Origin of the sequence: Eggerthella guodeyinii (genome assembly GCF_009834925.2) — a bacterium.
Lineage (GTDB): Bacteria > Actinomycetota > Coriobacteriia > Coriobacteriales > Eggerthellaceae > Eggerthella > Eggerthella guodeyinii.
Genome location: NZ_CP063310.1, coordinates 804,793 through 1,266,165, shown reverse-complemented (window position 1 = coordinate 1,266,165; position 461,373 = coordinate 804,793). Strand labels below are relative to the sequence as shown.

The 461,373-nt window shown below is 66.9% G+C and carries 379 protein-coding genes, 4 tRNA genes, 3 rRNA genes, 1 other RNA gene and 2 riboswitches (1 of these 389 only partly in view); of the genes, 83 read left to right on the top strand and 304 right to left on the bottom strand.

The genetic code is table 11. The annotated features are described in order from the left end of the window. Positions 1-31: 31 nt before the first annotated feature. The 6 genes from GS424_RS05090 to GS424_RS05065 all read right to left on the bottom strand — a co-directional run bounded on the left by GS424_RS05090 (position 32) and on the right by GS424_RS05065 (position 5,517). Complete coding sequence (locus tag GS424_RS05090; RefSeq protein ID WP_160943141.1) at positions 32-505, bottom strand: deoxycytidylate deaminase; 474 nt, start codon at positions 503-505, stop codon at positions 32-34. 101 nt (positions 506-606) lie between these two features. Further along, the gene (gene upp, locus GS424_RS05085; RefSeq protein WP_160943142.1) at positions 607-1,242 is read right to left on the bottom strand and encodes a uracil phosphoribosyltransferase; all 636 of its coding nucleotides are present in this window, start codon (positions 1,240-1,242) and stop codon (positions 607-609) included. Positions 1,243-1,283: 41 nt separating this feature from the next. Then, on the bottom strand, positions 1,284-2,540 hold the full coding sequence (gene glyA, locus GS424_RS05080; protein ID WP_160943143.1) for a serine hydroxymethyltransferase: 1,257 nt from the start codon (positions 2,538-2,540) through the stop codon (positions 1,284-1,286). A gap of 74 nt (positions 2,541-2,614) precedes the next feature. Continuing rightward, complete coding sequence (gene rpiB, locus GS424_RS05075; RefSeq protein WP_154334250.1) at positions 2,615-3,055, bottom strand: ribose 5-phosphate isomerase B; 441 nt, start codon at positions 3,053-3,055, stop codon at positions 2,615-2,617. A gap of 15 nt (positions 3,056-3,070) precedes the next feature. Next, positions 3,071-4,558: a glycerol kinase GlpK gene (glpK, locus tag GS424_RS05070; protein WP_160943144.1), complete on the bottom strand. Its 1,488-nt coding sequence runs from the start codon at positions 4,556-4,558 to the stop codon at positions 3,071-3,073. Next, complete coding sequence (locus tag GS424_RS05065) at positions 4,540-5,517, bottom strand: alpha/beta hydrolase (RefSeq protein ID WP_160943145.1); 978 nt, start codon at positions 5,515-5,517, stop codon at positions 4,540-4,542. The genes glpK and GS424_RS05065 overlap by 19 nt, the downstream gene beginning before the upstream one ends. Before the next feature lie 219 nt (positions 5,518-5,736). On the opposite strand from GS424_RS05065, the gene GS424_RS05060 reads away from it, so the two are divergent. The 3 genes from GS424_RS05060 (at position 5,737) to GS424_RS05050 (ending at position 10,145) form a co-directional block, all read left to right on the top strand. Further along, positions 5,737-7,326 carry an FAD-dependent oxidoreductase gene (locus tag GS424_RS05060; RefSeq protein ID WP_160943146.1) on the top strand — a complete coding sequence of 530 codons (1,590 nt, stop codon included), beginning with the start codon at positions 5,737-5,739 and terminating at the stop codon, positions 7,324-7,326. Positions 7,327-7,447: 121 nt separating this feature from the next. After that, a complete protein-coding gene (locus GS424_RS05055; RefSeq protein WP_160943147.1) occupies positions 7,448-8,827 on the top strand; it encodes a helix-turn-helix transcriptional regulator in 1,380 nt (459 codons plus the stop codon). Between the two features lie 160 nt (positions 8,828-8,987). Continuing rightward, complete coding sequence (locus GS424_RS05050; RefSeq protein ID WP_160943148.1) at positions 8,988-10,145, top strand: ABC transporter substrate-binding protein; 1,158 nt, start codon at positions 8,988-8,990, stop codon at positions 10,143-10,145. 86 nt (positions 10,146-10,231) lie between these two features. On the opposite strand, the gene GS424_RS05045 is transcribed toward GS424_RS05050, so the two are convergent. From GS424_RS05045 to GS424_RS04985, 13 genes are all read right to left on the bottom strand, one after another. Further along, positions 10,232-11,065 carry a class I SAM-dependent methyltransferase gene (locus tag GS424_RS05045; RefSeq protein ID WP_160943149.1) on the bottom strand — a complete coding sequence of 278 codons (834 nt, stop codon included), beginning with the start codon at positions 11,063-11,065 and terminating at the stop codon, positions 10,232-10,234. Beyond that, positions 11,052-12,197, bottom strand: coding sequence for an ABC transporter ATP-binding protein (locus GS424_RS05040; RefSeq protein ID WP_160943150.1), 1,146 nt, complete (start codon positions 12,195-12,197; stop codon positions 11,052-11,054). The genes GS424_RS05045 and GS424_RS05040 overlap by 14 nt, the downstream gene beginning before the upstream one ends. Further along, positions 12,194-13,189, bottom strand: a complete 996-nt coding sequence (locus GS424_RS05035) for a FecCD family ABC transporter permease (protein ID WP_244977681.1) — start codon at positions 13,187-13,189, stop codon at positions 12,194-12,196. The genes GS424_RS05040 and GS424_RS05035 overlap by 4 nt, the downstream gene beginning before the upstream one ends. A 56-nt stretch (positions 13,190-13,245) precedes the next feature. Beyond that, positions 13,246-13,788, bottom strand: coding sequence for an FmdE family protein (locus tag GS424_RS05030; protein ID WP_160943151.1), 543 nt, complete (start codon positions 13,786-13,788; stop codon positions 13,246-13,248). 396 nt (positions 13,789-14,184) lie between these two features. After that, a complete protein-coding gene (locus GS424_RS05025; RefSeq protein ID WP_160943152.1) occupies positions 14,185-14,793 on the bottom strand; it encodes an L-threonylcarbamoyladenylate synthase in 609 nt (202 codons plus the stop codon). Between the two features lie 75 nt (positions 14,794-14,868). After that, positions 14,869-15,576 (bottom strand): ECF transporter S component, encoded by a 708-nt coding sequence (locus tag GS424_RS05020; protein ID WP_160943153.1) that lies wholly within the window; start codon positions 15,574-15,576, stop codon positions 14,869-14,871. Continuing rightward, positions 15,573-17,042, bottom strand: coding sequence for an ABC transporter ATP-binding protein (locus tag GS424_RS05015; protein ID WP_160943154.1), 1,470 nt, complete (start codon positions 17,040-17,042; stop codon positions 15,573-15,575). Before GS424_RS05015 ends, GS424_RS05020 begins: the two co-directional genes overlap by 4 nt. After that, positions 17,030-17,905: an energy-coupling factor transporter transmembrane component T gene (locus tag GS424_RS05010; protein ID WP_160943155.1), complete on the bottom strand. Its 876-nt coding sequence runs from the start codon at positions 17,903-17,905 to the stop codon at positions 17,030-17,032. Before GS424_RS05010 ends, GS424_RS05015 begins: the two co-directional genes overlap by 13 nt. A 141-nt stretch (positions 17,906-18,046) precedes the next feature. Continuing rightward, entirely contained in the window at positions 18,047-18,940 is an 894-nt protein-coding gene (locus tag GS424_RS05005; RefSeq protein ID WP_160943156.1) for a DUF4430 domain-containing protein, read from the bottom strand. Between the two features lie 12 nt (positions 18,941-18,952). After that, positions 18,953-20,992: a prenyltransferase/squalene oxidase repeat-containing protein gene (locus tag GS424_RS05000; protein WP_193666549.1), complete on the bottom strand. Its 2,040-nt coding sequence runs from the start codon at positions 20,990-20,992 to the stop codon at positions 18,953-18,955. 136 nt (positions 20,993-21,128) lie between these two features. Then, positions 21,129-21,273, bottom strand: a riboswitch (adenosylcobalamin (AdoCbl) riboswitch). Between the two features lie 77 nt (positions 21,274-21,350). After that, complete coding sequence (locus GS424_RS04995) at positions 21,351-22,544, bottom strand: ABC transporter permease (RefSeq protein WP_160942854.1); 1,194 nt, start codon at positions 22,542-22,544, stop codon at positions 21,351-21,353. After that, on the bottom strand, positions 22,541-23,245 hold the full coding sequence (locus tag GS424_RS04990; protein WP_015760354.1) for an ABC transporter ATP-binding protein: 705 nt from the start codon (positions 23,243-23,245) through the stop codon (positions 22,541-22,543). The genes GS424_RS04995 and GS424_RS04990 overlap by 4 nt, the downstream gene beginning before the upstream one ends. A 4-nt stretch (positions 23,246-23,249) precedes the next feature. Then, a complete protein-coding gene (locus GS424_RS04985; RefSeq protein WP_160942855.1) occupies positions 23,250-24,767 on the bottom strand; it encodes an efflux RND transporter periplasmic adaptor subunit in 1,518 nt (505 codons plus the stop codon). A 218-nt stretch (positions 24,768-24,985) separates the two neighbouring features. Here GS424_RS04985 and GS424_RS04980 point away from each other — a divergent pair, with 218 nt between their 5' ends. Both GS424_RS04980 and GS424_RS04975 read left to right on the top strand, forming a co-directional pair. Next, positions 24,986-25,384, top strand: coding sequence for an MGMT family protein (locus GS424_RS04980; RefSeq protein ID WP_015760352.1), 399 nt, complete (start codon positions 24,986-24,988; stop codon positions 25,382-25,384). A 2-nt stretch (positions 25,385-25,386) separates the two neighbouring features. Next, positions 25,387-25,905: a cob(I)yrinic acid a,c-diamide adenosyltransferase gene (locus GS424_RS04975; RefSeq protein WP_160942856.1), complete on the top strand. Its 519-nt coding sequence runs from the start codon at positions 25,387-25,389 to the stop codon at positions 25,903-25,905. Here GS424_RS04975 and GS424_RS04970 read toward each other — a convergent pair. The 8 genes from GS424_RS04970 to GS424_RS04935 all read right to left on the bottom strand — a co-directional run bounded on the left by GS424_RS04970 (position 25,902) and on the right by GS424_RS04935 (position 38,565). Further along, positions 25,902-27,617 carry an NAD(P)/FAD-dependent oxidoreductase gene (locus GS424_RS04970; protein ID WP_160942857.1) on the bottom strand — a complete coding sequence of 572 codons (1,716 nt, stop codon included), beginning with the start codon at positions 27,615-27,617 and terminating at the stop codon, positions 25,902-25,904. The two genes, GS424_RS04975 and GS424_RS04970, sit on opposite strands and share 4 nt — an antisense overlap. Beyond that, entirely contained in the window at positions 27,610-28,896 is a 1,287-nt protein-coding gene (locus GS424_RS04965; RefSeq protein WP_244977680.1) for an aminoacetone oxidase family FAD-binding enzyme, read from the bottom strand. Before GS424_RS04965 ends, GS424_RS04970 begins: the two co-directional genes overlap by 8 nt. 292 nt (positions 28,897-29,188) lie before the next feature. After that, positions 29,189-30,604, bottom strand: coding sequence for an alanine/glycine:cation symporter family protein (locus GS424_RS04960; protein ID WP_015760346.1), 1,416 nt, complete (start codon positions 30,602-30,604; stop codon positions 29,189-29,191). A gap of 207 nt (positions 30,605-30,811) precedes the next feature. After that, complete coding sequence (locus GS424_RS04955; RefSeq protein ID WP_015760345.1) at positions 30,812-32,341, bottom strand: helix-turn-helix transcriptional regulator; 1,530 nt, start codon at positions 32,339-32,341, stop codon at positions 30,812-30,814. A 129-nt stretch (positions 32,342-32,470) separates the two neighbouring features. Beyond that, positions 32,471-33,544 carry a molybdopterin-dependent oxidoreductase gene (locus GS424_RS04950; RefSeq protein ID WP_160942858.1) on the bottom strand — a complete coding sequence of 358 codons (1,074 nt, stop codon included), beginning with the start codon at positions 33,542-33,544 and terminating at the stop codon, positions 32,471-32,473. 8 nt (positions 33,545-33,552) lie between these two features. After that, the gene (locus GS424_RS04945) at positions 33,553-35,352 is read right to left on the bottom strand and encodes a molybdopterin-dependent oxidoreductase (RefSeq protein ID WP_160942859.1); all 1,800 of its coding nucleotides are present in this window, start codon (positions 35,350-35,352) and stop codon (positions 33,553-33,555) included. Between the two features lie 246 nt (positions 35,353-35,598). Then, the gene (locus GS424_RS04940) at positions 35,599-36,198 is read right to left on the bottom strand and encodes a 4Fe-4S dicluster domain-containing protein (RefSeq protein ID WP_160942860.1); all 600 of its coding nucleotides are present in this window, start codon (positions 36,196-36,198) and stop codon (positions 35,599-35,601) included. Between the two features lie 3 nt (positions 36,199-36,201). Next, the gene (locus tag GS424_RS04935) at positions 36,202-38,565 is read right to left on the bottom strand and encodes a molybdopterin-containing oxidoreductase family protein (protein WP_160942861.1); all 2,364 of its coding nucleotides are present in this window, start codon (positions 38,563-38,565) and stop codon (positions 36,202-36,204) included. Positions 38,566-38,847: 282 nt separating this feature from the next. On the opposite strand from GS424_RS04935, the gene GS424_RS04930 reads away from it, so the two are divergent. Next, positions 38,848-40,542, top strand: a complete 1,695-nt coding sequence (locus GS424_RS04930; RefSeq protein WP_158539338.1) for an ATP-binding protein — start codon at positions 38,848-38,850, stop codon at positions 40,540-40,542. Next, entirely contained in the window at positions 40,517-41,224 is a 708-nt protein-coding gene (locus GS424_RS04925; RefSeq protein WP_160942862.1) for a response regulator transcription factor, read from the top strand. Before GS424_RS04930 ends, GS424_RS04925 begins: the two co-directional genes overlap by 26 nt. Positions 41,225-41,518: 294 nt before the next feature. Here GS424_RS04925 and GS424_RS04920 read toward each other — a convergent pair whose 3' ends face one another. Further along, positions 41,519-43,006: a helix-turn-helix transcriptional regulator gene (locus GS424_RS04920; protein WP_160942863.1), complete on the bottom strand. Its 1,488-nt coding sequence runs from the start codon at positions 43,004-43,006 to the stop codon at positions 41,519-41,521. A gap of 237 nt (positions 43,007-43,243) precedes the next feature. Between GS424_RS04920 and GS424_RS04915 the strand changes: the two genes are divergently transcribed. The 4 genes from GS424_RS04915 to GS424_RS04900 all read left to right on the top strand — a co-directional run bounded on the left by GS424_RS04915 (position 43,244) and on the right by GS424_RS04900 (position 47,646). Further along, positions 43,244-44,038: a 4Fe-4S dicluster domain-containing protein gene (locus GS424_RS04915; RefSeq protein WP_114538447.1), complete on the top strand. Its 795-nt coding sequence runs from the start codon at positions 43,244-43,246 to the stop codon at positions 44,036-44,038. Positions 44,039-44,054: 16 nt separating this feature from the next. Beyond that, positions 44,055-46,340, top strand: coding sequence for a molybdopterin-containing oxidoreductase family protein (locus tag GS424_RS04910; protein ID WP_114551062.1), 2,286 nt, complete (start codon positions 44,055-44,057; stop codon positions 46,338-46,340). 69 nt (positions 46,341-46,409) lie between these two features. Then, entirely contained in the window at positions 46,410-46,928 is a 519-nt protein-coding gene (locus GS424_RS04905) for a cytochrome c3 family protein (protein WP_160942864.1), read from the top strand. Positions 46,929-46,956: 28 nt separating this feature from the next. Next, positions 46,957-47,646, top strand: a complete 690-nt coding sequence (locus tag GS424_RS04900; RefSeq protein WP_160942865.1) for a hypothetical protein — start codon at positions 46,957-46,959, stop codon at positions 47,644-47,646. 305 nt (positions 47,647-47,951) lie between these two features. On the opposite strand, the gene GS424_RS04895 is transcribed toward GS424_RS04900, so the two are convergent. Both GS424_RS04895 and GS424_RS04890 read right to left on the bottom strand, forming a co-directional pair. After that, on the bottom strand, positions 47,952-49,400 hold the full coding sequence (locus GS424_RS04895) for an alanine/glycine:cation symporter family protein (protein ID WP_160942866.1): 1,449 nt from the start codon (positions 49,398-49,400) through the stop codon (positions 47,952-47,954). A gap of 104 nt (positions 49,401-49,504) precedes the next feature. Beyond that, complete coding sequence (locus GS424_RS04890) at positions 49,505-50,005, bottom strand: L-2-amino-thiazoline-4-carboxylic acid hydrolase (RefSeq protein WP_015760332.1); 501 nt, start codon at positions 50,003-50,005, stop codon at positions 49,505-49,507. A gap of 149 nt (positions 50,006-50,154) precedes the next feature. After that, a riboswitch (FMN riboswitch) is annotated at positions 50,155-50,330 on the top strand. 137 nt (positions 50,331-50,467) lie between these two features. Between GS424_RS04890 and GS424_RS04885 the strand changes: the two genes are divergently transcribed. Genes GS424_RS04885 through GS424_RS04865 form a run of 5 tightly spaced genes read left to right on the top strand, consistent with a single transcriptional unit; the run spans position 50,468 to position 54,095 of the window. After that, positions 50,468-51,073, top strand: a complete 606-nt coding sequence (locus GS424_RS04885) for an ECF transporter S component (RefSeq protein WP_015760331.1) — start codon at positions 50,468-50,470, stop codon at positions 51,071-51,073. Between the two features lie 4 nt (positions 51,074-51,077). Further along, positions 51,078-51,899: an energy-coupling factor transporter ATPase gene (locus GS424_RS04880; protein ID WP_015760330.1), complete on the top strand. Its 822-nt coding sequence runs from the start codon at positions 51,078-51,080 to the stop codon at positions 51,897-51,899. Next, a complete protein-coding gene (locus GS424_RS04875; RefSeq protein WP_009304864.1) occupies positions 51,875-52,852 on the top strand; it encodes an energy-coupling factor transporter ATPase in 978 nt (325 codons plus the stop codon). Before GS424_RS04880 ends, GS424_RS04875 begins: the two co-directional genes overlap by 25 nt. After that, positions 52,845-53,639 (top strand): energy-coupling factor transporter transmembrane component T family protein, encoded by a 795-nt coding sequence (locus GS424_RS04870; protein ID WP_154334716.1) that lies wholly within the window; start codon positions 52,845-52,847, stop codon positions 53,637-53,639. Before GS424_RS04875 ends, GS424_RS04870 begins: the two co-directional genes overlap by 8 nt. Positions 53,640-53,681: 42 nt before the next feature. Beyond that, positions 53,682-54,095, top strand: coding sequence for a pyridoxamine 5'-phosphate oxidase family protein (locus GS424_RS04865; RefSeq protein WP_009304866.1), 414 nt, complete (start codon positions 53,682-53,684; stop codon positions 54,093-54,095). A gap of 10 nt (positions 54,096-54,105) precedes the next feature. Here GS424_RS04865 and GS424_RS04860 read toward each other — a convergent pair whose 3' ends face one another. Then, the gene (locus GS424_RS04860) at positions 54,106-54,324 is read right to left on the bottom strand and encodes a helix-turn-helix domain-containing protein (protein WP_009304867.1); all 219 of its coding nucleotides are present in this window, start codon (positions 54,322-54,324) and stop codon (positions 54,106-54,108) included. A gap of 135 nt (positions 54,325-54,459) precedes the next feature. Here GS424_RS04860 and GS424_RS04855 point away from each other — a divergent pair, with 135 nt between their 5' ends. Next, positions 54,460-54,654, top strand: coding sequence for a hypothetical protein (locus tag GS424_RS04855; protein ID WP_101721836.1), 195 nt, complete (start codon positions 54,460-54,462; stop codon positions 54,652-54,654). A gap of 22 nt (positions 54,655-54,676) precedes the next feature. Here the strand turns inward: GS424_RS04855 and GS424_RS04850 are convergent, their stop codons facing one another. Further along, positions 54,677-54,997, bottom strand: a complete 321-nt coding sequence (locus GS424_RS04850; protein WP_009304869.1) for a DUF1292 domain-containing protein — start codon at positions 54,995-54,997, stop codon at positions 54,677-54,679. 93 nt (positions 54,998-55,090) lie between these two features. Further along, the gene (locus GS424_RS04845) at positions 55,091-56,587 is read right to left on the bottom strand and encodes a response regulator transcription factor (RefSeq protein WP_160942867.1); all 1,497 of its coding nucleotides are present in this window, start codon (positions 56,585-56,587) and stop codon (positions 55,091-55,093) included. Positions 56,588-56,786: 199 nt separating this feature from the next. Here GS424_RS04845 and GS424_RS04840 point away from each other — a divergent pair, with 199 nt between their 5' ends. Both GS424_RS04840 and GS424_RS04835 read left to right on the top strand, forming a co-directional pair. Then, complete coding sequence (locus GS424_RS04840; RefSeq protein WP_160942868.1) at positions 56,787-58,004, top strand: M20 metallopeptidase family protein; 1,218 nt, start codon at positions 56,787-56,789, stop codon at positions 58,002-58,004. Further along, positions 58,001-59,539, top strand: a complete 1,539-nt coding sequence (locus GS424_RS04835; RefSeq protein WP_160942869.1) for a YfcC family protein — start codon at positions 58,001-58,003, stop codon at positions 59,537-59,539. Before GS424_RS04840 ends, GS424_RS04835 begins: the two co-directional genes overlap by 4 nt. A gap of 610 nt (positions 59,540-60,149) precedes the next feature. Here the strand turns inward: GS424_RS04835 and GS424_RS04830 are convergent. Further along, positions 60,150-61,649, bottom strand: a complete 1,500-nt coding sequence (locus GS424_RS04830; RefSeq protein WP_009304873.1) for a helix-turn-helix transcriptional regulator — start codon at positions 61,647-61,649, stop codon at positions 60,150-60,152. Between the two features lie 242 nt (positions 61,650-61,891). On the opposite strand from GS424_RS04830, the gene GS424_RS04825 reads away from it, so the two are divergent. After that, complete coding sequence (locus GS424_RS04825) at positions 61,892-63,514, top strand: FAD-binding protein (RefSeq protein ID WP_160942870.1); 1,623 nt, start codon at positions 61,892-61,894, stop codon at positions 63,512-63,514. A 139-nt stretch (positions 63,515-63,653) separates the two neighbouring features. On the opposite strand, the gene GS424_RS04820 is transcribed toward GS424_RS04825, so the two are convergent. Both GS424_RS04820 and GS424_RS04815 read right to left on the bottom strand, forming a co-directional pair. Next, positions 63,654-64,091, bottom strand: a complete 438-nt coding sequence (locus tag GS424_RS04820) for a cytochrome c3 family protein (RefSeq protein ID WP_244977679.1) — start codon at positions 64,089-64,091, stop codon at positions 63,654-63,656. Positions 64,092-64,110: 19 nt separating this feature from the next. After that, positions 64,111-65,880: an FAD-dependent oxidoreductase gene (locus GS424_RS04815; RefSeq protein ID WP_160942872.1), complete on the bottom strand. Its 1,770-nt coding sequence runs from the start codon at positions 65,878-65,880 to the stop codon at positions 64,111-64,113. 241 nt (positions 65,881-66,121) lie between these two features. On the opposite strand from GS424_RS04815, the gene GS424_RS04810 reads away from it, so the two are divergent. Beyond that, on the top strand, positions 66,122-67,552 hold the full coding sequence (locus tag GS424_RS04810; protein WP_114552027.1) for a LuxR family transcriptional regulator: 1,431 nt from the start codon (positions 66,122-66,124) through the stop codon (positions 67,550-67,552). Positions 67,553-67,587: 35 nt separating this feature from the next. Here GS424_RS04810 and secD read toward each other — a convergent pair whose 3' ends face one another. The 3 genes from secD to GS424_RS04795 all read right to left on the bottom strand — a co-directional run bounded on the left by secD (position 67,588) and on the right by GS424_RS04795 (position 72,437). Continuing rightward, complete coding sequence (gene secD / locus GS424_RS04805) at positions 67,588-70,290, bottom strand: protein translocase subunit SecD (protein WP_160942873.1); 2,703 nt, start codon at positions 70,288-70,290, stop codon at positions 67,588-67,590. 190 nt (positions 70,291-70,480) lie between these two features. Further along, positions 70,481-71,626: a tRNA guanosine(34) transglycosylase Tgt gene (gene tgt, locus GS424_RS04800; RefSeq protein WP_015760326.1), complete on the bottom strand. Its 1,146-nt coding sequence runs from the start codon at positions 71,624-71,626 to the stop codon at positions 70,481-70,483. 1 nt (position 71,627) lies between these two features. Further along, complete coding sequence (locus GS424_RS04795; RefSeq protein ID WP_160942874.1) at positions 71,628-72,437, bottom strand: HAD family hydrolase; 810 nt, start codon at positions 72,435-72,437, stop codon at positions 71,628-71,630. A gap of 79 nt (positions 72,438-72,516) precedes the next feature. Here GS424_RS04795 and GS424_RS04790 point away from each other — a divergent pair, with 79 nt between their 5' ends. Together GS424_RS04790 and queA are read left to right on the top strand one after the other, a co-directional pair. Next, a complete protein-coding gene (locus tag GS424_RS04790; protein ID WP_160942875.1) occupies positions 72,517-73,254 on the top strand; it encodes an epoxyqueuosine reductase QueH in 738 nt (245 codons plus the stop codon). Positions 73,255-73,382: 128 nt separating this feature from the next. Next, positions 73,383-74,468: a tRNA preQ1(34) S-adenosylmethionine ribosyltransferase-isomerase QueA gene (queA, locus tag GS424_RS04785; protein WP_160942876.1), complete on the top strand. Its 1,086-nt coding sequence runs from the start codon at positions 73,383-73,385 to the stop codon at positions 74,466-74,468. An 87-nt stretch (positions 74,469-74,555) separates the two neighbouring features. Here the strand turns inward: queA and GS424_RS04780 are convergent, their stop codons facing one another. From GS424_RS04780 to ruvC, 8 genes are all read right to left on the bottom strand, one after another. Beyond that, the gene (locus GS424_RS04780) at positions 74,556-74,759 is read right to left on the bottom strand and encodes a cold-shock protein (RefSeq protein WP_015760322.1); all 204 of its coding nucleotides are present in this window, start codon (positions 74,757-74,759) and stop codon (positions 74,556-74,558) included. A 181-nt stretch (positions 74,760-74,940) separates the two neighbouring features. Then, the gene (locus GS424_RS04775) at positions 74,941-75,399 is read right to left on the bottom strand and encodes a hypothetical protein (RefSeq protein ID WP_015760321.1); all 459 of its coding nucleotides are present in this window, start codon (positions 75,397-75,399) and stop codon (positions 74,941-74,943) included. Positions 75,400-75,419: 20 nt separating this feature from the next. Beyond that, on the bottom strand, positions 75,420-77,105 hold the full coding sequence (locus GS424_RS04770; RefSeq protein WP_160942877.1) for an FAD-dependent oxidoreductase: 1,686 nt from the start codon (positions 77,103-77,105) through the stop codon (positions 75,420-75,422). A 172-nt stretch (positions 77,106-77,277) separates the two neighbouring features. Beyond that, positions 77,278-78,774 carry a helix-turn-helix transcriptional regulator gene (locus GS424_RS04765; protein ID WP_244977719.1) on the bottom strand — a complete coding sequence of 499 codons (1,497 nt, stop codon included), beginning with the start codon at positions 78,772-78,774 and terminating at the stop codon, positions 77,278-77,280. A gap of 98 nt (positions 78,775-78,872) precedes the next feature. Beyond that, entirely contained in the window at positions 78,873-79,373 is a 501-nt protein-coding gene (locus GS424_RS04760; RefSeq protein ID WP_015760318.1) for a hypothetical protein, read from the bottom strand. A gap of 43 nt (positions 79,374-79,416) precedes the next feature. Further along, a complete protein-coding gene (gene ruvB, locus GS424_RS04755; RefSeq protein ID WP_160942879.1) occupies positions 79,417-80,505 on the bottom strand; it encodes a Holliday junction branch migration DNA helicase RuvB in 1,089 nt (362 codons plus the stop codon). A gap of 47 nt (positions 80,506-80,552) precedes the next feature. Next, positions 80,553-81,146 carry a Holliday junction branch migration protein RuvA gene (gene ruvA / locus GS424_RS04750; RefSeq protein ID WP_015760316.1) on the bottom strand — a complete coding sequence of 198 codons (594 nt, stop codon included), beginning with the start codon at positions 81,144-81,146 and terminating at the stop codon, positions 80,553-80,555. Continuing rightward, positions 81,143-81,721, bottom strand: a complete 579-nt coding sequence (ruvC, locus tag GS424_RS04745; protein WP_015760315.1) for a crossover junction endodeoxyribonuclease RuvC — start codon at positions 81,719-81,721, stop codon at positions 81,143-81,145. Before ruvC ends, ruvA begins: the two co-directional genes overlap by 4 nt. A gap of 228 nt (positions 81,722-81,949) precedes the next feature. On the opposite strand from ruvC, the gene GS424_RS04740 reads away from it, so the two are divergent. Together GS424_RS04740 and GS424_RS04735 are read left to right on the top strand one after the other, a co-directional pair. Beyond that, positions 81,950-82,594, top strand: coding sequence for a TetR/AcrR family transcriptional regulator (locus GS424_RS04740; protein ID WP_015760312.1), 645 nt, complete (start codon positions 81,950-81,952; stop codon positions 82,592-82,594). A 158-nt stretch (positions 82,595-82,752) separates the two neighbouring features. Beyond that, entirely contained in the window at positions 82,753-84,585 is a 1,833-nt protein-coding gene (locus GS424_RS04735; RefSeq protein ID WP_160942880.1) for an FAD-binding protein, read from the top strand. 51 nt (positions 84,586-84,636) lie between these two features. On the opposite strand, the gene GS424_RS04730 is transcribed toward GS424_RS04735, so the two are convergent. Then, entirely contained in the window at positions 84,637-85,533 is an 897-nt protein-coding gene (locus tag GS424_RS04730) for a MarR family winged helix-turn-helix transcriptional regulator (protein ID WP_160942881.1), read from the bottom strand. Between the two features lie 342 nt (positions 85,534-85,875). On the opposite strand from GS424_RS04730, the gene GS424_RS04725 reads away from it, so the two are divergent. Together GS424_RS04725 and GS424_RS04720 are read left to right on the top strand one after the other, a co-directional pair. Then, entirely contained in the window at positions 85,876-87,789 is a 1,914-nt protein-coding gene (locus GS424_RS04725) for an FAD-dependent oxidoreductase (RefSeq protein WP_160942882.1), read from the top strand. Between the two features lie 18 nt (positions 87,790-87,807). Then, a complete protein-coding gene (locus GS424_RS04720) occupies positions 87,808-88,590 on the top strand; it encodes a 2Fe-2S iron-sulfur cluster-binding protein (RefSeq protein WP_160942883.1) in 783 nt (260 codons plus the stop codon). A 60-nt stretch (positions 88,591-88,650) separates the two neighbouring features. On the opposite strand, the gene GS424_RS04715 is transcribed toward GS424_RS04720, so the two are convergent. From GS424_RS04715 to GS424_RS04705, 3 genes are all read right to left on the bottom strand, one after another. Next, positions 88,651-90,702 (bottom strand): sulfatase-like hydrolase/transferase, encoded by a 2,052-nt coding sequence (locus tag GS424_RS04715; RefSeq protein ID WP_244977678.1) that lies wholly within the window; start codon positions 90,700-90,702, stop codon positions 88,651-88,653. Between the two features lie 19 nt (positions 90,703-90,721). Then, entirely contained in the window at positions 90,722-92,647 is a 1,926-nt protein-coding gene (gene yidC / locus GS424_RS04710) for a membrane protein insertase YidC (RefSeq protein WP_160942885.1), read from the bottom strand. A gap of 862 nt (positions 92,648-93,509) precedes the next feature. Beyond that, complete coding sequence (locus tag GS424_RS04705; protein ID WP_015760310.1) at positions 93,510-94,310, bottom strand: YebC/PmpR family DNA-binding transcriptional regulator; 801 nt, start codon at positions 94,308-94,310, stop codon at positions 93,510-93,512. Between the two features lie 239 nt (positions 94,311-94,549). Here GS424_RS04705 and bfr point away from each other — a divergent pair, with 239 nt between their 5' ends. Both bfr and GS424_RS04695 read left to right on the top strand, forming a co-directional pair. Continuing rightward, entirely contained in the window at positions 94,550-95,014 is a 465-nt protein-coding gene (gene bfr, locus GS424_RS04700) for a bacterioferritin (protein ID WP_160942886.1), read from the top strand. Positions 95,015-95,211: 197 nt separating this feature from the next. Next, positions 95,212-96,387 carry a phosphoglycerate dehydrogenase gene (locus GS424_RS04695; protein ID WP_160942887.1) on the top strand — a complete coding sequence of 392 codons (1,176 nt, stop codon included), beginning with the start codon at positions 95,212-95,214 and terminating at the stop codon, positions 96,385-96,387. Positions 96,388-96,451: 64 nt separating this feature from the next. Here the strand turns inward: GS424_RS04695 and GS424_RS04690 are convergent, their stop codons facing one another. Further along, the gene (locus tag GS424_RS04690) at positions 96,452-97,366 is read right to left on the bottom strand and encodes a diacylglycerol/lipid kinase family protein (protein WP_154334763.1); all 915 of its coding nucleotides are present in this window, start codon (positions 97,364-97,366) and stop codon (positions 96,452-96,454) included. 247 nt (positions 97,367-97,613) lie between these two features. Between GS424_RS04690 and GS424_RS04685 the strand changes: the two genes are divergently transcribed. Further along, entirely contained in the window at positions 97,614-100,385 is a 2,772-nt protein-coding gene (locus GS424_RS04685; protein ID WP_160942888.1) for a metallophosphoesterase, read from the top strand. Positions 100,386-100,498: 113 nt separating this feature from the next. Here the strand turns inward: GS424_RS04685 and GS424_RS04680 are convergent, their stop codons facing one another. From GS424_RS04680 to aguA, 3 genes are all read right to left on the bottom strand, one after another. Further along, on the bottom strand, positions 100,499-101,992 hold the full coding sequence (locus GS424_RS04680; RefSeq protein ID WP_160942889.1) for an APC family permease: 1,494 nt from the start codon (positions 101,990-101,992) through the stop codon (positions 100,499-100,501). 85 nt (positions 101,993-102,077) lie between these two features. Then, entirely contained in the window at positions 102,078-103,121 is a 1,044-nt protein-coding gene (gene ptcA, locus GS424_RS04675; RefSeq protein WP_193666548.1) for a putrescine carbamoyltransferase, read from the bottom strand. 74 nt (positions 103,122-103,195) lie between these two features. Continuing rightward, positions 103,196-104,317 carry an agmatine deiminase gene (aguA, locus tag GS424_RS04670; RefSeq protein WP_160942891.1) on the bottom strand — a complete coding sequence of 374 codons (1,122 nt, stop codon included), beginning with the start codon at positions 104,315-104,317 and terminating at the stop codon, positions 103,196-103,198. Between the two features lie 208 nt (positions 104,318-104,525). Here aguA and GS424_RS04665 point away from each other — a divergent pair, with 208 nt between their 5' ends. Next, positions 104,526-105,302, top strand: a complete 777-nt coding sequence (locus tag GS424_RS04665) for a helix-turn-helix domain-containing protein (RefSeq protein ID WP_160942892.1) — start codon at positions 104,526-104,528, stop codon at positions 105,300-105,302. A gap of 291 nt (positions 105,303-105,593) precedes the next feature. Here the strand turns inward: GS424_RS04665 and moaC are convergent, their stop codons facing one another. Further along, positions 105,594-106,094: a cyclic pyranopterin monophosphate synthase MoaC gene (moaC, locus tag GS424_RS04660; protein ID WP_160942893.1), complete on the bottom strand. Its 501-nt coding sequence runs from the start codon at positions 106,092-106,094 to the stop codon at positions 105,594-105,596. 147 nt (positions 106,095-106,241) lie between these two features. Next, on the bottom strand, positions 106,242-107,243 hold the full coding sequence (gene moaA, locus GS424_RS04655; protein ID WP_160942894.1) for a GTP 3',8-cyclase MoaA: 1,002 nt from the start codon (positions 107,241-107,243) through the stop codon (positions 106,242-106,244). Positions 107,244-107,699: 456 nt separating this feature from the next. On the opposite strand from moaA, the gene GS424_RS04650 reads away from it, so the two are divergent. Continuing rightward, complete coding sequence (locus tag GS424_RS04650; protein WP_160942895.1) at positions 107,700-107,990, top strand: hypothetical protein; 291 nt, start codon at positions 107,700-107,702, stop codon at positions 107,988-107,990. Beyond that, a complete protein-coding gene (locus tag GS424_RS04645) occupies positions 107,987-108,253 on the top strand; it encodes a ribbon-helix-helix domain-containing protein (protein WP_160942896.1) in 267 nt (88 codons plus the stop codon). The genes GS424_RS04650 and GS424_RS04645 overlap by 4 nt, the downstream gene beginning before the upstream one ends. 30 nt (positions 108,254-108,283) lie before the next feature. Here the strand turns inward: GS424_RS04645 and GS424_RS04640 are convergent, their stop codons facing one another. From GS424_RS04640 to GS424_RS04595, 10 genes are all read right to left on the bottom strand, one after another. Further along, a complete protein-coding gene (locus GS424_RS04640) occupies positions 108,284-109,396 on the bottom strand; it encodes a sulfate/molybdate ABC transporter ATP-binding protein (protein WP_160942897.1) in 1,113 nt (370 codons plus the stop codon). Next, the gene (gene modB / locus GS424_RS04635; protein WP_160942898.1) at positions 109,393-110,850 is read right to left on the bottom strand and encodes a molybdate ABC transporter permease subunit; all 1,458 of its coding nucleotides are present in this window, start codon (positions 110,848-110,850) and stop codon (positions 109,393-109,395) included. Before modB ends, GS424_RS04640 begins: the two co-directional genes overlap by 4 nt. A gap of 81 nt (positions 110,851-110,931) precedes the next feature. Further along, on the bottom strand, positions 110,932-111,861 hold the full coding sequence (modA, locus tag GS424_RS04630; protein ID WP_154334369.1) for a molybdate ABC transporter substrate-binding protein: 930 nt from the start codon (positions 111,859-111,861) through the stop codon (positions 110,932-110,934). 189 nt (positions 111,862-112,050) lie between these two features. Next, positions 112,051-112,653 carry an ABC transporter ATP-binding protein gene (locus tag GS424_RS04625; protein WP_160942899.1) on the bottom strand — a complete coding sequence of 201 codons (603 nt, stop codon included), beginning with the start codon at positions 112,651-112,653 and terminating at the stop codon, positions 112,051-112,053. Then, positions 112,647-113,720 carry an ATP-binding cassette domain-containing protein gene (locus GS424_RS04620; RefSeq protein ID WP_160942900.1) on the bottom strand — a complete coding sequence of 358 codons (1,074 nt, stop codon included), beginning with the start codon at positions 113,718-113,720 and terminating at the stop codon, positions 112,647-112,649. The genes GS424_RS04625 and GS424_RS04620 overlap by 7 nt, the downstream gene beginning before the upstream one ends. 10 nt (positions 113,721-113,730) lie before the next feature. Then, positions 113,731-114,615 (bottom strand): ABC transporter permease, encoded by an 885-nt coding sequence (locus GS424_RS04615; RefSeq protein WP_160942901.1) that lies wholly within the window; start codon positions 114,613-114,615, stop codon positions 113,731-113,733. Further along, a complete protein-coding gene (locus tag GS424_RS04610; RefSeq protein ID WP_160942902.1) occupies positions 114,608-115,591 on the bottom strand; it encodes an ABC transporter permease in 984 nt (327 codons plus the stop codon). The genes GS424_RS04615 and GS424_RS04610 overlap by 8 nt, the downstream gene beginning before the upstream one ends. Before the next feature lie 15 nt (positions 115,592-115,606). After that, a complete protein-coding gene (locus GS424_RS04605) occupies positions 115,607-117,256 on the bottom strand; it encodes an ABC transporter substrate-binding protein (RefSeq protein WP_160942903.1) in 1,650 nt (549 codons plus the stop codon). Between the two features lie 453 nt (positions 117,257-117,709). Beyond that, on the bottom strand, positions 117,710-119,851 hold the full coding sequence (ligA, locus tag GS424_RS04600) for an NAD-dependent DNA ligase LigA (RefSeq protein ID WP_160942904.1): 2,142 nt from the start codon (positions 119,849-119,851) through the stop codon (positions 117,710-117,712). Positions 119,852-119,999: 148 nt separating this feature from the next. Further along, positions 120,000-120,527, bottom strand: coding sequence for an HdeD family acid-resistance protein (locus GS424_RS04595; protein WP_160942905.1), 528 nt, complete (start codon positions 120,525-120,527; stop codon positions 120,000-120,002). 266 nt (positions 120,528-120,793) lie between these two features. On the opposite strand from GS424_RS04595, the gene GS424_RS04590 reads away from it, so the two are divergent. Further along, positions 120,794-121,666 carry an NAD(P)H-hydrate dehydratase gene (locus tag GS424_RS04590; RefSeq protein ID WP_160942906.1) on the top strand — a complete coding sequence of 291 codons (873 nt, stop codon included), beginning with the start codon at positions 120,794-120,796 and terminating at the stop codon, positions 121,664-121,666. A gap of 45 nt (positions 121,667-121,711) precedes the next feature. On the opposite strand, the gene GS424_RS04585 is transcribed toward GS424_RS04590, so the two are convergent. Beyond that, positions 121,712-123,328 (bottom strand): L,D-transpeptidase family protein, encoded by a 1,617-nt coding sequence (locus GS424_RS04585; protein ID WP_160942907.1) that lies wholly within the window; start codon positions 123,326-123,328, stop codon positions 121,712-121,714. Between the two features lie 272 nt (positions 123,329-123,600). On the opposite strand from GS424_RS04585, the gene GS424_RS04580 reads away from it, so the two are divergent. Beyond that, on the top strand, positions 123,601-123,840 hold the full coding sequence (locus tag GS424_RS04580; RefSeq protein WP_160942908.1) for a helix-turn-helix domain-containing protein: 240 nt from the start codon (positions 123,601-123,603) through the stop codon (positions 123,838-123,840). Between the two features lie 226 nt (positions 123,841-124,066). Then, positions 124,067-125,032, top strand: a complete 966-nt coding sequence (locus GS424_RS04575) for a hypothetical protein (protein ID WP_160942909.1) — start codon at positions 124,067-124,069, stop codon at positions 125,030-125,032. 241 nt (positions 125,033-125,273) lie between these two features. Here the strand turns inward: GS424_RS04575 and acpS are convergent, their stop codons facing one another. The 5 genes from acpS to GS424_RS04550 form a co-directional block, all read right to left on the bottom strand. Then, positions 125,274-125,867, bottom strand: coding sequence for a holo-ACP synthase (gene acpS / locus GS424_RS04570; protein ID WP_160942910.1), 594 nt, complete (start codon positions 125,865-125,867; stop codon positions 125,274-125,276). Continuing rightward, entirely contained in the window at positions 125,860-127,689 is a 1,830-nt protein-coding gene (gene glmS, locus GS424_RS04565) for a glutamine--fructose-6-phosphate transaminase (isomerizing) (protein WP_160942911.1), read from the bottom strand. Before glmS ends, acpS begins: the two co-directional genes overlap by 8 nt. Positions 127,690-127,799: 110 nt before the next feature. Further along, positions 127,800-128,420 (bottom strand): hypothetical protein, encoded by a 621-nt coding sequence (locus tag GS424_RS04560; protein WP_160942912.1) that lies wholly within the window; start codon positions 128,418-128,420, stop codon positions 127,800-127,802. Between the two features lie 122 nt (positions 128,421-128,542). After that, positions 128,543-128,875, bottom strand: a complete 333-nt coding sequence (locus tag GS424_RS04555; protein ID WP_154334354.1) for a helix-turn-helix domain-containing protein — start codon at positions 128,873-128,875, stop codon at positions 128,543-128,545. A gap of 10 nt (positions 128,876-128,885) precedes the next feature. Next, positions 128,886-129,431, bottom strand: coding sequence for a hypothetical protein (locus GS424_RS04550; RefSeq protein WP_244977677.1), 546 nt, complete (start codon positions 129,429-129,431; stop codon positions 128,886-128,888). A gap of 327 nt (positions 129,432-129,758) precedes the next feature. On the opposite strand from GS424_RS04550, the gene GS424_RS04545 reads away from it, so the two are divergent. Together GS424_RS04545 and GS424_RS04540 are read left to right on the top strand one after the other, a co-directional pair. Further along, positions 129,759-131,387: an FAD-dependent oxidoreductase gene (locus GS424_RS04545; RefSeq protein WP_160942913.1), complete on the top strand. Its 1,629-nt coding sequence runs from the start codon at positions 129,759-129,761 to the stop codon at positions 131,385-131,387. 127 nt (positions 131,388-131,514) lie between these two features. Beyond that, complete coding sequence (locus GS424_RS04540) at positions 131,515-132,945, top strand: helix-turn-helix transcriptional regulator (protein WP_160942914.1); 1,431 nt, start codon at positions 131,515-131,517, stop codon at positions 132,943-132,945. A 91-nt stretch (positions 132,946-133,036) separates the two neighbouring features. Here the strand turns inward: GS424_RS04540 and GS424_RS04535 are convergent, their stop codons facing one another. From GS424_RS04535 to GS424_RS04525, 3 genes are all read right to left on the bottom strand, one after another. Further along, entirely contained in the window at positions 133,037-133,696 is a 660-nt protein-coding gene (locus GS424_RS04535) for a TetR/AcrR family transcriptional regulator (RefSeq protein ID WP_160942915.1), read from the bottom strand. Positions 133,697-133,769: 73 nt separating this feature from the next. Beyond that, entirely contained in the window at positions 133,770-136,358 is a 2,589-nt protein-coding gene (locus GS424_RS04530) for a YhgE/Pip domain-containing protein (protein WP_160942916.1), read from the bottom strand. A gap of 3 nt (positions 136,359-136,361) precedes the next feature. Beyond that, positions 136,362-137,072, bottom strand: a complete 711-nt coding sequence (locus GS424_RS04525; protein ID WP_244977676.1) for an ATP-binding cassette domain-containing protein — start codon at positions 137,070-137,072, stop codon at positions 136,362-136,364. A 533-nt stretch (positions 137,073-137,605) separates the two neighbouring features. Between GS424_RS04525 and GS424_RS04520 the strand changes: the two genes are divergently transcribed. From GS424_RS04520 to GS424_RS04500, 5 genes are all read left to right on the top strand, one after another. Further along, positions 137,606-137,983 carry a VOC family protein gene (locus GS424_RS04520; protein WP_154334348.1) on the top strand — a complete coding sequence of 126 codons (378 nt, stop codon included), beginning with the start codon at positions 137,606-137,608 and terminating at the stop codon, positions 137,981-137,983. A 6-nt stretch (positions 137,984-137,989) separates the two neighbouring features. Continuing rightward, a complete protein-coding gene (locus tag GS424_RS04515; protein WP_160942917.1) occupies positions 137,990-138,904 on the top strand; it encodes a LytTR family transcriptional regulator DNA-binding domain-containing protein in 915 nt (304 codons plus the stop codon). Further along, positions 138,898-139,641 (top strand): ABC transporter permease, encoded by a 744-nt coding sequence (locus tag GS424_RS04510; RefSeq protein ID WP_160942918.1) that lies wholly within the window; start codon positions 138,898-138,900, stop codon positions 139,639-139,641. The genes GS424_RS04515 and GS424_RS04510 overlap by 7 nt, the downstream gene beginning before the upstream one ends. A 181-nt stretch (positions 139,642-139,822) precedes the next feature. After that, positions 139,823-140,665 carry an ABC transporter ATP-binding protein gene (locus GS424_RS04505; protein ID WP_160942919.1) on the top strand — a complete coding sequence of 281 codons (843 nt, stop codon included), beginning with the start codon at positions 139,823-139,825 and terminating at the stop codon, positions 140,663-140,665. Then, positions 140,666-141,403, top strand: a complete 738-nt coding sequence (locus GS424_RS04500; protein ID WP_160942920.1) for an ABC transporter permease — start codon at positions 140,666-140,668, stop codon at positions 141,401-141,403. 97 nt (positions 141,404-141,500) lie between these two features. Here the strand turns inward: GS424_RS04500 and GS424_RS04495 are convergent, their stop codons facing one another. Next, positions 141,501-143,660 (bottom strand): YhgE/Pip domain-containing protein, encoded by a 2,160-nt coding sequence (locus GS424_RS04495; RefSeq protein WP_160942921.1) that lies wholly within the window; start codon positions 143,658-143,660, stop codon positions 141,501-141,503. After that, positions 143,657-146,236: a YhgE/Pip domain-containing protein gene (locus GS424_RS04490; RefSeq protein WP_160942922.1), complete on the bottom strand. Its 2,580-nt coding sequence runs from the start codon at positions 146,234-146,236 to the stop codon at positions 143,657-143,659. The genes GS424_RS04495 and GS424_RS04490 overlap by 4 nt, the downstream gene beginning before the upstream one ends. Before the next feature lie 487 nt (positions 146,237-146,723). On the opposite strand from GS424_RS04490, the gene GS424_RS04485 reads away from it, so the two are divergent. Further along, a complete protein-coding gene (locus tag GS424_RS04485; RefSeq protein ID WP_160942923.1) occupies positions 146,724-147,647 on the top strand; it encodes an ORF6N domain-containing protein in 924 nt (307 codons plus the stop codon). A 72-nt stretch (positions 147,648-147,719) separates the two neighbouring features. Here the strand turns inward: GS424_RS04485 and GS424_RS04480 are convergent, their stop codons facing one another. Further along, positions 147,720-149,792, bottom strand: a complete 2,073-nt coding sequence (locus tag GS424_RS04480) for an elongation factor G (RefSeq protein WP_193666547.1) — start codon at positions 149,790-149,792, stop codon at positions 147,720-147,722. A gap of 373 nt (positions 149,793-150,165) precedes the next feature. Here GS424_RS04480 and GS424_RS04475 point away from each other — a divergent pair, with 373 nt between their 5' ends. Continuing rightward, positions 150,166-150,504: a hypothetical protein gene (locus tag GS424_RS04475; protein ID WP_160942925.1), complete on the top strand. Its 339-nt coding sequence runs from the start codon at positions 150,166-150,168 to the stop codon at positions 150,502-150,504. A gap of 65 nt (positions 150,505-150,569) precedes the next feature. Here the strand turns inward: GS424_RS04475 and GS424_RS04470 are convergent, their stop codons facing one another. The 12 genes from GS424_RS04470 to GS424_RS17830 form a co-directional block, all read right to left on the bottom strand. Continuing rightward, positions 150,570-152,207 (bottom strand): DUF4179 domain-containing protein, encoded by a 1,638-nt coding sequence (locus GS424_RS04470; protein WP_160942926.1) that lies wholly within the window; start codon positions 152,205-152,207, stop codon positions 150,570-150,572. Beyond that, positions 152,204-152,797, bottom strand: a complete 594-nt coding sequence (locus GS424_RS04465) for an RNA polymerase sigma factor (RefSeq protein WP_160942927.1) — start codon at positions 152,795-152,797, stop codon at positions 152,204-152,206. Before GS424_RS04465 ends, GS424_RS04470 begins: the two co-directional genes overlap by 4 nt. Before the next feature lie 552 nt (positions 152,798-153,349). Continuing rightward, complete coding sequence (locus tag GS424_RS04460) at positions 153,350-154,507, bottom strand: ABC transporter substrate-binding protein (protein WP_160942928.1); 1,158 nt, start codon at positions 154,505-154,507, stop codon at positions 153,350-153,352. Between the two features lies 1 nt (position 154,508). Continuing rightward, positions 154,509-155,309, bottom strand: coding sequence for an ABC transporter ATP-binding protein (locus GS424_RS04455; protein ID WP_218958884.1), 801 nt, complete (start codon positions 155,307-155,309; stop codon positions 154,509-154,511). Further along, entirely contained in the window at positions 155,306-156,406 is a 1,101-nt protein-coding gene (locus tag GS424_RS04450) for a FecCD family ABC transporter permease (RefSeq protein WP_160942929.1), read from the bottom strand. The genes GS424_RS04455 and GS424_RS04450 overlap by 4 nt, the downstream gene beginning before the upstream one ends. Continuing rightward, positions 156,406-157,305 carry a hypothetical protein gene (locus GS424_RS04445; protein ID WP_160942930.1) on the bottom strand — a complete coding sequence of 300 codons (900 nt, stop codon included), beginning with the start codon at positions 157,303-157,305 and terminating at the stop codon, positions 156,406-156,408. The genes GS424_RS04450 and GS424_RS04445 overlap by 1 nt, the downstream gene beginning before the upstream one ends. Further along, positions 157,302-158,024: a hypothetical protein gene (locus GS424_RS04440; protein ID WP_160942931.1), complete on the bottom strand. Its 723-nt coding sequence runs from the start codon at positions 158,022-158,024 to the stop codon at positions 157,302-157,304. Before GS424_RS04440 ends, GS424_RS04445 begins: the two co-directional genes overlap by 4 nt. After that, positions 158,011-158,742, bottom strand: coding sequence for an ABC transporter ATP-binding protein (locus GS424_RS04435; RefSeq protein ID WP_160942932.1), 732 nt, complete (start codon positions 158,740-158,742; stop codon positions 158,011-158,013). The genes GS424_RS04440 and GS424_RS04435 overlap by 14 nt, the downstream gene beginning before the upstream one ends. A gap of 13 nt (positions 158,743-158,755) precedes the next feature. Further along, on the bottom strand, positions 158,756-161,785 hold the full coding sequence (locus tag GS424_RS04430; RefSeq protein ID WP_160942933.1) for a hypothetical protein: 3,030 nt from the start codon (positions 161,783-161,785) through the stop codon (positions 158,756-158,758). Between the two features lie 4 nt (positions 161,786-161,789). After that, the gene (locus GS424_RS04425; RefSeq protein ID WP_160942934.1) at positions 161,790-163,370 is read right to left on the bottom strand and encodes a hypothetical protein; all 1,581 of its coding nucleotides are present in this window, start codon (positions 163,368-163,370) and stop codon (positions 161,790-161,792) included. A gap of 1 nt (position 163,371) precedes the next feature. Beyond that, positions 163,372-164,724, bottom strand: coding sequence for a hypothetical protein (locus GS424_RS04420; RefSeq protein ID WP_160942935.1), 1,353 nt, complete (start codon positions 164,722-164,724; stop codon positions 163,372-163,374). A 124-nt stretch (positions 164,725-164,848) separates the two neighbouring features. Further along, the gene (locus GS424_RS17830; protein WP_218958883.1) at positions 164,849-167,935 is read right to left on the bottom strand and encodes an InlB B-repeat-containing protein; all 3,087 of its coding nucleotides are present in this window, start codon (positions 167,933-167,935) and stop codon (positions 164,849-164,851) included. 213 nt (positions 167,936-168,148) lie between these two features. On the opposite strand from GS424_RS17830, the gene GS424_RS04410 reads away from it, so the two are divergent. Continuing rightward, entirely contained in the window at positions 168,149-169,723 is a 1,575-nt protein-coding gene (locus tag GS424_RS04410) for a helix-turn-helix transcriptional regulator (RefSeq protein WP_160942936.1), read from the top strand. 24 nt (positions 169,724-169,747) lie between these two features. Here the strand turns inward: GS424_RS04410 and GS424_RS04405 are convergent, their stop codons facing one another. The 3 genes from GS424_RS04405 to GS424_RS04395 form a co-directional block, all read right to left on the bottom strand. After that, complete coding sequence (locus GS424_RS04405; RefSeq protein ID WP_160942937.1) at positions 169,748-169,957, bottom strand: heavy-metal-associated domain-containing protein; 210 nt, start codon at positions 169,955-169,957, stop codon at positions 169,748-169,750. A 77-nt stretch (positions 169,958-170,034) separates the two neighbouring features. Then, positions 170,035-170,877 (bottom strand): ModD protein, encoded by an 843-nt coding sequence (gene modD / locus GS424_RS04400; protein ID WP_160942938.1) that lies wholly within the window; start codon positions 170,875-170,877, stop codon positions 170,035-170,037. Between the two features lie 225 nt (positions 170,878-171,102). Then, entirely contained in the window at positions 171,103-172,404 is a 1,302-nt protein-coding gene (locus GS424_RS04395) for an amidohydrolase (RefSeq protein ID WP_160942939.1), read from the bottom strand. Between the two features lie 141 nt (positions 172,405-172,545). Here GS424_RS04395 and GS424_RS04390 point away from each other — a divergent pair, with 141 nt between their 5' ends. After that, on the top strand, positions 172,546-173,388 hold the full coding sequence (locus tag GS424_RS04390) for an Mrp/NBP35 family ATP-binding protein (RefSeq protein WP_154334335.1): 843 nt from the start codon (positions 172,546-172,548) through the stop codon (positions 173,386-173,388). An 89-nt stretch (positions 173,389-173,477) separates the two neighbouring features. Here GS424_RS04390 and GS424_RS04385 read toward each other — a convergent pair whose 3' ends face one another. Both GS424_RS04385 and GS424_RS04380 read right to left on the bottom strand, forming a co-directional pair. Beyond that, positions 173,478-173,957: a hypothetical protein gene (locus tag GS424_RS04385; RefSeq protein ID WP_160942940.1), complete on the bottom strand. Its 480-nt coding sequence runs from the start codon at positions 173,955-173,957 to the stop codon at positions 173,478-173,480. Positions 173,958-174,049: 92 nt separating this feature from the next. Then, positions 174,050-174,125: transfer RNA gene (locus GS424_RS04380), tRNA-Ala, on the bottom strand. Between the two features lie 416 nt (positions 174,126-174,541). Between GS424_RS04380 and GS424_RS04375 the strand changes: the two genes are divergently transcribed. Then, complete coding sequence (locus GS424_RS04375) at positions 174,542-177,373, top strand: EAL domain-containing protein (protein ID WP_244977675.1); 2,832 nt, start codon at positions 174,542-174,544, stop codon at positions 177,371-177,373. Positions 177,374-177,418: 45 nt separating this feature from the next. Here GS424_RS04375 and GS424_RS04370 read toward each other — a convergent pair whose 3' ends face one another. From GS424_RS04370 to GS424_RS04270, 21 genes are all read right to left on the bottom strand, one after another. Then, positions 177,419-177,715, bottom strand: a complete 297-nt coding sequence (locus tag GS424_RS04370) for a CDP-alcohol phosphatidyltransferase (RefSeq protein ID WP_154334330.1) — start codon at positions 177,713-177,715, stop codon at positions 177,419-177,421. An 82-nt stretch (positions 177,716-177,797) separates the two neighbouring features. After that, the gene (locus tag GS424_RS04365; RefSeq protein WP_160942941.1) at positions 177,798-180,338 is read right to left on the bottom strand and encodes a homocysteine S-methyltransferase family protein; all 2,541 of its coding nucleotides are present in this window, start codon (positions 180,336-180,338) and stop codon (positions 177,798-177,800) included. Further along, positions 180,331-181,068 carry a vitamin B12 dependent methionine synthase gene (locus tag GS424_RS04360; protein ID WP_244977674.1) on the bottom strand — a complete coding sequence of 246 codons (738 nt, stop codon included), beginning with the start codon at positions 181,066-181,068 and terminating at the stop codon, positions 180,331-180,333. Before GS424_RS04360 ends, GS424_RS04365 begins: the two co-directional genes overlap by 8 nt. Further along, positions 181,056-181,940 (bottom strand): methylenetetrahydrofolate reductase, encoded by an 885-nt coding sequence (locus tag GS424_RS04355; protein WP_160942942.1) that lies wholly within the window; start codon positions 181,938-181,940, stop codon positions 181,056-181,058. The genes GS424_RS04360 and GS424_RS04355 overlap by 13 nt, the downstream gene beginning before the upstream one ends. Before the next feature lie 85 nt (positions 181,941-182,025). Continuing rightward, complete coding sequence (locus tag GS424_RS04350; RefSeq protein ID WP_160942943.1) at positions 182,026-182,865, bottom strand: TspO/MBR family protein; 840 nt, start codon at positions 182,863-182,865, stop codon at positions 182,026-182,028. A 132-nt stretch (positions 182,866-182,997) separates the two neighbouring features. Further along, a complete protein-coding gene (locus GS424_RS04345) occupies positions 182,998-184,266 on the bottom strand; it encodes a U32 family peptidase (RefSeq protein ID WP_244977673.1) in 1,269 nt (422 codons plus the stop codon). A 322-nt stretch (positions 184,267-184,588) separates the two neighbouring features. Then, entirely contained in the window at positions 184,589-186,094 is a 1,506-nt protein-coding gene (gene cysS, locus GS424_RS04340) for a cysteine--tRNA ligase (RefSeq protein WP_160942945.1), read from the bottom strand. A gap of 130 nt (positions 186,095-186,224) precedes the next feature. Continuing rightward, positions 186,225-186,728 carry a 2-C-methyl-D-erythritol 2,4-cyclodiphosphate synthase gene (ispF, locus tag GS424_RS04335; RefSeq protein ID WP_160942946.1) on the bottom strand — a complete coding sequence of 168 codons (504 nt, stop codon included), beginning with the start codon at positions 186,726-186,728 and terminating at the stop codon, positions 186,225-186,227. Continuing rightward, positions 186,728-187,570: a 2-C-methyl-D-erythritol 4-phosphate cytidylyltransferase gene (gene ispD / locus GS424_RS04330; protein WP_154334322.1), complete on the bottom strand. Its 843-nt coding sequence runs from the start codon at positions 187,568-187,570 to the stop codon at positions 186,728-186,730. The genes ispF and ispD overlap by 1 nt, the downstream gene beginning before the upstream one ends. Positions 187,571-187,640: 70 nt before the next feature. After that, entirely contained in the window at positions 187,641-188,585 is a 945-nt protein-coding gene (locus tag GS424_RS04325) for a serine O-acetyltransferase (protein ID WP_160942947.1), read from the bottom strand. A 199-nt stretch (positions 188,586-188,784) separates the two neighbouring features. Then, positions 188,785-191,349, bottom strand: a complete 2,565-nt coding sequence (locus GS424_RS04320) for an ATP-dependent Clp protease ATP-binding subunit (RefSeq protein ID WP_154334320.1) — start codon at positions 191,347-191,349, stop codon at positions 188,785-188,787. 298 nt (positions 191,350-191,647) lie between these two features. Continuing rightward, the gene (gene lysS, locus GS424_RS04315) at positions 191,648-193,591 is read right to left on the bottom strand and encodes a lysine--tRNA ligase (RefSeq protein WP_160942948.1); all 1,944 of its coding nucleotides are present in this window, start codon (positions 193,589-193,591) and stop codon (positions 191,648-191,650) included. 23 nt (positions 193,592-193,614) lie between these two features. Further along, positions 193,615-194,085: a transcription elongation factor GreA gene (greA, locus tag GS424_RS04310; protein ID WP_154334318.1), complete on the bottom strand. Its 471-nt coding sequence runs from the start codon at positions 194,083-194,085 to the stop codon at positions 193,615-193,617. 133 nt (positions 194,086-194,218) lie between these two features. Next, complete coding sequence (gene tatA, locus GS424_RS04305) at positions 194,219-194,485, bottom strand: twin-arginine translocase TatA/TatE family subunit (protein ID WP_154334317.1); 267 nt, start codon at positions 194,483-194,485, stop codon at positions 194,219-194,221. 260 nt (positions 194,486-194,745) lie between these two features. Continuing rightward, complete coding sequence (locus GS424_RS04300; RefSeq protein WP_160942949.1) at positions 194,746-195,471, bottom strand: DUF975 family protein; 726 nt, start codon at positions 195,469-195,471, stop codon at positions 194,746-194,748. Between the two features lie 175 nt (positions 195,472-195,646). After that, positions 195,647-196,678: an NHL repeat-containing protein gene (locus tag GS424_RS04295; RefSeq protein ID WP_160942950.1), complete on the bottom strand. Its 1,032-nt coding sequence runs from the start codon at positions 196,676-196,678 to the stop codon at positions 195,647-195,649. 253 nt (positions 196,679-196,931) lie between these two features. Continuing rightward, a tRNA-Pro gene (locus GS424_RS04290) sits at positions 196,932-197,008 on the bottom strand. Between the two features lie 141 nt (positions 197,009-197,149). Further along, positions 197,150-198,313 (bottom strand): ABC transporter permease, encoded by a 1,164-nt coding sequence (locus tag GS424_RS04285; protein ID WP_160942951.1) that lies wholly within the window; start codon positions 198,311-198,313, stop codon positions 197,150-197,152. Then, positions 198,303-198,989, bottom strand: coding sequence for an ABC transporter ATP-binding protein (locus GS424_RS04280; protein ID WP_160942952.1), 687 nt, complete (start codon positions 198,987-198,989; stop codon positions 198,303-198,305). Before GS424_RS04280 ends, GS424_RS04285 begins: the two co-directional genes overlap by 11 nt. 14 nt (positions 198,990-199,003) lie before the next feature. Further along, on the bottom strand, positions 199,004-199,921 hold the full coding sequence (locus GS424_RS04275; protein WP_160942953.1) for an efflux RND transporter periplasmic adaptor subunit: 918 nt from the start codon (positions 199,919-199,921) through the stop codon (positions 199,004-199,006). A 30-nt stretch (positions 199,922-199,951) separates the two neighbouring features. After that, on the bottom strand, positions 199,952-200,152 hold the full coding sequence (locus GS424_RS04270) for a hypothetical protein (protein ID WP_186939611.1): 201 nt from the start codon (positions 200,150-200,152) through the stop codon (positions 199,952-199,954). A 190-nt stretch (positions 200,153-200,342) separates the two neighbouring features. Between GS424_RS04270 and GS424_RS04265 the strand changes: the two genes are divergently transcribed. Both GS424_RS04265 and GS424_RS04260 read left to right on the top strand, forming a co-directional pair. Next, positions 200,343-201,023, top strand: a complete 681-nt coding sequence (locus GS424_RS04265) for a response regulator transcription factor (RefSeq protein ID WP_160942954.1) — start codon at positions 200,343-200,345, stop codon at positions 201,021-201,023. Continuing rightward, positions 201,016-202,407: a sensor histidine kinase gene (locus tag GS424_RS04260; RefSeq protein WP_160942955.1), complete on the top strand. Its 1,392-nt coding sequence runs from the start codon at positions 201,016-201,018 to the stop codon at positions 202,405-202,407. The genes GS424_RS04265 and GS424_RS04260 overlap by 8 nt, the downstream gene beginning before the upstream one ends. Here GS424_RS04260 and GS424_RS04255 read toward each other — a convergent pair. The 8 genes from GS424_RS04255 to GS424_RS04220 form a co-directional block, all read right to left on the bottom strand. Next, entirely contained in the window at positions 202,404-202,829 is a 426-nt protein-coding gene (locus tag GS424_RS04255; protein ID WP_160942956.1) for a PaaI family thioesterase, read from the bottom strand. The two genes, GS424_RS04260 and GS424_RS04255, sit on opposite strands and share 4 nt — an antisense overlap. A 114-nt stretch (positions 202,830-202,943) precedes the next feature. Beyond that, positions 202,944-205,958, bottom strand: a complete 3,015-nt coding sequence (locus GS424_RS04250; protein ID WP_244977672.1) for a bifunctional diguanylate cyclase/phosphodiesterase — start codon at positions 205,956-205,958, stop codon at positions 202,944-202,946. 47 nt (positions 205,959-206,005) lie between these two features. Continuing rightward, on the bottom strand, positions 206,006-207,481 hold the full coding sequence (locus GS424_RS04245; RefSeq protein WP_160942957.1) for an extracellular solute-binding protein: 1,476 nt from the start codon (positions 207,479-207,481) through the stop codon (positions 206,006-206,008). Positions 207,482-207,622: 141 nt separating this feature from the next. Beyond that, positions 207,623-208,882, bottom strand: coding sequence for a lysylphosphatidylglycerol synthase transmembrane domain-containing protein (locus GS424_RS04240; RefSeq protein ID WP_244977671.1), 1,260 nt, complete (start codon positions 208,880-208,882; stop codon positions 207,623-207,625). A gap of 31 nt (positions 208,883-208,913) precedes the next feature. Next, positions 208,914-210,062 carry an ATP-grasp domain-containing protein gene (locus GS424_RS04235; RefSeq protein ID WP_160942958.1) on the bottom strand — a complete coding sequence of 383 codons (1,149 nt, stop codon included), beginning with the start codon at positions 210,060-210,062 and terminating at the stop codon, positions 208,914-208,916. Further along, positions 210,046-211,767: a lysylphosphatidylglycerol synthase transmembrane domain-containing protein gene (locus GS424_RS04230; protein ID WP_160942959.1), complete on the bottom strand. Its 1,722-nt coding sequence runs from the start codon at positions 211,765-211,767 to the stop codon at positions 210,046-210,048. The genes GS424_RS04235 and GS424_RS04230 overlap by 17 nt, the downstream gene beginning before the upstream one ends. Before the next feature lie 163 nt (positions 211,768-211,930). Beyond that, positions 211,931-212,752 (bottom strand): J domain-containing protein, encoded by an 822-nt coding sequence (locus GS424_RS04225; RefSeq protein WP_160942960.1) that lies wholly within the window; start codon positions 212,750-212,752, stop codon positions 211,931-211,933. 258 nt (positions 212,753-213,010) lie between these two features. Then, positions 213,011-213,814, bottom strand: coding sequence for a hypothetical protein (locus tag GS424_RS04220; protein WP_160942961.1), 804 nt, complete (start codon positions 213,812-213,814; stop codon positions 213,011-213,013). A 325-nt stretch (positions 213,815-214,139) separates the two neighbouring features. Between GS424_RS04220 and GS424_RS04215 the strand changes: the two genes are divergently transcribed. Continuing rightward, positions 214,140-215,570 (top strand): helix-turn-helix transcriptional regulator, encoded by a 1,431-nt coding sequence (locus GS424_RS04215; protein ID WP_160942962.1) that lies wholly within the window; start codon positions 214,140-214,142, stop codon positions 215,568-215,570. 102 nt (positions 215,571-215,672) lie between these two features. On the opposite strand, the gene GS424_RS04210 is transcribed toward GS424_RS04215, so the two are convergent. From GS424_RS04210 to GS424_RS04165, 10 genes are all read right to left on the bottom strand, one after another. Further along, entirely contained in the window at positions 215,673-217,319 is a 1,647-nt protein-coding gene (locus tag GS424_RS04210) for an FAD-dependent oxidoreductase (RefSeq protein ID WP_160942963.1), read from the bottom strand. Positions 217,320-217,415: 96 nt separating this feature from the next. Continuing rightward, positions 217,416-218,036: a cytochrome c3 family protein gene (locus GS424_RS04205; RefSeq protein WP_244977670.1), complete on the bottom strand. Its 621-nt coding sequence runs from the start codon at positions 218,034-218,036 to the stop codon at positions 217,416-217,418. Between the two features lie 218 nt (positions 218,037-218,254). After that, positions 218,255-219,829 (bottom strand): bifunctional phosphoribosylaminoimidazolecarboxamide formyltransferase/IMP cyclohydrolase, encoded by a 1,575-nt coding sequence (purH, locus tag GS424_RS04200; RefSeq protein ID WP_160942964.1) that lies wholly within the window; start codon positions 219,827-219,829, stop codon positions 218,255-218,257. A gap of 137 nt (positions 219,830-219,966) precedes the next feature. Further along, entirely contained in the window at positions 219,967-220,512 is a 546-nt protein-coding gene (locus GS424_RS04195; protein WP_160942965.1) for a cysteine hydrolase family protein, read from the bottom strand. 1 nt (position 220,513) lies between these two features. Next, positions 220,514-221,503 carry an XdhC family protein gene (locus tag GS424_RS04190; RefSeq protein ID WP_160942966.1) on the bottom strand — a complete coding sequence of 330 codons (990 nt, stop codon included), beginning with the start codon at positions 221,501-221,503 and terminating at the stop codon, positions 220,514-220,516. 81 nt (positions 221,504-221,584) lie between these two features. After that, positions 221,585-222,205: a phosphoribosylglycinamide formyltransferase gene (purN, locus tag GS424_RS04185; protein ID WP_160942967.1), complete on the bottom strand. Its 621-nt coding sequence runs from the start codon at positions 222,203-222,205 to the stop codon at positions 221,585-221,587. A gap of 4 nt (positions 222,206-222,209) precedes the next feature. Then, on the bottom strand, positions 222,210-223,367 hold the full coding sequence (purM, locus tag GS424_RS04180) for a phosphoribosylformylglycinamidine cyclo-ligase (protein ID WP_154334289.1): 1,158 nt from the start codon (positions 223,365-223,367) through the stop codon (positions 222,210-222,212). Between the two features lie 73 nt (positions 223,368-223,440). Continuing rightward, on the bottom strand, positions 223,441-224,922 hold the full coding sequence (gene purF, locus GS424_RS04175) for an amidophosphoribosyltransferase (protein WP_160942968.1): 1,482 nt from the start codon (positions 224,920-224,922) through the stop codon (positions 223,441-223,443). Further along, positions 224,919-225,995: a class B sortase gene (gene srtB, locus GS424_RS04170; protein WP_086414411.1), complete on the bottom strand. Its 1,077-nt coding sequence runs from the start codon at positions 225,993-225,995 to the stop codon at positions 224,919-224,921. The genes purF and srtB overlap by 4 nt, the downstream gene beginning before the upstream one ends. 340 nt (positions 225,996-226,335) lie before the next feature. Beyond that, positions 226,336-228,072, bottom strand: coding sequence for a polyphosphate--AMP phosphotransferase (locus GS424_RS04165; protein WP_154334286.1), 1,737 nt, complete (start codon positions 228,070-228,072; stop codon positions 226,336-226,338). A gap of 211 nt (positions 228,073-228,283) precedes the next feature. Between GS424_RS04165 and GS424_RS04160 the strand changes: the two genes are divergently transcribed. Next, the gene (locus GS424_RS04160; RefSeq protein WP_160942969.1) at positions 228,284-229,207 is read left to right on the top strand and encodes a Ppx/GppA phosphatase family protein; all 924 of its coding nucleotides are present in this window, start codon (positions 228,284-228,286) and stop codon (positions 229,205-229,207) included. Positions 229,208-229,246: 39 nt separating this feature from the next. Then, complete coding sequence (gene ppk1, locus GS424_RS04155) at positions 229,247-231,877, top strand: polyphosphate kinase 1 (RefSeq protein ID WP_160942970.1); 2,631 nt, start codon at positions 229,247-229,249, stop codon at positions 231,875-231,877. A gap of 343 nt (positions 231,878-232,220) precedes the next feature. Here the strand turns inward: ppk1 and GS424_RS04150 are convergent, their stop codons facing one another. Continuing rightward, positions 232,221-233,189 (bottom strand): helix-turn-helix transcriptional regulator, encoded by a 969-nt coding sequence (locus tag GS424_RS04150; protein ID WP_160942971.1) that lies wholly within the window; start codon positions 233,187-233,189, stop codon positions 232,221-232,223. 193 nt (positions 233,190-233,382) lie between these two features. Between GS424_RS04150 and GS424_RS04145 the strand changes: the two genes are divergently transcribed. Continuing rightward, positions 233,383-233,817, top strand: coding sequence for a hypothetical protein (locus GS424_RS04145; protein WP_160942972.1), 435 nt, complete (start codon positions 233,383-233,385; stop codon positions 233,815-233,817). 936 nt (positions 233,818-234,753) lie between these two features. On the opposite strand, the gene glmM is transcribed toward GS424_RS04145, so the two are convergent. The 4 genes from glmM to rpoB form a co-directional block, all read right to left on the bottom strand. Beyond that, the gene (glmM, locus tag GS424_RS04140) at positions 234,754-236,088 is read right to left on the bottom strand and encodes a phosphoglucosamine mutase (protein ID WP_160942973.1); all 1,335 of its coding nucleotides are present in this window, start codon (positions 236,086-236,088) and stop codon (positions 234,754-234,756) included. A 1-nt stretch (position 236,089) separates the two neighbouring features. Further along, positions 236,090-236,590: a phosphoribosyl-ATP diphosphatase gene (gene hisE, locus GS424_RS04135; protein ID WP_160942974.1), complete on the bottom strand. Its 501-nt coding sequence runs from the start codon at positions 236,588-236,590 to the stop codon at positions 236,090-236,092. Positions 236,591-236,740: 150 nt separating this feature from the next. Further along, the gene (locus GS424_RS04130; RefSeq protein WP_160942975.1) at positions 236,741-241,153 is read right to left on the bottom strand and encodes a DNA-directed RNA polymerase subunit beta'; all 4,413 of its coding nucleotides are present in this window, start codon (positions 241,151-241,153) and stop codon (positions 236,741-236,743) included. Next, positions 241,154-244,690, bottom strand: coding sequence for a DNA-directed RNA polymerase subunit beta (rpoB, locus tag GS424_RS04125; RefSeq protein ID WP_160942976.1), 3,537 nt, complete (start codon positions 244,688-244,690; stop codon positions 241,154-241,156). It abuts the gene before it with no gap. 367 nt (positions 244,691-245,057) lie between these two features. On the opposite strand from rpoB, the gene GS424_RS04120 reads away from it, so the two are divergent. Further along, on the top strand, positions 245,058-246,656 hold the full coding sequence (locus tag GS424_RS04120) for a VgrG-related protein (RefSeq protein WP_160942977.1): 1,599 nt from the start codon (positions 245,058-245,060) through the stop codon (positions 246,654-246,656). Between the two features lie 331 nt (positions 246,657-246,987). On the opposite strand, the gene GS424_RS04115 is transcribed toward GS424_RS04120, so the two are convergent. The 10 genes from GS424_RS04115 to nrfD (GS424_RS04070) form a co-directional block, all read right to left on the bottom strand. Beyond that, the gene (locus tag GS424_RS04115; RefSeq protein ID WP_160942978.1) at positions 246,988-247,890 is read right to left on the bottom strand and encodes a DUF2156 domain-containing protein; all 903 of its coding nucleotides are present in this window, start codon (positions 247,888-247,890) and stop codon (positions 246,988-246,990) included. Between the two features lie 411 nt (positions 247,891-248,301). Continuing rightward, the gene (locus GS424_RS04110; protein WP_160942979.1) at positions 248,302-249,588 is read right to left on the bottom strand and encodes a radical SAM protein; all 1,287 of its coding nucleotides are present in this window, start codon (positions 249,586-249,588) and stop codon (positions 248,302-248,304) included. Beyond that, the gene (locus GS424_RS04105; protein WP_160942980.1) at positions 249,569-250,054 is read right to left on the bottom strand and encodes a DUF4405 domain-containing protein; all 486 of its coding nucleotides are present in this window, start codon (positions 250,052-250,054) and stop codon (positions 249,569-249,571) included. Before GS424_RS04105 ends, GS424_RS04110 begins: the two co-directional genes overlap by 20 nt. A gap of 15 nt (positions 250,055-250,069) precedes the next feature. Beyond that, positions 250,070-250,426: a hypothetical protein gene (locus tag GS424_RS04100; RefSeq protein ID WP_160942981.1), complete on the bottom strand. Its 357-nt coding sequence runs from the start codon at positions 250,424-250,426 to the stop codon at positions 250,070-250,072. A 76-nt stretch (positions 250,427-250,502) separates the two neighbouring features. Continuing rightward, positions 250,503-251,729 (bottom strand): NrfD/PsrC family molybdoenzyme membrane anchor subunit, encoded by a 1,227-nt coding sequence (gene nrfD, locus GS424_RS04095; protein WP_160942982.1) that lies wholly within the window; start codon positions 251,727-251,729, stop codon positions 250,503-250,505. Positions 251,730-251,741: 12 nt separating this feature from the next. Beyond that, complete coding sequence (locus GS424_RS04090) at positions 251,742-252,365, bottom strand: 4Fe-4S dicluster domain-containing protein (protein ID WP_154334964.1); 624 nt, start codon at positions 252,363-252,365, stop codon at positions 251,742-251,744. Beyond that, entirely contained in the window at positions 252,365-254,857 is a 2,493-nt protein-coding gene (locus GS424_RS04085; protein ID WP_160942983.1) for a molybdopterin-containing oxidoreductase family protein, read from the bottom strand. The genes GS424_RS04090 and GS424_RS04085 overlap by 1 nt, the downstream gene beginning before the upstream one ends. 371 nt (positions 254,858-255,228) lie before the next feature. Then, positions 255,229-256,221, bottom strand: coding sequence for an SPFH domain-containing protein (locus GS424_RS04080; RefSeq protein WP_160942984.1), 993 nt, complete (start codon positions 256,219-256,221; stop codon positions 255,229-255,231). Positions 256,222-256,256: 35 nt separating this feature from the next. Further along, positions 256,257-256,652 carry a GntR family transcriptional regulator gene (locus GS424_RS04075; protein ID WP_160942985.1) on the bottom strand — a complete coding sequence of 132 codons (396 nt, stop codon included), beginning with the start codon at positions 256,650-256,652 and terminating at the stop codon, positions 256,257-256,259. Between the two features lie 13 nt (positions 256,653-256,665). Beyond that, the gene (gene nrfD / locus GS424_RS04070; protein WP_160942986.1) at positions 256,666-257,631 is read right to left on the bottom strand and encodes an NrfD/PsrC family molybdoenzyme membrane anchor subunit; all 966 of its coding nucleotides are present in this window, start codon (positions 257,629-257,631) and stop codon (positions 256,666-256,668) included. Positions 257,632-257,979: 348 nt separating this feature from the next. On the opposite strand from nrfD (GS424_RS04070), the gene GS424_RS04065 reads away from it, so the two are divergent. Continuing rightward, the gene (locus GS424_RS04065) at positions 257,980-259,032 is read left to right on the top strand and encodes a lactonase family protein (protein WP_244977669.1); all 1,053 of its coding nucleotides are present in this window, start codon (positions 257,980-257,982) and stop codon (positions 259,030-259,032) included. Positions 259,033-259,217: 185 nt separating this feature from the next. Here GS424_RS04065 and GS424_RS04060 read toward each other — a convergent pair whose 3' ends face one another. The 9 genes from GS424_RS04060 to nrfD (GS424_RS04020) form a co-directional block, all read right to left on the bottom strand. Then, positions 259,218-259,856 (bottom strand): TorD/DmsD family molecular chaperone, encoded by a 639-nt coding sequence (locus GS424_RS04060; protein WP_244977668.1) that lies wholly within the window; start codon positions 259,854-259,856, stop codon positions 259,218-259,220. Then, a complete protein-coding gene (locus tag GS424_RS04055; RefSeq protein WP_160943389.1) occupies positions 259,846-260,295 on the bottom strand; it encodes a DUF4405 domain-containing protein in 450 nt (149 codons plus the stop codon). The genes GS424_RS04060 and GS424_RS04055 overlap by 11 nt, the downstream gene beginning before the upstream one ends. A gap of 6 nt (positions 260,296-260,301) precedes the next feature. Continuing rightward, a complete protein-coding gene (locus GS424_RS04050) occupies positions 260,302-260,661 on the bottom strand; it encodes a hypothetical protein (protein ID WP_160943390.1) in 360 nt (119 codons plus the stop codon). A 51-nt stretch (positions 260,662-260,712) separates the two neighbouring features. Next, positions 260,713-261,939, bottom strand: coding sequence for an NrfD/PsrC family molybdoenzyme membrane anchor subunit (gene nrfD, locus GS424_RS04045; protein WP_160943391.1), 1,227 nt, complete (start codon positions 261,937-261,939; stop codon positions 260,713-260,715). An 18-nt stretch (positions 261,940-261,957) separates the two neighbouring features. Then, complete coding sequence (locus GS424_RS04040) at positions 261,958-262,587, bottom strand: 4Fe-4S dicluster domain-containing protein (protein ID WP_160943392.1); 630 nt, start codon at positions 262,585-262,587, stop codon at positions 261,958-261,960. Then, on the bottom strand, positions 262,587-265,058 hold the full coding sequence (locus GS424_RS04035) for a molybdopterin-containing oxidoreductase family protein (protein ID WP_160943393.1): 2,472 nt from the start codon (positions 265,056-265,058) through the stop codon (positions 262,587-262,589). Before GS424_RS04035 ends, GS424_RS04040 begins: the two co-directional genes overlap by 1 nt. 353 nt (positions 265,059-265,411) lie before the next feature. After that, positions 265,412-265,816 (bottom strand): GntR family transcriptional regulator, encoded by a 405-nt coding sequence (locus GS424_RS04030; protein ID WP_101721698.1) that lies wholly within the window; start codon positions 265,814-265,816, stop codon positions 265,412-265,414. A 5-nt stretch (positions 265,817-265,821) separates the two neighbouring features. Further along, positions 265,822-266,793, bottom strand: a complete 972-nt coding sequence (locus GS424_RS04025) for a slipin family protein (protein WP_160943394.1) — start codon at positions 266,791-266,793, stop codon at positions 265,822-265,824. A 22-nt stretch (positions 266,794-266,815) separates the two neighbouring features. Beyond that, positions 266,816-267,730, bottom strand: coding sequence for an NrfD/PsrC family molybdoenzyme membrane anchor subunit (nrfD, locus tag GS424_RS04020; protein WP_160943395.1), 915 nt, complete (start codon positions 267,728-267,730; stop codon positions 266,816-266,818). 162 nt (positions 267,731-267,892) lie between these two features. On the opposite strand from nrfD (GS424_RS04020), the gene GS424_RS04015 reads away from it, so the two are divergent. Continuing rightward, on the top strand, positions 267,893-269,539 hold the full coding sequence (locus GS424_RS04015; protein ID WP_160943396.1) for a sensor domain-containing diguanylate cyclase: 1,647 nt from the start codon (positions 267,893-267,895) through the stop codon (positions 269,537-269,539). A gap of 22 nt (positions 269,540-269,561) precedes the next feature. Here the strand turns inward: GS424_RS04015 and GS424_RS04010 are convergent, their stop codons facing one another. The 3 genes from GS424_RS04010 to GS424_RS04000 all read right to left on the bottom strand — a co-directional run bounded on the left by GS424_RS04010 (position 269,562) and on the right by GS424_RS04000 (position 272,697). After that, positions 269,562-270,413, bottom strand: a complete 852-nt coding sequence (locus tag GS424_RS04010; protein WP_160943397.1) for a DUF4097 family beta strand repeat-containing protein — start codon at positions 270,411-270,413, stop codon at positions 269,562-269,564. 15 nt (positions 270,414-270,428) lie between these two features. After that, positions 270,429-271,157 (bottom strand): helix-turn-helix domain-containing protein, encoded by a 729-nt coding sequence (locus tag GS424_RS04005; protein WP_186939791.1) that lies wholly within the window; start codon positions 271,155-271,157, stop codon positions 270,429-270,431. Positions 271,158-271,302: 145 nt separating this feature from the next. After that, the gene (locus GS424_RS04000; RefSeq protein ID WP_160943398.1) at positions 271,303-272,697 is read right to left on the bottom strand and encodes a helix-turn-helix domain-containing protein; all 1,395 of its coding nucleotides are present in this window, start codon (positions 272,695-272,697) and stop codon (positions 271,303-271,305) included. A gap of 175 nt (positions 272,698-272,872) precedes the next feature. Between GS424_RS04000 and GS424_RS03995 the strand changes: the two genes are divergently transcribed. Beyond that, the gene (locus tag GS424_RS03995; RefSeq protein ID WP_154334847.1) at positions 272,873-273,427 is read left to right on the top strand and encodes a TetR/AcrR family transcriptional regulator; all 555 of its coding nucleotides are present in this window, start codon (positions 272,873-272,875) and stop codon (positions 273,425-273,427) included. A gap of 277 nt (positions 273,428-273,704) precedes the next feature. Then, positions 273,705-274,679, top strand: a complete 975-nt coding sequence (locus GS424_RS03990; RefSeq protein ID WP_193666545.1) for a DUF559 domain-containing protein — start codon at positions 273,705-273,707, stop codon at positions 274,677-274,679. A 15-nt stretch (positions 274,680-274,694) separates the two neighbouring features. On the opposite strand, the gene GS424_RS03985 is transcribed toward GS424_RS03990, so the two are convergent. From GS424_RS03985 to GS424_RS03960, 6 genes are all read right to left on the bottom strand, one after another. Then, entirely contained in the window at positions 274,695-276,557 is a 1,863-nt protein-coding gene (locus GS424_RS03985) for a hypothetical protein (RefSeq protein ID WP_160943399.1), read from the bottom strand. Continuing rightward, entirely contained in the window at positions 276,554-278,671 is a 2,118-nt protein-coding gene (locus GS424_RS03980; RefSeq protein ID WP_160943400.1) for an efflux RND transporter permease subunit, read from the bottom strand. The genes GS424_RS03985 and GS424_RS03980 overlap by 4 nt, the downstream gene beginning before the upstream one ends. Before the next feature lie 160 nt (positions 278,672-278,831). Then, positions 278,832-279,506 carry a TorD/DmsD family molecular chaperone gene (locus tag GS424_RS03975; protein WP_160943401.1) on the bottom strand — a complete coding sequence of 225 codons (675 nt, stop codon included), beginning with the start codon at positions 279,504-279,506 and terminating at the stop codon, positions 278,832-278,834. 70 nt (positions 279,507-279,576) lie between these two features. Beyond that, on the bottom strand, positions 279,577-280,785 hold the full coding sequence (gene nrfD, locus GS424_RS03970) for an NrfD/PsrC family molybdoenzyme membrane anchor subunit (protein ID WP_160943402.1): 1,209 nt from the start codon (positions 280,783-280,785) through the stop codon (positions 279,577-279,579). Between the two features lie 19 nt (positions 280,786-280,804). Next, on the bottom strand, positions 280,805-281,434 hold the full coding sequence (locus GS424_RS03965) for a 4Fe-4S dicluster domain-containing protein (RefSeq protein WP_160943403.1): 630 nt from the start codon (positions 281,432-281,434) through the stop codon (positions 280,805-280,807). 2 nt (positions 281,435-281,436) lie between these two features. Then, positions 281,437-283,866 carry a molybdopterin-containing oxidoreductase family protein gene (locus GS424_RS03960; RefSeq protein ID WP_244977667.1) on the bottom strand — a complete coding sequence of 810 codons (2,430 nt, stop codon included), beginning with the start codon at positions 283,864-283,866 and terminating at the stop codon, positions 281,437-281,439. Positions 283,867-284,256: 390 nt separating this feature from the next. Here GS424_RS03960 and GS424_RS03955 point away from each other — a divergent pair, with 390 nt between their 5' ends. Then, complete coding sequence (locus tag GS424_RS03955; RefSeq protein WP_160943405.1) at positions 284,257-286,092, top strand: alkyl sulfatase dimerization domain-containing protein; 1,836 nt, start codon at positions 284,257-284,259, stop codon at positions 286,090-286,092. 168 nt (positions 286,093-286,260) lie between these two features. Then, positions 286,261-287,133 carry a MarR family transcriptional regulator gene (locus GS424_RS03950; RefSeq protein WP_160943406.1) on the top strand — a complete coding sequence of 291 codons (873 nt, stop codon included), beginning with the start codon at positions 286,261-286,263 and terminating at the stop codon, positions 287,131-287,133. 38 nt (positions 287,134-287,171) lie between these two features. Here GS424_RS03950 and GS424_RS03945 read toward each other — a convergent pair whose 3' ends face one another. The 3 genes from GS424_RS03945 to GS424_RS03935 all read right to left on the bottom strand — a co-directional run bounded on the left by GS424_RS03945 (position 287,172) and on the right by GS424_RS03935 (position 289,453). After that, positions 287,172-287,714 (bottom strand): NYN domain-containing protein, encoded by a 543-nt coding sequence (locus tag GS424_RS03945; RefSeq protein WP_160943407.1) that lies wholly within the window; start codon positions 287,712-287,714, stop codon positions 287,172-287,174. 35 nt (positions 287,715-287,749) lie between these two features. After that, on the bottom strand, positions 287,750-288,496 hold the full coding sequence (gene rlmB / locus GS424_RS03940) for a 23S rRNA (guanosine(2251)-2'-O)-methyltransferase RlmB (protein WP_154334850.1): 747 nt from the start codon (positions 288,494-288,496) through the stop codon (positions 287,750-287,752). Between the two features lie 162 nt (positions 288,497-288,658). Next, positions 288,659-289,453 (bottom strand): trimeric intracellular cation channel family protein, encoded by a 795-nt coding sequence (locus GS424_RS03935; protein ID WP_035586417.1) that lies wholly within the window; start codon positions 289,451-289,453, stop codon positions 288,659-288,661. Between the two features lie 176 nt (positions 289,454-289,629). Here GS424_RS03935 and GS424_RS03930 point away from each other — a divergent pair, with 176 nt between their 5' ends. Continuing rightward, positions 289,630-290,415 (top strand): hypothetical protein, encoded by a 786-nt coding sequence (locus GS424_RS03930; protein WP_160943408.1) that lies wholly within the window; start codon positions 289,630-289,632, stop codon positions 290,413-290,415. Between the two features lie 107 nt (positions 290,416-290,522). Here GS424_RS03930 and GS424_RS03925 read toward each other — a convergent pair whose 3' ends face one another. The 12 genes from GS424_RS03925 to nrfD (GS424_RS03870) all read right to left on the bottom strand — a co-directional run bounded on the left by GS424_RS03925 (position 290,523) and on the right by nrfD (GS424_RS03870) (position 305,252). Then, positions 290,523-291,053 carry a methylated-DNA--[protein]-cysteine S-methyltransferase gene (locus GS424_RS03925; RefSeq protein WP_035586411.1) on the bottom strand — a complete coding sequence of 177 codons (531 nt, stop codon included), beginning with the start codon at positions 291,051-291,053 and terminating at the stop codon, positions 290,523-290,525. Between the two features lie 9 nt (positions 291,054-291,062). Further along, positions 291,063-292,553, bottom strand: coding sequence for an Ada metal-binding domain-containing protein (locus GS424_RS03920; protein WP_160943480.1), 1,491 nt, complete (start codon positions 292,551-292,553; stop codon positions 291,063-291,065). A 138-nt stretch (positions 292,554-292,691) separates the two neighbouring features. Beyond that, positions 292,692-293,330: a TorD/DmsD family molecular chaperone gene (locus GS424_RS03915; protein WP_160943409.1), complete on the bottom strand. Its 639-nt coding sequence runs from the start codon at positions 293,328-293,330 to the stop codon at positions 292,692-292,694. Between the two features lie 174 nt (positions 293,331-293,504). Next, entirely contained in the window at positions 293,505-294,716 is a 1,212-nt protein-coding gene (nrfD, locus tag GS424_RS03910; protein ID WP_160943410.1) for an NrfD/PsrC family molybdoenzyme membrane anchor subunit, read from the bottom strand. 16 nt (positions 294,717-294,732) lie between these two features. Continuing rightward, positions 294,733-295,350, bottom strand: a complete 618-nt coding sequence (gene dsrO / locus GS424_RS03905) for a sulfate reduction electron transfer complex DsrMKJOP subunit DsrO (protein WP_160943411.1) — start codon at positions 295,348-295,350, stop codon at positions 294,733-294,735. A gap of 10 nt (positions 295,351-295,360) precedes the next feature. Further along, positions 295,361-297,844 carry a molybdopterin-dependent oxidoreductase gene (locus GS424_RS03900; RefSeq protein WP_160943412.1) on the bottom strand — a complete coding sequence of 828 codons (2,484 nt, stop codon included), beginning with the start codon at positions 297,842-297,844 and terminating at the stop codon, positions 295,361-295,363. Positions 297,845-298,266: 422 nt separating this feature from the next. Further along, positions 298,267-299,466 carry an NrfD/PsrC family molybdoenzyme membrane anchor subunit gene (gene nrfD / locus GS424_RS03895; protein ID WP_160943413.1) on the bottom strand — a complete coding sequence of 400 codons (1,200 nt, stop codon included), beginning with the start codon at positions 299,464-299,466 and terminating at the stop codon, positions 298,267-298,269. A gap of 9 nt (positions 299,467-299,475) precedes the next feature. Beyond that, entirely contained in the window at positions 299,476-300,093 is a 618-nt protein-coding gene (locus GS424_RS03890; protein WP_035586529.1) for a 4Fe-4S dicluster domain-containing protein, read from the bottom strand. 9 nt (positions 300,094-300,102) lie between these two features. Then, the gene (locus GS424_RS03885) at positions 300,103-302,517 is read right to left on the bottom strand and encodes a molybdopterin-dependent oxidoreductase (RefSeq protein WP_160943414.1); all 2,415 of its coding nucleotides are present in this window, start codon (positions 302,515-302,517) and stop codon (positions 300,103-300,105) included. Between the two features lie 299 nt (positions 302,518-302,816). After that, positions 302,817-303,830: a slipin family protein gene (locus GS424_RS03880; RefSeq protein WP_160943415.1), complete on the bottom strand. Its 1,014-nt coding sequence runs from the start codon at positions 303,828-303,830 to the stop codon at positions 302,817-302,819. After that, complete coding sequence (locus GS424_RS03875) at positions 303,830-304,309, bottom strand: GntR family transcriptional regulator (RefSeq protein ID WP_035586397.1); 480 nt, start codon at positions 304,307-304,309, stop codon at positions 303,830-303,832. Before GS424_RS03875 ends, GS424_RS03880 begins: the two co-directional genes overlap by 1 nt. Position 304,310: 1 nt before the next feature. After that, positions 304,311-305,252: an NrfD/PsrC family molybdoenzyme membrane anchor subunit gene (gene nrfD / locus GS424_RS03870; RefSeq protein ID WP_160943416.1), complete on the bottom strand. Its 942-nt coding sequence runs from the start codon at positions 305,250-305,252 to the stop codon at positions 304,311-304,313. 271 nt (positions 305,253-305,523) lie between these two features. Here nrfD (GS424_RS03870) and GS424_RS17900 point away from each other — a divergent pair, with 271 nt between their 5' ends. Further along, positions 305,524-305,808, top strand: coding sequence for a helix-turn-helix domain-containing protein (locus GS424_RS17900; protein ID WP_231566149.1), 285 nt, complete (start codon positions 305,524-305,526; stop codon positions 305,806-305,808). Between the two features lie 27 nt (positions 305,809-305,835). Here GS424_RS17900 and GS424_RS17895 read toward each other — a convergent pair whose 3' ends face one another. The 15 genes from GS424_RS17895 to GS424_RS03795 form a co-directional block, all read right to left on the bottom strand. Continuing rightward, entirely contained in the window at positions 305,836-306,690 is an 855-nt protein-coding gene (locus GS424_RS17895; RefSeq protein ID WP_160943417.1) for a ParB/RepB/Spo0J family partition protein, read from the bottom strand. A gap of 220 nt (positions 306,691-306,910) precedes the next feature. Next, a complete protein-coding gene (locus GS424_RS03860; RefSeq protein ID WP_160943418.1) occupies positions 306,911-308,041 on the bottom strand; it encodes a glycosyltransferase in 1,131 nt (376 codons plus the stop codon). A 25-nt stretch (positions 308,042-308,066) separates the two neighbouring features. Then, positions 308,067-309,509, bottom strand: a complete 1,443-nt coding sequence (locus tag GS424_RS03855) for a lipopolysaccharide biosynthesis protein (RefSeq protein ID WP_160943419.1) — start codon at positions 309,507-309,509, stop codon at positions 308,067-308,069. Beyond that, entirely contained in the window at positions 309,502-310,689 is a 1,188-nt protein-coding gene (locus GS424_RS03850) for a Coenzyme F420 hydrogenase/dehydrogenase, beta subunit C-terminal domain (protein ID WP_160943420.1), read from the bottom strand. The genes GS424_RS03855 and GS424_RS03850 overlap by 8 nt, the downstream gene beginning before the upstream one ends. A gap of 16 nt (positions 310,690-310,705) precedes the next feature. After that, positions 310,706-311,860 (bottom strand): polysaccharide pyruvyl transferase family protein, encoded by a 1,155-nt coding sequence (locus GS424_RS03845; protein WP_160943421.1) that lies wholly within the window; start codon positions 311,858-311,860, stop codon positions 310,706-310,708. A 61-nt stretch (positions 311,861-311,921) separates the two neighbouring features. Further along, positions 311,922-313,208 carry an O-antigen ligase family protein gene (locus GS424_RS03840; RefSeq protein WP_160943422.1) on the bottom strand — a complete coding sequence of 429 codons (1,287 nt, stop codon included), beginning with the start codon at positions 313,206-313,208 and terminating at the stop codon, positions 311,922-311,924. A 28-nt stretch (positions 313,209-313,236) separates the two neighbouring features. After that, positions 313,237-314,460, bottom strand: coding sequence for a glycosyltransferase family 4 protein (locus tag GS424_RS03835; RefSeq protein WP_160943423.1), 1,224 nt, complete (start codon positions 314,458-314,460; stop codon positions 313,237-313,239). Next, positions 314,457-314,726: a hypothetical protein gene (locus GS424_RS03830; RefSeq protein ID WP_160943424.1), complete on the bottom strand. Its 270-nt coding sequence runs from the start codon at positions 314,724-314,726 to the stop codon at positions 314,457-314,459. Before GS424_RS03830 ends, GS424_RS03835 begins: the two co-directional genes overlap by 4 nt. Before the next feature lie 28 nt (positions 314,727-314,754). After that, entirely contained in the window at positions 314,755-315,864 is a 1,110-nt protein-coding gene (locus tag GS424_RS03825) for a glycosyltransferase (protein ID WP_218958881.1), read from the bottom strand. 3 nt (positions 315,865-315,867) lie between these two features. Next, positions 315,868-317,010 (bottom strand): UDP-N-acetyl glucosamine 2-epimerase, encoded by a 1,143-nt coding sequence (locus GS424_RS03820; RefSeq protein WP_160943425.1) that lies wholly within the window; start codon positions 317,008-317,010, stop codon positions 315,868-315,870. A gap of 2 nt (positions 317,011-317,012) precedes the next feature. Then, positions 317,013-318,203, bottom strand: coding sequence for a polysaccharide biosynthesis C-terminal domain-containing protein (locus tag GS424_RS03815; RefSeq protein ID WP_160943426.1), 1,191 nt, complete (start codon positions 318,201-318,203; stop codon positions 317,013-317,015). After that, the gene (locus tag GS424_RS03810) at positions 318,200-319,249 is read right to left on the bottom strand and encodes a polysaccharide biosynthesis protein (RefSeq protein WP_280527518.1); all 1,050 of its coding nucleotides are present in this window, start codon (positions 319,247-319,249) and stop codon (positions 318,200-318,202) included. The genes GS424_RS03815 and GS424_RS03810 overlap by 4 nt, the downstream gene beginning before the upstream one ends. Next, complete coding sequence (locus GS424_RS03805; protein WP_160943427.1) at positions 319,239-320,003, bottom strand: WecB/TagA/CpsF family glycosyltransferase; 765 nt, start codon at positions 320,001-320,003, stop codon at positions 319,239-319,241. Before GS424_RS03805 ends, GS424_RS03810 begins: the two co-directional genes overlap by 11 nt. Next, positions 320,004-320,711: a sugar transferase gene (locus GS424_RS03800; protein WP_160943428.1), complete on the bottom strand. Its 708-nt coding sequence runs from the start codon at positions 320,709-320,711 to the stop codon at positions 320,004-320,006. It abuts the gene before it with no gap. A 144-nt stretch (positions 320,712-320,855) separates the two neighbouring features. Then, a complete protein-coding gene (locus tag GS424_RS03795) occupies positions 320,856-322,277 on the bottom strand; it encodes a helix-turn-helix transcriptional regulator (RefSeq protein ID WP_244977666.1) in 1,422 nt (473 codons plus the stop codon). A 323-nt stretch (positions 322,278-322,600) separates the two neighbouring features. Here GS424_RS03795 and GS424_RS03790 point away from each other — a divergent pair, with 323 nt between their 5' ends. Then, positions 322,601-324,400, top strand: a complete 1,800-nt coding sequence (locus GS424_RS03790; protein WP_160943483.1) for an FAD-binding protein — start codon at positions 322,601-322,603, stop codon at positions 324,398-324,400. Between the two features lie 83 nt (positions 324,401-324,483). On the opposite strand, the gene GS424_RS03785 is transcribed toward GS424_RS03790, so the two are convergent. From GS424_RS03785 to mobB, 7 genes are all read right to left on the bottom strand, one after another. Further along, entirely contained in the window at positions 324,484-325,140 is a 657-nt protein-coding gene (locus GS424_RS03785) for a TetR/AcrR family transcriptional regulator (protein ID WP_160943429.1), read from the bottom strand. A 144-nt stretch (positions 325,141-325,284) separates the two neighbouring features. Beyond that, positions 325,285-325,668: a cytochrome c3 family protein gene (locus GS424_RS03780; RefSeq protein ID WP_160943430.1), complete on the bottom strand. Its 384-nt coding sequence runs from the start codon at positions 325,666-325,668 to the stop codon at positions 325,285-325,287. Between the two features lie 3 nt (positions 325,669-325,671). Next, positions 325,672-327,366: an FAD-dependent oxidoreductase gene (locus GS424_RS03775; protein ID WP_160943431.1), complete on the bottom strand. Its 1,695-nt coding sequence runs from the start codon at positions 327,364-327,366 to the stop codon at positions 325,672-325,674. Between the two features lie 208 nt (positions 327,367-327,574). Continuing rightward, positions 327,575-328,915: a redoxin domain-containing protein gene (locus tag GS424_RS03770; protein WP_160943432.1), complete on the bottom strand. Its 1,341-nt coding sequence runs from the start codon at positions 328,913-328,915 to the stop codon at positions 327,575-327,577. A 9-nt stretch (positions 328,916-328,924) separates the two neighbouring features. Beyond that, on the bottom strand, positions 328,925-329,389 hold the full coding sequence (locus GS424_RS03765) for an RrF2 family transcriptional regulator (RefSeq protein ID WP_160943433.1): 465 nt from the start codon (positions 329,387-329,389) through the stop codon (positions 328,925-328,927). 206 nt (positions 329,390-329,595) lie between these two features. Next, entirely contained in the window at positions 329,596-330,741 is a 1,146-nt protein-coding gene (locus GS424_RS03760) for a 4Fe-4S binding protein (RefSeq protein WP_160943434.1), read from the bottom strand. Positions 330,742-330,765: 24 nt separating this feature from the next. Continuing rightward, the gene (gene mobB, locus GS424_RS03755; RefSeq protein ID WP_160943435.1) at positions 330,766-332,100 is read right to left on the bottom strand and encodes a molybdopterin-guanine dinucleotide biosynthesis protein B; all 1,335 of its coding nucleotides are present in this window, start codon (positions 332,098-332,100) and stop codon (positions 330,766-330,768) included. A gap of 448 nt (positions 332,101-332,548) precedes the next feature. On the opposite strand from mobB, the gene GS424_RS03750 reads away from it, so the two are divergent. The 3 genes from GS424_RS03750 to GS424_RS03740 are packed head-to-tail and all read left to right on the top strand — an operon-like array spanning position 332,549 to position 334,831. Beyond that, positions 332,549-333,271, top strand: coding sequence for an FxLYD domain-containing protein (locus GS424_RS03750; RefSeq protein WP_160943436.1), 723 nt, complete (start codon positions 332,549-332,551; stop codon positions 333,269-333,271). Positions 333,272-333,275: 4 nt separating this feature from the next. Further along, positions 333,276-334,454, top strand: a complete 1,179-nt coding sequence (locus GS424_RS03745; RefSeq protein ID WP_160943437.1) for a 4Fe-4S binding protein — start codon at positions 333,276-333,278, stop codon at positions 334,452-334,454. A gap of 29 nt (positions 334,455-334,483) precedes the next feature. Continuing rightward, complete coding sequence (locus GS424_RS03740) at positions 334,484-334,831, top strand: hypothetical protein (RefSeq protein ID WP_160943438.1); 348 nt, start codon at positions 334,484-334,486, stop codon at positions 334,829-334,831. A gap of 78 nt (positions 334,832-334,909) precedes the next feature. On the opposite strand, the gene GS424_RS03735 is transcribed toward GS424_RS03740, so the two are convergent. The 12 genes from GS424_RS03735 to GS424_RS03680 all read right to left on the bottom strand — a co-directional run bounded on the left by GS424_RS03735 (position 334,910) and on the right by GS424_RS03680 (position 351,120). After that, complete coding sequence (locus GS424_RS03735) at positions 334,910-336,094, bottom strand: 4Fe-4S binding protein (protein ID WP_160943439.1); 1,185 nt, start codon at positions 336,092-336,094, stop codon at positions 334,910-334,912. Further along, positions 336,094-337,074 (bottom strand): 4Fe-4S binding protein, encoded by a 981-nt coding sequence (locus tag GS424_RS03730; protein WP_160943440.1) that lies wholly within the window; start codon positions 337,072-337,074, stop codon positions 336,094-336,096. The genes GS424_RS03735 and GS424_RS03730 overlap by 1 nt, the downstream gene beginning before the upstream one ends. Positions 337,075-337,089: 15 nt before the next feature. Beyond that, complete coding sequence (locus GS424_RS03725; protein ID WP_160943441.1) at positions 337,090-337,809, bottom strand: 4Fe-4S dicluster domain-containing protein; 720 nt, start codon at positions 337,807-337,809, stop codon at positions 337,090-337,092. Between the two features lie 17 nt (positions 337,810-337,826). Next, positions 337,827-338,531 (bottom strand): TorD/DmsD family molecular chaperone, encoded by a 705-nt coding sequence (locus tag GS424_RS03720; protein WP_160943442.1) that lies wholly within the window; start codon positions 338,529-338,531, stop codon positions 337,827-337,829. Then, the gene (locus GS424_RS03715; protein WP_160943443.1) at positions 338,528-339,376 is read right to left on the bottom strand and encodes a hypothetical protein; all 849 of its coding nucleotides are present in this window, start codon (positions 339,374-339,376) and stop codon (positions 338,528-338,530) included. The genes GS424_RS03720 and GS424_RS03715 overlap by 4 nt, the downstream gene beginning before the upstream one ends. Positions 339,377-339,529: 153 nt before the next feature. After that, positions 339,530-340,435 (bottom strand): dimethyl sulfoxide reductase anchor subunit family protein, encoded by a 906-nt coding sequence (locus GS424_RS03710; RefSeq protein ID WP_160943444.1) that lies wholly within the window; start codon positions 340,433-340,435, stop codon positions 339,530-339,532. A 5-nt stretch (positions 340,436-340,440) separates the two neighbouring features. Continuing rightward, positions 340,441-341,067 carry a 4Fe-4S dicluster domain-containing protein gene (locus GS424_RS03705; RefSeq protein ID WP_160943445.1) on the bottom strand — a complete coding sequence of 209 codons (627 nt, stop codon included), beginning with the start codon at positions 341,065-341,067 and terminating at the stop codon, positions 340,441-340,443. Positions 341,068-341,086: 19 nt separating this feature from the next. After that, positions 341,087-344,095, bottom strand: coding sequence for a molybdopterin-containing oxidoreductase family protein (locus GS424_RS03700; RefSeq protein ID WP_160943446.1), 3,009 nt, complete (start codon positions 344,093-344,095; stop codon positions 341,087-341,089). Positions 344,096-344,282: 187 nt separating this feature from the next. Further along, on the bottom strand, positions 344,283-346,208 hold the full coding sequence (locus GS424_RS03695) for a UvrD-helicase domain-containing protein (RefSeq protein ID WP_160943447.1): 1,926 nt from the start codon (positions 346,206-346,208) through the stop codon (positions 344,283-344,285). A gap of 66 nt (positions 346,209-346,274) precedes the next feature. Further along, positions 346,275-347,828 carry a helix-turn-helix transcriptional regulator gene (locus GS424_RS03690; protein ID WP_160943448.1) on the bottom strand — a complete coding sequence of 518 codons (1,554 nt, stop codon included), beginning with the start codon at positions 347,826-347,828 and terminating at the stop codon, positions 346,275-346,277. Positions 347,829-348,083: 255 nt separating this feature from the next. Beyond that, positions 348,084-348,965 carry a hypothetical protein gene (locus tag GS424_RS03685; RefSeq protein ID WP_160943449.1) on the bottom strand — a complete coding sequence of 294 codons (882 nt, stop codon included), beginning with the start codon at positions 348,963-348,965 and terminating at the stop codon, positions 348,084-348,086. Positions 348,966-349,263: 298 nt separating this feature from the next. Next, positions 349,264-351,120 carry an FAD-binding protein gene (locus tag GS424_RS03680; protein ID WP_160943450.1) on the bottom strand — a complete coding sequence of 619 codons (1,857 nt, stop codon included), beginning with the start codon at positions 351,118-351,120 and terminating at the stop codon, positions 349,264-349,266. 401 nt (positions 351,121-351,521) lie between these two features. On the opposite strand from GS424_RS03680, the gene GS424_RS03675 reads away from it, so the two are divergent. Further along, positions 351,522-352,820, top strand: a complete 1,299-nt coding sequence (locus GS424_RS03675; RefSeq protein WP_244977665.1) for a helix-turn-helix transcriptional regulator — start codon at positions 351,522-351,524, stop codon at positions 352,818-352,820. Between the two features lie 209 nt (positions 352,821-353,029). Here the strand turns inward: GS424_RS03675 and GS424_RS03670 are convergent, their stop codons facing one another. The 15 genes from GS424_RS03670 to GS424_RS03600 form a co-directional block, all read right to left on the bottom strand. After that, on the bottom strand, positions 353,030-353,710 hold the full coding sequence (locus tag GS424_RS03670) for a TorD/DmsD family molecular chaperone (RefSeq protein ID WP_244977664.1): 681 nt from the start codon (positions 353,708-353,710) through the stop codon (positions 353,030-353,032). After that, complete coding sequence (locus GS424_RS03665) at positions 353,707-354,363, bottom strand: hypothetical protein (RefSeq protein WP_160943452.1); 657 nt, start codon at positions 354,361-354,363, stop codon at positions 353,707-353,709. Before GS424_RS03665 ends, GS424_RS03670 begins: the two co-directional genes overlap by 4 nt. After that, a complete protein-coding gene (locus GS424_RS03660) occupies positions 354,360-355,220 on the bottom strand; it encodes a 4Fe-4S binding protein (protein ID WP_160943453.1) in 861 nt (286 codons plus the stop codon). The genes GS424_RS03665 and GS424_RS03660 overlap by 4 nt, the downstream gene beginning before the upstream one ends. Next, positions 355,217-355,846 carry a 4Fe-4S dicluster domain-containing protein gene (locus tag GS424_RS03655; RefSeq protein WP_160943454.1) on the bottom strand — a complete coding sequence of 210 codons (630 nt, stop codon included), beginning with the start codon at positions 355,844-355,846 and terminating at the stop codon, positions 355,217-355,219. The genes GS424_RS03660 and GS424_RS03655 overlap by 4 nt, the downstream gene beginning before the upstream one ends. 60 nt (positions 355,847-355,906) lie before the next feature. Further along, positions 355,907-356,722, bottom strand: coding sequence for a dimethyl sulfoxide reductase anchor subunit family protein (locus GS424_RS03650; protein WP_160943455.1), 816 nt, complete (start codon positions 356,720-356,722; stop codon positions 355,907-355,909). Beyond that, the gene (locus tag GS424_RS03645) at positions 356,719-357,306 is read right to left on the bottom strand and encodes a 4Fe-4S dicluster domain-containing protein (RefSeq protein WP_160943456.1); all 588 of its coding nucleotides are present in this window, start codon (positions 357,304-357,306) and stop codon (positions 356,719-356,721) included. Before GS424_RS03645 ends, GS424_RS03650 begins: the two co-directional genes overlap by 4 nt. Next, complete coding sequence (locus GS424_RS03640) at positions 357,306-360,035, bottom strand: molybdopterin-containing oxidoreductase family protein (protein WP_160943457.1); 2,730 nt, start codon at positions 360,033-360,035, stop codon at positions 357,306-357,308. Before GS424_RS03640 ends, GS424_RS03645 begins: the two co-directional genes overlap by 1 nt. 207 nt (positions 360,036-360,242) lie before the next feature. Then, positions 360,243-361,766 carry a helix-turn-helix transcriptional regulator gene (locus GS424_RS03635; protein WP_160943458.1) on the bottom strand — a complete coding sequence of 508 codons (1,524 nt, stop codon included), beginning with the start codon at positions 361,764-361,766 and terminating at the stop codon, positions 360,243-360,245. 144 nt (positions 361,767-361,910) lie between these two features. Further along, positions 361,911-362,507 (bottom strand): recombination mediator RecR, encoded by a 597-nt coding sequence (recR, locus tag GS424_RS03630; protein ID WP_160943459.1) that lies wholly within the window; start codon positions 362,505-362,507, stop codon positions 361,911-361,913. A gap of 22 nt (positions 362,508-362,529) precedes the next feature. Continuing rightward, entirely contained in the window at positions 362,530-362,874 is a 345-nt protein-coding gene (locus GS424_RS03625; protein WP_154334907.1) for a YbaB/EbfC family nucleoid-associated protein, read from the bottom strand. A 65-nt stretch (positions 362,875-362,939) separates the two neighbouring features. Beyond that, positions 362,940-365,084 carry a DNA polymerase III subunit gamma/tau gene (gene dnaX, locus GS424_RS03620; RefSeq protein ID WP_160943460.1) on the bottom strand — a complete coding sequence of 715 codons (2,145 nt, stop codon included), beginning with the start codon at positions 365,082-365,084 and terminating at the stop codon, positions 362,940-362,942. 56 nt (positions 365,085-365,140) lie between these two features. Continuing rightward, on the bottom strand, positions 365,141-365,815 hold the full coding sequence (locus tag GS424_RS03615; protein WP_160943461.1) for a VTT domain-containing protein: 675 nt from the start codon (positions 365,813-365,815) through the stop codon (positions 365,141-365,143). 208 nt (positions 365,816-366,023) lie between these two features. Next, positions 366,024-366,117: signal recognition particle sRNA small type (gene ffs, locus GS424_RS03610), an RNA gene on the bottom strand. 214 nt (positions 366,118-366,331) lie between these two features. Then, positions 366,332-368,026, bottom strand: coding sequence for an FAD-binding protein (locus tag GS424_RS03605; RefSeq protein ID WP_160943462.1), 1,695 nt, complete (start codon positions 368,024-368,026; stop codon positions 366,332-366,334). Between the two features lie 17 nt (positions 368,027-368,043). Further along, complete coding sequence (locus GS424_RS03600; RefSeq protein ID WP_218958880.1) at positions 368,044-368,667, bottom strand: cytochrome c3 family protein; 624 nt, start codon at positions 368,665-368,667, stop codon at positions 368,044-368,046. A gap of 281 nt (positions 368,668-368,948) precedes the next feature. Here GS424_RS03600 and GS424_RS03595 point away from each other — a divergent pair, with 281 nt between their 5' ends. Both GS424_RS03595 and GS424_RS03590 read left to right on the top strand, forming a co-directional pair. Continuing rightward, entirely contained in the window at positions 368,949-370,367 is a 1,419-nt protein-coding gene (locus GS424_RS03595; RefSeq protein ID WP_160943463.1) for a helix-turn-helix transcriptional regulator, read from the top strand. Positions 370,368-370,455: 88 nt separating this feature from the next. After that, positions 370,456-371,607, top strand: coding sequence for a serine hydrolase (locus GS424_RS03590; protein ID WP_160943464.1), 1,152 nt, complete (start codon positions 370,456-370,458; stop codon positions 371,605-371,607). 11 nt (positions 371,608-371,618) lie between these two features. On the opposite strand, the gene GS424_RS17825 is transcribed toward GS424_RS03590, so the two are convergent. From GS424_RS17825 to GS424_RS03560, 6 genes are all read right to left on the bottom strand, one after another. Further along, the gene (locus GS424_RS17825; RefSeq protein WP_218958879.1) at positions 371,619-372,329 is read right to left on the bottom strand and encodes a MarR family winged helix-turn-helix transcriptional regulator; all 711 of its coding nucleotides are present in this window, start codon (positions 372,327-372,329) and stop codon (positions 371,619-371,621) included. A gap of 81 nt (positions 372,330-372,410) precedes the next feature. Further along, entirely contained in the window at positions 372,411-373,808 is a 1,398-nt protein-coding gene (locus tag GS424_RS03580) for an MATE family efflux transporter (protein ID WP_160943465.1), read from the bottom strand. A 265-nt stretch (positions 373,809-374,073) separates the two neighbouring features. Next, the gene (gene aspS, locus GS424_RS03575) at positions 374,074-375,852 is read right to left on the bottom strand and encodes an aspartate--tRNA ligase (protein ID WP_160943466.1); all 1,779 of its coding nucleotides are present in this window, start codon (positions 375,850-375,852) and stop codon (positions 374,074-374,076) included. A gap of 166 nt (positions 375,853-376,018) precedes the next feature. Continuing rightward, positions 376,019-376,429: a type II toxin-antitoxin system VapC family toxin gene (locus GS424_RS03570; protein WP_160943467.1), complete on the bottom strand. Its 411-nt coding sequence runs from the start codon at positions 376,427-376,429 to the stop codon at positions 376,019-376,021. Next, complete coding sequence (locus tag GS424_RS03565) at positions 376,426-376,818, bottom strand: ribbon-helix-helix domain-containing protein (protein ID WP_160943468.1); 393 nt, start codon at positions 376,816-376,818, stop codon at positions 376,426-376,428. The genes GS424_RS03570 and GS424_RS03565 overlap by 4 nt, the downstream gene beginning before the upstream one ends. Before the next feature lie 91 nt (positions 376,819-376,909). Further along, on the bottom strand, positions 376,910-378,385 hold the full coding sequence (locus tag GS424_RS03560) for a response regulator transcription factor (protein WP_160943469.1): 1,476 nt from the start codon (positions 378,383-378,385) through the stop codon (positions 376,910-376,912). A gap of 277 nt (positions 378,386-378,662) precedes the next feature. Between GS424_RS03560 and GS424_RS03555 the strand changes: the two genes are divergently transcribed. Then, positions 378,663-380,402, top strand: coding sequence for an FAD-dependent oxidoreductase (locus tag GS424_RS03555; protein WP_160943470.1), 1,740 nt, complete (start codon positions 378,663-378,665; stop codon positions 380,400-380,402). 102 nt (positions 380,403-380,504) lie between these two features. On the opposite strand, the gene GS424_RS03550 is transcribed toward GS424_RS03555, so the two are convergent. Further along, positions 380,505-382,004 carry a helix-turn-helix transcriptional regulator gene (locus GS424_RS03550; protein ID WP_160943471.1) on the bottom strand — a complete coding sequence of 500 codons (1,500 nt, stop codon included), beginning with the start codon at positions 382,002-382,004 and terminating at the stop codon, positions 380,505-380,507. A 187-nt stretch (positions 382,005-382,191) separates the two neighbouring features. On the opposite strand from GS424_RS03550, the gene GS424_RS03545 reads away from it, so the two are divergent. After that, complete coding sequence (locus GS424_RS03545; RefSeq protein WP_160943472.1) at positions 382,192-383,964, top strand: FAD-dependent oxidoreductase; 1,773 nt, start codon at positions 382,192-382,194, stop codon at positions 383,962-383,964. A gap of 78 nt (positions 383,965-384,042) precedes the next feature. On the opposite strand, the gene GS424_RS03540 is transcribed toward GS424_RS03545, so the two are convergent. From GS424_RS03540 to GS424_RS03480, 13 genes are all read right to left on the bottom strand, one after another. Beyond that, entirely contained in the window at positions 384,043-384,597 is a 555-nt protein-coding gene (locus GS424_RS03540; RefSeq protein WP_160943473.1) for a hypothetical protein, read from the bottom strand. An 8-nt stretch (positions 384,598-384,605) separates the two neighbouring features. Continuing rightward, positions 384,606-385,976 (bottom strand): histidine--tRNA ligase, encoded by a 1,371-nt coding sequence (gene hisS / locus GS424_RS03535; RefSeq protein WP_160943474.1) that lies wholly within the window; start codon positions 385,974-385,976, stop codon positions 384,606-384,608. A gap of 66 nt (positions 385,977-386,042) precedes the next feature. Then, the gene (locus GS424_RS03530) at positions 386,043-388,742 is read right to left on the bottom strand and encodes a hypothetical protein (RefSeq protein WP_160943475.1); all 2,700 of its coding nucleotides are present in this window, start codon (positions 388,740-388,742) and stop codon (positions 386,043-386,045) included. 114 nt (positions 388,743-388,856) lie between these two features. Further along, positions 388,857-389,237 (bottom strand): NifB/NifX family molybdenum-iron cluster-binding protein, encoded by a 381-nt coding sequence (locus GS424_RS03525; RefSeq protein WP_160943476.1) that lies wholly within the window; start codon positions 389,235-389,237, stop codon positions 388,857-388,859. A 43-nt stretch (positions 389,238-389,280) separates the two neighbouring features. Continuing rightward, complete coding sequence (locus GS424_RS03520) at positions 389,281-389,694, bottom strand: PadR family transcriptional regulator (protein WP_160943477.1); 414 nt, start codon at positions 389,692-389,694, stop codon at positions 389,281-389,283. Positions 389,695-389,943: 249 nt separating this feature from the next. Then, positions 389,944-390,058: ribosomal RNA gene (rrf, locus tag GS424_RS03515) — 5S ribosomal RNA — on the bottom strand. A gap of 120 nt (positions 390,059-390,178) precedes the next feature. Continuing rightward, positions 390,179-393,148: ribosomal RNA gene (locus tag GS424_RS03510) — 23S ribosomal RNA — on the bottom strand. A gap of 305 nt (positions 393,149-393,453) precedes the next feature. Further along, positions 393,454-394,962: ribosomal RNA gene (locus GS424_RS03505) — 16S ribosomal RNA — on the bottom strand. Together the 16S, 23S and 5S rRNA genes form the textbook arrangement of a ribosomal RNA operon. A 488-nt stretch (positions 394,963-395,450) precedes the next feature. Continuing rightward, entirely contained in the window at positions 395,451-396,266 is an 816-nt protein-coding gene (locus GS424_RS03500; RefSeq protein WP_160943550.1) for an anti-sigma-I factor RsgI family protein, read from the bottom strand. Next, complete coding sequence (locus GS424_RS03495) at positions 396,263-396,724, bottom strand: RNA polymerase sigma factor (RefSeq protein ID WP_160943549.1); 462 nt, start codon at positions 396,722-396,724, stop codon at positions 396,263-396,265. Before GS424_RS03495 ends, GS424_RS03500 begins: the two co-directional genes overlap by 4 nt. 48 nt (positions 396,725-396,772) lie before the next feature. Continuing rightward, a complete protein-coding gene (locus GS424_RS03490) occupies positions 396,773-397,198 on the bottom strand; it encodes a hypothetical protein (RefSeq protein WP_160943548.1) in 426 nt (141 codons plus the stop codon). A 154-nt stretch (positions 397,199-397,352) separates the two neighbouring features. Next, complete coding sequence (gene tyrS, locus GS424_RS03485; protein ID WP_160943547.1) at positions 397,353-398,564, bottom strand: tyrosine--tRNA ligase; 1,212 nt, start codon at positions 398,562-398,564, stop codon at positions 397,353-397,355. 195 nt (positions 398,565-398,759) lie between these two features. Further along, entirely contained in the window at positions 398,760-401,228 is a 2,469-nt protein-coding gene (locus tag GS424_RS03480; protein WP_160943546.1) for a U32 family peptidase, read from the bottom strand. A gap of 161 nt (positions 401,229-401,389) precedes the next feature. Between GS424_RS03480 and GS424_RS03475 the strand changes: the two genes are divergently transcribed. Beyond that, complete coding sequence (locus tag GS424_RS03475) at positions 401,390-403,564, top strand: transglycosylase domain-containing protein (RefSeq protein ID WP_160943545.1); 2,175 nt, start codon at positions 401,390-401,392, stop codon at positions 403,562-403,564. Positions 403,565-403,657: 93 nt separating this feature from the next. On the opposite strand, the gene leuB is transcribed toward GS424_RS03475, so the two are convergent. From leuB to GS424_RS03440, 7 genes are all read right to left on the bottom strand, one after another. Further along, positions 403,658-404,767 (bottom strand): 3-isopropylmalate dehydrogenase, encoded by a 1,110-nt coding sequence (gene leuB, locus GS424_RS03470; protein ID WP_160943544.1) that lies wholly within the window; start codon positions 404,765-404,767, stop codon positions 403,658-403,660. Positions 404,768-404,771: 4 nt separating this feature from the next. Then, positions 404,772-405,269 (bottom strand): 3-isopropylmalate dehydratase small subunit, encoded by a 498-nt coding sequence (locus GS424_RS03465; protein WP_101721612.1) that lies wholly within the window; start codon positions 405,267-405,269, stop codon positions 404,772-404,774. Positions 405,270-405,283: 14 nt separating this feature from the next. Next, a complete protein-coding gene (leuC, locus tag GS424_RS03460) occupies positions 405,284-406,552 on the bottom strand; it encodes a 3-isopropylmalate dehydratase large subunit (RefSeq protein WP_160943543.1) in 1,269 nt (422 codons plus the stop codon). 155 nt (positions 406,553-406,707) lie between these two features. Continuing rightward, complete coding sequence (locus GS424_RS03455; protein ID WP_160943542.1) at positions 406,708-407,223, bottom strand: spore coat protein SP96; 516 nt, start codon at positions 407,221-407,223, stop codon at positions 406,708-406,710. 155 nt (positions 407,224-407,378) lie between these two features. Then, positions 407,379-408,284, bottom strand: coding sequence for a peptidoglycan-binding domain-containing protein (locus GS424_RS03450; protein WP_160943541.1), 906 nt, complete (start codon positions 408,282-408,284; stop codon positions 407,379-407,381). Positions 408,285-408,404: 120 nt separating this feature from the next. Continuing rightward, the gene (locus GS424_RS03445; protein ID WP_160943540.1) at positions 408,405-408,992 is read right to left on the bottom strand and encodes a cytochrome c3 family protein; all 588 of its coding nucleotides are present in this window, start codon (positions 408,990-408,992) and stop codon (positions 408,405-408,407) included. A 121-nt stretch (positions 408,993-409,113) separates the two neighbouring features. After that, complete coding sequence (locus GS424_RS03440; protein WP_244977663.1) at positions 409,114-410,691, bottom strand: FAD-dependent oxidoreductase; 1,578 nt, start codon at positions 410,689-410,691, stop codon at positions 409,114-409,116. Positions 410,692-410,915: 224 nt separating this feature from the next. Here GS424_RS03440 and GS424_RS03435 point away from each other — a divergent pair, with 224 nt between their 5' ends. Continuing rightward, entirely contained in the window at positions 410,916-412,340 is a 1,425-nt protein-coding gene (locus tag GS424_RS03435; protein ID WP_160943538.1) for a helix-turn-helix transcriptional regulator, read from the top strand. Between the two features lie 57 nt (positions 412,341-412,397). On the opposite strand, the gene GS424_RS03430 is transcribed toward GS424_RS03435, so the two are convergent. After that, on the bottom strand, positions 412,398-413,447 hold the full coding sequence (locus GS424_RS03430) for a polyprenyl synthetase family protein (RefSeq protein WP_154334818.1): 1,050 nt from the start codon (positions 413,445-413,447) through the stop codon (positions 412,398-412,400). 205 nt (positions 413,448-413,652) lie between these two features. Between GS424_RS03430 and GS424_RS03425 the strand changes: the two genes are divergently transcribed. After that, positions 413,653-413,961 (top strand): carboxymuconolactone decarboxylase family protein, encoded by a 309-nt coding sequence (locus GS424_RS03425; RefSeq protein WP_015760044.1) that lies wholly within the window; start codon positions 413,653-413,655, stop codon positions 413,959-413,961. Between the two features lie 51 nt (positions 413,962-414,012). Here the strand turns inward: GS424_RS03425 and GS424_RS03420 are convergent. The 10 genes from GS424_RS03420 to GS424_RS03375 form a co-directional block, all read right to left on the bottom strand. Further along, positions 414,013-414,097: transfer RNA gene (locus tag GS424_RS03420), tRNA-Leu, on the bottom strand. A gap of 65 nt (positions 414,098-414,162) precedes the next feature. Beyond that, a complete protein-coding gene (locus GS424_RS03415; protein ID WP_160943537.1) occupies positions 414,163-415,146 on the bottom strand; it encodes a Ppx/GppA phosphatase family protein in 984 nt (327 codons plus the stop codon). 19 nt (positions 415,147-415,165) lie between these two features. Next, positions 415,166-416,185, bottom strand: a complete 1,020-nt coding sequence (locus tag GS424_RS03410) for an FtsB family cell division protein (protein ID WP_244977662.1) — start codon at positions 416,183-416,185, stop codon at positions 415,166-415,168. 184 nt (positions 416,186-416,369) lie between these two features. After that, complete coding sequence (locus GS424_RS03405; RefSeq protein ID WP_009306183.1) at positions 416,370-416,750, bottom strand: metal-dependent transcriptional regulator; 381 nt, start codon at positions 416,748-416,750, stop codon at positions 416,370-416,372. A 451-nt stretch (positions 416,751-417,201) separates the two neighbouring features. Beyond that, a complete protein-coding gene (locus tag GS424_RS03400) occupies positions 417,202-417,432 on the bottom strand; it encodes a FeoB-associated Cys-rich membrane protein (RefSeq protein WP_160943536.1) in 231 nt (76 codons plus the stop codon). A 69-nt stretch (positions 417,433-417,501) separates the two neighbouring features. Beyond that, complete coding sequence (locus tag GS424_RS03395; RefSeq protein ID WP_160943535.1) at positions 417,502-420,039, bottom strand: FeoB small GTPase domain-containing protein; 2,538 nt, start codon at positions 420,037-420,039, stop codon at positions 417,502-417,504. Between the two features lie 148 nt (positions 420,040-420,187). Further along, positions 420,188-420,424 (bottom strand): FeoA family protein, encoded by a 237-nt coding sequence (locus GS424_RS03390; protein ID WP_154334802.1) that lies wholly within the window; start codon positions 420,422-420,424, stop codon positions 420,188-420,190. Positions 420,425-420,548: 124 nt separating this feature from the next. Next, a complete protein-coding gene (locus GS424_RS03385) occupies positions 420,549-420,854 on the bottom strand; it encodes a FeoA family protein (protein ID WP_235905380.1) in 306 nt (101 codons plus the stop codon). Positions 420,855-420,991: 137 nt separating this feature from the next. Next, on the bottom strand, positions 420,992-423,031 hold the full coding sequence (locus tag GS424_RS03380; RefSeq protein WP_244977661.1) for a copper-translocating P-type ATPase: 2,040 nt from the start codon (positions 423,029-423,031) through the stop codon (positions 420,992-420,994). 137 nt (positions 423,032-423,168) lie between these two features. Further along, on the bottom strand, positions 423,169-424,113 hold the full coding sequence (locus GS424_RS03375) for an alpha/beta hydrolase (RefSeq protein ID WP_160943534.1): 945 nt from the start codon (positions 424,111-424,113) through the stop codon (positions 423,169-423,171). A gap of 134 nt (positions 424,114-424,247) precedes the next feature. Between GS424_RS03375 and thrC the strand changes: the two genes are divergently transcribed. The 3 genes from thrC (at position 424,248) to GS424_RS03360 (ending at position 426,737) form a co-directional block, all read left to right on the top strand. Further along, positions 424,248-425,801, top strand: coding sequence for a threonine synthase (gene thrC, locus GS424_RS03370; protein ID WP_244977660.1), 1,554 nt, complete (start codon positions 424,248-424,250; stop codon positions 425,799-425,801). 41 nt (positions 425,802-425,842) lie between these two features. Beyond that, a complete protein-coding gene (locus GS424_RS03365) occupies positions 425,843-426,187 on the top strand; it encodes a winged helix-turn-helix domain-containing protein (protein WP_160943532.1) in 345 nt (114 codons plus the stop codon). Positions 426,188-426,272: 85 nt separating this feature from the next. Beyond that, on the top strand, positions 426,273-426,737 hold the full coding sequence (locus GS424_RS03360; protein ID WP_160943531.1) for a hypothetical protein: 465 nt from the start codon (positions 426,273-426,275) through the stop codon (positions 426,735-426,737). Here the strand turns inward: GS424_RS03360 and GS424_RS03355 are convergent. The 4 genes from GS424_RS03355 to GS424_RS03340 form a co-directional block, all read right to left on the bottom strand. After that, positions 426,734-427,348 (bottom strand): TorD/DmsD family molecular chaperone, encoded by a 615-nt coding sequence (locus GS424_RS03355; protein WP_160943530.1) that lies wholly within the window; start codon positions 427,346-427,348, stop codon positions 426,734-426,736. The two genes, GS424_RS03360 and GS424_RS03355, sit on opposite strands and share 4 nt — an antisense overlap. Positions 427,349-427,414: 66 nt before the next feature. Then, positions 427,415-428,293, bottom strand: a complete 879-nt coding sequence (nrfD, locus tag GS424_RS03350) for an NrfD/PsrC family molybdoenzyme membrane anchor subunit (protein ID WP_160943529.1) — start codon at positions 428,291-428,293, stop codon at positions 427,415-427,417. Position 428,294: 1 nt separating this feature from the next. Then, complete coding sequence (locus GS424_RS03345) at positions 428,295-428,945, bottom strand: 4Fe-4S dicluster domain-containing protein (RefSeq protein WP_160943528.1); 651 nt, start codon at positions 428,943-428,945, stop codon at positions 428,295-428,297. Between the two features lie 176 nt (positions 428,946-429,121). After that, positions 429,122-432,217: a molybdopterin-dependent oxidoreductase gene (locus GS424_RS03340; RefSeq protein ID WP_160943527.1), complete on the bottom strand. Its 3,096-nt coding sequence runs from the start codon at positions 432,215-432,217 to the stop codon at positions 429,122-429,124. A gap of 243 nt (positions 432,218-432,460) precedes the next feature. Here GS424_RS03340 and GS424_RS03335 point away from each other — a divergent pair, with 243 nt between their 5' ends. Then, positions 432,461-434,071 carry a response regulator transcription factor gene (locus GS424_RS03335; protein ID WP_244977659.1) on the top strand — a complete coding sequence of 537 codons (1,611 nt, stop codon included), beginning with the start codon at positions 432,461-432,463 and terminating at the stop codon, positions 434,069-434,071. Here the strand turns inward: GS424_RS03335 and GS424_RS03330 are convergent. After that, a complete protein-coding gene (locus tag GS424_RS03330) occupies positions 434,056-434,697 on the bottom strand; it encodes a response regulator transcription factor (protein WP_160943526.1) in 642 nt (213 codons plus the stop codon). The two genes, GS424_RS03335 and GS424_RS03330, sit on opposite strands and share 16 nt — an antisense overlap. Further along, on the bottom strand, positions 434,694-435,800 hold the full coding sequence (locus GS424_RS03325) for a sensor histidine kinase (RefSeq protein ID WP_160943525.1): 1,107 nt from the start codon (positions 435,798-435,800) through the stop codon (positions 434,694-434,696). Before GS424_RS03325 ends, GS424_RS03330 begins: the two co-directional genes overlap by 4 nt. Positions 435,801-435,992: 192 nt before the next feature. On the opposite strand from GS424_RS03325, the gene GS424_RS03320 reads away from it, so the two are divergent. Genes GS424_RS03320 through GS424_RS03310 form a run of 3 tightly spaced genes read left to right on the top strand, consistent with a single transcriptional unit; the run spans position 435,993 to position 439,392 of the window. Then, positions 435,993-436,928: an ABC transporter ATP-binding protein gene (locus GS424_RS03320; protein WP_160943524.1), complete on the top strand. Its 936-nt coding sequence runs from the start codon at positions 435,993-435,995 to the stop codon at positions 436,926-436,928. An 18-nt stretch (positions 436,929-436,946) separates the two neighbouring features. Beyond that, positions 436,947-438,167 (top strand): ABC transporter permease, encoded by a 1,221-nt coding sequence (locus GS424_RS03315; protein WP_160943523.1) that lies wholly within the window; start codon positions 436,947-436,949, stop codon positions 438,165-438,167. Then, positions 438,154-439,392 carry an ABC transporter permease gene (locus GS424_RS03310; RefSeq protein WP_160943522.1) on the top strand — a complete coding sequence of 413 codons (1,239 nt, stop codon included), beginning with the start codon at positions 438,154-438,156 and terminating at the stop codon, positions 439,390-439,392. The genes GS424_RS03315 and GS424_RS03310 overlap by 14 nt, the downstream gene beginning before the upstream one ends. An 81-nt stretch (positions 439,393-439,473) precedes the next feature. Here GS424_RS03310 and GS424_RS03305 read toward each other — a convergent pair whose 3' ends face one another. From GS424_RS03305 to cpaB (GS424_RS03180), 26 genes are all read right to left on the bottom strand, one after another. Continuing rightward, on the bottom strand, positions 439,474-439,896 hold the full coding sequence (locus GS424_RS03305; RefSeq protein WP_244977658.1) for a helix-turn-helix domain-containing protein: 423 nt from the start codon (positions 439,894-439,896) through the stop codon (positions 439,474-439,476). 69 nt (positions 439,897-439,965) lie between these two features. Further along, positions 439,966-440,148 (bottom strand): type II toxin-antitoxin system HicA family toxin, encoded by a 183-nt coding sequence (locus GS424_RS03300; RefSeq protein WP_160943520.1) that lies wholly within the window; start codon positions 440,146-440,148, stop codon positions 439,966-439,968. A gap of 58 nt (positions 440,149-440,206) precedes the next feature. Continuing rightward, the gene (locus tag GS424_RS03295; RefSeq protein ID WP_244977657.1) at positions 440,207-442,093 is read right to left on the bottom strand and encodes an InlB B-repeat-containing protein; all 1,887 of its coding nucleotides are present in this window, start codon (positions 442,091-442,093) and stop codon (positions 440,207-440,209) included. Beyond that, positions 442,080-442,661, bottom strand: coding sequence for a hypothetical protein (locus tag GS424_RS03290; RefSeq protein WP_160943519.1), 582 nt, complete (start codon positions 442,659-442,661; stop codon positions 442,080-442,082). Before GS424_RS03290 ends, GS424_RS03295 begins: the two co-directional genes overlap by 14 nt. 10 nt (positions 442,662-442,671) lie before the next feature. After that, entirely contained in the window at positions 442,672-443,613 is a 942-nt protein-coding gene (locus GS424_RS03285; RefSeq protein ID WP_160943518.1) for a type II secretion system F family protein, read from the bottom strand. Further along, the gene (locus GS424_RS03280; protein ID WP_160943517.1) at positions 443,610-444,530 is read right to left on the bottom strand and encodes a type II secretion system F family protein; all 921 of its coding nucleotides are present in this window, start codon (positions 444,528-444,530) and stop codon (positions 443,610-443,612) included. Before GS424_RS03280 ends, GS424_RS03285 begins: the two co-directional genes overlap by 4 nt. A gap of 13 nt (positions 444,531-444,543) precedes the next feature. Continuing rightward, a complete protein-coding gene (locus GS424_RS03275; protein WP_160943516.1) occupies positions 444,544-445,863 on the bottom strand; it encodes a TadA family conjugal transfer-associated ATPase in 1,320 nt (439 codons plus the stop codon). Continuing rightward, positions 445,847-446,773 carry a Flp pilus assembly protein CpaB gene (cpaB, locus tag GS424_RS03270; protein ID WP_160943515.1) on the bottom strand — a complete coding sequence of 309 codons (927 nt, stop codon included), beginning with the start codon at positions 446,771-446,773 and terminating at the stop codon, positions 445,847-445,849. Before cpaB (GS424_RS03270) ends, GS424_RS03275 begins: the two co-directional genes overlap by 17 nt. A gap of 73 nt (positions 446,774-446,846) precedes the next feature. Then, entirely contained in the window at positions 446,847-447,452 is a 606-nt protein-coding gene (locus GS424_RS03265; protein ID WP_160943514.1) for a pilus assembly protein TadG-related protein, read from the bottom strand. After that, positions 447,449-447,928, bottom strand: coding sequence for a TadE/TadG family type IV pilus assembly protein (locus tag GS424_RS03260; RefSeq protein ID WP_244977656.1), 480 nt, complete (start codon positions 447,926-447,928; stop codon positions 447,449-447,451). The genes GS424_RS03265 and GS424_RS03260 overlap by 4 nt, the downstream gene beginning before the upstream one ends. Continuing rightward, entirely contained in the window at positions 447,922-448,440 is a 519-nt protein-coding gene (locus GS424_RS03255) for a TadE/TadG family type IV pilus assembly protein (RefSeq protein WP_244977655.1), read from the bottom strand. The genes GS424_RS03260 and GS424_RS03255 overlap by 7 nt, the downstream gene beginning before the upstream one ends. After that, positions 448,430-448,663: a hypothetical protein gene (locus GS424_RS03250; RefSeq protein ID WP_154334781.1), complete on the bottom strand. Its 234-nt coding sequence runs from the start codon at positions 448,661-448,663 to the stop codon at positions 448,430-448,432. Before GS424_RS03250 ends, GS424_RS03255 begins: the two co-directional genes overlap by 11 nt. Before the next feature lie 21 nt (positions 448,664-448,684). Then, the gene (locus GS424_RS03245; protein ID WP_160943513.1) at positions 448,685-449,587 is read right to left on the bottom strand and encodes a prepilin peptidase; all 903 of its coding nucleotides are present in this window, start codon (positions 449,585-449,587) and stop codon (positions 448,685-448,687) included. Beyond that, on the bottom strand, positions 449,584-450,012 hold the full coding sequence (locus GS424_RS03240; RefSeq protein WP_160943512.1) for a hypothetical protein: 429 nt from the start codon (positions 450,010-450,012) through the stop codon (positions 449,584-449,586). Before GS424_RS03240 ends, GS424_RS03245 begins: the two co-directional genes overlap by 4 nt. After that, a complete protein-coding gene (locus GS424_RS03235; RefSeq protein ID WP_222617610.1) occupies positions 450,009-450,353 on the bottom strand; it encodes a DUF192 domain-containing protein in 345 nt (114 codons plus the stop codon). The genes GS424_RS03240 and GS424_RS03235 overlap by 4 nt, the downstream gene beginning before the upstream one ends. A gap of 5 nt (positions 450,354-450,358) precedes the next feature. After that, complete coding sequence (locus GS424_RS03230) at positions 450,359-450,811, bottom strand: hypothetical protein (protein ID WP_244977654.1); 453 nt, start codon at positions 450,809-450,811, stop codon at positions 450,359-450,361. Then, entirely contained in the window at positions 450,808-451,245 is a 438-nt protein-coding gene (locus GS424_RS03225; RefSeq protein WP_244977653.1) for a hypothetical protein, read from the bottom strand. Before GS424_RS03225 ends, GS424_RS03230 begins: the two co-directional genes overlap by 4 nt. Next, complete coding sequence (locus GS424_RS03220; protein WP_244977717.1) at positions 451,236-453,356, bottom strand: pilus assembly protein TadG-related protein; 2,121 nt, start codon at positions 453,354-453,356, stop codon at positions 451,236-451,238. The genes GS424_RS03225 and GS424_RS03220 overlap by 10 nt, the downstream gene beginning before the upstream one ends. Then, positions 453,353-453,859: a TadE/TadG family type IV pilus assembly protein gene (locus GS424_RS03215; protein WP_160943510.1), complete on the bottom strand. Its 507-nt coding sequence runs from the start codon at positions 453,857-453,859 to the stop codon at positions 453,353-453,355. Before GS424_RS03215 ends, GS424_RS03220 begins: the two co-directional genes overlap by 4 nt. 25 nt (positions 453,860-453,884) lie before the next feature. Continuing rightward, a complete protein-coding gene (locus GS424_RS03210) occupies positions 453,885-454,136 on the bottom strand; it encodes a hypothetical protein (protein WP_186938550.1) in 252 nt (83 codons plus the stop codon). Then, positions 454,100-454,300, bottom strand: coding sequence for a Flp family type IVb pilin (locus tag GS424_RS03205; RefSeq protein WP_154334776.1), 201 nt, complete (start codon positions 454,298-454,300; stop codon positions 454,100-454,102). The genes GS424_RS03210 and GS424_RS03205 overlap by 37 nt, the downstream gene beginning before the upstream one ends. Positions 454,301-454,318: 18 nt before the next feature. Next, positions 454,319-455,260 carry a type II secretion system F family protein gene (locus GS424_RS03200; protein ID WP_160943509.1) on the bottom strand — a complete coding sequence of 314 codons (942 nt, stop codon included), beginning with the start codon at positions 455,258-455,260 and terminating at the stop codon, positions 454,319-454,321. Further along, positions 455,260-456,228 carry a type II secretion system F family protein gene (locus tag GS424_RS03195; protein ID WP_160943508.1) on the bottom strand — a complete coding sequence of 323 codons (969 nt, stop codon included), beginning with the start codon at positions 456,226-456,228 and terminating at the stop codon, positions 455,260-455,262. Before GS424_RS03195 ends, GS424_RS03200 begins: the two co-directional genes overlap by 1 nt. Further along, positions 456,198-457,520: a TadA family conjugal transfer-associated ATPase gene (locus GS424_RS03190; protein WP_160943507.1), complete on the bottom strand. Its 1,323-nt coding sequence runs from the start codon at positions 457,518-457,520 to the stop codon at positions 456,198-456,200. Before GS424_RS03190 ends, GS424_RS03195 begins: the two co-directional genes overlap by 31 nt. Beyond that, on the bottom strand, positions 457,508-458,866 hold the full coding sequence (locus tag GS424_RS03185; protein ID WP_160943506.1) for a CpaE/TadZ family protein: 1,359 nt from the start codon (positions 458,864-458,866) through the stop codon (positions 457,508-457,510). Before GS424_RS03185 ends, GS424_RS03190 begins: the two co-directional genes overlap by 13 nt. Next, positions 458,863-459,507 (bottom strand): Flp pilus assembly protein CpaB, encoded by a 645-nt coding sequence (cpaB, locus tag GS424_RS03180; protein ID WP_160943505.1) that lies wholly within the window; start codon positions 459,505-459,507, stop codon positions 458,863-458,865. The genes GS424_RS03185 and cpaB (GS424_RS03180) overlap by 4 nt, the downstream gene beginning before the upstream one ends. 298 nt (positions 459,508-459,805) lie before the next feature. Between cpaB (GS424_RS03180) and GS424_RS03175 the strand changes: the two genes are divergently transcribed. Next, positions 459,806-459,880, top strand: a tRNA-Val gene (locus GS424_RS03175). A 389-nt stretch (positions 459,881-460,269) separates the two neighbouring features. Here the strand turns inward: GS424_RS03175 and GS424_RS03170 are convergent. Both GS424_RS03170 and GS424_RS03165 read right to left on the bottom strand, forming a co-directional pair. Continuing rightward, on the bottom strand, positions 460,270-460,914 hold the full coding sequence (locus GS424_RS03170) for a DNA-3-methyladenine glycosylase family protein (protein ID WP_160943504.1): 645 nt from the start codon (positions 460,912-460,914) through the stop codon (positions 460,270-460,272). A 145-nt stretch (positions 460,915-461,059) separates the two neighbouring features. After that, positions 461,060-461,373, bottom strand: partial view of a cytochrome c3 family protein gene (locus GS424_RS03165; RefSeq protein WP_160943503.1) — the 3' portion only. Its footprint extends 367 nt past the window's final position; only the last 314 of its 681 coding nucleotides appear in the window; the start codon falls outside the window, past its right edge; the stop codon is at positions 461,060-461,062.

The following is a 461,373-nucleotide window of genomic DNA, read 5'->3' as shown; positions in this document are numbered from 1 at the left end:
GGGCGCCGGGGCCGCCCTCGGGCGCCCTCCCCTACAGGTCGAACACGCGCAGCTTCATGCCCGCCTCCTCGAGCATGGACATGGCCAGCTCGTCGGGATACGGGTTCTGGTAGACGATCTCCTCGATGCCGGCGTTGATGAGCATCTTGGCGCACACGACGCACGGCTGCGTGTTGATGTAGATGGACGCGCCCGTGATGTTGATGCCGTAGCGCGCCGCCTGGATGATGGCGTTCTGCTCGGCGTGCAGACCGCGGCAGATCTCGTGGCGCTGCCCGCTGGGCACGCCGAGCTGAGAGCGCAGGCAGCCGGTCTCGGCGCAGTGGAGCATGCCCGTGGGCACGCCGTTGTAGCCGGTGGCCAGGATGCGACGGTCCTTCACGATGACCGCCCCCACGGCGCGGCGCGTGCAGGTGGTGCGGGTGGCCACCTCGTTCGCCAGCGTCATGAAGTACTCGTCCCAGCTGGGGCGCTTGTCAAGCAAAGGCTCGGTTGTCGTTTCCATGGGCATCCCGTCTCTCGGTTCAAGCTTCCTACGGCGCGGGGCGGCGCGTGCGGCTCGCAGAACAGAGGCCGGCGCCGTGAAAGGGCGCCGGCCCCGGCGCGTTACTTCGTGCCGAAGATCCTGTCGCCGGCGTCGCCGAGGCCGGGGACGATGTAGGCGCGATCGTTCAGGCACTCGTCGATGGCGCAGGTGTAGATCTGCACGTCGGGATCGGCCGCGAGCACGGCCTCGATGCCGACGGGCGCCGCCACGAGCACGACGAGCTTGACGTTCTTCACGCCCTGCTGGCGCAGGTAGTGGATGGCCGCCGTGGCCGAACCGCCCGTGGCCAGCATCGGGTCCACCACGAGCACGCTGCGCTGGGCGATGCTGTCGGGCAGCTTCGCGTAGTACTCGTGCGGCTCGTGCGTGTCGGGGTCGCGGTACATGCCGAGGTGGCCGACGAACGTGGAGGGCATGAGCTCCTGCAGCCCCTCCACCATGCCGAGGCCGGCGCGCAGGATGGGGACGATGACCATCTTCTTGCCCGCCACCTGCTTGCACGTGGTCTTGCAGATGGGCGTTTCCACCTCGACGTCCTCGAGCGCCAGGTCGCGCGTGGCCTCGTAGCCCTCGAACATGGCCAGCTCGCGCACGAGCGCGCGGAAATCCTTCGAGGACGTGTTCTTGTTGCGCAGCTTGGACAGCTTGTGCTGGACCATCGGGTGGTCGACGACGGTGACGCGGTCGTAGTGCATGGGCGAGGCCTTCTTTCTTGCGGTCTGGTTCCTGTTCGGTTCTAGTAGTCGAGCTCGGGGTAGAGCGGGTGGGCGGCCAGCAGGGCGTCGGCCTTGGCGCGCACGTCGGCGAGCTTCGCGTCATCGGCGGCGTTGAACACCGTGGCGGCGATGAGCTGCCCCACCTCGTAGAAGTCGTCGGCCGTGAAGCCGCGCGTGGTGGCGGCGGCGGAGCCCACGCGGATGCCGCTCGTGACGAACGGGCTGCGCGGCTCGTTGGGGATGGAGTTCTTGTTCACCGTGAGGCCCACGCTCTCGAGCAGCCTCTCGGCGTCCTTGCCCGTGACGTCGGCGGCCGTGAGGTCGACGAGGCACAGGTGGTTGTCGGTGCCGCCGGACACGAGGCGCAGGCCGCCGTCCATCATGCCCTGGCCGAGCGTGCGGGCGTTCTCCACCACGTGGTCGATGTACTCTTTGTAGGCGGGCTGCTGGGCCTCGCCGAACGCGATGGCCTTGCCGGCGATGACGTGCATGAGCGGGCCGCCCTGCGCGCCGGGGAACACGGCCTTGTCGATCTTCTTGGCGATGTCCTCGTCGTTGGACAGGATGAAGCCGCCGCGCGGGCCGCGCAGCGTCTTGTGGCTCGTGGACGTCACGACGTCGGCGTGCGGCACGGGGCTCGGGTGCGCGCCCGTGGCCACGAGGCCGGCGATGTGGGCCATGTCCACCATGAAGTACGCGCCCACCTCGTGCGCGATGGCGGCCATGCGCTCGAAGTCGATGACGCGCGGGTAGGCGCTCGCGCCGCCCACGAGGAGCTTCGGGCGGACGTCCTTGGCGATGCGCTCCACCTCGTCGTAGTCGATGGTCTCGGTCTCGGGATCGAGGCCGTAGGCGGCGAAGTTGTAGAAGCGCCCCGAGAAGTTCACCGGCGAGCCGTGCGTGAGGTGGCCGCCCTGGTCGAGGCTCATGCCCAGCACCGTGTCGCCCAGCTCGAGCAGCGCGGCGTACGCGCCGAAGTTCGCGTTCGCGCCGCAGTGGGGCTGCACGTTCGCGAAGTTCGCGCCGAACAGCTCGCAGGCGCGGTCGCGCGCGAGGTCCTCCACGAGGTCGACCTTCTCGCAGCCGCCGTAGTAGCGCTTGCCGGGATAGCCCTCGGCGTACTTGTTCGTGAGCACGCTGCCCACGGCCTCCATGACGGCGGGCGACGTGAAGTTCTCCGAGGCGATGAGCTCGATGGAGTCGCGCTCGCGGGCGAGCTCCTGGCGCATCGCGTCGGCGACGGCCGGATCGGTCTGGGGTACGTACTGGAGGGCCATGGGCGGTTCCTTTCGATGAGTACGAAGCGAAGTGATCATGCTAGCACAGGACGGCGGGCGCGCGGCCCGCCCGGTTATTCGTTCTCGAGAGCGGCGATCTTCTCCACGCGACCTGCGTGGCGCCCGCCCCCGAAGGCGGTGCTGACGAAGGCGTCGAGGATCTCGCGGTTCGTGGGCTCGTCGACGAAGCGGCCCGACACGGCGACGACGTTCGCGTCGTTGTGCTCGCGCGCGAGGGCGGCGAACAGCGGGCTGGTGACGTTGGCGGCGCGGATGCCGTCGATCTTGTTGGCGGCCACGGCCATGCCGATGCCCGTGCCGCACACGAGCACGCCGCGCTCGGCGGCGCCGTCCACCACGTCGTGCGCAACGAGCGCGGCGTAGTCCGGGTAGTCCACGCGGTCGTCGCAGTCGGGGCCGCGGTCGATCACGTCATGGCCCTGCGAGGCCAGGTAGTCGACGAGCGCCTGCTTCTGCTCGAACCCCGCATGGTCGCTTGCAATGCTGATCTTCATCGATTCGTCCTTTCGTTAGCTCATCGTGCGCTCGACGGCGCGCTTCCAGCCCTCGAGCAGGTTCTCGTGGCGCTCGTCTTCCATGCCGGGCTCGTAGATCGCGTCCGACGAGCGCAGGGCGCGGAGGCTGTCGGCGTCCTTCCAGAACCCGGTTGCCAGGCCCGCGAGGAACGCGGCGCCGAGCGCGGTCGTCTCGGCGTTCTGGGGCCGGCGCAGCGGCGTGCGCAGGATGTCGCTTTGGAACTGCATGAGGAAATCGTTCGCGGACGCGCCGCCGTCCACGTTGAGCACGCTGAGCGGCACGCCGGCGTCGGCCTCCATGGCCACCGCGAGGTCGCGCACCTGGTACGCGAGCGACTCGAGCGCGGCGCGCACGATGTGCGCCCGGCCGGTGCCGCGCGTGAGCCCGTAGATGGCACCGCGCGCCTCGGCGTCCCAGTACGGCGCGCCCAGGCCGGTGAACGCGGGCACCACGTACACGCCGTCGGTGCCGTTCACGCTGCGGGCGATGGCCGAAGTGTCGGCCACGTCGTCGATGATGCCCAGGTCGTCGCGCAGCCACTGCATGAGCGCGCCGGCCATGAACACGCTGCCCTCGAGCGCGTACTCGGGGCCCGCGCCGGGGCCCGACGCGGCGATGGTGGTGACGAGGTTGTGCGTGGAGCGGCACGCCTCGCCGCCCGTGTGCATGAGCAGGAAGCAGCCGGTGCCGTACGTGTTCTTCGCCTGGCCCGGTTCGAAGCAGCACTGCCCGAACAGGGCCGCCTGCTGGTCGCCCGCCACGCCGCAGATGGGCACGTTCGGCACGATGCCGGCGCTGGCAGTGCGGCCGAACTCGCCCGACGAGGGACGCACGTCGGGAAGCATGGACGCGGGGATGCCGAACAGGTCGAGCAGCCAGGGGTCCCATGCGAGCTCGTGGATGTCGAACAGCATGGTGCGGCTGGCGTTCGTCACGTCGGTGGCGTGCACGCGGCCCTGCGTGAGCATCCAGATGAGCCACGTGTCGACGGTGCCGAAGGCCAGCTTGCCGGCCTCGGCGTCGGCGCGGGCGCCCTCCACGTGGTCGAGGATCCACTTGATCTTGCTGGCGGAGAAGTAGGCGTCGGGCACGAGCCCCGTCTTGTCGACGATGGCGCGCGACACCTGCGGATCGGCCGTCAGCTCGTCGATGATGGGCGCCGTGCGGCGGCACTGCCACACGATGGCGTTCATCACGGGCTCCCCCGTTTCGCGGTTCCACACCACGGTGGTCTCGCGCTGGTTCGTGATGCCGATGCTGTCGATGTCCTCCGAGCCGAGGTTGTGCGCCACCAACAGCTCGGTGAGCGCTCCCAGCTGCGACGACAGAATGTCGCGCGGGTCGTGCTCGACCCACCCGGGCTGCGGATAGAGCTGGGGAAACGGGTTCTGCACCGCATCGACGACGCACCCGCGCGCGTCGACGAGCATGGCGCGCGACGAGGTGGTTCCCTGGTCGAGCGCTACGACGTACTTTGGCATGCATGCTCCTCAATCCAATCGACCGTCTCAGTATAAACCTGAGCCCGCCCCGGTTCGTTGAGGATTTCGTGGCGCATGCCCTCGTACAGCTTCACCTCCACATCCTGCACACCGGCGCGGCGCAGCAAGTCGGCCGCCGCCCGCACGCCCTTGCCGCAACCGCCCACCGGGTCCTCGGCGCCGGAGACGAACAGCACGGGCAGGTCCTTCGGCACCTTCGCCGCGCACGACGGCGACACCACCTCGCCCGTCAGATCGGTGAGCGTGGCGTAGCCGCCGACGGAGAACAGGGCGCCGCACAGCTCGTCGGCGATGTAGGCGTCCACGACGGCCGGGTCGGTGGATATCCAGTCGTGCGGCGTGCGCGGGTTCTCGACCTGCTTGGCGTACGCGCCCACGCCCATGTTGTCCAGGAGCGTGCTGCGGTAGTCGGGCCCCTTCGTCTTCGCGAGGAAGCGCGCCAGCGCGTTGCCGGCCTTCGACAGGACGAGGGGCTGCTGGCCCGTGCCGCAGATGACGGCCGCCGCCACGTCCTCGCCGTAGCGGGCCAGGTAGGCGCGCGTGACGAAGCTGCCCATGGAGTGGCCGAACATGATGTAGGGCGTCTGGCGCGAGTAGCGGGCGGTGACGGTCTTGCGCAGCTCGTGGACGTCCTCGATGAGGATCTCCTTGCCGTCCGGCGGCAGGCAGCCCAGCTCGTCTGCGGAGGCCACGCTCTTGCCGTGGCCGATGTGGTCGGCGGCGCACACCACGAAGCCGCGTCCCACGAGGAAGCGCGCGAACTCGTCGTAGCGCCCCACGTGCTCGACCATGCCGTGGACGATCTGCACGACGCCGCGCGGAGCCGTGCGGCGGCGGCTTCCCCGCGCCTGCGCCTGCTCCCACACGAGGCCTTTGATGGTGGACGTTCCGTCATGGGACAAAAAACCGATCGGCGCGACTGCAACCTCTGTATCCATATGATCCCCTCCCCAGGAGTTTTATCCCATTATACCCGCACGGGGAAGGTTCGGGCGGAAGCGTTACGCGAACGACCCCTGGGGAAGCCTCCGGGAAAGGCGCATGGCCCGAAAAGGGCCATGCGCCTTTCGGTCGGTTTGGCCCTTTCCAGGTCTCGGCAGCGACGCGGCGGCGCGGCACGCTGGGAGCCGCATGTTCCAACGAAACAAGGAGGAGAAATGGAACAAGGGAATGCATCGTTCTACTCGCGTCGCTCGTTCGTGAAGGGGGTGGCCCTCGCGGGCTCGGGCATCGCCGCGCTCGGCGCCCTTTCGGCCTGCGCGCCGAAGGCCACGTCCGACGCCGGGCAGGACGCCGGCTCCGCGACGGTCGGGGCCGGCAGCGCCGAGGGCGTGAGCTGGACGTCCGAAGCCGACGTCGTCGTGGTGGGCTTCGGAGGCGCGGGCTCGGCCGCGGCGATCGAGGCCGCGGAAGCGGGGGCGAGCGTCGTGCTGCTCGAGCTCAACTCCCAGGGCGGCGGCTCGACGGCGGCCAACGGCGGCTACATCATGATGGGAGGCACCGATCTGCAGAAGAAGTTCGGGATCGAGGACAGCACGGAGAACTTCTACGCCTACCTGTCCGCCGCGGCGGGCGAGAACGCCGACGACGACGCCATCAGGCTGGTGTGCGAATCGGCGCCCGACCTGTATCGTTGGCTCGTCGAGCACGGCATGGACTTCGAGTCGGGCATCTGCGACGAGAACCGCAACCTGTCGGCCGACAAGGGCGGCATCAGCCTGATGTACAGCGGCAACGAGCGCGCCCGCGACTTCGCCGCCGTGGCCGCCCCGGCGCCGCGCGGGCACTGCCCGCAGCCGGGCTCCACCGGCCAGGACATGTTCGCCGCGCTCAAGGGAGCCGTCGAAGCCGCCGGCGTCGAGGTCATGTACGAGACGCCGGGCGCAAGCCTGCTGACCGACGGCGGCGGCCGCGTCGTGGGCATCGCCGCGAAGGGGCCGAAGGGCGACGTGTTCGTGAAGGCGAAGAAGGGCGTCGTGCTCACCTGCGGGGGCTTCGTGGACAACGAGGCGATGCTGAACGCGAACTACCCGTTCCTCAACAAGCGCGGCCCTCGCCTGACCACGGCGGGCTCCGAGAACGGCTCCGGCATCCTCATGGGGCTCGCCCTCGACGCCGCGACGCGCGGCATGGGGTGCTTCCAGATCGGGTACACGATCGTGACGTTCAGCGAGCCGCTGGCGCGGGGCATCCTCGTGGACGGCACCGGCCGCCGCATCGTCGCCGAGGACGAGTACAACTCGTTCCTCGGGAGGGCCATCATCATGGCCCCCACCTCGAGCTGCTACCTGATCGTCGACGACGCGACCCGCGCCGAAGGGGGCGGCAAGCTGGGAGACCCCCTCGTCAGCTCGAGCGACCTGGGCGAGATCGCCGCCAAAACCGGCATCGACCCCGACGTGCTGCAGCGCACGGTCGCGTTCTACAACGAGTCCGCCGCGCTGGGCAGCGATCGGGAGTTCGGCAAGAAGCAGCAGTTCCTCAAGGCCTTGGACGAGGGGACCCTGCACGTGTTCGCGGCGGGGTCGGAACAGTGCTACACGGCGAGCTGCGGAGGCCTCGCCATCGACCTCGACGCGCACGTGCTGGGCAACGACGGCGAGATCATCCCCGGCCTGTACGCCGCGGGACGCAACGCGGGAACCATCTACGGCTGGTACATGGGCAGCGGCTCGTCCATGCTCGACGTGCTCGTGTTCGGGCGCATCGCGGGACGCAACGCCGCGGCGGAAGCCTCAACGGAATAAGCAGGGCGGCGCGCGCTGCGTAAAGAGCCGGCGCGCTTGGTATAATGGCCGAATCCGCACGCGATAGCCGGGCGGATTCGGCTTTTTCCGTTTCCGATCGCCTCGAGGGAGACCCGCTCGCATGAAGAGCCCGAACAACGCGCCCCTGCTGCTGTCCTCGGTGGGTTTCGGCAACGCGACGCTCTGGTACTTCTTCTCGCATCCCTGGATCGTCGAAGGGCCCCTCGGCTCCACGACCGGAATCGCCGAGGCGGGCGGCTCCAACACGCTGCCCGTCAGCTTCCTCATCGCCGCGACGCTTGCGATCGGCTACCTGCTGCACAAGTCCCTCGGCACCCGCCGCCTCGTGCGCGGCGCGATGGCGCTCATGCTCGTCTGCGCGCTCGCGATTCCCGCCCTGGCCGCCTGCGCGGCGTGGAACCTGCTGGCGCCCCGCGCGTTCTACCTCGCCTGGACGGCGGCCTCCAGCGTGCTCTTCGGGCTCGCCCACATCCTGTGGATCCATCGGCCGACCGAGCAATCGCTGCGCGAGACCATGGTGTCGCTCTCGCTGGGCCTGGTGTACGCCGGCGTCGCGGCCGCGCTGTTCGCCGGCGGGTCGCATGCGCTCATCGGGTGGTCGATCTGCGCGCCCCTCGCCTCCTGCCTGTCGTTCGCGCTGGCGTACCGCGGCGCGGGCGCCCGCATGCGCAACGGCGCCGGAGCGCAGCCCGCGGACGCCCTCGCGACGGCGAAGCGCATCCCCTTCGTCGCCATCTACGCCGCCATCATGGGGTTCGCCACCACGCAGTTCTTTATCCTCAACGCACCCGCCGCCCAGCAGGAGATCGGCGTGGCGACGGTCCCCCTCGTCGGCATGGTGTTCCTCTTCGCCGGGCTGTTCATGCTGAGGACCATGAACGTCACCTGGTTCCTGTTCCTCAGCGCCGTGTTCTTCGCAACGCTCATCCTGCTGTGGTTCGTGTACCCGGGGCTGACCGAGCCGATCCTCGGCGCGACGAGCTCGCTTCACTGGGTCAGCTTCATCCTCGTCGCCTGCTCGGCCCACGAATCCCGCCTGCTCCCCCAAGCGAGCTCGGCGTCGTCGACGTACGTCATGCTGGCCATCTACTACCTGGCGAGCGGCATGGGCAACGTCGCCATCCACCTCGGCATCGCCTCGCGCGGGCTCATCTGCCTGCTCGCCCTGGCCATCCTGCTTGCCGCCTTCGCGCTGGCGCGCCACGAGCGCGGCCTGTTCGCCTTCGAGGGCGGCATCGCGCGCGAGGCTTCGGAGCGTCAGGAGGCGATCGGGCTCCTCGCCGCGCAGCACGACCTCACGCCGCGCGAGACCGACGTCTTCGCGCTGCTCGCCGAGGGCAACTCCCTCAAGCACATCGCCGAGACCCTCGTGCTGTCGGAGAACACCGTGAAGCGCCATCGCTCGAACGTGTACGCGAAGCTGCAGGTGGGATCGCGGCAGGAGCTGCTCGACATCGTGCGGCAGAGCACGGCGGCCTGAGGCGGGATGCGGCCGGCCGCGTTGGAAGCGTTGGCCGCATCGCTCGCGTTGGAGGCGCCGTCCGCGTTGGAGGCGCCGTCCACCTGAAAGAGTGTTACGAATCTGAAAAACGTGTTACCATTCCCCCGTACCGTACATCAGGGAAGGGAAAGGACACCGCATGATCCGTAGCAAGCATCGGGGGCGCCTCGCCGTCGCGATGGCGACGGCGCTCGCTGCCATCCTGCTCGTCGCAGCGCTCGCAGGATGCAGCACCCCGCAGGACGAAGCCGCGCAAGGCAGCGCCGCGCCGGAGCAGCAAGCTTCCACGCAAACCGTCACCGACATGGTGGGCCGCACCGTCGAGGTGCCGGCCAAGGCCGAGAAGGTCGTCGGCATCGGGTCGAGCTCCCTGCGCCTCATCGCGTATCTGGAAGCCGTCGACACGGTCGTGGGCGTCGAGCAATCCGAGCTCGAGGACAACGTCACCTGCAGCTACCGCCACGTGTACCACGACACGCTCAAAAACCTGCCCGTCATCGGCGACGGCGGCTCGAAGGGCGTCACGCCCAACGAGGAAGCCATCATGCAGGCGGGCCCCGAGGTGATCTTCGCCTCCATCGACAAGGACGCGGCCGACTCGCTGCAGGAGAAGACGGGCATCCCCGTGGTGTGCCTGACGCTGAGCGACATCGTGTTCGACCAGGTGTTCTACGACAACGTGAGCCTGGTGGGCAGCATCGTGGGCAAGCAGGATCGCGCCGACGAGATCGTCGCGTACATGAAGGACACGCAGCAGGACCTCGAGCAGCGCACGTCCGGCATCGCCGACGCCGACAAGAAGACGGCCTACGCCGCCGGCATCAGCTTCCGCGGCGGGCACGGTTTCGCCGGCACCGAGGCGCACTTCCCGCCGTTCGAGGAGACGGGCGTCGAGAACATCGCCGACGTGGCCGGCGCGAGCGGCGCTTTCGACATCGACCTGGAGAAGGTGACCGCCGCCCAGCCCGACTGCATCTTCGTCGAGGGCAGCAACCTCTCCCTCGTCAAGGAGGACTACGACAACAACCCCGGCTACTTCGCCGAGCTCAAGGCGGTGCAGGACCGGCAGACCTACACGCTGATCTCCTACCGCTTCTACGCCACGAACATCGAGCTGGCGCTGGCGAACTGCTATCAGGTGGGCGCCATGGTGTACCCCGACCAGTTCGAGGACGTCGACCCCACCGCGAAGCTCGACGAGATCACCGAGTTCTTCCTGGGCAAGAAGCTCTCCGCCGACCTGGCAGCCGAAGGCTACGAGTTCAAGCAGATCGACCTGACGAACATCGCGGCGTAGCGGCGCGGGAGCGCGGCCGGCACGACCGCGCGCATGCCGCCCCCGATCCGTCGGGACCATGAGAAAGGGGCCGCGAGGCCCCTTTCTCATGCGCGCATGCAGCCCGACGGCCCCATGCGCCAACCCATGAGCATCACCGTGGTGTCGATGCGCTCCTCCACCACCCCGTCGGCGGCCAGCGCGCGCAGCCGCTCGGCGACCGCGGCCTTCTGCCCGGCGTCGAGGTCGGAGGCCACAAGACGGTCGGCGTACAGCCCGACGGCCGCGTCGAGCGGGCGCGCCACGCGCCACACGTCCTCGTAGCTGCGCACCGTAGGCACCTTCCCCGCCAGCCACACGGCCGAGAACGCCTTGAGGAAATCGTCGTCCATGCCGCGTCCGCCCGGCTCGATGCCCACGAGCCGCCGCAGCTCGTCGAGGACGGCGTCGGTGCGGCGCGCGGGCTTCGCGATAGCGCAGTAGCGGCGCGCGAGCCCCATCATCTTGGCGAACGTCTCGCCGTCGGCGACGGCGGGCGTCAGGTGGGCGATGACCACGTCGAAGGGACCGTCCAGGCGCATGGTCCTGAAATCGCCCTGCGCGAACTCCACGTTCGCGCATCCGGCGTCGGCAGCCTTGAGCCGCGCGTACTCGACCATCTTCCCCGAGAGGTCGATGCCCGTCACGTGCGCCGCGCGGCCCGCCAGCGCGATGGCGTAGATGCCCGACCCGCAGCCGATGTCGAGCACCGTGGCGCCGTCGAGCGGGGCATCGTCGGCAAGGAGCTCGAGGAAGGGGTCGTCATCCCACGAAGGCACCGCGAAATCCTTGTACTCCTCCGCCGACGCGTCCCATACGGCCGCGTCGGCGTACCCTCCTGAACGCGAGCGCGTCCACGAGCGGTACAGCGCCTCGAGCGCCCTTTGATCAGCCGCGACCATGTGCACGCCTCCTTTCGTCTCGAAGCGTCTCGGACGGCTCGTCCTTCGGGCCGTCCAGCGGAATGGCCACGGGCACGCCGGCCACCTGCTGCACGCAGAACGGCACGTCGTAGGTGGCCGAGAGCGTCTCGTCGGTCACGGCCTCGCGCCCGCCGCAGGCCACCACCGTGCCGTCGCGCACGAGCAGGAAGCGGTCGCAGAAGCGCAGGGCCAGGTTGATGTCGTGAATGACGAGCACGGTGGCCAGCGCCCCCTGCCGCGTGATGGAGCGCACCGTCTCGAGCACTTCCAGCTGGTTCTTCGGGTCGAGGGCGCTCGTGGGCTCGTCCAGCAGCAGCACCTCCGGCTCCTGCGCGAGCGCGCGGGCGATGTAGACCTTCTGGCGCTCGCCGCCCGACAGCTCGTCCAGGAAGCGCGTCGAGAACGGCTCCAGGCCCAGCCGGTCGATGGTCTCGGCCACCACCGTGCGATCGTAGTCCGACAGCGCCCAGGTGAGGTGGGGACGCCGCCCGAGCAGCACCTGGTCGTACACGCTCAGGTGCGGGATGCGCTGCTGCTGGGCGACGTAGGCGATGTGCTGCGCGGTCTCGCGGCGGCTGAGCGACGCCAGCGCGCGACCCTCCACCTCGACCGTGCCGGCCGTGGGCCTGACGATGCCGGCCAGCAGGCTGAGCAGCGTCGACTTGCCCGCGCCGTTGTTGCCGAGGATGGCGGTCACCGTGCCCGTGCGCACCTCCAGGCCGATGTCCTCGAACACGGCCCCGTCCGACGCGGGATAGGCGTACGACAGGCCGCGCGCGGAGAGCACGGCGACGTCCGCCGACGCCGCGTCGTGCTCGTGAAGCGGCGGCTCGCCGTGCCGGGTCGCGTGCTCGTCGACCGGGTCGCCCGCCGCGTCGCGCCCGTGCGGGGCCTCCCCCTCCCCTTCTTCGTGCCGATGGTAATGGTTGTGCACCGTGCCGTCGGCGTGCTCGTGCACGTGAGCGTGCGCATCGAACACCCGGCGGGAAAGCGCCTCGGCCTCGCTGTCGTTGATGGAGGGGCAGAACCGCTCGCTCGGGCCGAAGCATCCCCCGATGGAGCCGGCCACGTCCCTCGTCCTCAGCGGCCGCCCGCCGCCCAGCGCGCTCATCGTTTGTACCCCCGGTACAGCAGGTACAGGAACAGCGGCGCGCCTAAGAACGACGTGATGGCGCCGATGGGCAGGATGATGGGCGATATGACCATGCGCGCGGCCAGGTCGCTCGCCAGCATGATGATGGCGCCCAGCACCAAGGAGGCGGGCAGCAGGAAACGGTAGTCGTCGCCCACGAAGCGGCGCGCGATGTGCGGCGCGATGAGGCCGATGAAGTTGATGAGCCCCACGAACGACACCATGACGGCGGCCATGAGCGAGGCCACCACCACGCCCAGCACGCGCGTGCGCTTCACGTCGACGCCCAGGCCGCCCGCCACGTGGCCGCCGTTCTGCAGCGCGTTGTAGTTCCAGCGGTTGGCGAAGAAGTACGCGGCGCATGCGGTTCCCAGCAGCGCCATGAGCCCGATCTGCGACCACGTGGCGCGACCGAGGTCGCCGAACTGCCAGAAGATGACCTTCGTGAGCTCGAGGTCGTCCGAGAAGTACTGGATGATGGTGGACGCGCCGGCCCACAGCGCCGAAAGCGCCACGCCCACCAGGATGATGCTCTCGGGGCTCGAGAACCCCAGCCGCGAGAACAGCAGCACGATCAGGCTGGACGCCATCGCCCCCGCGAACGCGAACAGCGCGATGGTGCCCATGCCCACGTTCGTGGACGAGCCGGCGAACGACGGGATGATCAGCAGGATGGCGACCGTGGCGCCGAAGGCGGCCCCCTGCGAGATGCCCACGGTGGACGCGGAGGCCAACGGGTTCTCCAGCACGCTCTGCAGCGCGGCGCCCGCCAGCGCCAGGCCCGCCCCCGCCACGATGGCGCACACCACCCGCGGCAGGCGGATGGAGCGCACCGTCATGACGTCCTGGGACGAGCCGAATCCGAACAGCGCCTGGGCGCTGTCGAGCAGCCCCATGTCCGACGCGCCGCTCGCGAGGGCCGCGAAGGCGACGAGCACGCACACTGCGACGAGCGCGGCAATGATCGCCACGTTGCGCCGCTCGATGCCCCTCTGCCTGTCGGCTATCCGAACGGCTTGAACGGTCACTAGAACCCTTCCCGCTCGTACGCATCGTAGCAATCGAGGCAGACCAGCTTGCCGCCCTGCACGCGCAGGCCGAACTCGGCGGTCGATTCGCCGCAGGCCGCACACGCCTGTGAGGGGAAGAGGCGCGCCGGCTCGGGCAGCCCGTACGACGGCTTCTCAACCTTGAAGAGCTGCTCGTACGGCGTGGTCAGAAGGTAGTTCTGGTATTCGTCGCGGCCCCTGCCCTCGTTCTTGGCCTCCAGCACGAGACGCACCTGGCGATCGGTGCCGCGCACGAAGAACGAGAACGCCATCTTGCCGCGCAGACGCGGGATAAGGTTGGACTTGCCGTAGGTGCAGCCCAGCAGGACCTGCACCGCGTCGACCCCGCACGCGTCGTTCTCGGTGACGCACACGACCTCCTCGTCGACGGCGGGCAGGTGCGCGGCGTCCAGCCCCAGCTCGGCGATGGCCCCTTCGCAGGCCTTGAAGCCGATGGCAAGCCCCGGACACGTGTGTCCGTGGAATTCCGCAACGTCGCGCCACAGCGATTCGTCCAGCATATTCGTCTCCTCCGTGTTCGAAATACTCCCTTTGCGACGCGATAGTAACACAAATTTTGATTTCGTAACACTATCGGACGGTGCGCGGCCCCCTCGCGCGATGTGCGGGGCGCGCGGATGGGGGCGGTGGAGACGGGGGGATGTGTGCTTGGGAGGGGTCGGGGGCTGGAGGGGGGGGGGCGCAGCAAGGCAAGCCGCGACTTGGCAGGCCGCGACCCGGCAGGACGAAGCTTGGCAGGACGAAGCCCGCGGGAACGCAACCCGGCAGAACGCATCCTGGCGGGATGCGGCCTTGCGAGACGCGGACCGGGTGCGCGCGGCGGGGATGCCGGGGCGCGGAGCGCTCGTCCGGGGATTCTGGCGCACCCCGAAGCCGCCGCCGCGCTGGTTGGAAGCCTACCCCAGCGCTTGGATGTCCGCCTCGGAGACGGCGCCTTCGCGGAGGATGCGGGGGGCTGCGCCGGTGCAGTCGATAACGGTGGAGGCGACGCCGCTCAAGGCGCCGTCGCCGTCATCGGGCACCACCACGCCCACGCGCGCGGCCAGATCGGGGTCGAGGGCGTCGAAGGCGCCCGGCGCCTGGAGGCCCGAGATGTTCGCCGACGTGGTGGCCAGCGGGCAGCCGACCGCCTCGATGAGCTCGAGGGCCACTTCGCTGTCGGGCATGCGCAGGCCGATGGAGCCCGCCTGCGAGCGGAAGGCCGCGGGCACGGCCCCGCCGGCTTCCACGACGAGCGTGAGGGGGCCCGGCCAGTATGCGCGCGCGAGCCGTCGGGCCAGGTCGGGCACGTGCGCGCCGTAGCGGTCGAGGTCGTCGACGCCGCCCACGAGCCAGGAGACGGGCTTGCCGCGGTCGCGCTCCTTCAGGTCGTAGAGCACGTCGGGGCTCGCCGCCGCCTCGACGGACACGCCCAGGCCGTACACCGTCTCGGTGGGAAAGATGACCGCCTCGCCGCGCCTGAGGGCGGCGATGGCCTCGTGCTTCGTGCTGTACAGTGCCGACATGGGCGCTCCCTTCTTCGATGATCGGGAGGCATTGTAGCACGCGCGCGCCCGCTGCGCCGCGATCGGCGGCGTCCGTCAGATCAGCGCGTACTTCCTCTTGATGCGCTCGAGCTTTTTCCGCCAGGGAACGTAGAGCGCCGCGAGGAACACGACGGTGGCTACGCCGTGCGTCGCGTCGAACGGCAGCGCGGCGCCGAACGCGACGAGCGCGGCCGGCCAGGAGAACGGCTGCACGAAGCCGATGACGTACCACCCGTTCAGCAGCAGGCCGTACAGCAGGGCCGACAGGAAGCCGTAGGCGTACAGCACCGGCAGCCGGTCGAGCCAGCCGCGGTCGGCCAGCACGCCGGCCAGGTAGCCGACGAGGCCCCAGGCGTACATCTGCCACGGCGTCCACGGCCCCTGGCCGAAGAAGAAGTTGGACACGAGCGCCGCAAGCGCGCCCACCAGAAAGCCGCTGCGGCGGCCGAACACGGCCCCCGCGAGGATGCAGATGGCCGAGACCGGCTTGAAGTCGGGGATGGGCGCGAACAGCACGCGCCCCGCCGCCGCGAGCGCGGCGAGCACCACCGTGGGCATGATCTGCCGCAACGCCGGGCGCGAGGCCTCGAAGCTGGCGAAGAACACGCCCACCGCCGCGAACGCCACGACCACGGTGAGCAGCGCGCCCTGCTCCACCTGGAAGTACGCGCACGCGCCCAGCACGAGGGGCACGGCGACGAGCGCCGGTACCTCGAGCAGCGCGAGGATGCGCCCCGCCGCGCGGGAAGGCGGGCGCGTCACGAGCGCTCCTCGCGCCACAGCCGGGAGAACGCATCCTCGGTCGGGCGGTAGAACAGGTTGCCCGCGAAGAACGCGGCGGCCGGCTCGGTGCACACGGCCTCCCCGTCGAACAGCATGGTGGCGGCGTCGGCGACGAGCGCGGCGAACGTCAGGTCGTGCGTGGCGAGGACGACGGTCGCCCCGGCCTGCGCGAGATCGCGCAGGGTGCGGGCGACCAGCAGCTTCGACGGCGCGTCGAGCCCCTTCGTCGGCTCGTCGAGCAGCAGCAGGTCGGGGTCGGTGAGCAGCAGCTTCGCGAACGCAAGCAACTGCTGCTGGCCGCCCGACAGGTCGTAGGGATGGTTGGCGGCGCGCGCGTCCAGGCCGAAGCGCGCGAGCGCGGCCTCGACGGCGGCGTCGTCGTAGCCGCAGCCCTCCTGCCACTCGCGCAGCTCCTCGACCACCGTATCGCACACGAAGAGGGCCTTCGGATCCTGCGGGAGCAGCGCCTGGCGCGCGGACAGCCTGTTGGCCACGCGCCCCCGCTCGGGCTTCAGCACGCCTGCGGCCGCGCGCAGCAGCGTCGACTTCCCGCAGCCGTTGCCGCCCACGATCGCGTGCACGTCGCCCGCGGCGACGTCGAGGTCGCAGCCGCGAAGCACCCAGGAGGAGTCCCGATCGTAGCGCACGTAGGCGTCGCGGAAGGAGATGGCGGGAGGAGCCTCGCGGGCGGCATCGCGACCGGGCGCGAGCCCCCCTGCTTGCGCCGCGCGGAGGACTTCCCGATCCGCGAAACGCTCGCTCGGCGCGAGCGGGGAGCGCATCCGCCCGTCCCGCAGCTCCACCGTGTCCGTCGCGTACTCGGCCATCACCTCGGGGGCGTGGGTGGCCACGACGACGGTGATGCCCAGCTCGCGGTTCACGCGGAACAGGGCATGCAGGAAGTTCTTCTCGGCCACGGGGTCGAGCTGGGCGGTGGGCTCGTCGAGCAGCAGCAGGCGCGGCTGCATCGCCAGCGTGCCGGCCAGCGTGGTCATCTGCTTCTGGCCGCCCGACAACTCGGCGACGGAGCGGCGGAACCACGGCTCGATGCCGAAGAAGTGGGCGACCTCGGCCACGCGGCGGCGCATCTCGTCCTGCTCCACGCCGAGGTTCTCCAGCCCGAACGCCAGCTCGTGCCACACGCTGTCGCACACGATCTGGTTCTCGGGGCTCTGCGCGACGTAGCCCACCGTCGCGGCGGCCTCGCGGGCGTCCAGCTCGTCCACGGGACGCCCGAACGCCCGCAGCGCGCCCGCGCGCTCCCCCGCCGGCGCGACGGCCGGCTTGCAGCTGCTCAGCAGCGTGGTCTTGCCGCTGCCCGTGGCGCCCACGAGCAGCTGGAACGCGCCCTCCTCCACCGTCCAATCGAGCGGCCCGATGCTCGCCGTCGATTCGGGGTACCGGAACGCGAAGCCGCGCGCCTCGATCGCCTTCACGCTCGCCATCGCAGATGCTCCTTCGCGGTGATTGCGAGCGGCAGGCACGCGAACAGCGCGTACGGCAGATAGCTCCACCAGGGCGCGAGCCCGCCGATCGTCGGATAGAAACGGAATTCCGCGCATGCCGCCCAGGCGGCGGCCGCGGCCAGCAGCGCGAGCGCGCCCCCGCAGGCGAGCGCCGCGGCGTCGAAGCGCCGGAACCGGTAGCGCGCGTAGGTGGTGCGCCGCGCGACGGCCCCCCAGCCGCGCGCCTTCATGGCGCCGGCCGTCTCGAGCGAGTCTTCCATGCTCCAGCCCATGAGCACCGAGGTTCGCCGCAGGTAGCCGCGCAGGGCGGCGAGCCTCCCCGCAGGCTCCTCGGCGGGGCGCGCCGCCGTGCACGCGCGCTCCACGTCGGCGATGCCGTTGCCGCGCCGCACGAACTGCGGCACGAGGCGCATCGTCATCGACAGCATGAGGCCCACCGTGGGCGCGACGCCGCCGAACAGCGCCATGACCTTGTCCGAGTCGAGCACCTGCGCGGCGTTCGAGAACAGCACGAGCACGCTGGCCAGCATGACGCCCATGCATGCGCCGTACACGAAGCTCTCCAGGTAGAACGCGCGCAGCCCGATGCGGAACAGCTCGGTGGAGCCGGACGCCGAGAACAGCGGGTTCGCCAGCGCGACGACGGCGACGAGGGGCAGCTGCCAGAGGAGCGAGCGGCCCGTCGCCCGCCAACCGCGCAGCACCGCGCCGTACGCAAGCGCGCTCGCAAGCGAGACGGCCAGGTAGACCGGCTGCATCGCCGTCATGCAGAGCACGAGCATGACGGCGAAGTAGCCGAACGCCACGATGGGGTGGAACAGGTCGAACGCCGTGCGCTTCATGCGAGGCACGCCCCTAGGCGTGCACCGTTTGGAAGATCGAGATCACCACGAGCACGGCGAAGAGTATCGCCAATGCAGCCATGATCTTGGCCACTTTCGGATTGCTGAACACGGCGCCTCGCTTTCCTCGACCCATACACCTTACAGATCGTTGCCCAAGTCGCAGGTGTATATCCACGTGATATTCTCGCCACCGCTTAGGATATACGAACCGCACCCGTATCCGGGCGACGATCCGTTGACGAAGTACAGCCAGCCGCTTCCCGGGCCGCACGCGAACTCCGCAAGGCCCCCGATGGAGCTGACGTAGCTGCTCGACCCGCCCACCGACGCGCCGGTGGCGCACAGGGCGTCGTAGACCGATGCGCCCTGGTTGAGGGTGACCGTGCCGCCGCCCAACGACGAGGGGTACCCGTACGACGCGGCGCGGGAGCTGTCGATGTACACCGACACCGTGACGGTGCTGGGGGCCGACGGCGCCGGGGCCGGCTCGGGCGCAGGCGCCGGGGCCGGTGCAGCAGCGCCCTCCGACGCGGAAGGCTCGGTGCCCGATGGCGCCTCGCCGGCCGTCGAAGCGGCCGAGCCGTCGGCATCCGCCGCGCCCTCGCCGTCGACGGCGGCGCCCGCTTCCCCGTCCGCACCCTCCGAAGCCTCTTCGGCGGCATCCTTGCGATCGGCCTCGTCGCCCTGCGACGCGTCGTCTCCGTCAGAGGGCGCATCCGTGACGACGCTGGGCATCGGCACCGGATCGGACGGCGCAGGGTCGCCGAGCCATCCGGTGGCGAAGCCCATGCTCGCCACGACGGCGCACAGGGCCACCGCGGAGGCAACGACGCCCACGGCGAGCAGCGCCTTGCGCGGTCGGCGACGCGCGGGCTCGGACGCCGCCGGTGCGGACGCCCCGCCCTCCGAAGCCCCCTCCTCGCCGCGAGGCGTGGAGGGGGCGATGCGGTCGTCGGGCGCTTCGGCCCGCTCACGCGGCTCGAGCGTTTCGACGCCCGAGCCGCCGGTCTTCTCGTTCGAATCTTCGCTCATGCTGCCGCGATCCTATCGACGCAACGAGAACTCGTCGGAAGCGCGCATGCGCCGCGTGGCGGCGATGCCCGCCGCGAGCGCGCCGAGCGCGAGCGCCGCGGTGCCGGCCGCGAACGGCGCAGAGCCGTCCCCGGTCTTGGCGAGCGCCTTCTTGTCGGCCGCCGGAGCCCCTGCGGGCTTGACGTCGCCTTCTTCCCGCTCGTCGGCGGGCAGCGCAGCCTGTCCCAGCTTCGCCTGCGTGTAGACGTTGTACGCCGCCCCGGTGTTCCTGAGGCCCTGGTACGCAACAAGCGCCCGGAACCCCTGCTCGGTGGCGAGGTCGTTCGCAGCGCCGTTGTAAACGAATCCGGACAAGTCGGAAGTGGCCTGCGAGAGCAGCGCGCTCAACGGCGTCGCGCCGCTTTCGGTGACCATGGATGCCGCCGGATCCGCGCCCAAGGCGCACAGGGCGACCACGACGCAGGACGTAGAGCTGACGTTGATGGGACCATCGGCCGCGTCCCCGGATGCGCGGAAACCGCCGTCCTCGTGCTGCATTGCGCGCAGCGCCTCGAGACCCTTGTCGACCGCCGCTTTGACGGAGGCGTCCGAAACGCGAGAGGCAAGAGCGGTTATCACCATGGCCGTCGTATCGGGATCGTCCCCTTCGGCAGCGCCTTTCCAGGTCCAGCCGCCGGAAGCTTGCTGCGCGCTCAGAAGCTTGGCTACAAGCTCAGCTTCGGTTTCAAGAGCGTTCGCGGGCACGTCGTACGCGCCGCTTTCATAGGAGAGCAGAGCAAACGCCTGGCCGTTCACATAGGTAGTCGAAATGTCGGACGTCGCCATCGTTTGCACGAGCCCCGCTGCTTCCTCTGTTTTGCCGACGGCCGTGAGCGCCAAGATGAAGCGTTGCAAATTGGTGGTTTCGGGAGAACCGTTCGCTGCTTTCGCATTCGCCACGAGCGTCGCCACGTCAACCGACGACACACGACCGGCGGCCGCGAGCTCAAGGGCTTTCCATTCCTCGGACGTACCCGCATAGGAACTGGCGATGGTGCCGAACAGCGTGTTGTACGCAGCGCTGTCTACTGCGACGGCATCGTTGGCAGGCTCATCAGGTTCGGGTTCGGGCTTGGGATCGGGCTTGATCGCCCCCGCCAAGGGGTCGTTGACGGTGTAGATCGCGAGCTGAGGAACCTCGTCGTCGTAGGCGAACGTCGCGTCGGACGTGTAGATGTACTGGTAGCGGCCGTTCTCCTGCAGCTTCGACGTCAGCTGGGCGCTGGCGTAGTTCGCGCTGTCGCCGTCGAACATCGTCGCCCAATAGGCCCACGAGCCGTCGGGCTGCTGGACCGACTTGTTGCCGCGGAACGTCGGGGAGCCCCAGGAGTCGAAGTACGCCTTGTCGTTCCCCTCGGTCTCCTCCGCGCTGGCCGCGGCGGTGAAGCCCGCCTTCGCCAGCAGGTCGGCAACCGTGTCGTCGGAGGTCATGCCGTCGACCTTGCCGTTGTACAGGACGCCGTCCACGGGGTCGGACGTGTCCACGATGGTGAGCTGCACCGGAAATCCGGAAGCCTCCTCGTCGTAGGCGAACGTCGCGTCGGACGTGTAGATGTACTGGTAGCGGCCGTTCTCCTGCAGCTTCGACGTCAGCTGGGCGCTGGCGTAGTTCGCGCTGTCGCCGTCGAACATCGTCGCCCAATAGGCCCACGAGCCGTCGGGCTGCTGGACCGACTTGTTGCCGCGGAACGTCGGGGAGCCCCAGGAGTCGAAGTACGCCTTGTCGTTCCCCTCGGTCTCCTCCGCGCTGGCCGCGGCGGTGAAGCCCGCCTTCGCCAGCAGGTCGGCAACCGTGTCGTCGGAGGTCATGCCGTCGACCTTGCCGTTGTACAGGACGCCGTCCGCGGGGTCGGACGTGTCCACGATGGTGAGCGCCACCGAGAACGTCCCCGCACCCTCGCTTTCTTCGGCCCAGGCTGCGCTGGGCATGAGGCCCAGGCAGAGCGCGGCGGCCAGCAGGAGGGCCCACGCCCGCCGCATGACCCCCGCAGGGATGATCGTTTGTTCCTTCACCGTCTTCCTTCTCCTTTCATCGGTCGCTTCGCAGAAGAGAGACAGCAAAACAAAAGGCTGCGCGGCCCTCGCGATTCGAGGGGGCCGCGCAGCCCGTATTCGCTACGCAGACAAGCCGAGGGCTTTCTTGCCCTCCGGGTTGCGTTCGCGGTAACTCGCCGCTTGCGCACACACGCTTCTCGGTCGGTATTCTGGCTGATCGGCAAGGCCGAAACACAGTGGCGGTACCGTGCGGGATTCTCACCCGGCTTCCCACGATCCGAGACGTCTTCTTCATGCTTGATGCATTCTACCACCTCTTGGGTCGACGAACGACGCGAAAGGGGCGCAACCTCCGAGCTTGCCGCCCGCCGGCCGCCTACTGGTAGCGCAGCGACTCCACCGGGTCGAGCTTGGCGGCGCGGCGTGCCGGGTAGTAGCCGAACACGACGCCGATGAGCACGCACACGGCCACGGCGCCGAACACCACGCCCGGCGCGAGCACCGGCGTGACGGCCATGCCGGCTTGCACCGCGCCGATCACCTGTCCCAGGCCCCATGCGGCCAGGAAGCCGAACACGATGCCGAACGCACCACCGGCCACGCACAGCATGATGGCCTCGAGCAAGAACTGCTTCGTGACGTCGCGGCGGCGCGCGCCGAGCGACTTGCGCAGGCCGATCTCGCGGATGCGCTCGGTGACGTTCGTCAGCATCATGTTCATGATGCCGATGCCGCCCACGAACAGCGAGATCGACGCCACCGAGCCCATGAGCAGCGAGAACGACGCCATCATCGTCTCCATCTGCTTGATGACGGCATCGAGCGACGACACGTACACGCTTTCGGCGTCCAGGTTGAAGTACTGCGCCACGAAGGTTTGGGTCGTCTCGACGAGGCGGTCCATGTCGGTGCCCTCGCGCGCGAAGCCGACGATCTGCTGGATGCCGCCCGTGTTGCCGATGCGCGTCTCCACCGTGGTGTAGGGCGCGTAGAACGTCCCGCCGCCGCCCATGAACGACGAGGTTTCCATCACGCCGATCACCGTGTAATCGTCGTTGCCGAGGCGCACCGTCTTCCCCACCGCCTCGGTGTCGGGGACGCCGAGCATCTGCACGGCCATCTCGCCGCCGCCTATCACCACGAGGCGCGCCGCGTTCTGCTCCTCGCTTTCGGTGAAGAAACGGCCCGCTTTGAGCTTCGTCCCGTTCGCCGTGAAATAGTCGGGGCGGGCGCCGATGATGGTGGCGTAGTTCTTCTGCCCGTCGGACATCGCGATCTCGGCCGACGCGTACGACGCGCCGGTGATGACCTCGTACTCCGGCATGCCCTGCTCCAGCTTGTCCAGGTCGTCGAACGTGATGCCCTGCGGCGAGTACGCGCTGATGGACACCTGGCGCGCCTGGGAAAGCCCCATCTCGCCCATGAGCATGTTCTGCACGCCCGCGATGAGCGAGGTCATGGCGATGACGGCCGCGATGCCGATGACGATGCCGAGGATGGTGAGGAACGAGCGGCCCTTGTTCGCGGACAGCGCGTGCCAGGTTTCGTAGAACAGGTCGCCGATCTTCATGGGCGCGCCCCTTCCCCGCCGTGCGCCCCCTCGTACAGCCGCCCGTCGCGGATGTGCACCACGCGGTCGGCGTGGGCGGCCACGTCGGGCTCGTGCGTGATGAGCACGATGGTCTTGCCCGCGTCGCGCAGGCGCTTGAACGTGTTCAGCACCATGTCTCCCGTGGCGGTGTCGAGGTTGCCGGTGGGCTCGTCGGCCAGGATGAGCGCCGGGTCGTTCACGAGGGCGCGGGCGATGGCGACGCGCTGCATCTGGCCGCCCGACAGCTCGTTGCTGCGATGGTCGTACAGCCGCTCGTCGAGCGACACGCTGCGCAGCGCCGCATGGGCGCGCAGCTCGCGCTCCTTGCGCGGGCAGGCCGTGTAGATGAGCGGCAGCACCACGTTGCGCAGCACGGTGGCGCGCGGCAGCAGGTTGAACGACTGGAACACGAAACCGAGGCGCGTGGCGCGGATCTCGGCGAGCTCGTCGTCGCGGTAGTCGGCCACGTCGACGCCCTCGAGCAGGTAGCGCCCGCGCGTGGGCGTGTCGAGGCAGCCCAGCAGGTTCATGAGCGTGGACTTGCCCGAGCCCGACGGGCCCATGATGGCGAGGAACTCGCCCTGCGCGACCGTCAGCGACACGCCGCGCAGGGCGTGCGTGTAGCCCGAAGCGCTCTCGTAGATGCGGTGCAGGTCGACGGCTTCAACCACGTTGGCCATGGCGCTACCCCACCATGACGCTGCCGCCGGCGTCGACCGCGGCCATCCCGCCGTCGCCCGCCATGCCCATGCCGTCCACCGCACCGCCCATGCCTCCGCCGACGACCACCTCGTCGCCGGCTTTCACCTGGCCCTTCACGACGGACGTGAGGCCGTCGGACGCGACGACCTCCACCGTGCGCGCGTCCATCTCCTGCGTCTCGGGGTCGGTGAGCACCATCACGAAGCTGCCGCCCGCGCCGTCGGACTGCACGGCCGAGATGGGCACCATGAGCGCGTTCTCGATGGTGGTCGTGGTGATGGTGGCCTTGGCGGTCATGCCGGGCTTGAGGCGCGGGTCGGGCTCGGCGATGAGCAGCTTCACCGCGTACGTGACGGCACCGCCCATGCCGCCGTACATGGCGCCGCCCGACGCGTCGCCGGAGCCGGCCGACGTGGTGGCGATGCTCACCACGGTGGCGGGCAGCGTGAGGTCGGGGGCGGCGGTGAACGTGACCTCGGCGGTCTGATCGGCGGTGATCTTCAGGATGTCGATCTCGTTCACGTTGATGGAGACGGTCATCTGCGACAGGTCGGCGATCTGCACGGGCGAGGTCGCGGCGCTCGCCGTGGCCCCGAGCGCCTTGCCGGGCTCGATGTTCACCGCGACGACGCTGCCGGCGATGGAGGCGGTCACCGTGCGCTTGGCGGCGCGCGCGACGGCCTCGTCGTAGGCGCTCTGCGCGTTCTGCAGCGCAAGGTTCGCGTTGCTCAAGCCGAGCTCGGCCGACCTGATGGCGGAGTCGGCGCTGGACTCGTCGAAGGAAGCCTGCTCGCCGGCGAACGACTCGGCCGCCGCTCCCCCGGCCTCCTTGGCGGCCGCGGCGGCGGCTTGCGCCTGGGCTTGGGCGTTCGCGGCGGCCTGCTGGCCGGCGGACTTGGCGTGGTAGGCGTCGTTCACGGCGTTCTGGGCCTGGGCCACGCCGTTCTTGGCCTCCTCGATGCCCTGGGCCGCCTGGTTCACCGCCTTGTCCAGCTCGTCGTTGACCACGGTGAACAGCGTCTGGCCCTCGGCCACCGCGTCGCCTTCGGCCACGAGCACCTCGCCCACGATGCCGTCCACCTCGGGCGTGGCGCTCACCGATGCGACGGGTTGCAGATTGCCGGACGCCGACACCGTCTCGACGAACGTGCCCCGCTCCACGAAGCCGGTCTGCGGGGCCATGTCCTGCAGCGCCTTGGCCGCCCGGTCGGCCGCGTACCACGCGAACGCGCCGCCCGCGACGGCGAGCACCGCCACGGCCGAGACGGCGCCGATGATGATCTTGCGCTTGCGCTGCTTCTTGCGCTTCGCCTTGAGGTCGTTGAACGCCCGCATGTCGGCGAGCGCTTCGGCGTCGACGAGGTCGGTCGGCCCCGGCAGGCCCTCGATCGGCTCGAACGCGATGCGATCGAAGGCGTTCTGATCGAAGGGGCTCGGTTGAGCGCTCAAAGGCTCGGTGCCGTCCGGAGCGCCCTGACGACGGTTGTTGATCGGACCCATCTACTACCTCCCGTGCGAAAGAAGCGGGGGCGGTTCTCGAGGAACAGCCGTGCATCAATCATAAGTGGAACGATGGGAAAAGTGAAGCCGCAATCCGCGCGCGCTCTTCAGCCGCGCGCCAGATACGCCTCAACGGCCTCGCGCAGCTCGCTCACGCCCGGGCGCGGTTGCCGTATACTGGGGCGAAACGTTGAGCGAATGCGAGGAGCGAAGAGAGCATGGGCGATTTCTCCAACAGGGTGTTCGAGGTGGTGCGGCGCATCCCGCGCGGGAAGGTGGCGTCGTACGGGCAGGTGGGACGGCTGATCGGCGCGCCGCGCTCGGCGCGGTACGTGGGCTACGCGCTCCACGCGAACCCCGACCCCGGCGCCGAGGTCAACAACATCCCGTGCCACCGCGTGGTGTTCAAGGACGGCGGCTTGTGCAAGGGATTCGCGTTCGGCGGCCCCGAGATCCAGCGCGAGATGCTGGAAGCCGAGGGGGTGGCGTTCGCCGACGACACGCACGTGGACATGGACGCCTGCCAGTGGGACGGGCACGCGGACGGCACGGCCGAGGGCGAGCTGCCCACCGCGCCGCCGGAAGACTTCGATTGGGCGCGGGAACTGGGAGAATGACGATGGAACAAGGATACGTGCAGGTGTACACGGGCGACGGCAAGGGCAAGACCACGGCCGCCGTCGGGCTGGCGATGCGGGCGGCGGCCGCGGGTCTGCGCGTGCACTTCTGCCAGTTCATGAAGTACGGCCCCACCGGCGAGCTCGACGCGTTTCGCCTGTTCGGCGACCGCATCGTGGCGGAGCAGTTCGGCACGGGCGGCGAGCTGAGCGCCCCCGACCCGGAGGACGACGCGCAGGCCGCGCGGCGCGGGCTCGCCGCCGCACGCGAGGCGGTGCTGGGCGGCGCGTTCGACGTCGTGGTGCTCGACGAGGCGAACGTTGCCGACAGCTTGGGGTACTTCGAGCCGGACGCGCTCGTCGACCTGGCGCTCGAGCGGCCCGAAACCGTGGAGCTGGTGGTCACGGGGCGCGGCGCCAGCGGCACGCTCATGGCCGTGGCCGACCTCGTCACCGAGATGCGCGAGGTCAAGCACTACTACGAGGAGGGCGTCATCGCCCGCCGCGGCATCGAGTTCTAGCGGCCGCCCTCGAACGCACTTGCGAGGGCGCGGGCCACGCGCAGGCCGTCGCAGGCGGCGCTCATGATGCCGCCGGCGTAGCCGGCCCCCTCGCCGCAGGGGTAGAGGCCGCTTTCGGGCGCGTCATCGGGCGCGCCTTCCACCCGCGCCTGCAGCGCATCGTCGCGCACGATGCGCACGGGGCTCGAGCTGCGCGTCTCGACGCCGGTCATGACCGCGTCCGCATCCGCGAACCCGCGCAAGCGGCGATCGAGCAGGGGCAGCGCCTCGGCAAGGGCGTCGGCCACGAAACCGGGCAGGCACGCGCGCAGATCGCACCAGGCCACGCCGCGCGCGTACGTCGGGCGCACCGATGCGCCCGCCTCGCTCGCGCGTCCAGCCAGGAAGTCCCCCACCGTCTGCGCCGGCGCCTGGTACGCCTCGCCGCCCGCGGAGCGCGCCGCCTCGAAGGCCGCCCGCTCCATGCGCCGCTGCAGCTCGACGCCCGCCAGCGGATCATCGCCCTCGAAGTCCTCGGGACCCACGCCCACGAGCAGCGCCGCGTTCGCGTTCGCCCCGTCGCGCGCGAAGCGGCTCATGCCGTTCACCACGACGCCGCCCTCCTCGCTGGCGGCGCACACCACCTCGCCGCCGGGGCACATGCAGAATGTGTACGCGCTGCGGCCGTCCGGCAGGTGCACGGCCAGCTTGTAGTCGGCCGCGCCGAGCGCGGGATGCGCGGCGACGTCGCCGTACTGCGCGCGGTTCACCGCCTCCTGGTCATGCTCGATGCGCACGCCCACCGAGAACGGCTTCTGCTCCATCGCCACGCCCGCCCCGCGCACCGCGGCGAACGTGTCGCGCGCCGAGTGCCCGCAGGCGAGCACCGCGCGACGCGCGTCGACGCGCTCGAGCACGCCCGTGCGCCCGTCGCGCACGTCAACCCCCGCGAGCGCGCCGCCCTCGAAGCGCAGGCCTTCGAGCTGCGCATGGAAGCGCACCTCGCCGCCCGCTTCCTCGATCTGGCGGCGCAGGGTGCGCACGACGTCCACGAGCAGGTCGGTGCCGATGTGCGGCTTCGCCTGCCAGAGGATCTCCTCGGGCGCGCCCGCGTCCACGAACCAGCGCAGCACGTGGCGCGCGAGCGGGTTCTTGATGTTCGTCGTGAGCTTGCCGTCCGAGAACGTGCCGGCGCCGCCCTCGCCGAACTGGATGTTCGTCTGCGGGTCGAGGTCGCCGCCGGCCTCGAACGCGGCCACCGTCGCCAGGCGCTCGTCCACGTCGCCGCCGCGCTCGAGCACGAGCGGACGCAGCCCCGCGCGCGCCAGATAGAGCGCGCAGAACAGACCGGCCGGGCCCGCGCCCACCACGATCGGGCGCGGCTCGCCGCCGGCCTCGCGGCCCGCGGCGCACGACGGCACCCGCAGCGGCTCGTAGGGCGCGTGGCGGCGCACCTGCGTCCCGACGACCGCCCCCGCGCCCCCGCGCTCGCCCGCCGCGGCGAGCGCGCGCTCTTCCTCGGCGGCTTCGGCCAACTCCACGCCGAGCGTCGCCACGAAGTGCACGTCGCGCTTCTTGCGCGCGTCCACGCTGCGCTTCAGCACCAGCACCGCGCGCACGTCGCGCTCCGCGACGCCGAGCGCCGCGGCGGCGGCCGCGCGCACGAGCGCCTCCGCCGCCGCCCCGAGCAGACCCGCGTCCAGCGGCAGTTTCACGTTCGACACCTCAAGCACGGCGCGCTCCTTCCATCAGGCTCTCCGCGGCGGCGCGACCCGCCAGCATGCCGCTCGCCCACGCCCAGTGCAGGTTGTAGCCTCCGCAGGGCGCGTCCACGTCGAGCGCCTCGCCCACCACGTGCAAACCCGGCACCGCGCGCGCCGCGCACGTGCGCGGATCGAACGCCTCCACGAGGAACCCGCCGCGGCGCACCTGGCACTGCCGCGCCTCGCCGACGCCGCGCACCTCGAGCGCGAGCCCCTTGAGCGCGCGGGCGAGCGCCGGCACGTCGCGCTGCGCGAGCGGCTTCTCGGCGTGCAGCCCGGCCGCTTTCAGCACGGCGCGCCCCACCGCCGGCAGCGTCATGCCGCGCAGCACGTCGTCGCCCGTGCCCGCGCCTCCGCGCTCGCGCAGGCGCGCGAGGCGGGCGCGCAGCAGCTCCTCGAGCGGCGCCTCGCCGTGCTGCGGCAGCAGGTCGATGCGCAGCGTGTCGCCCGGCTCGGCGAACCGCGACAGGTTGAACACCGCGATGCCCGACACCCCGTAGTCGCGGAACAGCACCTCGCCCCGCTCGCACGCCTTCTCCGCGCCGTCCCGACCGACGAGCGACGCCGCGCAGCGCACGCGGATGTTGTTGAGCGCCTTCACGAGGCGCGCGTCCGTGCGCAGGGGCCCGAGCACCGCGCGCGGCTCCTTCCAGGCGAGGCCTTCCGGCACGAGCGCGCGGGCCGCGTTCCCGCCAGCCGCCACGATCACCGCCTCGGCATGCAGCACCGCGCCATCGGCGAAGCGCACGTGGAAGCGGTCGCCCTTGCGCGCGGGCGCGTCGAGGCGCACCGCCTCCCGCCCGCACTCCTCGCGCACGCCCACGTCCGACGCGGCCGCGCGCAGCACCTCGAGCACGCTCGTCGCCTTGTTCGCCAGCGGGTACAGGCGGCCTTCGCCCTCCTCGCGCCAGACGAGCCCGAGGTCGGCGAAGAACGCATGCACCGGGTCGACCCCGTCGCCGCCGCGCAGGCCGCCCGCGCGCCGCAGCTCGTCCAACGCCGCGCCCACGAACGCCGCGTTGCGGTACGCCGCGGCGTCCACCTGCGCGTTCGAGAAGTTGCACCGCCCGTTGCCCGTGGCCAGGATGGAGCGTCCCACCCGCTCGTCGGCCTCGCATACCGCCACGTCGACGCCGTCCGCGCCCGCATCCGCACCCACGCGGACGCCGCGCGCCCGCAGTGCGTCGGCCGCGGCCACCGCGGCCGCGAGCCCGGCCGCGCCGCCGCCTATGATCATCAGTTTCTTCATGCCGCCATGATACCGCATCGGACGATTCGCGGGCGCGAATCGGGAGCCATGACAATTTCAACGGCATTTTCGGACGCTGCACCCCGCCACTGCTTCTCCCCACCTGGGGCTTTCTTGCAATCGCACAAGCCCATCGCCCTTTTTCGCACCCGACTGTTGCCACAGCTCCCGTTTTGCGCCCACCGGGTGGCGACGCGCCGGGCCCCCGCCCCCGAACGCAAAAGGGCCCCGGCACCTTTCGATGCCGGGGCCCTCGCTGCACCCTCGCCGCCGCGCTCTGCGCGTGCGGACGCTACTTCGACTCAAGCACGGGGATGGGCGTATCGTCCGTCTCGTCCAGGTTCTTGTCCCACACGTAATGCTTCGTCTCGCGCGCGATGAGGCCCGAAAGCAGCAGCACCACGATGATGTTCGGGATGGCCATGAGCGCGTTCGTGATGTCGGAGATGGTCCACACCAAATCGCCGATGCCGATGGCTCCCAGGAACGCCACCACCACATACAGCACCTGGTAGGGGCGGATGGCGCGCTTGCCGAACAGGTAGGTGACGCAGCGGTTGCCGTAGTACGACCAGCCGAGGATGGTGGTGTAGGCGAACAGGATCATGCCGATGACCAGGATGGGCGTGCCGATGTAGGGGATCGACGCGAAGGCCGCGCTCGTCAGGTCGGCGCCGGCCGAAACCTGGCCGCTCTCCATGATGCCCGGGTTCGCGATCATCGTGGACACGAGCACGATGCCCGTGAGCGCGCAGATGACGACGGTGTCCCAGAAGGTGCCGGTCATGGACACGAGGGCCTGGCGCGCCGGGTTGCGCGTGGAGGCCGCCGAGGCCACGATGGGCGCCGAGCCCAGGCCCGACTCGTTCGAGAACAGGCCGCGCGCGCAGCCGAACTGCAGCGCCATCATCAGCCCCGAGCCCACCGCGCCGCCGAACGCCGCCTTCGGCGTGAAGGCGCACTCGAAGATGAGGCTGATGGCGGGCCACACGTACTCCCAGTTCATGCCGATGATCACGATGCAGCCCCACGCGTAGGCGATGGCCATGAACGGCACGAGCTTCTCGCACACCTTCGAGATGATCTTGATGCCGCCGAAGATGACGATGGACACCATGATGACGATGGCCAGGCCGATGCCCCAGGTGGGCACGCCGGGAGCGTTGGACGTGATGATCCCGGTCATGGCGCTGGACTGCACGGCCGAGCCGATGCCGAACGAGGCGACGGCGGCGAACAGGGCGAACGCCCCGGCCCCCAGCAAGCCCCACCACGGCGTCTTGCCGTCCTTCTCGAACGCGCGTCGCCATGCGTACATCGCGCCGCCCAGCATGTTGCCGTTGTGGTCCTTCACGCGGTACTTCACGGCGGCGAACGTCTCGGAGTACTTCGTGGCCATGCCGAACACGCCGGTGAGCCACATCCACAGCACCGCGCCCGGGCCGCCGGCCAGGATGGCGGTGCCCACGCCCACGATGTTACCGGTGCCGATGGTGGCCGACAGCGCCGTGGTCAGCGCGCCGAACTGGCTGATGTCGCCCGGCGCATCCGGGTCCTTCGTCACCGACAGCTTGATGGCCGTCGGCAGCTTGCGCTGGATGAACCGGGTGCGGATCGTCAGGTACAGATGCGAACCCAACAGCAGCACGATCATCGGCGGGCCCCATACGAAGGCGTCGATATCGCTGATCATCTGGACGATGTCCATGCACGTCCCCTCTCTCGTCTTTGCCAGTACGCCCCGTTGCGAGAAAAGAGCCGGTCCCGAAGCAGGTTCCGAACGCCGTCGACACGCGACAAAAGCCGTTTCGGCAGGGGCACTTTCGCACGCTAAAGTATTCGGATTATAGCCACGTGGAACCTTACGGTTCGTTAACAAACGGAAAATCCTCCGCGAGCGGCGCCGATGCGCGCCCTAGGCGTCGATGCCGCCCTTCGTCTCGCCGAACAGGAGGTCCATCATCTCCTGGCGGCCGCTCACGCCCAGCTTCGCGTAGATGTGGGACATGTGGGTTTTCACCGTGCTCTCGGCCAGCACGAGCTCCTCCTGCACGAACGAGCAGGTGCGCCCCTGGGCCAGCAGCATGAACACCTCGGTCTCGCGCGGCGACAGCGCGTAGGCGGCGGCAACCTCCTGGCAGCGCGCGACGATGGACCGGGTCAGGCGGCTGGCCGCGTCGTCGGCGGCCCCGTCGGCAGCCGCGTCGTCGGCGGCGGCCCCGTCCCGTCCGCGACCGCGCACGAGCGAGGCCAGCCACGAGCGGTTCATCACGAGCGCCACCACCACGAGGATGACGACCGTCTCCACCACGGCGCTGCCGCGCAGGAACACCACCCACACCACCGAGGCCGCGGCGTACGCGAGCCCCGCGATGCCGACGATGCGGTTCTCGGGCAGCGGCAGCAGCGTGCACGCGGCCGCGACGGCCGACCAGAACAGCAGGTGGGCGAACGGGTCGTTCAGCTGCACGATGCTGTCGAGCAGCACCGACGGCACGTCGCCCAGCTGGGCGCGCACCACCACGACGAACAGGCCCGCGATGACCACGAGGATGGGCGGCTGGAAGCGCACCGACGCGGGCTGCTTCGCCATGAGCAGCAGGGCGAGCCACGCGAACGCCGCCAGGCACACGGTGAGCACCGAGATGGCGGGGATGCGCCCGAGCGCGTCGAAGTAGGTGGTGTTCGAGTCGCCCCACACGCCCGAGGGGCCGAAGATGCGCACCATCGCCAGCAGCACGCCCACGATGACGAGCACCGCCACCATGTCGCCCGCCGCCTGGCGCTGCCGCGCGCTCGGCTCGGCACCGCCGGCCGCGCCGGGAGCCGGGGACGGCCCCGTCGCGGGCTCCGCGCCTGCCGCGCGGGCCGCGCCCTGCCGTGCACCCGCCGCGCGGGCCGCCTCGAAGCACGCCGCCGCCAAGCACGGCAGCGCGATGGCCACGACCACCTGCTGGGCAGGATCGATGAAGCCGTCCAGCGCCAAGCTCATGAGCTGGCGCAACGGGAACGCGGCTACGATGCACCACACCACGCACGCGAACCCCTGCGTCGTGGCCAGCAGGATGACGAAGCGCGACGCGAACCAGAAGTAGCCGAGCCCCGCCAGCACGAGCCCGCACGTGGCCAGGATGGTGGGGCTGAAGAAGTCCTGGTGGAACGACAGCGCGAAGCAGCCCGTGCCCACCGCGGCCATCACCGGCATGACGAAGGCGAGGCTGCCCTCGTGCGCGGCCACCCAGCGCGGGGCCGCCGTCAGCACCGCGGCGACGACGAGGATGCCCGTCAGCCAGAACGTGCGGGCGTTCACCCACTCGGCCAGGCCGAGCGAGGACAGCAGGAAGCCGGGCGTGTGCCCCATGAGCGTGCACCACAAAAGGATGAGCGACAGCCCTGCCGCCGACGCCGCCCCGCATGCGTTCACGATACCCCGCCGATGCTCCATGCCGCAGCGCTCCCCCTTCGCGTCCCCCCTGCGTTTCTGCACGCAGTATAGCGCATCGGCGGGAGCACGCGTTGGACGGAGCCGCAAGATGCCGGCTCCGTCCACGGGAGGGTGCTGCATATCGTCGGGCTACCGCACCGCGAAGGCGAGGCTGGCGGACAGCGGCGACACCACGTCATCGGCCGTGCGGGCGCGCACGGTCATCTCGTAGTCGCCCTTCTCCTCGAACGAGGCGGTGAACTGCCAGTTCACCCACTTGTCGGCCGTGGCGCCGTCCGTCTCGCACGCCGTCCAGGTGCGCCCGCCGTCGAAGGAGAACTCGATGGCGGCGATGGGGCTTCCGCAGTCGTCGGCCACGCCCTCGAACGTGATCTCGTCGCCCGCCTCGAACGCGCAGCCGTCGGCGGAGTTCTTGATCTCGATCTTGTTGCGGTACATGGGATCGACCGAGGCCACCTCGGGCACCGCGTCCTCGCGCGTGAGCTCGATGCTGGCGATGTTGCGCGTGAAGTAGCGCGCCACCGTCTCGGGCATCCACAGCTGCAGGCTCGAGCCCTCCGACGCCTTCAGCTCCTCGCCGTTCACCTGGTACACGAGCAGCGCGTTCTTGTCGAGCGCGTACTGCAGCGGCAGCGGCTCGCCGTAGCCGTCCGCGCCGTAGGCCGTCACGGTGTTCACGCCGTCCTCGAGGTCGGCCATGCCCACCACCGACGCCAGCGGCACGCCGATGACGGCCGCCTGGCCGAAGGGCGACCCCGTGGCGCACGAGCAGCCCATGAGCGCCTCCTGCTCCTCGTCGTCGAGCTCGGACAGGTCCACCGTGAAGCTCTCCTTCACGTGCCCGCCCACGTTCACGAAGTAGGTGGCCACGCCGTCCTGCCCGGCGGCAAGCTCGGGCGCGGGCTTGGAGCACATCGACAGGATGGCGGTTCCGAACACGTTGAACAGCTCGTCGTTGGGCGTGACGCCGTCCTGATTGAACGTGAACGACCCCTGCACGTCCGCGACGCGCACGTAGTCGGATTCCTCGCCCAGCCACTGGGCGCGGATGTCGTGGTCGGCCACCGTGTGGGTGGCGCCGACGGGCCGGGAGCCCTCGTCCGCAGCCGCGGGCTGCTGGGCGGCAAGGGCCGCGCCGGCGCCGGATGCGAGCAGCACCGCGCCCGCCACGCCGGCCATGATCTTCTGAGCTGGCTTGTTCATGAGCGCTCCTACTCCTTTCCTTCGGCCGCTTCGGCAGCCGCCGTCTTCGGGGCGACGAGCGACGGGGTGTCGATGACGACCGTCTCGTCGGCGGCGGGCATCGCGTCCTTCGCGTTCACCATGACCGTTTGGATCTGCGGGCTCACGAGGCCGCTTTCCGTGGTGGCGCGCAGCTGCAGGCAGTAGGCGCTCTCCTCCTGGGGCGTCCAGGTGAAGTCGAACCAGACGAGCTTGTTGACGTCGGTGTCGCCCAGGTCGTGCTTCGTCCACGTTTTGCCGAAGTCCATCGAGAACTCGACGCTCGCGATCTTCTCGTCGTAGGCGTCCACGTAGCCGTGGAACGTGTAGGGCTGGCCGTTCTGGATGACGAGGCCCTCGGGCACGCCCAGCACGGTGGCGTTGGGCTTGTTCGTCCAGTTCCCGTCGGCGTCGATCCAGCCGTTCGGGTTGCCGTCGTGATGCTCGAACTCGTACACGTGATCGTCGAAGTCGGGGGCGTCGGTGACCACCTTGTACTCGTTCATCTGCTTGGAGTTCACCTCGGGGTCGACGCCCTCGCACCAGTTCGTGCACGGGAAGCCGTTGGCCGCGGTCAGCTGCTCGCCGTTGATCTTGTACACGAGGAACGCCTCGCCGCCGTCCACCTTGTCGAGCGGCATGGCGCGCTTGGACGAGCCGTCGGCGCGCATGACGCGCACGCCGTTGATGTCGGCGTTGTCGGCGTAACCGCCCGCGCGCTCGATGAGCCAGCTCACGGGGATGCCGGTAATCTCCACGTTGCTCACCGATCCGGCGCCGGTGCCGTTCCAGTTGCACACTTCCTTCGACACCTTCGTCACGGTGACGCCGGCCGCCTCGGCCTCTTTCACGAGATCGGGCAGAAGCGCGGTGTAGGGGCTGTTCACCTCGCCGTCCACCGTGATGGGCCAGCTGTCGAACAGGCTCTGGGGCATGGGCGTGTCGGCGTACTCGGCGCCGGAGCGCATGCGGTCGTACAGGCGGTTCCAGGCGTCCATGTTGAACATGTCCTCCTGCGCCATCGTGGCTTCCTGGTCGATGGAGAAGTCGCCCTCGACGTTCTCGACCTTCGTCACGCCGCGCAGGCGCTCGAACTTGGTCTGGTCCCACAGCGCCATGCCCTCGCCATCGTTGGTGGCGTCGTGGCAGGAGTAGCAATTTCCCTTGTACTCGTCCTCGAACTGGCCGTCGGCCTCCAAGCCGTAATGGATGTTGTGGATGAGCGTGCCGAACTCGTACTGCGTGGGGATGTAGCCCGGCGAGTACGTGTGGCAGAACAGGCACTGGTCCACCGTCATCTCGGCGTCGAGCGCCGGGCTGTTCGGCGAGGGGTGCATGGTCTGCGCGAGGTGCTGCAGCGTCGCGTCGAGGTCGGCGTGGCAGCTGTTGCAGCCGCGGTTGTCGTTGTTCAGCCGGTAGATGTTGTACGGCGTCTTGCCCTGGCGGGCGCGCTCGGCGAGCTCGCTCGGGGTGCGCTGCACGATCTGGCCGCTCGGCAGCGTGCGCAGCTCGGGCGCCCACTGGTCCACGTTGGCGTCCCACATGTCGTGCATGCCGTCGAGGTAGTCCTTGCCCGGGTAGGCGTCGAGCGAGATGCCGTCGTATACCGTGCCCTCCTCGCCGTCGATGATCGACTGCTGCTCGTCGGTGTACTCGTGCCCCTCCGCTTGCGGGGTTTGCCGGTCGCCCGTCGCAAGCGCCTCGTTCGTTTGGGGAGCGCAGCCGGCGATGCCGACCGTCCCCAACAAGGCGCACACGGCGACCAGCGCGATCTTGCGTTGTGCGTGCATCGGTCTCCTTCCTCTCCTGTTCTCGTCCGCGCGGCGGCCGAACGTCCGGCCGGCTCCCCCGCGCGAAGAGCATGGTAGGGAAACGGAGGCGGCGCGCGCCATCGTCGAAGCGAACCATCTTGGGTTCAGGGGGCATCGTACGATCCGGAGGATGCCGCCGAACAGGCAAAACGGCCCCGCCAGTGCGGGGCCGTTCGCAGAAACCCTGCGCGCCGGGAGGGAGAGGGCGCGCGGAGCCGGAGGGGTTTACGCCTTCTTCGCGGTCTTGGACGCGGCCAGCTCGGCGGCGCGCGCCTCCACGGCGGTGTCGTCGGGCTCGGCGGAAAGCGCCGGATCAACGGTGATCACGAAGTTCGGCTTCGTCTCCACCGCGTCGTCCGACACGATGTCGGCCTGGTGCGCCTTCTCGAGGTCGGCCATCTCGCCCACCGCGAGGTTCATGCCGGGGCACGCCGCCACGCAGGCGGGCAGCTCGCCGCGCTCCTGCCGGTCCGTGCACATGTCGCACTTGTACGTCTTGCTCTCCTGCTCGTCGTAGCACGGCGCATGGTACGGGCACGCCTCGATGCACGTCTTGCAGCCGATGCACAGGTCGTGGTTCTGCTGCACGATGCCGTTCTCCAGCTTCGTGTAGGCCTGCACGGGGCAGTTCGCCACGCACGCGGGCTCGTTGCAGTGGTTGCACGACAGGGACAAAAACGACAGCGCCCGCGGGTCGTCCTGCTTGATCTCCGTGACATGGCGCAGCAGCACGCCCCGGTCAAGCTGCTTCTCGCTCTTGCAGGCGATGGAGCATGTCTTGCATCCGTAGCAGTTCTTGTTGTTCATCCAGAATCCGAGCGCCATGGCTTACGCCTCCTTCTTCACGTCGACGAGGGTCTGGTTGCAGCAGTGGGTGCCGCCGAGCGTCTTCCACTTGTCGTTGGTGACGTAGCTCGACGAGCCGCCCTGCTGCTCCCACCAGCCGTTCTGCAAGCCCACCACGCCGGCCTTGATGCGGTCGTTCACCTCGGCCACGCCGCGATGCTCGCCGCGGTCGTTGAACACGACCACCGCGTCTCCGTCGGCGATGCCGCGCGCCTCGGCGTCCGCCTCGTTCAGCAGGACGACCGGCTTCCGGTCGCACACCTCGTCCATCCACTCCAGGTTGTTGAACGTGGAGTGCACGCTGCGGTACGTCTTGCGCTGCACGCTGAACAGCGGGTACTTCGCCGCCAGCTCATCGCCGTTGCGCGCGTCTTCCTCGGAGCGGGCGTAGCTGCAGATGGGGTTGAAACCCTCCTTCTTCCAGGCGCCCACCCAGAACTCGGCTTTCTTCGACGCGGTGAAGAACACGCCGTCCTTGTAGGGGATGTAATCCTTGCCCACCACGTCGACGGCCTTCTTCTCCACGAGCTCGTCGTAGGTGACGCCCGTGGGCTCCAGCACGTTGGAGATGAGGTCCTTCATGGGCACGTCGAACGCGTCGCCGAAGCCGAAGCGGCGGGCCAGCTCGGCGAAGATCTCGAGGTCGCTCTTCGACTCGCCCGGGCCGTCCACCGCCTTCTCCATGAGCTGGATCCAATGGCTGCGCGCGTTGGCCAGCACGCCCTCGGTCTCGAAGATGCCGGTGCACGGCAGCACGAGGTTTGAGTACAGCGCCGTGGACGTGAGGTACTGGTCCACCGTCACCACGAACGGGATCTTCTCGAGCGCCTTCTTCACCATGCCCGTGTTGGGCCACTGCGTCATGGGGTTGCCCGTCATCGACCACAGCACGTTCACCTTCACGGGATCCTCGTTCAGGACGGCCTCGCCGAACGTGAAGCGCGGGATGGCCGCCACCTCCTCGGTGGCCTTCGGCACCTCGAGCGGGTTGCCCGTGGCCACCTCGTTCATGCCGCCCGCGTCGCTCACGCCGTCGCCGACGTGCCCCACCTGGCCGCAGAACGCCGCCAGGTACGCGCCCACGGCCGTGGCGTACGTGCCGTTCTCGGTGCGCATGAAGCCGCCCATGTTCTGCACGATCATCGCGTGCTCGGCGCCCGCGTACTCCTTCGCGATGCGCTCGATGTCCGCCGCGGGAACGCCGCACTCCTCCTCGGCCGCCGCGAGATCCCACGCGGACGCCTCGGCCACGATCAGCTCGAACTCGGTTTGGTAGGCGTCGGCCGCGTCGGTGCCGTCCAGCGTGAGGGCCGCCTCGATGCCGCTCTGGTCGTGCGGCACCACCTCGCCGCTCTTCTTGTCGAACACGACGAACGACGCGGGGTCGTCGGCGTTCTTCAGCACGGGCTCGCCCGTCGCACGGTCCACGAGGCACGGCGCGCACGTGTGCGCGAGCAGGAACTCCTCGTCGTAGAGCCGCTCGTCCACGATGACCTTGAGCATAGCCAGTCCGAGCGCCGCGTCGGTGCCGGGCCAGGGCTGCAGCCAGTCGGTGGCCTTGGCGGCCGACTCCGTGTAGATGGGGTCGATCACCACGAGCTTGCCGCCGTTCTCCACCACGTGCTCGAAGCGCTGGAAGTAGCCCTGCTTCGAGATGGCGGGGTTGTTGCCCCACACCACGACGTAGGTGCTGTTCTCGATCTGGTTGCGGCAGTCGAGGAAGCGCTTGCCGTAGATGGGCACGATGGCCGCCGTGGTGCCCGCGCAGCACAGCGAGCCCACCGTGGTCGACGCGCCGCCCAGGTGCCCGAAGAACGCGTTGGCCACCGGGCCGTGCATGGCGCCGAAGTTGCCGGAGCCGGTGACGTAGCAGATGGACTTGTTGCCGTCGGTCGCGATGGCGTCCTTGAACTTCTGCTCGATGAGGTCGAACGCCTCGTCCCAGCTGATCTCCTTGAACTGGCCGCTGCCCTTCTCGCCGTCCAGCAGAAGCGGCATGGTCAGGCGGTCGGGGTCGTTCACCATCTGCGAGCGGCTGATGCCGCGCGCGCAGGCCGCGCAGTCGTTCAGCTCGGACGACTCCACCTTCACCAGCTTGCCGTCCACCACGTAGCCTTTCAGGTTGTGGTGCTGGCACTCGGGCGGGCAGGTGGAATAGAACACCTGCGCGTCGGCGTAGGGGTCCAGCGCCGCACCCTCGGCATCGGCGCCGGCGCCGGCCTCCGTGTCGGCCTTCGGGCTGCATCCGGAAAGCCCCAACGCTGCGGCGGCGCCCGTCGTGGCGGCGGCCGCGACGAACGTCCGTCGCGACAGCGACGGCAGTGCCTGATCCGCGGATTTCCTCATCTCGCGCTCCTCTCCTCGTCCTGATTCCCAAATAGCGGCGGAACTTGGATCCCCCGTTCCTCCGCGTACCCCATTTTCCCCAGGTGGGCGCATCGGTTCAATATCCTGCGGAAGAACTTTCCGTTAAGAAAGTCCTACCAGATATTAAAAAAGTATTATCATCCGCGACTTTCCGCCGCGCGCGCCCGCGTTTGTCGGATAATTACGAGGGTAGCACGGTCGCGCGTACCGGGCGGCGGGCAAGGGGGCCCGCCGTCGATGCGCGCCTCAGGGGGAATCGCCATGTCGTTCAAACGAGGTATCCGCTTCAAGTTCGCGGTGTTCATCGGCGCCTTCATCGTGGCCCTCATGGCCGTCGACGCGCTGTGGAACGTCCAGCTGCAACAGCAGCAGGCCGAGAACGAGGCGCGCGAGAAGGCCGAGGTGCTGGCCGACGAGATGCACGCGATGTGGGACTTCATCGACATCAACCAGAACACCATCAACCGCACCGAGGACGGCGCCTTCCGCACGAAGGCCCTCGTGTGCGTGGTCACCGCCAAGTCGGTGAGCACGCTGTTCACCATGAACACCGACTACAAGATCCAGTACACGAGCCCCACCCCGCGCCAGGCGGCGAACGCGCCCGACGAGTTCGAGCAGCGGGCGTTCGAGGCCTTCGGCGCCGATGCGGCCCTCGAGGCGTACTACGACGTGGGCTACGACGCCGAGGGGCGGCGCGTGTTCCGCTACGCCGAGCCGCTGTACGTGACCGAGACGTGCCTCGAATGCCACGGCGAGCCCGTCGGCGAGCTCGACCAGTTCGGCTACGAGAAGGAGGGCATGCAGGTGGGCGACATCGGCGGCGCCGTGTCCATCACCGAGCCCATGGACATCTACGCCGACGGCATGCGCACGAGCGTGCTGCAGCAGGTGTTCATGGTGCTGCTCGTGCTCGTGCTGGCCTGCGTGGGCATCTACTTCGCCGTGAGCAAGCTCGTGCTGCACCCGCTCGACGCGCTCGGGCGCGCCGCGAAGCAGATCGGCGCGGGCGACTTCTCCTACCAGCTGGAGGCGCGCACCGTGGGCGGCCCCGACGAGCTCACCGAGTTCGCCGACGACTTCGACAAGATGGCCCGCCAGCTGGAACGGCTCTACACCGACCTCGAAAGCGAGGTGCGCAGCCAAACCGACAAGCTCTCGGCGCTCAACGACCTGCTGCTGTACCAGAAGGTCGAGCTCAAGAAGGCGCTCGACCGCCTCAGCGAGGAAACCGCCTACAAAAACGAGTTCTTCGCCATCATGAGCCACGAGCTGCGCACGCCGCTCACGTCCATCCTCGCGTTCGCGCGCATCCTGCGCGGGGTCGACTCGCTCGACGCCAAGACGCGCAGCGCCGTGGAGGAGATCGAGGCGAACGCCACGCTGCTGCTCAACATGGTGAACAACATCCTGACCATCTCGAAGGCCGAGGCGCACAAGAACGAGCTGGTGGTGGAGCCGGTCGACTTCGTGGACCTGCTGGGGTTCATCAGGAAGTCGCTCGAGCCCGTGGCGAAGAACAAGGGCATCGCCCTGACCGCGAAGACCGACGCCGACGTGCCCGTGTCGATGGCCGACTGGGAGAAGCTGCGGCGCATCGTCGAGAACCTCGTGGACAACGCCATCAAGTACACCCACGTCGGCGGTCGCGTGGACGTGCGCGCGACGTTCGACGGCGCCTGCATCGTCGTGTCCGTCGCCGACGACGGCATGGGCATCGACGAAGCCGACCAGGAGGGCATCTTCGAGCGCTACCGCCAGGCCGGCCAGTCGCCCAACCGCCGCTACCGCGGCACGGGCCTCGGCCTGGCCGTGGTGAAGGAGCTGGCCGAGCTGCACGGGGGCAGCGTGTCGGTGGCGTCGGCCCGCAAGCTCGGCAGCACGTTCACCGTGCGCATCCCCTACGTTGCCGTGGATACGGAGGAATACGATGAAGAAGATCCTGCTGATCGATGACGAGAACAGCATCGCGCGCCTCGTGGGCAGCATGGCGGGCGACGCGGGCTACGCGTTCGCCTACGCCGAAGACGGCGCGGAGGGCCTCGTCGCCGCCGAGCGGGAGGCGCCCGACCTCGTCATCATGGACGTGATGATGCCCCGGATGGACGGCTTCACCACCTGCCGCCTCATGCGCGAGCGCGGCATCACCTGCCCCGTCATCTTCCTCTCCGCGAAGGGCGACATCGTGGACAAGGGCGTGGGCTTCCAGGCCGGCGGCGACGACTACATGGTGAAGCCGTTCGATCCGCGCGAGCTGCTCATGCACATCGAGGCCCACCTGCGCCGCGCGAGCATGGCGGCCGCGCCCGTCGCGCCGCGCGGCGACATCCTGCACGCGGGGCGCTTCGTGCTCGACCGCGGACAGTTCCGCGTCACGAAGGACGGCGAGCGCCTGTCGCTCACGCCCAAGGAGTTCAAGATATTCTTCGCGCTGGCCTCGAGCCCCGGCCTCGTGCTGTCGAAGGAGCAGCTCGTGGAGGCGGCCTGGGGCAAGGAGTTCGTCGGCGAGACGTCGAGCATCACCGTGTTCATCAAAAAGCTGCGCGAGAAGGTGGAGGACGACCCGTCCGACCCGCGCGTCATCCAGACCGTCTGGGGCATCGGCTACCGCTTCGAGCCCGAAGGCCGCGAGGGCTAGGGAGCGGCGCGGGAAGCGGCAGCCGGTCGCGAGCGCGGGCGTCGTTCGGCGCGGGAATTCGCTCGAAGTAACCAATTTTTGCGTTTTGCGTACCCGAAGGGGCTGGGCGGCGGGGAAATCGAAAAGGGTCGTCAGCGCAGCGGCTTCCCGACCTGGGGTTATGCGAAACGCCTCGAAAGGCTACCGAGCCGGGAGGCGCGCAGAAGGACGCCGAAGCCGCTCGACGGCGCGCAAAACGTCAAAATTGGTTAAGATCCGGGAATTTCCGTGCCGCGACGTCGGCACCGAGTTCGCCTAACGCGCCGACGACGCGCCGACGGCCTCGGCGGCCTCGATGATGTCGAGGAGCTCCTGGCGGTTGTGGATGTCGAGCTTCTGGTAGAGGTGCATGCGGTGCGTCTGCACGGTGCTGCGCGACAGGAACAGCTTCTTCTCGATGTGCGCCGAATCGCGCCCCTGCGCGATGAGCAGGGCGATCTCCGTCTCGCGCGGCGAAAGCTGGTACGTCTGCGCCACCGAGAGGCACTTCGCCTTGAAGGGCGTCTTGTGCTTGAACGGCACGATCTGCACGAGCGCGTTCGCGTCGGCCTCGGTGAACACGACCGCGTAGCCCACCGCCACCGCGAGCACGGCCGCGAACACGATGAGGTGCACGTTGTCCATGGTGAGGTGCTGCACGAACACCGAGCTGAACAGCGCGCCGCCGAACGACCCGAGCGACCAGAAGCCGTACACGAGCCCGAAGAAACCGGGGGCGTACGCCGAGCGATCGCGGAACGCCGACGCGGCGATCACCCAGATGAGCAGGAACACGAGCTGGTACATGATGACGCTGCACGTGTAGCCGGCGATAGCCGCCTGCCCCGCCAGCACGATGGGCAGCAAGAGGATGCTGGCCAGCCCCAAGAGGAATATCATGCGGTACAGATGCCCGAACTGGAAGCGTTCGCGGTACGCCAGCAGCGCGTAGGCGAACGCGACGGCCGCCACCACGACGACGAACGCCGCGGCGTGGTAGGCCACCGCGAACGGCGAGCTCGTCACCTGCGTGCGCATGAACGCGTCGAACTCGCTGCGGAACAGGTGGTCGATCACGCCCCACGCGAACACGATGGCCGCCAGTTTCACGAGCATCCGCACCGACGCGCCGCAGCCCTCACGCGGGGCGGGGGCCGCGCTCGGCGGCCGCCCGTCCGCACGCTCGCGCTGCCCGGCCCGCAGGCAGACCGTCGACACGAGCGGCAGCGCGATGGAGGTCGCGATGACCGTGTAGATGTTCGCGATCGAGATGATGGCGTTGATGGCGCAGGTCAGCACTTGCGAAAGGAACAGCGTGAGGAACATGCTCTGCACCGAGAGCCTGCCGAACAGCTGCATCCAGAACAGGTAGAGCACCACCGACAGCGCGCCCGCCACCGCGATGACCACGTCGCCCGTCACCGTGACGGAGTTCCGCGTGACGAGCGGCAGCACGAACACCGCGCCCATGAGCGCCATGGCCACGCCGAGCGCAAGCGGTCTCACCGTGCGTTCGAGCACCGCGAACAGGCGCCGGCCGCCCAGGAACAGCACGAGGCACGCCAGCACGGCCGCCACGAGCGACGGCATGCAGGCGCCGTGCGGCGGCTTGTTCACGAGCGCGTTCATCACGTTGTCCGGCGTCGCCGCCGTGAGCAGCGTGGGCGACCACGACACCGCGCAGCCGAACCCCACGGCGAGCGTCACGTTGGCGCGCGTGACCGCGTTCGACCACGCGTCTTTCAGAGCAGTGCGATTCCCCATGGAAGCCCCCTCGTATCCCCTACGATCTCCCGCGTTCCATTCTACCCCATGGGCATGCACCCGAACAGCGTGCCGTCACCTGGGAAAACGAAAGATCATATAACGGAACCGATGCGGTTTCGAAGGCTCATCCACCGCTTCCGATACCCCTTTCCCCAGCACTTTGCCAGAGTATCCCCAACGGTCCTGCGCCGCGACGGGCGCAGGGCACGGGGACATCGAGGAGAGGAGTCACGTATGACGACATGGGGAATGCTCATCGACCTCAAGCGCTGCGCGGGATGCGGGGCATGCGTGGTGGCATGCCAGCTGCAGAACAACCAGGGCCCGGGCGTATCCTGGGTGAAGCTCGACACGGTGGAATGGGGCGAGGCCGCCGGCGAGGCGGGGCGCGCGTACCTGCCGCACGCCTGCATGCACTGCGAGAACCCCGAATGCGTGTCGGTCTGCCCCACCGGCGCCAGCCAGAAGCTCGACGACGGCGTGGTGATCGTGGATTACGACGCGTGCATCACCTGCGGCTACTGCATGTCGGCGTGCCCGTACGGCGCGCGCGTGCTCAACGAGGGCAAGGGCAACTACTTCGGCGAGTACGCCCAGGCGCCCTACGAGGCCTACGGCGTCCAGCGCTCGCGCGTGGTCGAGAAGTGCATCTTCTGCCGCGAGCGCGCGGAGGAGGGGCTGCCCGTCGCCTGCGTGCTCAACTGCCCGGCGCACGCGCGCTTCTTCGGCGACCTCGACGATCCCGAGAGCGACGTCAGCAAGCGCATCGCCCAGGGCGACGCCGTGCGCGTGGACGAGACGTCGTTCTACTACGTGCCCATGAACGGCATGGACGAGAGCCTGCTGCCCACCGCCGCGGGCGGCGCCTATGCAGAAAGCTCGAAGGCGGCTCCCGGCATCGACCCCGTTGCGGCAACGATAGGCGTCGCCGCGGTGGCCGCGGTCGGCGTCGGCGTGGGCGTCGGGGTGAAGAAGTCGAAGGACAAGGCGAAGGCGCAGGCCAAAGCCGACGAAGCGAAGAGCGAGTAGGAAGGAAGGTGCACCCATGACCACGATTAACGACACCACGATGCAGGGCAACATCAGCCGCCGCTCGTTCGTGAAGGGCGCGTCCGCCCTGGCCGCCGGGGGCGCGCTGGCCGGCGCGTTCGGCTTCGACATCGCGCACGCCGAGGGCACGGTGGACCCCGACGCCCCCGTCGAGAAGCGCTACACGTACTGCGACATGTGCAACCAGGTGCCCAAGTGCGGCATGACCGCCTACGTGCAGGACGGCAAGATCGTGCGCGTCGAATCGCGCACGCCCCATCCCACCACGCCGCTGTGCGCGAAGGGCCTCGCCAGCATCCAGGAGCTCTACGACCCCAAGCGCCTGCAAACGCCGCTGCGACGCACGAACCCCAAGGGCACGGGGCAGTCGCAGTGGGAGCCCATCACCTGGGACGAAGCCTACGACGCCATCGTCAGCGAGTTCAACCGCGTCAAGGAGGAGGACGGCCCCGACGCCGTGATGTTCTACTGCGGCGACCCGAAGGAGCCGCGCCCGCCCATCCAGCGCGTGGCCACGCTGTTCGGCAGCTCCACGTACGGCCTCGAAAGCTCGCTGTGCTCGACGGCCACGAACATCACCTCCCAGCTCGTGTACGGCCGCGGGCAGAGCTCGTCGGGCTCCGACCCCAGCGACGACACGGGCAGCTGCATGATCTGGAGCCTCAACGCGGCCTGGTCGCAGCCGAACCGCCACGCGAAGCTCATGGACCAGAAGGAGCGCGGCTGCAAGTTCGTCATCGTCGATCCGCGCATCACGCCCACCGTCATGGGGCTCGCCGACGTCCACCTGCAACTGCGGCCCGGCTCCGACGGCGCGCTGGCCCTCGGGTTCATCAACATCCTCGTCCGCGACAACCTCGTGGACAAGCAGTTCGTCGACGAGTGGACGCAAGGCTACGAAGGGCTCGCCGACCTGGCCGCCCAGTACCCGCCCGAGAAGGTCGAGGAGATCACCTGGGTGCCCGCGGCCAAGCTGGAAGAGGCCGTGCGCCTGCTGGCCGACAACGCGCCCAGCACGCTGGTCACCAGCTCGGCGGGGCTCGCCCACTCCTCCAACGTGGGCCACGCGCTGCGCGCCGTGTTCATGATCCCCGCCCTCATGGGCATGATCGAGAAGAAGGGCGGCGTCATGTTCGCCTCGGGCGGCCTGCCGCTCGACGTGAGCGCCTCCACTGCCAAGTTCCGCGCCGAGGACGTCTACACCGAGCAGAACTTCGCCGACAAGCGCGTGGACAAGGACGATTTCCCCGCCTGGGTGTCGTTCACCAAGCACTTCCAGACGGCGCGGCTGCCCGAGTACATCGACGAGGGGAAGATCAAGGCCGCCATCCTCGTGGCCAGCAACGTGATGATCTGGCCCGAATCGGACCGCTACCAGGAAGCCCTCGGCAAACTGGAGTTCGTGGCCGCCGTGGACTACTACGAGCGCCCCTGGACCCACGACTACGTGGACATCCTGCTGCCCGCCGCCATGTGCCACGAGCGCATGGCCCCCTTCGCCGCCTACGGCCGCAAGCTGTTCTTCCGCGAGCCGTGCGTCCAGCCGGCCGGGCAGGCGCGCGAGGATTGGAAGATCATGCTCGACCTGGGCTGCAAGCTGGGCTTCGAGGAGCAGTGCTTCGGCGGCGACGTGGAAGCGGCCCTCGACAACATCCTGCAGACGGCGGGCCTCGACGTCACGCTCGACGACCTGCGCGCGAACCCCGAGGGCCTGGAGATCCCCGGATCGCCGAACGAGGAGGGCAAGCACGCTGCGGGCAAGCTGCGCAAGGACGGGCAGCCCGGCTTCAACACGCCGTCCGGCAAGCTGGAGTTCGACTCCGAGATCCTCAAGGGCTTCGGCTACGAGGGGCTTCCCGTGTACGAGGAGCCGGTGCACACCCCCTACGCGCCCACCGAGGAGGACAAGCGCTACCCGCTCGTGCTGAACGCGGGGTCGCGCCTGCCCTACTACACGCACTCCAAGCTGCGCGAGATCCCCTGGCTCAACCAGTTCATGCCCGAGCCCGTCGTGCGCCTGCACCCCCAGGACGCGCGCGACCGCTCCATCGGCACCGGCGACGTGGTGCGCGTGTTCAACCACCAGAACGAGATCGAGATGAAGGCCGAGGTGACGAACCTCGTGCACGCCGGCATGGTCGACATCTTCCACGGATGGCACCAGGCGAACGTGAATCTGCTGACCACGCGCGATTTCGATCCCATCACCGGGTTCCCGCCGTTCAGGTGCGGCCTGTGCGAGGTCGAGGCCACCGGCAAGGGACGCCTCGTCAGCCAGTAGCCAGCCAACGGATCAGCGGCCGCGCCCGCGCCGCGCATGCCGCGCGGGCGGGGCGTCAAGGAGGGAATCATGAACGATCGGAAGAGAACCAAGAGGCTCATCGCGCTCGGGGTGGCGGCGGCGGTCGTCGTGACGGCCGGCGCGGGGTTCTGGGTATGGCACGAGCAGCCCAGCTTCTGCAACGCCATCTGCCACACGCCCATGGACCCGTACGTCGAGGACTACTACGCCGACGATGCCACGCTGCTGGCCGCCTCGCATCGCGTGGCGGACGTCAGCTGCCTCGACTGCCACGTGCCCACGCTCAGCGAGCAGCTGGCCGAGGGCGTGACGTGGGTGGCGGGCGGCTACGCGCTGCCGCTCGAGCAGCGGCAGTTCGACAACGCGTTCTGCATGAACGGATCGTGCCACGACATCGGGCAGGACAGCCTGGCGCGGATCACCGCGCAGCGGGAGTACAACCCGCATAGCAACTTCCACGAGGAGCTGGCGTGCGGCACGTGCCACAAGTCGCACACCGCGTCGGTCATGCAGTGCGCGCAATGCCACAGCGACGCCGACGTGCCTGCCGGCTGGGTGGTCCGCTAACGGCCGGGAGGCTGGAAAGGAGGTTCCCATGGAGGTGTTGCTGGCGATTCTCATCAGCGTGCTGTTCGCGTGCGCGCTGCACAGGCAGATCAAGCGCTACGCCGTGTCGTTCTACATCGTGGCCGTGGCCGTCGACGTGCTGTTCCTGTCAGGGGTGCTGTTCGGGGTCTCGCGCGAGTTCGCCGCCGCGGTGTACCCGTACCTCACGCGGTGCCTGCTCGGGTTCGCCCTGTTCGCGCTCGTCATGTACATCGGGGCGCTGCCCGAAGGGTCGAAGGCGCGCCAGATGCTCATGCCCATCCGCGGCGAGCTGTCCATCATCGCCGCCATCCTGACCGTCGGGCACGTGGCGAACTACCTGGGCACGTACCTGGCCGACATCCTGTCGGGGTTCGCCGGGATGTCGGCGGGCATGGTCGCGTCGTTCGTCGTGTCGAGCCTGCTCATCGTGCTGCTGGCGGCGCTCACCGTCACGTCGTTCAACGCGGTGAAAGCCCGCATGAGCTCCGACGCGTGGAAGCGCCTGCAGAAAACCGCCTACGCGTTCTTCGGGCTGACGTACGTGCACCTCGTGCTGGTGCTGGCGCCCACCGTCTCGTCGAGCGGGCAGAAAGCCGCGTTCAGCATCGCCGCGTACACGGCGGTCATGCTGGTCTACGTTGCGCTGCGCGCGGCGACGCACCTGCGCGCGAGGCGGGCGCGGCCCGCGACGCCGTAGAGCTTCGAGCGCCCGGCTTCGAGCTCGCTTGGAGCCGGGCACGCCGTCGGTCACGGAAATTCGTCCGAAGTAAGCAATTTTTTCGTTTTGCGTACGATTTCGGCCCCTCGGCTTCCCGCCGCGGACCTGGGGCGAGCATCGCCCCAGGTCAGTTTTGCCCGCCTCGGACACCGCAGCCCTCGACCGTGCGCAAAACGTCAAAATTGCCTAGAATTCCGCGATTCCCGTGCCGGGCCGATGCCGACTCCTGCGGCAACCGCCCTCCCCGCGCAAGGCGGGCGGGCGCAGCGCCCGGCGTCGCGGCGCTACTTCCCCTCCAGCTGCGGGATGGGCGTGTCGTCGGCCTCGTCGAGGTTGCCGTCGTACACGTAGTGGCGCGTCTCGCGCGCGATCATGCCGCTCAGCAGCAGCACGACGATGATGTTGGGGATGGCCATGAGCGCGTTGCCGATGTCCGAGATCGTCCACACGATGTCGCCCACGCCGATGGCGCCGAGAAAGGCCACGGCCACGTAGATCACCTGGTACGGACGGATGGCGTAACGCCCGAACAGGTACGTGATGCAACGGTTGCCGTAGTACGACCAGCCCAGGATGGTGGTGTAGCTGAACGCCACCATGCCCAGCACGAGGATGGGCGTGCCGATGTAGGGGATCTTCGCGAACGCCTCGCTGGCCAGCATCGCGCCGGAGTAGACGGTGGGATTCGCCATGATGGACGACGCGATGTCGGGGTTCGCCAGCATCGTGGACACGAGCACGATGCCCGTGAGCGCGCAGATGACCACGGTAGACCAGAACGTGCCGGTCATCGCCACGAGCGCCTGCTGCGCCGGGTTGCGCGTGGAGGCCGCCGAGGCCACGATGGGGGCCGACCCCAGGCCCGACTCGTTCGAGAACAAACCGCGCGCGCAGCCGAACTGCAGCGCCATCATCAGCCCTGAGCCCACCGCGCCGCCGAACGCGGCCTTCGAGGTGAACGCGCATTCCAGGATGAGCCCCAGCGCGTCGCCGATGAGCGCCCAGTTGAACGCGAGGATGACGAGGCAGCCGCCCGCGTAGGCGACGGCCATGATGGGGACGAGGCGCTCGCACACCTTCGAGATGGACTGCACGCCGCCGAAGATGACCACCGACACCAGCACCACGATGACCACGCCGACGACCCACGCGGGGACGTCCACGTTCGAGGTGATGATGCCGGACATGGCCGACGCCTGCACGGCCGAGCCGGTTCCGATGGCCGCGATGGCGGCAAACGCGGCGAACGCCACGGCGCCGAGCTTCGCCCACCAGGGAGTATGCCCGCCGGGGCTCGGGTCGCGCCTGCCCTCGGCGTTGCGCCTGAACGCGCGCTCCCAGATGTACATGGCGCCGCCGAGCATGGCGCCGTTGTGGTCGCGCACGCGGTACTTCACGGCCGCGTACACCTCGGCGTACTTCGTGGCGATGCCGAACACGCCGGTGATCCACATCCAGAACACCGCGCCCGGTCCGCCCGCGAGGATGGCCGTTGCCACGCCCACGATGGAGCCGGTGCCGATGGTGGCGGCCAGCGCCGTGGCCAACGCGCCGAAGTGGCTGATGTCGCCCTTGCCCTCAGGGTCGCTCGACAGCGACAGCTTGATGGCCTGCGGCAGCTTGCGCTGGATGAACCCCGTCTTGAAGGTGAAGAACAGATGCGAGCCCAGCAAGAGCGCGATCATCGCGGGGCCCCATACAAATGCGTCGATGGTGTTGAGTAGTTCGAACATAATTCCGCTATTCTACCCCGTAGTTCGCCCGATCAGCAAAAACAACGCCCCCCGTCCACAAACGGTTACCCCGGCGCAGGCCGAGGCTTCCTGCGGCCGCCTTTTTAGCGGTGGTAGATCAAATGGCAGACGTCGTCGCCGCGGGCGATGGTCTTGGGCAGGTCGAGGTCGCAGCCGTAGGCTTCGCCGATGCCGCGGTCGCCGCACATGGCCCAGTCGCAGAGGTTGGAAATCTCCTCGTCGGTGCAGCCCTGCTTCTGCCACGCCTTCACGAGCGGGCAGTAGTGGAACTCCAGCTCGAAGCGGTCATCCTGCACGTCCTTGACGTCCATCTCGAACACCATCTGCGCCGGCTTGCCGAACAGGCCCTTCTTGAGGCTCTTCAGGCTGTTCGTGCCGCCGCCCTTCGCGACCAGCTCCGCGCCCTGGAACAACCCGCAGCGCTTCACGGCCGCCGGCGCGAACGCAGCCGGGTCGGCGCCCGCCTTCGCCGCCTCGTCGGTGAGCAGGTACAGCCACAGCGCGCGATGCTCCAGCAGCTCGCGGATGGCCTTGACGAGCGGGTTCTTGCTGCGCGGTTCGTTGACGATTCTGCTCTCGGCCATGGTGCCTCCCCTTCGTGCCGGACCCTCTTCGTTGCTGCGATTATACGGCAACGAGGCGCCGCCCAACCCACAAAACCTGCGCATTGTCCCCCATTCGGTCATTGCGTGGTTGCCAGACGGCAACAAGGCCGCTACAATGCAGCGCATGGATTCTGTTTCAGGGCGAGGTGCAATTCCTCACTGGCGGTAATCCGGCCGCGATGCCCCGCATCGGCGAGCCGGGAGTCCGCGACCCTGCGAACGTCCCCGATAGGGAGTGCGGTTGCAGGCTGATTCCGGTGCGATTCCGGAACCAACGGTATAGTCCGGATGGAAGAGGCAGAGATCCGCGCCGACCACGCCCCGCGTGCGTCGGCTCGGACCCCAAGAAGCCTGTATGGAAGGAATTCATACGGGCTCGTTTTCTCTTTAGGCCGGGAAACGTGACCCGAACGTCACGGCCTGCAAGAGAAAGGGGTTGCCATGACCGGCAACGCACCGGGCACCAACGCCCAGGACACGTATGAATTCACCAACACCAACAAGTGGGACACCCGCCAGCTCGTCACGATGGCGCTCATGTGCGCGATCGGCGTGCTGCTGTCGTTCGTGGAGTTCCCGCTGCTGCCCGGCGTCACCTGGCTCAAGTACGACGCCTCCGCCATGCCCGCCATGGTGTGCGGCTTCGCCTTCGGCCCGGCGGCCGGCCTCGCGGTGGGCGTCGTGGGCGCCGTCATCCACGGCATCCTCATGGCCGACTTCTCGGGCGCCGTCATGAACATCCTCGTGGTGGCCGGCTTCATCCTGCCCGCCGCGCTCGTGTACCGCCGTTCGCGCACGTTCAAGAGCGGCGTCGTCGGCCTCGTGCTGAGCGCCATCACGGCCACCGTCATGGCCATCCTGGGCAACCTCGTCATCACGCCGATGTGGCTGGGCGTGCCGCTCGACGCCGTCGTGGCCATGATCCTGCCCATCCTCACGCCGTTCAACCTCATCAAGGCCGGCATCAACGCGGTGCTCACGCTCATCGTGTACAAGAGCATCTCCAATTTGATCACACCCAAGAAGAAGCAGGTGAAGGGACGCTAACCGCATGATCGAGTTCAAGGGAACAGGCTTCACGTACGACGGCGACCGCTTCGTGCTGGACGGCGTGGACGCGCGCATCGCCCCGGGCGAGTTCGTGTGCATCCTCGGCGGCAACGGCTCGGGCAAGTCGACGCTGGCCAAGCACATCAACGCGCTGCTCGTGCCCGACGAAGGCAGCGTCACCGTGCTCGACCACGACACACGCGACGAGCGGTCCACCTACTTCATCCGCAGCCATGCGGGCATGGTGTTCCAGAACCCCGACGACCAGCTGGTGGCCAGCCTCATCGAGAACGACGTGGCCTTCGGCCCCGAGAACCTGGGCGTGCCCACCGACGACCTGCGCCAGCGCGTGGCCGACGCGCTGGCGGACGTGGGGCTGCAGGGTTTCGACAAGCGCGAGACCGCGGCGCTGTCGGGCGGGCAGAAGCAGCGCGTCGCCATCGCCGGCGTGCTGGCCATGGAGCCCTCGATCCTCATCCTGGACGAGGCCACGGCCATGCTCGACCCGCGCGGCCGCAAGGGCCTCATGCGCGTGTGCCACGAGCTGCACGACCGCGGCATGACCGTCGTCATGATCACGCACTTCATGGAGGAGGCCGCGCAGGCCGACCGCGTCATCGTATTGGAAGAGGGCCGCGTCGCCTGCGACGGCACGCCGCAGGACGTGCTCGTGCAGGCCGAGCTGCTGGAACATCTCAACCTCGACCTGCCGTTCGCCGCCGAGCTGTCGCTCGAGCTGGGGCGGCGCGGCGTGCCCGTGGGCATGCACATCGAGACGACCACGTTGAAGGAGGAGCTGTGCCGATTGCTTTCGAAGGCGTAAGCTACTCGTACGCCGACCCCGCCCGCCAGGAGAAGCGGAAGTCGCGGGCGAAGCGCCGCCGCGAGGCCGGCGTGATCGAGGACGCCCCCTCGCTCGAGCGCGGCAAGCCGGCCTGGGGAGGCGACCCCGACGCCGTGTGGGCGCTGCGCGACATCACGTTCGAGCTGGAGGACGGCGAGTTCCTCGGCATCGCCGGTCACACCGGCAGCGGCAAGAGCACCCTCATCCAGCACATGAACGGGCTGGTGAGCCCCACGCGCGGGCGCGTGCTGCTGGACGGCCAGGACCTGGCCGACAAGCGCGCGGCGCAGGCCTGTCGCGGCAAGGTGGGGCTCGTGTTCCAGTATCCCGAGTACCAGCTGTTCGCCGCCACCGTGCGCGAGGACGTGGCGTTCGGCCCCCGCAACCTGGGGCTGTCCGCCGACGAGGTGGAGCGCCGCGTGGCCGCCGCGCTGGAAAGCGTGCGCCTCGACATCGCCGAGCTGGGCGACAAGAGCCCCTTCGAGCTGTCGGGCGGCCAGCAGCGCCGCGTGGCGTTCGCGGGCGTGCTGGCCATGGAGCCGCGCGTCCTCGTGCTGGACGAGCCGGTGGCCGGCCTCGATCCCGTGGCGCGCGAGGAGTTCCTCGACCTCATCGCCCAGCTGCACGGCAGCGGGCTCACCGTGGTCATGGTGTCGCACAGCATGGACGACCTCGCCCGCCTGTCCGACCGCGTGCTCGTGCTGAACGAGGGCCGGCAGTTCGCGTTCGGCACGCCGTCCGAGGTGTTCGCGCACGGCGAGGGGCTGCGCGCCATCGGCTTGGACGTGCCCGCCCCCCAGAAGCTGGCCGACGAGCTGCGCGTAGCGGGCGTGGAGCTGCCGTCGAAGCTGTACGACGTGAAAGCGCTGGCGGACGAGCTGGCGGGCGCCTACCGCGCGGCCGTCGAAGCCTCGGAGGCCCCTCATGCCTGACATCGCGGTCATCGGACGCTATTGGCCGGGCACGAGCCCGCTGCATCGCATGGATGCGCGCGCGAAGCTGCTGCTAGCGCTCGCGCTCATGGCGGTGGTGTTCGTCGCGCAGTCGTTTCTCGGGCTCGCGGTGTGCGCGGCGTTCGTGTTCGGCTTCTTCAGGCTGGCGGGCATCCCCATCCGCTCGGCGTTCAAGTCCATCGCGCCGCTCGCGTTCATCGTGGTGGTCACCGCGCTGCTCAACGTGTTCTTCGTGCAGGGCGGCACGGTGCTGTTCGAGTGGTGGATCATCCGCATCAGCGAGGCGGGCCTGTGGCAGGCGGCCTTCATCGCCTGCCGCCTGCTGCTGTTGCTGCTGGGGATGAGCCTGCTCACCCTGACCACCGCCACGCTCGACATCACCGATGCGTTCGAGTACCTGCTGCACCCCTTCCGCCGCATCGGCGTGCCGGCGCACGAGCTGTCCATGATGATGGGCATCGCCCTGCGCTTCCTGCCCCAGTTCACCTTCGAGCTGCAAACCGTGTACCGCGCGCAGATCAGCCGCGGCGCCACGTTCTCCAAAGGGCGGCTGCGCATGCTCGCCTCCCTCATGGTGCCGCTGTTCACCAGCGCGTTCCGCCACGCGGAAACGCTGTCGTCGGCCATGGAGGCCCGCTGCTACCACGGCGGCGTCGGCCGCACGCGCCTGCATCCCCTCGCGTTCACCGCGCTCGACCGCAACGGCGTCGTCGTCATCGTCGCCATGCTGGCCTGCGTCGTGGCCACCAACTTCATCCCCTGGTAGGACCGCTCCGAAGCCGCCCTATCCCAACCGAAAGGAACCCCCATGAACGGAACGAACACCATCGTCGACTACCTCACGAGCGTCCCGGCCTGGTACCTGGCCACCTGCGAGGGCGATCAGCCGCACGTGCGCCCCTTCAGCTTCGCCGCCGTGCAGGACGGCCGGATCTGGTTCTGCACCGCCACCACAAAGGACGTGTACCGCGAGCTGGAGCTCAACCCAAAGTTTGAATTGACCGCCTGGAAACCGGGCAGCGGCTGGGTTATCATGCGGGGGGAAGCTGTTCTCGAAGATCGGGCGAACGATGAGGTTCGTCGTGCGGGGTACGAGCACATGACCGGGCTCGGCGAGAGCTACGAGGGGCCGGACGACAAGACGCTCACGTTCTTCACCGTGCGCGATCCCGAAGCATGGCTGTGCGACATCGACGGAAGCTGGAACCCCGTCGAGCTGTAGCGGCGACCCCTCACAGACCCTCGAACAGCTGGCCCACGGTGGTGTCCAAGCCGCCCGCGATGCGCTCGAGCATGTCGACCGTCGGATTCGCTTTTCCGCTTTCGATATCGATGAGGTATTTGCGGCTGACGCCCACCATGAGAGCGAAGGACGTTTGCGACACGTTCGCGCTCGCGCGGAGCCTCGCGATATTGGTTCCGAGCTGAGTTTTTAGTGAAGTGTTCTCCATGCCGGTTAAAGGCTAGTCCCGGCGGGAGGAAAAGTCGTAAACTATAGTTTACAGACCGTCAATAAAACAAGAGGTTTGTACTATGAGTTTATCGAGAGGGTCATTGCTTGAGGGCAAGATCGCCGGAGGTCGCACATGAGCGGAACCGAGTACGAAGAATTGATGGACACGATCAGACGCGCGGCGGCGCGCATTTTCGAATACGCCGAGACCGAGGAAGAGGTGTGCCGCCTGGAGCAAGCGATCAACCACGAGATCATGTACGTGGCGGCCATCGCGCAATCCGAGCGGGTCAAGCCCCCGACGGGCTGGGACCCGCTCGGCCGCTGACGCGCGCGCCAAGCCGGTACGGCTACGCGAAGTCGTACAGGTCCTTCGTGGCGGTGCGGAAGTCCTCGTAGACCTCGGCCGCCACCGCTTCATCCTCGACGAACTCGAAGGCCGCAGGTTGGCCGTCTTCGTCGAGCTCGGTCACCTCAAGCAGCACGACCTCGCCGGACGAGCCCACGGGCTCGTCTTCTGTTACGGGGAAGAAGAAGCCGTAGCTGCGGTCGTGGTGCAAGATGAGGCCGAGGAACTCGAGTTCCGTCTGCTCGCCCGTCTCGTCCTCGAGCACAAGGGTGACGCCCTCCTCGGTCGGCGGGCAGAAATTGGGAGCGCTTCCTTCGCGCATCGTAGGCTCCTTACCTTCAGCTTGATCGTTGGCGTTAGGGTACCACAAGCGCCGCCCGATGCGCAGGTGCGCGCCGGCAACGACAGACAAGCGTTAGACGATGAAGTCGCGTCCGCTTTCCACCAGGTCGATGAGCTCTTGCTGCGTGTGCACGCCCAGCTTCTGGTAGATGTGGCGGATGTGCGTCTTGGCGGTGTTGCGCGTCACGCGGCACTCCTCCTGGATGAACGCGCCGTTGCGTCCGCGCGCCAGCAGCGCGAACACCTCCCCCTCGCGCTCGGTGAGCCCGTGGACGGACGCCAGGTGCGCGCAGCGCGTGTCGATGGCGGCCTCGGGAGCGGCGGGCGCCTCCACCTCCTCCACCGGCTTCACGCCGCGGATGGCTGCCGAGAAGCTGAAGTCCTTGAGCCCGATCCATACGTACCCGACGAAGGCGGCGGCCACGAGCGCGAGCAGCAGCAGGCGCACGTCGGCGCCCGCGGCGTCGGCGGCGACGGGCAGATGCCCCAGCACGACGCCCGTCGTGGCGCCGAGGTTCGAGGCGCAGAAGCCCTGGCCGAGGGCCGCGATGCCGCCCGAGGGGTTGCGCGCCGCGATGATGGCGAGCGTCGCCCAGGTGAGGACGCTGAACATCTGCGCGCCCACGGTGAGCGCGCCGAGGGCCACCGACCCGAGCACGGCGGTCTGCGCGGCCGAGACGAAGAACCCGAACACCACGAGCAGCCCCGACACGTGGAACAGCGCGTCCTCGCGCGACGCGCGCTGCGTGCGCGCGCACCATGCGGCCAGCGCCAGCAGCGCGACGCCGCACGTTGCGCTCTGCCACCAGGCCGTCGGGCCCGCACCGAACGTGATGGACAGGCCGAACGCCACCTCGAACAGGAAGATGCACACGAACAGCCGGTTGAACGGCCCGGGGAACGAACCCGGGTTCGTCAGCGCCAGCTCGCTGGGCGGGGCGCCGTCCGGCAGCGCGTCGCGCAGGCGCGCGACGGGGCCCGCCACGGCCGCGAGGGCGACGGCGGGCAGGAGCGCGTAGACGACCAGCGCGCAGGCGGCCAGCAGCGGGTCGAGCACGAGGTAGACGGCGTAGGACAGGCACACGCCGCCGGCCATGGTGACGAGCACGCCGCGCGGGCGCAGGCGCGTGAGCGACAGCCCCGCCACGATGACCGCCCAGCTGCGCCCGCACGACAGCAGCGCCGCACCCGGAACGCCGAGCGCCGACGCGTAGCCGTTCTGCACGCCGAGCATCCACAGCCCGCATCCCGCCGCGAGCGCCGCCAGCGCGCCGACCGTCACGGCCCGCACCGGCAGCGGCGAGCCGCTGCGGTGCGCCGCGAACGCCCACAACCCGAACGCCGCGCCGTACAGAAGCCCGCACAGCGCGAACCCCCACGGCACGACCGCGTTGAAGGGCGGGTACACGTAGCCGTTCTGCACGAACGTGGACAGCGACAGGGCGCACACGGCCACGAGGCTGCGCGCGTCGATCAGCCGATCGCGCGCGGCGGCGGGGCGAGGAGGCTCGCCGCCTGCGTTCCGCCCGCCGGCTTTCCGCCCGCCGGCGGTCCGTTCCGCATTCCGCATTTCGCCCCCGTTTCTCTACCGTTTACCGTCGAAAACCTACCGTTCGCCCTCGCGTAACGCCAGCGGGGTGACGATCACCCCCGTCTCGCCTCCGTATTGTACCCCGCAGAAGGCGCCCCGCACGCGGGGTGCAGGCAACGGACGGGATTCCCCAACGCAAGGGAGCCCCGCCCGCCTCGAGCGAAGGAGGCATCATCGTATGACGAGTGTCCTGGAAGAAGCCAAAGCGCTGGAAGGCGACATCATCGCCGACCGCCGCTGGCTGCACGAGCATCCCGAAATCGGGTTCGACCTCCCTCAAACGACGGCCTACGTGGCCGAGCGTCTGCGGGAAATCGGTCTCGAACCGGAAGAGATCGTGCCGGGCGGCCTCGTGGCCACCATCGGCGACCCGTCGGCGGGCCGCTGCTTCATGCTGCGCGCCGACATGGACGCGCTGCCCATCAAGGAGGAGACGGGGCTGCCCTTCGCCTCCCCGACCGACTACATGCACGCCTGCGGGCACGACACGCACACCGCCATGCTGCTGGGCGCCGCCCGCATCCTGAAAGGCCGCGAGGCCGAGCTGCCCGGCTGCGTGAAGCTCATGTTCCAGCCCGACGAGGAGGGCTGCGCGCCCGACGAGATCTGCGGCAACGAAGCCATGATCAACGCGGGCGTGCTGGAGAACCCGCGCGTCGACGCCGCCACGGCCATCCACCTCATGCCGTTCGACTACCGTTTGGGCGAGATCGCCACGCGCCCGGGCACCGGCTTCTCGTCCATCGACGACATCGACATCGTCGTGCACGGCAAGGGCGGCCACGGCTCGCGTCCGCACCAGCTGGTGGACCCGTTCAACATCGCCTGCCATATCTTCTTCGGCGCACAGAACCTCATCGCGCGCGAGCTCGACCCGAACGACCAGGCGGTCATCACGTTCGGCGCCATCAACGGCGGCACGGCCGCCAACACCGTTCCCGACGACGTGCACCTGCTGGGCACCCTGCGCACCATCGACGAGGGCACCCGCGCGCATCTCAAGGAGCGCATGGAGGCGATGTGCCGCGGCATCGCGGAGGGCTTCGGCGGCAGCGTCGACGTGCGATTCCTCCGCGGCGTGCCGAGCGTGTACAACGACCCCGAGCTCACCGACGAGCTGATCGGCTACGTGGAGGACCTCACCGACCGCCCCGTCACCATCCTCGACAAGCCCATCTCGGGCTCCGACGACATGAGCGTCATCTCGCAGGCCGTGCCCACCACCTACTTCGTCATGGGCACCGGCTCGGAGGACGAAGGCGTGCGCTACCCCGTGCACAACTCCCGCGTGGTGTTCGACGAGAGCGTGTTCGTCGAAGGCGCAGCGATGACCGCAACGATGGCCCTGCGCTGGCTTGAAGCCCGCGCGCGCGACGACAAGGAGAACGAGCGATGAGCGAGAACGAGAGCGAGAAGCTGGCGACGGAAGCCGCCGAGGGCGCGCCCGTCGCCGCGGCCCCCGAGCCCGGCGGCAAGAAGAAGCGCAAGAAGAAAGGCGCACCGGACTCCTTCATCATCCTCGTGGCGTGCCTGATCGTCGTGGCGCTCGTCACCGTGGTGATGTCGTTCTTCACGAGCGAGGTCACCGGAGCGTCGTTCGCCGACGTTCTGACCTCCCCGGTGCTCGGCTTCTCGAGCGCCATGCAGGTGTGCGTGTTCGTGCTCGTGCTGGGCGGCTTTCTGGCCATGGTGAACAAGACCGGCGCGCTCGACACCGGCGTCGCCACGCTCGTGCGCGCCCTCAAGGGCCGCGAGCTCGTCCTCATCCCCATCCTCATGCTGCTGTTCGGCATCTGCGGCTCCACCTACGGCATGATGGAGGAGACGGTGCCGTTCTACATCCTGCTGGCCGCCACCATGTACGCCGCGGGCTTCGACACGCTCACCGGCGCGCTCGTGGTGCTGCTGGGCGCGGGCGCGGGCTGCATCGGCTCCACGGTGAACCCGTTCTCCGTCGGCGTGGCCACCGCCGCCCTCACCGACATGGGCATCGCCATCGACCAGGGCGTCATCATCGGCTTCGGGCTCGTGCTGTTCGTCATCGCCGAGGCCATCTCCATCTTCTTCGTCATGCGCTACGCCAAGAAGGTCAAGGCCGACAAGGGCTCCACGTTCCTGTCGCTGCAGGAGCAGGAGGAGTCCGAGAAGGAGTACGGCCAGATGGAGGAGGACGCGGAGAACCCGGCGTTCTCGGCCGTCCTCTCCGGCAAGCAGAAAGTCGTGCTCGTGCTGTTCGCGCTCACGTTCGTGGTCATGATCGTCGGCTTCGTGCCGTGGCAGAACTTCGGCATCGACGTCTTCATGGCCGGCGGCTCGGTCGACGACCCGGCGGGCGCCTGGAGCGCGGTGCTCACCGGCGTGCCGCTGGGCATGTGGTACTTCAACGAGGCCACGGCGTGGTTCCTGCTCATGGCCATCGTCATCGGCATCTTCGCGCGCTTCGCGGGCAAGGACATCGTGAAGACGTTCCTCGGTGGCTGCGCCGAGATGGTCAGCGTCGCGCTCGTCATCGCGCTTGCGCGCTCCGTCGCCGTCATCATGGGCGAGACGCAGCTCGACACGTTCATCCTCACGAACGCCGCGAACGCGCTGTCCGGCGTGCCCGCCTTCATCTTCGCGCCCGCCACGTTCCTGTTCTACTTCGTGCTGTCGTTCGCCATCCCCTCGAGCTCCGGCATGGCCACGCTGGCGATGCCCATCATGGGGCCGCTGACGAACGGCCTGGGCTTCTCGGCCGAGGTCATGGTCATGATCTACGTGGCCGCCCACGGCCTCGTGGCCATCATCACGCCGCTGAACGGCGCCGTGCTGGCGGGCCTCGCGCTGGCGAAGGTGCAGTACGCCACCATGCTCAAGTGGGTGATGAAGGTGATCGTGGTCACCGGGATCGTGCTCGTGGTGGTGCTGACCGCGGCGATGCTCATCATGTAGCCGGCCCCTTGGAGCGCCGCCGCGCCCTCCTTCGCGGCGGCGCATATTCGGGCATCGACCCGTCTTTGCGAGAAAGCGAGCCCCGGCCTGGGCTCGCTTTCTCGCGTTCGGAGGCTGGAGAGGCGGGAGGCTCTGCGCGGCTTCTGCACGCAAAAACTCTCCCAAATGAGCAAAAAACCGCGACGTGCGCAGCCTTACAACCCTCCCAATGTTGCCAGGGATCGCGCGAACTGGGGAAACGGCAGCCGTCACTCGCCAGGGGCGCATTCCGAAGCTCCGAGAGCCTCCCAAAACCCTGCCAACCACCGCACGTCGCGGATTATTGTGCAAAAAATGGGGATTTCGCTTTCACGCCGACATCGGGAAGCGCGCCCGCACGAAACATGCCGATCTTGGTTCGACGACGGAAGCGCATAGACTCCCCTCCCCCTGTCACGGCGGCGGAAAGCTAGCGCTCGAGAAGGCTCCCCGTATCGCTCAGCGGTTCCTCGATCGCCGAGTGATCCGAAACGCGAACGGGCCGCCTCTTCGAGCACTTCGCCGCAGACGCGCAGCGGCGAAGCGACGCGACCGACCTCGGCGCTACCACGATGCGCGGACGCTCGGCGCCTTACAGCCCCTCGTCGGCCGTCGCACCCGCGCCTTTGCCGCCCTCGCGCGCTTCGACGCCCAACAGGTCAAACAGCTCCTGGCGCGTGTGGATGTCGAGCTTCTGGTAGATGTGGCGCACGTGGGCCTTCGCCGTCCCGTTCGCGATGAACAGCTCGCGCTCGATGATGCCCACCGTCTTGCGCTGGGCCAGCAGCAACAGCACCTCCTCCTCGCGGGTGGACAGCTTGTAGGCGCGCGCGACCTCGGCGCAGCGGTCGGCCAGCTCCTGCTTGCGTATCATCGCGGCCGAGTCGGTGCCTCCCGCCAGGAAGTTCGCGCCCCAGCGGCTGGACAGGTCGCGCTCCGAGAACAGGATGGTGGTTGCGGTCACGATGGCCACCACCGTCAACAGCGAGATGAACAGCTCGCCGTTGCCCCCCAGCACGTCGAACGACTGCGCGCCGTCGGCCACGAGCCGCCCCAGCCACATGGACACCTGCCGCACGCTGCGCTCGATGCCGAACAGCCACAGGGCCGACACGCCGTAGCGGTAGCAGATGTTCGCCATGATGAGCATGATGAGGACGGATTGCGCCGTGTACCCGGCGGAGACGCAGAAGCTGGCCGCCATGCCCTGCACGTGCCCGAGCGTGGGAAGCAGGAACAGCGCCACCACCATGAGCGGCAGCGCCACCCGGTAGATGATGCCGAAGTCGAAGCGCCCGCCGCGCACCGCCACGCCCAAAAACACGAGCACGCCCACCGCCAGCGTCCCCGGCGCGGAGTGCGGTCCGAACGCGCCGGCGTACAGCCCGCCCTCCATGAGCCCGTACGCGAACGCGTAGGCCGCCATGAACAGCACCGCCTTCCACGGCACCGAGAACCGCGTCCACGACGTCGAGGGCAGCTCGGCCGTCGGGAGGCTGCCGAACCCGCGGCGCAGCAACACGAGCGACGCCGCCGGCAGCAGGGACGTCATCACGAACAGCCACGGCAGCATGAACCCGCGGTACACGTACAGCACGAGCGCGCCCACCACGATGGACGCCGAATAGTACAGCGCCACGCGCAAGGGGTTCAGGCAGCCGTACAGCTCGCTCCAAAACAGGATGAGCAAGGCGATGCCGAACCCTCCCAGCAGCGTGGCCGGCACCCCCACCGCCGGCGCGATGCCGGGCAGCCAGCACGACGCGAACATGAGCACGGTGGACGCCGTCAGCGTCGCGGCGCACAGGGCGTAGACGGCCGGCTTGTCGAAGAACGGCCCGATCCTGCGCGCGAGCAGCGTGCAGGCAACCGCGGTCACCACCATGGTCAGGTCGAACAGGTCCCGCCCCGAGAACGCCACCGCGGGGAAATCGACGAACGACCCCACGAACATGATCTCTATCCACGCGCGATACACGCCCAAACCCAAAAAGGCCACCGGCACCGCGATCGCGCCGCAGAACAGCCGCGACCGCCTCCGGACCGGCGCTTCCTGAGATTCTTCTTGATGATCTTCCCGTTCCACCGACATGTCGAGGAGCTCCCCTTCGTCCCGTCAAGCCTCGGGGCGATTATAGACGAAACGCCCCGAACCGAGAAACCGCGCGACGGGTGGTTTTGCATCGTCCGAGCAAAACAGGGGGTTATGCGCGGGGGTTACGATTTTTAAGCCTGCGAATCCCCGCGCGGTCGATGCGCGCATTCCGCCCGCTGCCCTATGGTGGGCCCGTTCCGCAGGGGACGAACCGCACCGACCGAGGAGGGAATCAACTCATGAGCACCATTTCACGTCGCGACCTGTTCAAATTCGGCGGCGTCGCCGCCGTCGGCGCCGCCGGGGCATCCATGCTGAGCGCGTGCGCGCCGCAGGGAAGCGCCGCCGGCACGGCCGCATCCGCCAACGCGGGCGCCGCGGCCGAGGACGGGCTGCCCAGCTTCTTCGCGAAGCCGGAGCCCATCACCGACATCTTGGAGACGAAGGACTACGACGTCGTGGTCGTGGGAGCCGGCGCCGCGGGCGTGCCCGCAGCGCTGTCCGCCTTCGAGGCGGGCGCGAAGGTGGCGCTGCTGCAGAAGGAGGCCACGGCCATCTCGCAGGGCAACACCTGCGATTCCATCATCCTGGACCAGACCGACCCCGCCGGGGTCGAGGCCGTCGTGTCGCTCATCACGGAGGATTGCTGCCACCGGTCCGATCGCGAGCAGGTGCGCCTCTGGGCGTACAACTCCGGCGAGGCGCTCCAGTGGCTGTGGGATATCGCCCAGAAGGCGGGCGCGCAGGTGGTGGACTCCACCGCGAAGTGGACGGGGCCCATCAAGCAGATCGACGGGTACGACATCACGTACTTCGCCTTCGACTTCGGCCCCAAGCCCTACAACACGGGCAACGGCATGCGCGACATCGCCGACTACGCCGAGCAGCAGGGCGTCGAGATCTTCTACTCCACCCCTGCCGCACAGCTTGTGCAGAACGACGGCGGCGCGGTGACGGGCGTGGTCGCCGAGGGCAAGGACGGCTACATCCAGTTCAACGCGTCAAAAGGCGTCATCATCGCCACGGGCGACTATGAGAACGACGACGAGATGATGGCCTATTACGAAGCGGAGATGGCGAACATCTACCGCAAGGAGCAGAACAAGACCGGCGACGGGCAGAAGATGATGGTGTGGGCCGGCGGGCGCATGGAGGACGTGTGCGGCTCGAAGGTGCTCCACGACTTCGATGCCGGCCCAGGGTCGATGGCCGACATGCCCTTCCTGTGCGTGAAGAACGACGGCACGCGCTTCTGCAACGAGAACCGCTCCGAGATGGCCACGATGGGCAACTTCCTCACAAGCGAGGAAGACCAGGGCTGGTACACCCAGGTGTTCGACAGCAACTACATGACCGACTGCACCGACTGGCCCGGGGCCCTCATCCCGCCCGAGGCCATGGTGAACTACATGCCCGAGGTCGAGGGCGAGAAGGAAGGCGTGTACGACACGCTCATCAACACCTACGCGGCCGACACGATCGAGGAGCTGGGAGAGAAGCTCGGCCTGACCGACGTCGCCGCCTTCGCGAAGACCGTCGCGCGCTACAACGAGCTGTGCGCGTTGGGCGTCGACGAGGACATGGGCAAGGCGGCGAAGTGGCTCAAGCCCATCGTCACGCCGCCGTTCTACGGCATCCACCGCCGCATCGGCCTGTCCACCATCATCCACGGCGTGAACGTGAACGCCGACATGCAGGTACTCGACAAGGACGGGGCGCCCATCGAGGGCCTGTACTCCATCGGCAACTGCGCCGGCAACTTCTTCGGCAGCCCCGACTACCCCATGACGGTGCCCGGCCTCTCCCTCGGCCGCTGCCACACGCAGGGCTACGTGGTGGGACGCGCCGTCGCCGGCAAGTAACCCCGCACCGCCCATCCTCGCGCGCCGCCTCCCCCTCCCGGCGGCGCGCGAAAGCAACGGCCCCCGGCATGTTCGTCGGGGGCCGTTCTTCGCATCGGGCGCCTGGGGAGGGAAGCGGCGCCCGCTCAGCGAGGAGATGTTACTTCGTCAGGCTGTGGAGCGGGCCGGAGCCGCGCTCGGCGCTCTGCCAGCCCTCGGGCAGCGGCGCGTCGTGGCACTCGTTGCAGGAGAGGGTCGACGTGCCGTCAACCGAGTGGCAGGAGGTGCAGTCGCCGGCCTCAAGGTGCGCCTTGTGAGGATTGAATCCCTCGATGCCGCCGAAGTCCTCGTTCGCCGCATTGATGGTGGTGCGGTCGTGGCAGCTCAGACACAGCTTGTTGGGGTACTCGTCCGCATCGTCGAGCTGTCCGGCGACATGAACGGCCTTGAGCGAGCCAACCGGGTACGATGCCGCATCGGCGCCGCCGTTGCCCGCATCGCCCGAAGGCTGCGAGGGCGCGCATCCCCCCAACGTCGCCGCCAACGCGACCGTCGCCAGCACCGTGCACACCGCCATCGACAGGTTCTTCCTCTTCACGTCAGGCACCTCGGCTTTCCTAGATGTTCGCATGGATGTAGTCAAGACCGAGGATATCCTTGACGGCCAACCAGGCGAAGCACTGGCCATGGCCGATGCCGGAGCCCATGACGTTGGGCGGGTACACGTTGCCGTAGAACGAGCCGGCCGTGTTGCCCGCAGCGTACAGGCCGGGGATGGGCCGCCCCTCCTTGTCGAGGACGCGGCAACGCTCGTCGTTCTTGAGACCGCCGCGCGTCGAGGTCATCGACGAGCAGTGCTTGGATGCGTAGAACGGCGGCGTGTCGATGGGGTTCATCCACAGCGGATCCTTGTAGAAGTCGAGATCCTCGCCGGCCTCGCACAGCTCGTTGTAGCGCGTGAACGTGGCCATGAAGATGTCCTTGTCGAAACCGCAGTGTTCGCACAGCTCCTCGATGGTATCGAACTTGAACGTGATGCCGTTCTCCACGTTCTTGTCCACCTCTTCCTGGGTGTTGGACGCCGTATAATCCTCCACCATGTAGCCGCCCTCGGGGAACTTCTCCTTCCAGGCGCTGTCCCAGATGCTCCACGCGCAGCCGTCGGGCGTGCAGGTGAGCTTCGGGATGGAAGGCGACTGGAACGGCAGGTTCTCGGCCATGAGGCGACGGCCCGCGCCGTCCACCATGAGCACCGGCAGGTTGGCGACGCCGGCGTAGAAGTGCGTGCCGTCGAACGTGGTGGGCAGCGTGCCGTCCATCATGACGGCCGCGAACGGCCACAGGTCGCCGCAGGCGAACTCGTCCATGTCCGCGCCGATCCACATGCCCATCTTCTGGCCGTCGCCCGTGTCGTTGGTGTTGATGTTGTAGCGGACGATCTTGCTCAGCGACACGTTGTAGTGCGCCATCATCTCGCGGTCGGCGGCCATGTCGCCTGTGGTCAGCAGCACGCCCTTGGAGGCGTTGTACCTCACGTACTCGTCGGACTCGTTCTTGGCGATGACGCCCGTGCACCGCCCGCTATCGTCGCGTAGAAGCTGCACGGCGGGAGCGTTGTAGTGGAACGCGGCGCCCTTCTCGGTGGCGTAGGCCTCCATCACGCCCGTCCAGTCGACGGGGTCCCCCGTGGCGAAGAAGCCACCGTCCTCCTGCGCGAAGAAGATCATCTGGGCGAACGCCTGCCACAGCGGGCTCGCGCCCGGCATGTCCACGCCGTCGTTCGTGATCTTGTAATCGAGCGATGCGGCAGGGATGAGCTGATAGCCTTTCTCGTTGAAGATGCCCTCGAGCCAGTTGACGTAGGGGCCCGAGTTGTCGAACCACAGGCCGTACGACGACATCCTGCCCTGCACGCCGTTGGTGATGGCCCAGGTCGACGTGATGAACTCTTTGCGGTCGGTGGTCAGCCCCAGCTTGGTCTGCACGTCGGAGTTGAAGCCGGCGGTGCACAGGCGGAACAGGCCGTACGTGCTACCCTTCTCAACCACGTGCACGTTCGCGCCGTTCTCGGCCGCCAGCATGGCCGCAGGCAAGCCGCAGATGCCCGCGCCGCAGATGACGATGTCGCAATCGACGGTCTCGACGATCTCGCCGTCGGGGATGGGATCCGGCGGCGTGAGAAACGCGGGCTGGTTGCTTGCCGCGGACGTCGTCGCAGCCGGTTCCGACGCCGGCTTCGCTTCCTCGACAGGCGCCTTGGTCTCGGCCTCCGGCGAGCCGCTGCAGCCGGCAAGCCCAAGCGCTGCGCCCGCGCCCACCATCGCCGCTCCGGTCAGGAATCCTCGACGGGATATTCCCTGTTCGTGCAGGTTTGCATGGTCGTGCATGATGTCCCCTTTCCTCGCTGGTACTCCCTGGGGCCGCCAATCGCTCGCAGCGCTCGGCCCGATGACGATCCTATGCGCCCGACCCCGGGTTAAGGAATCGGTAATCTTACGGGGCGAGGGGCATTTCGCTGACCGAGAACGCTAACCCCCGCTAACCCCTGTACGGGTTAGCGCTTTATCCCTAGCTGAATCATCCGTGATGGGATACCGTCGTGAAGAAAGCTTCTGGAGGGGAGTGCGTATGGGGAACGAGCGACGTTCGAGCGTCATCGCGAAGCTGCGAAGCGCCTTGGTGAGCACGCGGGAGAAAATCGTAGCGGACGGGCTGTTCGTCGGCACGTCGTGCACCATCGCGCTCGTGTCGTACACGCACTACACCCCCGCGCTCGCCCACACCTCGCCCGAAGCGTTGTCGTTCTCCGACGTGACGTGCCTGTTCGGCGCGCTCACCTCGCTCGTGCTGCTCACCTTCTCGAGACGCGATCGACCCGCTTTCGCGCAACCGGCCGTCATCTGGATCTCAAGCGCCTGCGTGCTGGCCAGCATCCTCGCGCTCGCGCTCTTCCCCGCCCTGTCGTACCTCTCCCCCCTGCTGATCGCCTTGGTGGGCGGCGGCGTGTTCGGCATCTACCTCTCCGTCGTGGCCGTATGCTGGCTGTGGGTGTACGCGCACCACAGCGCGGCCACCGTCATCTGGAACGTCGTGTTCTCCGCGTTGGTCGGATCGATCATGCTGTGGTTCATCGTGGGCATGGACACGCCGCGGGTGGCGTGCAGCCTCGTCGCACTGCTGGGCATCGGCGCCTACACGCTGACGAAACGCATGCGCCTTCTGCAAGGCTCCCGCCTCGATCAGTCCTCGCTGAGCTCCGAAGGGCACACGCCCGCACACATCATCGTCGGCACGTTCCTGTTCAGCTACGCCTTCATGGTCTCGCTGTCCTTTGCCGGGCTCGAGCACTTCTCCCTCGCGTTCTCGGCCATCGTCATCCTCATCCCCTTCTTGCTGGTCAGCGTGCTCATGCTCTCCTTCAAACGGCTCACAGCCCTATCGCTGCTCAACGTCGCCGTGCCCATCGTCGTGACCGCCACGCTGTCGGCATCGTTCCTGGATCTCAATCCCGTGGTCACGTTCGACCTCGCCCTCATCGGCATCCTGCTGTTCCTCGCGTACGCGGTGGTGCTCCTGTGTGCCATCACCGAGAAGACCGACGCGCACGCATACCGGGCATTCTCGACGCTCATGTTGAGCTACTTCGGCGGATGCATCGTCGGCAGGGCGGTCGCGGCATGGGCGATGTCCGAATCGGCACGCGTGCACGACGTCATCGTGCTGTCGTCGGTGCTCGCGGTGCTCATGGCCATGTTCCTCTGCATCCGCAACGGATTCATGCCCAAGCAACTGATCGCCCTGTTCGACCCCGACCGGACGAACGAGAAGGATGGCTTGAGCGACGAGCAGGCGGCGCGCTTGACGCAGGTGTCCGCACGATGCAACCTCGGCAATCGCGAGCACGAGGTGCTCGAGCTGCTGTTGCGGCAGAAGACCGCCAGCGAGATCGCGACCGAGATGACCATCGCCAACGGCACGGCGAAGTCCCACATCCGCCACGTGTACAAGAAGCTCGGGGTGCACAGCCGCGAGGAACTGTTCGAGCTGTTCGAGCGATAAAAAGCAACGGCCCCGGATGTCCGGGGCCGTTGGCGTTACTTCTTGTCGGGGCGCTTCTTGCGCTTGCCCTTCGGGGGCTTCGGCGCGCTCTTCGCGGCGGTCGCGCCGTGCGGCTCCTCGACCGTCGGCTTCTCCGCCGCGGCCCCGACCGTCGGGACGGCCGTCGGGGCGGCCGTGGCCTTGACGGCCTTCTTGCCCGCGAGCGCCGTCGCCATCGCGTTCGGGTTGCCGAACTCGAAGCGACCCACCTCGGGCCCGAACTTCTTCACGAGCTTCTGGTAGCGCGGCTCGCGCGTCTTCCACATCGCGTACAAAGGCGACGCCACCGCGATGGACGAGTACGAGCCGCACACGAGGCCGATGACCATGGCGAACGCGAAGTCCTTGAGCGTCTCGCCGCCGAACAGCAGCATGGCCAGCACGGGGATGAGCGAGGTGAGCGTCGTGTTGATGGTGCGCACGAGCACCTGGTTGATGGAGTGGTTCGCCATCGTCATGAACGTGCACTTGATGTCGTCGGACTGCATGTTGTCGTTGATGCGGTGGAACACGACCACCGTATCGTACAGCGAGTAGCCCAGAATGGTGAGCAGCGCGGCGATGGTGTTCGGGTTCACCTCGCGGCCCACGAGCGCGTACACGCCCATGACCAGCACGAGGTCGTGCAGCAGCGCCACGATGGCGGTGACGCCCATCTTGTATTCGAAGCGGATGGCGATGTAGATGATGATGAGCACGATGGACACGAGGAACGCGATGAGCGACGACTGGATGACGCTGGCGCCCCAGTCGGGCCCGATGGTGGTCACCTCGAAGCTGTCGGTGGACAGCCCCAGGCTGTCGGCCACCTGGTTCGCACGCTGCGTGGCCTCTTCGGCGCTCGTGGTGGTGGTGCGCACGAGGTAGCCCTCATCGCCGTCGGCGTTCGTCGTCTGCACGACGGCATCGGGTTCGCCGGCCTGGTCGAACGCGGTGCGCATCTGCTCGGTGGTCACGTCGCCCGTGCCGTGGAACGACACCGACGTGCCGCCCACGAACTCGATGCCGAAGTTCAGGCCCTTCACGCCCACGATGGCCAGCGACACGCACACGAGCACGGCGGCCACGCCGAGGAACACGCGGCGGTAGCCGAGGAAGTTGATGTCGTGCTTGATGAACTTGCCGCGCGGCTTGCGCGCCGCCTTCGCGGCCGCCTCGCCGGCAGCGCCCTCGCGGCGCTCGGCGGCCTCCTCGGACTCGGTCGGGTTGATGGTCTCGCCGGCCTCGGCCGCGGCCACGCTCGTGCCCTCGGCCGCGGCGAGCGCCGCGTAGTCCTTGGACGCGGCCAGGCTGTCCTTGATGCCCCAGAAGCCCGGGTGCCGCGCGATGACCTTCGGCGCCAGCACGCGGATGAGCGGCGCCTTGAACAGCAGCATCATGGCGATGTCGCACACGATACCCAGCGCCAGCGTCAGGCCGAAGCCCTTGACCGAGGCGCTGGCCAGGAAGAACAGCGACAGCGCCGACACGAGCGTCACAAGGTCGGCGTCCACCGACGTGACGATGGCGTGCTTCACGCCCGTCACGGACGCGGCGCGCACGCTGCGTCCCATGCGGATCTCCTCGCGGAAGCGCTCCATCGTGAGGATGGACGAGTCGGCCGCCATGCCGATGGTCAGCACGATGCCGGCGATGCCGGCGAGCGACAGGCTGAACAGGCCGAACGACGACAGCGTGGCCAGGATGCCCAGGTACAGCACCGCGAACACGATCATGGCGGCGGCGGTGATGGCGCCGAGGCCGCGGTAGAAGAACAGCAGGTACAGCATGACCACCGCCAGCCCGATGAGGGCCACCAGCACGCCGGACGCCAGCGCGTCCTGGCCGAGCGTCGGGCCGACGGTCTGGCTCTGGGCGTACTCGAAGCTCACGGGCAGCGAGCCGCTTTCCAGCACGGTCTGCAGCGCCTTGGCCTCGTCGAGCGAGTAATTGCCGGTGATTTGGATGTTGCCGTCGGGGATCTCGGACTGCGTTGCGGGCGCCGATTGCACCTCGTTGTCCAGGATGATGACGATCTTGCCCTTCGTGGGCGCGAGGTCCTTCGAGGCCTCGGCGAACGCCGCCGCGCCGGCCGAATCGAGCGAGATGTTCACGGCGTAGTCGGTGGAGGTGTCGCTCCGCTTGCCGATGTCGACCTTCGTGATGTTCGAGCCGGTGACGATGGGCGTGTACGTGCCGTCCTCCACCTTGAGGTGCTGCGTCTCGCCCGTCGGCAGCGTGGCCACGCCGAGGTCGTCGGAGACGGTGCCCTCGCCGGAGGCCTGACCGTTCTCGATCTTCGTCTTCACGTCCTCGTCGGTGAACGAGTCGAGGCGCGCGAATTCGAGCTTGCCGGTCTTGCCGATGGTGTTGAGCGCGTCCTCGGTGTTGGTGAGGCCGGGGATCTGCACGAGGATCTGGTCGGTGCCCTGCACCTGCACCACGGCCTCCGAGGCGCCCAGCGCGTTCACGCGGCTCTCGATGATGGCGCGGCTCTTCTCCATGTCGTCGTTCGACACGGCCTGGCCGTCGGTGCTCTTCGCCGTCAGCACCACCGACAGGCCGCCTTGGATGTCGAGGCCCTGGTTGATCTTCTCCTGCGGCGGCGTGAACATGAAGACGGACCCCAGCACCAGCAGGGTCGTGATGATGAGCAGCCAGATGTTGCGCCGATCGGTGGGCCGAGCGGGTTTCTTCTTCGTCTTCTGCGTTGCCGCCATGTGACGTTCTCCCTCGTTGAGCTTCTCGTGCGTGCGTCGTGCGCGAGCCCGCAGGCTCCCTGCACAGTAACTGTCCCATTGTGCCACAACCCAGGAGAATGCGAAAGGAAGGGTGCCGAAAAGATCAGGGCTAATCCCTACGGTTAGGTTACGGCCCCGGTCAGGGAAAGCGCCCGCCCGAGCGCCTTCCCTAGTAGTCTTTCGCCGCGGGACTGGCCATCCAGGCTTCGTAGAACTCCTCGTACGCCCCCGCCAGCACCGCTTCGCGGGCACGGCGCATGAGATCGATGAGGTAGTGCAGGTTGTGGACGGACAGCAGGATGCCGCCCAGCATCTCGTTCTGCTTCACGAGGTGGCGGATGTAGGCGCGGCTGTGATTCCGGCACGTCGGGCAGGTACACGCGGGGTCGAGCGGGCCGAAGTCGCGCGTGAACTTCGCGTTGCGCATGTTCATGCGACCCGTCGACGAGAACGCCGTGCCCATGCGCGCCGTGCGGGTGGGCAGCACGCAGTCGAACATGTCAACGCCCTCGCGCACCGCGCGCACGAGCGTCGTGGGGTTGCCCACGCCCATGAGGTAGCGCGGACGGTCCTCGGGGCAGGCGCGGGCGACGGGGCCCAGCGTCTCGAACATCACCTCGTGATCCTCGCCCACCGAGTAGCCGCCGATGCCGAAGCCGCCGAAGCGGCGCCCGCCGCGCGCCAGGCTCTCGTCCTCGATCTCGCGCAGGCGGCGGATGGATTCCAGCCGCAGGTCCAGCTCCATGCCGCCCTGGACGATGCCGAACAGCGTCTGGTCGGGGCGCTGATGCGCCGCCAGGCAGCGGCGCGCCCAGTTGGCCGACAGATCGACGGCTTTCGCCACGAAGGCCTTCTCGGCCGGGTAGGGCGTGCATTGGTCCAGCTGCATGGCGATGTCGGCGCCCAGCTGCTCCTGGATCTCCATGTTGCTCTCGGGCGTCCAGCGCACCTTCGTGCCGTCGTAGATGGAGCGGAACGTGAGGCCTTCGTCGTCCAGCTTGAGCGTGTCGGCCAGGCTGAACACCTGGAACCCACCCGAATCGGTGAGCATGGGGCCGTCGTAGTTCATGAAACGGTGCACGCCGCCGGCTTCGGCCACCACGTCGGCGCCGGGGCGCAGCGACAGGTGGTACGTGTTGGCCAGCACCACCTGGGCGTTGAGATCGTTCAGCTGGCCCACGGTGACGCCCTTCACCGAGGCGCTCGTGCCCACCGGCATGAACATGGGCGTTTGGAACGACCCGTGCGCCGTTTCGTAGGACAGCGCGCGGGCGTGGCCGCTCGTCGCTTGGAGCTCGCAGTCGAACAGCGCCATGCTAGGCCTCCTTTGCGCGGGACAGCGCGGCCGCGCGGGCCGCGGCGTCGACGACGTCCGCGTCGATGGCCTGCGCGGGGTCGGCGCACGCGGGCAGCTCCTCGGCCCAGGCGGCGAACTCCTCCATGGTGCCGTGCTTGACGGCGCCCAGGTCGAAGCCCTCCGTCGGGTCGAGCAGGTGGTCGGTCACGAGGAACGCATCGGCGCCGAGCCCCTGGATGGCCAGGTCCTCCACCGTGTTGTTGCCCACCATGAGCACGTCTTCGCCGGCGAGACCGCAGGCCGCCACGTTCTCGGCGTAGTAGGCCAGCTTCGGCTTCACCGACGTGGAGTTCTCGAACGACGTGATGCGCCCGAAGCGCGCGGCGTCGACGCCCGCCCACGACAGGCGCCATTCCACGGCGCGGCGCGGGAACATGGGCATGGTGGCCAGCACGAGCGGGTAGCCCTTCGCCGCCAGCGTCTCGATGGCGCGCGCGGCGGCCGGGTTGGAGACGACGCCGGCGCCGATCGCGCCGAAGTCGTGCTCGTAGAAGCCGGCGAGCAGCTCGTTCCACGCCGCCGCGTCGCGATCGGCGTAGCTGAAGAACGCCTCCCAGAACGCGTCGAAGTTCGTGCGCTCGTCGTCGTGGGCGGCCATGGCGCCGATGCCCGCCTTGAGCCCGGCGGAGAACGACGCCGCGTCCAGCCCGCGGGTGGCGACGAACTTCGCGATGGCCTCGAAGTAAGCGCCCAGGAACTCGTCGAGCTCCATGGGCAGCAGCGTGCCGTCCAGGTCGAAGAAGATTGCGCGATAGGTGCGAGATGCCATGGCGTCGATCCTTTGATTCGATGAATACGCTTGCAAGCATGGTAGTATACGTCACGTTGCGAAGGAGCGTGGAAACCCGATGAAATTACTGCTTCATGCCTGCTGCGGACCGTGCTCGCTCGAACCCGTGCGCCTGCTGCGCGCGGCCGGGCACGACCTGACCATCGCCTATATGAACTCGAACATCGCGCCTGCCGACGAGTACGCGCACCGCCTGGCCACGCTGCGCGCCTGGGCCGCGGGCGAGCAGGTGCCCGTGGTGGAGGGCGCCTGGGACCCGGCCGCCTGGGAGGCGTGCGCGGGTCGCGTCGGCGAGGCGGCGCACGACCCCGCGCGTCGCGAGGCGCGCTGCCGCGCGTGCTACCGCCTGCGCTTCGAGGAGGCTGCGGCGCTCGCCGCCGAGCAGGGGTTCGACGCGCTGGGCACCACGCTGTCGGTGAGCCCCTACCAATATACCGACGTCATCCGGGAAGAGCTGGAGCGCGCCGCCTCCGCCGCGGGCGTGCAGCCGCTGTTCGAGGACTACCGCCCCTTCTACGACGAGGCCACGCACCGCAGCCGCGAGCTGGGAATGTACCGCCAGAACTACTGCGGCTGCCGCTTCTCGGACGCCGAGGCCGCCGCCGAGCGCGCCGAGCGCAAGGCGCAGCGGGCGGCCGCCCGCGAGGCGGAGGCGGCGGCCCACGCCGCCGAGCGCGCGGCAGCCGAGGCCGAGCGATCCGCGCGCAAGGCCGAGCGCGCGGCCTACGACGCCAAGCAGGCCCGCAAGCGCGCGGTGCTGAAAGCCCTGCGCGATCAGGAACGCGACGAGGGGTAGGCGCACCCGGCATGCCGGCGAGATGCGACGCAAGATGGAGTGGGACGGATAAGCGCCCATCGGCGGGCAACAAGGCCTATAATAGGCAGTTCGCACCGCCGACCTCACGACGCACGAAGGACGCACGCATGAAGACCTCTGATTTCGATTACGATCTGCCCCCCGAGCTCATCGCGCAGGAGCCCGCCGCCGAGCGGGACGGCTGCCGCCTGCTCGTGATGGATCGAGCCACCGGAGCCATCGAGGACCGCATCTTCCGCGACATCGCCGACTACCTGCGCCCGAACGACCTGCTCATCGCCAACGAGACGCGCGTCATGCCGGCGCGGCTCCTCGGCGCGAAGCGCGGCACGGGCGGCTCGGCCGAGGTGTTCTTGCTGCGCGAGGTGCGCGACCGCGAGCCGCGCACGAACCAGAGCGCGCTGTGGGAGGTGCTCGTGCGCCCCGGCAAGCGCCTCAAGCCGGGCACCGGCGCCGTGGTGGACTTCGTCGACGCACGAGGCGAGGTTGCCCTGTCCGCCGAGATCGTCGACTGGGCCGAGAACGCGCAGAAGGGCGAGCGCCTCGCGCGCCTGACCACGCCGCTGCCCTCCCTCGACGAGGCGCTGCACGCCGTGGGCCACACGCCGCTGCCGCCCTACATCAAGAACTACGCGGGCGACGAGGAGCTGTACCAGACGGTGTACTCCCGCCGCGAGAGCTCGGCCGCCGCGCCCACCGCGGGCCTGCACTTCACCCCCGCGCTTATCGAGCGCCTGCGCGAGCAGGGCGTGCGCTGGGAGACCGTGGAACTCGAAGTGGGCCTCGACACGTTCCGCATCGTGGACGAGGACGACCCCGAGCAGCACGTCATCCACACCGAGTACTACACGGTGCCCGAGCGCACGGCAGACGCCATCGCCGAGACGCGCGAGCGCGGCGGGCGCGTGATCGCCGTGGGCACGACGAGCGTGCGCAGCCTCGAGAGCGCCTGGGACGCCGAGGCGGGCGCCGTCACGCCGCGCGATCGCGAGACGACCTCGCTCTACCTGCTGCCCGGCTCGCAGTTCCACGTGGTGGACGCCCTCATCACGAACTTCCACGTGCCGCGCTCCACGCTCATGATGCTCGTGTCCGCGTTCTCCACGCGCGAGCACATCATGGCCGCCTACCGCCACGCCATCGAGGAGCGCTACCGCATGCTGTCCTTCGGCGACGCCATGTTCATCCGCTAGCGCGGCGCGGTTCTAGAAACCTTCTGCGACGCAAAAAAATGACCCCGCTTTTGCGGGGCCATTTCAGCATTCTATAAGTAAGTCTGCTTATGCCTTCGTCACATTGCTTGCCTGAAGCTTGCCGTTCTGGCCGGTCGTGACGTCGAACTGCACCGCAGAGCCTTCGTCGAGCGTCTTGAAGCCGTCCATCTTGATCTCAGAGAAATGCACGAAGAGGTCTTCGCCATCCTTCTGGGAGATGAAGCCATAGCCTTTTTCCGGGTTAAACCACTTAACAGTACCTTCCGCCATTTTAAATCCTCTTTCCTCTCCTCGTCCCCGAGGAGGTAACACTGTGTGCTGCACGGCCGCAACACTCGCCCTCACCTCGAGGGCACATGCTTACTATACGCTATGCGACAACAAAAAAGCTCGGGATTCTCTTTTTCGTCCTTATTTTACCAATCCGTTGCATGAGGGTTTGCCGGAGGACTCACTCCCCCTGCTCGCACTTCGCGAGCGTGCAGGCGTAGTCGCGTTGGTACGCGGCGATCTCGGCTTCGAGCGCTTGGCGCCTCTCGGGCTCCATGCGGGCGGACCGCGCATCGGCGACCGTGTCGAACGGGCTGGCGGCGAGGGCGTCTTGCAGCGCGCGGTCGGCGTTCTGCCGCGGCGCGATGCGGAACCCCCGGAGAGCCGCCGCATGCAGCACGGCCCTCCGGGCGTCGTCGCGCGCCGCCTCGTCGACGCCTTCCGCGCGGGCAAGGCGCTCCTCGGCCTGGCGAAGGCGATCGTCGGCGCTTTCCAGCAGCGACGCGCACGTCTCGCGCTCGTCCGCCAGCTGCGCAACGCGGTCCGCCCAACGCGCCCGCGCAAGCATCGCGCCCTTCTCCTGCAGGGCGGGCAGCGCGTCGAGCAGATCCGCCAAATGCTCGTAGGCTTCGTCGCTCATCCGAGTGCTCCTTTGCGGTCCTAGGCCTTCACCTGGTCGTACACGCCCGCCAGCTGCTCGCCCAAGCACTTGCCTTCGACGAGGCACCGACCGTGGCTGTTGCCCTGCACGTTGATGGGGTAGTCGTAAGCGTAGATGTCGCCCGCGCAGTTGCCGATGGCGTACAGGCCCTCGATCGGCTCGTCGGCGTCGTTGAGAACCTCGAACTCGTCCGAGATGTGCACGCCGCCGCACACGCCCAAGAGGCCCGGCGCCACCATGCACGCCGTGAAGGGGCCTTCCTTGATGGGGTACAGGAAGTGGCTCTCCTTGTAGAAATCGGTGTCTTCGCCGGCCTCGCAGCGCTTGTTGTACTGCTCGACGGTCGCGAGGAACTCGTCCTTGTCCACATCGAGCTGCTCCGCAAGCTCCTCGAGGGTGTCGGCGCGCTTGTAGTAGGCCGGCGTCTTTTCCAGGCCGGTCTCCACCGTCTGCGCATGGGAGTCCACCGCGGTCTGGTAGTCGGTGCCGTAGGCACGGAAGCTGTCCCAGAACATACCGCCGCCGTACTGCAAGCTGTCCAGCAGGTCGGTCTGCCAGTTGGCATCGAAGACGGACCACGCGTGATCGGATCCGCCGTTCACCATGACGCCCACGCATTTGCCCTGCACCCACGTCGCCTCGTTCATGAAGCGCTTGCCGGCGGGGTTCACGAACAGGAAGGGGCCGTGGAACGCGGCCGCCGCCTGCGGGTGCATCATGGTCGGCCACGGAGCGGCCTGGAAGGCACCGCCAGCCCAGGCGGCCATGTTGTGCCCGTCGCCCACGTTGCCCTGGTCGGAGCAAAGGCGCGTCATCACCTTGAACGCTATGGGCGCGAACTCCTCCAGATACTCGTCGTTGTAGCTCACATCGCCCGTGGCCAGCACCACGCCCTTGCTGGCGTTGTACTGCACGTACTCGCCGTCCTTGTTCTCGCAGACGGCGCCCGTCACCTTGCCGGAATCGTCCTGCACGAGCTGCACGGCGGGCATCTCGTAGACGAACTGGGCGCCGTTCTTCAGCGCCTCGGATTCGAACAGGTACTCGACGAAATCGGCCATCGTGTGCTGCTCGAAGATATCGCCGCCCATGATCATATGGTAGCAGTCGATCTCGGGATGCACCGTGCTGCGCGATCCCACCGTGACCATGCACGTGGCGCCGTTGCTCTCGGCCAAGTCGAGGAACCAGTTCATGCAGCGCTCGGACTCGCGGAACCACTTCGCCACGAGCGATTCGCGGCACCGGTTGCCGCACGTGGAAACCCAGCGTTCCATCTCGATGGACTTGTCGAAGCTGATGTCGAGCTTGTCGAGCTCGCGCGAGCCGATGGCGCCCGTGCCGCCCACCCCGTGGCCGTTCAGCATGGCGTCCTTCTCGACGAGGATCACCTTCGCGCCGTTCTCCGCCGCGCTGAGCGCGCAGCACGTGCCGGAATAGCCGCCGCCGATGACGAGCACGTCGGTGTCCACCGTCTCCTTGATCTTGTCGGCCGCGATGGGGTCGGGCTTGACCTCCCAGGTATGCTTGGCTCCCTCGGTCGCCGCGCCCGAGGCGGCCGCGTCGTCGGATGCGCCCGACGCCTGCGGGCTGCACCCCATGACGCCCAGCGCCGCCACGCCCGCCGCGCTCAACGCCGCTCCCTTGAGCAGGCTTCGCCTCGAGATTCCCGTTGACATGCTCATGCCGATCCCTCCTGATTCGTATGACTACCCTCCTGCGGACCTTCTATCCGCAGCTCGAGGCGAAGCATAGCCGTCAGATGCGCGCGCCCGCATCCCATAGTTCGGGTTGTTCGGCCCCGCCGCAGGTGGTTCGGGGGAAATCCCCAACTTTAGGGGGAGTCGCCAGGACCCGCTATTCGAACAGGTCGATGAGTTCCTGGCGCGAGTGGATGCCGGCCTTGCGATAGATGCTCTTCATATGGTCGCGCACGGTGTTCTCGGAAATGTAGAGCTTGCGCGCGATGGCCGGCACGTTGTTGCCGCGCAACACGAGCGCCACCACCTCGCGCTCGCGCTTGCTGAACGGCTCGACCAAGCCGAGCGCGTCGACGCGCGCATCCCAATGCGCGGCATCGTTGGGCTCGCCAGCTGCCGCCGCGGGGGCGGGGGCGTTCGGCACGGGGGCGACCGAAACCGCGTCCACGACGGCGAGCGGCTGGCTGCCGCCCACCACGGCCACGTCGATGGGCGCCGCACCCTGCGCGCTCGCGGCTCCGGAGGCGCGTCCGCGTCGGCGGAACGACACGAGGAACAGCACCATCGACAGCGCGTACACGCACAGGAACAGCACGTTCACGGCCAAGGCGAAATCGTAGGCGATGATGGGGTTGAGCTGCCGACCCAGCAGATCGCCGGCGAACATGGCCGCCAGCGTGGGGCCCACGCACAGCGCGTACACCTGCACCGCCGGCGCGTTGCGCTCGCTCGAATACACCGCGCACGTGACGATGAGCAGCAGGTTCAGTATCTCGAAGCCGAACAGCAGCATGCCCACCACGAGCGGGGCGAACTGCACGCCCAGCAGCGACGGCAGCATGAACACGCCGGCAACAAGGGGAAACAGCACCTGGTAGACGCGCAGCACCTCGAACCCGCGCTCCGAGAACAGCTCGATGAGCAGCACCACGGCCGCGGCCAGCGCCAGCCCGCCGATGCCCGCCGCCGACGACGCGTCGGCCGACACCATGAACAGCCCCGCCACGAGCTGCCACACGAACCCGATGGCGCAGGTGCAGAACACCGGCTTCCATAGATCCCGCACGGTGGCCGCGGCAAGCGCCTTCGTCATGCGCGGCGACGGATCGGGAGCGATGATCTCGCGCAGGCTCAACTTCAGCGACGCGGCTGCGGCGACGGGCAGCACCGCGATCGTGCACACCGCCTGCGCGATCTCGGGCAGCGCATGCAGCGCAACGCTCAGCGCCACCGACAGAACCGCCGACAGGGGGATGTAGATCGCCGTGCGCGACGCGCCTTCGGACGCGAAGAACTGCTGCCACGACACGTAGAAGAAACCGGCCGCCAACCCGAGCAGCACGCCGGCGAGCGCCGCACCGCCCACCGTGGGCTGCCCGGCGAAGAAAACGACGCGAAACGCGAGGGCGCCCAACGCCAGAATCGCGCCGGCGGGAAGCGCGTAGCGCGGCGAGAAGACGGGCGCCCGCCGCTCGACGAGCACCGCCGCGAGCACCGCGACGATGACGCACGCCTGCTGGCACGTGCTGTACAGGTCGTACGTTTCCGACGACCCGGCGTGCGGCGCCGCCAGGCCGCCGAACATGATGGCCCACACGAAGGCGAAGCCGACGTGGTACCACCGCAGCGACCGCAGCAGCGTTTGAGCTTTCACTATGGACAACGAAGCATCCTCCCCTGGTAAACTTCCGTCCAACGATACCGCATCATGCCGCGCTCGTACACCGAGCAGCGCGACGCCGAGCGGAGAACCTACCGGTCGGCGTCGAGGGGCGTTTCTATCACGGCCGACGGGATGATGGGCTCGGTGCCGTACCCCAGCACGTCCATGGTGGAATCGGCCTCCTGCGCCAGCTCGGCGTCGGCCTCGTCCAGCAGCAACGCCAGCTCCTCGGGCGTGTCGGGCAGGTCGAGGTCGTAGGCGTCGGCCAAGGCGCGCGCCTGCTCGGCGCGCAGGGCGGACAGCTCGTGCTCGCCGGCCTCGCTCAGGTAGCCCGAAGCCAGCAGCAGGCTGCGCGCGATGTACTCGGACACGCGCGGGTCGACGCCCGACACCTGCATGACGCTCGCGATGGACTCCGGCGACAGCGACAGCAGCGTGGCGCCGTCGATGTCGGTGGCGTCGCCCACGGCGCGCTCCAGCATGTTGGCGGCGTCGCGCGGGTCACGATCTTCCACCGCCCGCGACCAGCTGCGGCGGATGGCTTCCGCGAACTGCAGCAGGATGCGCATGAGGTAATCCTGTTCGAGCATGCAAGCTCCTTTCAAAGGCCCGGGCGAACCCGGGCACGCGAGGTTACGAGGATGACGGAACCTTGATTCCCAGGTGGTCGTAGGCCCGCTCGGTGCAGATGCGGCCCTTCGGCGTGCGCACGAGCAGACCCTGCTGCATGAGGTAGGGCTCGTACACGTCCTCGAGCGTGTCGGTGTCCTCCGACAGCGCCGACGCGAGCGTGGTCAGGCCCACGGGCCGGCCGCCGAACTGCACGGCCAGCAGCTCGAGGATGCGGTTGTCCACCGCGTCCAAGCCGAGCGCGTCCACCTCGAAGAAGCTGAGCGCCTGCGCGGCCACGTCCTCGTCGATGACGCCGTCGCCGCGCACTTGCGCCCAGTCGCGCACGCGCTTGAGCAGCCGGTTCGCCAAGCGCGGCGTGCCGCGGCTGCGGCGCGCGATCTCGAGCGCGCCGTCCTCCTCGATGGCGACGTCCAGGATGGACGCCGAGCGGCGCACGATGGAGGCCAGCTCCTCGGGCGAGTAGTACTGCAAGCGGAACGCGATGCCGAAGCGGTCGCGCAAAGGACCCGTCAGCAGGCCGGTGCGCGTCGTGGCGCCGACGAGCGTGAAGCGCGGCAGATCGAGGCGGATGGAGCGCGCTGCCGGCCCCTTCCCCACCACGATGTCGAGGGCGAAGTCCTCGAGCGCGGGGTAGAGCACCTCCTCCACCATGCGGTTCAGGCGGTGGATCTCGTCGATGAACAGCACGTCGCCCTCTTCGAGGTTCGTGAGGATGGCCGCGAGGTCGCCCGTGCGCTCGATGGCGGGGCCGCTCGTCGTCTTGAGGTTCGCGTCCAGCTCGTTGGCCACGACGGCCGCGAGCGTGGTCTTGCCGAGGCCCGGAGGGCCCGAGAACAGGATGTGGTCCACCACGTCGCCGCGCGCCTGCGCCGCCTCGATGAGGATGGCGAGCGATTCCTTGATCTTCGTCTGGCCCAGGTAGTCGCCCAGGCGCTTGGGGCGCAGGCTGCGGTCGAGCGCGAGGTCGTCCTCGGTGAGCGTGGGCGTCACCGCGCGCGAGCGCGCGTCGGCCGGCGGCGCATCGTCGCGCCCCGCCCCCGCGCCCGCCTCGAACACGAGCCCTTCTATTTCAATGCCGTTGTCTGCCATAGCCGCCTATCCGTCCCGACGGCGCGCGCGGCGCCGCCCGGCTTCGCCTAGTTCGTTCCCAGTCGCTTCAGCGCATATTGTAGCAGCACGCTTTCGGCCGCGCCCTCGGGAGCGCCCTTGAGCGCGACGTCAGCCTCCTCGGACGTGAAGCCCATCGACAGCAGCGCCTCCCGCGTGCCCGCGAGGTTCGCCGCCGACGCGACCACGGGCGCCGCCTCGTCGAACAGGCCCGCAAGGCCCTCGTCGAACGAGCCCTTCAGCTCGAGGATGATGCGCGACGCCGTCTTCTTGCCCACGCCGGGGATGCGCTGCACCGCGGCCACGTCCTGCGCCTGCACGGCGGCCACGAGGCCCGCGGGCGAGAACGCCGACAGCGCGGCGAGCGCCACCTTCGGCCCCACGCCGCCCACGCCGATAAGCCGCTCGAACAGCGCTTTCTCTTCCAGCGTGAGGAAGCCGAACAGCGCGAGGCCATCGTCGCGCACCTGGAGGAACGTGTGCACCTCCACGGCGGCGCCCGCCTCGGGCAGCTTCGACAGCCCGGCCTGGGACATGCCCACGGCGTAGCCGATGCCGTTCACCTCGATGTAGGCGGTCGTGGCGGTCTTCGCGGCCAGCACCCCTTTGAGAAACGCGATCATAGCCTGTCCTTTCCAGCGGAAGCATCGCACGCGGGAACGCCGCGATCGGGAACGTCGTAGGCCGCGCACGCCGCGCCCGTGCGGCGCGCAAAGCCCTCGTGGGTGGTATAGCAGATGGCGGCCGCCAGCGCGTCGGCGGCGTGGTCGGGGCGCGGGATGTCCTCGAGCGCAAGCAGCTGGCGCACCATGTACTGCACCTGGTCCTTCTCGGCCGAGCCCGTGCCCACCACCGCCAGCTTGATCTGGCTGGGCGAGAACTCCAGCACCTCGAGGTCGCGCTCGGCGCACGCCACGAGCGCGGCGCCGCGCGCCTGCCCCGTGGCGAACGCGCTCTGCACGTTCACGCCGAACCACACCGTCTCGATGCCCACGCACGCCGGCTCGAACCGCGCGATCACCGCGGCCATCTGCTCGTGTATCTTCCGCAGGCGCTGGGCCAGCGGCAGATCCTTCGCCGTGGACACGCAGCCGTACGCCGTGCACGCGAGGCGCGGCCCGCGCTGCTCCACGATGCCCCAGCCCGTGTTGGCCAGGCCGGGGTCGATCCCTAGGATGGTTCGTTCGGTGCGTGCCATCGATTCCTTCTCGTCGTCGCGCTCGCCGCGTCCGCGGCGGGCGCGTTTCGGTTGCAAACGTTTGTTCGTTGACATCCTAGCACAAAGCCCGGGAGTCAACCCTTGGAAGGCGCGCTTTTTCACAGCCTCGTCAGAGGCCGTTACCCATGCGTTCGCATCGCGACGCTCCATGCGCCCTCTTCGAGCTGGTACACTACGGGCAGACGCCCGGCCGAAGGGGAGGCGACGATGCCCAACGATACGTTCTCCATCATAGCGAAGCGGTTCTTCATCGCGACGACCGCCAACGAGCTCTGCAAGAAGACGAGCTTGGACGAGATCGCCGTCGACGAGATCTGCGAGACGGCCGGCGTGTCTCGCTCCGGCTTCTACCGCGCGTTCCACAGCAAGTACGACATCGCCCCCTGGTGCCTGCGGTTCCCGCTCGAGGAGGGTGTCGGCAAGATGGGGCGCTCGCTGACCTGCCAGGAGGGCATCGCCATCACACTTGAGATATTCGCGCTGTTCAAGGATCTGTTCAACGCCGCGAAGAAAACGTCCGAGATGCTGGTGTGCGACGAGGAGGAGCGCCGCCACGTGGTCGCCCTCATCCGCGAGACGCTGGAGACGCGCCACGGCACGAGCGTCGACGAGGCGCTGGCGTTCCAGATCGAATGGGTGACCGCGGCGGGCCTCGACGTTTCCGAGGACTGGATTCGCGGCACCATCGACAAATCGCCCGCCGAGCTGGCCGAGCTGTTTGCCAGCTGCTACCCTCCGCGGCTGCGCAAGCTGCTGGACGACCCCGTCGACCACGCCGACGACGGCGATTTCGACCTCAGCAGGTTCGTCGTGTCGATGCTGAGGCACGCGCCCGAGGAGACGCAGGCCTGAAACGCCCCGCCGCGCGCGTCCCCTGCTGGGACGGGCGCCCCTTCGCCGTCCCACGTTGGAAACGAGCGCCCCGTTCGTTTCTTGAGGATGCGCGTGCTCCGCCCGATCATGGAACGAGAATCCGAGGGGATTCCAATCCAGGGAAACGGAGGGGCATCATGGAAACAACCGATCGCACGTTCTCACGGAGGAGCTTCCTCAAAGGCGTCGGCATCGTCGGGGCCGCAGCGGCGACCGGGGCGGCGCTCGCCGGATGCGCGCCGTCCGGCGGCGACGCGCAGGAGGCGGCCGCGACGGGCGACGTTCCCGCGGTCACGCAGCGCCTGCTCGATCGCGGCATCATCGGCGCCGACCTGCCGGACGCGGCACCCATCCTCCCCGCCGAGGCGCCCGAGCGCTACGACGACGAAGCCGACGTGATCGTCGTGGGCCTGGGCGGCGGAGGGCTGGCCGCAGCGGGCTATCTGGCCGAACAGGGGCTCGAGGTCATCGCCATCGACAAGGAGGCCACCGTGGGAGGCGCGAGCCGCCACGCGGCCGGCTACGTCGACATCCTCGGCGGCACCGAGGCCCAGAACGCACTCGGGTTCCCAGGCGTGTACCGCGGCGACGACGATGCGGCCATCCGCGACGCGGAATCGAGCGCGAACTACTCCATCGACGAGAAGCTGCTGCGCACGCTCATCGACAACCACGTGGAGGCCGACGAGTGGATCACGTCGACGGAGGGCTGCAACCTCGTGTGCACCGGCGCCGCATGGAACGACGCCAGCCGCGAGGGCGGCGGGGGCGCGTTCTACAACGTGCTGGCTCAGGACAACCTCATGAACGCGCTCGAGAAGCGCGCGAAGGCGGGCGGGGCCGACATCCGCGTGCAGACGGCGGCGGCCCGGTTCGTGTTCGACGGGCAGCGCGTGACCGGCATCGTCGCCACCGACGAAGACGGCGCCGAGCACTATCTCAAGGCAAGGAAGGGGTTGATCCTCACCGCGGGCGGCATCGGCATGAACAAGGATCTCATCAGGGCGTACATCCCCAGCGCGTACGAGGGTGCCGTGCAGGGCGGCCCGATGCCCTTCCACACCGGAGAGGTGTTCCGCATGGGGCTGGGCGTAGGCGCCGACTTCTCCGGCTTCGACTCGTGGTGCTGCTGGGAAGGCGGCATCGACGAGAGCATCGCCGGCGGGGACGGCCAGTTCTGGCACTACTTCTGGCACGGCGAGCGCCAGCTGTTCCACAACCCGTGGCTCGTCATCGACAAGTACGGCCATCGCCAGCCCTACCACGCCCAGAACGTGCAGATCGACACGTACAACACCTGCCTGATAGGCGGCATGGGCGACCTGTCCACCACGAGCGCCTGGATGTCGGCCGTAGGGCACCACGTGTACAACATCTGCGACGCGAAGTTCCCCGAGGAGATATTCAAGAAGAGCGTCACCCCCGACAGCGTCAAGGACAAGTGCCGCATCCCGCTCGCCGACCCCGACCGGCTGCCCGAGAACAAGGGGCTCGTGTCCGCCGACTGGATCGGCGAGGTGGAGGCGGCCGTCGAGCGCGGCGCCGTCAAGAAGGCCGACACCATCGAGGAGCTGGCCGAGATGCTGCTGCTCGATCCCGCCGTGGTCAAGCGGGCCGTCGAGGACTACAACGCCCTGTGCGCGCAGGGCTTCGACGACGAGCTGGCCTTCCCCTACGACCCGAGCTGGCTGAGCCCCATCGACACGCCGCCCTACTACGCGGCCATCGTGGGCGGCCAGATCGGCAAGACGCTGTGCGGCCTGCGCGTGAACGATCTGTTGCAGGTTACCGACGAGGACGGCAGGACGATCCCCGGCCTGTATGCGGGCTTCTCCACCATGGGCGGCATGGACGGCGAGGGCAACTACGGCTGCCTCGCCGGCAACGGCGGCACGTACTTCGGCGGCGTCGGCAGCTCGCTGATCACCGGCTACATCGCCGCCAAGAAGCTGATCGAGCACGAGAGATAAGCGAAAGGGCCGGAAGCACCCGCCCCCGGCCCGAACACAACGGCGAAGCGGTCAGGCGTAGAGCCCGACCGCTTCGAAGTTCGCGTACATCCTCCGGTGCCAATCGCGCAGCCGATCCCTCTCCTGCTCGGTCAGGGAGACGTAGTAGCGATCCGTCGCCTGCACGAGCAGATCGCGGCCCCGCGTTGAAACAGCTCCCCCTTCCGGAGTGATCTCGACGATGAACGACCGCTTATCGTCGTCCGATCGCCGCGCCTGGACCAGTTCGCGCATGCGCAGCGATCGGACGATGCGCGAAAGGGCGCTCGTCTCGATGCGCAGCCTGCTGGCGATGTCGCCCTGCCTGAGCGGCGCGCCCTCTTCGGCGAGCAGGTCGAGCGTGCGGAACTCGCTGAGCGACAGGTGCACGCTCGACGCGAGCGTGGTGGTCCACAGCTGGTCGATATAGTGCAACGCCATGATCCATGCGGGGATGACCAGGCTCTCGTCATCGAGGGACGGCGCGCCTTCCTGGATGCCCAAGCCGTTTTCGACGAACACGCGCGAGTCGACCATCATGCCCCAATTGACGCGTTCATCGGCCGAGACCTTCCAAAACGCATCGAGCAGGGCATCGCGGATGGCGTGCGAAATGCCGTCGGCCAGATTCCGCCCGTCGACCGTCAGGCAGATCGTCGCCTTGCGGGAATCGCGCTCGTCGGCGCATTTCGACACCAGACCCCGCTCCTCCAACCTGCTGACCGCAGCCGAAACCGTGTTCCTGCGCAGCAGCAGGAACGATTTGAACTCGGACAGGCCCATGGGGCGCGCTGCGACGATCAGCTCCTGCAAGATGCAGTAGTCGGTCACCGCCACGCCGCCAGCCTGGGAGACGACCTTTTGGATGGTCCCGTTGGTGGCCGCGAGCACTTGCAGGAATTGATGGGAGAATATCGGCGTGACGCTCAAAGATGCTCCTTGCGCATGAGAAGATATTGCATATCGCGCATTATGGCAGATGCGCGGCGCGTTTCGACCGTTCGCGCGACCGTCTTCACGCGTGCGTCAAATCTCTTACGTTCCCGCGCACCGTTGCAACGGGAGCCTCTCATGTCATCGCCCCGGGAAAGAGCGCAACCCGTGCGATTCCGCACCCAACCCACCCATATTTACTTGATTGATTGACAAGTTGATTTATTGATACTACTATGGCGGAAACCGCAAGGAGGGCGCAGAGGGCGAAATGCCGTCCGCCCCCCTCGCGGTTCGAGGCTCCCCAAAGGAGCGAGGTGTTCGATGAGAGGAGCAGGGATGAAGCAGGGAGAAGGGATCCCCCGGGACGAGGGGGCGTTCGCACCAAGCAGACGCGATTTCCTGAAAGGGGCCGGCGTCGTCGCCGGAGGCCTGACCATCGCCGGGATGTTCGCCGGCTTGACGGGCTGCTCCCCCACGGAAAACGGCGCGAGCGGAGCGACGGAGCGCCAGACGATAGCGGACGATGCCGGCGGCTACCCGGTGATCGTCCACGAGACGGACGTGGTGGTGGTCGGCGGGGGCCTCGCCGGATGCACGGCTGCCCGGCGCGTCATCCAGGCGGGCAAGACGCTCGCCATCGTGGACAAGGGGCGCTTCGGGCACTCGGGAACGTCGGGCCAGAACTGGGGTGCCGATTTCATCTCGCCCGAGCTGGCCGCCGACGGAGGACAGGGCTTCTTCGAAACCATCGTCGCCGACTTCTTCGGCCTGTGCGACCAGGATTGGGCCTGGGCGTTCACGCAGGGCCTGCGCGAAGGCGCGCCCATGGTGACGGTCGAGAAGTCGGGATGCGTGCAGCAGCGCAACCCCGACGGCAGCCTGTTCGGCACGTGGTCGTCCGAAACGCCCATGTCCGATACGTTCGGGAACAAGGTGCGCCGCTTCGCCCAGATGCTGCATCGCATGGGCGCCGACGTGTACGACTACACCATGATGGTGGACATCATGCAGGACGGAGACGGCCATTGCGCGGGGATCGTGGCCATCGACCTGAAGACCGGCGCGGCCCACGTGTTCCGCGCCAAGGAGACCATCCTGGCGACCGGCGTCAATTCGTGGGCGATGAAGCCCTCCATCATGGGGCCCGAGGACACCGGCGACGGCCACGCCGTCTTGGCCAAGCGCGGCGTGCCGCTCTGGGACATGGAGATGACCACGTTCGACTACACGGTGATCAAGCCCTACAGCATGGCGGGAGCCGTGAACGAGCATGCGGGCATCCTCACGCTGAACTCGTCGGTGTGGGACCGCGCGCAGAACTCCCAGGGCGACAAGTACTGCACCGACTACTTCACCAGCGCGGAGCACGAAGCGAACCCCGCAGCCGGGTTCGTCACGTTCGAGCTGCTCACCATGCAGCAGATCATGGGCGGCGAGTCCATCTACATGGATTGCACCGGCATCGACCGCGACCATCCGATGTATCCCTACGGCATGATGCACGGCTTCTTCGACGACGTGCCCGAAGTGGGCTATTCCTACGCGAAAGCGGAGGAATGCCAGCAGGCCTGCATCACCTCGTGCGGGCACGTGCGCCAAAGCGCCACGATGGAAACCGACATCCCCGGGCTGTACAGCGCCATGCAGGGCCTCACCTACTACGGGCAGAGCCAGGCGTTCGGCCAGGGCTGGGTGGCCGGAGCGGCGGCGGCCGCGGCAGCGGACGAGATCGCGCTGCCCGCGTTCGACATGACGGAGGTGAAGCAGGTGCTCGACGGCGTGTACGGGCATCTGACCAAGGAGCAGCCGTCGAACGGCATCCGCGCCGCCACCTTGCTGGAGAGCATCCGCGACAACTCGGCGAGCTTGCGCTACCCGCGCGACGCCGACGGGATCAAAACGGCCATCGACGGCTACGCGAAGCTTCGCGGCGAAGGCCTGCCCGCCATGTACTGCGCCTCCTCCAGCCGCACGATGAACATCGAGTGGAAGAACGCCATCGAGGCCGAGCACGTGCTGATGTGCGGCGAGGCCATCGCGCTGGCTTCGGACCTGCGCAAAGAGACGCGCCCGTGGTTCTACCGCTCGGACTATCCCAAGATCGACAACGACAACTGGTTCAAGAACATCACGTGCTCGTATCGCGACGGATCGTGGACGCTGGGCACGGAAGAGGTCAACGCGAGCCGTATCAAGGCCGACGACGTCAAGAGCATGCTGATGGACATCGACCTGGATGCGACCATTTAGGCGAAAGGAGCAGAAACCATGGCTGAACCGATCACGTTGAACGTTCAAAGGTTCGATCCGTCGACCGACGCGGAACCCTACGTCGTCGCCTACGAGGTGCCGGTGGACGACGCGGCGGCGAACGAGGTGTGGACCGTGCTCAAGGCGCTGCACTACATCCATCGCAACGTCGAGCCGATCACGTACGACTATAACTGCCGCTGGGGAGGGTGCGGCCGCTGCGGCGTCGCCGTCGACGGCGTGCCCAAGCTGGCGTGCTGGGCGCGCGTCGAACCCGGAAAATCATACCGGGTGGAGCCGCTCGCCGGCTTCCCCATCGTCAAGGACCTCATGGTGGACAACGCCCGAGCCTACGACCGCTTTGTGCAGTCCGACCTGTCGATCAAGACGTACCGGCCCATGGACGAGGTGCGCGCGCTCGATGCGGACGTATGGTGGGGCAAGGCGGACGGCAGCGACGACGCGGTGTCGCTCAAGCGCTTCAACCGCTGCCGGGAGTGCATGTCGTGCTACACCGTGTGCACCGCGCTCAACGACATGAACCGCTGGGATTCGTTCATCGGCCCTGGCGCCATGATGCAGATCGCAGCCCGCTACCTGGACACCGAGGACCAGTCCGACCGCCTGTCGCAAGCGGTGTTCTCGGGCGTGAGCCAGTGCATGCACTGCGGGAACTGCACGAGCGTGTGCCCGGCGCACATCGACATCGAGGCCGTCAACCGGAAGCTGCTCGACGACGCCGTCGCGCGCGGCTTGATCGACGGAAAGGAAGCGGCGACCCCGTCCTACCCGCTGCTGTAGCTGCCAGGCACCGACGACGAGGAACCCCGCGAGCTTGGCACCCGCGGGGTTCCTCGTCGATCAATCGTCGATGGGCCACTTGACTCCGGTTTCGCGCCAATTCTGCCAGTCGAGCGCGTCGCCGGTTATCTCCCATTGCTTGATGAAGGTGTACTCGTGCTCGGGACCTACGACCGAGGTGGCGTTGTAGTAGCGGGGACGCTCGGCATCGGGGACATCGAACACGTTCATGCCCGCGTACGAGGAACTGTCGCCCCCGGCGGCTTCGAGCAGCGTCGCCGCAAGGTCGATATGGCCTGTCGGCACCGAAGAGGACTTGATGGGTTCGTCGGATCCTCCCGTTTCCGTCGAAGGCTTCACGAGCAGCATAGGGCTCGTCGGCCCGGTTATCTCGTCAGCCAGATACCATTCGCCATGGTCTGCGGTCACCACGATGGTGGCGTCGTCGTACACGCCGAGCTCCTTGAGCTCCTTCAAGTACTCGCTCACGATATGGAGGGAGCCGAGACCTTGTTCGACGACGTCGGTACCGCCCTCGACGACCTCGACGTCGCGATTCAGCGTGAACGGCGCGTGGGTGCCGGCCAGGTGGATGAGACGGAAGCTCCCTTCCTCCCCGCCATCCGTCGTGCTCAAACCTTGCTCTTCGAGCATCGCATAGTATTTCGCATCGTCCATGGTCCACAACGAGTCCATCGAGTTTTCAGCGTTGCCGCCCAGCGCAGCATTGTTCACCTGGTCGGTGTAGAACCAGAACGGCGGCTTCAGCACCCAAGGAAGATCACGGTACAGCGAACATTTCACCAACATCGCAACCGACGACAGGTAATCGATCTCACGCTCAGGCTGCCTGACATTCTGCACCTTCTCGGAGAGCGCGCCGATCGCATCGTGGATGTCGGTGGCGTACAGGTACGTCTCGTATCCCTGCGCGTTAATGTCGTCGATCAAGCCCTGCTGCGTGTACCAGTCGATGATCAGCGACGTGGAGAAGGTCTCGTCCTCCGTCTCGAGGGTTCGGCCCGTCAACATCGAGGCCATGGCGTAGCGCGTGGGGATCATCGATCCGGTCGAATTCTCGAACCAGGTGAACCCGGTGAACTCGTCGAAGCAACCCGGATCGGCCGCTACCGCCTCCTCCAGGTATTTCGTGTCGAACGTATCGAGCACGAACATGATGATGTTGTTCTGTGCAGAGACCTCCGAAACGCCGTCTGTGGTTACGGACGGCCTCGCGTCGACGGGAGTCAGCCCGTTTTCAGACGGCGTGGTGAGAAGAAGGCCCAGGCTAACCGATTGAGCAACGATGCCCACCATGCACAGCGTCGCGGCGACGCCTTTGAACGTCAGCGACTTCTTCAGCGACAGGAACACGGCGAGCGCGATCAAAGCGACCCATACGGCGGCGCTCGCCACCGTAACGGCCGTGTAGTCTTCCCAGACGACCTGCGTTCCATCGGCGGCAGGAAGCGAGGTGTTCAAGAACATCGCTTGAATATAGGCCGCAACGCCCACGGCTGCAATGATCGCAAAGCACACGTTGAACGCCTTCCCTCGCAACAGAGAGAGCGCCAAAGCGAGCGCGATGGAGCCCAGAAGCGCGACGACGGCGAAGGGGACCCAGACGTCCGCCGCCGTAAAGAGCAGGCTGCCCACGCTGCTTGCGACGATTTCGAGCGGACCCACCACCACGAGCGTGTAGAACAGCATGAGCGCTGCCGCCAACGCGAACAGAAAACGCGTGCCCCAGCACAGCTTTTCGGGCCTATTCGATTTCAGCTCGGTCTTCATCCTCCGCGCTTCCACATCCGCGCGTTCGAGACGATCCCGATATCCGGGCGCGTCGCCGTCGAGCGCATGAACCGCGCCCTCGACATGCTTCCCCTCGTTCTCGTCGATGCGGAGTATCCGGAGCAGATGCTTGCGCACGCGGCGCCAAACCACGCCGAGCACGGCGGAAAGCGCCACCGCGACGCCCGCCAGCGCCTGTATGGTGTAGGTCATGACGGAAGGATCGACGTAGGCGTAGGCCGGCGGGGCGAACCCGAGCACCAGAACACCGGCGATCAGAGCCGGAAACATCCCGTCCGCTACGACCAGGCCGCCGCGCACGAGAATGCGCTTTGCTTCCCTATTCGCCATGGTGCACCGCCTCGGAGGCCTCGACGCTGCCATCCTGCTTCGCGAGCATGCGGCCGAGCAGATAGGCGCCAGCGACCTCGCCGCCGCGCCCCCTATGGTAGATCATGCGCGAGCGCACCTCCTCGATACGGTCCCGCCACGCTTCGGTATGGGAAATCATGTCGTCCACGACGTCGCCCAACCGGGCCAACTCTTCCACGGCCAACGATGTGCCGATCTGGTTGCGGATGGTCAGGTCGGTCGGCTCGATGCCGAGTTCCTCCCAATCAGGATTGCTCACCTTCATGGGCGTATCCACGAAAACGGAGGGCTTCATAGTGGTGAACGAGAACTCGCAGGCGATCGAGGACCAGTCGGTGACCAGCACGTCGGCATCGTAAATCGAATCCGACGTGGTAAAGTCCTGCTCGAAGTAGATATCGTCACGCGACCACGATGCGTAACGCTGCTGCAGCGATTCCCATCGCGCATGGTAGCGTTTGGTGTATTCGGGGTGCGGGCGCACGATCACGCTGTACCCGCGTCCCAGCAAAGGCTCGATGACTTCGTCTGCGCACAAGTCGAGCAGGCAGTCCTCCTGCCACGATGGGGCAACGAGGATGACGGGGCGCTGGGCTTGGGGTGCCTCGCGCAAGGCATAAGCGGCAATCTGCCTATCGAGCAGGTCGTATCCGCATTCCACGAGGTTGCGCGCCGGAAGGCCTCGCACCTCTTCTGCCCGCTCGAGTTCTTCCTTCTGATGGGGGCCGACGCACAAAACGGTGTCGTAGTGGTCGAGCGCTTCCCGAGAGGAAACCAGATGGGTGGACGTCATATGGTGGAACAGGTATACGTATTCGACGTCTTTGCGGATGTAGGAGCGCTTGATGTAGAAGTTCTCCAGATCGTCGAGCGTCATCACGGCCACGTCGCATTCGAGCTTCATCATGAGCGTGATCAGGCGCTTGTCGCCGATGTAGTACGGAACGAGACGGGGTTTGCTCTTTTGCAGCTCGAAAACCTGGTCGTTGGGGTCGCTCGTGACGTAATGGATGTTCACGTCCGAGTTCGATAGCAGCCACTCGATCGCACCCTGGAAATACTTGTAGAACCCGCTGCGCTCGGAGTAGAACACGATGTGCTTGCCTACCACGCTCATGAAGCGCTTGTAGTCTTCCTTTTCGCGCTTCGCCAGAGGATCGCGCTTGTACCAGGGCGTCTTCCTCGCCGTGTAGGCGTTGAGCTCGTCAAGCTCGACGCGGCTTGCGGCAAGCTCGTCGTAGTCGATGTACTTCGAGGGCTTGATGATCAGGTTGCACAGCGCCTGCACGATGATGGCCATCAGGTTCGAGCATATCCAGTAGAAGGCCATGCCGGCCGCCACGTACACGCCCAGAACGAGCGACAGGACGATGGAAAGCCCGTTGGTGGTGTTCTTCTCCATCTTGGACTGCTCACGCTGCAGAGGGTTGATCCTGTTCTGGGCGAAGCCCATCACCACCGCGGACAAACCCGCCAAAAGCGGCATGATCCACGAAAGCCCTCCGTCTTCCACCGGCACCATGCCCAAGAACTCGGTTCCCGGAGCGCCGTGGTCGGTGATGCCGTGAATCACTTCCACCAATCCGAACAGGACGATGATCTGCACCGCCAGCGGTATGAGCGAGAGCAGCGGATGGTAATGGTGCTTCTTGTTCAGCACGGTCTGCTTCTCGCCGATGGCCTCGGCGTCGCCGAAGTACTTCACCTTGATGCGATTGAGTTCGGGCATGATCTTGACCATGACGATGCTGTTCCACTGGCACCAGAGCGACAGCGGCATCAGGATGATCTTGATGATGACGGTGAACAGCAAAATGGCCATCCACCAGTTTCCCGTCAGATCGTAGCATGGCTGCACGATGTACGAGAAAAGATGCGCAAGCGCTTCCAACATGTTTGTTCTTCCCCTGTCCCCTTCGCGCAAAAACGCGGAGCGCAGCGCCAGCACGCCGAACGGTGCGGGCGGTCGTCGATCGATGAATCAAGCAAGCAACCAGCTATTATACACAAGGGCAACGCCGCAGGGGACACGGCAGCTTCGCAACGCGCGTCGCCGGTCGCCTGGGCGCGAATCGGGACCTGTGACAATTTCCCAAGCGGATTCCGTTCCAGCTTCCTACCCGAGACGGGAAAGGGCCAGGTGGCATTTCGCAGCGCCGCCGGCAAAGGCGATCCGAGGCCCTCGATTTTGCCATGGCTGCCGATTTGCGTCCAAAACGTCGAAGACCGAGCGATGCCCCGAGGCGCCTCGACCCTGCGCGGTTCTGCGCTAAAGAAAGAATAGGAACGAACGGTTCACGTGAACCATTCGTTCCGATCCCCTATTCGGCGCGTAACGCCCGACCGGGTTACGCGGCCCCGCTCCCGGTCGAGGCGTCGGCCGGAAGCGTATGCGCCGTCGCGTTCCCGCCTCCCCATGTGCGGAAAAATCGGGGTTTTGGCAATCTTTCCCCTGCTTCGCCGTCGCGGGACGCCGCCGTCGCGGTCTCGGGCGGAGAAACCCCAGGTCGAGAGTTCTTCGCAGCGGGGAACCGGGGGCCGAGTTGCCAAAAGCCCGATTTTCCCGCACGCAAGAGAGCCCGAAGCGGCGCGGCCGGGACGCGGCCGGCGCGGCGGTGCCCCGTCGAGGCGGGCGGCCCGCCGGGCATCATGCGCCGAATAGGGAGTCGGAACATTCGTTCGCAAGGAACGCAAAAAACCGCCGCAAGCAGCGAGCTTGCAGCGGTTTTGCGTTCTGCGTTTCTGTTCCGAACCCGCTACTCGTCCAGGGCTTCGGCGATTTCGTCGGTGATGTCCATCACGTGGTAGACGTTCTGGAGGTCTTCGAGCTCCTCGAGGCGGTCGATGAGGCGCATGACCTTCTTCGCGTCGGAGACGCTCACCGTCGCGGGCGTGGTGGGCATCATGGTCATCTCGGCGCCCTTCGTGACGACGTCGGCTGCCTCGAGCGCCTTCTTCACGGCCATGAGGTCGCTCGGGGACGTGTAGACGATCCACTCGTCATCGGCGTCCTCGTAGTCGTCGCCGCCCGCCTCGGCGACGGCGAGCATGAACTCCTCCTCGTCGGCCGCGGCGCCGTTCGGCTTCACGGGATTCTTCTTGTCGCCGGTCTCGACCTCTTTGGGAACCATGATCTGGCCCTTGCGCTCGAACTGGAACGCGACGGAGCCGGACGTGCCCAGGTTGCCGCCCGCATGGCTGAAGGCCGCGCGCACGTCGGCGGCGGTGCGGTTGCGGTTGTCGGTCAGCGCCTCGCACAGCACGGCGATGCCGGCCGGGCCGTAGCCCTCGTACACGACGGTCTCGTAGTTCGCGGCGTCCTTGCCGGAACCGAAGGCCTTGTCGATGGCGACCTTGATCTTATCTTTCGGCAGGGAGTAGCCCTTGGCCTTCTCGATGGCGGCCGCAAGCGATGCGTTGTTGTCGGGATTCGGGTCGCCGCCCTCTTTCGCCGCCACCGTGATGTTGCGCGACAGCTTGGAGAACAAGGCCGAGCGCTTCGCGTCCTGCGCCGCCTTGCGATGTTTCGTTGTAGCCCACTTTGAATGCCCAGACATATGCGTCCCTTCCACCATAGCAATACCAGCCGAGTATTCTAGCACATCAGTCAAATCCCCCGGTCGCCCTTCGCACGGTCTTCAAAAACGCAGGACGCAGGTTTCGGGATAGTCACAGGACGGCTGCGGATTGGTAAGGAAGCGAACAGGCCAGCTCATCGACCGTACAATGACCGACGTCGAGGATCTCTCAAGGGCTGATCCTCCGAAACAACGTGCCATACGGAAGGAGCACTGCCATGAAGGGAAACCCGGAACTTATCGATAAGCTGAACTATCTGCTTGCTGGCGAATTGACCGCCATCAGCCAGTACATGGTGCATGCGGAGATGTGCGAGGATTGGGGCTACGATCGCTTGAGCGAGAGCTTCAAGAAGCGCTCCATCACCGAGATGCATCACGCCGAGCGCCTCATCGAGCGCATCCTGTTCCTCGAGGGCACGCCCATCGTGTCCAAGCTCGACCAGTTCAGCATCGGGTCCGCTGTGCCTGAGCAGGTGGACAACGACCACGCGATGGAAGTGCAGACGGTGAAGGACTACAACGACGCCATCGTGCTGGCCGGCGACGTGCTGGACTACGCCACGCGCGAGGTGCTGCAAGCCATCCTCAAGGACGAGGATCGCCACGTCGACGAGCTGGAGGACCTGCAGGACCAGATCGAGCAGATGTCGCTGCAGATCTTCCTGTCCACGCAGAACTAGCGTTTCCGCCCTCGCGCCGCGAGCGACCATGCGCGGCGCGAGGGCGCAGCCGGTGCGCGCTTTACCGAGATAAAGCGCGCACCGGCTGAACGGTGGTTGACAACGGGTTGCGGCCTGAGCACTATAGGAGGATGCAGCAAGCAACGGCGACGAGCCGCGCTTCAACGGAGCCGCCCGCCATCCTCGAAGGAGACCTCATGCGCAACATCCACTGCCTCAACAACATCTCGGCGTACGGCACCGATCTCTTCACCGACGACTACGAGCTCATCGACGCCCTCGACCAGGCCGAGGGCGTTCTGGTGCGCAGCGCCGCGCTGCACGACACCGCGTTCCCCGCTAGCCTGCTGGCCATCGCCCGCGCCGGCGCCGGCGTGAACAACATCCCGCTCGACCGCTGCGCCGAGGAGGGCATCGTGGTGTTCAACACCCCCGGCGCGAACGCGAACGCCGTGAAGGAGATCGTGGTGTGCGGCCTCATGCTGGGCAGCCGCGACATCGCCGGCGGCATCGCCTGGTGCCGGCACAACGCCGACGACGAGAACATCGCGAAGGCGGCCGAGAAGGCGAAGAAGGCGTTCGCCGGACGCGAGGTGAAGGGCAAGAAGCTGGGCGTCATCGGCCTGGGCGCCATCGGGGCCGAAGTGGCCAACATCGCTATCGACCTGGGCATGGACGTGTACGGTTACGATCCGTACGTGTCGGTGGGCGCCGCGTGGCGCATCTCGAGCGCCGTCCATCACGTGACGAACCTCGACGACATCTTCCGCACCTGCGACTACATGACCATCCACGTGCCGGCCATGGACGGCACCATCGGCATGATCGACGAGCGCGCCTGCTCGCTCATGAAGGACGGGGCCGTGTTCCTGAACTTCTCGCGCGACACGCTCGTGAACAACGAGGCCATGGCCGCCGCGCTGGCCTCCGGCAAGGTGCACGCCTACATCACCGACTTCGCCACGCCCGAGGTCATGCGGATGGATCGCGCCATCGTGCTGCCCCACCTGGGTGCCTCCACCGCCGAGGCCGAGGACAACTGCGCCATGATGGCCGTGCGCGAGCTCATGGACTACCTGGAGAACGGCAATATCGCGAACTCCGTGAACTACCCCGCCTGCGACATGGGCCCCGTGCCCGACGGCCTGCGCCGCGTGGCCGTGCTGCACGCGAACGTGCCGAACGCCATCGCCCGCATCACGAACGTGTTCGGCGACGCCGGCGTGAACATCGAGAACATGGTGAACAAGGCACGCGGCGACAACGCCTACACGATGCTCGACCTCGACGCCGGCACCCCGGGGCACCCCGACGACGCCATCGACCGTCTGAACGCCATCGAGGGCGTCCGCCGCGTCCGCGTGGTGAAGTAGCGGCGTCGCACGCCGACGAAGCCCCGACGCAGGAAGGACCCTTCGAGACGCTCCGGCGGTTTCCCTACGGCACGAGGACGTTCAGGGCGTGGGGGACGACGGCGATGTCGAAGGCGCGGCCTTCGATGAGCTCGCCGTCCATCTGGGCGGGCGGGGCCTCGTCGAACTCGACGCGCAGGGTGCGGCACTGGCGCAGCTCCACCTGCTTGAAGCGGACGTGCTTGCCGTCCTTGGCGCGCAGGAAGATGTAGAGGGCGCGGGCGGCGCTGACGGGCGGGTGCGCGATGCACACGTCGAGCAGGCCGTCGTCGATGCGCGCGTCGGGGCAGATCTTGAAGCCGCCGCCATAGTAGGGCCCGATCTGCACGGCGAACGTGATGGACCGGGCCTCCACCGGCTCGCCCCCGTCGAACGACACGCGGTAGCGTCGCAGGTCGAGATGATGGAGCAGCTGGTCGACGCCGCTTTCCATGTAGAGGATGGTGCCCGTGCGGCCCGTGCGCACGCGGCGCTCCATCGTGTCGAGGGCGATGGCGGCGTCGAGACCGAACGAGAGCGTCTCCACGAACCAGCAGCCGTTGACGCTTCCCACGTCCGCCGGGTGCGCGTGCGCCGTCAGCAGCTGGGCGCACGCCTCGTCCACCTTGCCGGAGATGCCGAGCGTGCGCGCGTAGTCGTTGCCCGACCCCACGGGGATCACCCCGAGCGTCGGCCGCTGCGCTTCCGGACGCCGCATGAGGCCGCTCGCCACCTCGTGGATGACGCCGTCGCCGCCGAGCGCGATCACCGTCGCGCAGCCTTCGGCCCGCTCGGCGATCTCGGAAGCGTGCCGCGGCCCCGCCGTGCGGACGAGCACGACCGCGTCCTCCCCCAGCTGCGCGCGCAGCAGGGCAACGGCGCGCTCCGCCGCGGCGGCCCCGTTGCCGTTCTGCGCGGCGGGATTCGCGATGAGCAGGGTGGTTCCCTCGGATACCGGCATGGGCGTCCTTTCGACGTTGGAACGGCGAGCCGCCAGCGCGCCCGCGATGGTGCCTATTATAGGCGAAGGAACCCGGGAGGAAAGGGCGCGGGACCCTCCAGGGCGCAGCGGGCTCCGGAGGGGGCCGAGCACCGAGAGAAGGCGGAATCCTTACCCAATCCTTTCCTGCGCGCGACGTGCTTCTTGCAGGGATCTTACGTCGCTCGCCTACGATTGAACGCGTCACATCGTCGATCGAAAGGAAACCATGGACCCCCAACAGCTCGCGTCAGCTTTCGACCGCGGCACGTTCGGCGTGTCGCGCCGCACGTTTCTCAAGCTGGCCGCCGTCGCCGGCGTGTCGGCCGCAGGAGGGATGCTCGTCTTCCCCGAGCAGCAGGCCGCAGCCGCGTTCACGCAACCCGAGAGCCCGCATTGGCCGAGCCTCTCCGGCGACAAGATCCGCTTTACCGTGCACAGCGACACCCACGTCGGCGCAAGCCAGAGCAACGACTACCGCGACAAGATCCCCGCCGCGTTCTCGGCCATCTACGCCCTCGCTCCCGACGTCGACGCGCACTTCTTCGTGGGCGACTCGGCCGACACCGGCCATCCCGACCAGTACGTCGAGCTCGCGCAGCTGCTGAACGCGAACGCGCGCAAGCCGGTGGGCATCGTCATGGGCAACCACGAGTACTACAACTGGGGCGGCGACCAGCAGCGCGCCCAGGACGCGTTCAAGGCGTTCCTCGCCTCGGAGCTGGCCGTGGCAGGCTCGTTCCAGATCCCGGGCGGGGCGAACGAAGGCCAGGTGGACGCCGACTTCACCGTGGGCGGCTACCACGTGCTGGCGGTCGCGCCCGAGCCGGGCGGCTACGACAACAGCTGGTACGGGGCGAAGCGCGACTGGATACTCGAGCACTGCGCAACTGCGGCGGCGGAAGACCCCGCCAAGCCCATCTTCCTGTTCACGCACCACCCCTTCCCGAACACCGTGTGGTACTCGGGCTCGAACAGCTGGGACGGCCAGTTCGACGAGAACGCCAACACGGCGCAGTCCGGCGCGTTCTACCGCTCCCTGTGCCAGCAGTATCCGCAGATCATCCACTTCTCGGGCCATACGCACATCCCCCTGGCCGACCCGCGCTCCATCTACCAGGACGACGGGTTCACGCTCATCCAAACCGCCACGTTCGCCAACAACTTCTGGATGGAGAACGACGGGCACGACGAAGGGGGCAGCACGGGCGGCCACCCGAACGCCGGCTGGGACGCGAACCAGTGCGAGCTCGTGGAAATCGATCCGGCGACGCACGCCGTGTCGGTGCACCGCCTGGACTTCCGCAGCGGATGCGCCCTCGGAGCGCCGTGGGTCATCGAGCCGTCGAAGGGCGCGGCCGGGTTCCGCTACACGCACGCCGGCATGGCCGCGCGCAGCAAGCCGCCCCTCGTGCAGGACGGCGCCGCGGTGACGGTGCCCGAGGAGTCCGTCACGGCGAGCGGCGCGTCCTTCAGCGTGACGGCTTCCCGGGTGGTGCCCGACCCCTCGGGGCTCGAGGACGACATCGTCATCGCGTACCGGGCGGAGGTGAGCGAGGAAGGGTCGCCCGACGCGGCGGTCTACGACGCGCGCTTCATGTCCGACTACTACAAGGCCGAGGCGAACCGCGCCGAGGTGTTCGAGCGTCCGCTGTTCGGCGCGGCGCTGGCCGAGGACACGGCGTACGTGCTGCGCGTGTTCGCCGCTAACCCGTTCGGGAAGGAAACGCTCGTCGGCGAGGCGGCGTTCCGCACGGCGGCCCGGATCACGCCGGCCCTGGGCGACCCGCTGCTGTCCGTGGACTTCTCCACAGGCGGCCACGCGGATGCCGCGCCGACGCCGCACCACGCCGTGCCCACCGGCGCGCTGACCTACGAGAGCGACACGTTCGGCGTGCCCGTGGCCGTGTTCGACGGGTCGTCGGCCGTAGGATACGACTTCACCGCCGATGACTACGCGGCCATCGCGCAGGCCGAGACGATCGAGGTGCTGTTCCAGTTCACGGCGAACCCGCCGAGCGGCTACTTCGACCTGTTCTCCAGCGCGCAAGGCGCCGGCCAGGACCTCAGCTACTACGCGCCCCAGCTGCAGCACTACGTCAACACGGGATCGGGCTACCGCTGCACCGAGGCCACCGTGCCGCTGAACGCCTGGACGCACGTGCTGGCCACCTACGACGGCACCGTCATGAGCTACTACCTGAACGGCGAGCTCGTCTCGACGCTGGAGAACACGGGGTCGATCCCCGCCCCCACCGCCGCCGCCACGCGCTGGTTCGTGGGCGCCGACGTCAACTCGGACGGCGAGATGGAGAAGCCCATGACCGGCAAGGTGGCGTTCGCGAAGCTGACGCCCGGCGTGGCGACGGCGACGCAGGCCGCCGAGCTGTACGTGGCGGCGGCGCCCGTTGCGGCGCCGGTCGCGCCCCCGAGCGCCGACGCCATCGGGACGGCCACCGCAGGCGAGGTCTACGCCATCCCCCCGCTGCCGTTCGCCGACGCGAACGGGCGGGAGCTGCAGGGCATCCCGTCGGTCGTCGGTCCCGACGGGGCGGCGGTGGACGTCGTCAGGACGGAGGCCGAGGGGGTCGCCGCCTACCGCTTCACGCCCGCCGTCGAAGGCGTGCACACGGTGGCGTACGCCGCCGGCTACGCGCAGCGGCCCGCGTTCGAGCTGGCCGTGGCCGCCGCCATCGCGAAGCCCGACCCCGACCCGGAGCCCGATCCCTCGCCCGACCCGGAGCCGACGCCCGACCCGACGCCGGAGCCCGATCCCGAACCCGAGCCGACGCCCGATCCTGCGCCGGAGCCCTCCCCTGCTCCCGACGCCTTCGCGCCCGAGGTGGTAACGTCCTCGACGACGCCGCAGGCGAAGAAGCTGGCTCAAACGGGCGACCCCGTCGCCTTCGGTGGCATCGTCGCCGGCGTCGCCGCCACCGCCGGAGCCGCCATCTGCGTGGCCCGCAGTCTCATCAAAGGCGAGCTGACCGAGGAGGAGTAGGCGGCGCCTGACGCCACCCGCCATGGCGCGGCGAAAGCGCACGGGCTCGTGCGTCTCTCGCCGCGCCGGTCGCGCGCCGGTCGCACGCCGATCCCCGCGTCATGGGAGGGCTGCTACCCGCGCTCGAATTCCAAGTCGCGCTCGGCCACTTCCTCCAGCCCCGCTTCCACTGCCGGGTCGAGGGAGCCGTGCGCCGCGTCCCACTCCTCGGGGTCGCCGTCGAGGGCCATGCCGCGGTACTCCTCCGTGCGCTTGCGCGCCGACACCACGCGCACGATCTCGCCGATCACCGCGAACGCCAGCACGCCGACCAGCATGGGGATCTTCGACAGCTCCTCCTCCGAGCCGTTGAGCGGCACGATGGTGGCGATCATCGACAGGATGAGCAGCACGACGGGTACCCAGCACGCCACCGTCGCAGCGGCCTTGCCGCCGGGCATGCGGAAGATGCGCGTGCGATCGGGGTCCACCGAGCGCAGCTTGAGGAACGCCGGGAACATCGGCATGTAGCAGATCAGCAGGAACACGATGTTCATCGAGAAGAAGATCCAGAAGAACCCGTCCAGGCCGACGGCCGACATGATGGGCGACACGAGCACGAGCGCGCTCGCGATGACGCCGTTCACGAGCGCCGCGCCGGTGGGCACGCCCTTCTTGTTGAGCCGCGCGAACACGCCGGGCATGTTCTTCTTGTCGGCCGCGTGGGCCGCCACGTAGTTCACGCCGAACGACCAGCTGATCATGTTGCCGAACAGCGTGACCAGGAAGACGACGCCGATGGCGATGAACAGCAGGCTGCCGTTGCCGGCCATGATGGCCACGGCGTCCATGATGCCCGAGTCGAGCGACACCTCGTTGGACGGGATGGCCGCGCCGATGCCGAACGAGCTGAACAGGTAGATGGCCGCGATGGCGATGCCACCGGCGATGATGGCCGTGGGAATCTGCTTCTTCGGGTTCTCCATGTCGTTGGCGAACACGGCGATGGCCTCGAAGCCCATGAAGTTGAACAGGATGATGGACAAATACGTCAGGCTGCTCGCGTCCATCGACGGCAGGAACGTGGCCGGCGACATGTCGCTGGCGAAGCCGTTCGTCACGGCGTAGTAGATGCCGAGGCCGCCCACCGACACCGCGATGAGCACTTTCAGCACGGCGGACAGGTTGAGGATCCAGCCGGAATCGGACACCTTCGAGAAGCTCATGAACACGACGATCCACACGAAGGCCAGCTCGATGGCGAGCGTCGGGATCAGATCGAGCTCGAAACCGGTCATCAGCGCGATGGTCTCGGGGAACAGGAAGGCGAGCGACGCCATCCACAGCGGGAAGTTGATCCAGTAGTACCAGCTCACGCGGCTGCCCCACTTGTCGCCGAACGCGCGGCGCACCCAGTCGGCGATGCCGCCCTCGTCGTCGGCGTACGTGGTTCCCAGCTCGCACACGATGAGGCCGTACGGCATGAGGAACGCGATGATGAGGAAGATCCACCAGAAGAACTGGGAGTTGCCGATGGCGGCGGCAGGCGCGGCCGCCTCGGCGACGAACACGACGCAGATCACCGTGAGGATCGCGTCGATCATGCGGAATTTCTTTTTCTTGGCCATCAGACCATCCCCTTTACAGAGTGGGTTCCATGTTGGCGTAGCGGATGTCCCCCAGGGGAGGCGCCCCCTGGGGGACATCCGGAACCTACTTGCCGATCTTCCCCAGCACCGCGTTCATGCGGGCCTCGGCCGCGTCGGCGACGGCGGCGTCCTCCTTCGTCTTGGGGCAGAGGTAGGCGAGGATCGCGCGGATGGAGTGCTTGCGGTTCTCGGCCTCCACCCAGCACAAGGACCGCTCGGGATGGTCCATGACCTCGTCGGTCACCTCCTCGCCGCGGGTGGCCGGCAGGCAGTGCATGAACTTGGAGTTCGGGCCGGCGAAGTCCATCATGTCCATCGTCACCTGGTACTTGGGGTAGAAGACGTCCATGTAGCTCGCGCCGCCCTCCTCCTCGTCGTAGAGGCCGTACCACACGTCGGTGTAGACGAAGTCGGCGCCCTCGATGCTCTCGACGTCGTCGGAGACGGTCACCGTGCCGCCGGACGCCTCGCAGTTCTCCTCGGCGATCGCCATGATGTCGACGGTCTTGTCGACGACGAGGCCGCCGTCGGTCACCTGGTGGCCCTTCGGGCCGAAGTGCACGAAGTCCATGCCCATCTTCGAGGCGATGAACATGAGCGACACGCACACCTGGGTGGCGTCGCCGACGAAGGCGAGCTTGCAGTCCTCGATGGACTTGCCCTCGGGCAGGTTCTCGATCATGGTCATGAGGTCGCCGAGCTCCTGCGTGGGGTGGTTGTAGTCGGACATGCCGTTGATGACGGGCGCGGCCGAGTTCGCGGCGAGGCCCACGACGTCGGGGTGGCGGTTCACGCGGGCCATCAGGATGTCGACGAGGGAGCCCATGACGCGCGCGGTGTCCTCGAGGGTCTCGTGGCCGCCGAGCTGGATGGTGCCCGGGCCGAAGAACTGCGCGTGGCCGCCCAGGTCGGTCATGGCCGTCTCGAAGGAGATGCGGGTGCGGGTGGACACCTGCTGGAAGATCATGCCGAGCGTCTGGTCCTTGAGCACCTGCGGGTAGCGGCCGCCCTCCTCGATCATGGTCTTCATGGACCGCGCCAGCTCGATCATGTCGAGCAGCTCTTCCTTGGTGAAGTCGTTGGTGTCGATGTAGTCCTTCACTGCCATGGTTCCTCCTTCATGAGAGCGTGCGGGTCGCTCGGGGCGGCCCGCACATGGATGCAAACGGTTCGCGGATCTGCCTAGCCCAGCTTCGCGGCGATGGCGGCCGGATCGGGCTGCTGCAGCGCCATGCAGTGGATGTTGCCGCCGCACAGCGACCACTCGCGGGTGTAGATCTTGATGATCTCGCGGTCGGGCATGAGCTCGGCGAACATATCGCACGCCACCTGGTCCATCGGGTCGCCGTACTGGGGAACCAGCAGGCCGCCGTTCACGAAGTAGCTGTTGATGTACGTGATGGCCAGCGGCAGGTCGGCCTCGCGGGACGCGGCGTCCTTGCAGAGGTCCACGCCGGCGCTCTCCTCCTCGGAGATGCGGATGATGCCGGGAATCGGGATCTTGTGGATCTCGAACGCGCGGCCCTTCGCGTCGGTCGCCTCGGACAGCACGTCGTAGGCGGCCTTGAGGTTCGGGTACTGCGGGTTCGTCTCGTCGTCGGTCCACGAAAGCGCCAGCACGCCGGGGCGGATGAAGAAGCACACGTCGTCGATGTGGCCGTCGGTCTCGTCGAACGCCATGCCGTCCTTCAGCCAGATGACCTTCTCGAGGCCCATGTACTCCTTGAAGTACCACTCCACCTCTTCCTTGGTGAGGTGCGGGTTGCGGTTGTGGTTGAGCACGCTGTTCTCGGTCACGATCAGCGTTCCCTCGCCGTCGATCTGCATGGCGCCGCCCTCGAACACCATCTTCGTGGCGTCGTACGCGTCGTAGTTCTCGAGGTCGAGCAGCTTCGTGGCGAATTCCTGGTCGCGCTTCCACGGGAAGTACAGGCCGCCCTCGAGCCCGCCGTACGCATTCCATCCCCAGGTCACTCCGCGCATGTCGCCCTTGTCGTTCACCACGTAGAACGGGCCCTTGTCCTGCGCCCACGCGTCGTCGATGGTCATCTCAACCACGCGCACGCCCTCGGGCAGGCGGGTGCGGGCGTTCTCGTACTGGTCGGCCGAGCAGAACACCGTGAGCGGCTCGTGCTTGATGATCTCCTTCGCCACTTCCACGAGGACGGCCTGGGCGGGCTTGCCGCCGTTGCGCCACGTGTCCTGGCGCTCGGGCCAGATGAGGAAGTCCTGCTTGCGCGGCTCGAACTCTCCGGGCATGCGGAATCCGTCTTGCTTCGGCGTGCTGTCGGTGATGATCTTCATGGTGCGCTCCTTCGCTGGTCGTCGTGGGCATTCCCACCTGATGACCCCATCCTACCGACGCGGAGCGCGCACCGTCAGTACCCGCGAGGAGGGCGTTTGAACAGTACCCCTCCCCGCGAGGGTACCTGATCGGGTACCCTCGCGAACGGCGGAATATGGTACGATTGCCATCGGAGCGGATGTCCGACGCGAAGGGGAACGGGGGACCATGGTTGAGCTGAGCGACAGGCGATGGCGGGCGATCGACGATCTCCTGCTCACCTTCTACGGGGCGACGGACCTTGCCGACCTGCGCCGACGCGCGATGTGCGGCTTCAAGGAGCTGGTCCCCTTCGATAAGGGGTTCTTCGATCTGTGCGATTGCGGCGAGAGCGGGCGCTTCGTGTTCTTCGACCCCGTCTCAACGGACATGACCGACGAGGAGCTGCTGTCGTACTACCAGAAGTACGAGCCCGGCGACTACACCACCTGGCTGTTCTCGGTCAACGATCCCGTGGTGTACCGCGACTCCACCTTCGTCACCGACGAGATGCGCGACCGCTCGGAGCTGTACCGCGAATGGATGATCCCCATGGACGCCCACTACAGCATGGGCAGCACGCAGGTGGGCAACGGCATGATCTACGGCTCCATCACCCTGTTCCGCAACCGCGCGTCGGGCGATTTCACCGAGGAGGAAGAGGAGTGCCTCGCCGTGCTGAACCGGCACCTCTCAACGTACCTGGCCGTGACCTACCCCGCCGGACTCAAGCGAGACGAGGGCAAGCCCATGGTGGCGGCCACGAGCCTCACGGCGCGCGAGCAGGAGATCGCCGCGCTCATCGCCGAGGGGCTGGGCAACCAGCAGATCGGCCTGCGCCTGTACATCTCGGAGAACACCGTGAAGAAGCACGTGAAGGCCATCTACCAGAAGATGGGCGTGTCGAACCGCCACCAGCTCATGGCCGAGCTCTACCGAACCGCCGCCATCGTGGTGGACGCGTAAGGAGATGCGTCCCTCCCAAGATGATCGCGAGGGACGCGGGGCGCGCGAATCGCCGGGTTCTAACCAAGTATTGCGTTTTGCGTGAGCCTGCCGGTCGTTTTCAACTGTTTTCAACCGTGTTCCCCTTCGGCGAAAAGCACGACCTGGGGAAACGATCTTCGCCCTCCGCTCCTCTTCATCGAAAACCTTCTCAGAACACCTTCGACGCGCGCAAAACGAAAGAATTGGTTACTTCGAGCGGATTCGCGCGTCCCGAAGCCCGGGTACGCCCATACGCAAGGCGCTGCGCCGTTAGACGCGTTCCCAGAGGCCGGACTTGCCGCCTTCTTTCTTGAGCAGGCGCACGTCCATGATCTCCATGCCGCGGTCGACGGCCTTGCACATGTCGTACACGGTGAGGCACGCCACGCTCGCGGCGGTGAGCGCTTCCATCTCGATACCGGTCTTGCCCGTGACGCCGCAGGTGGTGATCACGTGGATGCCCACGAGGCCGTCAGGGCGCTCGCCTTCGGCCACGGGCGCGCACTCCACCTTCGCCTTCGTGATGTTGAGCGGGTGGCACATGGGGATGAGCGCGCTCGTCTGCTTGGCGGCCATGACGCCGGCCACGCGGGCGCACGCCAGCACGTCGCCCTTCGACGCCTTGCCCTCCACGATGAGCGCGAGCGTCTCGGGATGCATGGCGATGAAGCCCTCGGCCACGGCGATGCGCTCGGTGTCGGCCTTCTGCGACACGTCCACCATGCGCACGTCGCCCTGCTCGTCGATATGGGTCAGCTGCTGCTCGGTCATGGGTGCCTCCTTGTTTCGTGGTCTTGCAGGTTGGAAGATCGCAGGTTGGCGCGAAGGCGGCGCGCCTCGTCCCTTTGCCCCCTTCGGGGACTTGCTCCGCGGCGCAGCGTCGGCAGGTTCCGACGGTCGGCAGACCGTCGGAACGCTTCAGCCTCCAATTTGGCTCATACCGCGTTCGGTTCCTACTTTGTCGTGGTGCTCGTCGGGCTTCGCGCCGAGCGCTTCGGCGAACACGCAACGCGCGGCTTGCGCATCGCCCGAGCGCAGCGCGGTGCGCAGGTCGTATTCGTCGTCCGAGAACAAGCACGGGCGCAGCTTGCCGTCGGCCGTCAGGCGCAGGCGGTTGCACTCGCTGCAGAAATGGCGCGACAGCGGCGAGATGAACCCCACCGTGCCCTGCGCGTTCGGGAACTCGAAGTAGCGCGCCGGCCCCCACCCCAGCGGGCGGTCGTCGCCGGCGGGCACGAGCTCGTCGAGCCCCGCAGCGCGGGCGCGCTCGTTGATGATGTCGAACAGCTCCTCGCTGGGCACGACGTCGTCCTTGCCCCAGCCGCAGCCGTGGCTGCCCGAGCTCTCGCCCACGGGCATGTACTCGATGAACCGCACGTGCAGCGGGCGATCGACGGACAGCTTCGCGAACGCGAGGTAGTCCTGGTCGAGGCTGCGCACGGCGACGGCGTTGATCTTCACGGGATCGAACCCGGCCGCGAGCGCGGCGTCGATGCCGTCGAGCGTCTGCTGCAGCTCGCCGCGACGCGTGATCTGTTTGAACTGCTCCGGATCGAGCGTGTCGAGCGAGATGTTCACGCGCGACAGGCCCGCCTCCTTGAGGTCGGCCGCCATCTTCGGCAGCAGCACGCCGTTCGTGGTCATCGACACGTTCTCGATGCCGGGCGTGTGCGCGATGGCGCGCACGAGGTCCACCACGCCGAGGCGCACGAGCGGCTCGCCGCCCGTCAGGCGGATGCTTCGGATGCCCATGCCCGCCGCAACGCGCACCGCTTCCTCTATCTCCTCGATGCGCAGGATGTCCTCGTGCGCAAGCGATGTCACGCCCTCTTCGGGCATGCAGTAGATGCAGCGGAAATTGCAGCGGTCGGTGAGCGATATGCGTAAATAGTCGATAGTTCGACCATGGCTGTCTTTCACGGGACCAGCTCCCTTCTCGTCCGAGGATACAGTATAGGGCATCGCCCGACCTTCGCGCAGCGCAATATCGCGAAAGGAGCAGCGCACTTCGGGTGCGCGGGGGCGACGCGCGGAAGGCACGCGCGCGGCACGTCGGATGCGCGCGGACGGGTCGGATACGCGAGGAGGGGACGTCGGGTGCGCGTGCGAAGCGCGTGGGAAGCGCCGGTAAAACGCATGGGAAACGAGAGCACGGCGCGTGGAATCGGCGCGAGATCGGCATCGGATGCGCGCAGCATCCGCGAGCAAGCGACGCGAGACGCACGCCATCGGCGCGTGAGACGAGCTCCCTATACTGGAGGGGGGGATAGGTGCGAAGGGCGTCGCGCTGAGTCGCCCTTTCCACTCGCCCCCTCGTCCACCTTGTCGTAGTCCCTATTTTGTATTATAATTTCGTATCACAAAAGGATGATCGCCATGGATCTGCCCGAGCAACGCATCGTCGTCCATCACCGCATCTGCGAGCGACATCCCGACGTGACGGAAGACGACGTACGCACGGCGTGGCGAAATTCCGTGAGGATTCAGAAACGCGAAGGGTCGTTCGACGACCGCTACCTGGCGTTAGGAACCGATCGGCACGGACGGCTTCTAGAGCTGTGCGCCGCGCAAATCGACGACGAAAGCGTGCTCGTGTTCCATGCGATGCGAGCGACTGTCAAGGCAATCACAGAGCTGGGCTTCAACGAAAGGCGGAGGAAACGATGACGTACCGCACAGCGAAAGGCACGTTGCTTACCGACGAGCTGCTCGACGAATGGGCCGAAGCGTGCGAACGAGGCGAATATCCTGGCACGCCCGGCGAGATCGTGGTCGGGCGGCCTCGGATCTCGGCCGAAGACCTTGCCACGATCACCTTCAAGCTGCCGAAATCCCAAGTCGCCGCCCTCGACGAAACCGCGAAGCGCGCAGGAGAGACGCGCTCGCAGTTCCTGCGCTCGCTCGTGAACGACGCGCTCGCGCGGGGCTAGCGCGCTCACGCCGCGCCGCTCACCGCGCCCCTACCGCGACACCAGGTACACTTTGTCCGGGGGGATGCGGATCCAGAGCTCTTCGCCCTCGTGCGGCAGCTCGTCGGCGGGCACGGCCAGCTTGTCGACGCGCCAGAACAGGTGCTGGTGCAGGTACTTCATCTCGTCCTCCGTGCGGGCCACCGTGGGCGCCTCGCTCTCGTCGCGATCGAGGAAGCCCAGCAGCACCGTGCGCTCGAAGCGCGAGTCGCTGACGCGGTCGACGCGCACGCGGTAGCGGTTCTCGCCCGGGCCGTCGGCGCGTTCGAGGTAGAACGCGCGCACGCCGAGCGCCTTCACGTCCTCGGAAACCGCCGCGCTCGTCGCCGCCTCGATGCCCCACTTCGGCAGGCGGACGCGGTGCTCGTCCACGCGCACGGCCGCCGTGGCGTTCTTGCAGCCCGACAGCTTCACGCCCGCCAGCGACTGCGGCCGATTCACCAGGTCGTCGCCCGTGCCGGTCTCGGTGATGGCGCCTGCCTCCACCACGGCGATGCGGTCGCAGAAGCGCAGCGCCTCGTCGATGTCGTGGCTCACGTACAGCACGGTGCCGTGGAACGCGTCGAACAGGCTGACGAGGTTCTGCTCCAGCACGCTTTTCAGGTGCGCGTCGAGCGCCGAGAACGGCTCGTCCAGCATGAGGATGCCCGGGCGCGCCGCCAGCATGCGGGCGAGCGCCACGCGCTGCTGCTGGCCGCCCGACAGCTGCGCCGGGTAGCGCTTGTCGAACCCTTCCAGCCCGAAGCGCTTGAGCTCGGCGGCCACGAGCGCGCCGCGGTCGGCCTTCGACACCTCGCGCCCGATGCCCGCCGCCACGTTTTCGGCCACCGTGAGGTTCGGGAACAGCATGTAGCTTTGGAACAGCAGCGCCGTCTTGCGCTCCTGCGGCGTGAGGTTGATCTTCAGCGCGGAGTCGAAGAACACCCGGTCGTTCACCACGATGCGGCCCTCGTCGGGCGTCTCGATGCCGGCGATGCAGCGCATGGTCAGGCTCTTTCCGCAGCCCGACGCGCCCAGGAACCCGAGCGTCTCGTCCCCCGCCTCGAACGCCACGTCCAACGTGAACGACGAGAACGATTTGCGTATGCTCACCTCAAGGCTCATGCGTCCGCCCCTCTCCGGTACTTCGTCGTGCGCCTGCTCCACAGGTTGATGAACAGGATGACGATGAAGCTGAATATCATGATGATGACCGTCCAGAAGATGGCCACGTCGGTGTTGCCGTTCATCCACTCGAAGTAGATGGCGATGGGGATGGTGCGCGTGATCCCCAGGTAGTTGCCGGCCAAGAACAGCGTCGCGCCGAACTCGCCGAGGGCTCGCGCGAACGACAGCACGGTGCCCGCCGCGATGGACGACCACGACAGCGGCAGCATGAGCTTGAAGAATATCTTAGCGTTGCTCCAGCCCAGCGTACGGGCGGCGTCCAACATGTTCGGATCGAGGTTCTCGAACGCGCCGCGCGCGCTGCGGTACATGAGCGGGAACGCCACCACCACGGCCGCGATGACGGTGGCCTGCCAGCTGAAGATGAGCGGGAAGCCGATGTCGATGAACCACTGCCCCAGCGCCGTGTTCTTGCCGAACGCCAGCAGCAGCAAGAAGCCGCACACCGTGGGCGGCAGCACCATGGGGATGGTGAAGATGGAATCGGCGATGTCCTGCGCCCGCGCGGGGATGCGCAGGCTGAAGTACGCGGCCAGCAGGCCCAGGATGAAGATGAACACGATGGCCGTGAGCGTGGTCTTGAGCGTCACCCACAGCGGGCTGTAGTCGATGTTCTGCAAGAACGACGCGAGCGCGGCTAAGCCCTCGGGAGCGCCGACGACGCTCACCTGATCGGCGGGCGAGAGCGTGGCGAAGTCGGCGTGCGTGAGACGCACGTAGGAGGGGTTGGACGCGTCGGTGACGTCGGAGCCGTCCGCGCCGACGACGCAGGCGTAGTACTCGCCGGGCTTGAGCTCCTGGTCGAAGCGGTACACCACGCCGTCCTGCTCGATCTCGGGTTGACCGGAGAACACCCACTCCCCCTCGACGGACAGCGTCGCGCCGCCCTTCGAGTTCTGGGCGTCGAGCGCCACGAGCAAGCGCTTGAGGTAACCCCGGCTCTCCGACGAACCGGCATCGAAGCCCACGGCCTCCGCCACCTCCGCGGACACGTACACCACGGTGAGCCCGTCGGTGGCGATGACGCCCAGGCTGCCCGGCTCGTCGGAGACGAAGTAGCGGTAGCCCTCGTAGACGCCGTCGACGTCGCCGTTGCTGCCCACCTGGGAACGCGAGAAGCTCTCGAGCGCGAAGGGGCTGCCGTCGATCGAGGCCGACATGCCGTCGGCGGCGATGCTCACGGCATCGTCGGAAGCCGAGTCGTCCTGCGCCGTCGAAGCCGCGGGAGCTCCGGCCGCGGCGTTGGGCGCATCGAGATCGCCTTCGTCGTCGGCGCCTGCATGGGCGGTGCCGGGGACGAAAGCGATCGCCATCGCCAGCGCGCACGCGGCGAGCAGCAGCGCGAAACGCGGGAAGGCGGGGGCGATGCGGGTGAAGAGCGTGTTGTTCATAAGGGCGTCCTTGTCGCACGGAAAGGATGGGCAAACGCGAACCCATCCTTTCCTCATCACTATACCGTATGTGCGCGTGCTTTAGGAAACGAGCTCGAAGCCCCACTCCTGCCACAGCTTCTTGGCCTCGGCGTCGGTGGTCGCCCACTCGATGAACTCGCTCGCGGCCTCGGCCTGCGTGGAGTCCTTGCAGATGGCGGCCGGATAGACGATGTTCTTGTGCGTGTCGGCCGGCACGACGCCGATGACCTTCACGCCGCCGAAGCGGTACACGTCGGAGGTGTACACGAACGCCACGTCCACGGCGCCGGACTGGGCCTGCTTGCACACGTTGCCCACGGAGCTCTGCAGGTTGACCTTGCCCTCGAGCGGCGTGCCGTCGTAGGAGCCGTCGGTGCCGGCGCTGTCCTTGCCCGTCTTGCCGTCGGCGTCGGTGAAGCAGCCGATGGTGGAAAGCGCCTGGTTGGCGTAGTTGCCGGCCGGCACGGACGCGTCGCCCACGGCCACGGAGTAGTCGCCCGACGCGATGTCGTCCAGCGTGAAGCTCTGGTCGGCGCCGTACGTCTTGGCCAGCTCGGAGTCCTCGCCGGCGACCATCACGAGGTCGTTCTTGAACATGTCGAAGCGCGTGGACTCGTCGACGTAGCCCTTCTCCACGGCGTCGTCCATCTTGCCCTTGGAGGCGGAGATCAGCACGTCGGCGTACGCGCCGCCGGCCAGCTGCTCGTTGAGCTCGCCCGAGGACAGGTACTGCGTGTCCTTGAACGTCACCCAGTCATGATCCTGCGTGTACAGCTGCTGCACGGCGTCCATGGCCTTCGACAGCGAGTTCGCGGCGAACAGCTGCAGCTCCACGGCCTCGTGGCTCTCGGTCTTGGCGGCCTGATCCTCGGTCTGCTGCGGCTCTTCGGTTTTCTGCTCGGTGCCCGTTGAGCAACCGACCAGCGCAAACGCGCCCACCAAAGCGAACGCGCACACGGCCGCAAGCATGATGCGAATGTGCTTCTTCATAGATTCCCTTCCCTGATTCTCTCAATCCCGACGATGCTCGAACCAGGGGAATCGAACGCGCAGCGTGGAGCCCCAGTTTGATTCAAGCTGCGTTCATACTATTCTTTTCGCTGATTATAGTCAAACTTGAATATTGCTATAAAAGCATGTTTTCGTTGCAGAATACCCCAGATCGGAGCAGATGACCCCCTAGCCGCGCGCCAAATCCACCACGCGCGTGGCGATGCGCTCGGTGAGCGCGGGCGAATGCGACACGAACAGCATCCCGATGCCGCGGGCCTGCGTCTCGGCGACGAGGAAGCGCCAGATCTGCGCCTGGGTGACGGCGTCGAGCATGGTGGATATCTCGTCGGCCACGAGGTAGCGCGGGTTCGCCGCCAGCGCTCGCGCGATGCAGAAGCGCTGCAGCTCGCCGCCCGACAGCTCGTGCGGGAAGCGCGTGAGCCACCGCTGCTGGATGCCCAGGTCGTCGAGCAAACGCTGCGGCACCTCCCCCGCTTCGGCCAGCGTCTGCTCCATGCGCATGCGCGGGTCCACGGCGGTTTCGGGGTGCTGGAGGATCATCTGCACGGGGCACGCGCCGCGCTTCGGCAAGGGCGTTCCGTCCACGAGGATCGCGCCCGCCTGCGGGCGCTCGTAGCCGGCCAGCAGACGGCAGAGCGTGGTTTTGCCGAAGCCGGACGGCGCGCTGATCGCCACGCGCTCGTGCGCGTCGACGGCCAGGTCGAAGTCGCGGTAGAGCGGCGCGCGGGCACCGGGGTACGCGTAGAAGATGCCGCGGGCCTCTAACATGGCGCGCCTCCCTTCGCCGGCACCTCGAAGCCGTGCTCGGGCAGCGCGTGCCACAGCTCGCGGCTGAACGGATGCTGCAACAGGTCGGGCGACGCGAAGTTCGCGACGGCGGTCTCCTCCACCACGGTGCCGTCGCGGAACACCGCCACGCGGTCGGCCACGTGCAGCGCCAGCTCGATGTCGTGCGTGATGAGCATGACGCCGCCGCCCCCATCGGCGAAGGCGCGGAAGTCGTCGAGCGCGCGTACGGCCAGCTCGAGATCGAGGCCCGGCGTGGGTTCGTCGGCGATGATGACGCGCGGGTCGTCCATGAGCGCGCAGCACAGAAGCACGCGGCGGGCCATGCCGCCGGACAGCTCGTGCGGGTACTTCTTCGCGGTGTCCTCGGACAGGCCGTAGCGCTCGAACAGCTCGGCGCGGCGCCGGCGGCGCTCCTCGCGCGGCACGTGCGTGCGGGCGAACCCCTCCACCTGGCGGCCCACCTTCATGAGCGGGTCGAGGTTGTTCACGCTCTGCGGCACGAGCGAGATGCCGTGGCCGCGCAGCTCGGAAAGCGTCGCGGCGTCCTGCGCCTGCCCGTCGAACCAGATGCGCCCGCACACGGTGGCGTTCGGCTCGAACAGCCCCAGGATAGCGTCGGCCAGCAGCGTCTTGCCGGAGCCCGACGCGCCTACCACGGCCACGATCTCGCCCGCATGCACCGAGATGCTCAAGGCATGGATGACCTCCACCTCGCGCTGCTTGGCGCGGAAGAACGGCGCGTCCTCCTCGTACATGCGGAAGCCCACGCTGAGGTCCTCCACCTGCAGCAGGTGATGGCCGTGCTCGTGGTGCGAGACGGGCGCATGCGTATGGTGGTGGTGCACCTGCGCATCCTCGTGCGAAAGGGCCTCGTGGGAAGCGGCTCCTTCCGCAGCGACCGCCTCTCCCTGCAGCTCCTCCTGCGAGGAGGGAGCGCCGAGCAGCTCGTCGGTGAGGCGTTCCAACTCGGCCGCGGCCTCGTACAGCGCGCGCTCGCGTGCCGCCAACGCCGCGGGAAGGGGGTTGCTCTTGCTCGATTCGTCCATGCCCCTCCTCCTATTCCTGCGAGCTGTGGGGGTCGACGAGCTTGCGCAAGTTCGAACCGGCCAGGTCGAACAGCAGCACGGTGGCGATGAGGGCGAGGCCCGGGAACACCGCGAGCCACCACATGCCGGCCGACAGGTACGCCATCGACTCGCTGAGGATGACGCCGATGGCCGGCTGCTCGGGCGGCAGGCCGAACCCGAGGAACGTCACGGACGCCTCGTGCAGGATGGCGTGCGGGAACAGCAGGATGAGCCCCACGATGAACTGCGGCAGCACGTAGGGCACCATGTGCTTCGCCGCGATGCTCACCGGACTCTGCCCCAGCTTGCGGGCCGCCGCCACGAACGTCGACTGCTTGCACTGGAGGATCTCGGCGCGCACGACGCGGGCCAAGCTGGGCCAGTGCGTCACGGCAACGCCGATGGTGACGCCCCAGAACCCCTTGCCCAGCGCGAACGAGATGAGGATGAGCAGCACGATGTGCGGGATGCCCATCATGAGGTCGATGAGCCAGGTGACCGCGGCGTCGGCGCGCTTGCCGCCCAGCGCCGCCACCGCGCCCATGACGAGCGCGATGACCGACGACACGCCCGCCGCCAGCAGGCCCACCAGCACGCTGGTCGACAGGCCCGCCAGCGTGCGCAGCAGCATGTCGCGCCCCATCCAGTCGGTGCCGAACGGGTGGCCTAAGCTGGGCGCGAGGTTCTTCTGCGAGAAGTCGGTGACGGTGGCCGCATCGGTGACGAGGACGCCCGCTACCACCACGGCGGCCAGCGCGGCGATGGCGAAGACGAACGCCGCCAGCGTCAGCTTGCGGTTGCCCACGCGGGCGTGGCGCGGACGGTACAGCACGGGAGCCGGGGCCGTCAAAGCCTCGTCGGCAACGCTAGGCACGAGCCTCCCCCTTTCGGATGCGGGGATCCACCACGCCGTACAGCGTGCTGGCGATCAGGTTGCCGGTGAACACGAAGGCCGCCGAGAACAGCGCGATGCCCACGAGCAGCGCCACGTCGCCCCCGAGCCCCGCCGTGACGGCCGCCTGGCCGAGGCCCGGGTACGAGAACACCTGCTCCACCAGCACCGATCCGCCGAATATCTCGGAGATCGACGCGAACTGCAGCGTGAGCGCCGGCAGCGCGAGGTTGCGCAGGCCGTGGTGGCGCAGGGCGCCCCACGTGGACAGGCCGCGGGCGCGGGCGAAGCGCACGTAGTCGCTTTCCAGCACGTCGATGGTCTTCTCGCGCGTATGCAGCGCGATGTTCGCCACGCCCACCACCGACAGCGTGAGCGCCGGCAGCGCGAGGTGGTGCAGCGCGTCGGCGAACGTCACGTCGGCGGCCGACACCCCGATGGGCACCGAGAAGCCGAACGGGAACCAGCCGAGCCACACCGAGAACACGATGAGGAACAGCAGCCCCAGCCAGAACGTGGGCACCGACGCCAGCAGGAAGCAGTACCCCTTCACGATGCGGTCGACGAAGCGCCCGCGGTTCGCGCCCGCGAGGATGCCCAGCGCGAAGCCCAGCACGCCACTGACCACCCAGGCCGTGGCCATGAGCGCCAGCGAGTTCACCGCCCGCGTGGCGATGACGTCGATCACCGGCGCGTTGAAGCGCAACGACGTTCCCAGGTCGCCGTGCAGGAGGTCGGTGAACCAGTTGACGTAACGTTCCCAGAGGGGCGTGTTCACGCCCCAGTACTCGGCGAGCTGCGCGCGCTTGGCCTCGCTCATGTTGATGTAGGCCGTCTGCCCCACGTTCGCCTGGACGGGATCGATGGGCGAGATGCTCACCAGCACGAACGTCACCATGCTCACGGCAAGCATGAGCAGGATGAACTTCGCTATGTTACGAACGATGAATTGGGGCATGGGGAATACTATAACCTACGTCCAGCTCCACTGGTCGACGTTGTTGACGAGCGACCAGCCGTGACCGTGCGGGTGGGGCTTCTGCTCGGCAACCTTGAGGTTCTCCTTGGCGAAGTACAGGTGGTCGATGTTCGCGAACCACACCCACGGCGCGTCGCCCTGCGGCGCAATGCCGGTCGTGCCGTCCCACTGGGCCTTCTGCCACAGGTCGAACGAGTCCTCCACCTTGGGTTTCGCCAGCGCCTCGTCGAGGTAGGCGTCGGTCGCGGCGTTCTCGTAGCAGGCGTAGTTGCCCGTGCCCTTGGAGTAGAACAGGTTGTACGTCTCGGTGGGCGCGTTGGTGCCCCAGCCCCACACCACCGGGTCGGTGAACTGGTGCGGGTACAGATCGTCCCAGCTCGCGCCCTTGATGGAAACCTCGATGCCGAGGTCCTTCATCTGGTTGGAGAACTCCTCCGCGATGCCCTGGCGCACGGTGTCGCCGGCCGAGTAGTACAGGTTGAACGCAGCGCGCGTGCCGTTCTTCTCGCGGACACCGTCCGAGCCCGCGGCCCAGCCGCCGTCGTCGAGCAGCCTCTTGGCTTTCTCCACGTCGGTGGCGCACTTCATGTCGGGCGAGGACCAGGGCATGCCGTCGCCCACGCTGTAGGCGACGGTGCCGTAGCCGTTCAGCACGTTCTCGATCATCTTGTCGCGGTCGACGCCGTAGTTGATGGCCTGGCGGATGGCGAGATCGCAGGTGACGTCGTTGCCGGCTGCCGCTTCGCCCTTCTCGTCGGTCTTGGACCCGCCCGCCGGGATGGTCGGCAGCGAGATGCCGCGCGAGTCGACGGACGCGCAGTTCAGCAGGTCGTAGCCGCTCGGCTGCTTGTCCGCGAACGTCGCGGAGGTGTACGCCACGTCAACCTGGCCGGACTGCGCCGCGGCGAGCGAGGCGTCCTCCTCCATGAACACGACCACGACGCGCTCGATCTTCGGCGCCTCGCCGTAGTAGTCGGGATTGGCCTTGAGGATGACCTGCTGGCCCTTGTCCCACTGCTCGAGCATGTAGCGTCCCGAGCCGATGGGGTTGTCGCCGTACGTGTCGCCGTAGGCGTGCTCGGGCACGATGCCCACGACGGCCAGCGTGTACAGCAGCGCGTTGAACGGCTTCTCCATGGAGATGACGACCGTGGCGTCGTCCTTCGCCACGGCCTCCTTCACCATGGACATGTCGCACTCGGACGCCTCGGCGTTCAGGATGCCGTTGATGGTGAAGGCCACGTCCTTGGCCGTAAGCGGCGTGCCGTCGGTGAACTTCGCGTCGTCGCGGATGGTGAACGTCCACGTCATGCCGTCCTCGGACGCATCGTAAGACGTGGCGAGGTCGTTCTTGAAGTCGAGCTCGGTGGTGGTGGTGATCAGCGTGGACTGGATGAGCGGCTCGTGCACGTGCTCGCCGCAGCCCCACGACACCAAAGGATCGAAGCCCGCCGCCGGCTCGGAACCGGTGGTCATCGAGACGATGACCTGCGAGGGGGTTTCCTCGCCCGCCGCGGTCGTCGTGCCCTCGGCCGGCTTGGCGGCCTCGCCGCTCGTGCAGCTTGCCAGCAGCCCGCCCAGCGACAGCGTCGCCGCCGTCGCGCCCGTCAGCTTCGCGAAATCGCGCCGCGTCAATGTAGCCATGTGTTCGGTTCCTTCCCTCGTGCCCCCGACGTCGTTGCCTCGTCGGTGGTGTTACGTAATCTGATTGCGTAACACACTATAGCAGAGCCTTCCCCTTAGTGATGTTACGAATTCCATTTCCGTAACTCCCTTGGGTGAGCGGCGGGCAGCGCCTGGCGAACGCGACCGGCGGCGCGGCGTCGGACGGCCTGCACCCACGCGCTCGGGGCCGACGACCGAGACACGCAAATCGGCTCGAAGTAAGCGATTTTTTCGTTTTGCGAACGATTCGCCCGCTCTGAGAGGCTTTCGGCTGCCGTCGGGCGCGAGACTCCCTGTATCGTCCCAGGTCAGCTTTTTCCCATTCGGAGGAAACCGGCCGGATCGCGCCCTGAGTAGCCGCAAAACGCAAAAATTGCTTAGAACTCAGCGATTCGCGTGTCCCGGCCTCCGTTCGCTCGGGGACGATGGAGGTCAGCTCGCGGCTTCGGGCTCGGGAGCCTCGCCCGTCGCCAAGATGCGCAGCAGGGCGGCTTCGTCCAGCACGGGGACGCCGAGCGTCACGGCCTTGTCGTACTTGGAACCGGCGGCCTCGCCGGCCACGACGAAGCTCGTCTTCTTCGACACGCTGCCCGACACCTTCGCACCGCGCGCCTTGAGCGCCGCGCCCGCCTCGTCGCGGGTCATCCCGCTTTCCACGAGCGACCCGGTCAGCACGAACGTGAGGCCCTCGAGCGTCTGCGGCAGCTGCTCGGCCGCGTCGGCAGCCGCGTCCTCGAGCGCCACGCCGCGCTTGCGCAGCCGCTCGATGACGGCCGCGTTGTCGGGCGTGCGCAGGAACAGGTACGCGCTGCGCGCGATCTTCGGGCCCACGCCGTCGATGGCGGCCAGGTCCTCCTCCGAGGCCTCCATGAGCGCCTCGATGGACGGGTAGGCCGCCGCCAGCAGCTCGGCGATGGTCTTGCCCACGTGGCGGATGCCGAGGCCGAACAGCGCGCGGGCGAACGGGCGCGCGCGGCTCTCGTCGATGGCGGCCACGAGCTTCTTCGCCACGGTGGACCCGAGGCGGATGGGCTCGCCCTCCTTGTTCACGCGGCCCATGTCGAGCAGCGACAGCTCCACCTCGTCCAGCGTGTAGTAGTCGGCCACGTCGGTCAAACGGCCGCTTTCCACGAGGCGCGACACGATCTCCTCGCCCATGCCGTCGATGTCCATGGCGCCGCGGCTGGCCCAATGGAGCAGCCGCTCCAGCGCTTGCGCCGGGCAGTCGATGGAGATGCAGCGGAAGTCCACCTCGCCCTCCTCGCGGATGACGGGCGAGCCGCACGACGGGCACGTGCTCGGCATCTGCCACGGCACGGCACCGTCGGGTCGCAGCGCCAGCACGGGCCCCAGCACCTCGGGGATGACGTCGCCGGCCTTGCGCACGATGACGGTGTCGCCCACGCGCACGTCCTTGCGCTGCACCTCGTCCTCGTTGTGCAGCGTCGCGCGGGCCACGGTGGAGCCGGCCACCACCACGGGCTCGAGCTCGGCCACGGGCGTCAGCTTGCCGGTGCGCCCCACCTGCACGGTGATGTCGCGCAGGAGCGTCGTCTTCTCCTCGGGCGGGAACTTGAACGCGATGGCCCAGCGCGGCGCGCGGGCCGTGTAGCCCATCGACTCCTGCTGCACGAAGGCGTTCACCTTCACCACCACGCCGTCGATCTCGTAGGGCAGATCCTCGCGGCGCTCGATGGCGCGCTCGCAGAACGCGTGCACCGCCTCGCGCGTCTCGCACAGCTCGACGTCGGGGTTCACGTGGAAGCCCGCTTCGCGCAGCCACGCCAGCAGCTCCCACTGGCCCTCGACCGCCAGGGCGCGCTCGTCGGCCACCGCGTAGATGAACGTGGACAGGTCGCGGTTCGCCGTGATGGCGGGGTCCTTCTGGCGCAGGCTGCCGGCCGCGGCATTGCGCGGGTTCGCGAACGCCTGCTTGCCATTGGCCTCGGCGGCAACGTTGAGCGCGTCGAAGCTGGACTTCGGCATGTACACCTCGCCGCGCAGCTCAACCGGCGCCTCCGCGTCCCGCAGCTCGCCGAGGGCCGTCTCGCGCAGGCGCAGCGGCACGTCCTTCACCGTGCGCATGTTGGCGGTGACGTCCTCGCCGGTGGTGCCGTCGCCGCGCGTCGCCGCGCGCACGAGGCGCCCGCCCTCGTACGTCAACGCGATGGACGAGCCGTCGATCTTGAGCTCGCACACCACGGGCACCATGCGGCCGAACGCCTCCGCCACGCGCTCGATCCACGCGTCCAGCTCCTCGAGGTCCATGGCGTTGTCGAGCGAGTACATCCGCCGCTCGTGGCGCACGGGGGCGAACTGCTCGCCCACGTAGCCGCCGACGCGTTGCGTGGGGCTGGACGGGTCGATGAGCTGGGGATGGGCCGCCTCCAGCTCGCGCAGCTCGCGCATGAGCGAGTCGAACGCGGCGTCGGAGATGGACGGCGCGTCGTTGGCGTAGTACAGGTAGCTGTGGTGCTCGATCTCGCGCCTGAGCGCGTCGATGCGCGCGGCCGGATCGCTGGTCGCTTTCGCGAGCGCCTGCTCGTCGAGCAAGGATTGCTGTTCGTCTGCCATGTTCTTCACCGTTTCGCACTATCGGGAAGAAGGCCCCGAACGATTCGGGGCCTTCGCCTGTTTTCCTCGGAATTCTACCACGAGCCGGGACGTCGCTGCGTGCTCGGCTCAGGGTTTCAGCAAACGTTCCATGCTCCGCACGTTCGCGCTAGGCGAGCATCGCCTTGCCGGTGTTCCAGCCGTAGAAGATGAGCGACGCGCCGCGCATGAGGATGAACACGGACAGGAAGACGCCCAGCATGGCGGGAGCGATGAAGAACGTCAGGCCGCACAGCGCGCCGACGATGCCCGAGAACAGCATCCAGCCCCACATGGACACGCCCATGTTGCGCACCTTGAACGCGCCGACGGCCTCGAACACGCCGAACACGATGAAGAACGCGCCGATGAACCATGCCAGCGCGCCGGCCGACACGAGCGGGTTCACGAGGAACAGGATGCCCAGCACGATGTCGAGGGCCGCGTAGGCCAGGGCCCAGCCCGACAGGTTCATGGCCTTGCGGAAGCGGAAGTAGTTGATGATGTCGAAGATGCCCGACACGAGGAACGCCGCGCCGGCGATCACCGTGATGGTGACGAGCGCCAGGCCCGGTGCGAAGAGAAAGAACATGCTGCAGATGACGAGCAGGACGCCCGCGATGATGAGGCCCCAGTCGTGCTTGTTGGTCGTATCCATGAGATGTGCTCCTTGGTCGCCGTGATCGCGTCGCGCGGCGCGCCGGCGCCGGGCGGAGGGCGCGCGCAACGCGGTGGTTGTTTCCGCCATTTTATCGCACGGGAGAAGCGGAACGCGCGGCTCCGACATCCGTTTACGCACGGTTACGGGCCGATTCGGCGCGGCGTTACCGTTTCGCGCCGCGGTCGCGCTCGCCCGCGATACGCGGTAGAATGCGAGCACGTGCTTCCTCAACGTGCTTCCTCGAAAGACAAGGCGGTGTGCCCATGCAGGATGTCCGGGAATACAGCAACGACGAGCTGGTGGCCCTCGTGCCGCTGCCGGCCGACGACGCGAACAAGTACGCGCGCGGCACGCTGAGCGCCGTGGTGGGCAGCGAGCGCTATCCGGGCGCGGCGTGCCTGGCGGCCTACGCGAGCCAGCGCATGGGCGCCGGCTACACCGAGGTGTTCACCAGCCCGTCGGCCGTCCCGCTCGTGCAGGGCTACCGACCCTCCCTCGTCGTGCGCCCGCGCGCGGCCCTCGCGGCGAACCTGCCGGCCTCGACGCCCGACAAGCCGCGCGCCTACCTCGTGGGCTGCGGGTTCGACGCGGACGACGGCGGCACGGAGAAGCTCGCGCACTTCGTGCTCAAGCACGCCGACGCGCCCGTGCTGGTGGACGGCACCGGGCTCAACGCGCTCGTCTCGGAAAAGGGGCGGCGCCTGCTGAAGCGGCGCTTCCTCAACGGGAACCCCACCGTGGTCACGCCGCACGCCGGCGAGGCCGCCCGCCTCGCGCGCCCCTTCGACCTGCCCACCGGCGACCCGGGCGCGCTCGCGCAGGCGCTGTCGCTGGCATACGGCGTGATCGCCGTGGTGAAGGGGCCGGTCACGTACGTCTCGGACGGCGAGCGGACCGTGCGCATGACGCACGGCACCCCCGCGCTGGCCAAGGCCGGGACGGGCGACGTGCTGGCCGGCATGACGGCGGCGCTGCTGGCGCAGGGCCTCGACCCGTTCGAGGCGTGCGTGCTGGGCACCGAGCTGCACGGCCGCGCCGGGTTGGCCGCGGCGGCGCGCTGGTCGGTCATCGCCGCGACGGCGGAGGACGTCATCGCGTGCGTGCCCGACGCGCTCGCGGAACTCGTGGGCGCATAGGGCGCGCGAGCCGGGGCGCGGAGGCTGCGGGGCGCGGCGGCGATCCTACCAGTGGCTCACCACGACGTCGCCCACCTCGATGAGGTCGTACAGCTCCACCGACTTGTCGGGCGGCAAGTTGACGCAGCCGTGGCTGCCGTAGCCCGAGGAGTAGCGCGAGCCGCCGAACGCGGACTGCCACTCGGCGTCGTGGAAGCCGATGTAGTTCTCCACGAACGGCATCCACGTCTTCACTTCCGTCTTGTATTCCGGCTCGCCCGTCTCGGGCTCCATCTGGCCGATCAGCTTCGACGGGCTCTCCTTGCCGTTGATCACGTAGATGCCCTCGGGGGTGTCGTGCTCGCCGTCCGGCGTGCCCGTGACCACGTCCGACTCCCACACGAGGGAGCCCTGGTCGTCGTAGAGGCGCGCGTGCTGCTCGCCGAGGTCGACGTCGACGTAGCGCTTGCCCCAGTCGCGGCCGTGCAGGCCGTCGTAGGCGCCCGCCTCCTGCTCGCAGGGAATGGCCACGTCGCCGGTCTGCGCGGAGTTCACGCCGTTCATGATCGTCTCTTGCAGCTTGTCCTTGTCGATGATCCAGCCGTACACGCCGCCCGACACGGTGACCTCCTTGCCGTCGGCGCGCGTGAACGTGCGGCGCGCCTGGTAGGTGTTGCACGCGGACGCCGTGTCCTGCACCCAGGCGGCCACGAGCTGCTCGTCGATGCCCACCGAGGCGTCGTCGCGCAGGCGCATCCAGTCGGCGATCTGGTCGGCGTCCACCTGGGCCACGGGCGTGTCGCCCAAGTTGAGCGAGAAGTCGGCTTGCAGCAGCGCGTTCGCGTCGTCGGCCGACTTCGCCAGGCGCTCGTCGTCCGAGAACAGCGTGGGCTGCTGCAGCGCATCCTCGGTGAGGACGACGGACGATTCGAGCTCGGCGACGGCCGCGTTCACCGCCTCGACCACCTTGTCGGCGTCGAGCGCGGTGCCGACGGTCTCGGCGCGCACGACGAACCGCGAGCTGCCGCCGTCGTAGTCGAGCCCGGCGTTGCGCGGCGCTTCGGCCTGCTCGTTGAACGTCTCGACCGCCTTGCGCACGGCCTCGTCCAGCTTGCCGTTCGAGGTGGCCAGCTTGTCGGTTTCGTCATGCGCGGCGAAGATCTCGACCGGCCACGCCCACGGGCTGGCATCGGCGTGCATGGCGTCCGTCACGCTCTGGCTGTTGATGGCGGTGCCCAGGTCGGAGGAGGTGAGGGTCAGCGAGAAGCCCTGCCCCGAGACGTCGAGCTGATAGCTTTTCGCCACGTCGGTGAGCAGGTCCTGCACTTCGGCGGTGGTTTTGAGCGACACGTCCTTGCCCATGATGGTGGTGTTCGGCATGAAGCGGTCCATGAAGGCGAACGCCCCCGCCAGGTACACGATCGCGACCACGCCCACGAGTGCGCCGACCGCGATGAAGGCGGTCTTCTTGGTGAACGCGGGCCTCTGCCGCGAGGGGCCGCGCCGACTGCCGGGGTTGGCGGGATTGGCGGGGATTCCGTGGGCGGGGCCCGGGCGGGCGCCCCGCGATGCGGGCACGAACGAGGTGAACCGGTCGGGAGGCGCGTCGAAACCGTCGACGTCGTGGGAGGGCGTCGCCTGACGGCCGTCGTCTTGGCCTTGCGTGTCGTGTTCCGGCGTCATGAGGGCGCCTCCTCGTCTCTCCTCGTGCACGTATTCCATCAACTTACCGAGCTTGGCCGCACATTTCAATGCTTTTGCTTAACAAATTAAATGAAACGCTTAACTTTACGGGGCAAACGGCGCTCGAAGGAATTATAATCTCCGCAAACATAGTTTCATGTTCGCCGTCAGGAGGACGCGCATGCACAACGCGATGAGGAGCCGGATTACGCATACCCCCCCCCCTGGTCGTATTCGACCCGTCGCCCGTTGACGCCCCGTAGGCGATTGCCATGGCGATTATCTTCAACCTCGACAAGCTGCTGGCCGCGAAGAAGATGCAGTCGGTAGAACTCGCCGCCGAGCTCGATTGCACCGTGCAAACCGTGTCGCGCATCAAGAACGGCAAGATCCGGGCGTTTCGCATCGATACGCTCGACGAGCTCTGCCGCATTTTCGACTGCCAGCCGGGCGACCTGCTGGAATACATGGAAGACGACGAGGCCCGCCGCCGCTTCGGCGACAAGGGATAGCGGAAGGGGGCGGCGGAAAACCCCGCATTTTCTAGCGTGAGCACGACGCGAATCCAGCGTGTTTCTCACGCGGATCTAGCACTTACGCCACGCGGTTCGAGCGTGAACCCAACGGAAACCTAGCGCGTTTCTAGCAGAAACCTAGCGCGTTTCCAGCGGAAACCCAACGCGTTTCCAGCGCGTGAAATCGTTGTTTTACCTGATCAAAGCGGCTATACTGAGCGACATGCGCATCGTATTCAGCCACATATCCGCGCTTGAGTGCACGCGGGCGTCCAACGCCGCTTTCCTCCGCCGCCAGCCCGCGTCGCGCGGCTTCGCGTTGCCCGAACGCCTACCGAGCGCCGCCGAGATCGCAGAGGCCGTCCCCTTCGCCAACACGCTGAGCGCGCCGCGCCATGTGATGGCGTCACGCGAGACGAGACGCCGTAGGACGAGCCTCGTCGCGGGCCACAGCGTCGGCACCGCCTCGCTTCCCCATGGATCCATCTTGTTCGTTCGCAGCGAAAACGAACTGTTCGCCGCTTCCCCCGAACTGCTGCTCCCTCAGATCGGAACCTTGGCGCACCGTGTCGACCTCATCCGCATAGGCTACGAGCTCTGCGGCTCGTACGCCCTTTCGCGCACCCATCCCGACGGCTTCTATGCACGCAATCCGCTCACCACCGTCCCACGCATGCAGTCGTACCTCGAGCGCATCCCCGGCGTTCACGGAACGAAAGCGGCACGATGGGCCCTCCAGCACGTTCTCCCCCGGTCGGCTTCTCCAAGGGAGACCGACGTGTCCATGCTCTTCGAGCTGCCGTGCGCGCTCGGCGGGTGCGGTTTCGGTCAACCACGCTTGAACCACGAGGTCACCGTTTTGCAGCGGGTAGGCGCGACGAAAACGAGGAAAACGTACCGCATCGACCTGTACTGGCCCGCAGCGAAACTGGGCCTCGAGTACGACAGCGACCTCGCGCATACTGGAGCAGACCGCATCGCGCGCGACGCCCGACGGCGAAACGACTTGGAATCCGTTGGCATCACCATGCTTACCATCACGAACAAGCAGGTCAAAAACCTCTGGGAATTCAATAAGCTCGCACACGTAGTGGCAGGTCGCCTCGGCAAGCAGATTCAACCGCGCTGCAAAGACTACGCCGCCCGACAACGCGAGCTCCACACGCGGCTCATGCGGCAGGGACTTTAGATCGAGCGAGATCCGCAGAACACGCGAATCGGGCAGCTCGAAGCAATTTTGACGTTTTGCGAACTTCGCTGCTCGAATCCCAAACGTTGTTCTTTTCGCGCACGCTCACGACCTGCTGTTTTGCGCGCAGCGCAAAATCTGGTTAGTTTCGAGCGCGGAATAAAGTTCGCAAAACGTCAAAATTGCTTGGTTCCGCCCGATTCGCGCGTCGAAGACGCGGCCCGGGCGCGCGGGATCACCGTCAGCGGGCCTCAGCCTCCGGGGCCCCCGCTCCCGCCGCCGGCTTGTCCATCTCGTCGAGGAGGCTGCGGGCTTCCTTGAACTGCTTCGCCAGCTCCTCCATGGGGTTCACGCGTTCCTCCTGCGCACGCACCGACTCCTCGGTGATGGCGAGCGCGCAGGCCACGGCGTCGGTATGCGTGTACGACAGCGACAGCGGCAGCTCGCGCACGCCCTGCTCGGCGGCGATCTCCTTCGCGCGGCCGTGCAGCACCACGGAGGGGCGGCCCTTCGCGTTGCGGCGCACCTCCACGTCGTGGTTCGCGACGCCGCGCGAGAACCCGGTGCCGAGCGCCTTGAGCACGGCCTCCTTCGCGGCAAAGCGCGTGGCGTAATGCACCTCGGGGTTGGCCGTGGATTCGCAGTAGGCGCGCTCCTCCTCGGAGAACACCTTCTCGCGGAAGCTCGGCGTGCGCTCGAGGATGCGCCGCATGCGGGCGATCTCCACGATGTCCACGCCGAGACCCACCGCACCCTCGACGCCTTCGAACGCCGACGACGCCGCTTCGGCGGCGCTGGCGGTTGCGGCCCGCTCGGCCGCCGCCTCCCTACTCAACGGTCACCGACTTGGCCAGGTTGCGGGGCTGGTCCACGTCGCAGCCGCGCTCGACGGCGATGGCGCGCGCGAACAGCTGCAACGGCACGCTGGCCGTGATGGCCGAGAACGCGTCGCGCACCTTCGGGATGTAGATGACGTGGTCGGCGTGGTGCTTGATGTCCTCGTCGCCCTCGGTGGCGATGGCCACCACCATCGCGCCGCGGGCCTTTGCCTCCTGCAGGTTCGACACGAGCTTGTCGTAGACGGGGCTCTTCGTGGCCACCGCGATGACCGGGAAGCCCTCGTCGATGAGCGCGATGGGGCCGTGCTTCATCTCGCCGGCCGGGTAGGCTTCGGCGTGCAGGTAGCTGATCTCCTTGAGCTTGAGCGCGCCTTCGTAACTGATGGCGGCGCCCATGCCGCGGCCCACGAACAGCGCGCTCGAGGCGTCCTTGCACGCGCGGGCCGCCTCGTCGATGGCGGTCGCATCGGCCAGGATGCGCTCCACCTGCTCGGCCGTGTCGGCCAGCTCGTGGAACAGCAGGCGCACCTGGTTCGTCTTAAGCTTGCCTTTGACCTGGGCAAGCAACATGGCGAGCAGCGTCAGCGACACCACCTGGCCCAGGAACGACTTCGTGGAGGCCACCGCGATCTCCTTGTTGGCCTTTGTGTAGATCACGCCGTCGCTCTCGCGTGCCACGGGCGAGCCCACGACGTTCGTGATGCCGAACACCTTCGCGCCCTTCACGCGCGCGTCGCGGATGGCCGCCAGCGTGTCGGCGGTCTCGCCCGACTGCGACACGGCCACCACGAGGGTAGACGGCGTGATGATGGGGTTGCGGTAGCGGAATTCGCTGGCCACCTCCACCTCGGTGGGGATGCGCGCCCAGCCTTCGATGAGGTTCTTCGCGATGAGGCCGGCGTGGTAGCTCGTGCCGCACGCGATGACGTACACGCGGTCGATGAGGTTGAGCTCCTCCAGCGTAAGGTCCAGCTCGTCGATGGACAGCGCGCCGTTCACGAGGCGGCCCGCCAGCGTGTCGCGGATGACGCGCGGCTGCTCGTGGATCTCCTTGAGCATGAAGTCGGGGTAGCCGCCCTTCTCCGCCACGTCGAGATCCCAATCGACGTGCGTCACCTCGGGCTCGTACGCCTCGCCGCGCACGTTGAAGAACGTGGTGGCCGCAGGCGTGAGCTTCGCCACGTCGCCGTCGGCCAGCACCACCACGTTGCGCGTGTCGTCGATCATGGCGATGATGTCGGAGGCGACGAACGCCCCGTCGTCGGCGAGCCCCACCACGAGCGGCGAGTCCTTGCGCGCCGCCACGAGGGTGCCGGGCTCCTGGTCGCTGATGGCCGCGATGGCGTACGCGCCGATCAGGCGCTCGGTGGCATCGCGCACGGCCTGCAGCAGATCGTGGCTCTCGCGCAGGTTCTCCTCCACGAGATGCGCGATGACCTCGGTGTCGGTCTGGCTCGTGAACGTGTGGCCGCGGCCCTCCAGCTCTTCGCGCAGCTCGGCGAAGTTCTCGATGATGCCGTTGTGCACGACGGCGACGCGGCCGTCGCAGGAGGTGTGGGGATGCGCGTTCGCCTCGCTCGGGCGGCCGTGCGTGGCCCAGCGCGTGTGGCCGATGCCGCAGGTGCCGGTGAGGTTGAGGGGCTCGACGAGCCGCGCGAGGCCGCTCACCTTCCCCTTGCAGTGCACGACTTCCAGCGCGCCGTCCTGTTCGACGGCGATGCCGGCCGAGTCGTAGCCGCGATACTCAAGCCGCGACAGGCCTTCGATGAGGATGTCCTTGACGGGACGGGTTCCGGTGTATCCGACGATTCCGCACATGGTTGGCTCCTTGGTGCTCGGGTTCGCCGATAGTTTAGCGCACCGGTTCCGCACGCGCGAACGCGCGTCGGGCGAAGTCGCACATCCGCTCAATAAACGCATCTTTCCCGTCAACGACGCAGCAGGCGACGCGCGCGCCCGTCGCGCCGTTCGTGCAAGCGCGTTCTGAGGTGCTTGGCGAGGATGAGGAGGAGATTGAAGGGGTAGAGCATGACGAGGGCTTTCCAGACGAGGCCCGAGCAGACGGTGCAGAGCAGCCCGAACGCCGTCGACGCCACGAGCAGGGCCGCAAGCGCCGGCATCGTCGAGGCCGAGGGCTCGCCGCCCCTCGGCAGGAAGCGGGCCGCCGCATACCAAACCAGGCAGGCCAGCATGCCGACCCCGGCGATGGCGAGCCCGTCCACCGGCCCCGTCTCAACCGCCGAATCGACGCGAGACGGCGCCGTCAGCAGCGCCGCGCACAGCACGCCGAACGCCCCCGCGAAAATCGTGGCCGCCTCCATGCGCTTGCCGGCCGCCGCGCGCACAGCGTCGTCGGGCGGAGCCGTCAGATAGCAGGTGTTGAGCAGCACGCAGACGAACGGATAGGCCGTCAGGAAGGCCAGCACCCAGGTGGCGACGAACATGCCGAAGGACCACTCGACGATCCAGCTGCCCTGGACGGCGCACAAAGGCACGGCGACCAAGAAGCCCGCCGCCACGGAGAAGGACACGATGCCTTCGTCGACCATGCGAAAAAGCAATGCGAGACGGGCCGTGCTTCCCCCTTTGATCAAGAATAGTAACCTGGCATATTACCAGCATTATTATCGTTTAATGATAAAAAGTATGCACTTCCGGTGAACGGCGCCGATCATTCGCTCCCGAGGTCGAGGTCGATCTCGTAGACGCGTTCGGGGGCGGTCCGCCTCATCCCCGCCTTGACGCGGGCCTCCCCGACTTTGCGGCGCTCCTCGACGAGACGGTTGAACTCCTCGTCGGAGACGATCTTGAGGATGTCGCCCGGCTGGCAATCGAGCTCGAGGCAGATCTCCATGAGGGTATCCATCCTGATGCCGCGCATCTTCGCCTGCCGTATCCTGGACACGTTGACCTTCGTGTGCCCGGTGGCGCGCGCGAGGTCGTTGCTGTTCTTGCCCCGCTCGAGCAACATGGCTTCCAATTCAACTATCAGGTGCTTTGCCATATTCAAGCCCCTACAGGTAATCGTCTGAATCGGCTTGCAACAACGCCCCGTACTTCCAAACAGAAGAAAGCGAGAAACAAACAATAGCCCCAACGGCAGATTTGACGTCAAGATGTATGGTTGGGTATCGACCGATTTGGTCGGAAACAAGACCGAGGTCAAGTGTGCCAATATGTGTCATCTGGATAAAATCGGGAGAGATGAATATATTGAGAATGAATCCCGCAACAAACATCCAAGCCATAATTTTAATGTGACGGGCATGCTCAAAGGTAAAAGGAGAGCGCCCGCGAGCAACATCTTTAGCCACGCCCCTCATCACCAAAAGCATCACTCCGTAAACCGCATTCATGAGAATAGATGATCCAAATTGGAATGCAGCATACGGTTCGGGTGTTGATGACGAGATAGCATAGCTAATAATTTCAAGTACAATCAGCGCCGTCAAAGAAACACATATCGAAATGAACAGAACCAAGAATAGGACGCTCAACCTCGAGCCGAGCGTCTGCATCTTTGAAAGCGATTCTTCGATTCTCCGCATGGATTTTGTCACACGACCACACAGGCTTCCTATATCGCAGGCTTCCTCTCGGGCAGCGACTGTATTCCAAGATCGAAACAGAAGACGCCTAAGCCAACTCTATGGCAAATACCCAAAGTCGTACCCTCACTGTAGAACAGCATATCCATCTCCTCTCTAATGTTGATCGTATCAATACTATTACAGTTTTTATCATAAATCGACAAGGTTTATGGTGAGGTTTATAGCTTTAAACCTCTTCTTCCCCATCGGTCGATGCGGCCAACCGCGCGGACGGGCATAGTTCCGAGCGTCGAAAGAGGCGCCGAGACGGGCGCCGTCCAACCGGAAGGGGAAACCATGGGAGATTTCACGAACGTCACGCGCCGCGATGCGCTCAGGCTCGGCGGCGTCGCTGCGTTAGGCGCGCTCGGCGCGAGCGCGCTGGCCGGATGCGCGCCGCAGCACGCATCCTCCGCGCAGGCCACCGCCGCCCAGACGCAGGCAGGCCCGAGCTTCCTGCAAGCGCCCGAGCCCATCACCGACTTCGCCGCCACCTACGAGTTCGACGTCGTCGTGGTGGGCGCGGGCGAATCCGGGCTGTCGGCCGTGCACTCCGCGCTCGAGGCCGGCGCGCGCGTCGCGTGCGTCCAGAACATCGGCACGGCGCAGACCACCGGCAACATGGCGGCGTCCATCGACCTCGCGCAAACCGACGAAGCCGCCGTGCAGGCCTGCGTGAGCTTCATCAACTGGAAGAGCGACTACCGCTCGAACCGCGACCTCGTGAACGTGTGGGCGCACAACTCTCAAGAAGCCCTCGCGTGGTGGGCCGACGAGGCCGCTCAGGGCGGCGTGGAGTCGAAGCCGCACGAGGCGACGCTGTCGTACAACGGCTACGACATCCACCTCCACGCGAACACGTACTTCCACGTGGAGGGCAACCACAACGCCGCCGCGCTCGTCATCGCCGAGCGCCTGGCCGCGGCCGGCGCCGAGTTCTTCTACAACACGCCCTGTGTGCAGCTGCAGCAGGAAGACGGCCGCATCACGGGCGTCATCTGCAAAAACGACAAGGACGAGCACCTGCTGTTCAAGGCGGGCAAGGGCGTCATCCTCGCCTGCGGCGACTACTCCAGCAACCAGGACATGCTCGATTACTACGCACCGGACACGAAGGGCTTCTCGCTGTTCACCACGTTCCGCGACGGCAGCGCGCTGTGCGCCGGCATGTGGGCGGGCGCGCTCATGACGCCGACGACGCACACGAAGATGATCCACGGCGAGCCCGCCGCCGTGCGCCTCGAGATGCCGTTTCTGTTCCTCGACGTCCACGGCGACCGCTTCATGGACGAAAGCTGCTGCCGCATGGGCTACATGAACAACTTCGCGCGGCCCTATCTGGCCGAGGCCGGGTTCCAGGATTCCACCGCCGCCAAGTTCTTCAGCATCGTGCCCAGCACGTGGGAGGACTACTTCGAGGAGTGGAAGGCGGAAGCGCCCTTCGACATCTCGCAGTACAACGGCGACAACAAGGTGAATCCCGAGAAGTGGATCAAGGCCGACACGGTGGAGGAGCTGGCCGACGCCATGATCGCCTACGCGCAGGAGAACGACTGGACCGCGATGCAGCTGGACAAGCAGCGCATCGTGGAATCCGTCGCCCGGTACAACGAGCTGTGCGCCGCCGGCCGCGACGAGGACTTCGGCAAAGCGGCGAAGTACCTCGTCCCCATCGAGGGCGGCCCCTACTACGCCGTTCCCCGCGGCTCCAACAAGCTGCCCGCCATCCTGGGCGGCCTCGTGGTGAACGCCGACCACCAGTGCCTGAACGAGCAGTTCCAGCCCATCGACGGCCTGTTCGCCGTGGGCAACGCGTCCGGCCAGTTCTTCGGCGGCGTCGACTACCCCATGGACATCGAGGGCCTCTCCATCGGGCGCGCCATCACGTCGGGCTACGTCGCGGGAGCGCACGTCGCCCAGCAGTAAGCCGACACCCACGCTCACCCGCGCCGCCGCCTTGACCCCCTCCCTCCAAGGCGGCGGCTTCCCCCTGCCCCCGGATGCCGCTGCAGCCGTGCCCGCGCCCGGAGAATCCGCTTGCTATAATGGCGGCATGGAAACCCTCAAGCGATCCGACGGGCCTTCGAAGCTGGCCTACCTCGACACCATCGTCCCCTACCTCTTCGCGCTCGGATGCGCTCGGGCGTGGATGACGCTGGCGTTCGCCGCGCCCGCCCAGGCCGTCGCGGTGCCCTTCGACCCGCACGTGGTGTTCGACTACGCGTACTGCCTGCTCGCGCTCGCCATCGCGCTCACGGCCCGTCGGGTGGTGCCGTTCTGCAGCCGAAAATGGACGAAGCCTGCGGCGCTGCTGGGCATGCTGGGCGCGTCGATCTGCCTCGTCGTCGCGCAGGGCGCCCCCTTCGCCGCGACCGGGCTGCTCGTCGCAAGCGGCGTGGCCGGCGGCGTCGGGTTCAGCGTGTTCCTGCTCCTCTGGGCCGAGACCATCGGCGCGCTCAGCCTCATCCGCATCGTGCTGTACACCGCGGCGTCCACGTTCATGGCCGTGGTCATCGTGTTCTTCTGCGAGGGGTTCGACGAGCTGCGCGGCAGCATCGCGCTGGTCGTGCTGCCCGTCGCGGCCGTCGCCAGCGTGGCGTACGCGAACCGCGCGCTGCCCGCATCCGAGCGGCAGAAGCCCACGTACCCGCGCTTCTCGTATCCGTGGAAACTGTTCGCCCTGTTCGCGGTCTACTCGTTCGCGTACGGCCTGCGCCAGCAGCAGCTGGCCGCGGGCGCGGGCATGCACTCGTCGCTGTCCACCGCCCTCACCATGGCGGCCCTGTTCGCGTTCGTGCTGTTGCTGTCCCAACGCGTGGGCATCGGCGTGCTGTACCGCTCGCCGCTGCTGCTCATGGTGTGCGGGTTCCTGCTGATCCCCGCCGAATCGCTGTTCGGCGCGAACGTGTCCAGCTACTTCATCTCCATGAGCTACTCGCTGATGACCGTGCTCGTGTCGCTTCTGCTGTACGACATCTCGAAGCGGCTCGGCATCGCCGTCGTCGCGCTCGCCAGCGTCAAGAGTGTCGAGCAGGTGTTCATCATCTGGGGAAACGATGCGGCGAACGCGCTTGCGCAGCTGCTTCCGACCGGCGTCCACGAAACCGCCGTCACCGGCCTCGTGGCGGTGCTCGTGCTGGTTGCCACCTTCATCCTGTACTCGGAGCGCGAGCTCACCTCGAAATGGGGCGTGTCGCTGCTGGAATCGGGCGGCCTCATCGAGCGCAGCGCCGAGGAGGAGCGGCTGGAAGCGCGCTGCGACGAGATCGCGAAGCGCTATCGGCTCAGCCCGCGCGAGGACGAGATCCTGCGGCTCATCGCCCGCGGGAAGACCGGGCCCGCCATCGAGCGCGAGCTGTTCATCGCCGAGGGGACGTTCAAGGCCCACACGCGGCACATCTACGAGAAGATGGGCATCAACAGCCGCAAGCAGCTGCGCGACATCATCGGCGTGGACGACGGGGAGCGCCCCGAGCGCGCCTGACGGCCGCGCCGCGCGGCGCGCGCCCGCGAGCGCTCCCCGCCCCGCGCCGCGCATCGCGCGCCCCGCGTCATGCTCGCCCCGCGCGCCCGGCCTAGTCGAGAACCCCCGGACAGGCGTTGGCGTGGCGGACGAAATCGGCGATGCGCCCGATGAAGCCGTCCTTGCCGCCGATCGCCTGCGCGCCTTCGCGCTGGCGCGACGGCGCCCCCGACAGCGGCCCCTCGTCGCCGAGATAATACAGCGTGGTGGTCAGCACCATGCCGATGAGGGCCACGGCCTCGAACGCGGGGTCGATCTCGGGCCGGATGACGCCCTCCCGCTGACCGCGCGCCAGCTGGCTTTCCAGCACGTCGAGCAGGCGCCCCTCGTAGCTGCGCATGGACTCCGACCACACGCGCCCCTCGCGCCACAGCTCGGACACGAAGAAACGCCCGAACGCCTTGTTCTCGAAGATGCGCGTGGCGAACAGCTCCACCATGCCGGTGAGGGCCACGGGCGCGGTGGGAGCCTCCGCGGCGATGCGCTCGAAACCCTCGATGAGGTCGCCGATGCCCTCCTCCAGGATGCTCTCGGCCATGGCGGCCTTGCTCTTGAAGTGGTAGTACGCCACGCCCTTCGACACGCCGGCCGCCTCGACGATCTCGTCGACCGTGGCCGCCGAGTACCCCTTCTCGCCGATCACGGCCAGCGCCGCGTCCAGCAGCTGCTTGCGCGTCGCGCACGCTTTCTCGGTGCGCTTCGTTCCCGTCATTGCATCACCCCCGCGGCCCGGCGTGTCCCGCCGGGCCGTTCGTCTGTTATTCCTCAGTGTACCAGGTCGGAGGCTATCCCAGCTGCAGCACCGGGTGCAAGTCCTCCATGCGCACCGTGCGCTTGCGGTACGCCACGAGGCACGTGAGCGCGAAGCACACCGCGCCGATGGCGAACAGCACGAGGCAGTCGAAGCCCACGATGCCGTAATCCAGGCCCGTCATGATCTGGCGCATGCCCTGCACCACGTACGTCATGGGCATGTACGGGTTGATGGCCTGGAAGAAGTCCGGCGTCGTCTGGATGGGGAACGTGCCGGCGCAGGCCGTCAGCTGCAGCATGAGCAGGATGATGGCCACGAACTTGCCGGGGAACCCGAACGCCGCCATGAGCACCTGCATGATGGCTGCGAACACGAGCGCCGTGAGGTAGCCCATCGCGTAGAACGCGGGCACGTTGTCGATTTGCAGCTGCAAGCCGAACTGGAGCACCACCATGAGCAGCGTCGCCTGGATGAGCGAGAAGAACGCCACCGGCAGGTAGTTCGCGAACGCCACCGTCACGGGATTCGCGCCCGACATGATGAGGCGGCTGTTGAGCGGCTTGAACACGAAGCCCGCCACGAGGCCGCCCACCCACAGGCCCAGGGCCATGAAGTACGGGGCGAAGCCGGTGCCGTAGTTCTTCACCGTGGTGTAGTACTCGTTCACGAGCTCGACGGGGTCGCTCATCACCTCGGACTTGCCGTCGATGTTCGAGGTCTGGTCGGCGGCCGTCTTCGCGCCGTCGGCGAGCGCGCCGGCCAGCTCGCCGGAGCCGTCCACCGCGTCGGCGAGGCCCGTGGTGAGCGTGCCGCTGCCCTCCTGAAGCTGCGTGGCGCCGTCGGCGATCCGCGCGGAGCCGTCCTTGGCGCTCTGCGCGCCGGCGCTCAGCTGGCCCGCGCCGCTCTTGGCCGACTGCGCGCCGTCGACGAGCTGGGACGCGCCGGCGTCGAGCTGGCCCGCCCCCGACACCGCCGAAGCCGCGCCGTCGTTCACCTGGGAGGCGCCGGACGCCACCTGCGAGGAGCCCGCCACGAGCGAGGACATGTTGGCGTTCACCTCGTTCGCGCCGGCGTCGAGCTGCAGCACGGCAGCACGAAGCGCAGGCGATTGCCGAACAAGCGGAAGCAGCTGCGAGGACAAGCTTTCGTAGCCGGCTGAAAGGCTGTTGAGACCGCCGTAGAGCGTGGTGGCCGAAGCGTCGCTCGAAGCGCCGATGCCGTCGGCAAGGAGGTTCGCGCCGCCGTAGAGCGTGGTGGCCGACGTATCGCTTGAGGAACCGATACCCGCCTGCAGCTGCTGCGCACCGGAAACCAGGCTCCCGGTGCCCGTCTCGAGTTGCGCCGCACCGGCCGACAGGCTTCCCGCAGCTTCCTGGGCGGCGCCGATGAGTCCCCTGGCCGTCGCCGTGTCGCCGCCCTCGAGAGCCGCTTGCGCGCTGTTCAGCAAGCCGTACAGCGTTTGATCGGCTACCGTCTGCCCCGACGTGCCGATCCCGGCTTTCAGGGAGGTCGCGCCCGCTTGGGCGTCACGCGCTCCCGCCTCAAGGGCGCCCGCACCGCCGGAAACCGTATCCAATCCGCTCTTGAGCTGGCTCACGCCGCCGGCAAGCTCGCCAGCTGCACCCTGCAGGTGCGCGATGCCGCCGGAGATCTGGTTCGATCCCGCTTCGGCTTCGTCCGCCTGCGCTTCGTCGGGCAGCGCGCTCGTTGCTTCCGCCAGCTGGCTGGCTCCGGCGGCCACCTTGCTGGTGCCGTCGGACTGCAGCTTCGACGCCCCGCTCGACACGCTGCTGGCACCGCCCGCCACTTGGCTCGCGCCGTCGTGCAGCTGGTTCGCGCCCGCCACCAGCGATTGCGTGCCGGCTTTCAGCGTGGAGGTGCCGCCGCTCAGCGTGCCCAGGCCGGCATCGAGGGACGACGCGCCGGCGACAAGGCTGCCCAGGCCGGTGTCGAGCGTGAGCGCACCGTCCTTGAGCGTGCCGAGGTTCGACGTGATGGCGGCGCTCCCGTCCTTCGCCGTCACGAGGCCGTCCTCCAAATCGCCCGCGCCGTCGGCGGCCGTCTGGATGTCCTTGCCCGAGTCGGCCACGCGGCCGAGCACCGTCGTCCAGTACTCGGTGGCCACCGTGTCGCTCACGCGCGTGCGCACTTCCTTCCACACCGTCTCGCCGATCTGGGACGCCAGCATGTTCTCGCTCTGGTTGTAGTCGATCTTCAGCTGCGCCTTCTCGGGGCTGTCGCCGTCGACCGACGCCACGCTCGCCGAGAAGTCGGAGGGGATCGTGCACGTCATGAAGTAGGTGCCGTCCTCGAGGCCCTTCTGCGCCTCGTCGGCCGACACGAAGTGCCATTGCAGGCCGTCGTCGGTGTCCTTGAGCTCCTGTACCACGTCGTCGCCGAGGTTGCGCTGCTCGGCGGAGATGATCGCGCCCGCGTCCTCGTTCACCACGGCGACGGGCACCGTGTTCAAGCGCGCGTACGGATCCTGGAACGCCGCCAGGTACAGCGCGCCGTACAGCAGCGGCATGATGGCGATGGCTGCGATGACCACCCACATCACCTTCGAGGCCGTGATGTTCTTCCACTCGAGGCCCGCGAACCGCAATCCTTTGAAGCTCATACGCTACTCACCGTCCTTCGACAGGTACACCGTCGCGTCGGCCATGGCGGCCAGATCGCGCTCCACCACGCCCACGACGATGGCGACGTTGCGCGTGCGCGCCGCATCGAGCAGCAGCTCGACGAGGGCCTCCGACTGCGACATCGTCAGCTGGCTCTCCACGTCGTCCACCACCACGGCGTCGGGCTCGCCCACGAACGCGAGCGCGATGCCCAGCTGCGTGAGCTTCTGCGACGTGAGGTCCTTCACGCGCACGTTCGCCACGTCGGCGAGCTGCCACTGCTGCAAATAGCCCGTCACCGCCTCGCGGCGCGGCTTGCGGCCGTACAGCTCGAACTCGGCGCCCAGCGCGTACGCCGTCGTCAGGCTGTCCTGCAGGTCGTTCAACCCGCTGAACAGGCCCAAGCCCACGCGACGCTCCGCCTTCGCCCGCTGGCGCGGCAGCTCGAGCCCGCCTGCGGTCAGCGTGCCCTCCGTCTGCTTCATACGCCCGGCCAGCGTGAGCAAGAGCGCCGTCTTGCCGCTTCCGTTGCGTCCGCGCACGGCCACCAGCTCGCCGCGATGCACGTCGACGTCCACGTTGCGATACGCGAACCCCGCGTACGTCTTCAGCCCCAACCCGCGCGCGCTGAGGTACGGCGCGCCCGCGAACGTGGCGCCCTCGCGCACGAACGTGCCCGATTCCGGGCGCGCCAGCGTCTCCTGCATGTCCATCACGTCCTTCGTGTCGTTCGTCAGCCCTCATTTTTGACTGACTAGTCAGTTTTTCAGACGGAAGTATAGCACCCTGGCGAAAAGGCGCAAGCGTTTCGCGCGAACTCGCTGAAACCGCATCTTCTCCATCGCATCGAGCCGAACACGCTCCTCGCAGTCACAAAAATCACCGCTGTGAAGCGATTCCGGGGCATCGAAGCGTGCACGACCGCTCGCCAGTCGCCATTGCCCTGAAACCTGAACGCGTTTCCCCAGGTCACAAAATATCAAGGGTACGCGGATCTCTCGCCGAGCTTCACCGCGGTGATTTTTGTGACTCGCAGGTCGGATTTCGCGAACAAACCCGGCGACCACGGAAGCGTGATCGCGCGAACAAGTGTTTCACGTGAAACATTCTCGCATCGACGGGGCCCGCCTTCCCTCCTCTTCGGGAGTTCCGTTGCGTTGGCGTCACGCGACCGTGATCTCGGGTATACTTCCAGCGAACGAACCGTGCGCAACCGCGCGCGAACCTGCGCAGAAAAGGAACCGCCATGAAAGCGAAGATGATCCACCGCTGCATCCACGTCCTCGACCTGGACGCGTCGCTCGCGTTCTACGAGCGCGCGCTGGGGCTCGTCGTGCAGCGGCGCATGGGACCCGAGGACGGATCGTGGGAAAACGTGTTCGTCGGCAACGACGAGACCGACTTCCAGGTGGAGCTCACGTGGAACCGCGGGCGCACCGAGCCCTACGACAACGGCGGGCGCGACACGCATCTGGCCTTCGAGGTGGACGACCTCGACGCCGCGCGCGCCCTGCACGAGGAGATGGGCTGCGTGTGCTTCGTGAACGAGCGCATGGGCCTCTACTTCATCGAGGACCCCGACGGCTGCTGGCTGGAGATCCTCCCGGCGATGCGCGCGGAGTAGCCTCCCGTGACCGAGTTCGCATCCATCGACGAGCTGGTGGCCGACGACCGCAGCGTGCACGTCGAATGCAGCCGCGAGACGTCCGCCGCCCTGCTGGCGGCCGTGCGTGCACGCTACCGCACGCAGCGCTGCGCGTTCGTCCTGGAGACCGACCGCGGCTTCGAGCGCGACTCCGTGGCCTCGCACCTGCGCTTCTACGGCAGCATCGCGCGCAGCTCGGTGCATTACGAGGACGCCATCTCGCACTTCAACCTGCGCAGCGTCGCGAAGCGCAAGATCGGCGGCCTCCCTCCCTCGACGATGGCGCTCGTGAACCTGGCGCGCGCGAGCCTCTTCGAGCCGGAGGCGTGCTTCCTCGAACGCCCGCTGTCCGACCTCGACGCCGAGGGGCGCGCCGTCGCGCTCACCTGGATCGCCGAGCGCATGGAGCAGGGTTGCCGCTTCGTCACCACGGTCGAGCCGCTGCGCGAGGCGCTGCTCATGCCCGGCGTGGCCTGCTGGCACGAAGAGGGCCGCTTCATCGCGGTGGACCAGGACGACGACGGCGACGAGGACGGGGGCGCCGCGTACGAGGGCGACGAGGTGCACGTGCTCAAGATCCCCGCGCACACCGAGACGGCCACGCTGCTGTTCGACCCGCGCGACATCGACTTCGCCGAAAGCATGAACAAGGCCACGTACCTCTCGGTGCGCGGCGAGCGCTACCAGACGCCGCGCACGATGGACGAGCTGGAGCACGAGCTGTCGCGCGCCGGGTTCTTCCGCTGCCATCGGTCGTTCCTCGTGAACGTGCAGAAGGTGGCGAAGGTGGAGCGCTACACGCGCAACAGCTTCAACCTCACGCTGGGCGACGCCGCGCACACGTCCATCCCGCTGGCGAAGGGACGTGCCGAGGAGATGCGGGAGCGCTACCGATGGTGAACGAGAAGCAGGCCGCCGCCCGCCCGGGCATCCTGCGCGTGCTCGTGCGGAAATACTTCATGAACGTGGTGAAAAGCCCCGGGTTGCTCGCGTGCTGCCTGTTCCCCGCGTTTTTCCTGCTCATCTGCCGCTTCGTCATCGTCGGCCCGCTCGAGCAAGACGACGCGCGCCTGTTCCTGCTCGTCTTCAGCATGCTGTTCACCACCGGCATGGTGCCCGGCACGACGATCGTCTACCCCATGGCCGAGGCGCGCGAGAAGCACGCGCTGCGCATGCTCACGCTGGCCGGCGTCGGCCGCGCCCCGATGATCGCCGCGCACGGCATCGTCGGCACACTGTACACCGCGCTCGTGGGAGCGGCCTGCTTCCTGGTGTCGGGCGCCTCGTTCGATTGCATGCTCCCCTTCATGCTGATCACCGTGCTGGCCGGCATCCCGCTGATCGCGCTGTCGCTGGCGCTGGGCCTCGCCTCGCGCAACCAGATGGCGGCCAGCTTCTCCAGCCTGCCCATCATCCTCATCGGCATCGCGCCCATGCTCTTCATGTACGCCGAAGCCACGTTCCAGGCGCTGCCCCTCCTGCCCACCGGCGGCGGGTTCGCCCTCGTCTACGCGCTGGCGGAAGGCACGCTGTTCACCTCCGCGTCCATCGCGCCCGCGCTCGCGCAGCTCGCGTGGATCGTCGTGAGCCTCGTCGCGTTCGTCGTCGTCGCGCCGCGCATCCCCCGCGACGAGTAGCGCGGACGCGCCCCTCCCCAACCCGGCCGCCGCGCCCGCGCCCCTGCCCGAGCCGCGCGCTCCTGTCGTCGCCTCCCCTGCTCCTCTCGTCGCGCGGCGCGCTCCCGACGTCGCGTTTCCCTTGATCGGAGGCACGCGCCGAGGGAAACTGCTCCCCGTCGAAAACGAAAGGAGCAACCACATGAACCCCCTGCTGTCCATGGACGACGTGTCCCTCAGCTTCAAGGCGAAGCGCGTGCTGAGCCACCTCTCCTTCGAGGTGGAGCGCGGCGAGTGCTTCGGCTTCCTGGGGCCCTCGGGCGCCGGCAAGACCACCACCATCAAGCTGCTCACGCGCCAGCTCGTCAAGGATTCCGGCCGCATCATGCTGTTCGGGCGCGCCATCGAGCACGCCACGAACAACGACTACGAGCGCATCGGCATCCTCTCGGACACGAGCGCCCTCTACGAGCGCATGACCATCGAGGAGAACCTGCGCTTCTACGCGAAGGTGCGCGGCGTGACGGGCAACAACATCCCCGCGCTGCTCGAGCGCATGAACCTGGCCGCGGACAAGAAAACGCTCATCAAGAACTGCTCGAAGGGCATGCGCCAGCGCGCCGCGCTGCTGGCGGCGATCGTGCACGGGCCCGAGCTGCTGTTCCTCGACGAGCCCACGAGCGGCCTCGACCCCGCCGCGCGCGCCGAGGTGCACACTATGCTGCACGAGCTGAACGACCACGGCACCACCGTGTTCCTCACCACGCACGACATGGCCGAAGCCGAGGGCCTCTGCCACCGCGTGGGCATCCTCAACGAGGGCGCGCTCGTCGCCTGCGACACGCCCGACGCGCTGCGCCTGCGGTTCGCGAAGAACGAGGTGCTCGTCCGCGTGGCCGACGGCCGCGTCGTGCGCACCACGAAGGACGCCGCCGGCGCCGCGCTGGTCGCCGAGGCGCTGCAGACGGGCGAATGCCTGTCCATCCACTCGGTGGAGCCCGATCTGGAAGAAGTGTTTCTCGAGCTCACGGGAAGGGAGTTCTAAATGGAAGCCATCATGCGCAAAACCGCCACGCTGTTCGAGAAGGACCTCAAGGACGTGGTGAAGAACCCCACCATGCTCGTGTGCTGCCTGCTGCCCCTCGGGTTCATCGTCTTCTTCAGCAAGGTCATGGGCGGCAACGTCGAGGGCGCCGAGGCGCAGCACGCCTTCGACGCCATGATGCTGTCGTACGCCCTGCTGTTCACGTCCACCATGGTGTCGTCGATGGCCACGATCACCGCCATCGCGGAGGAGAAGGAGAAGCACACGCTGCGCACGCTCATGCTGGCGAACGTGGGTCCCGAGCAGATCCTGCTGTCGCGCGGGCTCGTGGCGCTCATCGCCATCGCGGTGGTGGACGCGGCCTGCTACCTCGTGCTCGGCCAGCCCCTCGCCGGGCTGCCCGCCTTCCTCGCCATCGGCGTGGTGGGGTCGATTCCCATCGTGCTGCTCTCGCTGTTGCTGGGGTTGGCCTCACGCGACCAGATGTCGGCCGGCCTGTTGAGCGTACCCATCCTGCTGGTGGGCATCGCCCCCATGTACTCCCAGTTCATCGACGGGTTCTCGAACATCGCCCCCTACCTGCCCACCGGCGGCATGGACAAGCTGGGCACCCTGCTGGCCGACGGCGCGCTGTTCACCCCCGAGGCCGTGCTGCCCGCCGTGGGCATGCTCGTCTGGATCGTCGTGGCCGCCGTCGCCTTCGCGATCATCTACAAGCGCCTCTCCCGCGACAACTAGGCGGAGGACGCGCGCAGGTGGGCGCAGCGAGCAGCCGCGGGGCGCAGGAGCGCCCTGCGGTTGCTCGACGTTCCATCGGTCGCCAGGCCAGCGGAACCTACATGATCTTCGTCTCCTCCAGCTTCTCGATGACGAAGGTGTTCAGCTTGATGACGGGCTTGCGCAGCACGAGGCCCAGCAGCAGCGCCGGGATCAGGAACAGCAGCAGGGTGCCGAGCTCCACCCAATACTCCATGCCGTAGATGCCGCCGATGCACGCGTGCATGGCCGCGATGCCGTGCGTGAAGGGCAGGTACGGATAGACGGCCTGGAAGAAGCTGCTGGTCATCTCGATGGGGAACGTGCCGCCCGAGCCGGCCACCTGCATGACCAGCAGCACCACGGCCACCGCCTTGCCGATGTCGCCGAACGACACCACCAGCGTGTACACGAAGAAGCTGAACACGAGCCCCGCCGCCCATCCGGCCAGCATGAACAGGAACGGATGCGGGCATTGGATGCCGAGGAACAGCAGGTCGCCCGCGCACACGAACGTGCTTTGCAAAAACGCCAGCAGCGCGAAGATGCCGAAGCGCCCGAGGTACAGCTCCCAGCGGCGCGGCGCGCGCGACAGCGACGCGATGCGCTGCTCGGACACCTCCACCTTCATGAGCGCCACGAGGATGATCGAGCCCACCCACATCGACAGGATGGTGTAGAACGCCGCCATGGACGAGCCGTAGTTCGCGATGCCGTACACGCTGTGGCGGTCGATGCTCACCGGCGAGGACAGGAACGACGCCATGCTCTGGGGATTCGAGCCGATGATGCTCTTCACCTGCTCGAGATCGCCCGACGACAGCGCGCCCTCCAGCTGGGTCAGCGCGTCCTGGAGCTTCGCGCTCGCCCGCGTCAGCACGCCCGTCGCCTCGTCGAGCGCTCCCTGCGCGCCCGTCAGGTCGCTCGACAGCGAGCCGGACGTCGAGGCCAGCGACGACAGCACGTAGTCCACGTCGTTCGACACGCGCACGGACGAATCGCTCACCGACGCGAGGGTCGAGCGCAGCGTCTCGGCCCGATACGCCAGATCGCCCTCGTAGCCGGTGCGCACGCCGCCCAAGCTCGCGCGCGCGTCGTCCAGCAGGCCTTCCACGGCCTTGCGCTGCTCGGCGGCGGTCTTCGCCGTGCCGTCCACGTCGCCGGCCACGTCGCCGATGCCGTCCGCAAGCGCGGTGAGCAGCGCGATCGTGCGGTCGAACTGGTCGAGCACGGGGTTGTCGGGATCGATCTTCGCCACGGCGTCGCGCGCGGTGGCGAACGCGTCGGCCATGCTCCTCACGTCGTCCGCGGCCAGCCCCATGTCGTCCTCCACGTCCGACACCTGGCTCTCGGCCGCGTCGAGGCCCTGGTCGATGCGTTTCGCGATGGCGTCTAAGCCGGCCTCGCTCTGCGCGAGCGCCGCGTCGACGAGCGACGCCGCGCCCGACAGCGAGTCGCCCACGCCCGCAAGGCCCGCCTGCGCCTCACCGAGCGCGTCGCGCGCCGCCGACGACGAGCTCCCCGCGTCGCCCATGATGCCGCCCGTGGTCTGCACGAGCGACGACGTGGACGAGATCAGCGCGGAGAACGCCGTGGTCTGCGAGGCGGCGCTGTCGAGGTCGGCCATCGCGAACTCGAGGTTGCGCTTGAGCGTCGAGGCGTAGGAATTCATCGAGTCGCCGTCCATGAAGTCGATGAGCTGGGAGATGGTTTTGAGCCCCACCTCGTCCACCGTGCTGGTGAACGTCTCGTCGATGCTCGACTGCACGGCGCTCGCGCCCTTGTCGGTGACGCGCGGCGCGATGGCGTTCTCCTTCTGGTTCGAGTAGTACACGATGTCGGAATGCTTGATGTCGGTGGAGAACAGCGTCATCATGTCGGCGCTGAAGCTCTGCGGGATCACGATGGCGGCGTAGTACGCGCCCGAGCGCACGCCTTCCACCGCCTCGTCCTCGCTCATGAACTCCCAGTCGAACTGGTCGTTCGCGCGCAGCGCCGAGACCACGCTGTTCCCGATGTTCAGGTCGACGGGAACGAGGTCGCTCGAGTAGCCCTCGTCCTCGTTGGCCACGGCCACCTTGAGGCCGTCGGTGTTCTCGTAGGGGTCCCATCCGCCCAGGATGTTGAACCAGGCGTACAGCGCCGGCACCACGACGAGGCCCACGAGCACCACGAGACCCACGACGCTCTTCGTCGCGTTCTTGAGGTCGCCCTTGAAGATTTCCCACACGACCCTCATACCTGCTCGCCCCCTTCGTCCTCGGCGGCATCCGCCTGCTTGCCCGGGCCGAACGTGAGATGCGAGCGCACCTTGTCGCGCAGGCCCTCCTCGTCCATCGAGGCGAGGTCCATCTGGTAGCCCAGGTTCTCGTGAACGTACTCGATGGCGATCAGGTAGCCGTCCACCGCCACGAGCACGGCGATCCACACCACGAGCATGAGCAGCTTGCCGTCGGCGTCCACCTGCACGGTGGACAGCAGCACGAGCATGAGCACCGACAGCGCCGCCAACGCCGCGAAGCCCGCGCGGATGAAGCGGCGGTAGTTCCTGCCGAAACGCTCGAAGCGCTTGACGAGCGTCTCGCGGTACGCGTCGGTGTCCAACAGCGCGCGGATCACCGTGCGCAGACGGTAGCGCTTGTGCTCGAGCTCGCCGCGCTCGCTGACCATCACGTCGGTCTCGGCCAGCTTGCGGTCGAACAGCAGGTTGATGTTCAGCAGGTACGGACGGGCCACGAGCCCGATGAGGAACGCGACGGGCAGGAACAGCGCGAGGTGCGCGAGGTCGATCCAGAACGCCTGGCCGTACATGCCGCCGATGGCCTCGCGCAGCGCCCCGATGCCGTAGGTGAACGGCAGGAACGGATGGATGACCTGGAAGAACCCGGACATCATCTCCACGGGGTACATGCCCGACGACCCGGGTATCTGCATGATGAGCAGCACGACGGCCAGCGCCTTGCCAATGTGCTTGAACGCCACGGCCAGCGCGTAGATGATGTTGAGGTAGACGAACGAGGCGAACACGCCGGCCGCCACGAAGGCCACGGGCTCGACGCATTGCACGCCGAGCACGAGGTCGCCCACGCACACGATGACCGCCTGCACCGCGGCGAGCGCCACAAGCAGCAGCCAGCGGCCGAAGTAGCTCTGCGTCGGGCTCATGCGCCCCACGCCGGTGCGGTCCACCTCCAGCTTGAAGATGGCGATGAGGACGAAGCCGCCCACCCACAGCGCGAGGTTCGTGTAGAACGGGGCCACGCCGGCGCCGTACGTGTCCACGGGGAAGACGGTCTCGGTGCGCAGCGTCACGGGTGCGGCCATGAAGCTGGCGGCCGCGTCGGGATTGACGCCGAGCAGGGTGGACAGCTGGTCGAGCGAGGCCGAGTCGCTGAGGGCGGCCAGGTCGGTGGCCATCGTGCTCAGGTGGCCCTGCACCGAGCCGAGCGACCAGCTGGACGACGAGAGCGCCTGCTCGGCCTGGCCGAGCGTCGCGTCGAGCTGCGCCACCGCGGCGTCGGCCTGCCGCACGAGCCCGTCGAGCGCGGCCACCGCGCCCGACAGCGTGCCGGTGGCCTGCGACAGGCCGTCGAGCCCGTACGACAGCTGCGGCAGCACGTCGGTGGACAGCGATTGCTGCGACTGGGTCAGGCCCTGCGCCTCGCCCTGCACGACGCCGGTCACCGCCTGCGAGGCGTCGACGGCCTTGCCGGCCGTCTCGGTGACGGTGGCGCTCGCCCGCTTGAGCGCCTCGATGGTTTCCTGCTGCTGGGCGTTCTGCTGCTCGAGCTGCTCGATGATGCCGGCCAGCTCGGGGTGGTCCCGCTCCAGGTCCTTGAGCGCCTCGAGCATGGTTTCGTTGTCCTTCGCCAGCTTCTCCGCGTCGGCCAGCAGGCCGTCCACGCGCTCCTGGAGCGCGGTCACGTCGCCCGCCGTCTGGCCGATGGCCGCGTTCGTCTGCACGGCGGCGCTGCTCACGAGCGAGCTCGCCTGCCCCACGGACGATGCCGCGGACGAGAAGTACCCGTTCGCCGCGTCGCGCGCCTCGGTGAGGAGGCCGCCGCCCTCGACGAGCGCCGCCGACAGGGTGGGCAGCTGGTTGAGCAGGTCGGACAGCGTGGCGCGGGCGCGCGCCGCCGAGTCGCGCGACGCGGCCACGGTGCCGCCCATGCCGTCGAGCAGGCCGCGCGCGTCGCCGAGCGCCGACGCCGCCTCGCTCACGCCGCTCGTCAAGCTGCCCTCGGCGGCGGCCACCCCGTCCTCGGCCTCATGCCCCACCTGCTGCGCGCCGCTGACGACGGCCTTGCTCACCGTCTGGATGAACATCGAGTTGATCTGCTCCTCGATGGCTGCGGCGCCCGCATCGGTCACCTTCGGGGCCACCGAGTTCTTCTTCTCGTTCACATAGTATTCGAGCTGCGGCTTCTCCGAACCGCCGTACGCCGCGCTCACCAGATCCTCGCTGAACGACTTCGGGATGACGATGGCGGCGTAGTACGCGCCCGACCGCACGCCCTCCATCGCCTCGTCCTGCGACACGAACTCCCACCCCAGCTGGGTGTTGTCGCGCAAGCCCTCCACCACCTCGGCGCCCACGTCGAGGTCGCCCACCACGTCGTCGCGCGTGCCCGCGTCCTCGTTGCTGACGGCGACGCGGATGCCGGACGTGTTCGCGTACGGATCCCAGTTCGCCTCGATGCTGTACCACGCGTACAGCGACGGGATGACGCACACGCCCAGCGTCACGATGATCGCCACGGGATTGCGCGCGAGCCGCTTCAGGTCGCGCAGCAGTATCTGAAAAACCGTCTTCATGCGGAGCTCTCGTCCTTGTCGGGCCGTGGAGACGGCCGATCCCCTTATCACCAGTACGTAAGGGAAAACGATAGCCCATCGAGGGTACGTGCGCAACGCGCGCGGACCGTGATTTTGCGATCGGTCGAGAGAATCAACCTCCGGTTGAACCATCGCGCGCTGGACGGGCGCGAGAAGCGCGTGCAAGGCGCGTTCGAAGCGCGTTGGAAACGGAGGTGCGCGACGTGGAAACGGCGCTGGAGGCGCGTTGGAACCGCGCAAGATTCGACGGCAAAGCGCGCTGGACGCACGCCATCGAAACGTAAGACCAGCTCGTTATCATAGAGGTACGGCACAACGGCGATGCCGCCATCGGCGAACAGGGAACGGCCATGGCCCGGCATCGCCCGCCGCGCCGCCTTCGACGGGCGGAAGACCCCCAACTCGGCTCCGCCCGTCGAAGAAGGACCCGGAGCGTAATCTCGAACGACGAAACGAAGTGCGGAAAATGGATGAAGCCGATAGTCGCAAAAGCGCGATCGCCCCAAGCTTCGAGGCAATGTCCCTGGGCGACTTGATCCACGATGTGCGCGGATGCAGCGTGATGCTGGATAGCGACCTCGCACTTCTCTATCAAGTCGAAACCAAGCGGATCAACGAAAGCGTTCGCAGGAACCAAGCGCGCTTTCCCGAAGAATTCTGCTTCCAGCTTACCCGAGAAGAGCATGATGCTTTGAGGTCGCAATTTGCGACCTCAAACAAAACCGAGGGTCGAGGGGGCAGGCGGTATCAACCGAGGGTTTTTACCGAACAAGGAATCGCCATGCTTTCCGCCGTTCTGCACAGCGCCGTAGCTATCGAAGTCAGCGTGAGGATCATGAAGGCTTTCGTCGAGATGCGAAGACTGCTCGCAAGCGACGCTCGTCTCTTCCACCGAATGAAGTCGATCGAACTACGGCAGATGATCGACCAGGAGCACAACGAGGAGCGCTTCGAGCGGGTGTTCGGATACCTCGAAGAGCGAATCGAACCCAGGCAAAGGGTGTTTTTCGAGGGGCAGCTATACGATGCATTCAGCTTGCTCGTGGAACTCGTGCAAAAGGCGAAGCATCGAATAGTGCTGATCGACGGATACGTAGACATCGAAACGCTCAACATCCTCGCGAAGAAAAACGAGTGCACGTCCGCTGTCGTTTACACGCGAAAAGGAGCCGGAATCTCTCAAACCGACATCAAGGTATTCAACGAGCAGTACCCCTCCCTACACGTTTGCCATACGAATGCATTTCACGATCGATTCTTGATACTGGATGATGGAATCGGTTATCACATCGGAGCATCGGTCAAGGATGCCGGCAAAAAGGCATTTGCCATCAATCGCATCGAGGACGATGCAACCCTGCACGCCATTCTTCAAAGAGCCGAAGCCTAGACGCGCGAGGGGGCCGCGCGAACGCGGCCCCCTCCCCAACTCTCTCGCCGTCCTCCGACGGTCGCGCCTGCGCTAGTTCCCCGCGGCGCGCGCCGCTTGGTAGGCTTCCACCAGCTTCTTCGTCACGTCGGCCGGCGCCTGCTCGTAGCCTTCCAGCTCGAGCGAGTACGACCCCGAGCCGCGCGTGATGGCGCGCAGGTCCTTCGTGTACGTAACCACCTCGGCGTACGGTACGCGCACCATGATGACGGTCTCGCCCGCGTCGTTCGAGTCGGTGCCCACGATGCGGCCGCGACGCGTGGAGATGTCGCCCATCACCGCGCCGGCGTACTCCTCGCCCACCGTCACGTCGAGGTTCGCCATCGGCTCGAGCAGGATGGGCTCGGCCTTCTCGCATGCGGCGCGGAAGCCGATGCGCGCGGCCGTCTTGAACGCCATCTCGTTGGAATCGACGGCATGGTACGAGCCGTCGTACACGGCGCACTTGATGTCCTCCATGGGATAGCCCGCCAGGAAGCCCTCGCGCATGGCGTCCTGCACGCCCTTGTCGATGGCCGGCAGGTAGCCGCGCGGGATCTTGCCGCCCACGATCTCGTCGACGAACTCGTAACCCGCGCCCGGATTCGGCTCGATGCGCAGCCAGCAGTCGCCGAACTGGCCCGCGCCGCCCGTCTGCTTCTTGTGGCGGCCCTGCGCCTCGGCTATCTTGCGGATGGTCTCGCGATACGGGATGCGCACGGGAATGAGCTTCGCCTCGACGCCGGTCTGCTCCTTGAGCTTCGCGATGAGCGTCTCGATCTGCGCCTCGCCCATGGCCGTGATCACGGTCTGGTGCGTCTCCTCGCTGCGGCTGATGACCAGCGTGGGATCGTTCTCGGCGGCGCGCGCCAGGAACGTGCCCAGCTTGTCCTCGTCCTTCTTGTTGACGGCCTCGATGGCCACCGGGTACTGCGGAACGGGCAGCGGCAGCGGGTCGATGGCCACGTCGCCCGACTTCGACATCGTGTCGCCGGCGCGCGTGTCGGTGAGCTTCGGCACCACGATGATGTCGCCGGCCTTCGCGCTCTTCACGTCGTTGGCCTCCTTGCCCATCATCACGTAGAGGTGGCCGAGGCGGTCCTTCTTGCCCGTGCGCGCGTTGATCAGCTCCATGCCCGGCTCCAGCACGCCCGAGATGACCTTGAGGAAGCTCAGGCGGCCGACGAACGGGTCGGACACCGTCTTGAAGACGAACGCCGCGGGCTCGCCCGTTTCGTCGACGACGGTCTCCTCGCCGTTGGCCAGGCGGAAGCGGCCGTGATGGCGCGGGTGCGGGAAGTAGGTAGCGATGTCTTCCATGACGCCTTGGATGCCCTGCTCGATGATCGTGGAGCCCACGAACACGGGGATGAACAGCTCCTGGGCGATGGCCTTGTCCAGCAGCTGTTCGAGCTCGTCCTGCGTGAGCTGCTCTTCGCCGTCGAGGTACTTCATCATGAGGTCGTCGTCGGCCTCGGCCACGAGGTCGCACAGCTTGTCGCGCGCGGCCTGGGCGGCGTCGGCGTACTCGGCCGGAATCTCCTCGATGCGCTCCTGCTCGCTGCCGGGATCGAAGTAGCGCGCCTTCATGCGGATGATGTCGATGACGCCCTTGAAGTCCTTGTCGACGCCGATGGGGATGGTCACGGAGCCCAGACGCGAGCCGAAGCGCGCGTGCAGCAGCGCCATGGCGGTGTCGAAATCGGCGTTCTCGCGGTCGATGTGGTTGATGAACACGGCACGCGACAGGCGCATGTCCTCGGCCTCGCGCCACAGCTTGGTGGTCATGACCTGCGGTCCCGCCACGGCGTCGACCACGAACAGCGCCATCTCGGCCGCCTGCATGGTGGCCAGCGTGTCGCCGATGAAGTCGGGATGGCCGGACGTGTCCAGCAGGTTGATCTTGTAGTCCTTGTACGGAACGGGGGCAATGGAGGTGCCGATGGTGAATTTGCGCCGGATCTCCTCATCGTCGTAGTCGAGGTAGGATTTCCCGTCGTGCGTCGTGCCCATGCGGGGCGTACGGCCGGAGACGTGCAGCATCGCTTCGGCGAGCGATGTCTTGCCGGCGCCGTCTTGGCCCACCAGCACAATGTTTCGCACGTGTTCGGTAGCAGGAGCTGCCATGTTGACCACCAACTTTCCTGTTGCGTGGTCCACGCCGTTGTCGTGTTGTCGTCAAGGCGCGAACCAACCGGGCCTTACCAGAAACGAACTTCAAACGCGTACCTGAAACCTTGACCCATAGTGTATCGCAAATGGCCGCTTTCGGCGTCCACAACGCCGGAATTCGACCTCGCTTCGACGCCGCTTCGACATCGCCTCCGACGCCGCCTCTGACGCCGTCCTCGCCCACCTTTGAAGAACCCGCGAACAACACGTTACCGAACGGTGACGAACCCGTAGCCGGAGCCTCGCCCCACGGCGCGCGCCGCCCGAGGCCCGTATAATCGGAGGCACCAAGCGGCTGGAGCCGCCACCCACCATAAGCGAGGAGACCATGAGCGACCAGAGCCCCATCATCGACGTCAACCCCGTCGCCAGCGCGAGCGACGCCGCGCGAAGCGGACGCCCGTCAGGCGGCGATACGTTCCGCGCGCCGTCGTACGGGAAGGACGCCGCGCAGGCCGCCGCCGTCAACGCCACCATCATCGACGGCGGCCCCTCTTCCGCGAAGAAGAAGCCCAGCCGCATCGGCGGCGCCGTGCAGACGGCCGTCGGCGGCGCCATCATGCTCGTGGGCGTGCCGATGCTCATCCTGCCCGGCCCCGGCTTGCTGGCCATCGGCGGCGGCGCCGTCGTGGCCGCAAACGGCATCAAGAAGGTGCTCGGCAAATAGCCGAGCCGAACGCGCACAACCGAAACGGGCCCCTCGTCGAGGGGCCCGTTTTTCACGGTTCGCCGCTAGAAGGAAAGCGTCTGCGCCGCGTCCGCCTCTTCGCGGTACTCGCCGAACGACGCGCGGTACTCGTACTCCGTCAACCCGCGCAACTCGTCGTCGCCGGCGGCGTAGTAGGAGTGGATCACCAGCAGCTCGCCGGTCTGGTAATCGTACTTCTCGTGCACGACCGAGGTGTGGTAGCCCCCGTACTTCTCCCCGGTCTCTTCGTCGTACCACTCTTCGTACAGCGGCGTCGGCTGCTGCGTGGGCCGCATGCCTCCCGTACCGCCGAACGGCGTCTGCCACCCGTACGGCTTGAGCGAGATGCTCACCGTGCCGTCGGCCACGTCCCAGCCCGTCAGCTCGTAGCCGCCGTATTCGCTCGTCTCCAGCTTGGCTCCGATCTGCGAGACGTCTACCGTCCGGTCGTCCTGCTCGTAGAGCGCCGCGCGCTCGTCCTCCGTCATCGATTCCCAATCGGCCGCGTACAGCATCGGCGTGAACGTGACGCTGGACGCGTCGGGCGACAAGCCCGCCAACTCCACCACGTATGCACCGGCCAGATCGACCCCCGTTCCGTCGCCCGCACCCACCGGGGTCAGCACGTTGCCCCGGTCGTCGGTGATCTTCAGCATGGACGGCGTGATGGAACCCTCGGCCACGTTGTAGACGGGGCGGCCGCTCTCCTCGACGGTTTCCTCCTCGTCGTTGCGCACCACCATCACGGTGCCCAGCTCGGAAGCCGTGAAACGCTGGATGCCCATGGTCTTGTCGCCGTCGGTGGTAGCGAACGTGAGATCCTGCGCGCCCAACTCGCGCGGTTGCGCCACCGTGCTCAGGTCGAGGCCCACGTCGAACGTGAAGGACTCGGCGCCCCCTTCGGAGGTTCCCCAGGTCGCCCATCCTTCCAGCGCGATGTCCACCTGGTCGGGCAGCGTCGTCTCCGGCACGATGCGCTGCATGACCTTCACCTTGCCGTCCTCCTGGTACGCGTCCAGCCGGAAGACGGAGTCGCCCCCAAGGGACTCGCCGTTGCTCTCGAGCTTGTAGGTGAAGCGCGGGGAGAGGTTCTCCAGGCGCGTCCACTCGCTCTCCTGCGAGCCCTCGTAGCTTGCCTGGTCGGCCATGTCGAAGCCGCCTTCTTTCTCCAGCGTGAAGAACAGGTTGACGATGTTGCGGTCGCACGACACGGAGTCGAGCGTCACCTGCACCCCCTCGACCTCGACGGTTTCCCCCACCTCGGCGTTCAAGCTGGACACGCCTTCCTCCAGGCTCCCGTAGATGGGCAGGTTCTTGCCGCCGGCGAAGAACGGCGCGTCGCCCGGCTGCATCTGCAGCAGCGTGGTCGCCGCGAACGCGGCCCCGCTCAGCAGCGCAACGGTCACGGCCGCCGCGGCCACCAGCGCGCCGCGACGCACGACGCGGCCGCCCGTCGATGCCTCGCCGTGCGCCGCGCGGACGCCCGTGCGGCGGCGCGGCGGCTCGCGGCGCTGCGAGGCCGTCGCGCCCGCCGATGTCGGACGATCCTGGGGGATGGACCCCAGCGACGCGTACACGCCGTCGAGCTTGGCCTGCGCCTCGCGCGGCAGCGGGCCCGCATCCAGCTCGTCGGCCACCGCCCGCCGCAGGTCGTCCTCGTTGTCGATGCTCTTCCAACTCATCGTGCCACCTCGGCTTCCTCGCTCGATCCGTCTGTGTAGGCAACCTTGAACCGATCGCGCGCCCGCGACAGGCGGGTGCGCACCGCACCCTCCGACACGTTCATGATCTGGGAAATCTGGCGCACGGGGAAATCGTTCACGTAGAACAGCACGAGCACGAGCCGGTCGTCGGCCGTGAGGCGTCCGAGGGCGTCGCGCACGTCGAGCGCTTCCTCCCGGTCGGGATCGCGCGCCGCGACGCCGCCCGCCAGCATCTGGCCGGCCGACGGCTCCCACGACACGTCCGAGCCTTCCACGTCGATGTCGAAGACCCCCATCGCGCACGGCGTCTCGCGCTTGCGCGTCCGTCGGAAGTCGTAGCACGTCCGCAGCAGGATGCGCATGAACCACGTGCCCACGGCGCTGCGGCCGCCGAAGCGCGGCATGGCGCGCCACGCTTTGACCGCCGTCTCCTGCAGCGCGTCGGACGCATCGTCCACGTTGCCGAGCACCGCCATCGCAGCGCGCCACAGCGGCTGCTTGCTGTGCTCGAACAACGTGGCGAACGCTTCGCCGTCGCCCTTTCGAGCTCGCTGTATCAGATCGTCCACGCGCACGCCCCCTTCAAGGTCGGTTGCTCATTAGACGCACCCGACGGCGAAAAGGTTACACCCGATTCTGCTTTCTTTCGCGTTCGGCACCTTGTCTCGCAGTGGATCAGCGCACGGCGGGCGTGGAGCACTATCCGAACCGACCCCGAGCGCGCTCGCCAACAGCGTCGATTCGTGCCGGCAATCCCGACCATCCGGAAGCCCCCACATCCAGGAGGACGCACCGCACGCAATTCGCGCTCCAGCGCACAAAAACTTGCGACGTGCGAGACTTTGAGGCCCTCAGAGGCCCCTAAGTGGACGAACACAGCCGCGTCTCGGGCGGACCCGCTCCCGCGATCTGGCATTTTCGGTCCGACGACTCAAGGTTGAAGGAGAGGTGCTCCAGGATGGTTTCGCACGTCGAGGGTTTTTGTGCAAAAAGCACTCGATCCGCTGCCAAACCGCCATTGACCGATAGCGCTGTCCTGAGCTGAGGAGCCCGCAGGCCTTCGCAGCCGAAAGGACCGCAATGGCAAGCAGAAAGCGTCGCCGCATCTTCCTCGCAAACGTCTAGCGCTTCTCGCCGGTCTCGCTGTCGATGCCGGCGGCCCCCAGCAGCTGGTCGAGGGTGTAGTCGTCGAAGCCCTCGTAGCGATAGAACGTCCGATAGAACCCGATCGTCTCGTCGCGCATGTTGACGTCGGCGGCGTACGCGGGGTAGAGCACCTTGAGCACCCACAGGCAGCCGAGGATGCGGGCGGCCGACGGCGGGCGGCCGAACCACGAGAACGGCGACTGCGGAATGCGGTAGATCTCCCCCGCCTTGACGCACGGCACGTTGTTCCAGTGCGCGTCCGTCTTGATGGCGCCGTAGATGTCGGAGCTCTCGGAGTCGCTCATGCTGAACTCGGCGACCAACACCGCGTCGGGGTTCCACGTGATGACCTGCTCGAGGTTGACGCTGGGCATGCCCATGCCCTGCCCTTCCGTGCCCGGCATGTCGGCCACGTTGCCCGTGTTGATGAGGTCGAGCGCATCGGTGACGTGCATCGACCCCACCGGGTCGGTGGTCAGGCCGTCGTTGCCCTGCGCCAGGAAGATGGATTTCCGCTCGGCCTCGGGGATGCTGTTCGCGATGCGCTCGATGACGGCGAGCTTCTCCTCGCAGAACGCCGCCAGCTCCTCGCCGCGCTCCGAGCATCCGACGAGCTCGCCCACGTAGCGGAACATCGCCGGCGCGCTGCGCACGTCGTAGTCCACCAGCACGACGGGCAGCCCCGTCTGGTCGCGGATGTCGTCGGCCATCGCGCCGCCCACCTCGTCGGCGGTCCAGTAGCACAGCAGCACGTCGGGGTCCTGCGCCGCGATCTCCTCGGCGTTCGGCACCGATCCCGCGCCCATCCACACGCCCAACGACGGCAGCGCGAAGTACTCGTCGGGGATGTACTTCTTGTTGTCGCCGGCCGGCCGGAAGTTCCATCCGGCAAGCTTCTCGGGCGCGAGGGCGAACAGATCCACCGTGCCGATGGGATTCGTGCAGAACACACGGTCGATCTGCTCCGGCACCATCACGCTGCGCCCGCCCATGTCCTCGACCGTGCGAAGGTTCCCCTGCGCGAACCCGTTCTCCGAGCACCCGGAGAGGATGCCGCCGAGCGCCGCGGAGGCGGCGGCGCACGCGGCGAGGCGCGCGAAGCCTCTTCTGGTCATGCTCCGTTCGATGCGCATATCACGCCGTCCTTTCGTTCTCGAGAAACGGCACGCAGGCCCAGCCCGCTTGCCCTTGCGGCCCCTCCACGACCCCCACGCCCACGTCGACGCCGTACAGCGCGGCGAGCGCATCGGCCGTGAGCACCTCGCGCGCCGGCCCGCTCTCCACGCCTTCGCCGCGGCGGATGCACACCACGCCGCCGTCCAGGAGGAACGCGTGGTTCGGATCGTGCGAGGTGATGACCACCGCCAAGCCCCTCGCCACCAGCTCGCGCACGCGGCGCAGCACAACCACCTGGTTGCCCAGGTCGAGGTTCGCGCAGGGCTCGTCCATGACCAGCAGGCGCGGCTGCTGCGCGAGCGCGCGGGCCACGAGCACCATCTGCCGCTCGCCGCCGGACAGCGTCGTGCAATCCCGATCCGCCAACGCGCCCAGCCCCAGCTCGTCGATGACCGCGCACGCGATGCGCTCGTCCTCGCGCGTGGGCGCCGCGAAGCCGCCGAGCGCGGGCGTGCGCCCCATCAGCACCATCTCGCGCACGGTGAAGCCGAATGCGGCATCGTGGCTCTGGGGCACGTAGGCAACCGACTGCGCGTAGCGCCTGCGCGTCCAGTCGCGCACGTCCTCGCCCTCCACGAGCACCGTGCCGGACAGGCTCGGCAGGAAACCGAGCATCGTCTTGAACAGCGTGGTCTTCCCCACGCCGTTCGGGCCCAGCAGCACGACGGCGCTGCCCGGCTCCAGCGCAAACGACACGTCGTCGAGCACGGCGCGCCCGAGATACCCGCACGCGAGGTTGCGCACCTCGAGCGCGTTCACGACGACCTCCTCTGACGGCAGATGAGGTACACGAACAGCGGCGCGCCCAGGATGGCCGTGAGGATGGACAGCGGTATCTCGGTGGTGTAGACGCTGCGGCACACGTCGTCGACAAGCATGAGGAACGCGCCGCCCAGCAGCATGGACGCCGGCACGAGCGCGCGATGGTCCGATCCTACGAGGAAGCGCGCCAGATGCGGCACGATGAGGCCCACCCAGCCCACCATGCCGGCCACCGCCACCGACGCGGAGGTGAGCAGCGTCGCGAAGCCGATGACGGCGAGCCGCGTGCGCTTCACGTCCACGCCCAGCGAGCGCGCCTCGTCGTCGCCGAGCGCCATCACGTTGATGCGCCACCGCAGCACCATGAGCCCCACGGTGCCCACGGCGAACGCCGCCGCGAGGCCCAGCAGGTCGCCCTCGCGCACGCTCGACAAGCCGCCCATGAGCCAGAACGTGATCTCGGGCAGCTGGGAGTTCGGGTCGGCGAGGAACTTGACCGCCGAGGTGAACGCCTGGAAGAGGTTGCCCACCACGAGGCCCGAGAGCACGAGCACCAGCACGCCGCCCATGCGGCGCCCGATGACGCTCGACAGCGCGTAGCTGACGAACACGGCCGTAATGCCCATGGCGAACGCGGCGATCTCGATCCCGAGGCTGCCGAACGACAGCAGGATGCCCGCAGCCGCGCCGAAGCACGCGCCCGCCGACGCGCCCAGCAGGTCGGGCGACACCATGGGGTTCTTGAAGATGCCCTGGAACGCGCAGCCCGCGCCCGAGAGCGCCGCGCCCACGATGAGCGCCGCGAGCACGCGGGGCAGCCGAATGGTGAAGAACACGTTGGCGTCGGCAGTCTGCAGGGCGTCCCCGCCCGCGAACGGCGCGGCGAGCAGGGCCAGCAGCTGGCCGAAGTCCATGTCGTAGCGCCCGAGCGTCAACGAGAACGCGAGCACGGCGACCACAGCCGCGGTGAGCGCCGTCAGCACGACGGCCTTGCGCCGCCGCGCCGCCCCGGCGCCGGTCGAGGCCGAAAGGACCTCGGATGCCGCAGGGGCCGAAGCCGCACGCTCGTCCTCGGCGGCGATCGATCCGTCCATCAGCCCTCGCCTCCCATGCTCTGCGACGCGTCGTACGCGCCGCCTTCCACGCCCACGCCCTCCACGACGATCGGCTCGACGACCTGGCCTTCCTCCACCGTCGTCGCCGTGATCGTCAGCTCGTCGCCCACGGCGCGCGCGGCGAGGCCGAGGCCCGCCGCCTCGTTCACCACCTTCGCCAGGTCGGCGGCGCACGCGGCGGCGTCGGCGTCGGCGAACGTGTGGTTGTGCTTGAGCAGGATCGTATCGCCGCCGTCGGGAGAGAACCACGTGATGGCGCGCACGAGGGCGGGCGACGTCACCCGCACCGTCGCCTGCGCGGGCGCGTTGTCGGCCGTCGAGCCCGCGCGCGCGTCGAGCGTCTCCAGCGCGAGCCCGCTCGGCAGCGTGCCCGTCACGGGCGCGTCGAGCACCGCGCACGACCCGGAGGCCCCGACGATGGACGGCAGCGCGCCGTCGTCGCGCGCGGAGGCGATGGAGAACCCGGACTGGTAGAGCGCGAAGAACGACCCCGACGCCCCGCCCGCCGTGGCCCCCGACGACGGATGCAGCGAGAACGTCACGGCGTCGGCGCTCGCGCGCACGTCGAGGGCCACGGCGCCCCCGTCCAGCTCCGCGCCGTTCAGCAGCACCTTGAAGTCGCCCGCCACGTCGCCCGATGCGGAGATGGGCCGATCGAACACCAGCTTGACCTCCGCGCTCTGCGACGCTTCGGTGCCGTCGCTCCTGCTGAGCAGCTGCACGTCGACGACGCGCGGCGAATCGTCGTCGACCGTCGCCTGGGCGCATCCCGCGCACGCGAGCGCGCACGCCGCCAGCGCGCAGGCCGCCAGCGCCCGCGCCGCGCGCCGCGCGCCTCGTTTCCGAGCGCCCCAGCGCCCGCTCCCCCGCTTGATCATCGCACGTCCTCTCTTGCGGCGTCGTCCGCGCCGCCCCTCCTCATCGCGCGCACGAGCGCGCGAACCCCGAACAGTGCCGCCGCCGCAAGCCCGACGGCGAGCACGGCCGTCCCCGCGAGCAGCGCATCCGCCAGCTGCGGGCCGTCCACCGTCACGGTCACGTCCGCTACCGCATCGTCGTGGTACGCGAGCGACGCCGTGCAGGTGAGCGTCGCCGTGCCCGCGCCCGTCGGCACGAGCCAGGTGCGCCCCAGCGCCTCCACGACGCGCACCACGCCCTCGTCGGAAGACGAGAACGCCAGCTCGGGCGTGCGCGTCTCGAGGCCGTTGCACGAGCAGCCGCCCCACGCGTCGGCCGAGCCGCACAAACACGGCTCGATGCCGCACATCCAGTCCATGCCGCAATCGACGCCCGCCTCGATGGAGGCGGGGTCGCACGCGGCGGACAGCGCCGTCGGGCAGAAGCGGGGCACCGCGAGCGCGCCGGAGCCGCCCCCGTCCGCAACCTCTGCCGCCGACTCGACGCCGAACGCGGCCGCCGCCACGCGCTCGATGGCCACCGGCTCCACCGCGCGGTCCTCGAGCGACGCGATGCCCCAGGCCGGGCCCGCGCCGGCGCATGCGCCCGCGAGAGCCGCCAGCGCCAGCGCGACGGCAAGCGCCAGCGCGGCCGCCGTCCCGCGCGCCGGGCGCGCCGCCCGATCGCTACGCGAACACACCGCGGATGTCTTCCGTCACGTTGCCGCCCTCGGAGAGGAATATCTCCTCGAGCGACGACCCCGGGTACTGCTCGTGCACGGCGGCCACGCTGTCGTCGAACGTGAGGCGGCAGCCCTTGATCATGCCCAGATGGTCGGCCGCGTCCTCCAGCTCGCGCAGGTTGTGCGAGCTCAGGATGACCGACGCGCCCTTCTCGTGGGCGTACTGGCCCAGCAGGCGCTTCAACAGGTTGCGCTTGCCCAGGTCCAGCCCATCGAAGCTCTCGTCCAGCAGCATGGTCTTCACCCCGGTGGCGAACCCCAGCAGGATGCCCAGCTGGCGCTGCATGCCCTTCGAGAAGCCGGCCACCTTCGCCGTGGGGTCGAGGTTGAACAGCGCCAGCATCCGCTCGTACACGTCGTCGGACCAGTGCGGGTAGTACCCGCGGTAGAACGACCGCATGGTCTCCGGGGTGGCCTGCGGCAGGAAGTACGGCTCGTCGGCCACGATGAACAGCGAATCGTGGCTCACCCGGTCGTCGTGCATGGGCACGCCGTCGATGCGCACCGCGCCCGCGTCGGGCTTGTACACGCCCGCGATGATCTTCAGCAGCGTCGTCTTGCCCGCGCCGTTGTAGCCCACGAGGCCGTACACCATGCCGTCCTCGACGGTGAGCGTGACGTCCTCGAGCGCCGTGAAGGCGCCGAAGCGCTTCGACACGCCTGATACTTCGATCATGGGAACGCCTCCTTTACAGATACGACGGCGCGAGCTCGGCCGGAAGGTAGAAGTACACGTACGCCTCGATGCCGCGCAGCTTCGCCTGCACGAGGTAGCCGCCCGTCATGTAACAGCCCATGCGCAGGTTCGGGACGACCTCGGCGATCTGGTCCTGCTCGTCGATCACCTTGAGCGCGCCGAAATCCTGGGTGATCCAGTACTGGCCCGCCGTCTGGGAGCGGTACGCCATGAAGTAGCGGCTCACGGGCTGCGTCACCTTGTTGATGGACGCGTACGGGTCGTCGAGCTGGAACGTCAGCTGCTCGATCACGCGCGCGTCGAGCGTGCCGCCCAGCGCTTCGATCAGCCCCTTGCCCTCGAGCCACGCCATGGTGTTCGTCCAGTCGTCGGTGACGTAGGTCACCGCGTTGCTGAACGAGTAGCCGAACGACGACACGTCCAGCTCGGGCGACAGCGTGAACATGAGCGCCGCGCGCGCCGGCTTCGACGGCAGGTAGCGCTCGTTCGCGTTCATGTTCGACAGGTCGGCGGCCAGCGCCTCCAGCAGGCTCGCGCGCTCCTCGTCGGTGCATTCCACGGCCGCGATGCGGTTGAGCGCCCCGTCGGCCACGTACACCGAACCGGTGCGGTAGGCGTTGTACGAGGGGGATTCCGTCAGCGCGGCCCGCTCGTCGTCGGACAGCCCCGACGTGTCGCCCGTGATCACGGCGTTCTCCAGCTCGTGGGTATGCGCGTCGTTGTCGAGCGCCAGCATGGCGGACAGCTCGCCGACGGTCGCCTGGCTGTAGTAGCGCACCACCTCGGCACCGTCCTTCATGCGGTAGCGCAGCACCACGTCGTAGGGCACCACCGTGCTCTGGAAGTCGGTGTAGTCCGTCTCCTGCGCGTCGCGCGCCGAGGCGATGAGCTGGCCGTGCAGCGAGCGCACGATGTCGATGGACGACGGTTGCGCGTAGGTGCGCATCGACGTGTAGTAATAGGATGCGCCGCCGGCCACGCCCGAGAAGCCCTGCGTCAGGTAGCTCGGCGAGCCGTTGTACGACACTTCCACGCTCTCGACCTGATCGACCTCGGGAAGGTAGCCGGCGTAGCCGAACGCGCCCGTGGACACCACGCCCACGACGGCCGCCATCACCGCCAGCTCGCCGCCCACGCACAGAAGCGTCGTGCCCCGCGGCGTGCGGCCGCGCAACGGCCCGAACAGCAGCACGAGCGAGACGAGCACGAACAGCGCCGCACCCACCACGAGCGCCACCGCCACGTCCACCGACCCCAGCAGCGCGACGGACGCGGAAAACGCCGCCAACCCGAACACGGCGACCGAGAACAGCGAGAACGCGGGCGACTTGCCCGCCATCTCCGCCTGCTCGCCGCGGCGGCGGCACAGGGCTGCGAGCCCCAGCGCCGACAGCGCCAGATAGGCGGCGAACCACCCCAGCACGAGCCTCCACGAGCCCAGCTCGGGGAAGTACACGGGATGGAGCGCCATGAAGAACTGGTGCTGCGCGCCGGCGTCGGCGAAGAACAGCAACGGGTTCAACCAGGAAAACTCGTCCAGATACGACGGCGCCACCTCGACGGCCTGGCCGTACAGCAGCGCGCCCGCGGCGTTGCCCACGAGGAGGTAGTCGGCCAGCATGCCGACGCCCCACAGCACCACGGTCACGCCGGCCAGCAGCGCGACGGCGAACGAGCACGTCTCGAACAGCGTGCCCGCGCAGATGACCGCGATCCCCGCCAGCGAGAACGAGACGAGCGCCACGGTCACGTAGCCGCACGCGACGTAGAAGAACTCGTGCACCTCGCCCTGGTACAGGCCGAGCGCCAGATGGTTGAGCAGCAGCGACAGCGCGAACGGCACGCCGATGCCCACCACGATGCACAGCGCGCCCGCCGCGTAGCGCGAGAAGAACAGCTTCACGCGCGACAGGCCCACCGAGAAGAACGCCGTGGTGGCGCGCTTCACCAGCAGGAAACGGAACAGGACGATGGCCAGCACCGCGCCGAACAGCACGCACGCCGCGTTGACCACCGGCGCGAGGTCCTGGGCGAAGAACTGGTACTTCAGCTGCTCGTGCGTGAAGTTCACGTTGAACACCGAGATGTCGTTCACCACCGAGGTGGACACCGGCACGAGCACGACGAACAGCGCAAGCCCCGCCAGCAGCACCGGCAACGCCTGGCGCAGCGAGAACAGCAGATCGTGCGCGAACGGGCGGCGATGCCCCGCGCGGCCGCGGCGGCCGCGGCGCGAGCGCGCGTACTTCTCGGACGTGAGCTTGGCGCGCCAGGTCAGCGGGAACTCCGCTTTCAGCTCCTCGCCGCGCGCCTTCCACCGACGACGCTGGGCGAGCTTGCGACGCGCGAGGCGCACGAGAAAGCGCGCCAGGAAGAACAGCCCCGCGAACACCCCGGCGACCAGCAGCAGCGCCGCGACGATGAGCAGCGCGTCGAGGGGCCCGAACGGCGCCACCTCCACGTCGAACGCGTAGCTGGCGCTGCGGTAGTGGACGAGGTCGGCCGTGATGGTGACCGTCGCGGTGCCCGGCGACACCGGCACGATCCACGTCTGGCCGAGCGCCTGCACCACCGTGGCCACGTTCGCGTCGCTCGTCGAGACGGACACGGAAGGCACCGTCTCCTCGAACCCGCCGCAGGCGCAATGGCCCCACGCGTCGGGCTTGCCGCACGTGCAGGGGTCGTAGCCGCACACTTCGTCCATGTGGCACTGGATGCCGGTGCTGATGGACTGCGGCGTCGTGTTCACGGACAGCAGGTTCGGGAAGATGGCGCCCACCGCCTCCGTCGGCAGCGTGGCGTCGTCGGTCGCGGCGCGGCTCTCGCCCGTCAGCCGGTACAGGTGCGGCATGAGGCCGAGCTGCTCGGCGTTCTCGTCGACGGTTGCGACGGGCTCGCCGGACGCCGCTGCGTCCGGCGAGCCGCCCATGTCGGCCGCGAGCGCGCCTGCGGGGAACGCGACGGCGAGCGCCGCCGCCAGCAGCAGCGCGACGGCGGCGTGCGCGAGGCGCGCGGGCGGCATCGCGCTATTCGGCCTTGCCGGCATCGCCTTCACCAGCCTCGCCCTCCGACTCGCCAGCTGCAGGCTCCTCGGCGGGGAGCTCCTCAGCGGCAGGTTCCTCGCCGGAAACCTCCTCGACGGCTGCGCCGTCGTCGGCAGTCTCCTCGTTCGCGGACTCACCGCCGACGACTTCCCCGTCCTCGCCTTCACCCGCGCGCTTCCTCCTGCGCACGACGAGCACGACCGCGCCCGCGATCGCGGCCAAGGCCACGATGCCCGCGGCCGCCGGCACGATCCACGAGCCTGCGCCCGCATCGGAGCCGATGGTGTCGGACGCGCCCGCCGTTTGGGACGTCGCCTGCTTCTTCGCGCCGGGCGTGTTCGTCTCCTGCAGCTGGTAGCCGGACAGGTCGTCGGTCGACAGCGCCCACGTGGAGCAGTGCGTCAGCGTGAACGACGCGTAGCCCGCCTCCACCGTGGTTTCGGCCTCGGCCTCGCCGAACGCCACCTTGTCGGGATCGAAGCAGTACAGCTTGAGCACAGTGCCGTCGTCAAAGGACGCGTCCACGTTCACGTACACCGAGGCCTCGCCCGGCAGGTCGCCGGAATGCGCGAAGTCCAGCACGATGCCGTCCTTCGCCTGCTTCATGATGTTGGCGACGTTGCCCGTCCCCAGCTTCGACACGGCGATGGTGGGATCGAACGCCCGATCGGCCGCATCCTCCTTCAGCTTGTCGCCGGTGAACGTCCACGAGTAGTCCGGACGCTCCGACGATGTTCCCGACCAGAAGATCACCTGGTCCTCGGTGCCGACGATCTTCGCAAGCGTCGCCGGCGCGTCGAGGTGGCTGTTGCATTCCGACAGGATGACCTTGCCGCCGTCGGTCTCCATCTCCTTCTCGTTGACGTCGTCGTCGCGCGACTCGACCGCCTCGGCCGCCTCGGGCACGCCCGAGCTGCTGGGCGCGGCCGACGGGAGCGCAGCGGGCGCTTCGCCGCCGGACGAGGACCCGCCGCCCGAGGACGTCCCGCCGGACGAAGACCCGCCGGACGACGGGGGCTCGACGGGCGCGGGAGGCGCGCTGACGTCCACCTGGACGTACGCGGCGCCGTCGGTGTACTGGCGCAGCGAAGCGCCCACGGTGATGGTGGCCGATCCCGCCCCGTTCGCGGTGATGACCAGCGTGGAGCCGCTCATGTACGCCGAAGCCACGCCGGCGTTGCTGGAAGAGGCGTACGACTGCGGGTAGTACGTCGTGTACCCCCTGCCGTTGCACGTGCATTGGCCGTTCGCGTCGAAGCACGAGTACCCGGCCGCAATGGACTCTTCGGTGTCGCACGACTGCGGGCACTTCGCCATGCCGCACCCCAGCGTCTGGTCGGACGAGGACGGGTTGATGGACACGCTCACGTTCGTCGACGCGCCCGCCTGCAAGCTCACGTACGTGGTGCCCAACGACACGCCCACCGTGCCGAAGTTGAAGTACGCCGACGCCTGCGAAAGCGGCACGAAGCTGGCCACGAGCGCCAGCGCCAGCGCGAGGGCGAGCAGGGCGGCCGGCGCGCTCCAGGCCCGCACCGACGTCTGTTGGAATCCCTTCGTCATGTTACCGATCCTTTCCGTCTTGCGACGACGCATCGCTCGGAGCCGCCGCGTTCGCGCGCTTGCGCCGCAGCACGACGACGGCGACGATGGCGGCGATCACCACGGCAGCGACCGCAACGCCCGCCGCCACGAACGCGAACGGCGGCACCGCATGCGCGGCGGGATTCTCGCAGCACGACGGCATATCGCCCTGCGAGGCTGCCGCCGGCGCGGGATCGCAGCAGCTGCCGCCCTGCATGGTGCTCGAGCCGCCCGTCACGATGGTCTTCGCCTCGGTGGTCAGATCGCGCGACGACACCACGTACGTCTTGCCCTCCTGCGCGGTGAACACGGCGTACCCGCCCGACACCGACGCCTGGGCATCCTCCTTCACGAACGCCTTGGCCGCTTCGTCGTACGAGAACAGCGCCACGGCCTCGCCGTCGGCGAGCGCGCCTTCGGCCAGGGCGTACACCGTCGCCGGGGCGAACAGGGCGCCCTTCTGCGCGAAGTCCACCACGACGAAGTTCGACACGCCGTCGAGCGGCTGGTTGAGCGCGCCGCGCGCCTCCGTGGCCACGTCCAAACTCACGTCGCACGCAACGACGTCGCCCGCCCCGTACGTGGTGCCGTTGAACGTGAGCGAGTACGCGGGGTGGTAGTACGTGTCGCCCTGCCAGAAGATCACGTCCCCGTCGACGCCCGCCATCTCCGCAAGACGGCCCTCCACGTCGCAGGATTCGCCGATACGCACGTTGTGCACCGGGCGCCCCATGACGGTCTTCTCCACCACGTCGGCCTTGTCCTCCTGCTGGACGCCCGCCGTCTCCGGCACGTCGACGAGCGCCGCCGAGCTCGCGCCCGCGCCCTCGGCCGTGCCGGACACCGTCACCTTGAGCGTCGCCTCGGCATCCATGAACTGGCGCAGCGACGCGCGCACCGTGATGGTCGCCTCGCCCTCGGCCTTGCCGTACACGCTCAGCGCCCCGCCGTTGTAGACGGCGGTCGCCACGCTCGCGTTGCTCGAGGTGGCGACCGCGCTCGCATGGTACGTGGTGTACTCGGAGCCCGAGCACTGGCACTGGCCGTTCTCGTCGGCGCACGACTCCGAACAGCCCTGCGGGCACTTCGGCATGCCGCAGCCCTCGGTCTGATCGTCCGAGGAGGGCGTGATGGCAACCGTCACGCTCGACGTCGCGCCCGCCTGCACCTCCACCGCCGTGGTTCCCAAAGCAACCGACACGCTCCCACGGTTGTAGTACGCGTACGCCTGAGCAGGCAGCATGCTGAGCGCCAACGCAAGCGCGATCAGCAGGCCGAGCACGGCGCAGCCCGTCGTGGAGCCCGTTGTTATGACAGCTGGTTTCGAAACCACATGATCCCCCTTGTTGTATCGTCGGATGCCCCGTCTTCGCATCCGACCGTCGAACCCTGATGAGGCGGGGCGCGAAAACCGCCCCGCCTCTCTTCATTCCCTGCCGTTCGCCGCCGTCTATCGGCTAGCGACGATGGGTCTTCTTGCGACTCATGAGCAGGCATATGCCGGCAAGCGCCAGGCCCGCGCCCGCAAAGCAGGCGATCGGGATGATCGGCGTGCCGTCGCCCGTCTTCGTCAGCGTCTTCGGCGTCGCCGCCGTCGCTGCGGACGTCTGCGTCGCGGTATCGTTCACCATGACGACGAACTCCGAGAAGTTCTTGACGCCCGTGATGGTCAGCATGCCGTCGACCACCTTCAGGTCGCTGGACGTGCGCTGCTCGGTCACCGTGCCGTCGGCGTTCTTATGCAGATGCACGACGGCACCCGGCTTGCCGTTGTACTGCGTCCCAACCGGGAACGAGATGGTCAGGCCATCGGCTCCCAGGTCAGTGACCACGGCGCCGTTCGCATCCTGCAGCTCCACGTCGAACACCTTGAACAACAGGTTGTTCGCCGGCGCGTACTGCTTCTTCAGCTCCTGGAAGCGCTCGCTCGTCGCCGGGTACTCGCTCACGGCCAGGTTGGCGTCGTGGGCGGAACCATCGGCAGCCAGCACCGTCCCGCTCGCGGCAACGCCCGTGCCCGCATCGGTCTTGGTGCCCGTGGCGGGCTGCTCAGGCTGAGGATTCGGATTCTCGCCCGAGCCGTTCTCGATCCACTTGGCATACAGCGTCATGTCCGAGTCGACCTGCGATCCGAAATCGAACGCCTGCGTCAGAGCCTCGTCGGTGTACCAGCCGGCGAACGTGTAACCGTCGCGCGTGGGATCGGCGGGCTTCGTCACCGTGTCCGGGGTGGTGTCTTCCGCTTCGGGCGTATGGGAGCCCTTGATGATATCGAAGCCGATGACCCAGTAGCACGAGCTCATGGTGGTGTTCTCCTGCTCGGGCGTCGAGGTCATGAGCGGTCCGTTCACCGTCTGGGAGGTCAAGGCGCTTCCGTTGCCGGCATCGAACGACACCGTGTGCTTGTCCTGCGTCATGGTGATGCCGTAGATGAAGCGGAAGTTGTTCTCCTTGCCCACGAGCTTGCTCACCGTGGTGTTGTCCTCCGTGGGAAGCGTCGCGTTCACGATGCTGTCGGAATCGAGCATCGTCTCGACGTAGCCGGTGGAGATCATGGGCGTCATGGGCGTGTTCTCCGCCGCGGCGGCCGCCTGGCGGAACGCCGTGTTCTCAGGCGCCTCTGCGGCATTCTGGGCCGCCTCGATGAACTTGGCCTGAACGTCCTTGTCCTCGTAAAGCGAGCTCAGGAAATAGCGCTGGTTGCCCAGCAGCTCTTCATAGGTCCACTCGCCGCCGCGCCAATAGTACTTGTCGGTGCCGTCACCGTCGGTGCAGCGCATCTTGAGCGTATCGCCCGGCTCGAAGGTGATGCCGGACTTCTCCAGCAGCGTCGTGATGGGCACGCCCCAGCCCGAGAACGTGCGCACGCCGGTGTGACCGCACGACGAGCTGCCGTTCTGGAAGGTCAGCATATCGTTGACCTCTTCTTCGGTGAAGTTCACCGTCTTGGCTACCGAAGACTCCTCAGAGCCGTTCTTCATGCGAACCTCGAGCGTGCCGCTGTTGTAATTCGTGTAGAAGCGGATATCCTTCGTCACCGTCGGAAAGCCCTCGGCCTCGATGGTCACGCGGTACTGGCGCTCCTGGACATAAGGATCGTCCTTCGTCACATCGTCCTTCGTGGTCTCGAACACTGGGGCTTCCTCGGTGCGCGTCACCTTGATGGCATTGCCGGACAGCGTCCACTGCTCATCGGTGAGCGTCTGCTCGTCCGTCGGCTTGCCGTCCTTGAGCCAAGCGACCTTCATGGTCTTGGCCGCCTTGGCCCATCCCTCTCCCACGTTCTTGAGGGCGAGGGAGGACGTCGAAGGATCGGACGATGCGCGACCGCGCAGCTCGGTCGTGGTGATGGTGGCAGGACCGGAGGGCACGGACGTCTTGTCGTCGAGCGGCGTGTCCATGTCCAGGCCGTTTGCCTGCAGGAAGTTGTCGTCGTAGATGGACGCGTCGATGACCTCGCCGGCCTTGGGGCTGTCGGCCGTCACCGTGAACGTGGCGTTGCCGTTGTCCTTGATGGAATAGCCGTACTGGGCCAACGTGCGGGCCCCTTCCTCATCGTAGGCGTTCGACACGATGGAGGCGACGGCGTCTTTCTCGCTCATCGTCAGGTACGCATGCTGATGCGCGACGGTCGTCTGAGAGTACCCGGCGTTCGTCTCCGCCCCGTTCGAGGGAATGATCGACGTGCCGTCCGACATCCAGATCACGTGGTTCATGGAGCGCACGTTCGCCTTGCTCGTGAGCATGAACGTAGTGCTCGCCGGAACCGTGTCGGTGCCGGCCGTCTGGCTGACGGCCGTGAAGTTCAGGCCGCTCGGCACGACGGTGTCGATGCCGTCGAACTTGACGGGCGCCTGCACGTAGCCGGAACCGCGCACGTACGTCTCCGCCGTGCAGCCGGCGATAAGGCCGTCGGACGAGGTGGTCTTCACGTGCGCGACGCCGTCCATGAGCGCGAACCCGAGCTCGCCGGTCACCACGATGGAATCGCCGTCGTCGCTCACGGCAGCCGTGACCGACGTGTACTTGGAGTTCGGGGAACCGTCGCTGTTCACGATGGTGAAGCTCTGGGCCAACGCGTCCGCATCCGTCACCGTCACGCTGCCGTAACCGGGGTTGATGACGAACTCGACGAACTGCCGGGCATCGTTGTCCGTGGTCCCCGTGTGGCGTGCGCTCACGCTGTAGCCGTCGACCTCGCACACGACGTCAGCGCTTGCAGCCATGATCGCGGGCTCGTCGCCGACGCCAGCTTCGCCTGCGGGCTCCTCCGATGCGGAAGCAGCCGTTTCGGCGGGCTCGTCAGGATCGGCAGCCTCCACGGTGGAGTCGGTATCGTTCGAGCCGGTTCCCTCTTCTTCGGCGACAACGTCTCCGCCGAGCACGTCCGATTCGGTCTGCTCGCCTTCAACGGTCGCCTGCGGGCCTTCCGCATCGGAAGCCGCCGCAACCGCCTCCTCGGCGTATGCGCGCGTGTTCGTAAGCGTGGTGGGGATCATCAGGCCGCAACACAGCACCAACGCCACCGCAACGCGCAACCCCATTGCAGCGAAACCGTTCTGCAAAATCTGGGCACCTCCCTTCGGTGTGCCTCGATCTGCTTTACCGTGATTCATCCCATGCTCCTTTCTTCCGACATATCGACAGAGGAGCGCATGTCGCAATTACGCCCTCGATAAGAATAATAGTCAGGAAAGCATAATGCGTGCCCTGTACTTTAGGGACAGGTTTTGAATTATTCGGGCAAAAGGATAATAATGTCGACCACGCAAAGCACGTACGTCGGGGAAGGGGGCTATACTGTGCCCGTGCGTACGACGATACTGACATTCGTGGGATTTTCCAGTCTGCTCGCTTGGCTTCAAACCAGCGAGCAGCTTTGCCTCGCCCGCGATGCGGCGGTGCACAACGGCAGCTTCGCCGCCGGCGTCACCTTCGCCGTCGCGCTGCTGCTCTACGGTCTGCTCAACCGTCTGATCGCATTCGAGCCAAGCAGGCGCTTCATCGCCGTGACGTCCGCCGTCGCAGCCGCGTGCGGCATCGGGTACGCCGTCGCCGACGGAGACGGTATTCGCCTGCTGCTCTTCTGCCTGCAAACGGCAAGCTGCGCGGTGCTCGCCGTGTCATGGGGAGAGCGTCTCACGCGCCTCACCTACCGGACGCTCATTCCCCTCGCGTGCGCTGCCGGCGCCTGCGCGAGCAGCGTGCTGGCCGCTTGCCTGCTCGCCCCCGCTCCGGCGGCCCTGCTCGTCCAGGCCGCGCTGCCCATGTGCGCAGGCCTCTGCCTGCTTGCCAAGTCGAACGGGGATGCCCCCGACGTGCCCACGGCAAGCAGCGGCCCCCTCACGCTCGATCCCATCGAGCTGACGGCGCTGCGCACCACGCCCTGGATGCTCATCGCGGTCATAAGCTTGTGCACGCTCGCGGCGGGCCTGTTCGCAGGGATGGCCACCAATCCCTACCTCGCCAATTCGCACGTGGTGGTGTCCGACATGCTCATCGCCACGCTGGGCGGGCTTGCGGTCATGGGCATTGGAGGATGGGCGTTCTTCCGGTGGTACGTGACCCGTCGAACGACGGAGCGTCCCGAAAGCTTCGACGAGCCGCACGTGGCGATACCGTTCATGCACGTGAGCTCGAGCGTGGCGTTCATCCTGCTGATCGCCGGGCTGCTGCTGTTCTCGACGAAGCTTCCAGGCACCATGACCGCAGCCCTCGGACTCGTGCTCGGCGCGAAGAACTGCCTCGTCGTGCTATGCTGGACCCTTTTCCCGCGGGCGATCGCGGATGCCAAGCTGCCGTTCGTTCCCTGCTTCGCCCTGCTCGTGTTGGGCAGCGGCACGCTGTACGCGTCCTTCCTGGGGGCATGGGTCAACAAGAGCATGTCCATCGGCTTCGATGCGCTCACCAGCACGGCCACGGTGCTCATCGCCTTCATCGCCGTGCTCACCATCCTCTACATGGCCGCGCGCGTGCGTCATATGAGCGCGCGGCAGCGCATGCAGGAAGAGCCCGCGGCGCCCGCTCCGCTCAGTCTCGAAGAGATCCGCAATGCCCTGAGAGCCCACCAGCAGCACCTGATGGAGCCCTACGGTCTGACCGAGCGCGAGCAGCAGATCGTGACGATGATCATCGACGGCCAGACGATGGGAGGCATTGCGGAGGAGCTGTTCATCACCGAGCGCACGGTGAAGTTCCACAGCAAGAACGCCTACGACAAGCTCGGCGTGCACAGCAAGAAGGAACTCATGCAGATGTTCTCCGATTTGCCGGGCGCGTTCGAGGGCGCTCATAGGAGCACCCCCCCCCCGCATGAAAATCGGAGCGCCTAGGAACCTCCCGGCGCTCCTTTTCGGCTACCCCTCCACCGCGAATTCCTCGGCGGTGATGGCGGCTTTGGCGGCGGCGAGGGTTTCGGGGGTGCCGTCGTAGGCGAGCCTCACCGTGTCGGCCTCGTGGTCGGCGACCACCGACTCCACGCCCGCCAGCGCGCCCACGGCCTTCTCCACGCGCGCCGTGCACTTCGGGCAGTGCATCCCCGTAACCCTCAACGTCTCTTCAACCATGGCGATTCCTTTCCATCGTATAGCGTACAAATGTTTCACGTGAAACATCCCGTGCCAGAAGGCGGGCACCGTCTTCCCTACCGGCGGCTCATGCGCACGCTCATGTCGAGGGGCTTGGCGGCGAAGGGGGCCGTCGTGGCGAGGCCGTCCACGCCGGTGGCCGCGTACGCGCCCGCGTTCTGCGGGTTCACGCCGCCGGCCGCGATGAGCGTGACGCGCGGGTCGATGGCGCGCAGCTCCTGCACGAGCGGCGCCAGCTCGGCTACCGGCACCTTGTCCACCTGGATGCCGTCCACCCCGGCGCGCGCCAGCACGCGAGCGCGCTCGGCGTCGGCCTCCACGAACAGCTTCTTCTCGATGCAGCGGCCCTTGATGGCCGGCAGCTGCTCCACGAACGCGTCGAAGCCGCCGAAGAACGTGAGGTGATGGTCGAACACGAGCACCGTCTCGGACAGCCCCAGCCGATGCGGGAACGCCCCTCCGGCCATGACGGCCTCGGTCAGCAGGTCCTTCGCACCCGGCATGCTCTTGCGCGTGGTCAGCACCTCGCAGCGCGGGTTCGCGGCATGCGCCGCATCCACCATCGCGCGGGTCTTCGTCGCCACGGCGGACAGGTGGTCGAACACGTTCAAGCACACCTTCCACGCCGCATGCAGGTCGCCCGCGGTGCCGCGCACGCGGAAGAACTCCTCGCCCGCGGCCGCGCGCTCACCGTCGCGGCGCGCCTCCACCACGTCGCAGCCGAGCTTGCCCATGATGCGCCGCACCACGTTCGCGCCGGCCAGCACGCAGTCCTCGCGCGTGAAGTACGCCATCTCGCCCGGCTCGTCGCCGACGCCCAGCACCGCGCACGTGAGGTCGACGTAGGGCACGTCCTCGGCGATGAACCCGTCGATACGCGCATCGGATAGTCTCAACATGCCGCCCCTTCCCTCTTCACGATTGTAGCCATCCCAGAATAGACCAAGGCGCGCGACGCGGCTAGCTGTACTTTACGTACAGCATCGCGCGAACCGCGCGCGATCGGCGCGCACGCGGCCGCTGGATTCGTGCGCGCCAGAGGCGGGCGGGCGCGTGCCACACCCGAAACCGAACGAATGTTTCACGTGAAACACGTACGCCGATGCGCACGCGCGAGGCGCGCCCTACAGCTCGCCGATGATGCGCTTCGTGCGGGCGTTCACCTCGGCTTTCGCGCGCTCGACGTCGAGCGTGGGGTACGCGCCGTCGCGGTACACCACGCGCCCGTCGCACATGGTGAGGCATACGTCGGCGCCGTGGCCGGCGTACACGACGTTCACCAGCGGGTTCGTCATCGGCGCCCACGAGGGTCCCGACACGTCGAACACGCACAGGTCGGCCTTCGCGCCCACGGCCACGTACCCGCAGTCGTCGCGCCCCTGCGACAGCGCGCCCATGCGCGTGGCGGCTTCCAGCGCCTGCTTCGGCGTGACCACGGCCGGATCGTGCGTCGAGCCCTTGTACAGCAGCGCCAGCAGGTACAGATCCTGCATCATGTCGTGGTTGTTGTTCGACGCCATGCCGTCGGTGCCCAGGCACACCTTGACGCCCCGCTCCAGCATCTTCGGCACGGGCGCGAACCCGCTGCCCAGCTTCATGTTCGACGCGGGGTTCGCCGCCACGAACACCCCGCGCGCGGCCAGCACGTCGATGTCCTCGTCGTCCACCCACACGCAGTGCGCCGCCGTCACGGGCACGTCGAACAGGCCCAGGCTGTCGAAGTAGCGCACGGGCGTTAAGCCGCCGTGACGCTGCTGGCATTCCTCGTGCTCGGAGCGCGTCTCGGACACGTGCACCTGCACGCGCATCCCCTGCTCGCGCGCGAACGCCGCGAGGTCGACTACCGCGCGCGGGTTCGACGTGTACTCGGCATGGATGTTGCAGTCCACCACGATGCGCCCATCGCCCGCACCCTGCAGGTCCCGCAGCAGGCGGCGGTTCTGCGCATCCACGGGCAGCTCGTCGAGCCCTTCGCCGTTGAACGCCAGCAGCGAGTCGGAGAGGTTCATCTTGAGGCCGGCGTCCAGCGCGGCGCGCGCGCCCTCCTCCATGTGGTAGTACATGTCCGAGAAGCTCACGCAGCCGTAGCGCGCCATCTCGGCGCACGCGAGCAGCGTGCCCCAGTAGCAGTCTTCGGCCGTGATCTTCGCCTCGAAGGGAAACACCTGGTCGTTGAGCCACGCCTGCAAAGGAAGGTTCTCGGCGTAGCCGCGCAGCAGCGTCATGGGCGCGTGCGCGTGCGCGTTGTAGAACGCGGGCGCCAGCAGCTTGCCCCGGCCGTCGTACGCCTCGCCGTACGCCGCGGCGTCCTCGCCCGCCGGCGCGGTGTCGCCGAGATAGGCGATGCGGCCGTCGCGCACCCCCACCCACTGGTGGGTGCGGTAGTCGAGGTTCTCGTCAAACAGGTCGATGTCCGCGAACAGCATGCGCGCTCCTTCTCCTCCGCACGCTTGTCCGGCCTGCGGGTCGATTCCTTCTGTCCAACTATAGAGCTTATGCTATCATCCCGATAAGACGAGTGGCGCGTCCGCCGCGCGCGGGCGCTGAAAACCCAGAAAGAAGGAACCATGGCAGAAGAATGCACGCACGAGTGCAGCAGCTGCGGCGAGTCCGGTTGCGGCGACCGCACCGCTCAGGGCCCGAGCACCATCGAGACGAACTCCCGCTCCAACGTCAAGCACGTCATCGGCGTCGTGTCCGGCAAGGGCGGCGTGGGCAAGTCGCTGGTCACCAGCCTGCTTGCCAGCGAGATGCAGAAGCGCGGCAAGAAGGTGGGCATCCTCGACGCCGACGTCACCGGCCCGTCCATCCCCAAGACCTTCGGCATCACGAACCCGCTGACCGCCGACGCCGACGGGGTCATCCCCGCGCAGACGCAAAGCGGCATCAAGGTGATGTCCACCAACCTCATGCTGCCGAAGGACGACATCCCCGTCGCCTGGCGCGGCCCGGTGGTGTCCAACGCCATCCGCCAGTTCTACAGCGAGACGAACTGGGGCGACATCGACTACCTGTTCGTCGACATGCCTCCGGGAACCTCCGACGTGCTGCTCACCGTGTTCCAGTCGCTGCCGGTCGACGGCATCGTCACCGTGTCGGCTCCGCAGGAGCTCGTGGCCATGATCGTGGGCAAGGCCGTGAACCTGGCGCACGAGATGAACGTTGAGCTGCTGGGCCTCGTGGAAAACATGGCCTACTTCGTGTGCGACGAGTGCGACAAGAAACACCACATCTTCGGCGAGCCCCAGGGCGCGGCCGTGGCCGAGCGCTACCGCATCCCCGCCTACGCCACGCTGCCCATCGACCCCAGCTTCGCGCGCCTGTGCGACGCGGGCAAGGTGGAGGACTACGACGTGGCCGGCGCGCTCGACCCCGTCATCGCCCAGATCGAAGCGGTGGAGCAGAACTAGCGCCGCGCCGCGCGCAGCCGCCAAGCGAACGGACCGCACCCGAAAGCCTCCTCGAAACCCCGGGGAGGCTTTTTCACGCCCGGAAGCCCTCAGGGATGCACGTCGAAGTAGCCGGTCTGCCCGCGCACCTGCCACGTGCACACGGCCAGCGCGATGACGAACAGGCCACTCACGAGCGAGGTGAGGTCGCACGACCCCGTGGACACGCTGCTGGCCAGCGCCCAGGCCGTCAGCATCGCGTCGATGAACGTGATCCAGAAGAACAGGGTGATCTTGCGCGGGTTCCGCGCGCCGCGCAGGCCCAAAAAGCCGATGATCAGGTTGAGGCACGCGCCCGCCATGGACATGGCGCCCACGACGGGCTCGGCCAGCACGGAGGGCTCGGCGCCCAGCACCATGCGGCCGAACAGGTAGCCGCCCCACAGCGCGGCGCCCAGCAGCAGCTCGGCGACGGCCCATACGATGACGAACAGGCACAGGCGGCGCAGCCACACCTGCCATGTGGTCATCGGGGTTCCATCGTCGCCCACCGGCACCGTCTTCGTGCGTTCGTCCGCCATCTCGGCCATGCTCGTTCACCTCGCTCGCCGTCGTCATCCGCGCCGCGCATACCGCGCAAACAAAAAACGACGGATGCGCATCGCATCCGTCGTAACATGAATGGTGGAGCCTAGGGGGATCGAACCCCTGACCTCATGGCTGCCAGCCATGCGCTCTCCCAGCTGAGCTAAGGCCCCGAAAAAGTGCGAAGCCTAGTATACCGGAAGCAGAAACGCGGTCAAGCACTTTTTTCGAAAAAAGTTGCGCACCCGCTCAAAGACAGGATGAATCATCGCGGTGCCGCGCCGAACCATGACCCCATCGCACCTCGTCATACCCGAAAATCGCCACAAACACACCCCCGGATGTCCTATCGGCACCGACCTGTTATGTGGTAAGGTGATACGCTGTAACCCCTACCCCATCCGGCGATACCACCCGTTGATCGGAGCGAAGGATAGCACCGGCAGGAACACACAGCGCCTCGCGCTTTCACCCGACAGCATCCGCATGGGTCTGCGCCATCGCATGCGCCTGCGCGCTGCTGGCCTCGATCGCCTGCCTCCCCTCGCGCGCCCTCGCCGACGAGTTCACCACGTACGGCGAGCGCGTCGTGACCGTCGCCTACTTCGAAGACGGCGACTACATGTCCATCGACGAGGACGGCAACTACGTCGGGTACAACGTCGAGTACCTCAACGAGATCGCCCGCTACGCCGACTGGACGTACGAGTTCGTGGATTACCCCAGCTGGGAAGAGGCCTACGCCGCGCTCGAGGCGAACGAGGTGGACCTGCTGCCCCTCGTGTACTACACCGAGGACCGCGCGCAGCGCATGACCTACTCGGCATCGTCGCTGTGCGAGATCTACACGACGCTCAACGTGCGGCTCGAGGACACGCGCTACGCCTACGAGGATTTCAAGACGTTCTCCGGCATGCGCGTCGGCGTGATCTCGAACAGCCAGGACGCCGAAGCGTTCGTGCGCTACAGCGAGCAGAACGAGTTCTCCGTCGACGTCGTCCCCTACGGCGCCACGAGCGACCTGCTGAGCGCGCTCGACGACGGCGACGTGGACGCCATCGCCATCACGTACCTCGGCAGGAACTCGCGCTTCCGCACGATCGCGCAGTTCGCCCCCGAGCCGCTGTACATCACGATCTCCCCCGAGCGCTCCGACGTGGCCGAGGAGCTCGACGAGGCGATGGGCCGCCTCAAGCTGCGCGATCCCGACTTCTCCACGACGCTGTACGATCGTTACTTCGGCATCAACACCGATCAGGACCCCGTGTTCACCGAAGACGAGTACGCCTACCTCGCCTCGGCACCCACCCTGCGCGTCACCTACGACTCGTTCAGGGCGCCGCTGTCCTACACCGACCCCGAGACCGGCGAATTCGCCGGAGCGGCGGCCTCGCTGTTCGAAGACATCACGCGCATCACCGGCCTGCAGTTCGAGTTCGTCCCCGTCGATCGCCACGACGAGGCCCTCGAGCTCGTGGAGAGCGGCGAGGCCGACATCGTCTACGCCATCGATCGCGACTCCGACCCCGACGCCGCCGGGCAGCTGTCCACCACCGGCCCCTACCTGCGCGACCCCATGGCGCTCATCGTGGGGGCGAACCCGTCCGGCACGCGCGTCGCCCTGCCGCACGGCTTCGCACTGGCCACGAACATGGCCCAGACCGCGCACGCGGCCGACGACGTCACCTACTACGACACGCCCAAGGACTGCTTCGACGCCGTGCTCGCAGGCCGCGCCGACATCGCGTACGCCGACACCCACGTGGCGAACTACCTGCTGACGGAGTCGCAGTACGCGAGCCTGAGCGTGACCACCATCACCAGCTTCTCCAACAGCATGAGCATCGGCGTCGGGCGCGGGCTCGACGACCGGTTGGTCAGCATCCTCGACCGCTGCGTGCAGTACACCGCCGACAGCAAGATGACCACGTGGCTGTCGCAGAGCTCGCTGGCCGTGCACCCCACGAGCCCCCTCGACTTCCTGCGCCAGTATCCGGTACAGTCCATCGCCGCCGTCATCGCGCTGTTCGGCATCGTCCTCGGCGCCGCCCTCTACATCAGCCGCGTGAAGCTGCGCGCGGCGCGGCGCGTGGAGGAGTTCTCGTTCACCGACCCGCTGACGGGCGGCTGGAGCCTCGCCCGCTTCCGCTCCGAGGTGGGCACGCGCATCGCGAACGCCCCCGACGGCACGTACGCCATCGTGTACCTCGACATCAAGCGATTCAAAAGCTTCAACGCCGCGTTCGGCTACGCCACCGGCGACCGCGTGCTGCTCGACCTCAACGAGACCCTGGCCGCCATGAGGGCGCCGGACGAGCGCTACGCGCACGTCATCGCCGACGAGTTCGTGCTGCTGGTCCGCTGGAACGGCTGGGAGGCGCTGCTCGACCGCTTCGGCGAGCTCGACCGCCGCTTCAACGGCACGAGCACGCTGGCCGAGCTGTCGCATCGCCTCCTGCTGCAGGCGGGCGCGTGCGTCATCGAGCGCAGCCCCGAGACGCCGCGCATCGACGCGCAGACCATCATCGAGTTCGTGGACAGCGCGCGCTACGCCCGCGACAGCATCGGCGACATCTCGCGCAGCGCCGCCGCGCAGTACTCGGCCGGCATGAAGGACCGCGACGTCGCCGAACGCGCGCTCGTGGCCGTGGCGCACGACGCGCTCGAACGCGGCGAGTTCACGGCCTTCTACCAGCCGAAGGTGGAGATCGCCACGAACCGCCTCGTGGGCTTCGAGGCGCTCGCCCGCTGGGTGTCGCCCGAGCGCGGGCTCGTGCCGCCCGACGAGTTCATCCCCCTGTTCGAGCGCACCGGCCTCGTGATCGACCTCGACCTGCACATCCTCCGGCTCGCCTGCACCCGCATCCGCGAGCAGCTCGACACCGGGAAGCAGGCGCTCGTCATCGCGTGCAACTTCTCGCGCCTGCACCTGCAGAACGACGCGTTCCCCGAAACGGTCAAGGGCATCGTGGACGAGTACGGCGTGCCCGTGGAGCTGCTGGAGCTCGAGCTGACGGAGAACATCGTCATGGAGGACCTCGAGCGTGCCGAGCGCCTGTGCCGGCGGCTGAAGGACCTCGGGTTCCGCATCGCCATCGACGACTTCGGCAGCGGCTACTCGTCGCTCGGCACGCTGCAGAACCTGCCCATCGACGTGCTGAAGCTCGACCGCAGCTTCCTCATGAGCAGCGAGAGCGGGGAGCGCTGCAAGGCCATCCTCGACGGCGTGGTGTCCATCGCCGACAAGCTGGACGTGGACGTGGTGGTGGAGGGCGTGGAGACGCGCGACCAGGCGTCCATGCTCGTGCGCATGGACGACCGCACCATCGCGCAGGGCTTCCTCTATTCGCGGCCCGTTCCCCGGGACGCCTCCGACGCGCAGTTCGCCGCCGGTTCCATCGAACCGAGCGATCCCGCCTAGCAAACAAAACGGGGGCGGTCGTTCGCGCGACCGCCCCCGTTGTCGTTACGCTTTTTCAGACGCGTAGAATACCGCTTGGTCGAACACCTCGCCCACCGACTTGCCGTCGATGAAGGGAAGCGTCAGGAACTCGCTCACCGTGGGCACCAGCTCGCTCGCGTCGACGTAGTGTCCCTTGTCGTTGAGCTTCGCCGTGTCCTGCGCGCGCCAGTATCGGTCGTTGACGTCGGTCAGGTAGTACGTTTCGCTGCCGATCTCCATGTACACGGAGTGCTTCGCGTGCAGGTAGTTCGGCAGCTCGTCGAAGGATACGTCGAGCGCCTCCGCAGCTTTCGTTCCCATAACGGCCCCTTTCGTCCGAAAAACACCTTGGCGTTATCATAGCAAGAACCGTCAGCGGTTGCATCGGAAATGGCAGAATCGTTCAGCCCGTTTTCGCGGCGAAGAAGCGCTCGGCGATGCGTGCGGCCTCGGCGGCGTCCTTGCCGTAGAAGTCGGCGCCGATCTGACGGGCGTACTCGGGCGTGAGCACTGCCCCGCCCACGAACACCGCCGCATCCGGCACCTCCTCGTGCACGAGGCGCACGGTCTCCTCCATGGCCTTCACCGTGGTGGTCATGAGGGCCGACAGCCCCACGAGGCGAATGCCCTGCTCCTTGACCACGCGCACCACTTCGGCCGGCTCCACGTCGCGGCCGAGGTCCACCACGCGGAAGCCGTAGTTCTCCAGCAGCATCTTGACGATGTTCTTGCCGATGTCGTGGATATCGCCCTTCACCGTGGCCACCGCGATGGCGCGGGCGTCGTCGGCCGTCGCAGCCGGGTCGGCCGCGCGCTCCTTCACCACGTCGAACCCCGCCTTCACCGCCTCGGCCGAGGCCATGAGCTGCGGCAGGAAGAACGTGCCGCGCTCGAACTTCTCGCCCACCGCATCGAGCGCCGGGATGAACACGCCGTCGATGAGCGCGAGCGCATCGTGGTGTTCCAGGAGGCGCGCGACGGCGTCGGGCACCGGCCCCTTGCGACCGGTGAAGATGAGATGGACGAGCGCGCGCACCTCGTCGGCGGCGTCGGCGAACGCGGGCGGCACGGGGACGGCGTCGTCGGCCACAAGGACGTCGCGAGGCGGCACGGCGGGCGCGGCTCCTCGCTCGGACCCGCCCGGGACGGGCGCGGCATAGGGGTCGGGAGCGTCGCCGTAGGCGTCGATGAACGCCGCCGCGCCTGCATCCTGGCCGTTCAGCACCTTGAAGGCAGCCACCGTGTCGCGGTAGCGGGCCGCAATCGGGTTCAGGATGGGCAGATCGAGGCCCACGCCGAACGCCGCCGCCAGGAACGTGGCGTTCACGAGCCCGCGCTGCGGCATGCCGAAGCTGACGTTCGACACGCCGAGCACCGTGCGCACGCCGAGACGCTCCTTCACGAGCGCGACGGCGCGCAGGATCTCGCGCCCCTCGTCCTGGTTCGTAGCCGCCGCCATGACGAGGCAGTCCACCACCACGTCCTCGCGCGGGATGCCGCGGCGCTCGGCCTCCTCCACGATGCGCGCTGCGACGGCGTAGCGCCCTTCGGCCGTGGGAGGGATGCCGTCCTCGTCGAGCGCGAGCGCCACCACCGCGCAGCCGTAGCGCTTCACGATGGGCAGCACCGCATCGAGGCTCTCGCGCTTGCCGTTCACGGAGTTCACGAGCGGCTTGCCCGCGTAGCCGCGCACGGCGGCCTCGATGGCGGCCGGGTCGCTCGAGTCCACCACGAGCGGCAGCGTGACCGTGGCCTGCAGCTTCTCCACCGCGGCGCGCAGGGCGACCGGCTCGTCCAGCTCGGGCAGCCCCACGTTCACGTCCAGCACGTCGGCGCCGGCCTCCTGCTGGGCCACCGCCTCGCCCACCAGGTAGTCGAAGTCGCCGGCACGCAGGGCGGCCTTGAGCTTCGGCTTGCCCGTAGGGTTGATGCGCTCGCCGATGACCGCGATGCGCGCCCGTCCCGCCGGCAGCACGACGGCCTCCTGGGCGCTCGTCAGCACGCAGGCGCGCTCGAAGGGCCGCGGCTTGGGCGCGCCGAAGCCGTCCACGAGCGCGCGCACGCGCTCGATGAACGCCGGGCTCGTGCCGCAGCACCCGCCCACCATGCTGGCGCCCGCCTCCAGCATGCGCTCCATAGCGCGCGCGAACGACGCCGGATCCACGTCGTACACCGTGCGGCCGCCCTCCATGCGCGGCAGGCCGGCGTTGGGCTGCACGAGCACGGGGCAACGGGCGAAGCGCGCCATGGCCTGCGCGGCTTCCAGCAGCTCGTCGGGCCCGAGCGAGCAGTTGAGGCCCACCGCGTGCGCGCCCATGGACGACAGCGTGACGGCCGCCACCTCGGGCGGCGTGCCGAGGAACGTGCGCCCGTCCTCGCCGAACGTCATCGTGGCGAACACGGGAAGGTCGCAGCGCTCCCGCGCGGCCAGCAGCGCCGCCTTCGCCTCGCGCAGGTCGGCCATCGTCTCGATGAGCACGAGGTCGCAACCCGCGGCGCATACGGCGTCCACCTGCTCGGCGAACAAACCGTACGCCTCCTCGAACGTGCAGGTTCCCAACGGCTCCAGCAGCACGCCCAAAGGCCCGATGTCGCCCGCCACGTAGCGTGCGCCCGCTTCGCGCGCGCACGCCGCGGCGGCGCGGTAGACCTCGGCCACGCTCGCGCGGCCCTCCAGCTTGCGGGCGTTCGCGCCGAACGTGTTCGTGGTGATCACCTCGGCGCCCGCCGCCACGTAGTCCGCATGGATGGCGGCGATGGCCTGCGGATGCGAGAAGTTCAGCAGCTCGGGCACCGCGCCCGCGTCCGCCAGGCCGCACGCCTGCAGCTGGGTGCCCATGCCGCCGTCGAACACAAGGAAGTCCTCGCCGCGCAGCGCGCGTGCCAGGTGCTCGTCGGCGATGGCGATGCCGTCGAGCGGGTCGTATGCGGAAACGTCAGCCATGGCAGGTGATTCCTTTCTTCCTGAGCTGGCAGTTTGGGCGCAGCTGGCACGACGCGCACGCGTCGCGCACGGTCGCGCTCGGCAGCGGCCGGTCGAACAGGCCGACGACGGCCGTAATGCTTTTGGTGGGAACGAGCAGGTTGCCCTCGGTAACCGCGAGTCCGATGCGGCGGGGCGCATCGAGCGCCGCCAGGAACGCGGGCTGCACCGTCAACGGCAGATCGCCGTAGCCGGGGCTGAAGCGGAAGTTCGCGTGGAGACCCTCGGCGGCGGCTTCCTCCACGATGGCGGCCTCGGCGGCGTTCGCGGCGGCCTCTACGAGCGCCGACGCCGCCGCGCCGTATAGCAACGCGTCGACCGGCCCGAGCGCGGCGTGCTTGCGCAGCTCCCGCTCGCTGGCCGCGCCGAGCGTGCACGCCATGAGCGCCGCCTTGCGCGCACCGCGCAGATGCGCGGCGATGGAGTGCCCCTCCAGCATGAGCGGGCTTCCCGCAAGCGCCACGCGCGGCTCGTCGCCGTCCCAGCAGCTGCGAGCCTCGTCCACGTCGAACGTCGCGTGGACGCAAGCAGGGCGCAGCGTGCGCTCGCATGCGTCGGCAAGCTGCTCGAACCGCACGCGCAACCCTTCGTCCAGCTCCTGGCCGGCGTAGCCGAGGTAGCGCAGCGCCTCGGCGCGGTCGAGCCTGAGCGCAGGCGCAGAGGTGTCGGAGCCCGGGCTCACCGCTGCCACGCCGCCCGCAGCGCCGCGACGTTCGCGCGCGCGATGTCGGGCTGGTTCATCGTGTACACGTGCAGGCCGTCCACGCCGCTCTCCGCCAAATCGACCAGCTGGTCGTTCGCGTATTCGATGCCCGCCCGGCGCAGATCGTCGGGCGCGTGCTCGTAGCGCGCGAGCAGCTTGATGATGGGAGACGGCAGCGACGCGCCGCACATGAACACCATGCGCTGGATCTGCGCTTTCCCCAGAAACGGCATGATGCCGCACGCGATGGGCACGGTGATGCCGGCCGCCAGCGCGGCGTCCCAAAAGCGATAGAAGTAGGCGTTGTCGAAGAACAGCTGCGTGATGAAGAACGCCGCGCCCGCATCCTGCTTCTGCTTGAGGTGCTCGACGTTGGCGCGCGCATCGATGCACGCGATATGCCCCTCGGGGTAGGCGGCCGCCCCCACGCAGAAACCCTCCTCGGCGAGGACGGCCACGAGGTCCTTCGCGTAGCGGAACGCGCCCGCCCCCGGCTCGCCGCACGCCGGCGCCGCATCGCCGCGCAGGGCCAGCACGTTCTGGATGCCCTTGCGCCTGAGGTCGCCGATGGTGCGCGACAACCCCTCGTCGGTGGCATCCGCGCACGTCAGATGCGCCACGGTGGGCACGTCGAAGTCGGACTGGACCATGGCGGCCACCTCGGCGGTGGCCTGCTTGTTGCCGCTGCCGCCGGCCGAGTACGTCACGCTGATGAAGTCGGGCACGAGATCGGCCAGCTGGCCGGCCATGGCGTGCGCCGCTTCGAGCGAGAGATCGCCCTTCGGCGGGAATATCTCGAACGAGACGGGCTGGCGCCCTTCGGCTTTCGCGGTGCGGTATATGTCGGCAATCTGGGTCATGCCGTCATTATACGAAAGTGCGGCTCAGCTGGGCGCACCGCCCCGCCAAGCCGCACCTTTTCACCACGAGCGCGCCGCGTTCGCGCTACCGGTTGCGCACGAGCTTGCGCATCGAGCCGATGGGGGCGAACGTCAGGATGGCCCCGACGACGCACAGCAGGAACACGATGGCCGCCGTGAACGCCGACGCGCCCGACACGTTCACGCCCACGCCGACGAGCGCCCACAGGAACACGAGCGGGAACGCGACGTCGTCGTACGCCTTGCGCATCACGTAGCCGAAGGCCAGCACGCCGGCCGTCAGCAGGATGGTGAACAGGCCGTTGAAGAACGGCACGCCGCCGTCGAGCAGGCGCGTGACGAGGATGGCCATGTTGGCCAGCGTGGCCACGGTGACCCACGCGGTGTAGATGGACACGGGGACCCACCCCGCGGCGGTCTTCATCGTGCGGCGCACGTTCAGGTACAGGGCAGCCAGCACGAGCCATTCGGCCACGATGACGACGAACGACACGCCCACCATCTCGAAGTGCCACAGGGCCAGCCACAGCACGTTCAGCGCGCAGCTGGCGATGAACAGGACCGACGTCATGCTGAAGCGGTCGGGGCGGGTGGGAGCCGTGCGCGTGTACGCGACCAGCCACACGATCATCGCGATGTAGATGAGCGTCCAGATGGCGAACACGTAGCCGGCCGGCGTGAACCACGTGAACACGCCGTACGCGATGTCTGCCGACGTGGTTCCTCCCACCTGGCCGCCCTCTATGATGGCGTTGCCGAGCAGGGTCAGGGCGTACACGATCCACATGGTGACGGTCTCGACGGTGAGGTAACCGCCGCGCTCGAGCTTGCGACCGGTGCGCGTGTTGCGGGCACGCTGCACGACGCTCGGCGCCGACGCGGCGCGATACGCATGTTGGGGCATGATGCACCTCGCTTTCTGAGGGAACGAACTTCGGTCCCTTGGATAGGGTGCACTCCAGTGTAGCGCCGTCGGCCGCCGCGGGCCTCAACGGCCCCTTAGCAGTATTTCGTCGCTTTAGCGCAGATCAGAAGCCTATCGCTCAACGTTGACGCGTATGCGCAGGAAGTCGCCGGGGGCCAGCTCCTCCCCCGTCTCGAACGCGTAGCGCTCGGCCGAGCGGTTCGCCACGGCCACCGGCACGCGCTCGGGCAGCGGGTCGCCGTCGTCGGGCGCGGGCGCGGGCAGCCAGGCGAGGTTGCGCACGCGCACGCGGGCGATGCGCGGGCGCGGCGACAGCGCCTCCAGCTCGTCGCCCTCGCAGAAGCGGTTGTAGCAGCGCGCCGTCACGCGGAACGCACCGTCGCCGGACGCGGAGGGCTCGCACGCCTCCACCGTGGCTGCGTGCAGACAGGCGGTGGTGTAGCCGTCCACGGCGGGCGACTGCTGCGCCGCGCCGTAGTAGAAGCCGGTGCCGTAGGGGCGGTGCGACACGGCCAGCAGCTCGTCGGCCACATCGGCGGCCGGAGCGCCGTCCAGCACCTGGCGGTAAGCGCGCACCACCGAGGCCACGTAGAACGCCTTCTTGTTGCGGCCCTCGATCTTGAACGAATCGACGCCGGCGGCGGCCAGGTCGTCGAGGTGCGCCAGCATGTTGAGGTCCTGCGCGTTCATGACGTACGACCCGCGCACGTCCTCCTCCACGGGGAAGAACTCGCCGGGGCGCTGCTCTTCCACCAGCGCGTAGCTCCACCGGCACGGCTGGGTGCAGTGGCCCTTGTTGCCCGAGCGGCCCGTCAGCGCGGCGCTGATCAGGCAGCGGCCCGACACGGCCATGCACATGGCGCCGTGCACGAACGCCTCCAGCTCCAGCTCGCGCGGGGCGTCGGCGCGCAGGCGCGCGATGTCCTCCACGCTCATCTCCCGCGCGCACACCACGCGGCTCGCGCCCAGCTCGTGCCATACGCGCGCCGCCTCGGCGTTGCACACCGAGGCCTGGGTGCTCACGTGCAGCTCCACGCCGGGCGCATGCCGTTGCGCCAGGCGCAGCGCGCCCAGGTCGCTCACGATGAAGGCGTCGACACCGGCCGCGGCGAGCGCCTCGAGGTACGGGGGAAGCGCCGCGAGGTCGTCGGCATCCATGAGCGTGTTGAGCGTCACGTACACCCGCGCGCCCGCGGCGTGCGCGTGCGCCGTCGCGGCGGGAACGTCGTCCAGCGCGAAGTTCGCCGCGCGCTGGCGCAGGCCGAAGCGGTCGGCCGCCAGGTACACGGCGTCCGCGCCGAAGCGCACCGCCGCTTCCAGCTGAGCCCGCCCGCCAGCCGGCGCGAGAAGCTCGGGGGTCGTTGTCAGTTGTGTTTGCATGCGCCGTATTGTAACGCATCGGCAGGTCCGCGAACCGTCAGCCATCGAAGCCTTTCTCTTTGGGCGCAAAACAGCACCCATGACAATCCTGAAGCTCACCCGATACGCTTCGATGTCTTGCAGACGCGAGAAACCCCAGGTGGCAAGAACTCGCTTACTCCGTCGCTGTATGATTTCGCACGACTCTGCCCCTCAGATTGCCATGGGTACCGTTTTGCGCCCAAAACAGCCGCCCGGCCCCTCCCGCAAGCGTCGAAGGGCGGCCCAACGGCCGCCCTTCGCAAACACCTTCAACCGGAAGCTCCGCCCCGCGCTCGAAACCCTACCCCTCGTACGACACGCGGGCTCCCTGCGGGGTGTCCTCGATCGTGAAGCCCAGGCCGCACAGGCCGTCGCGCACGGCGTCGGCACGGCCCCAGTCCTTCGCGGCGCGCGCGTCGGCGCGGGCGGCCAGCAGCGCGTCCACGGCCTCGGCGGCGTCGGAGCCCTCGTAACCCGCGATGTCGGCCGCCAGCGCCACCACTTCGACCGGGTACCCGTCCGCGGCGCTCGCGCCGGCGGCGGCCTCCACGTCGATGCCGAACACGCCCATGAGCTCCACGATCGCGGCGCGCGCGTCGCGGACGGCGGGCACGTCGGAAAGCGAGATGGTCTTGTCGGCGGTCTGGGCGTTCACCGCGGCCACGAGGTCGAACACCTCGCCGAGCGCCTTGCACGTGTTGAAGTCGTCGTCCATGGCCAGGATGAACGCGACCTTGCCCTCCTTGGCACGCTTCATCAGCTCGCGCGTGTCCAGCGGCGAGGGGATGTCCTGGGCGTTCTCCAGCTGCCAGTCCAGGTTCTTCACCGCGTTCTCGATGCGGCCCAGCGCGGCGCCCGCCTCGGCCAGGCGCTCGTCGGAGAAGTCGAGCGGCGAGCGGTAGTGCGTCTGCAGCATGAGGAAGCGCAGCACCTTCGGGTCGGTCACCTTCAGCACGTCGCGCAGCAGCTTGAAGTTGCCCAGCGACTTGCTCATCTTCTCGGCGTTGATCTGCAGCATGCCGCCGTGCATCCAGTAGTTCGCGAACGTGCAGCCGCATGCGGCCTCGCTCTGCGCGCGCTCGTTCTCGTGGTGCGGGAACACGAGGTCGGCGCCGCCGCCGTGGATGTCGAAGGGCAGCCCCAGGTACTTGCGCGACATGGCCGAGCACTCGATGTGCCAGCCGGGACGGCCGCTGCCCCAGGGCGACTCCCACGCGGGCTCGCCGGGCTTGGCGGCCTTCCACAGCGCGAAGTCGAGCGGGTCGCGCTTGCGGTCGCCCACGCCTTTGTCGTCGGCGCGCAGCTCGCGGTGACCGCTCTCCATCTCGTCCACGTTGCGACCCGACAGCTCGCCGTAGGCAGGGAACGAGCGCACGTTGAAGTACACGTCGCCGTCCGCGTCGTAGGCGTGGCCGCCGTCGATGAGCTCCTGGATGAGCTCGATCATCGCGGGGATCTCCTCGGTGGCCTTCGGGCGGATGTCGGGATCGAGCACGCCGGCGGCGCGCATGTCCTCGATGAACGCCTCGGTGTACTCGGCGGCCACCTCGGAGGCGCTGCGGCCCTCCTCGTTCGCCTTGCCGATGATCTTGTCGTCCACGTCGGTGACGTTCTGCACGAACGTCACGTCGAAGCCGCGCCACATGAGGTAGCGGCGGATCACGTCGAAGCTCATGAACGTGCGCGCGTTGCCGATGTGGATGTAGTTGTACACGGTCGGCCCGCACACGTACATGCCCACCTTGCCGCGCTCGCGCGTCTCGAAGTCCACCTTCGTGCGGGTCTTCGTATTGTATAGCCTGATCATAGTAGTATCCTCGCATCCTGCCTGTCCGAACGTCGCACCCCTGCGGACGCGCGTCAATTGAAAATTCTAGCACAGCAACGCGCTCGCAAGCGCGCACGCCCCTGACCGCCCCGTGCGCCTGCGCAGACGGTCAGCGACGCACCAGGAGACAGACGGCGGTTGCGGAGATGCCCTCCTCGCGGCCCTCGAATCCCAGATGCTCGGTGGTGGTGGCCTTCACGCCCACGTTCTCCACCGGCACGCCCATGGCGGCGGCCAGGTTCTCGCGCATGGCCTCGCGATACGGGAAAAGCTTCGGTGCCTGCGCGGCGATGACGGAGTCCACGTCGAGGATGGCGTAGCCCTCGGCGCGCACCTTGTCGGCCACGGCGGCCAGCAGCTTGAGCGAGTCGGCGCCTTTGAAGGCGGGGTCGGTGTCGGGGAACAGCTTGCCGATGTCGCCGCCGCGGATGCCGCCCAACAGCGCGTCGGAGATGGCGTGCGCCAGCACGTCGGCATCGGAATGGCCCAGCAGCCCGCGCGTATGGGGGATGTCCACGCCGCCCAGGATGAGCTTGCGCCCCTCGGCGAAGGCGTGCACGTCAAAGCCTTGCCCGATGCGCAGGGACGCGGGGTCGAACGTCTGATCGGCCATCACTCCTCCGCCCCCTTCATGTACATCGTGCGCACGGCGGCGGCCAGCATGAGGTAGTCCTCGGGCACGGTCAGCTTGATGTTGTCGCGCTTGCCCTCCACCACCAGCACGCGACCGCCCAAGCGCTCGATGAGCGACGAGTCGTCGGTGCCCATGAAGCCGTCGGACAGCGCCGAGGCGTGCGCGCGGCGGTAGATGCCGGCGCGGAACACCTGGGGCGTCTGCGCATTCCAGAACACGCGGCGGTCGGGGGTCCCCACGATCACGCCGTTCTCGACCACCTTCAGGGTGTCGACGGCCGGGTGCGCCACCACGGCGCCGTCGCAGTCGATGTTGCCCTTCAGCGTGGCGATGGTGTGCGCGATGAGGTCGGGCGTGATGAGCGGGCGGGCGCCGTCGTGCAGGATGACGTAGTCGAAGTCGTCGGGCACGAACTCGAGGCCCGAGAACGCCGATTCCTGGCGGCTGGGGCCCGAAGGCGCCACCACGATGGGTGTGACGAACGGGAACGGGTCGATGGCGCGCTTGAGGTACTCGTCGCAGCGGTCCTCGGGGCACACGATGACGATGAGCCCGATGTCCCCCACGGCGTCGAACGCCTCGGCCGACCAGGTGAGGATGGGCTTGCCCGCGATCTCCACGAGCTGCTTGCCGCCCTCCTTGCCGAACCGCTCCCCCGTGCCGCCCGCCAGGATGATGGCGGCCGTCTGGGGGTTCTTGTCGACTTCGCCCTTGAGGCCGCCCATCGCCTGCGACAGCGCGTCGAAGTCGAGGTCGTTCAGCGCGAGCTCGGGGGTGTTGAGCACCGCGGACGAGAACACCGGGTCGATTGTCTGCGTCATAAGGTCTTCCTCTCCGCCTTGGGTTGTTCTTCCGCCGCCCCGCCCCTGCCGCCTGCGAGCGTCACGGAGCCTAGTCCCGCTCGCCCGGCTGGCGCACGGTGATCTCCTGCGCCTTCAGCGACACGCGGGAATGGGGCGGAACCGACGAGGTGACGAACGTGGAGCCGGCGATGACCGATCCCGCCCCCACCACCGTTTCCCCGCCGAGCACCGAGGCGTTGGAGTAGATGGTCACGTCGTCCTCGATGGTGGGATGGCGCTTCACCCCGGCAAGCCGCTGCCCGCCGCGCGTGGACAGCGCGCCGAGCGTGACGCCCTGGTACAGCTTCACGTGGTCGCCGATGACGGTGGTCTCGCCGATCACCACGCCCGTGCCGTGGTCGATGAAGAAGTACTCGCCGATCTGGGCGCCGGCGCCGATGTCGATGCCCGTGCCGCTGTGCGCCAGCTCGGTCATGATGCGCGGGATGATGGGCACGTTCTGCCGGTACAGCACGTTCGCGATGCGGTACACGTAGATGGCGTACAGGCCGGGGTACGAGAAGATGACCTCCTCCTTCGACCCGGCCGCCGGATCGCCGTCGTAGAGGGCCTGCACGTCGGTGAGCAGCACCCGCTGGATGCTGGGGAGCTCGTCGAAGAACACCGTGCACACCTCGGAGGCGCGCTCGCAGATGTGCTCGGGCGTGCTGCCGCCGCACAGGTGGCGCGCCGGATCGACCACCGCGGCATCGCGATCGTCGGACGTATACGTGATGGCCAGGACGATCTGCTCGCGCAGCACCCGCTCGATCTGGATGAGCGTCTCCCCGATGAAGTACTCCGGGCTGGTGGACGGCGTGAGCATCTCCTCGCCGAAGTAGCCCGGAAACAACACCCGGCGCAGGTCCTTGAGCACGCCCTTCACGGCCGAGCGGCTGGGAAACCGCCGTCCCGGCTTCGTGAAGAAAATCTCGTCGGCCTCGTAGTTCTTCTCGATGGCTTTCACGATGCGATCGAGGTTGTCTCCGAACATGGAACCTCCTGAAATCGGTTGATCCGCTGCGCCTCCCGCAGGGCGCCCCGCGTCGTCTTGCACGTCGGCAGGGCCGGTTTTCGGTCGGCTTGCGACGTGCCTAGTATACGACAAATGTGAGCGCAGGGCACAAGAAACCCCTGCTCCTCGGGCTTCGGATTCCAACCCAAGGAACAGGGGCGCTCTGGCGGAGGGGGGCTTAGTCGGCCGCGCCGCCGCTCACCGAGCCGCCGGTGTTCACGCCGGCATGGCCCAGGTCGTAGTTCGTCAGCAGCAGCTCGGCTTCCCGCGCGATGCTGTCGCGCTTGCGCGGCGCCGGGATGGAGCCCGAGCCGGCGGTGAACACGAGCTCGCCGTCGATCGCGTCCACGTCGATGATCGAGCCGCTCGTCCACGTGCCCTCGAGGATCTCCTCGGACAGCGGGTCCTCCAGCAGGCGCTGGATGGCGCGGCGCAGCGGGCGGGCGCCGAATGTGGCGTCCGTGCCCTCCTTGGCGATGAGCTTGCACGCCGCCTCGGTCAGGTTGATGGACATGTTCTGCTCGATCAAGCGCTCGCGCAGGTCGGCCACCATGAGCTTGACGATCTGCGAGATCTGCTCGTCGTTCAAGGACTTGAACACGATGATCTCGTCGATGCGGTTCAGGAACTCAGGCCTGAACAGCTTCTTCATCTCGGACATGACGCGGCTCTTGATCTCCTTGTCGGACAGCCCCGCGTGCTCCTCGGTGGAGAAGCCCAGCGTGGTGGGCTGCGCGATCTCGCGGGCGCCCACGTTCGAGGTCATGATGATGACTGCGTTGCGGAAGTCCACCGTGCGGCCCTGCGCGTCGGTCAAGCGGCCCTCCTCCAAGATCTGGAGCAGGATGTTGAACACGTCGGGGTGCGCCTTCTCGATCTCGTCGAACAGCACCACCGAGTAGGGGCGCTGGCGCACGGCCTTCGTCAGCTGGCCGCCCTCGTCGAAGCCCACGTAGCCCGGAGGCGAGCCCACGAGGCGCGACACCGAGTGCTTCTCCATGTACTCGGACATGTCGAAGGACAGCAGCGCGTCCTCGGAGTTGAACAGGAACTCGGCCAGCGCCTTCGACAGCTCCGTCTTGCCCACGCCCGAGGGGCCCAGGAAGATGAACGAGCCGGCGGGGCGCTTCGGGTCCTTGAGGCCGGAACGCGAGCGGCGGATGGCCTTCGACAGCGCCGTGACGGCCTCTTCCTGGCCGATGACGCGCTCGTGCAGCGCGCCTTCCATACGCAGCAGCTTCTCGGTCTCGGCTTCGGTGAGGTTCGACACGGGCACGCCCGTGCTCATGGACACCACGTCGGCGATATCCTCCACGGTGACCTGGTGGACGGACTTCTGCGCGTCCTCTTCCCACTTCTTCTCGGCCTCGATGCGCTTGTCCTTGAGCTCGGACTCCTGGTCGCGCAGCTGGGCGGCGCGCTCGAAGTCCTGGGCGGCGATGGCCGAATCCTTCTCGCCGCGGATGGTGCGCAGCTCCTCGTCGAGCTCGCGCAGCTCCTTGGGCAGCGTCATGTTGCGGATGCGCATGCGCGCGCCCGCCTCGTCCAGCACGTCGATGGCCTTGTCGGGCAGGAAACGGTCCTGGATGTAGCGGCTGGACAGCGACACGGCCGCTTGCAGCGCCTCGTCGGTGAAGTGCACCTGGTGGTGCGCCTCGTAGCGGTCGCGCAGGCCTTCCATGATGCGCAGCGCCTGCTCCTCGTTCGGCTCGCCCACGGTGATGGGCTGGAAGCGGCGCTCGAGCGCGGAGTCCTTCTCGAAGTGCTTGCGGTACTCGTCGATGGTGGTGGCGCCCACCACCTGGATCTCGCCGCGGGACAGCGGCGGCTTCAGGATGGCGGCCGCGTCGATGGAACCCTCGGCCGAGCCCGCGCCGATCAGCGTGTGGATCTCGTCGATGAACAGGATGATGTCGCCCGCGTCCATCACTTCCTTGATGCACTTCTTCAGGCGCTCTTCGAACTCGCCGCGGTACTTGGAACCGGCCACGAGCGCGCTCACGTCGAGCGTGAACAGGCGCTTGCCGCGCAGGATGTCGGGCACCTGGTTCGACACGATGAGCTGGGCCAGGCCTTCGGCCACGGCCGTCTTGCCCACGCCCGGCTCGCCGATGAGCAGCGGGTTGTTCTTCTGGCGGCGCGAGAGCACCTGCATGACGCGCTCGATCTCGCCCGCGCGGCCGATGACCGGGTCGAGCTTGCCGTCGCGCGCCTTCTGCGTGAGGTCGGTGCCGAATTCCTTCAGCACGCTGTCCGACGACCCGGCGTTCGGGTCGAAGGGGTTGCGCCCGGCGTACACGGGGCTCTGCCCCACCAGGTCGTTGAGCGCGCCGCGCACGTCGTCGCCCGACACGCCGAGGCGCGTGAGCACCTCGAGCGCGGTGCCGTCGCCCTCGCGCACGATACCGAGCAGCAGGTGCTCGGTGGAGATGTAGGATTGCCCCATCTGCATGGCCTCGCGCAGGCTGTTCTCCAGCACGCGCTTCACGCGCGGCGTGAACGACAGATGGCCGGACACGTCGGTGTCCTCGTCGATGGCGACCACCTGGCGGATGGCCTGCACGACGGCGTCGTACTTCACGTTGAGGCGGTCGAGGGCCTGGGCGGCCAGACCGTCCTTCTCCTGTATGAGGCCGAGCAGGATGTGCTCGGTGCCCACGTAGGGCTGATGAAGCGAACGCGCCTCATCTTGCGCCAGGACAAGCACCTTGCGCGCTTTGTCCGTAAACTTCTCAAATGACATGTAAAGCCTCGATTCTCGCGGAGCTTCTTGTGTTTCGTAGTACATGCTAGCACTCTCGTCAAGAGAGTGCCAACACGGCGTGCACCGCACACGCTCGCTCCATAACTTGCGACCGTACGATGACGCCCTCCATCGTATCACGGCCTGCCCTTTCGCGCGCGCAACCCGGCGGATGACTCCTAACGTGCTCGCTTCTGAAAAGGAGCCGAAAAGAACCCGCCCGCCTCCCATACGCGGAAAGGCCGCCCGGCGACGTGATGCGCGGGCGGCCTTTCGGAAACGGTTGGTGCGGGACGCGTTAGTACAGCTTCGCGCCGGCGGGGATGCGATCGTCCACCATCAGGAGGTTGAGGCGCTCCTCGCCCTCCTCCTCGTGGATGGCCGAAAGCAGCATGCCGCACGAGTCGACGCCCATCATCTTGCGCGGCGGGAGGTTGGTGATGGCGATGAGCGTGCGGCCCACCAGCTCCTCCGGCTCGTAGTAGGCGTGGATGCCGGACAGGATGACGCGGTCGGCGCCCGTGCCGTCGTCGAGCGTGAACTGCAGCAGCTTCTTGCTCTTGGGAACGGCCACGCACTCCTTCACCTTCACGGCGCGGAAGTCCGACTTGCTGAACATGTCGAAATCGACCTCGTCCTCGAACAGCGGCTCGACGACCACCTTCGAGAAGTCGATGGGCGCGACCGCAGAAGCCTCGGCAGCGACGGCCGGCTGCGCGGGGCGCGGGCGGGCGCCCGACGGAGCCTCGTCCCTCATGTGGGGGAACAGCAGCACGTCGCGGATGGAGGGGGCGTCGGTGAGCAGCATGACCAGGCGGTCGATGCCGATGCCGCAGCCGCCCGCCGGGGGCATGCCGTACTCGAGCGCGCGCACGTAGTCGTCGTCGTAGCCCATGGCCTCGTCGTCGCCGAGGTCCTTCGCCTCCACCTGCGCGCGGAAGCGCTCGGCCTGGTCGACCGGGTCGTTCAGCTCGCCGAAGGCGTTGGCGTACTCGTGGCCGCAGATGAACAGCTCGAAGCGCTCGGTGAGGTTCGGGTCGCCGGCCTTCTTCTTGGCCAGCGGCGACACCTCGATCGGGTGCTCCGTCACGAACGTCGGCTGGATGAGCTTCTCCTCGGCAACCGCCTCGAAAATCTCGGCGATGAGCTTGCCCTTGCCCCACGCGTCCTCGGCATGGCCGCCGTTGCGCTCGAGGATGACCACGAGCTCGTCGCGCGTGCGCTCGAAGCTCACGTCCTCGCCCGCGCCGTCGCTGGCCAGCTCGATCATGGTCGCGCGGCGCCACGAGCCGCTCAGGTCGACCTGCTCGCCCTGGTACTCCACCTGGAGCGTGCCGCACGAGGCGAGCGCCGCCGCCTGGACGACGCCCTGCGTGAGCTCCATCATGCCCTCGAGGTCGCTGAACGCCTGGTAGAACTCCATCGTGGTGAACTCGGGGTTGTGGTAGGGGTCCATGCCCTCGTTGCGGAACTGGCGCCCGATCTCGAACACCTTCTCGAACCCGCCCACCAGCAGGCGCTTGAGGTGCAGCTCGGTGGCGATGCGCAGGTAGAAGTCCTTGTCGAGCGCGTTGTGGTGCGTGACGAAGGGCTTCGCGTTCGCGCCGCCGAGGATGGGGTGCAGGATGGGCGTCTCCACCTCGTAGTAGCCGTGATCCTCCATGTAGCGGCGGATGGCGGAAACCACCTTGAAGCGCTTCTCGAACGTGTCGCGCACCTCGCGGTTCATGACGAGGTCGACGTAGCGCTGGCGGTAGCGCGTCTCCTTGTCGGCCAGGCCGTGGAACTTCTCAGGCAGGGGGCGCAGGCTCTTGGACAACAGCTCGAACGACGCCACGGACACGGACAGCTGCCCGCGCTTCGTGCGCATCATCGTGCCCTCGACGCCGATCCAGTCGCCCACGTCGAGGTCCTTGAGCTCGGCGAACGCTTCCTCGCCCAGCGCGTTGATGCGGCAGAACAGCTGCATGTCGCCCGTGGAGTCGCGCAGCTCGAGGAAGGCGAGCTTGCCCTGGTCGCGCTTCGCCATGACGCGGCCCGCAACCTTCACCTCGTCCTCGGTGGACGCGCCGTCCTCGAGGTCGGCGTAGCGCTCGGCCAGGTCGGCCAGGTGATGCGAGTACGCGAACGCGTGGCCGTACGGGTCCTTGCCCGCCGCCATGAGCGCCTCGCGCTTGGCGCGGCGCACCGCGATGGGGTCGTCTTCGATGATCTGCTCGGTGGTTTCGATGGTGTCGCTCATCAAGTATCCTTCAACCTCGGGCTTTAGTGTTCCAGCTTCAGAATGGTCATGGTGATCTGGCGGCCGGTGGGGCCCGTGGTCTCCACCACGTCGCCCTTCTTGTGGCCCAGCAGCACCGAGCCCACCGGCGACTCGTTGGAGATCCTGCCCGCAGCAGAGTCGCTCTCCGCGCCGCCCACGATGGTGAACACGCGCTCGCGGCCGCCCATGTCGACGGTCACCGTCGAGCCGATGTGCACGCTGTTCGAGCGCTTCGGGGCGTTGACCACCGTCGCCTCGGACAGGATGCGGCTGATCTCGGCGATGCGCGCCTCCATCATGCCCTGCTCGTTCTTGGCGTCGTCGTACTCGGAGTTCTCCGAGATGTCGCCGAACTCGCGCGCCACCTTGATGCGCTCGCCGATTTCGGCGCGCTTCTCGGTTTCGAGGAAGTGGAGCTCCTCCTCGAGCTTGTCCTTGCCTTCTTGCGTGAGAATGAAGTTGCTGTCTGCCATGAATGCTCACCTGTCCAATTACAAAAACATGCACGCTCGTCGTCAAGCGTGCTTACCGATACCTGATATGAAAAAAGCGGTATGTGCAGAGCGCCGAGCGTCTACACATACCGCGAACCAGACGAATGAAAGGCTACTCGGCTTTTTTCTTAGCCGCGGTCGTCGTCTTCTTGGCCGTGGTCGTCTTCTTGACGGGCTCCTCGACCTCTTCGATCACTTCTTCTTCCTCGTCATCGGCTTCTTCGATGTTCTTATCGCCGCCGCCCATGCCTTCGCGAAGATTCTTGACGGTCTTGCCGATGGCACCACCGAGCTTCGGGAGGTTCTTGGGCCCGAAGATGAGCAGGATTACCGCGAGAATGATGAGAAGCTCAGGCATTCCCATTCCCAGGATTTTCATACGTTCCTCCAAATTGCTCGTGCGAAGCGCGCCTCTCGCAGCCTCGCCCACCCTGACGCAGCCAGAGTACATGCCTATGCAAAAAAGGGATGTTCCCCATCCCCTTTAGCAACCAAACAACTGCTTTCACAGCGACGGTTATGATAGCACAATGTTACAAAAGGTAAAAGAAAATGCGGTGATAATTCCCTTTCCACGCCTTTTCCACCGATACGCCGCGTCCCGCCTTCGCCATGGCGAGAAGCCTTTCCCGCGGAGCCCTACGCGCTTGGGAGCTGACCGGTTCGTTCGAGGTAGAACGTTGCCCAGGCTGCTTCCTTGTAAGGATTCAGCCAGAGAAAACCTATTCCGAGGGAGAGCGCCGACAAAAAGACCCAGCCGAGGAAGGTCAAATCCAACCAGAAAAGGCGGCTCTTGTGTCCGCGCATAAGCTCTTTGGACTGGTCGATGGCGTCCATCACGCCGATATCCGGGTTTTGCGCCATGAGATAAGGCGCCATGGCATAGCGATAGGCGGCGATGATGCCCGGAATAACGAACAGCAGCGACCACGCGAAAATAAGAAGTCCCGTGACGAGATTCAACAGAAAGCATCTGCCCAGGTTTGGGAATTTGGAGAACAGGACGTCGAATGCCGCAGGAGCGTCTTTCTTGATCAAGTTGATGTTGAACTGGCAAAGCCCTTGGCGCACTGCCCCGCCGATGATCAAGGCGATAACGCCGCATAGAGCGGCGATGACGCCGAAGAAGGCGAACGATTCCGCGAAAGCAGGATGAAGATCGAAGGGGATATACGTTGCATGCTGATGAAACCCGCCAGAACCATTGACCGCGTCGAAGGTGTCACCCGCTTGCATGGTGATAGACGGCGACACGGCGGCATTGACGCCGCCCAAAATCACCGCAACCAAGGTAACGAGCAGCGCTACGCCCCACGTACCCTGCAAAGCCTTCCGAGCGATGGCGCGAATCTGGCTTGCGCACACGGCAGCCTCCTTCATCCGACAGCTCTTCCGAAAGGAACCGTGTGCCCCCCCCCCCCGGCCGATCACAGTATCTCATGCGATGCCGCCGATTCCCCGATCCCATTGAACCCGTTTTGGATCCCGCTGTTCGGCTGGAGACTGCCGGCCCTATGCAGAAATCTTGAGTATCGAGGCCCTACTTCACAGAGAACAGCCCCGAAAGATAACTATGGCTACCGGGCATGTTCTCAATCGGCTTGCTTCCGATGAGCTCTACGCTTTCGGCATCGTATTGGTATATCGCCCAATCTCCGAGCACGTATATCGACCCTTCAGTCACAACCATCTGCATCGCTTCGTGCTCGAAAGCATGCTCTTCGATAGCCCCCGTCTCTAGATCCACGATGCTCAGCGCGCTATCGTCTTGCCCCTGGACGACATTGTAGTGGGCAACGTAAAGCTTGCCATCCGCGATAGCCACGCTCGAAGGACCGCCCTTGCTTAATGGAATGGAGCTCAACGTGTTGTCTTTAGTGTCGAGCACGCCAATTTGTTTTCCCAGCAAGCCAACGCTGCAGAAATAGATTTTGCCTTCATGCACAACCACCCGGTAGGCATCCGAATCATAACTGCTGCAATCGATCGATTCTTTGAGGACCAGGTCTTCGTCGTAGCAATAGATCATCGAAGAGTCGTCATCGAGAGACATTCCGAAAGCATACAGGCTGTCTTCGCACCAAACGATTTTCGATACATAAACCCCCTCGATAGCTATCTTCGACACGTCCCCGTTGTCGATCCGGCAGCGATTTATATAAGACGAATCGCAGGTGAAGACGTACTCATCGTTCACGGCCACATCATTCATGGCCGATCGACCGATGGCGTGCGTTTGAGAAGCGAGGGAAGCTACATCGACCTGAAGGACAGCCTCGCCGTCTCTAACCTTAGACCTTCCTTGGGGAATAACAAAAAGACTGCCTTGGTAAACCAGGGGATCGTGAAAAACGTCGCCCAAGTTTGCATAGCGCAGCGGAAGCTGCGTCACCTCGTTCAGCTCCCTATCGTAGAAGATGATCCTGCTCGTTTCATCCGTTCCACGCGTTTCGATGACGCCGATGGAGGCGTCGACGGGCGCAACCCGCTCGCCGTCCGAAGCGCAACCATACAAGCCGATCACCGTGAAGAGCATCGCGCCGATTAGAAAGGGTACCGAAACTCGTTTCATAGCCAATCCTTTGATTGCAGGCATCAGAGCAACTTCTGGAGACCCGAAAAACCCGATCGGATGAATGATCGACCCTAAGATTAACACGAACCGAGAACAAAACCTGTTTATTCGGGCATCGACGGGAGCCAAAGACAACGTTGGTCAGGAGAGCGCAAGCGAAGCGTCGAAGGCGTGCTGGCCGCTTTTTGTTCCGATTGAGTCCTCTCGGCAAAAGAAAAAGGCCAGCCGCGAACGGCTGACCTGCAAATTCTGGTCGGGTTGACAGGATTTGAACCTGCGGCCTCTGCGTCCCGAACGCAGCGCTCTACCAAGCTGAGCCACAACCCGAAATACTGCTTCAAGCAGCGACGGATATGATAGCACAACGAATTGGAAAGCAAAAGAAATATGCTCGACAATTTCGCATTTCGCATTTTCACCGTCAACGCAGTAGCGTGCAGGACCCGTTGCGCGCCCGCACCCCCCGCGCTACTCCGTACGCAGGGCCTCGATGGGGTTCTTGGCGGAGGCGCGGTAAGCGGGGAAGATGCCGAAGACGAGGCCGATGGCCGTGCTGGCCGCCACCGCGACCCCCACCACGCCCCACGATGCGACGAACGCAAGCCCCACCGTGGTGGCGAGCAGCCCGAGCGCGAGGCCCGCCGCGATGCCGATCGCACCGCCCGCCACGCTGATCATGAGCGCCTCCAGCAAAAACTGCGCGAGGATGTCCGAACGACGGGCACCGAGGGCCTTCTTGATGCCGATCTCGCGCGTGCGCTCGGTCACCGACACCAGCATGACGTTCATCACGCCGATGCCCGCCACCACGAGCGATATGCCCGCGATGCCCGCCAGCAGCAGCGTCATCGTGTCGTCGATCTCGTTGCCGGCGCGCAGCATCTCGTCCTGCGAGACGATGTCGAACTTCCCGGGGGCGATGCCCGCCTCGTTCGCGAGGTGCGCGCCGAGGGCGCTCTTGGCCGCGTCGATGGCGTCGCTGCCGGGGGCCTTCGCGTAGAACGACTCGATGGCGGCGCCCTCCCCCATGCCCACCGCCGTGGAGAACGGGACGAGGGCCACGTTGCCCGTGGTGAGGCCCATCGACTGGCCCTGGTTCTCCAGCACGCCCACGACGGTGAACTCGTCGCCGTCCAGCTTGACCGTGCAGCCCACCGCGTCGGCCGGGGAGCCGAACAGCTCGGTCGCCACGTCGGCGCCGAGCACGATCACCTTGCTGCGGTTCTCGCGATCGACCGCGTTGAGGTTGCGGCCCGCCTGCAGCTTGAGGTTGCGCACGTGCAGGTAGTGCTCGTCGGTGGCTTCGATGAACGCCTTCTTGGACACGGTCGACCCCACCGACAGCTTCTTCATCAGAGGTTTCGAGGGCGCGACGCCGTCGACGGCTTCGAGGTTCGCCATGTCGGCCAGATCGTCGTAGCCCAGCTCGCCGTCGTAGAGGTACGCCGACAGCGCGTCGCCCCCGAGCGCCTTCATCTTCTCGCTCACCTGCTGGTTCGATCCGTCGCCGATGCCCACGAGGATGATGACCGACGAGATGCCGATGACGAGGCCCAGCATGGTGAGAACCGTGCGCAGCCCGTTGCGGAACACGGCGTGCACCGCCGTGCGCGCCAGCTGACTATACCGCATGACGCCCCCTTTCCATCTCCTGTATCAGCCCGTCGGCGATGCGCACGACGCGCTGCGCGCCGTCGGCGAGGTCCTGGTTGTGCGTGATGAGGATGACCGTTTGGCCCTCCGCATGCAGGTGCCCGAACAGCTCCATGATCTCCGCGCCGGTGCGCGAGTCGAGCGCGCCGGTGGGCTCGTCGGCCAGGATGATCTCGGGCTTGCACACGAGCGCGCGGGCGATGGCCACGCGCTGCTGCTGGCCGCCGGACAGCTGGTTGGGCAGGTGGTGCTCGCGTCCCTCGAGGCCCACCTGGGCGAGCAGCTGGCGCGCGCGGGCGTCGGCCGCCTTCGCGCGCATGCCCGCATAGCTCAGCGGCAGCTTCACGTTCTCGAGGGCGGTCAGCTTGCCCAGCAGGTTGAAGCTCTGGAACACGAAGCCGATCTTCTCGTTGCGGATGGCGGCCAGGCGGCGGTCGGACAGCGCGCCCACGTCGATGCCGTCGAGCAGGTAGCGGCCCTTGTCGGGCACGTCGAGCAGCCCGAGGATGTTCATGAGCGTGGACTTGCCCGACCCGGACGGCCCCACGATGGCGAGGAAATCGCCGCGGTTGATGTCGAGGTTGACCCGATCGAGGGCGCGGATGGCCTCGCCGCCCAGCTCGTACGTCTTCGCGACGTGCTTCAAGCGAATCATGCGCGACCTCCCGCCTAGGCCGAAGGGACCGCGGACATGATGGCCACGTCGCCCACGTCAGCGCCGTCGAGAGAGCCCGCTTCGTCGAGCACCACGTCGTCGCCCTCGTGCAGGTCTTCGCCCGACACCTCGACGACGGTGCCGTCGGTGATGCCGGCCGTGACGGGCACCATGCGCCGCTCGCCGGTTTCGGCGTCGTACACCTCGACGTGCTTGTTCTCGCCGGCGCCGCTCACGGCGCTCACCGGCACCGTCAGCACGTCGGTCGCCTCGTCGACGGTGATGGACAGGTTGGCGGACATGCCCAGCTTGATGCTGCCATCGTTGGGCACCTCCACCGTGATGGCGAACTTGGAGCCGGTCGCCCCGTACGTGCCCACCTCGTTGATGTTCGAGATGACGCCGTCGTACGCGCGCGCCTCGTCGGCGCCGAGCCTCACCTTCACCTCCTGCCCTTCGGCGAGCGCCGCCAGGTCGGTCTCGGACACCGGCAGCACGATGTTCACCTTGTCGATGCGCTGCACCTCGATGAAGTGATCGTCCTTCGTCACGGCGCCCTTGTTCTTCTCGGGCAGCGTGTAGTCGGTGACCACGAGGTCGTACGGGGCGACCCACGTCTCGCCGTTCGCGAACGTCACGAGCTTCTCGCCGACCGCAATGCGCTTGTTGAGCGGCGCGTCGAACGACTCGAGCCAATGCCAGCTGTCGGCCGGCTTCAGCTTCTCGGTTGCCAGCGGCTTCACCTCGCCCACGCCGGTGACGGCCTGCTGCACCGACCCGCGCGTCACGGGCGCGGTGAGCGGCGGCGCTTCCTGCGGCTCCCCCGCAACGGCGCCCTTGATCTCGTCGCCGTACGCGAGCCAGACGGCCAGGCCGCCCGCCAAGGCGAGCAGCAGCACGACGACGAGGGATTTTCCTACGATGCTCTTCATGATGAACGCTCTCTTTCGCTCGCGGGACGGCTACGCCTCGTCGGCCGAGGCCGAGGGCGCTTCCGAGAAGGTGATGTCTTCCACGGCGCCATCCGGAATGGGCTCGCCGGACGACGTGGCGGGTTGCCCCATCTCGGCCGGGGCGAAGGTCTTGACCGCCAGCAGCCCTCCCAACACCACGATCACGGCAACCAGCACGCCCACGATGATCTTGAATCCCTTCGACTTCATAGTCTGCTCCTCACTGCGCGCTTCGCGCATCGCTTCGCTTGCCTGACGGCGGCCAGTCTAGCGAAAGGCGCCTTAAAACTTCCTGAAGCGGGAAGGACGAGATGCGAGTTCGGGAAGAGCGGGAACGGAAAGGGCGGCGAGGCGCCCTCGTTTCAGGCTCCGTTAAGGTTGCTCGTGCTAGAATGGCGGCATGAAACTGCTGATCGTGGAGGACGATCGTCTCCTCTCAAACGCCATAGCCCGCAGCTTGCGGGACGCCTACGCCGTCGATCAGGCATTCGACGGCGAGGAAGGCCTGTTCTACGCCGCGCAGGACGTGTACGACCTCGTCGTGCTCGACGTGATGCTGCCCGCACGCGACGGCTTCTCGGTGCTCGAGGCGCTGCGGGCGCGCGGGGTGCGCACGCCCGTGCTCATGCTGACGGCGAAGGGCACGACGGCCGACAAGCTGCGCGGCCTGCGCTCGGGCGCCGACGACTACCTCACGAAGCCCTTCGACCGCGACGAGCTGCTCGCGCGCATCGAGGCCATCCTGCGGCGCGCGACGGGGCGCGCCGACGTGACCACCATCGCGTTCAAGGGCCTCGTGCTGCACACGCAGACGAAGCGGGCCGCCATCGACGGGCAGCCGCTGGCGCTCAAGGGCAAGCAGTACGACGTCTTGGAGTACCTCGTCAGCCATGAAGGCAGCCTCATCTCGAAGGACCGCCTGTTCGACAAGATCTGGGGGTTTCTGTCCGACACGTCGTCGAACGTGGTTGAGGTGTACGTGAGCGCGCTGCGCAAGGCGCTGGCCCCCTCGGGGTACGACCGCTACATCAAGACCATCCGCGGAGCCGGCTACCTGTTCGCCGAGGAGGACCATGTCTGAGCGCACGCTGATCCGCCGCGAGCTGGCCAAGCAGACGGCGCTGCTGTTCTTCGTGTTCGCGCTGCTGTTCGCCCTGCTGGGCGTCGGCATCTATTCCATGGTGAGCGCGAACATCTTCCGCTCGGCCGACGAGAACCTGGAATCCATCGGCACGGACGCGGACCTCATCACGTTCGACCGGACGACGACCGGAACCGAGGCCGCAACCCCGCGCGCGAACACCGTCGACGACGCCGATGCGGACGATGCGGACGATGCGGACGACGCCGACGATGCGGACGCCACCGCGCCTGACGACGTGGCCGCCGAGCTCTCCTACTCCATCCAGCGGGGCATCGTCGATGCCGACCCGCAGTTCATCACGCTCGTGCGCGACGCGCAGGGAGCCCTGCTCGACACGGTGGGCCTCTACGCCACCTACCCCGCCTACCTGAACGACGTCCCCTTCGATGCGGGCGACCTCGACCGCATCTACCAGGTGTCGGCGGGCGGGCACGTGTACCGCGGCATCGCGTACGACCTGGTGGGCGACGATGCGCCCACCTACCTGCAGGTGCTCGTCAACGTGGACTCCGAGCTGGCCATCCTCGACGGCTTCACGCGCACGCTCGTCCTCTACCTCGCCGCCGCGGTGGTCGTGTCGGCCGCGGCCAGCTACCTGCTGTCGCGGCGCACGCTCAAGCCCATCGTGGAGAACTGGCGCGCGCAGACGGAATTCGTGCAGAACGCCTCGCACGAGCTGCGCACGCCGCTCGCCGTGATACAGACCACGGGCGAGCTGCTGCTCGACCATCCCGACAGCCGCGTCGTCGACCGGTTCGAGGACGTGAGCGCCATCACGTCGGAGACGAAACGGCTCGCGCGGCTCGTGGACGACCTCATGGCGCTGTCGCTCGACGACGCCGGGCGCGCGACGCTCGACGCGAGCACGGTGGACGTCGACGCGCTCGTGCGCGACGTGGCCGCCGCCTACGACGACTTCACCTCGGTGCAGGACAAGCGGCTCACCGTGGAAACGGCGTTCGGCCAGGCCGTCGAAGCCGATGCCGACAAGCTGCGGCAGCTGCTGGGGATCGTGCTGGACAACGCGTTGAAGTACACCGCGCCCGGCGACGAGATCGCCGTGCGCACGCGCGCGTCGGGGGCGAAGTGCGTCATCGAGGTGGCCGACACGGGCTGCGGCATCGACCCCGCCGACCGCGAGCGCGTCTTCGAGAGGTTCTACCGCGCCGACAAGGCCCGCTCGCGCGAGACGGGCGGCCACGGCCTGGGGCTGTCGCTCGCGCGGTCCATCGTCGAGGCGCACGGCGGCACCATCGCGCTCGCCGCCAACGACCCGCGCGGCACCGTCGTCGTCATCGCGCTGCCGCGGACGGCCGCTTAGCTCGTCGCGCGCTCGCGCTCCTTCTGGGCGAGACGGTCGAGCGACACGATCTTCGTCATGATGACGCCGTCGGACACCACGTCGCCCGCGTCGTCGTAGGCCGTCACGTTCCAGTACTGCTTGACGGCCCCCGTACGCTCCGAAACCTCCTCGCGGTCGAGGTCGGCCACGCCGCGCAGCGTGCCCCCCTTGCCGCTCTTGCGGTGGCGCACCTGCACGTCGATGCCGAACGGGCGCTCCTTGTCGAAGTCGGTGTTCTGCTCGGTGCCGATGCTGGCCACTGTTTCCAGCAGTGCGATGGTCGCGCCGCCGTGCAGGTAGCCGTGCGGCTGGAACACCTCGGGCGTGATGGGCATGACCGCCTCGACGTGGCGCTTGTCGGCGGAAACGGTCTCGATGTGCAGCGTATCGGTCAACGCCATGGAAGCCTCCTTCGCGAAGCCGCCGCGAGGCGGCGGCCGGACTGCTGGTTTTTCGTCAAGTATACCCGCCCCGTCGCGCCGCGGCACCGGACAGACCGGCGCGCCCGTCCCGGCTTAAGCTTCGTCGTCCAGGCCGCGGATGAGGCGCTTGATCTCGTCGGGGATGTCGCGCGGCTCGGGGGCGGGCCTGCCGGCCAGGTAGCCCTGCACGTAGTCGGCGCCCAGGACGCGCAGCGCGCGCAGCTCGGCCTCGGTTTCCACGCCCTCCGCTATCACCTGGATGCCGCGGTCGTGCGCGTACCCGATCAGGTTGCGGGCGATGTCCTGGTGGTCCTTCGCCACGTCGATGTCGCGCACGATCTCCATGTCGATCTTCACGAAGTCCACGTGGTAGTCGAGCAGCGACGTCTCGCCATTGTAGCCGCTGCCGAAGTCGTCGATGGCCAGGCGCCCGCCGAAGCGTCGCGCGAGCGCCTCTTTGTACAGGGCCATCTCGCGGCTGTAGTCGCTCTCGGTGATCTCGATGACGAGGTGCTTGAGCAGGCTGGGATACCGCTCGCTCAGCACGAGCTCGTCGTCGGCCGACAGGCGCTGCGTGGCGATGCTGTTCACGAACAGGGTCGCCCCGTGCGCTTCGGGATAGCGCGAGAACGCCTCGAGCGCGCCGAAGAACGTGAGGTGCTCCACGCGGTAGAGCTTCGACTGCGAGCGCGCGAGGGCCAGCACCTGGTCGGGCGTGGGGATGGTGTCCAGCTTCGAGCGCATGAGCGCCTCGTAGGCCATGACCTCCCCTTCGCGCAGGTCCACGATGGGCTGGAAGTGGTACTCGACGAGGTTCTCCTCCAGCAGGCGGTTGAGGTCCTCCTTGTTGTTCACGATGAACGACTTCTCCTCGTAGCTCTGCCGGTCGAACGAGAACAGGTCGCCCTTGCGGCTGCTCTTCGCCAGGTACATGGCGAAGTCGGCGTACTCGCGCAAGTGCGCGTAATCGACCGCGTCATCGGGGTAGAATGCCGCGCCCATGGACGCGCGCACCTTGAGCACCTTGCCGTCGGGCGCTACGATGGAGCTGGCGTCGAGCAGGGTCCGGAACGTGTCGAACAGCGCCTCCGCCGCCGCGCGGTCGGGGCACACGTCCACGAACACGAGGAACTCGTCGCCGGAGATGCGCGAGTAGAACCCCTTGTCCCGGAACGCGTCGTCCACCACGCGACCGGCCGCCTTGATATAGAGGTCGCCCCAGTCGTGCCCGTAGATGTCGTTGATGAACTTGAGGTTGTCGAGGTCGAGCATCAGCATGGCGCCGAACGCGGGCGGGCGCTCCGCCAGCAGGTCGGTCACCTCCTGCTCGAACGCACGGCGGTTGAACAGCCCCGTGAGGATGTCGTGGTCGCGCTCGTGCTCGATGCGGCGGCGCGTCTCGATCTCGTGCGTCACGTCCTCCACGAGGCCCAGCACGCGGCTGTGCTCGCGGCTCTCGACCACGACGATGCGCACCCACGACGTGCGGTGCGGGCCCGAGATGAGGTAGCGGCCCTCGTCCTCCACCTCGACGTAGGGAGAGTACCACTTCATGAAGCGCTGGAACTCCTCCGCGTTCAGCGTTCCCGACGCGATGCGGTGCGGGTCGAAGTACGACGGATCGGGCGGCTCGAGCACGGCGAGCGTGGCGAAGAACCCGTCGGTGTAGGTGATGACGCCGGTCTCGTGGCTGTACTCGAAGGCGCCGATGCCGCGGTCGGACAGGCGCAGGATGCGCGACAGGCGCGACGCGGTCAGGGCCACCTCGGTGCCCATCGACTCGATGGCCTCGGACAGCTCGTCAACCTCCACGATGCCCGTCGGCGTGAACGCGATGGGCTGCTCGGGCTGGGCCGCGCGCACCTCGGACATGAGATGGCGCAGGCGCGAAGACGACACCCAGGCGGTGATGACCGCGATCACGAGGCCCACCACGAGCGAGATGACGAACACGGTAGCGAGGTTGCCGGCCAACGACTTCGATGCGGAGAACAGCTCGTCCTCGCGCTCGAGTCCCACGAGCGCCCAGTGGTCGTCGGCGAACGGCGACGTGCTGTCGTACAGCTGGATCTCCGACGCACCCGCGATGGCGCGCGCGTCGGACGAGGGGTCGGTGGGATCCACCACCATGCGGTCGCCCTCGCCGATCGAGGCGGTGAACGACGAATCCTCCAGGTAGAGGCTCTGCGAGCCGCCCGTGGTGGCCAGCGCCTCGTAGGTGCGGTCCGCGCCGGACAGCGGCGCGACGCCGCCGTCGCGGGAGAAGCCGCCGTCCTCGCCCGTGATGGCGAGCACGTACGAGCCGTTGCCGCTTTCGTTGAGGTCGCGGTACGGGAAGAACGAGGCGATGCGGTCGACGCGCACCTCCACACCGATGACGCCCACGATGCCGCCCTGGGAGTCGCGGACGGGCTTGCTGTAGGTGATGGACGAGGTGCCGGCCCAGCCGAGATCCACCGGACGGCCCCAATACCCCAGGTCGCCGGCGTTCGCATCGGGGTACTGCTCGGCCGCGCGCAGCGGCTCGTAGTAGAACGCGCTCTGGGCGTCGCCTTCGGCCGCCAGCGGGAACGTGGCCGACCACATGCTGTCCAGCGTGATGCCCAGCTGGCGCCCGACGCTGATGGGGCAGGCGGCCAGCATGAGGTCGGAGCCGTTGTCGACGTCGACCTTGGGGTTCGAGTCGCGGATGTACAGCGCGGACCGGTTGTCGGCCTCCCCCTCCGAGCTGTTCGTCAGCACGAGGTACACGCCGTCCACCTCGGCGCGGTGCGAGAACGACAGCAGGTCGTCGGACGTGGACTCGATGAGGGAAAGCGCCAAGTCGGACCCGGTTTCGATATCGGCCGACGTGGCGCCGTAGGCCGCGAGCGTCTCGTCGATGTCGGCGGTCACGCTGTCCACGAGGGGGTCGAAGTCCGACCAGCGGAAGATCATGTCGTTCTCGAGATAGCTCGCACGGCTCGACACGCGCTCCGAGAACAGGTCGTACGCGTCGGTCTCCATCTGCCCGAGCATCTCGCTGCGGGCGAGCACCGCCGAGCACACGACGCCCTGGATGGCCAGCGCGACGCAAAACGGCAAGGCGACGAGGGCGCGGAACGTCACCCCTCGCCGCTTGCCTTTCCGTTTCTGTCCGGAGCGCATGCTCAATATTACGCGATCGCTCCCTTGAGCTGCGTCTCCAGGTCGGCCAGCCATGCGTCGAACACGGCGTCGTCCAGATAGGGGGCCAGCGCCTCCTCGGTCGACGCGCCCGCCGCGACGGCCTCGACCACCGCGGCACGATCGGCCACGGCCTTGTCCGACAGCGTGCGCTCCAGGATGGCGCGCGCTTCCACGCCGCCCTTGAAGGGCGGGTTCGCGTACACGCCCGCCTCGATGGTCTCCAGCGTGGCCGGCAGGTTCACGAGGTAATTGTCCGACGCGCCCTCGATGGACCCGGCCGCAGCCTCGAGGTTCTCAAGCGTCAGCGCGTCCTTGGTGACCGGCACGTAGCCGGCGCTCACCGAGAAATCGGTGTTCTGCTCTTTGGCGGTGAACCACTTGAGGAACTCGGCGCACGCGGTTTCCTTCTTCTCGTCGGACTTCGTCACCACGAAGCCGGCGCCCTGCTGCGGCGAGCACGGCTGGCCGTTCTCGAACGACGGGTTCGGCAGCGCGCCCAGCTCGATGGGGTAGCTCGTGGCGTCGTCCACCGTAACGGTCTGCGGGAAGTACACCACCGAGGACGACGAGCCCACGTAGCATACAAGGTCGCCCGTCTTCACCGCGTCCGAGCGGAACTTGCCCTCGGCCGAGAACCAGCCCTGCACCATGGGCACGTAGTAGTTGTCCCACAGCGTTTTCATCGTGGCGCGGTCGAAGCTCAGCGTGCACGTGCCGCCCTCGATGTCGAGGATCTCGTGGCCGAGCTGCTTCGATCCTGTGATCAGGTAGTTCGCCATCGCATCGCGACCGAAGAACGGACGGCCGTCGCCCGCGACGTCCGGCGTTTGCGCGTCGGTCCACTCGTAGTAGCGCTGCGCCACCTTCGTGATGCCCTCGATGGTGCCCAGCTCGTCGAGCGAGGTGCCCGTGGCGTCGGCGAACGTCTCGAAATCGGTCATGTTGATCTGCAGCGTCTCGGTGGACTTGCCCACCGGGAACACCTTGAGGCCGCCGTTGCCGTTGAGGTCGCCTTCCTCCAGGAAGCCCTCCACGAAGCCGGCCTTCTCCTCGTCGGTGAGGTAGCCCGACAGATCGGCCACCATGCCGAAGCCGTCGATGACCGAAGCCGTGTCGGAATACGACAGGAACGCGTCGGGCATCGACGCGGAGCCCACGAGCCCCTGCGCCGAATCGGTGACCGCGGAGGCGAGGTCGTTCACGCCGCCCTGGCTGGAGCTCGTCACCACGATGCCGAGGTCCTTGCCCTGCGTGGCGTTGAAGTCCTTCACGAGGTCCTCGAACGCCTGCTGTTGCGTGCCGTTGTAGTACGTCCACAGCTCGATCTGCACCGGGTCGGACGGGTCGAGCACGGACGCGGCCGGCTCCTCCGAAGACGTCGGCGCACCCGCGCAGCCGGCCAGCGCCAAAGCCCCCGCGAGCGCGATCGTCGCACCCGCGCGGCGCATGATGTTCTTTTTCATAATCCCCTCATCGTCCTGAATGGCGGCACACCGCCGCCCTCAATGCATCATGCCATTCTAGAACATGGAGAACACGGCGACCGTGTCAATTTAACATTGAAGCACCAAGGGGTGCGCGTGCGCGTCGAACGGGGCGGTGGATCAGCGGGCGCGGGGTGGCTCGACAGGCTCCGGATCGCGGGGTGCGGGGTCGGGATCGACGGGCTGCGCGGCCGCGGAAGGGTCGGAGGCCCCTTGCGGTTCAGGGGATTGATCAGGGGTTTCCGGCTGCGCGGGAGCTTCCGGCTGCGCGGGGGCGGCACCCTGCGCGGGAACCGTCTCGTCGTCGAGGCGCTGGACCATGACCGTGGCGCCCTGCAACGAGCCCTTCCCCTTCTGGTCGCGCACGGCCCGCTTCGCGTCGTGCTTGAACGTCTTGGTGGTTTGGATGAGGATGGCGCCGATGAGGAACGGCATCCAGAACACGATGCCGCGGTACACGAGCGCGATGGACAGCCCCGCCGCGCCCGACGTGCCGAACGACGTGAACGCCACCACGACGGCCGCTTCCACCACGCCCACGCCCTGCGGCGTGATGGAGATCATGGCGAACAGCGTGGCCACCACGTAACCGCAGATGAGCGGCTCGGGCTGGTGCACGCCGAACGCGACGCCCACCAGGCTGAAGCAGGCCAGCTCGCAGGCGCTGGCCGCGATGGAGCAGCCGAACGCCTTCGCCGTGGTCTTGGGGTTGTGCGCGATGAGGCCGGCGGCGTCGGAGAACGACCCCACGATGCGCTCGACCCACGGGTCGATAGGCTTCTTCTTGAACCGCACGAGCACGCGGTTCACGAGCCGCTCGATGGGACGCAGCGCCTTCAGCACGAGCGCCGGGCGCTTGCGGCCCAGCACGAGGACGAGCACCATGGCGCTGACCAACGCGATGACCAGCAGCCCCAGCAGGAACCACAGCGGCGACAGCCCCACCGTGGCCGCGAGGATGGCGAAGCCGATGAGCATGATGGTGGCGAAGCCCGAATCGACGGTGATCTGCATGAGCAGCGCCGCGCTCGTGGCCTTGCCCGGCGCGATGCCGCGGCGGCGCGCGTCGTCCACCACGAGCGTGGTGCCGGCCAGGTTGAGCGACGGCGCGATGGTGTTCACGAAGAACGTGCCGAACACGAGCGGCAGCGTCTCGCGCGGGTTCATGTGCTCGTCGACGGCCTCGAAGGCGTACGAGTAGGAGAAGCTCTGCGCGAAGTACTTGCCCAGCTGGGTGCACACCGCCGCGATGAGCGGGATGACGGCGCCCTGCTTGATGGTCTCGACGAGCTCGACCAGCTGGTCGCCGCGCAGCAGCACCACGGCCAGCACGATGACGATGACCAGCCCGATGAGCAGGTTTCGGATGTTGAACTTCACCGCGATGCCCGCGCGCGCCCGTTCCCCCGCCCTAGCGGAGGAACTCCTTGAGGTCCGAGCGCATGAGGAAGTCCAGCTCGCCGGTGGTGGACGCGTCCGTCTCCAGGAACAGGAAGCCGTAGTTGCCCACGCGCTTCACGTCGAAGGGACGCATCTCCAGCACGTGCGAGAAGCGGCTGAGGAACGCGTCGTAGTCGAAACCCTCGTCGCCCGAGGCGTCGGCCGGCGCGTTCAGCAGCGACATGGAGTACACCTTGTCGGCCTTGTCGGCGAAGACGGCGTCGAAGTCGGGCTCGTCGTCCTCGAGGAACGCCTGGTAGGTGCGGTAGCCGTAGCCGTACCAGCTGACGTCGGTGCCGCCGAGGCCCGCGAAGCGCAGCGGGTTGAACTCGATGGGGCTCACGTGCCCGTCCGACACGCGCACCTCCACGTGCACGGGGAAGTTCCGCGCGCCGATGAGCGCGTTCACGCGGTCGAGCCAGGAGGTGAACATCGTGGACGTGTCGCGCACGATGGCGGCGCTCGTCACGTACATGCGATCGGACGTGTCCTCGGGCGAGGTGAAGTCGTGGCGCAGCACGTTGAGGATGTGCGCGCGGCCCGTCTCGTCGAAGTACGCGTCGAGCGCGTACTCGGTGCCCTCGAGGTAGCCCTCGAGGATGAACGACCCGGCGCCGATGACGCTCTCGGGGTACATCTCGTGCCACGACGAGGCGTTCTTCTGGATGTCGGCCAGGGCGCGCTCCCAGTCCTCGCGGGTCTGGATGGCGTAGACGCCCATGCTGCAGAAGCCCACCGAGGGCTTGAGCACGAACGGTACCGGCAGCTGCGCGAAGTCGAGCTTGAACAGCTCGTCCACCGAGCAGGTTTTGAAGAACAGGTCGGGATCGAGGCCGGCCAGCGCGGCGCGCATGGCGGCTTTGTCCTTGAACAGACCGATGGCCCGCGACAGGCTGTCGTTGTGCGCGTTCTCGACGATCCAGGCCAGGGCGTTCTCGGAGTTCGTGTACACGCGCTCGCCCGCATCGATGCGGGACACGGCCTCTTCGGGCGTCACGAGGTTCAGCGCGCGGCCGGCGCCTGCGGCGTGCGCGAAGCCGTTGTCCAGCACGGGGTGCTGCGACTCCTCGAGCCAGGCGATCAGCGGTTCGGACACATAGGGCTCATCGAGCACGATCATGGTGTGACTCCTCCTTCGTCGGTGCAGCATCGGCGTCCCATGCCGCGGCGGCACCCGCGGGAACCGGCTCGGCATCGTCGCCAAAAGGCAGTATACCCTCATGGCCCGCCTCGCGGCTGATCTCCGCGCCTTTTTCAGCACGCCGTTCCCAACCCGTTTTCCTCTTCACGTGCGGCTGCGCGGCGCTCTCCTCGCGGCGCGAGGCGATGGCACCGCCGATCCCGGCGCGCGGGGACTCCCCCGCCGCGCGGGCCTGCGCGCGGCCGGCGCGCCATGCGCGGAACCGTTCGAGGTTCTCACGAAACTCGCGCACGAGGCGCGGGGCGTCGTCGTGCGGCACGATGGGCCGGTCGAACGCGTCGCGCTTCCAGAACAGCCACACTACCAGCACGAGGGCGGCCACGGCCACCTGCACGGTGTTCACGTACAAAAACTCCGCGCCCGCCACCAGCACGAGCACGCCCAGCGTGAGCGCCCACGCCGTGCGGAAGCGCAGGATGAGGCCCACGGCCAACACGACGAGCACGATGCTGCCCCCGATGAGGACCGGGCCGATGAGCAGGCCGCCGATGTTGATCCAGTCCGTGAGCGTGGTGAACGGCTCGAACGTCTGCGGGATGAGCGCCAGCCCCAGGTTCACGAGGCCCACGACGAGCACGACGGTGCCCGACAGCCAGGCCGTGTCCTTCGCGCGCTGCTCCTCGGTGGGGCTTTTCTTGTCGGCGAAGAATCCCGACTGGCCCAGCAGCAACGCGCCGATGCAGAAGGGAATCCAGAACATGATGCCGCGGTACACGAGCGCGATGGCCGTGGCCGTGGCCAGCGAGCATCCGTGCGCCGTGAGGATGGCGGCGATGGCCGCCTCCACCACGCCCACGCCCTGCGGCGTGGGGCTCAGGATGACCGAGATGGCCGCCACCGCGAACGCCGCCACGAGCGCGGCCACGTTCTCGAAGCCGAACGCGTAGCCGATGGCCACGAGGCACGCCATGTTGAGGATGGCCGAGAACGACGCGTACGCCACGGTGACCAGGGTGCCCTGCGGGTTCTTCGCCAGGATGCCGGCCGACGAGATGAACGAGCTGGCCATCTTGCGCCCCCACGCCGGCTTGAGGTGCTTCTTCAGCAGACCGAGCGCCTTGTTGATGAGCGACTCGATGCCGAGGAACAGGCGGAACAGGATGCGCGGCTTGCGGTAGCCCACCACGAACATGCTGGACAGCGCTGCCAGCACCGCCGCCAGCGCGAGGCCGCCGACGAGGAACAGCGTGTTCATGGAGCCGGACAGCAGCATGGTGAGGAAGCCGATGACCGAGATCACGAGGATGGCGGCGAAGTAGCCGATCTGCGAGAGGATGGCACCGCTCGTGGACGTGCCCGCGTCCGCGCCCGTGCGGTGCGCGTCGTCGATGATGAACGCCACGCCCGTGGCGCCCGAGAACAGGCAGAACGTGTTGATGAACACGAGCGAGAAGATGAGCACGACGTTGTGCCAGAAGCCGGTTTTGTGGCCGACGGCCTCGAACGCCGCATCGTAGGACGCCGCCTGCACGAGGTGGCGCGCCAGCATGAGCACGCAGGCCGCGATCAGCGGCACGAGCGCGCCGGTTTTGAGCGTCGCGAGGAAACTCGCCAGGTAATCGGCGTTCGCGATGAGAAAGCACACTGCGACGATGCCGATAACAAGCAGCAGCGCTTTCTTCAACCAGCGACCCCCTTCGACGAACCATGACGGAATGATTCAGTATAGCATGAGGCGGCGAGCTGCAAGCGGGACGCGCGGATGACACCACGCGCTTGCCATCCAGGCGAAACGCGTTGCGTGCGGCGACCAGCGTGCGGCGCGTCGCGGGAGGGCGGGGCGCGCCCTAGGACGCGACGCGGCGCGCGACGCGCAGCGTGCGCACGAGGTTGCGGACGTTCACCACGTCGAACAGCACGGCGAACAGAAACGCCACGGCCAACCCCGCGGTGACGGCCCCTTGCCGAGGCGCGATGATGAACACGAGCGGCGCGCCGAACAGCACGAGCGGGACGATGAGGCCGATGAGGCAGGAGCCGAAGCGCTTCCACAACCCGTAGACGATGGAGATCATCACGTACAGGAACAGCCCGGTGGCCACGGTTCCCACCAGCGCCGACACCGCCAAAAGCGCCACCTTGCCGACCACGACGAGGCTCTCGCGGCCGAGCTCTCGCTTCACTTCGTCGAAGGCTTCCTGCGGAGTCTTGCGCGGCTCGGCCGACGCGCGGAAGGGCGCGAACGGGTCGAAGGGGTCGAACGGCTGGCCGCCGCCCGCGCCGGCGGCGCCGGAGCGCGGCTCGTCCCACGACGTCCACACGTAGGTGGTTTGGCCCTGCCCCTGGCCGGGCGCTTGGCCGAAGGGCCAGCCGGCGAAGGGGTCGCCCGCGCCGGGGTTCGGGGTGCCGGAGGGGTGGGCGTAAGGGTTCGCGTAGGGCCGCGGGTCGCGGCGCGGGTCGAACTCGGGCGTCCACGAGCGGTTGAGCAGCACGTCGCGCGCCTCGTTGATGCGCTTCGTGAACTCCTCGGCGTCTTCGCGCTCCTTCGATCCCAGCGGGAACTTGTCGGGATGATGCGCGATCACCAGCTTGCGGTGGGCCTGTTTGACCGCGTCGTCGGTCGCGCCGTCGGATAGCCCCAGGATGTCGAGCGCTTCGGATTTTTTCATGCCCCCACTATACGCGCCGCCCTTTCCCCGCCATCACGCCGTCAGAGAACAACCACAAACGCGCAAGCCGACCCGGAAAGGGCTCCCGATGGGCCGCAGCGCCGGCAAAGTGGCAGAGATCGCGCCAAATGTGCAGATTTTCGGGCGCGGCTGCGCGACGGGTTTTTCGCGACCTGGTGTTTTGCTGCGGCAAGCGTTTTTGCGCAGCTGAAATCCATACATTTGGCGCGATCTCTGCCACTTTGCCGCAGCCGCGCCTCAGACGACCTCGTGCGAGAAGCTCAGAAGCTCGCGCCTCAGGGCGAGGCGGGCGGGTTTCCACGTGCGATCGTCGAAGCGGAGCCGCTTGCCGAGCAGCTTCGCGATCGCCCGCGCCGTCTTGTCCATGCCGTCGCAGTCGAGCACCTGGGCGCGCGTCACCGTGACCACCGCGATGCCCAGGTACGACAGGGCGTTGCGCCGGCTCGCGTCGCTGGCAATGCGCTCGGCTCCGGTATGGTAGGCGTCGCTGTCGTACTCCACGGCCACGTTCTGCCCGGGCCAGAGCAGGTCGCATACGTAATAGCCCTTCGCCGACGCCATCCGCGCGCGCTTCGTCACGTCCACGCGGGCGTTCATCCGGGGAGCGGGCAGCCCGTATCCTCCCCAGCGGGGCGGCAGGCACAGGAGCATGACGAGGATCGTCTCCATCGGCGAGGCCGAGCCGTCCAGCACGTAGCCGAGCGCTCGCTTCGCGAGGACCGCGCCTCGAGCGCTGCCCGCCGCCTCCAGAAACCGCCCCAACTCCGCAACGCTCGTGAGAGGGTCGCCCTTGACGAAGCCGGCAGGGTTCGAAGCCGACAGGCGATACGAGCCGCACAGCTCGAACCCCAGCCGCACGAGCCGCGGCAACGTCAGGCTGCTCGCCAGGTGCAGAAAGCACAGCTCCGGCGAGGCCGAGCACACGTCGCGGGCGATGCGCAGGATCGAGCCCGGAACCAACGCCTCCGAGCAGGCATGGCACGTCGCGCGCTTGAGGCGACGGCGGTCGGACGCGCGCGGGACGAGAAGGTGCACCGGCATCGAAAGGCATGCGAATCCCCCGCGTGCGAGCAGCTCGACGTCGGACGCGCGCGGGGCGAAGCGCTCCGCGGAGAGGGATCGCATGACCGCGCGCGGGAGGACACGTGCGGAACGCAGGTACTCAACCGTCGATATGTTGCACAGGCACAGGGTCATGCACCGGAGCATAGCACGCCGTTTGCGCTGGTGGGACGAGAAGACCGCCCGCGCTAGATCCGCGTTGGAACCGCGAAAGATCCGCACCGAATCCGCGTTGGAAACGCGCCCTGCTTGTATATCGCGCGGAATTGTTACACAATACGACCGGGGAATTGAGGGGAAAACAATGAATAGTCCGAAACGTTTCGCCATGGAAGCGCTCGTCGCCGTGCTGTTCGCCTGCTTCCTGTCCACGAGCCTGTTCGTGCGGCAAGACGGGGCGAGCGGCCTCGTGCTCGCGCACTACACGAGCCGCATCGTCGAGATCGCGGCGTGCTTCCTGATCGCCTTCGTCGCGCGCGGCTCCCGCATCAACCCGTTTCGCCTGTACCAGGCGGGCGCGGGCGCGTTCGCGGCGTACCTCGCGTTCGAGGGTTGCAAGGTTCTGCTGCCTCCCGGCCTCTTCAACGGCCAAGCCGTGCTGCTCGATGCGTGCTCGGGCTTCTTCAACGGCATCCTCATCGCCTGCATGGTGCTGCTGTTCGCCCGCGCGTTCTGCTCGCTTCCGGCGCGCCACGCCCTCGTGCTCATCCCGCTGTCCTGGGCGTGCTCGCATCTCGTCTTCCTGGGCAGCTACCTCCTTCCCCCGGCGCACGTCCACGCCGTCGAAACGCTCTTGCTGCTGGCATCGGGCGCAGGGCTTCGCCTCGCCCTCGGGCACCTCATCCCCGACGCCGCCTTCGAGGGGATCGTGGCGCCGCGCAGGGAAACGCTCGCCATGGTGCCGCTGCTCAAGTCGAACCGGTACTTCTCGCTGTACTTCGGCATGCTCGTGTTCCCGTTCTTCTACGGGCTCATGGCCCAGATATGCGCCGACGCGAACATCAGCTCGGGGCTGTTCGACGTATCGACCGAGATCGTGGGCATCGTGATCCTCGTGCTGCTGGCGATGAGCGCGCCGTTGCAGAAGAGCGGGCTCGACGCCGAAGGCATCTTCGTGATCGTCCTGCCCGTGTTCGCCACGGCGTTGTTGTTCTTCCCGCTGTTCTGGGATCGCGAGGTGTTCGTGTCGGGATTCATCATGAAGTGCGGGTTCCTCGTCTACACCTCGCTCATGTGGATTCACCTGCAACGGCTGACCAGCAAGGCGCCCGACAAGTGCTTCTTCTTTTTCGGCATCGCGCTGGGGCTGTACCATCTGGCGCTCATGGCCGGGCGTTTCTTCGCCTATGCGCTGAACGCCTATACCGTGCTGTCGGACCAGACCATCGCCGTTGCGGCGCTGTTCGCCATCTGGCTGCTGTCCATGGCGGCGCTCGTCATGCTGTTCGCCCATCGGCGCCGCAGGGAGCCGAGCGCCGCGCCTACGCCCGCGACCAGCTTCGATGCGGCTTTCGCGCGGTTCGCCGACGAGCAGGGGCTGTCCGAGCGCGAGCGCCTCGTAACCCGGGAGTTCGCGCGCGGGCGCACGGTGGCGCACATCGCCGACGAGCTGGTGGTGTCGCAGGAGACCGTGAAGACGCACCTCAAGCGCGCTTATGCGAAGACGGGCTGCCACAGCCGCCAGGACCTCATCGACCGGATCGACGCCATCGCAGGCGAGAAGGCGGCCGGGTAACGGACGGAACCTGGCCGGCCGGCGCGCGGAGCCCGGCCGGCGCGGACGCGTCGACCGGGCTCCAAGAAGGGAGGGAGTTCGCTCGCGAAACGCTCGGCCGGGTTAGGCGACCGGCGTCTCGGCGGCGGCGTTCTGACCGGCGATGCGGCCGTACACCATGTACATGCTGATCTTGCCGTGGCCGCGATCGCATCCCACGTAGCCGCCCACGCATTCGCCGGCCGCGTACAGATGCGGGATGATCTCCTGATCGTCGAGCTTGACGGGGTCGGGGCCCGCATGCTCGGAACGCTTGCACACCTGCGCCTTCGTGTTGGCCACGAGACCGCCCATCTGGTCGTGCGCGAAGAACTGCATCTTCACCGCGCAGAACGGGGCCGTGGCGAGCGGCGCCGTCATGCCCTCCTTGCCGAATTCGTCGTCCGTTCCGGCGCTCGCGAAGCCGTTGTACCGCTCCACCTGCGCCTTGAGCGCGTCGGCCGGCACGCCGATCCGCTTCGCCAGCGCGTCGAGGTCGTCGGCGACGGCCACGTAGTCGGGGTTGAGGTAGGGGGCCTTGTCCTCCGCGGGAGACTTGAGCTTCTCGACATCCCACTTGAGCGCCTCGGCGCCGGCGGCGTCCACGAGCGCCCACACCGCGCGCGGCGCGGCCTGGTTCAGGTACGACTCGTAGAACGGCTCCTGCGGGTACACGAGCGCGGCGTTCTCGTCCACGAAGCGCGTACCGTCGGCCTTCACCAGCATCACGTTGGAGAAGTCGTTGATGCTCATGCCGACGCCCGTCGAGGGCGGGTTCTCGATATCCACCGGGTCCCACACCTGGTAGAAGCGGGTGCCCCACTTGAAGCGAAACTCGCACACGTACGACATGTCGCGCGTGCCCGCGCCGATGTTGACGGCGGCGTTCGTCAGCTCGCCCGTCGTCTGCACGTAGGGCAGGCCGCCGGCGGACAGGTCGGCATCGAGGCGCGGGTCGTAGTTCAGGCGCATGGCCTCGTTCGACTTCCAACCGCCGCTGCCCATGATGACGGCCTGGCGCGCCTTGAAGCGCTTTGTGGCGCCCTCGGCCTCGACCTCGAGGCCGATGACCGTGCCGTCTTCCTGCTGGATGAAGCTCGTGGCCTGATGCTCGAGCAGCATCTCGACGCCCAGGTCGCTGGCGCGCTCGTACATGACGTACCAGTACGAGATGCCGCCGCTGCCGGGGTACGCGTCGCTCTTGTCGGGCGTGAGCGAGCACGGAACGTCATGCCCCTCGTTCTGCGTCACCTTCTCCTTGAACACGATGCCCAGGTCGTCCTGCAGCCAGTCGACGCATTCGTTCGCATGGTCGATGAACGTCTGCAGCAGCTCGGGCACGGCGCGATGCTTGCCGTAGGCGAAGATGTCGTCGTAGAAGCGCTGCGGCGTGTCCTCGATGCCCGCCGCCTTCTGCACGACGTTGCCGCCGCCGAACTGGGCGTTGCCCGCGCACAGAATGGAGTTGCCGCCGTACACGGTGTTCTTCTCCAGCAGTACCACCTCCGCGCCCGCCTGCGCGGCCTCGATGGCGGCGCACAGCCCGGCGTACCCGCTGCCCACCACGAGGATGTCGGTTTCCTTGTCCCAGGCCGCGTCGCTTGCCGCCGCTTTGTCGCCCGCCGGCGCGCCGCTCGAGCAGCCCATGAGCCCCGTCGCCACCGCTCCCGCGGAGACGAGTCCCAGACCTTGGATGAAATGACGACGCGACAGGTTTTCGGTTGCTCCCATGATGTGTATCCCCTTTCGTGCTGATTCCCTGATGCTCCTTGTTTGACGTGCGAACCTTCGTGCGCGCGGCTCCTCCTTCCTCCGATGCGCGCACGGTCAGTCGTGACAGGTGTAGCAGGCGAAGACGCCCTCGTGATGGCAGCTCAGGCATTCGTTCATGGCGCGCTCTTGGATGTCTTCGTCGCTGTGCATGTTGTGGCAATCGCCGCAGGCGATGGCTTCGTGCTCGGCCACGCCTTCGAGATCGTGCGGGTTGCGCTCGGTGCCCTCGGAGTCGGTCAGGACCACCGAGCCGTCGGTGGCGGCGACGAGCCCCGCGCGGTCGCCGTAATGGCAGCTGAAGCACGTGGCGTCTTCCACGCTCGTCTTCTTGAGGCGCGTGGGCATCTTGTCCGAAGCGGTTTTGCCTTCGTGCACGGCAGCGAGCGTCGCTTCGTCGCCGTGGCACTGCGCGCAGGCGACGTCCTTGTGCTGCGACGCCTCGCAGGCGGAGCTGTCGTAGCTGCCCCGCTCCGTGGCATGGCACGTGCCGCAGTCCCCGTCCATCGACCACGCCACATCGACGGCCGGCGCGTTGTTCTTCGCGTCGTCGCGCGCGCCCCCGTCCGACGTTTGCTGAGGCGCGCACGCGCCCAGGCAGCAGAGCGCCGCCGTCGCCAACGCCGCAACGGTTGCGCACGCGGCCCGCCGTGCTCGCGTTCTTTGCGATTGCTTCATAGTCCCCTCCTTGAATCCCCTGGTCAGCAGATGAGGGCAGCATACGGCGCGTCACGGGGAAAAGCTGTCCCGCCAAGGAGGTGGAGCAGGGGAATCCTGTCCCCTGAAACAGGGGAATCGGGGAAGAAGGGCGCGCGAGGGCCGAACGCGCGAGCGGCCTCCCGGAGGAGGCCGCTCGATGAGTGCCGGTGGTCGGCCGATCGGCCGCCGGAGCCTTCCTAGTGGCGGAAGTGGCGGTGACCGGTGAACACGAGCGCGATGCCGTGCTCGTCGGCGGCGGCGATCACTTCCTCGTCGCGGATGGAGCCGCCCGGCTCGATGACGGCCGTCACGCCGGCCTCGGCCAGCGCGTCGAGGCCGTCGCGGAACGGGAAGAACGCGTCGGACGCCGCCACGGCGCCCTTGGCTTCCTCGCCCGCCTGCTCGACGGCGATGCGGGCGGAGTTCACGCGGTTCGGCTGGCCGCCGCCCACGCCGATGGTCGCATGGCCCTTCGTGATGGAGATGGCGTTCGACTTGATGGACTTGCACACCTTCCACGCGAACAGCAGCTCGGCGAGCTCCTCCTCGGTGGGCTGGCGCTTCGTGGGCACCGTGAACGTCGCGCGGTCCTCGGCCACGGCGTCGGAATCCTGGCACAGGAGGCCGCCCTCGACGGCGCGGTACTCCACCTCCCCGCCGGCCGGGTTCACGCCGCCCGTGGACAGCAGGCGCGCGTTCTTCTTGGCGCTGTACATGTCGAGCGCGTCGCCCGCGAACTCGGGGGCGATGATGGCCTCGACGAACTGCTTGTTGTCGAAGATGGCCACCACCACGTCGGAGGTGACGGGGCGGTTGAACGCCATGACGCCGCCGTAGGCGCTCACCGGGTCGCACGCGTGCGCACGCTGGTAGGCCTCGACGAGGTCGTCGTTCTGGCACACGCCGCACGGCGTGAGGTGCTTGACGATGACGCAGGCCGGCTCGTCGAACTCGCGCACGGCCGTCCAGGCCGCGTCGAGGTCGAGGTAGTTGTTGTAGGACAGTTCCTTGCCCTGGTGCTGCTTGGCGTGGGCCAGGCTGTGCGGGGCGTCGGCGTAGTCGTCGCGGCGGTAGAACGCGGCGCTCTGGTGCGGGTTCTCGCCGTAGCGCAGGTCCTGCACCTTCGTGAGACGCAAGCAGCGATCGGCCGGGAACTTCACGTCGCCCTCGCCCTCAAGCTGGGCGCCCATCCACGCGGCGATGGCGCCGTCGTAGGCCGCCGTGGTCTCGAACACGTCGAGCGCCAGCTTGGCGCGCGTGTCGCGCAGGGTGGCGCCGTCGTTGGCGCGCATCTCGGCCAGGATGGCATCGTAGTTTTCGGGACGCGTGACCACGGCCACGCTCTCGAAGTTCTTGGCCGCGGAGCGCAGCATGGACGGGCCGCCGATGTCGATATTCTCGATGCAGGTGCCGAAGTCGGCGCCGCTCTCGACCGTCTTCTCGAAGGCGTAGAGGTTCACCACCACCATGTCGATCATCTCGATGCCGTGCTCGGCCGCCTGGGCCATGTGCGCCTCGTTGTCGCGCTTGGCCAGAAGCCCGCCGTGCACGCGCGGGTGCAGCGTCTTCACGCGGCCGTCCATCATCTCGGGGAACTGCGTCACGTCGTCGATGGGCGTGACCGGCACGCCGGCGTCCTTGAGCGCGCGGGCGGTGCCGCCCGTCGAGATGATTTCCGCCCCGAACTCGTCGACGAGCGCGCGGGCGAAGTCCGCAACGCCGCTCTTGTCCGTGACGGACACGAGCACGCGCTTGACCTTAGGATTGCTCATATGGCCTTACATCCTTTCCTCTTGTCTGCGACTGAACGGCCCCATGCGTCCAATCTCCTTCGACGCATGGTACCACCCGGGCCGCGAGGCGGACGAAGAGGCGCGCGCATATCCCGCGAAAGCGCACGACGGGCAGGTCAGCGAGCGGCAAGCTCCTCGATCACGGAAGCCGTGTCTTTCACCTGGGCGAAGCGGCCGTCCCATATGCGGTCTTCGAAGTAGGCGGTGAGGGCGTCGCCCGTCGCGAACTCGCTGTCGAAGGTGGTGACGGCCTCGCGCGGCACCGTCACCTCGAAGCCCAGCTCGAAGGCTGCCTTGACGGACGCGTCGAAGCAGAACTCCGTCTGCATGCCGCACATGACGAGGCACTTCGCGCCGAGGGACCGCAGCATCTCATGGAGCCCCGTGCGCCGAAACGCGCTGTTGAAGCGCTTGCCGACGCAGGGCTCCCCGCCCTGCGGGGCGACGGCGGCATACGCCTGCCACCCGTCCGTGCCGCGCTCGAGCTCGTCGCCCGCTCCCCCGTCGTGCAGCACGTACACCACGGGAACGCCGTTGCAGCGGCACGCCTCGATGAGCGCGCCCACCGAGGCGATGAAGCGCTCCTCGTCGGAAGGGTGCGCCTCGACGAGCGCGGTCTGCACGTCGATGACGATCAGCGCGTCGTAGGCTCCGTTCTGCATCCTAGCGACCGAGGCTCTTCTCGTGGCGCTCGCGCGCCTCGGCGCTGTAGCGCTGGCGGTAGCGCACGTCCACGAGCTCGGCCACGATGGCGATGGCCAGCTCGGCGGGCGTCTTCGCCCCGAACTTGAGGCCGATGGGCCGCTTGACGCGCTCCCAGTCCTCCTCGGTGGCGCCGCTGTCCAGCACCAGCTCGTGCACGCGGTCGTTCTTGCCCGCGCAGCCCATCATGCCGACGTAGTGCACGTGGTGCTTCGCGGCCCACACGCAGCCCTCGGGGTCGAACATGTGGCCGCGCGTGAGCACGCACACGTAGTCCTCCGGCGCGGCGTCGAGCTCGTCGAGCGCGTCGAAGTTGCCGCCCTCGAGCACGATGCGCTTGGCGCGGGGGAAGCGCGCCTCGCTCACGTACGCCGGATCGTAGTCGACCACCGTCACCGCGAAGCCCACGTGGTCGGCGAGCGCCGCCACCTCGCTGGCCGCGTCGGACGCGCCGAGCAGCCAGACGTGCACCTGGTCGAACAGGGGGACGCTCGCCCAGGTGAGGCCCTCGAACTGCTCGTTGTGCATCGAGGGGCCGCGCGTGACGTCCTTCATCTGGAACAGGTCGCGCGGCGAGTACGGGCGCGCGGCCACGACCTCCTTCGCGTCGTTGCAGAAGAACACGAGCGGCTCGCCGTCGGCCGAGCCCGCGTCGCCGTACTTCTTCGTCACCTCGTTGTCGGTATTGCGCTGGGCCTCGTCGGCGTCGTAGACGATCTTGAAACCGAGCCAGGCGAGGTCGCCCTCCTCCATCGCGCGCAGGGCGCGTTCGAACGTGGGGATGTCGTCGGCCGTGAGGCTGCGCGCCACCGCGTCGAGGTACGACGGGTCCACATGCTGGTTTCCCTCGGTCGCCTCGGGCGAGAAGCACGGGAAGTCCTCGACGCGCAGGGCGGGCGTGCGGCCCTCGCGGAGGTCGGCGATGATCTGCTTGAGCGCGGGTTGGATCATGATAGCTCCTTGGTTTCATCAGGGGCGGGCGACGAGCTTACGCGCAGCGAGAGCGGCGAACCTGCGGGTCGCTCCGCGCGTTCAGCGGGCGGGGGCGATATGCACCTTGCGGTCCTCGCCTACGGTGACGCGGCCTTCGGCTATGAGGCGCAGCACCTCGGGGTACAGGACGTGCTCGACCTCGTGGATGCGGGCCTCGAGGTCGTCGAGGGCGTCGTCCTCGCGCACCTCCACGGCGCGCTGCGCCACGATGGGGCCCTTGTCGTAGTCCTCGTTCGCGAAGTGGACGGTGATGCCCGTCACCTTCACGCCCGCGTCGTAGGCGTCCTGGATGGCGTGCGCGCCCTTGAACGAGGGCAGCAACGCCGGGTGCAGGTTCAGCACGCGGTCGGGGAACGCGTCCAGCAGCACCGGCGTCACCTTGCGCATGTAGCCCGCCATCACCACGTAGTCCGCGCCGGCGTTGCGCAGCGTCTCGACGATGCGCTTGTCGGCCTCGATCGGGTCGGCGTACACGTCGCGGTTGAGCGCCGTAACCGGGATGCCCGCCGCATGCGCGCGCTCGATGCCGTAGGCGTCGGGGCGCGACGACACCACGTGCACGATCTCCACCGGCAGCCCCTCGGCCGCCGCGTCGATGATGGCCTGCAAATTCGTGCCGCTGCCGCTCAGCAGCACCCCGATCTTCAGCGGCTCGGCCATGGCCCTACGCCTCCGCGTCGGCGCCGAACGCGTACAGCGCGCCGTCGCCCGTGTAGCGGACCTCGCCCTCGCCGGGCACGATGCGTCCCACGCGATACGCGGTTTCGCCGGCCTCCGTCAGCGCGGCCTCCACCTCGTCGGCACGCGCCGCGTCCACGATGAGCACCATGCCGAGGCCCATGTTGAACGTCTTGAGCGCCTCGGCCTCGTCGAGGTGCGCCGCGTCGCACACGAACGACGCGATGGCCGGCACCGGCCACGTGCCGAGGTCCACCTCGGCGGCGCAGGTCTTCGGCAGCGCGCGGTCGAGGTTCTCGGAGATGCCGCCGCCCGTGATGTGCGCGAGCGCGTGCACGGCGCCCTCGCAGGCCTCCAGCACGGCGCGCACCGGCTTCACGTAGATGCGCGTGGGCTCCAGAAGCGCGTCCTGGAGGCTCGCGCCGCCCAGCTCCTCGCGCTCGATGCGCAGCTCGTAGTGGGTCTTCCCCTCCACGCACACCTTGCGCGCCAGCGAGTAGCCGTTGGAATGCAGGCCGCTCGACGCGAGGCCGATCAGCACGTCGCCCTCGCGCACGGTGGCCGGGTCGAGCATCTTCGTGCGGTCGACCACGCCCACGCAGAAGCCGGACAGATCGTAGTCGTCGGGGTCCATGACGCCGGGGTGCTCGGCCATCTCGCCGCCGATGAGCGCGCAGCCGGCCTGCTTGCAGCCCTCGCCGATGCCCGCCACGATCTCGGCCACGTTCTCGGCCTTGAGCTTGCCGATGGCCACGTAGTCGAGGAAGAACAGCGGCTCGGCGCCCGTGGCGAGGATGTCGTTCGCGCACATGGCCACGAGGTCGATGCCCACCGTGTCGTGCTTGCCGGCCAGCTGCGCCACCTTGAGCTTCGTGCCCACGCCGTCGGTGCCGCTGACCAGCAGCGGGTCGTCCATGCTCTTGGCCGCCGCGATGGAGAACAGGCCGCCGAAGCCGCCGATGTCGCCCACCACCTCGGGACGGTACGTGTCGTGCACGACGCCCTTGATGGCTTCGACGGCGCGCGCGCCCTCGGCCGTGTCCACGCCCGCCTGCGCGTAGGTCACCGCGTCTTCGTCCATCCAGCTGGGCATGTGCGGGCCGTCGTCGGTCTGCGTCGCGCTTACGGTAATTCTCTCAGTCATCTTGGCTCCTTGTGCCGTATCGTCCAGGTCGGGGCGATCCCCCACTGTCATGCTGCTGTCGTGCGCGGCGCGCCTAGCCCGTCGCGTCTTCGCCGTACGTCTCGTCGAAATCCTTCTTCGTCAGGAAGCTCCTCTTGGCCACCGCGTCGGGGATGGCCACCGGGTAGTCGCCGGTGAAGCACGCGTCGCAGAACCCCTGGCGGCGGGCGTCGGGAACGGCGGCACGCAAGCCCTCGAGCGAGATGAAGGCCAGCGAGTCCGAACCGATCCACGCGTTCATCTCGCCGAGGTCCATGTTCGCGGCGATCAGCTGATCGCGCGTGTCGGTGTCGATGCCGTAGAAGCACGGCCACCTCACCTCGGGGCTCACGATGCGCAGGTGCACCTCCGCCGCGCCCGCGTCGCGCAGCATCTGCACGAGCTTCTTCGACGTGTTGCCGCGCACGATGCTGTCGTCGATGACCACGAGGCGCTGCCCCTCGATCACCGAGCGCAGCGGGTTCAGCTTCAAGCGGATACCCAGCTGGCGCATGGCCTGGGTGGGCTCGATGAACGTGCGCCCCACGTAGCGGTTCTTCACGATGCCGTCGGCGTACGGGATGCCGCTCTCAAACGCGTAGCCCAGGGCCGACGGCACGCCCGAGTCGGGCACGCCCAGCACGAGGTCGGCCTCCACGGGGGCCTCCTGCGCCAGGATGCGGCCCATGCTGCGGCGGGCCTGGTACACGCTCTGGCCGTCGATCACGCTGTCGGGGCGCGCGAAGTACACGTACTCGAAGATGCACGCCGCCGACGCCCGGGCGGGAACCCCCTGCTCGGCGTACATGCCGTCGCGGTTGAAGCGCACGATCTCGCCCGGCTCGACGTCGCGCACGTACTGCGCGCCCACGATGTCGAGGCCGCACGTCTCGCTCGACACGACCCAGCCGCGGCCGTCGGGCAGCGCGCCGATGCACAGCGGGCGGATGCCGTTCGGGTCGCGGAACGCGTACAGCGAATCGGGGCTGGCCAGCACCATGGCGTAGGCCCCCTCGATGTCCTCCATGGCGCGGCGGATGCCGTTGCGCAGGTGGTGCGTGGCTTGCGTGACCTGGCCGATCACCTTCGCCGCCACCTCGCTGTCGGTGCCCGAGCGGAACTGCACGCCCTCGTCGATGAGGCGCGTGCGCATGGCGTTCGTGTTGATGAGCGTGCCGTTGTGCGCAAGCGCGATCAGCACGTCGTCGATGGCCGAGATGTGCGGCTGCGCGGCCTCCCACGATGCGGCGCCGCCGCTCGTGGAGTAGCGCGCGTGGCCCACCGCCACGAAGCCGTCGAGCGCGGCCAGGCTGGCCTCGTCGAACACCTGGGTCACGAGGCCCAGGTCTTTCGACACCATGATGGTCTCGCCGTCGCCCACGGCGATGCCGGCGCTCTCCTGCCCGCGATGCTGCAGCGCCTGCAGGCCGAAGCACGTCATGCGCGCCACGTCCTCCCCGGGCGCGAACACGCCGAACACGGCGCATTCCTCCTCGAGGCGGTCGGGACGCTCGCCCGGCAGGATCGAGGTGCTCATGAAGCGATCTCCTGTTCCGCCGAATCGACGGCCGCGGCCGCCTCGGGGTCCACGACGTCGCCGCCGTCCTCGCCCACCGTGCTGGCCGCCACGTAGGAGTACAGCACGTAGCGCCCGTCGGAAGGCAGGTTGTCGCAGGTTGCCAGCGCGAAGGTGTGCGCGATGTCGGCGGCCTCGGGAATGTCGGAGGCGGCCACCACCGAGCGATCGATCTTGTCCTGCACGTAGGCGACGCGCTCGGCCTCGTCGGTGAACTGCGTCTGCGCCAGCGGGTCGTCGGCCGCCACGTGCACGAGCGCGAACGTGTTCAGCTGGTAGTTGCCCTCGGGCGTGAGGATGTACACCGTGCGATGGTCGTCGAACTGGGCGGCATCGCTGAAGTCGGCCAGGCAGGCGAACATCGAGCCGTCGTTCAGATGGTGCCCGTAGATGATGTTGTTCGGGTCGGAGAAGTCGCTCGCGTTCTCGGCCGACAGGAAGATGGCGCCGAACGTGGCGATCCACCCCTCCGAGCCCTTGAAGTCGTGCGTGAGGTACTTCACGTCGTCGGTGGTCTGCACGATGGGGTAGTTCACCACGGTGCCGGGGATGTAGATCCAGCCCACCGTGTCGGGGTTGATGGCCTTGAGCGCGTCCCAGTCCACCGTGAGGTCGGCCAGCGACGTTCCCTCGATATCGCTGGGCGGCGTGAAGCCCTCCTCCGCGACGCTTTGGTAGGTTTGCTGGCCCTGCCAGTAGCTGAAGCCGATGGCGCCGAGCGCGGCCAAGGCCACGACGAACACCACGAGCGCGATCCAGAACACGACCCGCCACGGGCCGCCCTTCTTCTTGGGACGCCCGGAACCGGGCTGCTGATGGCTCGGGTACTGCTGGTACGGGTTGCCCCCGCCGCCGTTCGACCGGCGCGACGCGGGCTGCACGGGGCGGTAGGCGGAGTGCTGTGCGGTAGCCGGACGGTAGGCGCCCGGTTGCGCCCCTGCTCGCGCCTGCGGCGCAGCGCCCCTCGGCGTGCGCGGCTGCTGCGCATGTCGCCCGCTCGACGCGGGATCGGGATACTGTCGATACTCGGACATGTTCACCTTTCGGATGATCGTCAGATGACGGAATTCCGTCTTCGCCAGACCGTTACCATAATAAACAAACGCCCCCGTTGACGGGGGCGCGATGTTCGCAAAAACGCAATTTTCACGATCGGAAACCGCTGTTCGCCAAAGCGGCTACTTCTTCATCTCGTCGATGAAGCCCTTCGCGATGAAGCCGATGATGACGAGAACGATGATCGCGACGATGACCCAGATGGCCTCCATAGGCACGGTGATTCCGAACAGAGTCATGGCTCTTTACCCCTTTTTTCGTTCAAGCGCGCGCATGCGCACGGTCGTTTTGAGTACTGCTGCCCATAGTAACGCGATCTCAGTTTTCGTGCAAGCGCGCTTCCAGAGCATCGTTGATTATTTTAAGCGCCTTGACGCGCGCGTAGCGCTTGTCGTCGCTCTCGAGGACGATCCAGGGGGCGAACGGCGTGCTCGTCAGGCGGAAGATATCCTCGACGGCAGCTTTGTACTGGGGATACTTGTCGCGGTTGCGCCAATCCTCGTCGGTGATCTTCCACTGCTTCGCGGGGTCCTGCTCGCGGTCGTGGAAGCGGCGGAGCTGCTCCTCGGGGCTCACGTCCACCCAGAACTTCAGCAGGATGGCGCCCCAGCGCACCAAATCGCGTTCGAATTCGTTGATCTCGTCATACGCCCGCGTCCACTCCGACACCGAGGCGAAACCTTCGACGCGCTCCACGAGCAGGCGGCCGTACCAGCTGCGGTCGTAGATGCCCACGTGGCCCGCCTTCGGTAGGCGCGTCCAGTAGCGCCACAGGTGCGGGTGCAGCAGCTCGGGCTTCGTGGGGGCCGGGCTCGGGAAGACGGTGTAGGCGCGGGCGTCGAGCGCCTGGGCCACGCGCTTGATGTTGCCGCCCTTGCCCGCCGCGTCCCAGCCTTCGTACATGATCATGAGCGGGATGCGCTTCTGGTACATCTCCATCTCGAGCTTGTTGAGACGCTCCTGCTCGGCCTTGAGCCGCACCTTGTACTCGTCGGGGTCGAGCACGAGCGTGTGGTCGATGCGATCGAGGCGCGGCGGGTCGTCCACCTGGCGGTAGCGCGACACGCGCGGCGCACGGGCAGCGGCTTCGGCTGCGGCGCGCTCGGCCTCCTCGCGCACGCGGGCCTCCTCCTCGGGCGAGCGGCCGAACAGCGGCGCCTCGTCGAGGGCGCCCGCCGAGTTGGCCTGCGCCTTCGCGGCTGCCGCGGCGGCGTCGGCGTCGGGGACCGCCTCGAGCGCGCCGGTAAGCGCGTTGACCAGCGTCTCGGCGATCTGCAGGTTGGCGCGGCGCTTGTCCTCGCCGTTCACGAGGTTCCACGGCGCGAACGAGAAGTCGCTGCCCTTCAGCAGGTTGTCGTAGAGCCGGTAGGCCTCCTCGTAGTTGCCGATGGTGGCCAGCTTGTCCTCGCCCACGCGCCAGCGCGTGGCCGGGTCGTCGTGCAGGCGCGTGAGGCGCTTCTTCTGCGCCTCCTTCGTGACGTGCACGAAGAACTTCACCACGAGGTAGCCGTCGTCGGCCAGCTGGCGCTCGAAGTCGGACGCCGAGGTGAGGTAGCGGCGCAGCACGTCGATGTGGCGTTCGTCGCGCGCCTCGGCCATGGCGGCCGCGACGGCCTTCTGGCTCTTGCGCTTGGAGGACTTGAGCGAGAGCTTGCCGAACTCGGTGTACAGCATGTGCTGGACGGCGGCGGTGTACCAGCCGCGGTCGAAGAACGAGATGGTGCCGCGCTGGCCGAGCCCCTTCCAGAACTCTTGCATCACGGGGTAGAAGCCCGTCACGCCGTGCGCGCCGCCCGCGAACGAGCGCGCGGCCTTCACGTCGAGGTTCTCGGTGACGTACACGCTGGTCGCGCGCGCATCAAGGTGGTACATGAGATCGGAGATGCGGCTGCCCTTGCCGGCGCCGTTCCATCCCTCGAACAGCACGACCAGGCCCACGCCCTGCACGCGCGCCTGCTGCTGCAGCACCACCAGCTGCTCCATCAGCTCGTCGCGGCGCGCCTTGTAGGCGTCTTTCGAAAGCGGTTCGAGTGAGAAATCGACGGTCTCCAGCATGGGCGCTTCCTTTCCTTCGAGAGGTTCATAGTACCACAAGGGCCCCGGAGGGCCCGGCCGGGCGGTCCGCGTCAAGGAAGAGCGAAAAGTAAAATCCTGCTTTCAGTTCCTCGCGCTTCTGGCCGGAGAGCGCGGGTACGCCTACAATGGAGGGATGGAGCACGTTGCGGATCGCCCCAGGCGAGCCGCCTGATTGCGGATGGATGGACCAATGCCCAACTATGCGGTGGTCGACCTTGGGTCGAACTCGATACGCCTCGTCGTGTACGACGTGAAGGACGCGCACAAGCGCACGTACACGAGCAAGGACTTCAAGAGCCTCATCAACGACAAGGTGATGGCGGGCCTGTCGGCCTACGTCGTGGACGGCGCGTTCACCCAGGACGGCATCGACCGCGCCATAAGCGTGCTGCGCGGCCACGCGAAGCGCGCGCGGTACTTCAACTGCGAGAAGATGGAGGTGTTCGCCACCGCCGTCATCCGCAACGCCTCGAACTGCGAGGAAGCCGTGATCGCCATCGAGGAGGGCGCCGAGCTGCCCATCTCGCTGCTGTCGGCGCAGGACGAGGCGCACCTGGGTTTCGTCGGCGCCACGTGCGACCGCACCGTGGTGCAGGGCACGCTCGTGGACATCGGCGGCGGCTCTACCGAGCTCACGCGCATCGAGCACGACCGCGACTTCGACAACGCGAGCATCGGGCAGGGCTCGCTCTCGTCGTTCGCCCAGCACGTGCGGGGCATCCTGCCCACCGGCGCCGAGATGGACGCCATCGCCGCCGCGTTCCGGGAGCGCTTCGCCGCGCTGCCGCGCCCGGACGCGTACCGCTCGGAGGTGCTGTTCGGTATCGGCGGCAGCGTGCGAGCGGCCGCCAAGATGCATGCCCAGGCTGCCGGCGCGACCGCCCGTCCGAAAACCATGACTAAAAAGGAAATTCATGCGATACTGGAATGGTGCCGCACCGACCCCGACGCGTTCGCCCACACCGCGCTCAAGGCCTCGGCCGAGCGCGTGCACACCTTCGTGCCGGGCTGCATCATCCTTCTGGAGCTGCTCGACGCGTGCGGAGCCGATCGCCTCGACGTGTGCAAGTACGGCGTGCGCGAAGGGTATCTGATCGACCGCATGCTGCGGTAGCGACGCATGCAGGAATCGAACCACGGGAAGGGGACGTTCATGGACACCGCCAAGAAAGCCACCGCCGAAACCGCCGAGGCGTCCATCGGCCAAGCGAGCGCCGCGCTCGCGGAAACGCGCGCGGACGAGATGCGCGCCTCCATCGACGAGGTCGAGGGCGCGAGCCCCTCCGTCGAAGGCGACGCGCCCGTCAAGGCGCCGTACCTGCAGAACCGCGAGCTGTCGTGGCTCACGTTCAACGAGCGCGTGCTCGACCAGGGCGCCGACGAGACGGTGCCGCTGCTCGAGCGCCTGAACTTCATCTCCATCTTCTGGAGCAACCTCCAGGAGTTCTTCATGGTGCGCGTGGGCAGCCTGACCGACCTGTCGCTCGTGAAGAAGCACATCATCGACTCGAAGTCGGGCATGACGCCCACCGAACAGCTCGAAGCCATCTACGCGCGCTGCCACGAGCTGTACCCCATCCAGGAGCGCACCTACGAAAGCGTCCGGAAGCTGCTGTGCGAGCACGGCGTGTGCGGGCTGCGCCCCGAGGACCTCGACGACGAGCAGCGCGCCTTCCTCTCGGGCTACGTGCACAAGAACGTGATGCCGTTCCTGTCGCCGCAGATCATCAACTCGCGCCACCCGTTCCCCCACCTGGAGAACGGCGCGCTGTACGTGGTGCTGCGCCTCAACGAGGACCTGGGCGCGAAGAAGAAGGCCCCGAAGGCGAAGGACGGCGAGAAGCCGACCAAGGAGGAGAAGGCGAAGAACCTCGGCGCCGAGGGCGTGACGCTGGGCCTCGTGCCCATGCCGCGCCAGTGCGAGCGCGTGATCGCGCTGCCGGGCGACGGGCTGCAGTTCATCCTGCTCGAGCACGCCATCGAGATGGTGGCCGACGAGATCTTCTCCATGTACGCCATCAAGCACACGAACGTCATCTGCGTCACCCGCAACGCCGACCTCGATGCCACCGAGGGCACCGACGAGAGCGACGAGGACTACCGCGAGCACATGAAGCGCATCCTCAAGAAGCGCTCCCGCCTGGCGCCCGTGCGGCTCGAAAGCGAGCGCCCGCTGTCCCCCACCCTAGAGAAGCTGCTGCTCAAGCGCTTGAACCTCAAGCCGTACCAAGCCTACGTCACCAAGGTGCCGCTCGACATGAGCTACACATTCGGCCTGGCCGGCCGCCTGCCCGAGGGCCAGCGCGCCGAGCTGACGAACACGCCGTTCACGCCGCAGTGGCCGGGCTGCCTCGACCGCAACCGCCGCATCATCGACCAGGTGACCGAGAAGGAAGTGCTGCTGTCGTACCCCTACGAGAGCATGGATGCCTTCGTGCAGCTGCTGCGCGAGGCCGCGAACGACGCGTCGGTCATCTCCATCAAGATCACGCTGTACCGCCTGGCCAGCCAGTCGCATCTGGCCGAGGCGCTCATCGCCGCCGCCGAGAACGGCAAGGAGGTGACCGCCCTGTTCGAGCTGCGCGCCCGCTTCGACGAGAGCAACAACATCGAGTGGTCGCAGCGGTTCGAGCAGGCGGGATGCAACGTCATCTACGGCTTCCGCGACTTCAAGGTGCACTCGAAGATCTGCTGCATCACGCGCCAGACCGAGCACGGCCTGCAGCACATCACGCAGCTGGGCACCGGCAACTACAACGAGAAGACGGCGAAGCTGTACACCGACCTGTCGTTCATCACCACCGACGAGACGTTCGGGCGCGACGCCACCGAGTTCTTCCGCAACATGGGCCTGGAGAACACCTCCGACAACTACGACATCATGTGGGTGGCCCCGCTGCAGATCAAGCCGATGATCCTCGCGGGCATCGACACGCAGATCGAACACGCGAAGGCCGGCGAGCCGTGCGGGCTGTTCTTCAAGACGAACTCCGTCACCGACAAGGACGTCATCGAGAAGATCGTCGAGGCGTCGCAAGCCGGCGTGGACGTGACGCTGTTCGTGCGCGGCATCTCGTGCATCGTGCCGGGGCTCGAAGGCTGCACCGACCACGTGCGCGTCGTGTCCATCGTGGGCCGGCTGCTGGAGCACAGCCGCATCTACGGGTTCGGCCCGCGCGATACCATGAAGCTGTACCTGTCGAGCGCCGACCTCATGACGCGCAACATGGACAAGCGTATCGAGATCGCCTGGCCCGTGCTGAACGATCAGCTGCGCGAGGAGATCCTGGGCTACCTGGACGTGTCGATGAGCGACACGGCGAAGCTGCGCGAGCTGCTGCCCGACGGAAGCTACACCCCGCTGGGCGCGTTCGCCAAGGAAGCCGAAGACGGCACGACCACGCTGTTCGAGTCGCAGGAGTTCTTCATCAAGCGCGCGCAGCAGCGCCGGCTCGAAGCGGCCGAGGAGGAGGCCGCGCGCGAGGCGAACCGCCGCAGCGCGCTGCGCAGCGAGGTGCCCGTGGACGAGGAGCTGTTCGAGAAGCCGGCCGTGCAGGAGCCGGCGGCTGCGGAGACGGCCGCGCCCGAGCCTGTGGCAGCGCCCGCGGCTGCGCCTGCGCCTGCGCCCGAGCCGGCGCTCGAGGCCGACGCCATCGAGCCGCCCGTCGGCGAGCCGGCGGCGCGCACCGCGCGCCCGGACGACCGGGGGCTCGCGACCACGCCGCCGCCGCGCAAGAAGCCGAGCTTGCTCGTGCGCTTCCTCAGCCTGTTCGCCCGCAGGTAGCGCCCCGCCCGCACGCACGAGAACGCCCCCGGCTTCGCAAGGAGCCGGGGGCGTTTGTTCGTCGATGATGCGACAGGAGCGCGGTCCGACGGTGCCTGCGGTCGACCGGCGGCAGGTCGCGGCCGCGTCCGTGTCGCACCGCCTACGATCCCATGGAAGCGCCCGCACGCGCAAGAGGCCGCGTGGAATCGTTGCCGGGAAGAAGCTCGCACGTTGAGGAGCGCGGGTGCAACGTGCGAGCCAACGAGCGCGTTCCGCGCCGATTCGCAACGCGGGCGACGGGCGATCGGCGCGGGATAGGATGCGCGCATCCCGAACGGCATCCCGCGCCATGAGAGAGGGGCTACCCCCTCTTCACCGGCCTCACGTATTTCCAGAAGCGCTCGGGGTCGTGGTAGAAGTACAGCACGCGGCCCGGCTCGGTGTCGAAGCGGTAGCCGGTGCCGTCGAAGTCGAACGTCGCCATCGCCTCCTCGATCTTCCCTTCCACGCTGCGGTTCTCCTGCTCGTAGTCGAAGGGGCCGTGCTCGAACACGAGGTACTCGGCCTCCGGCACGTCCATCATCGTCAGGTTCGGCGGCACCGCGCCGTCGTAGGCGGCGGGAAGGCGCACGCCGTAGCACTCGACGCGCGGGAACCCCCAATCGCACAGCCTTCCGCCGGGGTCGCCGATGTAGGCCATCACGTGCCCGCCGCTGCTGTCCGCCTCGCTGCCGCCGTTGTCATCCAGCTTGCCCTTGATGCTGTCGAGCAGGCCGCACACCGTCTCGTGGTCCTGCCCGGGCACGAGGCTCTGCTTCTGCCAGAAGTCCCAGTACCCGTTGCTCTCGCCGTTCCTCACGTGCAGGAACCTGTGCGCGGGGATGGTCACGAAGTACGCTTTGACGTCGTCGCTTGATTTCACCATGCCGATCTCTCCTAATCCTAGAACGTACCGGTCGAACGGGTTGATCTTCGTGCGAAGCACCACCGGCGCGGGCCGCTTGCGGTATGCGCTGGGGACGATGCCGTACGCCGCCTTGAACGCCCGCGTGAACGCCTCGTGCGAAGAGAATCCGTAGTCGAAGGCGATGTCGAGCATGCTGCGCTCGCCGTCGCGCACCTCCTTGAGCGCGAAGGCCAACCTGCGTTGGCGCAGGTAATCCCGAAACGACATGCCCGAAATCTCCTTGAACTTCCTCGTCATATGGAACTCGGAATAGCCCAGCCTGCGGGAGAGCGCGCTCAGGGCGAGCGCCTCGTCGTCGTGCCGTTTGATGCAGGCGTCGATCTCGTCGACGATCACCTGAATATGCCGCTGCCACTCGTACATGCGCTCGTTCTCCTCGTCTCGACTACGCAAGCGTACTATAGTGAAGCCGAGACGCCGCCGCTTGATCCCGCTTGCGGTTGTTCCGTTTTCCCCTTGAAGTTGCACATTGAGGGCGTCGTTCGCCGCCGTATCCCGTATCATGGCGAAAACACCGTGCGGAGGCATGCTCCGCCGTACCGAAGGGGAACGCTCGATGTCCGAAAAGAATCCCGCCCGCGGTCTCGCCCTGTTTCTGACGGCCGCCATCGTCACGTTCGGCTGCCTGACCGTCATGCAGTTTCTCGAGAAGCCGTGGTTCTTCGTCGCCCTCGTCGCCATGCACGCAGGCATCGCGCTGTTCGTGGTCAGCAAGCGCGTGCTGCGCAAGCAGGAGTTCGACCTCCTGCGCTACTTCAAAAGCGAGTACGCGATGCTGCTGCCGTTTTTGCTGATCATGGCCTACTCGCTGATCTCGAAGACGGGCGCGTTGCCGCCCTTCGGCTCCGCGAAGGCGTCGATCACGCTCGTGTACGCGCTCATCTGCTTCGCGGTGACGTTCTGGAACTTCCGCCACATGCAAGCCGATGCGCGAGCACAGGCAGGGGCCGGCGCAGCACCGGCCCCTGCGCGCGTCGCGCTCGCCGACTGAAAAGGCGCGCTCCCAACCCGCAGCAACGCGAATAAACGCGCGCGGAGTCACAAAAATCACCGCTGTGAAGCGTTTGAGGCGTTTTCCAACCACCGCTTCCGCCCATTCGTTGGGCAATTTCCCTGTTCGCGCGTGCGCGAACAGCAACCCAATTGCCGTCCCGAACTTCACAGCGGTGATTTTTGTGCAGAAAGAGCGTCTTCCGCTGGTAGACCACCATTGACATAAAGATCAGGCCAGGTTGTCATCCTGAGCGGAGGCGGCACGAGCCGCCGCAGTCGAAGGATCCCGTGAGGCACCAACCGCAACGCATGCCGCTATCGCCGCGGGGATCCTTCGGCGCGCTTCGCTCGCTCAGGATGACGATGTGCTGATCCGTGCCTCCGCACCCTGCGCCCCACCCTGCAGCGCCCGCATCCGCGCCTTCGCGCCCTCCTCTGCGCCCGCACTCGTCGACGTCCGCCCAGCCTCCTCGGCGGGGCGCTGCCGCGCAGGGGCGTCGCGACCATCGCGCCGGCCGCGTTCCGGCCGCGCCGCTTCGGGCTCCCTTACGTGCGGAAAAATCGGGCTTTTGGCAACCCGGCACGCCCGGCTCCCCGCTGCGGAAAGCTTACGGCCTGGGGTTTCGCCGCCCGAGACCGCGGCGGCGGCGCCCCGCGACGGCGAAATGGGGAAAAGATTGCCAAAAGCCCGATTTTTCCGCACATAGGGAGGCGAGAACGCGACGGCGCGGGCGCTTCCGGCCGACGCCCCGACCGGAAGCGGGGCCGCGGAACCCCAGTCGGGCGTTACACGCCAAAGAGGGAGTCAGAACGAATGTTTCACATGAAACATTCCGGGCCCCGACGCCCCGCGCTACACCCCTCCCTCACAACGAAGCGACCCCGGCACGCAGAACGCGCCGGGGTCGCTATCGCCGGTCGATGAGGCTTCGGACTAGACCTCGCGCTCCACCACGTCGGCGATGGCGCGCGCGTGGCGCTCGGCTTCTTCGGCGCTGGCGGCCTCCACCATGACGCGCACCACCGGCTCGGTGCCGGAGGGGCGCAGCAGCACGCGGCCCGAGTCGCCCAACTCCGCCTCGGCGGCTTCGACGGCGGCCTGCACGACGGCGTTGCCGTCCACGGCGTGCTTGTCGCCCACGCGCACGTTGATGAGCGTCTGCGGGAAGCGCGTCATCACCGACGCGGCGTCCTCGATGGTGGAACCGGCGCGCTGGCACGCGGCCAGGAACTGGAGCGCCGTCACGAGGCCGTCGCCCGTGGAGTTGTGCTCGAGGAAGATCATGTGGCCGCTCTGCTCGCCGCCGAGGACGAAGCCGCCCTCGCGCATGGCCTCCAGCACGTAGCGGTCGCCCACCTTCGTCTGGACGAGCTCGATGCCCGCGTCGCGCAGGGCATGGGTGAGCCCGAGGTTGCACATGACGGTGGACACGGCGGTGCCGCCGGGCAGCAGGCCGCGCTTGTGCAGGTCGATGGCGCACACGGCCTCCATCACGTCGCCGTCGATCTCGTTGCCCTTGGCGTCCACGAGCATGACGCGGTCGGCGTCGCCGTCGTGCGCGATGCCGACGTCGGCGCCCGTCTCGGCCACGAGCGCGCGCAGCGGCTCGAGATGCGTGGAGCCGCACTGCACGTTGATGTCGGTGCCGTCGAAGTCCTCGTTGACCACGACGACCTCGGCGCCCAGCCGGCGCAGCGCCTCGGCGCTCGTCATGCACGACGCGCCGTGGCCCACGTCGAGCGCCACCTTGAGGCCCGTGAAGTCGATGCCCTCGTTCGCCACCGTGGACACGGCGTGCGCGACATACAGCTCGCAGGCGTCGTCCACCGGCAGCGCCACGCCCACCTCGTCGCCGCCCGGGAGCTCCTCGACCGGCGGGCCGCCCGCGGCCAGATAAGCCTCGATCTCGTCCTCCACCGCATCGGGCAGCTTGAAGCCCTGGCTGTCGAACAGCTTGATGCCGTTGTACTCGGGCGGGTTGTGCGAGGCGGAGATGACGATGCCGCCGTCGCAGTGCAGCTCGCGCACGAGCAGCGCGATGGCGGGCGTCGGGATGATGCCGGCCAAGAGCGCCGTGCCGCCCATCGACATGATGCCGGCGGACACGGCGGCTTCCAGCATGTCGCCGGACAGGCGCGTATCCTTGCCGATGAGGATGGTGGTGCCCTGGAACGCCACGGCGGCCTGGCCCAGCTTGAAGGCCGTCTCGCACGTCAGCTCCTTGTTCGCCACACCGCGAACCCCATCCGTTCCAAATAAACGAGCCATGCTACTTCCCCCTCTTCACGTGATTCTCGTACAGACGGACGGCGCCCTCAGGGCGCTCGGCGTCGGTCATGCGGTTGTTCAGCTCGGCGGCGAACTCGTCGAGTTCGATGCCGTAGCGCTCGAGCACCACCAGCAGGTGGTACACCACGTCGGCAGCCTCGTAACGCAGATGATCCACCGCTTCGTGGTACTCGGCCGGCAGCTCGACGGCCAGCGACTCCTCCTCCACGTCGTTGCCTCGACCGCATTCGAACGCCAGGGCGGCGGCCAGCGACGAGCACGACCAGGACTCGACGTCCTTCGCGGCAAGCGCCACTTCGCCCGCTTCCTCCATGACCTTCTTCAGCACGGTGTCGGGCGAATCGGTGAGCAGACGATGGGTGTAACTCCCCTCGTCGGCGTCGCGCCGCGCCGCGATGGTGGCGGCAAGCGCCTCGAGCGTGGCCCCGATAGGGGATGCGGGCGGCTGCTCGTTTTCCGGTAGGTAGGTTTTGATCGGCATGAGATGGTACCTTTCGAGATGATCATGCGGCTCTTCCCCTTGCGATGGCCGCACGACTTGCAGGTCCTGCAATCCAAGCGCCCGCGCAAGGGAAGGAGACAAAACGGGCAAAGCGAACAAGGGGGCGCGCCTGAGCGCGCCCCCTGTCAACTACTCTTCCACGTCGTCGTCAGCGTTGGATGCTTCTTCTTCATCCTTGCTGGTCAGACCGAAGCCCAGCGATCCCACGGAGCCCAGCAGCGCATCGAGCTCTTCCAGGTTGCGCTGGTAGGAGCGCGGCGGCAGGGCCTCGCCCAGCATGTCCTCGCCCTCGGTGTTGAAGGTCGGGGGCTCGTCGCCGCCGATGAGGATGGTGTCGTCAGGCGAGAACACCATGTCGAGCAGCTGGCTCATGTCGTCGCTCGTGGCCGCGAGGTCGTCCTCGATCACGTGCGTCAGCTCGTGGGCGTCGAGGCCTTCCTTCAGCTCCTCGATGGCCTTCACGCCGATGCCCTCGATGCGCAGCAGGTCCTCCTCGGTGTGACCCACGAGGTCGGCCACCGTCTCGATGCCCGCCTCGGAGAACTTGTTGGCCCAACGCTGCGACACGCCCAGATCGTCGTAGATGTACAGGCGCGCGTCCTCGTCGGACAGCTGCGGGCCGCGATGGCCCAGCGACAGGCCGCTGTAGTAGCTGCCGTAGTTCGTGCCCATGTTGAGGTAGCCGTCGCCGTCGAGCGACCAATCCTGCGGCTGGGGCAGCAGCTCCTCGATGTCGCGGAGCGCTTCCGGCGCGAAGTCGGGCAGCGTCTCGCCCAGCACCGGCGCAACCGGACGACCCTTGTAGGTGAGGCCCACTTCGCGGTAGCGCGAGAGGCCCGTGCCCGCCGGGATCGGCTTGCCGATGATGACGTTCTCCTTGAGGCCGGCCAGATGGTCCACCTTGCCCTCGATGGCGGCGTCGGTGAGCACCTTCGTGGTCTCCTGGAACGAGGCGGCCGACAGGAACGAGTCCGTGGCCAGCGACGCCTTCGTGATGCCCAGCAGCAGCGGCTGGCCCACGGGCGGCTCCTTGCCTTCGGCGATGAGCGCGTTGGCAGCATCCTCGAACTCGAAGCGGTTGACCTGGCGACCCGGCAGGTAGTCGGACTCGCCGGCGTCCATGACGGCCACCTTGCGCAGCATCTGGCGCGCGATGACCTCGATGTGCTTGTCGTTGATGTCCACGCCCTGGGACACGTACACGCCCTGGACCTGGCTCACGATGTAGCGCAGCGTCGTGTTCGGATCGGTGAGGCGCAGCAGGTCGTGCGGGTTCACCGAGCCCTTGGTGAGCTGCTGGCCCACCTTCACTTCGCAGCCGTCCGTCACGCCGGGCAGCATCTGGGCGCGCGCCGACACGACGTACTCGCGGAAGTTGCCCTGCTGGTCGTGGATCGTGATGGTCTTGGACTGCTTGTCGCCCGAGATCTGCAGCGTGCCGGAGATCTCCGCGAGGATGGCGAGGCCCTTGGGCTTGCGCGCCTCGAACAGCTCCTGGACACGGGGAAGACCGTGGGTGATGTCCTCGCCGGCGACGCCGCCGGTGTGGAACGTGCGCATGGTGAGCTGGGTGCCCGGCTCGCCGATGGACTGGGCGGCAATGATGCCCACCGCCGTGCCGATGTTCACCGGACGCGACGTGGCGAGATCCCAACCGTAGCACTTCTGGCACACGCCGTGCTCGGCATGGCAGGTCATGACCGTGCGGATGACGAGCGTCTCGACGCCCGCGGCATCCATGGCCTTGAGCTGGTCCATATGGGTGATGTACTCGCCCGCGCCCAGCAGCACGACGCCGTCGGTGCCCGCCACGTCGTCGAGCAGGCAGCGTCCGATGAGGTTCTCGTCGACGTCGCCCTTCTCGTTGTGCAGCGGGTACGGCACGCCGTCGGTGGTGCCGCAGTCGATCTCGCGGATGATGACGTCCTGGGCCACGTCCACGAGACGGCGGGTCAGGTAACCCGAGTCGGCGGTACGCAGCGCGGTGTCGGCCAGACCCTTACGGGCGCCGTGCGTGGAGATGAAGTACTCCAGGACGGACAGGCCTTCGCGGAAGTTCGCCTTGATCGGGCGGTCGATGATCTCGCCCTTCGGGTCGGACATGAGGCCTCGCATACCGGCCAGCTGGCGGATCTGCTTGATGTTACCACGAGCGCCGGAGAACGCCATCATGTAGATGGGGTTGAACTTGTCGAAGTTCTCGGCCATGGCCTCGCCGACTTCCTCGTTCGCGGCGTTCCAGATGTCGACGACCTGCTTGTGGCGCTCGTCGGGGCTCATGAGGCCCATCTCGTAGTCCTCGTCGATGGCCGCGACCTTCTCGTCGGCGGCAGCCAGGATCTCGCCCTTGTTCGGCGGCACGGTGGCGTCGTACACCGACACGGTGACGCCGGCGCGCGTGGCGTAGTGGAAGCCCGCGTCCTTGAGGCCGTCGAGGATCGCCGGCACGTTGGACAGCTCGTAGCGGTTGCACACGTCCTCGACGAGGCGGCTGATCTCCTTCTTGTTCATCTCGTAGTTGAGGTACGGGTAGTCCTCGGGCAGCACGTTGTTGAACGTGATGCGGCCGATGGTGGTCTCGATGCGCTCGCCGGCCTTGTGCTCCTCGAACACGCCGAAGGCCGTGGCCACCTGCGTGTCCTTGGAGAGGCGCACCCAGATCTTGGCCTGCAGGTCCAGCTCGGCGCGCGCGTCGTAGGCGTTCATGGCGTCGTCGAAGTCGATGAAGAAGCGACCCTCGCCCTCGAAGCCGTCGCGGGCGGCCGTGAGGTAGTACAGGCCGATGATCATGTCCTGGGTGGGCACGGTCAGCGGACGGCCGTGGGCCGGCGACTTGATGTTGTTGGCGGACAGCATGAGCACGCGGGCCTCGGCCTGCGCCTCGGCGCCCAGCGGCACGTGCACGGCCATCTGGTCGCCGTCGAAGTCGGCGTTGAAGGCGGTGCAAACCAGCGGGTGCAGCTTGATGGCCTTGCCCTCGACCAGCACCGGCTCGAAGGCCTGGATGCCCAAACGGTGCAGCGTGGGGGCGCGGTTCAGCAGCACGGGGTGCTCGGTGATGACCTCTTCCAGCACGTCCCACACGTAGCTGGCACCGCGATCGACGGCGCGCTTGGCGGCCTTGATGTTGGCGGCGTACTCCAACTCGACCAGGCGCTTCATGACGAACGGCTTGAACAGCTCGAGCGCCATCTGCGACGGCAGGCCGCACTGGTGCAGCTTGAGCTGCGGGCCGACGACGATGACCGAACGGCCGGAGTAGTCGACGCGCTTGCCCAGCAGGTTCTGGCGGAAGCGGCCTTGCTTGCCCTTGAGCATGTCGGACAGCGACTTGAGCGGGCGGTTGCCCGGGCCCGTGACGGGACGGCCGCGGCGGCCGTTGTCGAACAGGCTGTCGACGGCCTCCTGCAGCATGCGCTTCTCGTTGTTGACGATGATCTCAGGCGCGCCGAGGTCCAGCAGGCGCTTGAGGCGGTTGTTGCGGTTGATGACGCGACGGTACAGGTCGTTGAGGTCCGACGTCGCGAAGCGGCCGCCGTCGAGCTGCACCATGGGGCGCAGGTCGGGCGGGATCACCGGGATGACGTCGAGGATCATGTCCGTCGGCTTGTTCTCGGACTTGAGGAACGCGTCGACCACCTTGAGGCGCTTGATGGCCTTGGCGCGCTTCTGGCCCTTGCCGTTGGCGATGACGTCGCGCAGCTCGTCGGCCGTCGCGGCCAGGTCCATGGCGTCCAGCAGGTCGCGCACGGACTCGGCGCCCATGCCGCCCGTGAAGTAGTCGCGGTAGTTGAGGCGCATCTCGCGGTAGAGGGCCTCGTCCGGCACGAGCTGCTTCGGCTCGATCTTCATGAAGGCGTCGAAGGCGTCCTGACGCAGCGCCTTGCGCTCGTTGAACTCCTCGTAGATGTCGGCGATCTCCTCGTCGACCTCCTCGGCCGTCATGCGCTCGTCCTCGTCCACGTCGTCGACGAAGTCGTCGTCCTCGGGGACGTAGTCCACGGACAGCTTGCGCGTGGCCTCCACGAGGCGGTCGCGCTCGGCGTCCAGCTCCTCGAGGTCGGCGGCCAGCTCGTCACGCAGCTCGTCGGCATCCTCCTCGCGGGCTTCCTTGTCCACCGACGTGATGATGGAGGACGCGAAGTACAGCACCTTCTCGAGCTCCTTCGGCGCGATGTCCAGGAGGTAGCCCAGGCGCGAAGGCGAGCCCTTGAAGTACCAGATATGGCTGACCGGGGCGGCCAGCTCGATGTGTCCCATGCGCTCGCGGCGAACCTTGCTGCGCGTCACCTCGACGCCGCAGCGCTCGCAGACGATGCCCTTGAAGCGCACGCGCTTGTACTTGCCGCAGGCGCACTCCCAGTCCTTCGTCGGGCCGAAGATCTTCTCGCAGAACAGGCCGTCCTTCTCGGGCTTGAGCGTGCGGTAGTTGATCGTCTCGGGCTTCTTCACCTCGCCGCGCGACCAGCTGCGCACGTCCTCGGCGTTGGCGAGCGAAATGCGCAGGGCATCGAAATTGCTTACGTCGAATTCCGTCGTCATTTATCGCTCCTCTCCCTCACCGATCAGGTCGTTCGTATCGTTGTTGCTATCGCCCATCAGCTCTCCCAGCTCGGCGGCAATGCTGTCGAGCGCATTGGCCGCGTCGTCTTCTTCAGTTTTGCGCGCGTCGGCGGCGATGGCCTCGTACAGCGCACGATCGCCGTCTTCCTGGCCGTCGCTTTCCTGCGTCACGTCGATCGTGCGATGATCGTGACCCTCCAGCTCGACGTTCAGGCACAGCGACTTCATTTCCTTCACGAGCACCTTGAAGCTCTCGGGCACCTCGGCGGCCGGGATGTTCTCGCCCTTGACGATGGCCTCGTAGGACTTGACGCGACCCGCGGTGTCGTCGGACTTCACCGTGAGAATCTCCTGCAGCACGTTCGACGCGCCGTAGGCGTAGAGCGCCCACACTTCCATCTCGCCGAAGCGCTGGCCGCCGAACTGCGCCTTGCCGCCGAGCGGCTGCTGCGTGATCAGGCTGTAGGGGCCGGTCGAGCGCGCGTGGATCTTGTCGTCCACCATGTGGCCGAGCTTCAGGATGTAGCTCTGGCCCACCGTGATGGGCTCGCGGAACTTCTCGCCCGTGCGGCCGTCGTACAGCCACGTCTTGCCCGTGCGGGACAGCTGGGGCACGAACTCGTCGCGCGCCAGGTCGCCGAACTTGGCGTGGTTGCGGTTGATGAGGTTGCGGTTCGACTTCTCGATGGCGTCGGAGATCTCCTTCTCCGTGGCGCCGTCGAACACGGGCGTGGCCACGTGCATCGGGCCCTCGACCACCGCGTCGGTCTCCTCCGCGTCGTCCCAGCCCCACTTCGCAGCCCAGCCGAGGTGGTTCTCAAGCAGCTGGCCGACGTTCATGCGGGACGGAACGCCCAGGGGGTTGAGGATGACGTCGATCGGGGTGCCGTCGGCGAGGTAGGGCATGTCCTCCACCGGCAGCACGCGGGAGATGACGCCCTTGTTGCCGTGACGGCCGGACAGCTTGTCGCCCTGCTGCACCTTGCGCTTCTGAGCCACGTAGATGCGCACGAGCTCGTTGACGCCCGGAGCCAGCTCGTCGCCGGCTTCGCGGCTGAAGCGGCTCATGCCGATGACGCGGCCGCCGGAGCCGTGGGGCACCTTGAGGGACGTGTCGCGCACCTCGCGGGCCTTCTCGCCGAAGATGGCGCGCAGCAAGCGCTCCTCGGCCGTGAGCTCCGTCTCGCCCTTCGGCGTGACCTTGCCCACCAGCACGTCGCCCGGGAACACCTCGGCGCCCACGCGGATGATGCCGTCGGCATCGAGGTCGCTGATCATGTCGTCGGAGATGTTCGGGATCTCGCGGGTGATCTCCTCGGGGCCGAGCTTCGTGTCGCGGGCGTCGATCTCGTACTCGGAGATGTGGATGGACGTGAGCAGGTCCTCGGCAACCACGCGCTCGGACACGATGATGGCGTCCTCGTAGTTGTAGCCTTCCCACGGCATGTAGGCCACCATGAGGTTCTGGCCGAGCGCGAGCTCGCCGCCGTCGCAGCTGGGGCCGTCGGCCAGCACGTCGCCCGCCTGCACCTCGTCGCCCTTGCGGACGATGGGGCGGTGGTTGATGCAGCCCGACTGGTTGGAGCGCTGGAACTTCGGCACGAGGTACTCGTCGTACTCGCCGTCGTTGTTCAGCACGATGATGGTCTGGCCGTCGACGTAATCGACGACGCCCGGGTTCTGGGCGACGAGGATCTCGCCGGAGTCGACCGCGATGCGGTGCTCGATGCCGGTGCCGACGAGCGGCGCGTGCGGCTTGAGCAGCGGCACGGCCTGACGCTGCATGTTCGAACCCATGAGGGCGCGGTTCGCGTCGTCGTGCTCGAGGAACGGGATGAGCGAGGTAGCCACCGATACCATCTGGCGCGGGGACACGTCCATGTACTCGACGAGCTCGGGCGCCACTTCGTCGGGCTCGCCGAACACGCCGGCGGCGTCCTTCGTGCGGCAGAGCACGCGGACGGCCTCGTGGAAGTTGCCCTCGTCGTCGAACGTGCCGAACTTGCGGGTCTCGGGGTCGAACAGGTCGTTGGCCTGCGCGATGGTGTAGTTCTCCTCCTCGTCGGCCGTGAGGTAGTCCACGATATCCGTGACCAGGCCCTTCTCGACGCGGCGATACGGCGTCTCGATGAAGCCGTAGGGATTGATGCGGGCGTAGGTTGCCAGCGAGCCGATGAGGCCGATGTTCGGGCCTTCAGGCGTCTCGATGGGGCACATGCGGCCGTAGTGGGACGTGTGGACGTCGCGCACCTCGAAGCCGGCGCGCTCGCGGGACAGGCCGCCCGGGCCGAGGGCCGACAGACGGCGCTTGTGCGTGATGCCGGCAGCGGGGTTCGTCTGGTCCATGAACTGGGACAGCTGCGAGGAGCCGAAGAACTCCTTGATGGCCGCCACGATGGGGCGGATGTTCACGAGGCTCTGCGGCGTGATCTCGTCGGGCTCCTGCATGCTCATGCGCTCGCGCACGACGCGCTCCATGCGCGACAGGCCGATGCGGAACTGGTTCTGGATCAGCTCGCCCACCGTGCGGATGCGGCGGTTGCCGAAGTGGTCGATGTCGTCGGTCTGCACGCCCTCGTCGCCGGCATGGAGCGCCACGATGTACTGCATCGTGCGCACGATGTCGTCGTTGGTGAGCGTGGATGCCTCGTAGTCGGGGTCGAAGCCCAGCTTCTTGTTGATCTTGTAGCGGCCGACCTTCGCCAGATCGTAGCGCTGCGGGTTGAAGAACAGGCCCTCGAGCAGCGTGCGGGCGGAGTCGATGGTGGGCGGCTCGCCGGGACGGAAGCGCTTGTACAGCTCGATGAGCGACTCTTCCTTCGTGGTGGCCGGATCGCGGTCGAGCGTGCGCAGCACCATCTCGTCGTTGCCGAGGAGCTCGATGATCTCCTCGCGCGTCTCGGCCAGGCCGAGGGCGCGCACGAGCAGCGTCGCCGGCTGCTTGCGCTTGCGGTCGATGCGCACGGACAGGATGTCGCGCTTGTCGGTCTCGAACTCGAGCCACGCGCCGCGGCTCGGGATGACCTTCGCGTTGAACAGCACCTTGTCGGACGCCTTGTCGCGCTCGGAGGCGAAGTAGACGCCCGGGGAGCGAACGAGCTGGGAGACAACGACGCGCTCCGTGCCGTTGATGATGAACGTGCCGCGCGGCGTCATGAGCGGGAAGTCGCCCATGAAGACGTCCTGCTCCTTGATCTCGCCGGTCTCGCGGTTGATGAAGCGGATCTCCACGAACAGCGGTGCCTGGTAGGAGACGTCCTTCTCCTTGCACTCGTCCACCGTGTACTTCGGCTCGCCGAACTCGTGCTTGCCGAACTCCACGCACATGTCCTTGGTGTTGTTCTCGATGGGGCTGATATCCTGGAACGCTTGCGCCAGGCCCTCGCCCTTGAAAAACTCAAAGCTGTCCGTTTGGATGGCGATGAGGTTGGGGACGTCCATGACGTCCGGGATCTTAGCGAAGCTTCGCCGATCCCTATAAAGGCTGGTCTGATCAGTCGTTTTTCCTTGAGCCACGAGGCTTTTCCTCCTTCATGTGCACCCGCATTTCTGCGAAAAAGTCGCAATTGCCTAAGATACGTCGGAAGTCAAGGCGAGTCAAGGAAAATTTTTACGAACTGTGGAAATTCTTTGTTGATTCGCCGGTTCAACTGGGACGATGGGAAGGAACCAGTTTCGATTCGCGGCGCAATTTGGAGCTGCATCGTCATAATTCCCAGGGAGAGACTTTTGTTTTGTTCGTTGCGACGATGTGGAATTCGCCGAATCTCAGCTGCGGCCCTCGAATCGGCATGCGAGACTATAGGTTCCAGCGCTTACGGGCGCGCGAACACACTACGAACGAAGTTGAAACGCAGTATACTTGAAGAACAAGGAGGTCCTCATGGGACAATCCAACACGCCGAAGGCGCTCGCCTTGGGAGTATCCCTCTCCCTCGCATGCGGCCTGTTGCCGGGCGCGGCGTTCGCCGAAGAAGCACCGGCCGATGACAGCGCCTCGGGTTCCGCCGACGCGGCCCCTTCGGGCGACGCGGCCAAGCCGGCCGGGTACGACAAGGCCGACTTCTATTCCGACAGCGCCAGCGCGTCGATCGCCCGCGCCCTGATATCCCCGCTTTCGCGCTCGTCGTTCGGGCCGGTGAACCTCTCCGACACGATGAAGTACTTCGCCCGGTACGAGAGCAACCAGAACTACGACCAGGGACTCTCTTGGGGCGACGGCTATCACGCGATGGGCTACTACCAGTTCGACAACCGCTACGCGCTCAAGAGTTTCCTGGTGGCGTGCTACAACTACGATTCCACAAAGTACTCGATGTTCGGGTGGGTGGCGAACACCGACATCTCGGGCGACCTGTACGACTGGGATGCCGGGGAGCTCACCGAGGTGGGCAAGCGACTCAACGACTCGTGGCACACCGCCTACGCCAACAACCCCACCGAGTTCGCCGGGTTGCAGGACAGCTACGCGTACGAGAACTACTACGTGCCCGCCGAGAACTACCTCGCGGGCCGCGGCATCGACATCTCGAACCGCTCCGATGCCGTGAAGAGCCTCTGCTGGGGCTTGGCGAACCTGTTCGGCACGTCGGGATGGCACAAGTTCGTGGGCGGCTGGTCCGACGGGTACGTGAACGGCACCTATTACGACAGCTACAACTACCCCGGCGCCGGGCTGACGAACGACATGACCGACGAGGAGTTCGTCACCGTGCTGTGCGACTACGTCGTGGCGCACGTGGGCGAGTTCTACCAGGGGCAGCCGCAGTACCATGAGGGCTGGGAAAACCGGTACCGGAACGAGAAGGCGGGATACCTGGAGATCCTCCGCCAATCCGCCACCGAGCCGGAGCCGCCGGCGGCCGAGGAACCGGAGGAGCCCGGCGAGGAGCCTTTCCCGCCCGCCGACAACGACACGCTGCCGCCGGACACCACCACCCCGCCGACGGACAACGACAACCCGTCGAACGAACCCGAGGATGAGCCGTCGAACGAGCCGCAGGAGCCCGAGGACACCGTCCCGCCCGCCGACAACGGCACCGATCAAGGCGGCTCGAACGACGTCGTGAAGCCCGACGACAAGGAAGAGGGCACGACGACCCCGCCGACCGAGGACCCGAAGCCCGAGGAAGGAACCAAGCCGGATACCACGCCGCCCTCCGAGGAGACCACGACGCCGCCCGACACCACGACCGGCTCCGACGCCCCCAAGGAGGAGGAGCCCACCAAGGAAGTGGTGGACAAGGAGGAAACCACCCTCGAGGAGCCTTCGACCGCCGCCCAGGAGCCGCGCGACCTGCCCAAGTCCGAAAGCACCGACCAGGCAAGCGAGAACAAGCAGGCCAACGGCGAGGCCAAAACCTCGAGCCTCACCCAAACCGGCGACGACACGCTGAAGGGGCCGCTGGGCGTGGCGCTCGCGTCGGCCGGCGTGGCCGCCATTGCGGGCGCGGCGCTCGCCACACGGCGCATTCTCAAGTAGCGCGCCGCCCTTCTCCATCGCATGCGAACGCCCCGGCAGGTCCGGGGCGTTCTTGCGTTTCGGGATCGTTGCTGCCCTCCGGACACGCTGTAGCGCGCGACGGGCACGCAAATCGGCTCGAAGCTTCCAATTTTTGCGTTTTGCGAACGATTCAGGCGCTTTCGAGCGTTATCGGCGACGAACGCGCACGAGAGGCCGGACATCGCCCCAGGTCGGCGATGTCCGATACTGCGAGCAATGCCCCGATGAGGCCCTGGGCGTTCGCAAAACGCAAAAATTGCCTGGAACTCGGCGATTCGCGCGTCCGGCAGCAGCTCGCTTCGCGCTGGCGCTACAGCAGGCGGCCCTGGAACTTCTCCATGAGGGCGCAGGGCTGGTAGCTCATCTTATTCTCGCGCAGGCCGGGCAGACCGAGATCCTCTTCGAGGTTGAGGTAGGTCGCCTTACCGACGCAGAAGCGGGCCAGCTCGCGCAGCAGCGCGCGCCACACGAACCGGTAGTCGAGGTTGCCCTTGAGCACCATGACGTCGAACGCGCCGCCGGGCAGCACGCTTCCGTACGCGTACCCTTCGACGGTATCACCGATGCGCAGGAGAATGCCTTCGAGGTCGAGTTCCCGGAAGTGGTCCATGTCGAGCAGGATCTTGCGATGCTCGAGTTCGAGAGGATGCTCGTCGGTGCCGCGGCGTCGGCTCGTCTCGAACCACACCTGCTGGTAAGCGCGCAGCTCGTCCATGCCGTCGAGGACGATGGGCTCGAAGGACGCCTCGCGACCGTACAGCTGGAAGAACTTGTTCGTTTCGCGGCGCTTCTTCGCGAGGCCCGGGCCCTCGTAGGCGGCGATGGTGTCGGTGAGGTAGAGGTAGTCGGCGAAATTGCGATCGGAGGAGAATTCGAACGCGCCCGGCAGGTCGGCGGTGAGCCGCTCGCGCTCCTCGGGCGAGAGGCCCACGAGGCACGGCTCGTGGCCTTCGGCGCGCGCTTCGTCCATGAGTTTCCGCACGTCGCGAGCGATGTCCTGCGTGCCGAGCGGCGGGTAGTACGCCACCGCCCCCGGCGCGCGCTCGAGCTGGCGCACGAAGAGCGTGCCGTCCTCGAGGCATATCTGGGTGCCGTACTTCTCGGTGAGCGAGTAGAGGTTGGCGAACCCGAGCGCCGAGTCGTTGCGGCCGAGCGGCAGCAGCACCTCGTTGACGGCGGCTTTGTCCTCTAGGTGGAGCGATCTGAAATCCATGGCCCTGCGTTCCGCTCGAATGATTGCGTGCAGCGGAAAGGATAGCACAGATCGCGGGCGCGCCGGCAGGTGCTGCCGATCTGCAACGAAGCGAGGGGGGGGGAGCTCGCGATGCGCATGCGAGCGAACCGACTCGCAAGAACCGACCGGTCCTTGAGTTTTGCACCCTCGTGGCGCAAAAACCTTGCGAAAAACACCTAGTCTACGAGTTATGCACCCTCGCAAGAGGCTTCGGCGAAGAGCGCGCTTCGCCCGAACTCAGCCCACCAGGGGTTTCTCCCGTGCTCCCGCTGAGCTATGCGCGAAAAGGGCCGCCACGAGGGTGCAAAACTCGAGGACGCAGAAAGGATGGGACCCTTCTACCCGACAAGCGCACCCAGGCAGGGCGCGAATACGGGACGCCCGCATCCACTAGAGAAGCGGCTCGAGCTTCAGCTCGCGCACGACGGTGCCGTCGGCGGACTCCTCCAGCACGTTGTACGACCGACACAGCGCGACGGGAAGGCCCTGCACGGCTGCGACGTGGCGCGGGTGGAAGGCCAAGCTGCGACCGTCGTCCTCCAGCGCGAACGCGCCGACGCCGCACGCCTCGAGCGCACGCTGCACGAGGGGCACGTCGCCGTCGAACACCTTCATCGTCTTGAGGAAGAAATCGTGCTCGTCGCGTTCGTACACGCCGTCGTCGAGCGGGCGGGAAGCGTTCTGCAGGCAGATCTGGTCGCGGTTCTTGTTCTCGAGCGAGCAGTAGTGCACGCCGAGCGACAACCCCTCGTCGAGCGCGAATTCCAGCAGCTCGAGGCACAGAAGTTCGCTGCCCGCCAGCGGCAGGCCGCCGGCGTAGCCGTAGTTGTACAGCACGGGGAACGGCGGGTTCTTCACCGCGAAGCCGCGGCGCTCGAACTCGTCCCACGCGCCCAGGGGGTAGCAGAACTCCAGCAGGTTGATGCCGAACGCGCCCAGGCGGTCGAGCTCGCGCAAGAGGGCGCGCATGCGCTCGCCGGTGCCGGGGACCACGGGCATCTCCACCATCACGTGCGCGATGAAGCGCGTCGCGAGCGCCAGGCGCGCGAGCGCGTCGTCGATGTCGTCCTCGCCGTCGTCGAGCTTGATGCTCATGCGCAGCTCCGCGAGCCCCGCGTCGCGCAGGCGCGCGAGCAGCGGCTCGTCGAGGAAGTCGCCGGCGGTGTACAGCCGGATATGCGCGTCGGGAAAACGCTCGTGGACGTAGGCGCAGAACGCCACGGCCTCGTCGGCGTGGAGCAGCGGCTCGCCGCCCGTCAGCCCCACGTGCGTGACGTCGCCGCCGCACGCGGCAGCGAACGCGTCCACCTCGTCGCGCCACGCGTCGTTCAGGCGCAGGTGGTCGGCGTAGTCGGCCTGGTTGGCGTTGAAGCAGAAGTAGCAGGACCGGTTGCACGCGAGCGACAGGAAGAACGTCTTGCTCCCCCGCCCGCCCGTGCAGGCCACGCACGCCGACGACAGTCCGCCGCACACGATGCTGGCATCGCCGTTGCGGAAGCGCGCGCCCTTCGCACGCAGGCGCTCCTTCGCCGCGCGGACGGCGTCCGCGTCGGCGTCGCGCGGCGCGATGCGGATGCCCCAGCGGCCAAGCTGCGCCAGGTAGTCGGCCTCGATGTCGGCGTACTCGTCGAGCCACGCGCGCAGCGTGGGCCGCGCCTCAAGCGGATCGGTGCTCATCGCTCAAACCTCCGTCGTCGTGCGCGGGCGCCTTCGGCGTGCCGCGTCGTTTCAGAAGATTGTACAGCGACCCCGCGTGCACGGCCACGTGAACGAGCAAAAGGGCGAGCAACGCCTTCGCCGCGATGGCGTGCAGAGGGCCCCACGCGTAGTACCCGTCCACGTACAGGCCGAACGCCTGCAGCACGGTGCCCGAAATGCCCAGGCCCGACACGAGCACTACCATGAACGCGACGAGGAGCGCCGCGTCGAGCGCCAGGTGCCCCACGCGCGCCGGACCCGCCCCGCGGCCGAGCCGCGCCAGCGTGGCCGCGACCCAATCCGCATGCAGCACGCAATGGACGAGCACCGGCACCAGCAGCGCCAGGCCCAGCCATTCGTGCACGGGCACGCCCGTGAGCGCCGGAAGGGCCGCAGCCGCGTACACGAGAAGCGCCGCAGCGTCGATGAAAAGCGTCCGTTTCACCCAGTCATCGCCCCCTTACAGCTTCCGTACGATCAGGATGAGCAGCCCGACGAGGGCCACCGGCGCCAGGATCCACAGGTTCAGGCTCGCGTCGGACGCCCGGTAGTAGCGCGTCGAGAGCGTGTCCCACGCATGGCATTCCACGCTCGCGCAGCCCGCCTCGGGACACACCATCTCGTGCTCGCCGTCGGGCTGGGGCACGTCGCCGAAGCCGTGGCACGACCCCGACGCGCAGCCCACCGCCGGGCAGGCCGAATCGGGCTCGATGGCGCGGGGAAGCCCCACGGTGGGGTTCGCGGCGGCCACGGCGCCGAACACCACGGCCCCCACGAGGAAGAACGTCGCCAGGGTGATGACCGTTTTTCTCAGCATCGCATGTACCGCCCCTTCACCGCGCGCGGCGGGACGCCCTTGGAGGAAGGCGCCCCGCCGAAGACGGCCGTAGAATCTAGTGCGACTGCTCGGTGGGCTTCAACGGCAGGAACTTGAGCCCCAGCAGGAGCAGGAGCGCGCCCAACCCGACGACGCCCACCATGACGCCGAACTCGAGCGGCGACGGGAAGTACACCATCGCACCGCCCGCGCTCTGCAGCGCCGCGCCCGCATCCGTGAGCCCCGGGCCCGACACGACGGCCGGCATGTCGAGGTTCGGGATCTGGAAGCCGCCCACGAGCAGCTGCACGCGCTTGCAGAAGATGCCCACGATGGCCAGCACCGCGGCGACCACGATGAGCGGGTTCGTGCGCAGCTTCGGCACGAAGGCGATCACGGCGGTGGCGGCGCAGCCCAGCACCTCGATCCAGAAGAACGGTGCCAGCGCGCCGGTGGTCAGCATGGCCACGATGTCGGCGCCCGACCCGGCCGGAAAGCCCTCGGTCAGCAGGTCGCAGCCGAAGAAGTACAGGTCCACCAGCACGAACACGCCCAGCAGCTTCAGCATCTTCACGACGTGCTTCTGGTCGAGCTGCAAATAGCCGGCGCGGCGCAGCGCGATGACCACGACGAGCACGAGGGCCACGCCGCACACGAGGGCCGACGACACGAACCAGGGGCCGAGCAGCGCGGTGTGCCACATCTCGCGCCCCTGCTGCAGGCCGAAGATCCAGGCCGTCACCGAGTGCACGAGCACGGCGCACACGAGCGCGATGGCCGACACGACGCGCAGGCCCGTCGCGGAACCTTTGCCGCCTTCGAAGCGCAGCATCGCCCACAGATACACGATGGACAGGATAAGGTACGTGCCCAGCACGATGATGTCCCACATGAGCGGCGAGCCGAGGTTCGAGTAGGCGAACAGCTCCCACAGGCGCAGCGGTTGGCCGAGGTCGACCACCACGAAGCCGATGGCCAGCACCGTGCAGCAGATGGACGTCCACACGGCGATCTTCGAGATGCCGCCGAAGCCCTCCACCCCGAACACGCGCGGCGCGCTCGAGATGATGAGGCCGCCGGCGGACAGGCCCACGAGGAACATGAACATCGTGATGTAGAGCCCCCACGAGTCGAGGTTGCGCATGTTGGTGTTCACCATGCCGCCGGTGAGCTGGAACACCCACAGGGCCAGGCCCGCCACCGTGATGATCGCGGCCACCGCGATGGCGATGGTGAGCCCCTTGCCGCCGAACTTGGCAGCAGGAGCCTTGGCGGGCTGGGCCGCCGATACGTTCTCAGTCATGATCTCTCCCCCTTACACGAGGTAGTACACGGACGGCTTCGTGCCTTCGCTCGCCAGCAGCTGCTCGTACGAGCGCTCCTTGATGAGCTTCGACACCTCCGACTCCGGGTCGTCAAGGTCGCCGAAGTGGCGCGCGCGGGCAGGGCACAGGTCCATGCAGGCGGGCACTTCGCCGCGCGCGAGGCGCTGGTAGCAGAACGTGCACTTCTCCACCGTGTGCTTCTGGTGCGGCGCGATGTCCGCGTCGCCGATGGCGTGCTCGGTAGAGTACTTCGGCTCGTCCCAGTTGAACGAGCGCACGCCGGTGTACGGGCACGCCGCCATGCACATGCGGCAGCCGATGCACTTGTCGTAGTCCTGGCGCACGACGCCCGTCTCGGGGTCCTTGTACGTGGCGCCCACGGGGCACACCTTCGTGCAGGCCGGGTTCTCGCAATGCTGGCAGCTGACGGGGATGTAGCGCATGGACACGTCGGGGAAGATGCCGGCCGGCGTGTCGATCTCGTCGCCGCCCTCGGTGAGCACGCGGCTCCACCAGTTCGTGTCGGGCAGGTTGTTCGTCATCTTGCACGCCATGGAGCAGGCATTGCAGCCTACGCACCGCTTCGTGTCGATGACCATTCCGTAATGGGCCATTACCGCTCACCCCCTTCGTACTTCTCGACTTCGCAGAGGAAATCGTAGAACGCGCTGTTCGAGACGAAATCGTTCATGAAGATGTTCGTGAGGTCCTGCGTGTGGCCCTCGACGAACTGGTCGGCCTGCCACCCGTGCGGGATGGAGACGACGCCCGGCTTGATGCCCTCGGTCACGCGCGCCTTGAGCACGGCGTACCCGTGGTCGTTGTACACGCGCACGTAGTCGCCCTGCTCGATGCCGCGCGCGGCGGCGTCGGAGGCGTTCACCTTCAGCAGCGGCTCGGGCTCGAGCTCGCGCAGCCACGGCGTGTGGGCGCACTGCGAGTGCACGTGGTACTTCGGGTGCTCGCTGCAGCCCATGAGCGGGTACTTCTCGCGCAGCGGGTTCTCCCAGTACGCCTCGTTGGCGTGCTCGTAGTGCGGCAGGCGCTCGTAGTCGGCGATCTCCTGGCCGAAGTTGTTGCGCGGCGTCGGCTTCTCGATGTAGTACTGCAGACGCTGCGTGGGCGTGCTGACGAACGTGTCCACCAGCGACTTCTCCGTGAACGCGAAGTTCTTCACGGGCTTGTCCTTGTGGAAGTCATCGTAGCCGCAGCCGCCCGCGATGTTGGCCGGCGTGTCGATGATGGCGCGCAGGAACTCCTCGTCGGACTTGGCGTAGATCTGGCTCATGCCCAGCTTGTCGGCGATGAGGCGCATGATCTCGAGGTCGGTCTTGCACTCGTACAGCGGGTCGATCACCTTGTGGTAGTACGTCGGGAACGGCGTGGAGCCGCCGCCGTCGAAGTCCTCGGTCTCGTAGGCGTGCGTGACGGGCAGCAGCACGTCGGCGTAGCGCGCCGTGTCGGTGAGGTTGACGTCGGCGCACACGACGAAGTCGACTTTCTTCACGGCCTCGACCAGCTGCGCGCGGCCCGACTCGCAGGACAGCATGTTGCCGTTCGTGCAGAACAGCATGCGGATGTCGAGGTCCTTGCCGGCCCACTGCTTCGTCTCGAGGATCTGGGGCAGGTACATGCCGCAGATGTTGAGCGCCACCTTGCCCAGCATGTACTCGGCGGAGTTCGTGGGCATGGACGTGCCGTAGGCGCGGAACAGCATGGCGCCGGGCTTGCCCGCGTTGCCGGTGAGCGCGCCGATAAGCGAGAGGTTCTTGTAGTTGTGGTGCGAGTTCACGTGGTGGCCGATGCCCTGGTACGTGAGCACGGCAACGGGGCCCTCGGTGGCGTAGGTCTTCGCCAGCATCTCGACGGTCTCGACGGGCAGGTCGCAGATCTCAGCGGCCTTCTCCACCGTGAATTCCTTGATGGAGTCGAGCGTCTTCTGGTACACCGTCTGCACCGCCACGCCCTCGTGCTCGAAGCTGCCCAGCAGCACCGGGTCGGCAGCCTTGGCGGCCGCGACGGGACCGTCCGTCGCCGCGTCCCACACGACGTTCGGGTCGATGACGCTCGGCTGGCCCGTGTAGGGGTTGATGGGCCCCTCGGTGGGCTCGACGCCCAGGTCGCTCAGGCGGAAGTACGTGCCGTCCTCCTTGATGAGCAGCGGCGAGACGGTCTTCTGCTTCATGAAGTCCTCGTCCACCAGGCCGTTCTCGACGATGTAGTTCGCCATGCCCAGCATGAGCGCGCCGTCGGTGCCGGGGCGGATGGGGACGTAGACGTCCGAGTGCATGGCCGATGCCGTGAACTGCGGGTCGATGGTGATGAGCTTGGCGCCCTTCTCGCGCGCCTGGCACACGAACTGCCAGTCGTGGATGTAGGCCTCGGCCGGGTTGCCGCCCCACGCCATGATGGTTTTGGCGTTGGCGATGTCGGCGCAGTCGTTGCCCGTGACGGCGAGGTCGGACATCTGGGTTTTGAGCTGGGCGTAGTCGGCGCTCGCTCCGAGCACCGTGATGCCGGTGGACGTGATGAAGCGGCCGTAGGCCACCGACATGAAGCCGGCGGATGTGCCGTTCAGCACGTTGTTGGAACCGTAGGACGTCCACAGGGCCACCGACGAGGGGCCGTGCTGCTCCATGATGGCGCCGATCTGCGTGGACACGATCTCGATGGCCTCGTCCCAGCTGATGCGCTCCCAATCGCCGTTGCCGCGCGCTTCCCCGTTCGGGTTCTCGGGGCTCCAGCTGGCGCGCTTCATGGGGTACTTCAAACGGTCGGGCTCGTACAGGCGCTGGGGCTGGGTGTAGCCCTTCACGCACAGACGGCGGCGCACGTTGTCATCGCCCGGCAGCTGCGCTGCGGTGGTGCGCACGACCTTGCCCTCGCGCACGACCACTTCCTGCGGGCACCGGCTGCCGCAGTTGCCGCGGCAGGACGTGCGGAACACCTGCTCGCCATCGACGGCGGCGGCTCCTTCCGCGTGGGCCTGCACGGGTGCAAGGGCGGCGCCCGTCCCCGCGACGGCTGCGACGCCTGCGACGGCACCGGTCGTCTTCAGGAAGCTCCTGCGCGTGAGTCCGCCGTGCGGGCTCTTCGTTTCCGACATGTCTCCTCCTCCATTCTTGCTGCAGAATGCCTAGGGGATGTCCGGATGAAGGTGAGCGTTCCGCGAACGGCTGTCCCCTTCGGCTGCGCGGCGCGTCGGTGCGCACGAGCGCGTTTTCCGAGATGTCCCCCTCATATCAGAAATCGGCCGATTCCTTCTGTCCCGCATTCTGCCATACGTCACTATGATTATCAATAACGATGTATGACAGAATATGACAGACGATTATTCTATTTTTAGGATATAGAGATTGAACTGGGGGTTCTTTTGCTGATTGCGCCGATCATGGCTTGCGCCGTATACGCGAAAGCGACCGTTCGCAGGCCGCTTTCGCGTTCTCTTCCCCGTTTTCGCGCGTACGGCGCGGCGGATCAGCCCTTGCTCGGGCTTCCCTCCCCCGGCGCGTTGTCGACGAAGCCCTCGCTGAAGGCGCTCGGGATGACGAGGGTGCCGCCCGACTGCTCGACGCTTTCGTAGGCGAGGTGCATCGTGCGCAGCTTCATGGCGTCGGCGTCGCCGGCGTACACCTCGGAGGCGTCCTTGAGCATCTCGGAGATGTCCTTCTCGGCCTCGGCCAGCACCATGCGGGCGTTGCGCTTGCGCTCGGCGACGGCCTCCATGGCCATGGCGGCCTGCAGCTCCTTCGGCACGACGATGTCGCGGATCTCCACGTCGATGATCGTGATGCCCCAGGGGTTGAGCTTCTCCTCGATGGTCTCCTTCAGCAGCTCGTCCAGCTGGTCACGGCGCGTGGCCACCTCGGACACGGTGGTGGAGCCGATGGCCTTGCGCATGGCCGTCTGGGCGATCCAGGCCACGGCCGAGGCGTAGTCCTCCACTTCCACGGTGGCGCTCTTCGCGTTCCACACCATCCAGAACAGCACGGCGTCCACGTTGATGGGGACGAGGTCGCTCGTGAGCGTCTCCTCGGCGCCAAAGTACGTGGTGGCCACGCGCTGGTCGATGCGCAGCGTGTAGAACTCGACGATAGGCCAGGTGAACACGATGCCGGGGCCCGCCACGCGGTTGAACTTGCCGAAGCGCAGCACCACCGCCTTCTCCCACTCCAGCACGATGTGCACCGACGAGGACGCCAGCCACGCGATCACGACCGCCGCCGCGAGGGCGACGAGGCCGATCTCGCCGAAGGCCGCCTGCGCAACCGCCAGCACGATGCCGAACGCCGCGACGAACACCACCACGGCGAACACGACGGCCCCGTTGCGGGACGCGCGGCTGCGGCTCGTCACCGAGCGGATGCCATCGGGCATGCCGCGGGCGTCGGCGTAGGCGGGCGCGGCGCCCGTGGCGGACCCGGCGGGCGCGCTCGCCGACGCGGCTCCCCTTTGCGTATCGCGTTTCATAGAACGATCTCCCTTCGCGTTCGGGCGCGCGGCCTTTAGCCGGCGGCCCGCTTGGCTTTCGCTTCGCTCATGCTGAGCGCGAACTGCTGCTCCACGTCTTCCAGCGACATGCCCAGTTCGAAGCAGCGCTTGAGGTACTCCTGGGTGACGATCTCGGCCGTGGACGAGATGCTGACGCCCGGCTTGTCGGACACATCGAGGACAAACGCGCCCTGGCGGCGTTTGGACTGGATGTAGCCGTCCTGCTCGAGGCTCATGTACACCTTGCTCACCGTGTTGTAGTTCACCTCGACGTCCGCGGCGAGGCCGCGCACGGTGGGCAGCTGGTCGCCCGGCTTGTAGTACCCCGAGGTGATGAGGTAGATGAACCGGTTCTTCAGCTGCAACCAGATAGGGATGCTGCTTTTCTCGTTTATCTCGAACAGGGCCACGTGTTTGCTCTTTCTAGTTCGCCCAGCGCGCCATCGCGCCGGGGTCGTTCAGGGGCGCCTCGAGCTCGAGGTCGCGGTGGGTGCCGGCGTCGGCGAGCGCGGCGCGCATGCTGAACCCTCCCACGAGCACGAGCACGGCCGCCACGGCGAGCGCCGTGCGCAGCGTGCGGCCGGACGCGCGGCGGGCGGCGAACGCGACCTCCGCGACGAGCGGGACGACGAGCCCGCACAGCGCGAAGCCCACCCACCACCACGCGGCGAGGTCGCCGCTCGTCAGGCGCTGCGCCGACGCGGCCGCGGTGGGATGGTCGCCGCCGAGCGCGAGCGCCACCAGCAGCGCCGCGGCCACGGCCTCGAGGGCGATGACGGCGGCGTCGATGCGCGCGAGCGCGTGCGCGAACCGGGCCACGGCCGCGTCCGCCGGCGCGAAGAACGCCGCGAGCAGCAGCACCGCTATGCCGCAGGAAAGCGACGACAGCACGAACAGCGCCGGGACGAGCGGCGAGCGCCACAAGGCCACCGCGCCCATGCTCTGCAGCAGCAGGCCCGTGTACAGCATCACCACGACGCCCACGACGGCCGCCACCGCCTCGACGGCGCGCACCGCGCCGCGCGGGACGCCCGGCAGGTAGGCGAACCGCACCGCCGCGAGGAACGCCGCGCAGGCCGCGAGGGCCGCCAGCGCGTACGTGCCCACGGTGAGGAACGTCGGCGAGGGCCGCAGCAGCAGCACGACGACGCGGTCGATGCGCCCGAGGTCGAACAGGAGGCACAGCACGCCGAGCGCCAGCGCCGCGAACCCGGCGAGCAGGCCGAAGGCCGCCACGCGCTCGAGGGGCGTCGCCTCGCCGATGGAGATGCGCGACGCGGCGCCGAACGGGGCTTTCACCCAGGCGAGGTCGAGGATCGACGCGACCACGATAGCGCCCGCGCCCGCGCCGCCGAGGAACAGATAGCCCACCGCCAATACGCTGAACACATCCCCTCCTTCGCCCGTTCGCGCACCCGACCACCCGAGCGCTTTTACGCTGGGGCCAGTATCGCACAAAACGGGAGCGTTCGATATGACAACGTGTCATATGTGGAAGGAGGGGGGCGCGGGGAAACGGCCGCGTGCCGAGGGTTTTACGGCCCTCGCACAATGGCCGCGCGGCATCGCGCGAGGATCCTTTCCCGTCCATACTGGGCGTTCGACGACATCTTCATCGCGAGGAAGGCGGTGGCCCATGACGAAACGGACGAACCTGCGCCGCGCCCACGGCGGCAGCAGCGAACCGCCGCGCTCGCGCGGCGCGCTCGGCGCGCGGCCGCCGGCCGAGGAGCGTCCGTGAGCGGGGGCGCCTTCCGTCGGCTGTTCGCAGGCGGGTACACCGGCGACGCCGAGCATGCGGGCATCCATACGCTTGCGTTCGACGAGGATCGGGGCGAGGCGCGCGTCGTGCGCACGGACGGATGCGCGCCGAACCCCTCCTACCTCGCGCGGCGCGGGCCCTTTCTCTACGCCGCCCACGAGCTGGACGCGTGCGGGCGCATGGCCTCCTACGCCATCGAGGCCGACGGCTCGCTGACCTGCCGCGGGGCATGCACGGCGCCCCGCGATGCGGGCACGTGCTTCGTGCTGCCCGACCCGAGCGGGTGCAGCCTGTACGGCGCGAACTACCTGAGCGGCTCCATCGGCTGCTGCGCGCTGCTGGACGACGGGCGGCTCGTGGCGGGGCTGCCGTCGCGGCGGCACGAGGGCCGCGGCCTGCGCGACGACCGGCAAGAGGCGCCCCACGTGCACTCGCTGAGCTTCGTGCCGGGAACGCGGCTGCTGGTGGCCGTCGACCTCGGCATCGATGCGCTCGTGATCTACCCGGTGGACGCGTGCGGCGCGATCGCGCCGGAGCCCGTGGAAACGGTGCGCGTGGCGGCGGGCTCGGGGCCGCGCATGGTGGCGTACCACCCGCGGCTGCCGGTGGCCGCGCTGGCGAACGAGCTGGCATGCAACGTCCTGCTGTTCCACTTCGACGAAGCCGGCTTGCATTGGCGGCCCGTCGCGCAGCTGGCGCTTCCGCAGACGCCGGACGGCGATGCGCTGGCGGCCCATATCGCGTTCGCGCCGGACGGACGGCAGCTGTACGCGTCGGTGCGCGGAAGCGACCGGTTGGCGGCGTTCCAGGTGGACGAGCAGGGACGGGCGGCCGGACGTTGGGACGTCGGGTGCGGCGGTCGGGGGCCGCGGCACTTCGCGCTGTCGCCCGACGGGCGCTTTCTGGCGGTGGCCAACCTTGCGAGCGACGACGTGCGCCTGTTCGAGCGCGACGCCGCCGACGGAGCGGTGCGAGCCGTCGCGCACGTGCGCGTGCCGCAGCCCGCCTGCGTCGTGTGGGATGCGTGATCCGACAGCGTCAACGGCGCGGCCCCAAAGTGGCAGAGATCGCGCCGAATGTGCTGATTCGGGCGGTTCAAGCCGAGCTCGGAAGGAGAAAACCCCAGGTCGAGAATCTTGCGTTGCACGAAACTCGACGAAAATCCGCGCATTCGGCGCGATCTCTGCCACTTCCCGCGGCGGGCGGGGCGCCCTCAGGCGACGAGCGCGCCCAGGTAGGCGGCGGCCGCGCGGTAGAAGGGGTGGCGGGCCTCGGCGGCGAGGCGCTCGGCGAAGGCGGGCATCCAGGCGCGGGCGTGCCCGGAGAGGAAGCGCCCGTAGGCGGCCCCGGGGGAGCCGCCGGGAAGGGCGGCGGCCTCGGGCGCGCCCGCCGGCGCCGTGGCCCCGGCGGCCAGGGAGGCCAGGTAGGACAGCAGCTCGCACTCGGCCGCCACGTGGTCGAGGGGCTCGTTGGTCCCTGCGGGGCGGCCGAGGCCGCAGGAGCGCACGAAGCGCTCGACCTCCATGGAGCGCGGGTTGACGAACAGGAGCGCCTGAACCCCCTCGGCCTCGGCGGCCCACACGCCCTCGTAGGGCGGGCACGCCGGCTCGGGCGCGCCCACGAACAGGCGCGTGGCCTCGCGCCGCAGGCCCTCCCCGGGCGCGGGCGCGCCCCGGCCCCCCGGCAGCGCGAGGCCCAGCGCCGAGGCGACCTCCTCGGCCGCCTCGGCCCACTCGCCGGAGGCGACGGCGCCCTCGAGCTCCTCGCCCGGGTAGCGGAAGCTCAGCGCCGCGAGCTCCCAGGCTGCGGCGCGCACCTGCCAGGGGCTCTCGCCCGTCTCCTCACTCCCCACGGTGCTCCCCTTTCCGATTCTTGAAGAAGCCGACCAGCCACTTCCCATGCGCCACCACGTGCACGAGCAGCAGCGCGAGCAGGACCTTCGCCGCCGTCGCATGCAGCGGATCCCAGAAGTAGTACCCGTCGGCGTACAGGCCGAACGCCGCCAAAACCGCGCCCGACACCATGAGGCCCGACACCGTCACCGTCATGAACGCCACGACGATGAGCGCATCCAGCACGAGATTTCCCGTACGCACCCACGACGGGCGCGCGGCGGCGGATTTGACCGCCTCGACGACCCAGTCGACATGCATCGCGACGTGCACGAGGAACGCGAGCAGCACGCCGATCCCCACCCACTCGTGGACGCCGATGCCCGTGACGGCCGGGTTCGCCGCGACCAGGTACACCAGCAGGCACGCCGCATCGACGGCGAGGCTCTTCCTATCCACGGCGCATCACCCCACCTTCCGCACGATCAGCACGAGCCCGACGACGAGCGCCACCGGCGCGAGCACCCACAGGTTGAGGCTCGCGTCGGACGCCTGGTGGTAGCGGGTCGTCAGGGTGTCCCACGCGTGGCACTCGACGCTCGCGCACGACGCCTCCGGGCAGCTCATCTCGTGCACGCCGTCGGGCGAAGGCACGTCGTCGAAGCCGTGGCACGACCCCGACGCGCACCCCGCCGCCGGGCAGGGGGAGTCGGGGCCGATGGGCTCGGGCAGCCCCACCGACGTGTCGGCCACGGCCCCGCCGGCGAACACGCACGCCCCGACGAGCAGGAAGGCCGCGAGGGCGACGAGGATCTTTCTCATCATGCAACACCCTCCAATCGAAGGGGGCGCACGCGCCCCCTTCCACGCGGTTGTCTAGCGCGCGTCTTCCACGGGCTTCAGCGGCAGGTACTTGAGGCCCAGCAGCAGGAGCAGCGCGCCCAGGCCGATCACGCCGAGCGCCACGCCGAACTCGAGCGGCGTCGGCCAATAGACCATGCCCTGGTAGGCGCCGGCCATGGTGCCGGAGGCGTCCGTCACGGTGTACTGCGTCATGACGCCGGCGTAGTCGATGTTCGGGATCTGGAAGCCGCCCACGAGCAGCTGCACGCGCTTGCAGAAGATGCCCGCGATGGCCAAGAGCGACGCGACGACGATGAGCGGGTTGGTGCGCAGCCTCGGCGCGAAGCACACGACGGCGCAGAGCGCGCAGCCGACGACCTCGGTCCAGAAGAACGGGGCGAGCGGGCCGGTCGTGAGCATGCTCGCGACCTCGGCGCCCGAGCCGCCCGGGAAGGCGGAGGTCAACAGGTCGCAGCCGAAGAAGTACAGGTCGACGAGCACGAAGGCGCCCAGCATCTTGGCGAGCTTGACGACGTTGGCCTGGTCGAGCTTCAGGTAGCCGGCCTTGCGAAGCGCGATGACGACGACCAGCACGAGCGCCACGCCGCACACGAGCGCGGAGGACACGAACCACGGGGCCAGAAGCGCCGTGTGCCAGAGCTCGTGGGCCTGCTGCAGCCCGAAGATCCAGGCCGTCACCGAGTGCACGAGGACGGCGCACACGAGGGCCACCACGCTGATCACGCGCAGCGCGGCCGCCGACACCTTGCCGGCCTCGGCGCGCAGCGTGGCCCAGAGGTACGCGACGGACAGCACCAGGTAGGCGCCCAGCACGAGGATGTCCCACATGAGCGGCGAGCCGAGGTTCGAGTAGGCGAACAGCTCCCACAGGCGGGCGGGCTGGCCGAGGTCCACCACGACGAACCCGACGGCGAGCACCGTGCAGCAGATCGACGTCCACACGGCCACCTTCGAGATGCCGCCGAAGCCCTTCATCCCGAAGGCGCGCGGCACCGACGAGATGATCAGGCCTCCGGCCGACAGGCCCACGAGGAACATGAACATCGTGATGTAGAGCCCCCACGAGTCGAGGTTGCGCATGCCGGTCTGCACGAGGCCGCCGGAGAGCTGGACGCCCCACAGCACGACGCCCGCGGCGGCGACGACCGCCGCGACCGCGATGCCGATATTCAGCCCCCTGCCCCCGAACCGGGCAGCAGGAGCCTTGGCGACTTGCGCCGCCGATACGTTCTCAGACATGTCGTTCTCCTTATCTCCCTAGACGAGGTAGTAGACGGAGGGACTGGTGCCGCGTTCGGGCAACAGCTGCATGTACTCGCGATCGCGGATCAGGCGCGACACCTCGGAATCGGGGTCGTTGAAATCCCCGAAGAAGCGCGCGTACGCGGGGCACCCGTCGACGCACAGCGGGTTCTCCCCCTTCGCGATGCGGTGATAGCACATCGTGCACTTCTCCAACACGTGCTTCTGGTGCGCGGGAACGTCCGCGTCGCCCATCGCGTGGTCCACCGAAAACTTCGGTTCCTCCCAGTTGAACGAGCGCACACCGGTGTACGGGCACGCCGACATGCACATGCGGCAGCCGATGCACTTGTCGTAGTCCTGGCGCACGACGCCCGTCTCCTCGTCCCGGTAGGTGGCGCCCACGGGGCACACCTTCACGCAGGCCGGGTTGTCGCAGTGCTGGCAGGCCACCGTGATGAACGTTCGCGAGGCGGCCTTGTACGCCCCCTTGAACGAGTCGATGCTCTCTCCGCCGTCGGTGAGCACGCGGTTCCACCACAGGCCGTCGGGGATGTTGTTCTCGCTCTTGCACGCGACGGCGCAGGTGTGGCATCCGACGCAGCGCTTCGTGTCGACCACGAAGCCAAGTCTTTGCGTAGTCATTATTCGTTCCCTCCATCCCACTTGCGCACTTCAACGCACGTATCGCCGAACGACGAGTTCACCGCGAAAGGATCCATATGCAACGAGCAGAGCGACGCGAGGTCTCCCGACTTGTACTGGCGCCCTTGCAAGCCCTTCGGGTACTGCAGCATGCCGGGACGTTTGCCCGCGTCGAGCACGGCCCGCGCCACGCCGTGGCCGCGGTCGTTGTACACTTCCACATCGTCGCCGTCCTCGATGCCTCTCGCCTTCGCGTCGTCGGGATTCATGCGCACGATGGGCCCGCGTTCGATCTCGTTCAGCCACACGCCGTCGAACCCGCCCGTGTGGAAACGGCCGCGCGAGTGCTCCGGGATGAGGATGAGGGGGTACTTCTCCATCGCATCGGTTCCCGGCCACGCCTCGAAGGGCGGGTAGAAGCGCGGCAGGCGCTCGGGAGCCACGTCCAGGTCGAGGCCGAGATCGACGCGCGGGAGGGGCTTCTCGCAGTAGAACTCGACCTTGCCCGTCGGCGTGTAGTACTTCCCGTCCGCGTATCCCACGCCTGCGGGGATGTAGCGCATGTCCTTCTTCTCGCGCAGCGCGTCGAGCGTGATGCCCTGCGCCGTGAGCGCCGGAAAGTTCAGCTGCTCGCGCAGCCACGACTCGTCGTCGCCCTCGAAGTACGCGCCGATGCCCAATCCCTCGGCAAGCAGCTTGGCCACCTGCAAGTCGGGCTTCGCTTCGAACGCCGGCTCGACGATCTTCGGACCATGCTGGACGTGGTAGGACAGCGTCGCGCCGTACACGTCTTCAACCTCGTAATAGTGCGCCGCCGGCAGAACGATGTCGGAGTACAGCGCCGAGTCGGTGAACGCCACGTCGAGGCAGACGATGAACTCCATCTTATCGATGATCTCGGCGATGATCTTGTTCTTGTCGGGCCTGCCGCCCACCAGCGCCGACCCCCTGATGTAGAGGGCCTTGAACGGCGGATAGTCCTTGCCCTTGAACGTGCCCGTCTCCATCACCTCGGGAAGATGCAGCACCGGGATGGTGGTGGTGAACGTGCCCGTCGGGAACAGGAAGCTCGCGTTTCGCATGCCCATGAACGCGGTGGCCTGCACGCCCGCGCCCGGCTTGCCCACCATGCCGGTCACCGCCAGCAGCAAGCCGAGGCCCGAGCCGAACTGCAAGCCGTTGTCGTACGCCTGCGATCCGAGGCCGAACATGTGGGAGACGGGACCGTCCACTGCCAAACGCGCCAGGCGGCGTATGTCGTCGGCAGACATATCGACGATGTCGGCAACGTCCTCCGGCTTGTACTCCTGCACGCTTTCGACCATGAGGCTGTACGCGGTTTTCACCTTGAAGCCCCCGACAGTCCACGATCCCTCGAGCTCGGGGTCGGTCGATTCGGCCGACGACATCTCCTTGCCCGACGCCGCGTCCCACACCACCGGCGGATCGATCATCGTCGGCTTCTTGGTCGTGGCGTTCACCGGACCCTCGGTGGGCTCCACGCCCAGGTCGCTCATTCGCAGGAACTCTTTCGTATCGTCGCGCACGAGGAACGGGCCCACCGTGTCGCGCTTCAGATAGGCGGTGTCCTGCAGGTCTTCCGCGATGATCTCCTGCACCATCGAGAGCATGAGGGCCGGGTCCGATCCCGGACGCACCGTATACCATTCGTCGGCGTGCGCCGAAACGGTGGTCTCGTTGGGGTCGATCGAGATGATCCTCGCACCCTGCTCCTGCGCCTCCATCAGGTAGCGCCAGCGCTGCGTGTAGGTCTCGGAAAGGTTGTTTCCCCACATGAACACCGTTTTTGCGTTGAAGATGTCCTCTTCGAACGGCTCGTTGCCGGGCGCCGTCATGATACCCGTCGCAGGGTTTCCGTACACGCGCTGCAGCCCGTGGTAAACGGCCCAGTCCGCGCACATCTCCACGTTCGTGAATTGCAGGATGTTCTCCAGACGGCTTGCGCCGGAGACGGTGAAGCGCGCGCCCGACGAGCCCGTGCTCACGAGGATGGACTGACCGCCGTACTGGTCGATATAGCCCTTCCATTTTTCCGTGATGGTGGCGATGGCCTCTTCCCAGGAGATGCGCTCCCACTGGTTCTGGCCGCGCTCGCCGACGCGCTTCATGGGATACTTGATGCGCTCTTGCGAGTACATGCGCTGCGGAAGCGAATACCCCTTGAGGCAAGGCCTTCTTCCGAACAGGGCGTCGGGGTCGGGCGACACCTTCACCGCTCGACCGTCGCGCACCGTCACGTTGTAGTTGCATGAGAAGCAGCCGCCGAAGTAGCATCGGCCCGGCATGACCTTCTCTCCGGAATCCCCGTTTGCCGCCCCCGACTCCGCGGCCAACGCATGCATAGCAGGAGTTGCGCCGCCCGCCAACGCCGTGGCACCCGCAACAAGACCGGTGGTCTTGAGAAAGCTTCTGCGGGTGAGTCCGGTGTGCGGGTCATTCGTTCCTGACATTTCTCCTCCTCCAAAGATCGTGTCAGGATATCCCCTTCGATCGTCGGCTGGAAGGCGGTGCAGCCGGTGCCTCCCGCGCGCGCAATCCTTCAGGATATCCCCCATCGTGCTCCTGATAAGAATTGGCCAAATCCTTGTGACTGTCACATTATCACAATGACTTGCGACAATCAATCTAAGGGATTAGCCTAGTTGCAGGATAGAGAGGATGGGGCGAACGAATGTTTCACGTGAAACATCAGGGGCTGGGAGGCAACGCAGGTCGCCGCGGGACGGCCCATCGAGTCATGGGCGCGGCCCCGCGCCACGAGAGGCGGGGCGCGACGGCGGCGATGGGACGGAACGGCGCGCCCTTAGCGGCCGTTGGCTACGAGCCGTTGGGCGAGCCTTGCCTGCACGAGGGCGAGGATGTCGTCGTCGGCCATGCCCGCGTTGGCGCAGGTGCGGATCAGGTCGTCCACCAGCAGCTCGACGGGGCTGTCGGCGGCGAGGGTGGCGCCCACGGCGTGGCGCTCGGCCACGAACGTGCCCCTCCCCTTGCGCGTGGAGATGTAGCCCTCGCGCTCGAGGTCCATGTAGGCGCGGTTCACCGTGTTGTAGCTGATGTCGAGGTCCACCGCCAACGCGCGCACGGTGGGCAGGCGGTCGCCCGTCTTGTACTCGCCCGAGCCGATGAGGTAGGCGATGCGGTTCTTCACCTGGATCCAGACCGGCAGGCCGCTGTTGTAGTCAAGTTCGAATGAGGCGAGTGGGTTCATAGAGCCTATCTCTCAGTAGTTCGGTCGCCGTTCATCATAGCACTATCCGTGAATCCGTCGCTCATGGCGCTGGGCACGGTGACCACGGTGCCCTTGGACTTCTTCACCGTCTCGTACTGCATGAGCATGGTGCGCAGCTTGAGCGCCGCGCCCGCGTCGCCGTAGGCCTGCGCGGCCTCGGCCAGCATCTCCGCGAGCTCGGCCTCCACGCCGGCCACGGTCATGCGCGCGTTCTTCTCGCGGTCGGCCTGCGCTTCCAGCGACATGACCTCCTGCAGCTCGTCGGGGATCACGATGTCGCGAACCTTCACCGAGATGATGTCGACGCCCCAGCTGGCGGCCTCTTTCTCGATGTCGTCCTTGATCTCGGCGTCCAGCTGGTCGCGGCGCAGCGCCACCTCGGCCACCGTGGAGCGTCCCACCGCCTCGCGCAGGGCCGTCTGGGCGAGGAACGACACGGCCGCGTAGTAGTCCTCGACTTCGGTGCACGCCTTCTCGGCGTCCCACACCACCCAGAACAGCACGGCGTCCACCGTGACGGGCACGAGGTCGGCCGTGAGCGTCTTCTCGGCGTAGAACGGCGTGGCGATGGTGCGCTGGTCCACGCGGATGGTGCCGTGCTCGATGATGGGGATGGTGAAGTACAGGCCCGGCCCCACGACGCGGTTCAGGTTGCCGAACCGCAGCACGACCACCTTCTCCCAGGAAAGCGCGATGTGCGTCGACGACAGCACGAGCAGCGCCACCAGCAGCATGGCGACGATGGCCTCGATGCCCACCTGGCCCGTTGCCGCGTAGGCGACGCCCAGCACCACGGCGCACGAGGCGATGAACACCGCGATGTTGAAGATGACCGCGCCGTTGCGCGACGATTTGCGCGGCACGTACGAGGTTGCCGCCCTGATCTCGGCGTCCTTGTCGCGCACGTCGTAGGGCGCGTCCTTCGCGAACCGCTCGCTTGCCCGTCGTTTCGCCATCGCTCTCGCTCCTTATCCCCGGTTATCCCTGCTGTCCGAACCCTGCAAGCCCGTACAGCGCCTCCGGCATCTGCGTCACATCGTACGCGCCCGCGCCGACGATGCACCAGCGCAGCGCAAACCCCCCAACCAGCAGCAACGCCGCGATCCACAGCAGCTGCGTGCGGCTGTTCCCGTGCGTCAGGAAATGCTCGAGCACGAGCGGCACGGCCAGGCCGCACACCGCGAGCACGCCCCAGAACACGGGGGCCAGCTCGCCGAGCACGAGCGCGCGGGCCGCCGCGACCGTCCCCTCGCCCGCGAAGGCGAGCAGCAGGAAGACGGCCAGGCAGCCCGCTTCCACGAGCACGATGCCGCCGTCGACACGCGCGAGCCACACGAGCGGCCCGCGGTACGGGTGCCGCGTCTCCACGAACGACGCCGCCAAAAACGCCACGGCGATGCCGCACGACGCCGACGACAGCACGAACAGCGCCGGCACGAACGGCGTGCGCCACAGCAGCACCGACGCGAGGCTCTCCAGCAGCACGCCGGTGTAGGCCGCCGTCGCGCCCGCCGCCGCGACGCCCGCCGCCGCGAGGCACACGACCGCGACGCGGGGCAGGCGCACGGTGTCGAACAGCGCGAACGCCGAGAACGCCGCCGCAAGCACCAGCGCGGCCGCAAGCGCGAACGACCCGACCGCCATCGCCGACGGCTCAGGCGAGGTCAGCAGGTGGAGCAGGCGGTCGGGACGGCCGAGGTCCGCGAGCAGGCACAGGATGCCCGTCGCCAACGTCACCGCGCAGACGGGCCACCCCCGCGCGAAGAACTCCTCGGGCATGGCGAGCGCGCGCCATCGCAGCGCGCGAGCGCACTCGAGCACGCACAGCACGGCAAGGGCGCCCGCGCCGGTTCCGCCCAGGAAGAGATAGCCTATCGTGAGCGCGTTGAACATGCGACGCCCGTCCCCTTCGAATTGTCGCAATACAGCAATTCATTGGTATTATAGCACCAGGCGAATGCTGCTTTCCCGGCAATCGACGCGCAGAGGATATTTCGCTCTAGCATATCGTTCAGAGCAGAGTACAATGTGCTCAATCAACGAGGAGGGGGCGCCATGTACCGGAAAACGCTTCACATCAACCTGTTCGGCGTCTCCGGCCCGCTCGTCGCGGCCTTGCAAGGCATCGCGCCCCTCGAGCGCTTCACCCACGAGCTCATCGCCCTCGACGATTGGGACGACGACGCGTTCCTCGCGGGCGACATCGTGATCGCGGACGCCGCCCTGCTCGAGAAGGCGCACGGAGCCTCCCGCCCCTCCCGCGCGCTCAAGGCGCTCTCCTCGCAGCGACGCCAGCAGCGCGGCGAATCGTTCAGCGCCTTCGTCATCGTCGCCGATGCCGGCACGCTGGCCGCCTGGGACGCCGACGACTACGCGCTGGTCGACGCCGCCTGGATCGCACCGCTCGACGAGACGCGGCTCGCCTTCGAGTTCGCCCGCCTGCAACGCGAGGCCCTGCTGGCGTCCGACCTGCGCCTGACCCGCACTTACCTCGACACCGCCATCGACTCCACGCCCGAGCTCATCTGGTTCAAAGACGCGCGCGGCTCCCACCTCAAGGTGAACGACGCGTTCTGCGCCACCGTGGAGAAGACGAAGCGGCAGGTGGAGGGTCGCGGACACTACTTCATCTGGGACATCACGCCCGAGGAGTACGCCACCGGCGAGTACGTGTGCCTGGAATCCGAGGACGAGACGATGGAGGCCGGCCGCACGTGCCTGTTCGACGAGCAGGTGAAGACGAAGCGCGGCATGCGGCAGTTCAAAACGTACAAGTCGCCCCTGTTCGACGAGGACGGGCGCACGATGGGCACCGTGGGCATCGCGCACGACGTGACCGACCTGGGCAACATCGCCACCGAGCTGGACATCCTCATCAACGCGCTGCCGTTCTCGGTGGTCATCGAAGACGCGGACGGCATCATCCTCAACGCGAACCGCGAAACCGAGACGTACTTCAAGGTGGATCGGCACCGCATCGTCGGCAGGCACATCAAGGACTGGCGGCGCATCGTGTTCGGCGACGAGCTCGCCCAGCAGCGCCAGATCCACGAGGATCGCGAGTTCGAAGCCGTGATCGACGGCGAGCGCAAGGTGCTCGAGATGAACAAGACCCCCATCGTGGACGTGTTCGGCAACAAGACGGGCCAGATGCGCATCTACCGCGACGTGACGGAGGCGCGCAGGCTCGAGGAGCGCGCCGTGATGAACGCGCGCACCGACTATCTGACCGGGCTGTACAACCGGCGTTACTTCTACGAGTACCTCGAGGAGCGCGACCGCGCCGAGCCGCTGTCGCTCGTCACGCTCGACCTGGACGACTTCAAGGACATCAACGACCAGTACGGCCACGCGGTGGGCGACGAGGCGCTGCTGAAGGTGGGCACCCTGCTGCGCCAGACGTTCCCGGAAGGCCTGGCCATCCGCTGGGGCGGCGACGAGTTCGTGGTGGCGGTGTTCGGCGAACGCGATCCGCGCGAGCTGCGCGAGCAGGCCGAGGGGCTGCTGGCAAAGCTGTGCAAGCGTTCCACGGTCGACGAGCACGCGCGGCCGCTCACGGGCAGCATCGGCATCGTGACGTCCGACGATCAGAACTTCTCCATCGACGAGCTCATCCGACGCAGCGACGAGGCGCTGTACCGCGCCAAGCGCGCCGGGAAATCGCAATGCTGCGTGTACGGCGAGGGAGAGCCGACCCGCTAACCGGCCCTCCCTTCCGCTTCCGTCAGTTGCTCGAGTCGATGCGGAACTCGCCGCTGGCGATGTGCGCGTTCACGCTGGCGCTGCCGTCGCCGCTCGTGTACACGTTGCCGTTCTGCGAGAACGAGAACGCGCTGGTGAAGTCGCCGGACGCCTTGTCGATGCGCGCGGTGAACCCGCTGTCGCGAGGCACGGCCACCCCCACCTCGCCGCTGGCGATGTCCACGTCGATGGACGAGGGGCATACCTCCTCGCACACGACGCGCGTCTCGCCGGACGCCGTGCGCACGTTCACCCGATCGGGGAAGCGGCCCTCGACGTTCAGGTGCCCGCTGGCGACGTCGACGCGCAGCTCGTCCGCCCGCAGGTCCAGCCCCGTCAGATCGCCCGACGCAAGCTGCAGCTTGAGCGATTCGCAGCCGAGGCCGCTCACGTCGTAGTCGCCCGACGCGCCGTCGATGTCGACGGTGCCCAGCTGCTGGGCGTAGCTCTTCGGGATGCGCACCTCGAGGCTCTTGCGCCCCATCAGCGCGGAGCACGAGAACCACTGGCCGTAGTCCACGTTGAGCGTGTCGCCGCTGACGGACCAGCGCATCTGCTGCGCCTTCGTCGCGCCGCCCGTGGACGTCTCGATGAGCTCGATGGCGTCGCCGCCGTCGGTCACGCCCACCTTGACCTCGCCGGCGCCCCACTTGATGGACAGGTTCTTGACGTCGGCCGCGTCGACGCTGGCCGAGCCCATGCTCGTCTCTCCCCAGATGCCGCTGCTCAGACGCCAGGACGAGCAGCCGCCGAAGCCGATGGCGCCCAGGATGAGCGCGCCGAACACGATGATGAGCGCGATTTTGACATACGACGCCCCCGTTAGTTTCGTCATGATGAGACCCTTTCGCTAGCGCCGGTTCGACCGGTAGTTCGGGTCGTTCTCGATGATGTGCGCGATCCAGTAGTACAGCGGGATCGTGAGGAACAGGATCCAGCCCGGATGCCACCAGCCGAACAGGAAGCCCAGCACCATGTACGCGAACACGCAGAACACGGGGTACGGGAACGTCGACCAGGGGCCGCGCTGGCGGCGCTGCTGATTGCCGTAGGATTCGGGGGCCTGCGGCGCGTAGGGAGCCTGCGGCTGCTGAGGTTGCTGGGGTTGCTGGGGCGTGGGGGCCGCGCCGTAGAAGGGCTGCTGGACCGGTTGGGGCTGCGGTTGGGGCTGCGGCTGCGGGGCCTGGTGCGCCTGCTCGGCCGTCGCGCGGGCCTGCGCCGCGGCCACGGCCGCCTGCGCCGCGCGCACGGCTGCCTCGTTGGCGCGCACGGCGGCTTCCTGCGCCTGGGCCTCGGCGGTGACGTCCTTGTCCTTCTCCTCGAACAGAACGTCGTCCACCACGTCGTCGTCGATGCACAGCAGGTCGTCGATGGACACGCCGTACAGCTTCGCGAGCGCGATGAGGTTTCCCGTGTCGGGCGACGACTCGGCGCGTTCCCACTTCGACACCGCCTGCCGCGACAGCCCGAGCTGCTCGGCCAGCTCCTCTTGACTGTATCCTTGCTCGCGTCGCATAGCAGCTAAGCGCTGGGCAATCTCGACGTTCATGAACGATCCCTTCTTCGACGTTGGGGACATGGTGTCCGCTCCTTCTCGATTCCCAGCCTACGGTTGCCTGGCTCGTTGCACCAGCATGTCTGGTTATCATTTTACGCAACCGCCGGTTGCATACGCCTGCGAAGTGGGATTTCGTGACATTTGTCACGCTGAAATTCGCCTTGCATCACCTCCTTTCGGCAATGACCGAGGCGAGGTCGCGGTTGGGCTCGTCGGCATCGGCATCCCAGGCAGGCGACGCGTAGAGGCCGAAGGTGCCCGATTCGAGGGCGACGTCGTACACGATCTCGTCCTGCGTGCGCACGAGCGGGCTCGCATCGGTTTGGACGCCGAGGTCGCCCGCCCAGCGATAGGCCTGCGCAGCCGAGTCGCGCTCGCGCTCGAGGGCGAGGGAGCTTTCGAACCGCGCAGAATCGGCATCGGGGTCGACGACGCTCGGGGCGGCGAGCGAGACGTGCGCCATGCACCCTTCGGCGGCATTCGGCTGGCAGATTGCGAGCGCGCCGCGCTTCACCGTCGCCTCCGCGCGAAAGCCTTCGCCCTCGCGCAGCGCGCCGTCCGTGAGCGTGGCGAACACGTTGCCGCCGTCGAGCGCGAGCTTGAACGAACGCGAGCCCGCACGCACATGCGCGGTGCCCTCATCCACCGCAAGGTCGAGCTCCTCGACGTCGAGACCGTGCCCCGCGGGCGCGGATTCTTCGGGCGGATCCTCCCGATCGTCGAGCACGCCGTTGCGCAGGACAACCTCCAGTCGCCGTCCGGCAAGCCGCGAAACCTTGAACGTCGCCGTACTCGTGTTGAGCGTGAGCGTGTCGAACGACCAACCGCCCGTATCGTAGCCGCGCTCGTCTTTCGCATCGTCCATCGGCAGCCAGATGGTCAGGTCGCGCCCTGCCGACGGGTCGTCCCAGCCGCGCGCGTCGCCGTCCCAGAGATGCAGCGTGCCGTCCTCGATCTTGTACGAGGCGCGCATCCCTTCCCCTGCGAGAACCGACTCTTCCACGGTGAGCGGGAAGAACGAGCTCGTGGGGACGAACTCCACCGTACCCGCCGGCCATTCGAGCACGACGTTCCGGAAACCGACCGTGTTGAAGTCGCGCCCGCGGATCTCAGGGTAACCCAACAGGCGCTTGATGCCGCTCTTGAGGTCGAGCTGCCCGCCCGGGTACGGGACGGCGCCCGACCCCAAGAACGCTCCCGCGGCAAACGCCGCCGCCACGCCCAAGCCGATGGCGGCGCGGCGAGTCCATCGACGCGGAGAACGAGGCGCAAGCGGGTCGGCCGATGCCGAATCGTCGGGCTGGCCGGGTTCGACGAGCGTCGGCTCCCTATCGGCTGCGGGCTTCGCCTCTGCGCTGCATCCCGGGCGCACGAGCTCGTCGAGCGACACGCCGTAGAAGTCGGCCAGCGCGACGAGGTTCTCCGTGTCGGGCGACGACTCCCCGCGCTCCCACTTGGAGACGGCTTGGCGGGACAGGCCCAACGCGCGCGCCAGCTCGCCCTGCGACAGGCCGCGACGGCGGCGCATCTGGGCGAGGCGCTCGACGATATCGAGGTTCATTGGGAGGGCTCCTTCCCCGCTTCCAACAGGCGACATCCCGATCATAGCGACCGCTGGCGCGACGCGCCAGTAATTCCAGTGCGCACTTTGACAACTTGCAGTTGTCGGCTTTCGATCAGCGCCGACAGGCCTCGCATGCCCTATAATGGAGCGAGCGAATCGAAGGAGGCGTCGCATGGAAACCGACAAGATCGACCGTCGCGTGCAGTACACGAAGCGCGCCCTCACCACCGCCCTCATCGACCTCATGCGCGAGAACCACATCTCCAAGATATCGGTGAAGGCGCTGTGCGTTGCCGCCGACGTGAACCGCAGCACGTTCTACGCCCACTTCCGCAACCAGTACGATCTGCTGGCGCATGTCGAGGCCGAGGCGCTCGGCGACCTCAAGGCGCGGCTGCTGGCCGACAACGAGCCGCGCACGCGCAACGTGGTGAAGATCCTCGAGTACGCGAAGGAAAACGCCGACGTGTTCATCATGCTGCTGGACGAGAGCGACGGCAGCTTCCAGCAGCAGATCATGGAGCTGGCGCACCTCGTGGATTTGCAGATGTCGGACGCGCCCGGCGCAGTGGAGGCCGACAACCTCGAGTACATGTACCTGTTCGCCGTGTCGGGCGCCCTCGGCATGCTGTCGCATTGGCTGAAGAAGGGCACGCCGCAATCCCCCGCCGAGATGTCAGAGCTGCTGCTGCGCATGATCCAGCACGGCATCGAGGAGCGCGTGTAAAACCGAGGGGTCGCCGGCCGACGCCATCGGCGCTGCGTTGCCAGCCAACGCGCCAGCCCTGCGCCCCGCCAACGCAGCACGCGGTTTTCGGCGGAATCGCGTTTCGCGGCAGAGATTTACGGGTATGCGAATCGCAATCGCTTTCACACCGCAGTATTCCCCGCCCCGAAAAGCGCGACCTGGGGATTCTTTACCGGTATTGACCTGCTTTTCAGAAAATCGCGTCTCATGATTCGCATACCCGTAAATCTCTGCCAGAATGTGATACGATGACCAAATGGATATGGTTATCGGATACGATTCGGCGTTGGACTACTGGAGGACGGTGGGTCCGAACTTCTTGCGCGGCTACGAAGATCGCCAAACGGCCACGCGCCGCGCCCGTCGCGCGCTCGCATCGTCCAAGGTTCCCCGTCTTTCGGAGGGGAACCGACGGCCGGCAGGTTGCGCTCTTCCCGTAACGGCGCTGGTAGGCGACGCCTCATGCAGAACGAGCACCGCGAGCGTCGTCGCCCGCATCTACCCCGATGTGCCCGAACGGTCGTTCATCGACGCGGGCAACGGGTTCCTCGTCAGCACGCCGGAATTCTGCTTTCTGCAGATGGCGAACCGATTGTCGGTCACGCAGCTCATGATGCTGGGATACGAGCTGTGCGGGACGTACATCCTGGTCGACAAGGGACCGGCACCGCGAAGGGATGCGCCGCTCACGACGGTTGCCAAGCTACGGGCGTTCGCCGAGGGAGCCCCGAACGCACGCGGCCGGAAGAAGGCGCTGCGAGCTTTGCGCTCTGTGTTGGATCGGTCGGCGTCGCCCATGGAATCGGTGCTCGCCATGCTGCTGAGCCTGCCGTACAGCCTGGGCGGCTACGGGCTGGCGCAGCCGTCGCTGAACTTCCGCGTGGACGTGCCGCCCCGCTTCCGCAAGCTGGCCGACCGCACGTACTGCGCATGCGACCTGTGTTGGCCCGAGGCGCGCTTGGCCGTGGAATACGACAGCAGGCTGCACCACGCCGATCCCGAACGACAGGAGAGCGACGCGCGGCGACGCAGCACGCTCACATCCCTCGGGTTCACCGTGGTCACCGTTTCCCGAGCGCAGGCGATGGACAGCGGCTCGTTCAACCGCCTCGCCCATCAGCTGGCCAAGCTCTTGGGGAAGCGGTTGCGCTACGTCGACCCGGGATTCACGCACACGCATCTCGCCTTGCGCGACGAACTGTTGGAAGCCGTCGGGATGCACGCGAGCTGAGGAGCCGAGAGCGGCCTACCCCTGGAACAGGGCGATGAAGCGGTCCCAGATGGTCTGCTCCTGCTCGGGCTCTTCCTCTTCGGGGGCTTCGGGCTGCTCGATGGCGGCCGTGGTCATGACGAACTGCACGGCCTCCACGTCGGCGTTTTGCGACGACATGAACGAGACGGGGTCGAACTCCGGGAAGTCGTAGTCAGCCATGAGCTCGGAGATCTGCTCTTTCATGGTATCGGGCAGCGTGATGGTGGACGCGTTGAGCTGGCCCATGCCGCTGCTGAGCTCGCCCGCCCCGCTCGCCAGCTGGCCGGTGCCGCTGGCGAGCTGGCTCGTGCCGGACGACAGCTGGCTGTAGTTGCCGGCAAGCGCCGACAGGCCCGACGCGTACTGCGTCAGCCCCTCGTGGAACTGGCCGTACTGGCCGGACAGCTGCGCGATGCCGTCGGCCAGCTGGGAGAGCTGGTCGAGCTGCCCGCCGCCGACCGCGGCGTCGAGCGAGGAGGCCATGGAGCGGAGAGCGGCCTCTTGCTGGGCGAGAGCATCCGGCAAGGAGCCGAGCAGCTGGCTCGCGCCGTCGAAAGCCGCTTTCGTCGCGGCGTAGGTGCCCTTGACGGTTTGGGCGGCCTCGTAGTTCGCGAGCAGCTGATTCAACGTCGCGGCGTCGTCGGGATTGCCCGACGCGCTCGCAGCTGCGGCCAAGCTCCCGATCTGCTCTGAGGTCAGCGTGCCGTCGGGAATGGAAGCGATAGCCCCGTCAAGCGCGGGAAACGCCTGGGCATACCCTTGCTGCACGAGCGTCGCATTCTTCGCCAGCTCCCCCAACCCGTCCGCCAACGCATTCAACCCGCCGGGCAGCTGCCCCAGCTGGTCGAGCTGCGAGAGGTCCGCACCCTGCAAGCCGCTGGCGATGGCCGAGAGCGCGCTGCCGATCTGGCTCGAGGCGCTCACCAGCTGGCTCGACGAGCCGTTCAGCTGGTTGAGCCCCTGGCCGAACGCCGCGGAGCCCGACGACAGGCTCTGCGCGCCGCTGGTCAGCTCGTCCACGCCCGCCGCCAGCGACGAGGTGCCGTCGGCCAGCGCGCTCACCGCGTCGGACAGCGTGCTCATGCCGTCGACCATCTCGTCGGTGTCAGGCATCTCGATGACCGACGAGTACGGCAGCGCGGCGATCTGCGCGCCCGTCATCTCGAAATCCTTCACCTTGGCCGTGAGCGTGAAGTCGCCGTCCTGGCCGGGCAGCACGGTGAACGCCACCGTCGTGTCTTCGCCGGATTGCGCGATGGTGGCGCCCTCGCCCGCCACGTCGGATGCCACGGCGCCCGGCAGCGTGAACGTGATCTGCAGCATGAAGCTGTCGTAGAACGCGGGGTCGACGGCGTCGTTGCGCGCGGTGGTCACGTGGATGGACAGGTCGCCCGAGGCGCCGGCCAGCTGATCGGCCTCGACCTTCTTGCCGTCCAGCTCGTAGGCGATCGACACGTCCCACGGCAGCGTGGTGTCGGCGGCGTCGCCCTGGCAGTACAGCGTGCCCTCCTCGGCCTCGAACGTGGTCGCGTCGCCAACCCGTGCCAGCTCGGTCTCGTTCGTGAGGTTCTGCACGGCCGTGTAATCGCCGTGGTCGACGACGGTGCCCGCCGCCTCCACGTCGAAGCGGTTCACCACGTACACGGCCTCCGGCTTGCCGTTCGCGGCCAGGGTGGCGTACACCACCTCGGACTTCTCGTACGTCGCGGCGGGCGCGGAAGCTGCCGAGGTCGACGCGGCTTTCGCCTGCGCGGCACCGTCCTGCGCAAGCGCCATCGCGCCGGGCACGCAGGTAGCGGACAAGGCCACGGTCAAAACCGCGATCAGACCGGTTCGCATGGCGGTATGCTTTTTCATGATGCATCTCCTTCGGTTTCAGGGAGAGAGGGCGGCTGGCTCGCCGCGGCGGGGTTCGCGGGCACGAAGTTCGCGCGCCAGGTGGTGCGTCGGATGACGCGGTCGAGCAGCACGAGCAGCGCCGGCAAGAAGCACGTGACCAGCGCCAACGACAGCAGCGCGCCGCGCGCCAGCAGCAGGCCCAAGCTGGACACCGCCGACATGCTGGACGCGAACCCCAGCGCGAAGCCCGCGGTGGCCAGGATGCTGGCCGACACGAGCAGCGAAGGGAACGTCTCGCCCAGCGCGAGATGTGCGGCCTTGCGGGCCGGGACGCGCTGGCGATGGCGCAGGTAATGCGTGGTCAGCAGGATGCCGTAGTCGATCGTGGCGCCCAGCTGCACCGTGTTGATGACGAGGTAGCCGATGAAGTTCACCGACTCGCCCGTGAAGTACGGGATGGACAGGTTGATCCAGATGCCCGACTCGATGGTGAGCAGCAGCACGAGCGGCAGCGTCAGCGAGCGGAAGGTCACCAGCAGCACCAGCAGGATGGCGACGATGGCCACGGCGCTGACCACCACGTTGTCCACGGCCACGATGTTCTTCATGTCGTAGAGGTTCGCGGATTGGCCGGCCGTGTAGTACGTGTCGTAATGGTTCGCAGCCGTCTGTTGGATGGCCTCCACCGTGGCGAACGCCTCGTCGCTTTCGGTGTCGGTGCTGGTGTAGGCGATGACGCGCGCGTAGTTCGGCGAATAGAACTGGTCGACCACGCTCTGGTCGAGGAAGCCCTGCGGGATGGCGGCGCCCACGGAGGCGGCGTACGAAATGACGCTCGTCACGTTGTCGAGCTTCGCCAGGTCGTCCGACAGGGCGGCCTCCGCCGCCACGTCGCCGCGCGGCACGAGCACCACCACGGCGTTCTGCTGGCCGAACTCGTCCTGCACCATGAGCGTGTCGGCGCCGGCGCGCAGGTTCGGGTCGGGCTCGCTGTTCTGGTAGGTGAACACGGTGTGGGCCTGCCCCAGGAACGCGGGCACCACGAGGGCAAGCACGAGGATGAGCGCCGGCACCCGCACCTTCGACAGCACCGTGCCGATGTTCTTGAACGAGGGCATGAACGGCCGATGCTTCGTCTTGTCGATGAGCTTGTACAGCGTGAGCGTGACCGCCGGCAGGAACACCATGACGGTGAAGAAGCTGAAGATGATGCCCTTCACGAGGTTGATGCCGAGGTCCGCGCCGATCTGGAACTGCATGAACGCGAGCGCGGCGAAGCCGAACAGCGTGGTGACCGCGCTGGCGGCGATGGTGGACAGCGATTTTCGCATGGCCGCGGCCATGGCCTGCTCCACGTTCGGCGTGCGCTGGCGCTCGGCCGCGAACGCGTGCAGCAGGAAGATGGCGTAGTCCAGCGACACGGCCAGCTGCAGGATGGGGCTCACCGAGAACGTGATGAACGACACCTCGCCCAGCACGATGTTCGTGCCCATGTTGATGAGGATGGACACGCCGATGGCGGCGATGAACAGCACCGGCTCGATCCACGACGTGGTGGACAGCACGAGCAGCAAGAGGATGATGGGCACGAGGATGAGCGCGGCGTTGCCGGCTTCCTCCGACGTGCTGGCCGTGGTCTGCGCCGTGTCGGACGCCTCGCCCGACACGGCGTTGCCCGGGCCCGCCTCGTCGACGAGCGCGCGCAGCGCGGGGATAGCGGTGCCCTCGGAGCCCTCGGCCACGGTGACCTGGAACAGCGCGGCGCCGTCGCGATAGTACGTCTCCACCGTGGAGGCGTCGGCCATCTCGAGGGGCACGGTGACGTCCACGACGTCGTCGAGCCACATGACGCCCTCGACGCCGTCCACCGCGGCGATCTTGTCCTTGAGCGCGAGCGCCTGGGCCAGGCTCACGTCGTGGACGAGCACGTTGGCGTTGGGGACGGCCTGGGTGAACTCGTCGTTCATGATAGCGACGGCCGTGGTGGATTGCGCCTCGTCGGGCAGGTAGTCCACCATGTCGTAGTTGACGCCCACGAACGGGATCATGGCCGCGCACACCACGGCGACGGCCAGGAAGGCCCCCACGACGGCTTTGCGTCGCGCGATGATACCGTTGATGATGCGATCCATACCCGCCCGCCTGTCCGCTTCGTCCGCGCGCCGTGTGCGCTTAGCTATCCTACATCATGCATGATAACCAACACGGTGTAGCGAAACAACCGACACGGCATGCTCGAACTGCCCGTATTCCAACACTTTGCGAACGTTCTGTCGGTCATTCACAAAACCGTCAGATGCAGGACAACTTCTCTAGCAGCGTTGCAGACGTCCGGAAGAACCCCTGGCGCGTTTCAGCTCGCACGAGCTCGGCGAAGCGGGGCATCCAGGAACGAGCGTGCTCGTCCATGAACCGTTCGTACGCCGCCGCAGGCGAACCGCCGGGAAGATCCGCGCCTCGCCGACCCCCGACCGGGCCCACGATGCCCGCGGCAAGCGAGGCGAGATAGCAGAGCAGCTCGCATTCCGCCGCCACGTGGTCGAGCGGATCGTTGGCATCCTCCGACCGGCCGAGACCGCACTGCCGGCAAAACCGCTCGACATCCCGAGCATGCGGATTCACGAACAAGCAGGCCTCAACCCCGTCATCAGACGCGCGCCACACGCTCTCGTACGGACTGACCGCCGGTTCGGGAGCGCCGACGAACATCCGCGTCGACTCGATGCGCAGCGCATGCAGCACATCCTCTTCCGACGCCCCGGGCTCGATCGAGCACTCGAAACCCTCGATTCCGCATCCCAGCATCTCGCCGATCTCCGCCGCCGCCCCGGCCCACGCCCCCGAGGCTGCATGGCGCGCAAGCTCCTTGTCGGGATAGCGCAACGACAACGCCAGAAACTCCCACGCCGTCGCGCGCAGACGCCATCCTCCCCTTCGACGCGCATGCTCGCTCCTATCGTCGGACACGGCGCTCCTCCTTCCCACGCCGAGGTGCGCAGCGGAGCGAACTCGGCCACACACCTCGGCAAACGTCACGTCAGTGCGAACCTTCAACCGGCTTCAAGGGCAGGTACTTCAATCCCACCAGCAAGAGCAGCGCGCCCAGGCCGAACACGCCCAGCGTCACCCCGAACTCGAGCGGCGTCGGCCAATAGACCATGCCTTCGTAGGCACCGGCCATACCCGAAGTCCAATCGGTGACGGTGGAAGGGGTCAGCGGGCCCGCGTACTCCAGGTTCGGGAGTTGGAAACCGCCCACGAGCAGCTGCACGCGCTTGCAGAAGATGCCGATGACCGCTGCGGCCGAAGCAGCCACGATCAGGCCGTTTTTCCTCAGCGCCGGCACGAATGCGACGACGGCCGCGAAGGAGCACAGGACGATCTCGCCCCAGAAGAACGGGGCCAGCGGGCCGATGGTCAACATGTCCACGACCTCCATCCCCTCGCCTCCCGGGAAGCCCTCGGTCAGCAGGTCGCACCCGAAGAAGTACAGGTCGACCAGCACGAACGCGCCCAGCATCTTCAACATCTTGACGACGTTGCCCTGCGCGACTTCCAGGTAGCCCGCTCGGCGCAGCGCGACGACCACGATCAGCACGAGCGCGGTGCCGCACACGAGGGCCGAGGATACGAACCAGGGAGCCATGAGCGCGGTGTGCCACATCTCGCGGCCCTGCTGCAGGCTGAAGATCCAGGCCGTCACCGAGTGGACCAGCACGGCGCACACGAGGGCCACCACGCTGATCACGCGCAGCGCCTTCCCGGACACCTTGCCCGCCTCGGCGCGCAGCGTCGCCCACAGGTACACGACGGACAGCACCAGGTACGTGCCCAGCACGAGGATGTCCCACATGAGCGGCGAGCCGAGGTTGGAGTACGCGAACAGCTCCCACAGGCGCATGGGCTGCCCAAGGTCGATGACAACGAACCCGATGGCCAGCACGGTGCAGCAGATCGACGTCCACACGGCCACCTTGCTGATGCCGCCGAAGCCGGCCATCCCGAAGGCGCGCGGCACGCTCGAGATGATGAGGCCGCCCGCGGACAAACCCACGAGGAACATGAACATGGTGATGTAGAGCCCCCACGAGTCGAGGTTGCGCATGCCGGTCTGCACGAGGCCTCCGGAGAGCTGGACGCCCCACAGCGCGACGCCCGCGACGGCGACCACGGCGGCCACCGCGATGCCGACATTGATCCCCCTGCCCCCGAACCGGGCGACGGGAGTTTTTGTTTGCTCGGTCATTTCGATTCTCCTTATCTCCCTACACCAGGTAGTACACGGACGGATGAGTGCCCATGTCGGGAAGCAGTTGCTCATGATCTCGCTCGCGCAGCAGACGCGACACCTCGGAATCAGGGTCGTTCAGATCGCCGAAATGGCGAGCGCGCGCAGGACACGGCTCCACGCATGCCGGCTGCAGCCCCTTCGCCAAGCGATGGTTGCAGAACGTGCACTTCTCCACCGTGTGCTTCTGATGCGGCGCCACATCGGCATCGCCCATGGGAAAGTCCACCGAAAACTTCGGCTCCTCCCAGTTGAACGAGCGCACGCCCGTGTACGGACACGCCGCCATGCACATGCGGCAGCCGATGCACTTGTCGTAGTCCTGGCGCACGACGCCCGTCTCCTCGTCCCGGTAAGTGGCACCCACGGGGCACACCTTCACGCAGGCCGGGTTGTCGCAATGCTGGCAGGCCACCGTGATACTCGACATGACGAGGTTCGGGTACGTGCCCTTCGGCGTGTCAAGACTCTCTCCCCCGTCCGTCAGCACGCGATTCCACCACGCATCATCAGGAAGGTTGTTCTCCACTTTGCAGGCAACCGTGCAGGTATGGCAGCCCACGCAGGCACGCTTGTCGATGACCATGCCCAATCTCTGCTCGCTCATGCCTACTCACCTCCGTTCCATATGCGAATGTCGCACAGGTTGTCCATGAAGCTCTGATTGATGGCTGCGGGGTCGTACGAGGACGAGGCCAGCTCCGACCAGAAGCCCGCTTTATGCTGATGGGCCTGCCAGTTCTTCGGGTACACGAGCGTGCCCGGACGCACCCCGTCGCTCAAGACCGCCTTGACCACGCAATGGCCGCGGTCGTTGTAGCACTCCACGTCGTCGCCGTCCCCGATCGACCGCGCTTCGGCATCGACCGGGTTGATCTTCACGGTAGGCTCAGGGTCGAGCTCGCGCAGCAGCTTGGTGTTGTACCACTGCGAATGCACGCGGAAGCGCGGACGCTCGGACATCAGCACGAACGGGTACTTCTCGTACAGGGGGTTCTCGGGCCACGCTTCGCCAGGCGGGAAGAACCGCGGCAAGCGCTCGCGCTCCACGTCGATTTGCTGGCCGTTGTCCAGATCGGGCTTGGGATCCTCAAGGTAGAACTCAAGGCGCTTCGACGGCGTGAGGAACTGTCCGCCTTCCCAAGCGATGAACGGGTCGGGCAGGTAGCGAATGGCCTGCTTCTCCTTGAGCGCTTCGAGGCTGATCCCGAACTTCGTGTTGTAATCGCTGGTCAAAGCCTTTGCGAGAAACTCTTCGTCAGTGATGGCGACATGCTCGCCCACGCCCATCTTATCGGCGATCAGACGGATGATGTCGGCATCCGTCTTCGACTCGAACAGCGGCTCGATGGCCTTCTCGCTGTACTGCATGTAATGGCTGGAGCCGCACGGGATCACGTCGTCGTATTCGAACCAATGCGCGCAGGGCAGCACCATGTCGGAATAGCGCGCCGTGTCGGTCATCATGGTGTCGACGGTGACGATGTAGTCCATCTTGTCGAACACATCCTGACGCAGCTCGTTGGAGTTCACCGCCGTGCACAGCGGATTGCCCGAATAGACGAACAGCGCGCGGATAGGATAGTCCTGTCCTTTGTACGAATCGGTGCGCACCACTTCGCGCAGGGCGAGCGTCGAGATCTTCGCGCCCGTTCCCAAGCCCGTGGAGGGCACGGCCACCATCTTGTTCAGACCGGGGCAGATATTCCAGTTTGCGCCGTAGCTCGCACCCGGCTTTCCCAAGTTGCCCAGCAGACCGCATAGCGTCATGCCCGCATGCGCCGCATGCGCACCGTTGTCGTAGGCCTGGGGCCCAAATCCCACGCGATGATACACCGGGCCGTCCATGCACACGTGGGCCAGTTCGACGACGACGTCGGCGGGCACCTCGGTGATCTTCGCCACCGTTTCCGGCGGGTACTTCATAACCTCCTCTTTCAGCAGGTCGAACGCCGTACGACACGGAATGTCGTTGATGGTGCGCGTGCCCGAGAGGACGGGGTCGGCCACTTCGTCCGCAGAACCGGGCGCATCGGCCGCAGCATCCCACACCACGGCCGGATCGATGACGGTGGGCTTCCTCGTCAGCGGATTCACCGGCCCCTCCGTCGGCGCAACGCCAAGATCGCTCATGCGCACGAACTTCCCGTTGTCGCTGCGCACCAAGAACGGTGCGACGGTGTGCTCCTTGAGAAACGTCTCGTCCTGGGCGTTCTCTTCCAGCACGACGTACATCATGCCCAGGGTCAGCGCAGCATCGGTCGCCGGCCGGATGGGCACCCATCGATCGGCCTTCTCGGCCACGTGGGTGAACGTCGGGTCGATGACGATGAGCTTGGCGCCGTTCTCCATGGCCTCGTTCAGAAAATGCCATTCCTGCAGATGGGCATCGGTGATGTTGTTGCCCCACACGATGACCGTCTTCGCGTTGACCATATCCTTCGGCTCGTTGGACACCCATCGCCCGAAATCGCCCGCCACGCGGTTCACGCCGTAGGTGAGGGCGCCGTCCACGCTCGACCAAATGTTGGTAGCGTTGAGAACGTTTTGCAAGATGACCGAGAGCCCCGGCACGTTGCCGTGCAGCACGCCCTCGTTCCCGGTGATGGTCAGGAACGCCAACGCCTGCTGGCCGTACTGCTTCTGCACCTCGGCGAAGCGCTGTGCCACTTCGGAAATGGCATCATCCCAGCTTACGCGTTCCCACTCGTCGCCTCCGCGCTCACCGGAGCGGCGCAGGGGATATTTGATGCGTTCCGGATCGTACGTTCGCTGCACGTGGCTCAAGCCGCGCAAGCACGCCCGGTTCATGCATGCGTCGGGATACTGTCCCATCGACGTCTTCACCAGGTTGCCGTCGCGCACATGCACGTTCAGGTGGCAGTAGGCGAAGCAGTTCGGGCGACACACGCCGTCGAAGATGCGCTCCTCCGCAGTCTCCACCTGACCCTGATCGTATTCGGCGGCAAACGCATGCAACGTGGGCGTCGCGGATACCCCGACGGCCGACGCCGTCGCCACGACACCGGTCGTTTTCAAGAAGCTCCTGCGTGTGAGTCCCCCGTGCGAGCATTCGGTTGCGTTCATCGAACTTGCACCCCTCTCAAATAAGAAACCATCGGCATCCAGCCCCCTTCCGAGGGCACCCTCCCATCTCGTCCTATCGGTTCCGGTTCACGCCGCATGATAGGGAACGTACGCCCCTCACCTCAACAAACGGTTAGTCCCTTCGATGAACTAACTATTCAGTGAAGGGACTAACCGTTTGTTGAGCCGCAGGACCCCGCTTCGTACGATGGACGAGGCAGGCATGCGAACCAGGGGCTGCCGTGCACCGAGGCCGCATGCAATCGAGGCAGGGAGGAACACGATATGGGGCATATGAGCATCGATCGACGCAACGCGATCAAACTCGGAGGAATCGGAGCCTTGAGCGCGCTGGGAGCCTGCGCGCTTTCCGGATGCGCGGGCTCGTCGCAAGCGCACGCAGAGCCTGCTCCGCTCACCGAGGAAGAGCGCATAGCCAGCATCAGCGATCCCATCTACATGGGCGCCGCAACGAACGCATCCGGCCAAACCCTCACGATGGGCACGGGGAAGTACGGACAGATAGCCAACCAGGCCATGATCGACAAGCACGTCGAGTACACGCCGAAACTGCATCAGGTCTCGCCACGCGTGTACTGCGCCGTGGGCAACGGGCTTTCGAACTCCACCATGATCGTGGGCGACTCGGGCATCATCGTGGTCGACACGAACGAGTCGATGGAGGCAGCGCAGTTCGACCTCGACCTGTTCCGCACCGTAACCGACAAGCCCGTCGTCGCGGTCGTCTACACGCACGACCACTACGTGAACGGGACGGAACTCTACCTGGGCGAAGGCAATCCCACCGGCGCCCCCATCATCGCCCACGAGAAGTTCATCGAGGTCATCAACAGCACGCTGTCCGAACTCAACGACACCTACGTGCCGCGCGCGCTCATGATGTTCGGAGCGTTGCTGCCCCTGGAGGGCGAGGACGGCAGCGTCGGCGGCGGTATCGGGCCGTTTTACAAGAACCCGCACACGAACGGGTCGACCGCCGGCTTCATCGCGCCCGACACCCTCATTCCCGACGTGGGCACCGCCGCCATGACGCCGATGGACATCGACGGCGTGCGCTTCGAGTTCTATCCGATGGTGTCCGACTCGCCCTGCAACATCAACATCTACCTGCCCGACGAGAAGGTGGCGCTTTCCAACACCGTATGGCCGTGCTTCTTCAACATGTACACGCTGCGCGGCGCCGTCTATCGTGACCCCTCCGTCCTCACCTCCTCCATCGACACCATGGTATCCTGGGCACCCGATGCCCATGTGGGCTGCCACGGCGTTCCCATCATCGGCGCCGACGCCGTCAAGCAGGAACTCATGCTGTATCGAGACTGCATCCAGTTCGTGCACGACCAAACCATCCGCCACATGAACAAGGGTATGGGACCCGACGAGATCGTAGAGGCGGTTCACGTACCCCGCTTCATGCTGGAAGGCATGTGCACCAAGCCGTTGTACGGCGAGGTGGAGCACTACATCCGCGGCGTCTACCGCGGCACGGTCGGTTGGTTCGGCACCGACCCCCTCGAACTGCATCCCATCGGCAAGAAGTTCGAGTCCGAGCGCATCGTGGAAGCGATGGGCGGCGAGAAGAAGGTGCTCGAAGAGGCCCGGCGCGTGCTCGAGGACAAGCAGTACGCGTGGGCGGCGACGCTCGCCACGTACCTGCTTGCCATCAACCCCGACGACGGCGAGGCCCGCGCCGTGAAAGCCGACGCGTTCCGCAAGATAGCCCAGGTGACGTACGCCACCAACACGCGCCATTACTACATGACCAACGCGCTGGCGATGGAGGGACAGCTCGACATCCCCACGTCCATCCCGCTCAACGCCTCCAAGCTGGGGGTCGCCAAACGCACGCTCGCCCTCGACCTGCTCCGCGTTTCCATCGACTACGAGAAAGCCGAGGGAGTGGAATCGTCGCTCGCCGTCACGTACACCGACGAGGGCGTCACCGAGACCATGCTCGTCCGCAACTGCGTCGGCCAGATCGTGGAAGGCGCGATCAACGACCCGGCGGTGGAGCTCAACATGGCCTACCCCACGATGTGCCAGATCCTGGCGGGCAAGCTCAAGCTCGACGACGCCATCGCCTCGGGCGATGTCGAGGTGGCGGGCAGCTCCGAGGAGCTCGCACGGCTCCGCGACCTGTTCGAGCGCAAGCTGTAACGTCGCATCCCCCCTCTGCGCCCCTTCCTCCGGCTCCTCCTCCAAGCGGCCCGCGCCCGTCTATCCCGACGGCGCGGGCCGCTCGATTCGCCCTCCCGATTCCGTTCGCGGGCAGAATCGGGTATCATGACGCAAGGGGAACGCCGCAGCCGAGCGCAAGGGGGAAGCGTGAAGGTAAAGGTCAGCGAACACCACATCGACATCGTGTCCGTCAATGCCCTGCTGTGCAACGCGGTGGAAGCCGAGGTCTCGCAGGCATGCGACCTGACGGTATCGCAGTACCGCGCGCTGCTGCGACTCGTGGTCAACCGCAAACCCATGCGCATGACCGAGCTGGCCAAGCAGCTGTTCCTCAGCCAAAGCGCCGTGACGGCCGCCGTCACCCGCCTCGAGGAGCGAGGGGCCATCAAGCGAGTGGATTCCGCCGCCGATCGACGCACGGTACTGGTCGAGCTCACCGCGAAGGGAGCCGAGACGATCGTCGCAGCCGACAAAGCCGTGACCGGGCACATCGTCGCCATCAAGGAGCTGCTCGACGAACGCGTTGCCGCCGCCATGCTCCAACGATGCGCCGAAGTGGTGGATCACTACGACATAGCGCGCGTGGAGAACGACCGCATTCGCGCCGATTCCGCCTTTTTCGACACGCTGCTGATCGTCCAGTCGCACATCGCGATCGCGACGAAAGCGCATGGGCTGTCCGTGGGCGAATACCGCGTGTTGTACCTGCTCAGCCTCATGCACGATGGCGCGCGGCCGAGCACCCTATCTTCCGAGCTGGTCATGCGCACGAACGATGTGACCGTCGCGACGAACAAGCTGATCGAGGCGGATCTGGTCAAACGATCGCGCGACCCCCGCGATCGGCGTGCGTTCATCCTGGAGATCACGAGCAAGGGCTACGAGGTAGCGAACAAGACCGCGTTCGCCGTGGCGACGCGCGTGCGCCATCTCTACCCCACCGAAATCGAGATTCTCGACGTGCACGACTCGTTGTCGCACACGCTCATGAACCGGTTCAGGCAGCAGCGGGGCATCTAGCGCCCCCACGAAGCATCGGGCGCTGCGGAGCGGGGCAGCTAGCGGGCTGCGTTGTCGCGGAGGGCCTTGAGCTTGGCGAGGGTTGCGGGGTCGATGCGCGAGGCCACCGTGTTCTTCTCGGCCACCTTGGGGGTGTCGTCGAGGCGCGCCTCCTCGTAGTACATGGCCACCTCGCGCGAGAAGCCGTCCGCGCTCATGCGATCCACGCCGAAGCCGAACGTCGTGTCCTGAACGGTGGCGTCGCTCGTGACGACGAGCGTTTCCACCTGCCGCTCGCGCGCGTCGTGGGCCAGCTTCTCGATGACCTTGTCGGCCGACTGGCCCGCCGGCGAGAACACGATGCGCACGCCGCCGACCTTCTCGGCCTCGCCGTTCGAGAACGCGTTTTTCGCGCCGTCGAACACGATGACGGCCTTCCAGTCGCGGCCGGCGTAGTTCACCACGTCGTTGATGAGCATCTCGCGCGCCGCGTTGAACGTGTCGTCGGTATAGTCCTCATCGGGCGCGTTGCGGTAGCGGCTGCCGGAGCGCAGCACGTTGTACCCGTCCACGATGAGGAGTTTCTTACGTTGCTTGGCCATGATCCGTCCGCATCAACCCGTACGTCCGCCGCTGCTTACTGGTTCTGGCGCAGCCACTCGTACATGCAGGCGGTGGACGCCTGGGCCACGTTGAGCGAGGCCACCTCGCCCTCGATGGGCAGCTTCACGAGGAAGTCGCAATGCTCCATGACCAGGCGCGAGATGCCCTCCTGCTCGTTGCCCATCACGAGCGCGATCTTGCCCTTGAGGTTCGCGTTCCAGATGAGGTCCGAGGCGTGCTCGGTGGCGCCGGCGATCCAGAAGCCCTCGTCCTTGAGGCGGCCCATCGCCTGCACGAGGTTCGACACCTGCGCCACGGGCACGTGCGAGATGGCGCCGGCCGAGCTCTTGTACGTGGACGCCTCCACGTGCGCGCTGCGCTTGTTGGGGATCACGATGCCGCACGCGCCCACCGCCTCGGCGCTGCGCGACACGGCGCCGAGGTTGCCCGCGTCCGTGATGTGGTCGAGGATGACCACGAGCGCGCGGCCGTCGTGCTCCGCGGCCGACGTTCCGGCCGCGTCGATCACGTCGCCGATGCCCACGTAGGGAAACGGCGCGGCCTTCGCCATGACGCCCTGGTGGCTGCCGCGGTCGGACTTGCTGTCCAGCACCTTGCGCGGCACCATCTCCACGGTGGCGCCGACGCGCTTCGCCTTGCGCAGGATGTCCTCGATGAGGCCGTCGCGCTGCACGTTGTCGGCCATGAGAATGCTCTTGATGGGCACGCCCGTGCGCAGCGCCTCGATGACGGGGCGCTTGCCCTCGATGAAATCAGCCATGTTCCACGATCCTTCGCATCTTCTCCCGCGTCGATCCTGGCATAGCATCGCACGGCACGTTGTTGATACGGCCAGTATGCCAGATGAGCGAGCCATCGGCGACGCCGACGCGCGTTTCTTCAGCGTATCGTCATGCGAACGCGTCAGCGACGGGCGGCGCGCTCAGTCGCGCTTCTCGCGGCTGCGGCGCCAACGACCCCGGCGCCGGCGCTCCTTCTGCGCCACCGTGGCGTCGCCGCCGTGCAGGAACACGCCGGACACGACGCGCTTCACCTTCCCCACCCCGCGCGCCACATGCGGCGTGAGGTCGGCCTCGTTGCGCGTCTTCCAGTCGAAGTACACGCTCCAATACCGCAGGAACACGACGACGAAGACGCAGGCCACGCCCGCAAGCGGCAGCGGGCTGCCCCCGTAGGCCAGGATCACGAACGCCAGCGAGCCGCCGAGGCCCGCCACCGCATAGAAGTTCGATTGCTGGAAGATGCCGGGCGTCTCGCCCACGCAGATATCGCGCACCGCGCCGCCGCCCACCGCCGTGATGGCGCCGAGGATGACCGACAGCACGAACCCCTGCTCGAGCGAGAACGCCTTGCTGGCGCCGGCGAGCGCGAACAGGCCCACCGACAACGCGTCGGCGAAGAACACCGTGGCGTCGAGATGGCGGAACAGCCCGCGGAAGTAGAACACGAACGCGCAGATGGCGATGCAGATGAGGATGAGGTCGGGATGCGAGGTGAAGTACACGCCGTGGTCCTGCAGCAGCACGTCGCGGATGATGCCGCCGCCGTACCCCGTGAGCAGGCCGAGCACCACCGTGCCGATGATGTCGAGCTTGCGGTCGCACGCGAACAGGGCGCCCGTCAGCACGCCGACGATGACGGAGAAGTAGTCGATGCTCCACGGCACCGTGAGCACCTGGGAATCGGAGAACGCTTGCTGCAGAAATGTGGTGTCCATACGCCCCTTTCGGAATCTGGGCTTATGAAACCACACCTGCGAGGTTTCCGCCAGAGCGAATGTTCGGCGCGCAGTTAGCACAGGGCACTTACACATGATGACCGAACTGGTATGATACGAGGGAAACGCAATCGGGCCGCGCCCGCGCGCCCGCGCACCGAATGAAGGGACTCACGTTGAACAAGAAGATCGTTGCGACCGCCGCCTGCGCGTTCCTGGCGCTGGCGCTTACCGGATGCGGCTCGAAAGCCGAAGAACCCAACCTGCCCGACCCGAACGCCAGCTCGTCGAGCAGCGGCTACACCGTCACCGACGCGGCCAAGCTCAAGGCGCTCTCGGTGGGCGAGTCGGCCGTCTGGCGCGACTACGAGGTGACCGTGAAGTCGATCGACCGCGCGAACGGCCAGCTGAACGTGCAGATCGACGTGAAGGCGCACGCGAACGCGCAGCAGCTTTCCACCGAATGCCTGCTGTCGTTCGGCATGCCTCCCGTCAGCTCGACGTTCGACGGTGGCACCATCTCCGTGGCAGCAGGCGAGACGGCGTCGGGCACGCTCACGTTCGACGACCGGTACTCCTCGCAGCGCCTGTTCTGGAACGACGGCGCCACCGAGGCCACGTGGCTGCTCGACCAGACCCCGGCCGCCACCGAGCCCACGCCGCAGCCCGAGACGCCGGCCGAGCCCGAGACGCCCGAACCCGCCGAGGATCCGCAGGCCAAGGCCGTAGCAGCCGTCGAGGCCGCGCTGCCGGCGCTCATCGCCGACAACACGTACTACACCTACCAGAGCTTCGACCCCGCCACGGCCGCCATGACGCCCGTCGAAGGCGGCTACCAGTACGCCAACGACGTCTCCATCCTCGACGGCGACGGCAACGCGACCGTCACGAACGTGCTGCTCACCTGCGACGCAGACGGCAACGTCACCTCGATGACGGTGGACGGCGCGCTGATCTTCTAGGGTACGCGGCCCGCCCGCACCGCAACGAGAAACGGCCCGTGACGGGCCGTTTTTTGTTGTCCTCGCGGCGCAATGGGAAGGGGCCGCGGCGCGACCGGGAAAGCCCCTTACAGCGCCGTCCCCCTCTTCGGAGTGCTCAGCGCTTCCACGTCCACGCCCTCGATGCGCAAGAGGGCGATCTTCTTCTGCAAGCCGCCGGCGTACCCGGTGAGGCTACCGGTCGAACCCACGACGCGGTGGCACGGCAGGATGATGGAGATGGGGTTGCGCCCGACGGCGCTGCCCACGGCGCGCGCCGAGGTGCGGGCTCCCGTCTGCTCCTCGAGACGGCGCGCGATCTGGCCGTACGTGGTCAGCTGGCCGTACGGTATCTCGGCGAGCTGCGCCCACACCCGCTGCTGGAAGGCGGTGCCGCGCGGGTTCACGGGCGGAAGCGCGCCGGGATCGTCGCCGGCGAAGTAACGCTCGAGCCAGGCACGCGCCTCGGCGAGCACCGGCAGGTCGGGCCGCTCCTCGGCAGCTTCGAGCGTGGCCTCGAAGTACTTCTGCCCTTCCAGCCACAGGCCGATGATCGCCTCGTCGTCGCTGGCGACGGTGACCGGCCCCACGGGCGAATCCATCGTGAGAAGGTAATCCATAGGTGCTCCTTACGTATTCGGGGTTTCGTCGGGCCGACCGTGCGGCGTCGACCACAGGGACATGACGGCGTACGAGCGCCACGGGCTCCACGATTCGGAGGCCCGCGCCAGCTCGCGCGGCTTGAGCTCGGGGAAGGCGGCGCGCACGGCCAGGTCGGTCGCCGGGAAGGCGTCGGGATGGCCGTAGGCGCGCATGAGCAGGTACTGCACGGTCCACGGGCCGATGCCGGGAATCGCCGCGAGCGCGCGGGCCTCGGCGGCGAGATCGGCTCCGGGGCGCAGCGCCACCGCGCCTGCGCGCACGGCTTGCGCCAGCGCGCAGATGGCGCGGGCGCGCTGGCCGATCACCCCGGGCGCGCACAGCGCTTCCGGAGGCGGAAACGCCGTCGTGAGCGCCGCGTGCGGCGTGGCGGCCGGCGATCCGAACGCGTGCGCGACGCGCCCGGCCAACGTGCCGGCGGCCTTCACCGTGATCTGCTGGCCGAGGATGGCGCGCACGGCCATCTCGAAGCCGTCGAAGCAGCACGGCAGCCGCACGCCCGGGATGCGGGAGGCGGCGGGCACGCGCGCATGGAAGTCGGCGAGGCCGGCCTCCACCGCAGCAGGGAGGCAGTCGGCGTCGAAGAGGCGGCGCGTGCGCGCCACGACGAGCGGCAGCTCGTCGAACAGCTCGGGGGACACGGTGAGCGCGAGGCGGTTGCGCTTGGGCTCGTCGGCGACCCTGATCCAACCGACGCGCGGGGCCGTGTCCGGACTCGACGCGTCCGCCTCGAGGCGCACCGTGCGCAGGTACGCGCCGTCCTCGACCGCCTCGACGCCCTCGATGGCGCGCAGGCGCAGGAACTCGAGCAGCAGATCGAAGCGGTACGGCGGCCGGTAACCCACGTGCAGCACGATGGGCCCTTCCCCGCCCTCGCCCTGCGCCGCGGCGCTTGCGGCGGCGCCCGCTCGGGCGCGAAACCGGCTCGGGGGCATGCGGTAGCGCTGCGAGAACGCGTCGTTGAACCGGCGCACCGACGAGAAGCCGCACGCGTACGCCACGCGCGTGACGGGCAGCTCGGTGTCGGTGAGCAGGCTTTTCGCAAGCAGCAGGCGGCAGGTGGCGCGATAGGAGGCAGGCGTCACGCCGAACGCGCGCTCGAAGAGGCGGCGCAGCTGCCGCTCGGAAAACCCCAGCTTCGCCGCGATGTCGGCGATGGAGCATGCGCCCGACCCCTCGCGGATGAGCGCCGCGGCCCGCGCCACCGCGCGGTCGGCGCCCTCGTCGACGGGGACGCCCGGCGCCAGCTCGGGGCGACACTTGAGGCAGGGGCGATAGCCCGCCGCCTCGGCCTCGGCCGCGCTCGCGTAGAACGTGCAGTTCTCGAACTTGGGCGTTTTCGCCGGGCACACGGCGCGGCAGTACACGCCGGTCGACCGCACGCCCACGAAGAACAGCCCGTCGAAGCGCGCATCGTGCGCGCTCAGCGCTTCCCAGCACGTGCGATCGCTGTACTCCATCACGGGCATCCCTTCGCGTTCATCGGCAACAACGCCCATGAAACCACAAAGCGCGCCCGAGCACTAGCCGTTTTCGGACATGCAAGTATTCACCACGAGCGCGGCGCCGGCGCGGCGGCGGCAAGAGGCGGCCTCGCGCTAGCGCAGCGCCTGCACGTGCCAGACGAGCAGGGCCTGAGCCAGCCCCACGAGGGGAGCGAAGTAGCCGTGCGCGGCCGTCTCGGCGATGCGCGCGCGGAACGCTTCCGCCCAGGAAAGCGGGTGAGCCTCGATGAAGTCGGCGACAGCGTCGGGCGCGGGCGCGTCCTCCGCGCCTACGTCCACGCGGGCGCACTGCGACGAGAGGTACAGCAGCTCGATGCCCAGGTGGTCCTCGTACTGGTTGTTCTCGTTCCGCACCTCGAGCCCCGCCGCGCGCAGCAGCTCGCGCATCTCGAACGTGGCCTGGCCGAACCCCACGGTCACATCCTGGCCGCGATACATCGTCTCCCACGGCGCCGCGGCGGGCGACGGTGGGCCCACGAACAGCTTCGTGTACTCGACGGCGACGCGCTGGGGCTCGTCCTCGCCCGCCTCGGCGCGGCGGACGGCCTCCTCGGCGTAGCGTGCGCACGCTGCCACGGCCTCGGCCACGGCAGCGTCGTCGAACGTGGGGAACGATACCCAGAATGCCGGATCCAACCCGACCGTCGACGTCATCGTCATCGGCTTCAACAGCGAGTTCCCGATGAACGCGTAGGCTTCGGACAGGGTCTTCCAGGGAATCTCTTTCGCCATGGCGAAAAACTCCTTTCAGCGCAGGGCGCGCAACGTGAGCCGGGATGCAGCGGATACAGCATACCGCAACGGGAGCGGTCCTTGGCGACGCGGGGAGGGAAAGCGTCGCCAAGGACCAACGGACGGAAAGGTCGAGAGGGCCGAAGCCGTCGCGAGCCGCGAGGGCCGCGCGCCTTACGCGGCTTCGCCCGCCGCGGCCTCGACGGCCTCGCACTTCGCCGCGCGGGCGGGCAGCAGCTTCTGCGTCAGCACGACGAACGCGAGCGCGCCGAGGGACACCACGCCGATGACGACGACGATCTCCACCCAGGTGGGAGCGTACGAGCTGGCGACGGCCCACATGTCGAGCCCCGTCGCGTGCGCCGCGGCCGACGAGCCCGAGGCCACGCCGGGAGCACCCATCACGTTGAACTCGACGAACGAGGTGAGCAGCAGCCACACGCGCTTGAAGAACACGCCCACCACCACGCACACGCTGGCGGCAGCCACCAACCCCATCCGCGCGCGGTTCTTCGCGAACACGAGGATGCAGAACGGGATGAGGATGCCCACGACGATCTCGAACCAGAAGAACGGAGCGGTGGCGCCCGTCGCCATGATGGCGAGCGTCTCGGCGCCGGCGGCGCCCGGGTAGGCCATGGTCAGCACTTCGCAGCCCACGAGGAAGCCGTCGATGGCGATGCAGGTGGCCAGCAGGCCGGCCAGGTTGGACAGCAGCTTCTTATCGGTTTTGAAGCGACCGGATTTGTTGAGCCCCATGAGCGAGAGCAGCAGCAGGGCCAGGCCGGAATCCATGGCCGATACCACGAACAGCGGCGCCATGATGGCCGAGTACCAGCCTTCGCGCGCCATCTCGAGGCCGAAGATCCACGCCGTCACCGAGTGCACGAGGATGGCGACGGGCAGCGCGAAGCGCGACACGATGGCCACCTTGTCCTGCGCGCCCGGCTTCTTCGACTTCATGAAGTACAGGTACACGACGTTGATGGCGAGGTACAGCGTGATGACGCAGATGTCCCAGAACAAAGGCGAGGTCACGTTCGGCCCCGTGACGATGCGCCACACGCGCTGGATGCCGCCGAGGTCGATGAGCACGAACATGCCGGCACAGCAGATGCATACCGTCGACAGGATGACGGCGGGCAGCGCCACCTTCTTGTACTCGGCCACGTGGAACACGCTGGCCGACGAGGCCACGATGAGGCCGCCGGCCGACAGGCCCACGAAGAACATGAAGCACGTGATGTAGAGGCCCCACGACGTGCCGTTGTTCATGCCGGTCACGCCGAGGCCGCCTATCAGCTGGTAGATCCAAGCGGCGACTCCCGCCACCGTCAGCGCGCCCAGCACCCCGATGGCAGCTTTGGTTTTCGTAGAGGTTCCCATGATGCGCACCTCCTCCTTAATTGAAGTAATGGACTTGCGGACGGGTGCCTTGCTCCTCGAGGAGGACGGTCGCGTTGCGCTCTCGGACGATGCGCGATACCTCACTATCGGGATCGTCAAGATCACCGAAAATGCGAGCTTCGTAAGGACAATTCTGCACGCACATGGGTTCGATGCCACGGTCGGTACGTTCCTTGCATAACGTGCACTTCTCCACTACGCCCTTGGAGCGCATCGGCACATCTTTGTCTCCGAACTTGAAATCAGGATTGTATGTCGGGTCGTTCCAGTTGAACACGCGCGCGTTGTACGGGCACGCCGCCATGCACATGCGACACCCAATGCACTTCTCGTAGTCAACCTCCACGCGTCCCAAGGCATCCTTGTACGTGGCCCCCGTCGGGCACACGCGCATGCAGGCGGGGTTCTCGCAATGTTGACAGGCAATAGGTAGATACGTACGACTAAGATGCGGATAGGTTCCCACGGCACCGTCGAGGACATCCGCCCCTTCGGTGATCACGCGGTTCCACAGCATGCCTTCAGGTACGCCGTTTTGCATCTTGCATGAAAGCGCACAGGTTTGACATCCTATGCAGCGCCTCGTGTTGATAGCAATACCCAATCGGGTCATGGTGGATCACCTACACCTTCCGCACTTCGACAAGGGTGTCTTGAAACGCTATGCACGTACCCGCCTGGAGCGTATCCTCCCTTGGAGACAGATCGTCGTTCGTCAGCTCTTGAAGATTGCCTTTGATCATGTACCTCGTCCAAAGACCCTCGAAGATTCTGGTACAGCCAGGTCGAACGATCTCGTTTTCTACCACCTTCACCTGGATCGAGCCACGATCGTTGTAAACCTCAACCACATCGCCAGCCGAAAGAGAACGTCCCCGCATATCAATCGGATTCATTTCAAGACGAGGCTCGTAGAACTGCTTGATCCAAGCCGCATCGCAGAACATGCTGTGAATTTGGAATTTCGTTCGCGCCTGATAGAACTGCAAGGGGTATTTCTGACGCAACTCACTTTCCGGATGGACCTCTTGCGGATCCTCGTACACCGGAAGCGCCTGACCGGAATCCAAGCGTTTCTCCAGATAAACGTCGAATCGACCTGAATCCGTCTTCTCCACTTGGGACGCATACGCTTCGCGGATCTCGTCGATGCCGGGAAGGGGCACAACGCACTGATTGTCGATGAGGCTTTTCAGCGTGATCCCCTTGATCTTCGAATCCGTCGATTCTGAAAGCTGGTATTCGCAGAACTCGTACGAGCTCTGCGGCAGGGCATCTTCGGCAACGCCCATCGTTCGGGCAAGGAGACGCTCTATCTCGAGATCGGGCTTGCTCTCGAACAGCGGGTCCAACACCTTGCCTTGCGCGAGAACATGGCCGTAGGATACCTTCAGCGATTCAACTTCTTCCGAAGTCTCGAACTTGGAGCATGCAGGCAGGATGATATCTGCCCAATCCGCGCTTGTCGTATGGTAGATATCGATGTACAAAATGAAATCGAGCGTATCGAGCCACTCTTTGGTGACGTTCATGTTCGCATAATGCTGCTGAAACATGTCGCCAAGGGCAACGTAAGCGTGCACCCCGTTGTTTTCGTATCGCATCCTGTAGGAAGCCATCTCTTGCGTTGCAACCTTGTATTCCGGAGGAAGCTTCCATGCAGCGAGTTTCGCCGACCAGCCGCTGTAATTGCCTCCAACATGGACGCCGATGCTCGCACCGGGCTTTCCGTAATTGCCCGTAAGCGCCGCGAGCACACCTGCCGCATGGCCGCAGATATCGGAATTCATATATTTGTCCGATCCTCCCCAACCAAGAGAGAGCGTCGCAGGCGTTTCGAGCGCATACCGTCGCGCAAGGTCTTCGATGGTTTCGACCGGAATCGCCGTTTTCTCCGTAGCCCACTCAACGGTAAAACCGTTATCTTTCTGGATCTTCTTCAGGAGCTCGAACACCGTCGTGTACGTCGATCCGTCGATCTCGTACTCGCCGGTAAGCGCCGGACTCACAACGCCGGACTCGTACGGCATCGCAGCATTGGATACCGTATCCCATACCATAAAGCCCGGCGAATCTTCTTCTCCAGCACTAGAGTTCGTCGCAGAGGCGTCCCCATACGCCACCCATGCAGTCTCCCCGCCTTCTTCGGAGGATTCGCCCCGAGCCCGAAGCAACTTGCCAGTCGCCACGTTCACCAAGAACGGAAAAGACGTTCCGATCTTCATCGATTCCTCGTCATACCACTCATGATCAAGAATGCAACTGATCATACCCTGGAACAGGGCGCCGTCAGTTCCCGGCTCGATGGGCACCCACTGGTCGGCCTTTCCGGCCGTCGTCGTGAAGTGCGTGTCAACCGATATGATGGTTGCGCCCGCCTCCTGAGCCTCGAAGAAATTCTTCGCGGAAGCGACGCTTGATTCGAGAAAGTTCGTGCTTGTAAGGATCACCGTTTTGGCACGACGCCAATCACGCGATTCGCTCGTGGAGATAACGAAAGAAGACGAGTCGCCAATCATCGGACCAAGCCCGTTTCCGACCCCAATGTCGATACCCGTTCTTCCGTCCTGCTGGGCATTGAACACTTGCTTGAGATGTGGGTAGCGAACCTTCACATCAGAAGTGCCGGCTACCACTACAGCCTCTTTCCCATACTTGTCCCAGACATCACCGAGGCCCCTTTTTACCTCCTCCAATGCCTCATCCCAGCTAATCGCAACGAATTGCCCCGATCCACGTTCCCCCACTCGCTTGAGCGGAGTCTGGATGCGCGCCTCACTGTACACGTGCTCGATTTCCGATATGCCGCGAACGCAGACGATCTGATAGCGCTTCGCATACGATTCGGCGTCATTAGGCTCGATGAGAGCGAGCCGTCCGTCCCGCACCGTACATTTCAGCGAACAATGCCCCGTGCAATGGCTCTGATGAAAGGTGTAGCCAATCGTTTCTTGCGCCTCGGCGTGGGCTTGGGTGGGCGCGAGCCAGTTGTCGGCCGTGACCATGCCGGCGGCACCTGCGAGGCCCAAGGCCCCTGCCGCTGCGCCCGTCGCCTTCAGAAAGCTCCTGCGCGTGAGCCCGCTGTGCGGGCTGCTCGTTCCTGACATGTCTCCTCCTCAAAGATGTCGTCAGGATATCCCCGTAGTGCCGGTCGCGCGGTCCTCACACCGTCCGACCAACAAGCCTCATGCGAGGATACCCCCTCTTCCTCGTGAGAATTGGCCAAATTCCACTGGCCCCACTATACGAAATTATCCTATGACAATCAAGGATTGTCATAGGATAATTTTCAGGTGTCATTATACTATTTTATGGATAATTTTTCGTGATTCCGCAGGTCATGTTCTTACTCTCCTTCGCACGAGGCTCGAAGGATAGCACAGGACACGCTTCGCGCACCGGAGAATCATGGGAACAAATGTTTCACGTGAAACATTCGAGGTGCGCCAGGGAGCGGAGGCGGAAGTGAGGAGCTTCCGCCTCCAAGGGGGTGAGGAGCCCCTTCCCCAGCGTCACGGGTTGGACGCGATCAGGCAGCTTGCGCGGTCGTTTCGTCCGACGGCTTCAGCAGCTTGCTCGCCAAGACGAGGAACGCCAGCGCGCCGAGCGACACCACGCCGACGACCACCACGATCTCGACCCAAGTGGGCGCGTACACGCCGAGCGTCGACCAGATGTCGGTGGCACCGGCATGGACGCCGGCCGACGACCCCGAGGAGATGCCCGGCGCGCCGTACACGTTCGGATGGACGAACGCCGTGAACAGCAGCCACACACGCTTGAAGAACACGCCCACCACCACGAGCGCCGAGGCCAGGATCACGAGCTTCGGGCGCTGGCGGTTGGCCGAGAACACGAGGATGCAGAACGGGATGAGCAGCCCCGCGATGATCTCGAACCAGAAGAAGGGCGAGGTGACGCCGTTGAGCAGCGTGCCGAGCGTCTCCATGCCGCCGGCGGTTTGCGGGTAGGCCACCGTCAGCAGCTCGCAGCCGATGAAGAACGCGTCGACCGCAATGCACGTGGCCAAGAGGCCGGCCAGCGTGGCCATGAGCTTGCGGCCGAGCTCGAACACCTTCGCCGCCTGCAGCGCCAGCAGCACGATGAGCAGCAGCGCCAAGCCCGAGTCCATGGCCGAGGCCACGAAGATGGGCGCCATGATGGCCGAGTACCAGGCCTCGCGCGCCAGCTGCAGGCCGAAGATCCACGCCGTCACCGAGTGCACGAGGATGGCGATGGGCAGCGCGAACCGCGAGATGATGCTGACCGCGTGCGGGTTGGCCCGCTTCGATGTCATGAAGTACAGGTAGAGGACGTTGATGACGAGGTAGCAGGTGATCACGCAGATGTCCCACAGAAGCGGCGACATCGGGTTCGGCGACACGAGCACGTTCCAGATGCGCTGGATGCCGCCGAGGTCGATGAGCACGAACATGCCGGCGCAGCAGATGCACACCGTCGACAGGATGATGGCCGGCACCGCCACCTTCTTGAACTGCGCGATGTGGAACACCGACGCCGAGGAGGCCACGATCAGCCCGCCGGCCGACAGGCCCACGAAGAACATGAAGCAGGTGATGTAGAGGCCCCACGACGTGGAGTTGTTCATGCCGGTCACGCCCAGGCCGTTCATCAGCTGGTAGATCCACGTGCCCACGCCCACTGCGGCCAGCACGGCCAGCACGACGGAGGCGGTTTTGAATTTCATCGAGGTTCCGAAGGTTCCCATGGCGCTCCCCTATCCGTAGTAGTGGACTTGCGGGCGGGTGCCCTGTTCTTCCAGCAGCACGCCGGCGCGACGCTCCCGGACGATGCGCGACACGTCGCTGTTCGGGTCGTCCAGATCGCCGAACACGCGCGCTTTCGTGGGGCAGCACACCACGCACATGGGCTCATCGCCGCGGTCGGTGCGCTCCTTGCACAGCGTGCATTTCTCCACGACGCCCTTGCCGCGCACGGGCACGTCCTTGTCGCCGTAGTTGAAGTCGGGGTCGCGGCGCGGCTCGTTCCAGTTGAACACGCGGGCGTTGTAGGGGCAGGCCGCCATGCACGTGCGGCAGCCGATGCACTTGTCGTAGGCGATCTCGACGCGGCCCTTTTCGTCCTTGTACGTGGCGCCCGTGGGGCACACGCGCAGGCAGGCGGGGTTCTCGCAGTGCTGGCACGCCACGGGAAGGTAGGCGCGCGACACGTTCGGATACTGCCCGACGGCGCCGTCCACGATGTCGCATCCCTCGGTGAGCACGCGGTTCCACAGCATGCCCATGGGCACGTTGTTCTGCATCTTGCAGGCGTTGGCACAGGTGTGGCACCCGATGCAACGCCCCGTGTTGATGGCGAGTCCGAATCTGGTCATGGCGCCCACCTACGCTTTCTTCACTTCGACGAGCGTGTCGTTGTACGGGATGACCGGGCCGTTCAGCAACGCGCGCCCGCGGTCGGATATCCCGGGATTCGTGACGTTCTGGATGTTGCCGGCGCTCATGAACTTCGACCACTCGCCCTCGAAGATGCGCGCGGAGCCCGGGCGAACCGACTCGTCGCCCACCACGGGGCAGGCGAAGCTGCCGCGATCGTTGAACGCCTCCACCGTGTCGCCGTTGGTCAGGCCGCGCTGCTCCATGTCCGCAGGGTTGAGGTGCAGGGCCGCCGTGGAGTACTGGCGAATCCATTCGGCGTCGCAGAACTGGTTGTGGATGTGGAAGCGCGTGCGCATCTGGCACAGCTGCAGGGGGAAGCGGTCGCGCAGCTTGCTGTCCGCGCCCGTCTCCTCGGGGGCTTCGTAGGCGGGCAGCGCCTGGTCGAATTTCACGAGATCCGGGAAGTACACGTCGAAGCGGCCCGACGCCGTGGGAACCTTGCCTTCGGAGAACGGCACGGCCGACGGAGCGCGGTACGGCAGCACGCCCTGGTTGGCCTGCAGCTCCTCGAGCGTGATGCCCGCGACCTTCGCGTCCTTCGCCGTGTCCAGCATGCGCACGATGCGCTCCTCGTTGGTCTTCGGCAACGAAGCATCGATGCCGAGGGCGCGGGCCAGCTCGCGCTCGAACGCGAAGTCGGTCTTGCTCTCGAACAGCGGCTCGAGCACCTGCTGGCGCAGCATGACCTGGCCCTTGTTCGAGCGGACGCCGCCGAGCGCCTCGTCGCTCTCGAAACGCGAGCAGATGGGCAGCACGAGATCGGCGTACTGCGCGCCCGTGCTGTGGTACACGTCGGCGTACACGATGAAGTCGAGGCCCTGCACCCACTCGTCCAGCTTGTTGAGGTCGGCGAAGCGCTGCTGGATCTGGTCGCCCACGCCGATGAAGCACTTGACGGGGCTGTCCACGTAGGGAAGCTCGAAGGCGGGGACGGCCAAGGTCGAGGGCTTCATGTCCTCCGCAAGCGGCCACGCGCCGAGTCCGGCGCTGCCGTAACCGAAGCCGGGATAGCCCACGCCGCCGCCGGCGCGCCCGATGTTGCCGGTGATCGCGGCCAGCAGCCCGGCCGCATGGCCGGCGATGTCGGCGTTGCCGTACTTGTCGTTGCCGCCGTAGCCCACGGCGATGCACGCGGGTCCGCCCGTGGCGTAGCGCTCGGCCAGCGACTCGATGGTATCGGCCGGGATGCCCGTGACCTTCGACGCCCACGCGGTGTCGTAGCTTTGCTGGTTCTTCTTGAGCAGCGAGAGCACCGTCGTGTACGTTTCGCCGCCGACGGTGAAGGTGCCTTCGAGCGCAGGAGACTCCACATCCGCTGCCGGGCGTGCGGCCTGCGCCGCGTCGTCCCAGACCAGGAAAGGGTTGGCTGCGCCGTCCTCCGGCGCGGCGGCCGCCGGGTCGACCGCATGGTCGCGCAGCAGCGTGCCGTCGGCTTGCGCCACGAGGAACGGCAGCGAGGTGCGCGCGCCCACGTACGCCTCGTCGTACCAGCCGTTGTCCAGCACGTGCGTGATCATGCCGAGGAACAGCGCGGCGTCGGTGCCGGGTTCGAGGGGGATCCACTCGTCGCACTTCGTGGCGGTCGTGCTGTAATGCGGGTCGATGGCGATGGCGTGCATGCCCACATCCTTCGCGTCGAAGAAGGGTTTGGTTTGCGTGAGGCTCGACTCGATGAAGTTGACGCCCACGAACAGCAGGGTCTTGCAATTCATCCAATCGGCCACGCCGTTGAACGCGCTCACCGCGCCCAGGGGGCCGGAGCGCTTGGCGCCGCCGTAGACGGGAGCCAGGCCGTTGGCGTAGCCCACGTCGATGCCGCCGACGGTGTCCATGGACGCGCTCAGCAGCTTGCCCAGCTCAGACGCCACCTCCGACTCCATGGCGATGCTGGCGAACACGCTCTGCTTGCCGTAGGCGTCCCAGCATTTCCGCACTTCCTCGGCGAAGTAGGCCGCCGCCTCGTCCCAGGAGATGGCGACGAACTCGTTGGCGCCGCGCTCGCCCACGCGCTTGAGCGGCGTTTGGATGCGCTCGGCGCTGTAGACGTGCTGGATCTCGGACAGGCCCTTGAGGCAGACAGTTTGCAGTCCTTCCTTGGCCTTGTCGTTCGGCTGGATCAAGCACAGGCGGCCGTCGCGCACGGTGCACTTCAGCATGCAATGCCCGCGGCAGTGAGCCTGGTGGTAGGTGTAGGCGACGCGTTCCTCCGGCTCCGCGTACGCCTCGGTCGGTGCGAGCCAATCGTCTGCCGCGAACATTCCTGCAGCTCCCGCAACGCCCAGCGTGCCGGCTGCGGCGCCCGTGGCCCTGAGAAAGCTGCGGCGGGTCAGCGTCGTGTTTGGCCTGTTCGTACCTGACATGGTTCCTCCTCGTCACGCTCGCGCCCCGGCGCAAAGCGTCGCTCGTCGTGTCAGGATGGCCGCCGGCACCTCGCGGAACCTGCGGACATCTGGATGGAATTGGCCAAATCCTATTAAAGTACTATAGTAAATAATCCTATGACAATCAAGGTACTGTATATAATTTATTTACATTTGATTGTATTATTTTGAGGATAGTACGACGCGTAGGCGCACCCGTATTCTCGCGCAAAAAAAGAACGGATGTTTCACGTGAAACATCCGTTCTCGATCATCGCATGTGCCGCATGCGGCCGCCGCTACGCCCCCGCGCCGGGCCCCTTCCCCAGCACGTCCTTCGCGGCATCGCCCAGCACGTCGCCGAAGCCCTCGCTGAAGCTGCTGGGCACCACCACCGTGCCGCCCGTCTCGCGCACGCTCTCGTACAGCAGGTGCATCGCGCGCAGGCGCAGCGCGGCGTCGTTCTTCGCGTACGTCTCGCCCATGTCGTCCATCATCTCGCAGATGTCCTGCTCGGCCTCCATGAGGATGATGCGGGCCTTCTTGCGCTGCTCGGCCTGGGCCTCCAGCGACATGACGTCCTGCAGCTCCTTCGGCAGCAGGATGTCGCGGATCTCCACCGACAGCACGGTGATGCCCCAGGGCGCCACCTTCTCCTCGAGCACGCGCTTGAGCTCGCGGTCGAGCTGCTCGCGGCGGATGGCCACCTCGGCCACGCTCGCGCGCCCGATGGCGTCGCGCAGCGCCGTCTGGGCCGCCAGCTCCACGGCGCGCGTGAAGTCGCCCACCTCGATGCAGGCCGCTTTCGCGTCCCACACGTGCCAGAACAGCACCGCGTTCACATCGAGCGGCACGAGGTCGGCCGTGAGGGTCTCTTCGGCGCCGAACGTGGTGGCGCGCACGCGGGTGTCCACGCGCATGGTGTTCTGCTCGATGACGGGAAACGTCCAGAACAGGCCCGGTCCCGACACGCGGTTGAACGTGCCGAAACGCAGCACCACCACCTTCTCCCATTGCTGCGCGATGTGCACGGCCGCCGTGGCCAGCAGCGCGAGGACGAGCGCGACCGCGATGGCCGCGACGCCCACGCCCGCAAGCGTCCACCACGCGCCCAGCACGAGGCCGAACGTCAGCAGGAACACCACCGCCGAGAACAGCAGCACGCCGGTGCTCGACGCGCGCTCGCCCACGATCTCGGTGCTGGCCTCGGGGACGACGTGCCAGCGCGCGTGCGACGACGCGGAGGGCGATGCGGGCGCACCGCCGACGCCCCGTGCCGTCTCAGCTTCGTTTCGCCTGGTCTTCACCCGCATCACGCTCCTGCCTGTTTCTTGCGTACCGTGCCGCCCACGTCGACCGGTACGATGCGCGCCGTGCCGTCGCCCCGCTCGAGCGGCGGCTCGAGGCCCTCGTCCTTCTTGATCTGCTTGATTTTCTTGATCATGCACTTCTGCACGTCGTCGAGCGACAGCCCCAGGTCGCGGCAGGCCGCCACGCAGTCGCTCATGATGCCGTCGACGTCCTTCGTGTACTCCTCGTCCATCTCGGCGTCGAGGTCGCGCACGAACACGCCGCGCCCGCGCGTCGATTCCAGGTAGCCGTCGGAGACGAGGCTGAGGTACGCCTTGTTCACCGTGTTGTAGTTGATGGATATCTCCGAGGCCAGGCCGCGCACGGTGGGCAACTGGTCGCCCGGCTTGAAGTACCCCGAGTTGATGAGGTAGATGAGCCGCTGACGCAGCTGCACCCACAACGGCACGTCGGTGGTCGAATCCACTTCGAACGGAAACATATCACATCACTCCCATCGAGCTGAGCACCGGGTGGGCACCAGCCGCAACAACGCAGAACCGCATGACGAACCCGCCGGCCAGCACGCACGCCGCCGTGAACAGGGCGACGCCCGGCAGCGGGCGGCGGCGATTGGCGAGCACGCCGTCCAGCACGAGCGGCACCGCCAGGCCGAGCGCGACGAAGCAGCCCCAGAACAGCTGCGCGTTGGCGCCCGCCACCAGCTCCCGCACCGACTGCGCGGCGGCGAGCTCGGTGCCGTTGGACAGCGGCGCGCCGGCCAGCGAAGCCGCGTACACGAACACCGCGACGACGATCGCCTCGATCACGATGACCGCGGCATCGACCGCCGCCAAGCGTCCGAGCACGGCATCGAACGCGGATGCCACGCCCGTGAGCTGGGCAAGCGCCAGCAGGCATGCGATGCCGCACGACAGCGACGAGGCCGCGAACAACGCTGGCAGCCACGGCGTGGACCACAGGGGCACCGCGCCGAGGCTCTGGAGCAGGAGCCCCGTGTACACCATGACCACCGCCGCCACGAGCGCAGTCGTCACCTGGAGGATGCGCACAAGGGCGACGTTCCAGGTGCCGACGCCAAGCCACGCGAAGCCGAGCGCCGCTGCGAGCGCCAGGCACGCCGCGAGCGCCCACGACCCCACCGCCAGGTACGACGCCGTGGGGTGCAGGAGCAGCAGGATCACGCGCTCGGCGTTGCCGAGGTCGGCCAGCAAGCACACGATGCCGAGCGCCAGCAGCACGAACGCGGCGGCGAACCCCGAGCCGAGCAGCTTGCGGTACGCGGCGTTCGGACGAAGGTGCACGCCCGGGGGCGTTGACACGCATGCGCGCGGAACGAGCAAGCCGAGCACGGAGAGCACGAGAGCGAGCCCCGCCCCGGTGCCGCCGAGGAACAGGTAGCACACGACCAGATCGCTCAGCACGCCGCCTCCCCTCGTCGTTTGCGGGGCGGCACCCCGCGCCCGCACGCCGTCGTCCCGCGCACCCGCCGCCCACGCGCCTAAATAGTCATAGGATAATTCTATCACGCACGGCGGTGCCGCGCCATCGCAACGAAAAACGACGCGATGGCGAAAATCTTGAAGCGACCGGCGAATTTTCCATAAATATGCCCCAATGTACCCTCGTGGATACACGCCTTCGTATTCATCGGGTTACGCTTGACGCATGGGTAATCTCAGCAAAAAGCAGACGATGGAACGCAAGGACCCCCTTGTGAGAAAATACGCGTCTGACCTTGGGACAAACCTCCGACAGATCCGTAAAGACCAAGGATTGACGCAGAAAAAGCTGGGGCTCATGATCGGCTCGGAACACTCTCGCATCAGCAATATCGAATGCGGCTACGTCGCCTTGAGCATTCCGGACCTCGTGAAGCTGAGCCGCGCGCTCGACGTCGACCCCTGCCAGCTCGCCGACCTCGCGCCGCTCAAGCTGATCGATTATCCCGAGCAGGCGGACGGCCACGCGCGGCTGTAGCCGCCTTCCCGACGCACGCTCCCAACTTTACAGCTGGTCCACCAGGCTCTTCAGCTTGCGAACGAGCCCCTGCGGTAACGGCACGCCGACGCGATCCATCTGACGCGCCTCCTCCGCGTTGCGGATGGCAAGCTGCAGCACGCGGGCCGCATCGGCCGTCGTCTTGGGCCGCGACGCTTTGAGGTGAGCCTTCAGCTGGCCGAGCGTCATCTCCTGGCGCTGGTATTCGGCGAACAGATCGAGCTGTTTCTGGATCGGCAACTCCGAGATGGCACGCAACGTGAGCGGATCGATGGCCCCCGCCTGCGCCTCCACCTGCCAGTTCTCGTTCAGGTCGCCCGTGAGAAGCTCGGCCTGCTCGCGCGTTTCGCGCAGGCGCCTCTCGGCCGCGATGGCGCGTTTGACCGTGGCCGGCGACACCGACTGCCCCGTCTCCTCGGTCACGATGCGCGCGATGATGTCGTTCGTGCGCACGCCCTTGAGCGACGGGTCGGCCTCGCGCAGCGCCGGCACTTCCCTGCCGATGGCCGCGTAGCGCGCGCCGCGCTCCTCCTGAGACAGGCGGCGAGTCACGAGGTTGGTGACATTGAGCAGCACGCGGGCGCGGGCGTCGTCGAGGTCGTCGACGAGCGTGACCGGGATGGCGCGGAAGGCCGCGTCCTCGCGGGCAAGGCGCTTGTACGCCTCGAGTCGGCGGTGGCCGGCGATCATCTGGTAGGCGCCGTCCGGCAGCTTGCGCACGAGCGGCAGCTGCCCGAGGCCCTCGGAGCGGATGGACGCGACGAGCTCCTGCATCTCGCTTTCGTCCATGGTGAAGTCGTTCTCCGGGTGCGACTGGATGCTGTCAACCGGCAAAGTGAGCGTTTGGTAGGGAGATGACATAAGCGGAAGCCTTTCCTCAATTTGCATATTTTAACTAAAATATACGTATTAATTGCATACTGCTTTTCATTTTACGATCACATGCATTTTCAATATCGAATACTCCAAAACCAATCAACCACGGGGTCACCGTGACCCCGCTCATCATACCACCACCCCGTCCCCGATAAGCGCGGTTCTCGCTTGGAGTGGAGAACTCTTAGGGGCATTCTCGTGCACGCTACTTTTGATACTCACCAATAATTCGGCTTAAATCTTTTACAAATTCTTTGTCTAAACTACTGACCACTCTCGTAATGTGATCTCTATCGATCTTCGTTTTTTTAATAGCATGAGCGACGCTTTCAGGATCGTCTCCTTCATAAAACTGTATGCAATTTGCTATAGCGGCGTGACTCAAAGGACCAATATTAACAGCAACTACCGAAAGACCATGATTTAGGTAGTTCAGGACTTTTGAGGGAAACGATGTTAACGCATAGGATGCATTTCTATCTTGAGTGCATAGTCCAATATCGCATGATAGAAGGAGCCGATCGAAATCTTCTCCTATTAGCATTCCTTCGAACGCAATTCGATCTCCTATTTCTGGGCTTAAAGCCTCTATTTCTCCTTTTAAAGATGCTGTTTCTTCCTCGCTGCCATAACCCGCGAGATGAAGTATATAATTGCTAGGTAGAAATTTCATGGTTTCCACCGCCCTCGATGCACCTTTCCCTGCAGCAAAAATTCCAGAGTAAACAAGATGGATGCTTCGATTGTTCTTTTTGTGCGGTCGCATACAGATTTCGTACACACCGTAATCTATTATTGATGGTTTTTTTTCCGTGTTAACAAGTTGTTCCAGAAGTTCTGTAGAGAAAATATACGAATCAGCCCTCTGGAAGTATTCAAATTCTTTCTTTTCTAGTTTCTCGCTGCCAAGAACATCTCCGTATATCTCCTCAACTTCAATGAGGAGGTCGAATCCTCTGATTTTTTTAAGAAAAGACACGAGGGGCATATAACGGGGTGAGTGATACACGATCAAGCAATCACTTGGGTTGATATTTCTTAAAATATAAATAAACAGTTGAATCAATACTATAATTTTATTCACCAATCGCGTGAAGGGTTTATCGCCCCGAAGAGAATCGAAGTAGATTGCTGAAGTGAAACTATCGAGCGCGATCTCTTCACGCGATTGATGGCATTCGCAGCAAGAAGCGCTAGCAGATATGACCTTAATCGCACAAGAACTTCTTTTCGCCACGCTTAAGATATAATCTATTTTGCTCTGGGCCGATCTTGGACGCTCTCTTTTTCCGATTCGCTCACCGTCGCAGAAAAATGTTAAATAATACAACCCCATTTTATCCTCGTGATTTCCTGCGAGCTCAGTGGAAGAGTTTCTGTTTCGCAATATTCAAAAGTAGGCCTATCTCTCTGCGAAATATCGCTCCAGCAATCAGCATGCTCACAATCGCAGACAGAATAATCGACGTCGGATTACCTAGTATGAAAATCAAAGCACTCAACACAACCCACATTGTGCACAATACTACCGTTTTCCATTCTATGAGAAATCCGAGTTCTTTGCGCAAGAGGAACGCTCTTATAGCAATGGCAATTACAAATCCAAGAATGACTGCTAGGTTCGCTCCGTTTGCTCCAAATGTTTTGACGAGCGGGAACGAGAGTCCAACAGCAACTACTCCAGCAGCTGTAGCCGAAAGCATGATAGGACGTGTTTTCTTGATGGCATAAAACACGTTTCCGATGAATGTTGCATATCCACTGACGAGAGAGACCGCAAAAAAAGATGGAACGAGGCTCAGGGCCGACGCATATTCGCTCGACACAAACAGCGGGAAAATGAAGAAGACGACGGGAAGGAGGAGCGCAAAAGCCGATGCAAGAAACTGCAAATATGTGTTGCAAGCCCCGGAGTAAAATGATCCTGGAGCATCCCGGGTGCTCGCAGAAAAAGAGATGTCCTGCCAAGCATACGCAAAGCATGTTGTTGCAAGCATAATAATCTGCCCGAACTTGCTCCCCACAGAGAATACACCACTTGCGGAGTAACCAAAAACTGCGTTATATACCAGTTTTGTTGCGCTCGTTAAAAGCCAGAATGAAGCGGTATTGAGGCAAAGCGGCAATGAGAAGCGCAGTAGGTCGATTACTAAGCTGCGATCCAGCTCACCCCGCCGGAGGATTGAACGGAGATCAAGCACGAAGAATAGGTATACGGTCTGCGATAAAGCCCCCAGTATGAAGCCTATATACATAGCCGAGTAATCGAATTTGAAAACGAGCATGAGGATTAGGTTCGATGCAAGCACAATGCCGGTATTTATCACTCCCGAGACAGAAAACTGAGCATTCTTTCCATATCCCCTAGCAATAAAGCACATGTATTGGGAAAGCGCCCCGGCAATGCCGTACCCCACGATAAGCGCGACATATCGCGTATTTAGCAACGAGAAAAGCACCAATGCAGCGACGATAAAGACGATGCTTGAGCCAAAGAAGATAACAGCGCCATTCTTGACAACATTCGCCTTTTTCTCGGGGCTGTCAAAGTCATATAAGAATCTGAGTACCGCTGACCATAATTCGAAAAAGAGTACCGAACTCACAAGAGAGACATACACGAGCGAGATATCGTATACTCCAAAATCTTCCGTAGGAACGGTGCTCGTGTAGAGAGGAAGGAGAAGGAAAGTCAGCATGCGAGACAAAACCGAGCCCACAAGAAAAAGACTTGAGTTTTTGATAAATGAGATTATATTTCCAGTACTTGCCACGAGTCTTCTACCGTGTATATGCTCAGTCAAAAAAGAGCTTCTTCACCGCATGGAGAATCGGAGCGTACGCATACGCCTTCCTCCACATCGGTACTCGATAAAACAACTTCATGGCATGGTGGTATCCGCTGCCTCTCAGCGATGCATACAGGTCGTCTCTTGTGCTTGGCAAAGGCTTTGTCGATACGAGCCCAGCGTTGCGCGCAACCGCTTCATCTACCGAATGCTCACTGAGCGTCATTTTTTTGCTCGCATATTCAAACCACTTCTCGCCCTTAGGGGAATTCGGCAATATCATAGATACGCCATCTCTCGTCGAAAAAGTATCGTTAAGCTCCTCGATTCTCCAAAAGCTTCCCAGCGTAATATCTGCGACACGCTCGATCTGCGCGTAAGGACACCTGTAACAGATGGTGTCAAAGCAATCGCACTTCCCAAACGCATAATGATAAGGAACAAGGCGGTAATCATCTATCGTACGTTTGATAATGCGACCACCATCCTTCTCGATAGTGAAAACCGTAGTATGCGAGAATCCATTTTTATGCTTATCCCGAAACGAAAAATTGACGATTCTCCCTTTGTATTTTTTCTCATAAGCTCGAATATGCTGCTCGAAAAACATCGGACTTGGAACTCCATAGCACGGCACGTCTACGGTAAGTAGATGAGAATAGTCGACTTTGAGAAAACTCCGCAATCCGGCGACTTGGCAAGGCGTCCCAGAGAACAAAACGGTTTTCCCGGATTGAAGCACAGATCGGATGCTCCGAAAAACGTCAGGAGTCACAAGACTCTGAACGTATTTTGATCCATGCATGCGCGCGATAGCCGATTCGTCTGTCGACAAGCTATGAACCGCATGCATGTCAGAATCCCACACGACGCCGCACACTGCCCCTCCCCTTGCGATCACTTCAGCAGATAGAGCGGAGAAGGCTCCCCCCGAAGTTGAAAGGAGTAGCTCATCTGCGTTCTTGATTTGCGCAGCAAAAGCCTTTATCGGTCGATGCCGAGCGGGAGAATGCTCAACAGGACAAGCTGAGGCGCACTTTCCACAACGAATGCACTTTTCGAGATGGAGTTGAGGGCGATAGAAACCGTCCGCGTTGCGCCCGCATTCGAGAGCATCGCTTTCACACGCCGTAACGCATGCCATGCAGCCAAAACAGTTATCTTCGGGTAGGGCTTCGCAAATGCATTCAGTCATTAGTTGTCTTCCCGTCTTAGGGGGTCTCAAGTGCAGTTCTCAGATAATTGATCGACAAAGCCCTCGTAGAAACCAACGCGTCCCAAGCAGTAGAAAAGTCACACGATTCGAGATCAATGCGAGAGAGATCGGCCTCCTGCTTTACTATACGTTCTGAAAGATCAAACGTTTCTAGCAAATTGCTTACTCTCGAGTTCATATCGGCACCCGCCTTACCGATCTTCTCCCTCTCGAACACTATGAAAGGGGTTCCAAACAGGATTGAGAACACAGTCGCATGAAACGAATCTGTGCAAACAAAGCGAGCATGGTCGACCAGCCAAAGAAACTCAGACGGGCCGACATCGAAACGCTTCTCAAACGGAGTTTCGAGCGATGCCTCAGAAAGAGCAATGGAGACCACGGGGAGACCGAGCGCTTTTGAAAGCATCTCGACGGATTGAACTTGAAACTCGGAGCTACGAAATTGATAGACAAGAACAAATTCATTTTGTATATTCTTTAACGGCACTTCCATACCACGCCAGCGCTCTGGTTCCAACAGTAAGGTTGGATCAAGGGCGACAAAGCATTCCTTGCCAGTTAGGCTTTCGATAATTCTCGCCCCGCTTCGTTCGCGAACTGAGATACTGTCGAATTTCAAAATCAGCTCATTGAACTCATCTGAACATTCCGCCGGAAGAACGTTCACCCCGACGCTAGGAGCATAGGCAATTCTTCGTTTTCCCAAAGGTGCGAAATCGAGAAAATACCCTCTGTCGTTAGCATTTCCTTTGAATACAGGATTCCAAATTTGATCACTCCCGCACACATATTGATCGAACTGAGGGGGATCGTGCCGGATTGAATCCCAGCAGTGCCTTTTCTCCGAAAAAAAGACCATGTATTTATCCTGAAAAGCGCGAAAAAGCTCTGTCCTACCAATTATCTGATCGCTTATCTTTTTCCGCTTTACCTTATTAATAATGCGTTTAAGTTTCCCGCTAGAATTGATAAAGCTCGCGATCTTGCCCCTGTTTGTCGCTTGATTTCGAAGACCATCGTATCGAATGATCTGGGGATCAAAACCCATATCTCTAAGCACGGTAAACAATGCAAATCCTTGCAATACGGCACCATAGTTGTTGAGAAACGACTCCTCGCTTGTCATAATGCCAATTCTATTCTTCATGTTTTACTTCCCTCATACGGAACTTTTCGAATTTCTTGAATGCTTGCCCGAAGGCATAATTCTACGACGATGTTTCGCTGATCGAGCTTTGACTCGTCTGCCCTGGAATCTGGTCGTCCTGAGAATTTTTGCTGTCTTTCATAGTGAGATACCCCAGGAAGATTCCTAAATATTCCGACGCCATGCCCTCCGTATACACGTGTCCCCCTAAGATCGAAAATGCAAGTACGACAATCAAGGCCAGGATAAGAAGAAACCTATCCCGCGACTTGTTTGTCCTCTGCGCCCCTACTCCTTCGACAACCGGCAGTAAAATAAAAAAAAGCCCAACCAGCCCTGAAGAAAAAAGGATTTCAAACAAATCCATTTCAATGCCGCGAACATCCCCTGAGCTTTGAACTATGTTCGCCACGCCATGCGTAACAGAATAAAACCCGTCGCCTACTAGGAGAGAAAGCGGAGTAGCTCCGCTAACAAATGTCGTGAATCCAGCTTCAAGAAGACTGTTTCGTCCAGAAAAGAGATAGTTTATCCATGATTGACCCTGAACTGCGGTTACGTAATGGAGACGGAACAGCTGGGACTCGATAACTTCGTTTATGCGATCGCCGAATATCGAAAGGCCCACGATAACGCCGATGCCGAGCAGTAAAAAGGACCATAACCGTCTCTCGCCTTTTTTCCCCATTTGATGCAACATGCTCAGTACGAGAATAGGAGCAACCAAGATGAGCGCCGCTTTGGATCCAAGCAACACCAGACACAGCATAACGATCAAAGTCCATATGAGACGAATAGGACTTTCGAATCCAAATTTCAAGGACATCGTGAACAGGATTAGAAGCACTGACGTAAGGGCGTTTTTCGAGAGGATCGAACCATAGGCACCAGCATCGTTTTGGTTGAGGCTCATCACACCTGCATACGTCAGCATGAGAAAAAACAGAGGGATGATGATAATGGACAGTTTAAAAAAGCCATCCATCTGCTTTTTGTTCAATAGCCCTCTTTGATAAGAGGCTTTTATCGCCAGAAAAATAAGGATACAAGAGAGCACCTTGCTCCAATAGACTCCCGAGGCAACTACGCCGGAGAAACCGAAACAAACCTCACGCAGCGACTCCAATGCGAAGAAAGCGATACACAGAATCATTATCTGCACATCTCGTCGCCTACCAAGGCTGAACACCACCAACATATCCACAACAAGGAAAACTGCTCGAATGACCTGTCCTAGGGGTATAGGAAAGCCGAAATGTGTAGCGATCTCGTTTATGCCGTCCAAAAACAGCGTCATGTATAGCTGAAGATATAAAAGTTTTACTACCCCGCTCGACGGGTCACGCACTACGAATGCCCCCTTCGACAAAATCAGATTACTTATTGTCGGCATCCTGAACCTTGTGGCTTGCGTCGTAAGTTGAATGCAATACCTTGTTGATCTCGGAAGCCATTCGCTCAGGGGTATACCGCGACGCAGCCTTTCCGCATGCGGAACGTATTGTTTTCAGTTCTTCTTCGCCTGCATCAAGGTAGTGAATAGCTTTTTGCACGAATTCCTTCTCGTCCCATCCCTCAACAATGGATCCAACATACTCATTTTCGATAACCAATGGAACGTCTCCCACCGAAGTGGACACCACGGGAGTTCCCATGTGGAGGCTTTCAAGAACCACTAGACTCAGAGCTTCGCTTTCGGAGGCGAATAGGAAAACTCGCGATTGATTCAGATAGGACGCAAGCCGATGCTTGTCTACATTCCCAAAAAATGTAACGGACTTCCCACATCCGAGTATGTTCGCCTTTTCCTTGAGGGCATCTTCTTCCTCGCCGCTTCCGCAGACAAGCATACGAATATCTGTTCGTATTTTTTGAATCGACGCGAACACTTCGAGGATGAAGTCGATATGCTTAATACGCGACAACCTGCCTACCGTGATAATGTATTTAAATCGAGAGTCGAGGGTCTCCTCCTGAATCAAATCGAGCATAGCGTCAAACGAGGAATGGACAATATCGATCTTATCCTCGAGCGTCGGTTTGAGATGGGGAACTAAGTCGAAGTACTCATCTTTTGAACGACATGCAGCCCAGATAATACGATCGCTGCCCTTAAGTGCGCTCTCGATAACCGTGTCGTAGAAAAGGGTAAAGGGTCTGGTTCTTAAAAGCGGAAACCTAGACATTCTTACGGTATAGTACGGATTTCCGTGTACATGGTAGACCAAAGGGACGTTCAAGCATCGCAACGGAGAGAAGAGTTCGGCCGAATGGAAATAAACAATATCGAAATTTCGTTCGGAGATCTGCTTGCTGTGCTTCCTCAATCCAAGAGCCATCCTTAATCTCAAGGGAACGAACCGTGATAGGTTTTGGGATATACTTGCGACGGGAAGCCAGTTATAATTCGACCCCGAAATGACCTTCTCCTGCCAACACCCTGTTTCTTCACCGTTGAAGCTCAAGCCGATAAGGCTGTACTCGGTTGATGGGTCACCCGTCGACCCTGAAAGCAGGTTTCTAAGCAGACTCACTTCCCCGCCCATCGGGTTCACATCGAAGTCGCATACAGCAACTATTGCTGCTCTCAACGGCTTCACGAACCAGCCCTCGATGCTTGTTTTAATAAACCAGCTGAAGCGTTTTTAGGTACAGGATGCTTATCATAGGCAAAAGCGGCGATTTCCTCAGGAAGATTCCTAACTGCATGACTTGTACTGCTGGCAATCGTCTCTTCGCATCTGTCTGCATCGGCAACACCGAGAGGCCCCCAATTGCCATCGCATCGGCCAATAACAATAACGCGTTCATGGGGAAAGGTTATAACCGACAAGATCTTTGCATCTGCGCGCTTCAAGGAAATCATCACGTCCTTTGGATTTGAATTCTCATTCTCAAGCGAACACCTTGCCGTTTATCTCTTTCATAGCGCGTATTGCCCCATTCAGATCGTCAACGACTCGCGAACCCTCACATCGCACCGTTTCGGGACATCCTCCTGTACTGTAAGTAACCACCGGTGTTCCGCACGCTTCAGCCTCAAGGTTCACTGTTGGATAGTTATCCTCACGTGTCGGGTTCAAGAAGACGTCGGTTGCCGAGTAGATGCCAACCAACTCCTGAGGTGAATCGGTGCGAGTCAGACCGATAACGCCCTGCGGCAATACCTTGATCTGCTTAAGGCTAAGCCCCACCAAAACGATTGCGCATTTCGAAAAATCAAGATAATGGGCCAAGCGCATGAAGTCGTCCAAACCTTTACGCTCGGTCCATGGCGATGCTACTCCTAGAATGACGAACTTATCCTCTAAACTGTACCGCTTGCGGAAATCGCCGGGGGTGGGCTTGAACACGGAACGGTCGACGGTGTTGTGCTTTACCGTTACGGGATACTTCGAGAGAAACGATCTGCCGACGAGATCGGCGAGCCACTGCGACGGCGTTACGATCTCCATGCGCCCAAGCGGAACGAGATTGAAGAGGTGCTTCTTGTCATGAAAGTTCCTCTCGCTCGCGTCGGCGAGAAACGATTTCGGGTACTCCCTCTTCTGAGGGCAATCATGACAGCTTGCCAGCCATCGATCGCAGTTGACATAGGTAAAATACGGGCAGTGCCCAGTGAAAGCCCAGCAGTCGTGCAGGGTCCATTTCACCTGGCAGCGATGGTTCGCGAGCCACTCGAAGATCATCTCGATGTTGATGTAGTAGCCGTGGATGTTGTGCAAGTGGACGACGTCGGGGTCTATTGCTTCGAGTCGTTCGAGCAGTCTGCGCGTGTCTCTTTTCGAGTAGAACCCGACTCGATCGGTCAGCCTCGAGAGGATGCCGTGAGCGTACACGCCGAGCTTCGAAGCACAGCATGCCTCGTGATCGGAGATGGTCTCGTGGCGACGCCCCCAGAAGATATAGGAGTCGACTCCCTGCTCCTTCAGCTCCTCGTGCAGATTGCGCATGATGGTGCCGGTCGACCCGTTGTAGAAGCTGTTGATCTGGACGTACCTCACGTCCTATCCCTTCCTCCACACCATCTGGTCCACGATGCCGGCGTAGGACTGGATGATCTTGACCGCCTTCGTCGAGACGTTCTCGTCGACGTAGTCGGGCACGTCCGAGGCAACGTCTCCCGAGCGCACCGCCTCCACGGCCAGGTCGACGGCCTGCAGCACGCGCTCTGCGGTGATCGATCCGATGACGAACGCGCCGGCGTCGAGCGCCTCAGGGCGCTCGGTGGAGGTGCGCACGCACACGGCCGGGAAGGGAAGCCCCCTCGAGCTGAAGTAGGCGGCCTCCTCGGGCAGCGTGCCCGAGTCGCTCACCGTGCAGAACGAGCCCATCTGCAGGCGGTTGTAGTCGGTGAAGCCCAGAGGGGCGTGCGTTCGCACGAGCGGGTGCAGCGCGGTCCCGGACTCCTCGAGGCGCTTGGCGCTGCGCGGGTGCATGCTGTAGAGCACGGGGAGGCCGTAGCGCTCCGCGACGCCGTTCACGGCCTCGAACAGCGTATCGAGGCTGCGCGGGTCGTCGACGTTCTCCTCGCGGTGGGCCGACAGCAGCACGTAGCCCTTGTCCTCCAGACCGAGCCGGCCGAGGACGTCGGACGCCTCGATGCGATCCCAGTGGGCGGAGAGCACCTCGGCCATGGGGGACCCGGTGACGAACGTCCTCTCCTTGGCCGTCCCCTCGGCGTTGAGGTAGCGCCTGGCGTGCTCGGAGTAGCACATGTTCACGTCGGCGATGTGATCGACGATGCGTCGGTTCGTCTCCTCGGGAAGGCGCTCGTCGAAGCAGCGGTTGCCGGCCTCCATGTGGAAGATGGGGATGTGCAGGCGCTTCGCCGCGACGGCGGAGAGGCAGCTGTTCGTGTCGCCCAGGATCAGGAGCGCGTCGGGCCGCACGCGGGCGAGGCACTCGTAGGAGCGCGCGATCACGTTGCCTATGGTCTCGCCGAGGTTGCCGCCGACGACATCGAGGTGCTCGTCGGGTTGGCGCAGCCCCAGGTCCTCGAAGAATATCTGGTTGAGCTCGTAGTCGTAGTTCTGGCCCGTGTGCACGAGCGTCTGGTCGAAGTAGCGGTCGCACTTCTTTATCGTCTCGGACAGGCGGATGATCTCGGGACGGGTGCCCACGATGGTCATGAGCTTGAGCTTGCCCACGGCTACACCTCCTCGTAGTACGTGTCGGGGTTCTCGGGGTCGAAGGGCTCGTTGGCCCACATGAGGGTGACGAGGTCCCGCTCGTCCGACAGGTTGGCGATGCTGTGCGTCCAGCCGGGTATCATCTCGACCACCTCCGGCTCCTCGCCGGACACCCGGTACTCGACGACGGGGTAAGGCTCGCCGCCCTCGTCGGTCCCGACGCGGCGCAGCCGGACGAGCCCCTCGCCCGACACCACGCAGAACTTCTCCCATTTCGCATGATGCCAGTGCTGGCCCTTCACGACGCCCGGTCGCGAGACGTTCACCGAGACCTGCCCGCGGTCGACCGTGCGCAGCACCTCGGTGAAGCTGCCGCGCCCGTCGCGGTTCGCCTTCAACGCGTAGGAGAAGTCCGACGGGTCGAGATAGCTCAGGTACGTCGAGTAGAGCTTCTTAGAGAGGGAGCCGGCCGACACGTCGGGCACGTCGAGCGTCCCCCGCGCTTCGCGGAAGGAGCGGAGCAGCCCCACGATCTCCGCGAGCGTCGCGCGGTGGACGGGGCCGGCGCAGCAGAGCCCGCCGTCTCCGCGGCTCGCGTTGCCGAGGAGCGCCTCGAGCATCTCCGCAACCAGGTCGTCGACGTAGAGCAGCTCCAGCTCGGTCGCGGGGTCGTCCACGCGGACGGGCAGGCCCCTCGCCACGTTGTGGCAGAAGGTGGCCACCGCCGAATTGTAGTTCGGGCGGCACCACTTGCCGAAGACGTTCGGGAAGCGGTAGACGAGGACGTCGGCCCCCGTGCGCTCGGCGTGCTCGCGGAACAGCCGCTCGCCGGCCAGCTTGCTCTCGCCGTACGCGCTGCCCGCGTAGCGGCCCTCGAGCGAGGCTTGAGCGGAGGAGGCCAGCATCACCGGGCAGCGGTTCCCGGCCCGCTCGAGCGCCCCCAGCAGCTCGGAGGCGAACCCGAAGTTGCCCTCCATGAACTCGGAGGCGTCCTTCGGCCGGTTGACGCCGGCCAGGTTGAACACGAAGTCCGCCTCCGCGCAGAACGCCTCGAGGTCGGCGGCGCTTGAATCGCGGTCGTACTCGAAGACCTCGAGCGGCAGCAGCGGGGCGTAGCGCGCGCGGCGGTCCTTGCCGTCGCGGACGCATTTGAGGGTCTCGACGAGGTTGCGCCCGACGAAGCCCTTCGCGCCGGTCACCAGCACCTTCATCGCGCACCCCCCTCGGCGAGGGCCTCCCGCACGTATTCGGCCGTCTTGATCTTCTCGACGGTCGCCGCCGCGTCGAGCCGCTCGGTGTTGTGCGAGGTGTAGGAGTCGTCGGCCTGGGTGCGGACCTCGCTGCCCACCGTGAACTTGTCGTAGTTGAGGTCGCGCGTGTCGGCGCGCACGCGCCAGTACCCGCCCATGTCCTCGGCGCGCAGCCGCTCCTCGCGCGTCATGAGCGTCTCGAAGAGCTTCTCTCCGTGCCGCGGGCCCACCACGTTCGTGCCGGTGCGGCCGAACAGCTCCTGCACCGCCTCGGCCAGGTCGCCTATGGTCGACGCCGGCGCCTTCTGGATGAACAGGTCGCCGGGGTTGGCGTGCTCGAAGGCGAAGCAGACGAGGTCGACCGCCTCGTCGAGGTTCATGAGGAAGCGGGTCATGGACGGGTCGGTGACGGTGACGGGGTCGCCGCGGCGGATCTGGTCCATGAACAGCGGGATGACGCTGCCCCGCGAGCACATGACGTTGCCGTAGCGCGTGCAGCAGATGGTGGTGCGCCCGGCGCCGTTGCGGGCGTTGGCGTAGATGATCTTCTCCATCATCGCCTTCGACGTACCCATGGCGTTGATCGGGTAGGCCGCCTTGTCGGTGGACAGGCACACCACCTTGCCTACCCCCTCGTCGATGGCGGCGTGCAGCACGTTGTCGGTGCCGATCACGTTGGTGCGCACGGCCTCCATGGGGAAGAACTCGCAGGAGGGCACCTGCTTGAGAGCGGCGGCGTGGAACACGTAGTCGACGCCGCGCATGGCGTCGCGCACCGACTGGGGGTCGCGCACGTCGCCGATGTGGAAGCGCACGCGGCCGGCCTTGTCGGGATGGCGCTCCTGGAGCGCGTGGCGCATGTCGTCCTGCTTCTTCTCGTCGCGGCTGAAGATGCGGATCTCCCCGACGTCGGAATCCACGAAGTGCTTCAGCACCGTGGAGCCGAAGCTGCCGGTGCCTCCCGTGATCATGAGGGTTTTGTTTTTGAGCGTTCCGTTATTCAGCAAGGGAGCATCCTTCCTTCGCGAGCAAGTATAGAAAGCGGGTGTTCGTCACGGCGTATCGCTTAAAAAGCCGTTTCGGTTCCTGGATGAGACGATAAAGCCATTCCAAGCTGGCATTCTGCATCCATCTTGGTGCTTCTGGCGTAATGCCGGCCAACACGTTGAATGCGCCCCCTACGCCTACCATAAGCGCTTGGGTTTTCCCCTTGAGTCGCGCGCACAGCTCTTCCTGTCGCGGCGCCCCTAGGCCGACCCACACGATGTCCGCCTCCGACACATTGACGCGATCGCACAGCTCTTGCTCTTCGGTCTCGCTCAAATCTCGGAACAAAGAGGGTTCGTAACCCGCAATCCGAAGGTTGGGATAGTCCTCTAACAGCTTTTCGGTCAATACGGCGATGTTCGCATCCGTGTTTCCGTAGAAGTAATGGCTCAGGCGGCTGGAAGAGCCATCCCCGAACACCTCGCGCATGAGATCGGGCCCGGTCACGCGCCCCATCTCGGGGGCGACCTTCGAGCCCAGGACGGAGAGCGGCTTCCCGTCGGGAAGCGACAGGAACGATCCGGCTTGGATGTCGCGGTACGCCGCATCGTCGTGCGCCATGACCGTGGTATGCACGTTGGACACGCACACGTATGACCCCCGCGCAGCGCCTGTCGTGAGACCGTCCTTGATAACCGAAAGCGCCGAATGCATGTCAACTGCCGAGATGGGGACGCCGATGACGTTTGCCCTGCGCGTCGGCTGCGTGCCCATCTAGCACGCCCCCTTGCCGTCGAACATCGTTATTACCGTCTTCGCGATCACCCGCAGGTCCGTCGCGAAGGAGCGCTCCTCGATGTAGGCGAGGTCCATGGCGACCATGTCGTCGAACGTCGTGTCGCTGCGGCCCCTCACCTGCCAGTAGCCGGTGAGGCCGGGCTTGACGGACAGGCGGCGCATGGCGCGCTCGTCGTACTGGGCGACCTCGGAGGGCAGCGGCGGGCGCGGGCCCACGCAGGAGAGCTGGCCCGCGAGGCAGTTGAGGAACTGGGGCAGCTCGTCTATCGAGTGCTTGCGGATGAAGCGGCCTATGCGCGTGACGCGCGGGTCGTCCTTGATCTTGAAGAGCGGGCCGTCGGCCTCGTTGAGGTCGGCGAGCTCCGCCAGGCGCTCGTCGGCGTCCTTGTGCATGGAGCGGAACTTGTACATGTCGAAGGTGCGCACCTGCCCGTCGCGCCCGATGCGGCCGACGCGCTTCTGGGAGTACAGGGGGTTGCCCGGGCTCTCGAGGCGGATGGCGACGCAGAGCGCGATCGAGGGGACGAGCAGCACGGCGATCGCGGCGAGCGAGAAGGCGATGTCGAAGGCGCGCTTGACGAAGCGGTAGGCGAGGCGGCGGTCGGCGCGCTCGGGGACGGGGACGGGTCCTTCGGCCTCGGAGACCAGTTCGGGGGCGAGGAACGCCACGTCGGAAGCGGCCATCGGCTCCGTATCCCCGAGGGTTTCGCTCGACTTTACATAACCGCGCTTATCGAGTGATAGCGAAATGTGCGGGGTCACCATGACCCCGCACAACTGACAAACCGCGACGCCATCTGTACCAAAATCGGTACACTACCGGCGTCCCTACTCCCCCGCGCGCTCCACCAGATCGATCAGCTCTTGCTGAGAATGCACGTCGAGCTTGGCGTAGATGTGCTTGACGTGGCTCTTCACCGTGTTGCGCGACACCACGTAGCGGTCCATGACGAACTGGCCGTTGCGCCCGCGCGCCAGCATGGCGAAGATCTCCGTCTCGCGCTCGGTCAGCCCGCGCGCCTCCCCCAGCTCGGCGCACCGCTCCTCGATGCTGAGCTCCTGCGGCTCCGGCTCCCCGCCGACCGCAGCCGACGCCGTCCCGCCGCTCACGCCCACCACGCCGCGGATGGTGTCGCTGAAGCTGAACCTCCGGAAGCCCAGCCACAGAAACGCGACGAACGCGAACAGCACGGCCTCGGCGATGAGCATGGCCGCGTCGCTGTTCGTGCCCACGAGGTCGTTCGTCGTGTGGCCCGCGATAGCTCCCACGTCGGTGCCGACGGAACCCATGAAGCGCACGAGCGCGAACGTGGGCAGCAGGGCCAGCAGGTTCCGGCGACCCACCGCCAGCACGACGAGCCACACGAGCATGTCGAAGCAGCGCGCGCCGATGCGCAGCAGCGCGTTCGCCGACGGCAGGTCGGTCAAAAACGTGAACGGCGCGATGATGAAACCGGCCACCACGAGCAGCATCGAGAACGAGAACAGCAGGTCCTCCTTGCTCTCGCTGCGCGACAACAGCATCCACAGCGCCACGCCCACCAGCACGAACGCCGAGATGCTCACGCTGATGGGCGCGTGCGACACCTCGTTGAGCGTGAGCCCGTAACCCGTCGCCACGCTGAACAGCCCCACGCAGAGGAACAGCGCATGGGCCGGTTGCAGGAACGACTCGGGGTTGGAAAGCTCCAGGCTCGCAGGGGGCGCGCCGTGCGCCACCTCGTCGAGCACCGGCGCGCTGCGGCGGTACAGCAGCACGATGACGAGCGCGTACGCGCCCACGACCTCGATGACCCCCATCTCGAACGGAACGATCGGGTGCGCCACGCGCGCCACCTCGCCCAGCGCCATGCCGCACACCACGCTCACGAGCACCGCCCTCGACGACCTCAGCGAGGAAAGCGCCGATGCCAGCAAAACGGACGCCCAGGACGAGGCCGCGTTGAAGAACAGGAACCCCGCCACCGTCAAAGGGCCGTCCGCGAGGCGCAGCGCGAACTCGAGCACGAACGCCGCCGTGATCGCGCAGCCGAGCGCCACCACCGTCAGCAGCCGGCGATCGAGCAGCGACGGCTTGCGCGTGGCCACGAGGAACACGGCCAGGAACAGGACGCCCGACGACAGCGTCGATATCTCGCGGGCGATGCCGTAGTACTCGGCCACGCGCGCGTACAGGCTGGCGTTCAGGACGCCCCCGGCGCATCCCATGACGCCCAGCGCGATCATGCACGCCGCCACGGTAACGCTCATGGCGCTCCCCAGCCCGCGAGCGCGCTCCACGATTGACTGCAAGGTTCCCTCCCCTCGTCGCTTGCTCCCATTGTAGGCGAAACCGCCGCCGAGCGCGCCGGTTATCCTCGCCAAGCCTGCCTTTCACCAGCCGATTCAAGGCGAATCACCCCCGCAGGGGGAGCGGTGCACCACCTGCGAACCTGCCGGAAACGCCCCCGGCAGGGTGGTTTCAAGCGCCGCATAGCGCCGTAGGATGCACGGCGAGGGAAGCGGTTTCCCACCCGGAACCGCACGAACGCATCGCAACGCACAGGAGGATCATCATGGGAACGAACGACACGATCGGAACGACCGGAACGAACGCCGCGGGCATCTCGCGCCGCAGCTTTCTCGGCGGCGCCGCGGGCCTCGGCGCGCTGGCAGCGCTCGGCCTGAGCGGCTGCGCGCCCAAGGCCGCAGGCACCGCCGAAGCCGAGAACGCCTCGAGCGCCGCGGGCGCGACCGCAGGCGTCGCCGACAACAACGCCGTGGCCGTGGACGACGGCAGCGCCGCCATCACGGTGGACTGGCTGGGCGCCGCGCCCGAGACGGGCGACATCGCGGAGACGAAGGACACCGACCTGCTCATCGTCGGCGCGGGCAACGGCGGCATGATCGCCGGCGCGTACGCGTCCGATCAGAAGATGGACTTCATCCTGTGCGAGAAGGGCACCGAGGTGGGCGCCACGCGCCACTGGTTCAACGCCGTCGACACCAAGCCCTTCACCGACCAGGGCTATCACACCGATCGCGCCCGCCTGCACGGAGAGTGGGCCCGCTACTCCAGCGGCACCTGCGACCACAACCTCATCAACATGTGGATGAACGAGAGCAACGACATGTTCGAGTACGTCGACCAGTACATGAGCGCGGCCGGCGCCGTGGTCATCGCCGACGAGTTCGAGATGCCGGGCGGCATGGGCGCCACCGAGTTCTACACCCCCTGCGGCGAGCACCACTACGCCAACGCCGAGGGCGGGCGCGACGGCGTGCCCGACCGCAACCAGCTGTTCGAGCAGGTCATGAACGACAACGGCTACGAGATCTCCTACAAGCACGAGCTGGTGAAGCTCGTCACCGACGACGCGGGCAAGGTGACCGGAGCCATCTTCAAGACCGACAACGGCAACGTGCAGATCAACGCCAAGAAGGGCGTGCTGCTCACCACGGGCGGCTACTCCGCGAACCCCGCCATGCTGTCCTCGCTGTCCCCCATCACCACCGCGTCGGTGACCGCGCTCGGCTACAACCAGAACAACACGGGCGACGGTATCAAGGCGGCGCTGTGGGCCGGCGCCGTGAAGGACATCACGAGCGCCACGATGATCTTCGACCGCGGCCTCGTAACCCCGGGCACCACCGCCGGCTACACCGAGGAGTCCGTCAAGGCCGGCAATCCCCAATGGCCGGGCAACGGGCAGTTCAACCCCGGCACCCAGCCCTTCCTCAAGGTCAACCTACGCGGTGAGCGCTTCGCCCTCGAGTCCGCCGACTACGACTACCTGCCCCACGCCGCGGCCCAGCAGCCCGGCGGCGTGTACGTCAGCGTGTGGGACGGCAACTTCGGCGACGACGTGCAGCGCTTCCACACGCTGGGATGCTCGGCCATGACCCGTCAGGCCGTGCTCGGCGCCAAGAAGGAGGACGGCTCGTACGATCTGGACAAGTACTTCGAGAAGGAGCTCGCCGACGGCCGCCTGCAAAAGGCCGACACCCTCGAGGAGCTGGCCGACAAGCTGGGCTTCGACGCCGATGCGAAGAAGACCTTCCTCGCCACGTGCGAACGCTACAACGAGCTGTACGACGCGCAGGAGGACGCCGACTTCGGCAAGGAGCCCTACCGCTTGTCCGAGCTGCGCACCCCGCCGTTCTTCGGCGCCACGCTGGGCGGCACGCTGCTCACCACCATCGACGGCGTCCGCATCAATGCCGACTGCCAGGCGCTCAACACCGACTTCGAGCCCATCGAGGGCCTGTACTGCGCCGGCGACTGCTCCGGCTCGCTGTTCAGCGGCAACTACCCCGACCAGATGCACGGCGTGGCCTGCGGCCGCACGATGACCGAGGCGCTCCACGTGGTGAAGCTGCTGGCCGCCCAGTAAGACGCGCGCATCCCCGATCGGCCGCGCGCATCCCTCCCGCGCGCGGCGCCCCAAACGCGCCCCGGCTTCCTCCGGGGCGCGTCCTATTCAGGCGTGCGCCAGGCGCAGGGATCGGGCGAAGCCAGGCCGCGCACGCCCATGATGATCATCTCCACGCCGTTGGCGAACGACTCCTCCGAATACGCCGCGTCCACGATACGCTGCCACACGGGAGCGTCGTCCACTGCGGCACCCGCTTCCTCGTCGGCCTGCCGACGCTGCGCCGCGGCGATCGCGCTGCCGTTGAAACCGGTGAGGAACGCATCGATCATCGCCCACGCCTTCGTGAGCACCGGTTCGGGCATCCCCTGGTCCAAATGGAGCGACACGATCTTCTCGGTGTGCGCCGCAAGGCCCTCGTACGCGATGCGCGGGTCGAGGTCGATGTCGTTCATGTGGGGGTGCGCGCAGTATTCCCGATGGATCGACGTCATGGTGCGGCGCAGCGTGTCGTCCCACCGCTCGCCCGGCACCGGGTCGGTGTCGAGCGTTTCCATGAAACGCGTGAGCACCGCCACGAGCACCTCCTCGCGCGAGGAGAAGTGCGCGTAGAACGCCATGGCCGACACGCCCAGCTCCGCGCCGAGCGCGCGCATCGTGAACGCGCCCATGCCGTCGCGGTCGATCATGTGGTACGCCGCATCGACGATGCCGTCCCGCGTCAACCCGCTCTTGCGCCTTTTCCCGGTTCCCGCATCCACGTCGCGTCCCTCCTGCCAGCACCGCTTTTCGCCCAGCATAGCACGACTGCCGCCCGCCCCGCGCCCCTCGAAGCCATCGTCCGCGAAAAACCAGGAGGGCCGAAGCGCATCGGCTTCGGCCCTCCTCCTCAAGCGCGCCCCGCCTTACGCCTGGGGATCATGCGGCCAATCGTGGCAGTGCAGGCACTGGTTGTCGGTGACTTCCTTGTCGCGCGCGTGACAGTTCACGCACGAGCTGTAGCCGCCGTGGATGGAATCGTGCGGGTTACTCTGGCCGTACGACGAGGTGGTTTCGGCCAGCGCCTCGTACGAGCCGCCGTGGCAGCTCAGGCACTGCTCGTCGGACACGTAGGCGCCGGTGCCGTCGCCCGCGGCAGCCTGCGCCGTCTTCGCCGAGGAACCCTCGGCATCGGCGCCGGCGCCGGAGTCGGCCGCCTGGGGCGCGCACGCCGCCAGCCCCAGGGCCAGGGCCAGGACGAGCACGACCGTCGACAACGCGCCGAGCGTGGATCGTTTGACGTTCAACATGGCTTACGCTCCTTTCACCACATGCTCGGCGGCCACATAGCCGAACGTGACGGCGCGTCCGATGGACGTTCCGGGAATATGACGAGGGTAGTTGCCGGCGAAGAAGTTGCCCGACGCGTTGCCGACGGCGTACAGGCCCTCGATCGGCCGATCGTCGACATCGAGCACGCGGCACGAGCCGTCGATGGTGAGACCGCCCACCGTGGCAAGCACGCAGCTGTTCGTGGTCAGCGCGTAGTACGTGGCGCCGGCGAACGGGGCGACGCTTTCCATGAAACGGTTGAACTCGAGGTCCTTCTTGCTCTCGCAGTAACCGTTCCACGCGGCGACGGTCTGCTCGAGGCCGTCGGGGTCGATGCCGCATTTCTCGGCAAGCTCGCGCGGGCTGGCGGCGGAAAACGCCCATCCCCTCTCCTCGAACTCGGCCAACGCCTCCCGCGCGCCGGCAACCTCCTCGTCGGACGCCCCCAGCATGCCGTCGTCGAACACCTGCCAGCAGTTCGCGCCGTACGCAGGCTGCGCGTTCTGCGCGTTCGACACGGCCTGGAAGGGAAGATCCTCGTTCACGTAGCGCTTGCCCTGGGCGTTCACGTTGATCGCCAGCCAGATGGGCGTCCACACGCGCGCGTCGAAGAACGAGTCGGGGTTGCCCCAGCGGAAGTTCATGACCGGCTGCGGCAGCGAGTCCATCTGCGCGCCCACGGCCAGGCCCATCATATGGCCGTCGCCCGTGGTGCCCCAACCCGGATTCCACCAGCTCGACGACGCGTAGTCCTCCGGGCGCACCCACGCCTCCATCATCTCGGGGTTCGCGTCGTAGCCGCCGGTGGCCAGGATCACGCCCTTGCTGGCGTCGATGCGCGCGTATCCGTCATCGGTGCGCACGATGGCGCCCGCCACGCGGCCGCCGTCCTCGCGAACCAGCTGCACGGCCGGCGTGCGATAGCGCACGTCCAGGTTATCGTACGTGTTGGCAACCTCGGCCATCTCCAGGCACACGTAGATGCCCGAATAGCCCGAGCGCACGCCCGCGTCGGGCGGCAGCGACGGGCTGTCGTAGAATCCCAGCTCCGAGGGGATCGTCGGCATGCCGTTCGTGCTGGGCGCCTCCTCCACCGGCGTGATGACGAACCCGTTCTCGCCCTTGTCGAGCATCTTCTGCCAGAAATCGGTCGCCTCGCCCGATCGGTACACGTACGTGTTCGCCGGCTCGGGACGCGTGCGCCAGTAGGCCGAGCGGTAGATCTCGTCGAGCAGCTGCGCTGGGTCGATCTCGATGCCGGCGTCCTTCTGGCTTTGCGCGTTGTAGGCGCCGAAGCACTCGAAGCAGCCACGGCCCTTCGTCATCTTCTCGAGGCACAGCGTCTTCGCCCCCTCGTCGGCCGCCTTGAGCGCCGCCGTGAGCCCTGCGATGCCCGCGCCGATCACCAGCACCTCGCACTCCTCGGTCGTCACGATCTCGCTTGCGGCGATCTCGCGTTCTTCGTAGGCGATCGGGCCGCGCGGCCCGGGACAGGTCGCTTTCGCCTGGTTCGACCACGCGGATCGGTACCTCGCGTCCGCAGCGTCCTCGCCGGCGGCTGCTTCGTCACCGAAGGCGACGCCCGTTGCGCCCAACGCGCCCAACGCGCCGGCAGACAAGCCGGCCAGGCCGATCCCCTTCAGGAACGAGCGACGCGACACGTCGTATCCTCCCATAGCTCCTCCTTGTTCGTTTACTTTACAGCGTAAAGAGAATGGTAGCGCGTTTTCTTTACGTTGTAAAGCATCAACGCGCGCGAATGCGCTGCGGGAAGAGGAAGGGGGACGCGAAAAGGAACCCCGGCGGGATCCCTTTCACGAACGAATGTTTCACGTGAAACACCGATGCTCGGCAGATGCCGCGCGAAGCGGCGCGGGCGGGGCGCTACTTCCGCACGCCGGTCATCGTCTGCTCGACGATGCTGTTCATCATGTCGGGGGTGAGCATGCCGCTGATATAGCCGAAGATGTTGCCGTCCTTGTCGATCATGAACGTCGTGGGGAACGACATGATGCGGTAGCCGCTGAACATCGTGCCTTCGGTGTCCATGAGCACCGGGTACGTGATGCCCTGCTCGTCGATGAACGCCTTGACCTCGTCCACGCTCACGTCGCTGTTGTTGGGATGGCTGTCGGTTTTGGGGTTCGCCACGCCCAGCACCACGAGGTCGCCCTCGTTCTCGCCGCGGTCCTTGTACAGCGCCTCGATGTCGGGGATCTCGCGCTGGCACGGCCCGCACCAGGTGGCCCAGAAGTTGAGGAACACCGTCTTGCCGCGATACTCGTCCAGCGAGTGCTCCTCGCCGTTCTGGTCGACCAGCTTGAGGTCGGCGAGGGGCGCCGCTTGCACGTCGGCATCGCTCGCTGCGCTGCCGGAAGCGTCGTTCTTGCCGGCATCGGAGGAGCCGGCGCTGCCGCTGTCGGCATCGTTGCCGCCCTTCGACGCGCCGTCCGCGCCCTGGTCGGCGGGCTGCTCCTGCGCGGCCGGCACGCCGCCGAACGACGACAGGTAGCTGGTCACGCCGTTCATCCACCCGGTCACGGTCATGATGCCCATCACGATGAGCAGCGCGCCGCCCACCTTCACCGTGTACTTCACCACGTTGCCGTGCGTGCGGAAGAACCGCAGCACCTCGCCGGTGAACAGGCCCACCGCCAAAAACGGCAGCACGAAGCCGACCGTGTACACGGCCACCAGCCCGAAGCCCGCCGCAGCCGACGCGCTCGACGACGCCATCAGCAGCACGCTGGCCAGCACGGGGCCCACGCACGGCGTCCACGCGAAGCTGAACGTGAAGCCCAGCACGAGCGCCACGAGGGGGTTCATGGCGAAGCGGCCCAGCTGGAACGGCAGGCGATGCTCCTTCTCGACGAGCTTCGTCTTGCCGAACACGCCCAGCATGTACAGGCCGAACGCCACCATGATGACGCCGGCGATGACCGAGAACACGCGCTGGTTGCCCGTGAAGAACTGGCCGAGCGCCGTGAAGCCGAAGCCCAGCAGGAAGAACGCGAAGCTCACGCCCACGACGAAGAACAACGTGTTCACGAACACTTTCTTGCGCGGGTACTCGATGGTGCCGTCGTCGTTCGTCTTCGCCGCACCGCCGGCCAAATAGCCCACGTACAGCGGGATCAGCGGCAGCACGCACGGCGAGAAGAAGCTCAGCAGGCCTTGGACGAACACGGTGAGCGCAGGGATGCTCGATTCGAGGGAAAAGCCCATGGCCGTCTCCTAGCTTCCCGTGCCGACGGACGCGAGCTCGCCGTCGAGCGACACGACCCCGCAGGGGCCGAAGATGCGGTGGTCGATATTGGCGATCGTGATCTGCGCGAGGCGTTCACGGCAGCGCTCGTCCAGGTCGAGGAATAGGTCGTCCATGATGCCCTCCATGCCGGAGGCCACGAGGCACTCCATGTCCACGCCGCCGCTGTGCCAGCTCGATTGTACGAACCGGATGTCCAGCGCCTCCGCAACCATGCGCAGGTTGAGCGTCGAGGCGTCGCCCGCGAACCGGTAGCCGCCGACGTTGCCCTCGCGCGTGGTCACGAAACCCGCCCGCTTGAGCGGCGCCATCACCTTGCGCACGCGGGCGGCGTTCGTGCAGATGTTCTCGGCCAGGGCCTCGCTTGAGACGATGTCCGCTCGGTGGTTCAGGTACACGAGTGCGTGCACCGCTACGATGAAATCGCTGTTCATGGTATTGCTCCGTCTCCGACTATCAACTGTTCACTTTCTTTATACAGTAACTTTTGTACAAAAGAAAGGTACAGTTGGCGAAAAGCTGCGAATCTCCGATGCCAGGCAGCACCGCGTCGCCCGAACGGCACTGTCGGCCCAAAAACACGGAATTCAGACGAAAACCGTGTGCTCGGGCCGACAGTGCATCCCCACGCCGGAAGACTCTATCGCTTCAAGCTCGACAAGATGCCGGGCCGCGCGGGCGGGTTCGGAAGGCGGATCAGCCGCGGCTCGAAGTCGAACAGCTCCGCGGTGGACACGGTCGAGCTCACCGTCAAGCAGTTCTTGAGGCACGCGTCGGCGCACAGGTTGCACTGCACGCAATCGGCCGCCGAGAACTCGAGGAAGCTGCCCTCCCCCTCCTCGGGAACGAGCTCGCTCTTGCGCAGCGCGCCCGTGGGGCAGAACACCGTGCACATGTTGCACGAGCTGCACGTGTCGGTGTCGATGGACACCGAGCCGAACAGCCGCGTGTCGATCTCGGGCACCACCGGGGATCCCAGGCGATCCATCGCGTCCAGCACGAGCATGCGCCGTTGCGGGTTGAACTGCGGCAGCGTGCCCGCATCGGACATGCGCAGACGCTCGCGCAGCGACGGGGCCGCGTTGTCGTTCTTGAACACCATCACCTCGGCCGTCTTGCCCGCGGCATCCTTCGCCCTCGTGCGCGCGCTCGTGAAGAAGCCGCGTCGCGACTCGCCCAGCAGCGTGCGCTTGTCCTCCAGCAGCACTTCGTCGGGAAACGCCGACGCGCGCGTCACGCGAATGTCCGAGCCCTGCGCGGCCGCCAGCTCGTTCGCCGAGGCCACCGTGGCGTCGATGCCCGGCACGTTCGCGCGGAACTTGCACGTGGCGCACGTGCCGTCCACCAGCACGATGTCGCTCACGCCGCGCGCGGCGAGCCCCAGCAACACGCTCTCCTCCATGCGCGCGAGGCACGGGACCTCCGCGAACTTCGCAGGGTCGGCCAGGCGCTTCGACGCGATGCGCGCGCACGCGAACACCGCCTGCCCGTCGGTCGCCGCCACGCCGGCGGCCACGCTCGAGGCGAGATCCTCGTCGAGCGGGCGCAGCGGGATGAGCGCCTCGACCGGGCACACCGTGGTGCAGGCGCCGCACGCGACGCACCCTTCCGCGTCGAGCTCCAGCACGTTGTCGGCCGCGAACACCGAGCCCGTCGGGCACGCGTCGGAGCACTTCGCGCACGACGCGTGGCGGTTGCGCACCACCACGCAGCGATCGCTCGCCAGGTACACGGCCTTCGACTCCAGCGCCTCGGCCACTTCCACTATGTCTACCAGGTTCGGCATGCCAATCCCTCGTCTCGTCTTCCCCTACTTCTCGAGGAACGTCTCCTCGATGGCGTGCAGCTCCTCGGGCGTGTTCGCGTTGATGAAGCAGCCGCCCATCGGCTCGGCCTCCAGCACGCGCTCCTGCGGAAACTCGCACACCTGCACGTCCGCGAAGAACCCCTGGGCGCGCTTCTCGCCGCGATCGAGCGCGGCGCGCACGGCGGGCAGGCAGCCCATGCGACGGTACATCGCGTGGAACGGCTCGAACCCGTGCTTGTTCACCGGCACCACCACGTCGGCGCCCGTCTCGTTCATCGCCAGCGCCTCGGCCACCACGAGCGACGCGGAGGCGAACACCATGTCGCACGCCACCACGGCCACGTACGGGTTGCGCGCGGCCTGCAGCGCCGTGTACAGGCCCGGCAGCGCGCCGCGCACGTTGAACGCGTCGCACACCAGCTGGATGCGGAACTGCGGGAACTCGGTATGCAGGAAGGCCAGCTTCTCCGGCTCGTTCGTCGTGATGACGAGGTCGTCCGCCACCGGTCCGAGGCGCTCCACCAGCCGGCAGATCAGCGGACGGCCCGCGAACGGCACGGTGGCCTTGCTCTGCCCCATGCGCCGGCTCTCGCCGCCGGCCTGGATGACCACGGTGACGCGCGGGCGCACGAAGCGCTGCTCCACGAAGTCGGCGAGGCCCGCGATGTCGTCGAGCGCGAACGCCGGCACGTGGTACAGCTCGGCCGCGTGGCGCGCCTGATCGATGTCGGTGACGACGGCCACCGTGTCCGACGTCGGCAGCTTGTTCGAGATGTCGGCGTAGTCGGGATGCTGCGTCTTGAAATGGTCGCCCGACGCGTCCTCGGCCTGCTGCGCGGCGCGGCGCAGCTGCTCGCGCGCCTCGTCGTCGGCCGGCGGCACGGTGCCGCGCGTGAACTGGGTGAAGTCGGTGCCCAGCGGCCACCCGCTGCGCGCGCCCTCGGCGAACACGTCGGCCACCCGCGCGTCGGCGTCGTTGCCCGAGCGCATGATCTCGATGGTGGGCAGCCCGCTTTTGCGGTACCCCTCCACCACCACGATGTCGTGGCCCGGCATGCTGCGCACGATGTCCGAGCACTCCACCTCGCCCTCCACCGTCTTGATGCGCGCCATCTGCCCGGGCGCGGCGATCACCGTCTCGCGCGCGCCGGCGGCGCGGTGGCGATACGAGTCCTTCCCGGGGTAGTCGATATCGAAGCCCACGTGGCTGTGGTGCTTCACGCTGCCCACGTCGCGACCGCGTCGCACCAGCTCGGCGATGAGCTGCTCGATGAGCGTCGTCTTACCTGAATTGTGCCGCCCGACAATAGCCAAGGCGGGGCTGGGAATGTTTACCATGTTCCACGCGTCCTTTCGGCGCACCAGTATAGCATGAAGCGCCGCGTGCGCCGCCGAAGGAGAGCTCGCCCGCCAAGGAGGCCGGACGAGCTCGATACGAGCGCGCGTCCCCCGTCGTGCCCCGCACCGCAACGGAATGCCCCTTCGACGCCCAACGCCGCGCAAGGAACTGCCGCAAAAACGGCTACATCCCCCCATCATTCGGCAAGGAAGGTCGCGCGGAAGCCGTGTTCCGCACGACCTTCGACGAGGGCGCGGGCGCGCGAATCCTCAATTTCTCGCCCCGGAGCAAGAACTTCATCATGAAAACCGCCTCGCATATTATCCCTGATTTTTCGTTTTGCCTGATCACAAGCACAACATCTGGATGCCGAACGGCGACGGCGCAACTCTGCGCACGATATAATGGCAGCGGGGTGCAGGCTTCGAGGAGGCAGGGGGCGCGACGATGCTCGCAGGGAAGAAGATCGCAGGCACCGTTTGTGCATGCGCGCTGGCGCTCTGCCTGGCCGGCTGCACGACGGGCGGGTCCGCCGAAAGCGAAGGCGCGGCGGGCGAAGGCGCAGCAGGATCGGAAACGCCTGCCGCGACCGCCGTCGACTCCTCGACCGCCCAGCCCGTAACGCTCGAGGAGTCGGGCTGGTGGGCCAAGGACGGCTACGTGCACTACGGCGTGACGGTCGCGAACCCCAACGACGACCTGGGAGCCGCGAACACGGCGCTGCGCGTGACGCTGTTCGACGGAAACGGAGAGGTCGCCTCCGAGCAAACCGACGAGATCGAACTGGTGGGCCCGGGAGCTCGAACGGGATTCGCCGGGACGGCGGGCGACGGGTGGGCTCCCGCCGCCGTGACGTTCGAGCTGGTGGAGGGTTCGACCGTCTGGGAGAGCGCAGAGGACTATCAGGAACCGCTGCTCATCGAAAACTTCGAGGAAGAGGACAAGCTGTACTTCCGCTACGAGGTGACCGGCCAGATCGCGAACCTGACCGACGACTACCTCGGAACCGCCTCGCTCAGCATCCTGCTGCGCGACGACGCCGGATCCATCGTGGCCGGCTACACGGGGGCCGCGTACCGCATCAAGGCTGGGCGTACCAAGGATTTCCTGGTCACGATGCACTCCGCCCCCGATCACGCCGCGACGGAGGTGTACGCGCAACCGCGCTGATGCCATGCCCGACCTGACCGGTTACATCGCCTTGCTCGAACGGCTGCAGAGCAACCACCTCGAAGTGGATGCGCGGCGCTGCCTGGCGGTGCGCAACCGCAACGCGCCCTGCCGAAGATGCGCGGAGGCCTGCACGTCCGGCTGCATCAGCTTGCACGGCAACCGCCTCGCAGTGGATGCGCAGCGTTGCACGGGCTGCGGCACGTGCGCCACGGCCTGCCCGACCGGCGCGCTCGAGGCGCGCATGCCCGACGATCGCGAGCTCGCAGCCCAGGCGATCCGCGTCTTGCACGCCGCAGGAGGCGTCGTCACGTTCGCCTGCGCCCCCGCGCGCGAAGCGGCCGCGGCGCACCTCGACCCGGAACTCACCGTTGGCGTCGCCTGCCTGGGCCGCATCGACGAGAGCCTGATCATCCTGCTGGCCGCGGCGGGCGCACCGCAGGTTCGGCTCGTCTGCGGGACGTGCGATGCCTGCCCGCGCGGGCCGGGCATCGGCATCGCGCGCCGCGTATGCGACGATACCGCCGCGCTGCTGGACGCTTGGGGATCGCACGCCCGCGTCGAGCTGTCCGAGCGTTTCCCGCGCGTCTGCCGTCGCTCCGAGCATCCCGCGCACGACGCCGGACGCCGCGACTTTTTCCGAACGATGGGCGATGCGGCGAAAAGCGCCCTTCACGAGACGGCCGGGTTCGCCATCGAGCGGGTGTTCGACCAAGCCGAAGACCGCACGACCCGTTTCGATCATGTGCAGGCGGACGGGGCGCTCCCCCGCCATCTGCCCGCACGGCGCGCACTGCTGCTCGACATGCTGACCGAGCTCGGACAGCCAGATGGCAGACTCGTCGAAACGCGGCTCTGGGGCCACGCCGTCATCGACGAGGACCGCTGCAGCGGATGCGCGATGTGTGCGGTGTTCTGCCCCACGGGCGCCCTGTCGAAGACCGTCGACGAACGCGGACCGACCCTGGTCCACGCTCCGGGGCTCTGCGTGCAATGCCGCTGCTGCGAGGCCCTGTGCCCCGAAGGCGCGCTCACGGTATCCCAAGAAGTGTTCGCCGCCGACGTGGGAGCCGGCGCGACGGACCGCCATCCGCTGCATGGCGCGGCAACGGGCAAGAAGGGGCCCGACGCCATCAGGAACTCCATGCAGAAGCTCATCGACAGCCCCTACCTATGGGGCTAGAAACCGAACGGATCGAACGAGGAGGAAGCATGGCCATCAGCAGAAGGGAAGCCCTCAAGCGGGGCATCAGCTACGGGACAGGCGTCATCAACCACGGCAACGACAGCATCGCCTACGATCGCGCGCTGAAGACGTTCCCCGCCGACGACAGTTATGTCGCCTTGCGCGCGGCCATAGCCGAAGGCGATGCGGAAAGCGCGCTCCCGGCGGCGCAAGCCTTCCGGAAACGGTGCGGGGAGCTCGCCCTGAGCGAGCTGTACCTGCGTGCGGCGGCGGTGGTCGCCGCACTCGAAGAAGGAAGCCTCCCGCCCGTGGAGGAGCTGGATGCGCTCGACGCGGCGCGCGCGGGCATCGTCGCATACCTCGAGCGCGCCTGACGCGCTCTAGCCGCGGGCCCCCGCATCGAAAAAGTGAGGGGGCCGTGCGCGCCCGACGCGAGCGCGCACGGGCGCATCTCAGTAGCTGTGGCGCACCTCGTTGCCGCCGATCTGGGGCTGCATCCTGCGGAGAATCTGATCGGGACCGGGCCTCCAGACAGGATCGGGCAGCGGGCAGCGCTCCGTCTCCCCGCGGGCGAGCTGCAACGCGGACACGTTCGTGCTGGACACGATGGCGTGCTCGGGGCACACGTCTTGGCAGAGCCCGCAGTGCACGCACTCGGCCACGTAGTGCTCCACGCCCGTTTCGCCCGCGTCGGTTGCATACCGAGCCAAGGCTCCCGTAGGGCAGAACACCGTGCACATCATGCACGAGCGGCACCGGGAAGCGTCGATGCGGATATGCCCCCACAGACGCGTGTCCAGACGCTCGGCAACCGGGTCGCCGAGGGTTGCAAGCGCATCGAGCAGGCGATGCCGACGCAGGGGAACGAAATGCGGCAGCGTCCCGTCCACCATGACGTGGACGGGCTTGCGCGTCGCTTCGACGACGTCGGCCGAAGGAGCAGGGGGTTCGCCGACGCCGCGGGCGGCATCCGGAGGCACGTCGCGCTCGGGCAGGCGCAGGAAGCGCTCGCGAAGCACGTCGCGCTCCCGCGAAACGCCGTCTTCCGCAGCAGGCAGCTCGTCGGTCAGGACGACCGCGCAGTCCACGCCCCACGCATCCGCTATCGTCTCCATAGTCCGCGCGACCAGCTCCACGCTGCGCCAACCCGCCGCGCGCGGACAGTTTTCGCATGCGCCATGCACGAGAACGATCGTGCGCGCGCCCCGCACGCGCAGCTCCATGAGCAGCGACTCGTCCAGCCGGCTCAGACACGCGAGCTCGACGGCCCCCGCTGCCGCGCAAGCGTCCGCACGACCCTGCCACGCCTCATGGCAGGCGAACGTCACGGCCCCGTCCGCGCCGCGCGCATCGCTCGCGCGCGCCAGCAGATCGGCGTCGTTGGGATGGCAGGTTTCCAATGCGCACGTGGGACACACCGTGGCGCACGTGCCGCAGCCCACGCACCGATCCTGCGCGACGACGAGCGAACCGTCGCAAAACGAGATGGCTCCCGACGTGCACGCCTCCGCGCATCGGGCGCAGCTTGCATGCCGGTTGCGCACGCGCACGCATCGCTCGGGGTGAGCGTCCAGCCCGTAGCCTGTCAGCCGCCCGAGATCGGCCATCGCATCGACAACCGTCGCCTCCGCCGCCATCACGCTCGCCTCCCCTGCCCGGATTCGGCCGCCGCGTCGGCGCCCGACGACTCAAGCGCGTCGGCCGCCAGGGGCGCGGTTCCGCCCGATGCGGGCAGAAACGGGAAGGAGATGGCGTGGGCCGGACATGCGTCGACGCATTCGCGGCACTTCGTGCAGTTGTTGAGCGAGGTTTCGGACTGTGCGGGCCGGCGCACGTCGATGCGCTCCGGACACGCCTTCGAGCAGGCGAAGCACTTCGTCCCCTGGGAGGAGAACAGGCACGCCGCATCGTCCACGGCGGGTCGCAGCGTCTTGTTCGCTCCCGCGATCAGCGACATGACGGCGCCCAGCGGACAGAGCTTGCTGCACCACTTCCGCAGGAACGTCACCTCCGCCAGCAGCACGAGCGGCACCGCCACGACGGCCCAGGTTACGTCGCCGAACGCGAACAGCCGCATGACCAGCAGCACCGTCGCGAACGTCAGCCCCACCGGGCAGACGAGGCAGAACACCGGGAACCCGAACACCGCGGCCGAGGCCAACGCCCCCAGCAGCACCCCGAACCGCGAATCGAACTTGAACCGGTTCGGCTTCGCGGCAGGCGCGGAAGCCGCAACCGCAGCGGGCGCGCCCTGCTCCCCGACGCGCGCCGCCGCCCCCTCGTCCTCGGCCTTCTCGAGCGCACGCGCACGCTTGCGGCCGATGCCCGGGATCCAGCGCTGCAGCAAGGGCATGGGGCATATCCACGCGCAGAACACGCGGCCCAGCACGACGACCAAGACCACCACCAGCACGAACGATATGAGCGCGCGCGGCACGAACGTCTTGCTTGCCAGCAGGCTCTCCACGTACCCCAACGGGCAGATGACGGAAAACGCGTCCCAGCCGAATCCGCTCAGGTTCCCGATGCCGAACGCCGTGAAGTAACCGACGGCCGCCACGACCAGCACCGCCAGGATGGCCAGCATGCGCAGCGTCGATGCTTTCATCTTCTTCATGGGCACCCCCTTCCCTTACGCCTGCACCGGATGGACGGTGATGGCGCGCGCCGTCATCTTCTGGCTGTTCAAGCCCTCGCCCACCGAAGCGCTCTCCAAGCTCACGCACGCTTGCTCGCAGCTTCCGCATCCGTTGCACGCGTCCTCGTCGATGACCGGACGGTTGTGCTCGTCGAAGGCTATGGCATCGAGCGGGCAAGCGTTTTTGCAGATGGTGCACCCTTTGAGGCGCCACGCCAGGCACCAGTCGGTGTTGATGGAAGCCTTGCCCAGCAGCATCGTCTCGAACGAGGAACCGTCATCGGGGCTCAAGGCGCCCGAAGGGCACACCTCCACGCACCGGGCGACGCCGCCGTTGGATGCAGTGCAGTGATCGCACCATCCCAGCTTGCTTCCCAGCTGCGAGGCCGACAGCGAGAAGTTCAGCGCAGGGGTGCGCATGCCCACGATGCCGTCCTCGAGGTGGGCCGGCACGATGACGCCGCTCGGGCACACCTCCATGCACTTGCCACACCGCACGCACGCGCCCAAAAACCGCCCTTCGTCCTGAGCCCCCGGCGGCCGGCAGATCTCGCCGCTCGGCGCGAACCCCACCAGGCCCAGCGCCAACAGGGCGCCGGCGCCCGCCGCCCCCACCACGAACCCCCGTCGGCTCACCGATCTGCGACCCGCGCGGGCTCCCGTCCGGTCGACCGCCGAAGCCGTGGGCACGCCGCTCTCGTCTTCCCCGCTCATCGTTTCCGCCTCCCGTCTCAGCATGCCTCCGGAACAGGCTCTCCCTGAGCGACGGACTCTTCCTGCAACACGCTTTCCAGAAAGTCCGCATCCTCCCGCACAAACCCGCGCGTCAAGTGCGCAAGCGCGCGGTAGAAGTCCGTCTGCGCGAATTCGAGCATGTCGTCCGTCAGAAAGGGCACCCAGGCCAGCAGGTGATCCGCCAGGAAGTTGCGCTGGGCGAGCAGCACGGCCTCGGTCTTCCCGCCCTGGCCCGCCGCACAGGCGTCCAGGGCCCGCTTGCTCATGATCTGCATGTACTCCAACTCGGTGGCGATGTGGTCCTCGCCCGCCTTCCACCGGTCGCTGTTCTCCAGCCCCGCCGCGCGGTAGACCGCCATCACCTCGTCGCGCGCATCCTGCATGATGAGGCGATCGGCCGACGTGTGCACCGACTCGTTGGGGTAGGCGGCCGCATGCCCTGTGGTATTCGACCCGATGAACACGCGCAGGTAGTCGCGCCGCAAATCTTCCAGGGTGCGCTCCCACGCGCCGCTCAAATACGCGTGCAGCAGCCGATAGCCCGCATCCACGTCGGCGTTGCCGGTGTTCACCGGGCAGCGCATCCGCTTGAGCTTGCCCAGATAAGCCTCGTCCACCTCCTCGCGGAACAGGCGGGCCAGCATGCCGTACGTGGCGTGGCGTCCTTCGAGCACCGAGGCCATCGTTATCCGTTTGCTCATTTCATCCTCGATTCGTATGAGGTGCGCGCCCGAGGCGCGGAGGCTTCCATCAGCGCCTTGCCCGCGTCGGTGGTGCACCAGCCGCCGCGCCACGAGAGCGCGCCCTTGCGCTCCAGCCGACCGACGAAGTAGCCCGAGTAGCGGCGCGGTTCTTGCAGGAGCGGGCTGTCGTTGACCAGCCGGTCGACCTCCTTGGCCGAACGGCCGCCTTCCTCGCAGCAGAAGTCGAGAATCTGCTGGTAAATATCCACGTACACGGGTTCTTTGCCCAAAAGCTCGCGGATCGCGCCCTCGTCGTCCTGAGCGTCCACCACGTCCAGCCCTTCGGGCGTGGCCTCCCACAGCCCCGGACGCTCTTCGGAAACCTCCAAGAACTCGATGTCCACTTCCTCCTCGCCGTCAAAGTAGCGCTCGCTCACCACCTCGGGCTCGTCGGCCGTCTCGTCGGCCGTCTCCTCGGCCGCTTCTCCGGCGACCTCGCTCTCGGCGGGCAGGTAGCGGATGGCGCCCGCCCGTTCCAGCAGCTCGCGGAAGACGACGGGCGAGTACACGCTGAAGTTGAACTCCAGCAGCCGCTCGGTCTCGGCGTCCATCTCGAGCCCCGACTTCGGCTCGCGGCAGTAGTCCACCAAGCGGAACAGGGTGCGCTTCTGCCCCGGCATGGAGTTCGCCAGCTCGGCAAAACGCTCCTGGGCGGGGCGATCGTCGGCGGCAGCTTCCTCGGACCGCTCCAGAGGCGCGCCCACGAGGGGTTCCTCCGGGGCGCCGTCGCCTTCTTGCTCCTCCTCGTCGAACGGGTCGAACACCTCGTCTTCGACGAAAAGCTCACGGATATCCGCATCCATGTCGTTTCCTCCTTCGGGAATCGTGGGCTTTCTGAAAGGGCGGGGTTGCAGATGGATGGTGGAGGTGCAACCCCGTCCTTTCAACAAGCCGGCCGCCTCGGGCCGTCCGAACCGCGGAGGGGGTGCGGTTCGGACGGGCACCTGGAGGGGGCGCTAGAAGTACAGGTAGAACGAAACGCCCACCGCATAGAGCACGATGCGGAAGCACACGCCGCCCACGAGCGCGCAGACGAGCGCCACGGCGGATGCCGGCAACGATGCGATCGGCTTCTTCCAGCCGAAGAACCCGCACACCGCCGCCACGAGCGATCCCAGCACCACCGAGCCGCCCCAGAACAGCAGCGCGTTGGCTCCCGCCAGCGGCGAAGCCAGCGTGCCCTGCGGATCCGCCGCAGGCGCCGTGGGATCGGTCGTGTGGAACGCGATGCCCACCTCGTTGAAGGGAATGGTGGTGTAGTACACGCCCGCGACGACGATCGCCGCAGCCGACACGATGCCGGCGATGCAGCTGAGCTTCGCCAGCGTGCGCACCACGCCTTCGTCCTCCTTGCAGGCAGCCGCGACCAGCCACGTGCCCACCGCGCCGAGGACGAACTCGCTCGCGTAGTAGTACAGGTAGAGCGTGGCGTTCGCCCACGCCGGGCGTGCCGGCATGTAGTAGGAGTGCGCGCATACGAAGCCCATGGCCACGCCGATGACGATGGCGACGATTCCCACCCACGCCGGCACGAGCTTGCCGGAAGGTGCGCCGTCGCCGGCCTTGCGCAGCATGCCGAACACCACGGCCAGGCCGATCACCATCACCACGATGCCGATAAGCTCTTGGGTGATGCCCGAGGTCAAATGCCCGAACCCGTTGAAGATGCGCTCCCAATGGTGCAGGTGGAAAAACGAGCACAGCCCGCCGATCACCAACCCTGCGAACTCCACGGCCAACATGGCCGCATGAAAGCGCTTCGTGCCCTTGCCGGCCACGAGCAGGCATCCTTGCAGCAGGAACATGCCCGAAACCAAGCAGATGAACAGCGTGAAGAACACCAGGGGATACTGAACGTCCATAACGGCTACCTCCACGTTCTATCTCGTAGGATGAAGCGATCGGACGGACGGTTGCCCGAATCGGGCAGGGCGTACACCTCGTCGTCCGCGAACGGCTTCACGTACTCCTCGTCCGTGAGGGACAAGGGCTCTCCGTTCGAGCCGAGCGACCCCTTGAAGTCGTCCCAGCCCTTCTCCATGTCGCCGAACCAACGCGCACGGCCGCCGCAGCTGGTAACGCAGGCGGGCAGCTCGCCCTCTTGGGTCTTCTGGTAGCAGCGCGTGCACTTCTCCACCACGCCTTCGTCCTCGTTGAGGTAGCGCACGCCGTACGGGCACGCCATGACGCAGAACTGGCAGCCGATGCACTTGTCCTTGTCCACCTGGACCGTGCCGTTCTCCATACGGTGCGAGGCGCCCGTAGGGCATACCTCCACGCACGACGGGTTCTCGCAGTGCTGGCACGACACGGGCAGGTAGTACATCTCGACATCGGGGTACGTGGCGCCCTCGCTCTTGGGGTTGGGGCCCACGCGCAGAACCTTGATCCAGAAGTTCCCGATGGGAACGTCGTTGGCCTCCTTGCACGCAACCATGCAGTTCAGGCAGGAAACACAACGGTTCAAATCGGTGACTATCGACAATTGAGTCATTACCGCTCCTTATCCGTCGCTACACGACTTCGTACTCGTAGGTGGGCAGCCATTCCTTCAAGCGCGGGTCGGTCGCCGTGTGGATGATCTCGGTACCGTCGTCGTCGCAGGGGCACGGATTGCCGAACGGCGAGTTCTCGGGCGTCGCCTTGTACACCTTCACCAGGTACGCACGGCAATTGCACGTGCCGCAGATGGGATCCTGCGATTCGTGATCCATGTTCACCATCACGTTGACGTTCGACAGATCCCAGCCGTGTTTGGGCGCGGACAGCTCCGGGTACCACCACTGGTGGTCGCACTCGATGGTGCCGGGGCGGATGCCGTAGAACAGATCGGCCACCTCGCGCACCTTGCCGCGCTTCGATTCGATCCAGCACCAATCGCCCTGCTCGATGCCCAGCTCGGCCGCCGTGTCAGGATGGATCTGGAACGTGGCGCACGGGGTGAGCTCGCGCAGCCACGGCTGCTGGCGACCCTCGTTGTGGAAGTACAGCGGGTTGCGGCGGCCGGACGTCATGATGATGGGGTACTCCTTGTACAGCTCGGGCGAGCTGTAGGGGCTCTCCACCGGCTCGCGGTAGCCCGGTATGCCGTTGTAGGAACCGGGGGCTTCCTGCCATTTCGTGTTCTTGCCGTGGTACGACTCCAACAGCGTGGACAGGATTTCGAACTTGCCCGTGGGCGTGTTGAACCCAGGCACAAACGGTGCCGCAGGATTCTCGGAATCGTGCGGGCGGAAGTGCCCCCACTGGAAGCGGTAGTAGTAGCCGAAGGGGCTGATCTCCTTGAGGTTCCACTGGCTGTGCTCCTGGTACTGGGCCACGTAGTCGTCCCAGTCCTTCGCGCGCAGGCGCGTGCCGTCGGGGGCGGGCACGGAAATCTCGAAGGGCAGGTCGTCGCGCATGGGCAGCACCGACATGTCCAGCATGTCCTTCTCGGTGGGCCAGGGCTTCATCCACTCGTCGGGCCACTGCGGAAGCGGCTTGTTCTGCGTGGGCCAGTACTCGTAGCCCATCTCCTTCGACAGCTCGCCGCAGATGTCGGCGGAGTCCCAGCTGGCCTCGCCCTGGCGCTTGACGCATTGCACCTGCGCGCCGATGGCGCCCTCTCCGCCCTGGGTGTAGCGCAGCACGCTGACCTCGAGGAAGTGGGCCGCCGGCAGCACGACGTCGGCAAGCTCGATGGTGGGGCTGTGCCACAGCTCCCAACCGCCGTAGAAATCGAGCGTCTCGAACGCCTGCCAGTTCTGCCACGCGTTGCCGGAATTGAAATGCTGGCCGGAGTTGGAGATCATGCCGCGGATGGGGTACGGATCGTCGTAGAGGATGGCCTCGGCCGCCGAGATGGGGTCGTGGAACAGCGCCGCGCCGCCCACCATCTGGAACCACGGCGTCAGCGGGAAGCGGTCGCCGCCCACCACCTTGGCCTGCTCCACCGGGTCGAGCGTGTTGTTCGCCCAGGGGATGTGGTACTGGAAGAACGTGTCCATGGTGAAGAACATGTTCTCGCAGCCGCGCTGGCCGCCCGGCGAGTCGATGTTGTTCATGAGCGCCGAGAGGATGAGCGGCAGCATGGAAGTCTGGATGGAGTTGCCGGCATGCTCGAGCGGCAGGTTGAACACGATGCCGCCTTTGCCCGGCTCCTCGCAGTACGCCGCAGCGGCCGCCTCGATCTTCGAGGGGTCCACGCCGCAGATCTCGCCCGTATGCTCCGAGGTCCAGGGTTCCAGATGGCGCTTGAACATCTCCCAAACCGGCTCGCACGTAACCGTGCGGCCGTCTTTCAGCGTGATCTCGTAGCTTCCCTCGAGCGCCGGGTCGATATCGACCGGGAATCCCGGATCGGTGGCCAGGATGCCGCCCTTGTACTCGGTGCAGTCGCGATCGATATCGGGATACTGGTACTCGGTCTGGCCCTCCCACAGGCAGTTCTTCGTGTCGAAGAACTGCAGCGAGTTGGACTTCGCATCCCAGTACGCCATCTTGCGCACGTCGCCGCCCTCCACGAGGTCGGATTCCTTCACGATGCGCGTTCGCACCTCGAGCGGATAGGAGCCCATCTCCTGCTTGCCCTCCAGGTCGCCCCACTGCGCCCACGTCCACCCGGTGGGCTCGATGTCCTCGCAGTAGAGGAAGGGGGCGTTCGTCCACTTCTTCACGAACAGCTCGTCGTAGGACTTCAGCTTCAGCACGCACTGGTGCAAAAGCCCGAGCGCGATGGCATCGTCGGTGCCGGGACGCAGGTCGAGCCAGATGTCGGCCTCTTTGCCGAGGTTCTGCATACGCGGACCCACGCAGATGGTGGTTTCGGCCTTCACATGCTCGTCCACCGTCACGCGGCAGGAGTTGTCGTAGTTCGACACCTCTTGGTTGGTGCCCCACTGGAAGTTGACCTTCTGGCCGTCGATGAGGTTGCACCAGTGCGCGCCAGGGAAGCAGATCATGGCCGCCGCGGACAGGCGCGGCCCCTTGCAGATGACGCCGGCGGGCGAGCCCGTGTTGGCCGTCTGCAGCAGGTAGGTGGGATACGCCTCGGTGGCGTACGTGGTGATGCGGCCGGTGCCGTGCAGCGTCTTGATGGCGTGCTGGCCGTACTTCTCGATGACGCTGTTCAAGCCGTCGGCCATGTACTTGATGGCCTCGTCGTGGCTCACGCGCTTCCACTGCGGATCCTGGCCCTTGGGCGTCGTGCGGATGAGCGGGTAGCGGATACGATCCGGATGGTACAGGGCCTGCACCGCGGCGCGGCCCTTGACGCACAGGTTGCCGCGGCTCGCAACGGCCCGATGATCGCCCTCGATGTGGACGACGCGGCCGTTCTTCACGGTGACCAGGTTGCCGCATTCCATCTTGCCGCAGCCGCGGCAGGTGGAGTGGATGATCTTGATCTCGTCCTCGGTGTCGGCATACGCAGAACCGGGGCTCTCCAACAGGGTGCTCGCGGTCTCGCTTGCCACAAGCGCCGCACCGGCGGTTGCCGCTGCAATCTTGAAAAACGAGCGTCTCGTCAAACTTGATTCGAGCATGCACATCCCCTTTCGCTTCACGATGATTCCTCGCCCTTTCTTTGATTCCCCGCTGCGCACCTTAGCCTGCGCGGCAGCGTCCGGGCAATCGCATGTATTCCCCTATTTGCCCCGCGGGCGCAAAAAAAGCGCCTCGTATCTTTTCCACGAGACGCTTTGTTTTACCTGATAAGAAGAGTGTTTGCACTCACATGCCCGCGACGAACCCAGGGGCTTCCCCGCCCAGCTCGGCGATGAAGCGGGACGGGGGCACGGTGGCCATAGCCGCATCGCCTTCCTTGCGAATGCGGCTCACCTGCATCCCCAGGGAAACGGCCTTTTCGGCCTGGTCCTTTTGGAAGCACGACACCACGAGCGTCTTCGCGGCCTTCGTGAGGGCGGCGTACCAGCACCGGCGATCCTCCGCCATCATGTCGGCTCGACGGTCCTCGTCGTATTCCATGCTGAAGGCCTCCGCCCGGGGAACGAAGCCGTCCACCGCGCCCGCCAGGACGACCACGTCGAAAGCCAAGCCGCACGCCATCTGCGGAAGGCCGATGCGCACGGCGTCCACATCGGCGAATGCGTTCTCGAGCCGACCCTGTGCGCGCGCGAACAGCTCGGAGGCGCTCTCCGTGCCCATGAGGGGCTCGAGCAGCGAGCGGACGTCGGCCGGCAGCTCCGCAGATCCAGCGCATCCTTCCAACAGCGAGAACCCGCGCTTCCCGCCCACCGACGCAATGAGCGCCGCGCCCTCCCGGTACCGATCGAGCAGCACGTCGGCGCCCGCAAAGGGCGGCTCGTCGAAGGAGCCCAGCGATCCCAGCGCCTCCACGACGCCCGTTCCGCGCTCCGCGGCGAACTCCTCCAACCGGCACCAGTGGTTCGAATGCGTCAGGTAGTCGCCGAACCCGCACCATCCGCGCCACGCCACCGCATCGCACGGGTCGGCCGCCAGGTTCAAGGCGACGTAGGCGCGCAGGCTCGCGCACTTCTTCTCATCGCGCGGATCGCCCTTCAGCGCGTGGTAGCTGACGAACTGGTCGGTCTTCACGCCGTTGACGTTGAGCATCTTGGCCAGCGCGCGTCCCCACAGCGCGTTCGGCACGGCGATGAACACGTCGCGCGGACGCAACGGGTCGGCCTCGTCGGCGAGGCGGTGCTTGAGGTAGCGCGTGATGCCCGCGAACTCATCGCCCGGGGTGGTCCAGCGCACGATGCGCACGTCGCCCGCAGGCGCGTCCTCGTCCAACTCCACCAGCACGTCCTCGTCCATGCCCCCGCGCGCCACCAGCGAGTTGGCCATCGCGCATACGCGCTGAGGACACCGCAGACCGCGCTTGAGCGTGAACGATTCCGCTTCCTCGTGCTCGTCGACGAACGAGAGAAGGCCCTGCGCATGAGGATACGGCTCGGCCGTGGGAACCAGCTCGTTCACGTTTCCGCAGACCGCGAGACTCTTCGTCGCCAGCAGATCGAGCGTCGCCTGCGATGCCTTGTTGAGGTTCTGGTAGTCGTCGACCAGCACGTGCGCTTTCCGCCACACGCGCGCCTCGCCGGGATGCGCGCTCAGATAGCGAAACGTCACGTTGGACAGCTCGGGAGCGAGCATCGCCCCGCGCATCGTCACATGGCCCTTGATGGTTTCGTGGACGGCGCGTTCGTCATCCTCGACGAGGAAGTCGTCCCCGTCGTCGGCAAGCTCGGTCCATTGCCGATAGAAGAACCGCAGCATCTCGCGCAAGCGCTTGACCTTGAGGCCGACCACCTTCATGTCCTCCATAAGGATGCGCTCCTCGAAGTCGGACAGCAACCGCGGCACGCGCCCCGTCGTCGCGCGCGCATGATCGCTCGCCAGCACCTCGACGAAGTACGCGGCCGGCGTGCAGACGCGCACGTCCTCGGCACCCGGCACCTCGCTGCGCGCAATGCGGCCGCGCAGCGCATCGGCCGCCGAACGCGTCGCCGCCAGCACCAGCACGTTGTCCGGGCTCGTCCCGTCGCGCAGCAGCCGCTCGAGGCGGCGCACGACGGCGAGGGTCTTGCCGGTGCCCGCGCCGCCGATCACCCGAATGAAGCGTGCGTCGCTTTCGGCGATTCGATCCAGCAGCGCCTCGTGTTGCAGTTCGGCCATACGTCCATCATCCTCCGTTCGAAGCCGCGGCCGCCGCACGTCCCGCCATCCGCTGTCGCGGCCCGTTTACGGTCGGTCGTCGGGCTCATCGTTGCCCATCGTGCATTCCAGCAGGTCGAGAAGCTCTTGATTGCTGTGCACGTCCAGCTTGTGATACAGGTTGCGCATGTGCGTTTGGAACGTGCTCTTGGAGATGAACAGCTTCTCCTGCACGAACGACCCGCTCCTCCCGCGCATGACCAGGCGCATGATCTCCGCCTCGCGCTGCGTCAGGCCGTGGCCGGTGGAAATCTGGCGGCACGCGCGGCGAAAGCGCCCCGTGCGCACGACGGGCTCGGGCATGAGATCCCATACGTTTCCCACGCTCTCTCCCCTGAACGCCAGGGTGAGCGCCACCAGCACGTAGGCGAGCACGCTCAAGGAAACCGCTTCGAACACCTCGAAGCCCGTGCTCACCAGCAGCTGGCGCATGGCGATGCCCACGGCGGCCGATCCCTCCAGCAGCAAGCGCGACACCAGAAACGTGCGGACGGTCCCGATGCGCGCGTACACCTTCGGAAGCTGCAGCCAGAGCATGACGTCGAACAGCACGTACGCCAGCCGCACGATGAAAAACGACACCGGCAGCAACTCGGTTTGGAGCGCGGCGATCATGCATTGCGCGAATCCTGCAAGCGGCAGGATGGCCAGATTGGCCGCGCTGTAACCGAAATTCTTGCCCGTCTTCACCGCGTACGCTAAAACCACAGCGCCCACCAGGCCGTTCACCAACAAGCATCCCACCGACATCTCGATGCCCATCTCCGCGTAATCGAACGCGAACCCGTACGCCAGCCCGTACACCAGCCCCATGGCCGTCAGCCCCAGAGCCAAGCGCCACGGCAGGCGCGTGGCCGCCGGATCGACCGGGGTTCGAGGCGCGGCCTGCGCTGCCGTCCCACGCGCGCGCGTCGCGCACACGATGGCGACGCCCGACGCAAAGGGCAGCAGGGCGATAAGCGGCGCGGCGGCCTCGAAGGGAAGCAGCAGCGCCGCGCACGTCACGGCGAACGAAACCAGCAGGCCTCCACCCACCTGCAACGACGCATGTTCGTCGCCGCGGGCGAACTGCAGAGCCCAGCTCACGAGGATGCACCCCGATCCCAGCCCCGCCGCAGCCGAGGCGATGCACACCAGCATCGGCAATGCGCCGACATCGCCCGCGAAGGCCGCTGCGGCAACAAGCGCCGTCCCGGCGGAGGATACCCCCGCGCACAAGAGCAGCCGCCCGTTCCATTGGGCGACCAGGCGTCGATACCGGACCACGCACAACAGCACCCAGGCCAGATACCCGGCAAACGAGGATATCTCCCCCGCCGCCGCCATGCCCTCGGTGACGCCGCCCGCCGGAAACAGCTTTGGCGAGAACCACGCAAGGTATATCCATGCCAAAAGCAGGCCGAGCGCAAGCGCGCTCATGAGCGGTGCGCTTGCGAGCATCCCGAACCGCCCTGATCCCATCCGCAGATCGGCTCGTCCCAGCGGCTCGCTTTCGGGAGGAGCGTCTTCGCGCCGACCCTGATCGTCGTCCTTTGCCGACGGCTTCAAGTACTCGTCTTGATCGTTCGTCATCATGCTCATCGGTCCGTCCTCCACGCTGCGATCGGGAGATCGCAGCCCATCCCCCGCTGGCCGAGGCGTCGTCGCGCCATCCTCGTCCAAGCATACTACCGATCACGTCCGTTCATCGACCTCCTTCTCATTGGTTGATGCTGGTTGAAGCAGCCCGCCCGCCACGAACCCTCGCGCAATCCCCGGATCGCGCATCGGGGCTTCGGGGTCGCAGCGCATCGAGGTGCTGGACGGAGCAGCACCGCCCAGCACCTCGACGGGTCGTCAGCGCCAGGCCAACTCGTCGCCGTTCCAGAACAGCTCCTCGTAGCTGCCCGTGATGCCCTCGCCCTCGCTCGCACCGTGCAAGGGCAGGTCGACGCCGTAGTCCTCGATCGCCTGCAAGGGGTCGTGCCCCACGTTCCAAGGATTGCCACGCGATTCCGTGTACATGAGCTCGCCCATTCGTCCGCCCGAGTTCACGTGGTAGTCGAACTCGTCAGCACCTCCCTCGTACGAACCGAGGTTGACCTCGTAGTACAGGTTGGGATCGGGCGTGTGGTTCGTGATGGTGGTGCGCTCGACGTAGTACACGCCGTAGTCGTCGGAATGGCGCAGGTTCAGGGTGCGCACGCCGTTCATGTTCACGTTGTGGAACTCCGCCGTCGTACCGTCTTCGAACACAACCTGCAACAGGTAGTTCAGCGGCATGGAAAGCGCGACGCCGGAACCGTTCGCGACGTCCCGCTCCGCGTAGCCGTACTCGAAGTTCCAGCAAGCGCTCTCGCCGTCGGATAGGGTTCCGCTCATCTGGTTGCCGGGATACGACGAGTCGCCGGACGTTCGGAACGAGAACTCCTTCACCGTCTTGCCCAGGCTGTTCGTCACGACGATCGGCGAAGCCCCCTCGACGTCGGAACCGATGGTCACGGCAAGAGCCCTCGCCTCGGCCACGGTGTCGGCATTCTGGTTCGCGATGGAGGCCGTGTAGTTGATTCCCTCCACCGGGTAGCCGTTTCGATCGTCGACGAGATTGTCGTACGCGTCGTTTCCCTGCACCGTCGGCTCGTAGCTCGTGGCGGCATAGCACAGGCCGCCGCCCGCCCCCAAGCTGACGGCGAGCGTCGCCGCAACGGCCACGCCTCGTGCGCTCTTTTTTGGGTTCATAGACCCTCCTTATTGTCAGAGAGCTCATTGTGCTTGCGCAGGAACGCGGCGCCCGCGCGAACGTCATGGGGAAATGAAGGGCAAGAGCCTCGTTCGCCCACGCAGCCGCAGCCTACAAGAGGCATAGTACGGGCGCGCAGGCGCCGAACGCTATAGCATAATTTCCATGATCTTAGTGTTTACGCAGGTGGCATAGAGGAAACGTACGGCGTTTCGAGACGCGCCTACCGCTGACGCACGATGCCGCGCCCTGAGGGGCGCGGCATCGCTGGGAGGGAGGGATGTCGTCGGAAAGGGGCTACGCGGTGGCGGCGTGCTTGCCGGCCACGCGGCCGCTCGTCATGGCGTTGCCCATGTTGTTGCCGGCCGAGGGGCAGTTGTAGGCGTTGCCGTAGCGCTCGCCCATCGTGTTGCCCACGGCGTACAGGCCGTCGATCACCGCGTTCTTCGACGCGGTCAGCACCTGGTAGCTGCCGTTCACGCACAGGCCCGCCAGCGTGTTGAGGCCGGGACCGTACAGCTTGTTCGTACCCTGCACGGCCAGGTAGAACGGACCCTCGTCGATGGGGATCAGCAGGTTCTCCGGCTTGCCGAAGTCGGTGTCCTTGCCCGCCGCGCACAGCTCGTTGTAGCGCTCGACGCTGGCCTTGGCGTTCTCGAGCGCCTCGCCCTCGAGGCCCGCGTTCTTCAGCACCTCCTCGACGGTGGCGCCCACGAAGATCTCGTTCACGAACGGGCTCGTGCGGTTCGCGATCTCCAGGCCGCGCACCTCAGCGGTGCCGACGGCGGGGTCGGCCGCCTCCATGTTCGCCTGGAACTCCTCGATGCCCTCGGGGAAGCCCCAGTTGGGAGCGCCGTGATCGAGGCCGCCCGCCTGGATGTACTGCATGTACTTGCTGTCCATGATGGCGAAGTTGCCCACCATCTTGGCGTCCAGGTCGATGGGCTGGCGCGCCGACTGCGCCAGCACGAGGCCGGCGAACGACTCGTTCATGAAGCGCTGGCCGTTGCAGTTCATCCACAGGCACGGCGTGGAGCCCCAGGGGCCGAACGAGATGGAAGGCGCGTCGCCCGCCACCGGGCGCGGATGGCTCTCGATGGCACCGCCCGCCCAGCATCCGATCTTGTGGCCGGAGCCGTCGCAGTCGGTCATGCCCATGAGCTCGCCGCGATCCACGCCGTGGCGCTCGGCGTTCTCGGCGCATTCGGAGCACAGCTCCCACACCATGTCGGTGTTGCCGCCGAAGTCGCCCGTGGCCAGGATGACGCCCTTGGACGCCTCGTACTTCACGTAGTTTCCGTCGGCGTCCTCGGCGATGACGCCGGTCACGGCTCCGTCGGCGTCCTGCACGCAGCGTGCCGCGGTCTGCCCGCAGAACCACTCCGCGCCCAGGTCCTCGGCCGCATCGCGGCAGTACTCCTCGATCTCGGCCAGGCGCGAGATGCCCGTCTTCTGCTTCTTGCCCACGGGCTGCTCGTTCTTCGTGCCCACCGTCTGCACGGTGGAGGCCCACATCTTGTAGCCCGATACCTCCACGGGGTAATCGGCGCCGCTGGGCTTGTCGTAGGCGATCTGCACGATGCACTGCCCGCCCTCGTAGTCGAACACGTCCGACGTCTCGGGGATGAGCGAGGCCAGGTTGTCCATCATCTCGCCGGAGTTGTACACGAACGAGCGGATGACCTCGGTGTTGCACCGGCCGTTGGCGCGGCGCACGTACTCGTTGACGATCTCGTCGAGGTCGTACGGGCCGAAGCCCCACGCCTCGAGCATCTGGGAGTTGTACGAGCAGATGTCGTCGCCGCGGTAGACGATCTCGCCGTCGTTGTGCTTCTCGATGACGGCCACCTTCGCACCCTCCTGCGCCGCCGCGAGCGCCGCCTGCGTGCCGGCATGGCCGCCGCCCACCACCACGACGTCGAAGCTCTTCGTCTCCGCGATGTCGGCGTCGGCGATCTCGGGCGCGCTGCCCAGCCAATCCTCGTCGCACATGTAATAGGTCGGGCGCGCCGCCGCGCCCTCGGCGGACGACGCGTCGCCGCCCTTCGCCGATGCGGCCGACGTCTGCGGCGCGCATCCGGTCAGCCCCGCCATCGCGCCGACGATGCCCGCGCTCGCCGCGCCCACCAAGAAGTTCCTGCGAGAAAGCTCCATGTTCCCCATCTCCTTTGCGTTGTGCTTCTGCGTTGTGCCTTGAACTCTGCGCCCCCATCTTTGCCTCCGGCGGCGCGCGCTTCCATCCGAAAAAACGTTGATTTCCGTTTCCGCAGATGGGACGGTCATCTCAACGGTTTTACGTAGACCGTCTCAACGCTGGTCGTTTGCGCAGGTGAAGTGCGTGAATGGTATAATGCGACGCACACGGCGGGAAGGGAGCGACCATCGAGGCACAACGCAACAGCACGAAAGAGCCTGGCAGCGCGCGGACGGGCGGCGAGATTTCACCGCCCGCGACGGCCGCGCTGATCGTCGGGGTCGCCTGCCTGTTCTCCACGCTGCTCATCTACTCGGGCACCGTCATCTCGTTTCTGCGCTTCGAGCACGCCGAGCTGTTCATGGGCACGTTCGCGGAAACCACCCTGCTGGCCGCCACGCTGTTCGGAGCGCTGTTCGTGGGGCTGTCGCTGACGGGCAAGCGCCTCCCCTTCATGCTGCTCGGCGCGGGAGGCGGCATCCTGTACCTGTGCTGCGCGCTCGCGTTCGCGTACTTCTCCTGGTTCGGCAGCCCGGACGACGCGCCGATCATCGCGCTGTCCACGGCCGTGGCCCTCGGCGACGCGTGCCTGGCGCTCGCCTGGGGGCGCATCTGCGCGCGCTTCAAGATCAAGCGCGCGCTCGTCGCGGTCTCGCTCGCCAGCATGCTGTCGGCGGGCATCTGCTTCCTGTACGCCGTCCTGCCGCTGCCGGGCGTGACGGTGCTGTTCGTGCTGAGCTCCATCGTGGCCGTCATCGTCCCCCTCGCGTTCTCGGGGATGGCGCACGACGGCGACGAGGCGGCGCCCGAGCGTCCCGAGGGCCGCACGGCAAGCGCCACCATCGCCTCGCTGGCCGACGTCATCGTCGCGCCGGGGCTGGGGCTGCTCGTGTTCGCATTCGCGATGGCGGTCATGCGCACCGCGTTCAACGAAAGCCAGGACGCCTACCTGGCCGCGCTCGCGCTCGACGCGGCGGCGCTGCTGGCCTACACGGCCCTGCGCAAGAAGCGCTTCGCGCTGCGCGGCGGCATGCACCAGACGTTCCTGCCGCTCATGGCCATGGTGCTGCTGGCCGCCACGAGCATCTCCGCGTCCGTCGGCAGCGGATCGGCGCTCGTGTCGTTTTTGACCTACGCGCTGTACGCGCTCGCCGCCATCCTCACGCTGGCCACGCTGTGCGCCATCGCAAACGCGGGCGAGTTCTCGGCCGACCTCGTGTTCTCCACCGCCGTGCTGCTGTTCTGCGCCGCCTCGTTCGCCGGCCAGAGCTTCGCGAGCGTGCTCGACGACGACCTCGTCCACGTGGCGGTGACGGTGACCACCACGCTGTACGCGTTCGTCATGGTGCTGTCGTCGTACGTGCGCCGCACGCGCGACGCCCGCGACGAGCCGCGCGCCGCCGAACGCATCGAGGACGAGGCGACGCCCGCCCGTTCGCTCGATCGCTGCGCCCAGCTGGCCGCCGCGCACAACCTCACGGCGCGCGAGCAGGAGATCCTCGCCTACCTCGCCGAGGGGCACAGCGGCGCCTACATCTCCGACGTCCTGTTCATCTCGCCGAACACGGTGCGCACCCACATCCACAACATCTACCGCAAGCTCGACGTGTCGTCGCGCGAGGACATCCTGCGCCTGACGAAGTCCGCAACCACCGTTTGATGCTCCCGTTTCCGCAGGTCGCAAGAACGAACGGTGTTCGCCGAAAATATATGTTGTGATTTCGTGGAGAGGGGTGGTATAATCATCCGTGCATTTACAGAGGCTTTGATGCTTCGGTAAAGATAAGGGTTCTGTTTTTTGGAGGGGGCAGAACCCTTTGTCTTTCTTTGGGACGTTCGCGTCCCATTTTTTATGCCCGCGTTCCGACGCTACGCCGCATCGTCCAGCACGTCGGCGAGAAACGCACGGTCGGTTTCGAGCACGCCCAGCACGATGTCCGCGAGCGCGCGGTAGAAGCCCGTGCGCGCGATGCGCTGCACGTCGGCGGCGAACGCGGGCACCCAGTTCAGCAGATGCTCCTCGAGGAACGCGCGGCGAGTTTCCAACAGGCGCGCGCACGCCCCTTCGTCCCCCGCATCGAAGGCGTCGGCGGCGCGCTCGCCCAGCAGCTGCATGAACTCCAGCTCGAACGCCAGGTGGTCCTCCGGCTCGCACGCCTCGTCCACCAGCACCACCTTCGCCGCGCGGTACGCCGCCAGCACCTCGTCGCGCGCGTCCTGCATCAGCAAGCGCTCGGGCGACGTGTACACCGATTCGTACGGAAACGCCACGTGCTCGATCTCCTGCGTCACGCCGATGAACGTATGCAGGAAGTCCACCGCCAAATCGCCGCGCATGCGCTCGCCGCCCGCGCTCACGGCAGCGCACAGGCCGCGGTAGCCCGCATCGAGGTGGCCGTTGCCCGTATCGGCGGGAAGCTTCATCGTCCGCAAGCGCGCAAGCGCATCGTCGTCGACCTCGGTGCGCAGCAAGCGGGAGCAAAACCCGTATGCCGCATTCTGCTGGCGGAGCGCCTCCACAAGAGCGCTCGTTCCCTCGTTCGTCATCATGCCTCCTTCGCGGCAACGCCGCTCTCGTCGTGCTCCTTATCGCGCAGCGCTTCCAGCAGGTTGCGGCCGCGCGGGGTGATGCGCCAGGCATCGGCCCACTCCATCGCATCGACCCGTTCCAGCTCTCCCAGGAAATAGCCGGCGAACAAACGCGGGCTCTGCGCGAGCGGATGGGGATCGATCGCCTCGTCGATAGCGCTTTTCGACCGCGGGCGCTCGGCTGCCAGCTCCAGCAGCGCGCGGTACACCGGCACGTAGACCGCGTCTTTGGCCAACAGCGCCTCCGCCTTCGCGCCTAGAGGGTCGGCGTCGAGATAGGCCGCGCCCTCCTCCGTGAGCGACCACGTGCCCTCGGCCGGATCGACCGCCACGAGGTTGCCGTCCTCGTCGACGGGAACCTCCGGCCCCTCGCCCGCAGCGCGCGCGGCCTCCGCCGCAAGCTCCTCCTCGCTGGGCTCGTACGCCAAGGCGCCGTACCGCTCCAGCAGCGCGCGCAATTCCACCGGGCGGTAGACCGAGCGGTTGCACCGCAGCACCTCGCCCATGACCGCATCCAGCTCGCCGGGCGTGCGCGGCACGCGGCACGCTTCCAGCGCGGCCATCAGCACCTTCTGGCATCCGGGTGCCGCTTTGAACACCTCTTCGACTCTCATTGCTCCTCCTTCAAATCAAGCTCGGCCGCAGACGACCCGAGCGCGGGCTTCTTGGGCAAGAACGGGAACGTTATGGCATGCGCCGGACACGCATCGGCGCAGGCGCGGCATTTCACGCACTCGTTCAGCGGGGCAGAGGCCGCCGAGTCGTGCAGGTCGATGCCCTCGGGGCACGCCTCGGCGCAGCGGCGGCACCCCTCCCCGTGCGCGGCGTGCAGACACGCTTTCGCAGCGGCGCTCGGGCGGAACGTCCGGTTGCCGCGCGAGATCAGCGACAGCAGCGCCCCCAACGGGCAGAACCGATGGCACCATTTCCGCGCTACCGCCAGCTCCAAAACGAGCAGCGCCGGAAACACCGCCAACGACCAGGTGACCTCGTTGAACTGGAGCACCCGCCACACCACGACGAGCGTGCCGAACGTCAGCCCCACCGGGCACACGAGGCAGAACACCGGAAAGCCAAGCGCCGCAGTGGAGAGCAGCGCCCCGCCGAGCACCCACATACGCGAGTCGCCCGCCACGCCCGCCTCCCGCTTCGCGGGCGCGGGCACGCTCGCCTTCTTCCCGCGAAACGCCCGCTTCAGCAGGGGCACGGGGCAACCCCAAGCGCAGAACGCGCGGCCCAGAAGCAGCGTGATCACCACGACGACGGCCAGCCCGATGAGCATCGGCGGCACCACCGTCCTCGACGCGATGGCCGCCTCCAAGCCTCCCAGCGGGCACAACGCCGCGATGTCGGCGATCCCGAACGAACTGGGCGTGCCCGTGCCCGTATGGAACGCCAGGCCCGCGCACACGAGCGCCGCCACGCCGAGCGCGCTCAATATCCGCAAGGTGGACGCCGGGGGCTTCCTCATGCCATCATCTCGCTCTCATCGTTCGCCACCGTCGTGCCCAGGCGCTCGTAGCGCGCGGGCGAAACCACCACGATGCCGCGCCGCGTGCCGCCCGCGAACGAGCGGTACACGAGCGCCGGGCACACGTTTTCGCACACGCCGCAGCCGTTGCACGCCGCCGCATCGACCACCGGGTGCCCGGTCTCGTCAAGCGCGATCGCCTCGTACGGGCACGCCTTCTCGCATTCGACGCACCCCTCGAAGTACGCGATGCAGCGGTCCTTCTGCACGACGGCCACGCCCAGCTCGTCGCGTTCGGGGTCGAACGGGCCCAGCGCCCCGGTCGGGCAGCACTCCTGGCACTTCCCGCAGAAATCGCAGTACCCTCGATGGAAATCGAGCACGGGCGTGCGAGCTTGCAGCAGCCCGTCCTCCACATGCGCGACCCCCACCACGTTCGTCGGGCACGCGCTGCGGCAGCGATCGCATTTCACGCATGCCGCCCACAGCGCGCCCTCGTCCTGACCCCCCGGCGGGCGCAACAGGTCGCCGTCGCCGGCGAACGCCTTCGCCGCTCCGCCCACGCCGGCGCAGGCGGCCGTGGCGGCGGCGAATCCCAAAAACGCCCGCCTCGTGTAATCAGCCATATCTCGCCTTGCTTTCTTCCATCGTCCCGGGCGACGCACGCGTCGCCCGGGACGCGAACCCTAGAGCGCGAATCCGAAATAGTTGGCTACCGCGACGCCCACGAGCCACATCGCCGCGCGCAGGGCGATGGAACCCACCAGCGCGCCCGCCAGCCCCACCGCGCCGAGCGCCAACGCGCTGCCCGGCTTCCGCGCCGCCAGCGCGCCGCACGCCGTCGGCGCCGCCGAGCCGCACAGCACCACGGCCGCCCAGAACAGGGCCGCCTGCTCGCCGAACGCGATCCCGCTCGCCACGCCGTACGCAAGGCCCAGCACGAGCGCAACCGCTCCTCCGACGGCGGCATAGCGGGCAGCGCCCCTCACGTCGCCGTCATCCACTTTGAAGGCCGCGCACAGCACGAGGTAGAGCGCCGTGCCCGAAGCCATCGCCGTGCCCAGGTACGCCAGCGGCAGCGCAACCGTGTTCCACACCGGACGCGACGACATCATGTAGGACACGCCGCACGCGAACGAGAACGCCGCCGCCAAAACGATGCCCGTCGCCGCCAGCGCCTTGCGCGCCGTCGGCGATGCCTCGCGCTTCACCAGCAGCGCGTACGCCGCGATGCACACGGCCAGCAGGCCCAGCAGCAGCGCCTCCAGGAAGATGCCCGCCGTGGGGTGCGCGAGCACCGCCATCATGCGATCGACGTGCGAGAGGTGCGTGGCCGAGGCGATTCCGCCCACCACCAGCAGCGCGATCGCGCCGATGCAGGCCGGAATGCGAACCCGTTTCGCCGCGCCGCCCCGGAACTCGTCGGCGGCCGTGCAGGCGAACAGCCAAGCGCCGCATCCGGACAACACCGTGAACAGCACCAAAGACCATTGGATCGTCATGCCCGCTCACCTTCCTTCCAAGCCGCGCGCTGAGGTGACAGGATATAGTGCGTCGCCGGGCGGTTCCCCACGTCGACGAGCGTGTGGACGCTGGCGGGGTCGGCCGCCGCCAGCGCCTTCGCCGCATCGGACGAGGGATCGTCCAGGTCGCCGAAGAAGCGCGCGCCGGCCGAGCACGTGCGCACGCACAGGGGCAGCTCGCCGTTCTTGGTCAGATGGGCGCACAAGGTGCACTTCTCCACCACGCTCTCGGCGACGTTCCACGATCGCACGCCGTAGGGGCAGGCCATCATGCAGTACTTGCAGCCGATGCACTTCTCCTTGTCCACCAGCACCATGCCGTCGGCATCGCGGTAGCTCGCCCCGGTGGGGCACACGTTCGCGCAAGGAGCATCCTGGCATTGCTGGCACATGGTGGGCAGGAAGTACATCTCCAGGTCGGGGTACTCGCCGAAGGGGCCGCGATCCACCACCTTGTTCCAATACTCCCCCAACGCGATGTTGTTCTCGTTCTTGCAGGCGACCTCGCATCCGTGACAGCCGATGCAGCGGTCGAGGTCGACGACGATTGCGTACTGAGCCATTATTTGAACACCACCTCAGTGGATTCGCTGAACTCAGGCATCCACGGTTCGAAGTCGGTCGGATCGATCCAGGCGCCCTCGGGAGCGCCCTCGGGAGCGGGGTACACCTTCACGGTGAAGCCGCGCAGCGTGTACGTGCCGTGCTCGGGGCTGAAGCGCCCGTCGGTCTTGGTGAGCATGTTCACGTTCATCTCGGTCCACGCCTTGCTCGGCGTGTCGGTATCCAGGTACTCGGGGTTCCAGAACCGTTCCATGTGCACGGTGCCCTTGGCGATGCCCAGGGTCACGCAGGCTTTGCCGCGCACCTTGCCGCGGCGGCTCTCGACCCACACCCACTGCCCGTCTTCCACGCCGCATGCGGCGGCCGTCTCGGGATGGATGCTGACGAGGGGTACCGGGTACAGCTCGCGCAGGTAGGGGATGTTGCGCAGCGTACCGTGATGGTAGTGCGGGATGCGGCCCTGGGTGAGCATGATGGGATACTCGGTATCGGTCAGGTTCGTCTCCTCGGGCTCCAGATAGTAGATCAAGGGATCGTAGTCCTCATCGGCTGCCGGCATCGTATAGGATTTGCCTTCGGCCATGGCCCACGGCTCGCCGGTGCGGCCCAGCATGAGCGTCGCCTCGGAGTACGGCTCCACCTTCTTGGACGGCGTGCTCCAGCCCTTCTCCTTCCCCGTCTTCGGGTCGATGGTCTTGTAGGTGTAGTACGTGAGGTAGTCCTCCTTGGATATCCACTCGTACGTGCCCAGCTCGGCCAGCTCGTCCCAGCTCATGGGCAGGGTGCCCATGTGGAAGTCCATCATCTCCTGCTGGCCGCGCCAGTACACGAGATCGGTGCCCAGCGTTGCCAGGTACTCCTTGTCGAAGGCCTTCTGCGCGAACGGATTGCCCAGCTCGGCGCAACGATGCGCGATCTCGGACCAGATGACGCCTTCGTTCACCGTTTCGTACAGGTGCACCACCGGCTGACGGATGATGATCTTGTTCGCGTGCGCGATGGTGAAGTAGCTCTCCAGCCACTCCTGCGTGGGCAGCACGTAGTCGGCCGCCTCGATGGTGAACGCCGTGGGGTACATGTACAGGTGGCAGATCATCTCCATCTTGTCGATGATCTCGGTGAGCTGCCCCGCGTTGCCGATCATGGCATGCTTGTTGCCCGAGCGCTCCATCCAGTTGCGCGGCTGGTACGGCTCGCCCGTGGTGATGGCCTTGAACACGGTGGGAATGTGCGCGTGCGACCAGATGCCGAGGCCCTTGTGCTCGCGATACCCCAGGCGCTTCTCCAGCATCTCGCCGGTGACCAGCGTGTTCATGGTGCCGAGGTCCACCTTGTTCGGCGGGTCGGGGAAGCGCTGCAAAAGCGCGCCCGGCTTCTCCACGTTGCCCAGCAAAAACTCCAGGATGCACGCGCCCTCGGTGCCCTGGGCCGACTGCGGGCTCATGTCGGTGGCCACGCCCAGGATGAGGCCCGACGGGGCGTTCTCGGCGTAGATGCGGATGGCCTTCTCCACCTGGTCCTCGTCGAGGCAGCACACCTCGCAGCCGCGCTCCAGCGTCCACTCGTCCACGCGCTCCTGCAGCAGCGTGAACGCCGTGGGGTACTGCGTTCCGTCGATCTCGTACGTGCCGAAGAACGCGGGGTCGAGCGTTTCGTCGTAGGGCCACGGCAGCGGCTTCGCGGAGTTCGTCGCCCGATCCCACACCACGAACGTGTCGTCGGCGTCGGCCGCGTCGGCATCGCCCAAGCCCACCTCCCAGGCGCGCAGCATCTTCTTCGTCTCGGTGTCGATAAGGTACGGCAAGTTGGTCCACCGCTTGCAGAAGTCCTCGTCGTACAGCTCGTTCTCGATGATGTAGCGGATCCACGTCATCATGAGCGCCACGTCCGTGCCGGGGCGGATGGGCAGCCACACGTCCGCCATGGCGGCGTCGGGCGTGAACCGCGGATCGACCACCACCATATCGAGGCCCTGGTCGCGAGCGCGCAGCTCGGCGATGGCGCGTCCCGAACCGGAGGGGGCGTGGTAGCTGGTGCACGTGCCCCACATGACGAGCGTCTGGATGGGGTTGTCCTCCGGGAAGTAGAGCGACGCGCAGCCGCCGTACTTCGAGTCGGCCATCGACGTGGTGCCCGATTTGCTGCCGCCGTACATGAGCGAGAACGTGGCCATGCGCGGCAGGAAGCACTGCGCGCAGCCCGGTTCGAAGATGTTCGGCGACCCGAGCGCCTGCGTGAACCGGCACGGCGAGCTGAAGTGCGGGTTGCCGCCGCCCCCCGTGGAGGTGACCAGCGACTCGCCGCCGTACTTGAAGAAATCCTGCGTGAGCTTCTGCGCGATCTCCTCGATGGCCTGGTCCCAGCTGATGCGCTCGAAGCTGTTCGTGCCGCGCTCCCCCACGCGCTTCATGGGGTACTTGTTGCGGCAGGGGTTGTACAGCGCCTGGATGCCCGACAGCCCCTTCGCGCACAGGCCTCCGCGGCTGATGGGGCTTTCCGGATTGCCCTCGAGCCGGATGACGCGCCCGTCGCGCACCGTCGCGATGACGGCGCAGCTGCAGATGCACGCCTGGCAGGAGGTGTAGACCTTCTTCGTCTGCGAGGTCGTCTCGTCGGCATGCGCTTCGCGGAACGCAGTGCCGGCAGTCGCCGTCCCGAACGCGGCAAGCGCGCCGGTGGCGGCAGCGGCTTTCACGAACCCGCGCCTCGACATGTTGAGCTGACTCATACACATCGCCTTTCTCTCTCGTCTCCTCATGGTCGTTCGCGACGTTGCGCCGCGGCGACCTTCACGAGAGAGATTGTGCGCGGCGCGAGCCTGCGCGCCTATCGCCTGGAAAGCCTAAACCGGGGAACGAGATGAGTAAACTCGAGCCCCAACGGGCAAAACGGCCGCATAGCGGCCGTTTCCAAAAGAACGGGAGCCGTATTCGAATCAGCGAGCCACGTGCTCGGTGGCGTCGATGAACTCCTGACGCGTGTGAACGCCGGTCTTGGCGTAGATGCTGCGGATGTGCGCTTTGGCCGTGTTGTCGGAGATGACGAGCGCCTCGCCGATGGATTTCGCATCGCGCCCGCGCAGCATGAGGTCGAACACCTCGCGCTCACGCACGGTGAGGTTGTGGTCGGCCGCGAACGTCTCGGCATCGAGGCCGAAGACGGTCCCGACGACCCCGCCGGTGCCGGCATCGCGCGCATCCCCGCGCATCGTCGCGTCGACCGGGCCGACGGCTTCGCCGACGTCGCCCCGGCTCGGCGTCGCCGCCACCGCCTCGACGGCCAGCCAACCGGCGCTCGTGATCTTGCGCACGTCGCTTTCGCGAAAGATGAGCATGGACGCGGCCACCAGCAAGAACGCCAGCACCAGGCCGATCACGAACGACTGCGACTCGCCCAACCCCAAAGCGGGATAGCCCTGCCCCACCACGAGCCCCGCAAAGGAGCCGAGCGCGAACACGGAGCGGCCCCAACCGAACACCTGGATGGGACTCCAGTAGTCGCTGCGCGCCAGATACGTGAGCAAGCACCACATGAACAACGAGAACAGGCAGTACACCAGCACGATCACCGACGCCGCAGCCATGTTGCCCGCGTCGGACGAGAACACCACGACCACCGCCAGCACCAGCATGAGCACGAGCGGGTAGTACGCCACGCCGAAGTCGAACGACTTGAGCAAGCTGCTGACCAGCACCAGCACGAAGCTTACCAAGATGACCAGCGAAACGCCCACCGTGCCGCTGGCCAGAGAGGCATCCGCATCCTGCAGCGCGAACGCCCCTTTCGACAGGTTCGCCATGAACGTGAGCAGGAACACCACCACGAGGAAGCGGACGAACGCGGACACGCTCGCCCGCCGCGTCGACGCATCGAGTTCGGCGGCCCGATGGCGCGCCGGCATCCGGGCCTCGTCCGCATCGGGCTCGAACAGGGTCATGAGCGCGGCGGCCAGGGGAAGCAGCGCCGCTACCAGCAAGGCGATCTGGGGCACGGTGCCCACCACGAAGAAGAAGACGAGCCCGGAAGCCAGCTCGGAAAGCGCGGTGTTCGTCACGGCCACCACCGGACGCGTCGCAGCGTAGATCTGGCCGGCGCGCACGGCGATGAACGCGGTCCCGACACCCGTGAGCAGCGCGCCGATCACGAACAGCGGGTTCCCGCCGCCGCCGAACAGGAACGCGCCCGCGTACTCCATCAGCATGCCGACCGACGAAACGATGCCCGCCGCGCACATGACGCCCTTGCGCGAAAGCAGGCGGGAGGCTTGTCCATGGAACAGCGCCAACAGCGCCGCAACCGCGGCGAACGCCACGGTCGACCAGGCGTACATGGAGAACGAGCAGGACGCCGCCCCTGTTCCAGCCGCCACATAGCTCCAGATAGGCGCGGTGTATACCACCAATATCCACGAGCGCCAGAAACAGTACGTCAAGTATTTCGCCGCCGGCCACGCCCTCATGCGTCCCCCTTGCCCCATCGGCAGGCCCCATCACCCGTTTCGATGCCGCCGCCTTGCATTCTATACTACTTCATCAGGTCGCAAGGGAGGCCCCCCGCCGGGATTAAACTCGCACGCGCAAGGAGTAAACTCCCCTCGCTTGCCCTACAGCGGCCGCCTGGCTTCGATGGCGCGGCCGAGGGTCACCTCGTCGGCGAACTCGAGGTCGCCGCCGACGGGCAGGCCGCTGGCGGGACGGGTGACGGCGATGCCGAGCGGTTTGATGAGCCGGGCGAGGTAGGTCGCCGTGGTCTCGCCTTCCACGTTGGGGTTCGTGGCCAGCACCACCTCGCGCACCTCGTCGGACGCGAGGCGCTTCATGAGCTCGGCGATATGAAGCTCGTCGGGGCCGACGCCCTCCATGGGCGAAAGCGCCCCACCCAACACGTGGTACACGCCGTTGTAGACGGCGGTGCGCTCGATGGGCGGGATGTCGCGCGGCTCGCTGACCACGCAGATGATGCTCGCGTCGCGCTTGGACGACTGGCATATCTCGCACAGCTCGCCCTCGGCGTAGTTGAAGCAGCGCGAGCAGAAGCGCACGGTTTCCTTCACCTCGGCGATGGCCTCGGACAGGCGCAGCGCCGTCGCCTTGTCGGTGTTGAGGATCCAGTACGCGATACGCTGCGCCGACTTCGGCCCGACGCCCGGCAAGCGTTCCAGCTCGTCGAGCAGCTTCTGGATGGACGGCGCAGCGTACACGATCGTATTCTTCCGGACCGGGCTACATGAGGCCCGGGATGTTCATGCCGCCCGTGGCGGCATTCAGGCGCTGGGAGCTCAGCTCGGACACGCCGCGCAGCGCCTCGTTCACGGCGGCTGCCACCATATCCTGCAGCATTTCGACGTCCTCGGGATCCACGGCCTCGGGGTCGATGACGATGCTCTGCACGGCCATGTCGCCGGTTGCCACGACCTTCACCATGCCGCCGCCGGCCGTGGCCTCGAACGTCATGTCCTTGATCTCGTCCTGAGCCTTCGCCAGCTCGGCCTGCATCTTCTGCGCCTGCTTCATCATGGCGCCCATGTTGCCGCCGCCACCGCCGGGAAAACCGCCTCGTTTGGACATCGTCGTCTCCTATCTTTCAGGGTCGTTTGCACATGCCGCATGCGTGCGGCGGAATATCTGTCGCGTTATTCTCTCACTTCTTCGACGCGCACGCCATCGCCGAAGCCGGCGGCCAGGATGGCCTGCAGCTCCTCGGGCGACTTGGCGTCCGCAGGCGTCGGCGTCGCCGACGAGTGCGCATCGACCGGCGCGGGCCCGGGCGTCGGCACGGGGGTCGCAGCCGGCGCGGGCGCGGGCGCGGGGGTCGCGGCGGGAGCCGGGGCCGGAGAGGACGAGACGAAGCCGTCGTCGTACGGAACCACTTCGTCCTCGTACGGGGGAATGTCGTAGTCGGGAACCGCGGCCGGCCGGGGGGCGGACGCGGGAACAGAAGCCGGCGCGGGACGCGGAGCCGGGGCCGCCTGCTGCACCTGCGGGCGCGGCGCGGGCGCGGGACGCGGAGCCGACGCGGGAACCGCCGCCGATGCCGAAGCCGTGGCAACCGCGCCGCCCTGCGCGTAGGCGAAGTGCAGCGACTCGCCGCATGCCTGCGTGAGCGCCACCGACACGGCCTCCTGCACGTCGGGTTTCTGCACCGCCTTGAACGCAAACGAGTTCTCAGCCGGGAACTCGATGATCAGCGTCCCCTTGTCCGCGTCGTACACCGCCTTCGTGTTGAGGAACAGCACGCCGTAGGCGGCCTTGTTCTTCTTGAGCGTCGCCAGCGCCGCCTGCCACACCCGCTGCAACGCGGCGGGGTTCTGCAAGCTCGCCTTCAGCTGGTCCGTGGGGGCGCCGGCCGGGGCAGGAGCAGGCCCGCTCGCCTGCGACGGCGAAGCGACTTGCGCAGCAGGCGCAGGCTGCGCCGGCGCTCCCCCCGCCCCTTGCGACGGCGGAACGACCTGCGGGGTCGGTGCCGATTGCGTCGGCGCAACGCCGGCCGTCACGGCATGATTCTCCGTCGGCACATGGCTGGGGGCGGGGGCCGCTGCGACCGGTTGGGGCGCAGGCGCCGCCGCAGCCGGCGCCTGCGCCGGTGCAGCGCTCGCCGCCGCGGCAGCCCCGCCGCCGGTCACGTGCGCCACCGCGGAATGCCCGCTCTCCAGCGCCTCGACGCGCTCGGCGAGCGCTTCCAGCGTCAGATCCGAATCGGGACGCACCATGCGGGTGAGCGCGATCTCGAACGACAGGCGCGGGTTCGTCGACGTCTTCAGCTCGGCCGACAGATCGCCCAGCACGCCCAGCAGCCGCGCCAGCCGGTCGGGCCCGAACAGCGGCAGCTCGCTCGCCAGCTCGCGGCGCACGGTCTCGCCCACGTCGAGCGCCACGTCGGCGCCCGCCAGCGACAGCACGTACATGTTGCGGATGTGCTCGGCCAGGTCGCGCGTGAACTGCGCGAGATCGGCGCCCGTCTCCACGTACTCGGCCGTCCAGCGGAAGCACGACGCCACGTCGCGCGTGCCGATGGCCCGCACGATCTCGGCGAGGTCGTTCGTGTCGATGGATCCCAGCAGCCGTTCGGCCACCTCCATCGTCACCTTGCCCTCGCCGAACGCGATGAGCTGCTCGAGCGAGGTCAGCGCGTTGCGCATGCCGCCTTCGGCGCGATGCGCGATGAGGTCGAGCGCCTCGCCCTCGAACTCCACGTCCTCGGACACGCAGATGGCGCCGAGGCGCGACACGATGGACTCGGCCGAGATGCGGCGGAAGTCGAAGCGCTGGCAGCGCGAGTGGATGGTCTCGGGCACCTTCTGCGGATCGGTGGTGGCCAGGATGAACACGACGTGGCTCGGCGGCTCCTCGAGCGTCTTCAGCAGCGCGTTGAACGCCGCCGTCGACAGCATGTGGACCTCGTCGATGATATAGATCTTGTAGCGCCCGCGCGTGGGGGCGAACTGCACGCGCCCGATGATCTCCTCGCGCACGTTCTCCACGCCGGTGCGCGACGCGGCGTCCAGCTCGTACACGTCGGGGTGCTCGCCGTTCGCGATCATCACGCAGTCGTCGCACGTGCCGTCGGGCTCGGGCGTGGGGCCGTGCTCGCACAGCAGCGCTTTCGCCAGCAGGCGCGCGGTGGTGGTCTTGCCGGTACCGCGCGGGCCCGTGAACAGGTAGGCGTGGCTCACCTTGTCCTGCTCGATCGCGTTCTTGATCGTGCGTTCTATGTGCTCCTGGCCCACCACGTCTTCGAAGATCTGCGGGCGGTATTTTCTATAGAGTGCCTCTGCCATCGTGTATGCTCACAATCTCGCGTTTGCTTTCATCTTGATCGCGCACGCCGCGCGCCTTATGCGTCGGCGTTGGCCTTCTTCGCCTTGCGAGCGCTCATCGCCGCTTTGACGGCGCCGACGATGGCCGGCGCCACCGACACGGCCACGATGCCCAGCACGATGACCTCGAAGTGCTCCTGCACCACGGGAATGCCGCCGAAGAAGTAGCCCACCAGCACGAACAGGCTGACCCACGCGATGCCGCCGATGCAGTTGAACAGCGTGAACTTGCCGAAGTTCATGTGGCCGGTACCGGCGATGAACGGGGCGAACGTGCGGAAGAACGGCATGAAGCGCGTGATGACGATGGTCAGGCCGCCGAACTTCGCGAAGAAGTGGTCGAGCTTGGCCATGCGCTCGGGCGTGAGCGCCTTCACCTTGCCGGAGTCGATGATGCGCTTGCCGAAGAAGCGGGCGATCCAGTAGTTCGAGGTGTTGCCCAGGATGGCCGCGACGTAGAACACGATGAGCGTGGCCCAGATGTTCAACCCGCCGCCGTCGGCCGAGAACACGCCGGCTGCGAACAGCAGCGAATCGCCGGGCAGGAAGGGGAAGAACACGAGGCCCGTCTCCACGAACACGATGAGGAACAGCGGCGAGTACACCCAAAAGGGGCCCAACGCGATGATCCAGCCGGCAATCGCCCCGCGCGGGTCGCTGAGCAGGTTGACGAAGAAGTTGATGATGTCCATGAATGCCCTTCAGTGCCACAGGTTGTCAAACCACCGCGCATCTCCACGCAAGTCAGCGAGGGGCGCCCTCGTACCGAAGATCGTGGGGATGGCGACGGCGAAGCGTACTTCGGTACGTGAGTCGTCGACATCGCCGCGAGATTCGGCACGAGGGCGCCCCGCAGCGTCGAGCCGTTCCGTCGGTCGTCAGATCGGCGGAACCGAGTATCCCGGATAGGCAGGGGCGCTCGCCAGCGGTCCCTTATGGCTGCTTCCTCCCGGACCTGACCAGGTTCGGAACATGGCGCCGCCCCGGCCCATCCGAGATACTCATAAAAGCATGCTCGCGCATGCGAAGCATCAGTATAGACGAAGCGCGCCCGCCGCGCTCCCCCTCCCCTGCCGAAGCAACCAAATGTCCACAGAGCCTCGACGCGAGGCGGCCCCGCCGTATCGGCGGGGCCACCTCATCAGGGGAGCCGGATCGCATGCGAGGGAGGGAGGGATTCGCATGCGGCATCGGCTTCCGGGTATGCTTTACGCGACGCTCCAAGCGTCGAGGTCGTTCGCCTCTTGACCGGCCACCATGCCGCTCGCGAAGCACTCGTTCACGTTGCCGCCGCCCCAGTAGTAGTGGTAGAACACCGAGCCGAACTCGCCCGCCGAGTACAGGCGGCCGATGGGCTCGTCGTTCCAGTCGAGCGCCTGCCACTTGTCGTTGCGCGCCGGGCCGCCGTTCGTGTTGAGATACGAGATGCAGCACTGCACCGCGTAATACGGCGGGTTGTTCAGCGGGTTGACCGGCGTGACGTCGCCCTTGCTCGAGACGGCGGGAGCGCGGCCGAACGCGCTGTCAACGCCCCCGTCGGCAACGTCGGCGTTGAACTTCTCCACCGTCGCCGTGAACGTGGCCAGGTCAGCGTCGTCGTAGCCCATGAGCTTGCCCAGCTCCTCGATGCTGTCGGCCTTCAGCACCACGCCGTCCTCGACTTCCTTCACGTTGTCGTCAGACCACTGGTACACGTTGTGGACGGCGGCCCATCCCTCGTTGCGCTCGGCGTTCGACCACGCGAACAGGGTTCCCTTCGTGCGGCGCGTCTCGTCGAACACCATCCACCAGGGATAGTTGGGCGTTTCGGCCGTGTCCTTGTTCTCCTCGAAGCACGGGTACGGGTAGCGCTTGTCGTGCGCCGGCCACTTCCCGTCCTCGGCCATGAAGCGCTCGCCGTGCTGGCTGACGTAAATCATCGACGTGGTGTCGCCGCCGTTGTAGCACGCGATGGCCTGGTTGTACTTCTCCGACAGCTCGAGGCACGCGGGCGAGCCGTACTCGACGGCGGCCATATGGCGCAGCTTCGCCCCGATGCCCGCCACCATGCGGATGCCGTCGCCCGTGTTGTAGGGGCTGCCGATGGGGTACTGCTTGTAATGCGTCAGCACGAAGTCCTCGATCATCTGGGGGTTGCCTTCGTAGCCGCCGCACGCCATGATGACGGCCTTCTTCGCCTTGCAGTACTTCGCCTGGCCGCCCTCGTCGTACTGCACGCCCAGCACTTCGCGCGCATCGGCGTCGTACACCAGCTCGGTCACCGGCGATTCGTAGCGAATGGAAATCGAATCGGCGTAGCGGTCCTTGATGACGTCGGCGCACAGCTGGTGCAGGTACGCGCCGCCGCCCGTCTGGCCCTTGCCTTCGATGGTCAGGTTGACGGCGTTCGCGTCGGGGTACTCCTTGCCCCACAGCTTGCGCACGGCGTCGGCTCCCGACTTCACCACCACTTCGCTTTCCACGATGTTGTCGCTGAACCACTGCGGCATGTCGGTGGACGCCTTCGCCACCGCCTCGCATTCGGCGTCGGTCACGCCGCCGTCGGTGATGGCCTTCCAGGCCTCGGCCGCGCCGTCGCCCGAGCAGATGTTGAGGAACCCGCAGCACACCGCGCTGTTGCCGCCCGCATGCTCCTCGGGAGCCTTCTCGAAGATGACCACCTGCGACCCTGCCGCCGCGGCGCTGATGGCGGCCGCCTGGCCGGCGAATCCGTACCCCATCACCACGACGTCCGTCTCCGCGTCCCACGCCTCGGGCTCGACGGCCCGCTTGCCTGCCGCGGCGGAAGCGCTTCCCGCCTCCGAGCACCCGGCCATGCCCATGACCGCGGCGCCCGCTGCCGCAACGGCGGCTCCCTTGAGAAAATCGCGGCGTCCCAGCGTATGCTCGTTGTTCTTCCCCATGGTAGTTCCCCTTCCTTCTATTCGTGGCACGTTCGACATTCGAACACGTCCTCGTGATGACAGCTCAGGCAGAGCTCTTTCTGATCGGTCTCGGCCTCGTGCACGCTATGGCAGCTCGTGCAGGTGATGGCGGCGTGGTCGCCCGTTCGGTCCATCGCGTGCGGGTTGACCGTCGTGCCGTCGGCATCGGTGAGAACCGTCACGTCCACGCTCTTCGCAGCCAGCTCGTCCCAGCTTCCATGGCAGGCGAGGCATGCTTCCTCGCTTACCGCATGCTCCTTGCTCAGCTTCGTCGGCATGGATGCGTCGGCCGAGGCGTTCGCATGCGCGCCCGCAAGGCTCTCCGCCGTCCCATGGCAGCTTTCGCACGAATCCGCCTCGTGCTTGCTCGCCAGGCAGGCCGTGTCGGACTCCGTCTGCGCTTCGTGCGCATGGCACGACGAGCACGCCATGTCCGCCGACCACGCCACCGTGATCGCCGCGTCTGCGCCTTCGCCGGACGAAGCGTCCGCCTGCTGCTGTTTCGGCGCGCATGCGCTCAACAGCCCCGCGATGGCGAAGGTCGTCGCCGCCACGGCCACCGCCGTCGCCATCGCGGCGCGTCGGCTCCGCGCTTGCACGGTTCCGCGATTCATCCCCATTGGTCCCTCCTCTCGTTACGCGTCGCATTCCTTGCTCCGGCCGCCTCCTGCGGCCTACGACGACTATGCCCGCGATGCCGCATGCGTTCTAGCTACGAACCGTGTCCTCTTTTCCCCGCCGATGGGCACGAAGGGGAGCAGGTAGGTTTTTCCCTAGGCACGAAAGGTGTTGTTTTGCCCGAACGGGCCGAGCGGGCGGCAGAACGCTCCTATAATCGAGGGGAGGGATTCGCGGATCGCGCAGAGGGGCGCATCCGACGCGTTGCGTAAGGGGAACGATCATGGCTGAACCGTCGATGCTCGAACGGTCGCAGAGCCGATCCCGGATGTCGCTGCTCGCGGCGGCGTTTCCGTGCTTCGGGCTGTGGACCATGCACACGTGGATACTGTGGCTCAACTCGAACAAGCCGTACCCGTCGGGGAGCGGCGACTCGTGGTTCTCCCTGTACCTGGCCCAGTCCGTGTTCCTCATCGTGATGGCCGTCGCGTTTCGTCGGGCCGAGAAACCGAACCGCACGCGCATGCAAGCCTCGGACGTCGTGCTCACCGCCATCGGCTGCGCCACCACGGCCCTCTACGCCGTCGGGTCGAGCGCGGTGGCGTTCCCTCCGCTCCTGAGCGGAGCCGTCGTGGCCCTCGGCGGCGTTTGCCTGGGATGGGGCTACCTGCGGTGGGGCGTGTTCTACAGCGGTCTGGCCCTGCGCAACGCGCTCGGCTGCATTTTCGCCGCCTGCATCCTGGGAGCGGTTGCGAAGTCGATCATCACGGCGCTGCCCGCCGAAGCCGGCACCGCGGCCGCATGCTGCTTGCCGCTGCTGTCGACGATGTTTCTGTCCCGCTCGTTCAAGCGGCAGCAGCCTCTTCCCACCACCGACATCCGCTACACCGCGGAAACGTTCGGATCGCTCTGGAAGGTGTTCGCCTGCGTGGCCGCCTACGCGTTCGTCTACACCTTCATCGGCGGGCTGCCCAGCATGTACGACAACCCGCTGCCCAACGCATCGCTGCTGGGCCACGTCATCGAAGTGGCCGTGTCGCTGCTCATCCTCTGGTGGGTGGTCGTCAAACGTCGCTCGGTCAGCTTCGCGCAGCTGTGGCGCGGCATCATGCTGCTCATCGGCGCCATGCTCGTGCTCAGCGTGTTCGAGCCCACGGCCGGGCTGCAAGCCATGTGCTCCACGAGCATATCCTACCTGGTGGTGGTGTTCCTCTGGCTGCTGCTCTCGGACATCGCCCACCACAGCAACCTGCACCCCTACGTCGTGTTCGGCCTGGGATGGCTCGCGTACACGCTGCCGAACTACCTGGGGAGGCTGCTGGGCTCGAGCGGCCTCGTCGCGCCGGCCATGAGCCCCACGCTCGCCCTCGTGCTGCTGTTCGCCATCATGATCGCGCTCAGCCTGCTGCTGGACTATCGCGACCCCACCATGCAGCGCATCTTCTCCGACCTCGACGAGTCGAGCCCGGCGCCGCACGACTTCGCCCTCATCGACGAGCGCTGCGCGGCCATCGGGAAGCAGCACGACCTCACCGTCCGGGAGATCGAAGTCATGCAGCTGCTGTGCAAGGGGCGCAGCAAGGCCTACATCGCCGAAACGCTGTTCATCGCCGAGAACACGGTGCGCGGCCACGCGCGGCGCCTGTACGCCAAGCTCGACGTGCACAGCAAGAAGGAGCTGCAGGAACTCATCGACGTCTGACGCCGATGCGCGCTCGCCTTTCGCCTTTCGCGCGGTTTCCGGGTTCTGGTAGAATCAACCGTACGTTCAACCAGGAATCGGAGGGACCGTGGCACAGCATGCCGCACATGCGCGTCCGACGCACCGCCGCGCCATCGTCGCAGGCGCGGCCGTCGTCGCCGTCGTCGCGATCGGCGCGGGCGCAGCGACGGCGTGGTCGAGCGCGCCCGCGCCGGCCTCCTGCGGCGGGCTCGCACCCGCATTCGCAACCGTGCTGCAGGCCGGCATCGACGACGTGCGAAGCGCCTGCGCCGTCGAGCGCGCGCGAACGTCCCCTTCTCCGTCGCTTCCGCAGGCCGATGCCCCGTCCACGACGCGCGCGTCCTACGCCCCCGCGCTCGCCGACCTCGCGGCGCTTCCCGGGCAGGCGGACCCGTTCGCCTTCTGCCTCGACCCCGACAGCGCCGACGCCGCCCCGTCCCTCTCGGAGACGTCCGCGGCCCGCCTCCAGGAAGCACGCGACGCGTTCGCCGCCCGCGGCTGGGACGCCGGGTACCTGCTGGTCGACCTCGAGACGGGATGCGGCCTCGCGGGCAACCTCGACGTGACCGCCTACGGCGCCAGCACGTTCAAGGCCCCGTACGCGCTCTACCTCTGCGAAACCCAGCTCGACACGGAGCTGGCCGCCCTCGACACGCCGTGCTTCGAGGCCCCGGCGACGGCCTTCATGGACCCGACCGGCACGTACCTGTACGACGGCCTGGCCTCCTACCCGCTGGGGACGCTCATCGCCGACAGCGTCACCCAGTCCGACAACGACTCCTACCGCATCCTGCGCGCGTCCTACGATGCGGCCGGGTTTTCCGCATGGATCGCCGACCGGGGGCTGCCGGCCAGCCTGACCGACGACTGGTTCCCCACGTACAGCACGCGCACGTCGGGCATGCTCTGGCTTCTCATGGCGCAGTACCTCGACGGCGACGCTGCGTCGGCGGCGTGGCTGTCCGAGCTGCTCGGGCAATCGGAGACGTCGTTTCTGCGCAACGTCCTTCCCCCGGAAGCGACCGTGCGCGGGAAAGCCGGGTGGTACGCGGACGACGACCCGGCTTTCTGCGGCGTATGCGATGCGGGCATCGTGAGCGCGGGCGGGCGCGACTACCTCGTGTGCGCCATGAGCACCGCGCCGTTTTCGGCGGACGGCCAGGAGCTGCTCGAGAACCTGCTGGCCGCCGCCTTCGACGCCCGCGACGATCTTGGGTGATGCGCGCCGGCCTAGCGCTCGTCGGAGCGCCGCCCGCGACCCCAATCGGGACCGCGATCGCCCCGGCGCTGAGGCCCGCGGCGCCCGCCGTCGATCATCGAGCGGAACACCTCCATAGCCTCGTCATGATCGAGACCGCCCCTGTCGCGCCCGTCGGGACCGCCGAAACCGGGCCATCCGCCGCGACCGCGCCCGTCGGGGCCGCCCGCGCCCAAGCCGTCGAAGAAACGCTCCCGCTCGCGGCGCCGGCTCTCGAACTCGTTGCCGTCGTCGGTGTCTCCCAGCGTGGACTCGAGTTCGGCGACCATGCGACTCAGGTAGTCCTGCAGGTTCGCCTTCTCCTCGTCGGTGAGGCAGTCGAAGAACGCGAACTCCACCGTGGGCCTCTCGCCCAGCTTCTCCGCCTCAGCGCGGCCCTCGTCGGTGATGCGCACGATCACCTTGCGCCGATCCTCTTCGGAGGGTTCGCGCACCACGAGGCCCTTCTTCTCCAGCTTCGAGAGCAGCTCTCCCAGCGACTGCTGGCGCATGTCCATGAGGACGGTGAGGTCCTTCTGGCTGATCTCGGGCTTGAGCTTCAGCAGCGTGAGCACCTTGCCCTGGCCGCGGCTGACGTCGCGGATGGCGGCATCGTCCCGGCCGGCGTTCATCAGGTAGCGGGACGTGAGCCATTGCAGCCGGCTCAGCAGCCCCCACAGTCGCATGTCTTCGGAATCGCCCATCGAAGAACCGTCTCCCTCTTCAAATCCGTCGAAACCAAACAGGTCGTTTTCATTCCATGCATTCATTATAAAGGTTCCTTTCTACACTTCGAGCGCCGGCGCGATCAGAATCGCCTCGGTCGTCTCGATTTCCTTGTCGGCACGGCCTGCGCCGCGCACCTTCTTCACGAGGTAGGGCACGAAGGCCAACGCCACGATGAGCGCCAGCGCCTCGCTCACCACCCCGGCCAGCATCAGCCCGGCGAACGCGAACAGCGCGTTGCCCGCCACGTACAGCGCGATGGTGATCACGCCGCGCGCCACCGACACCACCGAGGCGGGAACGCCCCGGCCAAGCGCCTGCAGCATGCCCAAGATCAGCTCGGACGCGCTTGAGACGAACACGCCCGCCACGAGCGCGATCAGCGCGAACATCCCCACTTCGATCACGGCCGGATCGCTTGAGAACACGCCCACCAGCGGACGGCCGAACACGAGCAGCGCGGCGCCGGCAGCGGCCAGCAGCACGGCCAGGATGAGCGCCACCGTCTTCACGAGCTCCTTGATGCGCGTCCGGTTGCCAGCGGCGTACGCGTACCCGATGAGCGGCACGACGCCCACCGTGGCCGCGACCGTGAACAGCCCCGCGAACATCGAGACGCGGAACGCGATGCCGATGCCCGCCACCGTCGCAGCCGAGTATCCGGCGGCCAGCACGTCGAGCACCCACGCCGACACGGTCATGAGCAGCGTCATGGCGAACGCGGAGAACCCGACGCTCAGGATCTCCTTGAGCACGGGAGCGGTGAACAGGGCGTCTTTGGGCGAGATGCTCTGGGTGCCGCCGCGCTTGACGTACACCACGAGGTACGTTGCGCTGACCAGCCATGAGGCCACCGTGGCGAGCGCAGCGCCCGCCACGCCCCACCCGAAGGCGAATATGAACAGCGGGTCGAGCACCAAGTTCGCCACCGCCGAGATGATGGTGCCGATCATCGACGCCTTCGCGGCGCCCTCGGCGCGCACGTCCTGATCGAGCACGAAGCTCAGCACCGCCAACGGCGCGCCAGCGGCCAGGATGCCCAGGTACGTCATCGTCGGCGCGAGCGTGTCGCCCGTCGCGCCCAGCAGGTTCGCCAGCGGCTCGAGGAACGCGAGGCTCAGCACTGCGGCGATCACGCCGAAGACGAGGGCGAGCGCGTGGTTCGTCGCCGATACGCGCTTGGCCTCCCCTGCTTTACCCGCGCCCAGCAAACGCGCGATGAACGTGCTGCCGCCCGTGCCCAGCAAATCGCCCACCGCCATGAGGCCCGTGGTGAACGTCAGCGCGAGCGCAACCGCGGCGAGCGCCGCCGTGTCGCCCAGCTGGCCGACGAAGAACGCGTCGACGAGCGAGGCCAGCGTCATCACGCCCATCGCGGCCAGCAACGGCACGCACATGTGCGCGATGGCGCTCACGGGCGCCGCTTCGCGCAAGTAGTAATTGTTATCATGTTTCATGCAAAGCTCCTGTCGAGAGATCTTTGACCTGAGAACCCTGCGCTGGATTCTCAGGTCGATGCAGTTTCTAAGGTACCTGTCGATTGGCATCATACAGGTACCTTCACATCAATGCAAGACCTATTTCACAGGTGCCTTTATTTTTTCACGGACGCCGCTTCGCATCGATGGAGCGCGACGGCCGCCTGCCCCCCCCCCGAACAAAAAACGACCCGCCGTTCGGCAGGTCGTTTCGATGCGTTCCGGATTGGCCGAAGCCGCTCCCCTACAGCGTGCGCAGGTTGACTTCCTTGAGCTGGCGGCCCGTCACGGCGCTCGGGGCGCCCGTCATCGGGTCGCTCGCGGAGCTCGTCTTCGGGAAGGCGATGACGTCGCGGATGGACGCCTTGCCGCCCAGCAGCATGACCAGGCGGTCGAGGCCCAGCGCGATGCCGCCGTGCGGCGGCGCGCCCAGCTCGAGCGCGTGGATGAGGTGGCCGAACTTCTCCTCGATCTCCTCATCGCTCAGGCCGCACGTGCGCAGCACGGCGCGCTGCTCGTCGGCGTTGTGGATACGGATGGTGCCGCCGCCCACTTCGAAGCCGTCCATCACGAGGTCGTAGCTGTAGCTGCCGCACGCCAGCGGGTCGCTCTCGATCTTGTCCACGTCCTCGTCCAGCACGTGGGTGAACGGATGGTGCTCGGCGGCGTACTTCTTCTCGTCCTCGTCGTACTTGAACATGGGGAAGTTCACCACCCACAGCAGCTGATGGCCCTCGCGCGGCACGTTCAGCGCTTCGGCCATGTGCAGGCGCAGCGCGCTCAGCACGGCGCTCGCCACCTCGTAGGTGTCGGCGGCGAACAGCAGCAGGTCGCCCGGCTCCACGTCCATGGCCTCCTTGAGCGCGGCGAACTCCTCATCGCTGAAGAACTTGATGATGGGGCTCTTCTCCTTGCCGTCGGTCGTGAACGCGATCCAGGCCATGCCCTTCGCGCCGTTCTCGGCCGCGATGTCGGCCAGCTTCTCCACGTCGCCGCGGCTCCAGTCGCCCGCGCCCTTCGCGTTGATGGCCTTCACCACGCCGCCGGACTGCGCCACGCTCGAGAACACCTTGAAGCCCGTGTCCTTCACGATGTCGGTGATGTCCTTCAGCTCCATGCCGAAGCGCGTGTCGGGACGGTCGTTGCCGAAGCGGTCCATGGACTCGCGGTACTGCATGCGCTGCAGCGGGAACGCGTGGTCGACGCCCACGGCCTGCAGCGTCTCGGCCATGACGTCCTCCATGAGGTTCATCACGTCCTCGCCCTGCACGAAGCCCATCTCGATGTCCACCTGCGTGAACTCGGGCTGACGGTCGGCGCGCAGGTCCTCGTCGCGGAAGCACCGGGCGATCTGGTAGTAGCGCTCGACGCCTCCCACCATGAGCATCTGCTTGAACTGCTGCGGGCTCTGCGGCAGCGCGTAGAAGCGGCCCGGGTTCGGACGGCTCGGCACGATGTAGTCGCGCGCGCCCTCGGGCGTGGAGTTCGCCAGGATGGGCGTCTCCACCTCGAGGAAACCGCGCTCGTTCAGCGCGCCGCGCATGGCCTGGGCCACCTTGTGGCGCAGGTGCAGGGCCTCGAACATCTCGGGACGGCGGATGTCGAGGTAGCGCCACTTCATGCGCGTAATCTCGTCCGTCTCGATGCCGTCTTCGATGGAGAACGGCGGGGTGACGCTCGTGTTCAGGACCTCGACGGACTTCGCCAGCACCTCGATCTCACCCGTGGCCATGTTCGGGTTGACGGCTTCCGCACCGCGATCGCGCACCGTGCCCGCGATCTTCAGCACGTACTCGCGACCCAGGTGCTCGGCCTTCGCGAAGTCGTCGGCGCTCACGCAGTCGGGGTCGACGACCACCTGCGTGTAGCCCGCGCGATCGCGCAGGTCGATGAAGATGAGGCCGCCGTGGTCGCGGTTGTGCCACGCCCAGCCCGTCAGCACGACCTCGCGGCCGACGTCGCCCTTGCGCAGCTCGCCGCACGTGGCGGTGTGCATGCAGTATTCGTTCATGAAGTCCGTCATAACGTTGGTTCCTTGCTCCTCAGCACTGCTATCTGCATCTGCCGTCCGTCCAGGACGCGGCAGACGTTACTCAAACCTAGTCATTGTACTGCATCGCGTGTGCAAAGTGCGTGCGATGCACGCATCCGAGCAGCTACCTTCATGCAAAATGCGCGCGAACGCCCCGCTAGAACGCCGTATCCGTCAGCACGCAGTTCACCCCGTTGTCCAGGCACAGCTGCTGCAGCGTGCGATCAAGCGTGAACAGCGTAGCCGCATTGCGTCGCGCGAGCACGAGATACATCATGTCGTACACCGGATGCTGCAAGCGAACAGCCTCGCCGAACGCTTCAACCTGGCAGTCCTCTATCGGATAAAACTCGTCAACGAGCCGGATGGCTTTCGCTATGCGGCGCCTCGCATCGTCTTCGCCGTAAAATCCTGCCTTGCAGTATTTCCAAAACGCATTCGACACTTCCGCATAGAACAGATCCAGGCTGATCACCGTCTCGCCCGTGAGCATCAAGGAGAGGAGGGCCTTCCCCTCGTCGGTTTCGCGCACCATGTCCACCGCTGCGCTGCTGTCGAGGATTATCATGCTCCGGCCGCCTTCCGCATATCACCGGCGATCATCGCATCGATGTACGCATCGCGCTCCTCTCGCCCCTGCCGAATCAATTCCACCGTATCGGGAAAGTCAGCTGGCACCTCGACCTTCGGCAGCTTCTCGATCTCCGCGAACAGCGCCTTGCGCTTCTCGATGCGGGCGGCGCGCTCGGCCTCGGTGTCGAAATCGAGGTAGCGCGGGCGGCGTTCCAGGCGGTGCAGCTCCCGGCCGTCCCAATAGTGCTGCGCGTCGGCCGCCTCGAGCATCTGCTCGACCGCCACGATGGTCTGCTGCGCCACGCTGCGATGCTGGCTCGCGGCGTACGCTTTCAGCTGCTCGTACAGCTCGTCGGGGAAATCTCGTACCTGCAAAGCGGGCATAGCGACTCCTTTCATGTCCTGCATTTTACATGCAGTATACATGAAACAGCGCCGAAACGCCACCGCCACCGCTCACGCCCCGACGCCCCGCTCACCCCTCGTCGATCAGCTGCAGCAGCTCCTCGCGCGACGAGACCTCGAGCTTGCGGTAGATGCTCTTCACGTGCGTGCGCACGGTGCTCTCGGAAATGACCAGCGTGCTCGCCACGAACACGATGCCGTGGCCGCGCCCCAGGTACGCCAGCACCTCCGTCTCCCGGGGCGACAGGCCGCGATCGCCCGCGATCCGCTCGCATCGTTGCTGCAGCTGCGTCGGCGCACCCTCGCCCGCCCGACCCAGCACGACATCGCCGCCGTCGCGCCCCTCGCGCCGCCACGCCATCAGCAGCGGCGCGGCCACGAGCACCGCGAAGTAGATCGTGCTCACCACCAGCAGGATGGGCCCGCCCTGCTGATCCTCGAACGGAGGCAGCGCCCCGCACATGATGCCCCCGAGCGACGCCAGCGCGAAGCCCGACACGGTCAGCCCGTAGATGAGCGTCGGCGGGAACTCGCGCGCATGGGCCATCGCGCACAGGCTGGCCAGCGCCAAGATGCCCACCACGCCGTAGAACACGTACGAGAACGTCGCCGCGAGCCACTGGAACACCGTGCCCACCGGGAAGCTGTTCAGCACCACGAGCACGAGCGCGAACAGCGGCAGCAGCACCTGGTAGATCAGCGACAGCAGCGGCCGCTCCGTCTTCACCAGGCACAGCGGCAGCACCACGAGCGCCGCCACGATGCCGCCGAGCGCCTCGACGTAGAACAGGTCGAACACGAGGAACTTGCGCACGCCCATGACGAACGCGAACACGAGCAGCCCCGCGAACGGCATCGCCAGCACCGACGCCATGCCGCGCACGCCGCGCAACAGCCCTTCGCGGCCGCCGATCGCCCCCGCGGCCTCGGTGGCGAAGCGCTCGAGCTCGCGATCCTCGCCGCCCGCCCCGCCGGCCACGCGCGCGAGCGACCCGCGCGCCGCCTTCCAGCACGGCAGCACGCACCCCAGCACCAGCAGCAGGCCGTACGCCACGAGCCCCACGCGGATCTCCACCGCCGACAGCAGCAGCTCCGCCAGCGACGCCACGCCGATCATCAGCGAGAACGACAGCAGCGCCTGGCGCAGGTCGAGCACGGACAAGTACGTCCCCCACGCCACGCACAGCGGCACCACGCCCAGCGAGACCGCGATGCCGGCCGCCATGGCAAGCCCCTCGGAGCCGAGCCCCTCGACGCCGAGCGTGAGCGCGAACAGGCCGAATCCCGCGAGATAGCACACCGTGCTCGCCAGCACGACGGGAAACCGCACGAACGTCGCAACGCCTCGACGCGTCGAGACGAGGGCCACGCCCAGCCCTGCCGCCACCGCGCTCACCATCATCGTGTTCACGAACGGCGGCATGAACGCCTCCGACCCGCTCAGCAGATCGTGGAACATCACGAGGTTCGGAGAATAGAGCGGCAGCGTGGCGAAAAACGCGACGAACAGCAGCGATTCCAGCTTGAAGTCCTGCGAAAAACGCACTCGAGCCCTCCCTTCGCTCTGTCGTGCGATGCCTTCGTTCGCTCAAGTATAGCGCAAGCACCCGCCTCAGCCGTCCCCAACAGCGAACCTCCTACCTGCGGGTTTGCACATATACCCCATTTCCGCGAGGGGCCGCGAGACGGAATCCCCCAACGCCGCGATTACGCCCGTCGCCCGCAGCGCCTAGCATGCTCGACATCCACCCGGCACGAACCCGGCCGGGCGGAACGAACCAAGAACCAAAGAGAACCGCACAAGGAGCAAGGGAGGAACCACCATGAAGAGCACCACCGGACTATCGCGCCGCGCATTCTTGGGCCTCGGCGCCACCGCCGCTGTCGCCGCCGGAGCGGGGCTTGCCGGCTGCGCACCGCAGGCAAGCAGCGCCGGAGCCGAAGAAGGCTCCGCGAACGCCTCCGCCGCAAACGCGTCGAGCTGGAAGACGCCGCCGGCCGAGATCACCGACTTCGCGAAGGAGTACGACTGCGACGTCGTCGTCTGCGGCCACGGCTTCGCGGGCATCACCGCCTGCCGCGAGCTGGCCGAAGAGGGCAAGAAGGTCATCCTCGTCGAGAAGCAGCCCGAGGACACCTTCGCCGCCGTGGGCAACGAGGCCGGCACGCTCAACGCGAGCATCCTCAAAGAGCGCGGCGTGCCCGAGATCGACCCGGTCGAGTTCTTCCAGAACTGGATGACCATCACGGGGAACTACCCGAACCAGGAGCTCGTCATGAAGTACGCGCAGAACTCCGGCGCGAACATGGACTGGTACCTCTCGGACCTCACCGACGACGACCTCGCCACCATGACCACCGCCTTCTTCCCGCCCACCGAGCACCAGATGGACCACCTGGGCCCCATCAAGTTCTGGCCCAGCGTGTGCAGCTTCTACGGCGACTGCAACCAGACGAAGATCCACGAGTACAACCGCGCCGCCGCGAAGGCCGCCGGAGCCGAGTTCCTGTTCGGCACCGAGGCCCAGTACGTCATCATGGACGACGGCAAGGTGGCCGGCCTCGTGGCCACCAACAGCGACGGCAACCTGAAGTTCACCTGCAAGGCCGTGGTCATCGCGTGCGGCGGCTTCGGCGGCAACCCCGAGATGATGGCCGACCTCATCCCCGACATGGCCGGCGCGCTCGTGGGCGACGAGCAGCTCTCCTCGATGTCGGCGAACGACGGCCGCGGCGTGCAGATGGCCCACTGGGCCGGCGCGCACCTGGAAACCTGCCCCATCCCCGGCATGAACATGAAGGGCCTCTCGGTGCCGGGCAAGATGAACTGCCTGCCCCAGGCCGTGTGGATCGACGAGAACGGCAAGCGCTTCTGCAACGAGTACTACCCCACGTCCGAGCAGCGCGGCCTCTCCACCATCTACAAGACGCGCAAGGCGAAGTACGCCGTATGCGACGCGAACTTCCCCACGTACCGCCAGTACACCATCCCGCAGCATGCCGGCTTCACGGCCACGGACGAGAACATCGCCTCGCTGCAGGAGTCGCTCGACAAGGCGTACGCCATCTTCAAGGGCACCTACGAGGAGCCCGCGAAGGCCGAGGACGACAAGGGCGGCATGGGACCGGTGACCACCATCGAGTTCATCGCCGACGACACGCTCGAGGGCCTCGCGAAGCAGATGGGGCTCGAAGGCGACGCCGTCACCGCCTTCGTCGAGACCATCGAGAACTACAACAGCTACTGCGCCGCCGGCGCCGATCAGGAGTTCGGCCGCGACGAAGCCGTGCTGTTCCCCGTCGACACGGCGCCCTACTACGCCTGCACGTTCGAGCCCGAGCTGGGCGAGACGATGGTCACCTGCGGCGGCATCATCACCGACGGCGACCAGAACGCCCTCGATGAGAACTTCGAGCCCATCCCCGGCCTGTACGTGTCGGGCAACGACTGCGGCCGTCGCTTCGGCTACGAGTACATCACGCCCATCCCCGGCGTCAGCCTGGGCCTCGCCATCACGCTCGGCCGCGAATGCGGCAAAGCCGTGGGCGCGTTCCTCGGCTAACCCGCCATCCCTCCCGGACCGCCCCGAGTCCCTTTCGGGGCGGTCCGGCGATGTCCCTGCGCCCGCGTCGCCGCACCCCCTCCCCGGCGACGCGGGCGCGCCTCACATCATGCCCGAGCCGAACAGCACGAGGTCGAGCAGCTCCTGCTTGGAGTGGATGTTGAGCTTCTCGTACACGTGCTTGATGTGGGTGCGCGTCGTGTTGTGCGAGATCAGCAGCTCCTCGGCGATGTACTTCGCGCTGCGCCCCATCGCGATGAGCCCCAAGATCTCCACCTCCCGCGGCGTCAGCCCGTTCTCCAGCGCCAGCTTCTGGCAGTACGCCAGCAGCTCCGAGGGCAACTCCTCGCCCTCCGCCCCGCCGCGATCCTCGCCCGCCTCGGCAAGCTCCCGTTTCGGCTCCTCGTCCTTCGCCTCCTCGGCGCGCTTCGGCTTCCGCTTCGGCATCGAGCGGGCAAGCTGCCGCCCCACGCTGAAGAAGTACAGCGCCGTCAGCCCGCCCGCCGCCGCCATCGCGTACGACGAAAGGCCGAGCGTCGACACGCGCGCGATCAGCTGGCCGATGCACATCGCCTCGAACATGAGCCCCACTGCCAGCCCGCGAATGGCGTACACCGATTCGCGGATGTCGTAGGCGAAGATGGCGATGAGCAGCACCCACATGTTGCTCTCCCACAGCGCGTCCGGCGCGTTCGCGGGGATGGCAGCGCCTCCCATCACGAGGCCGATGGAGAACAGCGGGATATAGCACACGCAGAACGTGAGCACGGCGGATCCGCGCGGCGTCAGCGTCGAGCGATGCTGAGCGAACCGGCTCATGAGCCAGCAGCAGAACACCATGAGGATCACCGCGAGCACCTCGAACAGCACCATGTAGTTGAGTCCCGACGACAGCACGTCGTTCTCGCGGCCCGACAGGTACACGCACGCGGCGCACCCGATGGCGAACGCGGCGGCCACCACCACGAGCACCTGCAACGCACGCGCGCCCTCGCCCAATCCCATCGTCTCGCCCTCGTCCGTCGGCTGGCTGGCGCGGATGATGCACGCGATGGTCACCAGCGGCAACGCCAGCAGAAAGCCTTGGCTGATGGTTTCGGAGAACGAGCTGACGCACCGGAAGGCAAAGTAGCACACGACGGCCACCGCCAACGCAGGGTCGAGGTAGAACGAATCGCCCTCGGGCCGCGATGCATGGATCGTCGACGTCCAGATGACGATGATCCACCCGCACGCCAACCCCAGCAACGCCCCCGCCACGTAGAACAGCAGCACGCCCACCACCGGCAGCATCGACACAAGCGCGAGCGTCGCTCCCAGCGCCGCCACCACGCTGACCGCCGGAACGCCCAACGCCGATTCCGCGAACCGCCGCACCTTCAGCAGCGGCCGGGCCAGCAAGTGCGCCATAATGGTCGACGCGATAACCACGAGAAAGAACGTCGACAGCTCGTCGGCGGTGCGATCGACCCCGATGAAGTACAGCGCTCGAATGACCATATGCGACGTGAAGAAATACAGCACCCCGATACCCACGTCGAGTATCGTCGGACGCACGAAGAGCACCGGGCTCCCCTCGTCAGCGGCAATCCCTTTATCCATGACTCCCCTTCCATGGGCGCGATCCCGTGGCCCCAGTATAGAGGATGGGGCTAAGAAGAAATAACGCATTTCGAGTGATACCGCAGCTCTTGGGCGCAGGCCAGCCCAATGCCACACTTTGAGTGACGCGCGCCGACGCCCCTGCGCCTAAGCTGTCCCCATCGAACCACCGATCAAGGAGGGAACCATGGGAACAGCAAGATCAATGGACCGTCGAAGCTTCCTCAAAGGCGCCACGGTGGCCGGGGTGGCCGGAGCGGCCGCTGCAGCCGGCACGTTCGGCCTGGCCGGGTGCGCGCCGCAGGATAAGGAAAGCGTTGCCGCCGCGTCGGGCGACCTCGTCCTCGATGCCGAGAAGTTCCAGAGCGCGAAATGGAACTTCGAGATCCCGCCCGAGCCCGTGGACGAGAGCAAGATCACGAACACCGTGGAGTGCGAGATCCTCGTCATCGGCGCCGGCGTGGGCGGCCTCGTCACCGCCGCGTCCGCCGTCGAGGAGGGCGCCGACGTCGTGCTCATCGCCTCGAGCGACGGCCCCGTGTCGCGCGGCGGCTCCAACGCGGCGTTCAACACGCGCCTGACCCACGAGCTGGGCCTCGACTTCACCCGCGAGCAAATCGAGCCCATCTTCCAGGAGATATTCGCGTCGAACAGCTTCCGCCTCGACCAGGAGAAGTGGTGGCTCGTCTACGACGAGTCGGGCAACGCCATGAACTGGCTCATGGACAAGATGGAACCCTACGGCATCTCCACCGTCATCGAGAACAACCAGCGCGACGGCGGCACCGACTGGTGGGACGGCGGTCCGCTCAAAACGCTCAACGTGTCGCACTCCTTCGTCGCCGAGGGCGCCCAGGCCGCCGGCGCGTCGCAGCAGATCGTCGTCGAGGCCCTGGCCGAGGAGATCCAGAAGGGCGGCGGCCAGATCTTCTACAGCACCACCGCCGTGCAGCTCGACCGCGAAGGCGACAACACCGGACGCGTCACCGGCTGCGTCGCGAAGCACAACAGCGAGTACACGCGTTACACGGCAACGAAGGGCGTCGTGCTGGCCACGGGCGATTTCTCGCAGGACAAAGACATGGTGGCGAAGTACTGCCCCATAGCGCTGCCCTTCGGCTACGGCGGCGTCTACGACGGCAGCGGCCTCAAGCTGGCGCTGTGGATCGGCGCATCCTGGCAGAAGTACACGCCGAACGCCCCCATGCTGGCCACGATGGGCGACGAGGTGCTCCCGTGCCGCTGGTGGGCGGAAGGTGCGCTCACCACGTTCCCCGGCCTGCTCGTGAACAAGAAGGGCGTGCGCTACTCCAACGAGAACTGCACGTACGGCTACATGCCCTACCCGCAGCGCGTGCAGCCCGACGGATGCGCGTTCCTCATCTGGGACGAGAACTGGGTGCGCGACTCCGCCCCCTGGCAGAGCGACCGCGTGGGCGGTGAGGCGCGCGACACGCAAGAGGTCTACGACGCCATCGCCGCGCTGTTCGATCCGAACACCGATTGGACCACCACCGACGAGTACGCCGGCTTCGACGCCACCATGGCCGAGAACGCCGTCAAGGCCGACACGCTCGAGGAGCTGGCCGACGGTCTGGGCCTCCCCCGCGAGGAGTTCCTCGCTCAGGTGGAGCGGTACAACTCGTACTGCGAGACGGGCCTCGACGACGAGTTCCACAAGGACAAGCGCTTCCTGCTGCCGGTGAAGCAGCCGCCGTTCTACGGCATCAAGAACGAGCCCTACACGCTGTGCATCACGGGAGGCCTCAACACCGACATCCAGATGCACGTGTGCGATTCGAACAACGATCCCATCCCCGGCCTGTACGGCGTGGGCACGGTCGTGGGCGACATGTACGGCGACGTGTACGACTACAAGGTGCCCGGCATCAACCTGGGCGGCGCCTGCACCACGTTCGGCTACCTGCTCGGCAAGAACCTGAGCGCCGGAACCTGGTAGGACCTTCCCTCCCCCTACGACGAAGGCGGCCCCTCGGCCGCCTTCGTCGGTTTCCGCCGCATTGCGCACGCGGCGCGGTTACTTCACGGCGACCCAGCTTGCGTACTCCGCCATCTGCGCCGTCATGGCATCTTTTTCGTCCTGAGGAATCGAACCCCAGCCGTCGAACGGCTGCGTCAGCCCCTTGACCACCGCGACGTAGTTGCCGGGCATCACCGTTGACGAGCCCGCTTTCTCGCACATGAATTGCCCTTGCGGGCCCCATGCGTCGGTGTACATCGTCACGCCGAACACCTCATCTGTCTCGGTGTTCCTGACCGTGGTGCTGTAGCCTACGCCCAGCTCGGTGTCGGTACCCTTGCTCTGCTCGTCGATGGTGTAGGCGTCATCGTAGTCGTACGCGAGCACGCCGCGCCACGATTCGGGCACCACCACCGTGTAGTACGGCGTGTCGATGGTGCGCTCGACAAGCGACCGGTCCTCCTCCGTCGGCTGCTCCACTGCCGGCTGCTCAACCGGCGCTTCCGCGTCCTCACCGGCATCCGTCGCCGGCTCGCTCGTCGCACAGCCGGCAAGGCCCAGCGCCGCGACGAGCGCGACCGACAGCACGGCCGCCCTCGCGCCGCGCATCATCGGCATCCTCATTCAGCGTCCAGCTTACCCAACGCCGCCTCGAACGCATCCGCGCCGCCGAACGCCTCGCCGCCGAAATGCGCCAGCAACGTCTTCACCGCAGCGATGTCCGCCGTGCGCTCCTCGTGCGTCCGCATGTTGCGCACCTTCACCTGCCCGGCGGCCAGCTCGTCGGGACCCAGCACCGCCACGATGGAAACCCCCAGCTTGTCGGCCAGCTTGAACTGGCTCTTCAAGCTGCGGTGTTGGTGGTCCATCTCGCAGATCAGGCCGGCGTCGCGAGATGCCTGCATGAGCGAGAACGCCTCGCCGCGCACCGAGTCGTCGACGCACGCCACGAAGAAATCGCAGCGATGCGCCGCCGGGAACTCGTAGCCCGTCGCCTGCAGCGCCAGCGCGCAGCGCTCGTAGCCCAGCGCGAAGCCGAAGCCGGGCGTGGGCCGACCGCCCACTTCCTCCACCAGCTTGTCGTAGCGACCGCCGCCGCCGATGGCGTTTTGGCTGCCCATGCCCTCGGTCACCTGCACCTCGAACACCGTGCGCGTGTAGTAGTCCAAACCGCGCACGAGCTTCGGGTCCTCCTCGAACGCCAGATCGGCGCCCGCGAGGTACCCCTTCACCGTCTCGTAGTGCTCGCGGCAGTCATCGCACAGATGATCGGTGATCTTCGGCGCATCGGCCATCACCGCGGCGCATCCGGGGTTCTTGCAGTCGAACGCACGCAGGGGGTTGATCTCGGCACGGCGCTTGCACTCGTCGCACAGCTCGTCGGCGTGCGCGTCCATGTACGCCTTCACCGCATCGCGGTAGGCGGGGCGGCATTGCTCGCACCCCATCGAGTTCACCAGCAGCCGCGTGGATTCCACGGGGATGCCGATGGTCGCGAAGAAGCGCATGAGCATGATGATGCCCTCGGCGTCCACGCTGGGATCCTCGGCACCCAGGCACTCGATGCCCACCTGGTTGAACTGACGCTGGCGGCCCTTCTGAGGACGCTCGGCACGAAACATCGGACCGGCGTACATGAGCTTCGCAGGAGCCGCACCCTGCGGCACGAGGTCGTGCTGCGCGACCGCGCGCACCACGCCGGCCGTGCCTTCGGGGCGCAGCGACAGGCGGCTCTTCACCTTGATGGTTCCGCCGGCCACCAGCTTGTTGAGGTTCTCGCCCGAGATGGCCGTGAACATCTCCTTCGACACGACGTCGGTCGCCTCGCCGATACCGCGCACGAACAGCTCCGTCTGCTCGAAGATGGGCGTCTCGATGGTCACGTATCCGTAGCGGCCGAACAAATCGGCTGCCGTCGCCTTGAAATACGCCCAGAATTTCGCCTCGTCGGGCAGGAGGTCTTTCGTTCCTTCGGGAGCTTGCAAAGCCATGGCGTATCCTTCGTCTCGCGCGTTCTGAATCGGTCTATTGTAGCGCAAACTGCAGCGCGACCGCCATCACTCGCCCAACGAACGGAGCACGTTCACGAGCGCGTCGTCCGGACGGTAACGCAGACGCAGCGCCAGCAGGTTGCGGGCCACAGGGAACAGGCCGGCATCGACGGCCGCCGCCGCGCCCGAGCCCAGCGCGTCAAGCACCTCGGCGGTCGGCGCCACCGGCACCGCATGCTCCGCCAACGCCTCGTCGACGATCTCCTTCCCCGGCAGCACGACACCCGTCTCCTCGACGAGCTCCTGCAGCTCAGCCGTGGCCTGCAACGCCATCGACGACGAGGTCATGAGCGATTTGAGGTAGCACGCCGCGCCAGCCTGAGGTCGCCCCGCCTTCCACAGCACGTACGCCAGCTGGTAGTAGGCCATGGCGATGTCGTTCGGCTGCACGGCGATCAGCAGCCCTTCCTGCAGCACCTCGGCCGCATTCTCCATGTCGCCCACCAGCATGTACGCGCGTCCGAGCTGCCGGTACCCGGCAGCCGTCGCCGGCCCTATCTCGATGGCCCGCTGCCCGAACCGCAGCGCCTCCTCGGTACGCTCGAACGAGTGCTCCAGAAGCTGCGTGATCTCCAGATGGCACAGGTAGTAGGAATCGGGAACCAGCTCAACGCGCTTGTCCACGTCCGCGGACGCACGCGCCGGAGCGCCCGCGCCGCGCCGCGCGCGGTTGTACAGCACGCGCGACGCATACGAATCGAACGCGCGGTACACGGTGGTCGCACCGTCCACGAACCCATCGAGCGCCGCCGCCTCGCCCACGGCGTCGATGAGCACCTGCACCGCCGCTTCCGGATCGTTGGTCGCCAGCGTGCGCGCACGGCCCAGCGCCACCAGGCAGCGATCGTCCCCGAGGAAGCGTCCCACCACGGCGTTCTGGTCGCCCATGTCGATCTCGCCCTCGGCGAGCGCCGCCATGAGCCGCGTGCAAGCGGCAACCGCCCGATCATCGTCTTTCGCCGCCGCCTCCTCTTGCGCCGCGCGCACGATGCGGATGGCATCCGTCGCACTCGAAGCGCGCACGATGCGGTCGGCCAGCTCCTCGGCCATGCGCCGCCGCGCGGCATCGAACGTGATGCGCACGTCCCTGCAGCGATCGGCACCCAGCGCGACCCGCGCGGCCTCCGCCAGCTCGCCGTCCACGACCTCCGGCATGCGCCGCCGCAGTTCGAAGGACTCGAGCCCCTCCACGAACGAGAACGCTTCCGCTTCTTCAACGTCGAAGCGCGCATCGCTCGCCAGGTACGGCGGCATCGGATCGCCCGCGCGCGCCTCTTCGAAACGGCCGAACGCCTCGTAGGTTTCCCTGCTGAACGTCGCCTGCACGAACGCTCGCTCGCGCGACTCCTGCGGAAACTCGCCCGCATTCTCGCTCGACGAAGCAGCCGCCGCGCCCGCCTGCGGATGCGCTGCAACGTCGACGCGACGCATCGCCGGCGAGGCGTCGAACGCCGCGGCAGCCAACACCAGGCCCAGATGCAGCGCGTAGCGATGCGCTTGAGCATCGCGCTCCTCGTCCGTCGCCCGCTCCCAGCCGGTTCCTCCTCGCCACGAGTGCGCCGGCATGAGCGACGCGCCCGGCACGGTCAGTTCGACCGCCGCCGCGCCCGCCGCCGCATCGCAGCGCATCGCCGCATCGATGCGCACCGGAAGACGCAGACGCTCCAGCGTCGCGCCCAATGCGCAGCGCACGTCCCATTCGCCCGCGCTCGCATCCGTCGCCCCGGGTGCATCCGCGAGGTCGCCCGCACCAGGATGCTGCGCGGCCACCGTCTCCAACAAGTAGGCGTCCCAGCGGGCGCAATCCGCCTCGGTCGCCAGCGAGGCGCGATCGCCGAACGCCTCGCCCACCAGAAGGAACCGGTTGAGCGCCGCTTCAAGCGCCCAAACCGTCTCGACGGGGAGGGGAGCATCCTCATCCTCGACGCCCAGGTAGTACGTGTTGGCGTAGCGAGCCGTGCGCACCAAACGCAGCGCCTCGTCCTTCACCCCCGCCAGCTCGTCCAACCCCGCGTCCGCCAACCAGCGCGCCAAGCAGCTGACGAGCGCCGGGGGACGGCACACCGGATCGTTCTCCGCGCAACGCGCATCGGCCACGATCGACCGCATCGCCGTGAGGGGCTTGTCGCCGCGCAGCCGCTCGTGCACGCCCTCCAAACCGCGCTCGGGCACCTCCGACGCGCCGAGCGAAGGCCGATGCACGAACGCCAAGTAGGCCCGCGCCATCGCATCGTCGTACGAAAGGTTCGCGCCATAGGGCCCGAAATCGTACCAGGAATCGAACAGGGTATAGCGCCCGCGCACGCACCGGTACTGCGCCACCTCGCGCTGCGACCCGTCGCCTCCGCGCACGTACACGCACCCCAGCTCCTCGCCCGCCGTCGTTTGGCTCGGCAGCTTCGCGAACGACAGGTCGGGAACGCGCGCAGGCGGCACGGCAGACGGCTCCCGGAGGGAGAACGCGCGTCCGAACGGATCGACGTACGCCAAGATGACGAGGTCGTTCTTCTCGATGAATTCGACGACGTACGAGCCGCCCGCAGCCGGCATCGGCAACCCTTTGGCCACCCAGCCGTATGCGCCGGCAAGCCCCTCCTGCTTCCCGGGAATCGGGGGCACCGCGCCTTCCAGCACGCAGCGCTTCACCCCCAGCAGCAACTCCGCCGCGCCGAGACGATACCTGCCTTGTTCATCGAGTTGCTGCACCGCTTCATCCTTCCGTCGTCTCCTTGCAGCATAGCATGACCGCATGACCGAACAAAGAAAAACACTCCCGGGCCAGGCCACGGGAGTGCTCGCTAACCACCTGCGATCCGGCGATCAGTGATGATGGTTGCATGCGTTGTCGGCGCTCATCACCGGCACGCTGCCAGCGGCCACCAGCTTCGCCGCATCGCCCACGATCGGCGTCTGGTTCTCGAAATACACCGTGATGCCCGCCTGGTTGAAGCCCATGAGCGGGCGCATGCCCATACCCGCCGCCACGATGGCATCCACCCCGGCATCGGCCAGCAGCCCGACCGGGCGCAGGCAGCCGCCCTCTTCGTGCGGAGGGTTCGCCACCGTGCTCGTGCCCGCGATCTCGCCGTCCGCGATCTCCACCACGGTGAAGCAGTCGCAGTGGCCGAAGTGGCCGGCACGCTGGGAGTCGAGGCCCGCTTCGCCCATCGTCGGCACCGCCAGTTTCATCGTTTCGCTCATCTCGTCCTTCTTTCGCTCGTGTCCGTTTTCTCTGCCTACGCATCTAAGCGTTGTTCCGCTCCAGCTCAGCCAAGCCGCCTTCGAGCAGATCGACCAGCAGGTCATCGAGGTGACGGCGCGCCCGAAGCGCGTCGAGCCACTGTTCGGCCAGTTCAACACCTTGCTGAGTCAATTCGTACTCGCGACGGCGCGGCCCCGATTCCTCGTCGCACCAGCGGGAGACCACCGCGCCTTCGTCCTCGAGGCGCCGCAACGACCGGTACAATCCGCCCACGTCGACGTCCACCTCGCCGTCCGTTCGGTCGAGGATGGTCTTGCGCATGTCGTAACCGTACCCGCCCGCGTACAGCAGCGCCGCCAGCGCAGCCGGTTCCACCAACGCCCCGCCACCGCCACCGCGGCGTCGACAGCACGGTTGGCGCGCCTCGCCCTCGCCGCCGCAATCGCCCTGCGGCATAGGCCTCACGTCCCTTCGCAATCGCCTACCTCTATATGCTAACAACATCTATACTCCTCTAGCATGTATGTTGTCAACATATATCAGGCAAGAATCGTGCCGAAGGCGGAACCGCATCGGTCGGTCGCCGCCCGCGCCCTCCGGGCGCGGCGCGCCCGCTGAGGGGCCCGGCGCAAAGGAAAAGGGCCCCCGATCCTGGCCGGATCGGGGGCCCCTCGGGCCTCTCGGCGGAAACGGAAACGCCCTGGGCGAGCGCGACGTCCTGTCCTCCCACGGGCTGACCCCGCAGTACTTTCGGCGATGGCAGGCTTAACTGCCGGGTTCGGAATGGGACCGGGTGATCCCTGCCTCCATGGTCGCGCTCGCGCAGGGCGTTCCCGCGCGGGCCTCATATGGCCCCGCCCGGCGGCCGCGGACCCTCCGCGCCACCCTGGCGGTTGCACAGCGCTCGTGACTTCACGGTCGCGAAACCGAGAATGTGTTTGCGAAGAAGAGCTCGGGCTATTAGTACCGCTCGCCTGAAGCGCTCGCGCGCCTTGCAGCTGCGGCCTATCGACCTCGTGGTCTGCGAGGGCCCTTACCGGAAAGAGGACTCATCTTGGAGACGGCTTCCCACTTAGATGCTTTCAGCGGTTATCCGTGCCGGACGTAGCTAGGCAGCCGTGCCGTTGGTCGACAACTGCTGCACCAGAGGTCCGTCCACCCCGGTCCTCTCGTACTAGGGGCAGACCTCCTCAATCCTCTTGCGCCTGCGGAGGATAGGGACCGAACTGTCTCACGACGTTCTGAACCCAGCTCGCGTACCGCTTTAAATGGCGAACAGCCATACCCTTGGGACCGACTTCAGCCCCAGGATGCGATGAGCCGACATCGAGGTGCCAAACCTTGCCGTCGATGTGGACTCTTGGGCAAGATCAGCCTGTTATCCCCGGAGTACCTTTTATCCGTTGAGCGACGGCCATTCCACTCTGTGCCGCCGGATCACTAGAACCGACTTTCGTCTCTGCTCGGCTTGTGGGCCTCGCAGTCAAGCCCGCTTGTACTCTTGCGCTCTGCGAACGATTGCCAACCGTTCTGAGCGGACCTTTGCGCGCCTCCGTTACATTTTAGGAGGCGACCGCCCCAGTCAAACTACCCGCCTGACACGGTCCCCCCGCCGGATCACGGCCGGGGGTTAGATCGCCAACGCGACGAGGGCAGTATTCCAAGGCCGGCTCCACCCGAGCTGGCGCCCGGGCTTCGAAGCCTCCTGCCTATCCTCTACGCGCCGAGCCAACGATCAATGTCAAGCTGCAGTAAAGGTTCACGGGGTCTTTCCGTCCTTCCGCAGGTAATTCGCATCTTCACGAATAATACAATTTCACCGGGTCCATGGTTGAGACAGCGCCCAAATCGTTACGCCATTCGTGCAGGTCGGAACTTACCCGACAAGGAATTTCGCTACCTTAGGACCGTTATAGTTACGGCCGCCGTTTACTGGGGCTTGGCTTCAGAGCTTCGCCGTGAGGCTGACCCATCCGCGTAACCTTCCAGCACCGGGCAGGCGTCAGACCCTATACGTCGTGTTGCCACTTAGCAGAGTCCTGTGTTTTTGATAAACAGTCGCTTGGGCCGTTTCGCTGCGACCCCCGGCCGCTCGGGGAGCAAGTCCCGTCACCGCCAGGGGCACTCCTTCTCCCGAAGTTACGGAGTCAGTATGCCGAGTTCCTTAACCATGGTTCTCCCGATCGCCTCGGTATGCTCTACCTGCCCACCTGTGTCGGTTTTGGTACGGGCGCCGATGTCCCTTCCTAGAGGTTTTTCTCGGAAGCATGGGCTCGCCGACTTCAGCATAAGCTTTCGTCTCGCGTCTCAGGCTGCATGATGCGCTGATTTCCATGCGCATCGCCCTACGCGCTTTCACGGGGACGTCCAGAACCCCGCTCGGCTACCCTTCTCCGTCACCCCGTCGGTACAACGGTCCATCGGCGGTACAGGAATGTCCGCCTGTTGTGCATCGGCTACGCCTCTCGGCCTCGCCTTAGCTCCCGACTGACCCTGGGAGGATTAGCCTTGCCCAGGAACCCTTAGGCTTACGGCGGCGGCGTTTCTCGCGCCGCTCTCGTTACTCATGCCAGCATTCTCACTTCCCCGCGCTCCACCGAGGGTCGCCCTCTCGGCTTCTCCGCTGCGGGGAAAGCTCCCCTACCACTAATATGAATTAGTCCGCTGCTTCGGTGTTATGCTTAGCCCCGTGAATTGTCGGCGCATGTCCACTTGACCAGTGAGCTGTTACGCACTCTTTAAATGCATGGCTGCTTCTAAGCCAACATCCTGGTTGTCTAGGCAAACGCACATCCTTTGCCACTCAGCATAAACTTGGGGACCTTAGCAGGCGGTCTGGGCTGTTTCCCTTTCGAACACACAGCTTAGCCCACATGTTCTGACTCCCGGCCTCTGATCCGACGGCATTCGGAGTTTGGTTCGTGTCGGTAGGCGGTGAAGCCCCCTCGACGATCCAGTGCTCTACCGCCGTCGGAGAACGGCCGAGGCTAGCCCTAAAGCTATTTCGGGGAGAACGAGATATCTCCGGGTTTGATTGGCCTTTCACCCCTATCCACGGGTCATCCCCTCCGTTTTCAACCGAAGTGGGTTCGGCCCTCCACGGGGTCTTACCCCCGCTTCAGCCTGCCCATGGATAGCTCACCCGGCTTCGCGTCTGCAGCATGCGACTAAAACGCCATCTTAAAGGCTCGCTTTCACTGCGGCTCGCTTAAAAGCTTAACCTCGCCGCATACCGCAACTCGCTGGCTCATTCTACAAAAGGCACGCCGTCACCCCGCTCGGGGGCTCCGACTGCTTGTAGGCGCACGGTTTCAGGTACTGTTTCACTCCCCTCTCGGGGTGCTTTTCACCTTTCCCTCACGGTACTGGTTCGCTATCGGTCACAGGAGAGTGTTCAGCCTTGGAGGGTGGTCCCCCCTGCTTCGCACCGGGTTTCACGTGCCCGGCGCTACTCGGGTGCCTCACTCGGAGGCTGCGGGGATTCGCGTACGGGGCTCTCACCCGCTCCGGCCGGCCTTCCCAGGCCGTTCCGCTTCCGCGCAGCTTTGTAACTCCGTCCATGGTATAAGGCCCATGGAGTGTGTGGTCCCACAACCCCTCATGCAGCAACGCCCTTACGCTTACACGTGCATGGGTTTGGGCTGGTCCGGTTTCGCTCGCCGCTACTACCGGAATCTCGGTTGATTTCTCTTCCTCCGGGTACTTAGATGTTTCAGTTCCCCGGGTTGCCTTCTCCCGCCCTATTTGATTCAGGCGGGGATGGCCAGGCATGACCCTGGCCGGGTTCCCCCATTCGGAGATCTTCGGATCGATGGCCGTTTGCGCCTCCCCGAAGCTTATCGCAGCTTGCCGCGTCCTTCATCGACTTCCTGTGCCAAGGCATCCGCCGTGCGCCCTTAATATCTTCTTCTCTTAACTCAGGTTTCGGGTATCGAATACTCGATACTCTTGCGATCGTGAATGATGCTTCGTCCCGGCCGCCCGAGGGCCGCCGGGGAAAAAGATCATTTGTCACTAAACGCTATGCAACTGTCAAGGTGCGCGGAGGCCCGAAGAGGCCCCCTCGGGGGCAGAGCCCCGGAAGCCGGATGCTGAGCGAGCGGGCGAAGAGCCAGGCGGATCCTCGCGTTCGGGACCCAAATAAGAATTGTTTTGTCTTCCAGGCGGGGGAGCGCTTGCGCTCGACCCCGTCGGACACGATGAGTGTCTCCCTAGAAAGGAGGTGATCCAGCCGCACCTTCCGGTACGGCTACCTTGTTACGACTTCACCCCCCTTACCCTCCACACCTTCGACGCCTCCGCCCCTTGCGGGTTCGGCCGGCGGCTTCGGGTGCAGACGACTCGGGTGGTGTGACGGGCGGTGTGTACAAGGCCCGGGAACGTATTCACCGCGGCATGCTGATCCGCGATTACTAGCAACTCCGACTTCACGGAGGCGGGTTGCAGCCTCCGATCCGAACTGGGGCCGGCTTTGAGGGATTCGCTCACTCTCGCGAGTTCGCAGCCCGTTGTACCGGCCATTGTAGCACGTGTGCAGCCCAGGGCATAAAGGGCATGATGACTTGACGTCGTCCCCACCTTCCTCCGGCTTGACGCCGGCAGTCTCGCATGAGTCCCCAACTGAATGCTGGCAACATGCGATAGGGGTTGCGCTCGTTGCGGGACTTAACCCAACATCTCACGACACGAGCTGACGACAGCCATGCACCACCTGCGCTGGCTCCTCTCGGCCACCGGGTTTCCCCGGCTTCACCAGCATGTCAAGCCCTGGTAAGGTTCTTCGCGTTGCTTCGAATTAAGCCACATGCTCCGCTGCTTGTGCGGGCCCCCGTCAATTCCTTTGAGTTTTAGCCTTGCGGCCGTACTCCCCAGGCGGGATACTTAATGCGTTGGCTGCGGCACGGAGGGCGTTGCCCCCCACACCTAGTATCCATCGTTTACGGCTAGGACTACCAGGGTATCTAATCCTGTTCGCTCCCCTAGCTTTCGCGCCTCAGCGTCAGTTTCGGCCCAGCAGGCTGCCTTCGCCATCGGTGTTCTTCCCGATATCTGCGCATTCCACCGCTACACCGGGAATTCCGCCTGCCTCTACCGAACTCGAGCCTCCCAGTTCGGGATCCGGCCGGGGGTTGAGCCCTCGGATTAGAGATCCCGCTTGAAAGGCCGCCTACGCGCTCTTTACGCCCAATGAATCCGGATAACGCTCGCTCCCTACGTATTACCGCGGCTGCTGGCACGTAGTTAGCCGGAGCTTCTTCTGCAGGTACCGTCGTTGTTCTTCCCTGCTGAAAGCGGTTTACAACCCGAAGGCCGTCGTCCCGCACGCGGCGTTGCTGCGTCAGGGTTTCCCCCATTGCGCAAAATTCCCCACTGCTGCCTCCCGTAGGAGTCTGGGCCGTATCTCAGTCCCAATGTGGCCGGTCGGTCTCTCAACCCGGCTACCCATCGCAGGCACGGTGGGCCGTTACCCCGCCGTCTACCTAATGGGCCGCGACCCCATCCCTTGCCGTCTGGGCTTTCCCGGGCCCCCCAGGAGGGGGGCGAGGAGTATCCGGTATTAGCCTCGGTTTCCCAAGGTTGTCCCGGAGCAAGGGGCAGGTTGGTCACGTGTTACTCACCCGTTCGCCACTTCATGTCCGCCCGAGGGCGGTTTCGTCGTTCGACTTGCATGTGTTAGGCACGCCGCCAGCGTTCATCCTGAGCCAGGATCAAACTCTCCGTTTAAGAGGCGGGAATCGCTTCCCGCTAAGTCCGATCTTGGTTTCGGCCCTCGCCCGCCCCCCTTCTCGGGGATGCGCGCTCGGGCCGGGTTTCCGTTCGCAAGAATCGTTTGCTTGGCTTGTTCTTCTTTCGCTACTCAGTATCCGGTTTTCAAGGTTCTGCGGTATCCTTTCGGACCCCGCTGCGCTTTCGTGTTTCAAGTGCGTAAGGAGATATATTACTGTATCGTTGCCTTCCCGTCAAGAACTTTTTTCAAAATTCTTTGAAGCTCGTTCGGAGGACGTTCATCTCCTTGGTGCTTCGGGGAAGATCCGTTCCGCGCTCTCCTCAAACGCGGGTTTTGTATATTACCCGTAAGGTGTACGTAAGGCAATGGGTAATTTTGCAAAAATTCGAACTTTTTCACGTGCCTACATAAAACACCAGGTGAAAAGCCATAGAGCCGGTAAAGTTATGCGGCACCCTCCACGAGTGCCACACATACCGACCGATTATCGACTCTCTTTACCGTGCCGTCCCCCACCGCCGCCGTGACGGTGCTGACCGTTTCCGGTGTCGCCGCCCTCGGCTTCGTCGGGAGAAAGCACCGCGATACGTTCGCGCAACTCGTGCATAGAAAGGCTCGCGCACTCCTCGAGCGTCACGCTGGGATCGAGCTCCATGAGCTCGAGGGCGGCACGGTAGCGGCCGACGCCCATGCCGGCGGAGGTGGCGGCTTCACGCGTGCCCTCGTCGACGGCGTGGCAGGAGCCGCGGCAGGGCAATGCGCTCAGGCACTCGTCGCTTTGCCGGCGGATAGCCTCCGCTTGACGGTCGTCGTCGGAGGTGACGCTGATCTCCACATACGAATCCTCCTGCGCGTAGGGCGAGAACGCCTCGCTTTGCGTGAGAAGGTTCAGGGCCTCGGCGTACCCGCGCCCCGTGAGCGACACGGCGTCGAGCAGCGTCTCCCCATCGCTATTGAGCGCCTCGGCTTGCACGACGATGCCGAACCGGTTCACGCCGAGCTCGATGGACGGATTGACGTCGATGCCTACATAGGTGGTGGGTTGCGCATAGGCGAAGCCGCCGAAGCCCACGACCGCCAGCACGAGGCATGCGGCAAGCGCCGCCACGGCGCGGCGCAGGGGAAGCATGCGTCCGCGGGCGCGTTTGCGCGGCGCGGGCGCAGGCTCCGCCGGGCTCGTTTCCACCGTTTCAGCCTTTTCCGCAACGCTCGCTATATAGGTAAGGGCGCGGTGCTTCACGTCGTCGGGAACGGTTACGTCGTCGAACGCCTGGCGCACGCGTGTTTCGAGATCGATCATGACAGCACCTCCTGCAAAAGCTTCTTTCCGCGCGCGAGCCACGAGTACACCGTGTTGACGGGGGCATCCACCATCTGCGCGATTTCGGGAGCGGTGTACCCCTCGTACAGGGAGAGGTACAGGGGCGTACGGGGCGGATCGTCGAGGGAGCGCATGGCGTCCACCACCTCGCTGGAGAACGACGCTGGTTGCGTGGCCGGGTCGCTCGAGGGCGCGCAGGCCGCTTCGGCCGCCGCATCGAGCGGCACCACGCGGCGGCCTGCGGCCTTGAGCATGTCCTTGCATATATTGGCAGCCACGCGAATGAGCCAGGCCTTGCGGTGCTCGTCGTCGTTGAACGCCACGTGATCGGCGAGCGCGTACTTCAGGAACGCGTCTTGGAAGGCATCCTGGGCGTCGGTATGGGCGCGGAAGTACAGCACGCACACGCGCCACACGGCGTCGCCGTGCCGCTCCATCGCCCCCTCGATGTCTCCTGCCGATCGCACGTTCGTCGAATGCTGACGCTAGCGACGCATGCAGCCGTGGTGACCGCCGCCGGTGCCGGCACCATAGCCGGAACCGCCGCCGTTGCCGGTGCCGGTACCGTTGCCGGCGCCGCAGCCGTGATGCGCTCCCGTACCGTAGTTGTCGCAGACGCCGTTGTTGTCTGCGTCGATATATCCGGTGCAGCCAGCTTGACCGTCGGCGTAGTTGTCGCAGACGCCGTCGTTGTCGCGATCGACGTACTCGCCGCGCACGGTGGCGATGGCTGCACCGACGGTTGCGGCGGCGTCGCTGTCGCCTGCGGCGCGCATCGCATGGTGCGCAAGCGAGCCGGAGCCGTCGGCGGGGCACCACGTTTGCTGCATGCCGTTGGCGAATGCGATGGTGGGCACGGCCAAAATCACCAGCGCCACGGCGGCCACGATTGCGATCACGTTCTTCTTCATTGCGTTCAGTCCTCCTGTAGTCCGTTCGTTTCGTCCTTCATCTACAAAACGAACGAGGGGCGCGAATCCTTGCAAGCATTTTGAAAAGTTTCCGAAACGCGCAGCAGGCGACCCGAAGATCGCCTGCTGTATGCATGATACGGTGCGTTGCCGGTTAGACCAGCTTCACGAACTTGCGCTTGCCCACCTGCAAGGTCGCCCCGGCAAGCGTCGACGGATCGACGTTGTAGGACTTCGCGGGAAGGGCCTCCCCGTTCACCTTGACGCCGCCGCCGTCGATGAGGCGACGCGCCTCGCCGGCGCTGGCAGCCATGCCGGCATCGGCCAGCAGCTTCGCCAGATAGACGGTACCGTCGTCGTTAGGCGTGAGATCGGCTGCGAACTCGGGGATGTCGTCGGGCACGGCGTGCTGCTTGAACACGAGGTCGAACTGCTCCTCGGCCGCCTGCGCCGCCGCCTCGTCGTAGTACGCCGCCACGATGTTCTGCGCCAACGCGCGCTTCACCTTGTTGGGATGCAGCTCGTCGGCGGCCAGACCGCGCTCGACCTCGTCGATCTCGTCGACCGGCAGCGCCGAAGCGAGGCGGTAGTACTTCACCATGAGCTCGTCGGGAATGGACATGACCTTGCCGAACATGTCGGCGGGCTCGTCGGTGAGGCCGATGTAGTTGCCGTAGCTCTTGGACATCTTCTGCACGCCGTCGGTGCCCTCGAGCAGCGGGAGCGTCAGGCATACCTGCGGCTCCATACCCATCTTCTCCATGAGCTCGCGGCCTGCGAGCAGGTTGAACAGCTGATCGGTACCGCCCAGCTCGACGTCGGCCTTGATGACGACCGAGTCGTAGGCCTGCATGAGCGGGTAGAGGAACTCGTGCAGGCTGATGGGCTGGCTGCTGGTGTAGCGCTTGTGGAAGTCGTCGCGCTCGAGGATGCGGGCCACCGTGAAGTTGCTGGCCAGCTTCAGCAGGCCCTCCATGTCGAGGGCGAGCAGCCACTCGGAGTTGTAGCGCAGCGTGGTCTTCTCGGGGTCGAGGATCTTGAACGCCTGGTCGACGTAGGTCTGGGCGTTCGCCTTGATCTGCTCGGACGTGAGCTGCGGGCGCGTGGAGTTGCGGCCCGACGGATCGCCGATGAGCGCGGTGCCGTCGCCGATGATGAGCGTGACGCCGTGGCCGAGGTCCTGGAACTGACGCAGCTTGCGCAGCGGCACGGCGTGTCCGAGATGGATGTCGGGAGCCGTGGGATCGACGCCCAGCTTGATGTTGAGCGGCTCGCCCCGCTTGAGCTTCTCGAGCAGCGCGCTCTCCGGCACGATCTGCGCCGCGCCGGAAGCGATGGTGTGCAGTTGTTCTTCCGCGGAAAGCATGATCTCCTCTTTCTATATATACACGTAGCTCATGATTCTATCATAGGGGGCAAGGAAGGGGCGCGGGAGGCTGCGAGGGATGCGGGGGCGCTCGCAGCCCCCGGTGCGCTTACGCCCGCGCGAGGTGGGTTGGGCGTTGGTTGCGCCCGCACGAGATGGGTTGGCTCAAGAGGCTCAACGCGGGCGCAGGGGAGGTTAGGAGACTCCCCTGAACAGGTGGCCGCTGGTGGTGCCGGGGGTTTTGGCGATGGCGTTGCCGTCGGCGTGGGCCACGTTGCGCGCGCGGACGGCGCGCTGCACGACCTTCGTCGTCTCCTCGACGTTCATGAGCGTCGTGTCCACCATGAACGACGTCACGCCGGCGTGGATGAGATCGGGCAGCGTCTGCGCCACGTCGAGCTGCACGCCGTTGAACAGGTGGCTGCGGCCCATGGCATCGGTGATGACCGGGAACTCGTACTCCTTGCGGTCGCGCAGGTAGTGCGGGCTCTTGCGCCGCGGGCACGCGTCGCAGTTCTCGTCGCAGGGGCCCTGGCTCATGAGCAGGCAGTGCTCGGTGACCATGAGCTCCTGGGCGCCGATGATGGTGAGGCCGAGCTCGACCGGCGCATCCTCGGCGATGTCGGCGATCTGCCCCAACGTGAGTTCGGGCGACAGCCACACGCGCCGCGCGCCCAACTCGGCGGCGGCGGCCAGCGACAGCGGGTTCGTGATGGGCACGTGCGGGCCCACCTCCACCTCGGCACCGAATTCGGCCGCGCGCACGAGCCCGGCCAGGTTCTCGGCGACGACCGGCTTGCCCGGCTTGACGTAGCGCCAGGGATCGAAGTCGAGGGCCGCCTCGCGCGTGCCCGGAACCTGATCGTGCTCGACGGCGGGCAGGGCGACGACGGCCTGCTTCGGATAGCCGGCCTGCTCGGCGGTCGAGGAGCGCTGGCCGGCCACCACCGCCTCGCCGCGCTTGTAGTTGAGCGCCGGCACGTAGATGATGTCGGCGCCGGCGCGCTTCGCCGCACGGGCGCACGCGGGGTTCGTGGCCCAGGCCGCGATGCGCACGCCGCGCGGGCGCGCGGGCGCGGGAGCCGTGCGCTCCTGCACGCGCGGCAGCGCACGGTCGCGCGTGGGTGCGAGCAGCCGCTCCGCGAGGTCGTCGAGCGCAGCGGCGCGCACGCGATGCAGCTGCGAGAAGCCGATGCCCACGCCCTCGTCGAGCTCCACGTCGAGCGACACGAGCTCGAACGGGGTCTGGCCCAGGCGGTCGATATGCGCCCGCACGTCGTCGGCGGCCACCGGCTTCGTGCGCGCAGCCTCCACCGCATCGCCCTCGGCCGAGCCGACGACCGTCGCGGCCGCTTCGCTGTAGGCGGCGCTCGGCGCCAGCGAGAACTCCACGCGCAGCGGCTGGCCGATGCGCAGCACGGCGCGACCCGTCACCGCCACGCGCGGCTCGAACAGGTCGTCTTCGAACGCCGCCTCGGCGCTGCGCACGCGGAACACGCGGTCGCCCTTCCCCACCGGCCGGTCGGGCGACACGCGCACGTTGCCCTGCGCATCGAGCGACACCTGGTCGAGCGTATAGGCGAAGTGTCCTTTGTTCGTCCAGAATTCCAGCACGTCGCCGACCGCGAGCGGGCGCTCGGCCGCGACGGTGGCGATGCCGTTCTTCGCCGACAGCACGCGTCCCACGAACACGCCGCGGTTGTTCGGACGGCCGTAGCTCATGATGTCGTTGCCGCGCTGGTTTTCCAGATAAGCCGTGGTGAAGCCGCGCGAGAACGCCTCGGCCAGCGTGGCATGCTCGCCGTCGGTGGCCCGCACGGCCTTGCCGCTTTCCGCGGCGCGTTCGGCCAGCACACGGTCGAGCACGGCACGGTACGTCTGCGTGACGGCGAACACGTACTCGGGAGACTTCATGCGGCCCTCGATCTTGAACGAGGTCACGCCCGCGTCCACGAGCTGCGGAAGCAGGTCGATGGTGCACAGATCCTGGGGAGACAGCAGGTGCTCGCCGGGGGCCGGAAGGTTCTTGCGCAGCGCCATGTTGTGCAGCGTGTAGGGCAGGCGGCACGCCTGGGCGCACAGCCCGCGGTTCGCCGAGCGGCCGCCGATGAGCGACGACATGAAGCACTGTCCCGAGTAGCATACGCACAGCGCGCCGTGGGCGAACGATTCCACCTCCATGTCGAACCCGTCCGCGACCTCCGCAAGGTGCGCGATCTCGGGGATGGACAGCTCGCGGGCGAGCGTCACGCGCTGCGCGCCCAGCTTCGCCGCCGCCTCGATGCCGGCGGCGTTGTGCGTGTTCATCTGCGTGGATATATGCAGCCGCGCCTCGGGGAGCGTGCGCGCGATCTCGGATGCGATGCCGATGTCCTGCACGATGAACGCATCGGCGCCGGCACGGTACGCCTGGCGCACCGTCTCGAGCGCACGCGCCACCTCGGAGGGCAGCACGGCGGTGTTGAACGTCACGTACACGCGCACGCCGCGCAGATGCGCGTACGCGCATGCGTCGGACAGCGTCTCCAGCGTGAAGTTGTCGGCGCCGCGGCGGGCGTTGAAGGCTTCGAGGCCGAGGTACACGGCGTCTGCCCCGCCGCGCACGGCGGCACGGAGCGCCGCGGCGTTGCCGGCCGGCGCGAGCAGTTCGATGGCATGCTGCATGGTGATTCCTTACCTATATATAGTAGTACGTCGCGCACTCCGTGGAACAGGATGCGATCCGGTATAGAGAGTTCCGTAGTTCTCCGGCCGAACGTTACGATTCGGTATCAGCGCTATGGTAGTATAGTCGAACGATGAAAATTCGGCGAAAACAGCGCGAAATGCGCACCCACGCGGTGAAATGGGCCCTCCTCGTCACGGTGGCAGCCCTGTGCTTTGTCGGCTATGCGGGGGTTCAGGGCGTGCTCGGCGTCATGGACGGCTGGACGAAGGACCTTCCCAGCATCGAAGACACCGATTTCACCAACACGTCCCGCGAGTCCGTGATGTACGCCGGCGACGAATCCACGCTGCTGGCCGAGTTCCAGCTGGAGAAACGCGACCCGGTGACGTACGAGGAGATCAGCCCATACGTGCTGCAGGGCACGGTGGACACCGAGGACGTGCGCTTCTACGAGCACACCGGCGTGGACATCCCCGGCATCGCGCGCGCGTTCGTCAACAACCTGCGCGGCGGCGACCTCGAGGGCGCGTCCACCATCACCCAGCAGCTCGTGCGCAACACCGTGCTGTCCGAAGAAGCGAACGACATTTCGTTCGAGCGCAAGATCCGCGAGGCGCAGTTGGCCGTCGACCTGGAGAAACGCTTCAGCAAAGACGATATCCTCGTCAAGTACCTCAACATCATCAACTACGGCGACGGATGCTACGGCATCGAGGCGGCCGCTCAGAACTACTTCCAGGTGTCGGCGCTCGACCTGACGCTGGCGCAGGCCGCCACGCTCGTGGGCATCCCCCAGTCGCCCACCTACCTCAACCCCAAGGCGTACCCGGATGACTGCCTCGAACGCCGCAACGTGGTGCTCGACCGCATGCTGTCGGCCGGCGACATCACGCAGCAGGAGCATGACGAAGCGCAAGCCGAGGAGCTGGGACTGAATCCGGCGCCCGACGCGCCTGCGGACGGCATTTACGCGTACCCCTACTTCACGAGCTACGTGCGCACGCTGTTGTTCGACGAGAACAACCCCTACGGGTGCTCGTACGCCGACCTGTTCAAGGGCGGGCTGACCATCTACACGTCGCTCGACCCGGCGATGCAGGATGCGGCGCAGGCGGCGGTGGACGACCAGCGCGCGAGCATGGCCGACAACCTGGACGCTTCCATCGTGGCCGTCGACGTGGCGACCGGCCAGGTGAAGGCCATGACGCGCGGCGTGCCCTACGGCCAGGGCGAAGGCGAGAGCCAGGTGAACATCGCCACGGGCGACGGCGGCACGGGCCGTCAGGCCGGCTCCACGTTCAAGGCGTTCACGCTGGCCGCCGCCATCGAGCAGGGCATCTCGCCGCAAACGCTGGTCGATTGCTCTTCGCCCCTGAAGGCGGGCCAGGACGGCGCGCCCCAGGACTTCGAGAACTTCGGCGGCGCGAACTACGGTATCCAATCCATCCAGAGCGCCACGGCCATCTCGTCGAACACCGGCTACCTGCGCCTTTCGAACAGCATCGGCCAGGCGTCCACCACCGAGATGGCGAGCCGCCTGGGCGTGACCTCGCCCATGGATCCCGTGTACACCGCGACCGAGGGCGTGGCCGACGTCAACCCGCTGGAGATGGCCAGCGCCTACGCGACGCTGGCGAGCGGCGGCGTCAAGCGCACCCCCACGGTGATCACGAAGATCCTCGACCGCGACGGCACCGTCATCTACGAGGCGGGCGACACGAGCGAGCGCGTGCTGGACGAAGCGGTTTCCGCCGCGACGACGAAGGTGCTGGAGACGGTGTTCACGCAGAGCAACGGAACGGGTACGTCCGCCCGGCTGAACAACGGGCAGCCCGTGGCGGGCAAGACGGGCACAGCAAGCCTGTTCACCGACCACTGGCTGGTGGGCTATACGCCCAGCCTGTCGTGCGCCGCGTGGATCGGCGACCCGTCCGGTGCCGTCCCCACCGACACGGCGCTCACCGCGAACGCGCTGTGGAAGGACTTCATGGATCGGGCGACCGACGGCCAGGCCATCGAGAACTTCCCCACCGTCGCCGACCCGCCGTACAACAACCCGTACAACATCGCCCAGAAGAACAAGCTGGGCAAGAAGGCGGAAGATGCCAAGAAGGACGATGCCGCCGACGCCGACAAAGATGCCGACAAGGACGTGAACTCGGCGCCGAGCACCGTGGGCAAGACGTTCGACCAGGCGATCGAGCTGCTGAACGGCTACGAGGCCGGCTACGTGCAGGAGTATTCGGACACCGTGCCGGAGGGCACGGTGATCAGTCAATCGGTGCAGGACGGCCAGGTGGTCATCGTCGTATCGAAGGGGCCGAAACCGTAAGCATAAAAGAAGCGCCCCGATGGGCGCTTCTTTTATGGGCGCTTCTTTTATGGGCGCTTCTTTTTTTTGGGGGCGACGCGAGGAGCGCTGCCGCTACAGGTGCGCCACCACGAGGTCGCCCATGTGGACGGTGCCGACGAGTTTGTCGGCGGGGGTGTCGGCCTGCTTGATGTCGCCGGTGCGCCAGCCCTCGTCGAGCACGGCGGTCACCGCGCGGCGGATGTCGTCGGCGGCCTCGCCCATGTCGAAGCTGTAGCGCAGCATCATCTCGACGGACAGGATCTGCGCGAGCGGGTTCGCGATGCCCTTCCCCGCGATGTCGGGCGCGCTGCCGTGGCTGGGCTCGTACAGCGCCGTGCCGTCGCCGAGGCTGGCGCTGGCCAACATGCCCAACGAGCCGGTGATCTGCGCAGCTTCGTCGGACAGGATGTCGCCGAACATGTTCTCGGTCACCACCACGTCGAAATCGACGGGGCGGCTGATGAGCTGCATGGCCGTGTTGTCCACGAGCAGGTCCTCGAGCTCCACGTCGGGGTACTCCTCCGCGCCGATGCGGTGCACGATCTCGCGCCACATGCGGCTCGTCTCCAGCACGTTCGCCTTATCGACGCTGGTCACCTTGTTGCGGCGCTTGCGCGCGGCCTCGAACGCCTGGCGCGCGATGCGCTCGACCTCGTACTCGCGATACTCCAGCGTGTCGTAAGCGCGCTGGCCGGAAGCGCCGTCCGTACCGCAGCCTTCTTCGTCGTAGAAGCGCTCGCGCAGGCCGAAGTACAGGCCGCCGGTCAGCTCGCGCACGATCATCATGTCCACGCCGTCCACGATCTCGGGCTTGAGCGTGGATGCGTCGGCCAACGCGGCGAAGATCTGCACGGGACGCAGGTTCGTGTACAGGCCCAGCGCCTTGCGGATGCCCAGCAAGCCCTGCTCGGGACGGGGCTTCGACGGATCGGTGGTGTCCCACTTCGGGCCGCCGACGGCCGCCAGCAGCACGGCGTCGGACGTTTCGGCCACGCGCAGCGTCTCCCCCGGCAGCGCAACGCCCGTCGCGTCGATGGCGCATCCGCCCAGCAGCGCCTCGGTGTACGAGAACGCCGTATCGTACTTCGCGCCCACCGCGTTCAGCACCTTGACGCCCTCGGCGATGATCTCGGGGCCGATGCCGTCGCCGGGAAGCAGGCAGATATTGTAGGTTTTGGTCATGGCTCTACTCCTCGCCAAGCTTCGCTTTCGTGCGGTTGATCAGGCCGCCGGCTTCGATGATCTCGCGGATGAACGGGGGGAACGGCTGGGCCTCGAAGGTCTGGCCCGTCGTCTCGTTCACGATGACGCCCGCGTCGGCGTCCACGTTCACCACATCGCCCTGGCTGATGGCGTCCACCGCTTCGGGGCATTCCATGATGGCGAGGCCCGTGTTGATGGAGTTGCGGTAGAAGATGCGCGCGAAGCTCTTGGCGATGACCACGTCGACGCCGGCCGCCTTGATGGCGATGGGCGCGTGCTCGCGCGACGAGCCGCAGCCGAAGTTCTCGTCGGCCACGATGATGTCGCCGGGTTGCACGCGCTCGATGAACGACGTGTCGAGGTCCTCGAGGCAGTGCTTCGCCAGCTCGGCCGGATCGGACGTGGTCAGATAGCGGGCCGGGATGATGACGTCGGTATCGATGTCGCGCCCGTACCGGTGCGCGGTTCCTTTGAATTGCATGGTCGCAGTCCCTCCTAGTCCAAATCTTCGGGCAGGCCGATGTGGCCGAGCACCGCGCTCGCCGCGGCGATGGCCGGCGAGGACAGGTAGACCTCGCTCGTGGGGTCGCCCATGCGGCCGACGAAGTTGCGGTTCGTCGTGGCGATGGCGCGCTCGCCGGCGGCCAGAATGCCCATGTAGCCGCCCAGGCAGGGGCCGCACGTGGGCGTGGACACGGCGCAGTTCGCGTCGAGGAACACGTCCATGAGGCCTTCCTCCATGCACTGGCGGTACACGGCCTGCGTGGCGGGGATCACGATGCAGCGCACGTCGGGATGGACGGTGCGCCCGCGCAGCACGTCGGCGGCCTGGCGCATGTCGACGATGCGGCCGTTCGTGCAGCTGCCGATGACGGCCTGGTCGATCTTGACGTCGCGCGCCTCGGCGGCCGGGCGCGTGTTCGACGGCAGGTGCGGGAACGACACGGTGGGCACGATGGAGGCGGCATCGATCTCGTACACCTTCGCGTACGTCGCATCAGCGTCGGAATGGTACTCGGTGTAGGGGCGCTCGGTGCGGCCGTCCATATAGGCGCGCGTCACGTCGTCGACCTCGATGAGACCGGCCTTGCCGCCCGCTTCGATGGCCATGTTCGAGATGCTCATGCGCTCGTCCATGCCCATGGTCCGAATGGCGCTGCCGGTGAACTCCATGGCCTGGTAGAGCGCACCGTCCACGCCGATCATGCCGATGATGTGCAGGATGACGTCCTTGCCGGTGACGCCGGGGGCAAGCTCGCCCTCGATCTTGAACAGCAGCGACTCGGGCACCTTGAACCACGCCTTGCCGGTGGCGTAGCCCACGCCGGCGTCGGTGGAGCCCACGCCCGTGGCGAACGCGCCCAGCGCGCCGTACGTGCAGGTATGGCTGTCCGCGCCGATGATGAGGTCGCCCGCGCCGACGACGCCCTGCTCGGGAAGCAGCGCATGCTCGACGCCCATGCAGCCCACCTCGTAGTAATGGGTGATGCCCTGCTCGCGCGCGAAGCCGCGCACGATCTTGGCCTGCTCGGCGCTCTTGATGTCCTTGTTGGGAACGTAGTGGTCGGGCACGAGGGCGATCTTCGTAGGATCGAACACCTTCTCGACGCCGATCTTGCGGAATTCTTTGACGGCGATGGGGGCGGTGACGTCGTTGGACAGCACGAGGTCGAGATCGCATTCGATCAGCTGACCCGGCTCCACTTCGTCGAGCCCCGCATGGGCGGCGAGGATTTTCTCCGCCATGGTCATGGGACGTGGCATGTGTGCTCCTTTGTGCGGTGGGTCTCGGGCGCCCGCGCTTCCCCGCGCGAACTCCTGGAAATCGCCGTTCATTGTACCACTCGCTTTAGCACGCAAAAGGAAGAGCCCCGGAGGGCTCTTCAATAATGAAGCGATTTACAGATTTTACCGGTCGATTACCAGGATCCGTGGTAGCCGTAGCCGTAGGAACCCGAGTCCAGGCTTCCCATCATCCCGTACACCGCAGCGGAGATCGCGCCGGTGATCAGGAAACTCATGATGAACCAGAACACGATGTTGATGACGAATCCGATGACGGTGAACTTGAGCGCGTCGCTCTTCACCTGCGGCATCTTGTCGACGTTCACGAGCCACGAGATGATGATGCCCGGGATGCCCATGAGGGCGCCCACCACGAGCCAGGCGAACTTCATGCCGCCGGTGAGCTGCATGAGCGGCGCAGGCGGGTAGAATGCCTGGGGCTGCGGCTGGGGCGCGCCGTACATCGGCTGCTGGGGCTGCGGTTGCGGCTGGGGCTGAGGCTGGGGCTGCGCGGGCGGAACCTGCTGGCCCATCGGGGGCTGCTGCTGCGGCATCGGCTCGGTCGGGGGCTCGGGCGTGACGGGAGGCTGCGGCGCCGCGTCGGGCTGCTGCGGGGTGTTGGGATCGGTGTTCTTCATATCGTCAGCCATGATGACCTGCTTTCGACGGATCGGTTGTTGTTGGCAGCAGTATAAAGCCCTCACCTGCGGAAATCAGTACCCTTTGCGCATCCGTCATCGAACCGACACGAGAATACACCAGATGGTGTAGCAGGTGAGGCGAGGCGACGAGAACGCCCGCCGACCTACGACAGCGCGGTGCAGAGGGCGTCGAGGAGGGTGATGGCGAAGTGCTGCGCGGAACGCCCCGCGCCCGCGTCCTCCCACATGGTGCTGGGAAGCTCGACGGCGATGCGCGACGGGTTGACGGCGTCGGCCACGCCGATGGCCGTCTCGAGGCGCAGCGACAGCGTTTCCTCGTCCTCGAAGCTGACGCGCGGCACGGTGGTCACCGTCAGCTCGCCCGGCAGGACGATGTGCACGAGCAGCATCGAGTCGTCGGGGGCGACGAGCAGCGAGTCGGCGCTCATGATCTTGGATGCGGGGTTCGTGGCCAGCGCGAGGTTCGACATGCGCGATGCGACGCTGCGCGTGAAATCCTGCGTGCCGAACAGGCACAGCGCATTGCGCTCGAGCACGTCGGCGGCGCGGGCGAACCCGAGGTGGCTGGAACCGTGCACCGCTTCCTTGCCCTCCCACGAATGGTGGAGGTTGCGGATGGCGGCGTACGTGTAGGCGCCGGCGATGCCGTCGGACGGCAGGCCCAGGTTGAGCTGGAACTTGCGCAGCGCAAGCTCGGTGAACGCGCCGAAGATGCCGTCGGTGGCGCCGCAGGCGAAGCCGAGCGCGCCCAGCGCATGCTGCAGCTCCAGCACGTCGTGGCCGTGGAAGTGCGGCATGCGCAGGTACAGGGTGCGGTCACCCAGCGTGAACGAGGCGTCGACGAGCGCCGCCCACACCTTCTCGGTCACCTCGTCGGTGAGGGGCAGGCCCGCGCCGCCGCAGAACGCCTGCACGGCCTCGGCCGTGGTATCGCCGAACGCCCCGTCGACGTCGGCGGGATCGAGCAGCCCGATGGTGACGAGGCGCTGCTGCACGTCTTCGACCGCGGGACCGGTGTCATGTCGCTTAATGGTTTCCATGAGCGTCATGGTAGCGCACCGCGGTGCGCGCGCGAGGGTTTCGACCGAGGTTCCACAAGAGGAACAGAGGGGGTATGCGCAGCTTGTTGCACGCATGCCCCCTTCTCGGACGTCCGCGCAGCGGTCGCGTCAATCGTGGCACGTGTAGCACTCGAACACGTCGGCGTGATGGCAGCTTGCGCATTCGGCATCGGCTTTGTCGGCAAGCTTCTCGGCATCGTGCATGCCGTGGCAATCCGCGCATCGGATAGTATCGTGCTGCTCGCTCGGAGTCACATCGTGCGGGTTCACCGCCGTGCCTTTCGAATCGACCACCGCGACGTCGACGGTGGCTGCAACGAGCTCTTCGCGAGCACCGTAGTGGCACGACAGGCATGCGTCGTCGGGCACCTCCGTCTTCTTCAGCTTCTTGGGCATGGTATCGGACGCGGTCTTGCCCTCGTGAGCCGTCGCCAGACCGGAAGCGTCAGCATGGCACGAAATGCACGCTTGCCCTTCGTGCGTGCTGGCCACGCAAGCCGCGTCGTCGTACGACGCCTGCTCGGTCGCATGGCAGGTGCCACACTCCGAGTCCGCCGACCACGCAACCGTGATCGGGGTCTCCTTCGCATCGTCGGCCGATGCGGCTCCGTTTTCGTTCGACTGGGGCGCGCAGGCGGTCAACGCCAACGCGATGACTGCGAACGAAATCGTCGCCGCACCCGTAAACTTCTTCATCGCATTGCCTCCTTGGCAGATGAGCGAGCGATACCTTCCGGATCGCCCGCAGGTTCTTGGCCGCCCTTCCGCACGAGGGAGGGAGTCGGAAGGACGGCCGCGTCACGGAACAGATGAAGCCCTAAGCTTCAGCGTCCCAAGGAGTCAGCGCGGCGGCATTGCGCCCGGCGATGCGGCCGAACACCATGCATTCGCTCACGTTGCCGGCACCCTGGTAGTACCAAGCCCATACGGAGCCGAGCTCGCCAGCGGAGAACAGCCGCTCGACAGGCGTGCCGTCCGTATGCACGATGCGCGCACTCGCATCGCGCTTCGGCCCGCCGTTGGTGTTCACCATGATGGGCTGGAGCTGCACCGCATACAGCGTGCCGGAAAGCGCGCGCTTCTTTTCCGCAGCTCGACCGAACTCGTCATCGGGACCGGAAAGCGCGTCCACACTCTCCTGCAGGACCGTCGCTTCGACGCCCATCTGAGAAGCAAGTTCCTCGACAGTGTCGGCTTTGACCATCAAGCCCGAGGAAAGCAGCTCTTCGGTGCTGTCGGGAGCGCTGGTGCCGCCGACGATGTGCACCCAACCGCTGCCGCTCGTTCCCATAAACGGCAGCGTGCTCTCGTCGACAACCTGCCAGAACGGCAGGCGCGGCCATTCCATCTTGGCGGAGTCGTTGTAGAACAGCGCATCGCGACCGTATCCGTGCTGATAGGAGCGAGTCTCGTCCATGAAGCGCTTGCCGTACTTGTCGGTCCACACGTACCCGGCATCGCCTGCCACTTCGCAGTCGAAGCCGCATTCGCTGAAATCGTCATCGAGCCACGTAGCCTGCACGCCGACGCGCGTTGCCGGCGTCGCGGAGTTCATGTGCCAGAAGTCGATATCGTACTTGCGACACGCCGTCAGAGCATCGCCCGTGTTGTACGGCGTGCCCCACACGAGCGACGGGTAACGGCAGTTATTCGCCTTCATTTCCTCGTTGTACTCGAACCCGCCGCAAGCGAGCACGACGCCCTTCTTCGCCTTGATGAGGAGGGGCGATTCGCCTTGCTGCGCCTCGATGCCGATCGCTTCGCCAGCCTCGTTGAACACGAGATCGGTGAAGGCCGTCTCGAACAGAGACGTAACGCCCGACTCGCTTCCTACCACCTCGAACATAGGCGCCCAGACCCGAGCGTTACCCAACCCTTCGGCCGGAATGAGCGTGTTGGAATCGCCCACCGCCGAAGCGGTTTTCGCAGCGGGGTACTCGCAGGCGTTGTGCGTCTTCGTCTCGATCTCGAACTCGTCCAACAGCCAATCGGCGTTCTCTTTCGCGCCGCCGATATAGGCCTCGATCACGGCATCGTCGAGTCCGACGAGGTGGTAATCGCCGGTGATCTCCTTGAAGTAGGCAACGCCTTCGGCGGTCTTTTCCGGCGACCAGATGGCCTGGGCGCATGCGCGGCTATTGCCGCCTGCGTACTTTTCGGGAGCTTTTTCGACAAGAACGACCTGGCTGCCCGCCTTCGCAGCCTCATGAGCGGCTGCCAAACCGGCGAAGCCCGTTCCGACCACCACCACGTCGGTTTCTTGATCCCACGCACGCTCGTCGCTTGCCGGAGCGCCCGCGCCCCCCTCGGACGAGCATCCCGCAAGCATGCTGCCCGCGCCGACCGCGCCGAGGGCGAGCGCGCCGGTGAGAAAGCCACGCCGCGTTAAACCCATGCTCTCGCTATCCCTTGTTCCCATTTGTTCCTCCTCTTGTTTTCCGCTACCATAGGCCGCGAAATCGCTTCGACGCGCATCTCGCAAAGGGCCTTTGACGGCGAGGAGCGTACAGGGGAACGAAGCGCGAAAACATCGAACAAGGTATATGATTTACGCGCCGCAGCAAGGGGATCTGTCCATCATATAAAGTATTTGACACGCAGCTCACCGGGGAGAATGCAATGCAGCAAGCCACAGGGGGAGAAAAGAGTCGAGTTGTCGCCAAATCGGCCCGCTCCGACATTCAAAGAGGCGGCGTCGCGCTCGATGCGTTCGCCTCGGCGCTTTTCTGGGGATACGTCGCCATCATGTTCGGGTCGTCGGAAATCAAGATTGCGGAGTCCATCGGGCTGGCACCGGAGAACGTTGCTCTGATATGCGGCAACGTCGTCGCCTTGGTCGCGGTCGGGTTGTTGGGGCCTCGCGCGCACGGGTCGCACCTGTTCGTCCTCGGGCTCGCGGGCTCCGGAACCGCGTGTATTTTGCAGACAGTCAGCCTTCTCTCACCCGAGATGGTTCCCGTCGCCTGGTCGCGCTTGTTCGCGTGCGGCGCATCGGCCATCCTCGTCCTCGCATGGTGCGAGCATATCTCGTCCGAGACCTCCCAGGAGCGACCGCTGTTCCTAGCGCTCTGCAGCCTGCTCACCATCGTCATCGTCCTCGTATCCATACAGTTGGGCGCACGATCGGCCATTCTGTTCGGCGGGGTGCTGCCCGTCGTCTCGGCGGCACTAGGCGCTTATCGAACGCGCGCGTCGGCACGAACTGCGCCCAGCGTGACGATCCAGCCTCCGTTTCCCCTGTACCTCATCGTCATCCTGTTCGTATTCGGATTCATGATCAGCTTCTTCTCGCTTTTGAACCGGCGCACCGGAACCGGCGAGAACCTCATGATACCCGCCGGCATCGACCCCTTCCTCGCGGGATGGACCGTGCTCGTCCTCGTCATCGCAGGATGCGTTTGGATGCTGTTGCCGCAACGGCACGCCTCCCTCGTCACCACCGTGCTCATCCCGCTCGCCTCGCTCGGTCTGCTGCTCCCGCCGTTCCTTCGCTACGGTTTGCAGGAAACGCTGCCGGCCGTCGTGGCGTTCATCGTCATCTGCGAGGCCATCATCTGCAGCGTCGGCCCGAGCAATGCCAAGAAGTACTTTCACATCGGATCGTTCACCTTCGTGTTCTGGACACGTTCGTTCGGCCTCATCGGCATGATCGTCGGCTACGCTGCGGCCATTCTCCTGTTCGATATCATGAAGATCGCCATCGACTTCGACATCCTTTTGATCATGTTCGCCGCTTACGCCATCCTGTGCCTGACCGTCGCGGTGATGCTCGGCCGCATCGGGCTGAAAGCCCCCGCGGAGCGCGAGCGCGAGAGTACCCCTGCCGCCGCGGCGCACGCGCTTGCCGAGCGCTACGGTCTGACGGCACGGGAAGCCGAAGTGCTCGAGCTGGTGGCGCAGGGCCGCAACATGACGTACGTGCAGAAGGCCCTGTGCATCTCGCCGGGAACATCGTCAACGCATATCAACCACATCCATCAGAAGCTGGACGTTCACAGCCGCGAAGAGCTGATCGACCTCGTGCAGGAGGAGTTGGCGCGCTAAAAAAAGACCCGGACGAATCCGGGCCCTGATGAGGTGCATCTCGAAACGTAGATCAGATTACTTCAAGCGGCTGACGAACCAGTCAGCCATGGAGACGAGGAGGTCGCGGGCCGTGGAGGGGCGCACCATGTCGGTCAGGCGGTTCTTCGCGATGCTCGTGAGGTTCTCGGCGTAGTTGCGCGCGTAGTCGATGCTGCCGGACGCCTCCATGATGGCGACGGCCTCGGCGAGCACGGCCTGGTCCTTCTCCTTCGACGACAGGATGTCGATGAGGCGGTCGCGATCGTCGGAGTGCTGCAGCGCGTGCACCACCATGAGCGTGCGCTTGCCCTCGGTGATGTCGTTGCGGAAGTCCTTCTTCGTGCTCTCCTCGGAGCCCACGAGGTTCAGCAGGTCGTCCTGGATCTGGAACGCGAGGCCGGTGTCCAGGCCGTAGTTGCGCAGCGCCTCGACTTCGACCTCGGTGCCGCCGCCGATGATGGCGCCGATGGCCAGGGGCACCGCGCCGGAGTAATGCGCGGTCTTGTGCGTGGCCATGACCAGGTAGTCTTCCGGCGTGATGTCGTAGCGGCCGTCACGCGCCCATCCGATGTCGAGCGCCTGGCCCTCGATGGTGCGGCGGGTCATGTCGATGAGCTCGGTGATGACGCGCACCTTCGTAGCATCGTCGAGGTTCTCGTCCGACACCACCGTGCCGTTGACGAGGGAGAGCGCAAGGTCGCCCGCGTTGATGGCCAGCCCCATGCCCTCGGTGAGGTGCATGCACGGCTCGCCGCGGCGAAGCTCGGCCTCGTCGGCGATGTCGTCGTGGATGAGGGCCGCGGTATGAAAGTGCTCGATGGCGGCCGCGGCGCTGGTCGCGCGCGCCATGTCACCGCCCACGGCGCGACAGGCCGCGAAGCAGATGAGCGGGCGATGGCGCTTGCCGCCGTTCTGGCTGTACGCCGTGAGCGGCTGGTACAGGTAGCGGTCCATGTCCGCGTGCGTGCCCTTCGGGATGAAGGAGTTCACCAGGTCGCCCACGCGGTCGGCGTACGACGTCAGGTACTGCTCGAACGACTCGGGAGGTTCTTCTACGGCTGCGATGATTTCGTTGATTGTCTCCATAGCACTTTCTCTGTAGGCCTGGGCGAATGATCCGCTCGACATGGTATCACAAAGAAAAGCGGGCGCTTTCCGTGCGCTGCGCCAGCGGCTTATTTTTCCGGGTTTCTCCGCATATCAGGTTGAGAGTATGCAACGCTTTGCGTCAAGCGACGCTTCGCTTGCTACACTGGGAGCATCGAAAATCCCGCGCGAGAAGGAGGCGTCCATGAACGTCAGCCCCGCATTCCAAGCATTCGCCCAAGAGGCTCCGCAGCACCAGCAGGCATGGTCGGAGGCGGTGCAGGCGCTCGGCGCGGCCAGCGCGCTCGACGACAAGACCGCCGCTCTCGCCTACCTCGCCGTCATGGCCGCGGCGCGTCTCGACAGCGGCCTGCCGTTCCACGTGAAGATGGCGAAGATGCACGGTGCCACGCGCGACGAGGTGATCAGCGCGGTGCTCATCGGGCTGCCGGCCGTCGGCAACGTGGTGACCGCGTCGCTGCCCGCCGTGCTGGAAGCGTACGACGAGGAGTAGGAAGCGGGAGGCGTCGCCTCCGTGGCGCTCGCCGCACCATGAAGCGCAAGGTGGTAGGGGCGGCGGGACTCGAACCCGCAAGGCCGAAGCCGGAAGATTTTAAGTCTCCTGCGTATGCCAATTCCGCCACGCCCCCGCGTGCGACGGCCCGCTGAAAACGAGCAGGCCCTATGGTAGCAAACTTTATCGGGCGGCGGGACCTCAGCGCGCCGCTTCGTCCAAAATGATGCCGTGGAGAATGTCCGATTCGCTGACCGTGAACGAATCGACGCCGGCCAGGTCGAGCACCGTCTGCAGGATCACCATGCCGGCCACGATGACGGGCGCGCGGCCCGGATCGAGCCCGACGATGCGCTCGCGCTGCGCGAGCGGGACGCGTTCCAGCTGGTCGGCCACCCCGTCGAGCACAGGGCGCGTGATGACGGCCTTGTGCACGCGGGAGGTGTCGTACACCTCCATGCGCTCGTGGATCGACACCACCGTGGTGGCCGTACCGGCCACCGCCACCAACCGCTCGGGCGCGAAGCCCGCCCCGCGCAGCTCGTCGAAGTAGGGGCGCATCCCCTCTTCCACCCACGCCCGGGCCCGTTCGAGCTCGCCGGCGCTGGGAGGGTCGGCCGCGAAGAACTTCTCCGTCACGCGACGGCATCCGATGTTGAAGGAGTGCGAGCGATCGGGCCGGCTGCCCGCGCGCCCGGCGATGACCTCGGTCGAGCCGCCGCCGATGTCCACCACGAGCAGGCGCTCCCCCCGGAAGTCGCACGACGCGCCCGCGAAGGAGAGGGCCGCCTCGCGCTCGCCGGGGATGACGGACAGCGTGACGCCCAGGCCCGCCAACAGCGCCTCGAACTCGTCGGCGTTGCGCGCGTCGCGCGCGGCCGACGTGGCCATGGCCTTCGTCGTGATGGCGGGATGTTCCGGCGTAGCGAACCCGCGCAACACGTCGAGGAAGCGCGCCACGGCGTCGGCCACGCGCTGCATGGCCGCGGGTTTCAGCACGCCCGTCGCGTCCACGCCCTCGCCGAGGTTCGTGATGGTGTACTCGCGGTCGAGCTCATGGAGCCGTCCCGCCTCGTCCACGTCGGCCACGAGCATGCGGCACGTCACGGTGCCGATGTCGATGGCCGCGTATCGGCCCGCCTGGAAACCGCTTTCGGCACTCTCAGGCTCCGCGATGGCGCTCATGGCGATCCCTTCCCTCGGTCTACTCGACGCCGAACAGGGCGTCCAGGAACGGCGAGTACCACGTCTCCGGCGCCTCGACGCTGCCCGGCGTGATGTTGGCGCGGAACGTGGATGCCTCGTCCTCGTCAAGGTCGAGGCCGCGCACGTTCGCCGTCTCCTCGCCCTTCTTCACCCATCCGAACTGCTCGTGGGCGCGATCCTCGATGCCGGCGTCGGTCTGCAGCGACGAGACGTCGCTTTCGAGGGCGCCGTTGCGCTCCTCGAGCGCCGCGTACTCGGCGGCCAGCTGGTCGCGCTCGCGCAGCGCATGGTAGTACTGCTGCGCCGGCGGGTACAGGAAGGCGCACGAGAGCACGAGGCATACGGCGACGGCCGCGCTCGCGATGAACTTCGGCGACGACTTGAGCGATGCGAGCGATCCCAGCGAGAAGCCGCGCTTCGCCGAAGCCTGCGGGCTCTCCGCATTCTGCATGCGCGCGGCCTGACGGTGCTTCGCGCCCATCTCGCCCTTGTACACTGCGGCGCGCGGGCCCGATTGGGAGGCGTCGGACGGCTTCGAGCCGCCGAACTGCTTGGTGAACGCGCGCTCGGCCTTGCTCTTGGCGCGCGCCTTCTTGCGCTGCTCCTTGCGGGTCAGGCGGCGCTCTTCGACTTCCTCTTCGGGCTGCTCCTCGATGCGCTCGTCGAGCGAGGAGAAGCGGCCCGTGCCGTACGAGCTCGATGCGCGACGCGGGCTCGACGACGCCGGACGCGGCGCCGCATGGCGGCCTGCGGGACGATCGAACGTCGATATGCGGACGAACGAACCGTCGCCGGCTCCCGCGGACGATCGCCGCGCAGCGCCCGACGGGCGCGCGTGCGCCGCCGTTCGCGCGCTCCCCCGCCCCTCGCCTGCCTGGCGGAAGGGCGACTCGAATGCGGGGATGGCATCGACGGAATGGATCACGGGACGCGATTCGGGCGCAGCAGAAGAGGGGCGGCGCGCACGGGTGTCGCGTTTCGCCTCGTCAAACGAGAGAATATAAGGCTGCGTTGCCAAGGAAAGGGGCTCCTCTGTGCATCGTGTTTCGTGTTTGGTTTGTTTAATGCAGAAGCTGGGGAAAGCATACCACACCGACGCCCGCCCTGCCACCGAGGGCGGGGCGGGCGGGCGCGTCGTTAAGAACTTGTTGAATGCTCGCGTGACCGAGGAAAACGGTCAGGGAAAGCGGGGCGAAACCCGCTTACAGGTCGAGCTTGTTAATATAAGAACTCCATTTTTTGAACGATTCGTCGCTGATGGCGTGCTCCATGAGGCAGGCTTCCTTCTCGGCCTGCTCCTCGGGGATGCCGAGCGCCTTCGTGAGGAACGTGAACAGCATGTGATGACGGTCGAGGACCGACATGCCGTAGGCGTACCCTTCTTCGGTGAGCGTGATGTCGCCGTAATAGGGCTGGTCGGCAAGACCCTTTTCCTTGAGCGAGCTGATCGCTTTGTTGACCGAGGCCTTCGACACGTCGAGCTTCGTCGCGATGTCGACCGACCTGACCGACACCTCCGTCGTGCCTCCCAGCATCACGATGGCTTCAAGGTAGTCCTCGTGCGACATGGACATTTTTTCCACGGAACCCTCCTTTTGTTCGTCGTTCCATGGTACCACACGACAGGCGGAACCAGTTGAAACCGGATGGCGGTGCAAGGGGTGTTGGAGGAGCCGGCGAGGGAAGGGGGTCCCTCGCCGGCGTGCTGTGTGGTGGACGACCAGACGAGAGGAGAGTCCCCACCACCGTGTCAGCAAAAAGAGGAGGTGCCTGCGGGTTCGATTTCCTCGGCCCCGCTGACAATTGTTAGTCTACGATAACTTTTGCTGCGGGGCAATAGAAGTTTACCATGGTTTACAATTCCTCCACATCTCGGAGGGAGGGGCGGCTACGGAGAGAGAAGGAGGAGGGGGGCGACCACGGCATCCCCGCTCCCCTGCCCCCGTGCCCTCTGCCCCCGTAAACGACGAAACGGATGTTTCACGTGAAACATCCGTTCGTTGATCGCGTTACGACGCTCTGCGTATGGGGCGGTTAGCGGTGCGACTCCGCAGCGGCTCGCTTCTGCATGTCGGCCACCATGGCGCTGGCAGCGCCGCAGCCCGAGCAGCCGCTGCATCCTCCGGCGCATCCGCCGTGCGCGTCGTCTCCCTTGTGGCAATCGCACATGCCGTTGCGCACCAAGCGGCGAACCGCGAGGAACACGAGCGCCAGCACGATGAGCGCGACGACCACCGTAGACGGCGTGAACTCCAAACCAAACATAGCGCGTCCTTTCTCGGAACATCGGGGCACAGGCCCGAGGGGGTTCCCTCGGGCCCGAAGCCGCTTCGCCTACGCGACGCTGCCCTCGGCTTCAAGCTCGCCCGCGACCTTGTCCTTCTTCTTGTCGAAGGTGGGCATGGGGCGGAAAATCTGGAACAGCATGCCGGCCAGGACCACGATGGCCACGACCGTCCACACGTTGAAGCCGATCTCGCCGGTAAGCAAGCCGCCGAACTGGTAGAACATCAATCCCACGCACCACGCGAAGATGGTCATGTAGCCGATGGTGAACCAGGTCCACTTCGCGGTGCCCATCTCGCGCCAGATGGTGCCGATGGCGGCGAAGCACGGCGCGCACAGCAGGTTGAAGGCGCAGAAGGCGAGGATGGCCGGCACCGAGCCCGCGAAGAGGGCGGCGAACGCGGCCCACATGGTGGGATCGGCTTCGCCCACATCGCCCAGGCTGGTCAGGATGCCGACCGTGGCGACGACGTTCTCCTTCGCCACAAGGCCGGTGATGGACGTGACGGTTGCCTGCCAGTCTCCGAAGCCGAGCGGCGCGAAGATCCAGCCGATGCCGTTGCCCAGGCCCGCCATGAGGCTGTACTGGATGTAGTCGTCCATCTCGGTATCGAGCAAGCCGAAGCCCTCGCCCGCGTCACCGAAGTTCATGAGCAGCCAGATGACGATGGTGGACAGGAAGATGATCGTACCTGCCTTGACGATGTAGCCCTTGATGCGGTCCCACGTGGACATCAGGATGGATTTCACCGTGGGCATGTGGTAGGAAGGAAGCTCCATGACGAACGGCGAGGTGGGGCCGGCGAACATCTTGGTCTTCTTCAGCATGATGCCGGAGATGATGATGGCGATGACGCCCAGGAAGTAGAACAGCGGGGCGATCCACCAGGTAGCCTCGGTGTTGCCGCCGGCGATGGCGCCGAACACGAGCGCGATGATGGGCATCTTCGCGCCGCAGGGGATCATCGTCGTCGTCATGATGGTCATGCGACGGTCTTTCTCGTTCTCGATGGTCTTCGTGGCCGTGACGGCGGGCACGCCGCAGCCGGACGCGACGAGCATCGGGATGAAGCTCTTGCCCGACAGGCCGAAGCGGCGGAAGACACGGTCCATGATGAACGCGACGCGCGCCAGGTAGCCGCACCCTTCGAGCAGCGCGAGCAGCAGGAACAGGATGATCATCTGGGGAATGAAGCCGATCACGGCGCCGACGCCCGCGACGATGCCGTCCATCACGAGGCTCTGCAGCCACGGGGCGACATCGACCGCTTCGAGGGCGTTGCCGATGACCGCTCCCAAACCGGGAATCCACAGGCCCCACGAGCCGTCGGAAGCGTCGGGCTCTTCGGCTTCGAGGGCGGTTGCGAAGGCCGCGGCGTCCACCTCGGCGGATTCGCCGGTCTCCTCGTCCTCGACGATGCCGACGACGCCGGCCTTCTCGGCATCCTCCTGGAATGCGGCGAGGGCGCTTTCGTCGGCAGCGGTGGGCTCTTCGGCTTCGAGGGCCGCGGTCGCGCCCTCCACGTCGATGCCGTCTTCCTCGGCAGCGGCGAGGTAGGCTTCGATGTTGGCCTGCTCGCCTTCCCATTCGCCCACGGCCTCTTCGTAGGCCGCGCCGCCGGTGTACAGGAAGCCGTCGCCGGAGATGCCGTCGTTGGCCCAGTCGGTGACCACGCCCGTGCCCACGGAGATGGCCAGGTAGTACACGAGCGCCATGACCACCACGAAGATGGGCAGGCCCAGCCAACGGTTCGTCACCACGCGGTCGATCTTCTGCGTGGTGGTCATGCCCTTATGCGAGCGCTTCATCGTCTTGTCGATGACGTGCGTGATGGCGTTGTAGCGCTCGGACGTGATGATGCTCTCGGCGTCGTCGTCGAGCTTGTTCTCCACCTCTTCGCGAATCGCCTCGACCGCCTTGAGGTCGGCGGCGCTGAGCTTCATGTTGGCGACGGTGCGCTCCTCGCCCTCGAACAGCTTGATGGCGAACCAGCGCGCGGTTGCCGGAGACACGCGGTTGCCCAGAATGCCCTCGATCTTCGTGATGGCTTCTTCCACCTGCGCGTCGAAGGGCATCTTCGGCTCGGCGGGCTTGCCGGCCTTCGCCGCCTTGACGGCGGTTTCCACGAGCTCGGCCATGCCGTGCCCCTTGAGCGCCGTCGTCTCGACGATGGGGCAGCCCAGCTGCTTCGACAGGCCGGCCACGTCGATCTTGTCGCCGCTCTTCTTCACGAGGTCCATCATGTTGAGCGCCACCACGACGGGCACGCCCAGATCGAGGATCTGCGTGGTCAGGTACAGGTTGCGCTCGAGGTTCGTCGCGTCCACGAGGTTCACGACGACGTCGGGGCCGCCGTCCAACAGGTAGTCGCGCGTCACGATCTCCTCGGGAGAGTACGGCGACAGCGAGTACACGCCCGGCAAGTCCGTGATGATCACGTCTTTGTCGCGGGTGTACTTCCCTTCCTTTTTCTCAACGGTCACGCCCGGCCAGTTGCCAACGTATTGGCTGGCGCCGGTCAGATCGTTGAACATCGTCGTCTTGCCGCAGTTCGGGTTGCCGGCAAGCGCTATGCGAATTCCCATGATCAGCCTTTCCATCTGCTTCGAAGCCGGTCGGGGGTTTGCAATCCCCCGTTGGCTCGTTGTTAAGTTAGCTGCTACTAACTCAGTCCCAAAAAAGAAGCGCCGCGGCGCCTCTATCCTCGTCACCTGGCGCTCACGCCTGGCAACGTCAGCCGACGAGGATGCTCTCCGCCTCGCTCTTGCGCAGCGACAGCTCGTATCCGCGCACCGTGACCTCGATCGGATCGCCCAGCGGCGCGACTTTGCGAACGAACACGCTCGTCCCCTTGGTGATGCCCATGTCCATGATGTGACGCTTGAGCGCGCCCTCGCCCGTCAGGCGACGGACGGTGGCGGTGTCGCCGATGGCCACGTCGCGCAGCGTTCGATCTTGAACTTCTGCCATATGCCCCGTTTCCTTTCCTTGAGGTTCCCTGCGGTGATGCCAACTCGATAAGCGCACGCCAAACGGCACGGCAGATGTTTCACGTGAAACATCCGTTCGTGCTCGTGCGTGGTTTGCGGAGGCGCTACGCGGCGGCGTTCGTGATGATATGCGCCGCGACCTGGCGGTTGAGCGCAACCTGGGTGCCCTTGACCTCGACGATGAGGTCGCCGGCAGCCTCGGATACCACCGTCACCTGCGCGCCCTCGACGAAGCCGAGGTTCTCCAGATGATGATGCAGATCGCCGCGACCGCGCACCTTCGCGATGGTGCCCGTCTCGCCGCCCTTCAGGAACGAAAGCGGCATCTGCTGGCAGGCGATGCCCGGCGCAGACCCTGCGTCCGTACGACCGACCGTTCCCTGCATGCTCGCAACCGTTGCGTTGTCCATGGTGGCTCCCATCGAGTTAGCTTCATGTAACAAAAGTATCTTATAGCAAACTCTCGGGGAATGGAAGCCTTAGCTAACATTTTCCGCATATTGTTGGACTGGGACGAGGACGCTGCGGAGCGCAGGGCGCGGTCGCCTCATTTGTTTTTGAGGGTCATCGCGTTGACAGCGACGATGACGGTGGACAGGCTCATGAGGACCGCGCCCACGGCGGGGCTGAGCAGGATGCCCACCGGCGCGAGGACGCCGGCCGCCAGCGGGATGGCCACGATGTTGTAGCCGGCGCCCCACCAGAGGTTCTGCTTGATCTTGCGCGTGGTGTTCGTGCCGAGGTCGAGCAGGCGCACGATGTCCTCGGGGTCGCTTTTCACGAGCACGACGTCGGCGGAGTCGATGGCGACGTCGGTGCCCGCGCCGATGGCCACGCCCACGTCGGCACGGGCCAGCGCCGGCGCGTCGTTGATGCCGTCGCCCACCATCATCACCACGTCGCCCGCGTCGCGGCGCTGCTGCACGAGCTGCACCTTGTCCTGCGGCAGCAGGCCGGCGCGGAACTCGTCGATGCCGAGCGCGTGCGCCACGGCGCGGGCCGCCGCCTCGTTGTCGCCGGTGAGCATGACGGGCGCGATGCTGCGCGCCTTGAGCTGTCGCACCGCCTCGCGGGCGGTGGGCTTGATCTGGTCGCCCTGCGCCACCACGCCGCGCACCTCGCCGTCGATCACGAGGTAGCTGACGGTGAGGCCACGGCCTGCCAGCTGGTCGAAGGCGGAACGATCGTAGTGGATGCGCTGCTCGTCCAGGTAGCGCGCGTTCGCGATGAGGGCGTGCGAGCCATTTTCAAGCACGCCCTTCACGCCGACGCCCGCCACGGCCTGCACGTCGCGCACGGCCGCAGGCTGCACGCCGCGCTCATGCGCGGCGGCCACGATGCTGGCGGCCAGCGGGTGCGAAGACGACTGCTCGAGGCCCGCCATGAGCGCGAGCACGCGATCGTCGGCGGGGGCGCCGTCGGCGTCGGGGGCGTCACCGGCGGGGGCGCCCCGCTTCCCCACCGCGCGCACCTCGGCCACGCGGAAGTCGCCCTCGGTGAGCGTGCCCGTCTTGTCCATCATCACCACGTTCACCCGCGGCGCCACCTCGAGGGCGCGTCGGCGGCGCACGAGCAGGCCGTTGCGCGCGCCGAGCGAGGTCGAGCGCGCCGCCACGAGCGGAATGGCCAGACCCAGCGCGTGCGGGCACGCGATGACGAACACGGTGACCATGCGCGTGAGCGCGTCCGACACGCTGCCGGTGACGGCGAGCCACGCGACGAACGCGACGAGACCGACGCTCACGGCGGCGTAGAACAGCCAGCGCGCCACCTTGTCGGACAGCACCTCGGCGCGCGATTTCTCCTGCTGCGCCTGCGAGACGAGCTGCATGACCTGGGCGAGGTAGCCCGACTGGCCGGTTCCGGTGACGCGCACGTACAGCGTGCCGTCGCCGTTCTGCGAGCCGCCGAACACCGTGTCGCCCGCGTGCGCCTCCACGGCGCGCGCCTCGCCCGTGACGAGCGCCTCGTTGACGGACGACGAGCCGTCTGTCACCTCGCCGTCGGCGGGCACCTTCTCCCCCGCCTCCACCATGACGGTTTGGCCCACCTGCACCTCGTCGAGCGGCACGTCGGCGAAGGAGCCGTCCGCCTGCTTCACGTGCGCCTGCGCCGGCAGCAGTTCGGCCATCTCCTTGAGCGCGTCGCCCGCGCCCATGACGGCCCGCATCTCGATCCAATGGCCCAGCAGCATGATGACGATGAGCGTGGCCAATTCCCAGAAGAAGTCCATGTGCATGCCGCCGTCGTGCGCGACGCTGCCCATGGCGAACGCGTACATGCTGTAGACGTAGGCCGTGGTGATGCCGAGCGCCACGAGCGTCATCATGGCGGGCTTGCGGTTGCGCACCTCGTCCGCCGCGCCGCGCAGAAACGGCCAGCCGCCGTAGACGAACAGCATCGTGGCCAGCGCGGCCACGAGCCAGTCCGAGCCGGGAAACGACAGCGTGATGGGCAGCGCGAGCCCCATCGGCGACGACAGCAGCAGGATGGGAACCGCCAGCACGAGGCTCACGAAGAACCGCCGCTTGAGGTTCACTCCGTGCATCATCATGCCGCCGGATGAGGCGCTTCGCTCGTGGCCCATCGTCGCTCCTTGCTCTGCGTGGTTCGCCTTGAAAATCGACCGTGAGGAAAATAGTAAGGAGCAGCGCGCGAAACGGCGGACGATGGAGGATTTCGTCACAAAGCGGTAGCCCGCAGGACACCGAGCGGGACGAAACGTTACGGAAGCTGGCGCTCGATGAACGCGACGCAGGCAGCCTCCATCCGCCTCAGGCCCGGTTCCTCGATGGGAAAATGACCGGCCCCGTCCAGCATCACGGTCTCCTTCTCGCAGGCCAGACGATGGTAGAAGCGGTTGCTCAGCTCGACGTCCGTCCAGCGATCGTCGCCCGGGTGCACCAGGAGCATCGGGCAGGCGCGGAAGCGTTCGGGCTCGACCTCGATCTTCGGATTGAGCATCGCGTGCAGAAACGCGATGGGAACGCGTGCGCCGGACGAGGTTTCGTCTCGCATCAGGAGGTCGACGAGCGCTTCGTCGTTGGCAATGGCCTTCATGTTGCTTACGAGCCTCATCGGCAGCTCCGTCCGCCCGGCGCACGCGTTGAGGAGGGAGACGAGCGGCCGTGCGACCGCGCCCAGAAGAGGGCTGCTGGCGGTGCGCGCGGCAACCACCCGATCGCGCTGGTCGAGCAGGCACGTGACGATGAGGCCGGCGACGCCGTCGCACGCGCAAGCGATCTGGTAGGCCAGCATGCCGCCGGCGCTCAACCCGAAGAGGAAGAGGGGCGGCGAGCCCTCCCCCGTTCCCCGCACCCCTTGGAAGTGCTCCACGATGCGCGTCCCGCACGTCACCCACGTGTCGTAGGTGACAACGCCCTCGCAACGGGTGTGGCCGTAGAGGGGCAGGTCGGGGCACACGACCTCGAACCCATGACGCACCAAAGACACGGCGACGAACGAGAGCAAGCGCCCGTTTCCCCCGACGCCGTGGAACAGCACGATCCTCGCGCGCGGCGATGCGGGCCGATAATGGTCGATGTGCACGTCGGCGCCGGGCAAGGTCAAAACGTACTCGTCGGGCATCGTGCTCGCCGTCAACCGATTGCCTTCCGGCAGAAACGATTGGGCTTCCACCCAAACCGGATCGTGTTCGTAGCCGTCCATGGGGACCCCAATCCTCTTGTGCGCGTCGGGCGGCGCGTGGAAATCCCGTGCCGATTCTGCCGCCGGGATAATTCTCAGCATAGTATACTGGGACGTGATACTGGTTCGGCGGAACACGGATGAAAGTGCAGGACATGGCTCAAAACCTCTATTCCGACACGCGCGGGCAAAGCGAGCACCCGATCACCTTCACGGAAGCCGTCATCGACGGCTTGGCCGCAGGCGGCGGTCTGTACGTGCCCGAGCGCATCCCCGAGCTCTCGCTCGACGAGATCGGCGCGCTGGCCGCGCTGCCGTACGCCCAGCGCGCGACGCGCATCTACGAGGCATTCGAGGTCGACCTGCCCGCCGAGACCATCGAATCGCTCATGGCCCAGGCCTACGGCGACAACTTCGACGACGAGCGCATCTGCCCCATCACGTCGCTCACGGCCGACACCCACGTGCTGGAGCTGTGGCACGGCCCCACGAGCGCGTTCAAGGACATGGCGCTGCAGTGCCTGCCGCGGTTCTTCTCAGCAAGCGCCGCCCAGCTGCGCGAGCAGGGGAAGCTCGACCACGACTTCCTCATCCTCGTGGCCACGTCGGGCGACACGGGCAAGGCCGCGCTCGAGGGCTTCCGCGACGTGGACGGCGTGTCCATCGCCGTGATGTACCCCGACGGCGGCGTGAGCGACATCCAGTTCAAGCAGATGGCCACGCAGCGCGGTCGCAACGTGCAGGTGTGGGGCGTGCGCGGCAACTTCGACGACTGCCAGACCGGCGCGAAGAACGTGTTCGGCGACGAAGCGTTCGCGGAGCAGCTGCAGGACGCGCACCGCATCGCGCTTTCGAGCGCGAACTCCATCAACTGGGGGCGCCTCATGCCCCAAATCGTGTACTACGTGTCGGCCTATGCGCAGCTGGTGGCCGACGGCAAGCTGGGACTGGGCGACGAGCTGGACGTGTGCGTGCCCACGGGCAACTTCGGCAACATCCTGGCCGCCTACTACGCCAAGCGCATGGGCGTGCCGCTGGGCATGCTGTACTGCGCCAGCAACGAGAACCGCGTGCTCACCGACTTCATCAACACGGGCACCTACGACATCTCCGAGCGCCCCTTCGTGCTGACGCCGTCGCCGTCGATGGACATCCTCGTGTCGTCGAACCTGGAGCGCCAGCTGTTCGAGCTGACGGACCGCGACGCGAACGCCATCGCCGGCTGGATGGCCGACCTGCGCGAGCAGCGGCGCTTCCGCGTGGACGAGGGCACGTTCGCCCGCGTGAGGGAGCTGTTCGCCTCCGACTCCATCGACAACGCCACGTGCCTCGACACCATCAAGCGCGTGTTCGACGAACACGACTACCTGCTGGACCCGCACACGGCCGTCGCCTACCAAACCGCCGAGAACCTCCGGGGCGAGAACCCCGTGCTCATCGCGAGCACGGCGCACTGGGCCAAGTTCGGCGACAACGTGTATCGCGCGCTGCACGGCATCGAGCCGGGCGCCGCGCTGCCCGACGACGTGGCCGCGCTGTCCGGCTGCGAACTGAACGACCTGATCGCGCGCGAGACGGGGGCGAACGACATCCCCCGCGGCCTGGCCGAGCTCGACGCGCTGCCCATCCGCTTCAGCGACGTGATCGACGGCGGCACGAACGACATCGAGGCGGCGGCGCTGCGCTTCCTCGAGCACCTGGACGCCTGACGCGCCACCCGCGCAATCTGACGAGAAAAGGACGGAACACCATGAGCGACCTTGCGAACCTGAAGCCGACGATCCGGCTCTCCATCATGAACCCGGACGCCGAGAGCGGCTCGCTGTTCGGACGCGGCATCGCCAGCCTGTGCCTGGGCGTGCGCGAGACCGGCTCGCTCAACGCCGCCGCCAAGGGCATGGGCATGGCCTACAGCAAGGCCTGGCGCATCATCAAGGAGACGGAAGCGGCCCTCGACCTGCAGCTGCTCAACCGCGACGGCGCGCACGGCAGCGACCTGACCGACGCCGGCAACAAGCTGCTGGACGCCTACCTCGCCATCGAGGAAAAGCTGCAGAAGGAAGCCGAAGACCTGTTCAGCAACGTGCTGAAGTAACGACGTGCCGCTTTCGCACGAGCGCACGCCACGAAAGCTGCTGGGGTTTCGATCGGGGAACCCCTGGAAAAGCTCGTGTGCGCTCGTGTTCTTCTGCTTGCTCTACCTCGCGTTCGTTCTGACGCTCATGCCGCCGGTCGTGGCGGGCAACCACGATCTACTGGTGTACAAGGCCATTCGCGCGGCACTGTTCGCCATCGTCATCCTGCCGATCGTCTTCCTCTCCGATTTCGCCTGGTGCAAGCGCATCCCCTTCTTCTCGTCGCCTCGCGCTTCCCAGCGCATGCTGGGCGTCGGCCTGCTGACCGTGCTCCTCGTCTGCCTCTGCGCGAACCTGGCGTACCTGCACACGCCCGAGTACCGCGCAGCAGCAACCCGTCGCACGGCCATGGCGCTCGGGATGGAAGACACGAACATGCCCGCGTCCGAGGGGGACGCGGGCATGTCGGGAGGAGTCGCGCGCGCTACCGGGCAAGAGCCCGAGCGCGACGAGGGAGCGAGCCTGCAAAACGCCTGGAACGAGCGGCGCGAAGGCTGCGGCACCGATTAGGCAGCCGCGCTCGCGTCGAGATCGATCCAGCTTCGCACCGCTTCGATCAGGCGAACGTACTCGTCGCCCTCCCCGCGCTGACGCGCGACGGCGCAGAGCGTGGGCACCCAACTCGCCAGATGCCGTCGGAGGAACTCGTCGGCGAAACGACCCGCCGCGAGTCCCTTCTCGCCGCCTGCCGCCTCCAAACGCCGCAGGTGCGCCATGAACGCCAGCTCGACCGAAAGGTGATCGGGACGCAGGCTGTCCACGAGCGGCTGAAACCCGCGCAACGCGCGATGGTCGAACCCGTACGTCCGGTAGCACGCCAGCACCTCGGTCATGCGCGGACCGTCGAGGCGGCCGGGCTCGAGGCGGCCGCCCTCGTCCTCCCGGGCGTCGAGCATGCAGCTCTCGATCGCCGGAAGGTAGCGCGGCGACACGGCGATGACCAGGCGGTCGTAGAAGCACTGCTCCAGATCGGCGGCCTCGTCGACGGCGGCGGAGGCCTCGTCGCCCGTCGCCGCAAGCAACCGCGCCATGCGGTCGCGAACCTCCCCGTCCGGCACCGTCACCAGCACCGACGCGAACAGCGCGTAGACGGCGGCCGCATCGACCCGATCGTTTTCCATGTTCGTCTCCTTCCCTCAGGCCCGGGCGCCCGACGGGATCGAGCGCCCGGACGGATCAGCGCGCCGCTAGAAGCCGGCGCCCATCGTCATGCCCACTGCGGCGACGACGATGACGTAGCGCAGCGCGAACCCGCCGACGCAGGCGGCCGCGTAGCCCGCGAGGCTGAGCCCCGTCACGCCCCGACCGGCCGAGCGCAGGCGCACGACGCCGGCAACCAGCGGAACCGCAATCCCGCACACCACGACGCCCAACCAGAACACGAGCGCGTTCGAGCCGGCCAGCATTCCCTGCACGGTAGCCGTCGCGGCAACGGCACCCGCTTCGCCTCCCGTGGTGGCCGTCACCGCCAGCAGCACGAGCAGGAACAGCCCGACCAGCACCGGCAGCGCCACTTCGGCTTTCGGCAGAAAGCCGATCTTCTCCAGCTCGTCGCGCGCCGCGAAGTACGCGACGGCCGACACGAACGCGAAGCCCGTGAGCGCCGCCGAGCACACGAACAGGAACGGCAGCACCGCGAGGTTCCACAGCGGATACGAGGCCGAATAGCCCAGCAGGACGCCCGTGTACGTCGCCACGCCGGCGGCGCACACGATGCCGAGCACATCGAGCGCGCGCGGCACGTCCTTCCTGCACAGCTGAACGACCAGGCTGGCGACGCTGACCACCAGGAAGATGCTGAGGCAAAGCACGCCCCAGGTCATGGGCGAACCCAGGTTCGTGATGAGGTAGAAGAACCGCAGGGGATCGCCCAAGCCGGCCTTTGCGTCGATCATGAGCGTGAGCGCCCCGGCAGCAACCGCGACGGGTCCCACGATGGAGCCGATGAGCCTGATCTTCTTCGAGCCGCCCGGCGCCCAGCCCGCCAGAATGGAGAGCAGGAACGCACCCGCGCCCAACCCGGCCAAGAACAGGTCGCATGCGACAACGCCATCCCACACCATCATGCTACTCACCCCTTTCCATGTCTTCGAGTTTCACCGCGACGCGCCCGCCGTGCAGCACCGACGACGACTTCGGCAGCGCGTTCGTCTCGGCGAGGCCGACGTAGCACGTGTTGGTCTCGATGCCCAGTTCGGGCAGCATACTCTCCGCCTGCGCCTTCGCCACCTTCTGGGCAACTTCGCTGCTCGGGTCGTTTAAATCGCCGAACAGACGGGCGTGGGTGGGGCAGTTGCCGGCGCATGCCGGGAGCAGCCCCTGCGACGTGCGGTTCACGCAGAACGTGCACTTCTCCACCTCGCCCGCGTCGTTCTGCCACCGCACGGCGAAGGGGCAGGCCGCCATGCAGTACTTGCAGCCGATGCAGCGGTCCTGATCCACGAGGATCAGGCCGTCGTCGTTGCGGTACGTGGCCCCCGTGGGGCACACGGCCATGCACGGCGCATTGTCGCAGTGGTTGCACAGGTGCGGCACGTTCGCGCGCACCACCTGGGGATAATCGCCCGCATCCCAGGTTTCGATCCAGGTGTTGAACTGCTTGATGGACAGCCCGTTCTCGAACTTGCACGCATTCACGCACGCGTGGCACCCGATGCACAGCGACACGTCGATCAACATGAAGGGCCGCTTGCCCGATTTCGTTTCAGCTCGTTGCATGATTCACCCTCTATTCTTCTCATCTCATAGGTCCACAAAGGTCAGCGAGGGTTTCCGTGGCGCCCCAGATCGTGGGGAGGGCGAGGACGAAGCGTACTTCGGTACGCGAGCCCTCGGCCTCGCCGCGAGATGGGGGCGCCACGGGAAGCCGCAGCGTCGACCCGTTCCGGCGGTCGTCAGACCGACGGAACCACCAGCTTGAACATGCCGCCGTTGCGGCCGGGCGTCGACGCTTCGGGGTCGGAGAAGGCGAAGATGCCGCCTTCGCCCACCTGCGGATCGAGCATCTGGCAGAGCTGCACGCCCGTGTCGATGTCCGGGTTGCCGGGGATCGTCTCGTCGCCCACCGTCAGATCGGTGGAGCCGTACGCGTCCTGCGTGTAACCGAACGAGATGCCGATGGTCCCGCGCGCCGTGCCCCCGCGCACCATGGCCACACCTTCCATCACGTCGCCCGAGGGATTGACGGCCTGCACGGTCTCGCCGTCGCGGATGCCCAGCTCGCGCGCATCCTCGATGTTGATCTCCAGATAGTTGTGCGGCGACAGCTCGCGCATGAGCGCGCTGTCGGACAGCATGGTGACGCAGCGGAAGTACGGCTTGTGGCTGGCCGCGCCGAAGGGATACTCCTCGCGGGAGTACACGTCCTCGATGGGCGTGCCGTCGCTGAACGCTTCGGCATGCCAGCCGAGCGCTCCTTCGTAGTATTTCCCGGTGTAGTGGTTCTTCACCGAGCCGCGCTCCTCGGAGTAGAAGTTCACCATGTACGCGCCCGCGTACGTATGGCGGCCTTCGTCGTCGAACGTGTCGGCCTCGGGCCACGTGCGGCATCCACGGCTGAGCAGGCGCTGCACTTTCGGCCACTCCTCGGCCGCGACAGCCTTCCTCCAGGCGTCCGGCAGGGTGTCGAGCGCCTGCATCTCGATCTCCTCCTGGGAGAGGTCGTCGATGACGCCGTCCTCGTACGCCACGTTCGCCAGCGCCTTGACGTAGTAGTCGCAGGCGTCGTTGAACGGGAGCTTCTCGCCCGTTGCGGACAGCAGCCCCTCGTCGCCGTAACCCGGCAGCCCCAGCTTGCGGCCGACATCGCAAAGGAACGCGTCGAAGCTGGCATGGCGCCCATCGTCGAGCTTCATCGACTTCGGCTCCACCATGGGCCACTGGAGGAAGTTGCCCTTATGGCCCCACCATGCGGCATGCTGGGAGATGCCGAAGTGCTCGCGGTACATGGTGTCCGGCACGATGTAGTCCGCCATGTGGGCGAACGTGCCTTCGACCACGTCCGAGCATATGGCCAGCGGCACGATGTCGGGGTCCTTGAACGCCTCCATCACCTCGTCGCGCATGGCGCCCGGCGTGGCCTTGATGGGGTTGCACTGCCACGTGAGCAGGATCTTCGCCTTATGCGGGTAGCCGTTGGCCAGCGATAGCACCATCTGGTTGTCGGAGGTTCCCACGCCGCCCGGATACCACGGCAGCAGGGGCTTGGGATCCCGCTCCCCGGCGGCGACGCGGCGCTGGTACTCGCTCGTGTCTTCCCAGGCGAACCCGGTGCGATCGACGCGCGCGTCCGGCTTGCCCTCGGGCACGCCCTCGGCTTTGTTCAGCAGGTAGCGGTCGCCGTTGCCGGGCCCCACCACGCCCACGAACGTGGCGATGAGGCTGCCTTTCATGCAGAGGGCGCCCGTGAGGCCGGCCAACGTGGAGAAGCAGCTGGTCGCATCGGTGCCGTTCGCCGACGTGACGCCGCCTGCACCGTTGACGGACGACTTCGTGCCATGGGCGACGAACTCGCTCGCAACCTCCTCGATGACCTCGACCGGCACGTCGCAGACCTGGGAGTACTCTTCGATGGTATGCTCGTTCGCGCTGTCCTTGAGGAACAAATAGGCCGTGCGCACCTTCACGCCGTTGACCTCGCCCTCCCATTCCATGAGGCCCTTGTCGCTGTCGAGGCTGACCGCGGGCTGCCGGGTGGACGCATCGATGCACACGTACTGGTCCTCGAAAGCGTTCTCCTTCTCGGAGGGCTCGAGGCCCGCGTCTTCGGGATGCATCATGTGACGGTAGTTCGGATGCCCCTCGTCCACGATGACGAGATGCGTGGCGTTCGTGCACGCGTTGAAGCCCAGCTTGATAGCCTGGGGCAGGTTCGGAGCGCACATGAAGTCCTCGTTGTACTTCTTGTTGTCGATGATCCAGCGGATCATGCCCATGGTCAGCGCGGAGTTCGTGGCCGGCTTGATGGGGTACCACACGGCGTTGTCCTGCGCCGGGGTGACCACGCCGTTGCCGAGGTTCGGGTCGAACACGACGATCTTGGCCTGCTTGTTCTCGATGGTGGACGCCACGCGCTTGAGATCGCTCATCACGCTACCGCCGTTGGCGCCGGGGAACGTGCCCATCCAGATGGCGTACTCGTTGAATTCGGCGTCGATGCCGAGGTCGTCGCCGTCGCCCGACTGGTAGGGGTAGACGCCCTTCGCGCCGTAGCACGACGAGTGGTGCGAGTACTTGTTGGAGCTGCCGTACATGCTGAGGAAGCGCGTGGACGTCTGCCCGCGGCCGTCGGTGCGGCCGCCGCAGTAGATGAGGCCGTTCGCCTTCGAGCCGAATTCGGGGGCGTCGGGCACGAGCGGCGTGTCGAAGTCGCGCACGGCGCGGAACCCTTCGATCTCGCGATCCTCGCCGATGTCCTTGAACAGCTTGCCGCCTTCGACCACCTCTTCGATGAGCTGGTCCCAACCGATGGGCTGCCACTTGCCTTCGCCGCGCTTGCCGGCGCGCTTGAGGGGCATGGTGATGCGATGCGAATTCAGGTACACGTCGAGCGCGCCGAGCGAGCGGCCGCAACACGTGGCCGCGCCGGCCTGCTTCGAGGGCGACTGCGTCATCGTGCGGTACGCCTCCGTCAGCGGCTCGTCGAACGGCAGCACCGGATAGGCGTTGCACGGGTTGTACGGGTTGCCGCCCTGCGCCAATATCTCACGCGACTCGCGATCGAGCTTCAAGCGCACGCCGCACATGGCGTAGCACCCCACGCAGTTGCTGTAGCGCACGATGACCTCGTCGTTGATTTTCACCTCGTCAGTGCTCGGATCGTAGGTCGCCTCCAGCTTGCGCCCGCGACCCGAAACCGGGAATTCCGGATCGACCGGTGCCTGCTCGATCGCTTCGGCGTTGTCCGGCAGCCCCAGCCCCGCAAGCGCCGACGCGCCGACGAGCCCGGACAGCTGAGCGAACCGCCTTCTCGACATATCCATGGTTCCCATGTACGTTCCCCCTCTTCTCGTCTCATGCTTATACCACGTGGATCAGCATAGGCAGCTGCGGTCGAAGCCGCATCGGTATGATCGAATGGAACGGAACGCGCCGGGGCAACGCGGCATCATTGGAACTCAATGATTTTCCGTTCGCCGAGTTCAGCGCCTCGTGGGCGCGACCCTTCTCCCGGCCCGTCCGAGCGATATAGGGTAAAATCGAGGCATGGACAGCGAAGCCGGGGGAGGGCATGTATGGCTGAAACGCGGAATCCATCCGTGCTGGGACCGATCAGGCTCATCGTCGCCTCAAGCTCACGACGCCGCGCCCTGGCCGCGTTCGTCATCCTGTACGCGTGGGAGTACCTCGCGTTCTTCTCGAGCACGCTGACCAAGGGGTCGCACGTGCCGAGCCCGAGCCTCCCCGAGCAATGCTGGGGCGCTGCCGGACTGGCGCTTGCGGTGAGCGCGGCAGCCCTGTTCGTCAGGCGGCGCACGAAGCCCTTGCGCTTCTCTCGCCCGCTCTACCTGCTGGCCGCCGTTTTGATGGGCGCTTGCTGCTTGGCCATCTGGGTGCTGTACACGTACAACGTGCTGCCCGACACGCTCCCCTTCGCCTGCGCAGCCGTCATCGGTTTGCTGCTGCCGCTGATGTACCTGTACCGGATCGATCACTTTCCCGAGCTCGATGCCTCGTTTCTCGGGACGTTCTTCGGCCTGGTGTCCGTGTTCTCCCTGCTGGTGTACCTCGTGTTCATCGTGCTCCCCACCGTATGCGCCGTGGTGTTCTGCACGGTAGCGCCGCTGGCGTTCGCGCTGATGAGCTCCGACCTGCCCGACCTCGAACGGCAACCCGCCGACGCCGAGGACGACGCGTCCCCGAAGAGCGCGGGGCGCGATGCGCCCTTCTCGGTGAAGCCGATGCTGCTGAACTACGCGAGCGCGTTCATCCTCATCGTCTGGCTGAACTTCGCGTTCTTCCGCGTGATCGCCGCCCCGTGGGATTTCGAATCGCGCTCGTGGTACTCCCCTTCGGTGTTCGTCACCACGTTGCTGGTGACGCTCACGCTGTTCCTGATCATCCGCAAAACCGCAACGCGCAAGCATCAGCGGGGGCAGGCGCGCTTCGCCATCGTCGTGTTCGCCGTGAGCTACCTCATCCTGTACGTGCGATTCTACAGCCCGCTGCTGGCGACCATCGCGTTCTCGTTCTGCTTCGCCTGCATGATCGCCCTCGAGGCGCTGGCCTGGAGCTTCTGGTACCAAGCCGTCAAGCAGGATCGGCGCTTCGCCGCGGTGCCCCTGCTCATCTACCTGATGGCGAAGGGGGCGGGCATTTTCGCAGGCGTGATGCTGGGCGAGCAGTCGTGCCTGATCACCGATGGCATCATACCGGTCACAGCACCCCTGTTCTTCCTCGTGGTGCTGTTCGCATGCGGCATGGCCATCAAGTTGGAGGACTTCGACAAGCTGTTCATCGGCGGCGACGCCCGACCGCTGCAGGGGTACGAAACCGACTTCGGAAGGCTCGTCATCGCCGACGCGATCGAGCCCACCGCGGACGGGTCGATCCCTGCGGCCCCCGCAGCTCCCGCGGCTCCCCCGCGCGCCGAGACGGCCGCGGACGCGCTGGCCGAGCGGTTCGCGCTCTCCCCGCGCGAAACCGACGTCGCCCGCCTGCTGCTGGCAGGACGCAACCGACCGTACATCAAGGATGCGCTGTTCATCTCGACGGGGACGGTCAACTCGCATATCTCGAGCATCTACCGCAAGACCGAGGTGAACTCGCAGCAGGATCTCATCTCGCTGGCCGAGGCGATCGGCGGCGAAACGCGCTCGGAGACGGGGGCTTACCGGTCGCGGTAGTAGCGGACGACGAGCTGGGTGCGGTTCTTGAGGTCGAGCTTTTGGAGGATGGCGCTGATGTGGTTGCGCACGGTGCCCTCGCTGAGGTACAGCGTGGCCGCGATCTCCTTGTTGTCGAGGCCCTCGGCGACCAGATCCACGATGGCGGCCTCGCGCTCGGTGAGGTCGTCGCGCAGCTCGCCCGCCGCCGCGGCCGCCGTCGGCGCGGAGCCGCCGCGCATGAGCGCGTCCATGCGATCGAGCACCTCGCTGCCGAGCACGCTCTGGCCGGCCATGACCGTGCGCAGCGCCGGCGCGATGGTGGCAACTTCCTGCTTGATGAGGTAGCCCTTCGCCCCCAGGCGCAGGGCGCGCACGATGTACTCGTCGTCGGAGAACGTCGTGAGGAACACGATGCGCGCGTCCGGGTGCTTGCCGAGGATGCGCTCGGCGGCGTCGAGGCCGCCGGTTCCGGGCATCTGGATGTCCATGAGCAGCACGTCGGGCCGTTCACGCTCGAACAGGGCAACGGCCTCGTTCCCGTCGCCGCCGAGCGCGCACACCTCCACGTCGTCCTGCGCCTCGAGGATGGTTTGCAGCGACATCCGCACGAACGGGTCGTCGTCGACGATAAGCGTCCTGATCATGCCTTCTCCTTCGGTGGATCCTTCGGTATGGTGGCGAACACGCGGAAGCCCTTGCGGTAGCCGGTGCGCAGCCGCCCGCCGAGCGAGCTCACGCGCTCCTCCATCGTCTGCAGGCCGATGCCGGCGTGCGCGGGGGCGTCGCCCGACGCCGCGGGTCGCGGCTCGCCGCCGCGCGAGCCGTTGTCCTGCACGATGAGCTGGAAGAGCGCGGGGTATTCGATGACCGACACCTCGACGCGCGTGGCGTCGCTGTGCTTCGCCACGTTCGACAGCGCCTCACGCACGACGGCGACCAGGCCGTACGCCACGGGCAGCGGCACGTCGCGCACGTCGTACACGAGGCGCACGCCAGCGAGGCCGCAGGCGCCGATGACGCCGTCCAGTCGCGCGCGCAGGTCGAACGCGTCGTCGTGCAAATCGTGCACGCTTTTGCGCACGGTGTCCATGGCCTCGTGCAGCGTCGCGCCCACCGAGGCCAGCTCGCCGCGCACGCGCTCGTCGTCGGCATGCACCACCTGCAACGCCTCCACCTGCAGCACCGAGCGCGTGAGCAGGTGCCCCACGTTGTCGTGGATCTCGCGGGCGATGCGGCTGCGCTCGGACAGCGTGGCCAGACGAATCTCGTAGTCCTGCGCGGCCATGAGCTCGCGGTTCTTGCTCGCAAGCGACAGCGACGCCTCCTGCTGCTCGTCGCGCAGAACCCGGTAGCGCTCGCGCTCCTCGTCGATGCGCGCGGTGCGCCACGCCATGAGGCAGGCCGTGACGCCCAGCACGCCCACGGCGGCGATCAGCAGGACGTCCCCCGTGCGCAGCGCGCAGGCGAGCGGCACGGCCCAGCTGAGCCGCACCGGCCAGAATCGCTCGCCGAACAGCACGTACGCCACGGGAGGGAGCAGCACGACGAACTCGGGCACAAGCAGCGCCGTCAGCAAAAACACGCCCGCGACCGCGAAGCGCAGGCGCGCGTGCGGGTACGCGTCGAAGCAGCACACCACCACGATGGCGCACAGCAGCGCCGAGACATGCGCGCTGGCGAACGTCGTGAACGGCAGCAACAGCAAGCACAGCGCGACGAGGATGATTTCGTCGATGACCCGATCCATGGCCCCAGTATAGCGGCGGCGGGGCGCGACGCGGCGCAGGGATGCGACAAAAGCCGGGGTGCGGCGAGGTTCGTGACAAATGTCACGATGCCGGGCCAGACCGATGACGGCGCACACTTACGCCGAAGCCGCCGCGCGGGCATGATGGTAGCAGGAACGAAACCGCGGAACGCAACCGCAGGAGGAGGAACCATGGACATCGTAGCCGTCGACAACTTGGTCAAGCGCTACAACGAGGTGCTCGCGCTCGATCATTTCAACCTGCACATCGAGCCGGGCGAGGTGTTCGGCCTGCTGGGCCCGAACGGGTCGGGCAAGACCACCGCCATCAACTGCATCCTGCAGCTGCTGACCTACGACAAGGGAACCATCGAGCTGTTCGGCCAGACCATGCGCCCGACCAGCTACGATTTGAAGCGGAGGATCGGCATCGTGCCGCAGAACGTGGCCGTGTTCGAAGAGCTGAACGTGCGCGAGAACATCGACTATTTCTGCGCGCTGTACGTGAACGACCGGGCGAAACGCCGCGACCTCGTGGACGAGGCCATCGCGTTCGTCGGGCTGGAGGACTACGCGAAGTTCCGTCCGCGCAAGCTGTCGGGAGGCCTGCTGCGACGCCTGAACATCGCGTGCGGCATCGCGCACAAGCCCGAGCTCATCTTCTTCGACGAGCCCACCGTGGCCGTGGACCCGCAAAGCCGCAACGCCATTCTCGAGGGCATCCAGGAGATGAACCGCCAGGGCTCCACCGTGGTGTACACGAGCCACTACATGGAGGAGGTGGAGGAGATCTGCACGCGCATCATGATCATGGATCATGGGAAGGCGCTGGCCACCGGCACGAACGCCGAGCTCAAGGCCATGATCGGCACCGGAGAGAAGATCCAGATCGACGCGCCCGAGCTCGACGAGGCGGCGCTGGCGCACCTCGACGCGCTGCCGCACGTCACGCGCGCGCTGTACCGCGAGGGCACGCTTGAGCTTGCCTGCCAGAACGGGACGCACAACCTAAGCGACGTGCTGGCGGTGCTGCAGCGCGACGGCGTGCAGTTCGGCCGCATCTACGCCGAACCCCCCACGCTGAACGACGTGTTCCTGGAGATCACCGGCACCGAGCTGCGCGATTAGGAGCGGAAGGACCTCACCATGTTCAACGTATTCAAAGGCGCCCTGCTCACGCTGGTGCGCGAGAAGAGCATATTCATCTGGTCGTTGGCGTTTCCCCTGATCCTGTCAACCATGTTCGTGTTCATGTTCGCGAACCTGGACGATGCGGGGCAGTTCGAGCCCATCCCCACCGTGGTGGTGGCCGACGAGAACCTCGACGCAGCTCCCGGATTCTCCGAGATGATCGACACGCTGTCCGAGCCGGGCGACGACCAGATGCTCGACGTGGTGCGCGTGGACACCGAGCAGGAGGCGCGCAGCCTCATGAGCGGCAACGAGGCTGCAGGGCCCGGGTACTCCGATACGCTGTCGGACGGCGCTGTCGGATACTTCACCGTGGATGCCGACGGCACGCCCACCGTGCACGTGAAAGCCGGCGTCACGCCCGACTCGCTCGACAGCGCCTACCAGTCCATCCTGAAGACCATCGGGGACGCGTACGTACGCAATGTGGCGCTCATCGAGGACGTCGCCGCCACGAACCCCGCCGCGCTGGCCGATACGGCGGCGCTGGAGAAGCTGCTCGACACCGGCGACCTCACCGAGAAGATCGACGTCACGCAGAACCCACCCAAGGAATCGGTGCGCTACTTCTTCGCGCTGTTGGGCATGGCGGCGCTGTTCGGCGGGCAGATCGGCATGATCGCCATCTGCCGCACGCAGCCGAACCTGAGCCCGCTGGGTGCGCGCCGCGCCGTGGCCGCGCTGAGCCGCGCGAAGACGCTGACGGCCACGCTGGCCGCGAGCTGGGTGCTCACGTTCGTCTGCATCACCGTCGCGTTTCTGTACATCCGCTTCGTCGCCGGGGTCGACTTCGGCGGGCGCGATGCGATGTGCGTCGCGGTGATCGCGGCGGCGGCCCTCGTGGCGACGGCGTTCGGCACGCTGCTGGGATCGCTCCCGAAGGTGGACGAGGGCGTGAAGGGCGGCCTCCTGTCGGGCATCGTGTGCTTCGCATCGCTGTTCGCCGGGCTGTACGGCTCCCCCACGATGAAGCTGGCCGACACCATCAACGCCGCGGCGCCGGGGGTTCAGCTGATCAATCCCGCGGTGCAGATCTCCCAGGCGTTCTACAGCATCATGTACTACGACACCTACCAGCGCACGATCGAGCACATCCTGATTCTGCTGGTCATGGCTGCGGTGTTGTTCGCCGCATCGGCCCTGTTCATTAGGAGGCAGCGCTATGCAAGTCTTTAGGATCGCGATCAAGACGGTGCTGCGGCACCCCATGTACCTCCTCGTGTACGCCGGCTTCCTCAGCCTGATGGGCGTGTTCATCGCGAGCAGCCTGACGTTCGGAGGCTCGAACGGCAACGAGTTCTCGCCGTACGAGACGAAGTTCGCCGTGATCGATCGCGACGCGAGCGCGTTCTCGGAGGGGCTGACCGCCTACCTGCGCAAGCAGGGCACGGAAGTGGCGGTGGAGGACAGCCCGATGGCCTTGCAGGACGCCGTCGCCAAGGGTCAGAGCTCGTACACGCTGATCATCCCCGAAGGGTTCGGCGAGGCGTTCGCGGAGGCGGCGCGCGCGGGCGACGAGCTTCCCACGATGGAAACCGTGTACAGCTACTACTCCACCGAAGGCAACCTGATGGACCAGGTGGTGAACGAGTACCTGGGCATCGCGCGGGCGTACGCCGGGCTTGAGGGCGCCGCGTCGTTGGACGACATCGTGCAGCACACCGACGAGATCATGGCGGAAGCGGCCGAGGCCGACAGCGTGCAGGTGGGCGGCACCTCGTCCGAAGCGCAGCGGTTCGTGTTCTTCCTGCAATGGGGCACCTACACCCTGTTCGCGTCCATCATCGTGTGTGTGGGCGTGCTGATGACCACGCTCAACCGCACCGACCTGCGTCGCCGCAACCTCGTGTCGCCGCTGCCCTCGTTGTCGTACGGCTTGCAGGTGGCGGCCGGCAGCCTGCTGGTCATGGTGGCGGTGTGGCTGTGGACGATCTGCCTGGGCCTGACCGTGTTCCACGAGGCGGTGTCCATGATCAGCGGCACGGGGCTCGCGCTCATGATCGCCGCTTCGTTCGCATTCGCCACCATCCCGCTCTCGGTGGGCTACCTCCTCGGGCAGCTGGGCGTGGGAGAGTTCGCCAGCAACGCCCTGGGCAACATCCTCGGCATGGTCATCTCGTTTTTGGGCGGCGCGTGGATCGCTTTCGACCTGCTCGATCCCGCCGTGCAGACGGTGGCGCACTTCCTGCCCGCGTACTGGTACACGAACGCGCTGCAGAGCGCGGCCGACTTGACCGTCGCCTCGTCCGACACCGTGCTGCCCATCCTCGCGAACATCGGCGTGATGCTGCTGTTCACGGTGGCGATCTTCGCCGTGGCGCTCGTGGTGGGCCGCCTGCGCGTGCAGAGCGCCGAAGCCGGCGGCAACGCCGGAGCCGCGCGCGCGACCACCCGCGCGTAGCCGCTGGAGCTGGGCCCGGCATCCGGGGCCCGGCGTCCGAGGCCGAACCGCGCATGACGGGCCTCTTGGCTCGCAACGTGCTCAGGAGGCGCATCCGACGGATTTGTCGGATGCGCTTTTTTGCGGACGCCCGGGTTTCGGAGGATTGTTCAAACGCTCCTTCACGCTCCACAGGTACACGAAGTTGTCACGGCCTTGCTTTTTGGCGGCGAGCTGGCCCGAGCGCACCATCTGGCGCACGCGCGCGTCGCTCACGCCGAGCATGGAGGCCGCTTTCTTCGTGGTGAGGAGACCGCGCTCGACGTCCACGTCCACCGAGACGGCCACCAGCAAGCCTTCGTGTTCCTGCGGATACGTCGGTTTCGGCAGCGGCTTGTCGAGCTGTAGGCAGTCGTCGATGAGGAGCCATAGCACCTCCGAGGCCATCGCGACGGCGTCTTCCATGTCGTCGCCGCAGGTGCAGCCGCTTTCAAAATCGACGAACTGAACGTTGTAGCCGTCCAATTCGTTCTCGGTGAAAACGGCGGGGTACACATAACGCATGGCTCGTCCTCTCTCGTGCTTTCTCATGCCTCAACGCCACCCGGCGGTTTTGCGGATACTCTCCCACAAACCTTTCGGCAGCTCTCTTCGATGAAGCGGCAGGATGATCGTCTTGTCATCCTTCGACAGATGGCGGTGCGAACCCTTGCAGCCGTCGTCTTGCCAGTGTTCCCGCAGCAATCGGCGATATATCTCGAACGGTTTCGGCGGCATGCGATCAACTCTTTTCTACAACTATAACGCTAACGTTAGTATTACGCAAGCGTAAGGTTTACGACAGGGTGATGCCGTCGTAAGCGGGGACGGCCCATTGCAGGTACGCGACGGTGTTGCGGGTGATGCGGGCCAAGCGAGCCGGGCTGCCCTCGCCTGCGGGCGTCGCGTAGGCCCCCGGCTCGCAGGTTGCCTCGCGCATGCGATCGTGCTGCTCGAACCAGACGTTGTCGCCCCGATCGAACGAGAGGCGGTCGCCGTAGAACAGCGCGCGCTGCTGAGGAAGCTCGATGCCGTGCGCGAGCGGCTCGAGGCGGCCCTCGTCGGCGAACAGCTCGCGATCGGCGAAGAGGGCGACGGTTCGGTCGGTGAGCGCATAGGAGACTGTCACGCGGTTGCGGCCGTAGAGCGCGAGACCCGCGTCGGGCACGGCGGAGCCTTCGGCGAAGGGCCGCGTGCAGCCGGCATCGAGGTACCAGCCGTCGAAGCCTGCGCAATCGGGCTTCGTCGCCTGTGCGATCGCCTGCGCGTTCGCCCGGTAGGACGATCCGACCTCGACGGACTCCGAGAACACGGGTGCGCTGGCGCCGTCTGCGTAGTAGGCGACGCGCGCATAGGGCTGCCATTGCGCGTAGTAGGTCGCGCTCGACCCGATGGACACGCGGTCGCCGATCTTGCCGATGAGCGAACCTCCCGAGGCAGCGTCGTACCACCCCTTGAACGCGCAATCGGCTTTCGTCCCCGGATCGGGCAGCTCGACGACACCCTCGTTCCATTGCGCGTAGAGGTTCACGGCTCCCGTCGTCGTGCGCAGGTTCCTGACGGAGGCACGGTCGCCGTACGACGCGCCGCCTCCGTCGGCGCGCGTGTTCCACGACTTCCACCCCCACGCGCAGTTCAGTCGCGTTACGCCCGCCGACCCTCCCTGGGAGTCGCAGGTGAGCGTGTAACTGCGCCGAAAGCCGTTCGCCGTGAGCGCCTTCGATGCGTCGTACACGTGCGACGACGATGCGGTGCTTCCGGCGGTCGCGCCGTTGCCGTTATAGGATACGGTGTAGGCGATCGGCTTCCACACCGCGTACAGCGGGATGAGGTTCGTGCCCGTTGGCGACGGCTGACCGGCCAGCGGATCACGATAATAATCCGCAGGGCTGCTGCCGGCCCAATCATGCGGGAGGTTGGTGCACTGCAGAAGGTTCCAGTCTTCGTACCCTATACGTTGACCCGGGGCGATGTTCACCGCGCCGTTTTTCGAGGTCGACCATCCTTCGAACGTGTACCCGACCCTCGTAGGCTTCTTCGACGAGATATTCGCCGTGGTGCCGATGTACTTGTAGTGCGCCGCCGGCGCGCCGGTTCCCCCGTTCGCGTCGTACTGGATCTTGACGCGCGGCCAGAAATCGACGGACCCGTAGAAATTGCGGCCGTAGTCCGCGTTGTCGAGGTACACGTGGCAGTACATAAGCGCGTCGAATCCACCGTGTTTGGAGACGACCGGACCGCCCCATCCGTAGCCGTACGTGGCGATGCAGCCGAACCCGTTGCCGTTGCCGCTGCCGTCGAGCTTGCCGCTGCCCATCACCGCGCCGGCGCGCGTCCAGCGGCCGTTGCCGCCCGCATACCAGGCGAGGTCGTCCTGTCCGCCCGCATCGCCCCACACGGCGAACTGGTACGACTCGATGCGCGAGTGGATACCGCCGGGAGCGTTCCAGCTGGGCATGTCGAACTGCGGGCCGATGGGATCCGAACCGATGAGCTCGAGGTAGTCCGCAGACGGGTCGACCCTGATCCAGGCGCGGTTGTATATGGTCGCGGTGTCCGTCGTCCGATAGGAGTACGCGAAGGCCTCGCCCGTTTCCAGAGCGGCGAGGCCGAAGCTCGCGCACAGCAGCACGGCGGCAGCCAGCAGCGTGCGCATGACGCGTTGCTTCTCACGCTTCAGCATGGGCCGCCTCCTCGCTCCACCGTGCCAGAGCTCGCCCGAACGCCGCGTCCGCATCGTCTTCGGTCGCGAAGCTGCCGTCGGCGACGGCGCGCAGCTCGTCCTCGGCCAGGTCGCGTGCGTCGATCGCCGCATAGGCGATCTCGAGGGCGTCGGTTTTCGGTGCGTCGTCCCCATAGCTTCGCGCAACCGGATCGCCCGCGGCGAGCACCGTGCCGTCAAGCAGCATGAGCATCGGGAGCTGCGGAACGACTTCGTAGGACCCTGCGCCAAGGTAGGCGGTCTGCGCGCCCGACCCCTCGAAGACGAGCTGTTCGTCGCAGGGCGCGCCGTCGATCTGGACGCCCGACACGAACGCTCCCAACTCGACGTTCTCGGGCGACCAACCGTCGCATCGCAGCGCGACCTGCAGCTCTATGGTGCCCGCGCCGTCGGGTGCCGCATCGGCGATGCGCTCGTACGTACGCCAGCCGAAAAACGCGACGGACGCCACCACGAGCGCAGCAACCGCCGCCACGCCGCACGCGATGCGCCGCTCGGGCCTCGTCCTCTTGTTCGATCTTCGCTTCACGGAAGCCTCCTCATCCCATCGAGTTGTTCAAGAAATCCAGCAGATCGACCACCGTCGGAACCACCACGAGCGCGACCGTGGGCGGCAGGAAGCACAGCGACAGCACGATATCGAGCTTCGTCGGCATCTTGCGGATGCGCTCCATCGCCTCGGCTTGCGCCGTCTCGCGCGCCAGCGCCGCCTGGGCGGCGAGACCTTCGGTCAAAGACGAGCCCTGGCTGATCGCCTGGGTCAGCTGGGCCGCGAACGCGCTGACGTCTTGGCTGCGACAGCGCTGTCCCAGGTGCTCCAACGCCTCCTCGCGCGAACGGCCCAGCAGGTTCACCTCCTTGTCGACGAGGGAGAACTCCTCCGCAAGGGGTCCGTCCATGCTTTCGGCCACTTCGCGGAAGCATTGCTCGATCGGGGAGCCTGCCGCGATGGCGATGCCGAGCAGCTCCATCGCGTCGGGCAGCCCGAGCTCGATAGCCCTCCGCCGACGGCGCTCCCTTCGCGACAACTCCCACGACGGCGCCGTCCAACCGCACGCCGCGCAGCCGCCCACCGCGCCCGCGAGGGCGAGCGGAACGAGCCCCGCGCCCGCCGCGAGGATGCCCGCGAACCCGGCGCACCCCAACGCGGACACGGCGCGGATGCTCCTCCACGTCTCCGGCTCAAGCCCCACGCCCGCCCTGCCCAGACGCTCGCGGCTCGATTCGACGTCGGCGCGCGAAAGCGGCACGTACCGATCGAGCAGCATCGCGAGCGTCTCGAACGCCGCGCGCGCACGGCGGCGCCCCCGCTCGACGCTTGCGCGGTTGCCGGTCGTCGAAGCGCTTCCCGACGACGGCGCGACGGCGTCGCGGCGTGCGGGAGCCGCGTAGCGCACGAGCGCCTCGTAGGCCGCAAGGCCGACCACGGCCCCGAGCACGAGGGTCGCGCAGAGCGCCGCGCCCGCACCGGCGCCGATCACGATTCGCTCCGATCGATCGCCGTGATGCGCTGGCAGGCGAACAGGCCGATCGCCTCCGAGCACGCCGCGACCCCCAGCAGCGCCCAACCGAGCGGCTGCTCGCGGTAGAACTGCGAGAAGTCGGCGTTCGTCGCGAACATGATGAGGAAGATCGCCGGCATGGCGAGCGCGACGAACCACTTCGCCAAACGCGTGCCGGCCAGCTCGGTCTTCAACTCGCGCGACGTCCGCAGCCGCGCCGCGGCATGCGCGGCGATGAGGTCGAGCACCGGCGCGACGGCCCCGCCAAACCGCTGCTGTATCCTGACGGCCGCGGCGAGGGCGCGCACGTCGGGGCTGCCGGTTCGGCGCGCCATCCGCTCGAACGCCGCCGCGAGCGCCGTTCCGTACGCCGCATCGGCCAGCACGCGCGCGAGCTCCTCGCGGAGCGGTTCTTCCACATGCGCCGCGACCGTGCGCAGCGCGCGCTCGAGCGTGAGCGAGCTGCGCACGCTGGCCGCAACCTGCGGAAGCGCTCGAGCGAGCTGCCGTTCGAGCAGCTCCCGCCGCCGTGCGCGCAGCAGATGCAACCGCATCCCCGACCCCGCCAGCACCGCGGCGCAGGCGATCGTCCCGACCGCCACGCCGCCCATCAGCGCCGTGGCGAACGCGAATGCGACGAACGCGAGCGAGACGACGCTCACCGACCAGCCGAGCGCCGACGTTTCCACCCCCGCCTCATGAAGCGCGCGAGCGAGGCGCGGCAGCTTCGGCTTCTTGCGCTCCATCGCGGCAGCCGCCCCCGCTTCGTAGAGGCCGCGATCGCTCAGCGCCCGACCGCGGCTCGACGCACGCTCCTGCCGCACGAGCGCGTACGCCCATGCGCCCGTCGCGGCGCAGGCCGCCACGAGGCCCCACGGCATCACAAGTCCCATCATGCTCCGTCCCTCCTCACTGCTCGAAAAACCAAGCGGGGTCGTACCACGCCCCCGATGCGCGCATGCGCTCCTTGATGCGCTGCGGCTGCACGCCGCATGCGCGCCACGAACCCGCGATGGCACCGTACGCGTCGACGCCCTCGACGTCGAAGACGAACAGCTCGGCGCGCGGAATAACGAGGCTGCCCTCCGGCAGCGGGTCGATCGCCACGATGCTCGTAACCCGCCGGCACCCGTCCCGCATGCGCTCGGCGTGCACGACGAGCCCGCCCTGCAACGATTCGGCGATCTGCTGGACGATGACGTCGCGACCGAGGTCGCCGTCGGCATAGCCCACCATCGTGCGCAAGCGGCTGATGGCGTTGCCGGGATCGTTGGCGTGCACCGTGGTCATCGAACCCGGATGGTCGGTCTGCATGGCCTGCAGCATGTCGTACGCCTCGGCGCCGCGGCACTCGCCGACGATGATGCGGTCGGGGCGCCGGCGCAGCGAAAGCGCCACGAGCTCGCGCATGCCCACCGACCCCTCGCCTTCCGTGTTCGCCTCGCGCGTCTGCATCCGCTCCACGTGCGGCGTTTGCAGGCGCAGCTCGGGCGTGTCCTCGATGGTGACCACCCGCTCCTCGGGCGGGATGAATCCGGACAGCGCGCCGAGCAGCGTGGTCTTGCCCGACCCGGTGCCGCCCGAGATCACGATCGGGCAGCGCGCCTGCACGGCCGAACGGAGGAACTGGGACATCGCGTCGGTCAGCATGCCCCTGCGCACGAGGTCCTCCATGCCCAGCATGCTCGACGAGAACGTGCGCACGTTGAGCGCGGGGCCGTCGGGGGCGATGGGCGGCACCACGTAGGTGGCGCGCGCCCGTCCGCCCGGCAGCATCGCGCACCCCATGGCGTGCGCGTCGTCGCACCGCTTGCCCGATTGCTCGGCGATCTTGTTGATGATGCGGCGCAGGTGCTCCGCATCGTCGAACTCCACGTCGGGACGGTACTCGATGCGCCCCGCGCGCTCCACGTACACGATGGGAGCGCGAAAGGGCAGCGCCGGATCGTCCATGTCGACGCCGCCGCCGTTGACCATGATCTCGGTGACGGCCTCGTCTTCGAGCAACCGCTGGAGCGGCCCGTAGCGCAGGAAGTCGTCGACCATCGCGCGCGCGAGCGCTTCGAACTCGTACGGGGGAAGCGGCACGCCCGACTCGTGCGCGACCTCCCCCACGAGCCGACGGATGAGCTCCTCGACCGCGGCAGGGCCGGCGGCGTCGCCGCGCAGCCGCACCGCCGCCTCGTCGCGCACGGCGCGCTTAAGCGCGCGCTCAGTCGTCCTGTCCATCGACGGTCGCCTCCCCGAACGCATCGTCGGCGGCCACGAGGACGAGGCTGACCCGCCCGGCGAACTGGGCTTCGCGCACCGCATCGGCCTCGTCGGGCGACACCTCCACCGTGACGGAGGCGGAACCGCTCTGCACCCCGGCGGCATCGTCGCCGATCGCCACGACGCGCGCCCGCTCGCACACCGTCTCGAGGAACGCCTCGCCCGCCGACGCGCCCTCGGCCGACACGATGCGCACGGTGTCGTAGGGCCGCACATGGCCCGCAAGCCCCGTCTCCACGTCCACGGCGAGCGTCACCGCCTGCATGCCCGTCCCCAGCTCGGCGGAGAGGCGATCGCCGCCGCCTGCCCCCGTCACGAACGAGGAGGACAGCTGGGTCCCCGCGGGAATGTCCACGAGCGCGCGCCCTCCCGAAACGGCGCCGTCGGCATCGAGCGCTTCGCCGCCAAGCGCCGAGGTCGCCCGGTACGAGGCGGGAACGTCCCGCACCTCGACGGCCTCTGCCGCGATCGCGTCGCCCGCACGGATGTCTGCGGCCGCCACAAGCGTGGGAAGCGCGCCCGCCGTGGCGTGCTCCACCGCCGCGCGCGAGGCTGCGGCCGACCACAGGCCGTACGCCACCGAGGTCAGCGCCAACGCGACCGAAACGGCGACGATCGTCGCCAACCGCTTGACGCGCGCCGTATCGCCCGGCCGCGGCTTGGCGGCCGCGGAGGGCTTCGCGCGATCCGCGGCGACGGCAGGCATCGACGCCGTCGCCTGCGCCCCTCCTCCAGGCGCGCCGAACCCCGGACGCGCTCCCCCGCCGCCCGCAGCCGCCACGCCCTCGCCCGTCGTGCGCCGCGACGCCCGCGCCGCGAAGCCCCCGCCCCACGCCGCCGCATCACCGCCATTGCCGCCCATCGCCATAGCCCGTTCCTTTCTCCCGTTGTCGCCGGCCTCGCCCGGCACGCTCTTGACACGCTCTCCATCCGTTCGCAACCTATTCGCGGCCTCCGGCCAACGCCGCCCGCGCCGCCTCGGCAAGCTCGGCCGGGAAGGCATCGAGCGAGCTCAGCGCCTCGTACGACCAGGAAGCCGCATCCGTTCCCGCCGGATAGTCGTACCGACCGCAGCGCCTTTCCGTCGGCCGCCACACCCGTTCTCCGGCGTACGGCATCGCCGTCATCACCCGGTACGAGGCGACCGGCAGAGCGTCGATCCCATAGCCGCGCGCGAACACCGTCGGCGACTCCTCCTCGAGCTGCATGCCGATGGCCCAGTGGCGCTCCGTCGAAGAGGCGCTTTCCTCCGGCGCCTCGTAGAACCACACGGACGCCGCACCCCGAAAGCCCGCATCGCGCACCGTGCGGACCACGCGGTCGGCCACCATGCGGCCCGGATCGTCCGCGTTTTTCGCCACGAGCGCGAACGACGCGTCCATGCAGGCGGCGCGCGCGGCATCGAGCGCGTTCTCCTGGCGCGCCTTCGCCGCGTAGGCGATGCCCTGGTCGACGGCGAACGCCAGCACCGCGAACAGCACGAGCACCGCCACCACCACGAGCGGCAGCATGGAGCCGCGCTCGCTGCGACGCCCCGTCGATCTCATAGCGCCTCCTGCCTGATCTCGATCGCCCGCCCGTCCACGAACGAGCACCGCACGTGCCGTTCGAGCACGCGCCCCGTCAACCCGGGCAGATCGGCGATGGCCGGCAGCCGATAGCGCACGTCGTACGATGCCTCGACCACCGTCGCCTGCTCCTCGATCACGCCCCCGTCGCGCACGGCCCGCTCCCGCTTCGTCCGCTCGCTTGTCCAGCCGACGCGATCGACCTGCAGGCGATCGGGATCGAGCTGGGTCGAAGCGCCGAGGATGCCCTCCTCGATGAACCGCTCCTTGTCCGCAGCCAGCTCGAACCCTGCGACGTCGAGCTGGCGGCATGCGCGCGTGATCTCGGAAGACACCTGGCTCGCCGCAAGCGTCATGCCCGCCAGCTGCATGATCGAGAACAGCACGACCAACAGCAACGGCAGCACGATCACGAACTGGACCACCTCGCTTCCCCGCTCGCACGTTCTCACCACGCCCCTCCTTCCACCGTCGCGTCCGCGACGCCGCCAACCTGAGCGCGGAATGCGAACCGACCCGCGCCCCCGCTTCCGACGCCGCCGGGCAGCGCCGCCCCGAGCGGCGTCAGGTAGCCTCCTTCGAGCACGAGCTCCACCTCCACCGTGCGCGATCGCGCATGCGATGCGCGCTCGTCGTACGTCCCCGTCGCCTCGTCGTAGAACCGGTGCGCGTAGGTGCGGTCCTCGACCTCCCCGTAGCGGACCGACACGTCCAGCCGCACGTCATCGCGATCGAGCGCCGGCGCCGCGGCGAAGGCGGCCTCGCGCAGCCGCGATTCCGCAACGTCTCCGGCAGGGTGCCCCGACGCCTCGCGGCACACCGCATGAGCGGCGTCGTCGAGCGCCATGGACAGGAACACCGAGCGTCCCAGATCCACCACGGCGAAGAGGAACAGAAGCAGCAGCGGCAACGCGATGACGAACGTCACGACGCCGCTGCCCCGCTCCGCGCTTCCCTCACGCCGCACCGGACGTGATCTTCGAGAACATGTCGGTCACGGAGGTCCCCGCCTTCGTGATGGCCGTTTGGATGTTGCCCTGCAGCAACAGCAGCGCGGCGCCCAACCCCACCGCGAACCCCAGCACGATGACCGTCTGCACGATCTCGGAACCGCCGTCCTCCTCGCCCACCACGAGCCATGCCCGGGCCTTGCCCAACTTCGATGCCGCATCTTGCTTGAACGTGTTCATACCTTGCTCCTTCTTGTCGATTCATCCCATACCGTGCAGGCACGCGAACGCGCCGCCGACCAGCCATGCCGCGAGGAACGGCGCCATCGGGATGCCGCTTCTCCACGACAGCCTCCCCGCGGCGATGCCCGCCAGCGAGAACGCCGCCGCGCCGCCGTAGCACAGCGCCGCCCCCACCGGCGTCGCCATGCCGCTTGCCAGCGAAAGCGCCGCCATGCACCGCACGTCTCCGAAGCCGACGGGCGCGCGACCCGTCCTGCCGAACAGCCGGTTGACCGCGAGGCAGCACAGCACCGCGAAGGCGGCGAACGCGCAGCCGGCCAGCACGCCCTCGATCCCCGCAGTCGACGCCTGGAACGCGGCGCCCGCCACCGCGAGGAGCGCGCACGTTTCGAGCGGCACGATCCTCGCGCGCAGGTCGCACGCCACGGCCGCCGCCATCGCCGCAGCCGCCACGGCCAGCGCCGCGGCCGGCACCAGCGGAACCGACTGCCACGCGATGACGCACCCTGTCGCCGCGCCCGCCGCCGCGCCGAGGCAGCGATGCGCGCGCTTCGCGCGAAACGTGCAGCGCGCCTCCTGGTCGGCCTCGCCGCGCGCGGGCTCGGCGGCGTCCACCGCGCACCCCGCCTCGACGAGCGCCCGCAACCGCTCGCGAGGAAGGGTCCCCGCTTGCGCGTCGCGCACCGTCTGCATCCGCCACAGGCCGAGCGACCCCTCGACGCCCGCCGCGCGCGGCGAGGGCTCCCGCTGGGGGTGCGCTCGCCTGAACGCCCGGTAGGAGGCGAGCGAGTCCCACCACCACGTGCGCGCGCGACGATAGGCGCGTCCCAGGAAAACGGAAGCCAGCCACGGCACGGCGAGCCCGCCGACCAACCCGCCCGCGCAACCGGCCGCGACGACGAGCGCAACCGCGGCCGTCATGAGCAGCCCGCGGCATCCGCCAGCGCGCGAACCTCTGCCGGCGCGTCGCGCGCATGGGTGCCGCGCAGGACGCGCTCGCGAAGAGCCTCGCCCGCCTGCGCCGCCTCCGACGGTCGGAATCGCACGACGAACCCGCCCTCCTGCCCGCCCGATTCCACCACGGGCGCATACCCGGGCAGCTCGAACCGCACGGTCCACCCCGCCCCGTCGCGCGGCGGCGCGGCAGGACGCGGTTTCGACGGGATCGAGGGCATCGCCTCGGGACGCGACGCCGGACAGCGCCCGCCCGCCGCCATCGCCATAGGCACCGGCGTCGGCGCCGCGCCCGGCGGTCGAGCCGGCTCGTCGCCATATCGGTGCAGGCAGCCGAAGCACACCTCGGCGTCATCGAACGCCCGAGCCCCGCATGTCGGACATGTTTTCATTTCCGCTCTCCTTCCAGACAGACCACGCCCACGCGATCCCCCGCCGAAAACCAGGGGGACGAGCAGGACGAGAACCGTTCGACGACCCCCACCGCGGCCCTGTTGCGCAGCCGACGGAACGGCCCGACGTCGCGATGGGCTTCCAGCACGAGCCCGCGCTCATCGACGAACGCGATGTCGAGGCGGCGATGCATGCCCGCCGTGTGCACGTCGTTGCACGGCGCGAGCAGCAGCGTCTCGGCGTGCTCGTGCGAGAACAGCAGCCCCCGCGCCTTGCGCGCCGTGCGCGTGGCGAACAGCAACGGCTGCTCCGCCGACGCGCATCCCTTCCGTTCCTCCATCGTCGTCACGCTCCTTCCTCCGTCGTGTACCGCACGACGACGCTGGTCGATTCGCCCACGCCTGCGCAGGCGACGAACAGCCACCGATACCGACCGCTTCCCTTCACGAACGACTCCGCCCCCTCCTCGCCGCTGCGCACACCGCTCCACCCCTTGGCGCACAGCTCCTCCTCGAGCGCGGCGAGCGTCTCCGCAACCCCTCCCGAACAGGAGAAGCCCAGCACGCCGACCCGTTCCTCCACCCGCACCTCCCGACGCCCCTCGAGCCGCAGCGCCTCGTCCTCGAATCCCGCGGGCGGCCCGGCATCGCTCTGCCCGACCGTCGTCCGCGCCACCTCGCCCAACACGCTCGGACGATCGGCCGACGCGAGCACGAGCGCCGCCGCGAGCGCCGCGACGAGCACGGCTGCGAGCGTCCACGCGCGCCGGCGGCGTGCGCCGATCGACGGCCCGCTCATAGCAGCACGCCCGGCTTGTAGCAGTCGACCGCGATGCTCGCCGTATGCGTCAGCGGCGGCAGGGCGATCCCGAACACCGTCGAGCGCAGCCCCAGGCCGAACAGCGTGGGCGCGTACTCCAAGGTTCCCGTGAACCGCGTGTGCCCGCCCGCGGCCCCCTCCACCGACACGCGCGTCTCCTCGTTCGCCGCATCGAACGCGGCGGCCAAGGCCGTTTGCACCAGCGCGCTGCTCTGCTCGACGCCCTGGCCGGAGGCAGGCGAGGTCGCATGCACGCGCACCGCATCGCGGAAGGCGTTGTCGAACGCGGCGCACTCCGAGAAGAACGTGAGCGCGTTCACCCCGATGACCGCGACGATGATCAGCACGGGGAACGCCACCGCCAGCTCCACCGTCATCTGGCCCCGCTCTCCGCGCGCCCGCGTCATTCCCATACCCTCACCCCCGTCACCTGCGCGTACACGCCGCGCAACCCGTCTGCCACCCGCTGCACCAGATCGCCCGCCGCATCCTTCGCCGCCTGAGGCAGCGCGATGCTCACCGGGAACGACGGGCCGCCGTCCCAGAGCTCGATCACGGCGATCTCGACGGATCCGTCGAAGCCCTGGATGCCTTCGACCACCTCGGTCTCCACCGTTCCCACGATCGTGGCGAACACGTCGTTCGAGCCGAGCGGATGCGCTATCGCCTGCTCCTTGAGCGATAGCAGGCGCGCACCGAACGCCCCTTCGTCGCGCGCGGCTACGTGCGCCGAATTCACCAGCACCGGCTTGAGCGCGTCGAGCTCGGCCGGGGCGAGCCCGACGGCCCGCACGGCCTCGCGCAAGGCCCCGGCCGCCCACGCGCCCAAACCGCTGGCTCCCGTGAGGGGCAGCCCGTCGAGCGAGGACGACACGGCGTCATCGAGCGCTTCCTGGCCCTGCGCGTACGCGCCCAGCAGGCCCGACCAGCAATCGAGCACCGTGCCCAGCGCACCCACCGCAGCCCCTCCCTGGTCCTTCACGCCGTCGAGCAGCGACGACACCACGGTGGCGCCTTCCTCGGACGAGTCGGCGACGAGCGTCGCGGCCGACACCGCGGCCCGCGCGCCGAGCGCGCCGCCGCCCCGCACGAACGAGCTGCCGAAACCGTCCGACGCGGCGAGGCTGCCCGTGTTGGCCACGAGCGCGATCACGCCGTATCGCCCCGGGGGCTGCGCCGAGAGGCGCTTGCCCGCAACCTTGCCGAGCGCGTTCTTCACCTCGTCGAACAGGCCGCCCGCGCGTCGCTTCACCTCGTTCGCCAGCGGATCGAGCTCCGCGCGGGCCTTCTCGTAATCCTCGGCCGCGCTCGCCACGGCTTCATAGTGATACTCGAAGCCGTTCTCGATGGACGTCGAGGCGGCGGCCACCTTGCCCATGCTGGCCGCCGAGAAGCCGCACCGTGCGCACTCGGCGTACGACTCCGCCTCCGTCTGGGCGATCGACACGAGGCTCCCCGCCCCAGCCGCCGCAGGGCATCCGGCCCACGCATGGGCCGTGGCGCGCCCCTCCTCGTCCACCGTGCAGGGATACGCGGCCTCGGTGTACAGCGTCGTCACCCTCATCTCCGCCGTGTTCTTCGGGAGGTGCGGGAACGACGCGTCGAACGAGTCGTCGCTTTCATGCACGTACCCGCGCCCCACTTCCTCGACCGCGAACGCGTAGAACCGCGTGCGCAGCGCCGAGCGCGCCTGCTCTTCCACCGAGCCGTCCGCCGGCGCCTCCGCCGCGAGACGCCGCGGGTAGTAGGCCTGCGCGCGCTTGAGCGCCACGGAGAACGACCAGGTATCCACACTTCTGAACAGCGGGTTTTCCGTTCCGCTCATGCCCGCCAGCGTCGCTGCGCGCTCGTACATGCAATAGGACGGGTTGAGGCCGCAGTCGTGCTCGAACGCGCGCAGCTTCGCCTCGTTGGCCCGCTCGGCGGCGCGCTCGGCCTCGTCGGCCGCCTGGCGCACCTCGTCAGCCGCACCGTCGACCGCCGCGCCCACCTCCTCGAGCTCGGCGGCCCCGTCCACGGAGATCTCCTCGCCCGCGGAGGGCGCGAGCACGGCAAGCGCCACGTAGTTCGACGAGGCCCCGTTGTTCGCCGCCGCCACCGACGCCGCGTTCGCCGCGGCGAGGAACGGCAGCAGCCGCTGCAAGCGGTTGAGACCGTCGGCCGCCTTCTCGGCGAACCGATCGCGCGCATGGGCGACGTCGCGGCCCGCCTTCAGCAGGGTCTCGGACGCGGCGGCGGTGGCCGGCGTGCACAGCGCCGCCACGCCCAGGCCCGTCGCCACGAGGCTCGTCAGCGAAAGCGACAGCACCACGGCGTCGCACACGCGCACGACGATCATGAACTCGCCCACCTCGTTCTGGGCGGCCAGGGCCGCGGCGTCGGCCACGTTCTGCACCTCCGACGACGCGGAACCCACCCGGTACGCCTGCCCCGCCGAGAACACGAGCGCAAGCGTGACCAGCAGCGCCAGCACCATGCCGACCGTCGTCATGCCCTCTTCGTCGTGGAACGCATCGAGCATCATGACGCCCACGCTCCGATCCATCCTGCCGGGTCCGCACCCGCTTCGGACGAGCGCGCCCACGACGGCTGCGTCGGCTGCTCCGCCGTAACCCGCACCTCGAGGTTGCCGTTGCCGTTCACGATGCCGAGCAGAGCCCCGCCCGCGTCGAGCAGCGGCAGCGGGCGAACCTCGTTCACGATGGTCACGCGGACGACGTCGGAGCGCTCGTCGCCCTCCAGCTGGATGTCCCAGCTGCACGCGCCTTCGTGCACGTGGAAGCAGGAGACGGGCGGGACGGCCCCCAGCCGGTGGCGGATGAACGCCTCGCAGCTCTCGGCCATGTCGCCCGCGGCGGCCGTCCTCGTCGCCAGCAGGCGGCACCCCTCCGACGCGGCCGCCTGCATCACGAGGCGGTCGTACAGCAGCATGCCCGGCTGCATGAGCAGCAGCAACCCGACGAACAGCACCGGCAGCAAGAACGCCGCCTCCACCGTTGCCTGACCAGACTCGCGCATCCGTCGCATGCCTCCTCCTTCCATCCTCGCGTTGCTAATACAGGAACACATCGGCCACCGACCCCGGCATCGTCATCTGGACATGGTGCGAGGCCGACGCCAGCGCGTGGTCGACGAACATGCCGGCCTCCAAACCGCGCCACAGGGCGCCGCACGCGACGATCACCGCCACGAACGCCGCCGTGACCAAGGCGAACTCGACCGTCCCCTGCCCGCGCTCGTCCGGCGCGCGCCGCGCCCGCCCGTCGCCTACAGCCCGTTGATCCCTTCCGCGATGGCGTCCCACAGCTCTTGCAGCTTCGGCCGGAACACGGTGATCGCGATGATGGCGATCACCACCAGCACGCCCACGAGGATGGCGTACTCCGTCGTGCCCTGCCCATCCTCTCGATCGAGCGCCCGCCGAACACGGCACGTCGCCCGCGCCATCCATCTCCAATACGCTTCCATGCGCAAACCTCCTCATTCCTACAACCCTTCCATCAGTTCGAGCAGCACCGGCCCCAGCACGAGCAGCAGCATGGCCGGCAAGATGAGCGTGCCAGTGGGCACCATCATCTTCACCGGGGCCTTCGCCACCTGCTCTTCCACCTGCGCACGATGCACCGCGCGCGCCTCGGCCGCAGCCGACTCGAGCCCCTCGGCCAGCGACGAGCCGAAGCGCAGCGAGCGCACCATGCTCTCCGCGACGCGCGCGAACAGCGGCGAGTCGTACGATGCGGCCAGGTCGCGCAGCGCGTCGTCGCGGTTCGTCAAGCCCATCGACCAGGCGCGTTGGGCGCTGGCGCACGCGCACGCCAGCTCCGAGGCGAAGTGCGCCCCGTACAGCGCGAACCCGCGGTCGAACGACAGCCCGCTGCGCAAGCCGAGCGCCACGACCTCGAGCATCTCCGAGAGGTCGCGCTCCAGCCCGTCGGCGCGCTCGCGGCGCGCCCGCTTCACGGCCCGGGGCATCGCGAGCGCGCCGCCCGCCGCCCCGGCGAGCGCGCCGAGCACGGCGAGCTCCGTGGAGAACACCGCCCCCACGAGCGCGCCCGCAAGCCCGCCGGCGCACGTCAGGCGCACCGCGGCCTCGCAGAATCCGCCCGGCGACACGACGCGCTCCAAACCCGCCTGCTTCGCGTGCCGGGAAAACCACTGCCGTGCGCGCGCCAGCCGCAGGCGACCGGCAAGCGAATCGGTCGCGCCGAGGGCGAGCCGCTGGCTGAGCTGCGCCGCGTACCGAACGCAGTGCAGCTCGCCGCCGGCAGGCTCCGCCTCCCCATCCCGCGCGGCGGCCGCTTTGCGCAACCGGTCGCGACGGGCCGTCGCGGCGCGCCTTCGGAGCAGCGAGGCGCCCGCCACCCCGCCGCCCACGCCCGCAGCCGCCATCGCCGCCGCAACCAGAAACGGCGCCTGCTCCCACGGCATCACCCCACCTCCACGGCCAGCATGCGACGCACGACCGCGATGCCCGCAACCTGCATGCCCAGCGCCAGCACGAGCAGCGCGACCCCCAGCGGACTCTCGAAGAACGGTGCGAGAAACCCTTCGCTCACCAGCGAGAACACCGCTATCAGCACGAAGGGCAGCAAGCTCACCACCCGCGCCGACAGCTTCGCCTGCGCCGTCTGCACGCGCAGCGCGCGCCGCAGCCCGATCTCGCTCTCCACCGTGTCGCGCGCGGCGTCGAGCACCTGTTTCATGCTGCCGCCCGCCTGGTGCTGCACGTCGAGCGCCACGGCGACGAACGCCAGCTCGGCCACCGTCGAGCCGCTTCGCAGCACGTCCAGGGCGCGCCCGGCGCTCTCGCCGGTCTCCATCCGATGCGCCGCCCGGGCGAACAACGACCCGAGCGGCTCCTGCACCTCGCTCGCCACCTGCTGGAACGTCTGCAGCAGCGACAGACCCGACTGGAAGCACACGCCCATCGAGCGCAGCGCGTCGGGGATGGCCTCGCGCATGGCATCGCGCCGCCTGTCCTGCACCGTGCGCAGCCAGACGACCGCGCACGCGCACAAGCACGCGACGACGGCGATCCCGCACACGAGCGAGCTCGACACCGCGCCCGCGCACACCCCGGCCCCGGCGAGCGCCGCAAGGCACACCGACAGCAGCGCCTCCTCCGTCGTCATCAGGCCGCGCGCGTCGGCCGTACGGACCGCCTCGCGCACGAGCCCGGCCACCATGCGGCCGCCCAGCAGCGCCCGCGCAACCGGCAGCGTCCCGCGCACCCCGTTGCGCAGCAACCAGGCGAGCCGCCCGGAGCGGACCGCCCCGTCGCCGACGACCGAGGCCGGCCGGCGGCGGGAGCGCCCCGCCACCGAGGCGCTCGCCGCCGCACCGCAGCCGAACGCGGCGAGCGCGCCTACGCCGACAAGCGCACCGTACGCTTCCATCGCTCCACCTCCTCGCGATCGGCTGCGCCGACCTTCGCCGCCTCGTCGATCCACGACGGAAGCGCCTTCCACCGGCCCGCCCGCTCCGTCAGCCCCCGCGCGAACAGCGCGCGGACCGAGCAGCAGCGCTTCTCGCCGTCGTACACCAGCTCGGCCACGTCCGAGACGAACCGCGACCCGTCCAACGCGCGCGCCGTCTGCACGATCACTTCGAAGGCGCTGGCCACGTTCGACTCGATGACGTCCACGGGCAGATCGACCGCGTAGCGCACCATCGTCGTGAGGCGCGACACCACGTCTGCCGGCGAGTTCGCATGCAGCGTGGTCAGCGACCCGTCGTGGCCGGTGTTCATGGCCTGCAGCATGTCGAGCGCTTCGGCGCCGCGGCATTCGCCCACCACGATGCGGTCGGGCCGCATGCGCAGCGCGTTGGTCACGAGGTCGCGGATGGTCACCTCGCCCGTGCCCTCCGCGTTGCGGGGCCGCGCTTCCAGGCGTACGACGTGCGGGTGCTCCAAGAACCGCAGCTCGGCCGAGTCCTCGATGGTGATGATGCGCTCGGACGGCGACAGCTCGCAGGACAGCGCGTTGAGCAGCGTGGTCTTGCCGCTGCCCGTGCCGCCCGACACGGCGATGCTCTTGCGCGCGCGAACCGCCCACACGAGAAACGCACGCATCGTCCCGTCGAACGACCCCGTTGCCTCCATATCGTCCAAGGTTATCACCCGCTTCGCGAACTTCCTGACGGTCATCACCGGGCCGTCGAGCGCGAGGGGCGGGATGATCACGTGCACGCGGTGGCCCTCGGGCAGCCGCGCGTTCACCATGGGCGACGCCTCGTCGATGCGGCGGCCCAACGGCCCCAGCACGCGGTCGATGAGCGCGCGCAGCTGGCCGTCGTCGGCGAAACGCTGCTCGCTGCGGCACAGGCGCCCGTCGCGCTCGAAGAACACGTCGGCGGGGCCGTTCACCATGATCTCGGTGACGGACTCGTCGGCCAGCAGCGACTCGAGCGGGCCGAACCCGAACACCGTGTCGATGAGGTCGTCGGTCAGGCGCTGCCGCTCCCGTTCGGGAACGCCCGCCCACGCAGCGTCCTCGAAGGCCTGGCGGCACGCGCTTTTCAGCTCGTTGCGGGCGCGGCCCGGCTGCTCCGCCATGATGGCGGCGATCTCGTCGATGGACACGAACGTCTGGATGCGCTCCTTGAGCCGCTCCAACGCCGCGTCGCCCGAATCGGGTGCGGACGACGGCGTGCCGTCGACGTCGCGCACGCGGCTCATGAGAGACATGGAGCCTCCTTCCTCCGACGGCGGGGGCGCTTGCTCACCGGCAGGCGGAACCCCGCTGCGCGCGGCGCGCCCTCCTCCGACCGCGATGCCGCGCGCCCGTCGCCCGGCAACACGGCCGACAGCGCTTGCTCGAGGCTCGCGCACAAGTCGTTCTTCGACGAGAGCAGCTCGGACGGCAAACCCGCCCCCAGCAGCTCCTCCACCTCGCCGCCGCCGTCCTTGAGCTCGAACACGTGGGCGCCGCGCAGCGCGCACGATACGTCGATGGACGTGAACAGCGCGTTCTTCGAGCATCGGTTGACCGCGTACAGGAAGGGGCCGGTCGCGATGCCGCACCGCGCGCAGAGATCGAGCGCGTGCTGGCAGGCGCGCAGCGACGACGGACGCTGATCGACCAGGAACAGCGCTTTCGAGCTTCGCTCGAGCAGCAGGGCATGCTGTTCGGCCCAGGCGGCACCCGTGTTCGCCACCACCACGTCGAAGCGGGCCGTCAGCTGGTCGAGCAGCTGCGGCGCGCGCTCGACGACCGCCTCACTGTCCTCGAGATGGCGCGGCGCGGCCAGCACGGCCGGCTGCCGGCCGTCCGATCGCAGCTGGTCGAGGCGCGCCGGCGCGGCCAGCACGTCGTCGACGGTCAACGGGTTCTGCACGCCCATGAGTGCCGGGACGTCTCCGAATTGCAGGTCGAAGTCGAGCAGCAAGGTGTTGAAGCCCATCCGCTGCGCGATGAGCGCCGACAGCACGGCTACGGTGCTCTTGCCCGCGCCGCCGCTGCCGCTGACCACGGGCAGGAGGAACCCGGCATGCGCCCGCGGGCGGCGCTCTTCGCACCGCATCGGCCGGGGCGCGACCGTCGGCGCGGGAGCCGGGGCAGGGGCGGCCGTCGGCGCGAATGCGGGCGTCGGCGCGGGAGCCGGGGCGGGGACAGGGGCAGGTGCGGGCGCTTGCGTCGGGGGCGTCGCCATCGACCACGGGCACGCGTACGCCTGCTTGCGCCGCGCATATCGTTCGGCCAGCGCCTGGCGCGTGAGCGAGGCGTCGATGCCCGTGGCGCTCACCCGGCTTTTCAGCGAGCCCGTGTCCTCGAACGCCAGCATGCACACGCAGCGGTCGCTGCGGTCGCGCTTGATCGTGGCCGCCAGGTTGATGGGCGCGACGTCGTCGCTCGACGCCACCCACACCTCGTCCACGAGACGATCCGCGCGCAGGAACCTGCGCGCCTCCTCGGCCGAGGAGAAGAGGCGCAGCCACCCTTGCGCGGCCAGGTTCTCGCCGACCAGCCCGATGGACTCGGGATGCTGCAAGCTCATCGTATCGGCGCACAGCGCCACCAAGGACCCGCTCATCGCTCCCCCTCGCTTCCCGGCAGCGTGAAGTACAGCTCGGTCTTCTGCGCCGCCGCGACGATTTCCTGCACCGATTCGGGCCCGACGGCCACGGTGATCCACGACACGTTCGCGCCCGACAACTCCTGCGAGCTTGCGCTCGTGGCCAGCACGAGCACGTCGCTCGCCAGCACGTCGGTCGACGTGCCGCCGGTGGCGTACATATCCACCTGCGACCCGGCCGCGATGGCGCCGCCCACCGCCTGCACGTCCTTCGCCGGGACGCTCACCGCCGTCAGGCCCTCGGGAACGTCGAGCCGGTTGCCCGCATCGCGGAAGCGCTGTCCCGACAGCACCTCGCCCGCGAGGATCGTCGACGACGCCTTCTTCCCCACCACGTCGTCGGCCGACCGGAACGCCTCGGCAGGCAGCAGGTCGGCCACCCACAGGCGCGTCTCCACCGCGCCCGCATCCACCGACTCGCCCGCCGCGATATCGCGCTTCGCCACGCACACTTCCAGCTGCTCGCCCCCGTAGCGCGCCAGCGCCTCCGCCCGAGCCGCGTCGGCCTCGCCCCGCACGCCCTGGGTGTATGCGAACACGCATGCCGCACATGCCAGCCCGCAGGCGATGCCGATGATCGTTGTTCTGCTCCGCTTCATATCGTCCTCTCCGCCGCGTTTCTTCCTTTCAGTATGACCAGCTCATCTCACGTTTTGATGGCACAGTTCACCATGAAAAACCGTCTGGATCTCACCCGTTTCCCACGCCGAGCGAACGCCGATTCCACGTGCCGTGCCCGCGTTTCCAACGCGCATTGCACGCGCCGCACCGCGAAATCTCACGCCGATCCAACGCGTTCCAATACGCAGGGGCGCAAGATGAGGCTTTCCTGGGGATTCGTTGCGCGATCGCGTCTTCTATGCGAGAATGGGTGCTCGCCGCAAGGCTGCGAAACACGGGCGATTGGCGCAGCGGGAGCGCAGGTCCCTTACAAGGACAAGGTCGGGGGTTCAAATCCCTCATCGCCCACCATCGGATACGAGAAGGGCCGTCGGATGTTCCGACGGCCCTTTTTTCGTCGCTGTCAGCAACGGATAAACAAACGAATGTTTCACGTGAAACATTCGCAACGGAGCGCGATGGCCGCGCCCCACACCCATGGCGCAGCGGGAGGCCGAGGCTTGGGAGGGCGGCGGTATCCGGCACTCCTATGGCGCGGCAGGAACCTCGGGGCTTGGGCGTCGCTCGCCACGCCGATCGCCCGCTGCGCCCGACGCGGATCGGCACGGGGCGCGCCCGCTGGCCCGCAAGCGCGACCCCGCACCAAAGAGCCAGGCCAGAAGCGGGAACTTCGCAGAACCGGGCCCGGCGTCAGACCAAGGGACGAGACTCGACGAAACCGGACGACGAAGCGCCAGCCCTTACTTCCCGCCCTTTGGGGCCCAATCCTTCATGCCGGGGATGGCGCCGCCGGCCACTTCCCAGAGGTACAGGCTGGCCACCGAGCCGTACGGCGCGTAGCGGCGGCGGTACTTCGCGAACAGCTCGGGCGTGATGCGCCGATGGTGGTACACCATGCGCAGGCCACGCTGGATGGCCAGGTCGCCCCAGCTCAAGATGTTGGGGCGCTGCATCGAGAACGTCATGAGCATCTCGGCCGTCCACACGCCGATGCCCGGCAGCGCCGACAGCGTGCGGCACACCTCGTCGTCGGGCAGCTCGACCAGCGCGGCGAGGTCCACCTCGCCGGACCGCACGCGCTCGGCCGCGCCCTTGATGTAGCTCACCTTGCGAAACGAGATGCCCACCCCTTGCAGCTCCTCGTCGGAGCAGGCCGCCATCGTCTCGGGCGTCACCTCGCCGAACGTCTCGAGCACGCGGTTCCAGATGGTGGTCTGGGCTTTCGTCGAAATCTGCTGCCCCACGATGCAGTTCACGAGCGCGGAGAACAGATCGGGGTGTACGTCGCGCTCGATATGCCCGACCGCCGCCATCACCTCGGCCAGCCGGGGATCGCGCGCGGCGAGGTACGCGACCTCCTCGTCGCCGTATTCGAACACCGCCATGCCGCCGCCCTTCTCGTCGCGTGCCTCGTTTCGGCCCAGTATAGCGAAAGACCCGGCCGAGGGAGGGGCCGGGTCTTCGATAATCTCGAGGCGGAAAGGGAGGGAGGGGATTCCGCCTCGAGCGGGTATGCTCGGTTGGAGCTTCCTAGCGCTCGCGCAACTCGTGGCAGGTGCCGCATTCGTACACGCCGCGGTGATGGCACTGGGCGCAGTACTTCTGGGCATCCTTCTCCAAATCCTTGGAGTGGTTGTTGTGGCAGTCGGTGCACGTGGCCGGGTTCTCCTCGTGCTTCTCGCCGGCGGGGCGCTCGTGGGGGTTCACGGTGGTGCCCTTGTCGTCGGTGAGCGCCGTGGAATCGGCGGTCTTGGCGGCCATGTCCTCGAGCGTGCCGTGGCACGACTCGCACGTGGCCGGGTCCACCGTGACCATCGTCGGCTTCGAGGCCGGCTTGTCGCCGA

Coding starts and splice junctions, on each gene's coding strand:
- GS424_RS05090 (WP_160943141.1), bottom strand. CDS start 505: ATGGAAACGACAACCGAGCCTTTGCTTGACAAGCGCCCCAGCTGGGAC.
- upp (WP_160943142.1), bottom strand. CDS start 1,242: ATGCACTACGACCGCGTCACCGTCGTCGACCACCCGATGGTCCAGCAC.
- glyA (WP_160943143.1), bottom strand. CDS start 2,540: ATGGCCCTCCAGTACGTACCCCAGACCGATCCGGCCGTCGCCGACGCG.
- rpiB (WP_154334250.1), bottom strand. CDS start 3,055: ATGAAGATCAGCATTGCAAGCGACCATGCGGGGTTCGAGCAGAAGCAG.
- glpK (WP_160943144.1), bottom strand. CDS start 4,558: ATGCCAAAGTACGTCGTAGCGCTCGACCAGGGAACCACCTCGTCGCGC.
- GS424_RS05065 (WP_160943145.1), bottom strand. CDS start 5,517: ATGGATACAGAGGTTGCAGTCGCGCCGATCGGTTTTTTGTCCCATGAC.
- GS424_RS05060 (WP_160943146.1), top strand. CDS start 5,737: ATGGAACAAGGGAATGCATCGTTCTACTCGCGTCGCTCGTTCGTGAAG.
- GS424_RS05055 (WP_160943147.1), top strand. CDS start 7,448: ATGAAGAGCCCGAACAACGCGCCCCTGCTGCTGTCCTCGGTGGGTTTC.
- GS424_RS05050 (WP_160943148.1), top strand. CDS start 8,988: ATGATCCGTAGCAAGCATCGGGGGCGCCTCGCCGTCGCGATGGCGACG.
- GS424_RS05045 (WP_160943149.1), bottom strand. CDS start 11,065: ATGGTCGCGGCTGATCAAAGGGCGCTCGAGGCGCTGTACCGCTCGTGG.
- GS424_RS05040 (WP_160943150.1), bottom strand. CDS start 12,197: ATGAGCGCGCTGGGCGGCGGGCGGCCGCTGAGGACGAGGGACGTGGCC.
- GS424_RS05030 (WP_160943151.1), bottom strand. CDS start 13,788: ATGCTGGACGAATCGCTGTGGCGCGACGTTGCGGAATTCCACGGACAC.
- GS424_RS05025 (WP_160943152.1), bottom strand. CDS start 14,793: ATGTCGGCACTGTACAGCACGAAGCACGAGGCCATCGCCGCCCTCAGG.
- GS424_RS05015 (WP_160943154.1), bottom strand. CDS start 17,042: ATGGCGAGCGTGAAGGCGATCGAGGCGCGCGGCTTCGCGTTCCGGTAC.
- GS424_RS05010 (WP_160943155.1), bottom strand. CDS start 17,905: ATGAAGCGCACGGCGTTCGACCTGTTCCACCCCATCGTGGCGTTCGGC.
- GS424_RS05005 (WP_160943156.1), bottom strand. CDS start 18,940: ATGAGCGAAGATTCGAACGAGAAGACCGGCGGCTCGGGCGTCGAAACG.
- GS424_RS04995 (WP_160942854.1), bottom strand. CDS start 22,544: ATGAAGATCGGCGACCTGTTCTACGAAACCTGGCACGCGCTGTCCGCG.
- GS424_RS04990 (WP_015760354.1), bottom strand. CDS start 23,245: ATGGCCAACGTGGTTGAAGCCGTCGACCTGCACCGCATCTACGAGAGC.
- GS424_RS04985 (WP_160942855.1), bottom strand. CDS start 24,767: ATGGGTCCGATCAACAACCGTCGTCAGGGCGCTCCGGACGGCACCGAG.
- GS424_RS04980 (WP_015760352.1), top strand. CDS start 24,986: ATGGGCGATTTCTCCAACAGGGTGTTCGAGGTGGTGCGGCGCATCCCG.
- GS424_RS04975 (WP_160942856.1), top strand. CDS start 25,387: ATGGAACAAGGATACGTGCAGGTGTACACGGGCGACGGCAAGGGCAAG.
- GS424_RS04965 (WP_244977680.1), bottom strand. CDS start 28,896: ATGAAGAAACTGATGATCATAGGCGGCGGCGCGGCCGGGCTCGCGGCC.
- GS424_RS04960 (WP_015760346.1), bottom strand. CDS start 30,604: ATGGACATCGTCCAGATGATCAGCGATATCGACGCCTTCGTATGGGGC.
- GS424_RS04955 (WP_015760345.1), bottom strand. CDS start 32,341: ATGGAGCATCGGCGGGGTATCGTGAACGCATGCGGGGCGGCGTCGGCG.
- GS424_RS04950 (WP_160942858.1), bottom strand. CDS start 33,544: ATGAACAAGCCAGCTCAGAAGATCATGGCCGGCGTGGCGGGCGCGGTG.
- GS424_RS04945 (WP_160942859.1), bottom strand. CDS start 35,352: ATGCACGCACAACGCAAGATCGCGCTGGTCGCCGTGTGCGCCTTGTTG.
- GS424_RS04940 (WP_160942860.1), bottom strand. CDS start 36,198: ATGGCGCTCGGATTCTGGATGAACAACAAGAACTGCTACGGATGCAAG.
- GS424_RS04935 (WP_160942861.1), bottom strand. CDS start 38,565: ATGAGGAAATCCGCGGATCAGGCACTGCCGTCGCTGTCGCGACGGACG.
- GS424_RS04930 (WP_158539338.1), top strand. CDS start 38,848: ATGTCGTTCAAACGAGGTATCCGCTTCAAGTTCGCGGTGTTCATCGGC.
- GS424_RS04925 (WP_160942862.1), top strand. CDS start 40,517: ATGAAGAAGATCCTGCTGATCGATGACGAGAACAGCATCGCGCGCCTC.
- GS424_RS04920 (WP_160942863.1), bottom strand. CDS start 43,006: ATGGGGAATCGCACTGCTCTGAAAGACGCGTGGTCGAACGCGGTCACG.
- GS424_RS04915 (WP_114538447.1), top strand. CDS start 43,244: ATGACGACATGGGGAATGCTCATCGACCTCAAGCGCTGCGCGGGATGC.
- GS424_RS04910 (WP_114551062.1), top strand. CDS start 44,055: ATGACCACGATTAACGACACCACGATGCAGGGCAACATCAGCCGCCGC.
- GS424_RS04905 (WP_160942864.1), top strand. CDS start 46,410: ATGAACGATCGGAAGAGAACCAAGAGGCTCATCGCGCTCGGGGTGGCG.
- GS424_RS04900 (WP_160942865.1), top strand. CDS start 46,957: ATGGAGGTGTTGCTGGCGATTCTCATCAGCGTGCTGTTCGCGTGCGCG.
- GS424_RS04895 (WP_160942866.1), bottom strand. CDS start 49,400: ATGTTCGAACTACTCAACACCATCGACGCATTTGTATGGGGCCCCGCG.
- GS424_RS04890 (WP_015760332.1), bottom strand. CDS start 50,005: ATGGCCGAGAGCAGAATCGTCAACGAACCGCGCAGCAAGAACCCGCTC.
- GS424_RS04885 (WP_015760331.1), top strand. CDS start 50,468: ATGACCGGCAACGCACCGGGCACCAACGCCCAGGACACGTATGAATTC.
- GS424_RS04880 (WP_015760330.1), top strand. CDS start 51,078: ATGATCGAGTTCAAGGGAACAGGCTTCACGTACGACGGCGACCGCTTC.
- GS424_RS04870 (WP_154334716.1), top strand. CDS start 52,845: ATGCCTGACATCGCGGTCATCGGACGCTATTGGCCGGGCACGAGCCCG.
- GS424_RS04865 (WP_009304866.1), top strand. CDS start 53,682: ATGAACGGAACGAACACCATCGTCGACTACCTCACGAGCGTCCCGGCC.
- GS424_RS04860 (WP_009304867.1), bottom strand. CDS start 54,324: ATGGAGAACACTTCACTAAAAACTCAGCTCGGAACCAATATCGCGAGG.
- GS424_RS04855 (WP_101721836.1), top strand. CDS start 54,460: ATGAGCGGAACCGAGTACGAAGAATTGATGGACACGATCAGACGCGCG.
- GS424_RS04850 (WP_009304869.1), bottom strand. CDS start 54,997: ATGCGCGAAGGAAGCGCTCCCAATTTCTGCCCGCCGACCGAGGAGGGC.
- GS424_RS04845 (WP_160942867.1), bottom strand. CDS start 56,587: ATGCGGAATGCGGAACGGACCGCCGGCGGGCGGAAAGCCGGCGGGCGG.
- GS424_RS04840 (WP_160942868.1), top strand. CDS start 56,787: ATGACGAGTGTCCTGGAAGAAGCCAAAGCGCTGGAAGGCGACATCATC.
- GS424_RS04835 (WP_160942869.1), top strand. CDS start 58,001: ATGAGCGAGAACGAGAGCGAGAAGCTGGCGACGGAAGCCGCCGAGGGC.
- GS424_RS04830 (WP_009304873.1), bottom strand. CDS start 61,649: ATGTCGGTGGAACGGGAAGATCATCAAGAAGAATCTCAGGAAGCGCCG.
- GS424_RS04825 (WP_160942870.1), top strand. CDS start 61,892: ATGAGCACCATTTCACGTCGCGACCTGTTCAAATTCGGCGGCGTCGCC.
- GS424_RS04815 (WP_160942872.1), bottom strand. CDS start 65,880: ATGCACGACCATGCAAACCTGCACGAACAGGGAATATCCCGTCGAGGA.
- GS424_RS04810 (WP_114552027.1), top strand. CDS start 66,122: ATGGGGAACGAGCGACGTTCGAGCGTCATCGCGAAGCTGCGAAGCGCC.
- secD (WP_160942873.1), bottom strand. CDS start 70,290: ATGGCGGCAACGCAGAAGACGAAGAAGAAACCCGCTCGGCCCACCGAT.
- tgt (WP_015760326.1), bottom strand. CDS start 71,626: ATGGCGCTGTTCGACTGCGAGCTCCAAGCGACGAGCGGCCACGCCCGC.
- GS424_RS04795 (WP_160942874.1), bottom strand. CDS start 72,437: ATGGCATCTCGCACCTATCGCGCAATCTTCTTCGACCTGGACGGCACG.
- GS424_RS04790 (WP_160942875.1), top strand. CDS start 72,517: ATGAAATTACTGCTTCATGCCTGCTGCGGACCGTGCTCGCTCGAACCC.
- queA (WP_160942876.1), top strand. CDS start 73,383: ATGAAGACCTCTGATTTCGATTACGATCTGCCCCCCGAGCTCATCGCG.
- GS424_RS04780 (WP_015760322.1), bottom strand. CDS start 74,759: ATGGCGGAAGGTACTGTTAAGTGGTTTAACCCGGAAAAAGGCTATGGC.
- GS424_RS04775 (WP_015760321.1), bottom strand. CDS start 75,399: ATGAGCGACGAAGCCTACGAGCATTTGGCGGATCTGCTCGACGCGCTG.
- GS424_RS04770 (WP_160942877.1), bottom strand. CDS start 77,105: ATGAGCATGTCAACGGGAATCTCGAGGCGAAGCCTGCTCAAGGGAGCG.
- GS424_RS04760 (WP_015760318.1), bottom strand. CDS start 79,373: ATGCTCGAACAGGATTACCTCATGCGCATCCTGCTGCAGTTCGCGGAA.
- ruvB (WP_160942879.1), bottom strand. CDS start 80,505: ATGGCAGACAACGGCATTGAAATAGAAGGGCTCGTGTTCGAGGCGGGC.
- ruvA (WP_015760316.1), bottom strand. CDS start 81,146: ATGATCGCGTTTCTCAAAGGGGTGCTGGCCGCGAAGACCGCCACGACC.
- ruvC (WP_015760315.1), bottom strand. CDS start 81,721: ATGGCACGCACCGAACGAACCATCCTAGGGATCGACCCCGGCCTGGCC.
- GS424_RS04740 (WP_015760312.1), top strand. CDS start 81,950: ATGCCCAACGATACGTTCTCCATCATAGCGAAGCGGTTCTTCATCGCG.
- GS424_RS04735 (WP_160942880.1), top strand. CDS start 82,753: ATGGAAACAACCGATCGCACGTTCTCACGGAGGAGCTTCCTCAAAGGC.
- GS424_RS04725 (WP_160942882.1), top strand. CDS start 85,876: ATGAAGCAGGGAGAAGGGATCCCCCGGGACGAGGGGGCGTTCGCACCA.
- GS424_RS04720 (WP_160942883.1), top strand. CDS start 87,808: ATGGCTGAACCGATCACGTTGAACGTTCAAAGGTTCGATCCGTCGACC.
- yidC (WP_160942885.1), bottom strand. CDS start 92,647: ATGTTGGAAGCGCTTGCGCATCTTTTCTCGTACATCGTGCAGCCATGC.
- GS424_RS04705 (WP_015760310.1), bottom strand. CDS start 94,310: ATGTCTGGGCATTCAAAGTGGGCTACAACGAAACATCGCAAGGCGGCG.
- bfr (WP_160942886.1), top strand. CDS start 94,550: ATGAAGGGAAACCCGGAACTTATCGATAAGCTGAACTATCTGCTTGCT.
- GS424_RS04695 (WP_160942887.1), top strand. CDS start 95,212: ATGCGCAACATCCACTGCCTCAACAACATCTCGGCGTACGGCACCGAT.
- GS424_RS04690 (WP_154334763.1), bottom strand. CDS start 97,366: ATGCCGGTATCCGAGGGAACCACCCTGCTCATCGCGAATCCCGCCGCG.
- GS424_RS04685 (WP_160942888.1), top strand. CDS start 97,614: ATGGACCCCCAACAGCTCGCGTCAGCTTTCGACCGCGGCACGTTCGGC.
- GS424_RS04680 (WP_160942889.1), bottom strand. CDS start 101,992: ATGGCCAAGAAAAAGAAATTCCGCATGATCGACGCGATCCTCACGGTG.
- ptcA (WP_193666548.1), bottom strand. CDS start 103,121: ATGGCAGTGAAGGACTACATCGACACCAACGACTTCACCAAGGAAGAG.
- aguA (WP_160942891.1), bottom strand. CDS start 104,317: ATGAAGATCATCACCGACAGCACGCCGAAGCAAGACGGATTCCGCATG.
- GS424_RS04665 (WP_160942892.1), top strand. CDS start 104,526: ATGGTTGAGCTGAGCGACAGGCGATGGCGGGCGATCGACGATCTCCTG.
- moaC (WP_160942893.1), bottom strand. CDS start 106,094: ATGACCGAGCAGCAGCTGACCCATATCGACGAGCAGGGCGACGTGCGC.
- GS424_RS04650 (WP_160942895.1), top strand. CDS start 107,700: ATGGATCTGCCCGAGCAACGCATCGTCGTCCATCACCGCATCTGCGAG.
- GS424_RS04645 (WP_160942896.1), top strand. CDS start 107,987: ATGACGTACCGCACAGCGAAAGGCACGTTGCTTACCGACGAGCTGCTC.
- GS424_RS04640 (WP_160942897.1), bottom strand. CDS start 109,396: ATGAGCCTTGAGGTGAGCATACGCAAATCGTTCTCGTCGTTCACGTTG.
- modB (WP_160942898.1), bottom strand. CDS start 110,850: ATGAACAACACGCTCTTCACCCGCATCGCCCCCGCCTTCCCGCGTTTC.
- modA (WP_154334369.1), bottom strand. CDS start 111,861: ATGAAGAAGCACATTCGCATCATGCTTGCGGCCGTGTGCGCGTTCGCT.
- GS424_RS04625 (WP_160942899.1), bottom strand. CDS start 112,653: ATGTTAGAGGCCCGCGGCATCTTCTACGCGTACCCCGGTGCCCGCGCG.
- GS424_RS04620 (WP_160942900.1), bottom strand. CDS start 113,720: ATGGACGAATCGAGCAAGAGCAACCCCCTTCCCGCGGCGTTGGCGGCA.
- GS424_RS04610 (WP_160942902.1), bottom strand. CDS start 115,591: ATGCCCCAATTCATCGTTCGTAACATAGCGAAGTTCATCCTGCTCATG.
- GS424_RS04605 (WP_160942903.1), bottom strand. CDS start 117,256: ATGGCTACATTGACGCGGCGCGATTTCGCGAAGCTGACGGGCGCGACG.
- ligA (WP_160942904.1), bottom strand. CDS start 119,851: ATGGCAGACGAACAGCAATCCTTGCTCGACGAGCAGGCGCTCGCGAAA.
- GS424_RS04595 (WP_160942905.1), bottom strand. CDS start 120,527: ATGGATACGACCAACAAGCACGACTGGGGCCTCATCATCGCGGGCGTC.
- GS424_RS04590 (WP_160942906.1), top strand. CDS start 120,794: ATGCAGGATGTCCGGGAATACAGCAACGACGAGCTGGTGGCCCTCGTG.
- GS424_RS04585 (WP_160942907.1), bottom strand. CDS start 123,328: ATGACGCCGGAACACGACACGCAAGGCCAAGACGACGGCCGTCAGGCG.
- GS424_RS04580 (WP_160942908.1), top strand. CDS start 123,601: ATGGCGATTATCTTCAACCTCGACAAGCTGCTGGCCGCGAAGAAGATG.
- GS424_RS04575 (WP_160942909.1), top strand. CDS start 124,067: ATGCGCATCGTATTCAGCCACATATCCGCGCTTGAGTGCACGCGGGCG.
- glmS (WP_160942911.1), bottom strand. CDS start 127,689: ATGTGCGGAATCGTCGGATACACCGGAACCCGTCCCGTCAAGGACATC.
- GS424_RS04560 (WP_160942912.1), bottom strand. CDS start 128,420: ATGGTCGACGAAGGCATCGTGTCCTTCTCCGTGGCGGCGGGCTTCTTG.
- GS424_RS04555 (WP_154334354.1), bottom strand. CDS start 128,875: ATGGCAAAGCACCTGATAGTTGAATTGGAAGCCATGTTGCTCGAGCGG.
- GS424_RS04545 (WP_160942913.1), top strand. CDS start 129,759: ATGGGAGATTTCACGAACGTCACGCGCCGCGATGCGCTCAGGCTCGGC.
- GS424_RS04540 (WP_160942914.1), top strand. CDS start 131,515: ATGGAAACCCTCAAGCGATCCGACGGGCCTTCGAAGCTGGCCTACCTC.
- GS424_RS04535 (WP_160942915.1), bottom strand. CDS start 133,696: ATGACGGGAACGAAGCGCACCGAGAAAGCGTGCGCGACGCGCAAGCAG.
- GS424_RS04530 (WP_160942916.1), bottom strand. CDS start 136,358: ATGAGCTTCAAAGGATTGCGGTTCGCGGGCCTCGAGTGGAAGAACATC.
- GS424_RS04525 (WP_244977676.1), bottom strand. CDS start 137,072: ATGGACATGCAGGAGACGCTGGCGCGCCCGGAATCGGGCACGTTCGTG.
- GS424_RS04520 (WP_154334348.1), top strand. CDS start 137,606: ATGAAAGCGAAGATGATCCACCGCTGCATCCACGTCCTCGACCTGGAC.
- GS424_RS04510 (WP_160942918.1), top strand. CDS start 138,898: ATGGTGAACGAGAAGCAGGCCGCCGCCCGCCCGGGCATCCTGCGCGTG.
- GS424_RS04505 (WP_160942919.1), top strand. CDS start 139,823: ATGAACCCCCTGCTGTCCATGGACGACGTGTCCCTCAGCTTCAAGGCG.
- GS424_RS04500 (WP_160942920.1), top strand. CDS start 140,666: ATGGAAGCCATCATGCGCAAAACCGCCACGCTGTTCGAGAAGGACCTC.
- GS424_RS04495 (WP_160942921.1), bottom strand. CDS start 143,660: ATGAGGGTCGTGTGGGAAATCTTCAAGGGCGACCTCAAGAACGCGACG.
- GS424_RS04490 (WP_160942922.1), bottom strand. CDS start 146,236: ATGAAGACGGTTTTTCAGATACTGCTGCGCGACCTGAAGCGGCTCGCG.
- GS424_RS04485 (WP_160942923.1), top strand. CDS start 146,724: ATGGATGAAGCCGATAGTCGCAAAAGCGCGATCGCCCCAAGCTTCGAG.
- GS424_RS04480 (WP_193666547.1), bottom strand. CDS start 149,792: ATGGCAGCTCCTGCTACCGAACACGTGCGAAACATTGTGCTGGTGGGC.
- GS424_RS04475 (WP_160942925.1), top strand. CDS start 150,166: ATGAGCGACCAGAGCCCCATCATCGACGTCAACCCCGTCGCCAGCGCG.
- GS424_RS04470 (WP_160942926.1), bottom strand. CDS start 152,207: ATGAGTTGGAAGAGCATCGACAACGAGGACGACCTGCGGCGGGCGGTG.
- GS424_RS04460 (WP_160942928.1), bottom strand. CDS start 154,507: ATGCGCATCGAACGGAGCATGACCAGAAGAGGCTTCGCGCGCCTCGCC.
- GS424_RS04450 (WP_160942929.1), bottom strand. CDS start 156,406: ATGGACGGATCGATCGCCGCCGAGGACGAGCGTGCGGCTTCGGCCCCT.
- GS424_RS04445 (WP_160942930.1), bottom strand. CDS start 157,305: ATGATCAAGCGGGGGAGCGGGCGCTGGGGCGCTCGGAAACGAGGCGCG.
- GS424_RS04435 (WP_160942932.1), bottom strand. CDS start 158,742: ATGATCGAAGTATCAGGCGTGTCGAAGCGCTTCGGCGCCTTCACGGCG.
- GS424_RS04430 (WP_160942933.1), bottom strand. CDS start 161,785: ATGCCGCCCGCGCGCCTCGCGCACGCCGCCGTCGCGCTGCTGCTGGCG.
- GS424_RS04425 (WP_160942934.1), bottom strand. CDS start 163,370: ATGACGAAGGGATTCCAACAGACGTCGGTGCGGGCCTGGAGCGCGCCG.
- GS424_RS17830 (WP_218958883.1), bottom strand. CDS start 167,935: ATGGGGTTGCGCGTTGCGGTGGCGTTGGTGCTGTGTTGCGGCCTGATG.
- GS424_RS04410 (WP_160942936.1), top strand. CDS start 168,149: ATGTCGACCACGCAAAGCACGTACGTCGGGGAAGGGGGCTATACTGTG.
- GS424_RS04405 (WP_160942937.1), bottom strand. CDS start 169,957: ATGGTTGAAGAGACGTTGAGGGTTACGGGGATGCACTGCCCGAAGTGC.
- modD (WP_160942938.1), bottom strand. CDS start 170,877: ATGTTGAGACTATCCGATGCGCGTATCGACGGGTTCATCGCCGAGGAC.
- GS424_RS04395 (WP_160942939.1), bottom strand. CDS start 172,404: ATGCTGTTCGCGGACATCGACCTGTTTGACGAGAACCTCGACTACCGC.
- GS424_RS04390 (WP_154334335.1), top strand. CDS start 172,546: ATGGCAGAAGAATGCACGCACGAGTGCAGCAGCTGCGGCGAGTCCGGT.
- GS424_RS04385 (WP_160942940.1), bottom strand. CDS start 173,957: ATGGCCGAGATGGCGGACGAACGCACGAAGACGGTGCCGGTGGGCGAC.
- GS424_RS04370 (WP_154334330.1), bottom strand. CDS start 177,715: ATGGGAACGAAAGCTGCGGAGGCGCTCGACGTATCCTTCGACGAGCTG.
- GS424_RS04365 (WP_160942941.1), bottom strand. CDS start 180,338: ATGGCTGACGTTTCCGCATACGACCCGCTCGACGGCATCGCCATCGCC.
- GS424_RS04355 (WP_160942942.1), bottom strand. CDS start 181,940: ATGACCCAGATTGCCGACATATACCGCACCGCGAAAGCCGAAGGGCGC.
- GS424_RS04350 (WP_160942943.1), bottom strand. CDS start 182,865: ATGCCCCAACATGCGTATCGCGCCGCGTCGGCGCCGAGCGTCGTGCAG.
- GS424_RS04345 (WP_244977673.1), bottom strand. CDS start 184,266: ATGCAAACACAACTGACAACGACCCCCGAGCTTCTCGCGCCGGCTGGC.
- cysS (WP_160942945.1), bottom strand. CDS start 186,094: ATGATCAGGCTATACAATACGAAGACCCGCACGAAGGTGGACTTCGAG.
- ispF (WP_160942946.1), bottom strand. CDS start 186,728: ATGGCCGATCAGACGTTCGACCCCGCGTCCCTGCGCATCGGGCAAGGC.
- ispD (WP_154334322.1), bottom strand. CDS start 187,570: ATGACGCAGACAATCGACCCGGTGTTCTCGTCCGCGGTGCTCAACACC.
- GS424_RS04325 (WP_160942947.1), bottom strand. CDS start 188,585: ATGTTCGGAGACAACCTCGATCGCATCGTGAAAGCCATCGAGAAGAAC.
- GS424_RS04320 (WP_154334320.1), bottom strand. CDS start 191,349: ATGTCATTTGAGAAGTTTACGGACAAAGCGCGCAAGGTGCTTGTCCTG.
- lysS (WP_160942948.1), bottom strand. CDS start 193,591: ATGAGCGACACCATCGAAACCACCGAGCAGATCATCGAAGACGACCCC.
- greA (WP_154334318.1), bottom strand. CDS start 194,085: ATGGCAGACAGCAACTTCATTCTCACGCAAGAAGGCAAGGACAAGCTC.
- tatA (WP_154334317.1), bottom strand. CDS start 194,485: ATGAAAATCCTGGGAATGGGAATGCCTGAGCTTCTCATCATTCTCGCG.
- GS424_RS04295 (WP_160942950.1), bottom strand. CDS start 196,678: ATGAAACGAGTTTCGGTACCCTTTCTAATCGGCGCGATGCTCTTCACG.
- GS424_RS04285 (WP_160942951.1), bottom strand. CDS start 198,313: ATGCGGTATAGTCAGCTGGCGCGCACGGCGGTGCACGCCGTGTTCCGC.
- GS424_RS04280 (WP_160942952.1), bottom strand. CDS start 198,989: ATGATTCGCTTGAAGCACGTCGCGAAGACGTACGAGCTGGGCGGCGAG.
- GS424_RS04275 (WP_160942953.1), bottom strand. CDS start 199,921: ATGAAGAGCATCGTAGGAAAATCCCTCGTCGTCGTGCTGCTGCTCGCC.
- GS424_RS04270 (WP_186939611.1), bottom strand. CDS start 200,152: ATGAAGTCGAAGGGATTCAAGATCATCGTGGGCGTGCTGGTTGCCGTG.
- GS424_RS04265 (WP_160942954.1), top strand. CDS start 200,343: ATGAAACTGCTGATCGTGGAGGACGATCGTCTCCTCTCAAACGCCATA.
- GS424_RS04260 (WP_160942955.1), top strand. CDS start 201,016: ATGTCTGAGCGCACGCTGATCCGCCGCGAGCTGGCCAAGCAGACGGCG.
- GS424_RS04255 (WP_160942956.1), bottom strand. CDS start 202,829: ATGGCGTTGACCGATACGCTGCACATCGAGACCGTTTCCGCCGACAAG.
- GS424_RS04245 (WP_160942957.1), bottom strand. CDS start 207,481: ATGAAAAAGAACATCATGCGCCGCGCGGGTGCGACGATCGCGCTCGCG.
- GS424_RS04235 (WP_160942958.1), bottom strand. CDS start 210,062: ATGATCGTGCTCGATGAGCCCTATGTGTCCGAACCGCTGATCGCCTGG.
- GS424_RS04225 (WP_160942960.1), bottom strand. CDS start 212,752: ATGAAAAAATCCGAAGCGCTCGACATCCTGGGGCTATCCGACGGCGCG.
- GS424_RS04220 (WP_160942961.1), bottom strand. CDS start 213,814: ATGCCGGTGCACCTTCTCGTCCCGCGCGCGTCCGACCGCCGTCGCCTC.
- GS424_RS04215 (WP_160942962.1), top strand. CDS start 214,140: ATGAATAGTCCGAAACGTTTCGCCATGGAAGCGCTCGTCGCCGTGCTG.
- GS424_RS04210 (WP_160942963.1), bottom strand. CDS start 217,319: ATGGGAGCAACCGAAAACCTGTCGCGTCGTCATTTCATCCAAGGTCTG.
- GS424_RS04205 (WP_244977670.1), bottom strand. CDS start 218,036: ATGAAGCAATCGCAAAGAACGCGAGCACGGCGGGCCGCGTGCGCAACC.
- purH (WP_160942964.1), bottom strand. CDS start 219,829: ATGAGCAATCCTAAGGTCAAGCGCGTGCTCGTGTCCGTCACGGACAAG.
- GS424_RS04195 (WP_160942965.1), bottom strand. CDS start 220,512: ATGCAGAACGGAGCCTACGACGCGCTGATCGTCATCGACGTGCAGACC.
- GS424_RS04190 (WP_160942966.1), bottom strand. CDS start 221,503: ATGATCCAACCCGCGCTCAAGCAGATCATCGCCGACCTCCGCGAGGGC.
- purN (WP_160942967.1), bottom strand. CDS start 222,205: ATGGCCGAGCCGCTGAAGATCGGGGTGCTGCTGAGCGGCAGCGGCACG.
- purM (WP_154334289.1), bottom strand. CDS start 223,367: ATGACTGAGAGAATTACCGTAAGCGCGACGCAGACCGACGACGGCCCG.
- purF (WP_160942968.1), bottom strand. CDS start 224,922: ATGAGCACCTCGATCCTGCCGGGCGAGCGTCCCGACCGCCTCGAGGAG.
- srtB (WP_086414411.1), bottom strand. CDS start 225,995: ATGTCCGAGTATCGACAGTATCCCGATCCCGCGTCGAGCGGGCGACAT.
- GS424_RS04165 (WP_154334286.1), bottom strand. CDS start 228,072: ATGCTGGAGACCGTCGATTTCTCACTCGAACCGCTTTCGAAAGACGCC.
- GS424_RS04160 (WP_160942969.1), top strand. CDS start 228,284: ATGCCCAACTATGCGGTGGTCGACCTTGGGTCGAACTCGATACGCCTC.
- ppk1 (WP_160942970.1), top strand. CDS start 229,247: ATGGACACCGCCAAGAAAGCCACCGCCGAAACCGCCGAGGCGTCCATC.
- GS424_RS04150 (WP_160942971.1), bottom strand. CDS start 233,189: ATGTACGAGTGGCAGCGGCATATTCAGGTGATCGTCGACGAGATCGAC.
- GS424_RS04145 (WP_160942972.1), top strand. CDS start 233,383: ATGTCCGAAAAGAATCCCGCCCGCGGTCTCGCCCTGTTTCTGACGGCC.
- glmM (WP_160942973.1), bottom strand. CDS start 236,088: ATGGCTCGTTTATTTGGAACGGATGGGGTTCGCGGTGTGGCGAACAAG.
- hisE (WP_160942974.1), bottom strand. CDS start 236,590: ATGCCGATCAAAACCTACCTACCGGAAAACGAGCAGCCGCCCGCATCC.
- GS424_RS04130 (WP_160942975.1), bottom strand. CDS start 241,153: ATGACGACGGAATTCGACGTAAGCAATTTCGATGCCCTGCGCATTTCG.
- GS424_RS04120 (WP_160942977.1), top strand. CDS start 245,058: ATGGGACAATCCAACACGCCGAAGGCGCTCGCCTTGGGAGTATCCCTC.
- GS424_RS04115 (WP_160942978.1), bottom strand. CDS start 247,890: ATGGATTTCAGATCGCTCCACCTAGAGGACAAAGCCGCCGTCAACGAG.
- GS424_RS04110 (WP_160942979.1), bottom strand. CDS start 249,588: ATGAGCACCGATCCGCTTGAGGCGCGGCCCACGCTGCGCGCGTGGCTC.
- GS424_RS04100 (WP_160942981.1), bottom strand. CDS start 250,426: ATGCTGAGAAAAACGGTCATCACCCTGGCGACGTTCTTCCTCGTGGGG.
- nrfD (WP_160942982.1), bottom strand. CDS start 251,729: ATGACTGAGAACGTATCGGCGGCCCAGCCCGCCAAGGCTCCTGCTGCC.
- GS424_RS04090 (WP_154334964.1), bottom strand. CDS start 252,365: ATGGCCCATTACGGAATGGTCATCGACACGAAGCGGTGCGTAGGCTGC.
- GS424_RS04085 (WP_160942983.1), bottom strand. CDS start 254,857: ATGTCGGAAACGAAGAGCCCGCACGGCGGACTCACGCGCAGGAGCTTC.
- GS424_RS04080 (WP_160942984.1), bottom strand. CDS start 256,221: ATGAAACGCGATACGCAAAGGGGAGCCGCGTCGGCGAGCGCGCCCGCC.
- GS424_RS04050 (WP_160943390.1), bottom strand. CDS start 260,661: ATGATGAGAAAGATCCTCGTCGCCCTCGCGGCCTTCCTGCTCGTCGGG.
- nrfD (WP_160943391.1), bottom strand. CDS start 261,939: ATGTCTGAGAACGTATCGGCGGCGCAAGTCGCCAAGGCTCCTGCTGCC.
- GS424_RS04040 (WP_160943392.1), bottom strand. CDS start 262,587: ATGACTACGCAAAGACTTGGCTTCGTGGTCGACACGAAGCGCTGCGTC.
- GS424_RS04035 (WP_160943393.1), bottom strand. CDS start 265,058: ATGTCAGGAACGAATGACCCGCACACCGGACTCACCCGCAGAAGCTTT.
- GS424_RS04030 (WP_101721698.1), bottom strand. CDS start 265,816: ATGAACCCACTCGCCTCATTCGAACTTGACTACAACAGCGGCCTGCCG.
- GS424_RS04025 (WP_160943394.1), bottom strand. CDS start 266,793: ATGGCGAAACGACGGGCAAGCGAGCGGTTCGCGAAGGACGCGCCCTAC.
- nrfD (WP_160943395.1), bottom strand. CDS start 267,730: ATGTTCAACGCGCTCACGATAGGCTATCTCTTCCTGGGCGGAACCGGC.
- GS424_RS04015 (WP_160943396.1), top strand. CDS start 267,893: ATGTACCGGAAAACGCTTCACATCAACCTGTTCGGCGTCTCCGGCCCG.
- GS424_RS04010 (WP_160943397.1), bottom strand. CDS start 270,413: ATGACGAAACTAACGGGGGCGTCGTATGTCAAAATCGCGCTCATCATC.
- GS424_RS04005 (WP_186939791.1), bottom strand. CDS start 271,157: ATGTCCCCAACGTCGAAGAAGGGATCGTTCATGAACGTCGAGATTGCC.
- GS424_RS04000 (WP_160943398.1), bottom strand. CDS start 272,697: ATGAACCTCGATATCGTCGAGCGCCTCGCCCAGATGCGCCGCCGTCGC.
- GS424_RS03995 (WP_154334847.1), top strand. CDS start 272,873: ATGGAAACCGACAAGATCGACCGTCGCGTGCAGTACACGAAGCGCGCC.
- GS424_RS03990 (WP_193666545.1), top strand. CDS start 273,705: ATGGATATGGTTATCGGATACGATTCGGCGTTGGACTACTGGAGGACG.
- GS424_RS03985 (WP_160943399.1), bottom strand. CDS start 276,557: ATGAAAAAGCATACCGCCATGCGAACCGGTCTGATCGCGGTTTTGACC.
- GS424_RS03980 (WP_160943400.1), bottom strand. CDS start 278,671: ATGGATCGCATCATCAACGGTATCATCGCGCGACGCAAAGCCGTCGTG.
- nrfD (WP_160943402.1), bottom strand. CDS start 280,785: ATGACCGAGCAAACAAAAACTCCCGTCGCCCGGTTCGGGGGCAGGGGG.
- GS424_RS03965 (WP_160943403.1), bottom strand. CDS start 281,434: ATGAGCGAGCAGAGATTGGGCATGGTCATCGACAAGCGTGCCTGCGTG.
- GS424_RS03945 (WP_160943407.1), bottom strand. CDS start 287,714: ATGGCCAAGCAACGTAAGAAACTCCTCATCGTGGACGGGTACAACGTG.
- rlmB (WP_154334850.1), bottom strand. CDS start 288,496: ATGGCTGATTTCATCGAGGGCAAGCGCCCCGTCATCGAGGCGCTGCGC.
- GS424_RS03935 (WP_035586417.1), bottom strand. CDS start 289,453: ATGGACACCACATTTCTGCAGCAAGCGTTCTCCGATTCCCAGGTGCTC.
- GS424_RS03925 (WP_035586411.1), bottom strand. CDS start 291,053: ATGGATTACCTTCTCACGATGGATTCGCCCGTGGGGCCGGTCACCGTC.
- GS424_RS03920 (WP_160943480.1), bottom strand. CDS start 292,553: ATGGAGTACAGCGATCGCACGTGCTGGGAAGCGCTGAGCGCGCACGAT.
- GS424_RS03915 (WP_160943409.1), bottom strand. CDS start 293,330: ATGGCGAAAGAGATTCCCTGGAAGACCCTGTCCGAAGCCTACGCGTTC.
- nrfD (WP_160943410.1), bottom strand. CDS start 294,716: ATGGGAACCTCTACGAAAACCAAAGCTGCCATCGGGGTGCTGGGCGCG.
- dsrO (WP_160943411.1), bottom strand. CDS start 295,350: ATGACCCGATTGGGTATTGCTATCAACACGAGGCGCTGCATAGGATGT.
- GS424_RS03900 (WP_160943412.1), bottom strand. CDS start 297,844: ATGTCAGGAACGAGCAGCCCGCACAGCGGGCTCACGCGCAGGAGCTTT.
- nrfD (WP_160943413.1), bottom strand. CDS start 299,466: ATGGGAACCTTCGGAACCTCGATGAAATTCAAAACCGCCTCCGTCGTG.
- GS424_RS03890 (WP_035586529.1), bottom strand. CDS start 300,093: ATGACCAGATTCGGACTCGCCATCAACACGGGGCGTTGCATCGGGTGC.
- GS424_RS03885 (WP_160943414.1), bottom strand. CDS start 302,517: ATGTCAGGTACGAACAGGCCAAACACGACGCTGACCCGCCGCAGCTTT.
- GS424_RS03880 (WP_160943415.1), bottom strand. CDS start 303,830: ATGCGGGTGAAGACCAGGCGAAACGAAGCTGAGACGGCACGGGGCGTC.
- GS424_RS03875 (WP_035586397.1), bottom strand. CDS start 304,309: ATGTTTCCGTTCGAAGTGGATTCGACCACCGACGTGCCGTTGTGGGTG.
- GS424_RS17900 (WP_231566149.1), top strand. CDS start 305,524: ATGGAACGCAAGGACCCCCTTGTGAGAAAATACGCGTCTGACCTTGGG.
- GS424_RS17895 (WP_160943417.1), bottom strand. CDS start 306,690: ATGTCATCTCCCTACCAAACGCTCACTTTGCCGGTTGACAGCATCCAG.
- GS424_RS03860 (WP_160943418.1), bottom strand. CDS start 308,041: ATGGGGTTGTATTATTTAACATTTTTCTGCGACGGTGAGCGAATCGGA.
- GS424_RS03850 (WP_160943420.1), bottom strand. CDS start 310,689: ATGACTGAATGCATTTGCGAAGCCCTACCCGAAGATAACTGTTTTGGC.
- GS424_RS03845 (WP_160943421.1), bottom strand. CDS start 311,860: ATGAAGAATAGAATTGGCATTATGACAAGCGAGGAGTCGTTTCTCAAC.
- GS424_RS03830 (WP_160943424.1), bottom strand. CDS start 314,726: ATGATTTCCTTGAAGCGCGCAGATGCAAAGATCTTGTCGGTTATAACC.
- GS424_RS03815 (WP_160943426.1), bottom strand. CDS start 318,203: ATGAAGGTGCTGGTGACCGGCGCGAAGGGCTTCGTCGGGCGCAACCTC.
- GS424_RS03805 (WP_160943427.1), bottom strand. CDS start 320,003: ATGGGCACGCAGCCGACGCGCAGGGCAAACGTCATCGGCGTCCCCATC.
- GS424_RS03800 (WP_160943428.1), bottom strand. CDS start 320,711: ATGGCCGCTTCCGACGTGGCGTTCCTCGCCCCCGAACTGGTCTCCGAG.
- GS424_RS03795 (WP_244977666.1), bottom strand. CDS start 322,277: ATGAGCGTTACCGTGGCGGCGTGCATGATCGCGCTGGGCGTCATGGGA.
- GS424_RS03780 (WP_160943430.1), bottom strand. CDS start 325,668: ATGTTGAACGTCAAACGATCCACGCTCGGCGCGTTGTCGACGGTCGTG.
- GS424_RS03775 (WP_160943431.1), bottom strand. CDS start 327,366: ATGGGAGGATACGACGTGTCGCGTCGCTCGTTCCTGAAGGGGATCGGC.
- GS424_RS03770 (WP_160943432.1), bottom strand. CDS start 328,915: ATGGGCTTTTCCCTCGAATCGAGCATCCCTGCGCTCACCGTGTTCGTC.
- GS424_RS03765 (WP_160943433.1), bottom strand. CDS start 329,389: ATGAACAGCGATTTCATCGTAGCGGTGCACGCACTCGTGTACCTGAAC.
- GS424_RS03760 (WP_160943434.1), bottom strand. CDS start 330,741: ATGCCGAACCTGGTAGACATAGTGGAAGTGGCCGAGGCGCTGGAGTCG.
- mobB (WP_160943435.1), bottom strand. CDS start 332,100: ATGGTAAACATTCCCAGCCCCGCCTTGGCTATTGTCGGGCGGCACAAT.
- GS424_RS03750 (WP_160943436.1), top strand. CDS start 332,549: ATGCTCGCAGGGAAGAAGATCGCAGGCACCGTTTGTGCATGCGCGCTG.
- GS424_RS03745 (WP_160943437.1), top strand. CDS start 333,276: ATGCCCGACCTGACCGGTTACATCGCCTTGCTCGAACGGCTGCAGAGC.
- GS424_RS03740 (WP_160943438.1), top strand. CDS start 334,484: ATGGCCATCAGCAGAAGGGAAGCCCTCAAGCGGGGCATCAGCTACGGG.
- GS424_RS03735 (WP_160943439.1), bottom strand. CDS start 336,094: ATGGCGGCGGAGGCGACGGTTGTCGATGCGATGGCCGATCTCGGGCGG.
- GS424_RS03730 (WP_160943440.1), bottom strand. CDS start 337,074: ATGAAGAAGATGAAAGCATCGACGCTGCGCATGCTGGCCATCCTGGCG.
- GS424_RS03725 (WP_160943441.1), bottom strand. CDS start 337,809: ATGAGCGGGGAAGACGAGAGCGGCGTGCCCACGGCTTCGGCGGTCGAC.
- GS424_RS03720 (WP_160943442.1), bottom strand. CDS start 338,531: ATGAGCAAACGGATAACGATGGCCTCGGTGCTCGAAGGACGCCACGCC.
- GS424_RS03715 (WP_160943443.1), bottom strand. CDS start 339,376: ATGGATGCGGATATCCGTGAGCTTTTCGTCGAAGACGAGGTGTTCGAC.
- GS424_RS03710 (WP_160943444.1), bottom strand. CDS start 340,435: ATGGACGTTCAGTATCCCCTGGTGTTCTTCACGCTGTTCATCTGCTTG.
- GS424_RS03705 (WP_160943445.1), bottom strand. CDS start 341,067: ATGACTCAATTGTCGATAGTCACCGATTTGAACCGTTGTGTTTCCTGC.
- GS424_RS03700 (WP_160943446.1), bottom strand. CDS start 344,095: ATGCTCGAATCAAGTTTGACGAGACGCTCGTTTTTCAAGATTGCAGCG.
- GS424_RS03695 (WP_160943447.1), bottom strand. CDS start 346,208: ATGGCCGAACTGCAACACGAGGCGCTGCTGGATCGAATCGCCGAAAGC.
- GS424_RS03690 (WP_160943448.1), bottom strand. CDS start 347,828: ATGAGCATGATGACGAACGATCAAGACGAGTACTTGAAGCCGTCGGCA.
- GS424_RS03685 (WP_160943449.1), bottom strand. CDS start 348,965: ATGAACCCAAAAAAGAGCGCACGAGGCGTGGCCGTTGCGGCGACGCTC.
- GS424_RS03680 (WP_160943450.1), bottom strand. CDS start 351,120: ATGGAGCTTTCTCGCAGGAACTTCTTGGTGGGCGCGGCGAGCGCGGGC.
- GS424_RS03675 (WP_244977665.1), top strand. CDS start 351,522: ATGGGCACGTTCGCGGAAACCACCCTGCTGGCCGCCACGCTGTTCGGA.
- GS424_RS03670 (WP_244977664.1), bottom strand. CDS start 353,710: ATGATGACGAACGAGGGAACGAGCGCTCTTGTGGAGGCGCTCCGCCAG.
- GS424_RS03665 (WP_160943452.1), bottom strand. CDS start 354,363: ATGAGAGTCGAAGAGGTGTTCAAAGCGGCACCCGGATGCCAGAAGGTG.
- GS424_RS03660 (WP_160943453.1), bottom strand. CDS start 355,220: ATGAGGAAGCCCCCGGCGTCCACCTTGCGGATATTGAGCGCGCTCGGC.
- GS424_RS03655 (WP_160943454.1), bottom strand. CDS start 355,846: ATGGCTGATTACACGAGGCGGGCGTTTTTGGGATTCGCCGCCGCCACG.
- GS424_RS03650 (WP_160943455.1), bottom strand. CDS start 356,722: ATGACGATCCAATGGTCTTTGGTGCTGTTCACGGTGTTGTCCGGATGC.
- GS424_RS03645 (WP_160943456.1), bottom strand. CDS start 357,306: ATGGCTCAGTACGCAATCGTCGTCGACCTCGACCGCTGCATCGGCTGT.
- GS424_RS03640 (WP_160943457.1), bottom strand. CDS start 360,035: ATGAGTCAGCTCAACATGTCGAGGCGCGGGTTCGTGAAAGCCGCTGCC.
- GS424_RS03635 (WP_160943458.1), bottom strand. CDS start 361,766: ATGAGGGCGTGGCCGGCGGCGAAATACTTGACGTACTGTTTCTGGCGC.
- GS424_RS03625 (WP_154334907.1), bottom strand. CDS start 362,874: ATGTCCAAACGAGGCGGTTTTCCCGGCGGTGGCGGCGGCAACATGGGC.
- dnaX (WP_160943460.1), bottom strand. CDS start 365,084: ATGGCAGAGGCACTCTATAGAAAATACCGCCCGCAGATCTTCGAAGAC.
- GS424_RS03615 (WP_160943461.1), bottom strand. CDS start 365,815: ATGGACATCATCAACTTCTTCGTCAACCTGCTCAGCGACCCGCGCGGG.
- GS424_RS03605 (WP_160943462.1), bottom strand. CDS start 368,026: ATGGGGAAGAACAACGAGCATACGCTGGGACGCCGCGATTTTCTCAAG.
- GS424_RS03600 (WP_218958880.1), bottom strand. CDS start 368,667: ATGGGGATGAATCGCGGAACCGTGCAAGCGCGGAGCCGACGCGCCGCG.
- GS424_RS03595 (WP_160943463.1), top strand. CDS start 368,949: ATGGCTGAACCGTCGATGCTCGAACGGTCGCAGAGCCGATCCCGGATG.
- GS424_RS17825 (WP_218958879.1), bottom strand. CDS start 372,329: ATGGGCGATTCCGAAGACATGCGACTGTGGGGGCTGCTGAGCCGGCTG.
- GS424_RS03580 (WP_160943465.1), bottom strand. CDS start 373,808: ATGAAACATGATAACAATTACTACTTGCGCGAAGCGGCGCCCGTGAGC.
- aspS (WP_160943466.1), bottom strand. CDS start 375,852: ATGACGGACTTCATGAACGAATACTGCATGCACACCGCCACGTGCGGC.
- GS424_RS03570 (WP_160943467.1), bottom strand. CDS start 376,429: ATGATAATCCTCGACAGCAGCGCAGCGGTGGACATGGTGCGCGAAACC.
- GS424_RS03565 (WP_160943468.1), bottom strand. CDS start 376,818: ATGCCCGCTTTGCAGGTACGAGATTTCCCCGACGAGCTGTACGAGCAG.
- GS424_RS03555 (WP_160943470.1), top strand. CDS start 378,663: ATGAAGAGCACCACCGGACTATCGCGCCGCGCATTCTTGGGCCTCGGC.
- GS424_RS03550 (WP_160943471.1), bottom strand. CDS start 382,004: ATGGATAAAGGGATTGCCGCTGACGAGGGGAGCCCGGTGCTCTTCGTG.
- GS424_RS03545 (WP_160943472.1), top strand. CDS start 382,192: ATGGGAACAGCAAGATCAATGGACCGTCGAAGCTTCCTCAAAGGCGCC.
- GS424_RS03540 (WP_160943473.1), bottom strand. CDS start 384,597: ATGATGCGCGGCGCGAGGGCGGCCGTGCTGTCGGTCGCGCTCGTCGCG.
- hisS (WP_160943474.1), bottom strand. CDS start 385,976: ATGGCTTTGCAAGCTCCCGAAGGAACGAAAGACCTCCTGCCCGACGAG.
- GS424_RS03525 (WP_160943476.1), bottom strand. CDS start 389,237: ATGAGCGAAACGATGAAACTGGCGGTGCCGACGATGGGCGAAGCGGGC.
- GS424_RS03520 (WP_160943477.1), bottom strand. CDS start 389,694: ATGCCGCAGGGCGATTGCGGCGGCGAGGGCGAGGCGCGCCAACCGTGC.
- GS424_RS03500 (WP_160943550.1), bottom strand. CDS start 396,266: ATGATCGATCTCGAAACACGCGTGCGCCAGGCGTTCGACGACGTAACC.
- GS424_RS03495 (WP_160943549.1), bottom strand. CDS start 396,724: ATGGAGCGGCACGGCGACGCCGTGTGGCGCGTGTGCGTGCTGTACTTC.
- GS424_RS03490 (WP_160943548.1), bottom strand. CDS start 397,198: ATGAAGAAGAACGTGATCGCAATCGTGGCCGCCGTGGCGCTGGTGATT.
- tyrS (WP_160943547.1), bottom strand. CDS start 398,564: ATGCTTTCCGCGGAAGAACAACTGCACACCATCGCTTCCGGCGCGGCG.
- GS424_RS03480 (WP_160943546.1), bottom strand. CDS start 401,228: ATGCAGCATGCCATCGAACTGCTCGCGCCGGCCGGCAACGCCGCGGCG.
- GS424_RS03475 (WP_160943545.1), top strand. CDS start 401,390: ATGCGCACCCACGCGGTGAAATGGGCCCTCCTCGTCACGGTGGCAGCC.
- leuB (WP_160943544.1), bottom strand. CDS start 404,767: ATGACCAAAACCTACAATATCTGCCTGCTTCCCGGCGACGGCATCGGC.
- GS424_RS03465 (WP_101721612.1), bottom strand. CDS start 405,269: ATGCAATTCAAAGGAACCGCGCACCGGTACGGGCGCGACATCGATACC.
- leuC (WP_160943543.1), bottom strand. CDS start 406,552: ATGCCACGTCCCATGACCATGGCGGAGAAAATCCTCGCCGCCCATGCG.
- GS424_RS03455 (WP_160943542.1), bottom strand. CDS start 407,223: ATGGCTGACGATATGAAGAACACCGATCCCAACACCCCGCAGCAGCCC.
- GS424_RS03450 (WP_160943541.1), bottom strand. CDS start 408,284: ATGACGCTCATGGAAACCATTAAGCGACATGACACCGGTCCCGCGGTC.
- GS424_RS03445 (WP_160943540.1), bottom strand. CDS start 408,992: ATGAAGAAGTTTACGGGTGCGGCGACGATTTCGTTCGCAGTCATCGCG.
- GS424_RS03440 (WP_244977663.1), bottom strand. CDS start 410,691: ATGGGTTTAACGCGGCGTGGCTTTCTCACCGGCGCGCTCGCCCTCGGC.
- GS424_RS03435 (WP_160943538.1), top strand. CDS start 410,916: ATGCAGCAAGCCACAGGGGGAGAAAAGAGTCGAGTTGTCGCCAAATCG.
- GS424_RS03430 (WP_154334818.1), bottom strand. CDS start 413,447: ATGGAGACAATCAACGAAATCATCGCAGCCGTAGAAGAACCTCCCGAG.
- GS424_RS03425 (WP_015760044.1), top strand. CDS start 413,653: ATGAACGTCAGCCCCGCATTCCAAGCATTCGCCCAAGAGGCTCCGCAG.
- GS424_RS03415 (WP_160943537.1), bottom strand. CDS start 415,146: ATGAGCGCCATCGCGGAGCCTGAGAGTGCCGAAAGCGGTTTCCAGGCG.
- GS424_RS03400 (WP_160943536.1), bottom strand. CDS start 417,432: ATGTTTGGTTTGGAGTTCACGCCGTCTACGGTGGTCGTCGCGCTCATC.
- GS424_RS03395 (WP_160943535.1), bottom strand. CDS start 420,039: ATGGGAATTCGCATAGCGCTTGCCGGCAACCCGAACTGCGGCAAGACG.
- GS424_RS03390 (WP_154334802.1), bottom strand. CDS start 420,424: ATGGCAGAAGTTCAAGATCGAACGCTGCGCGACGTGGCCATCGGCGAC.
- GS424_RS03385 (WP_235905380.1), bottom strand. CDS start 420,854: ATGGACAACGCAACGGTTGCGAGCATGCAGGGAACGGTCGGTCGTACG.
- GS424_RS03380 (WP_244977661.1), bottom strand. CDS start 423,031: ATGGGCCACGAGCGAAGCGCCTCATCCGGCGGCATGATGATGCACGGA.
- GS424_RS03375 (WP_160943534.1), bottom strand. CDS start 424,113: ATGGACGGCTACGAACACGATCCGGTTTGGGTGGAAGCCCAATCGTTT.
- thrC (WP_244977660.1), top strand. CDS start 424,248: ATGGCTCAAAACCTCTATTCCGACACGCGCGGGCAAAGCGAGCACCCG.
- GS424_RS03365 (WP_160943532.1), top strand. CDS start 425,843: ATGAGCGACCTTGCGAACCTGAAGCCGACGATCCGGCTCTCCATCATG.
- GS424_RS03355 (WP_160943530.1), bottom strand. CDS start 427,348: ATGGAAAACGATCGGGTCGATGCGGCCGCCGTCTACGCGCTGTTCGCG.
- nrfD (WP_160943529.1), bottom strand. CDS start 428,293: ATGATGGTGTGGGATGGCGTTGTCGCATGCGACCTGTTCTTGGCCGGG.
- GS424_RS03345 (WP_160943528.1), bottom strand. CDS start 428,945: ATGCAACGAGCTGAAACGAAATCGGGCAAGCGGCCCTTCATGTTGATC.
- GS424_RS03340 (WP_160943527.1), bottom strand. CDS start 432,217: ATGGGAACCATGGATATGTCGAGAAGGCGGTTCGCTCAGCTGTCCGGG.
- GS424_RS03335 (WP_244977659.1), top strand. CDS start 432,461: ATGGCTGAAACGCGGAATCCATCCGTGCTGGGACCGATCAGGCTCATC.
- GS424_RS03330 (WP_160943526.1), bottom strand. CDS start 434,697: ATGATCAGGACGCTTATCGTCGACGACGACCCGTTCGTGCGGATGTCG.
- GS424_RS03325 (WP_160943525.1), bottom strand. CDS start 435,800: ATGGATCGGGTCATCGACGAAATCATCCTCGTCGCGCTGTGCTTGCTG.
- GS424_RS03320 (WP_160943524.1), top strand. CDS start 435,993: ATGGACATCGTAGCCGTCGACAACTTGGTCAAGCGCTACAACGAGGTG.
- GS424_RS03315 (WP_160943523.1), top strand. CDS start 436,947: ATGTTCAACGTATTCAAAGGCGCCCTGCTCACGCTGGTGCGCGAGAAG.
- GS424_RS03310 (WP_160943522.1), top strand. CDS start 438,154: ATGCAAGTCTTTAGGATCGCGATCAAGACGGTGCTGCGGCACCCCATG.
- GS424_RS03300 (WP_160943520.1), bottom strand. CDS start 440,148: ATGCCGCCGAAACCGTTCGAGATATATCGCCGATTGCTGCGGGAACAC.
- GS424_RS03295 (WP_244977657.1), bottom strand. CDS start 442,093: ATGCTGAAGCGTGAGAAGCAACGCGTCATGCGCACGCTGCTGGCTGCC.
- GS424_RS03280 (WP_160943517.1), bottom strand. CDS start 444,530: ATGATGGGACTTGTGATGCCGTGGGGCCTCGTGGCGGCCTGCGCCGCG.
- GS424_RS03275 (WP_160943516.1), bottom strand. CDS start 445,863: ATGGACAGGACGACTGAGCGCGCGCTTAAGCGCGCCGTGCGCGACGAG.
- cpaB (WP_160943515.1), bottom strand. CDS start 446,773: ATGGCGATGGGCGGCAATGGCGGTGATGCGGCGGCGTGGGGCGGGGGC.
- GS424_RS03265 (WP_160943514.1), bottom strand. CDS start 447,452: ATGAGATCGACGGGGCGTCGCAGCGAGCGCGGCTCCATGCTGCCGCTC.
- GS424_RS03250 (WP_154334781.1), bottom strand. CDS start 448,663: ATGAACACGTTCAAGCAAGATGCGGCATCGAAGTTGGGCAAGGCCCGG.
- GS424_RS03245 (WP_160943513.1), bottom strand. CDS start 449,587: ATGACGGCCGCGGTTGCGCTCGTCGTCGCGGCCGGTTGCGCGGGCGGG.
- GS424_RS03240 (WP_160943512.1), bottom strand. CDS start 450,012: ATGAAAACATGTCCGACATGCGGGGCTCGGGCGTTCGATGACGCCGAG.
- GS424_RS03235 (WP_222617610.1), bottom strand. CDS start 450,353: ATGGAGGAACGGAAGGGATGCGCGTCGGCGGAGCAGCCGTTGCTGTTC.
- GS424_RS03230 (WP_244977654.1), bottom strand. CDS start 450,811: ATGAGCGGGCCGTCGATCGGCGCACGCCGCCGGCGCGCGTGGACGCTC.
- GS424_RS03225 (WP_244977653.1), bottom strand. CDS start 451,245: ATGGGAATGACGCGGGCGCGCGGAGAGCGGGGCCAGATGACGGTGGAG.
- GS424_RS03220 (WP_244977717.1), bottom strand. CDS start 453,356: ATGATGCTCGATGCGTTCCACGACGAAGAGGGCATGACGACGGTCGGC.
- GS424_RS03215 (WP_160943510.1), bottom strand. CDS start 453,859: ATGCGACGGATGCGCGAGTCTGGTCAGGCAACGGTGGAGGCGGCGTTC.
- GS424_RS03205 (WP_154334776.1), bottom strand. CDS start 454,300: ATGGAAGCGTATTGGAGATGGATGGCGCGGGCGACGTGCCGTGTTCGG.
- GS424_RS03200 (WP_160943509.1), bottom strand. CDS start 455,260: ATGCCGTGGGAGCAGGCGCCGTTTCTGGTTGCGGCGGCGATGGCGGCT.
- GS424_RS03195 (WP_160943508.1), bottom strand. CDS start 456,228: ATGGAAGCGTACGGTGCGCTTGTCGGCGTAGGCGCGCTCGCCGCGTTC.
- GS424_RS03190 (WP_160943507.1), bottom strand. CDS start 457,520: ATGTCTCTCATGAGCCGCGTGCGCGACGTCGACGGCACGCCGTCGTCC.
- GS424_RS03185 (WP_160943506.1), bottom strand. CDS start 458,866: ATGAGCGGGTCCTTGGTGGCGCTGTGCGCCGATACGATGAGCTTGCAG.
- cpaB (WP_160943505.1), bottom strand. CDS start 459,507: ATGAAGCGGAGCAGAACAACGATCATCGGCATCGCCTGCGGGCTGGCA.
- GS424_RS03170 (WP_160943504.1), bottom strand. CDS start 460,914: ATGGCGGTGTTCGAATACGGCGACGAGGAGGTCGCGTACCTCGCCGCG.